This window comes from Desulfovibrio sp. 7SRBS1 (assembly GCF_049723905.1).
Lineage (GTDB): Bacteria > Desulfobacterota > Desulfovibrionia > Desulfovibrionales > Desulfovibrionaceae.
In genome coordinates, this window is sequence record NZ_JBJKFD010000001.1 from 853092 (window position 1) to 1314464 (window position 461373).

The 461373-nt window shown below is 53.2% G+C and carries 387 protein-coding genes, 7 tRNA genes, 6 rRNA genes, 8 pseudogenes and 1 riboswitch (2 of these 409 running past the window's edge); of the genes and pseudogenes, 236 read left to right on the plus strand and 172 right to left on the minus strand.

The genetic code is table 11. The features are described from left to right. The 3 genes in view from ACI0FJ_RS04210 to ACI0FJ_RS04220 are tightly spaced (each overlapping or abutting the next) and all read left to right on the plus strand, a layout consistent with a single transcriptional unit that may run on beyond the window. Nucleotides 1-557: the end of an ABC transporter substrate-binding protein gene (locus ACI0FJ_RS04210; RefSeq protein ID WP_424299423.1), read on the plus strand. Its footprint begins 880 nt before the window's first position; only the last 557 of its 1437 coding nucleotides appear in the window; its start codon lies off the left edge, out of view; it ends in the stop codon at nt 555-557. Continuing rightward, nucleotides 547-2601, plus strand: coding sequence for an ATP-binding protein (locus ACI0FJ_RS04215; protein ID WP_424299426.1), 2055 nt, complete (start codon nt 547-549; stop codon nt 2599-2601). The genes ACI0FJ_RS04210 and ACI0FJ_RS04215 overlap by 11 nt, the downstream gene beginning before the upstream one ends. Continuing rightward, nucleotides 2601-3314 carry a response regulator gene (locus ACI0FJ_RS04220; protein WP_424299429.1) on the plus strand — a complete coding sequence of 238 codons (714 nt, stop codon included), beginning with the start codon at nt 2601-2603 and terminating at the stop codon, nt 3312-3314. Before ACI0FJ_RS04215 ends, ACI0FJ_RS04220 begins: the two co-directional genes overlap by 1 nt. A gap of 272 nt (nt 3315-3586) precedes the next feature. Here ACI0FJ_RS04220 and ACI0FJ_RS04225 read toward each other — a convergent pair whose 3' ends face one another. From ACI0FJ_RS04225 to ACI0FJ_RS04255, 7 genes are all read right to left on the minus strand, one after another. Then, complete coding sequence (locus ACI0FJ_RS04225; protein ID WP_424299432.1) at nt 3587-4321, minus strand: 4Fe-4S dicluster domain-containing protein; 735 nt, start codon at nt 4319-4321, stop codon at nt 3587-3589. Between the two features lie 12 nt (nt 4322-4333). Further along, nucleotides 4334-7351 carry a formate dehydrogenase-N subunit alpha gene (gene fdnG, locus ACI0FJ_RS04230; RefSeq protein ID WP_424299435.1) on the minus strand — a complete coding sequence of 1006 codons (3018 nt, stop codon included), beginning with the start codon at nt 7349-7351 and terminating at the stop codon, nt 4334-4336. 375 nt (nt 7352-7726) lie between these two features. Then, entirely contained in the window at nt 7727-8590 is an 864-nt protein-coding gene (locus ACI0FJ_RS04235; RefSeq protein ID WP_424299438.1) for a transposase, read from the minus strand. 19 nt (nt 8591-8609) lie between these two features. Then, the gene (gene moaA / locus ACI0FJ_RS04240; RefSeq protein ID WP_424299441.1) at nt 8610-9638 is read right to left on the minus strand and encodes a GTP 3',8-cyclase MoaA; all 1029 of its coding nucleotides are present in this window, start codon (nt 9636-9638) and stop codon (nt 8610-8612) included. Then, complete coding sequence (mobA, locus tag ACI0FJ_RS04245; RefSeq protein WP_424299444.1) at nt 9625-10248, minus strand: molybdenum cofactor guanylyltransferase; 624 nt, start codon at nt 10246-10248, stop codon at nt 9625-9627. The genes moaA and mobA overlap by 14 nt, the downstream gene beginning before the upstream one ends. Next, complete coding sequence (locus ACI0FJ_RS04250; protein ID WP_424299447.1) at nt 10235-10975, minus strand: formate dehydrogenase accessory sulfurtransferase FdhD; 741 nt, start codon at nt 10973-10975, stop codon at nt 10235-10237. The genes mobA and ACI0FJ_RS04250 overlap by 14 nt, the downstream gene beginning before the upstream one ends. A 2-nt stretch (nt 10976-10977) precedes the next feature. Beyond that, a complete protein-coding gene (locus tag ACI0FJ_RS04255; protein WP_424299450.1) occupies nt 10978-11865 on the minus strand; it encodes a formate dehydrogenase accessory protein FdhE in 888 nt (295 codons plus the stop codon). Nucleotides 11866-12197: 332 nt separating this feature from the next. On the opposite strand from ACI0FJ_RS04255, the gene ACI0FJ_RS04260 reads away from it, so the two are divergent. The 4 genes from ACI0FJ_RS04260 to ACI0FJ_RS04275 all read left to right on the plus strand — a co-directional run bounded on the left by ACI0FJ_RS04260 (nt 12198) and on the right by ACI0FJ_RS04275 (nt 15214). Further along, the gene (locus ACI0FJ_RS04260) at nt 12198-13019 is read left to right on the plus strand and encodes a substrate-binding domain-containing protein (protein ID WP_424299453.1); all 822 of its coding nucleotides are present in this window, start codon (nt 12198-12200) and stop codon (nt 13017-13019) included. A 126-nt stretch (nt 13020-13145) separates the two neighbouring features. Then, entirely contained in the window at nt 13146-13841 is a 696-nt protein-coding gene (locus ACI0FJ_RS04265) for an ABC transporter permease (protein ID WP_424299456.1), read from the plus strand. Continuing rightward, a complete protein-coding gene (locus ACI0FJ_RS04270; protein WP_424299459.1) occupies nt 13838-14476 on the plus strand; it encodes an ABC transporter ATP-binding protein in 639 nt (212 codons plus the stop codon). The genes ACI0FJ_RS04265 and ACI0FJ_RS04270 overlap by 4 nt, the downstream gene beginning before the upstream one ends. Before the next feature lie 24 nt (nt 14477-14500). Beyond that, entirely contained in the window at nt 14501-15214 is a 714-nt protein-coding gene (locus ACI0FJ_RS04275; protein ID WP_424299462.1) for a molybdopterin-guanine dinucleotide biosynthesis protein MobB, read from the plus strand. Between the two features lie 505 nt (nt 15215-15719). Here ACI0FJ_RS04275 and ACI0FJ_RS04280 read toward each other — a convergent pair. Then, a complete protein-coding gene (locus ACI0FJ_RS04280) occupies nt 15720-16205 on the minus strand; it encodes a hypothetical protein (protein ID WP_424299465.1) in 486 nt (161 codons plus the stop codon). A gap of 244 nt (nt 16206-16449) precedes the next feature. On the opposite strand from ACI0FJ_RS04280, the gene ACI0FJ_RS04285 reads away from it, so the two are divergent. Both ACI0FJ_RS04285 and ACI0FJ_RS04290 read left to right on the plus strand, forming a co-directional pair. Continuing rightward, nucleotides 16450-17586 (plus strand): histidine kinase dimerization/phosphoacceptor domain -containing protein, encoded by a 1137-nt coding sequence (locus tag ACI0FJ_RS04285; protein ID WP_424299468.1) that lies wholly within the window; start codon nt 16450-16452, stop codon nt 17584-17586. A 402-nt stretch (nt 17587-17988) separates the two neighbouring features. Beyond that, entirely contained in the window at nt 17989-18237 is a 249-nt protein-coding gene (locus ACI0FJ_RS04290; RefSeq protein WP_424299471.1) for a phage regulatory CII family protein, read from the plus strand. Between the two features lie 1342 nt (nt 18238-19579). On the opposite strand, the gene ACI0FJ_RS04295 is transcribed toward ACI0FJ_RS04290, so the two are convergent. From ACI0FJ_RS04295 to ACI0FJ_RS04305, 3 genes are all read right to left on the minus strand, one after another. Next, nucleotides 19580-20974 carry a sigma-54-dependent transcriptional regulator gene (locus ACI0FJ_RS04295; protein ID WP_424299474.1) on the minus strand — a complete coding sequence of 465 codons (1395 nt, stop codon included), beginning with the start codon at nt 20972-20974 and terminating at the stop codon, nt 19580-19582. A 129-nt stretch (nt 20975-21103) separates the two neighbouring features. Continuing rightward, the gene (locus ACI0FJ_RS04300; RefSeq protein ID WP_424299477.1) at nt 21104-21655 is read right to left on the minus strand and encodes a hypothetical protein; all 552 of its coding nucleotides are present in this window, start codon (nt 21653-21655) and stop codon (nt 21104-21106) included. A 99-nt stretch (nt 21656-21754) separates the two neighbouring features. After that, complete coding sequence (locus tag ACI0FJ_RS04305; protein ID WP_424299480.1) at nt 21755-22492, minus strand: glycosyltransferase family 2 protein; 738 nt, start codon at nt 22490-22492, stop codon at nt 21755-21757. A gap of 86 nt (nt 22493-22578) precedes the next feature. Here ACI0FJ_RS04305 and ACI0FJ_RS04310 point away from each other — a divergent pair. The 42 genes from ACI0FJ_RS04310 to ACI0FJ_RS04515 all read left to right on the plus strand — a co-directional run bounded on the left by ACI0FJ_RS04310 (nt 22579) and on the right by ACI0FJ_RS04515 (nt 56879). Continuing rightward, a tRNA-Met gene (locus ACI0FJ_RS04310) sits at nt 22579-22655 on the plus strand. Between the two features lie 532 nt (nt 22656-23187). Continuing rightward, complete coding sequence (locus tag ACI0FJ_RS04315) at nt 23188-24861, plus strand: DNA primase family protein (protein WP_424299483.1); 1674 nt, start codon at nt 23188-23190, stop codon at nt 24859-24861. Nucleotides 24862-24917: 56 nt separating this feature from the next. Then, entirely contained in the window at nt 24918-25241 is a 324-nt protein-coding gene (locus ACI0FJ_RS04320) for a hypothetical protein (protein WP_424299486.1), read from the plus strand. After that, nucleotides 25238-26737: a hypothetical protein gene (locus ACI0FJ_RS04325; RefSeq protein ID WP_424299489.1), complete on the plus strand. Its 1500-nt coding sequence runs from the start codon at nt 25238-25240 to the stop codon at nt 26735-26737. The genes ACI0FJ_RS04320 and ACI0FJ_RS04325 overlap by 4 nt, the downstream gene beginning before the upstream one ends. Next, entirely contained in the window at nt 26737-27579 is an 843-nt protein-coding gene (locus tag ACI0FJ_RS04330) for a hypothetical protein (protein WP_424299492.1), read from the plus strand. The genes ACI0FJ_RS04325 and ACI0FJ_RS04330 overlap by 1 nt, the downstream gene beginning before the upstream one ends. Then, a complete protein-coding gene (locus ACI0FJ_RS04335; protein WP_424299495.1) occupies nt 27576-29471 on the plus strand; it encodes a terminase gpA endonuclease subunit in 1896 nt (631 codons plus the stop codon). The genes ACI0FJ_RS04330 and ACI0FJ_RS04335 overlap by 4 nt, the downstream gene beginning before the upstream one ends. Next, a complete protein-coding gene (locus tag ACI0FJ_RS04340) occupies nt 29471-29704 on the plus strand; it encodes a hypothetical protein (protein ID WP_424299498.1) in 234 nt (77 codons plus the stop codon). The genes ACI0FJ_RS04335 and ACI0FJ_RS04340 overlap by 1 nt, the downstream gene beginning before the upstream one ends. Before the next feature lie 122 nt (nt 29705-29826). Then, nucleotides 29827-30072 (plus strand): hypothetical protein, encoded by a 246-nt coding sequence (locus ACI0FJ_RS04345; RefSeq protein ID WP_424299501.1) that lies wholly within the window; start codon nt 29827-29829, stop codon nt 30070-30072. Nucleotides 30073-30074: 2 nt separating this feature from the next. Then, a complete protein-coding gene (locus ACI0FJ_RS04350; protein WP_424299504.1) occupies nt 30075-30908 on the plus strand; it encodes an HNH endonuclease signature motif containing protein in 834 nt (277 codons plus the stop codon). 151 nt (nt 30909-31059) lie between these two features. After that, on the plus strand, nt 31060-32124 hold the full coding sequence (locus tag ACI0FJ_RS04355; protein ID WP_424299506.1) for a type I restriction endonuclease: 1065 nt from the start codon (nt 31060-31062) through the stop codon (nt 32122-32124). Nucleotides 32125-32385: 261 nt separating this feature from the next. Continuing rightward, a complete protein-coding gene (locus tag ACI0FJ_RS04360; RefSeq protein WP_424299509.1) occupies nt 32386-32643 on the plus strand; it encodes a hypothetical protein in 258 nt (85 codons plus the stop codon). After that, on the plus strand, nt 32636-33436 hold the full coding sequence (locus ACI0FJ_RS04365) for a BRO-N domain-containing protein (RefSeq protein WP_424299512.1): 801 nt from the start codon (nt 32636-32638) through the stop codon (nt 33434-33436). Before ACI0FJ_RS04360 ends, ACI0FJ_RS04365 begins: the two co-directional genes overlap by 8 nt. 213 nt (nt 33437-33649) lie before the next feature. Then, nucleotides 33650-33865 (plus strand): hypothetical protein, encoded by a 216-nt coding sequence (locus ACI0FJ_RS04370; RefSeq protein WP_424299513.1) that lies wholly within the window; start codon nt 33650-33652, stop codon nt 33863-33865. Further along, nucleotides 33865-35370, plus strand: coding sequence for a phage portal protein (locus ACI0FJ_RS04375; protein WP_424299516.1), 1506 nt, complete (start codon nt 33865-33867; stop codon nt 35368-35370). Before ACI0FJ_RS04370 ends, ACI0FJ_RS04375 begins: the two co-directional genes overlap by 1 nt. Further along, nucleotides 35360-36724, plus strand: coding sequence for a signal peptide peptidase SppA (gene sppA, locus ACI0FJ_RS04380; RefSeq protein ID WP_424299519.1), 1365 nt, complete (start codon nt 35360-35362; stop codon nt 36722-36724). The genes ACI0FJ_RS04375 and sppA overlap by 11 nt, the downstream gene beginning before the upstream one ends. Before the next feature lie 3 nt (nt 36725-36727). Continuing rightward, complete coding sequence (locus ACI0FJ_RS04385; RefSeq protein ID WP_424299522.1) at nt 36728-37117, plus strand: capsid cement protein; 390 nt, start codon at nt 36728-36730, stop codon at nt 37115-37117. A gap of 18 nt (nt 37118-37135) precedes the next feature. Then, nucleotides 37136-38128, plus strand: coding sequence for a hypothetical protein (locus ACI0FJ_RS04390; protein WP_424299525.1), 993 nt, complete (start codon nt 37136-37138; stop codon nt 38126-38128). 88 nt (nt 38129-38216) lie between these two features. Continuing rightward, nucleotides 38217-38642: a phage holin family protein gene (locus tag ACI0FJ_RS04395; protein ID WP_424299528.1), complete on the plus strand. Its 426-nt coding sequence runs from the start codon at nt 38217-38219 to the stop codon at nt 38640-38642. Then, complete coding sequence (locus ACI0FJ_RS04400; RefSeq protein ID WP_424299531.1) at nt 38639-39097, plus strand: DUF5675 family protein; 459 nt, start codon at nt 38639-38641, stop codon at nt 39095-39097. The genes ACI0FJ_RS04395 and ACI0FJ_RS04400 overlap by 4 nt, the downstream gene beginning before the upstream one ends. Further along, nucleotides 39090-39665, plus strand: a complete 576-nt coding sequence (locus tag ACI0FJ_RS04405) for a hypothetical protein (protein WP_424299534.1) — start codon at nt 39090-39092, stop codon at nt 39663-39665. The genes ACI0FJ_RS04400 and ACI0FJ_RS04405 overlap by 8 nt, the downstream gene beginning before the upstream one ends. Next, nucleotides 39662-39958, plus strand: coding sequence for a hypothetical protein (locus ACI0FJ_RS04410; RefSeq protein WP_424299537.1), 297 nt, complete (start codon nt 39662-39664; stop codon nt 39956-39958). Before ACI0FJ_RS04405 ends, ACI0FJ_RS04410 begins: the two co-directional genes overlap by 4 nt. Continuing rightward, nucleotides 39958-40575 carry a phage tail protein gene (locus ACI0FJ_RS04415; RefSeq protein ID WP_424299540.1) on the plus strand — a complete coding sequence of 206 codons (618 nt, stop codon included), beginning with the start codon at nt 39958-39960 and terminating at the stop codon, nt 40573-40575. The genes ACI0FJ_RS04410 and ACI0FJ_RS04415 overlap by 1 nt, the downstream gene beginning before the upstream one ends. Beyond that, on the plus strand, nt 40572-41036 hold the full coding sequence (locus tag ACI0FJ_RS04420; protein WP_424299542.1) for a hypothetical protein: 465 nt from the start codon (nt 40572-40574) through the stop codon (nt 41034-41036). Before ACI0FJ_RS04415 ends, ACI0FJ_RS04420 begins: the two co-directional genes overlap by 4 nt. Nucleotides 41037-41110: 74 nt before the next feature. Beyond that, complete coding sequence (locus ACI0FJ_RS04425; RefSeq protein WP_424299545.1) at nt 41111-42274, plus strand: phage tail sheath family protein; 1164 nt, start codon at nt 41111-41113, stop codon at nt 42272-42274. Between the two features lie 10 nt (nt 42275-42284). Further along, the gene (locus ACI0FJ_RS04430) at nt 42285-42818 is read left to right on the plus strand and encodes a phage major tail tube protein (protein ID WP_424299548.1); all 534 of its coding nucleotides are present in this window, start codon (nt 42285-42287) and stop codon (nt 42816-42818) included. Between the two features lie 4 nt (nt 42819-42822). Next, entirely contained in the window at nt 42823-43122 is a 300-nt protein-coding gene (locus tag ACI0FJ_RS04435; RefSeq protein WP_424299551.1) for a phage tail assembly protein, read from the plus strand. A 5-nt stretch (nt 43123-43127) separates the two neighbouring features. After that, entirely contained in the window at nt 43128-43265 is a 138-nt protein-coding gene (locus ACI0FJ_RS04440) for a GpE family phage tail protein (RefSeq protein WP_424299554.1), read from the plus strand. 10 nt (nt 43266-43275) lie between these two features. Further along, entirely contained in the window at nt 43276-45654 is a 2379-nt protein-coding gene (locus tag ACI0FJ_RS04445) for a phage tail tape measure protein (protein ID WP_424299556.1), read from the plus strand. Next, entirely contained in the window at nt 45647-45862 is a 216-nt protein-coding gene (locus ACI0FJ_RS04450; protein WP_424299559.1) for a tail protein X, read from the plus strand. The genes ACI0FJ_RS04445 and ACI0FJ_RS04450 overlap by 8 nt, the downstream gene beginning before the upstream one ends. Continuing rightward, complete coding sequence (locus ACI0FJ_RS04455; RefSeq protein WP_424299562.1) at nt 45852-46883, plus strand: phage late control D family protein; 1032 nt, start codon at nt 45852-45854, stop codon at nt 46881-46883. Before ACI0FJ_RS04450 ends, ACI0FJ_RS04455 begins: the two co-directional genes overlap by 11 nt. Next, entirely contained in the window at nt 46877-47662 is a 786-nt protein-coding gene (locus ACI0FJ_RS04460; protein WP_424299565.1) for a phage baseplate assembly protein V, read from the plus strand. Before ACI0FJ_RS04455 ends, ACI0FJ_RS04460 begins: the two co-directional genes overlap by 7 nt. After that, the gene (locus ACI0FJ_RS04465) at nt 47662-48042 is read left to right on the plus strand and encodes a phage tail protein (protein ID WP_424299568.1); all 381 of its coding nucleotides are present in this window, start codon (nt 47662-47664) and stop codon (nt 48040-48042) included. The genes ACI0FJ_RS04460 and ACI0FJ_RS04465 overlap by 1 nt, the downstream gene beginning before the upstream one ends. Continuing rightward, on the plus strand, nt 48042-48371 hold the full coding sequence (locus ACI0FJ_RS04470; RefSeq protein WP_424299570.1) for a hypothetical protein: 330 nt from the start codon (nt 48042-48044) through the stop codon (nt 48369-48371). Before ACI0FJ_RS04465 ends, ACI0FJ_RS04470 begins: the two co-directional genes overlap by 1 nt. Beyond that, nucleotides 48364-49488 (plus strand): baseplate assembly protein, encoded by a 1125-nt coding sequence (locus ACI0FJ_RS04475; RefSeq protein ID WP_424299573.1) that lies wholly within the window; start codon nt 48364-48366, stop codon nt 49486-49488. Before ACI0FJ_RS04470 ends, ACI0FJ_RS04475 begins: the two co-directional genes overlap by 8 nt. Next, nucleotides 49475-50518: a phage tail protein I gene (locus ACI0FJ_RS04480; protein WP_424299576.1), complete on the plus strand. Its 1044-nt coding sequence runs from the start codon at nt 49475-49477 to the stop codon at nt 50516-50518. The genes ACI0FJ_RS04475 and ACI0FJ_RS04480 overlap by 14 nt, the downstream gene beginning before the upstream one ends. After that, the gene (locus tag ACI0FJ_RS04485) at nt 50511-50933 is read left to right on the plus strand and encodes a hypothetical protein (protein ID WP_424299579.1); all 423 of its coding nucleotides are present in this window, start codon (nt 50511-50513) and stop codon (nt 50931-50933) included. The genes ACI0FJ_RS04480 and ACI0FJ_RS04485 overlap by 8 nt, the downstream gene beginning before the upstream one ends. After that, nucleotides 50933-51505: a hypothetical protein gene (locus ACI0FJ_RS04490; protein ID WP_424299582.1), complete on the plus strand. Its 573-nt coding sequence runs from the start codon at nt 50933-50935 to the stop codon at nt 51503-51505. Before ACI0FJ_RS04485 ends, ACI0FJ_RS04490 begins: the two co-directional genes overlap by 1 nt. A gap of 1 nt (nt 51506) precedes the next feature. Beyond that, complete coding sequence (locus tag ACI0FJ_RS04495) at nt 51507-54011, plus strand: hypothetical protein (RefSeq protein ID WP_424299585.1); 2505 nt, start codon at nt 51507-51509, stop codon at nt 54009-54011. Nucleotides 54012-54077: 66 nt separating this feature from the next. Further along, entirely contained in the window at nt 54078-54377 is a 300-nt protein-coding gene (locus ACI0FJ_RS04500) for a hypothetical protein (RefSeq protein ID WP_424299587.1), read from the plus strand. Nucleotides 54378-54382: 5 nt separating this feature from the next. Next, the gene (avd, locus tag ACI0FJ_RS04505; RefSeq protein ID WP_424299590.1) at nt 54383-54718 is read left to right on the plus strand and encodes a diversity-generating retroelement protein Avd; all 336 of its coding nucleotides are present in this window, start codon (nt 54383-54385) and stop codon (nt 54716-54718) included. Nucleotides 54719-55005: 287 nt separating this feature from the next. After that, nucleotides 55006-56076: a reverse transcriptase/maturase family protein gene (locus ACI0FJ_RS04510; protein ID WP_424299593.1), complete on the plus strand. Its 1071-nt coding sequence runs from the start codon at nt 55006-55008 to the stop codon at nt 56074-56076. Continuing rightward, complete coding sequence (locus ACI0FJ_RS04515; RefSeq protein ID WP_424299595.1) at nt 56073-56879, plus strand: DNA adenine methylase; 807 nt, start codon at nt 56073-56075, stop codon at nt 56877-56879. The genes ACI0FJ_RS04510 and ACI0FJ_RS04515 overlap by 4 nt, the downstream gene beginning before the upstream one ends. Before the next feature lie 55 nt (nt 56880-56934). On the opposite strand, the gene ACI0FJ_RS04520 is transcribed toward ACI0FJ_RS04515, so the two are convergent. Beyond that, nucleotides 56935-57825: a helix-turn-helix domain-containing protein gene (locus tag ACI0FJ_RS04520; protein ID WP_424299598.1), complete on the minus strand. Its 891-nt coding sequence runs from the start codon at nt 57823-57825 to the stop codon at nt 56935-56937. 92 nt (nt 57826-57917) lie between these two features. Between ACI0FJ_RS04520 and ACI0FJ_RS04525 the strand changes: the two genes are divergently transcribed. The 5 genes from ACI0FJ_RS04525 to ACI0FJ_RS04545 all read left to right on the plus strand — a co-directional run bounded on the left by ACI0FJ_RS04525 (nt 57918) and on the right by ACI0FJ_RS04545 (nt 60910). After that, nucleotides 57918-58217 carry a hypothetical protein gene (locus ACI0FJ_RS04525; RefSeq protein ID WP_424299600.1) on the plus strand — a complete coding sequence of 100 codons (300 nt, stop codon included), beginning with the start codon at nt 57918-57920 and terminating at the stop codon, nt 58215-58217. A gap of 62 nt (nt 58218-58279) precedes the next feature. Next, the gene (locus tag ACI0FJ_RS04530) at nt 58280-58756 is read left to right on the plus strand and encodes a phage regulatory CII family protein (protein WP_424299602.1); all 477 of its coding nucleotides are present in this window, start codon (nt 58280-58282) and stop codon (nt 58754-58756) included. Then, nucleotides 58753-59361, plus strand: a complete 609-nt coding sequence (locus tag ACI0FJ_RS04535; protein ID WP_424299605.1) for a hypothetical protein — start codon at nt 58753-58755, stop codon at nt 59359-59361. The genes ACI0FJ_RS04530 and ACI0FJ_RS04535 overlap by 4 nt, the downstream gene beginning before the upstream one ends. Nucleotides 59362-59538: 177 nt before the next feature. Further along, on the plus strand, nt 59539-59688 hold the full coding sequence (locus tag ACI0FJ_RS04540) for a hypothetical protein (protein WP_424299608.1): 150 nt from the start codon (nt 59539-59541) through the stop codon (nt 59686-59688). A 10-nt stretch (nt 59689-59698) separates the two neighbouring features. Beyond that, nucleotides 59699-60910 (plus strand): hypothetical protein, encoded by a 1212-nt coding sequence (locus ACI0FJ_RS04545; protein WP_424299611.1) that lies wholly within the window; start codon nt 59699-59701, stop codon nt 60908-60910. Between the two features lie 258 nt (nt 60911-61168). On the opposite strand, the gene ACI0FJ_RS04550 is transcribed toward ACI0FJ_RS04545, so the two are convergent. From ACI0FJ_RS04550 to ACI0FJ_RS04565, 4 genes and pseudogenes are all read right to left on the minus strand, one after another. Next, nucleotides 61169-62377: a tyrosine-type recombinase/integrase gene (locus ACI0FJ_RS04550; RefSeq protein ID WP_424299614.1), complete on the minus strand. Its 1209-nt coding sequence runs from the start codon at nt 62375-62377 to the stop codon at nt 61169-61171. Nucleotides 62378-62659: 282 nt separating this feature from the next. Continuing rightward, the gene (locus ACI0FJ_RS04555) at nt 62660-63013 is read right to left on the minus strand and encodes a hypothetical protein (protein WP_424299617.1); all 354 of its coding nucleotides are present in this window, start codon (nt 63011-63013) and stop codon (nt 62660-62662) included. 235 nt (nt 63014-63248) lie between these two features. Then, a pseudogene (locus ACI0FJ_RS04560) lies at nt 63249-64411 on the minus strand (IS3 family transposase). A gap of 350 nt (nt 64412-64761) precedes the next feature. Then, complete coding sequence (locus ACI0FJ_RS04565) at nt 64762-66198, minus strand: sensor domain-containing diguanylate cyclase (RefSeq protein WP_424299620.1); 1437 nt, start codon at nt 66196-66198, stop codon at nt 64762-64764. A gap of 862 nt (nt 66199-67060) precedes the next feature. Here ACI0FJ_RS04565 and ACI0FJ_RS04570 point away from each other — a divergent pair. After that, complete coding sequence (locus ACI0FJ_RS04570) at nt 67061-67780, plus strand: metal-dependent hydrolase (RefSeq protein ID WP_424299623.1); 720 nt, start codon at nt 67061-67063, stop codon at nt 67778-67780. 87 nt (nt 67781-67867) lie between these two features. Here ACI0FJ_RS04570 and ACI0FJ_RS04575 read toward each other — a convergent pair whose 3' ends face one another. Both ACI0FJ_RS04575 and uvrC read right to left on the minus strand, forming a co-directional pair. Beyond that, nucleotides 67868-69547, minus strand: coding sequence for an FG-GAP repeat domain-containing protein (locus ACI0FJ_RS04575; RefSeq protein ID WP_424299626.1), 1680 nt, complete (start codon nt 69545-69547; stop codon nt 67868-67870). Between the two features lie 199 nt (nt 69548-69746). Then, nucleotides 69747-71570 (minus strand): excinuclease ABC subunit UvrC, encoded by a 1824-nt coding sequence (uvrC, locus tag ACI0FJ_RS04580; RefSeq protein WP_424299629.1) that lies wholly within the window; start codon nt 71568-71570, stop codon nt 69747-69749. A 248-nt stretch (nt 71571-71818) separates the two neighbouring features. On the opposite strand from uvrC, the gene ACI0FJ_RS04585 reads away from it, so the two are divergent. Then, the gene (locus ACI0FJ_RS04585; protein ID WP_424299632.1) at nt 71819-73162 is read left to right on the plus strand and encodes an outer membrane homotrimeric porin; all 1344 of its coding nucleotides are present in this window, start codon (nt 71819-71821) and stop codon (nt 73160-73162) included. A gap of 161 nt (nt 73163-73323) precedes the next feature. Then, nucleotides 73324-74736, plus strand: coding sequence for an outer membrane homotrimeric porin (locus tag ACI0FJ_RS04590; protein ID WP_424299634.1), 1413 nt, complete (start codon nt 73324-73326; stop codon nt 74734-74736). Between the two features lie 108 nt (nt 74737-74844). Here the strand turns inward: ACI0FJ_RS04590 and ACI0FJ_RS04595 are convergent, their stop codons facing one another. The 8 genes from ACI0FJ_RS04595 to hisD all read right to left on the minus strand — a co-directional run bounded on the left by ACI0FJ_RS04595 (nt 74845) and on the right by hisD (nt 82477). Beyond that, nucleotides 74845-76143, minus strand: coding sequence for a phenylacetate--CoA ligase family protein (locus ACI0FJ_RS04595; RefSeq protein WP_424299637.1), 1299 nt, complete (start codon nt 76141-76143; stop codon nt 74845-74847). Between the two features lie 38 nt (nt 76144-76181). Further along, nucleotides 76182-77561, minus strand: coding sequence for a replicative DNA helicase (gene dnaB, locus ACI0FJ_RS04600; RefSeq protein ID WP_424306482.1), 1380 nt, complete (start codon nt 77559-77561; stop codon nt 76182-76184). A gap of 43 nt (nt 77562-77604) precedes the next feature. Continuing rightward, nucleotides 77605-78153, minus strand: a complete 549-nt coding sequence (gene rplI / locus ACI0FJ_RS04605) for a 50S ribosomal protein L9 (RefSeq protein ID WP_424306484.1) — start codon at nt 78151-78153, stop codon at nt 77605-77607. Between the two features lie 20 nt (nt 78154-78173). Continuing rightward, entirely contained in the window at nt 78174-78434 is a 261-nt protein-coding gene (rpsR, locus tag ACI0FJ_RS04610; protein WP_424299640.1) for a 30S ribosomal protein S18, read from the minus strand. Between the two features lie 2 nt (nt 78435-78436). After that, nucleotides 78437-78748, minus strand: a complete 312-nt coding sequence (rpsF, locus tag ACI0FJ_RS04615; protein WP_424299643.1) for a 30S ribosomal protein S6 — start codon at nt 78746-78748, stop codon at nt 78437-78439. A 260-nt stretch (nt 78749-79008) separates the two neighbouring features. Then, nucleotides 79009-80121 carry a DegT/DnrJ/EryC1/StrS family aminotransferase gene (locus tag ACI0FJ_RS04620; RefSeq protein ID WP_424299646.1) on the minus strand — a complete coding sequence of 371 codons (1113 nt, stop codon included), beginning with the start codon at nt 80119-80121 and terminating at the stop codon, nt 79009-79011. A gap of 74 nt (nt 80122-80195) precedes the next feature. Continuing rightward, the gene (locus ACI0FJ_RS04625; RefSeq protein WP_424299649.1) at nt 80196-81092 is read right to left on the minus strand and encodes a phosphoribosylaminoimidazolesuccinocarboxamide synthase; all 897 of its coding nucleotides are present in this window, start codon (nt 81090-81092) and stop codon (nt 80196-80198) included. A gap of 80 nt (nt 81093-81172) precedes the next feature. Continuing rightward, on the minus strand, nt 81173-82477 hold the full coding sequence (gene hisD / locus ACI0FJ_RS04630) for a histidinol dehydrogenase (protein WP_424299652.1): 1305 nt from the start codon (nt 82475-82477) through the stop codon (nt 81173-81175). A 203-nt stretch (nt 82478-82680) separates the two neighbouring features. Here hisD and ACI0FJ_RS04635 point away from each other — a divergent pair, with 203 nt between their 5' ends. From ACI0FJ_RS04635 to ACI0FJ_RS04650, 4 genes are all read left to right on the plus strand, one after another. Then, entirely contained in the window at nt 82681-83187 is a 507-nt protein-coding gene (locus ACI0FJ_RS04635; protein WP_424299655.1) for a DUF456 domain-containing protein, read from the plus strand. A gap of 90 nt (nt 83188-83277) precedes the next feature. Further along, nucleotides 83278-84735: a threonine synthase gene (gene thrC, locus ACI0FJ_RS04640; RefSeq protein WP_424299658.1), complete on the plus strand. Its 1458-nt coding sequence runs from the start codon at nt 83278-83280 to the stop codon at nt 84733-84735. A gap of 16 nt (nt 84736-84751) precedes the next feature. Then, a complete protein-coding gene (locus tag ACI0FJ_RS04645) occupies nt 84752-85507 on the plus strand; it encodes a TlyA family RNA methyltransferase (RefSeq protein ID WP_424299661.1) in 756 nt (251 codons plus the stop codon). Then, nucleotides 85504-86409 carry a DMT family transporter gene (locus ACI0FJ_RS04650; protein ID WP_424299664.1) on the plus strand — a complete coding sequence of 302 codons (906 nt, stop codon included), beginning with the start codon at nt 85504-85506 and terminating at the stop codon, nt 86407-86409. Before ACI0FJ_RS04645 ends, ACI0FJ_RS04650 begins: the two co-directional genes overlap by 4 nt. A gap of 350 nt (nt 86410-86759) precedes the next feature. On the opposite strand, the gene ACI0FJ_RS04655 is transcribed toward ACI0FJ_RS04650, so the two are convergent. The 4 genes from ACI0FJ_RS04655 to ACI0FJ_RS04670 form a co-directional block, all read right to left on the minus strand. Then, complete coding sequence (locus tag ACI0FJ_RS04655; RefSeq protein ID WP_424299667.1) at nt 86760-87020, minus strand: FmdB family zinc ribbon protein; 261 nt, start codon at nt 87018-87020, stop codon at nt 86760-86762. Nucleotides 87021-87541: 521 nt separating this feature from the next. Further along, nucleotides 87542-88411, minus strand: a complete 870-nt coding sequence (locus ACI0FJ_RS04660; protein ID WP_424299670.1) for a radical SAM protein — start codon at nt 88409-88411, stop codon at nt 87542-87544. Between the two features lie 59 nt (nt 88412-88470). Next, nucleotides 88471-89283 (minus strand): nickel/cobalt transporter, encoded by an 813-nt coding sequence (locus ACI0FJ_RS04665; protein ID WP_424299673.1) that lies wholly within the window; start codon nt 89281-89283, stop codon nt 88471-88473. Nucleotides 89284-89411: 128 nt separating this feature from the next. After that, a complete protein-coding gene (locus ACI0FJ_RS04670) occupies nt 89412-90299 on the minus strand; it encodes a DUF1007 family protein (protein WP_424299676.1) in 888 nt (295 codons plus the stop codon). 115 nt (nt 90300-90414) lie between these two features. Here ACI0FJ_RS04670 and ACI0FJ_RS04675 point away from each other — a divergent pair, with 115 nt between their 5' ends. The 4 genes from ACI0FJ_RS04675 to ACI0FJ_RS04690 all read left to right on the plus strand — a co-directional run bounded on the left by ACI0FJ_RS04675 (nt 90415) and on the right by ACI0FJ_RS04690 (nt 94343). Next, on the plus strand, nt 90415-90642 hold the full coding sequence (locus ACI0FJ_RS04675) for a FeoA family protein (RefSeq protein ID WP_424299679.1): 228 nt from the start codon (nt 90415-90417) through the stop codon (nt 90640-90642). Then, on the plus strand, nt 90639-93125 hold the full coding sequence (gene feoB / locus ACI0FJ_RS04680) for a ferrous iron transport protein B (protein ID WP_424299682.1): 2487 nt from the start codon (nt 90639-90641) through the stop codon (nt 93123-93125). Before ACI0FJ_RS04675 ends, feoB (ACI0FJ_RS04680) begins: the two co-directional genes overlap by 4 nt. Further along, nucleotides 93122-93445: a hypothetical protein gene (locus tag ACI0FJ_RS04685; RefSeq protein ID WP_424299685.1), complete on the plus strand. Its 324-nt coding sequence runs from the start codon at nt 93122-93124 to the stop codon at nt 93443-93445. Before feoB (ACI0FJ_RS04680) ends, ACI0FJ_RS04685 begins: the two co-directional genes overlap by 4 nt. Nucleotides 93446-93527: 82 nt before the next feature. Then, on the plus strand, nt 93528-94343 hold the full coding sequence (locus ACI0FJ_RS04690) for a DUF4198 domain-containing protein (protein ID WP_424299688.1): 816 nt from the start codon (nt 93528-93530) through the stop codon (nt 94341-94343). 100 nt (nt 94344-94443) lie between these two features. On the opposite strand, the gene trpS is transcribed toward ACI0FJ_RS04690, so the two are convergent. From trpS to ACI0FJ_RS04705, 3 genes are all read right to left on the minus strand, one after another. Then, nucleotides 94444-95436: a tryptophan--tRNA ligase gene (gene trpS, locus ACI0FJ_RS04695; RefSeq protein WP_424299691.1), complete on the minus strand. Its 993-nt coding sequence runs from the start codon at nt 95434-95436 to the stop codon at nt 94444-94446. 13 nt (nt 95437-95449) lie between these two features. Continuing rightward, entirely contained in the window at nt 95450-96094 is a 645-nt protein-coding gene (locus tag ACI0FJ_RS04700) for a site-2 protease family protein (protein ID WP_424299694.1), read from the minus strand. A gap of 93 nt (nt 96095-96187) precedes the next feature. Further along, nucleotides 96188-96565: a response regulator gene (locus ACI0FJ_RS04705; protein WP_424299697.1), complete on the minus strand. Its 378-nt coding sequence runs from the start codon at nt 96563-96565 to the stop codon at nt 96188-96190. 404 nt (nt 96566-96969) lie between these two features. On the opposite strand from ACI0FJ_RS04705, the gene ACI0FJ_RS04710 reads away from it, so the two are divergent. From ACI0FJ_RS04710 to ACI0FJ_RS04725, 4 genes are all read left to right on the plus strand, one after another. Further along, nucleotides 96970-97170 (plus strand): hypothetical protein, encoded by a 201-nt coding sequence (locus ACI0FJ_RS04710; RefSeq protein ID WP_424299699.1) that lies wholly within the window; start codon nt 96970-96972, stop codon nt 97168-97170. 59 nt (nt 97171-97229) lie between these two features. After that, nucleotides 97230-98141 (plus strand): ATP-binding protein, encoded by a 912-nt coding sequence (locus ACI0FJ_RS04715; RefSeq protein WP_424299702.1) that lies wholly within the window; start codon nt 97230-97232, stop codon nt 98139-98141. 67 nt (nt 98142-98208) lie between these two features. After that, entirely contained in the window at nt 98209-99144 is a 936-nt protein-coding gene (locus ACI0FJ_RS04720) for a bile acid:sodium symporter family protein (RefSeq protein WP_424299705.1), read from the plus strand. Nucleotides 99145-99469: 325 nt separating this feature from the next. Continuing rightward, entirely contained in the window at nt 99470-100579 is a 1110-nt protein-coding gene (locus tag ACI0FJ_RS04725; protein WP_424299708.1) for a purine-nucleoside phosphorylase, read from the plus strand. 96 nt (nt 100580-100675) lie between these two features. Here ACI0FJ_RS04725 and ACI0FJ_RS04730 read toward each other — a convergent pair whose 3' ends face one another. Then, a complete protein-coding gene (locus tag ACI0FJ_RS04730) occupies nt 100676-101209 on the minus strand; it encodes a hypothetical protein (protein WP_424299711.1) in 534 nt (177 codons plus the stop codon). A 66-nt stretch (nt 101210-101275) separates the two neighbouring features. Further along, entirely contained in the window at nt 101276-101890 is a 615-nt protein-coding gene (locus tag ACI0FJ_RS04735; protein WP_424299714.1) for a hypothetical protein, read from the minus strand. A 684-nt stretch (nt 101891-102574) separates the two neighbouring features. On the opposite strand from ACI0FJ_RS04735, the gene ACI0FJ_RS04740 reads away from it, so the two are divergent. From ACI0FJ_RS04740 to ACI0FJ_RS04755, 4 genes are all read left to right on the plus strand, one after another. After that, nucleotides 102575-103321 carry a basic amino acid ABC transporter substrate-binding protein gene (locus tag ACI0FJ_RS04740; RefSeq protein WP_424299717.1) on the plus strand — a complete coding sequence of 249 codons (747 nt, stop codon included), beginning with the start codon at nt 102575-102577 and terminating at the stop codon, nt 103319-103321. A gap of 194 nt (nt 103322-103515) precedes the next feature. Then, nucleotides 103516-104295 (plus strand): amino acid ABC transporter permease, encoded by a 780-nt coding sequence (locus ACI0FJ_RS04745; RefSeq protein ID WP_424299720.1) that lies wholly within the window; start codon nt 103516-103518, stop codon nt 104293-104295. Next, nucleotides 104288-105028, plus strand: coding sequence for an amino acid ABC transporter ATP-binding protein (locus ACI0FJ_RS04750; protein ID WP_424299723.1), 741 nt, complete (start codon nt 104288-104290; stop codon nt 105026-105028). Before ACI0FJ_RS04745 ends, ACI0FJ_RS04750 begins: the two co-directional genes overlap by 8 nt. Nucleotides 105029-105427: 399 nt before the next feature. Beyond that, complete coding sequence (locus ACI0FJ_RS04755) at nt 105428-107074, plus strand: ATP-binding protein (protein WP_424299725.1); 1647 nt, start codon at nt 105428-105430, stop codon at nt 107072-107074. 33 nt (nt 107075-107107) lie between these two features. Here ACI0FJ_RS04755 and ACI0FJ_RS04760 read toward each other — a convergent pair whose 3' ends face one another. Continuing rightward, the gene (locus ACI0FJ_RS04760) at nt 107108-107281 is read right to left on the minus strand and encodes a hypothetical protein (RefSeq protein ID WP_424299729.1); all 174 of its coding nucleotides are present in this window, start codon (nt 107279-107281) and stop codon (nt 107108-107110) included. Between the two features lie 225 nt (nt 107282-107506). Continuing rightward, nucleotides 107507-108202 (minus strand): PilZ domain-containing protein, encoded by a 696-nt coding sequence (locus tag ACI0FJ_RS04765; protein WP_424299732.1) that lies wholly within the window; start codon nt 108200-108202, stop codon nt 107507-107509. Nucleotides 108203-108481: 279 nt separating this feature from the next. On the opposite strand from ACI0FJ_RS04765, the gene ACI0FJ_RS04770 reads away from it, so the two are divergent. Further along, nucleotides 108482-108958, plus strand: coding sequence for an HU family DNA-binding protein (locus ACI0FJ_RS04770; protein ID WP_424299735.1), 477 nt, complete (start codon nt 108482-108484; stop codon nt 108956-108958). A gap of 78 nt (nt 108959-109036) precedes the next feature. Here ACI0FJ_RS04770 and ACI0FJ_RS04775 read toward each other — a convergent pair whose 3' ends face one another. Both ACI0FJ_RS04775 and ACI0FJ_RS04780 read right to left on the minus strand, forming a co-directional pair. Beyond that, the gene (locus tag ACI0FJ_RS04775) at nt 109037-110410 is read right to left on the minus strand and encodes a TolC family protein (protein WP_424299737.1); all 1374 of its coding nucleotides are present in this window, start codon (nt 110408-110410) and stop codon (nt 109037-109039) included. 366 nt (nt 110411-110776) lie between these two features. After that, nucleotides 110777-111238: a PilZ domain-containing protein gene (locus tag ACI0FJ_RS04780; protein WP_424299740.1), complete on the minus strand. Its 462-nt coding sequence runs from the start codon at nt 111236-111238 to the stop codon at nt 110777-110779. A 203-nt stretch (nt 111239-111441) separates the two neighbouring features. Here ACI0FJ_RS04780 and ACI0FJ_RS04785 point away from each other — a divergent pair, with 203 nt between their 5' ends. Together ACI0FJ_RS04785 and ACI0FJ_RS04790 are read left to right on the plus strand one after the other, a co-directional pair. Beyond that, on the plus strand, nt 111442-112497 hold the full coding sequence (locus ACI0FJ_RS04785; RefSeq protein ID WP_424299743.1) for an OmpA family protein: 1056 nt from the start codon (nt 111442-111444) through the stop codon (nt 112495-112497). Between the two features lie 120 nt (nt 112498-112617). After that, nucleotides 112618-112779, plus strand: coding sequence for a hypothetical protein (locus ACI0FJ_RS04790; protein ID WP_424299746.1), 162 nt, complete (start codon nt 112618-112620; stop codon nt 112777-112779). A gap of 143 nt (nt 112780-112922) precedes the next feature. On the opposite strand, the gene ACI0FJ_RS04795 is transcribed toward ACI0FJ_RS04790, so the two are convergent. The 8 genes and pseudogenes from ACI0FJ_RS04795 to ACI0FJ_RS04830 all read right to left on the minus strand — a co-directional run bounded on the left by ACI0FJ_RS04795 (nt 112923) and on the right by ACI0FJ_RS04830 (nt 123794). Beyond that, entirely contained in the window at nt 112923-115694 is a 2772-nt protein-coding gene (locus ACI0FJ_RS04795) for an ATP-binding protein (RefSeq protein WP_424299748.1), read from the minus strand. A gap of 198 nt (nt 115695-115892) precedes the next feature. Then, complete coding sequence (locus tag ACI0FJ_RS04800; protein ID WP_424299751.1) at nt 115893-117410, minus strand: SDR family oxidoreductase; 1518 nt, start codon at nt 117408-117410, stop codon at nt 115893-115895. A gap of 61 nt (nt 117411-117471) precedes the next feature. Further along, nucleotides 117472-117825, minus strand: a pseudogene (locus ACI0FJ_RS04805) (integrase core domain-containing protein); the annotation flags it as partial. 1002 nt (nt 117826-118827) lie between these two features. Then, a 5S ribosomal RNA gene (rrf, locus tag ACI0FJ_RS04810) occupies nt 118828-118942 on the minus strand. 58 nt (nt 118943-119000) lie between these two features. Further along, nucleotides 119001-121929 (minus strand): 23S ribosomal RNA (locus ACI0FJ_RS04815). A gap of 71 nt (nt 121930-122000) precedes the next feature. Beyond that, a tRNA-Ala gene (locus ACI0FJ_RS04820) sits at nt 122001-122076 on the minus strand. 15 nt (nt 122077-122091) lie between these two features. Beyond that, nucleotides 122092-122170, minus strand: a tRNA-Ile gene (locus ACI0FJ_RS04825). A 73-nt stretch (nt 122171-122243) separates the two neighbouring features. Further along, nucleotides 122244-123794: ribosomal RNA gene (locus ACI0FJ_RS04830) — 16S ribosomal RNA — on the minus strand. The 16S, 23S and 5S rRNA genes sit together here with 2 tRNA genes alongside, the layout of an rRNA operon. Nucleotides 123795-125208: 1414 nt before the next feature. Here ACI0FJ_RS04830 and ACI0FJ_RS04835 point away from each other — a divergent pair. After that, nucleotides 125209-126423 (plus strand): annotated as a pseudogene (locus ACI0FJ_RS04835) (IS5 family transposase); the annotation flags it as partial. Nucleotides 126424-127288: 865 nt separating this feature from the next. On the opposite strand, the gene rrf (ACI0FJ_RS04840) reads toward ACI0FJ_RS04835, so the two are convergent. The 9 genes from rrf (ACI0FJ_RS04840) to ACI0FJ_RS04880 form a co-directional block, all read right to left on the minus strand. Further along, nucleotides 127289-127403 (minus strand): 5S ribosomal RNA (gene rrf / locus ACI0FJ_RS04840). 58 nt (nt 127404-127461) lie between these two features. Beyond that, nucleotides 127462-130391: ribosomal RNA gene (locus ACI0FJ_RS04845) — 23S ribosomal RNA — on the minus strand. A gap of 73 nt (nt 130392-130464) precedes the next feature. After that, nucleotides 130465-130540: transfer RNA gene (locus ACI0FJ_RS04850), tRNA-Ala, on the minus strand. Nucleotides 130541-130555: 15 nt separating this feature from the next. Then, nucleotides 130556-130634 (minus strand) — tRNA-Ile (locus tag ACI0FJ_RS04855). A 73-nt stretch (nt 130635-130707) separates the two neighbouring features. Beyond that, nucleotides 130708-132258, minus strand: a 16S ribosomal RNA gene (locus ACI0FJ_RS04860). Nucleotides 132259-132876: 618 nt separating this feature from the next. After that, the gene (gene map / locus ACI0FJ_RS04865) at nt 132877-133746 is read right to left on the minus strand and encodes a type I methionyl aminopeptidase (protein ID WP_424299754.1); all 870 of its coding nucleotides are present in this window, start codon (nt 133744-133746) and stop codon (nt 132877-132879) included. Nucleotides 133747-133975: 229 nt separating this feature from the next. Beyond that, on the minus strand, nt 133976-135685 hold the full coding sequence (locus tag ACI0FJ_RS04870) for a glutamine--tRNA ligase/YqeY domain fusion protein (RefSeq protein ID WP_424299757.1): 1710 nt from the start codon (nt 135683-135685) through the stop codon (nt 133976-133978). Nucleotides 135686-135775: 90 nt separating this feature from the next. Continuing rightward, on the minus strand, nt 135776-136543 hold the full coding sequence (locus ACI0FJ_RS04875; protein ID WP_424299760.1) for a class I SAM-dependent methyltransferase: 768 nt from the start codon (nt 136541-136543) through the stop codon (nt 135776-135778). After that, on the minus strand, nt 136464-137684 hold the full coding sequence (locus ACI0FJ_RS04880) for a hypothetical protein (RefSeq protein ID WP_424299763.1): 1221 nt from the start codon (nt 137682-137684) through the stop codon (nt 136464-136466). Before ACI0FJ_RS04880 ends, ACI0FJ_RS04875 begins: the two co-directional genes overlap by 80 nt. Before the next feature lie 297 nt (nt 137685-137981). Between ACI0FJ_RS04880 and ACI0FJ_RS04885 the strand changes: the two genes are divergently transcribed. The 12 genes from ACI0FJ_RS04885 (at nt 137982) to ACI0FJ_RS04940 (ending at nt 155194) form a co-directional block, all read left to right on the plus strand. Next, nucleotides 137982-139175, plus strand: a complete 1194-nt coding sequence (locus ACI0FJ_RS04885; protein ID WP_424306486.1) for a glycosyltransferase family protein — start codon at nt 137982-137984, stop codon at nt 139173-139175. Then, on the plus strand, nt 139172-140428 hold the full coding sequence (locus tag ACI0FJ_RS04890) for a glycosyltransferase family 4 protein (RefSeq protein WP_424299766.1): 1257 nt from the start codon (nt 139172-139174) through the stop codon (nt 140426-140428). The genes ACI0FJ_RS04885 and ACI0FJ_RS04890 overlap by 4 nt, the downstream gene beginning before the upstream one ends. A gap of 27 nt (nt 140429-140455) precedes the next feature. After that, nucleotides 140456-141589, plus strand: a complete 1134-nt coding sequence (locus tag ACI0FJ_RS04895) for a glycosyltransferase family 4 protein (RefSeq protein ID WP_424299769.1) — start codon at nt 140456-140458, stop codon at nt 141587-141589. Then, a complete protein-coding gene (locus tag ACI0FJ_RS04900; protein WP_424299772.1) occupies nt 141590-142204 on the plus strand; it encodes a histidine phosphatase family protein in 615 nt (204 codons plus the stop codon). Further along, the gene (locus tag ACI0FJ_RS04905; RefSeq protein ID WP_424299775.1) at nt 142201-143364 is read left to right on the plus strand and encodes a glycosyltransferase family protein; all 1164 of its coding nucleotides are present in this window, start codon (nt 142201-142203) and stop codon (nt 143362-143364) included. Before ACI0FJ_RS04900 ends, ACI0FJ_RS04905 begins: the two co-directional genes overlap by 4 nt. Nucleotides 143365-143613: 249 nt before the next feature. After that, nucleotides 143614-144318 (plus strand): ABC transporter permease, encoded by a 705-nt coding sequence (locus ACI0FJ_RS04910; RefSeq protein ID WP_424299778.1) that lies wholly within the window; start codon nt 143614-143616, stop codon nt 144316-144318. A 23-nt stretch (nt 144319-144341) separates the two neighbouring features. After that, a complete protein-coding gene (locus tag ACI0FJ_RS04915; protein ID WP_424299781.1) occupies nt 144342-145079 on the plus strand; it encodes an ABC transporter ATP-binding protein in 738 nt (245 codons plus the stop codon). Between the two features lie 3 nt (nt 145080-145082). After that, entirely contained in the window at nt 145083-149969 is a 4887-nt protein-coding gene (locus ACI0FJ_RS04920) for an FtsX-like permease family protein (RefSeq protein WP_424299784.1), read from the plus strand. After that, nucleotides 149966-151936: a DUF6785 family protein gene (locus ACI0FJ_RS04925; protein ID WP_424299787.1), complete on the plus strand. Its 1971-nt coding sequence runs from the start codon at nt 149966-149968 to the stop codon at nt 151934-151936. Before ACI0FJ_RS04920 ends, ACI0FJ_RS04925 begins: the two co-directional genes overlap by 4 nt. Before the next feature lie 38 nt (nt 151937-151974). Then, a complete protein-coding gene (locus ACI0FJ_RS04930) occupies nt 151975-153936 on the plus strand; it encodes a peptide transporter (protein WP_424299790.1) in 1962 nt (653 codons plus the stop codon). Between the two features lie 123 nt (nt 153937-154059). After that, on the plus strand, nt 154060-154848 hold the full coding sequence (locus ACI0FJ_RS04935) for a hypothetical protein (RefSeq protein WP_424299793.1): 789 nt from the start codon (nt 154060-154062) through the stop codon (nt 154846-154848). Further along, nucleotides 154802-155194, plus strand: a complete 393-nt coding sequence (locus ACI0FJ_RS04940) for a PqqD family protein (protein WP_424299795.1) — start codon at nt 154802-154804, stop codon at nt 155192-155194. The genes ACI0FJ_RS04935 and ACI0FJ_RS04940 overlap by 47 nt, the downstream gene beginning before the upstream one ends. Before the next feature lie 23 nt (nt 155195-155217). Here ACI0FJ_RS04940 and ACI0FJ_RS04945 read toward each other — a convergent pair. From ACI0FJ_RS04945 to hldE, 5 genes and pseudogenes are all read right to left on the minus strand, one after another. Further along, a pseudogene (locus tag ACI0FJ_RS04945) lies at nt 155218-155892 on the minus strand (IS1595 family transposase). Between the two features lie 141 nt (nt 155893-156033). Then, nucleotides 156034-156453, minus strand: a complete 420-nt coding sequence (locus ACI0FJ_RS04950; RefSeq protein ID WP_424299798.1) for a hypothetical protein — start codon at nt 156451-156453, stop codon at nt 156034-156036. A 256-nt stretch (nt 156454-156709) separates the two neighbouring features. After that, on the minus strand, nt 156710-157576 hold the full coding sequence (locus tag ACI0FJ_RS04955; protein ID WP_424306488.1) for an IS3 family transposase: 867 nt from the start codon (nt 157574-157576) through the stop codon (nt 156710-156712). Between the two features lie 11 nt (nt 157577-157587). Beyond that, nucleotides 157588-157863 carry a transposase gene (locus ACI0FJ_RS04960; RefSeq protein ID WP_424306490.1) on the minus strand — a complete coding sequence of 92 codons (276 nt, stop codon included), beginning with the start codon at nt 157861-157863 and terminating at the stop codon, nt 157588-157590. Nucleotides 157864-157976: 113 nt separating this feature from the next. Beyond that, nucleotides 157977-159443 (minus strand): bifunctional D-glycero-beta-D-manno-heptose-7-phosphate kinase/D-glycero-beta-D-manno-heptose 1-phosphate adenylyltransferase HldE, encoded by a 1467-nt coding sequence (gene hldE, locus ACI0FJ_RS04965; RefSeq protein WP_424299801.1) that lies wholly within the window; start codon nt 159441-159443, stop codon nt 157977-157979. A gap of 213 nt (nt 159444-159656) precedes the next feature. On the opposite strand from hldE, the gene ACI0FJ_RS04970 reads away from it, so the two are divergent. After that, nucleotides 159657-160286, plus strand: a complete 630-nt coding sequence (locus tag ACI0FJ_RS04970; RefSeq protein ID WP_424299804.1) for a nitroreductase family protein — start codon at nt 159657-159659, stop codon at nt 160284-160286. A 172-nt stretch (nt 160287-160458) separates the two neighbouring features. On the opposite strand, the gene ACI0FJ_RS04975 is transcribed toward ACI0FJ_RS04970, so the two are convergent. After that, entirely contained in the window at nt 160459-160989 is a 531-nt protein-coding gene (locus ACI0FJ_RS04975) for a manganese efflux pump MntP family protein (protein WP_424306492.1), read from the minus strand. Nucleotides 160990-161135: 146 nt separating this feature from the next. After that, nucleotides 161136-161226 (minus strand) — tRNA-Sec (locus ACI0FJ_RS04980). Nucleotides 161227-161490: 264 nt separating this feature from the next. On the opposite strand from ACI0FJ_RS04980, the gene ftsH reads away from it, so the two are divergent. From ftsH to ACI0FJ_RS05025, 9 genes are all read left to right on the plus strand, one after another. After that, a complete protein-coding gene (gene ftsH / locus ACI0FJ_RS04985; protein WP_424299806.1) occupies nt 161491-163533 on the plus strand; it encodes an ATP-dependent zinc metalloprotease FtsH in 2043 nt (680 codons plus the stop codon). Next, nucleotides 163534-164403, plus strand: a complete 870-nt coding sequence (gene folP / locus ACI0FJ_RS04990; protein WP_424299809.1) for a dihydropteroate synthase — start codon at nt 163534-163536, stop codon at nt 164401-164403. A gap of 75 nt (nt 164404-164478) precedes the next feature. Then, nucleotides 164479-165231 (plus strand): diadenylate cyclase CdaA, encoded by a 753-nt coding sequence (cdaA, locus tag ACI0FJ_RS04995; protein WP_424299812.1) that lies wholly within the window; start codon nt 164479-164481, stop codon nt 165229-165231. 4 nt (nt 165232-165235) lie between these two features. Next, entirely contained in the window at nt 165236-166156 is a 921-nt protein-coding gene (locus tag ACI0FJ_RS05000) for a CdaR family protein (protein ID WP_424299815.1), read from the plus strand. 46 nt (nt 166157-166202) lie between these two features. Next, nucleotides 166203-167558, plus strand: a complete 1356-nt coding sequence (gene glmM / locus ACI0FJ_RS05005; RefSeq protein ID WP_424299818.1) for a phosphoglucosamine mutase — start codon at nt 166203-166205, stop codon at nt 167556-167558. Between the two features lie 50 nt (nt 167559-167608). Then, nucleotides 167609-168478: a UTP--glucose-1-phosphate uridylyltransferase GalU gene (gene galU, locus ACI0FJ_RS05010; protein WP_424299821.1), complete on the plus strand. Its 870-nt coding sequence runs from the start codon at nt 167609-167611 to the stop codon at nt 168476-168478. Further along, nucleotides 168469-169257: a hypothetical protein gene (locus tag ACI0FJ_RS05015; protein WP_424299824.1), complete on the plus strand. Its 789-nt coding sequence runs from the start codon at nt 168469-168471 to the stop codon at nt 169255-169257. The genes galU and ACI0FJ_RS05015 overlap by 10 nt, the downstream gene beginning before the upstream one ends. A 1-nt stretch (nt 169258) precedes the next feature. Continuing rightward, nucleotides 169259-171613: a replication restart helicase PriA gene (priA, locus tag ACI0FJ_RS05020; protein WP_424299827.1), complete on the plus strand. Its 2355-nt coding sequence runs from the start codon at nt 169259-169261 to the stop codon at nt 171611-171613. Nucleotides 171614-171823: 210 nt separating this feature from the next. After that, nucleotides 171824-173005, plus strand: a complete 1182-nt coding sequence (locus tag ACI0FJ_RS05025) for a PP2C family protein-serine/threonine phosphatase (RefSeq protein WP_424299829.1) — start codon at nt 171824-171826, stop codon at nt 173003-173005. Between the two features lie 978 nt (nt 173006-173983). Here the strand turns inward: ACI0FJ_RS05025 and ACI0FJ_RS05030 are convergent. Both ACI0FJ_RS05030 and ACI0FJ_RS05035 read right to left on the minus strand, forming a co-directional pair. Beyond that, nucleotides 173984-174259, minus strand: a complete 276-nt coding sequence (locus tag ACI0FJ_RS05030) for a helix-turn-helix domain-containing protein (protein WP_424299832.1) — start codon at nt 174257-174259, stop codon at nt 173984-173986. Nucleotides 174260-174573: 314 nt separating this feature from the next. Continuing rightward, a complete protein-coding gene (locus tag ACI0FJ_RS05035) occupies nt 174574-175257 on the minus strand; it encodes a Smr/MutS family protein (protein WP_424299835.1) in 684 nt (227 codons plus the stop codon). A gap of 216 nt (nt 175258-175473) precedes the next feature. Between ACI0FJ_RS05035 and ACI0FJ_RS05040 the strand changes: the two genes are divergently transcribed. Both ACI0FJ_RS05040 and ACI0FJ_RS05045 read left to right on the plus strand, forming a co-directional pair. Continuing rightward, nucleotides 175474-176136: an L-fuculose-phosphate aldolase gene (locus ACI0FJ_RS05040; RefSeq protein ID WP_424299838.1), complete on the plus strand. Its 663-nt coding sequence runs from the start codon at nt 175474-175476 to the stop codon at nt 176134-176136. Nucleotides 176137-176284: 148 nt separating this feature from the next. Beyond that, on the plus strand, nt 176285-177799 hold the full coding sequence (locus ACI0FJ_RS05045) for a transporter substrate-binding domain-containing protein (RefSeq protein WP_424299841.1): 1515 nt from the start codon (nt 176285-176287) through the stop codon (nt 177797-177799). An 11-nt stretch (nt 177800-177810) separates the two neighbouring features. Here the strand turns inward: ACI0FJ_RS05045 and ACI0FJ_RS05050 are convergent, their stop codons facing one another. The 9 genes and pseudogenes from ACI0FJ_RS05050 to murJ form a co-directional block, all read right to left on the minus strand. Continuing rightward, nucleotides 177811-178506 carry a hypothetical protein gene (locus ACI0FJ_RS05050; protein ID WP_424299844.1) on the minus strand — a complete coding sequence of 232 codons (696 nt, stop codon included), beginning with the start codon at nt 178504-178506 and terminating at the stop codon, nt 177811-177813. Further along, on the minus strand, nt 178496-179380 hold the full coding sequence (locus ACI0FJ_RS05055; protein ID WP_424299847.1) for a lysostaphin resistance A-like protein: 885 nt from the start codon (nt 179378-179380) through the stop codon (nt 178496-178498). Before ACI0FJ_RS05055 ends, ACI0FJ_RS05050 begins: the two co-directional genes overlap by 11 nt. Before the next feature lie 4 nt (nt 179381-179384). Further along, entirely contained in the window at nt 179385-179705 is a 321-nt protein-coding gene (locus ACI0FJ_RS05060; protein ID WP_424299850.1) for a hypothetical protein, read from the minus strand. Beyond that, complete coding sequence (locus ACI0FJ_RS05065) at nt 179698-180648, minus strand: metallophosphoesterase (protein ID WP_424299853.1); 951 nt, start codon at nt 180646-180648, stop codon at nt 179698-179700. Before ACI0FJ_RS05065 ends, ACI0FJ_RS05060 begins: the two co-directional genes overlap by 8 nt. Beyond that, a complete protein-coding gene (locus ACI0FJ_RS05070) occupies nt 180635-181660 on the minus strand; it encodes a hypothetical protein (protein ID WP_424306609.1) in 1026 nt (341 codons plus the stop codon). The genes ACI0FJ_RS05065 and ACI0FJ_RS05070 overlap by 14 nt, the downstream gene beginning before the upstream one ends. A gap of 102 nt (nt 181661-181762) precedes the next feature. Next, nucleotides 181763-181996 (minus strand): annotated as a pseudogene (locus tag ACI0FJ_RS05075) (AAA family ATPase); the annotation flags it as partial. Nucleotides 181997-182021: 25 nt separating this feature from the next. Then, nucleotides 182022-182465 (minus strand): DUF3795 domain-containing protein, encoded by a 444-nt coding sequence (locus ACI0FJ_RS05080; protein ID WP_424299856.1) that lies wholly within the window; start codon nt 182463-182465, stop codon nt 182022-182024. Further along, the gene (locus ACI0FJ_RS05085) at nt 182455-183276 is read right to left on the minus strand and encodes a tRNA1(Val) (adenine(37)-N6)-methyltransferase (RefSeq protein WP_424299859.1); all 822 of its coding nucleotides are present in this window, start codon (nt 183274-183276) and stop codon (nt 182455-182457) included. Before ACI0FJ_RS05085 ends, ACI0FJ_RS05080 begins: the two co-directional genes overlap by 11 nt. Next, nucleotides 183273-184820, minus strand: coding sequence for a murein biosynthesis integral membrane protein MurJ (gene murJ / locus ACI0FJ_RS05090; RefSeq protein ID WP_424299862.1), 1548 nt, complete (start codon nt 184818-184820; stop codon nt 183273-183275). Before murJ ends, ACI0FJ_RS05085 begins: the two co-directional genes overlap by 4 nt. Before the next feature lie 316 nt (nt 184821-185136). Between murJ and ACI0FJ_RS05095 the strand changes: the two genes are divergently transcribed. The 11 genes from ACI0FJ_RS05095 to ACI0FJ_RS05145 all read left to right on the plus strand — a co-directional run bounded on the left by ACI0FJ_RS05095 (nt 185137) and on the right by ACI0FJ_RS05145 (nt 200830). After that, a complete protein-coding gene (locus ACI0FJ_RS05095; RefSeq protein WP_424299865.1) occupies nt 185137-186081 on the plus strand; it encodes an MJ1477/TM1410 family putative glycoside hydrolase in 945 nt (314 codons plus the stop codon). A 164-nt stretch (nt 186082-186245) separates the two neighbouring features. Then, nucleotides 186246-186818 (plus strand): CsgG/HfaB family protein, encoded by a 573-nt coding sequence (locus tag ACI0FJ_RS05100; RefSeq protein WP_424299868.1) that lies wholly within the window; start codon nt 186246-186248, stop codon nt 186816-186818. Further along, complete coding sequence (locus ACI0FJ_RS05105; protein WP_424299871.1) at nt 186802-188913, plus strand: polysaccharide deacetylase; 2112 nt, start codon at nt 186802-186804, stop codon at nt 188911-188913. The genes ACI0FJ_RS05100 and ACI0FJ_RS05105 overlap by 17 nt, the downstream gene beginning before the upstream one ends. A gap of 47 nt (nt 188914-188960) precedes the next feature. Further along, entirely contained in the window at nt 188961-189824 is an 864-nt protein-coding gene (locus ACI0FJ_RS05110) for a hypothetical protein (protein ID WP_424299874.1), read from the plus strand. After that, nucleotides 189821-192745: a tetratricopeptide repeat protein gene (locus ACI0FJ_RS05115; RefSeq protein WP_424299877.1), complete on the plus strand. Its 2925-nt coding sequence runs from the start codon at nt 189821-189823 to the stop codon at nt 192743-192745. The genes ACI0FJ_RS05110 and ACI0FJ_RS05115 overlap by 4 nt, the downstream gene beginning before the upstream one ends. Nucleotides 192746-192747: 2 nt before the next feature. Then, on the plus strand, nt 192748-194283 hold the full coding sequence (locus ACI0FJ_RS05120) for a tetratricopeptide repeat protein (RefSeq protein WP_424299880.1): 1536 nt from the start codon (nt 192748-192750) through the stop codon (nt 194281-194283). Continuing rightward, entirely contained in the window at nt 194283-195836 is a 1554-nt protein-coding gene (locus tag ACI0FJ_RS05125; protein ID WP_424299883.1) for a diguanylate cyclase domain-containing protein, read from the plus strand. The genes ACI0FJ_RS05120 and ACI0FJ_RS05125 overlap by 1 nt, the downstream gene beginning before the upstream one ends. 130 nt (nt 195837-195966) lie before the next feature. Continuing rightward, entirely contained in the window at nt 195967-196950 is a 984-nt protein-coding gene (locus ACI0FJ_RS05130) for a tetratricopeptide repeat protein (RefSeq protein ID WP_424299885.1), read from the plus strand. Next, nucleotides 196947-198461 carry a GT4 family glycosyltransferase PelF gene (gene pelF, locus ACI0FJ_RS05135; RefSeq protein WP_424299888.1) on the plus strand — a complete coding sequence of 505 codons (1515 nt, stop codon included), beginning with the start codon at nt 196947-196949 and terminating at the stop codon, nt 198459-198461. Before ACI0FJ_RS05130 ends, pelF begins: the two co-directional genes overlap by 4 nt. Before the next feature lie 3 nt (nt 198462-198464). Continuing rightward, on the plus strand, nt 198465-199835 hold the full coding sequence (gene pelG, locus ACI0FJ_RS05140) for an exopolysaccharide Pel transporter PelG (RefSeq protein WP_424299891.1): 1371 nt from the start codon (nt 198465-198467) through the stop codon (nt 199833-199835). Nucleotides 199836-199867: 32 nt separating this feature from the next. Further along, nucleotides 199868-200830: an NAD-dependent epimerase/dehydratase family protein gene (locus tag ACI0FJ_RS05145; RefSeq protein WP_424299894.1), complete on the plus strand. Its 963-nt coding sequence runs from the start codon at nt 199868-199870 to the stop codon at nt 200828-200830. Between the two features lie 6 nt (nt 200831-200836). On the opposite strand, the gene ACI0FJ_RS05150 is transcribed toward ACI0FJ_RS05145, so the two are convergent. The 15 genes from ACI0FJ_RS05150 to ACI0FJ_RS05220 form a co-directional block, all read right to left on the minus strand. Further along, complete coding sequence (locus ACI0FJ_RS05150) at nt 200837-201193, minus strand: cupin domain-containing protein (RefSeq protein WP_424299897.1); 357 nt, start codon at nt 201191-201193, stop codon at nt 200837-200839. Between the two features lie 136 nt (nt 201194-201329). Continuing rightward, the gene (locus ACI0FJ_RS05155; RefSeq protein WP_424299900.1) at nt 201330-203684 is read right to left on the minus strand and encodes a penicillin-binding protein 1A; all 2355 of its coding nucleotides are present in this window, start codon (nt 203682-203684) and stop codon (nt 201330-201332) included. Beyond that, nucleotides 203684-204151 carry a YkgJ family cysteine cluster protein gene (locus ACI0FJ_RS05160; RefSeq protein WP_424299903.1) on the minus strand — a complete coding sequence of 156 codons (468 nt, stop codon included), beginning with the start codon at nt 204149-204151 and terminating at the stop codon, nt 203684-203686. The genes ACI0FJ_RS05155 and ACI0FJ_RS05160 overlap by 1 nt, the downstream gene beginning before the upstream one ends. A gap of 228 nt (nt 204152-204379) precedes the next feature. Beyond that, on the minus strand, nt 204380-204997 hold the full coding sequence (locus ACI0FJ_RS05165) for a histidine phosphatase family protein (RefSeq protein WP_424299906.1): 618 nt from the start codon (nt 204995-204997) through the stop codon (nt 204380-204382). Continuing rightward, nucleotides 204994-206148 (minus strand): DVU_1551 family NTP transferase, encoded by a 1155-nt coding sequence (locus tag ACI0FJ_RS05170; protein ID WP_424299909.1) that lies wholly within the window; start codon nt 206146-206148, stop codon nt 204994-204996. The genes ACI0FJ_RS05165 and ACI0FJ_RS05170 overlap by 4 nt, the downstream gene beginning before the upstream one ends. Beyond that, complete coding sequence (locus ACI0FJ_RS05175) at nt 206148-207185, minus strand: XdhC family aldehyde oxidoreductase maturation factor (RefSeq protein ID WP_424299912.1); 1038 nt, start codon at nt 207183-207185, stop codon at nt 206148-206150. The genes ACI0FJ_RS05170 and ACI0FJ_RS05175 overlap by 1 nt, the downstream gene beginning before the upstream one ends. After that, nucleotides 207182-208537, minus strand: coding sequence for a DVU_1553 family AMP-dependent CoA ligase (locus ACI0FJ_RS05180; RefSeq protein ID WP_424299915.1), 1356 nt, complete (start codon nt 208535-208537; stop codon nt 207182-207184). The genes ACI0FJ_RS05175 and ACI0FJ_RS05180 overlap by 4 nt, the downstream gene beginning before the upstream one ends. Next, nucleotides 208527-209888 carry a radical SAM (seleno)protein TrsS gene (gene trsS, locus ACI0FJ_RS05185; protein ID WP_424306494.1) on the minus strand — a complete coding sequence of 454 codons (1362 nt, stop codon included), beginning with the start codon at nt 209886-209888 and terminating at the stop codon, nt 208527-208529. Before trsS ends, ACI0FJ_RS05180 begins: the two co-directional genes overlap by 11 nt. 49 nt (nt 209889-209937) lie before the next feature. Continuing rightward, nucleotides 209938-210399: a DVU_1555 family C-GCAxxG-C-C protein gene (locus ACI0FJ_RS05190; protein ID WP_424299918.1), complete on the minus strand. Its 462-nt coding sequence runs from the start codon at nt 210397-210399 to the stop codon at nt 209938-209940. A gap of 9 nt (nt 210400-210408) precedes the next feature. Continuing rightward, complete coding sequence (gene trsM / locus ACI0FJ_RS05195; RefSeq protein WP_424299921.1) at nt 210409-211113, minus strand: DVU_1556 family methyltransferase; 705 nt, start codon at nt 211111-211113, stop codon at nt 210409-210411. Then, nucleotides 211113-211325 (minus strand): DVU_1557 family redox protein, encoded by a 213-nt coding sequence (locus tag ACI0FJ_RS05200; protein ID WP_424299924.1) that lies wholly within the window; start codon nt 211323-211325, stop codon nt 211113-211115. Before ACI0FJ_RS05200 ends, trsM begins: the two co-directional genes overlap by 1 nt. A 1-nt stretch (nt 211326) precedes the next feature. Next, nucleotides 211327-213624: a pyridine nucleotide-disulfide oxidoreductase/dicluster-binding protein gene (locus ACI0FJ_RS05205; protein ID WP_424299927.1), complete on the minus strand. Its 2298-nt coding sequence runs from the start codon at nt 213622-213624 to the stop codon at nt 211327-211329. Between the two features lie 99 nt (nt 213625-213723). Beyond that, nucleotides 213724-216444: a molybdopterin-dependent aldehyde oxidoreductase gene (locus ACI0FJ_RS05210; protein ID WP_424299930.1), complete on the minus strand. Its 2721-nt coding sequence runs from the start codon at nt 216442-216444 to the stop codon at nt 213724-213726. A gap of 260 nt (nt 216445-216704) precedes the next feature. Beyond that, nucleotides 216705-217160, minus strand: coding sequence for a hypothetical protein (locus tag ACI0FJ_RS05215; RefSeq protein WP_424299933.1), 456 nt, complete (start codon nt 217158-217160; stop codon nt 216705-216707). A gap of 372 nt (nt 217161-217532) precedes the next feature. Further along, nucleotides 217533-218873, minus strand: a complete 1341-nt coding sequence (locus ACI0FJ_RS05220; RefSeq protein WP_424299936.1) for a tetratricopeptide repeat protein — start codon at nt 218871-218873, stop codon at nt 217533-217535. Between the two features lie 239 nt (nt 218874-219112). Between ACI0FJ_RS05220 and ACI0FJ_RS05225 the strand changes: the two genes are divergently transcribed. From ACI0FJ_RS05225 to ACI0FJ_RS05235, 3 genes and pseudogenes are all read left to right on the plus strand, one after another. Beyond that, complete coding sequence (locus ACI0FJ_RS05225; protein ID WP_424299939.1) at nt 219113-219658, plus strand: tetratricopeptide repeat protein; 546 nt, start codon at nt 219113-219115, stop codon at nt 219656-219658. Between the two features lie 105 nt (nt 219659-219763). Further along, a complete protein-coding gene (locus ACI0FJ_RS05230) occupies nt 219764-221716 on the plus strand; it encodes a hypothetical protein (protein ID WP_424299942.1) in 1953 nt (650 codons plus the stop codon). Nucleotides 221717-221875: 159 nt separating this feature from the next. Next, nucleotides 221876-222872: pseudogene (locus tag ACI0FJ_RS05235) on the plus strand (IS3 family transposase). Nucleotides 222873-223145: 273 nt separating this feature from the next. Here the strand turns inward: ACI0FJ_RS05235 and ACI0FJ_RS05240 are convergent. Then, on the minus strand, nt 223146-223526 hold the full coding sequence (locus ACI0FJ_RS05240; RefSeq protein ID WP_424299945.1) for an FxsA family protein: 381 nt from the start codon (nt 223524-223526) through the stop codon (nt 223146-223148). 273 nt (nt 223527-223799) lie between these two features. Between ACI0FJ_RS05240 and ACI0FJ_RS05245 the strand changes: the two genes are divergently transcribed. Continuing rightward, nucleotides 223800-225191, plus strand: coding sequence for an esterase-like activity of phytase family protein (locus ACI0FJ_RS05245; RefSeq protein ID WP_424299948.1), 1392 nt, complete (start codon nt 223800-223802; stop codon nt 225189-225191). 98 nt (nt 225192-225289) lie between these two features. Here the strand turns inward: ACI0FJ_RS05245 and ACI0FJ_RS05250 are convergent, their stop codons facing one another. Together ACI0FJ_RS05250 and typA are read right to left on the minus strand one after the other, a co-directional pair. Then, nucleotides 225290-225802 (minus strand): peptidylprolyl isomerase, encoded by a 513-nt coding sequence (locus tag ACI0FJ_RS05250; protein WP_424299950.1) that lies wholly within the window; start codon nt 225800-225802, stop codon nt 225290-225292. Between the two features lie 60 nt (nt 225803-225862). Continuing rightward, nucleotides 225863-227704, minus strand: coding sequence for a translational GTPase TypA (typA, locus tag ACI0FJ_RS05255; RefSeq protein WP_424299952.1), 1842 nt, complete (start codon nt 227702-227704; stop codon nt 225863-225865). 621 nt (nt 227705-228325) lie between these two features. Here typA and nhaB point away from each other — a divergent pair. Further along, nucleotides 228326-229948 (plus strand): sodium/proton antiporter NhaB, encoded by a 1623-nt coding sequence (gene nhaB, locus ACI0FJ_RS05260; protein WP_424299954.1) that lies wholly within the window; start codon nt 228326-228328, stop codon nt 229946-229948. A 78-nt stretch (nt 229949-230026) separates the two neighbouring features. On the opposite strand, the gene ACI0FJ_RS05265 is transcribed toward nhaB, so the two are convergent. After that, nucleotides 230027-231166 carry an SPL family radical SAM protein gene (locus ACI0FJ_RS05265; RefSeq protein ID WP_424299957.1) on the minus strand — a complete coding sequence of 380 codons (1140 nt, stop codon included), beginning with the start codon at nt 231164-231166 and terminating at the stop codon, nt 230027-230029. Beyond that, nucleotides 231166-232185 (minus strand): hypothetical protein, encoded by a 1020-nt coding sequence (locus tag ACI0FJ_RS05270; RefSeq protein WP_424299960.1) that lies wholly within the window; start codon nt 232183-232185, stop codon nt 231166-231168. The genes ACI0FJ_RS05265 and ACI0FJ_RS05270 overlap by 1 nt, the downstream gene beginning before the upstream one ends. A 330-nt stretch (nt 232186-232515) precedes the next feature. Between ACI0FJ_RS05270 and ACI0FJ_RS05275 the strand changes: the two genes are divergently transcribed. From ACI0FJ_RS05275 to ACI0FJ_RS05305, 7 genes are all read left to right on the plus strand, one after another. Then, on the plus strand, nt 232516-236073 hold the full coding sequence (locus ACI0FJ_RS05275) for an FAD-binding and (Fe-S)-binding domain-containing protein (RefSeq protein ID WP_424299963.1): 3558 nt from the start codon (nt 232516-232518) through the stop codon (nt 236071-236073). A 20-nt stretch (nt 236074-236093) separates the two neighbouring features. Next, a complete protein-coding gene (gene ruvX / locus ACI0FJ_RS05280) occupies nt 236094-236498 on the plus strand; it encodes a Holliday junction resolvase RuvX (RefSeq protein ID WP_424299965.1) in 405 nt (134 codons plus the stop codon). 69 nt (nt 236499-236567) lie between these two features. Next, nucleotides 236568-237572, plus strand: coding sequence for an endolytic transglycosylase MltG (gene mltG, locus ACI0FJ_RS05285; RefSeq protein ID WP_424299968.1), 1005 nt, complete (start codon nt 236568-236570; stop codon nt 237570-237572). A 503-nt stretch (nt 237573-238075) separates the two neighbouring features. Next, nucleotides 238076-239272: a quaternary amine ABC transporter ATP-binding protein gene (locus ACI0FJ_RS05290; protein ID WP_424299971.1), complete on the plus strand. Its 1197-nt coding sequence runs from the start codon at nt 238076-238078 to the stop codon at nt 239270-239272. After that, a complete protein-coding gene (locus ACI0FJ_RS05295; protein ID WP_424299974.1) occupies nt 239269-240111 on the plus strand; it encodes an ABC transporter permease in 843 nt (280 codons plus the stop codon). Before ACI0FJ_RS05290 ends, ACI0FJ_RS05295 begins: the two co-directional genes overlap by 4 nt. Before the next feature lie 19 nt (nt 240112-240130). Then, nucleotides 240131-240982 carry a glycine betaine ABC transporter substrate-binding protein gene (locus ACI0FJ_RS05300; RefSeq protein WP_424306496.1) on the plus strand — a complete coding sequence of 284 codons (852 nt, stop codon included), beginning with the start codon at nt 240131-240133 and terminating at the stop codon, nt 240980-240982. Nucleotides 240983-241631: 649 nt separating this feature from the next. Next, a complete protein-coding gene (locus ACI0FJ_RS05305) occupies nt 241632-244142 on the plus strand; it encodes a PAS domain S-box protein (RefSeq protein ID WP_424299977.1) in 2511 nt (836 codons plus the stop codon). Nucleotides 244143-244145: 3 nt separating this feature from the next. Here ACI0FJ_RS05305 and ACI0FJ_RS05310 read toward each other — a convergent pair whose 3' ends face one another. The 12 genes from ACI0FJ_RS05310 to ACI0FJ_RS05365 all read right to left on the minus strand — a co-directional run bounded on the left by ACI0FJ_RS05310 (nt 244146) and on the right by ACI0FJ_RS05365 (nt 258436). Then, complete coding sequence (locus tag ACI0FJ_RS05310; protein WP_424299980.1) at nt 244146-245180, minus strand: glycosyltransferase; 1035 nt, start codon at nt 245178-245180, stop codon at nt 244146-244148. Between the two features lie 6 nt (nt 245181-245186). Beyond that, nucleotides 245187-246182 (minus strand): HD-GYP domain-containing protein, encoded by a 996-nt coding sequence (locus ACI0FJ_RS05315; RefSeq protein ID WP_424299983.1) that lies wholly within the window; start codon nt 246180-246182, stop codon nt 245187-245189. Between the two features lie 200 nt (nt 246183-246382). Beyond that, entirely contained in the window at nt 246383-246778 is a 396-nt protein-coding gene (tsaA, locus tag ACI0FJ_RS05320; RefSeq protein ID WP_424299986.1) for a tRNA (N6-threonylcarbamoyladenosine(37)-N6)-methyltransferase TrmO, read from the minus strand. A gap of 7 nt (nt 246779-246785) precedes the next feature. Then, the gene (gene thiL, locus ACI0FJ_RS05325) at nt 246786-247757 is read right to left on the minus strand and encodes a thiamine-phosphate kinase (RefSeq protein WP_424299989.1); all 972 of its coding nucleotides are present in this window, start codon (nt 247755-247757) and stop codon (nt 246786-246788) included. 3 nt (nt 247758-247760) lie between these two features. Next, nucleotides 247761-249923: an ATP-dependent helicase gene (locus tag ACI0FJ_RS05330; RefSeq protein WP_424299992.1), complete on the minus strand. Its 2163-nt coding sequence runs from the start codon at nt 249921-249923 to the stop codon at nt 247761-247763. Between the two features lie 192 nt (nt 249924-250115). Then, on the minus strand, nt 250116-251396 hold the full coding sequence (locus ACI0FJ_RS05335) for an alkaline phosphatase family protein (RefSeq protein WP_424299995.1): 1281 nt from the start codon (nt 251394-251396) through the stop codon (nt 250116-250118). A gap of 50 nt (nt 251397-251446) precedes the next feature. Next, nucleotides 251447-251989, minus strand: a complete 543-nt coding sequence (locus ACI0FJ_RS05340) for a hypothetical protein (RefSeq protein ID WP_424299998.1) — start codon at nt 251987-251989, stop codon at nt 251447-251449. 94 nt (nt 251990-252083) lie between these two features. Then, nucleotides 252084-253220 carry a glycosyltransferase family 4 protein gene (locus ACI0FJ_RS05345; protein WP_424300001.1) on the minus strand — a complete coding sequence of 379 codons (1137 nt, stop codon included), beginning with the start codon at nt 253218-253220 and terminating at the stop codon, nt 252084-252086. A gap of 11 nt (nt 253221-253231) precedes the next feature. Next, nucleotides 253232-255142, minus strand: coding sequence for an asparagine synthase (glutamine-hydrolyzing) (gene asnB, locus ACI0FJ_RS05350; RefSeq protein ID WP_424300004.1), 1911 nt, complete (start codon nt 255140-255142; stop codon nt 253232-253234). Continuing rightward, nucleotides 255130-256236 (minus strand): glycosyltransferase family 2 protein, encoded by a 1107-nt coding sequence (locus ACI0FJ_RS05355; protein WP_424300007.1) that lies wholly within the window; start codon nt 256234-256236, stop codon nt 255130-255132. Before ACI0FJ_RS05355 ends, asnB begins: the two co-directional genes overlap by 13 nt. After that, nucleotides 256233-257198, minus strand: a complete 966-nt coding sequence (locus tag ACI0FJ_RS05360; RefSeq protein WP_424300010.1) for a class I SAM-dependent methyltransferase — start codon at nt 257196-257198, stop codon at nt 256233-256235. Before ACI0FJ_RS05360 ends, ACI0FJ_RS05355 begins: the two co-directional genes overlap by 4 nt. Next, complete coding sequence (locus ACI0FJ_RS05365; RefSeq protein ID WP_424300013.1) at nt 257198-258436, minus strand: flippase; 1239 nt, start codon at nt 258434-258436, stop codon at nt 257198-257200. Before ACI0FJ_RS05365 ends, ACI0FJ_RS05360 begins: the two co-directional genes overlap by 1 nt. Nucleotides 258437-258709: 273 nt before the next feature. On the opposite strand from ACI0FJ_RS05365, the gene ACI0FJ_RS05370 reads away from it, so the two are divergent. Continuing rightward, nucleotides 258710-258937: a hypothetical protein gene (locus ACI0FJ_RS05370; RefSeq protein WP_424300016.1), complete on the plus strand. Its 228-nt coding sequence runs from the start codon at nt 258710-258712 to the stop codon at nt 258935-258937. Here ACI0FJ_RS05370 and ACI0FJ_RS05375 read toward each other — a convergent pair. The 6 genes from ACI0FJ_RS05375 to ACI0FJ_RS05400 form a co-directional block, all read right to left on the minus strand. Continuing rightward, nucleotides 258909-259976, minus strand: coding sequence for an NAD-dependent epimerase/dehydratase family protein (locus ACI0FJ_RS05375; protein WP_424300019.1), 1068 nt, complete (start codon nt 259974-259976; stop codon nt 258909-258911). The two genes, ACI0FJ_RS05370 and ACI0FJ_RS05375, sit on opposite strands and share 29 nt — an antisense overlap. Next, nucleotides 259973-260983 carry a UDP-glucose 4-epimerase GalE gene (gene galE, locus ACI0FJ_RS05380; protein WP_424300022.1) on the minus strand — a complete coding sequence of 337 codons (1011 nt, stop codon included), beginning with the start codon at nt 260981-260983 and terminating at the stop codon, nt 259973-259975. The genes ACI0FJ_RS05375 and galE overlap by 4 nt, the downstream gene beginning before the upstream one ends. Beyond that, the gene (locus tag ACI0FJ_RS05385; RefSeq protein ID WP_424300025.1) at nt 260976-261926 is read right to left on the minus strand and encodes a UDP-glucuronic acid decarboxylase family protein; all 951 of its coding nucleotides are present in this window, start codon (nt 261924-261926) and stop codon (nt 260976-260978) included. Before ACI0FJ_RS05385 ends, galE begins: the two co-directional genes overlap by 8 nt. 178 nt (nt 261927-262104) lie before the next feature. Continuing rightward, nucleotides 262105-263670: a DUF3369 domain-containing protein gene (locus ACI0FJ_RS05390; protein ID WP_424300028.1), complete on the minus strand. Its 1566-nt coding sequence runs from the start codon at nt 263668-263670 to the stop codon at nt 262105-262107. Between the two features lie 53 nt (nt 263671-263723). Continuing rightward, the gene (locus tag ACI0FJ_RS05395; protein WP_424300030.1) at nt 263724-264869 is read right to left on the minus strand and encodes an ATP-binding protein; all 1146 of its coding nucleotides are present in this window, start codon (nt 264867-264869) and stop codon (nt 263724-263726) included. Next, complete coding sequence (locus ACI0FJ_RS05400) at nt 264862-266700, minus strand: cache domain-containing protein (RefSeq protein WP_424300033.1); 1839 nt, start codon at nt 266698-266700, stop codon at nt 264862-264864. The genes ACI0FJ_RS05395 and ACI0FJ_RS05400 overlap by 8 nt, the downstream gene beginning before the upstream one ends. Before the next feature lie 521 nt (nt 266701-267221). On the opposite strand from ACI0FJ_RS05400, the gene ACI0FJ_RS05405 reads away from it, so the two are divergent. The 13 genes from ACI0FJ_RS05405 to ACI0FJ_RS05465 all read left to right on the plus strand — a co-directional run bounded on the left by ACI0FJ_RS05405 (nt 267222) and on the right by ACI0FJ_RS05465 (nt 282727). Further along, nucleotides 267222-269213, plus strand: coding sequence for a histidine kinase dimerization/phosphoacceptor domain -containing protein (locus ACI0FJ_RS05405; RefSeq protein WP_424300036.1), 1992 nt, complete (start codon nt 267222-267224; stop codon nt 269211-269213). A gap of 161 nt (nt 269214-269374) precedes the next feature. After that, nucleotides 269375-269665, plus strand: coding sequence for a PilZ domain-containing protein (locus ACI0FJ_RS05410; protein WP_424300039.1), 291 nt, complete (start codon nt 269375-269377; stop codon nt 269663-269665). Between the two features lie 508 nt (nt 269666-270173). Beyond that, nucleotides 270174-270569: a response regulator gene (locus tag ACI0FJ_RS05415; protein WP_424300042.1), complete on the plus strand. Its 396-nt coding sequence runs from the start codon at nt 270174-270176 to the stop codon at nt 270567-270569. Nucleotides 270570-270763: 194 nt separating this feature from the next. Further along, entirely contained in the window at nt 270764-272119 is a 1356-nt protein-coding gene (locus tag ACI0FJ_RS05420; protein ID WP_424300045.1) for a MiaB/RimO family radical SAM methylthiotransferase, read from the plus strand. Between the two features lie 70 nt (nt 272120-272189). Next, nucleotides 272190-273071: a YicC/YloC family endoribonuclease gene (locus tag ACI0FJ_RS05425; protein WP_424300048.1), complete on the plus strand. Its 882-nt coding sequence runs from the start codon at nt 272190-272192 to the stop codon at nt 273069-273071. Beyond that, nucleotides 273041-273358: a DUF370 domain-containing protein gene (locus ACI0FJ_RS05430; protein WP_424300051.1), complete on the plus strand. Its 318-nt coding sequence runs from the start codon at nt 273041-273043 to the stop codon at nt 273356-273358. Before ACI0FJ_RS05425 ends, ACI0FJ_RS05430 begins: the two co-directional genes overlap by 31 nt. Next, nucleotides 273358-273978 carry a guanylate kinase gene (gene gmk / locus ACI0FJ_RS05435; protein ID WP_424306498.1) on the plus strand — a complete coding sequence of 207 codons (621 nt, stop codon included), beginning with the start codon at nt 273358-273360 and terminating at the stop codon, nt 273976-273978. The genes ACI0FJ_RS05430 and gmk overlap by 1 nt, the downstream gene beginning before the upstream one ends. Before the next feature lie 2 nt (nt 273979-273980). Then, complete coding sequence (gene pyrF / locus ACI0FJ_RS05440) at nt 273981-274673, plus strand: orotidine-5'-phosphate decarboxylase (protein WP_424300054.1); 693 nt, start codon at nt 273981-273983, stop codon at nt 274671-274673. 9 nt (nt 274674-274682) lie between these two features. After that, nucleotides 274683-275615: a tetratricopeptide repeat protein gene (locus tag ACI0FJ_RS05445; protein WP_424300057.1), complete on the plus strand. Its 933-nt coding sequence runs from the start codon at nt 274683-274685 to the stop codon at nt 275613-275615. Further along, complete coding sequence (locus tag ACI0FJ_RS05450; RefSeq protein WP_424300060.1) at nt 275615-276472, plus strand: HDOD domain-containing protein; 858 nt, start codon at nt 275615-275617, stop codon at nt 276470-276472. The genes ACI0FJ_RS05445 and ACI0FJ_RS05450 overlap by 1 nt, the downstream gene beginning before the upstream one ends. Nucleotides 276473-276492: 20 nt before the next feature. Continuing rightward, complete coding sequence (gene recJ, locus ACI0FJ_RS05455) at nt 276493-278256, plus strand: single-stranded-DNA-specific exonuclease RecJ (protein ID WP_424300063.1); 1764 nt, start codon at nt 276493-276495, stop codon at nt 278254-278256. Further along, complete coding sequence (locus ACI0FJ_RS05460; protein ID WP_424300066.1) at nt 278253-279365, plus strand: AI-2E family transporter; 1113 nt, start codon at nt 278253-278255, stop codon at nt 279363-279365. The genes recJ and ACI0FJ_RS05460 overlap by 4 nt, the downstream gene beginning before the upstream one ends. A gap of 218 nt (nt 279366-279583) precedes the next feature. Then, nucleotides 279584-282727: a response regulator gene (locus ACI0FJ_RS05465; RefSeq protein ID WP_424300069.1), complete on the plus strand. Its 3144-nt coding sequence runs from the start codon at nt 279584-279586 to the stop codon at nt 282725-282727. Between the two features lie 233 nt (nt 282728-282960). On the opposite strand, the gene pyrR is transcribed toward ACI0FJ_RS05465, so the two are convergent. Next, nucleotides 282961-283503 (minus strand): bifunctional pyr operon transcriptional regulator/uracil phosphoribosyltransferase PyrR, encoded by a 543-nt coding sequence (gene pyrR / locus ACI0FJ_RS05470; RefSeq protein ID WP_424300072.1) that lies wholly within the window; start codon nt 283501-283503, stop codon nt 282961-282963. 211 nt (nt 283504-283714) lie between these two features. Between pyrR and ACI0FJ_RS05475 the strand changes: the two genes are divergently transcribed. The 14 genes from ACI0FJ_RS05475 (at nt 283715) to ACI0FJ_RS05540 (ending at nt 296558) form a co-directional block, all read left to right on the plus strand. After that, nucleotides 283715-284035, plus strand: coding sequence for an IscA/HesB family protein (locus ACI0FJ_RS05475; RefSeq protein WP_424300075.1), 321 nt, complete (start codon nt 283715-283717; stop codon nt 284033-284035). Nucleotides 284036-284200: 165 nt separating this feature from the next. After that, nucleotides 284201-285229, plus strand: a complete 1029-nt coding sequence (locus ACI0FJ_RS05480; protein WP_424300078.1) for a helix-turn-helix transcriptional regulator — start codon at nt 284201-284203, stop codon at nt 285227-285229. 152 nt (nt 285230-285381) lie between these two features. Beyond that, on the plus strand, nt 285382-287502 hold the full coding sequence (locus tag ACI0FJ_RS05485; RefSeq protein ID WP_424300081.1) for a TonB-dependent receptor: 2121 nt from the start codon (nt 285382-285384) through the stop codon (nt 287500-287502). A gap of 2 nt (nt 287503-287504) precedes the next feature. Beyond that, complete coding sequence (locus ACI0FJ_RS05490) at nt 287505-288548, plus strand: methyltransferase (protein ID WP_424300084.1); 1044 nt, start codon at nt 287505-287507, stop codon at nt 288546-288548. A gap of 125 nt (nt 288549-288673) precedes the next feature. Then, entirely contained in the window at nt 288674-289561 is an 888-nt protein-coding gene (locus tag ACI0FJ_RS05495) for a hypothetical protein (protein ID WP_424300087.1), read from the plus strand. After that, entirely contained in the window at nt 289558-290352 is a 795-nt protein-coding gene (locus ACI0FJ_RS05500) for an ABC transporter permease (RefSeq protein ID WP_424300090.1), read from the plus strand. The genes ACI0FJ_RS05495 and ACI0FJ_RS05500 overlap by 4 nt, the downstream gene beginning before the upstream one ends. Further along, complete coding sequence (locus tag ACI0FJ_RS05505) at nt 290349-290969, plus strand: ABC transporter ATP-binding protein (RefSeq protein WP_424300093.1); 621 nt, start codon at nt 290349-290351, stop codon at nt 290967-290969. The genes ACI0FJ_RS05500 and ACI0FJ_RS05505 overlap by 4 nt, the downstream gene beginning before the upstream one ends. Nucleotides 290970-291047: 78 nt before the next feature. After that, nucleotides 291048-291359: an IscA/HesB family protein gene (locus ACI0FJ_RS05510; RefSeq protein ID WP_424300096.1), complete on the plus strand. Its 312-nt coding sequence runs from the start codon at nt 291048-291050 to the stop codon at nt 291357-291359. Nucleotides 291360-291553: 194 nt separating this feature from the next. Beyond that, nucleotides 291554-291907 (plus strand): hydrogenase maturation nickel metallochaperone HypA, encoded by a 354-nt coding sequence (locus tag ACI0FJ_RS05515; RefSeq protein WP_424300099.1) that lies wholly within the window; start codon nt 291554-291556, stop codon nt 291905-291907. 81 nt (nt 291908-291988) lie between these two features. Further along, on the plus strand, nt 291989-292648 hold the full coding sequence (hypB, locus tag ACI0FJ_RS05520) for a hydrogenase nickel incorporation protein HypB (protein ID WP_424300102.1): 660 nt from the start codon (nt 291989-291991) through the stop codon (nt 292646-292648). 13 nt (nt 292649-292661) lie between these two features. Beyond that, on the plus strand, nt 292662-293999 hold the full coding sequence (locus ACI0FJ_RS05525) for a sigma-54 interaction domain-containing protein (protein ID WP_424300105.1): 1338 nt from the start codon (nt 292662-292664) through the stop codon (nt 293997-293999). 193 nt (nt 294000-294192) lie between these two features. Beyond that, on the plus strand, nt 294193-294600 hold the full coding sequence (locus ACI0FJ_RS05530) for a NifB/NifX family molybdenum-iron cluster-binding protein (protein ID WP_424300108.1): 408 nt from the start codon (nt 294193-294195) through the stop codon (nt 294598-294600). A 4-nt stretch (nt 294601-294604) separates the two neighbouring features. Continuing rightward, complete coding sequence (locus tag ACI0FJ_RS05535) at nt 294605-294964, plus strand: NifB/NifX family molybdenum-iron cluster-binding protein (protein WP_424300111.1); 360 nt, start codon at nt 294605-294607, stop codon at nt 294962-294964. A 727-nt stretch (nt 294965-295691) separates the two neighbouring features. Continuing rightward, nucleotides 295692-296558, plus strand: a complete 867-nt coding sequence (locus ACI0FJ_RS05540) for a P-loop NTPase (RefSeq protein WP_424300114.1) — start codon at nt 295692-295694, stop codon at nt 296556-296558. 209 nt (nt 296559-296767) lie between these two features. On the opposite strand, the pseudogene ACI0FJ_RS05545 reads toward ACI0FJ_RS05540, so the two are convergent. Beyond that, a pseudogene (locus ACI0FJ_RS05545) lies at nt 296768-297982 on the minus strand (IS5 family transposase); the annotation flags it as partial. 351 nt (nt 297983-298333) lie between these two features. Here ACI0FJ_RS05545 and ACI0FJ_RS05550 point away from each other — a divergent pair. Further along, nucleotides 298334-299101 (plus strand): DUF4198 domain-containing protein, encoded by a 768-nt coding sequence (locus tag ACI0FJ_RS05550; RefSeq protein ID WP_424300117.1) that lies wholly within the window; start codon nt 298334-298336, stop codon nt 299099-299101. Between the two features lie 167 nt (nt 299102-299268). Here the strand turns inward: ACI0FJ_RS05550 and ACI0FJ_RS05555 are convergent. After that, nucleotides 299269-299360, minus strand: a pseudogene (locus ACI0FJ_RS05555) (transposase); the annotation flags it as partial. Nucleotides 299361-299666: 306 nt separating this feature from the next. On the opposite strand from ACI0FJ_RS05555, the gene ACI0FJ_RS05560 reads away from it, so the two are divergent. Continuing rightward, a complete protein-coding gene (locus ACI0FJ_RS05560) occupies nt 299667-302129 on the plus strand; it encodes an LPS-assembly protein LptD (protein WP_424300120.1) in 2463 nt (820 codons plus the stop codon). Between the two features lies 1 nt (nt 302130). After that, entirely contained in the window at nt 302131-304068 is a 1938-nt protein-coding gene (mutL, locus tag ACI0FJ_RS05565) for a DNA mismatch repair endonuclease MutL (RefSeq protein ID WP_424300123.1), read from the plus strand. Between the two features lie 103 nt (nt 304069-304171). Here the strand turns inward: mutL and ACI0FJ_RS05570 are convergent, their stop codons facing one another. Continuing rightward, on the minus strand, nt 304172-305695 hold the full coding sequence (locus ACI0FJ_RS05570) for an MFS transporter (protein ID WP_424300126.1): 1524 nt from the start codon (nt 305693-305695) through the stop codon (nt 304172-304174). Nucleotides 305696-305993: 298 nt separating this feature from the next. Next, on the minus strand, nt 305994-306986 hold the full coding sequence (rfaD, locus tag ACI0FJ_RS05575; RefSeq protein ID WP_424300129.1) for an ADP-glyceromanno-heptose 6-epimerase: 993 nt from the start codon (nt 306984-306986) through the stop codon (nt 305994-305996). Between the two features lie 424 nt (nt 306987-307410). On the opposite strand from rfaD, the gene ACI0FJ_RS05580 reads away from it, so the two are divergent. From ACI0FJ_RS05580 to ettA, 4 genes are all read left to right on the plus strand, one after another. After that, entirely contained in the window at nt 307411-308205 is a 795-nt protein-coding gene (locus ACI0FJ_RS05580; protein WP_424300132.1) for a DsbA family protein, read from the plus strand. Nucleotides 308206-308366: 161 nt separating this feature from the next. Continuing rightward, on the plus strand, nt 308367-309008 hold the full coding sequence (hisH, locus tag ACI0FJ_RS05585) for an imidazole glycerol phosphate synthase subunit HisH (protein WP_424300135.1): 642 nt from the start codon (nt 308367-308369) through the stop codon (nt 309006-309008). After that, complete coding sequence (gene hisF, locus ACI0FJ_RS05590) at nt 309001-309780, plus strand: imidazole glycerol phosphate synthase subunit HisF (protein WP_424300138.1); 780 nt, start codon at nt 309001-309003, stop codon at nt 309778-309780. Before hisH ends, hisF begins: the two co-directional genes overlap by 8 nt. 159 nt (nt 309781-309939) lie before the next feature. Continuing rightward, nucleotides 309940-311625, plus strand: a complete 1686-nt coding sequence (gene ettA, locus ACI0FJ_RS05595; RefSeq protein ID WP_424300141.1) for an energy-dependent translational throttle protein EttA — start codon at nt 309940-309942, stop codon at nt 311623-311625. Between the two features lie 107 nt (nt 311626-311732). Here the strand turns inward: ettA and ACI0FJ_RS05600 are convergent, their stop codons facing one another. After that, nucleotides 311733-312122 (minus strand): YidH family protein, encoded by a 390-nt coding sequence (locus ACI0FJ_RS05600; RefSeq protein WP_424300144.1) that lies wholly within the window; start codon nt 312120-312122, stop codon nt 311733-311735. A gap of 144 nt (nt 312123-312266) precedes the next feature. Between ACI0FJ_RS05600 and ACI0FJ_RS05605 the strand changes: the two genes are divergently transcribed. Beyond that, on the plus strand, nt 312267-312875 hold the full coding sequence (locus tag ACI0FJ_RS05605) for a DUF445 domain-containing protein (protein ID WP_424300147.1): 609 nt from the start codon (nt 312267-312269) through the stop codon (nt 312873-312875). Nucleotides 312876-312964: 89 nt separating this feature from the next. Here the strand turns inward: ACI0FJ_RS05605 and ACI0FJ_RS05610 are convergent, their stop codons facing one another. Then, a complete protein-coding gene (locus ACI0FJ_RS05610; protein WP_424300150.1) occupies nt 312965-313318 on the minus strand; it encodes a hypothetical protein in 354 nt (117 codons plus the stop codon). Between the two features lie 174 nt (nt 313319-313492). Here ACI0FJ_RS05610 and ACI0FJ_RS05615 point away from each other — a divergent pair, with 174 nt between their 5' ends. The 15 genes from ACI0FJ_RS05615 to ACI0FJ_RS05685 all read left to right on the plus strand — a co-directional run bounded on the left by ACI0FJ_RS05615 (nt 313493) and on the right by ACI0FJ_RS05685 (nt 328220). Next, nucleotides 313493-313765, plus strand: coding sequence for a DUF493 family protein (locus ACI0FJ_RS05615; protein WP_424300153.1), 273 nt, complete (start codon nt 313493-313495; stop codon nt 313763-313765). A gap of 402 nt (nt 313766-314167) precedes the next feature. Next, on the plus strand, nt 314168-315601 hold the full coding sequence (locus ACI0FJ_RS05620) for a DegQ family serine endoprotease (protein WP_424300156.1): 1434 nt from the start codon (nt 314168-314170) through the stop codon (nt 315599-315601). Between the two features lie 99 nt (nt 315602-315700). Next, on the plus strand, nt 315701-316606 hold the full coding sequence (ispE, locus tag ACI0FJ_RS05625) for a 4-(cytidine 5'-diphospho)-2-C-methyl-D-erythritol kinase (protein ID WP_424300159.1): 906 nt from the start codon (nt 315701-315703) through the stop codon (nt 316604-316606). 3 nt (nt 316607-316609) lie between these two features. Further along, a tRNA-Gln gene (locus ACI0FJ_RS05630) sits at nt 316610-316685 on the plus strand. A 24-nt stretch (nt 316686-316709) separates the two neighbouring features. Further along, complete coding sequence (locus ACI0FJ_RS05635; protein ID WP_424300162.1) at nt 316710-317660, plus strand: ribose-phosphate pyrophosphokinase; 951 nt, start codon at nt 316710-316712, stop codon at nt 317658-317660. Nucleotides 317661-317714: 54 nt separating this feature from the next. Next, on the plus strand, nt 317715-318326 hold the full coding sequence (locus ACI0FJ_RS05640) for a 50S ribosomal protein L25 (protein WP_424300165.1): 612 nt from the start codon (nt 317715-317717) through the stop codon (nt 318324-318326). A gap of 184 nt (nt 318327-318510) precedes the next feature. Next, nucleotides 318511-319122: an aminoacyl-tRNA hydrolase gene (gene pth / locus ACI0FJ_RS05645; protein WP_424300168.1), complete on the plus strand. Its 612-nt coding sequence runs from the start codon at nt 318511-318513 to the stop codon at nt 319120-319122. A gap of 217 nt (nt 319123-319339) precedes the next feature. Continuing rightward, entirely contained in the window at nt 319340-319861 is a 522-nt protein-coding gene (locus ACI0FJ_RS05650; protein ID WP_424300171.1) for a CarD family transcriptional regulator, read from the plus strand. A gap of 321 nt (nt 319862-320182) precedes the next feature. Beyond that, nucleotides 320183-321430 (plus strand): transcription termination factor Rho, encoded by a 1248-nt coding sequence (rho, locus tag ACI0FJ_RS05655; RefSeq protein ID WP_424300174.1) that lies wholly within the window; start codon nt 320183-320185, stop codon nt 321428-321430. A gap of 158 nt (nt 321431-321588) precedes the next feature. Beyond that, nucleotides 321589-322995, plus strand: coding sequence for a M48 family metalloprotease (locus tag ACI0FJ_RS05660; RefSeq protein WP_424300177.1), 1407 nt, complete (start codon nt 321589-321591; stop codon nt 322993-322995). Nucleotides 322996-323007: 12 nt separating this feature from the next. Next, nucleotides 323008-323553, plus strand: coding sequence for an O-acetyl-ADP-ribose deacetylase (locus tag ACI0FJ_RS05665; protein ID WP_424300180.1), 546 nt, complete (start codon nt 323008-323010; stop codon nt 323551-323553). A gap of 53 nt (nt 323554-323606) precedes the next feature. Then, on the plus strand, nt 323607-324170 hold the full coding sequence (hslV, locus tag ACI0FJ_RS05670) for an ATP-dependent protease subunit HslV (protein WP_424300183.1): 564 nt from the start codon (nt 323607-323609) through the stop codon (nt 324168-324170). Nucleotides 324171-324256: 86 nt separating this feature from the next. Further along, a complete protein-coding gene (gene hslU / locus ACI0FJ_RS05675; protein ID WP_424306500.1) occupies nt 324257-325597 on the plus strand; it encodes an ATP-dependent protease ATPase subunit HslU in 1341 nt (446 codons plus the stop codon). A 13-nt stretch (nt 325598-325610) separates the two neighbouring features. Beyond that, nucleotides 325611-326495, plus strand: a complete 885-nt coding sequence (argB, locus tag ACI0FJ_RS05680; RefSeq protein WP_424300186.1) for an acetylglutamate kinase — start codon at nt 325611-325613, stop codon at nt 326493-326495. 321 nt (nt 326496-326816) lie between these two features. Next, nucleotides 326817-328220 carry an anion permease gene (locus tag ACI0FJ_RS05685; RefSeq protein ID WP_424300189.1) on the plus strand — a complete coding sequence of 468 codons (1404 nt, stop codon included), beginning with the start codon at nt 326817-326819 and terminating at the stop codon, nt 328218-328220. A 73-nt stretch (nt 328221-328293) separates the two neighbouring features. Here ACI0FJ_RS05685 and ACI0FJ_RS05690 read toward each other — a convergent pair whose 3' ends face one another. Continuing rightward, complete coding sequence (locus tag ACI0FJ_RS05690; protein WP_424300192.1) at nt 328294-329517, minus strand: M24 family metallopeptidase; 1224 nt, start codon at nt 329515-329517, stop codon at nt 328294-328296. 99 nt (nt 329518-329616) lie between these two features. Between ACI0FJ_RS05690 and ACI0FJ_RS05695 the strand changes: the two genes are divergently transcribed. The 4 genes from ACI0FJ_RS05695 to ACI0FJ_RS05710 all read left to right on the plus strand — a co-directional run bounded on the left by ACI0FJ_RS05695 (nt 329617) and on the right by ACI0FJ_RS05710 (nt 332921). After that, a complete protein-coding gene (locus ACI0FJ_RS05695) occupies nt 329617-330039 on the plus strand; it encodes a CoA-binding protein (RefSeq protein ID WP_424300195.1) in 423 nt (140 codons plus the stop codon). Continuing rightward, a complete protein-coding gene (locus ACI0FJ_RS05700; RefSeq protein WP_424300198.1) occupies nt 330036-330500 on the plus strand; it encodes a YkgJ family cysteine cluster protein in 465 nt (154 codons plus the stop codon). Before ACI0FJ_RS05695 ends, ACI0FJ_RS05700 begins: the two co-directional genes overlap by 4 nt. A gap of 16 nt (nt 330501-330516) precedes the next feature. Then, complete coding sequence (locus tag ACI0FJ_RS05705; protein WP_424300201.1) at nt 330517-331335, plus strand: J domain-containing protein; 819 nt, start codon at nt 330517-330519, stop codon at nt 331333-331335. Nucleotides 331336-331689: 354 nt separating this feature from the next. After that, nucleotides 331690-332921, plus strand: a protein-coding gene (locus ACI0FJ_RS05710; RefSeq protein ID WP_424297970.1) for an IS3 family transposase whose coding sequence is annotated in 2 segments (ribosomal slippage) — nt 331690-332044 and nt 332044-332921 — 1233 coding nt in all. Because the reading frame shifts where the segments join, the coding sequence is not laid out codon by codon here. A gap of 61 nt (nt 332922-332982) precedes the next feature. On the opposite strand, the gene ACI0FJ_RS05715 is transcribed toward ACI0FJ_RS05710, so the two are convergent. The 4 genes from ACI0FJ_RS05715 to ACI0FJ_RS05730 all read right to left on the minus strand — a co-directional run bounded on the left by ACI0FJ_RS05715 (nt 332983) and on the right by ACI0FJ_RS05730 (nt 336714). After that, on the minus strand, nt 332983-333423 hold the full coding sequence (locus ACI0FJ_RS05715) for a hypothetical protein (protein ID WP_424300204.1): 441 nt from the start codon (nt 333421-333423) through the stop codon (nt 332983-332985). Nucleotide 333424: 1 nt separating this feature from the next. Beyond that, a complete protein-coding gene (locus tag ACI0FJ_RS05720; protein ID WP_424300207.1) occupies nt 333425-333961 on the minus strand; it encodes a hypothetical protein in 537 nt (178 codons plus the stop codon). Between the two features lie 178 nt (nt 333962-334139). Then, on the minus strand, nt 334140-335084 hold the full coding sequence (locus ACI0FJ_RS05725) for a hypothetical protein (RefSeq protein ID WP_424300210.1): 945 nt from the start codon (nt 335082-335084) through the stop codon (nt 334140-334142). After that, complete coding sequence (locus ACI0FJ_RS05730; protein ID WP_424300213.1) at nt 334999-336714, minus strand: tetratricopeptide repeat protein; 1716 nt, start codon at nt 336712-336714, stop codon at nt 334999-335001. The genes ACI0FJ_RS05725 and ACI0FJ_RS05730 overlap by 86 nt, the downstream gene beginning before the upstream one ends. Between ACI0FJ_RS05730 and ACI0FJ_RS05735 the strand changes: the two genes are divergently transcribed. After that, entirely contained in the window at nt 336713-337021 is a 309-nt protein-coding gene (locus tag ACI0FJ_RS05735) for a hypothetical protein (protein WP_424300216.1), read from the plus strand. The two genes, ACI0FJ_RS05730 and ACI0FJ_RS05735, sit on opposite strands and share 2 nt — an antisense overlap. Nucleotides 337022-337612: 591 nt before the next feature. On the opposite strand, the gene ACI0FJ_RS05740 is transcribed toward ACI0FJ_RS05735, so the two are convergent. Next, nucleotides 337613-338623 carry a sigma-54 interaction domain-containing protein gene (locus tag ACI0FJ_RS05740; RefSeq protein ID WP_424300219.1) on the minus strand — a complete coding sequence of 337 codons (1011 nt, stop codon included), beginning with the start codon at nt 338621-338623 and terminating at the stop codon, nt 337613-337615. Between the two features lie 239 nt (nt 338624-338862). Here ACI0FJ_RS05740 and ACI0FJ_RS05745 point away from each other — a divergent pair, with 239 nt between their 5' ends. Beyond that, a complete protein-coding gene (locus ACI0FJ_RS05745; RefSeq protein WP_424300222.1) occupies nt 338863-339894 on the plus strand; it encodes an OmpA family protein in 1032 nt (343 codons plus the stop codon). Nucleotides 339895-340254: 360 nt separating this feature from the next. On the opposite strand, the gene ACI0FJ_RS05750 is transcribed toward ACI0FJ_RS05745, so the two are convergent. The 3 genes from ACI0FJ_RS05750 to rfbA all read right to left on the minus strand — a co-directional run bounded on the left by ACI0FJ_RS05750 (nt 340255) and on the right by rfbA (nt 342474). After that, nucleotides 340255-340641, minus strand: a complete 387-nt coding sequence (locus ACI0FJ_RS05750; RefSeq protein ID WP_424300225.1) for a pancreas/duodenum homeobox protein 1 — start codon at nt 340639-340641, stop codon at nt 340255-340257. A gap of 383 nt (nt 340642-341024) precedes the next feature. Next, nucleotides 341025-341579: a dTDP-4-dehydrorhamnose 3,5-epimerase gene (gene rfbC / locus ACI0FJ_RS05755; protein ID WP_424300228.1), complete on the minus strand. Its 555-nt coding sequence runs from the start codon at nt 341577-341579 to the stop codon at nt 341025-341027. Further along, nucleotides 341569-342474 carry a glucose-1-phosphate thymidylyltransferase RfbA gene (gene rfbA / locus ACI0FJ_RS05760; protein ID WP_424300231.1) on the minus strand — a complete coding sequence of 302 codons (906 nt, stop codon included), beginning with the start codon at nt 342472-342474 and terminating at the stop codon, nt 341569-341571. The genes rfbC and rfbA overlap by 11 nt, the downstream gene beginning before the upstream one ends. Nucleotides 342475-342645: 171 nt before the next feature. On the opposite strand from rfbA, the gene ACI0FJ_RS05765 reads away from it, so the two are divergent. From ACI0FJ_RS05765 to ACI0FJ_RS05785, 5 genes are all read left to right on the plus strand, one after another. Beyond that, nucleotides 342646-343629: a helix-turn-helix domain-containing protein gene (locus tag ACI0FJ_RS05765; RefSeq protein WP_424300234.1), complete on the plus strand. Its 984-nt coding sequence runs from the start codon at nt 342646-342648 to the stop codon at nt 343627-343629. A 166-nt stretch (nt 343630-343795) separates the two neighbouring features. After that, nucleotides 343796-345886 (plus strand): TonB-dependent receptor, encoded by a 2091-nt coding sequence (locus ACI0FJ_RS05770; protein ID WP_424300237.1) that lies wholly within the window; start codon nt 343796-343798, stop codon nt 345884-345886. A 102-nt stretch (nt 345887-345988) separates the two neighbouring features. Further along, nucleotides 345989-346228: a FeoA family protein gene (locus ACI0FJ_RS05775; protein WP_424300240.1), complete on the plus strand. Its 240-nt coding sequence runs from the start codon at nt 345989-345991 to the stop codon at nt 346226-346228. After that, nucleotides 346225-348264, plus strand: coding sequence for a ferrous iron transport protein B (gene feoB, locus ACI0FJ_RS05780; protein ID WP_424300243.1), 2040 nt, complete (start codon nt 346225-346227; stop codon nt 348262-348264). Before ACI0FJ_RS05775 ends, feoB (ACI0FJ_RS05780) begins: the two co-directional genes overlap by 4 nt. A gap of 338 nt (nt 348265-348602) precedes the next feature. After that, on the plus strand, nt 348603-350276 hold the full coding sequence (locus ACI0FJ_RS05785; protein ID WP_424300246.1) for an ArnT family glycosyltransferase: 1674 nt from the start codon (nt 348603-348605) through the stop codon (nt 350274-350276). 42 nt (nt 350277-350318) lie between these two features. On the opposite strand, the gene ACI0FJ_RS05790 is transcribed toward ACI0FJ_RS05785, so the two are convergent. From ACI0FJ_RS05790 to ACI0FJ_RS05805, 4 genes are all read right to left on the minus strand, one after another. Then, nucleotides 350319-352199 (minus strand): cache domain-containing protein, encoded by a 1881-nt coding sequence (locus ACI0FJ_RS05790; RefSeq protein ID WP_424300249.1) that lies wholly within the window; start codon nt 352197-352199, stop codon nt 350319-350321. Nucleotides 352200-352374: 175 nt separating this feature from the next. Beyond that, nucleotides 352375-354978 carry an ATP-dependent chaperone ClpB gene (gene clpB / locus ACI0FJ_RS05795; RefSeq protein ID WP_424300252.1) on the minus strand — a complete coding sequence of 868 codons (2604 nt, stop codon included), beginning with the start codon at nt 354976-354978 and terminating at the stop codon, nt 352375-352377. A gap of 36 nt (nt 354979-355014) precedes the next feature. After that, nucleotides 355015-355320: a chaperone modulator CbpM gene (locus ACI0FJ_RS05800; protein WP_424300255.1), complete on the minus strand. Its 306-nt coding sequence runs from the start codon at nt 355318-355320 to the stop codon at nt 355015-355017. Nucleotides 355321-355332: 12 nt separating this feature from the next. Beyond that, nucleotides 355333-356337 (minus strand): DnaJ C-terminal domain-containing protein, encoded by a 1005-nt coding sequence (locus ACI0FJ_RS05805; RefSeq protein ID WP_424300258.1) that lies wholly within the window; start codon nt 356335-356337, stop codon nt 355333-355335. 107 nt (nt 356338-356444) lie between these two features. On the opposite strand from ACI0FJ_RS05805, the gene ACI0FJ_RS05810 reads away from it, so the two are divergent. Continuing rightward, a complete protein-coding gene (locus tag ACI0FJ_RS05810; RefSeq protein ID WP_424300261.1) occupies nt 356445-357560 on the plus strand; it encodes a polysaccharide deacetylase family protein in 1116 nt (371 codons plus the stop codon). 65 nt (nt 357561-357625) lie between these two features. After that, nucleotides 357626-358108, plus strand: coding sequence for a C-GCAxxG-C-C family protein (locus ACI0FJ_RS05815; protein ID WP_424300264.1), 483 nt, complete (start codon nt 357626-357628; stop codon nt 358106-358108). Nucleotides 358109-358179: 71 nt separating this feature from the next. Here ACI0FJ_RS05815 and pdxA read toward each other — a convergent pair whose 3' ends face one another. From pdxA to ACI0FJ_RS05840, 5 genes are all read right to left on the minus strand, one after another. Beyond that, nucleotides 358180-359184, minus strand: coding sequence for a 4-hydroxythreonine-4-phosphate dehydrogenase PdxA (pdxA, locus tag ACI0FJ_RS05820; RefSeq protein WP_424300267.1), 1005 nt, complete (start codon nt 359182-359184; stop codon nt 358180-358182). 58 nt (nt 359185-359242) lie between these two features. Then, nucleotides 359243-361162 (minus strand): 1,4-alpha-glucan branching protein GlgB, encoded by a 1920-nt coding sequence (glgB, locus tag ACI0FJ_RS05825; RefSeq protein ID WP_424300270.1) that lies wholly within the window; start codon nt 361160-361162, stop codon nt 359243-359245. Between the two features lie 116 nt (nt 361163-361278). After that, nucleotides 361279-361584, minus strand: coding sequence for an isoamylase early set domain-containing protein (locus ACI0FJ_RS05830; protein WP_424300273.1), 306 nt, complete (start codon nt 361582-361584; stop codon nt 361279-361281). Nucleotides 361585-361760: 176 nt separating this feature from the next. Next, nucleotides 361761-363206, minus strand: coding sequence for a glycogen synthase GlgA (gene glgA / locus ACI0FJ_RS05835; protein ID WP_424300276.1), 1446 nt, complete (start codon nt 363204-363206; stop codon nt 361761-361763). Nucleotides 363207-363306: 100 nt separating this feature from the next. Beyond that, the gene (locus tag ACI0FJ_RS05840; protein WP_424300279.1) at nt 363307-363768 is read right to left on the minus strand and encodes an NUDIX domain-containing protein; all 462 of its coding nucleotides are present in this window, start codon (nt 363766-363768) and stop codon (nt 363307-363309) included. Nucleotides 363769-364610: 842 nt separating this feature from the next. Here ACI0FJ_RS05840 and dhaK point away from each other — a divergent pair. From dhaK to ptsP, 3 genes are all read left to right on the plus strand, one after another. Beyond that, nucleotides 364611-365669 (plus strand): dihydroxyacetone kinase subunit DhaK, encoded by a 1059-nt coding sequence (dhaK, locus tag ACI0FJ_RS05845; protein WP_424300282.1) that lies wholly within the window; start codon nt 364611-364613, stop codon nt 365667-365669. 156 nt (nt 365670-365825) lie between these two features. Then, the gene (gene dhaL / locus ACI0FJ_RS05850; protein ID WP_424300285.1) at nt 365826-366458 is read left to right on the plus strand and encodes a dihydroxyacetone kinase subunit DhaL; all 633 of its coding nucleotides are present in this window, start codon (nt 365826-365828) and stop codon (nt 366456-366458) included. Nucleotides 366459-366667: 209 nt separating this feature from the next. After that, on the plus strand, nt 366668-369175 hold the full coding sequence (gene ptsP / locus ACI0FJ_RS05855) for a phosphoenolpyruvate--protein phosphotransferase (protein WP_424300288.1): 2508 nt from the start codon (nt 366668-366670) through the stop codon (nt 369173-369175). A 545-nt stretch (nt 369176-369720) separates the two neighbouring features. On the opposite strand, the gene ACI0FJ_RS05860 is transcribed toward ptsP, so the two are convergent. From ACI0FJ_RS05860 to hypD, 4 genes are all read right to left on the minus strand, one after another. Then, nucleotides 369721-370320 carry an L-threonylcarbamoyladenylate synthase gene (locus tag ACI0FJ_RS05860; protein ID WP_424300291.1) on the minus strand — a complete coding sequence of 200 codons (600 nt, stop codon included), beginning with the start codon at nt 370318-370320 and terminating at the stop codon, nt 369721-369723. 261 nt (nt 370321-370581) lie between these two features. Next, nucleotides 370582-371172, minus strand: coding sequence for a TrmH family RNA methyltransferase (locus tag ACI0FJ_RS05865; protein WP_424300293.1), 591 nt, complete (start codon nt 371170-371172; stop codon nt 370582-370584). Nucleotides 371173-371241: 69 nt separating this feature from the next. Next, nucleotides 371242-372249, minus strand: a complete 1008-nt coding sequence (gene hypE, locus ACI0FJ_RS05870; RefSeq protein ID WP_424300296.1) for a hydrogenase expression/formation protein HypE — start codon at nt 372247-372249, stop codon at nt 371242-371244. A 48-nt stretch (nt 372250-372297) separates the two neighbouring features. Next, nucleotides 372298-373383 carry a hydrogenase formation protein HypD gene (gene hypD / locus ACI0FJ_RS05875; RefSeq protein WP_424300299.1) on the minus strand — a complete coding sequence of 362 codons (1086 nt, stop codon included), beginning with the start codon at nt 373381-373383 and terminating at the stop codon, nt 372298-372300. 224 nt (nt 373384-373607) lie between these two features. Here hypD and ACI0FJ_RS05880 point away from each other — a divergent pair, with 224 nt between their 5' ends. From ACI0FJ_RS05880 to ACI0FJ_RS05905, 6 genes are all read left to right on the plus strand, one after another. After that, nucleotides 373608-374267 carry an HDIG domain-containing metalloprotein gene (locus ACI0FJ_RS05880; protein WP_424300302.1) on the plus strand — a complete coding sequence of 220 codons (660 nt, stop codon included), beginning with the start codon at nt 373608-373610 and terminating at the stop codon, nt 374265-374267. Further along, on the plus strand, nt 374233-375174 hold the full coding sequence (locus ACI0FJ_RS05885) for a D-alanine--D-alanine ligase family protein (protein ID WP_424300305.1): 942 nt from the start codon (nt 374233-374235) through the stop codon (nt 375172-375174). The genes ACI0FJ_RS05880 and ACI0FJ_RS05885 overlap by 35 nt, the downstream gene beginning before the upstream one ends. Nucleotides 375175-375178: 4 nt before the next feature. Next, the gene (locus ACI0FJ_RS05890) at nt 375179-376489 is read left to right on the plus strand and encodes a 3-deoxy-D-manno-octulosonic acid transferase (RefSeq protein WP_424300308.1); all 1311 of its coding nucleotides are present in this window, start codon (nt 375179-375181) and stop codon (nt 376487-376489) included. Between the two features lie 26 nt (nt 376490-376515). Continuing rightward, nucleotides 376516-377247, plus strand: a complete 732-nt coding sequence (kdsB, locus tag ACI0FJ_RS05895) for a 3-deoxy-manno-octulosonate cytidylyltransferase (RefSeq protein ID WP_424306502.1) — start codon at nt 376516-376518, stop codon at nt 377245-377247. Continuing rightward, nucleotides 377248-378375 carry a glutamine-hydrolyzing carbamoyl-phosphate synthase small subunit gene (gene carA / locus ACI0FJ_RS05900; protein WP_424300311.1) on the plus strand — a complete coding sequence of 376 codons (1128 nt, stop codon included), beginning with the start codon at nt 377248-377250 and terminating at the stop codon, nt 378373-378375. It begins immediately after the preceding gene. Nucleotides 378376-378454: 79 nt separating this feature from the next. After that, a complete protein-coding gene (locus ACI0FJ_RS05905; RefSeq protein ID WP_424300314.1) occupies nt 378455-379255 on the plus strand; it encodes a tetratricopeptide repeat protein in 801 nt (266 codons plus the stop codon). Nucleotides 379256-379470: 215 nt separating this feature from the next. Here ACI0FJ_RS05905 and ACI0FJ_RS05910 read toward each other — a convergent pair whose 3' ends face one another. The 4 genes from ACI0FJ_RS05910 to ACI0FJ_RS05925 form a co-directional block, all read right to left on the minus strand. Then, the gene (locus ACI0FJ_RS05910; protein WP_424300317.1) at nt 379471-380220 is read right to left on the minus strand and encodes an acyl-CoA dehydratase activase; all 750 of its coding nucleotides are present in this window, start codon (nt 380218-380220) and stop codon (nt 379471-379473) included. 171 nt (nt 380221-380391) lie between these two features. Then, nucleotides 380392-381666, minus strand: coding sequence for a double-cubane-cluster-containing anaerobic reductase (locus tag ACI0FJ_RS05915; RefSeq protein WP_424300320.1), 1275 nt, complete (start codon nt 381664-381666; stop codon nt 380392-380394). Between the two features lie 421 nt (nt 381667-382087). Further along, nucleotides 382088-383110, minus strand: a complete 1023-nt coding sequence (locus ACI0FJ_RS05920) for a methyltransferase (RefSeq protein ID WP_424300323.1) — start codon at nt 383108-383110, stop codon at nt 382088-382090. A 51-nt stretch (nt 383111-383161) separates the two neighbouring features. Further along, nucleotides 383162-383545: a MarR family winged helix-turn-helix transcriptional regulator gene (locus tag ACI0FJ_RS05925; protein ID WP_424300326.1), complete on the minus strand. Its 384-nt coding sequence runs from the start codon at nt 383543-383545 to the stop codon at nt 383162-383164. 262 nt (nt 383546-383807) lie between these two features. Between ACI0FJ_RS05925 and ACI0FJ_RS05930 the strand changes: the two genes are divergently transcribed. The 6 genes from ACI0FJ_RS05930 (at nt 383808) to cobI (ending at nt 389397) form a co-directional block, all read left to right on the plus strand. Further along, nucleotides 383808-384608, plus strand: a complete 801-nt coding sequence (locus ACI0FJ_RS05930; protein ID WP_424300329.1) for a sirohydrochlorin cobaltochelatase — start codon at nt 383808-383810, stop codon at nt 384606-384608. Between the two features lie 45 nt (nt 384609-384653). Further along, nucleotides 384654-384841: riboswitch (cobalamin riboswitch) on the plus strand. 110 nt (nt 384842-384951) lie between these two features. Then, nucleotides 384952-385860, plus strand: coding sequence for a sirohydrochlorin cobaltochelatase (locus tag ACI0FJ_RS05935; RefSeq protein WP_424300332.1), 909 nt, complete (start codon nt 384952-384954; stop codon nt 385858-385860). Nucleotides 385861-385874: 14 nt separating this feature from the next. Then, nucleotides 385875-386957, plus strand: a complete 1083-nt coding sequence (locus ACI0FJ_RS05940) for a FecCD family ABC transporter permease (RefSeq protein WP_424300335.1) — start codon at nt 385875-385877, stop codon at nt 386955-386957. Further along, nucleotides 386954-387766 carry an ABC transporter ATP-binding protein gene (locus tag ACI0FJ_RS05945; RefSeq protein ID WP_424300338.1) on the plus strand — a complete coding sequence of 271 codons (813 nt, stop codon included), beginning with the start codon at nt 386954-386956 and terminating at the stop codon, nt 387764-387766. Before ACI0FJ_RS05940 ends, ACI0FJ_RS05945 begins: the two co-directional genes overlap by 4 nt. Then, nucleotides 387708-388691 carry an ABC transporter substrate-binding protein gene (locus ACI0FJ_RS05950; protein WP_424300341.1) on the plus strand — a complete coding sequence of 328 codons (984 nt, stop codon included), beginning with the start codon at nt 387708-387710 and terminating at the stop codon, nt 388689-388691. Before ACI0FJ_RS05945 ends, ACI0FJ_RS05950 begins: the two co-directional genes overlap by 59 nt. After that, entirely contained in the window at nt 388681-389397 is a 717-nt protein-coding gene (cobI, locus tag ACI0FJ_RS05955; protein ID WP_424300344.1) for a precorrin-2 C(20)-methyltransferase, read from the plus strand. Before ACI0FJ_RS05950 ends, cobI begins: the two co-directional genes overlap by 11 nt. 78 nt (nt 389398-389475) lie before the next feature. Here cobI and ACI0FJ_RS05960 read toward each other — a convergent pair whose 3' ends face one another. Together ACI0FJ_RS05960 and glgP are read right to left on the minus strand one after the other, a co-directional pair. Next, complete coding sequence (locus tag ACI0FJ_RS05960) at nt 389476-389913, minus strand: PilZ domain-containing protein (protein ID WP_424300347.1); 438 nt, start codon at nt 389911-389913, stop codon at nt 389476-389478. A gap of 296 nt (nt 389914-390209) precedes the next feature. Then, a complete protein-coding gene (gene glgP, locus ACI0FJ_RS05965; protein ID WP_424300350.1) occupies nt 390210-392777 on the minus strand; it encodes an alpha-glucan family phosphorylase in 2568 nt (855 codons plus the stop codon). A gap of 291 nt (nt 392778-393068) precedes the next feature. On the opposite strand from glgP, the gene dut reads away from it, so the two are divergent. The 4 genes from dut to ACI0FJ_RS05985 all read left to right on the plus strand — a co-directional run bounded on the left by dut (nt 393069) and on the right by ACI0FJ_RS05985 (nt 399708). Then, nucleotides 393069-393554 carry a dUTP diphosphatase gene (gene dut, locus ACI0FJ_RS05970; protein ID WP_424300353.1) on the plus strand — a complete coding sequence of 162 codons (486 nt, stop codon included), beginning with the start codon at nt 393069-393071 and terminating at the stop codon, nt 393552-393554. Continuing rightward, nucleotides 393554-394780 (plus strand): aspartate aminotransferase family protein, encoded by a 1227-nt coding sequence (locus ACI0FJ_RS05975; protein WP_424300356.1) that lies wholly within the window; start codon nt 393554-393556, stop codon nt 394778-394780. The genes dut and ACI0FJ_RS05975 overlap by 1 nt, the downstream gene beginning before the upstream one ends. Nucleotides 394781-394788: 8 nt before the next feature. Further along, complete coding sequence (locus tag ACI0FJ_RS05980) at nt 394789-395655, plus strand: 50S ribosomal protein L11 methyltransferase (protein WP_424300358.1); 867 nt, start codon at nt 394789-394791, stop codon at nt 395653-395655. Between the two features lie 537 nt (nt 395656-396192). Then, nucleotides 396193-399708 carry a hypothetical protein gene (locus ACI0FJ_RS05985; RefSeq protein WP_424300361.1) on the plus strand — a complete coding sequence of 1172 codons (3516 nt, stop codon included), beginning with the start codon at nt 396193-396195 and terminating at the stop codon, nt 399706-399708. Between the two features lie 294 nt (nt 399709-400002). On the opposite strand, the gene ACI0FJ_RS05990 is transcribed toward ACI0FJ_RS05985, so the two are convergent. After that, a complete protein-coding gene (locus ACI0FJ_RS05990) occupies nt 400003-402345 on the minus strand; it encodes an STT3 domain-containing protein (protein WP_424300364.1) in 2343 nt (780 codons plus the stop codon). Between the two features lie 214 nt (nt 402346-402559). Between ACI0FJ_RS05990 and ACI0FJ_RS05995 the strand changes: the two genes are divergently transcribed. From ACI0FJ_RS05995 to proC, 6 genes are all read left to right on the plus strand, one after another. Beyond that, on the plus strand, nt 402560-403240 hold the full coding sequence (locus ACI0FJ_RS05995; RefSeq protein WP_424300367.1) for an endonuclease III domain-containing protein: 681 nt from the start codon (nt 402560-402562) through the stop codon (nt 403238-403240). A 19-nt stretch (nt 403241-403259) separates the two neighbouring features. Beyond that, nucleotides 403260-404408 (plus strand): murein hydrolase activator EnvC family protein, encoded by a 1149-nt coding sequence (locus ACI0FJ_RS06000; protein ID WP_424300370.1) that lies wholly within the window; start codon nt 403260-403262, stop codon nt 404406-404408. Nucleotides 404409-404592: 184 nt separating this feature from the next. After that, nucleotides 404593-405867, plus strand: a complete 1275-nt coding sequence (locus ACI0FJ_RS06005) for a S41 family peptidase (RefSeq protein ID WP_424300373.1) — start codon at nt 404593-404595, stop codon at nt 405865-405867. A gap of 9 nt (nt 405868-405876) precedes the next feature. Next, complete coding sequence (locus tag ACI0FJ_RS06010; RefSeq protein ID WP_424300376.1) at nt 405877-407151, plus strand: divergent polysaccharide deacetylase family protein; 1275 nt, start codon at nt 405877-405879, stop codon at nt 407149-407151. Between the two features lie 264 nt (nt 407152-407415). Continuing rightward, nucleotides 407416-407835 (plus strand): nucleoside-diphosphate kinase, encoded by a 420-nt coding sequence (gene ndk, locus ACI0FJ_RS06015; RefSeq protein WP_424300379.1) that lies wholly within the window; start codon nt 407416-407418, stop codon nt 407833-407835. A 4-nt stretch (nt 407836-407839) separates the two neighbouring features. Beyond that, entirely contained in the window at nt 407840-408643 is an 804-nt protein-coding gene (gene proC, locus ACI0FJ_RS06020) for a pyrroline-5-carboxylate reductase (RefSeq protein WP_424300382.1), read from the plus strand. Nucleotides 408644-409211: 568 nt separating this feature from the next. Here the strand turns inward: proC and ACI0FJ_RS06025 are convergent. The 11 genes from ACI0FJ_RS06025 to ACI0FJ_RS06075 form a co-directional block, all read right to left on the minus strand. Continuing rightward, nucleotides 409212-409613, minus strand: a complete 402-nt coding sequence (locus ACI0FJ_RS06025) for a MucR family transcriptional regulator (RefSeq protein WP_424300385.1) — start codon at nt 409611-409613, stop codon at nt 409212-409214. A 558-nt stretch (nt 409614-410171) separates the two neighbouring features. Continuing rightward, nucleotides 410172-411125: an adenosylcobinamide-phosphate synthase CbiB gene (gene cbiB, locus ACI0FJ_RS06030; protein ID WP_424300388.1), complete on the minus strand. Its 954-nt coding sequence runs from the start codon at nt 411123-411125 to the stop codon at nt 410172-410174. A gap of 443 nt (nt 411126-411568) precedes the next feature. After that, nucleotides 411569-412867, minus strand: coding sequence for a (Fe-S)-binding protein (locus ACI0FJ_RS06035; RefSeq protein ID WP_424300391.1), 1299 nt, complete (start codon nt 412865-412867; stop codon nt 411569-411571). A gap of 111 nt (nt 412868-412978) precedes the next feature. After that, nucleotides 412979-413929, minus strand: coding sequence for a universal stress protein (locus ACI0FJ_RS06040; protein ID WP_424300393.1), 951 nt, complete (start codon nt 413927-413929; stop codon nt 412979-412981). A 62-nt stretch (nt 413930-413991) separates the two neighbouring features. Further along, the gene (locus ACI0FJ_RS06045; RefSeq protein ID WP_424300396.1) at nt 413992-414891 is read right to left on the minus strand and encodes a CoB--CoM heterodisulfide reductase iron-sulfur subunit B family protein; all 900 of its coding nucleotides are present in this window, start codon (nt 414889-414891) and stop codon (nt 413992-413994) included. Further along, complete coding sequence (locus ACI0FJ_RS06050) at nt 414888-415466, minus strand: 4Fe-4S dicluster domain-containing protein (RefSeq protein WP_424300399.1); 579 nt, start codon at nt 415464-415466, stop codon at nt 414888-414890. The genes ACI0FJ_RS06045 and ACI0FJ_RS06050 overlap by 4 nt, the downstream gene beginning before the upstream one ends. A 29-nt stretch (nt 415467-415495) precedes the next feature. Beyond that, nucleotides 415496-418969, minus strand: a complete 3474-nt coding sequence (locus ACI0FJ_RS06055; RefSeq protein ID WP_424300402.1) for an FAD-dependent oxidoreductase — start codon at nt 418967-418969, stop codon at nt 415496-415498. Between the two features lie 52 nt (nt 418970-419021). Next, nucleotides 419022-420146, minus strand: coding sequence for a 4Fe-4S binding protein (locus ACI0FJ_RS06060; RefSeq protein ID WP_424300405.1), 1125 nt, complete (start codon nt 420144-420146; stop codon nt 419022-419024). A 15-nt stretch (nt 420147-420161) separates the two neighbouring features. Continuing rightward, the gene (locus tag ACI0FJ_RS06065; protein WP_424300408.1) at nt 420162-420590 is read right to left on the minus strand and encodes a hydrogenase iron-sulfur subunit; all 429 of its coding nucleotides are present in this window, start codon (nt 420588-420590) and stop codon (nt 420162-420164) included. 21 nt (nt 420591-420611) lie between these two features. Continuing rightward, nucleotides 420612-422690: a 4Fe-4S binding protein gene (locus tag ACI0FJ_RS06070; RefSeq protein ID WP_424300411.1), complete on the minus strand. Its 2079-nt coding sequence runs from the start codon at nt 422688-422690 to the stop codon at nt 420612-420614. 35 nt (nt 422691-422725) lie between these two features. Further along, the gene (locus tag ACI0FJ_RS06075; RefSeq protein ID WP_424300414.1) at nt 422726-423004 is read right to left on the minus strand and encodes a transposase; all 279 of its coding nucleotides are present in this window, start codon (nt 423002-423004) and stop codon (nt 422726-422728) included. A gap of 413 nt (nt 423005-423417) precedes the next feature. Here ACI0FJ_RS06075 and ACI0FJ_RS06080 point away from each other — a divergent pair, with 413 nt between their 5' ends. The 5 genes from ACI0FJ_RS06080 (at nt 423418) to ACI0FJ_RS06100 (ending at nt 429386) form a co-directional block, all read left to right on the plus strand. Next, nucleotides 423418-425448, plus strand: coding sequence for a hybrid sensor histidine kinase/response regulator (locus ACI0FJ_RS06080; RefSeq protein ID WP_424300417.1), 2031 nt, complete (start codon nt 423418-423420; stop codon nt 425446-425448). 4 nt (nt 425449-425452) lie between these two features. Then, nucleotides 425453-426883, plus strand: coding sequence for a sigma-54-dependent transcriptional regulator (locus ACI0FJ_RS06085; protein ID WP_424300420.1), 1431 nt, complete (start codon nt 425453-425455; stop codon nt 426881-426883). Between the two features lie 162 nt (nt 426884-427045). Beyond that, a complete protein-coding gene (locus ACI0FJ_RS06090) occupies nt 427046-427309 on the plus strand; it encodes an aromatic amino acid transport family protein (protein ID WP_424300423.1) in 264 nt (87 codons plus the stop codon). Beyond that, nucleotides 427294-428271, plus strand: coding sequence for an aromatic amino acid transport family protein (locus tag ACI0FJ_RS06095; protein WP_424300426.1), 978 nt, complete (start codon nt 427294-427296; stop codon nt 428269-428271). Before ACI0FJ_RS06090 ends, ACI0FJ_RS06095 begins: the two co-directional genes overlap by 16 nt. Before the next feature lie 113 nt (nt 428272-428384). Next, on the plus strand, nt 428385-429386 hold the full coding sequence (locus tag ACI0FJ_RS06100; protein ID WP_424300429.1) for a hypothetical protein: 1002 nt from the start codon (nt 428385-428387) through the stop codon (nt 429384-429386). Between the two features lie 74 nt (nt 429387-429460). On the opposite strand, the gene rbr is transcribed toward ACI0FJ_RS06100, so the two are convergent. Further along, a complete protein-coding gene (rbr, locus tag ACI0FJ_RS06105) occupies nt 429461-430039 on the minus strand; it encodes a rubrerythrin (protein WP_424300432.1) in 579 nt (192 codons plus the stop codon). A gap of 606 nt (nt 430040-430645) precedes the next feature. On the opposite strand from rbr, the gene ACI0FJ_RS06110 reads away from it, so the two are divergent. Continuing rightward, nucleotides 430646-431662, plus strand: coding sequence for a DUF6976 family protein (locus tag ACI0FJ_RS06110; RefSeq protein ID WP_424300435.1), 1017 nt, complete (start codon nt 430646-430648; stop codon nt 431660-431662). Nucleotides 431663-431789: 127 nt separating this feature from the next. On the opposite strand, the gene ACI0FJ_RS06115 is transcribed toward ACI0FJ_RS06110, so the two are convergent. Continuing rightward, complete coding sequence (locus ACI0FJ_RS06115) at nt 431790-432956, minus strand: DUF819 domain-containing protein (protein ID WP_424300438.1); 1167 nt, start codon at nt 432954-432956, stop codon at nt 431790-431792. Between the two features lie 325 nt (nt 432957-433281). Between ACI0FJ_RS06115 and ACI0FJ_RS06120 the strand changes: the two genes are divergently transcribed. From ACI0FJ_RS06120 to ACI0FJ_RS06160, 9 genes are all read left to right on the plus strand, one after another. Then, nucleotides 433282-434388, plus strand: a complete 1107-nt coding sequence (locus tag ACI0FJ_RS06120; RefSeq protein WP_424300441.1) for a M20/M25/M40 family metallo-hydrolase — start codon at nt 433282-433284, stop codon at nt 434386-434388. Nucleotides 434389-435251: 863 nt separating this feature from the next. After that, complete coding sequence (locus ACI0FJ_RS06125; protein WP_424300444.1) at nt 435252-436058, plus strand: ABC transporter substrate-binding protein; 807 nt, start codon at nt 435252-435254, stop codon at nt 436056-436058. Between the two features lie 54 nt (nt 436059-436112). Then, nucleotides 436113-436784, plus strand: coding sequence for an amino acid ABC transporter permease (locus ACI0FJ_RS06130; RefSeq protein ID WP_424300447.1), 672 nt, complete (start codon nt 436113-436115; stop codon nt 436782-436784). Then, complete coding sequence (locus ACI0FJ_RS06135) at nt 436781-437503, plus strand: amino acid ABC transporter ATP-binding protein (protein ID WP_424300450.1); 723 nt, start codon at nt 436781-436783, stop codon at nt 437501-437503. The genes ACI0FJ_RS06130 and ACI0FJ_RS06135 overlap by 4 nt, the downstream gene beginning before the upstream one ends. Before the next feature lie 345 nt (nt 437504-437848). Continuing rightward, a complete protein-coding gene (ablA, locus tag ACI0FJ_RS06140; protein WP_424306504.1) occupies nt 437849-439171 on the plus strand; it encodes a lysine 2,3-aminomutase in 1323 nt (440 codons plus the stop codon). Nucleotide 439172: 1 nt separating this feature from the next. Beyond that, nucleotides 439173-440054 carry a putative beta-lysine N-acetyltransferase gene (gene ablB, locus ACI0FJ_RS06145; protein WP_424300453.1) on the plus strand — a complete coding sequence of 294 codons (882 nt, stop codon included), beginning with the start codon at nt 439173-439175 and terminating at the stop codon, nt 440052-440054. Between the two features lie 201 nt (nt 440055-440255). Further along, nucleotides 440256-440801 (plus strand): hypothetical protein, encoded by a 546-nt coding sequence (locus ACI0FJ_RS06150; protein ID WP_424300456.1) that lies wholly within the window; start codon nt 440256-440258, stop codon nt 440799-440801. A 147-nt stretch (nt 440802-440948) separates the two neighbouring features. Next, entirely contained in the window at nt 440949-441668 is a 720-nt protein-coding gene (locus tag ACI0FJ_RS06155; RefSeq protein ID WP_424300459.1) for a hypothetical protein, read from the plus strand. Next, nucleotides 441661-443658 carry a rhodanese-like domain-containing protein gene (locus tag ACI0FJ_RS06160; protein ID WP_424300462.1) on the plus strand — a complete coding sequence of 666 codons (1998 nt, stop codon included), beginning with the start codon at nt 441661-441663 and terminating at the stop codon, nt 443656-443658. The genes ACI0FJ_RS06155 and ACI0FJ_RS06160 overlap by 8 nt, the downstream gene beginning before the upstream one ends. A 214-nt stretch (nt 443659-443872) precedes the next feature. On the opposite strand, the gene ACI0FJ_RS06165 is transcribed toward ACI0FJ_RS06160, so the two are convergent. After that, nucleotides 443873-445402 (minus strand): WG repeat-containing protein, encoded by a 1530-nt coding sequence (locus tag ACI0FJ_RS06165; RefSeq protein WP_424300465.1) that lies wholly within the window; start codon nt 445400-445402, stop codon nt 443873-443875. Between the two features lie 249 nt (nt 445403-445651). Continuing rightward, nucleotides 445652-445888 (minus strand): hypothetical protein, encoded by a 237-nt coding sequence (locus ACI0FJ_RS06170; RefSeq protein WP_424300468.1) that lies wholly within the window; start codon nt 445886-445888, stop codon nt 445652-445654. A 277-nt stretch (nt 445889-446165) separates the two neighbouring features. Between ACI0FJ_RS06170 and ACI0FJ_RS06175 the strand changes: the two genes are divergently transcribed. Continuing rightward, nucleotides 446166-446297: a hypothetical protein gene (locus ACI0FJ_RS06175; RefSeq protein ID WP_424300471.1), complete on the plus strand. Its 132-nt coding sequence runs from the start codon at nt 446166-446168 to the stop codon at nt 446295-446297. A gap of 99 nt (nt 446298-446396) precedes the next feature. Here ACI0FJ_RS06175 and ACI0FJ_RS06180 read toward each other — a convergent pair whose 3' ends face one another. The 7 genes from ACI0FJ_RS06180 to ACI0FJ_RS06210 form a co-directional block, all read right to left on the minus strand. After that, nucleotides 446397-447536 (minus strand): small ribosomal subunit Rsm22 family protein, encoded by a 1140-nt coding sequence (locus ACI0FJ_RS06180; protein ID WP_424300474.1) that lies wholly within the window; start codon nt 447534-447536, stop codon nt 446397-446399. Next, nucleotides 447529-449118: an ASKHA domain-containing protein gene (locus ACI0FJ_RS06185; RefSeq protein WP_424300477.1), complete on the minus strand. Its 1590-nt coding sequence runs from the start codon at nt 449116-449118 to the stop codon at nt 447529-447531. The genes ACI0FJ_RS06180 and ACI0FJ_RS06185 overlap by 8 nt, the downstream gene beginning before the upstream one ends. Before the next feature lie 263 nt (nt 449119-449381). Beyond that, complete coding sequence (locus ACI0FJ_RS06190) at nt 449382-451193, minus strand: methyl-accepting chemotaxis protein (RefSeq protein ID WP_424300480.1); 1812 nt, start codon at nt 451191-451193, stop codon at nt 449382-449384. Nucleotides 451194-451737: 544 nt separating this feature from the next. After that, on the minus strand, nt 451738-452397 hold the full coding sequence (locus tag ACI0FJ_RS06195; RefSeq protein WP_424300483.1) for a cytochrome b/b6 domain-containing protein: 660 nt from the start codon (nt 452395-452397) through the stop codon (nt 451738-451740). Nucleotides 452398-452401: 4 nt separating this feature from the next. After that, nucleotides 452402-454051: a tetrathionate reductase family octaheme c-type cytochrome gene (locus ACI0FJ_RS06200; RefSeq protein WP_424300486.1), complete on the minus strand. Its 1650-nt coding sequence runs from the start codon at nt 454049-454051 to the stop codon at nt 452402-452404. Nucleotides 454052-454104: 53 nt separating this feature from the next. Continuing rightward, on the minus strand, nt 454105-454578 hold the full coding sequence (locus ACI0FJ_RS06205; protein ID WP_424300489.1) for a FeS-binding protein: 474 nt from the start codon (nt 454576-454578) through the stop codon (nt 454105-454107). Beyond that, nucleotides 454571-455614, minus strand: a complete 1044-nt coding sequence (locus ACI0FJ_RS06210) for a 4Fe-4S dicluster domain-containing protein (RefSeq protein WP_424300492.1) — start codon at nt 455612-455614, stop codon at nt 454571-454573. The genes ACI0FJ_RS06205 and ACI0FJ_RS06210 overlap by 8 nt, the downstream gene beginning before the upstream one ends. Before the next feature lie 269 nt (nt 455615-455883). On the opposite strand from ACI0FJ_RS06210, the gene ACI0FJ_RS06215 reads away from it, so the two are divergent. The 3 genes from ACI0FJ_RS06215 to ACI0FJ_RS06225 all read left to right on the plus strand — a co-directional run bounded on the left by ACI0FJ_RS06215 (nt 455884) and on the right by ACI0FJ_RS06225 (nt 459051). Next, nucleotides 455884-457293 (plus strand): sigma-54 interaction domain-containing protein, encoded by a 1410-nt coding sequence (locus ACI0FJ_RS06215; RefSeq protein ID WP_424300494.1) that lies wholly within the window; start codon nt 455884-455886, stop codon nt 457291-457293. Nucleotides 457294-457492: 199 nt separating this feature from the next. Next, nucleotides 457493-457954, plus strand: a complete 462-nt coding sequence (locus ACI0FJ_RS06220; protein ID WP_424300497.1) for a cytochrome c family protein — start codon at nt 457493-457495, stop codon at nt 457952-457954. Nucleotides 457955-458091: 137 nt separating this feature from the next. Then, nucleotides 458092-459051 (plus strand): alpha/beta fold hydrolase, encoded by a 960-nt coding sequence (locus ACI0FJ_RS06225; protein ID WP_424300500.1) that lies wholly within the window; start codon nt 458092-458094, stop codon nt 459049-459051. Nucleotides 459052-459423: 372 nt separating this feature from the next. Here the strand turns inward: ACI0FJ_RS06225 and ACI0FJ_RS06230 are convergent, their stop codons facing one another. Beyond that, nucleotides 459424-459831, minus strand: a complete 408-nt coding sequence (locus tag ACI0FJ_RS06230) for a hypothetical protein (RefSeq protein WP_424300503.1) — start codon at nt 459829-459831, stop codon at nt 459424-459426. A gap of 46 nt (nt 459832-459877) precedes the next feature. Continuing rightward, entirely contained in the window at nt 459878-460015 is a 138-nt protein-coding gene (locus ACI0FJ_RS06235; RefSeq protein ID WP_424300505.1) for a hypothetical protein, read from the minus strand. Between ACI0FJ_RS06235 and ACI0FJ_RS06240 the strand changes: the two genes are divergently transcribed. Continuing rightward, entirely contained in the window at nt 460014-460295 is a 282-nt protein-coding gene (locus ACI0FJ_RS06240) for an Lrp/AsnC family transcriptional regulator (protein ID WP_424300508.1), read from the plus strand. The genes ACI0FJ_RS06235 and ACI0FJ_RS06240 overlap by 2 nt on opposite strands. Nucleotides 460296-460502: 207 nt before the next feature. Further along, nucleotides 460503-461373, plus strand: the 5' portion of a protein-coding gene (locus ACI0FJ_RS06245; protein ID WP_424300511.1) for a glycosyltransferase family 4 protein. 239 nt of this gene lie beyond the right edge of the window; the window shows 871 of its 1110 coding nt (coding positions 1-871); its start codon is at nt 460503-460505; its stop codon lies off the right edge, out of view.

Sequence of the window (461373 nt, forward strand, 5' to 3'; positions counted from 1 at the left end):
CCTGTGCAAGATTCATTTTGGAAGCGCGTAAAAAAAACTTCGATCCCATTTTTTATAATGTCTCCTTTGTGGGTGGAGATGAGCTTGCGAGATTGCTTCATAATGACAACTCAGCCCAGGTTATCCTCTCTCAGGTAGCCCCTTCCCCTACCCTCTCGCCCCACGATCAGGGGACAGATGGAGATCCGGGATATGTGGAACTCCTCAAACGCTACTTTCCGGGCGACTCACCCAACAGCATCGGCCTGGAAGGTTTTTTCAATGCTAAAGTATTGGTGAGCGGCCTACGCAAAGCCGGTTATCATCTCACCAGAAAAAAATTCATCCATGCCATCGAATCCATCCACAGCCTGCCCCTTACCCCAAAACTCAAAGCCTCTTTCAGCGATTCGGACCATCAAGGATTGGACACCGTCTATTTTACACGCTTGGTCAATGGCACCTTTGTCACGTTTTCGGATTGGAACGCGGTAAACACTTCATCGCTCCTCCCCATCGAAACGCCTGCTTCTCCCGAAAAAAACAGGCTGAAAACGGAAAACACAGATGCTCATTAAACTGACAAATCTGGACCTCAACCAAAAAATTTTCTTCACAACCCTGGCTGTGATTTTGAGTATAAGCGTTATCATTGCTTTTCTGGCCCGCTGGATACTCGTTTCCAGCCTGACGGATGAACTGTATCACCGTGGAGAAGCCATCGGTCATAGTATTGCAGAACGAGCCAGGGGATATATCCTGGACGACAATAAACCACAGCTCGTAACCCTGGCATTCGATGCTGCCTACCTGGGTGACCGCAAAACACTTGTTTCCTACATCTTCATTTCAGACAGCGAAAACCATGTTCTGGCCAATACTCTTACCTCGCCATTTCCCGAACAACTGGCCCGAGCCAATCTCATTCCCCCGGATAAGGATTCGAGCATCCGTCTTTTGCACATCATGGAGACACCGACTCTGGATATCGCCGTTCCAATCAATGAAGGCATCTATCGGATCGGGGCTGTTCACGTCGGACTGGACAAGGCGCGTATTGACGCCTTGGTCAGCAAACTCCGAACCACCTTTCTGGGGTTTATTGCGCTTGTCAGCATTATCATCTTTTACATTTCCTACCGGCTGGCAAATTACATATCCGGTCCGGTCACCCGTCTGACACGTATTTCGGACGAGCTCTCCAAAGGCAACTTCGACATTGATCCAGAACTTGAAGGAATGGACGGCTGGAGTCCTACAAATTGCCCGGCATATGAAAATACCGACCTTCCCTGCTGGCATTTTGACCAAACGTTGGGAAACGAATCCAATCTTCTTGGAAAACCTGAAAACAGATCATGTTCCCACTGCATGTTTTACGCGGAATCTTCAGGAGATGAAGTGACCCGTCTTGCGGCGTCTTTTCGCAACATGGTTTGGAGCATCCGTCTTTACCGCCGTAAGATCAAAGAGTCCGAGCTCAAGTACCGGTCTCTTTTCGCCAGCGGGCCAGACCCCATCCTGGTCGTCAACCAGCAAAGCCTGCAGATTCTCGACGCCAACCCAAGAGTGGAAGAAACATACGGCTACACCAAACAAGAACTGAAAGACCTATCCTACAATACAATCCAGCCGGATTTCGAGACCTCGACTCTGAAAACTTTCGAGTCCCCATTTGAACGAGGGCAATGTGTCTATCTGCCCAAAGTGATTCAATACCGAAAAAACGGAGAGCCGTTTTACGTCAATCTTCATGCCTGCCCCATCAGCTATAAGGGCAGCCTTGCGATCATCATTGCTGCAAACGATATAACCGAACTCATGGAAAAAGACGCCCAACTCATCCAGGCCAGCAAGATGAAAACCCTGGGTGAAATGTCGGCCGGCATTGCCCACGAACTTAATCAACCCTTGAACGCCATCAAAATGGGCAGCGACTTCCTGACCATGTTGGCGGATTCTGACGGAGAAATCCCTCTTTCCCACCTACATCAGGTCTCTGAGGAAATCAGCGTTCAGGTTGACCGTGCAACAGAAATCATCAATACCCTAAGAGCTTTTAGCCGAAAAACGGAAATGGGCAGAGAACGGGTGAACCTGAATAATACAATACGAGGCGTTCTGCGCATCATAGGGCAACAACTGCGCCTTTCCAACATCACGATAGCCCTGGACCTCGAAGAATCCATCCCGCCCGTATCGGCACATGACAACCGCTTGCAACAAGTACTCTTCAACCTCATCAGCAACGCCAGGGACGCAATCATTTCCCAACACGACAATGGAGCTCTTGTCGACGATAGGGCCAGTACGCACTCTCCTCAAAAAGAGTTCCATGGCCGGATACTCCTTTCAACCTTCTTCCAGAAAGGGAATGTGACTCTCCGCATCCAAGACAACGGTACAGGTATATCCCAAGAGACCCAGGAACGTATATTCGAGCCTTTCTACACAACAAAGGAAATCGGACAGGGTATGGGCCTGGGGCTTTCCATTTCCTATGGAATCATTAAGGATTACAAAGGAGAAATCCGCATTGACAGCGAGCCGGGCAAAGGGGCAGTTTTCTATCTGTCCTTTCCTCCTGCCGCAAGTGATTTACCACGACAAGGAGCCCGGTAATGAAAATTCTGGTAATCGACGACGAAAGCCCTACCCTCTCCATGTTTCGCCTTTTTTTGGAAACCTATCAGCATGAAGTCCTGACAGCGGAAAATGGAGAGGACGGACTGAAGCTCTTTGAACGGGAAACACCTCCCGTTGTACTGACCGACATCAAAATGCCCGGCATGGACGGAATAGAAGTACTCAAGCGGATAAAGCAATCTTCACCGCTCACTGAAGTGATTATCATTACAGGACACGGAGACATGGAACTGGCCATTCAGGCGTTGAATCTGGACGCAGCGGATTTTGTTCACAAGCCCATCCAGAAGACCGCCTTGGATAAGGCCCTCGAACGTGCCGCCGAACGAATCCGTTTGAATGAATCACAATCGGGAAGGGTATCGGGAATGGAAGAAGACGGCCTATACGTCATTGAGATAGGAGACAACATCACATCCCGTACAGAACCGCTCCTTCTTGAAGAGCTGAACAAAGCCCTGAAGACGCGTCTTCCTTTATTGGTCAGCTTTAACGAAAACGTGTCGCTCAACGGCGCGGGAATGGCTGTGTTTACGCAGATTCTTCGCGAATGCAACGACGAGAACATTCCAACGGCCCTCACGGGACTCTCCGAAAATTTCAGTAAAGTCTTTGAAATCGTCGGCATAGCCCGTCTTACATCCATACACGAGAGCAAAGCTCAGGCCCGGGAATGGTTAAAAGCATAATAATGTTTTTTGGCTTTTAGCAGGCCATTGAAAGAAGCCTAAAGCGCAAAGCGCATTAGGCTTCAAATTGTAAATCCCCAAGGCCATACGGCAATAGTTTGGCCTTCTCTGGTTAGAATGGGATCGGGGAACCCCAGGGGAGGTACGCCATCCGAAGGCATATGTAGCGTGTTGGCCATACGGATGGTTGTTCAATGGCAAAGGGGCCGTTATTCACCCTGCCCGTTCACTTGTTTTCCGGGACGTCCATTTGGACGTCCCGGTTTATTTTGTCAGGATTTAAAAACCTTCAAAGGTTTTGCCAAACCGGCCAGGAATTGCTTTCTGGTCATGGAACCGGGCGTAACGGGCACATCCGCCTCGGCTACCACGTGCTCCCAATAATCTTCGGGGGCTTCCTGGCACAGAAAGATAACGCGTACACTGTCCTCATCCGCAAGCATTGCGTCAGGATGCGTCTTCTGTACCTTTTGCAGACGCTCAGCCGCCAATTCCAACATATCCTCACGATCGCCAAAATTCATGGCGCCGGTAGGACATGAGGTCACACAAGCTGGTTTGAGTCCATTATGCAGCCGGTCCACACACATGTCGCATTTACTCCACACGCCAGTATCAGAATTCCGACGGGGAATGTTATACGGACACAGTTCTTCCGGATCGGTGATGTCATCGATAGCTTTTGTTTTCGAGGTATAAATGACGGCTCCGGTCTCAGAATCTACCAGGATTGCACCTTCATCATACCCATCGGCAACAGCCTTGCAGGGCGGTTCCACGCAATGACGGCACTGATCGGGGAAAAACAACCACTGCAATACACCGTTTTTCACCTGTTCCTGAAAACGCACCAGCTTGTACGTTATAAAAGACAAATCCTTCGGGTTCTGGTGAGAGCCCCAATTGTGGGTTTCTTCGGCAGGCAGTTTATGCCACTGCTTGCAAGCTACCTGACACCCACGGCATGCCGTACACTTGGTAAGGTCGACGAAGAAGCTTTTACTCATGTTGAACCTCCTTTACGCCTTCCTTACATTGACCATGAAGGCCTTGGTTTCCGGAATACCCGTGTTGGGATCGCCAACGGACGGTGTCAGCAGGTTAGCCGAATCGCCACCATTTTTCGGGAAGACCCAACCGTAATGCCAAGGGATACCAACCTGATGAATGGTTGTTCCCTGAATATTGAAGGGAGCGAGACGCTCGGTCACAATCGCGATGGCCCACAGTTTGCCGCGCGGATTTTCAACGATGACCTTTTCGCCGTTTTCGATTCCCTTCATCTTGGCCAGCTCAGGACTCATTTCACAGAACATCTGTGGCTCGGCCTCAAGCAGCCAGGGAGTGAAGCGGGTCATAAGTCCGGTCTGCCAATGCTCGGTAACCCGATATGTGGAGCACACAAAAGGATAACGAGGATCGCATACGGACTTTGTTTCCTTGGCAAAGGCAAGCGCTGTGGGGCTATGAAGCCTCTTGGAGAAGGGATGCTTTGACACCGGACATTCCAAAGGTTCGTAATATTCCGGGAACGGACCGTCAGCGCGGCCAGGACCGAAAATCTGCCCATAGCCATGCTTCTGCATGATGAAAGCGTACTTGCTGCCGGGGGCCCAGCCACCATCAGGCACGTCGCCTTCCCACTTTTTGCCGTTCCATTCGATAACCGGCTTCTCGGGAGCCCAAGGCTGGCCCTTGAGGTTCACTGATGCGCGGTTGTACAGGATACGGCGGTTAACCGGCCAGCACCAGGCCCAGTTGGGGTACAAGCCGATATTGGCCTGCATTTCCGTCTGGGTCCGATCACGACGCGCAGCCATGTTTCCCTTGTCCGTGTAGGAGTTGCAATACAGCCAGTTGCCAGAACAGGTAGATCCATCATCCTGTAGAAAGGCAAAGCTGGGAACCTGCTGCCCCTTTTTGAAGAGCTTTCCCTTGACCATGGTATCGCGCAGGAAGAACCCGTTGATGCGTTTGGCCACCTTGTGCGCATCAAACTCACCATGTTCGTTGACGTTATCCCAGGTCAGGTTACGGATAGGATCGGGGTATGCCCCCCCATCCTTGGCATACAGTTCCTTCACCTTGACCATCAATTCATGGATGATATCGCCATCCGGAACTGTACCGGGAAGCGGCTTGGGCCCTCGATAGCGCCATTGCATCCAACGTCCAGAGTTGGTGATGGAACCTTCTTTTTCAATGGACACCGCGCACGGAAGGAAAAAGACCTCTGTCTTGATTTCCTCGGGCTTCATGTTCGGGCCCTTCCAGAACGAACCGGTTTCGTTCTCGAAGATGTTGACATTGACCATCCAGTCCAGTTTGGACATGGCCTCACGCGTCTTGTTAGCGTTGGCGCCGCCACAAGCCGGGTTCTGTCCCCAGGCAAAAAAGCCTTTAAACTTGCCCTGCAGCATTTTGTCGAACATGACCAGCCAGGAGTATTCCTTGGCACTGGCCGATTCGAGCTTGGGCAGGTACTGGTACCCCACTTCCGGTGCCACATCCTGCCACATGGACCGGATCAGGCTCGCCGAATACTTGGGATAGTTGCCCCACCAGTTGGCGCTTTTGGGGGCATGGCTTACGGGAGTATACGCTTTGTTGTATTCAGCAAGGGTGGCTTGTGAAGCCTTCGGTGTCTTCAGGTACCCGGGCAAAATGTGGAACAACAGACATTGGTCGGTTGATCCCTGCACGTTGGACTCACCGCGCAGTGCGTTGACTCCACCGCCGGCCACACCAATGTTGCCCAGCAACAATTGGATTATCCCCATGGAACGGATATTCTGCACACCAACGGTGTGCTGGGTCCAGCCCATGGCATACATGATGGTTCCCGACTTGTCGGCTTTGCCCGTGGCTGCATATGCCTTGTAAACCTTGAGCAGGTCTTCCTTAGCCGTGCCGGTAATCTTGACGACCTTGTCGAGGGTGTACCGGCTGTAGTGCTTCTTCAGCAACTGGAACACGCACCGGCTGTGCTTAAGGGAAGGATCCTTTTGAGGTACGCCGTTTTCATCCATTTCAAAAGCCCACTGGCCCTTGTCATATGATCCGGTTTTGGGATCAAAACCGGAAAAAACGCCGTCCTTGAAGCTGTACTTTTTACTCACAATAAAAGAAGCGTTGGTGTAATCCACCACGTATTCTTTAAAGAACAGCTTGTTATCAAGGATATACTTGATGAATCCGCCCAGAAAACCGATGTCCGCCCCGGAACGGATGCGGGCATACATGTCTGCCTTGGCCGATGTACGGGTGAACCGCGGATCCACATGAATAAGTGTGGAGCCTTGTTCCTTGGCCCTCATGACCCACTTGAAGGAAATAGGATGGTTTTCGGCAGCATTGCTGCCCATGATAAGGATACAATCACTGTTCTTGATGTCGATCCAGTGGTTGGTCATCGCACCGCGTCCGAACGACTCTGCCAGAGCCGCAACAGTGGCGCTGTGTCAGATACGTGCCTGGTGCTCTATGTACACCAGGCCGAGAGAGCGGAGAAAGGTCTGATAAAGCCAGCACTCTTCGTTATCCAAGGCTGCCGAACCAACCGAAGCTATTCCTTCGGTACGGTTGACGACCTGGCCCTTTGAGTTTTTGGTCTCAAAGGTTGCATCCCGTGTTTCCTTGATGCGATGGGCGATACGTTCCAATGCCCATTCCCATGACTTTTCTTCCCAGTGGTCACTGTACGGAGCGCGGTACATCACGCTTGTGGGGCGCTTGTCGTTTTCCGCAAGCTGCCAGATGGATGCGCCTTTGGCGCACAAAGCGCCTTCGTTCACTGGATGATCGGGATCGCCCTCAACGTTGATGGCACGCCCCGATCCGTCTTTCGCCGTATGCACAATGAGGCCGCATCCCACGGCACAGTAACAGCATACGGAAGTGGTTTGTTTGGCCCAGTTCAGCTTGAGCAGCTGCGCTTTGGCCACGGTAGGCTTAAGGTCAAATCCCAAGCCGCCAAAGGCAGCGGCCGCCGCGACCGTTCCTCCGGCTTTGAGGATGGTTCTCCGTGAAAGATCCATTATGCCTCCTCACTTTTTTGAAATAAACAACCTAACGTCCGCGTATTTCCCGCCCCAGTGCAACGAGCAAAGCATAGCCCGCGCTTCGGGGAGAATAAAAATACACGTCCACAGCCGACGCCTCATGCCGAATCTCCACAAGCCTGCATGTTGCTCCCGCAACACAAATTGCCGTCAGGTCAAAGCCCAGCCCGGAAAAAGGCAGGGAATTGGTAGACGACGACTCACGGCCCGACAAAGGAGGTTTAGAAAGCGATTGGTCAACCATGACTGCCTCGCTGTTTTGGTGACGGGGCAATACAACGTCCCCACCACAGATATTTGATCATGTTCAAAAACTAGAAAAACCGAGTAGGAAATGCAAAATAAGGGGACTTACTTGAGCACTGGAACCAAAGAGCAAATGCGTTCGGCGAGCAGGGGAAAAATATCCTGCCCCCTGTTGTTGTAACGGAACTCCAATTCCTTCAAATAAAGAGGAAAACGCCGCGAAGTAACACCATTATACTGGCGCAGGCGCTTCCGGGCGTACCCCCAAAAATGTCCAGGCAGGGTGTCGAGGTAAGGACTTTTGCCGCCGATAGTGGCAAAATTGAGAGGAAGGTGTTCATCGCCGCAAAAAATCAGAGCATCATAATGCCGATAGCGGTCCGTGTAGACGATATTTCCCATACGGGTCAGCTTGAGTCGAAAATTCATATTAAAATGCAAGACCGTTTCCGCTTGGATGTGCGGAACATGGTCTATAAAAACCCATCCGCTTTTCTCGATGATACCGAAGACAGGATAATTGGTCATACGGCCTTCACGCCGCTCCAGGCTGATCTTCTTCCCATCAAAACCGAGATCCAGGCCGGAATCTCCACATAACAGTTGTGGCGCATCCAAGGCGGACACGAGTATGGCGAAACGCAAGGCTGTAAGCGCCTTATAAACGGTATTGTAGGAAAGCTTGAGTTGCGGGGCCATTTTATTGGCCGTGAGATCCAGCTCGAAAAGTTTGATAAGCCGCATCCAATCCCGACAAGACAGCCCACCGGTATTGATCCAACGCCTGGAAAAATCATGGTAGGTGTACTTGCAGCTCGGACAACGATATCGCTTGTCGGCAAGCGTATAAACTTTGGTATGGCCGCACTTGGGGCAGACAACCTTACCTTTGGTCCAGCAGAACTGAAGCAGATAACGCCGAGCGGCGACCTCGGATCGCGTATGCCGTTCGTACTCTATAAGGTCCACGCTTTCCCCGAATTTTTCATCAACCACCTATGGCGGACATTCTACGCGAGGCCACGGAAACCTTTTCACGCTGGCGGCAAAGTATCTCGTACCCCAATGGCTTATTCTGCATGGCCAGTCTGATAACCTTCAACAATTGCTGCTTTCCCATCTTCGGCGAACGCAATAATGGACGGAGCCGGAACTCCCGGTCCGAAAAAAGACAGGGTCTCAGTTTGCCATCCGAAGTAATGCGCAAACGGTTGCATGATCCGCAAAAATGATTGCTGAGCGGAGAAATAACCCCCAATCGCCCTCTTCCGCCTTGCATTGTAAACATGCGGGCTGGCCCGTGAGAACCGCCGACATACTCCACCGGAGTGAGAGAGACCAGGGTTTGCGACTCGGCAAGGATATCGTCGGCAGACCAGTACGCGGACTGATTCCACCCAGTAGCCTCTCCCATAGGCATATATTCTATGAAGCGAACATCCAAATCCTTGTTTTGAGCCAGCTTGAGAAAACCAGGAAGTTCATTATCGTTAACGCCTCTCATGGCAACGACATTGATTTTGACTTTGATCCCTACGTCCAATGCCTCGTCTATACTGGCCATGACACGGGAAAACATATCGCGCCCAGTGATGGCGGAGAACTTCGAGGCATCAAGGGTATCCAAAGAAATATTCAAAGCATGCAGCCCGTTGGCCTTAAGCTTCCTGGTCTGTCCAGCCAGCAGAGTGGCATTGGTTGTCATTCGAATACTCATATCCGGATGACGCTCCGCAACCATGCCCAAAAAATCAGCAATCCCTTTTCGGACAAGAGGCTCTCCACCAGTCAATCTGATTTTACGTACCCCAAGGTCATGCGCCGCAGTGACCAGAGCCAGCATTTCCTCATAGCGCAGCACATGGTCGTGCGGCATAAAACTATAATTGCTGGTGTTCCAACAATACCTGCAACGCAAGTTGCATCTATCCGTCACGGAAAGCCGCAGATAACTGATCCCACGCCCGTGATTGTCCTTGAATTGTATTGCCTGGGGAGCTGAGTCACAACGGTTCATTGACTTTTTCCAGTTCCTGCATGATTTGTAAATCGGCAGGATAATTGAGGTTGAAAAAAGGCTTGGCGTCCTGGACGCAATACCGAATATGATGGCGAACTTCTGGAGCCATTATTACGGAAAGTTTGTGCAGACCACTGGCAAGAGCTTCTTCCATCAACACTGCTGCTCCTGGCTCATATATGGAAACCAAAGCCTCAATATATCCGGTATCGTCCTGAAGCCACGTTGTCATCAACGTATCCGGATGTCTTTTATTCCTTGCAGCTATCAACCGCTGCAAGGAAACATCGTCCAAAAAAGGCAAATCACACGAAATAACCAAAAGTGGCCGATTTATCTTTTTCAGAGCCGTAAGGATACCTCCGACAGGCCCCATCCCAGGACTTTCATCAAGCATCCACGGTACTTCCAGTCCATGATCTTGTGCATTGCGTCCCACAACCCACACCTCGGAAACCATGCGCTTCAACTGCTCAACAGCCCGACTGAGCAAATCCTGCCCATCAAAAACAACCTGCGCCTTGTCTTTCCCCAGTCGACGACTCTTTCCCCCAGCCAAGACGATTCCCACCAAATCCGAAGCATCAAGCTTATCAAAACTCATCATAAGCCACTCTGCCTGCATTGTGAAACACAGTGAACCGCTTTTCGTGCTCACGGCAAAAGCCTAATAGCGTAAGATCGTTGGCAATAGCCAAGTCGAGGGCCGTGGAAGTAATGGCCGAGCGGCTGACGATGAACCTGAAACCGCATTTCAATGCTTTGCTGCATAGGCTGGCCGTAACCCGGGCTGAAACAAAAAGAACAAGATTTGCCGGATTTTTATCCTCACAAAGCGCCCACCCTGCCAAACGATCAAGACAGTTATGTCTGGCAATATCTTCGGCCCTCTTAAGAAACCGCCCTGAAGCAGGGTGGTATACCGAAGCCCGATGGAAACAGCCGGTACCATCCCACAATCCCTGCTCTCGAATAAAATCGCTTGCAGCCTGGAGAACTCCGGGGCCATCCATCAACAGATTGTCTGTCACTGAAACCGAGAGAGCTCTCGGCTCAAAAGCAATTGTATAATTTCTACTTGTCCTACCATTATGCACTGATTCGCCGGATGATACAATGGATGGATGCCCCCCTGCGCTTCCCCATTCCACATATGCGTGACCGAGCACAAGCTGTTCCAAGCCCACAGGATAGGCCCACAAATCAGCCTTCCGCCCATCTGGCCCCTCAATGCATACTCTCTGCTCAAGGCTCACGACGTCATGAAAATCACGCCAAACGCCGTCCCGAAACATTCGACAGGGAACCGAACGGTGATCTTCCCCTAGCTTCATGTTTAAAATCCCCAGGCCGAAGACGTGGGGCGCATAAAGCCTTCATTCCCAGCGGCAACGTCCAAAGGCAAAGATTCCAAATCATCCAATGTCGGGTAGGAGATGCGGTCAAGGTCGCGAAAATCAGCTGTTTTGATATAAGAATGGCAGGAATCGCAAACATGCACCTGATATCCGGGGGCATCTTGTGACGTAAAATAACGCAACTTATCGGTATTTTCTTCAAGACAGTAGGGACACTGCAGACGCTTGGCCTTATATTCGTGATGACAGAATGAACAGGTCAGCATTCTGAAGCCTTCCTTCCCCTCAAGTCGAGCCATCATTGGCGAGCTACCACAGATAGGACAGTGACCGTAAATCCAGGTTTTTTCCTTGTCAATTCGCAGTGCCAGCTCACCAGCGAGTGAATCCAATGAAGGAGATAAACTTGCCGAAGCCAAAAATTCATAAAGCTTGGGAGTCCCCGGGACGGACACGGAAAGCTCTCTGAACATTGCCGTCCGGTCTGCAATATATTCGTCAAAAAGCTTGCGACGAAAAAACCTCCCTTCCGCCTCCGCCTGTTTCACAAGCTGGGCGTTCTCAGCAAGCACTCCTCCTGCACGCCAGCACAGCTCAAGAAGCATGTCGAAATTTTCCCCCGCATTTTCAAAATCTGCTATGAAGGATTGTCTGGGTAAAACGGGTGCTCCCATTAACATTTTTTCTTTGGGCACCAGCTCACTTTCAGGTACAGAGAAGGTAGGAATTTTTTGTGAGGCTTCGCGTTGAAGCTCAACCACCTGTGAAATGAAATAAACCAAAGCCGGAGGAATAGCCGTGTTGCGCTGCAAGGCATTGAGCTTTCGCTCCACACCTTTGAACCGCCCTACTGAATGTTCAAGCATACTTGTTCTCCTCTCCTTTGCCTTGAACCAAGACAGATTGGCTCGTCTCCGTCAAAAACTCTTAATTGCTCTTGTTTTTGCACATTTTTATGTTTATTAACATGATATAAAAGGAATAATTCAAAACAAACCATGCTTGCATGGCAAAAGCAATATCATCCTTAAAAACAATATAATTTCATTATGTTATAATTTATAAAGTTTCAAAATTAAAGTAATATAGTTTCAAAGGGTATCTTTTTTTAACTATGCCAAATTTGGCATATGGCAATTCTGGTCTATTGAGGTATGATGAATCCATCAAAAAACCTAATATGGGAAGGAGATCATCTATGAAACGTTTTGCGCTTCTTTTGTGTTTGTTCTGCCTCTTGAGCATGCCCGTACAATCTCAGGCTGCCCAGGCAGAGCTGATGCTGGCAACCACCACCAGCACAGACAACACGGGGTTGTTGGACTATCTCATGCCCGAGTTCACTAAAGACACAGGAATCAAAATCAAATGGGTGGCGGTAGGTACAGGGAAAGCCTTGAAGATGGGGCAGAACTGCGACGTTGATGTCCTTCTGGTCCATGCTCCGCCCACGGAAAAGAAATATGTAGCCGATGGATATGGAGTAGACCGCAGGCAAATCATGTACAATGATTTTGTCATTATCGGACCGGATAATGACCCTTGTGGCATTAAAGGCATGACCGTAGCCGATGCCTTGAAGGCCGTCGAATCCAAGCAATGTGTTTTCGTCAGCCGTGGCGACAACTCGGGAACCCACAAAAAAGAACTGAAACTGTGGGCTGCTGCAGGACTGCCTGTCCCAGACAAAGCCGAGTGGTACGTACAAACTGGCCAAGGCATGCTGTCCACGATCAATGTTGCAGCCGAACGCAAAGGGTATACCATGACAGACCGTGGTACCTACAGTAAATTTGAGGCCAACAAAAAAGGTAATCCACCTCTGGTCATCGTGGTTGAGGGAGACAAAAACCTGTTGAATCAATACAGCGTGATCGCGGTCAACCCTGATCGCTGCAAGAATGCCAAGTACGACCTTGCCACCAGTTTTTCCGAGTGGATGGCCAGCGCCAGGGCTCAAAAGCTCATCAAAGACTTTAAGTTATTGGGTAAGCAATTATTCACCCCTAATGCGCAATAAAAAGTAAACTCAACAGGCACCGATGTCCTACGACTCGGTGTCTGTTTCCCAGTAACCAGTTCCCTCAATACCACCCCAGCCTCCCGGTGCAGACACCGTGGACGAGCAGATTCTCGGGAGCAGCTTTTGGATTTTCTTGCGGAAGGTTTACTGAAAGCTTTTTTTCTCCTCTTCAGCCTGGACCCGGAAACTTTTGCGGCCGTCCAAGTGACTGTCATTGTGTCCAGCCTTTCGGTCGGGGCAACTCTGGTGGCCGGCATTCCTCTTGGCTTTATACTCGGCTACGCAGACTTCCCGGGTAGACGCTGGCTGCGTCTCATTGTAGATACGCTGCTGTCTTTCCCCACCGTGGTTATCGGCCTTTTGGTGTACGCCTTTCTGACCCACAATGGCCCACTGGGGCAATTCAACCTGCTTTTCACAATCTCCGGGATGGCCTTGGGACAAATTCTGCTAGGACTCCCCGTTGTCATTGCCCTGACAGCCACAGCCATAGAGACACAAGACTCACGACTTCGCCTTACACTGCAAACTTTGGGCGCCAACAAACGCCAAGTGGCGATGACAAGTCTGTGGGAAGCTCGCTATGCCCTTATGCTTGCCGGTGTTACAGCTTATGGGCGCATTGTCTCCGAAGTTGGCATTTCCATGATGGTCGGAGGCAACATCAAGTGGCATACGCGGACCATAACGACTGCCATCGCACTGGAAACAGGTAAAGGACAATTCGCCATGGGGATAGCCCTAGGGATAGTACTTTTGGCCATTGCCTTCTGCGTAAACCTGTCCGTTGCCCACTTCAAAAAAAGAGCCTCATTATGAATTCCATATACAGGCTCCAAAATCTCAGACAAAAATTTCAGAATCGTGAGGTATTGCGCATCAATGACCTTTCGATTGCCGCTGGAGAAATACTCGGGCTGGTTGGTCCAAATGGAAGTGGCAAAAGTACTCTTCTTTCTTTGCTGGCTTTTTTACGCCCGCCAACAGAGGGAATCATTCTATACAAAGGACGCCCTGCACTGACCGACCATGAATCCCGACGCCATGTTACGCTACTTGATCAAGACGCGTATCTCCTCAAACGCTCGGTTTTCGAGAATATAGCTTACGGGCTCCGAGTTCGGAGAGAGACACACGACATTGAATTACATATCAACGAGGCCATGGACATGGTAGGCCTACCGCCAGACAAATTCTCCCGACGCAAGTGGTTTGAACTCTCTGGAGGAGAAGCACAACGTGTAGCCTTGGCCGCACGTCTTGTTCTACGACCAGAGGTTCTCCTGTTGGATGAGCCTACCAGTAGTGTGGACGTTGCCAGCGCCCAGCGCATGCATGAAGCTGTCCTGGAGGCAAAAAACTCGTGGAAAACAACCTTGGTAATAGCCAGTCACGACCAGACATGGCTCCACGGGGTTTGCGACACATACGTAGACCTGACTCTACAACCTTAAACGAACAAGCCCATGGAGCCACTGTTGAAAGCCGTTAGCATTGTAGGGTTCAAAAAAACCGGCAAAAGCACCCTGGCCGTTCTTTTGGCCGAGGAACTCAAAAAACAAGGATACACAGTTGCTGCCGTCAAGCATTCTGTCCACGGCTTTGACAAAGAAGGCACCGACACAGCCCAACTCTCCGAGCACTGTGAAAGCGTCGTTGGAATAAGCGGGGAAGAAACATTTATCTCATGGCCAGGAGGAAAGCGGCAAATAACCGACCTTCTTCCTTTGATGCGTGCTGACGTGTTGCTTATGGAAGGTGGAAAAAACCGAGGCTGGCTCCCCCGCATACTCTGCACAACAAACACCCCCGAAAAAGATAGAGCTGCGCTCAAGCCTCACCTGTCCATAGGCGAGACAAACATGGAAGAGTTGAGGTCCCCCAAAGCAGCGCAGGTCGTCAGCAACCTTGCTCGTCGCATCCTGGAAAAAGGATTTATTCTTCCCGGCCTGGACTGTGGAGAATGCGGCATGCCCGATTGTGAAGCCATGAGTTCGGCAATTGTTGCAGGCACACATAATCCTGGAGATTGCCAAGCACGAAAGACTCAAGTTGAAGTCAGTGTCAACGGAAGCACACTGGCTATGGGCGGGTTTGTTGAAGATATCGTTGCGTCGACGATCCGAGGTCTTCTTTCACAGCTCAAGGGGTACACTCCAGGAGAAATCCGAATTCGCCTCCCCAAAGAGTAACCCCCTCTTGGCATGCTGCTCTTTTTCATTTCACATAGTATCTGCTCTCAGCATATGGCGTCCTCAGCATGTAAGGTCCGCCCTTCAATTTCATGTTGGCACTCCCTGCTGTAGCAGGTAACAACACCATTGAAGACCCAAGACAAGGGAGAGCTACATGCACAAATTCACGGCTGCAGCCTTTCACCGGGTTGTTGAAGCTTGCTCGAGTAGCATTTTTTCACGTTGGGATTGGTGACCACAAACAGACATTCAGCAGGGCGCTGAACTGCACTGACACCATGACCTGATCGCGAGGGGCTTGGTGAGCATTGATAATGAAATAATAGTGATGATCCGCATGTGCCCAAAAGGAATACACGAACCAAGCCGATACGGAGAATTACGGCCTAACAAACAAGAAAAACAAAGAATAATGAAATTTCTGGTATAAGCCGCATACAAAAAGCCCCCGCCAAAAAGACGGGGGCGTATTTTTTTTGCACGCTGTTGAAGAGCTGCGAACCTATTTGTTGATGTCGGTCCGAACCTGCTGCAACAAGCTCATAGCTTTTGCAAGCTTGTCGGCCTGCGTTTTGTCCAACTGTGAACCGATGTACCCAAGCTTGTTGGTGGCATCGTTAATCGCATCTGTGATGATGGCACGCTGCATGGCAACGGGCATCTGAGCAAGCTGCTGTTCCATGGTGTCAACGGAACCGGTGAGGCCCACAACCTGGCCTTCAATTTCGCCAACTTGCGTTTTCATGGTGGTAACTTCGCCTTTAAGGCCGGAAAGTACTTTAACTTCCTTGCCAAGGCCATCAAGATTCTGGTTCAGCCCAAAGAAAAGGACTACAACCAATACCACCGACAAAATAGAAATGATCAAGGAAACCTTGCTCATATCACGTCCTGTAGCCATCCCCTCCTCCTCAGCCATAGCCTTTGACTCGGCTTCTTTGCTTTGCGAGTAATCTTCAATTGCGTGTAATTTTTCCGGATTGCTCATTTTGACCTCCATCTCGGTAGTAATTCGCAACTGACAAACGTGTTTTTTTCGGTAGGATTTACATATACAATACGCCGTTGAAAATCAACACCAACAGGGCGTAACACCATGGATACAAGGAACAGATTGACTTCTGCACCACAAGCAGTATCATAGTATAATACTATGAAATAGTGGTGCAACACGTTTTCCTTTCTAAATATTGCAAATTATTCTCCATACCTTAAACGGATATATAAAAGACATGGAAAAGAATAATGGCAAAGCAAAACAGATACCAAAAAATGATGTACTGGAACAGCAAGACTCGTATTCCCTGCGTGATAAGCTTATGGGATTCGGGGAAAGATCGATACGTAAAAGCTATTATCCAGAGCTCCAAGAGAGACTTGAAGATCTTGAGAGATTTCGCAATCTTTTAGATCAAACTAAAGATGCAATATTCCTTATTGAAGAGAAATCAGAATGCATATCTGATGTTAACATTTCAGCTTCTAAATTACTAAACGCACCCAAATATCAAATCATAGGGAAAAAATACAATAGCATTTTCCCCTCTTCAATCACTGAAGGAATACAAGGTCTTTTTAAAACGCAGGAGGAGTCAGCCGATATTCAAGGGCGTTTCCCTACTGACAAGAAAAAAAAATTCATCCATGCCGAGCTCAATGTAAAGCGGGTGGCTCAAGGGGACACAACATATGGTGTTGTTGTCGCAAGGGATATTACCAGACGCTACACACAAGAGCAGGCAATTAGGCAAAGCCTTAACGAAAAGGAAGTCCTCTTACGAGAAATCCACCACCGCGTAAAAAATAACCTGCAAATCATCTCCAGCCTGCTCAGTCTGCAATTGTCATTTGACAAAGACAAAGACGCAATTGACATCCTGGACACTGCTCAACGCAGAATTCGCGCCATGTCTCTGGTCCACGAAAAACTGTACCAATCAGAAAACCTGGCACAAATAAACCTGTACAGCTATATAAAAAGCCTGACCCAGTATCTGGGCGGTGTCCCCGATTCCCCTCAAAATGTAGAAATTGTTGTCAACATCGGGACCGTAACACTCTCTGCCGATTTAGCCATCCCTTGTGGTATGATCGTCAGCGAGCTTATATCCAATAGTCTCAAGCACGCATTTAAAGACTCTACCGGTGGCCGTATCATAATTGCTCATTCCTTCACTGATGACGGCGACCATCGTTTACAGATAAAAGACAACGGGGAAGGACTTCCTGAATCCTTCAATCCGGAAGCAACTCCTTCTCTGGGAATGCGGCTTGTTCATACGTTAGCAGCCCAAATTAAAGCTCAAATTGAAATCGACACCAGCCACGGCACCTGTTTTACTCTGATATTTCCTCAGTCAAGGTATTAACTTTTTTTTGTTTTTCCCACATCAACACATTCTGGGTGTATCAATAGATAAGAAGCCCCCTGTCCCTTTTGCTCCCCTTCGAAGGTGCTGCTTTACATGGTATTTCTATTCCAAATCAAACGATTGTTTTGTCTCCATGTTTTTCCATGCCAAAAGGCCTTCCCATCCGATTATTTTTTTTGTTTCTGTCCCAAAAAATAGGACCACGTCCAGAAATTCTGGACACGTCCAGAAAAAGTACACACTCAACTCCAATATTCTGACATTTTACTCTCAAAAATCCTCGTTTTTCTCTCAGAATCAAAGAAACAACTTTGGCACGCTATTTTCATAGGGATTACTAATACCGGGGAACAGGTCGCCACTTTAAGGTGACAAAGAAAGAACGATGGGAGGTGCCTTATGAGTTCCATGAAGCAGATTAGCACTGTAGTCCATGAAATGCTCATTGATGATCGAGGTTCTGCAAAGATGATCGCCGAGCAACTGGGAAAGCCGTATCCGACCTTGATGCGCGAACTCAATCCGTGGGACAAAGGCGCCAAGCTTGGAGCAGACACCTTATTGCAGATCATGGCCATTACCAACAACTATGAGCCGCTGGAATATATCGCCAGTGCCCTCGGCATGAAGTTGGTAAGGGAGCATTAAAAGCACAACAAATGATAAAAATACCATGTCGGCACTTCCGAGTTTGGCTGGTCCTAAACCACGGAAGGCCGACATGGCGAAATTCACAATACCATCCATTAGTCGATTTATTGAAATATTTTCGAATGATCATTTTCACGTCGGGATTGATGTCCACAAACGGACAATCAGTGTGACGTTGCTTCGTCCTGACGGTATGACGTCCGCCTGGAGTATGCCCGCTGATTCGACGGCATTAGCCTCATTACTCGCTTCGCCTCACTTCACATAACGATCAAGACAATCTACTGCAGGGCAGGGCCGACTGGCTACTGCTTGGCCTGACACCTGGGCTGGACCGGTTTTCCGTGCTGGTGCATCCTCCTCCCCATTGCTCGCATCAACAAAACCAACCGTCTGAACTTCATCAAGCTTGCGAAATTCGTCGCGTCCGGGCTGCTTCGCAGGGTAGCCATCCCCATCGAGCAGGAAGAGGCCTTCAGGACGCTTAGCCGACGCAGGCCCCAGCTCAACTTCTCAAGATCAAGCAACGCATTAAGTGTTGCTGCTAACCAGCGGTGAAGCCGAACCAGAGGCATCAGAAGTGAGCAGGTCGTAACCGCCCTAGGCAGGCTGGAACTGCCTGTGTGATCCACCGTCCCCCCTGCACTGCCTACTGCAGGAGTTAAATTTCACTTCCTGCGAACAGCGCAAAGTCGATAATCAACTTAGATCCATCGCCGAGAATCAGGACGAGGCGAGACGCATCGCCGTACTACGGTCGTTCCCGCGTGGGGGCACCACGCGCGGTGTTCCATCCAGAACGGTTCAACCGCAGCCAGAAGATCACAGCTTATTTCGGCCTTGCGCCTATGGTCCGCCATAGCAGAAAGAAAACGCCTAGGCTAGGCTCACAACAGCGGCTTCGTAGCCTTGCTTGCTGAGTCCGCCTGGCTCTGGAAGCGAAACAACAAAAATGCGCAGGAGTACTAGAACCGAATTTTAGGCCGCACCGGCTTGGCGCAAAAGGCTATTTCCACGGTGGCCCGAAAACTGGCGGCGTAATTGTGGCGGCTGCCCCTCCCGTTACAGACCGCATAACCGGATCGCGACGGGCTTTGGGTAGCATCGACTACAAAAGAAAAATGGCGATCCAACAGTATGACGTCCCGGATTGGTACTTGGTGCCGCTGAGCACGAATAAGAAAGGGAATACATTAAACAAGCCGGTACGGTGAGGGAGAGTACGGCCTAAGAAACAATGAGAACAAAAAATTACGGAGTCCTTGACATGAGTCCGCATAAGAAAAGAGCCGGAATTCCGGCCTTTCTCTTACAAAAACAATATGTTTCACTCATAGCTTCATTTAGAGACAGGAAACGCCTTAAGCAAATCGTAAATTCTGGACCTGGACAGTCCGGAAACACGGCAGGCTTTTTGGATGTCGTGTTGAACATATTCCATAAGGTTACGAATATAGTTGCGCTCCAACGCGGCTATCGCATCCCGGCGAAGGTCCTTCAATTTTGGAAAAGTCGGCCGTTCCTGCAGGGGCACCATGGACTCATCCTCACCCCCAACAAATTTGGACCGTGCTGCGGATACCCGGATATTTTCAGGAAGGTGTTTTGTGTACAGGGTCGATTCGTCACCGGAAACGGCCAAGGCCCATTCCACAGCATTGATCAACTCCCGAACATTCCCCGGCCACTGGTACTTACGCATAGTTTCTACAACTTCGGGCGCGACCGCCTTGATCGGCAATCCGTTCTTTTCGCAAAACCGCGAAACATAGTAAAGAACCAGCTCCTTAATATCATTCAGCCGTTCTCTGAGCGGAGGAATTTCAACCTTGATGGCTCTGATGCGGAACAATAAGTCACTTCTAAACTGCTGTCCCTCAGACATAGCGTCCAAGTCACGGTTCGTCGCCGCCAGCAACCTGAAGTCACTCGAAATTTCTGTTTTACCACCAACCGGACGATACCTTTTTTCCTGCAGCACGCGTAAAAAAGCTTTTTGCAAGCTTAGCGGCATTTCCCCGACTTCGTCCAGGAACAACGTGCCTCCGTCGGCCTGTGTCACTAGGCCAACTCTATCTTTGTCCGCCCCAGTAAAAGCTCCGCGCTTGTGTCCAAACAAAAGAGATTCAACTAAGGTTTCCGTCAACGATGCGCAGTCCACAGTAATAAATGGTCCGCTTTCCCGGTCGCTATTATCATGAATAGCGCGGGCGAACAGCTCCTTGCCAGTCCCAGTTTCGCCATGAATCAAGACATTGAAAGATGTTCCTGCAGCCTGAGACAACACATTCAGACACTCTAGCATTTTGGGACTACTGCCGATAATGCCGCTACGATTCAGGTTGATGTAGTTTGGTTTGTTAAGCTTTTCCTTTCGATACTGTAGCGCACGCACCATGGGAAGTCGCATGGCATCGAGGCTGGCACTTTTTTCCACATAATCCCAGGCACCGCTTTTAATTGCCAATTCAGCGCCGTCCGGCTCCCCTTCTCCGGTCATGATGATGACTTCTGGAGGAGTGCTCCCGGCAAGGATATCCGGAAGTCGTTCCAAGCCGTTTCCATCGGGCATTCGGACGTCAAGAAAGACAACGTCAAACCTTCCGGACTGAGCGCGGGTGACGCCGTCCAGCAGGCTCTGCGTAGCTTCGGAGACATGCCCCATACGTTCCGTCATGCGGACCAACATCCGGCACATGCCTTCATCGTCATCGATGATCAGAATATTACCCATGCGTTACTACACACCAACTCAAGGTTATAAACGAAAACGAGCACTCTTAGGCTTACCTGCGGACAAGGGGGATCCCCCTTGTCCGCAGGATAACTATTTATGGTTGTGGCAATTGTCTCGTTCTTTCAGCTACGAGCCGAAAGAACGGCTGAATAAATCAGCAATAGCCTTCCGGCCATTGTCCTCCAGGAACCTTGTGCCTGTGCCACAAAAATGTTTGGAGGTAATGACGGGTTCACTGACCCTTTCCCAGCGGTCCTTTTCCCATTTAAACCAATCATTCTTCACTTGGCCAAAAACGTACAAAGGCTTGTTGCACAGTTTGGCAAACTCAGCCCCCCAACCCGTTCCACCTTTAACAGTACCATCACCTTGGATGGTGCCCACTACAAAAATCTGATCACCGCTGGAAACCTGCCAGCAAATGCTTTGCAGAATTTTTCTGAAAATAGGTGCGCTGGAGTACTTGCGGGTCATGAGTTTGGAAACATAGGTCATACTCACATCCTTGAGGTGTAACTCCTCAGATGTCAGTATTCTCACGCCCCGAGTACGTTCTGTCTGATGGTTTTCAAAGCTGTAGTTGACCTCTTCAAGTCCATACTTTTCAGCTTGCTCACCAAAGCAGGCTTCCGTTCCACGTGCTCCACCGCTGTACATAATGCATTCGCTGGGATTCATTCAGTCGCTCCTTGGAAAAGACTATTCATTTGATAAATACCAAAGCTTTGATGACAGCACAATTGCCACGGGAAATTTATGTCCATTGCCGCACATGTCTCACAAGGTTCCTCTCTTGGTATCTTCACGGATGGAATAATCAATGTAGCGGGACCGAAGCCATCGCACTCCAACCAAGTCATAAAGCCCGGCAAGCGCCCTGTCCAGGGTTCCGTACTTTGAGGTTCCATGCTCCCGCGCCCTGTGGTTTACCTCTACCTCTGCAAGCCGAGCCTGCTGCAAAACCATCAATGTAGGCAGAAAACGGTGCATCCCATTGAATACCGGTAACTTTCGCGCCATGGAGGCACGCATAACCTTAAGAGAACAGCCAGTATCGCGCACAGTTTTTCCTGTCAGCGCGTTGCGAATGGCATTGGCGATTTTAGACCCAACACGCTTGATCCAAATATCTTTTCGCTTGGCCCGCCATCCCACAACCATATCATGCCCCTGATCGTACAGTTGCAAAAGCTTTGGGATGTCGGCGGGGTCATTTTGCAGGTCTGCGTCCATGGTTACGATAATGGGATGGCTGGCCGCCTGAAAACCAGCGGCAAAAGCAGCTGACTGCCCGCAGTTCCTCTCAAAAACAATAACCCGGACGTGAGAATCGCTCTCCGCAAGGGAGTGCATGACGGACAAACTGTTGTCGCGGCTGCCGTCATCAACCAGTATTATTTCGTAATCACGGTCCAATGACGCCAAAGATTTTGTAATCTGGCTGTGAAGAGGCCTCAGATTATCCTCTTCATCATAGACCGGAATAACCAGAGATAGTGGATGTGTGTTACTCATGACCGGGCAGAAATATGTTTTTTCAAAAAAAATGTAAACTCATGGTTGACAAGCAATGCCTCCCAGCATAGAAACACTCCTCCTGACGCGGGGTGGAGCAGCACGGTAGCTCGTCGGGCTCATAACCCGAAGGTCGCAGGTTCAAATCCTGTCCCCGCTACCAAGAATATCAAGGACTTACGGACATAGCTTCCGTAAGTCCTTTTTCTGTTTTGCCCCCTATTTGTCCCCACGCTGCAACCTGGCTGCGTCCTGCCGCCGGGAAAATCCCTCTCGCACCATAATTTTTTGCCCCCTATTTGCCCCCTGCTCAAGCCTTTTCGAGCTGTGCAGCGTAGGCTTTTGCCCCCGTTTTGCCACCCCTGACGATAGCACACGTCGCCACCTGGGCCTTCGTGCTTTGCCAGCCTGCGATCATCATCGCGGCCGCCGCCAGCGGCCGCATCCACTGAGTGGTCCGCACCCCCTTCTTTTCCCCCGCACCCCCCCCCAAAAGGGAGCTGAGAAAGGTCTAATTGCAGGTCCGAAAATCTGCAGCCGACTTTGGGTCCTCCCAAGGCCACCCGGAATACGGGTGCTCCGAATCTCGATGTTTTCGCGGGGTCGGACATTTAATTATTTTACAACTTTACAATTCTTGCTCCGGCCTGCCGAAGGGCTCCGGCCAATAAACCTCGCGCAAAAGGTGGTCGACTATGGACGTTAAAAAGGAAGTGGAACAGGCGGTCGCTGAAGAGCGAGCAGCCCACAAACCAAACGAGCAGCCAGAAAACGAACCGCCAAAGGACAGCAAGCCGCGGGACAAGAGCTTTTTCGACCAGCTGCGCAAAGACTTCGACGACAACCACATGGGGGACGCCCGCCGGTTTTCGGAAAAGTTCGACGGCAGGCTGGCCTACGACAATATCCAGGGCCGGTGGTTCATCTACGAGAAGACGCATTGGCAACAGGATCGCGGGAAGGTCCATACACACAAGGTGACGGAGATCGCCGACGACTACAAAGCTCAGAGCCACTGGATGGCTCAGAAGATAAACGAGGAAAAGGCCAAGCCTGAGTTTCAGGCCATGGCCAAGGGAGAACAGAAAGACTTCCTCCGCCCGATGATCGCCAACCAAAAAGCCTACGAGTCCCGGGCAAAGGAACTCAAGGATCCGGCGCGGATTAACAAGGTGCTCTCGTTGGCCAGCGTGGCCACGCCTGGCTACCTGGGCGTGGTCGGCAAAGAATGGAACGAGGATCCCTGCCTATTTGCCTGTGGAAACAGGGTGATCGACCTGAGGACAGGGAAGGCGTTGGAACCAGATCCTAAGTTCTACATCAACCGCGCCTCCACGATTGAGTGGGCTGGACTTCAAGCCGAAAGCCCTCTCTGGGAAAACTTTCTTAGCCAGGTGTTCAACGGAGATGTGGAGCTGATCGACTACATCCAAAAGTGTGTTGGATACTGGATGACAGGACTCATGACCCATCAGGAGTTCTATTGCCTGTGGGGGCCACAAGGACGCAACGGCAAAGGTGTGTTTTTCCGGACACTCCGGATGGTCATGGGCAGCTATTTTCAGATGATGCCTTCCAAATACCTGCTCGACGAAAAAAGCCTGCAGAACACCGACAAGCCGGACCAGCACCTGGTGGCCCTTGAGCACACCAGGCTGGCCTGCGCATCCGAGGCCCCGAAAAAAGCACGATTCTCGGAAGGCGCAATCAAGCAGCTGTCTGGGGGTGACCCAATTACCTGCCGCGGCATGTATGCGCTGGATGTGACTGAGTATATCCCGAAATTCAAAATGCTTTTTGCAACAAACCGCGTGCCAACTGTCAACGGCGACGACAAAGCATTTCAAGAGCGGCTCCGGATTATCAAATTCCCGTGCACATTCAAACACGGGGTAGAAGCGGATCCGGAAGCAAAGGTCTACCCGATGGATCCACAGCTCGAAAAGAAGCTGCACACTATGGACAACCTCCAGGGGATTCTGGCCTGGGCTGTGCGCGGCGCCGTCGAGTTTATTGCATCGGGCACCCTTATGCCGCCCGAGTCCGTTCTCTCAGACACCCGCAGCTTCATGGAAGATAACGACTTCATCGGCGAGTTCATACGCGACTGCCTCGAGGTTCACCCGGACGCGCCAGAAAGCAACACGCCGAAGGAGCAGAAGACTCAGATGAAGCACATCTACGAAGCCTTCCGCAAGTGGTCCATCGAGGAAAAGGCCGTACCTGAAAACAAGGTCTGGTCCATGCGAGCCCTGGGCAGCGACTTCGGGAACCGGACGGACATCCACCGCGTCAGCCCTAAGAACTTAGTTTTCTACAACATAACCATCAAGCCGGAGTGGCGCGAGAAAGAGCAGGCTCAATTCTAGCGCCTACGTCGAAGGTCTCCGCTTTTGTCTACGGAAATGACTAAAGGAGTAAACACATGAAAACAAACATTTTTCCATTCCTTTTTATCCTATCTTACCCCTCTTACCCCTTTTTCTTAGAAAGTAGAGAGAGAGAGAAAGTAAAAAGAGAAATAGATAGGTTTTATATAGGGGGGAGTAACAGTGAAAAAAGGTCTATTCTCTCTAAGTTTGACAGTTTTTTCAATTACTGCGGTGCTTTATATCAAAAGACTGTCTTTTTAAGGGGCCAGTCATTGACTAAGGAACTGAGACAAAGGCGAAGACTTGCCCCCGACTTTGACCTTTCGGCTGCCTGCTTGGCGAAAGGATGCCTGCCGGCAGAAGGGGGTGCGCAATGAGCATGGCACTGGACCGCCTAGGCAGTGAGGACCGAAGGGTAATAGCTGAGAATCTGCTGACAGAAGCAAAGCCGTTCAAGGCTGGAGAGCTGACTGCACACTGCCCTTTCCACTTGGAAGGGACCCCTGGTGGCGCGTTTTTTTATAACCATGAGCGCGACCTGGCATACTGTCACAGCTGCGGGCAGAACTCCGACCTAGTCGGGATATACAACGCGGTCAACGGTCGCGACGTGGACGATTCTGAAGGGTGTCGTGAGTTTCTGAAGACCTATTGCCCGGACTCTGGCGGGACGCGTCCTGTGCGGCAAGGCGCACGGCCTCGCCGCCCCGAAGGATGGACCCCTCCTTCAACCGCATTCCCTCCTGATCTTTGGATTCAAAAAGCGACCAACTTTGTAGAGCATTCGGTCGATCGTCTGCAGGAAAATAAAGAGCAACTGGCGGAGTTGGCCCGGTGCGGGATCAGCCAGAAGGTGGCCAGGCTTTGCAGGATGGGATGGAACGACAAGGACAAGTGGCCACCTGTTACAGCCTGGGGGCTGCCTCACGAGAAGAACGAACGGGGAAAAGAGAAAAAAATCTGGCTCCCAGAGGGATTGGTTATCCCGGCGATACGAGATGGCCAAGTGGTCAAGCTAAAGGTGCGTCGCCCCAACCCCAAAACACCATGGGGGGATGATCGTAAATACTGGGAAGTCAAAGGCGGCGCTAACGGCCTGTTCCACGTTTACGGACGCCCAGCATTCCGGATTTGGGTACTCGTTGAAACAGAGCGAGACGCCGCAATGGTGTGGGCTCTTTGCCACGACCTGGGTGTCGGGGCGATTGGGGCCGGTGGAGCTGCAAAGCGTCCGTGTGAATTTGTGACCGGAATCCTGCGCAGGGCCAAGGTTATACTCAACGCACTGGACTACGATCCCGCCGGCGCGACGAACACCTACAAGTTTTGGGAGCAGGAGTTCCCGAACAGCGTTCGCTACCCCGCCCCGCCGTCAATGGGAAAAGACGTCGGCGACGCGTACAGGAACGGCCTCGATGTCCGTCAATGGGTATGGGAAGGCCTCCCCGGATTCGTCCAAAGATATCTGCAAAAGATGGTCGGCCAAGCCGAAACGACGACACAGCCGCAGGAACCAGCCGCCCAAGAGCAGCCCGCTGAGCGACCTCAAGCGACAACCCCACGCCCCACACTCGAGCAGGTTCTGCAATGGATGGAACCCTGGCCTCTTTGGAGGCAGGAGCTTTCCGAGTTTTATGCCGCGATGGCGGGGACAGAGTTCCGAGTCTTTCGTCGTCAAGGGGAAGACGGGCTTTGGATGGGCATCGAAAGCAATGACTGGGATGCGCTGAGAGAAGACGAGCCGCGCCGGATCCTTTTTGTCACCCTGAGAGAGCGGCTCTTCAACCGCATAGAACTTGATCCTGAGCTGGGCTTGAACTCGCTCGACAACATCATAAACCACTATTTCGGCGACTACTTGGAGGTGCGCTAATGAACAAAGAGGCAATTTGGTTTAAGAACGCTGCGCAGATACATCGCTACCTCACGTGCGAGATAGGTGAAGAGTATATCTACGGCGACAGAGAGGTGGCGACAAAGGAGAAAGGGCTGGTTTTCAGCGTTGCCCAGAAAACCGTCTATAACCACATCGACGCGGCGCTGCTGAAGTCTAGACGCGGCGCTGGTGGCTACGCGAAGCGCACGGTCGACCAATACGCGAAGCGTGAGCTGGGCGACAAGATCGTCTCCGGCAGCAAGGGGGAGCTGCCCGAACCGGACGAAACGGAAGATGAAACCGGCCTCGCCCGTTCGCGTAGAACCATGGCCGACGCGGAAGTAAAAGAGGTCGACGCTCAACTGAAGCGGCTCAAACTCCAGGAGAAGCTCGGCGAGATTATCCCCCTATCCCAGGTTGAACGCGAGCTCGGCGAACGGCAGCAGGCATGGAAGCTCTACATGACTTCTTTCATGCGAGACCACAAGTCCGAACTCATCTCCGCATTCGGCGGGGATCTGGACGTGGCGCAAGAGATTATCGCTCTGGTCGACGGAGACGCAGAAAAGGCGGAGGCGCTGTCCGGATGGATGTTCTCCCGCTCCCCTGTTCTGCTGGACGCTTTTCGCAAGCGCATCGTTGACGGCCTGAACGCCTTTGCCATGGGTGAATGGTTTACCGACGAAGTTCGGGACGCATGGGAAAAATGGGACGCTGCCCGGAAAGCGAAAGACGTTGAAACAATGGAGATGCTCGTCGAGCTCGTTGACGGAGATCCCGACCAGGCGCGTCTTGCACTCGACCGTTTTGACGTCAAAATGAAGGGGGGTGCGGCATGAGCTACAACACTCCTCCCATAACTCTATATCCGGGCGAGATTCAGGTCTTGCAGTCCCGCCCGTGGAAGTCCACGGCAAACTTTGCGTCTGACGACTTCGTGCTGGTTACCGGCCCGCACGCAGGCCAGACCTATCGGCATGACCTGTATCCCTACGGACGCTGGATTATGGAGCTGTGGGACATGCCATCCGTCCGGACCGTCTTCATTGTTGCGCCCTCTCAGACCGGGAAGACGACTATAGCCTACGCCTGCCTGTGCTCCGAGATCAGCCGCAACCCTTCGTCTGCCGGCATCGGCATGCCAGATCAAAACACGATGATTCGGATCTTCGATGAAAAGCTCGGGCCACACTTCAAGCGAAGCAAAGCGCTGAGAGAGCTGCTGTCGGAAGACAGGCATATAGCCCTCCAGAACGGCAAGATCCTGACGAAGTTCGGAGCCATCTACGGCATGTATGCAGGCTCCGACGCGTCCGCATCATCGGTGACGCTCCGGCTGCTGGGGGTCGATGAAGAGGACGCATATCTTGACAAGCAGGCGGCACACAGAATGCTCGAGCGGACCATGTCGTATGAGGACGAAGCGAAGGTGCTTCGCTTTTCCAAAGTCCGCGGCAACGAACGGCAGTCCACGATCTGGCGTGACATGAAGGCAGAGGCACAGATAATATACCAGCCCCGCGCCCAGTGCCCGAACTGCGGCACTCTCCAGCTCATGGACTTCAAACAGATCAAGGTCCCGGGCAAGATGCGCGACCCGAAGCAGATCCTCCAGCAGCGAGCGGCATACTACGAGTGCGAAGGCTGCGCCATGCGCTGGAACGACCACCACAGAAATCTCGCCGTACAGCGCGGAGACCTCTACTCGGAGCACGAGGTGCCCAGTCCGTCAGCCGTGGGCGTAATCATACCGTCCTGGTACAGCCGCACAGTTTCGCTGAGCAAGGTGATGTCCGATTGGTTCACTGCCCTTGAACGTGGAACGCCAGCCGACATGCAGGCGTTCGACAACGCCCACCCGTCAAAGCCCTACCAGGTCGTGACATTCGACACCCCGGAAGATCAGATCAAAAAGATGATTCTCCATGACAGGCCCCCTCGCATTGTGCCCGCGGAAGCCGTCGCGCTGACGATGGGCGTTGATAGCCAGAAGTCCAGCTACTTCTTTGTGGTCCGCGCCTGGGCGCGGTCCGGAGAGTCCTGGCTGATAGACTATGGCGAGCTGTCCAACAAAGAGGCGCTAGATACGCAAAGAACCAGATCCGCCTACCCGGTGGAAGGACGCGACGACGTGCTCATGCCGATCTGGCGGACCGCCATCGACTTCGGCGGCACCAGGGACGAATCCCACATGGAGGGCTGGTCAAGGTCTGAAGAGGTTAAACTGATGGTTCTCGAGGCCGACGACGACAACTTCTTCGCAGTCAAAGGCGCGTCCCGCAAACAGGACGTCGTGGTCCGCAGGTCGGAAACCGGCGTGCATCGGGATGTACCGCGAGAGTACCAGCAAAACATCACCATCTACACGCTCGACACCATCGACCTGAAGGATCTGATCTTCCTGGTGCGTCTGCGCCCCGACTCGCTGCAACCCATGTGGCTGCACAGGGAGGTCGGCGACGACTACCTTCGCCAGCTGAACTCGGAAAAGAGAGAGGTGGACGGCAAGGGCAATGCGGCCTGGATGCAGAAAAAAGCGGCGAACCACCTGCTTGACTGCGAAGTCTATGCGGCCGCCTGCGCACATCCTGACTGGACGCCAGCCTTACAGTTGCTCGCCGAACCACAGTACCGCAGTTCGACTCCTCAAAACCACGCGGATCCGAAGCCTACGGTTTCCATGTCGCCCCTTTCCGGCCGTGTCATCAACCCCAACTTCCGGAGGTTCTGATGCACGATTCGTTACGGGCAATTCCAAAAGAGGATCTGCGCAGGCTGGTAGAGGAGATTCAGGGCGCCGGAGCAGTGGACTACAGCCCCAGATATGGCGCCATCTGCCCCGTGTGCGGAGCGGAGCGCTGCAGGGTGACATGGACCGGGCCATGGTCTGGATCTTGTCGAGAGCGGTTTCATCGCTGCAAGGCCTGCGGGCTGAGATTCAAAAGCGTGGAAGCGGACAGATAACCAGATCAAAAAGGAGACAATCAAATGAAAAAAATACTCGACGCATGTTGCGGTGGGCGCATGTTCCACAACAAAGGACAATAACTACCCTTTTAACCTGATAAGTAGGAAAGGAGATTACCATGGCAAAGAACAGGCTCACCGACTTGAACGACCACCTATTTGCGCAGCTTGAGCGCCTTGGCGACGAAGAGCTTGAAGGTGAAAAACTCAAAGAAGAGATAGGCCGCTCCCATGCTATTACCAGTATAGCGAAGGAAATCATCTCCAACGCAAACCTCGTACTCAAGGCACAGGTAGCTGCGTCCAACTCCATCGACGGCAACATAAAAGCCCCCTCTATGTTGTCCATAAACAGAGAGGTATAGCCATGCGTTTTCGGTATTTAGCAAAGCACATTAAGTTCCTGCGCGAAGGATACAAAAGCTATCGCATCCCCGAACTGACCCGCCGTTTTAATGAGCTTTTTACATTAAACAAAACCGAAAAACAGATCAGGTCAACCCTGAAGAATCACGGTATCCGCTGTAATCGGCGTCCTGGGTTCGAGAAAGGGGAGCGACTGACTTACTCTCTTGAACAAGTCGAGTTTATCAAGGAGAGTTATCCAAAGATGAGCCGCCAAGAATTAACAGCCGCGTTCAACTATCACTTTGGCGAAAACAAAGAAGTCGCACAGATCACGGCTTTCGCCAAGCGTCACAAGATCAAGTCTGGTCGAACCGGCCGTTATGAGAAAGGCCATGTTCCTTGGAACGCAAAGCTGGCTGGCAAAGGCGTTTGCAGGGCTAACAATGGGTCGTTTAAAAAAGGGAATGTGCCGATTAATACCGTCCCTATGTACTCTGAGCGTGTCAATAAAGATGGATTCATCGAGATTAAAGTGCCAATACCCAACCCATATACCAAAGCAAAGACTCGCTTCATGCACAAGCATGTCTGGGTATGGGAACAGGCAAACGGGCCGGTCCCGAAAGATTACGTTATCCGATTTTTGGATGGCGATAAGGCCAACTGCTCCTTAGACAACCTTGCATTGTATACCAGAGCCGAAAGTCTGGAAATGACACGGCTTGGATTTAGTGAGATGGAGACAGGGGTAAAACCGACCGTGGCCATGCTTGCAAAACTGAAAGTGGGGACACTAAGAGCTGAACGTGGGCTGCTCGACGGCCGTGAGTGGAGGGAGTTTCCGAAGGCCTAACTTTTATGACCCATTTGCTTTTCGGTAATTGATAGTATTGATTGTTTTCTATATTAGTTTCAGACCGACTAAGACGGTCTAAGGACTGGCGGATTCTAGGCGAGCCCCACTCCGACAGACCCGTTATGACAATAGCAGCGACGGAGGAGTAATGGAATTTGCAAGTGAAATCAAAAGACTGTCTATGCGATTTTCCCAGATGGACCGGGATTCGATCGAAACAGAAGAGGCCACCAAAACGGCTATGGTGATGCCGTTTATTATGGCTCTAGGCTACGACGTGTTCAACCACGAGGAGGTCGTGCCCGAGTTCACGGCGGACTACGGGGTCAAAAAAGGCGAAAAGGTGGACTACGCCATCAAGATCAAAGGGAAGCCAGCGATCCTTTTTGAGTGCAAGGCAAACGGGGACCAGTTGGACATCAGCAGATGCTCGCAGCTCTCAAGGTATTTTGCCAATTCAGATGCGAGAATAGGCGTATTGACAGACGGAACGACGTATAAGTTCTATACCGACCTTGAGCAGCCTAACAAGATGGACCAAAGGCCGTTCATGATCTTTGACTTTTTGGCCGTCGACGAACAGCTTATCCCCGAATTGAAAAAGCTGCACAAAAGCAACTTTGATCTCGAGACAACCCTTTCGACGGCCTCCGAGCTGAAGTACACCAGGGAGATAAAGAAGATCTTTGCAGCCGAAACAGAGTCCCCTTCCGAAGACATGGTGAGGCTGTTTACATCGCGCCTTGGTGTCGGGCGGTTTACCAAGGCCGTGAAGGAGCAATTCACCCCGATTGTCGAGAGAGCCCTGAACAGTTTCATCATCGAAAAGATGACAAACGATTTTGAAAACTTCGTTTCTCAAAAAAAAGACAAGCCGGAGCAACCCGAAGAGGAAGTGAAGCCAGAGTCTTCGGAGCAGATCAAGCTCACAACAACCGAGGAAGAGTGGGAGGGGTTTTACATCGTCAAGGCCATCATGCGGCAAAAGGTCGACGTGTCCAGGGTTATAATGAGGGACACCAAGAGCTACTGCGGCATACTTCTGGACGATAATAACCGAAAACCCATCTGCCGCCTTCACTTCAACCATGGGCAAAAATACCTGGGCGTCTTTGATTCGGAAAAGAACGAGACACGGATCCCCATCGAGAAGGTAGACGACCTCTATCAGCACTCGGAGAAGATCCTTAGTACCCCCGACTATTACGAGTAGTTCTTGACATTGTGAAAACAGTTATGGCAAAGACGGGATTACGGAGCGTCGAAACTCCATCCAAAGGCGGACACCGCCACCCCGTCAGACGCGGTTTTTTTGTGCCCTCGCGTGGGCGCCATAATATTACCGATATTTGCCGGGAGTGGTGAAATGTCCAGGGCTTCGGCCTAAAATAACCAGCCTCGCCTTTGGGAGGTTCGAACTCCCGGCTTTTTCTATCCAGAGAAGGCCCATTCGAAAAACCAAAGGAGACCCGTCGTGAAATCCCACCTTTACCACCAGTCGGCTACGCGTCTGCGCTGCCGCCGCGAGCAACTGCAATCCGTCAGTACCCGCTTCACTGCCCTGCTTTGGGCCATGTCCAGCTACTTCGACGAACACGAAGACGCTGTCCTTGACGGCCTGTCCGAGTTCATGGGCGACATCGACCGCGACCTGCGCCGCTTGAACGACGACGTAGATCGCGACGTGCGCGACTTGGGGCAGAGCCTCTTTTCTGGAGGTGCCCGTGTCTAATCTTATTCCGTTTGATTTTGACGGCGACGCCGTGCGTGTTGTCATGCAGGGCTCTGCGCCTTGGTTTATCTTCAAGGATCTTTGCAGGTGCTTAGACATCACTTGGAAGGGGTCCGACAGTACCGGCACCCCCTTGGATGAAGATGAAAGAAGCACTGTGGTGGCAGAGACTCCAGGCGGACCACAAAAAGTCTCAGCCGTTTCCGAGTCCGGCCTGTATTCCTTGATCTTCACCAGCCGGAAGCCGGAAGCCAAGCGGTTTCGCAAGTGGGTCACTTCCGAAGTGCTCCCAACCATTCGCACCACCGGAAGGTATGAGGCTCAAAAGTTCGCACCGGCAACACCTTCAATTCCAGCCTCTTTGACGCTCAAACCCTCCCTTCGTGGCCAGGCCATGCGTGCGGCAGTGCAGACCGCCCGGCTTTCCGGCGGCACGGAGGAGGATGTCAAGCGGCTGTATGAAGAGTTCTGCGGGCTGTTCGCCGCCCGTCCAGACCGTCCCAACCTGCGTGACGGCCTGCCGTTCCCGGACAATCAGGGCCTTGTGGAGGAGTTCATTGCGGAAGAAATGACCATCGTGGACATTGACCCGAGCGTCCCCACGCCCCGGCACATGAAGACGCAGGCCAAGGATCTCTACGAGATGTTCCGCGTGTGGTGCCGAGGCCGGGGAACCCCGGCAAGGGACATCCCGACGCACAATCTCTTTGGCAGGTCGATCAAGATCATCCCCGGAGTGGAACGAACAACACCCAAAAACAAGGTGTTCTACAATATCATTCCACGCCCTTAGGCACGCCCCTTGCTTTATAATATGATACCAGCCCCCTGAATAGAGCCTCTCCCGGCACTGTTCAGGGGGCTTCTGCGTAGTAAAACTCTATGTGTAGAGTTTTACTAGCGCTATAGTTTTACTACGCCGCAAGTATAGACTTTCCCTTCTCTGCTGGTAATTTCGACCCATTATTACCGCCGCACGAAAACACGGCGAATGGAGTCGAAACCAATGGCAGAAGATCCCAAACAGCTCGAAGAAACGCTGGATTCCTCCCTCGAGAAGTCCCTGCAGGCAGAAGAGTACGAAGCCTATGGCCGCAAGATAAAGCGCCCCGGGCTTGACGTGCTCCTCAAGGTCCGCGGTGAGCTGGGCGGCGAAGACCGCGTCCGTCGCCAAGGCAACATTCTTGCCCGCGCCGGCAACGTCACAGCGAGGCGTGGATAATGCGCAAGCCCGTTGCCCCATCACGCCGCGCATCCCGCGCCAAGCACGCCCGCCGTTCCAGCGCGTCGCTCCAGGGGGCACTTTCCAACTGGACCAACTCCGTTGTCAGCCGCCGGGAAGCCGAACGGCAGATCGAACGCGCCAGCGAGCGTGCCCTGGATCTCTATCACAACGACGCGATGGCACACGGCGTTCTGGAGTCGCTGGTGGTGGAGGCGGTGGGCATAGGGCTCACGCCCCAGCCGGCACCCAGAACGGACTGGGTCGGCAGGTCGCCGGAGTGGGAAGCCGAATTTCAGTCCGCCGCCTCCCGTTGCTGGGAGGAGTGGGGACTCGACTGCAGACACTGGTGCGACGCCACGCGCCGTCTGAATATTTACGGCCTGCAAGCCCTCGCCTACTTCCAATGGAAGCTGCTGGGAGTGGGCGTCTTTCAGGTCGTAGCAAAGCCCCGGCCCGGAGCCCCGTTCTCTACCTGCCTCCTCCCCATCGACCCCTTCCGGCTCGTCACACCCTCCGATCTCGCCGACAGAGACATCTATGACGGCGTCCAGATCGACACGGATGGCGAGCCGGAAAAGGTCTGGATCCGCAAACCCGGGGCGCTTTCCATGCGCCCCCCGTCCTCCGAGTGCACATCGTTCGATGTGTACGACAAGACGACCGGCCTCCCCAGGTTCCTCCTTGTCAGCGATGTCCGCAATGTCGCTGAATACCGCCAAGACTCCGTGCTAGGTCCCATGATCGGCGAGATACGCCATTCCAATGACCTGGCGGAGGCCGCAGTCGTCGGCGCCATGGTGCGCAACCTCTTCACCCTCTTCATCAACGACTTCGGGCAGGGGGCCATTGACCGCAACACCCCATGGCACCAGCGGGTGATGGAGCTGGAAAAGGGTACTGTGTTGTTCGGATCCGGCAAGGAGAAGCCGACATTCTTCCAGCCCGACGCAGCCCCTTCGCGCTACTCCGAAATGTTCGGGGCGATCATCGACCGCCTGGGGATGTCCACCGGACGTGGCGCAGAAAACGTCATGCGCAAGTTCCAGGCCAGCTACTCCGCAAGCAAGGCGTCCATGGAGAAGGCGGAGCAGTTCAACGAGTTTGAACACCGCGTCGTGAACGACCAGTTCAACCAGCCCATCTGGGCGTGGATCCTTTACGAAGCCACCCTGCGCGACAGGCTGCCGCTGACCCCCGAAGAATATCGCTCCAACCTGTACGCATACAGCCACGCCGAACACCTTGCCCAGCCCATGCGGCAGATCGACCGGGAAAAAGCGGCGAAGGCCTCCGTGCTCGAGCTCGGAAGCCATACCACGAGCTACCGCGCCATCTTTGGTCGCAATGGCTACGACTGGCGCGAAGGCTTGCGACAGGTGGCCAAGGAGAAGGCGTTCATCAAGGACCTGGAGGGAGAGTACGGCGTGGACATGAGTTCCTACAAGATTCCTGATTCCGCATGGAAGACGGAAGAACAGAGCGAGGATGACGATGAAAGTTAGAGCGAAGCGGGCCTTCTCCGCCCTTGTGGGCGAAGTGTGGGCCCTTGAACCGAACAAGATGGAACAGGTGGCGGACTTTGCCCAGGCAATGCTGGAAGGCCGCGCCGGTAGTGGTGAAATTTTTGCGCAGCTGGCGGGAGAGTCCAACAACGCCTCCCGCCCCTACGCCGTCGTGAACAACGTGGCCGTCGTGCCCGTCAACGGCGTAATCGCCCGCCGCCTGAACCTCTTTTCCGCCATATCTGGCGGGTGCAGCACGGAGCTGGTCGGCAAGCAGATCCGCCAAGCCGCAAACGACGAAGACGTTCGAGCCATTGTGCTGGACATCGACTCCCCCGGCGGTGGCGTATTTGGTCTGAACGATCTGGCCGAAACCATCGCCCGGGTGCGCGAGTCCGGAAAGCCTGTCGTCTCCCACACCTCCGAGCTGATGTGCTCCGCTGCCTATTGGATCGGTAGCGCGGCACAGGAGATGATCTGCACCGCAGACGCGCAGGTGGGGTCCATCGGCGTGGCGACTATGCACTTCGACTACTCGGAGCGCGACAAGAAAGAAGGCATCACCAGAACCGTTCTGTCCGCCGGGCACTACAAACGGCTGGCATCCGACGAAAAGCCTCTGTCCGAAGAAGGCAGGGATTACCTGCAGGAACGGGTCGACCACTACTATTCGCTGTTCGTTGACGCCGTTGCACAGCATCAAGGCATCTCCGCTGAAGAGGTGATCGAAAAGCTGGCGGACGGCTCGACTCACATAGGCCACGAAGCCCAGAAGCGAGGCTTCGTTCATTCCATCGGCAATCTGGACTTCGCTATTTCGCGAGCTTTGGAGCTGTCCGAACAACCCAACCAGGAGGAACATATGCCCACCGGAACCTCTTCCGCTGGTGACACCGACGCCCGTGGCGGCGATTCCGGTGTCATGAACCTGTCCGCGGTGACTGCCGAGCAGCTTTCCGCCTCCAACCCCAACCTCGCAGCAGAGCTGGAAGCCCGAGGCGCAGCTGCTGAACGAGCCCGAGTCGTGGACCTGTTCGAAGCTCAGGCCGACATGGATATGACCCTGGAGGCGGTTAAGTCCGGAGCCGACCCCAAGGATTTTTACAAGGCAACGCTGGCCGCTGAACGCAAAGGCAAGGCCGAAGCGCTCAGTGAGTTCGAGAAGAGCATGGGCGAATCCGCCGGCCAGGATGGACATAACCAGTCTTCCACCGCCACGGAAGGATTCGAAGCCCTGGTGGAAAGTCACATGAACACGGCGAAGTGCTCCAAAGGCGAAGCAATCATGGCCATGGCCCGCCGTCACCCCGACGCCCACACGGCTTGGCTCGCCGGCAAGAACCAGGAGAAGTAACCCATGAGCTACAACGATTATGGAATCGGGTCCCACCCCGCTGCTGAAGATATCGTCGAAGGACGTCGCGTGGAGTTCAACTCCAGCGGCCAGGTGGTTCACGCCCCGGCCACCCGCCTTGGTGTCGGGGTCTCCCGCATCTCGCAAAAAACCGGCGCCCCCATCGGAGTCGCGTACTGGAACAAGCCGGGCACGCACCATCTCGAGGTGCGCGGCGCAATCGACGTCGGCGAAGACGTCTTTGCCGCTCCGAGCGGCACTGTCCAGGCCCTGCCCACCGCCGCCGGCGACTACATCAAAGTCGGCGTGGCCCTCGAGGCCGCCGCCGAAGACGGCGATGTGATTGAAGTTGTCCCCGCAGAAGGTGGCAAAGTCGTCACCGTTTCCGCCTAGCCATAAAGGAGAACCCGCATGATTCCCGAAAACGGAACTGAAAGACTTCGCCCGGACCTGGGCGTTCTGGTCCACGAGACCATGACCAACGCCCCCAGCATGGGCTTTATCGCCTCCAAGGTCGCGCCGTACTATCCGGTCGGCTCCCAGTCGGCAGACTTCCCCGTGCTGCCTGCCAAGTACCTCTTCAACGTGGAGAAGGTCGAGCGCGCTCACGGCGCTGCCTATCAGCGCAGCTCCGGCAAGTTCGAGGCCGGACACTACTCCTGCCGCGAACGCGGACACGAGCATCCCCTGGATGACCGATTCCGAGCCATCTACAAGTCCCAGATCGACATGGAGAAGGGCGCCACCGACCTCTGCACCAACACTGTCCTCCGCGCCTTCGAAGTCGAAGTTGCCGCCAAGCTGACCAACCCGAGCAACTTCCTTTCCGGCGCGGCTACGGCGAAGTGGACTGTCCCCGCCGATGCGGATCCGAAGAAGGACATCGACAACGCTCGCACCGAAGGCCGCAAGAAAGGAGTCTTTTACAACAAACTGATCATCACCTGGCAGACCTATCTTGACCTGACGCGCTGCAACAAGGTGAAGGACGCTGTCAACTATCTGTTCCCCGACACCCGCAAGACCGGAGCCATCGGTCTGCAGCATCTTGAAGCGTACCTTGACATCCAGATCGAGCTGGCCGGCGCCATGATGAACGGCGGGAACCGCGCCAAGAACCCCGAGCTGCAGGATATCTGGAGCGACGACGTGGCCGTCCTGGCTTGCGTTGCCGAACAGGGCTCAGAGATCTACGAGCCGTCCATCGCCCGCACGTTCAAATGGAACGAAGGCGCGTCCGAAGACTTTGTCGTCGAGGATTACTACGACCCCTCTGTGCGTTCGACCATCATCCGCGTGCGCCACGACATCGATGTGCGCCTGATCAAAAGCTACGACGACAACGGCAACGTGCTGTCCGACATCAGCAAAAACTGCGGATACGTTTTGACCACCATCCGATAGCCCCACTCCACCCGGGGGCTGCGCCGTTTTTCTTCCTTTTTTTCGGCGCGGCCCCCAAAGGGCGCAACCCGGCAGGAGATGTCGACCGATGTTGAAAGAAGTTTTTTTAGACAACCTGACACTGAAATCCGTGTTCGCGGGCATCGGCGGCTGTTCGGCGTGGCTGCTTGGTGGAATCGACGTCGCGCTGCTGGCTTTGACCGTCCTTTACGTCACCGACTTCGCTCTCGGCTTTTATCGCGCCTGGGAAAACGGAACATACAACAGCTGCAAATTTCGCCGCGGCCTGTGCAAGTTTATATTGTATGCCGTGGTTGTAATGTCTGCGCACATGCTCGATCTGGCATTAGCGGATCCGCTTCCGTTTATATCCACCTATGTGCGCGACTTCATGGTCGCGTTCATCTGCATCAATGAGTTCCTTTCTGTCTGCCGCCATCTGGGCGAACTCGGGATGCGCGTCCCCCAGGAGCTGATCGTCAAGTTGGAGTCGTTTCAGGAGGGGAAGAAATGAGGCAGGGCGATCCCATTGACGTGTTGATCATTCGCAAAAGCTCCACCGCGCAAGGGACTATGGGCTTGATCATCATCCCCGAGATGATGTTTGCCACCCCTTGCATAGAGCTGCCCTGGCGAGACAATCAGACGAATATTTCATGCATCCCCGAGGGGGAATACGAAGCCTTCAGGCGGTGGTCGAACCACTGGAATAGCCATGTGTATCAACTGGAGAATGTTCCCGGACGCACCGCCGTGCAGATCCACGCCGGCAACGTCGCCGGTGACACTTCGCTCGGATACAGGACCCACAGCCACGGATGCATCCTGCCGGGGTCTCGCGTTGGAGCCCTGTACAGGCAGTCGGCCGTTTTGGCCAGCACTCCGGCCTTGTCTCGCTTCATGGCCAGAACCATGCGCCGCCCCCTGAACCTCAGAATTTTTAGAGAAGGAGCAAACAGCAATGCCTAGCCTCGTGGACTTGATCGGAACATCCCTGCTCGGAGTCGGGACGGGCGGCATCGGCACCCTGTTTCAGTCGATCTTTGGGGGAATATCCACCTGGATCGGCGAATGGCAGAAGCGCAAAACCGCCGCCTTGCTTCACCAGCAAGATCTGGAACGTGCCGACAAGGAAATCCAGATGATGCAGGTCGAGACGGACGGCAGGATTCAGGAGGCACGGGAAGAACGGGCCTCCAGAGAGGTCGAGGTTGCAGCGGAGTCCTATCAGGCCAGCTTGCACCATGACCGCGCCACCTATTCCGCAGGGAAAACCACCTGGGCGGACTTCCTGCTGACCATCACCGACTTTATCCGCGGCATCACCCGCCCGGTGATGACGGCCTTTCTTTGCTACGTGAGCTGGCGGACATACGTCCATTTCACCCAGTACATGACCGCAAACAGAATCCTGCTGGAGTCTGAACAGGCCGGGGAGATCACCACATACGTCGTGCACAACGTCATCTTCATGGCGTCCACTGCCGTCGGTTGGTGGTTCAGCTCTCGTAGTCCCAAGGGCCAGGTGAAGAAATGAGCATGATGGAAGTTATCCAGGACGATCTGGACATCTTCCTCGATGACTTTGGTTTGCCTGTTGTCATCAATGGCACGTCACTGATCGCCTTGGTCGACGACGAAGGTCAGGGGCCTGACGAGGCGCGGGAAAGCGTTAACGTCCAGGTCAAGAAGCTGGTGGTCAAGGAGGCGGAACTGCAAAGACCGAAGTCGCATCGCCCTCTCATGCTGGACGACGAACAGTGGATTGTCTCCAGAACGGAAAGCCAAGGGGGCTTTCTCGAGATTCTTATCTACAGGGAGGTGTCCTGATGGCCCGTGACGACTTGATCAGAATAGACTCTTTTCATGCGGAGAAGGCCCTTGAGGGATTGCGGGATGTCTTGGCTCTGGTCCCCGGCGGGGCGAAGAAGGCTGTCTACAGGGCCTTATCAAAGACCATCACCGGGATGCGCACCGACACGGTGAAGAAGGTCCGTGAAGACTACAACGTCCCGGCCAAGCAGATCCGCGAACGCATCACCCTTATTAAGCCCCAGAAGGGGGCCGACTACCCCCGCGCTCTACTGAAGGCTGTGGGAAAGATGTCCGTCCCGCTGGTCCACTACGGGGCAAGGCCACGAGTCCCCGTCACGGCCGGCGGCCGACGGCCGAAAAAAGGCGTTTCTGTCCAGGTCAAAAAAGCCTCGGGGCGCAAGGTTGTAGAGGGCTCGTTCATTCAAACTCCTCGGTCCGGCGGCGAGCCGCAGATATTTAAGCGCGTGGGCGAGGAAAGAGAACCCATCCGCAGACTTTACGGTCCCGGGCATCTCCAGGCGCTGAAAGACGAAGGGAACCTTCTGGATCTGCAGGAGCAGGCGTCTGAGCGCCTGACGAAGAACGTGCTGCACGAAGCCGACTACGTGCTTCAGGAGGCTGGACTCAGATGATCGCGCAACTCGTAACAGATCTTGGACGCTGCCTGGAAGACGGCCTGCAGGGCTTCTTTCTGGAGCACCCGGAAACGGGCGCCGAAGTAGCGCCTCCTGTCTATATCGGAGGCCTGCCGGACGACCTTGGCGGGGTAGAGGCGTTTCCTTGCGTGGTCGTGGCCTGGGAGTCCGTCGAAGACGATGAAGATGACAGCCTTATATCCGCCGAAGTGACGCTGTGCATGAGCTCAAACAGCGGCTCAAAGTCACTTGAGGAGTGGGCGGCAGGGTTTACGGACAGAGTGCGGTCCATCCTGCGCGACGTCCGTGTTCTGGAAAACAAATTTGAACGGCAATGGCCGGTCCGGGTTCGACGCCCGGACCCCAGACGTGAACAGCATAGATACGCGGTCGTAGTCCTGACCACAACCTGGCGCAGGTCTGCTCCGCGACAAACTGTGGAGGGATTTGATTTATGAGCGCGTATAAACACGGCGTTTACGCCCTTGAGGTTCCCACCTCGATCCTGCCGCCGCGCCGAATTTCGGCATCGGTGCCTGTTGTTTTTGGCACCGCACCAATCGAGGACCAAGACCCTGCCGACCGCAAGGTCAATGAACCGGTGCTCTGCTACAGCTATTCCGAGTTCGTAACGGCGTTCGGGGATAGCGACGACTGGGAGAGCTACACTCTTTGCGAGTTCGCCAGGTCGCAGTTCGGCCTGTATGGCGTGGCTCCTGTGGTTTTCGTCAACGTGTATGACCCTGAAGTCCACACGTCGGGAGATCCCGCCGTCCCGGATCCGGCTCAAGTGACTTCCGCGGACATCATCGGCGGAGTCGACGAAACTACCGGCAAGCTCACCGGGCTGGAGCTGATCAGCGAAGTCTTCACCCGCTTCCGCATCGTCCCCGGCCTGATCTGCGCCCCCGGGTGGTCCGAGGATCCGGCTGTGGCTATTGGCATGGCCGCCAAGGCCACGGGCATCAATGGCCTGTTTAAGGCCATGGCCATCGTGGACGTGCCCGACAGCACGGTTCCCAATTACACGGACGTTCCCGGGTGGAAAAACGATAACAACCTCACCGATCCGAACATGATCGTCTGCTGGCCGAAGGTAAAGCTGGGTGACGAGGTGTTCCACATGTCCACGCAGGTGGCCGGACTCATCGGCGATGTTGACGAGCAGGCCGGCGATGTGCCGTACCGCTCCCCGTCCAACAACCGGCTGTACGCAAACTCCGCGGTCGCCGCAGGCAAGGAAGTGTGGCTTGGCCTTGAGCAGGCGAACTACCTTAACGGCCAAGGCCTCATCACCGCCCTGAACTTCGTGGGAGGGTGGAAGGCGTGGGGCAACCGCACCGGCTGCTACCCCAGCATCACCGACCCCAAGGATGCGTTTATCCCCATCCGCAGGTTCTTCAGCTGGCACGCCAACACCTTCATCCTGACCTACTTCCAGAAGGTTGACTGGCCCATTACCCGCCGTCTGATCCAGACCATCATCGACAGCGAGAACATTCGCCTCAACGGTTTCCGCGCAATGGAGATCATTCTTGGCGGGCGCATCGTTTTCTCCGAGGACGAAAACCCGACCACGGACCTGATGGACGGCATCATCCGCTTCCACACGTATCTGACCCCGCCCTCTCCGGCTCGCCAGATCGTCAACACCCTGGAGTACGACCCCGCGTATCTCCAAAACCTGTTCTCGTAAGAGGTGACACATGGGCAACGTGAACAAGATTCCTGAAAAAACCATCGCGTTTAACGTCTACAAGGACGGCGCGGTACTGATGGGTGTAGCCACGGTCGACCTGCCTCAGCTGCAGTCCATGACCGAAACCCTCTCCGGCGCAGGCATCGCCGGCGAGATCGACAGCCCGACCCTCGGACACTTCCAGTCCATGACCGTCAAGCTGTCGTTCCGCACCAAGACGGCCAACTTCGTCAAACTCCAGGCTCCGGAGTCTCACCATCTCGATTTGCGAGCCGCTGTTCAGCATCACGACGGCGGCTCGGGCACGATCGGAGCAACCCCGGAGAGAATCATCCTGCGAGGCATGCCCAAGAGCGCGTCCTTCGGCAAGTTCGAAACCGCCAAGCCTCAGGACTCCGAGATCGAACTCGAGGTGACCTACCTGAAGCTGGTTCAGGACGGAAAGGAAGTGCTGGAGATGGACAAGCTGAACTTCATCTTCATGGTCGACGGAACCGATTATCTGACTGCCGTGCGCTCTGCGCTTGGCGTGGAGGGATAGGACTATGGCGAAGCAGAACCTGACAAAAACGATACCCCTGAACGAGCCTCTGGAGATCGGGGGCAAGGAGGTCGCAGAGCTGACCATGCGCCGCTGCCTGGTTCGTGACCGCCTGGAAGCCCAGAAAGCGGCCGGCCCCGACGCAACCCCCGCCGAGGTCGAAGTGACCCTGTTTGGCCTGCTGTGTGACGTTCCCTCCGAGGAGCTCCTCGACATGCCCGACGGCGACTATGAGCTGCTGATGGAGGCGTACCGTTTTTTGAAAAAGAGCCCCCGCCAGGCGGGCAAAAAGACGGAGGCATAAAGGATTTGAGACGGGCCATCCTCCTGCTGAGCAGGTTTTCCGGGTGGCCGCTGTCTGAGATCAAGGACATGGACTTGGCCGAACTGCTGGACTGGCTTGAAGAGGCTGTCCGGGTGGAAAAAGAGATAGGCCCTCAAGTGTAACGGAGCGCAAATGGCAGAGCGAAAACTCGGCATAACCATGGAACTCGGGGCCTCCCTGGGGTCGACATTCAAGTCGACCTTCGGGGGGGCCGAGTCCCGGATCAAAGACCTTGGATCCTCGATCCGGGAAATGAGGTCCGAGCCGACCCATAAGCTGATGCAGAGCTTTTACAAGCTGCGTGATGGAGTGCGAACTTCGCGAAAAGAACTCTCTGCAGCAGAAAAGAATCTGGCCGAACTGAAGGAGCAAGCTGAAGCCGCAGGCGGCGCCAAGGGTGTGCTGGCTCGCCGCATCGAGATGGCCGAAGGCAAAGTAAAAAGCCTGCGCTCGTCTGTCGAAAGATCCACCCGGCAGTTCGTCGACCACAAAGCCAAGATTGCCGACACCGGCCGCGATCTCGGGGAACTGTCTTCCGAGTACCGACATCTGACTTCCGAGATGGACAAGGCCAAATCCAAGATGGATCGGCTGAACAACGCCATGGAGGCGTCGGGGAACATTCGCGAGCAGATTGGCTCTGCCGCCAGAGTGACAGCGGGGATAACTGCCGGAGTCGGCGCCGTGGGCGCGGCCGTAACTATGATGAACAAGGCCACTGGCGAACAGATCGCCTTGGCAAAAAGCCTTGGAGTGTCTGCAGACACCTTTCAAGCATGGGGAGGCGTGGCCAGGGAGGCCGGGTTCGACGTGGATCACGTTGGAGACCTGATCGAAGAGATGAACAACAAGCTGGGCGAGTCTGCCGGCCTTGAAGAAACCACTCCGGTGAAAGAGGCCCTCCAGATGATTGGCTTGAGCTTTCAAGACCTCCAGGACCTCAAGCCAGAAGAGCAATTCCGGCAAATAGCAAAGGCCATCAAGGCTATGCCCGACGGGCAGCAGGCGTCATCGGCAGCTGACATCTTGATGGGAGGCGAGGCTAATAAGTTTTTCGGATATCTGAGGTCCAGACAGGAGGGCGTTGACGAGATCCTTGCTCAGCAAAAGAGGCTGAACGCTCTTTCTGAGGAAGGTCGGGCAGGGGCTGCAGCGTACAACACCGCGTTCAGCCAACTGGCAACAGTTTTTAGCTCCGTCACTGCGGAGGTGTCAGGCTTGATCGGCGGCGCCCTTGCTCCGTTGGTCGAAGAATACGCCCCCAAACTGGCGGACTGGGTCAAGTCACACAAAGAGGACCTGGTCGGCATTGGCGATTCCGTCAAGGCTTCTATCCCAGCCATCTTATCCTTTGGCCGCGGTCTGTATTCGGTCTTTTCGACAGTCGGGGCAGCAATAGGCGGAGTCGTAGGGCTGATGGGCGGATGGGAAAATGCCGCCATCGCACTGGGACTCGTGATGGGCGGACGGCTCGCCTTGGGTGTTGCCCGCTTCGGTATGAATGTTTTTACCATCGGGAAGGCCATTGTCCCTATGGTGTCCACCCATCTCCCCGCCCTGGCAGGCGGTATCACCTCAACAGGCCTCGCCTCCGCATGGACGACCGTGAAGACAAACGTCATGGCAGCCGCCCAGAAAGCCTGGGCGGTGGGGCAAACCGTGGTGGCCACAGCTTCCCGTGCAGCCACTGTGGCAATCCGGACCATCGGCTCGGCTTCGATGTGGTCGGCGGTGAAAATGACCGCTCTGGGTGCCGCCCAGAAAGCCTGGGCGGTGGGACAAGCTGTTGTAACCGGAGCCTGTACGGCCATTGGAACCGCTTTCAGAGTCATGGGCATGGCCGTCATGGCCAATCCTATCGGGCTAATAATTGGCGGAATTGCCATTGGCGCGGCGTTGCTGATCTCAAACTGGGGAAAGGTAAAGACTTTCTTTGTTGAGGTATGGACGTCTGTGGTGAAGGCTTTCACCTGGGCCTGGGAGAAGATAAAGGAGCTCCCGCTGGTCGGCGTTTTAATGAAAGGCGCCTCCGCCATAGGCAGCGTAGTGAGCTCTGTTGGCAGCGCTATCGGTAGCTTCTTCGGCGGCGAGGGAAAAGAGGCTGCCGAGCGCACGGCCCCGGCTCCCGGCGCGACCGTGGAAAACTCGCCGACATATGAAACATCCAATACGTATTCGAGCACCACGGCCACCCCAGGGCAGACTGTTCAGCCTTCCTACGTGAACAGCCAGACGACAAACGTCACGGCCAACAACTACTACACATCTCCGTCGCCCGCCTCTCGCTCAACCCCCGAAAGTCAAGGGCGTCTTTCCCAGATGGATCGCGCCGTCAAGTCCATCCCGCCGAGACAGACCATCACGTTCAATCAGACCGTAAACGTGAACGGCGGAACATCTGCCGGAGACGTCAAGTCGGCGGTCTCCAAGGCGAACGAAGGACTGGAAGCAAGGGTCAGGAAGGTTGTTGCAGAGATGTTCCAGGAACGGGAGCGGACAGCCTATGCCTAGCACGTACACAACGTCCCAGGGAGAGACTTGGGATTCGATAGCAAAGCGCGTTCTGGGCAGTGAGGTGCGCCTCCATCTGCTTCTGGACGCAAACCCCGAGCACAGGGGGGTACTGATTTTTTCCGCTGGCACCGTCCTGCGGATTCCCGATGTGCCGTCCATGGCCACCAGAACCGTAACACCTCCGTGGAAGCAATATGAAGTCTAGGGCTGCAAGGATCCAGATCGCATACCAGGGCGCCGACATCAGCAAAGACATTGCGCCGTTTGTTCGAGGTTTTTCCTACACCGACAACGCACACGGCCAAGCTGACGACCTGCGCGTTGACATGGATGATCGCGACCACCTCTGGAAGGGAGACTGGCTTCCCCGAAAGGGCGACACCATTGTTGCCTCTATCGTGTGCCTTGAAGAGTGGAACGGACCAGGGTCCCCCTCTGTGTCCATCCCTTGCGGCACATTTGAAGTCGACGAAGTAGAGCTTGCCGTTGGGGACCAGGGCGACACGGTTGCCCTGAAGGCGGTGAGCTCGCTGACGCAAAACTCCATCCGAAAAGAGAGCAAAAGCCGCGGATGGGAAAATGTCAGCCTTCGCCAGGTATTTAGCGACATAGCCTCCCCCGCAGGGTTCCAGCTCTCCTGGCAGGCCGATGACGTTCAGCTCCTCCGCCTTGACCAGCACGCGGAGACGGACCTGGCTTTCATGAAGCGAGTTGTCGACGAGTACGGCCTGAACCTCAAGATCAACGACGCGACGGTCATTGTTTTTGCTGGCGAAAAGTACGACGCCCACCCGGTTTCATTGTCCGTTACCCGGGGCCAGTCCGATTTGCGAAGCGCGTCCCTGAAAACCAAGACGATCGAGATCTACAAGGCTTGCGAGGTCTCGTTTCACGACCCCAAAGACAAAGAGCTCAAGACGTTCACGTATTCGCCTCCGGATCCTCCGGCCGGATCCGGGCGCATCCTGCGGGTCAATCAGATAGCCGACGACATCGCCATGGCGGAACGGAAGGCCAAAGCTGCTCTGCGAAAAAAGAACCAGCGCGAAGTCGAGGGTGATCTGACGCTCATGGGGGAGCCGAGGCTGTTGGCCGGAATGAACATAGCCCTCGGAGGCTTTCGGCTTTTTGACGGCACATATGCGGTCGAGCAGGCGAAACACAGTTTCACGCGCACTGGAGGATACTCTACATCGGTGAAGATAAGGAAGGTTTTGAAATGGTGAATGAAATACTGAGACGTCTCGAAATGTTGGAATCCGTGGTCGGCCGGCTGCTGCGCGTTGGCGTTGTGACATCGGTCTACCCAGAGCGCGGCACCGTTAGAGTCCAGCTCCCGGACGTGCACCATGGCGAAACATCATTGGTCACAAGAGAACTGCCGGTTCGATTCGACAAGACCTGCAAGGACAAGCAGTACCACATGCCCGACATCGGAGAGCACGTGATGTGCCTCTTTTTGCCGACCGGGCAAGAGCAAGGCTGTGTGCTGGGGGCGATATACTCCCAGGCCGACGCGGTTCCTGTCGCAGATCCTGATAAGCGTCACTTCCGCTTCGATGACGGTTCGTGGTTCGAGTATGACCGCAAGCAACATCTTTTGTCCGGGCACGTCGTGAACGGATGCGCGGAACTGACCATCGACAAGGACCTGACAGCCGATATCGGCGGGACGGCCGTGGCGAGAGTGGAAGAGGATCTCTCTGTGGATGTCGGTGGGAACACCATCATCACTGCCGGCGGAGATCTGACAGCCGAATCGCAAGGCGTGGCCACACTGAAGTCTGCCAGTACGGTGCGGGTCGAAGCGCCGCAGATAGTCCAGACGGGCAACATAACCTCCTCGGGAGCCGGCGGCGCAGTCTCCACCGAGGTCAAGACGGCAAACGTCGACCATACCGGAGACGTAGAGCAGCAAGGGAATTACCGGATACACGGAACCCTGCACGTTACTGACCTGGTTGTTGACAATCCGATCAACGGCGTTCTCGCCGGAGGTGCGTGATGCAGGTCGGCAGCTTTGGTCCTCTCGTTTTTCGTTCGAGCGCATCTGATGTGTTCACCCCTGTCGACCTGCGCCGCCGTCGCGTGGCTCAGTTCGCCGAACATCCGGTCGTCGACGGCCTTGCAAGGCTTCAACACCTGGGCACGTCGCTGGCTGAGGTGAGCTTCAAGGTTCAACTGGACCACACGTTCACCGATGTCGAGGCAAAACTGATCGAGATCGATGCACTGCTTGATTCCGGCGAGCATCACGCCCTTGTTATTGCTGGGCGCCGCCTGGGTCGCTTCGTGCTGACGGAGTCGAACGAGGTGGCCAAGAAGATGTCGGCGTCCAAAGTTCTTTGGGCCGAAGTCGAGCTCAAGCTCAAGGAGTACAACTGATGGAGTTTGTCCTGGACACAACGCTTCCAGCGGAAGTCGTTATTGGCGCAACCGGGGTGACCGAGATCCTGCAGAATGTCCGCACGATCGTCTCGACAATCAAGGGCTCTGTCCCGCTAGACAGAGACTTCGGGGTCTCCGCGTCATTCCTTGATAGCCCGACGCCTGAAGCGATGGCCGCGTTCACCGGGGAGGCCATAGACGAAATAGAGAAGCAGGAGCCCAGGTGCTCCGTTGTGTCCGTCGACTTCAAGCCTTTGGCCGAAGCCGCGATGGACGGACGCCTGTTCCCGGTAATTCGAATCGCTATCGAGGGTAGCTATGAGTAGCCTGAAGACAATTTTGCGTGACACTCAATTTTGCGAAACCGATGCGTCGGCAATTGAAACTGAGATCATCACTACATACGAACGAATCGCGGAGTCCAAACTGTACCCGGGCGACCCTGTCCGGCTGTTTCTGGAAGGATTGGCGTACATCGTGGCCCAGCAGCGTTTCCAGATCGACTACGCCGCCAAGCAGAACTTGGTCTATTACGCCGATGGGGACAATCTTGACCACCTGGGTGCTTTGACAGACACGCGGCGGCTGAAGGCGTCCTCTGCGCTGGTCACTCTCCAGTTTTCACTTTCGGAGCCCTTAGCTCACGATGTCGTCATCCCGGCCGGGACACGCGCCACGCCCGACGGCAAGCTGTTTTTTGCCACAACCGAAGTCGCATCCGTGCCAGCTGGCGAAACATCTTCATCTGTTGAGGCGGCCTGTCTGACCGCTGGCGCAGCGGGGAACGGGTTTCTGCCTGGTCAGATAAACAGATTCGTTGACACCGTGCAGAACGTGTCCTCCGTTGCCAACACGACGCCATCGGCAGGTGGGAGTGATCTGGAGTCCGACGACAACTATCGAGAGCGGATCCACATTTCTCCCGAGAAGTATTCCGTGGCCGGCCCTGATGGGGCCTACCAGTATTGGGCCAAATCGGCCCACCAGGACATCGAGGACGTATCTGTGTCCAGTCCCGCCCCGGGAGAAGTTGACGTCTGCGTGCTGCTCAAAGGGGGCCAGATCCCGCCTGAAGAGATACTCAATCAGGCAAGAGCCACACTCGATGCGGAGTCCGTTATTCCGCTGACCGATCTCTGTAAGGTCGTGCCTCCCACGCCCAGAGACTACTCCATCTCCGCCGTGTACTTCATCCACCAGGACCAGGCAGCGCTCGCCGGACAGATTCAGGACTCTGTCAACCGTGCCGTGGACAACTTTGTCGACTGGCAGCGGTCGAAGCTCGGGCGCGACATCAACCCCTCTCAGCTCACCCACTTGATTCAGTCCGCCGGAGCCAAGCGGGTGGAAGTCCTGGAGCCGGCCTTTGTCAGTCTGACCCCGCTGGAGGTCGCCAACAATGTAAACATCGAGGTGCAGTATGGCGGGCTTGAAAGCGACTGACCTTCACTTCTTGGAGATTCTGCCGAGCAGCATCTCCGATGACAAAAAACTTTCCGCAGCGTCCGAGTCGCTGAATGGACACCTTGTTAAGCTGGCCAGCGACACCGACCTGGCACGTATTTACTCCCGCATTCCGGAGTTGCCCGAGGCTGCTCTTGATCTGCTTGCCTGGCAGCTTCACGTGGACTTCTGGCTGCCCACCCTGCCTATCGAGTCAAAGCGAAGCCTGGTCGAAGGATCCATTGCTTGGCATCGGAAGAAAGGAACGGCCTGGGCCGTGAAGCAGGTCCTCTCCGACTTGGGCGTCGACGCTGAAATCATTCAGTGGCACCAGCCGGGCGGAGAAGACTTGGACCGGTTCACGTTTGCCGTCCGGGGGATGATTCGTCGTCCGTTGTTGCCCACCGAAATGTGGGGACCGGAAACCATCACGGAAGTAGAGAGAGCTATTTCCGTAGCGAAGAACACCCGCTCCTGGCTCGGCTGGCTTACCCTGGCCCTCGAGATGGATGTCCCTGTGAAGGCTCCCGGACACGACCTGGCGCAAGCCGCTCGCAAGGCGTGCGTTGCGCCGCTTTCCTTTGGGCCCCTCTTTGACCGGAGAACCGCTGAGGCTCTTGACGAATCAGGCATCGACCAAGCCCCCGTTGCACGAGACGAAACATCGGCAGCGTGGACCATGGGTCGCCCCTGGTCTCTCGATATGTTCTACGAGGAGGGATCTGCAGGCTGGCTTGACCAGATGATTCCCGGAGTGGAGGGAGCCGCGCTTCCTCCGGCAGATTGTGTTCCCGTATCCATCCTGCCGGCATCAGTCCCTCTTTCGATCGCAGCCGCTGCAGCCGAATCCTCGCGCAAGAGCCATCGAATTTTTATCGGCATCAGTCTCGACGTCAAAAACAACTCAACCAGTACAGCGCCGGCGTATTTCGGGGCGGACGAAGTCTTTCTGGACGAAGCTCCCGGAATGGATGATGTCGCCTTGGATTTATGCCCGCTGGACGCACTTATGGAGGTAGCACATGCCTGAGATCACGTGGAAGCGGGCTGAAATTCAGACCCGGCTGTACGACAAGATAGGTCAGTCGCTGACCGGAGTCGGACCCTGTCCGCGGGTGGTGTCTTTCGCCGCCGGCTACGGGCACATCGACGAAACAACCAATCCGCCAACCCTGGAATCCCTGCCCTTGAGCGCGAGCGAGGTTCCCGGATTCATTACGTCCGGAACACCTGAAGCCTCGATGTCCGACGGGCGTGCGCTTTTCGTCTGCGCCATCCCCGAGGATGCAGTCTCTGCGCCGCAGAAGTGCAACATTATCGGTCTGTACGATCAGGACGACGAACTTGTGGCCCTGGCGTCGTTTCTTCCCGAATGGCTGGCCCCGGGCAAGCGATACGAGAACTTCGTCTACATCACCTTCCCAGCCCCCGAGGAGGAAAGCTAATGCTCTCGAGTTTTGTGAAGTACAAAGAGCGCTACGCTTCGTTTGCGCTCAACAGGAAAATGGCTGGCGTGTTGACCCCGGGTGTGTACCAGGGGTTCGAGATCCTGCCGGCGGAGGGGCTGAACGTGCTTATCTCCGCATCTCACGACGACTACCCGGCCTCCGTGGCCGTAATCGAGCGCGAGGGATATTCCGTCACCCTGCGGATGGATGCCAGCGAAACCCTCCCCGTCGCAGGCCCCGGAACCTGGCATCCGGTTCTGGAGTCCTACTACACGCCGGGACAGGAAACATACCAACAGCTGAAGATCGTAGCCACACCTGAGCCGCACCATGTGGTTCTCGGGACCATCACGGTCCCTGACGGCGCCGCTGCAGTGACGGAAGACATGATCACAGACGAAGGCCGGATGATCGGCTCTCAGGATCTGCTTGTGATGCAGTTCACCTCCGCCCTGATTGCCAACGAAACCGAACTGCTCGGATACAAACAGCGGCTGTCCAATGTCGAAAACTGGGCGCGGACCGCAGGATACGACCCCGCCAACCTTTATACCGGAGAAGGAGAATAAGATGGCATCCATGAATGAACGAGTGCAAGAGCTCATCAACTCTGTGCAGACCTTTAACAACCAGGCGTCGCTGCTGTTGGCGGCCGTGGGACAGGGGCAGCTGGATCCCGAGAAGATCCAGGAGCAGATCCAGACAGCCACCCAGTCGGCGATCGACGCCGTACTGGCCCAGCTCGACGGATATGACGCAACCACCATTCTGCAGCGACAGGATATGTTGAAGCTGGCGCAGGACATCCGCAACGTGACCGACGACGAGAAGTTTTTCTTCGAGTTCTTCCGCCGCCCGTTCTCGTTTGCCGACCAGATCGAAGTCGGCAGCGTTGTCACTGTGGCGGGCGACGAATCCGTGGACTGCGCAGACACCTCCCTGCTGGAGGTCGGGCAGGAATACGTTATCTGCTCGGGAGACCTCCGCGAGACCGTGACTGTCGAGGCCGTATTGACCTCCACCCGGTTCCGCGCCACGTCCGAGGTGTCCGCATCATACTCCGGAGCCACGCTGAAAAGGACATCCGCCCAACTCGACGGACAGTCTACCCGCTTTGCTCCCGGAGATATCTACTACGGTGGCAAGTTTGCGCTTGGCCTGGCCGATGTGGACAAGGCTATCCTCATTCGCCGCGGGGCTGTCGGAGAGCTGTCGGTCTACTTCCAGGACGCAACCCACGAATCTTGGACGCTGGCCCCCTGGGAGTGGGTGCGGACCAATGAGGACGGTACACAGGATGTCGAATACCGACTTCCGGCTCGCGGTGATTTTGATATCAAGATCGTGAACGAGTCCGACGTTGAAGTCGTGACTCAGTATATCGTTGGCGTGCACCAGGACACCGGCCTGCTGGGCGACCACCATCCGCCCATCAAGCCCACCAACGTCTCTCCGGCCGCCGGGGCCATCGACCTGCAGGAAACCCCGACGCTGACCGGCTCTGTTTACAGTCACCCGCTCGGAACGCCGCAAGGCGCTCTGCAGGTTCGCGTCTACAGCGACGCGGACAGCTACGCGGAAGCGATCTACGACTCTGGCGAGCAGCCCGCCGGGTCCAGCTTCAAGCTCCCCGCGGGAATCCTTTCCGTAGGCGGCACTTTTAAGTGGGAGATTCGCTACAAAGACACTCAGGGCGCATGGTCCCCCTGGTCGGATATGACCGCGTTCGATACTGCGGCTTCGTTTGTCTACATCGAGACGCCGACCCTCACCAACCCTGGCAACGGCGCAACGGACATCCCTGAGCAGCCGACCCTGACCTGTTCCCCGTTCACTGTGTCCGGCGGCTCTGACAACCACGTCGGATCCAGGTGGATGATCCGTGAAGCCGGAGGCTCCTACGACACCCCCGTTTACGACTCCGGCAGCTCGCTCGACTTGGAGTCTCACGTGGTTCCCGCCGGCAACCTGCAGGACGGTGAAGTCACATACTACGCCAAGGTCCAGCACGAAGGCGAAACGCTTGGCGCTTCCGAGTGGTCCTCGGAGATCAGCTTTACCACCAAGGACCTGTTTGCGGTGATCGTCGGCATTGCCCAGGTGGCTTCCGGCGGCGGCGCAGGAACGTGGCAGCGCGTCGACGAAGACGGAAACAACAAGACCACCGACACCGCATACTTCAACAACCATCCGACCTACGCAGGGATTCAGGACGCCACCATTGACGAGCAGGCCATGGTCCAGATTCCCAAGTTCTACTACAAGGTCGAGCAGGCCCCAGCCGGTAGCGACCAAGCTGGCAAGAAGTGCTGGTGGATCTCCGATCAGCCCGCCGCAGGCTTTGAGCTGCACCCCGCATTCATGGACGGCGGAGTAGAGATCGACCGCTTTTACGTGGGTAAATACGAAGGCACCGATGACGCGGGAACCAAGGTCGGCTCCGCTGCCGGAGTTTCCCCTCTTGTGTCTGTCGACTTCACGACCATGCACTCCCGTTGCGCCGCCAGGAATACCGGCGGAGTCGAGGGGTTCCACATGTGGAACATCCACGAGCTCAGCGCCATCCAGATGTTGGCGCTGATCGAGCTCGGCACGCCCGATGCCCAGTCGGCCATTTCCGCCGGCAACACGAACAGCTCTGCAGCGGTTAACACCGGCGCGTCCGGAGCAGTTTGGCGCGGGATCCACGAGCTGTGGGGGAACGTATGGGGCGCGGTTGACGGCCTCAAGACCGACACCAGCAACCACTTGGAGGTTTTCGACCGCCTTGGCAACGAAACCTACATCAATACCGGGACGGTCATCACGACCAGCGGCTGGACCACGTCCATGCTCGAAGCCTCTGGCGCAGATTGGGACTTTGCCAGTATGTTCGCTGCGGCCAACGTGGACAGCACCGAAGGCAACGGCACTTTTGCCGACTACTGGTATTCGAACTCCGCCGGCAGTGAATATATCTGCTACCACGGCGGCCACTGGAGCTACGGCTCGCACGCGGGCTTGTTCGACTTGCGCTTGACCTACGTCGCTTCGAACTCGGACGCGAGCCTCGGCTGCCGCCTCGCCAAACGGTAAACTGAAACCTGCAACCTGAAACACTGAAGGTCCCCGCGAGAGCGGGGGCCATAAAGGAGATACACTATGAGTCTCGGACAGACTATTTCGTGGGGCCCTGTGGAAGATCTGAATCTGGACGCATTCAACCACAGCGTGCCCGAGGCGGACCATCGCCAACGCGTCAGGGTTTATTCCGTCCCCACTGACGTCGACGCCGGCGGCTACTTCGTCGCCGTGTCTGCGCCCTGGGACCCGGTCGTGGTCCCCCCCAGCAGGGTGAAGGACACCGCGCTGCTGGTTGAGTACGACCTTGACCCCGACGGAACCTTCCAGGTCAAGACCATGCTGCCGCAGATCAAGCGGGCAATGCAGGTGCCCTATTGAGCCTGATGGACGGACTGAAGATCCTGGCCAAGATGGAGGAGCTTGACGCATACGCCCACAAGGCCATGCTTCAGTTTCCGAAATATGAACGCCATGTGCTGTGCGCGGCCATTCGCGAGACTTCCGCGGGGATTATCCGTTTGGTCGTGCGCTGCGCAAAGCGCTACCACAAAAAGACCTCTCTTCAGGATTTGGACATTGAAGTCGAATACCTGAGAACTCTTGTGAGGAAGGCTCATGCGCTGGGCTACATCAACGTCCATCGCTATGAAGTGTGGTCTCGCCATATTGACGAAGTGGGGCGCATGGTCGGGGGCTGGATCAAGCATGTAAAATCTTAGGGCAGGCACCTGTTACGGCGGCAACTGGAGCAACGGCTCGAACGCGGGCTTGTTCAACTTGAACTTGAACAACGTCGCTTCGAACTCGAACACGAACATCGGCTGCCGCCTCGCAACCGGGCTCAAGCCAGAAGGGTGCGCTTTACGGAGCACACTCCAGCGCTTTTCGTTTGGGGCGCCTGTCCTCCCTACCCAACAGGGAAAGATACATAAGCCGAGGCGGCGAGTAAGCCCCGGAAAGGGGCCCAAAGTGGCCTCGGCCTTTTTTTGACCAGAGGAGAATACTGGTGCCGAAAACACATGGCGACCTTTGGAAACAGATCATCTCATTCGACACGCTCTGCGGAGCCTTTAACCAGGCCCGCCTCGGAAAACGCTACACGCCTGAAGCACTACGGTTCGCCAGCCGACTTGAAGAAAATCTGATCAATATCCAGAACCACCTGATCTGGAAGACATGGTCTCCGGGTAAATGGAGGGAGTTCTGGGTTTACGACCCGAAGTGGAGACAGATTCAGGCGCCGCCCTTCTGCGATCGCGTTGTCCACCATGCGCTTGTGAGCGTTGTTGAGCCTCTTTTTGAGCGCAAGTTTATTCACGACTCGTATGCCTGTCGGCGCGGTAAGGGTACTCACGCCGCCGTGTACCGCCTTCAGTCTTTCTTGCGGCGCACGCGGCAGCACTGGCCGCGGGTTTACGTCGTCAAGGCCGACATCTCGAAATACTTTCCATCCATAAATCACTCCAGACTGGAGCAACAGCTCGGCAGAACCCTGCGCGACCAGGACGCCTTATGGCTGTGTAGCAAAATCATACGCGAAAACGGATATGAAAGGCGGGGCATCCCTGTGGGCGCCCTTACTTCGCAGCTTTTTGCCAACATTTACCTGAACGAGCTGGACCACTTCGTGAAGGATGAACTTGGAGTAAAGCACTATGTCCGGTACATGGATGACTTTGTTTTTCTTGGCCCGGACAAGGCCCGCTTGCGTCGGCTGCTTTCCGTCATCGAGGAAAAGCTCGTCATGGATTTGCGGCTTGCCTTGAACCCAAAGACCTGCATTTTCCCCGCATCAAGAGGTGTGGACTTTGCCGGGTATCGCACTTGGGCCACCCACATAAAGCCTCGAAAAAAGAACGTCACCAGAATGCGCAAGCGGCTCACGCGCATGGCTGATCTTTACGCCCAGGGCCGCGCACCCCTTGAGGATGTCCGCGCAAGGGTGATGTCGTTTATTGGATACATGAAACACTGCTCTGGCCACGTGACGACCCAAAGAGTTCTTCAGGAGATCGTTTTGACCAGGGAGAACAAGGCGCAGGAACAAGAGCTTGCGCCAAGGAGGTGGAAGTTATGAACAGTCCTCTTGCATGGCTTGGCGGGAAGTCTCGTCTAGCCAAGAAAATCGTCCCGATGTTGCCTCCTCATGAGCACTATGGAGAGCCGTTTGCCGGGGCCGGGTGGATATTCTTCCGCAAGGCCCCGTCTCGAGTCGAGTCTTTGAATGACATCAACTCGGATCTGGTGTCCTTCTATAGGGTGCTCCAGAACCACCTGGAAGAGTTTTGCCGGCAATTCCGTTGGCTGCTCTCTTCAAGGGAAATCTTTGAAGACTTCAACCGCCAGAGAGATGCTGGCGGGCTGACGGACATCCAAAGAGCTGCTCGGTTCTACTATGTTCAGCGGCAGGCTTTTGGGGGAAAGGTTTATGGCCAGTCGTTCGGGGTGGACCGGTCCAGTCCTCCGCGGATCAATCTCCTGCGCATCGAGGAGGAACTGTCCGCAGTTCATCTCAGGCTCACCGGCGTCACTCTGGAAAACCTACCCTGGCACCGGTATCTCGATAAATATGACGGGAAAGAGACGTTCTTCTACCTCGATCCTCCATACTATGGCTGTGAGTCCGACTACGGGAAAGATATATTCACCAGGGGCGACTTTGACAGGCTTGCGGAGCGCCTTGCGAAGATCCAGGGCAAGTTCCTCCTCAGCCTGAACGACACCCCGGAGGTGAGGGATATATTCGGAGGCTTTTTCGTTGAAGGAACCACTACCAGGTACACGGTTAACGGAGCCAATCCGCGCACAGTTGGCGAGGTTCTGGTGATGAACTACAAGCCTTCTGCCGGATTACTGGATCTAATTGAGAACAAGAGCTAAACACAGGCCCAAAAGACTCCCCAGCACCAACGGGAGTCCTCGCTCTTGCCAAATATCAAGAACCCAAGCCCTTGGCCCTGCGAGGCCCCTGATACTCATTCGTCTTCCTGCCCGAAGACGTGCCAACCTTCCTGGCCGGTCCCGCTTCTTCTGAGGCGGGGCCGCGCCGGGATTTTATCGCCTCGAGCATGGCCTGATGAACAAGCTCCTCCGGAGCGTTGGCTCTTTCGAACTCCCTTCGCACATCTTCCAGCTCTCGACCAAGCTCAGACTTGCCCGCCTCCTCGCCCTGAGGTGACCCCTGAGCGTCTTCTTTGTCTTTTTCGGGAAACACCCCGGCAAAGGCGGGCGAAATGCTCCCTGTCTCAAGTGAGGCAGTTTCTTTTGCCCACCTGCGCTGGGCAACCTCGGACAGAGGTCCGCCCTGTGAAAAAATATCTCCATCCACAGTAGGCTGCCCGATTTGCGCAAGAGCAAAGTTGGCGTTCAAGCCATAGCGGACTACCCACCGGGCCAAAGCCAGTGCCGGGGGCTGAAGACGTGCGCCAAGACAGGCGTCGAGACAGGCCCGATTCATCCCACCTGCTTTCGCGACTTCGTCCAGGTCGGCCTCCACCTCTCCTTCAAAAAAATCTCTGAGCGCATCAGCTGTGGCCACGAGATCCGAGTTGAACTCGGCGTCGGCTGGGTCGAAATAAGCATCCAGCCCCCTTGGTGCATACATTTCGCCTTCACCTGTCAGCAGCCAGCCAGGGTCAACGCCTAAATTTAGTGAAAAAGCCGCGACGGTTTGCACGTTCGGCAGGGCAGCCCCCTCCAGATAGTTCCGGAGAGTCTGGGGCTTCTTGATACCGGCCTTTGCGGCCATATCCTTGAGGGAGAGCCCTTGCTCTTCTTTGATTGCGCAAAGCCGTTGCGCGAACTGTTCCTTGTTAAAAAAAGACATCGACTCCGTTTCCTAGTTGACAGCAACTAACTTTTGGCCTACCAGTTAAGGCAACATGTTTTTATAAACCTTTAACGCAAGGAAATATCGTTATGAAAACAAATCTTCCGCGTCAAGGCCGTATCGTCGGTTGGCTGAAGATGCAGGGCGCAACCCTGGGAGATTTGGCAGACCATCTGGGCGTGTCCGTTGGACACACCAGTAAGATCTGCAACTCCGAAACGGCCCCCACATCCATCCGGGAAAAGATGGAGTCCTACAGGGCTCCCACTGGCGAACGTATCCCCGTCGAGCTGCTGCCCATCGGCAAAGACAGAAAGCGCGGGCCCGAGAAAGGCTGGCTTGACAGGCTGAAGGCGCAGGCCGCGGTCGGCCAATCCATGAGCGCATAGTTTTCTCATGATTCGCTGATGCAATCTTTTTTCGAAACCTTCCACGATAAAAACGGAGAAAAATGACCATGTCGATAGACCCGTCCACACACCGGAGCCTTGTAGACCTCTTGTACGAGGTCGCCCACCGCGCTCCGTCTGGAAAATCATTCACGCAGATCGCGGAGCTCATGAACAAGCCGTACTCGACTCTGGCCAGCGAACTGAACGCCGGGATCGACACCCACAAGTTTGGGGTCGGGGATCTTCTTTTACTTATGGAGCTTGCCGAGAGCGACGCCCCTGTCGACTTTCTGGCGCAAAAGCGTGGCGGCGTTTTTGTGAAGATGCCTCGCATCAAGGCCAAAGGGCCCATCGACCAGGCGTCGATTAAGGCTGTTAAGGAGTTTGGCGAACTCATGGCCGCGTATGGCCAGGCGCTTGAAGACGGAAAGCTCAAAAGCCACGAGCGCAAGGAAGTCCTCAAGGAAGGCTATGAAGCCATCGAAGCCGTGATGGCCCTGTTGCGCCACGTAGAAGATATGGAGATCTCGGAATGAGCTCGGCATGGATCCAGACACAGAGCGGCCAACAGTTCTTTCCTTTTGACCCATTTCGCAACGAATACAGGATCGAGGACATAGCTCATGCGCTTGGGAATATATGTCGGTTCGCTGGACACACCAAAGAGTTCTACAGTGTTGCCCAACATTGCGTCCTGGTTTCGAAAAACGTCCTGCCGGAGTTCTCCAGGTGGGGGCTTCTCCACGATGCGGCCGAAGCGTATTTCGGAGATCTTCCGAGCCCAATCAAGTCCATCATGCCTGAATACCACGCCGTAGAACATCAAACGGCAGCACTTATTGCTGACGCTTTCGGCATAACGCTCGACCCTGAGATGGAGCTGGCAGTCAAGATGGTAGACAGGCTCGTTTTTTGGGCAGAGGTCGCGCAGCTGATGCAGCCTGTTCACCCCGACCTCCGCCACCAGATGAAAGAGGTCGGCATCGGCGACCAGGGCCCGGACATCAAAATTACCCCCTTGCCCCCCGCCCAGGCCTCAGCGCTTTTCCTGAATCGGTTTCAGGAACTGTGGCCCGACAAGAACAAGGAGAGCCGCGATGAAGACGCTCTTGGCTTTATGGAAAACCAGAACCGAACTTGAACGACTTTCTTGCCAGCCTGAGCTCCTGCCGAGCGAAAAGGCCGCGCTTCGCGGCGCGAGAGGGACTTTGAAGTTTATCGCCGAACGGCTGGAAGAAAGGGAAGCCAGGGACAATGAACCAGACTGGAGAGAAGCCCAACTGCCGAACGGAGATCGAGAAGAACTTGCGAGGTGACCATGTCGGCTACTTACGTGACCCTAGGCGCCCTGACCCTGTTTGCAGTGGGGCTGGCGGCAATTCGACTGATGAAAAGGCTCAAGGCCAAAAGACGCGAGACAGGGCTGTCTCTGGACTTTGAGAAGATGAAAGCAAATGAGCGAATATAGGAGCAAAACCGTGAATACCAATGTTTCCGAAGCAATCAAGCTGGCCCTTGCTGAATTGGAGAAAGCCGAAGAAAAGCACCCCAACTGGCCATCCGATCCGATTCACGCGGCGGCAATAGTGGCTGAAGAGGCTGGAGAGCTGGTCCAAGCATCTCTGGACACCATTTATTCTGGCGGAAGCCAAGACAGAATGCGGGCCGAGGCGTCTCAGGTGGCTGCTATGGGGCTTCGATTTCTTGCAAACCTCTCTACCCCAGACCTTCGCGAACCTCGCGTTGTCGGAATTTCGTTCGACGGTTCCGGAACGTGGCAGCGCGTCGACGAAGACGGAAACAACAAGACCACCGACACCGCATACTTCAACAACCATCCGATCTACGCAGGGATTCAGGACGCCACCATTGACGAGCAGGCCATGGTCCAGATTCCCAAGTTCTACTACAAGGTCGAGCAGGCCCCCGCCGGCAGCGACCAGGCTGGCAAGAAGTGCTGGTGGATCTCCGATCAGCCCGCCGCCGGCTTTGAGCTGCACCCCGCATTCACGGACGGCGGAGTAGAGATCGACCGCTTTTACGTGGGCAAATACGAAGGCACCGATGACGCGGGAACCAAGGTCGGCTCCGTTGCCGGAGTTCCCCCCTTAGGTGGGCTTGATTTTTGTGAGACGAAAGAGCGCTGCGAAGCAAGAGGCCCAGGGTGGGGGATGTGGGACATCTGGCAGCTTGGCGCCATCCAGATGCTGGCATTGATCGAGCTCGGCACGCCCGACGTCCAGTCTGTCGTCTCGAGAGGAAACGTGGACGGGTCGGAGCTACGGAAGACAGGGAGCACTGGGGCAGTCTGGCGCGGGATCCACGAGCTGTGGGGCAACTCTCTTCACATGGTGGACGGACTCGTTGCCAACATTGAGAACCGGCTCTTTGTTCGTTCCCCTGAAAACCAGAAAGCATGGTTGGATGTAGGCGCTGAAGCATGCGCAAGATCGGGATGGATAAGCGCATTCGAAAGCAAGGTCCCCGCCGCATTTGTCCCGAGCGAAACAGGGAGCGATGATGAAATCGTGGGCGACTATTACTGGCCTGCATACAAGGGCGAGGAAAATATCTGCTACCACGGCGGCTACTGGGGCTACGGCTCGTACGCGGGCTTGTTCTACTTGGACTTGTACGACGTCGCTTCGTACTCGTACACGAGCATCGGCTGCCGCCTCGCCAAACGGTAAACTGAGCCCTGCAACCTGCATTCTGAACAGGATCGCGAAAGCGAGCCTATTAGGAGGTCAAGAAAATGAAATATGAAGCTGCCTCTTCGACAGTCGAGATAGTCAAGAACACCATCAAAGAGCTGTTTTCCGATGCTGCCAACCTGGCCCGTCTCGGACACAAGGAGCTGCTCACAGGACGCGAGGTTGAGCTGATCTACAGCTACCCGTCGTCAACCCAAGAAAAGGATCGGTGCGCAGGCATCGGGCCCTCGTACATCAAGAGGGGGAAACGAGTCCTGTATCGTCGTCGGGATCTGGATCAGTATTTCGGCGCTTTGAGAGTGAAAACCAGAGACCAGGTGTAATGTCATGACGGAAAGCCGCATCAATACAATCAACAGCCTGCCTCTGGACGTCGGGGCACAGGTGGCTATACCTCTCCGTCACTTCTTCGTTGGTGTGCCCCATCAGTTTGGCTATCCAATAGAGCGGGACGCCAGAGATGGCCAGCCAGCTCCCGAACGTATGACGAAGGGAGTGGAACACAACCCTGTGGCGGGAATCATCCACCCCTTTGTTGAACTCCAGCGCGTCCACGGCGCGTCGGAACATGGCGGACGGCTCCGTACGCACGCCGCCGGTGCGCGAAGGAAAGACGACCTGCCCCGGCGGCGTCGGCTTGCCCATAAACACGCGGCGCAGCTCTCCGGAGATAAAGACAGTCCGGTCCCTTCCAGACTTCGTATCCTGAACCCGGATCGTCCCCGCGGACAGGTTCACCTGTTCGCCCTTCAGGCTGGCGATCTCTCCAAAGCGCATGCCGGTGTAAAGAGCGGCCACACAGACGCACCAGAAAGACTTCTGCGGGTCTCTGCAGCGCCTGTGAACCTCTTCAAGCAAGGCCCTTGCTTCATCCGGAGACAGCCATCTTGCGCGGCGGTTGTCGTAGCGTGGCCACTGGATCCTATCCGTCGGCGCCTTTCCTCTGTAGACACCCCACGCCTCAACCTTGCGGTAGATTCTTCTGATCAGAGAGAGGGCGTGCTCAATGGTTTTCGGGCTTTTGCCCTGCTCCTGCAGGTCAGCCTTGAACGCTTCCAAATCCAGGGGAGATATATCGCTCAGCATTTTTCCGCCAAGGGCATCCTTGAGAAGCGAGTTCCATCTGGACAACGTCTTCTGCGGACTCTTGGTGTTCGCCATGCAGTGGTTGTCGTAATAAAGAGTCCACGCCTCCTTCAGCGTCAAGCTGTCCTCTCCGCGCACCTGAGGCTGCTCGCCAAGCCGAACCTGGTTAAGCAGCTCCGTGCGCTTCTGCGCTGCGTAAGCCGCATCGACACCATCGGAACGCCATCCAATTTTGTGCCGCTCTTTCTTGCCTTTGTTCTTTATCGTGACGTAGTAGCAGACGTCTGGACGGCCTTGAAACCGTCGGGTGGTAGACGCGTAAAAATAGACCCCTGTGAACTTCTTGACCCGCTCCAATTTTTTGCCCCTTTTTTGCCCCCATACAACGTATTTGCCCCCGTTTTGCCCCTTTGTGCGGCAACATGCGGAAGCGTGAGGAAATTCAAAACCTCTTTAATACCGGGGACTAGCGGCGTCAAGCAGGGTGTGGAGGCTTGCGGCAAAGGTGTAGTAATCGGGCTCATAACCCGAAGGCCAGAGGTTCAAATCCTCTCCCCGCTACCAAGAATACATTAAGGACCTACAGGTACAAGACTTGTAGGTCCTTTTTTTATTTGTTCCCTTCTCAAGATATAATCTTCAACAAATATCCTCAATACAATCCACTCCTGCTTCCTCATATACCTGCTTAGCCAGCCAGCACGTACCAGCCGTCTCGATAAGTTCTTCCACGCTTTGGGAGATGTGGACCGTGTAGACATTCTGGGGGACTTCAGTGCTTAAAATGGTCTCCCGTAACCAAAAGACAAGCTTCCCACTCTTGGTGAGATATAACCTTCCGTTCTGCTCCACGTAAGATTTTTCTCCCAATGGACTGGCATCAGCAAGCAACCAGCCTTCAAATCTCACATCCCGTGCGCTCTCTCGCGGCAGTACGAAAGTTTCAGCCGGTTCAACAAGCTCACTTAACTTACTTTTAATATATCGGTCCATTTTCATCCTCCTACGTGGACAAACTCCATGCTACAGACCGCATGTCATTTAATATTAGCATATTTTGCCAGAAACTTGTCAACACCTTTCCTTGTTTCAACTCCCACATTTCGCCCCCAAAGAATCAGTCACTCGTTTTTATTGAATAAATAATAAGTTAAGACTTTTAACCTCAGAAGTGGTCCCGGTTGTTTGGACCACTTGGCGGCGAAACTAAGGTGGACATTTTTATGGATTATGCCGCCTGATTGGAACAGACCAGAGGGGGTACCCCCTCTGGCTTGATACCCTGGTATATCTCCATGGGTTTCTTTCCGTCAAAAGCAAAGTGCGGACGTCGCGTGTTGTAAAAATCAAACCACCATGTCAAGGCTTGTCGCAGCTCGCTCCCGGTCTCCAGCTCCCGCAAATACACGCACTCGTATTTCAGCGAACGCCACAGGCGCTCTATCATTACATTGTCCATCCAGCGGCCACGTCAGTCCATAGATATCCGCACCCCAGCGTCACGAAGCAGCCGAGTGAAGCCGTAGCTGGTGAATTGTGCCCCCTGATCCATATTAAAGATGTCGGGAACGCCATATCTGCTCATGGCTTCCTCCAAAGCGGAAACACAAAAATCAGCGTCCATGGTGTTTGACAACCGCCACGAGAGAACCGCACGGCTATGCCAATCCATGATCGCCACCAGGTACAGGTAGCCTCGTTTCATGGGGATATACGTGATATCGGCGCACCACACCTGGTTGGGCTTTGTAATCTGCATGTTGCGAAGCAAATACGGATAGATCGCATGTTCAGGATGAGGCGTGCTTGTCCGGGGCTTGGCATACACAGCCAACAGCCCCATTTGACGCATCAGCCGTCGTACCCGGCCACGGCCCGCAGAATGACCTTCATCCCGGAGCATTGTCCGCATCTGACGGCTGCCGAGGAACGGCATCTCCATGAACAACTCATCAATACGCCGCATAAGCGCCAAGTTGCATGGCGACACTCCCTGCGGCTGATAATAGAACGTCGATCGGCTCAGCCGTAATAGATCACATTGTCGTCGGATACTGAGCATTGGATGGTCGTTGTCGACCATCCGTCGCCTTCGTCCATAGCTCAAATCTTGGCGAAGGCTTGTTGCAAAAAATCCTTTTCCACAGTGAGTTGCCCGATCTTGGCGTGCAGCTCCTTGATTTGTGCTTCGCTGTCCTGCCGATCGGACTGAGCCTTGCCGGAGAACGATGCTACCACGCCTTCCTTTGCCTGTTTTTTCCATTGGGAAATTTGATTTGGATGAACGCCGTACTTAGCGGACAGCTCAGAAAGGGTGTGCTCCCCGGACAGTGCACCCAGGGTAACTCGGGCCTTGAACTCTGCGGTGAACTTTCTTCTCTTCTTGGACATGAACTGCTTCCTTGCGACAGTTTATGTCCACCTTAGCGAGTGGTCCAGTTTTCTGGGGCCACTTCTCTCTGCCCACCGTGATGTAGCCCTAATTTCGACTGAACATCCAGCCTACGCAAGAGGATGGAGTAATCCCCTTCATAACTATTGCAGCCCCAATGCCAGTTTTGTCTCAGATTAGCTATTGCGCTCAACTGAAGCCGAGCAAAACCAGCATCCCGACCAGCTGCAATTTAAAATGAAACTGCTCCATAAACAAACCCCACTTCAAAAGAAGTGGGGTTTGTCGACGATCTGAGGCGCCCCAAAAGGCCGCTGACAACTACATCCAAAAGATCAAAAACTACGAATCACCCCAGTTCCAAACGGTTCCCGCCTTTCCCTTTGGCTCGGTACATAGCCATATCAGCCCGATGCAGCATTTCATCCAGGCTTTCCCCAGCCACATATTGTACCAACCCACAACTGAAGGTTATGGGAAAGTTGAAGTCAGTCTTTTCCAATGACTCATGAATGTGTGAAAACACCGCGGTAGCTTCTTCCAACGTCCCGCTCAAAAGAATCAAAAATTCGTCTCCACCAAGCCGAGCAAGCACGTCTGAAGGCCTTATACTTTCTTGAAGGACCCGCGAGATAGCTTGAAGAATTTCATCACCTCGGCGATGTCCGAAAGTATCGTTAATGTCTTTAAAAGAATCCACATCGAACAGCACTGCGGAAAAAGCATCACAGGTTCTTTCCTCGATGGAGACCAAACGGACATACTGTTCTTCCACCCCCCTTCGATTGGCAGCTCCGGTGAGCGGATCAGTCCGGACCAATAATTCTAAACGTCGTTGAAAGTAGTTGATGGTCCAGGCAGAGAGAAAAATAATAATAATGGAGACTCCGCCACCTACAGCCAACGTCCTCACAAGGTTGCGACGAGCAGCTCCTAAGGAAACTCCCTCATCCTGTTCCACCAAAAGGAACCAATCCATGTCAGGAAGATAACGAGTGGACAGGAGAATGTGGCGGCCCTTCCTGTTAAATTCAAAGTTGGACGCTGCATCATGCGGGGTAAGAATTTCGTTCGCAAGATCCTTAATCCCTTCTTCGTTCCGGATAGAGTGGGTACCTATCAACGAAATATTTGGATGAATTTGAATACGTCCATCATAATCCACAAGGTAGACATCTCTATTATACTTCTTCTTTGTATCAAGAAGCAAGTTAGTAGCATGCTCAATCTGAACTCCGACGCCAGTAACACCAAGAAGGCGCCCTTTAAAGTCTTCAATCCTATAATTAATAAAAACTGTAAGGCTATCCTCTTCAGCCTGATTTGTATCAACAATCAAATCGTATTTTTTATTCGTCCGCACAAACGAATAATACCATACGTCATGTTCATCACGTGGGCTTATCCGTTTCAGAGTGCCACCATTATAATAATAATTATCAGTTTTATTGGACACAAAGAATACAGTAGAAAACCCATACTTATTCTTAATTTCACTAAGGTAGCGAACTAATTTGCTGAGATCCTTCTCACCATCAATAGCCCAATCTTTGAGAAATGTATCATTTGCCATGGCCGATGAGACAAGAAGCGGCCGTAACATGTCGCTGTGGATATCAGAATAGATGTTCTTTCCTGTAAGCGGGAGAGAAGAGTTCAGTAGCTCCTCTCGAATCGACTGACGAGTCACTTCGTAATTAATAAGACTTGTCGCTAAAAAAGAGACAAAAAGAAGAACCGACAAAGAAGTAAGTAATTTCGTTTTTAAAGACATAGACTCGTTCATCACTCCGTAACTACCAAAGCTGAAGTCCCCAAGAACACACAAAAAAATCAAGATGCCCGTCTTTTCAGATCACATACCAGCACAAAATAAAACCAGCAATGCATGAAAATTATCTTTAATTTTCCAAGAACAAACAGCATTTTCCCCAAAAAATAAGCCACACCCATTGTTTTCTCAGTCAGCTTTGTCCTTTGCCCCCAGTGTGAGCGCAAAACACAAATTAAGAGTCTTGCCATGGAGAGCACCCCGCTTTATCAAACGGTATGCGTAAAAAATCTCCCTCTGTTTCCCCAAAGGGCATTGGACGAGCGTTAACCAGCACCAACGAAATGCCCCAGATTTCCCTCTGTTGGACTCCCCCGGGACGCAAGGACGAAAGAATACATTGCATTGTCTCCAACGTCACTCTCCAAGTGATGGAGCTTGAGCAAACAAACGATTGTCCAGCCACCCTGACCACAACCAGTCCTAAAGAAAAAGCGTTCTGCCCGTTCATAGAAAATAAAATAATCGCCCTCCTGCCGGTGGTTCACGGAGACAAGATGGATGCTACTCCATGGGCAACCTCCTCTCCATCTTTAATGGGACAGCCAGCATTTTTTATCGACAGAGCAGACGACGTCTGCTCCAATGAACGCCACAAGTTTATTCGGGCAATGGGAAACTCCCCACAGCCCGATCTATATTGAAACCACCCCGGAATCTCCCGGGCTGGAGGTGTGAGAAAGCCTGCTTGCCCCGTTTTTTATCATAGCCAGACAGACCTTAGGAAGAATGACTTCAGTCATGGTAATCCACATTTGCGATCATCTAGACATAAACAACCAATTTATGACTCCCTGGCAGGGAGCGGGAGGCAACAATGGAACATAAGCTGACATGGTACGGCCACTCCAATTTCAAACTGGAAACAGAAAACAAACAGACATTCGTATTCGATCCTTTTTTTACTGGTAACCCTTCTGCTCCGGTGGATGCAGCTGTCATTAAACGGGCTGACGCGGTCCTCATAACCCATGACCACGACGACCACATAGGACAGGCGATCGAGATATGCCAATCAACTGGTGCGCACTGTGTTGGAGTATTTGACACGATCAAAAAACTCACAGGGCAAGGGCTTCCGGACAACGGCATTGGCATGAACGTTGGAGGAACGGTGATGGTAGGTGAAACCTCCATCCATATGGTACAGGCTGTTCATTCAACAGCTAGTGGAGTGGCGACAGGTTACATCCTGACATTGAATGACGGACTGTGCCTTTATCATGCGGGGGATACCGGGTTGTTCTCAAGCATGGAATTATTCGGCCTTTTCAACACTATTGACGTTGCTTTGCTTCCTATTGGTGGCTGGTTCACCATGGGACCAGAGCACGCCGCTTATGCATGCAAGCTGCTCAAATGCCAAAAAGTAATTCCCATGCATTGGGGCACGTTTCCTATCTTGGAGCAAAATACGAAACCTTTTGCAAACGCCCTTGAACGGATGGCACCCGATACAGGCTTAGTGCCCATGGAGCCGGGACAAACAATCTCCATACGTAAAGAAAATGACAATCTGCAGTGCAGCTGCGAATAAATAGCTCATACTTTGTATTGCAAAAAAAGGCGGAAGTCCTCAATGGACTCCCGCCTTTTTCACTTTCAATTTTTGACTAGAGAAGGATTATTCTTTTTGAGCACTACTGAGATCGAGCTCGTAAGCCAAAATCCTTGTTCTCCGGTTTTCCAGGCCAACGCCACCTGCATAAGAATTTATGCATACGCACAGCTCATCCTGGCCGTCCGAGTCGATGTCGGCCAAACCATAGTCGACAATCGTTCCCTTGATTTCACGAGTTTTCCATGCAAGTGACAAACCTGCTCCATCCCAGAACAAAGAATGCATCTCACCAAAGGGATAGTTGCGGTACCGTTCAAAGAACTGTCCTGCCACCGACCTATTTCGGTTGACAAGAAGCTCGTACTTCCCCTTATCGGTAGAGAGCTGTGTAAGCAGCAGACGTTCCGGGAAGTAGAAGATGTCGGTGACTGGATTGTCCCGTTTAATGCCAAGGCCTGGAATCTTGACGAAAACTTCCACGCCTACAGGGGAGTTCACATACTTTCTTTCCGATTCGTACAAAACCTGATCACTCGAATCGTAAACCCGCAGGTGGTCATTGCCGTCAGCAAACAGGGTATACATACCATCTTTCGTAGGCAGATAAGCGAAGTTAAACACGTTGGCAAACGGCGGTACCTTCAGCCTTTTACCAAGTTTAACTTCATTCTGCGTAACAATAAGTTCGTACACTTCCCTGTCGAACATGTTGGTCTTGCCAACCTTCTGGCCAATAAGCAGAGGACGAAAATTCGGAGGAAGCCTTACAAGGTTGATATAGTAAGGAATCTCCTCCCGATCTACTACAAACGAGCCTTTTTTGTAGCGGAAGATAAAAGAGATAGGAGCAACATCCCGAGCATCTTCATCCAGCCTGGTGGTAATCCTATCGGTCATCCCCGTAACGATCAGCTCTTTGGCACCGTCGCGATCATAGTCAAAAGCGTTCAGCCGAACCATCTGAAAACGCCGAGGAAAGTCGTACTGCGCCACGGAGACCATTTTACGGTCTTCGATGGTGTAGGCATGCAGGCGATGGTCTTCGAGAAGAAAAACTTCACTTTTCCCATCACCATCTGCATCGCAGATAACCATATTGCCAGCAGCAAAGGGCAACGACTGGCTCTGCCAACGCCCAGGCGTTTCCGCCCCGCCCTCATACTTGAACTGAGGGTTGAGGGAAAATTCCTGTCCAGCTACACTTTCATTATAGACAAGGCCTGGATTAAGAACCTTTACAGGCTTTTCGGCCTTGTCTTTGCCCGCTGCATTGGGACGAGCGAAAATTTCTTCATTGATTTTCCCAGCCATTTTTTCCAGTTCAGGAATCAAATTCTGAACTTTGACAGTGGAGCTATTCGGCCAGGAACGTCCGTTTTTGTCTTCAACCTTTACATCCAGGCTTACATCGTCTCCGGCAACCATTGCCGTTCCCCAGATGAGGTAATCTGCATTCAACGCATCCAATTGGTTGATTACATCCATCCTGGTCTTGGGAATATTACCCTTTTCCTGAATCAGCTGCTTGTCGACAGACTGAAAATGATCCCGCCAATTCAGACGGGTGGAAAGCATATCTGCAATTCCCTGGGACAAATACGCATATTTATCTGGTCCATTGACCGTCAAAGGAAGGACTGCATATTTCTGCACCCCGGAAGAAGCCCGTGCTGCCCCAGCATATACCGCGACAGAAGCAATCACCATACAGCACAAAATACATGCGCCAACGAATCTTTTCATTCAATCCTCCAAAGAAGGCAGTGTATTCAGGAGACCCAGCCCACAACATATAGTCCGGGCTTTCTTACGAAAGAAAAAAACGCCAAGGGAAAGTGAGAAAGACTTGCCCATAGCGACAATGTTCGGGGTTCATTAGCATGACATGGTCCCAAGCGCAAAGCGTCAAAATGCGCATAACACCGTCTACCTCACACCCAATTCATTTATTTTTGTCTGTCCCCACCGTACCACCGACGAGCCCGGCAAGCTGACTACGCAACTTTTCCGCACTCTTACGCCCGATCCCCGGAATTGCAAGAAAATCCTCCACAGATGCTCCTGCCATATCCTCTAGTGAATCAAAACGTTCCCAAAATATGGATGCTGTTTTAGGGCCAATGCCTTCCAGGCTTTCCAACCGGCTGGCCATGGCCCGTCCTCTGTGTACCTTTCTCTGTCGCCCGATAACATGGTCATGCGCAGCGTCACGCACCCGCTGCAAAAAAAGAAGTTCCGGGCTACCCGGCCGAATGGACAAAGGATTCTTACGCCCTGGACGAAAGATGACATCTTCTAATTCGCCTGCTTTACGCCCAGCCTTGGCAATAGAGGCCAATTCAAACAAATCGTCCCCTCCAGCCTTGATGAGCCCCTCTTGCACCGCCGCCAACTGGCCCCTCCCCCCATCGACCAGAAGCAAGTCCGGCCATGGAGCACCTGACTCTATCCGTCGTTGAGCCCATAAATGCAAAGCAAGATAGTCATCACTCGTCCCCTCAGCCTCTTCTATGGAATAAATCCGGTTGGACTCAGGACTCGGCCTACCCATTTCAAAAACAACGACTCCCGCCCTGACGTTCAGACCGGAAAGATGGGAGATATCGACACACTCCACACGCTCTGCTGGCCTGGAAAGACGAAGAGACGAAGCAAGCAAAGTGGCCATTGAAGCATCATCATTTCCTTTATTCGCCTCAAGGGCATTATTTCTGGCCATAGCCAAGAGCTTCTTATCCAGGCCGGTCACTGGGCCCACAAGCTGCACGCTTTCTCCCCGTCTATCCGACAGAACCTGCTGCACCACACTGTTTTCCAAGCTCCATGGGAGCAATATTTCATGGGGGATGTCACGCTCTTTACCGTAAAACTGCATCAGAAATGCTTCAATAGCCTCTCCTGTGTCGTCTTCTCCAACACCAGGCCAGGAAAAAGGCCGTCCTCCGAGCAAGCGGCCCTGTCGAATAAACAATACTCCAAGACATAATCGACCATCGGCAGCAACTGCATCCACAACATCTCGATCCGAACCGCCTTCCTGCACCACGGCCTGACGCTCTACGGTGCTTTGCACAGCACGAATCTGATCGCGAAACATGGCTGCCCGTTCAAAGTCCATTTCCTGGCTAGCTTTTTCCATATCGTGTTGCAGCATGTCCAAAAGAATTCCAGACCGTCCAGAAAGCAACATCTCAACACGCCCGACAACGGCAGCGTATTCCTGTTCGTCTACATGCATCACGCACGGGGCAGGGCATTGCTGAATGTGATGATATAAACAAGGCCGAATCCGATTGCGCATGGCTTTGTCTGAACACTTGCGTAGCGGAAAGACACGATTAATCAACCGATACGTGATGCGTGCCGCATCTGCCGAGACAAACGGCCCGTAATATTGTGCCCCATCCCGAATCACCTTGCGAGTGACCATTAGCCGGGGAAATTTTGTTTTTTTGTTCAAACGGAAAAGCAGATAGCGCTTATCATCACGCAAAACGATGTTATACCGGGGCTTGTGCTTTTTGATAAGGCTTTCTTCGAGAAGAAGCGCCTCCTTCTCGGTTCCGGTCCGGAAATAGTCGATGGCAGCAATCTTGCCAACCATGACCTTGGTTTTAGGGGTATGCCGTTCTACTGCCCGAAAGTAGGAAGTCAGACGGCGTCGAAGATTCTTCGCCTTGCCAACGTAGATGATGCGCCCGGCATCATCTTTCATCATATATATACCTGGCCCAGTGGGATAATCACGAGGTTCAAAATCGTACATGTTCGGACTGATAGGACGCGGAGGGAGGATTGTCCAGCTGCTATAATAAGGATAGTCATGCAAACCGCCGCATGAAGGTACAAAAAATTGGACGGTAAAATTTTTTTTACTTTCTGCCGAAAAAATGTCGTTTTCGTCTTGCCATGGAAGTCTTCACACGGTAGAAAGTCTCTGCACCTTGGGAAAGGTGTACTCGCGTGTCAAGGTTTTGAACATTTTAGTTAACGCAAAAGAAGGAAGGTATACGCATGAAACGTTTTATCGTTCTCGCTGTAATGGCCGCCTTCGTTCTGGGCGCTTTCGGCACCGCATCCGCCGTTGAGCTCAAAACGAAAGGGTCTATGAGAATCAGCGCTAACTGGTCCAACAACAATGATTTCCTGTCCACCGAAGATAACGGCGGACACGAAGACGATTTCGCCGTTTGGCAGCGTCTGCGCGTGGAATTCTCTTTTGTGGCCAATGAAAACCTGATGGCCCGCACCCAGTTCGAAATCGGCGACACCGCTTGGGGCCGTAACGAAGGTGCCTTCGACACTGACCGCGCTGTTGTCGAAGTTCCCCGTGCTTACCTGCAGTTCCGTTGGCCCAACACCAACGTGCTGATCACTGCTGGTAAAATGCCCGTGGCCCTGCCTGATGCCGGCTACTTCGGTTCCGTCATCTTCGACGAAAACATCTCCGCCCTGACCATCAACATTCCCGTGAATGACATGATCGGCGTTCTGGTTGGTTACGCTCGCGCCCTGGACGGCGACGTCAGCGAAACGACCAAAAAGTATGACGATGAATTCGACATGGCCTTTTTGGCCCTGCCCATCACCCCCGAAGGATTCGGCGTAACGCCTTTCTTCGTGTACGGTTTCATGGGCAAGGACACCCTGGCTCGCTTCAATGGCGATACCGCTCCTTTCACCTCCTCCGCTTACATGACTGGCGCTTCCTACAAGGATAACGTCAATCCTTGGTGGGCAGGTCTGGCTCTGAACGTTACCGCTCTGGATCCCTTTGCTTTCTACTTTGACATCAACTACGGCGCCATCGACGACGATGACAACCGTAACGATCGCAAGGGTTGGTTCGCCGACCTGGCTATCGAGTACAAAGGCCTGGATTGGTTCGTACCCAGCATCTTCGGCGCTTACAGCACCGGCCTGGACGACGATCCTGACAACGGCGACGAACGTATGCCCACCATCGATGAAGGTTGGAGCGTAGGCGCATTCAACACCTGGACGGACTCCAGCTCTTTCAAGGGCACCATCGACGCTAACACCGTTGGCGCTTGGTACCTCGGCCTCCGTCTGGCCAAGATCTCCTTCATGGACAAGCTGTCCCACGACATCACCTTCTTGTACGCTCACGGTACCAACGACTCCTCCCAGGCTGGTGTTCTGGAATATGGTCGTGACCTGACCGACGACGACTCCATCTTCGAAATCGACTTGTCCAATAAGTACCAGATTTATGAAGAACTGTCCGCCATCTTCGAAATTGGCTACGTCATCAACGACTACGACAAGGACACCTGGGGTCTCGACAACAATCGTGACGCCTTCAAGGCCGCCCTCGGTCTGAAGTACAACTTCTAAATTGTTCTAGCCTGACACGCTATGAGGCCGGTACCTTCGGGTGCCGGCCTTTTTTTTGTTGATGTCCCAAACTCAAGTCGCCTTTTTTCAACAAAAAACAGTTGCAACCTTGTAGTGAACACCAACTGGAGCTAAAAAGAAACATCATAAGGAGGATATACATGTATATGTCTCTCAAGATGCGCCTGCTGCTGGTGTTTTTCATGCTTGCTCTGGTTGCCGTCTCTAAATCCGCACACTCGGTGGAGTTGAAGACAAAAGGCGAACTCAAGATGAATGCCAATTTCTGGAACAACATGAACTTTACTTCAAACCCGGGGGGAATTCCGAAGAATGACATCACCACCTACGAATCGTCAGTCCTCTGGGAGCGACTCCGCATAGATTTCAATTTTATCGCCAATAGCAATCTCAAAGCTTACGTTCAATTCGAGATAGGTGAATTTGCCTGGGGCAGTGAAGAAGGAGCTTTCGATACAGATGAGGTAGCAATTGAAGTGCCACGGTCCATGCTCCAATTTACCTGGCCTAACACAAACATCGACTTTTCCGTTGGTAAATTCGAGCTCGTCGTTCCAGCCTCCTCTTATTTTACAGGAAGTGCCATTTTTGATGAGAACATAACTGCAGCATTGATTGCCATTCCAATTACCGAGGAGGTCAGTGCCGTCCTAAACTATGCCAGAGCACTGGATGCAGATGTTGCAGAAACGGGTAAACAGTATGACGATGACTTTGACTTCGTGCTTCTGTCATTTCCTATTACTCAGGAGGGCGTTAGCGTAACGCCCTTTTTCATCTATTCCTGGCTAGGAAAAAACTGCATTAATCGAACAATTGAAGTGAAAACCAAATCGGCTTCAGATATGGCTGGCATGCTCTCAGCCGTAGGTAGTCAAACAGGACGGTACGAATCGTCAATGGTGCACCCGTGGTGGGCTGGCGCAAGCTTTGAAGCAAACGACCTTCTGGCGCCCTTTGCCCTGTACTTTGATTTCAACTACGGCCACCTTGATGACAGCAACAGCAGAAATGACCGCAAAGGCTGGTTCACGGATATTGCCATCGAATACCGAGGCTGGGACTGGTTCGTCCCCAGCCTTTTTTTCGCGTACGGTTCAGGCATGGACAGCGACATAAACAATGGAGACGAACGCATGCCCTACCTGGATGAAGACTGGGATGCTGGGACATCATGGACGGGCAACTCCCCTACCCTAAAATCCGACCTGAACACACATCCTATGGGCGCATGGTATCTAGGGGCTAAACTTGCTCAGATATCTTTTATGGACAAACTTTCGCACGACTTGATCTTTGCTTACTACCACGGGACAAACCATCAGGATATGGCTCCCTACCTGAAGTATGCAAACGACCTGACCACTGAAGACTCAGTCATGGAAGTGGACTTGTACAGCAACTACGCCATTTTCAATGAGTTAACAGCAATAGTGGAATTGGGTGTTCTCTTTCCCGACTACGATAAGGCAACCTGGAAAAAAAGTGCGCCTGCGGCAGATGAACAAAAAACGGCCTGGAAGGTTGTAGTTGGTTTGAAGTATTTATTCTGAATTTAATTTATTGGGGGCTGCTTCAATAAAAGAGCCCGAACGAGTTCAGCTCGTTCGGGCTCTTTTATTGAAAATTTCACACTCGAAATCAAAACCTACACCCCAAAATCAAGATTTGCGGGTTCGCATATCCTGCACACGCTCGGCCTTACCTTCACTGTGAGGGAGACTGCCGTGCTGTACAAGCTCTACTCGAGGAGTAATGAGAATTTCATTTTTCATGCGTTTGGCAATACGAGTCTGCAACGCCCCAAGAACTCTCATATCCTCAACGAAAATATCGTCGTTGATCTCCACCCGGATGCACATCTGGTCCATGTCCCCATCGCTTTCCAGAACGATAAGATAGTTGCTTCCAACTTCGGGCATGCTCATAAGGACCTGCTCAACCTGCATGGGATAAATGTTCACCCCCTTGAGGATAAGCATGTCGTCCGTCCGGCCCTGAATGCGGTCAATACGTCGGTGGACACGCCCACAAGGACATTCACCGGGGAGAATCCGTGTCAGATCCCGGGTACGGTAGCGAACAATGGGCATGCCATCACGCCTGATGGTTGTCAGCACCAGCTCTCCGACCTGGCCGTCTTCCACGGGTTCCAAACTTGCCGGATCAATGACTTCAAGGATGTAGGAGTCTTCCCACAAGTGCATTCCGTTTTGCTCTGGACACTCAAAAGCAACTCCCGGTCCGTTCATTTCGGAAAGTCCATAGGAGTTGTATGCCTTAATGTCGAAAATCTCTTCAATGCGCTTCCTCACCTCTTCTGTGTGAGGTTCTGCACCTATCAGAGCACGACGAAGAGGCAGACTTTTGGGATCAATCCCCTCTTTTTCCAAAAAAGAAGCAAAGTACAAGGCGTAGGAGGGAATGATGTGGACGGCAGTGACGTTAAAATCCTTAAGCAGCTTCAACTGACGTTTGGAGTTTCCCGCACCGGCAGGAATGGTCAAACACCCCAAATGCTCAGCTCCATAATGGATACCAAGGCCGCCAGTAAATAGACCGTACCCGCTCATGTTCTGGAAAACATCACTGCGACGAATGCCGATCATGTGCATGCAACGGGCCATTAGAGAAGCCCAGGTATGCAGATCTTCATCCGTATAAAATATTGCCGTAGGTGTTCCCGTAGTCCCGCTGGATGCATGCATCCGCACCATGGCGTCCTGACCAGCAGCAAGGAGGCCATAAGGATAATTGTCGCGAAGATCCTGTTTGGTTGTCAGCGGAAGCTTGCGGACGTCATCAACAGTCTTGATGGTATCTGGCGTAATGCCGTGCTCCCGGTATAGTTTTCCGTAAAAAGGGGACTTCATAGCCCTTTCCACAGTTGCCCGCAAACGCTCTGCTTGCAAAGCATTCAATTGATCACGACTCAAGGCTTCCGCAGGATCGAAATGCACAATATCCTCCTTAAAAAAACGAAGATGGCTGGGCAGAATCAGCCGGAAACGCCGTACTCGGACGGCTGAGAATAGGAAAGATCGGCAAATTTTGTACAATGCCCTATAAAAGCGAGTTCGAGTTCGCCAACGGGGCCGTTTCGTTGTTTGCCGATAATGATGTTGGCCACACCCTTTTTGGGAGATTCCTTGTTGTAGACCTCATCACGGTAAATAAACATGATGATGTCAGCATCCTGCTCGATGGCACCGGATTCGCGCAGGTCGGAAAGCATGGGGCGACGGTCGGCTCGCTCTTCCACTTTGCGGTTAAGCTGGGAAAGCGCAACCACAGGAACATCAAGTTCCTTAGCCAACGCTTTAAGATTTCGTGAAATTTCTGAAATTTCCTGCTCACGCGAATCAATACGCTTGCCCGCGCGCATGAGCTGCAGATAATCGACAAGGATCAGCCCAAGCCCTCTCTCCATTTTGAGCCGACGACAGCGGGCACGCAATTCCATAACACTGAGCGCTGGTGTATCGTCTATAAAAAGAGGCGCACTGGTCAGGATATCTCCCGCAGTATAGAGCTTATTCCAGTCATCATCGTCAAGCTGGCCAGTACGTAAACGCTTGAGATCGACATCTCCTGCAATACACATAAGCCGTTGCATGAGCTGTTCCTTGCTCATTTCCAAGGAAAAAATAGCCGTGGGCACATCCTGCACGCCATTAGTTGCGGCATTGTAAGCCATGCTCAGCGCAAAGGCTGTTTTTCCCATACTGGGACGTGCTGCCAGGATGATGAGGTCGGTAGGTTGAAGTCCCGCGGTCATCTCGTTAAGGCGGCTGAAGCCGGTGGTTACACCAGTTATAAGATCCCGGCTTGCAGCACGTTTTTCAAGCTGCTCAAAGACCGATTGCACCAAATCCTTACTGGCGGAATAGTCTTGCGCGGCATGCTGCTCGGCGACCTTAAAAACGGCCTGCTGGGCCTTGTCCACAATGCTTTCTGCATCTTCAGCAGACTCGAAACTTTCCCTGATGATCTCCATGCCCGCATTGATCAACTGACGCTTAACCGAATTCTCTTTGACAATCCGGGCATACGCCATTGCATTGGATGCGCTGACAACCGCAGAGGCAATGTCGGCTAAATACGCGTGGCCGCCTACCTCCTGCAGCTTCCCCTGCTTTTTGAGATAGTCAGCGACTGTAACCAAATCCACGGGCGTGTTGGCCGCGTAGAGGTCTTTGAAGGCATTGAAGATAATACGGTGGGTTGAGGAGTAAAAATCGTCCTCTCCCAAAAGATCAACAAGGGAGTGAAAGATACTCCCCTTCAAAAAGACCCCCCCCAGAACCGCCATTTCAGCATTGGCGTTCTGAGGGGGGATTTTACGCAGGAAGTCTTGGGGTGCCGATTCTTCTGGCATCCCGGTAGCCGGATTGTAAGAGTTTCCGGCAGGAAGTGGGCTACTACTCGGCCTGTTCTGGCTGCTCAGCTTCCACCTCGGGGGCCTCGGCAGGAGCTTCTGCAACTGCTTCGGCTGTTTCCTCGGAAACTTCTGTATCGCTGGCAGCACCACGCTTAACTACGCGAACTGTAAGTTCGGCAGTAACTTCGGCATGCAGCTTTACGGGCAGAGTGTATTCACCCAGTGCACGGATAGGTTGATCAAGCTCGATTTTTTTGCGGTCGAGATCAATACCCATTTCAGCAAGCATATCGCCAATCATGGCGCTGGTTACGGAACCGTACAGCTTGTCGCTTTCGCCAGTCCGAACTTCGATAACGACTTCGGCAGCGTTGATTTTTTCTTCAAGGCCTGCGGCCTGGCTGCGCAATTCGGCAGCCTTGGCTTCGAGCTTACGGCGTTCCTGCTCGAAAACCTTGAGATTGGACGGAGTGGCAAGAATGGCCAGCCCCTGAGGAATCAGGTAGTTCCTGGCAAAACCGGGCTTGACCGAAACTTTGTCGCCAACCCGGCCAAGGCTGTCCACATCGGAGCGAAGTACAACTTTCATATTCATGGTTCCACTCCCCCTTAAACAGATCTCTTGCGCACATAAGTAGCGTGCGTGGTGGTGTAGAAGAGGAGAGCCATCTGGCGCGAACGTTTGATCTCACGAGTGAGACGACGCTGGCACTTGGCGCAGGTACCGGTAATACGACGGGCAATAATCTTGCCACGTTCGGTCGTGTAGTCCTTCAAGATATCCGGCCGCTTGTAATCAATGGGCAGAGTCTTGTCGGCGCAGAACCGGCAGTACTTTTTCCGGGGGGAAAAACGTTTTTTGAAAGCCATGCCTACGCCTCCTCAGCAGCCGTGTACTCGTCGGCCAGCTTCACAGTAATGAATTTGAAAATACCGTCGGTGATACGCACGTTCCGTTCAAACTCGGCAACGCAACCACCTTCGGCAGCAAACTCGAAACGGTGATAGTGACCACGGGTCTGCTTTTCCACAGGATAGGCAAGCTCACGCATGCCCCAGGCATCGTCAAGGATAATCGAACCCTGTTCGCGTTCGATTACGCCTTTCAGGTTCCCCAGAATTTCCTGACGATTGTCGTCGGAAAGTTCGGGGCTAAACAAAAGAAGCGCTTCGTAATGACGCATTTGGATATATTCCTCCTTACGGGCTTTGGCCCACCCCCTAAATCGGGGGGGAGCAAGGGAGGGGGATTCTTATGTGTTTTCCTTGTCCTTGTCAAGATTGTCCTTATCTTTTTCAGGCTTTGTTTCAGACGGTTGCCAACTGCAACTGTTGTCCGCCCCTCAGCCTTTGATCCCCAAGCGGGGAAACACAAATCGATTAAGAACAAACCATATCACAACAAGTAGCAACAATCCCCAGGCATCATTCATAAAAACTCCGGCTAATCTGTATAAAAGTCCTTGATCAAAGATACAACCTTGCGCACTTCCTCATCTCCAAGTCCGGGGAAGAACGGAAGCGACAAAATCTCGTTACGCAAACGATAACTGAAATCGAGCTTGGAGACACCTGCACAATCGGCTTCCCCAAGCTTGAACATGGGCTGCATATGTCCGGGGACCGGATAATGTACGGCGGAGCCAACTCCGTGTTCTTTAAGAAAACGTCCCAAATCCGCAGCCTTGGGACAGCGAATCACATACAGATGGAAAGCATGTCTGGTTTCCGGACGGACCTTGGGAACGGTAACCGGAGTATCCAGGAGAAGCTCAGAGTATAACGCGGCAAGACGATTGCGCTCCTGTACATGGCTATCCAAACGTTTGAGCCGCTCCCGTAAAAAAGCGGCCTGCAGCTCATCCATCCGGCTGTTGACGCCCGGAACCGTGGAAACATAGCGTTCACTCTCGCCATACTGCTTGAGACGCGCAAGTTCCTCTCCAAAACGGGAACTCATACCGCAAACCATGCCTGCGTCACCCAGTGCACCCAGGTTTTTTGTTGGGTAAAAGCTATACGCTCCCATTTCCCCCATGGTTCCCGCAGGCTTCCCTTTATAGGAAGCACCATGGGCCTGGGCACAATCCTCAATAAGATACAGCCCATTTTCCTTGCATACCTGGACAAGACGATCCATGTCACACATCTGTCCGTACAAATGTACGGCAAGAACCGCCTTAGTATTTTCCGTAATAGCCTCTTCCACGCTCGCGGGGTCCAGGGTGTAATAATCCTGATCTATTTCGACAAAAGCCGGAATAAGGCCGGAGGCGAGAATGGCATGGTAGCACGGGGGGGCGGTATGCGAAGGTACAATAACCTCATCGCCCGGTTCCAGCCCAAGCGCAGTTAAAGCAAGGATAATCGCATCGGTCCCATTGGCCACGGATACGGCAAATCCCGATCCAGACCACTCCGCAAACTCTTTCTCAAAGCCCACGGCTTCCGGGCCGGACAGATACCAGCCTCGTTCAAGAACGCGTTCAAAAGCCTGGCGCAGGTCTTTTTCTTCCTCACAGAACTGACGCTTCAGGTCGTTAAATGGAATCTTCATGTACGCTTATTCCCGGTGTTGAATTCAAAGATGCCGTTTTCGAACGACGAGCAATTCCTGTCCCCGCGATACGCCTACACGTCCAAAGGCGAACCTGTCAGCATCTTGTAGATGTCCATATATTTGTCACGGGTGTTGGCAATAATCTCTTCAGGCAGATTGGGAGCTGGCGGCTGTTTGTTGAAGCCGATGTCCTTGAGGTAGTCACGCACGAACTGCTTATCAAAACTCTTCTGCGAACGGCCCGCTTCGTAATCGGCAAACGGCCAGAAACGCGAAGAGTCAGGAGTGAGGGCTTCATCAATCCAGATGATACGCCCACCACGAAAGCCGAACTCAAATTTGGTATCGGCGATGATGATTCCACAATTTTTCGCGTAGTTCCGTGCACGGCGATAAATTTCCAGGGTCAGGTCCTCAACTTCCTTGAGGGCATCTCCCCCCAGAATATCACGAGCTTGTTCCAAAGTGATATTCTCATCGTGCTCGCCCAGGTCCGCCTTTGTGGACGGGGTGAAGAGAGGTTCTTCAAGCATCTGCGATTCCAACATCCCGGCCGGCAGCTGATGCCCACAGACCTTGCCCGTATCTAGATAATCCTTCCAGCCCGACCCGGTAATGTAACCGCGAACAATGCACTCAATGGGAAGCGGCTTGGCTTTCTTGACGATAACCGAACGTCCCTGCAGCTGACTGCGGTATTTTTGGATGGCTTCAGGGAACTCATCGACATCCGCTGTAATTACATGGTTGGCAACAAGGTCCTTAAACTTATCCATCCAAAACAGGGTAATCTGGTTAAGGACTGCACCTTTGTATGGGATGGGATCAGGAAGCACGACATCGAAGGCGGAAAGCCGGTCGGTGGTGACGATGAGCAACTCATCGTCGCTTACTTCGTATATGTCACGAACCTTGCCTCGGGAAAGAAGCTTGAGTTCTGGAATATTGGTTTTAACTACGATTTCCATAGATATCCTCCGTATTGGCGCTATGGCTATAACAGGTACAGACTACTGCGTTTTACCCTAAACAGACCTTGAACCGTTTTTTATATTTTACGGCTCTCGGCAGACCGGGCATGCGCTTCCAGGCCTTCCAGACGGGCAAGTCTGGCAATTTTATCGACATTGGCGTCTATAAATTCTCTGCTTGCTGAAATGACGCTCGTCTTTTTGGTAAAAGTATCAACAGACAGGGCCGAAGAAAAACGAGCCGTGCCCATGGTGGGCAATACATGGTTGGGCCCCGCAAAATAGTCTCCGACAGGTTCAGGAGTATTCGGCCCCAAAAACACAGCCCCTGCGTTACGTATGCCCCCAAGAACATCCCAGGCATTTTCTACGACGATTTCCAGGTGTTCGGGAGCCAGAATGTTTACGGCTTCGACAGCTTGGGTGAGCCCTGGCACAGTGACTATCGCCCCCCAATCCCTCAGAGACTTGCCCGCAATTTCTGTACGCGGCAGGCTGGCTAGCTGTTTTTTCAACTCTGCAGCAACAGCCGTGGTAAGGTCTTCATTCGTGCTCACAAGCACACAGGCTGCCATGGGATCATGTTCCGCCTGAGACAGCAAATCCGCGGCAAGATGGCTGGGGTTTGCACTGCCGTCGGCCAAAACCACAATTTCACTGGGACCGGCAATCATATCGATTCCAACGGTCCCACTCACCATTCGCTTGGCAGTTGTCACGAAAATATTGCCCGGACCAGCAACGACGTCCACGGCAGGAAGACTATCGGTTCCATATGCCAGAGCAGCGATCGCCCAGGCACTGCCGACAGCAAAAACTTCCTCCAGCCCGAGCAGTTTTGCCGCAGCCAAGATGTATGGATTGACACTCCCGTCTGCCCGAGGCGGCGTTACGGCAACGATGCGTTCGACCCCGGCAACCTGAGCAGGAATTGCATTCATGAGCATGCTGGAAATAAGCGGGGTATCCCCCCCTTTTCCTCCCGGAACATAGAGTCCGGCACGTTCCACCGGCAGAATCATCTGGCCTAAGATGGTTCCATCATTGGAAGGCACAAACCAGGAATTCCGTTTTTGCCTTTCATGAAAAGCACGAATGTTGGCTGCGGATTCGCGTATGATGTCCAAATCTCCGGCAGATACCTCTTTAAAGGCATCCTCTATTGCCAGGGAAGAGACACGCAACATTTCCGCACTGAACTTTTCACAGTCAAACTTACGGGTGTATTCTACAAGGGCTTCGTCTCCCACCTCCTTGACCCTATCCAAAATGGAGCGAACCGTGCCTTCAACGCCTTGGGAGGAAGGCTGGCGGGAAGATAGCTTTGAAGCCAGTTGTTTGATAGTAATAATGCCTTCGTAGCCTATGATCTGGCAGGGCATGTTTTCTCCTTGGCTAAACCTTGAAAATGCTGATTTTACCAGCACCAAGGCTATAGCCGAGGGACTTTGAAATGTCGAGAAAACCGGGAAACGACATTTGATGCCGCTTCCGGAAATAGGTATGTGAAACAAATCAAAAGAAGAACGCGGGCACTCTCCGTCCGCTCCTCTGTATGGACCACTTGATCTTATCGGAGAAGTTCATGGCTGAATTCTGGGCTGTCGTTTTTATAATATTGTTGGTGCTTTGCCTGCTTTCCCTTATTTTTACACTTCCCGGGAACTGGCTCATGGTAGGATTGGTCGCAGTCTGGAAATGGCTTCACCCGGACATGGACAGCGGCTGGAGTTTCGTCATCATTCTTCTGGGGCTGGCAGGTTTGTCGGAAGGGTTGCAGTATGTCAGCCAAATATGGAGCGTACGCCGCTACGGCGGTTCCAAAAGAGCCAATTGGTGGTCGATCATTGGCTCCGTTATCGGCGCCATCGCACTTGCGCCAATAGCCTTTGGATTCGGGGCCATCCCAGGTGCCTTTGCCGGAGCCTATGCTGGCGGATACTTGGCAGAATTTTCCCAAGGGAAAAACCGTTCAGAAGCCCACAGGTCGGCCATGGGTGCCTTTTTCGGCTCTGTGTTCGGCATGGTCGTCAAATTCGGCATAGGTGCGTTTATGCTGATGCTGACAGCACGGCACATCTGGCCAGCCTGAACATAGCCTCATTTTTCACTTTACCTGGCAGGAACAATCGCATTACCGTGCCGGGCAAAACAGTCCGTTAATCAATTTTTGGAGTAAAATATGCACCATCAAGCGACTGAGTTCCCTACCTACCGTGGGGCCATGGAATATTTCTGTCTTGGCTGCGGCGCTCGTTTTCCAATTAACGAGCTGCATTACACCTGCCCCGAATGCGGCGGTGTATTCTTGCTGAAAGATACGACTTTCGACTCTCTCAAGGAGCGCTCTGGACAGGAATGGCGAGATCTGCTGGATGCCCGGGCAATGGCCAAGTCCCCTGCCCTCCGCGGCATTTTCCGCTACTATGAACTTATGGCTCCGGTTGCCGACCAGGAAGACATCGTCTACCTCGGCGAAGGGCAGACCCCCATAGTTTCCTTTTCCCCAACCATGAAGGACGAACTGAACGGGCAAACCGGCGGCTTCAAAAACGACGGACAGAACCCAAGCGCGTCCTTTAAAGACCGAGGAATGGCCTGCGCCTTCAGCTTTCTCAACTACCTATGCCGTACCCAGGACATAGATGAAATCCTGGCGGTATGTGCTTCCACAGGAGACACAAGTGCCGCTGCAGCCTTGTACGCTTCATATACAGGTTCGCGCATCAAGTCGGCCGTTATCCTGCCTCAGGGTAAAGTGACTCCCCAGCAGCTCGCCCAACCTCTCGGCAGCGGAGCCCAGGTTCTGGAAGTTCCCGGTGTATTCGACGACTGCATGAAGGTTGTCGAGTACCTGGCCGATAACTACCGTGTGGCCCTGCTCAACTCTAAAAACGCATGGCGTATCCTCGGGCAGGAATCATATGCCTTCGAAGTTGCCCAATGGTACGATTGGGATATGGACGGCAAATGCGTTTTTGTGCCCATCGGCAATGCAGGCAACGTAACCGCCATCATGGCCGGTTTCCTCAAGCTGCACCGTCTGGGCATCATCTCCGGACTGCCACGAATTTTCGGCGTACAGTCGCATCATGCCGACCCGGTCTATCGTTATTATAGTGTGGAAGACGCAACGGAGCGCCATTACGAGCCGGTAAAGGTCCAGGCAAGTGTTGCCCAGGCCGCTATGATTGGCAATCCTGTCTCTTTCCCTCGCGTAAAGCATTTTGCCGAACGGTTCGAAGCCATTGGCGGCAAGCGTGCTTTCCAGGTAATACAGGTAACGGAACAGGAAATCATGGACAGCATGCTCCAGGCTAACCGCAACGGTCATATCGCCTGCACACAAGGCGGGGAATGCCTGGCCGGTCTCAAGCGAGCACGGCAGCTCGGCCTTATAGATACCGAAGAAACTGCCATCCTTGATGCAACGGCACATATGCTCAAGTTCATAGGCTTCCAAGATATGTACTTCAGCAACACCTTCCCCGAAGAATATGGGGTTTCCCCTGAAACCGCCATGGCTAATGCGCCGCGTCTGGCCATCGACGCATCGGAAAAAACGGCCCTGTCCGAAAAAGAATACACTGCCAAGGCTGCAGCCAACGTAGTGTCAATGCTCGGCCTGAAAGCCAAATAAAGACTTTCTTTTCAATATGGCAAAAAAACAACGCGCAGATCATCTCGTCCATGCCCAGGGGTTGGCAGAGAGCCGGGAACAGGCAAAACGGCTGATCATGGCGGGCAAGGTTTTTATGGCCCGGGGTGAGCTGCCGGTACGGGTTGACAAGCCCGGCCAGCAGCTCACCCCGGACATGCTTTTCGAAATCCGGGGAGTGGAGCGTTTTGTGAGCAGAGGCGGCTACAAGCTGCTTACGGCCATAGAACATTTCGAACTGAATGTTGCGGGCATGGTGGGCCTAGATGCTGGTGCATCAACAGGTGGTTTTACCGACTGTCTACTGCAGCATGGCGCGTCCAGGGTTTATGCCGTGGATGTTGGCCACGGCCAGTTGCACGAACGCATGCGCACCGATGCCAGAGTCATCAATATGGAACGGACAAACCTGCGGACCGCAGGTCCAGACTTGATCCCCGAAAAAGTAGACATTGTCGTGGCAGACGTGTCGTTCATCTCTCTTACAAAAATTATCCCTCCCTGCCTGCAGTTTCACCGTCCCCAAGGACTGGTTGTGGCCATGGTCAAACCACAGTTTGAACTGGAGCCCCATCAGATAGGCAAAGGAGTGGTTAGGGACGAAGAACTGCAACTGCTGGCAGTAAAAAAAATCACCGATTTTTGCAGGGACGAGCTGGGACTCATATGCCGGGGAGTGGTACCATCCCGCATAAAAGGCCCCAAGGGAAACCAGGAATACCTCACCTTGTTTGAGTCGGAGCCCTGCGCATGATTCGTGGGGCTCTGCTCGCCATTCTTTCTGCAATATGTTTTGGGTGCATGGCTGTTCAGATTAAGCTGGCCTATGGTTTGGGAATGGATGAGTGGGATATTCTCATTTGCCGTTTTGTATTTGGCAGCCTGTTCCTTTTTCTTTTTCTTACCATTACCGGCGGCTCAAAAAGCTTCAAAATCAGCTTTCAAAAACTCTTGGCTGTTGCGGCTACGGGGATGGTCGTTTACGTAGCCCAAAGCCTTTGTTTCTCGCTTGCCCTCAAATATATATCTGCTTCAACCACCGCCCTGATCTTTTACGGTTATCCTGCAACCGTCACCCTGCTTTCCGTTCTCCTGGGGAAAGCCAAACCGACACGGACGATAGTAACAGCAGTTATCAGTGTCTCACTGGGGTGCGGGCTGGTTTTTTTCGACGCCTTTTCCAGAGGAGCACACTCGCTCGGGTTGGCTTACGCGCTTGGTGCCCTAAGTATTTTCAGCCTTAACCTGCTGATGGTGCAATGGCTTCTTCAGGGGGAAAAACCGCTGAGCATCAGCTTTTACATGATTCTATTCACCGCGGTAGGCTATTGCATTGTAGGCGGTCCCCAACGGTTGCTCAACCTTACAAATGTCCAACTTGTTCTCGGGGCGAGCTTGGGCCTTATTCCCACGGCTATGGCCATAGGCCTGCTGTATCAGGCAATAGAAAGAGTTGGCAGCGCTTACGCCTCGATTTTTTCCTCTTTTGAACCCCTTGCGACGCTTGCCTTGGCCCATTTTATACTGGGAGATTCTGTGGTCATTTTCCAAATCGTGGGAGCGGCCTTTATACTTTACGGCATTATTCTTCCAAACCTCAGGGCACTTCAAGAAAAACACAGAGTCCTCAACGCCGGAGGCATTTCCTCGTTATGACCCAATACCTTCCGACTGGCATAACCTTTCTGACGTTCATATTTCTCATCCATATTTTCGTCTGCTTCGCTTTTGCCGTACTCATCGACCGAAAACGTCGAGGCCGGCGCCAAGGGCTTTACCTTTTCCTCGGCTATTTCTATCCAATTTTCGGACTGGGTTTCGGTATCACAGCTTTGGTCAAAGGCGAGTACCCACAGGGAATATCCATGGTTGCTACCGGTATTTTTCTCTTTGCAATCTTTCGAAAAAAGGCCAAGAGAAAACGGTAGTAAAAGCCTTTGCGCACACCACAAGAAAAGCCCGGTCCGCAGAACGAACCGGGCTTTTTTAATAAATAGGGAAAAAAGCTACGACTTCGAGGGACACTTACCGGCAGCACATGGCGCCGTCGTGTTCAAGTGTTTGGGACGGGCAGCTGGATGCATCATTTTTACGCTGTCCAGACCGGAAAACGGAGTTGTCCGCCCCGTCTTGAAAGAAGTCGCAGAGATGAGCCGTTTGGACTTTCCGCCACATTTGGGGCAGGCGGGGTGTTCAACAGCATCACTCGGACCAAAATCCTCGAACTCATGTGCGCACTCAAGACAGGCATATTCATACAGAGGCATTTTTACGCTCCAGGCGTTTACTGGCTATTTTGAAAACGGCAATTGAAGGCAAAGTCGTAGATTTACCTTGCACCACGCGGATGTCAAGCTGACCGATCAAAAAAAGCCCCAGATACGAAAGTCTCAATACTCCGCATACTAGGGCAACAAAATTCTTTGAAACAAATATCTACAAATTCCCGACTACTCATCTCTCCAAGATACGCTCTACAAAAAAGAATCTCTGTATGGAGTCTGGTGGTAATTGAAGGACTCTGCGTGGTAAGGACAACTTCGGCAGTACACTGTCACTTCCCCTGCATACTTATGCACAGAAACCTTCCCCCCGCAATATGGGCACCGAAGCGTTGTCAGTGTTTTCTGAGCAAGCGTCAGCAGCGCTTTGTCACGATGGGAGCATACATTGCATATGGATCGGAAAATTCCCATAATTTGCAGCCTTGGATTCAAATTATCTCGATCCTGTTTCATATATAAGTAATAACGTAACAAAAAACAAGGCTCAAAAAAAAATCTATTCTTTACAGCCGGCGCAAAGAGTCTGGTCGAAGCATCTCCTCCCCAGCAAGACCATTTTGAATCTGCCGGAGAATCCGTTGCTTATCACGAGGAAATCGAGCACTAATGGGCAGGTAATTTGAGGCATGGTTGGCAAAAAAGAGTCCTTTGCTCAGCTCGGTGTGAACAACCAACTCATACAATTCTCGCAACATTCCCTGGCTATCAGGCAACTCAAAACGGCCGTCTTCAGCCATTGCAAACAAAGGGGTCCCGGGAACAAGCATAAGGGTCAAAGCCGCTGCCTGTTCCGGATTCATCTTGCTCAAGGCTCTGCCTGTTGCCCGTGCGTGCTCCATAGATCTAGCTGTTCCCCCCAATCCAAGGATCACGGAAACGTTACGCTTCATTCCAGCTTCGCCCGCTCGTTGCCCCTGGAGCACGATATCCGAGGCTGAGCCGTGTTTGCCCATGGCCTCAAGAGTCACATTGTCTCCCGACTCCAAGCCGATATAAACGGTGCCCAACCCCGCGCTACGCAGCTCCTTCAGCTGTGCGTCGGACTTCATTGCCAACGCCTTGGCGCTTGCATAAGAGGACACGCGTGTAATCTGCGGAAGCCTCTTCCGAATGGTTTCCAGCAGGCTGATCAATTTTGCGTGGGGAATTATCAGAGCGTCGCCATCACACAAAAAAAGCCTGCGCACAAAGGCATAGTGTTCGGCGGCATAGGCAAGGTCATCCAGAACAATCGCATCCGGTTTTATGGAAAAGCGTTTGTCTTTATAAGCACCGCAAAAAGCACATTTGTTGTGGGAACATCCCGTAGTAACTTGGAGTAGGATGCTATCCGCCTCACTTGGCGGACGAATAATTCGACCTTGGTAATCCATGCAGGAAAGATAACCGGAATTTCAAACGAAGAAAACAGGAGAAAAACGTCCTGGAAAATTCAGCCCAAATGCAGGCTCCCTAGCATCAGTATGCCACCCATAAAGAAAACAATGAGTCCTCCCAACAGGGACAAGACTCTATGCAGCAAACGATACGCCAACTCATGGTTGGTCATGGTGGCAAGTATCGCTCCCCGAAACAAGACCGTACCGACAGAAACTCCCGAAAGGGCTAATCCCATACCGAGTGAAATGGCAACCATGGCAGCATACCCGGCATGTGCAATCCCCAAAGTGACTGCAAAAATCAACACCATTGCCGCTCCAGGGCATGGAACCAAGCCTGCAGCCAGTGCCATGGCCCAAAGCCGGCCGTTCCCTTTAGATGATCCCTCTGATGACTCTAGTTCTTTTTTCCCCGCCACCAGCATATCCCACAGCGTATCGAAAATCATAAAAGCGCCTAGGCATGCAACAAGTCCAAAGCTTACAGGCTCCAGATACAACGCGCCTGCCCCAGACAATGCATTCCCTCCCCCCAAGAGCCAATATCCGCCAACCACAAGAACGGATGCCGAAAGCACATGGAATCCCATAGTAAGGAATCCAAACAGCAGTCCCAGCCATATTCTGCCGGGGCGGGTCATGAAATACCCAGCCGCCAATACTTTTCCGTGCCCCGGCCCCAACGCATGGATGAAACCATAAGCAAAAGCGAGCGCTATAAAAATCCAAAAGGACCGCCCGTAAGGATGGGCAATAATATCATCCGCCTTATCCGCCATGGTGTTGCGAATTACCAACTGCCACCGAGTAACAACATGAATGGCATGGCTGACAAAGGAAGGAAGCGGTATATCATTACCGGACACCTTCGCTCTCAGTCCCTTCTGCCCCTCCGAAGCTGAACGCGCGGAAGTGAATGGATTGCCCTGTGCCGAGCCTTTTGTGACAGTGATACAACACATACAGATGCACAAAAAAAGCGGAAGGATACGCATCATTTGAGTTTGAACCTGATAATTGCAGCACTTGGGATAATCTGCCCATGAAAATATGCCATGCTGGGAACTTCTTCCATAGTTGTCTCAACTATGAACCTGTCTGTCAGCCCTTGGAGGCTGATCCCTCCTTGCGAGTCGTCCAGCCCCACCTCATCCTTAAATCTATCAAAGTCCCCTGGATTGGCTGGAGCGTTATTTGCTGCGAACTGTGGATCTGCAAGAGGATCGATTCCAGCTCCGTCGCTACCTGGTGTGCATACAAACAAACAAGTGTAAAATGTGACGTCGTACGATGCCACAGCTGCCGTATGAAATTTCTTTCCGGCCTCGATGTTTAACGGAAGAAAGAACTCATAGACCATCTTCCCCTTTTCCAGATAGGCGTCAAAATCCATGGCATTTTGCAGCTGCTGCATTTTCCCGTCTACCTGGACATGGGTAAAGTAGTCATACTCACTCAGCAAACTGAAACTCTTTGTCCGAAGAGCTTCAATTTCAGCCTCATCCAATTTCCCGTCATGATTTTCATGTATAAAATCCAGGATTGTAACAGTCAGCATGGGGTCCATCCGCCATTTTTGCCGAACCCCAGCCAACCCTTTTTCATCAAAAACAGCAGTCAAGTAAGTTTCTACAAAGGCATGGGGATGAGCAAAAGCGTGCCCGCTCTCCAAAAGGACAAGAAATAAAGTAACTAGAAGGCACGCCCCACCCCGCCAAGAAATACAGAATCGCATGTAAATTCCTGTTGTTATTGTTTGGAAGGCCCCAATACAATGTATATAAAATGACTGCAATACACCCTTCAAATCCCCGCTCAGGGCATCCTCAAATAAAAAAAGTATGCCTACTTTTAAAGCAACAACACGCCCAACAAAGTACACTCATCATCTTATGGTTCATTTTTTCTATTGATTTTAAAAATGAAGATATGTATCAACCACTGATTGCTGAAATTGATTATCACAACCATACTCATATACAAACAAGGAGACGCAGATGACCTTGTTGAGCGACATTCCCCCTGGCAGACAATGCTGCATACGGAAACTACGGGCCAAAGGCTGCCTTGGAAGGCGACTTATGGACCTTGGATTTCACCCTGGAGTTCGGGCAAAAGTTTTGAGGAATGCTCCTCTCCTGGATCCAGTTGAAATCATGATCAATGGAAGTCTCCTCAGCATCCGACATGAAGAAGCCAGACAGGTGGAGGTAGACGACAAATGAGTAAGCCCATTCTGGCAGCTTTGGCCGGTCAACCCAATTCCGGCAAATCGACACTCTTCAACATGCTCACCGGCGCACGTCAGCATGTAGCCAATTATCCAGGCGTTACCGTAGAGAAAAAGGCGGGCGTCTTCGTCCATGAAGGACGCAAAGTCGACCTTATTGACCTTCCCGGGACATACAGCCTTACTTCCTACTCTTTGGAAGAGCGGGTTGCCCGTGATTTTATCCTCAATGAGCACCCCTCGGTCGTCACCAACGTGCTGGATGCATCCAATCTTCGCCGTGGACTGGCCTTCAGCCTGCAGCTTCTGGAATTGGGTGTTCCTTTGGTGCTGGTGGCGAACATGATGGATATTGTAAATAAACGTGGTGCCAAACTCGACTTACCCAAACTTTCCCAACAACTGGGAGTCCCTGTTGTCGGATCCAATGCTCAAAAAGGAGAAGGCGTTGCTGAAACCGCAAGCGCTATAGTTTCAGCTTCCGAAAATCCTCAGGTACCCTCTATGCGGGTCGACTACGGCCCCATGACGCCACACCTGGACACACTGGAGCAAGCGCTCCAGGGCATTGAGACAGATGTGCCCCACCGCTGGCTGGCCATCAAACTCATGGAAAACGATGCAGGAGTACGCGAACTGATATCCAAATATATCCCTGCTCCGGACGATATTCTCTCCACCGCTGCCCGCGAAAGAGAAGCCTTTGAAGCAGCATACGACTTGGATCCGGAAGTACATACTGCCCATTGCCGCAACGAAACGGCAGACGCTCTCGCCCAAGAATGCACTCACAGTACAGATGATAAAGGCGACACCTTTTCGGACCGCATCGACGCCATTGTCTGCCACAGAATTTTAGGGCCACTGGTCATGCTGGGTGTGATTCTCCTGCTCTATTACCTCGCTATCGACGTAGGCTACAAGCTTACCGAGCCCCTCATCGGCTGGCTTCTTGCTGCCAAGGCAAGCATTCTCTCGCTGCTGCCAAATGCCGGAATGATTGAAGACCCAATGATCAGATCACTGGGGATCTGGTTTATGGACAGCATGATTGCTCTGTTAACATATATACCTATATTTCTAATACTCTTCGGGCTGATCGCTATATTGGAAGACAGCGGTTACATGCCACGCATGGCGTTCATGCTGGACAGGCTGTTTCGAAACTTTGGTCTGCACGGACAATCGACCCTGCCGCTCATTCTCGGCGGAATATACATGGGTGGTTGTGCGGTCCCAGGCGTAATGGCAACCAAAGGCATTCCTGATGAGCGCGCCCGTATAGCCACAATTCTAATCGTCCCGATGATGAACTGCCTGGCGAAAGTACCGCTTTACGTCCTGCTGATCTCCGCTTTTTTCAGCCAGACCAAAACACTCGCCATGTTTTTCATTTCAACGGTGACGATATTCATGGCACTCCCGGTTGCCAAGATTCTGAGTCTCACCCTGCTCAAGGACAAAGAAACTGCACCATTCCTCATGGAAATGCCGACATATCACATTCCCACCTTACGGACTGTGGCTGGCCGTGCCGTGGAACGGACCTGGCTGTTCCTCAAAAAAATCGTCACCATTGTGGCAGCGGTTTCAGTCATTATCTTCGCCCTTCTGCAGTACCCAGGAATTACGCAGGAAAATATAGGGAAATATCAGGAACAATGGGACCGTGCCGTGACCACCTTTGAAAAGAAAATCGGCTCCGGCAATATATACGCCCCTGCACTCTCCAAGGACGGCCTTGGCCGCTTTATTCTGTACAGTGAAAATTACAAACAAGCACGTATGGGAGTTACAGACCAGGAGGCTGCAAACAAAATATTTGAAGAATATCAGCAGCAGAATCCCACCTTTGCGGCATTGCTCAAGCCCGCCAAAGCAGACAAAGACGCCAAGAAAGTCAAACAGGCAATGCGGGGTGTGATCAAGACACGTAAAAAAATACGGCTGACCATGCACAAGGAGCGACTGAATTCGAGTTTTCTGGGTCGATTGGGCGAATCCCTGACCCCTATCACCAAGTACGCCGGATTCGACGCCAAAGTGAATATATCGTTGCTGGCTGCGTTTGCCGCCAAAGAGAGTACAGTTTCTACCCTTGGCGCACTCTACACCTCAGACGTTGCCAACCAGTCCCTTGATTCCAGAATTCAGGACTCCAGCACCGGTTTTACCCCGTTGCACGCATTGGCTTTAATGTTGTTCATGGCTTTATATCCGCCCTGCATTGCCACTTCGATTATGGTTAAAATCCAGTCCGGATCTTGGAAGTGGATGGCCTTTTCCATTTGCTACCAGATGTTTCTAGGACTTGGAGTGGCCACTCTGGTTTACTCAGGAGGAGTTTTCTTTGGACTTAACGGCCTGCAGGCTATGGGCGCATTCTATGCTCTGGCCGTAGCTGTAACCCTGGCGACAGGATTATATAACCCTTCCCCATCACCGCAACCATTACCCAACAAGGAGATGCACGCATGAAAAAATGCAAATTCACCGCAATCCTGGCCCTGATGGCCCTTCTGGCAACTGCCTCCGTAGCAATGGCTCATACCCCCCTGTGCAATTGTTTCGACAATGGCGATGGCACCATCACATGCGAAGGCGGATTCTCTGATGGTTCATCAGCTGCAGGTGTTCAAATGACGGTTCTCGATGCATCGAAAAAGACGCTGGAGGAAGGCAAGATGAATGAATTCAGCGAATTCTCCTTTAAAAAGCCTGCTGGTGACTACACGGTCCGTTTTTATGCTGGCGAAGGGCATGAAGTGTTGGTCGAAAGCAAGAACATCGTCGAGTAAAAGACCTTGGGAATAATGCAGGGGGCTGAAGCCCTCTGCCCAACTAGTGATAAAGAAAACCAAAATCACCTAGGAGAAAACAATGCGTAGACTAACCCTCTTTCCTTCCCTGGCAATACTGCCTCTGATGGCCCTGGCATTGATCTTCACCATGTCTTCAGCTGCTCAGGCCCACTTTCAGATGGTCTACACACCTGACATGCTCAAAATGGGAACGATGGATTTTAAGATCGTCTTTTCCCATCCTGCAGAATCCGGGCATGTCATGACCATGCAGAAGCCGGAAGCTTTTTACGTCATCCATAAAGGGAAGAAAAAAGATTTGCTGGATACGCTCAAGCCCATCAAATGGACCAGCAGCACCAACTCTGCCGAAGCCTTTGAAAGCACAGTAAAGACACGTGGTGGCGATTATGAATTCATACTCGTTCCCGCACCTTACTACGAAAAAAGCGAAGATATCTATATTCAGCAGATCACCAAAGTCATCACCAATGGTGATGGCGTGCCTTCGGACTGGAACGAAGCTGACGGTCTCAAAACCGAGTGGGTACCTTACGACCGCCCCTACGCGCTGTACCCCGGTATGACTTTCCGCGCCCTTCTTCTCTCCAATGGCAAACCGGTTGCCAACTCCGAGGTGGAAATCGAGTACATGAACTACACCCCGGACATGAAAAACAACAAGTTTGCCGAAAAAGAAAACATCACCCCTCCCTCAGACCACTTCATCACCATGGTCCACTTTACGGATGCCAACGGCGTGCTGACGTTTACGCCTCCTTTCGCTGGTTGGTGGGGATTTTGCGCACTAGGTTCCGGCCCGGACAAAACCTTCAAGGGCAAGGAACTTTCCCAGGACGCCGTCATTTGGATTCAGGCCACATCCCCCAAATAGGCTAAAAGCCACTCGATGAAAGCAGAACGTACCTGCTTCGCATAAAAAAACCGCCGTCAGGAAACCTGGCGGCGGTTTATTATTTCAGCTTATTACAGAATCAAAAATCCAGATTCATGAGCTTGCGCATTTTATCCATTGTACTGGCTGCGCTTTCACGTCCCTTTTCATTTCCCTGCTTCAGGATGTCCTGCACTTTGTCTGGATCATTCTCCAGCTCACGACGACGAGCCTGAATCGGTTCGAGAAACTCTGCGATTTTTTCAACCAGCAGTTTCTTGCATTCACCGCATCCACGTGTTGCCAAAGTGCATCCATCGCAAACCTCGGCTTTGACATCATTGCCGCAAAGCAGGTCAAGGTATGGATACAAGTTGCAATTATCCGGGTTGCCTGGATCTTTCAGGCGCATACGAGCCGTATCCGTGAGCATGCTCATAACCTTGGGGCGAACTTCGTCGATCGGATCTTTAAGATAAATCGAGTTGTCGTAACTTTTGCTCATCTTACGCCCGTCCAGTCCAGGAAGTTTGGGCGTCTCCGTCAACTTTGCTGCGGGTTCAGGGAAAAGATCGCCGTAATACGAGTTGAAACGACGGACGATCTCCCGAGTCAATTCCAGGTGCGGCACCTGGTCCTGTCCCACAGGAACCCATTGGGGACGATGGATGATGATATCCGTGCACATCAGAACAGGATACCCCAAAAATCCGTACGTACTCAAATCCTTATTGGATTCCTGCCGGACTTCCTTGTATGTGGGGTTCCGCTCCAGCCAACCGGTCGGGGTGATCATACCAAGAATCAGAGTCATCTCGGCAATTTCTTTCACCTGAGACTGCTGGTAAATAACGCATTGTTCCGGGTCCAGTCCGGAGGCTATCCAGTCTATGACAAGCTCAGGGACAAAGCCCTTCACTCGACGGGAATCGGCGTAATCCGTGGTCAGGGCATGCCAGTCTGCCACAAAATAAAGGCACTCGTATTCCTTTTGCAGTTCCACCCAATTGCGGATGGCACCGAAATAGTGGCCTATATGCAGCGGTCCCGTGGGACGCATACCTGATACAATACGGTTCTCCGGTTTAATCATTGCGTAGAAACCTTTACAGCAGAATATTTCCGACGAATTGAACCATGGGCCACAAAAGCTTTCCCAGAAGGCCTGTAGCCGCAAGTAAAATTATTATAATGAACCCATAGCGTTCAAAACGCAGAAATTTATAAGCCATGTTTAAAGGCAACAGCCAAGCCAAAATTTTGCTCCCATCCAGGGGAGGAATGGGAAGAAGATTAAAGCATCCAAGCACCAGGCTGATGAGTGCCCCCTGCTTGCAAATGAGTGCCAAAGGATAAAGCACGGACTGCATGGTTGGACTCACCCCGGACACGAGTATGCTGGCGCTAAGACGAAACAGCCCGGCAAGTAATACAGCAACAAGCATATTAGCTGCGGGCCCTGCCAAAGCCACCAGCATCATACCGCGGGCGGGATTTCTGAAATACCTGGCATCTACGGGAACTGGCTTTGCCCATCCGATCATCCGGGTGAGCACCAAAAGCAAGGTTCCCATAAGGTCGAGATGCTTGAGGGGGTTGAGAGTAAGACGCCCGGCCTGCTTTGCGGTAGGGTCGCCGAGCAGATAGGCAGCAAAACCGTGAGCTGCTTCGTGGCAGGTTATGGCCAGAAGAAACCCAGGCAGAATAAGGGCAATTTCCCTGATGGTTGCAGCAAGATCAAATGAGAACATGAACAGCGGCTAGCAGTTTCTTATGCGGAGGGCAAGCTCTTTGGATGGGGTTTACCCTCCCTGCACCATTCAGGTGCAGGGAGAAGAGTAGCATTATTTTCGGGCCAAGGCCTTTTTCATGGCCAAGTCGACTTTGGATTTAAGTTCCGTCAACTCTACGGATTTCACCACATAATAATCTGCGGCAATGGATTTGAGGTCATGCTGAAACGAATCGTATGCCGTGCTCAAAATAACAGGCAGGTCCTGGTCTTGCCCACGAATTTCCTGCAGCAGATCAAGTCCGGACCGGTTGGCACCAAGCTTAATGTCCAAAATAACAACCTGGGGCTTTTCCCTGTTGAGCAGTTCCAGGATATCCTCTTCGCCGTTGGAGGTCGCAACGACGTATCCTTCGCTTTCCAGTTCCTCGCGGTAAAGCATACGAATATGCTTTTCGTCGTCTACAACCAGAACTTTTTTCTTACTCATGGCAGCCTCCGCATATTAAACAAGCCTGTCCAGCAATATTATATGAAAGAAAACAGTATCTCGGTCAACCGGAAACCGAAATCTTTCCCAGCGTCATCGAATACTCTAGTATTGAGTGTAATTTATTTTTTTTGCAAGTCAAAACGACGTCCATATGATGAAAGCTATAACTCCGTGTCCAAATCCAACCTGAGATATACGGTAACAAAAGCCTCTCCGCATGTCTTGATGTTCATCCATGAAAAAGGTAGGAAATTATCCGTTCGATAGTCCCTCCCGCCGCAAAACACGGCGGGGAGAAACAACTGATTGCCGACAGCCACTTCTTTTCATTGGCTTTTCATGCCCCTTGCCTGCCCCAGGTAGTTTTTACAACTCATAAAGACCAAGCAGAAACCAGAGATATGATCACCGTAATCAGGGAACCGGATAACGAAACGCTGACCTTTGACAAACTTAATACGGTGCAGCAGTTACTTAATAAAATAGGCGAACGAGCAACCTCAGTACTTGTCATACGAGACGGCAAAGAACTGCTGACCCCAGATCGTCAGTTGTTCAACGGTGAGACAATCGCAGTACGAGCTGTGCGCTCAAAAGGCTAGCTCTCATTTTTCAAAGATCCTGAAAACATACTGCCTCAACTTTCCAAGGAGACCCTATAGTGAAATGCCGGAGTTGCAAGGCACTGGCCCAAGTCCGACTGCCAAGCCATAACGCAGGGTTCTGCCCAAGCTGTTACTTTGAATTTTTCTCACGCCAGGTCAGTAAAGCCATCCGGCACCACAAAATGTTCAATCGCGATGAACGAATTCTCGTCTGCCTTTCCGGTGGCAAGGACTCCCTTGCCCTTATGTATGAACTGGCGCGCCAAGGATATAATGTCACCGGACTGCACGTAAACCTGGCAATTCCCGGCTCCTCTGAAGTCGTACTGAATGTTGTTGAAAAATTTTGCCAAAAACACGATTTTCCTTTGATCGTAAAAAACATGGAACAGGAAGGTTTGCCAATTCCTGAGGTCAAACGTCGTGTTCGCCGCCCCATCTGCTCGGTCTGCGGAAAAATAAAAAGACATTATTTCAACTTGGCAGGGATAGAAGGCAAATTCGATGTTCTCGCCACCGGTCACAACTTGGACGATGAAGTCGCACGCCTGTTTGCAAACGCCCTTCGCTGGGATGTGGGATACCTTGGGCACCAAAATCCCAGTCTTCCGGCAGAAAATGGTTTTATCCGCAAGGTCAAACCTCTGTATCGGCTCACAGAATTTGAAACGGCAAACTACGCCTTCCTTCGGGGCATCGACTATCACAGCGCAGGCTGCCCATACAGCCCCGGAGCGTCTTTTACCGGACATAAAATGCTCATGGAAAACCTGGAGCACGATCGACCGGGAGCCAAAATCCTCTTCTACGACAATTTTTTAAAGAAAGCCCGTCCTGTCTTTGCTGAAGCCGCCCATGAAGAACGCCTTGGCGAGCTTGTGCAATGTGAGGAATGTGGCATGCCCTCCCCTGTTCCCACATGCGGTGTATGCTCACTGCGAGCCCGGTTGGCTGCGCCCGAAGAATAATCCTTCACCGCTCTACCCCGGAGAATGGTATTGCCCCCATTACCGGGGAAAACGGAAACAAGACATCATGCTTCAAACCATCAGCCGGTTCGTTGAACAATATTTTCTTGTCATCGCCCTGCTCATGTCAGGCGCAGCCCTGTTCAATCCGGCTCTTTTCACTTGGATCCAGCCCCATATTCCAATCGGACTCGGCATTATCATGTTCGGGATGGGAATGGCCTTGGATTTTCAGGATTTTGCCGAGGTCTTTCCCAAGTGGCGTCTGGTAGGCCTCGGCGTGCTGCTGCAGTTTACGGTCATGCCCCTCATAGCATTGGCAGTGAATCAAATTTTCAACCTTCCTCTGGAAATTGCCATCGGTGTTGGTATTGTCGGCGCCTGTCCGGGAGGCACAGCTTCCAATGTGATGACCTATCTAGCCCGTGGAAATGTTGCCTTGTCCGTAGTTATGACGCTTGTTTCCACAACTTTGGGGCCACTGCTTACACCTGCTATCATTTACCTTCTTTTCAAAACCAAGGTCGACATTGCATTCCTGCCCATGGCGGAATCCGTATTCTGGATCGTCGTTTTTCCTCTTATCGACGGGCTTATTTTACGCCGTTTGCTCCGCACCCAAATAAAACCCCTTCTGGACATCTTTCCTTCCATTTCCATCATCACCATCTCCATGGTGGTAGCCTGCGTCGTGGGATTGAGCCAGAAAACCCTACTCGCCTTTCCGCTTGCCATCATAACGGCAGTCATTGTCCACAACCTTTCCGGCCTCTCCCTGGGATACTGGCTGGCTCGCTTGGCAGGAAGCAGCAAACGCGACGCCAGAACCGTAGCCATAGAAGTGGGCATGCAGAACTCCGGGCTAGGGGTGGCCCTGGCCAATAAGTTCTTCAGTGCTGCAGCCGCATTGCCGGGGGCAATATTCAGTCTTGAGCAGAACCTTGCCGGAATCATCATGATCAAAATATGGGAACTGCGAGCTGGCAATCTCCAAAGCAAATAATCCTGAAAGAACGTCCTGTTCTCCCCCGCTTGTTGGACACCCGCCAGAGAATACGCTACTGCAAATTGACATTCCCGTACTAAAAAGAGCGGTTGTACATCTTTTTTAATGCGCACACCGAGGATCACAGTCCCGTGTTTGTACCAATAGTCTATTGAGGGAACAGAAGACACCTCACATACAAAACCCCAACCGTGAATTTGGGTGCGAGAGTAATCTCACGACCTTTATTTTCTGTTTTTCCGCTGGATACGTAAGCCAGCAATAAGCATCTCGGCTGACTTCAGGCTCCAACTTCAATATGTGCGTTCCCCAGGAGGCACCAATGATCACATCGAGAACAAAAATTCTGTTCTTTTTGGTTTGGTTCATTATTTCCACATGTTCCCTGGCTCCTGCTCAGGAGAGTGTATCCCAGGAAAGTACTACTCCCCAAGGACAAACAAAAGAAAACACGGCTGCTTCACAGACAACCAAAGTAATTGCTCCCAAGGTTCTGGTGCTGGCCATGTTTGAGGTTGGCAAATTTACGGGTGATGCGCCAGGCGAAGCCCAACTCTGGGTGGAACAAGAAAAACTCGATACGCAAATCAATGTCGAAGGAATCCCGCATCCGCTCTACTTCAACCCCACAACGGGACTTGCCATTACTGTAACCGATATGGGAACGGTCAACGCCGCTGCCACGGTCATGGCACTCGGCCTTTCACCGAAAATTGATCTGTCCAAGACATTTGTGTTGATCGCAGGCATCGCAGGTGGACCTCCTGCCTTTGTAAGTACGGGAAGCGCCTTCTGGGCAAACTATGTTGTTGATGCCGACCTTGCCTACGAAATCTCCAACTATGAATTCCCCACTACGGACAAACCATTGTTCCACCTTGGTTGCCCGGGGGATTTCTGCGATAACGGATGGACTGCAGGATATGAAATTTTCGAACTGAACAAAAAACTGTCCAAAGCAGCCTTTGAAACCAGCCGGAACGTGGAGCTGGCCGACACCCAAGCCGCAGAATCATACCGTCGGAATTATCCCCAAACAGCTGCCAGGCTTAGACCGTTTGTTGCCCAGGGGGATGTGCTGTCTTCCGGTACCTACTTTCATGGGAAAGTTTTTGGACGATGGGCAGACTGGTGGATGAAAAAATGGACCAAAGGGGAAGGCGAATACAGAGTAACGGCCATGGAAGACTCCGGAACCTTACTGTCGCTAAGCCGGTTGAATAAAATTAAGCGTGCCGACTTCAACAGGGCCATGGTTTTGCGCACTATCAGCAACTACGACCGCCAGCACCCGGGGCAAACCGCCCTGGAATCGCTGCAGGCCGATTCGGGCGGATATATCATTTCCATAAAAAATGCATACCGTGTCGGCTCTGCCGTTGCCCACGACATCATTGCCAATCCTGAAAAATGGGAGGCACTTGTCCAGTAACCTCGCATGTCCGAGAACAACAATACAACAAAAAGCGGGCGTTCCCATGGAAACGCCCGTTTTTTGTTCACAGTTTTCAGAACGGGAAAGAAAAGATTAGCCTTCCTTCAAAACCCATTCACTGAACTCGCGAACCTCTTCCTCCCACTTGCTTGGGGAAAGACGCAGCCTTAGAAATTCTTCAAATACACAATCAAGAAACGCTGCAGACTTCTCGATCAGATAAAATTTTTCCAGAAACGCCGCATCCGGGTCATCCCCTTCTTCGCGCTTGGTCTCAACCTTGGGAGTCTTCAGAGGGCCAACGCCAAAATCCTCGGCTTTCAGCATCATGGTCCACTCTTCTGGGTCCTGCTCAAACTTCAACAACGCCTTGTTGACCTTCTTTCCATTACGCAGGCCAAGACGAGCTTCGCGCAATTCGGAATGCATCCCTGAAACCGTGGCGGTCTCCTTGGTATCTCCTTCACCACCCTCCACGGAAACACGCTGCTCCACAAAGACCGTGAAGTGCTCTCCCTTGGAAGTTTTGAACAATCCGCTCAATACTTCGCTTTTGAACCACAACCAGGTTAGAAATTCTTGCCCGAGTATTCCGCTTTCGCGGTCTGCCAATGTGTAATCGGCCATTTATATCTCCTTGTCTGCACAGGCCAGTAGCCAGTCACTTTTAAAAGACGTCTACCATCCGCTCTACTAGATGAAAACCGTCGGGTCGATGTTTTCCAAACGACTCACCGCCTCTTCACCCAGAATACGCGAGGCCAGGAAAAAAGGAGTCTGCGGTTCCAGCTCCAATTCAAAAGTCAATGTAAAGCAGTCCTCAAAAAGTGCCCGAGCCTTGGCATTGGTAGAACCGAAATAAATAATCCCGGTCTGCATATTCCAGGCTGCTTCGAACACGGCGGGTACCGGCAAGGATTTGGCCCGAAGCCGAAGAGCAACCTGCTCTCGAATTTCAGTCTTACGGCTTTTGGAGACGAATTTTTTCTCATCGTCCTTTATGGATTCTTTGTATTCACGCAAAGCCAACTCAAAATATTTTTTAAAAACAGCCGGTTGAATACGCCGAGTATCCAAACGAAGGCTCCAGGTAAGAAACTCACCCTTTTCCGGGGGGGCACTTTTCCATTCGGTATCAAGATAGTCGTCAAAACATACCCAGCCGAAAGACCTTTCCTCGGCGTTGTGGTCAATATCCTGAAAGGCATTTTTCAACAAACGCTCAGGAACCTCACGCCATAATCCCTCTGGGATATCCCCAACCACTCGATATCTTGTGTAGCTCACACTTGATGAAAGAAAGCCCATGCGACCTCCGTATATTCAGGCATAACGTTCTGCCTCCAGTTGCGGGCAGACAGGCGCGGACGTTAACGCAAAAAAATCACGCCCGCCACTCCTTTCCGGGAACGGAAATTGAATCACTATTCAGTATAAATTCCAGAAGTCGGTTTTTCAACATACCGTGAAATCCCGCATCTGGGTACGACTCCGATTCCAAGGAGGCACTGATGAAAACAAACAAAAACAATGTCTGGAGAGTGGAGGCCGAAGGCAATATTGTCAAGATAGGCTCACAACGCTGTGCACGTCTGCTTCCTCGCGGCTGCAACCAACCTTTTAAGGGCCGCTATTGGTGTCCCCGTAAAAAGTGGTTTTCCAAGGAGCCATGTCCCTTTGGCTCGCGGGGAGAATGCGATGCTTTTATAAGAATGTGTGGAAGCCTGTAACTGAAACGCAAATGGTACCGATTGAAAAAAATACAGAAAAGCAGCCCGCTAAAGGCAATTGGCAGGTGAAGAGGATCGGAAAAAACTTGTCAGGCCCCCGCCGAACAGGGTAAGAAAGTCAATTCCGTTTTGGCAAATTTTTCCATCAAGGAGTCCTTTTCCCATCACACTTTTGATAATTATGTCATTTTGTGCTATACAGAAAAAGACTGCTTGACCTACACAACTTGCGGACCATTATTATTTTTTTCGGAGGAACCTCATGTTTAAAAAAGCTCTTTTTGCCCTGCTCGCCATGGTTGTGTTCGCCACACCGGCTTTAGCGGAAAAATCCATCACCTTTGCAGTTGACTCAACTTGGCCCCCTATGGAATTCGTCAACCAGGATAAGCAGATCGTCGGTTTTTCAATTGATCTGGTTAAAGCCATTGGACGTGAAGCCAACTTCAAGCCCATTTTCAAAACCACTGCCTGGGACGGCATCTTTGCCGGTCTTGCTGCTGGAAAGTATGATGCAATTGACTCGTCTGTGACCATCAATGATAAACGCAAGCGCGTCATGGACTTCAGCGATCCGTATTTTGAAGTCAAACAGGGTGTGGTGGTTCGCAAAGGCGCCACGATAAAAAGTGAGGCTGACCTTAAAGGAAAAACAGTTGGTGCCCAGATTGGTACCACCGGTTATTTTGCAGCAAAACGCCTCAAGGATGTAACCCCTCGTTCCTATGACGAAGTAGGCTTAGCAATCGAAGACCTGAACAATGAACGTATTGACGCCGTAATTTGCGATGATGCTGTTGCCGCTGGCTATGCCTTGCAGAACCCTGAATACAAATCCAAGCTCGATCTGGCCTTCATGCTCAAGTCCGACAAGCCGGAATATCTTGGATTTGCCTTCCCCAAGGGAAGCAAGGACAACATCGAGTTGGTCAACAAGGGCTTGTCCAAAGTTCGAGCCAGCGGTGAATACGAAACGATCTTCAATAAGTGGTTCGGCAGCTCTAACTAGTCGAAGCACTGCTTTTAAAAGCAAAGCGGTAAACCTGTTTGCCGCGCAAATATTCAGGCCCTGGAGTCATCACAGACTCCGGGGCTGTTTTCCGCCTTCGAGGCACCTTGCCCTTCGGACATAAATACGGTTACGAAGACGGAATTTGTTGATAAAGTTCCAAATCTTAAACTGCCAGCCCTGGAAGAAGACTCATGCCAGACGATCGAATGCAATTCGAAATTCCGGAAAACACTGCCATACCACGTGCCAAAGACAAAGGCCTATTCAACGCCTGGTTCGTGGCTTTTTTTGGTGCACTCGCCACAATTGCCTATCTTGTCATCACCCGTCCGGATCCATATCTGAACATTCTCAAATTCATTCCGGACGGAATTCTGATCACATTTCAGGTTACAGTAACCTCCATTGTTTTTTCATTGATGATAGGACTGTTGACCGGGCTTGGACGCATTTCCACCAATAAATTCATCAACATGATCGCATCCACCTATGTAGAGATCGTCCGCGGCATCCCCCTGCTGGTTCAGCTCTTCTACATCTACTATGCATTGGGACGTTTCCTTAAGGTTCCGGACATGGTTGCCGCCGTCATCGCCATGAGCGTCTGCTATGGTGCGTACATGGGTGAAATTTTCCGTGCAGGCATCAGATCCATCGATAAAGGACAGACAGAAGCCGCTCGCTCTCTCGGTTTCAACAAACGGGAAACAATGTTTCTGGTGATTCTTCCCCAGGCATGGCGCACCATTCTTCCTCCCGTTGGCAACGAATTCATCATGCTTCTCAAGGATACCTCGCTTATCTCCATTCTTGGGGTTGCCGACATTCTTCGCCGAGGACGTGAATTCGCCAGTGAATCGTTCTACTATTTTGAAACTTACACCATGATCGCCCTGGTCTACCTGATCATCACGTTGATTCTGTCCAAGTGCGTGGCGCGCATGGAACACAAGGTGAACCATTATGCCTGATGACGTCCCTATTATTCAGATACAAAACATCTTTAAGTACTTTGGCAGCCTCAAAGCCCTTAACAACGTCAGCCTCAACGTTGCTCAGGGCGAAAAGGTCGTAATCATCGGCCCCAGTGGTTCCGGGAAATCCACACTGCTGCGCTCCATCAACAGGCTGGAAGAGATCGACAAAGGTAAAATCATCGTAGATGGTTATGACCTTCATGACAAAAGCAATGACATCAACTCCATCCGTACAGAACTGGGTATGGTGTTTCAAAGCTTCAACTTATTCCCCCACAAAACAGTTCTGCAAAACCTGACCATGGCCCCGATACGCCTGAAAAAGGTTCCTCAGCAGGAAGCCGAAGACACTGCAATGCATCTTCTTCATAAGGTTGGTATCCAGGATAAAGCCAATGTCTATCCCGCCAAGCTCTCTGGTGGACAGCAACAGCGAGTTGCCATTGCCCGTGCGTTGGCCATGAACCCAAAGATTATGCTTTTTGACGAACCGACCTCTGCTTTGGACCCGGAAATGATCGGCGAGGTTTTGGATGTTATGAAATCACTGGCTCATGAAGGCATGACCATGGTTGTGGTCACACACGAAATGGGATTTGCCAGGGAAGTTTCAGACAGGGTCATCTTCATGGATAAAGGGCAGATAGTGGAACAAGGAACTCCGGAACACTTTTTCGAAAGTCCCGACCATGATCGAACCAAGCTGTTCCTGAGCCAGATACTTTAGGCAGAAAAAAGAAAGTAAAACTGTGTGTCCACAAAAGCAGCATGGCAAAACATGCGGTTAGACTGTACGACTCATCCAAAAGCCGACCATTGGGGTAACAATGGTCGGCTTTTTTCATTTGGCAAAAATCTGCATCCAGGATGCGCCTGCAGTCTGCCAATGCATTCTCCCTTCTGTTTTTCCAGAAATACGAAGATAAGAACGGATGTCGTTGAATTGCTTTTTTCCAGCCTAGAGCATAGGATATTTCAATGGGAGAATATGGGGGTGAAAGTCTGTAAGGTAAATGGGAATTGAGCCCCTGAAATCCAGCAGAACATATATCCCAGACTCGTCTCCTTTTTTAAGTCGTTCGACTGAGTTGCTACTCTTTGGACTAGATAAGCGACGAAGCACCCTATGGAAACTATGGAATCGAATGCCCAGCGCCTCATGAAGGAAATAAGGCGAAGTGCAACTTTAGAAAATTTGATTTCGCTACGCTATGTGGCCATGGGATTTATCCCCATGACAGCGTTTATGCTGTACCTACAGTATGACACATTTCGCGCACCATCCACACTTCTACGTTTGTATATAATTCTGGCATCCGTCATTTATCTTTTTTTCTCTACTCCTCCGGTTGAAGAATCTGGCATACGACATCGGCATCAGATTGTTGAAATATTATACGGCACAACAATCGCGCCATGCATGATCCTTCTCAATGGATTCAATCCACTCTACGCTCACTCCCAGAGCATTTTCATTATGACCATGTTCGGGTTGGCAGCTTTTTTCAGGGTAGAATGGAAAAAGGCGCTTTTCTTTTTTATTTTCCTTGGAGGCCTGGAAGCATTTCTTATTAGGAATGAACCGAACTGGGCAGTTTTACAAACACAATTCATCCTTTGCGCAGTTGTCACAGTTATCTCACTTCTCTTGTCACGACTTGTCTACTTACGATGGGAAAATTCTTATAAAACAAAAAGACTTATTGAAGAACAAAAGCTTGAACTTGAACGCAAAGAACGAGAACTCAGGGAAAGTGAACGTAAGTACAAAGCCCTGGTACAGAATTTCCCAAACGGAATTGTCGCCATGTTCGACTACGACCTGAGGTTCATTCTTGCCGACGGAAAAGGTTTGACGCAATTCGGACTGCTCGGATGTGCATTGCAGAATAAGATAATTTGGGATTGTCTTCCCCAGGAATTGGCATCCACGTTGGGCCCCCTTTTCCGCCAGACTCTCGAGGGACAGGAAAGCACTACGGAAATAAGCCTCAATGACCACACGCTTGAAATGCACCTGCTTCCCCTTCGCGATGCTGAGGGGAATATTGCAGCAGGTATGGTCGTGTCCATGGATATCACGGAGCGCAAGCGCTCAGAAGCATTACGCGAAGACGTAGAGCGTATGACCCGGCACGATATTAAAACACCTCTCAATGCCATTATGGGAATGACAGACCTACTGCTTGAAGATGATTTACCCCCGGACATTCAGGAAGGAATAAAAATAATTCGCAAATCCGGGCTGCGAGTCTTCAATATTGTCAACCAATCGTTGAACATGCTGAAAATGGAGCGTGGTACGTATCATTTTCACGGTTTGCCGGTGAACCTACTCACGCTCATTGACAAAATATGGGAAGAACTTCGCCCATTGGCGAATGCCAGGCAAGTGGGAATAGACCTGACCCTGAACGGCAAAACACCTCCTGCCAATGGGCACTTCATGGTATTGGGGGAAGAACTGCTCTGCTACACCATGTTGGCAAACTTACTGAAAAATGCAGTAGAAGCTTCTCCTCGCAATGCAGTTATCAGCGTGGATTTAACCAACAGCGACCCATCACGGAAAATCCGCATACAGAATCTGGGAGAAGTCCCCTCTCAAATTCGCAAAAAATTCTTCGAAAAATTTGTAACATACGGGAAACCGGGAGGAACAGGACTGGGAGCCTACTCAGCACGTTTGATAGCTATCACCTTGGGTGGTTCTATCCACCTTGATGCTACAATCCCCGGGGAAACCATTATCCACCTCACTCTTCCTTCCTAAACCCTCTCTCAAAATCTATCTTTCAGCTCTGCCTTATTTCGCCTGTTTGTTGTATAGAGTGATCCCGGCCAAGGCACCACACAACATGCCAAGAAAAAGCCCTCTGCTTATATCGATGAACAACAGTCCCGCGATCACCCCGACAGATCCCCCCATGAGAATCCCCCGTACAGTGTAATCAAGTAGCGTTTTAGGCTTGTCTGACATGCGTCCTCCCGATTAAGCAGAAGTTTGAAATAAAGAATCGAAGGTAAGGAGTTTGAATAAAGCAAACCTTGACGAATTCCTAGTATGATGCCTGGCAAATTTGTCGGCCCCAGACAGGCTCAGCCAAATCACCAAGACAGCTGAATGATCTGTGGCAAAAGGTGGTTGCAGACGGTTGACTGGAATAATAGAAAAACAGCCGAGATGGCGCCAACGCAACAGGGCTTAAAAAAAATCGCGAAGCTGCTCCGCCTGCTGCGAAGTAAGACAAGAAAAAGACACACCTATACCTGATGGCTTCAAGCGCTGGCCCCAAGGCATAACCCAGCGCACCTTTGCCGGAATCGGCGTATGGTCCACCAACTCCTGAATAATAAGATTTACTTCTTGCCCTACCTCGTATGTTGCCGAGGTATATATAAAGCAACCGCCTTCCGAGGCGTTGGCTGTAAAAAGTCTGGCAGCATCGGCCATTTTAAAAGAAGGGGTTAAGCCGAGCAGAATATTAAAACAAATATTCCCCCGCAAGTAGCCACGAATTTGTCGGGGAGTAAACTCACTGGCCTCACGTTCCAAAAATTCTCGTATGACCTTTACACCAGTAAGCGTCCCTCCCGCGTATAAACCCATCACCAATCCGGCAGATTCATCCCAACGCAGACGCAAAACCGGAAACCGATCTACAAACTCTTGAATATGCCCCTTTTCTTCACGACTGGACTTGATGACCGTAGGCACATCCAAAATTATCCCTGAAAATTTCTCCCCAGGATATTTTTCACACAACTCAGCCAAGGATTCCACACAGAACCATTCAGTATCTTCTTCACCGGCAATACGGCAATAGGCATCTCTTGCCGGTCCTTCCTCGGCAATAAGCAAAAAATGATGCTCCGACATGCTTTTTGTATCTGCTGACACGTAATTCCTCATCCGTCGGGCACCAACTGCCTTGGCAACCAGACATTCAATACACATATTCCAGCCAGCTACAAAATGATACGGTGTACCCGACAGTATTCAAGTCACACGCTTTTTTTTCAAAAGGAAGAAAGAAAGACCAAACGGGGACACTATACAAACTCTAGCCTAGCTGAAGAAAGTCTTATCCATGTTTATGCGTTTCGGATCAGATAAAAGTTTTTCATTTCAAACCATTGCACACAAACATATGTTTTTGAAAAAAGCAACGACACCGTTGTGAATACAGCTCTTTCTTCCATTTTAAAGGCCCTCAAAGGTATTTTTCCTCCAAAATCCCAGATTGTAACGGCTTTTTCATTTGACAAGTTCAAGCATCAACGGCACATCTACAATTCATCGAGGGCGAAAGCAGACAACGTATATTTAACTGCTTTTGTCCATTTTATCCAAAGGAGGTTACGCTTTATGTTCACAAAGGCCCAATTTGTCGAGGAACTCAAAGCCGCTCTGCCTTCCGTTTTTGAAACAAAGGCGAGCGCTGAAAAATCTTTTGACGCATTTTGCGAAATCCTGGCCAAAGGACTTGGCGAGGACGATTCGGTCCGTCTTCCCGGCGTGGGAACCCTTGCTGTTAAGGAACGTGCAAGCCGCCCTGGCCGCAACCCCCAAACCGGTCAGGAAATCACAATCGCAGCAAAGCGTGTGGTTAAGTTCTCCACTGCCAAGTCTCTCGACGAAGCTTTGAACAGCTAATATTATCTGTCCGTAATGCAGAGAAAAAGGCCGGGAGGTTATACCTCCCGGCCTTTTTTCGTACGTATAGAGCGTGATTTACTGCTGAGGCTCCAGATCGATATTCATTTCGCCCATAGCCACATACAGGTTTGAAAGTGCAGTCTGGTAATCTGCTAAAGCGGACGACAGATCTGCCTCTGCACTGGTCAGGCGGGACTGAGCATCCAAGACCTCGGTATTGGTGCCAACCTGAGCCTGATAACGAGCGACAGCCATTCTGTAGCCTTCCTTGGCTGATATGACGGACTTACGCGCCACCCCAATACGGTCAGATGCTTCGTTCAAATTAAGGAATGCCGATTTAACCGAATACGAGGCTTCAAGACGTGTATTGGCCAGTTCGGATTCAACCCGGGCAACCCCCTGTTTGGCAGAGCGGTATCCATAATAAGTAGAGCCCCAGTCAAAAACATCCCACTGCACATTAGCCCCTACTGCCCATTCGGAATTACGAGCACTGTAAGTGTCCCCCTGCACGGAAGGATCATCACCCGTTTGGCTGTAATCCCAGTTTGCAGAGAGCTGAGGATATAATCCGCTGGCAGAAATCTTCACATCCTTTTTCGCCATCTCGACACTTTTCCGTCCAATTTCCAAGTCGGGACGATGGCGATAGGCGGAATCAAGGCATTCATCCAAATGCAAAGTAAACGGCTCGAATGTCAGCTCTCCAACATATTCCGTTTTATGACTCAGCGGAATGCCCAAAAGGGTGTTCAACCGTGCTGTTTGCGTATCCACTTCGTTCTGCGCGATGAGCAGTTCCTGTTGCGCCTTTGCCAAATCGACTTCTGCCTCAAGTACATCAAGACGGGGTTGAAGCCCTACATCATAAAAAGCCTGTGTAACTTTAAGCTGCGATTTAAGACGTGCTACGGAATCCTGGGCACTCTTCACATCCATGCGCCCTTTAAGAAGCAGAAAGTAGTTAACCTGAATAGTCTCAACAAGGCTAAGTTCTGCCTGGGAAAGCTTGGCTTGTGCCTGCTCTGTGGCCAACGCCGCCTTCTGATAGGTGGAAAGCAACCTGAACCCAGTAAAAATGGGCTGATTAAGGTTGACGGTAAAAGCCCATTGATCTTGGGAACCCGTAGGTTCTCCTTTGGCAGTGGGCTGTTGGTCGTAATGCGTATAACCGTAGCCAGCGCTTAACTTGGGACCAAAATCACCCCGCGCTGACTTCCGACTGTAATCCGCCCCACGCAGTTCAAACCGTGCAGATTTGATCGTAGGATTTTCGGCAAGTCCCCTTTCAACGCAGCGGGTAAGGTCGAACGGCCCTTCTATATTCAGTACATCTGTGCTGAACACACGCTTCGTCTCAAGACCGTCGGTTTGCTCTGCAGCTTGTACCATACTCGCAGCGAGCAGTGTTAATGCCGCCAGAAAAAACAATGAAATTTTTTTCATCCGCGTGCCCTTCTTGATTCAAAAATGCTTGTAAAATCATTGTTCCAGGATGTCCGGTAGATGTCCGGTATCGGTTCCAATAACGGAACAATGCGTGTTACGTGGTTACAGGAAATCGCCAAAAAAGAAAATAAACAAATTTATGGGCAGTTCTTTGCCCGCGCTCGGATTAGCATAGCCCACAAAGTTGCGCAAGCAACTATTTTCTATTTCCTCTCCTCCATGGCAACATCTACCTTTCATAGCAAGATGTTATACAATTGCCCATGTTCTTCCTCTGCATGCAAAAAATTCCCTCCCCTAAACGACGAGAGGGCCGGTGCCACTAAACAACGACCCTCTCGACAATATAGGTTTTATACAACCTTACATGACAGCTCTATGGGCTCCGCTCTTGCCGCCCTGCGAATTTTTTCTACTTTGCTTGCTCTGAACAATTTTAGATAATAGCTTTTTATGAAAATCTTCCAAACCAACAAATTCGCACCCAACCACACTCTCATCAACACGCACTATCTGTATAGATGCTCCAAGGAGCAAAGGATTGCCAAGTCGATGAATTGAGATGGTCAGCCTCATATCGGCCTCAAAATTTGTCCCCCCATGAACAAATCCCATGCCAAGCACACTCAAATCCCTTACATCGAATTCCTTGCCCCCCAACTCTTTGACCCAGACTGTCATATCTGGAGCCTTAACCCGAGGCGCACGTCGTTTGGCCCGATTTGACCGTTCAACGACGGTCTCTTTTATTCCTTGGATATACTTTTGCCTATCCACCCCAGCAGGTAACTTTTCAGAATCTGGAAACAGACGTAAAAAGGTCATAATACCTCCAACACCATATAATTACAGTAGGCAGAATCTTCCCCTAAAGCTTATCTCGCAGAAGTTCATGCAAATATTTTGCCGAATTCTATTTATTCTCCCATCTTCAAAGACTCTTTTCATTTAAAAACGATCCAGTTATCATACATCAATCTACGACATCCGACTTACCTATTGAAAACAAACAACCAAGAGAGCTTGATATGAAAAGTTTAGCCGCAATCTCCGGCTGGCTGACATTCACTCTGCTGCTTTTCTTCCTTACTCCTGCGGTAGCCAAAGAAATGGACCGGTACTCGCTCACCCCGTTCGCAGGGTATTATGGTTTTGAAGGCAACAAATACTACGATGACAGTGGAATAGCTGGCGCAGCTTTGGGGTACGCCCTTGATGAAAACTGGACGATTGAAGGCAGTTACGGTTTTCTTACTCCGACCTCGAAAATGGAAGGAACAAGTGCTGATGGGCATTTGCTGCGAGCTGAAATTCTGTACAATTTCGATTTTTGGGAGAACTTCGTTCCTTTCGTAGCCGCGGGAGGAGGAGGAATTTTTCTCTTTTCAAACGACTATGATCGATCTTCAGCAATTTTTTCCTACGGAGCAGGAGCCAAGTATTATTTCAGCGACAATTGGGCTCTTCGTGGCGATATCCGCCATATCTTGGCCGACAACCAACATCCGACAAACCAGATGCTGGTAACCCTTGGCCTCAGCTATTTTTTTGGCGGGCCGGACACACATCAAGCAGCCACAACGTCTGTTCCCTCAGCTGCGACTGCTCCACAAAAAGAAGAATTCTCTCCAGCTCCTCAGAAAGAAGAGGAAATTATCTTCACTCCAGCCGAAAAAAATACATCTCAACAGTCAGCTCCACTGGCTCCGCCATCCACTCTCCAGCCTGTGACTGTATGTGTGGAAATCGACGTAAAATTTGATTTCGACAAATCAAACATCAAACCTCAGTTTTCTCCGGAGCTGGAACAGTTTGCGAAATTCATAAAAACGCACTCCGATACTCCTCCGGTGATTATCAACGGCCATACTGACTCAACCGGTCCCGTGCAATACAACATTGGACTTTCCAAACGCCGGGCGGCAAGTGTACGCGATGCCCTGGTGGAACAATATGGTCTGGACGCCGGAAAGCTGTCGATCCAATGGTTCGGCCCCAAAGATCCGGTTGCCCCCAACACCACACGCTCTGGACGAGCACAAAACCGTCGAGCAACCGCCGGTGTCTGCGTTGAACAGAAATGAAGGTAACGTCACTCTGGACTGTTCCCCCTAAAATGCACAGCTCCCCTTGACTTTTGCACCAAATGCGGCGAACTATGACCATTCACCGACAACATCACTATTTTTGCGAGGGAGGAAACCATGGCCTGGATTTTTGAAGTGCTTTCCGAACTGATTCACAACATGATGCACTCCACTCTGGCAGGCACTGTTGGCGTATCGCTGATTTTTATCTACATGGCCTGGATTGTCGGAATGGCGCTTTTCCGCATCAACGAAGGCTGCAAAAAAGGCCACCACTAGGCCTGACCATAATTCAGCTCACAAATAAAGCGTCTCAACCGTTAATGGTAGGGACGCTTTTTTGTTTTCAGTAGCCATACTTAACCTATTTTTTTAATTTTAAGATTCGACTTTATTGAGGAAGCCCTCCCCCACGACATGTTCTACTTTTGCATGTTTTCCATAACCTTTCGGATCTGCTTTGCCACCTCTTCAATGTCCAACGGTTTCGCCAGATAACCATCTAGCCCCGCCTCCAATATGCGCTCCTTGTCCCCCTTCAAAGCGAAAGCCGTAAGCGCAATTATAGGGATTACTCTCTTGTCATCGCCGCCCTCGCCATTACGGATACGCCGAGTAGCCTCCAGGCCATCCATTTCCGCCATCTGAATATCCATAAAAACCAAATCAAAATTCTCATTTCGCAAAGCAGCCAACGCCTCCCCACCGCTTGGAACCGTCTTGCAAGCATGGCCCATACGCAAAAGCACCTTCTCCAGGGTCATGGCACTTATCTCATTATCTTCCACCTGCAAAACGTACAATGCTCTCTCAAGAAGCAAAGAAGAATTCTCGCCCACAGCAGCCTCCTTGCCCGGTGGCAGGCATAAACTGAACCTGAAAACTGAACCTTTGCCAGGAACACTCTCAAGCTGAATTTCCCCGTGCATAAGGTTGACCAGACGTTTTACAATGGCCAACCCCAATCCAGTTCCTTGATGTTTTCGCGTATGAGAACCATCCGCTTGGGTAAAAGACTCAAAAATAAGGCGTTGATCTTCTTGTGAAATACCTATCCCTGTATCAACTACAGAGAAATGAACCATATCCTGTTCAAAATCGAGCCCTTGAAAGGATGAGACACAGAGCGTGACACTACCAACGTTTGTAAACTTAACAGCATTGCCAACGACATTAAAAAGAACCTGACGGACCCGAGCGGGATCCCCCACCACCCAGTCAGGCACCCCATCGCCAATGCTTAAATTCACGGAAATACCAAGAGTAGCGGCTGGCCCCTGAAAAAGCCCAATGACTGAGGTCATAAGGTCATGCAAGGAAAAATCGACTTCGGCAAATTCCATTTTTCCCGCCTCAATCTTGGAAAAATCGAGCACGTCATTGATAATGGTCAACAAGCTTTTGCCAGAAAGTAAGGCTGTCTGCACACAGTCCAGCTGCTCTTCATCCAATGGAGTGTCTTCCAGTATCTGAAGCATCCCTAAAACTCCATTCAGCGGAGTTCTGATCTCATGACTCATATTGGCCAAAAATTCGCTTTTCGCCCGGCTTGTCCTTTCTGCAGCATCTCGAGCCCGTCGCATTTCAAGCTCAGCCTCTTTGCGATGCGTAATATCGGTTAAAGACATAATCGACTGTTTTTCATCAGGAAGCAGGGCAATAGTTACAAGCACATGGCATACCTTATCGCCGCCCGGTCGTCTCAAAAGCCGCGCTTCATAGCCGCGTGGCAAAGCTATTCTCCCACACGACATATGCATCATCTTGGTCATATGCTCAATGTCGTCAGAATCAAAAAACTCTTCCAGCCGACATCCTACAACTTGCTCTGCGGACTCGAGCCCAACCATTTTGACAAACTCTCTATTTGCCCGAACAATCTCTTGTGATGTGGACAGGATGATATTCGCCGACCCTGTGTTAAGAAAAACAGCACGATATGTTTCTTCGGACTGTGCAAGCGCTGCCTGCGTCCTCTCCAACTCCGTTATATCCATCAATGTTTCCAAAAGAAGCTTCTGCTCCCCACGTAGAAGCGGGGTCACATTGCGCAAGATGGTACGTTGCCCCATTGGAGTTTTTAACTCATGACGTTTCAGATGTGGACAACTCATACTTCCACTACACATATTATCATGGCCCCAAAACTTATTCCGCTTTGTGCCACAAACATTTTCCCTGGACTGACATCCAAGAATCTGCATTGCCTGAGGATTCAACGTCAAAATTCTGCAGTCAGAAGAATCCATAATCACAACTCCTGCCTGCAAAGAGTCCAATATCTGCACCAAATATTTCTCGTTATCCTGAAGCTGATCCAACATAGAATTTATATCTTCTGCCAAACCCGTAAGCTCGTCCCCACCTGGAAGAATTACTTTTTCATCTCCTTCCCGACGCCCGATACGAGTGACCTGTCTGCTGAGTTTTTCGATACGCCGCAATATTCTCCGATCGAGAAACGTCAAGGTCAGAATCCCAAGCAAAAAAGCCGATCCCAAAAAAAACTTAAAAATAAGACTAATGGCATTCCGTCCGGCAAGATAGAATCCGCGATGCATGGTAAGCAGAAGCTGCAGTATGGGGTGGTCGTTTATATTCCAAAGTGGGACCACTGTTTCAATGGTCTCTTCACGAACGGTGAAATAAGGTTCATCCCGCTGTGGAGACGAAAGCAATAACTGAAGATCAAGCTCTGTTTCCCGAGCCAAATCGGGTAAGATATCCTGCAGGTTGATAGCCATGACAAGCACTCCCAAAGGACGCTCATCCCGGACACTGTTTAAAATGGGCTTAAAAGACACCAGAAGCGGCAAATCTGCGACAAAAAGCAAACCGCTTTTATTAGCTCCTTTGCCCTTTCCCCAATTCCCTGATGCCAAAAAAATTTTATGTGAAAGTACCTCTGGAACAGGCTGCAAGGAATCATCCTGCCAAGTATTACCGACAATAAGATTTCCCTGGGTATCATAAACCCCAAACATAAAAAGCTGCCCGCTGCTGAACAGAGAGGAAACCAAACTGGCCTCCTTGAACTCCCTGTGGGAACTTTGAACCAATTCATACATTGCATTACGCCACACCCAATCTTTGGCCAATGCATCCAATTTTGATTTCCTGTCGTTAAGACCATTGATGGCTCTGTTGACGTTGCGGATGACCTCCAGCTCCTCAAGTGAGCTGAATTTATCCATAACGACACCTTGGACAATAAAAAAGAGAGACAGCGTTAGCAGGCTGAATCCTAGGATTACAATGGCAAGTACAGTTCTGCGAAGATTCATGAAGTGAGGGCTATGGTCTCTAACCAGAGGCAGTTACTTTTTAAAGGAATAATTCAGAGTTATGATGGTCTAAGGTGTAAAGGAAATCAATAAAAAGGAATCAAAATACTACAATCGACACGATGCTCCCGCCGCAGGTTTAAAACGTTCAGGAGGTGAGATAATCTTACTGCCTATCGTCAGAGCCATATTTTTAAGCATCCCCTTAAAAACATACTTATGAAAAGGATAAACACTGTACCAGTAGGACAAACCGGCAATTCCCTTAGGATGGAAACGGGCTATTGAGATCAATTCGGTGCCTCCCTCACCTGAAGGTTCAAGAACAAAATCCAACAAAGCTTCCCCAGGGAGCTTCATTTCCGCAAGCAAAAGAAGTCGTCGATTAGGCTCAACAACCAATACACGCCAGAAATCCAAAGCATCTCCAACATAAATATCTGTAGGGTGACGACGTCCACGACGAAGTCCTACGCCGCCAAGCAACCGATCCATGAGCCCACGCATATTCCACAGCGAATCAGCAAAATACCATCCAGTCTCTCCGCCGATAGAAGCAACCACATTCCAAATTTCTTCAGGAGAAGCAGAAAGTCGGACGCGGTAGGCATCTGTGAGGACTGTGCCACCTGCGTATTGAGCATCACCACAAACAGCCCACTCGGGAGGTGCCAATTCACCGGCATCAGTCCAACATGTATCCACGGTATGCTGGCGAACTTTATCCACGGCAGCGCGTATTGCCTGCCTACAATCCCTGAGATCAAGAGGGATTATTTCCCTGATGTCATGCTCCATGCAGACTGCTCTGTTACGCAGACCTGAAATAAGCGGCTTGGAAAGGTCAGAAGGAATTGGTGTTACCAAAGTAACCCAAAGGCTGCTCAACTTCGGAGAAAGAACAGGGATAGGAAGAATCAATCTTGGCCGTAATCCAACTTCCTGGGCATACATCCGAAAAAGATTTTCATACGTTTCAATGCATCTCCCCCCAATATCAAAGCCCCTGCCCGTCGTTTCTGGGTGTTCTAAGCAACCGATCAAATATTCAAGAACGTCTCTTATGGATATGGGCTGGGATTCTGTTCGAACCCAACGCGGAGTAAGCATTATAGGCAAGCGATCTACGAGGTAACGAATGAGTTCAAAGGAGGCACTGCCAGAGCCAATAATTATCGCAGCTCTAAGAACAGTAACAGGCACAGGTCCTAAAGACAGTATCTCTGCAACTTCAGCCCGTGAACGAAGATGTTTGCTTAAAAAAGGGTCAGGTGGATTCAACCCGCTAAGATATATAAGTCTCTCCAAATTAACAGCGCGAGCCGCCCTGACCATATTATAGGCAGCCTGCCTATCAGCTGCTGCAAAATCTTTAACACCAGGAACCATTGAATGAACCAAATAGTATGCAGTACCACATCCCTTTGCGGCTTTTGCCAAAGAATCCTCGTCAAAAAGATCTGCCTGGACGAGTTCTACATTTTCATGTCCGCCCCATGGGCGACAACGTAATTTTTCCAAGGAGCGTCCAGCTGCACGCACCGAGTACCCTCGGGCAAGGAGCATAGGAACCAAGCGTCCCCCGACATAACCAGTTGCTCCGGTGACTAAAATTGGTTTCTTCATGGGGTTATCCTAGCACATATTTCATGGAATCAGAATAATCCTGCCACACAAAAAAGGACAGTCAGTTAAACCATTTCTTCCTGGCCTGGAATTTTTCAAACTCAGCTGGCGACATCGAGTTGTTCGAGGAATGTCACCGTCTTCGATTGTAATATGCTTCGATATATTGAAAGAGAGCCAACTCGGCCTCAAGGCGCTCTGCGAACCTCCGGTGCTGGATATGTTGAATTTTAAAAGTATGAAAGAAGGACTCTGCAACGGCGTTATCCCAGCAGTGTCCCTTGCGACTCATGCTTTGAATACAGCCGTGTCGTTGTAATTCCGCCCGAAAATTACAACTAGCAAACTGGATTCCTTTATCACTGTGAACCAGCAGCCCCCTCAAAGGCCGACGCCGGACAAGATGCTTATGAAAGATTCGATCATCTGTTGGCCTCCCTTTCTTCTTCCCACGGTAGCGTAAGTTTTGTTTCTGCCGAGGCGGTGAAGAATGTGAGAACAGAACAATTTTCTTATCTTCCCAAGGTGGAAGTTCGGATGCCCTGCAAGGCGCGGCGTGACGGGATGGCGTGGGATAGTAGTTAGACCTACAGCCCTCGGCAGCACGTTGCGCCGCAACGCCGCAGGGTGCCGAAATCCCGCCTTGGACATCCCGCTTCCAAACATCAAATCACAACGAAGGCAGAGACAAAAATCGCACTGCCGCCCAACCAAAGGCAGCACATTACGCCGCAAGGCGCCGAAATCCCGACTAGGACATCTCGCATCCAACTGAGGTGAAAGGCAAAGAGGATGTGGGCGACAGACGAGTCATGATGTCCCTTCGCATAGCCGCCAAGCTCAAATTTAGCATGTTTTACGGAAACAGTGGGGAAACCCGGGTCCCCCTTTGAGGCAGCGTAAGTTTTGTTCCTGCCGAGGCGCAACTTGCTGTTTGGGGGCGTGGATAGGAGTTGGCCTCCAGCCCGCTCCCAAACAGTGAGTTGCAACGAAGGCAGGGGCAAAAATCGCGCTGCCGACCCGTTTGTTCCCGAACCTTCCCCTCCCCCCTTCCGGAACGAAGGAGCCGCAGGTACGCCACGAAGCGTGGCGAATGACAATGGCGTTGTTTCTGATTGATGTTCAGCCTCTTGCTGACATCGAAAAAAGGGGATCATGCGATATGAAAAATGGGGCAGGAAGCCTTTAAGGGCCTATCAAAGAAAAAGACGACTCGGAGCATCCCCTCTCTTCTTCCCGCGGCGGCGTAAGTTTTGTTCCTGCCGAGGCGCGGCTTGGTGTTTGGGAGCGTGGATAGGAGTTGGGCCTCCATCCCGCTTCCAAACATCAAGTCGCAACGAAGGCAGGGGCAAAAATCGCGCTGCCGCCCAAACGAAAAAAGGTCCATATCATTCGATATGGACCTTTTGAAAAGGAGCCCTGGCAGCGACCTACTTTCCCAGCGACTACTCGCAAGTATCATCGGCGAAGAAGAGCTTAACTTCCGAGTTCGGAAAGGGATCGGGTGTGGCCTCTTCTCTATGGCCGCCAGAGCAAATATATTGCTCTATGAGCGAAATATAGAAAATAGGGACGAAGTTGTGTTAAATCTGAAAAAAGACTCACGAACTATTAGTACCGGTCAGCTGAACGTATCGCTACGCTTACACATCCGGCCTATCAACCAGGTGGTCTACCTGGGTTCTTTAGGATCTAATGATCAGGGAGAACTAATCTTGAGGCTGGCTTCCCGCTTAGATGCTTTCAGCGGTTATCCGTTCCGAACGTAGCTACCCTGCAGTGCCGCTGGCGCGACAACAGGAACACCAGAGGTTCGTCCACCCCGGTCCTCTCGTACTAGGGACAGACCCTCTCAATTCTCCTACGCCCACAGAGGATAGGGACCAAACTGTCTCACGACGTTTTAAACCCAGCTCGCGTACCACTTTAAACGGCGAACAGCCGTACCCTTGGGACCTGCTCCAGCCCCAGGATGTGATGAGCCGACATCGAGGTGCCAAACCGCGCCGTCGATATGAACTCTTGGGCGCGATCAGCCTGTTATCCCCGGCGTACCTTTTATCCTATGAGCGATGGCCCTTCCATTCGGGACCACCGGATCACTAAGACCGACTTTCGTCCCTGCTCGGCATGTCTGCCTCACAGTCAAGCTCCCTTATGCCTTTGCACTCAACGGTTGGTTTCCAATCAACCTGAGGGAACCTTTGCAAGCCTCCGTTACTCTTTGGGAGGCGACCGCCCCAGTCAAACTACCCACCAGACGCTGTCCCTTCACTGGATAACAGTAGAAGGTTAGGGCCTTAGACTAGCAAGGGTGGTATTTCAAGGGTGGCTCCACGAACACTGGCGTGCCCGATTCACAGCCTCCCACCTATCCTACACATGCTAGCCCAAAACACAACGTCAAGTTGTAGTAAAGGTGCACAGGGTCTTTCCGTCCTTCTGCGGGAACACGGCATTTTCACCGCGAATTCAATTTCACCGAGTCTCTGGCTGAGACAGTGGGGAGATCGTTACGCCATTCGTGCAGGTCGGAACTTACCCGACAAGGAATTTCGCTACCTTAGGACCGTTATAGTTACGGCCGCCGTTTACCGGGGCTTCGGTTTAGAGCTTCGCTTGCGCTGACTCCACCCCTTAACCTTCCGGCACCGGGCAGGCGTCAGTCCCTATACTTCGTCTTGCGACTTAGCAGAGACCTATGTTTTTAGTAAACAGTCGCCACCCCCATTTCTCTGCGGCTCTTCGATGCTTAGCGAGTAAACACATCACATCAAAGAGCACCCCTTATCGCGAACTTACGGGGTCATTTTGCCGAGTTCCTTAGCCAGAGTTTCCTCGAACGCCTTGGGTTACTCACCCCGCCCACCTGAGTCGGTTTGCGGTACGGTCCATGTGAACTAAACTTAGAGGCTTTTCTTGGCGGCAGAGGCTCAACCACTTCAGAGCAAAAGCTCACGGCATCGTGTCTCGGCCTTGAAACTCCGGATTTGCCTGGAGATTCAGCCTACACACTTGCACCGGGATATCCAACACCCGGATGGCCTACCTTTCCGCGTCCCCCCATCGCACATTCACACGGGTACGGGAATATTAACCCGTTTCCCATCAGCTACGCTTTTCAGCCTCGCCTTAGGGGCCGACTAACCCTGGGCAGATTAACTTTACCCAGGAAACCTTGGGCTTACGGCGTGGGAGTTTCTCACTCCCATTATCGTTACTCATGTCAGCATAATCACTTCTCTACACTCCAGCGTGGCTTACGCCTTCACCTTCATCGCAGTAGAGAACGCTCCCCTACCGATCGTCAAAGACGATCCCGCAGCTTCGGTGGTATACTTAGCTCCGTTACATTTTCGGCGCAGGACCACTAGACCAGTGAGCTATTACGCTTTCTTTAAAGGATGGCTGCTTCTAAGCCAACCTCCTGGCTGTCTAAGTAGTCCCACCACCTTTCCCACTGAGCATACACTTGGGAACCTTAGCTGGCGGTCTGGGCTGTTTCCCTTTCGACTACGGACCTTCGCACCCGCAGTCTGACTCCCGGACAACAATTAACCGGCATTCGGAGTTTGATAGGGTTTGGTAACCTGGTGGGGCCCCTAGCCCTGTCAGTGCTCTACCTCCGGTAATCTAATCCGAGGCTATACCTCAATATATTTCGGGGAGAACCAGCTATCACCGGGTTTGATTGGCCTTTCACCCCTATCCACAAGTCATCCGAGTCATTTTCAACTGACAACGGTTCGGCCCTCCACTTGACTTTACTCAAGCTTCAGCCTGCTCATGGATAGATCACCCGGCTTCGGGTCTACTCCGCACAACTAACGCCCTATTCAGACTCGCTTTCGCTTCGGCTACACTTAACGCTTAACCTGGCTGTACAGAGTAACTCGCTGACTCATTATGCAAAAGGCACGCGGTCACGGAACAAGTCCGCTCCCACTGCTTGTAGGCAACTGGTTTCAGGTTCTATTTCACTCCCCTAACAGGGGTTCTTTTCACCTTTCCCTCACGGTACTGGTTCACTATCGGTCACCAAGGAGTATTTAGCCTTGGAGGATGGTCCCCCCAGATTCAAACGGGGTTTCACGTGCCCCGCCCTACTCGGGTGCTGCCTGCGTCGTTTTCGCCTTCACATACGGGGCTTTCACCCTCTATGGCCAAGCTTCCCAGCTTGTTTTGCTAGCTATTCGAATCGCGTATGGCAGTCCCACAACCCCGCATGCACGGATGCATACGGTTTGGGCTAATCCCGGTTCGCTCGCCGCTACTACGGGAATCTCTTTTGATTTCTCTTCCTCCGGGTACTGAGATGTTTCACTTCCCCGGGTTTGCTTTCCAAGGCCTATGAATTCAGCCAAGGAATAACCGGACATAACTCCGGCTGGGTTTCCCCATTCAGAAATCCACGGATCAAAGGATGTTTGGCTCCTAACCGTGGCTTATCGCAGCCTACTACGTCTTTCATCGCCTCTTGGTGCCAAGGCATCCACCAGTTGCCCTTACTATCTTTTTTCAGACACAACTTCGTCGCCTATTCTACTATCAATGATCATTACCGACACGTGGCCAGTAAGTTCACCACCGTGGTGGAGGTGAACGGAATCGAACCGATGACCCCCTGCGTGCAAAGCAGGTGCTCTCCCAGCTGAGCTACACCCCCATGTGGTGATAACCGTGGTGGGCCTAGATGGACTTGAACCATCGACCTCACGCTTATCAGGCGTGCGCTCTAACCGAAACTGAGCTATAGGCCCTTAAATCGGCTCTACAGTGCAAAGAACACAAAGGTCCTTGCAATTAAATAGCGAGCGGGCGCATTTGCTCATTAAAGGAGGTGATCCAGCCGCAGGTTCCCCTACGGCTACCTTGTTACGACTTCACCCCAATCATCAGCCCTACCGTAGGCGGCTGCCCCCCAAAGGGTTGGCTCACCGACGTCGGGTAGAACCGACTTTCGTGGTGTGACGGGCGGTGTGTACAAGGCCCGGGAACGTATTCACCCTGGCATGCTGATCCAGGATTACTAGCGATTCCAACTTCATGCAGTCGAGTTGCAGACTGCAATCCGGACTGGGAGGGGCTTTTTGGGATTGGCTTGGCCTCGCGGCGTAGCTGCCCTTTGTACCCCCCATTGTAGTACGTGTGTAGCCCTGGGCGTAAGGGCCATGATGACTTGACGTCGTCCCCACCTTCCTCCCGGTTGACCCGGGCAGTCTCGCCAGAGTGCCCACCATTATGTGATGGCAACTGACAATAAGGGTTGCGCTCGTTGCGGGACTTAACCCAACACCTCACGGCACGAGCTGACGACAGCCATGCAGCACCTGTCACTTGGTTCCCCGAAGGGCACTCTCCTATCTCTAGGAGATTCCAAGGATGTCAAACCCAGGTAAGGTTCTTCGCGTTGCATCGAATTAAACCACATACTCCACCGCTTGTGCGGGCCCCCGTCAATTCCTTTGAGTTTCAGCCTTGCGACCGTACTCCCCAGGCGGGATGCTTAATGCGTTAACTGCGGCACCGAAGGTGAATCCCCCCGACACCTAGCATCCATCGTTTACAGCGTGGACTACCAGGGTATCTAATCCTGTTTGCTCCCCACGCTTTCGTACCTCAGCGTCAGTACCTGTCCAGATGGCCGCCTTCGCCACCGGTGTTCCTCCTGATATCTACGGATTTCACTCCTACACCAGGAATTCCGCCATCCTCTCCAGGACTCAAGCCTGTCAGTATCAAGTGCAATTCCTCGGTTGAGCCGAGGGCTTTCACACCTGACTTAACAGGCAGCCTACGCACGCTTTACGCCCAGTGATTCCGATTAACGCTTGCACCATCCGTATTACCGCGGCTGCTGGCACGGATTTAGCCGGTGCTTCCTCTGAAGGTACCGTCAAACATATACGCTATTAACGTATACACATTTCTTTCCTTCTGACAGAGGTTTACAACCCGAAAGCCTTCTTCCCTCACGAGGCGTCGCTGCGTCAGGGTTTCCCCCATTGCGCAATATTCCCCACTGCTGCCTCCCGTAGGAGTCTGGGCCGTGTTTCAGTCCCAGTGTGGCTGGTCATCCTCTCAAACCAGCTACTCATCGTTGCCTTGGTAGGCCGTTACCCTACCAACTAGCTAATGAGACGCGGGCCCATCCAGACGCGGATGCATAATTTAGAGGCACCCTTTCAACCAAAATAAATTGATTCGTATACGGTATTAGCAGCCGTTTCCAACTGTTATCCCGATCGTCTGGGCAGGTAGCCCACGCGTTACTCACCCGTACGCCGCTCTACTAGGCTCCCGAAGGAACTTTTCTCGCACGACTTGCATGTGTTAAGCACGCCTCCAGCGTTCAATCTGAGCCAGGATCAAACTCTCCAATTAGGAAAGTATTTCTAGCTAAAACTCGTAAGTTCATACGAACCCACGATGATAGTATTTCGCGCCCTGCTCGCTATTTAATTGTCAAAGACCTTTCCGGCTCGAGGCCGGAAGTGGGAGAGAGTAAGTAGTAAATTACGCTTCCCGTGTCAATCTCTTTTTTCAAATTCGCTGTTTGTTTCCTTCGTCGCTTTTGCGCCGTCTGTCCCAAGCAGCGGAGGGTGTTTCTATGTGTTTCCGCCCTGTGCGTCAACCCCTTTTTTCAACTTTTTTGGTCGAACCCGTCAGGGTCGTAAAGTCGATTGCGGCCGGATACCGGCCCGGGGTGTCAGCCGTCAGCTTCCACACACTCACCCTATCTATTCTATTGTAAGAGATCACCCCGCCGGGAAACTTGCGATTCCCGTGCGGCGGAGGGGCTTTCTATGTGTTTCACACCTACCCGTCAATAGGTTTTGTGAGTTTTTTTCAGAAAGTTTTGATTTTGTGTTTTGGAGACAGGTGGTGTTGTGGGGGGGAGATCGGCTGAAGGGCTGATGATGAAAGGGAAATTCCATGAATAAGGGGCTTGTTTGTCCCCGTAGGTGAGGAGCGCAGTTATGTGTGAACTTCTTGTTCTGTAGGAAAAGAGAAGAGGATGTGGCGGCAGACAAGTCATGGTGTCCCTTCGCATAGCCGCCAAGCTCAGATTCACCATGTTTTACGGAAACTGCTGGGAAACCCGGTATCCCTTTGAGGCAACGTAAGTTTTGTTTCTGCCAAGGTGCAGGCGAACGTGAGAATCAGGGCAATTTTCTTCTCTTCCAAAGGTCAAAGTTCGGAATGCCTGCAAGGCGCGGTGTGATGGAATGAAGTGGGATAGTAGTTAGACCTACAGCCCTCGGCAGCACGTTGCGACGTCGCAGCGTGTGGAAAAATCAATGCGCTTTCACGCATTGAAAAAAGGGACTTGCAGCCGGACAGAGAAAGTCATGGTGTCCCTTTGGCCGTCTGCTTACTCAAGATTATTGTTTTTTACGGAAACAGTGGGGAAACCCGGTCAACGCGCCCGGTTTCCCCGTTTGTTTCCGAACCTTCTCCTCCCTTTCCGGCACGAACAGGCCTTAGGTATCTGAAAGGAAGTCATGGCCGCCTCTTCGAACCATGGCAGGTGAGATAAAGTCATTGCGCCATAAGGTAGGAAGCAGCATTTGCAAACATGCCGCCGCAGGTACGCCACGAAGCGTGGCGAATAGACGCCATTGTGGGCTGAAATTATACAGACGCCTACAGGTAACTATTTAGTCGGGCCTGAAATATCTCTAGTGGATTGATTTTTATTAACAATTCTCCTTGTACAATGTAGTATTTTCGACCAGAGAACGTTGTGAATTCGTATAAAACCGGTCGAAATGATGCAGCGAATGGCGGGAGAATCATGAGGGCAAAACCCAAAAAACAGCCGCAGGGTACGTTCCTTTACCCAGACCTTCTGGACCAGCTCAATCCGAAGGCTCCGCTCCTTCAATTGGCGAGGAGAATTCCCTGGGGGCGATTCGAGGAGGAGTTCGCCGGACTCTACAGCGACCAAGGTCGGCCAGCCAAGCCGCCCCGGCTAATGGTCGGGCTGATGCTGCTCAAGCAGTTGGAGAATCTGAGCGACGAACGGGTCGTGGAGGCATGGACGCAAAATCCCTACTACCAGGCGTTTTGCGGTATGACCGAGTTCCAGTGGAAGCTGCCTTGCGATCCCACGGATTTGATCTATTTCCGCAAGCGCATTGGCGAGGACGGGGCACGACTGATTTTCGAGGTCTCCGTGGAACTGCACGGTGATGACGCCAAAAAACGAGAGATCACGGTGGATACCACGGTCCAGGAAAAGAACGTAACCTTTCCTACCGACCTGAAGCTTTTGACCAAAGTCATCGAGGGCTGCCGTAAGATCGCGGACAGCGAAGGCGTCGGTCTACGCCGCAGCTTCAAGCGCACGCTCCCCAAGCTTCGGCTGAAACGGATGAAGATGGCCAAAAAGGCGAGGAAGATGCGGACAATGGCTGGTGCCTTGATCCGTGAACTCCGGCGCAAATTGCCGGGCGAAGCCCTGGGCCGCCACCAGGAGCGACTTGACCTGTACGAGCGGGTCAAGGACCAGAAACGAAGCGACAAGAATAAGGTCTACAGCCTACACGAACCCGATATTCTCTGCATCTCCAAGGGTAAAGCGCACAAGCAGTACGAGTTCGGGCGCAAGGCGTCCATCGCGGTCACAAAAACTACGGGTATCATCGTCGGCGCGATGTCGTTCAACGAGAACGTCTACGACGGCCATACGTTGCCGGATGTCCTCGAACAGTGTTGGGAGGTCACCGGGGTCTGTCCGTCCATGGCGATCTGCGACCGAGGCTACAGGGGCCTGAATCAGGTCGGTGACACGCAAATCCTCATCCCAAAGCCTCCGAAGAAGAAGGACACACCGTACCAGCGCCTTATGGCGCGGCTCCGCTTCCGCCGTCGGGCGGCTATCGAGCCGGTGATCGGCCATCTCAAACACGATCACCGCATGGCCCGGAGCTATCTCAAGGGCGCGGTCGGCGACGCCATTAACTTGTTTATGGCCGCAGCGGCGTTCAACTTCAGGAAGTGGATGCGGAAAATCGGAGAGTTTTTTGCGCTCTTGGCGTTTCTGCTCCTCGGCAAAGACTCAAGCCGACGGCTGGCGGAAAATGTGGCGTAGAAGCTGAAACGGGTTTTTCAGGCCTGACTAGTTAGACCTACAACCCTCCGCAGCGCGCTATGACGTAGCAGCGTGTGGAAGACGGAAAACCAATGCGCTTTCACGCATTGTAAAAAGGGACTGGCAGCCGAACAGAGAAAGTCATGGTGTCCCTTTGGCCGTCTGCTCAATCAAGATTATTGTTTTTTACGGAAACAGTGGGGAAACCCGGTCAACGCGCCCGGTTTCCCCGTTTGTTTCCGAACCTTCTCCTCCCTTTCCGGCACGAAGGAGCCGCAGGTATCTAAAAGGAAGTCTTGGTCGCCCCTTTGAACCAAGGCAGGTGAGGTAACGGCATTGCGCCGTAGAGCATGAGCTGCATTGCAGATTGCCCGCCGCAGGTACGCCACGAAGCGTGGCGAATGACAATGGCGTTGTTTCTGATTGATGTTCAGCCTCTTGCTGACATCGAAAAAAGGGGATCATGCGATATGAAAAATGGGGCAGGAAGCCTTTAAGGGCCTATCAAAGAAAAAGACGACTCGGAGCATCCCCTCTCTTCTTCCCGCGGCAGCGTAAGTTTTGTTCCTGCCGAGGCGCAACTTGCTGTTTGGGGGCGTGGATAGGAGTTGGCCTCCAACCCGCTCCCAAACAGTGAGTTGCAACGAAGGCAGGGGCAAAAATCGCGCTGCCGCCCAACCAAAGGCAGCACGTTACGCCGCAACGCAGCAGGGCGCCGAAATCCCGCCTTGGGCCATAAAAAAAGGTCCATATCTTTCGATATGGACCTTTTGAAAAGGAGCCCTGGCAGCGACCTACTTTCCCAGCGACTACTCGCAAGTATCATCGGCGAAGAAGAGCTTAACTTCCGAGTTCGGAAAGGGATCGGGTGTGGCCTCTTCTCTATGGCCGCCAGAGCAAATATATTGCTCTATGAGCGAAATATAGAAAATAGGGACGAAGTTGTGTTGAATCTGAAAAAAGACTCACGAACTATTAGTACCGGTCAGCTGAACGTATCACTACGCTTACACATCCGGCCTATCAACCAGGTGGTCTACCTGGGTTCTTTAGGATCTAATGATCAGGGAGAACTAATCTTGAGGCTGGCTTCCCGCTTAGATGCTTTCAGCGGTTATCCGTTCCGAACGTAGCTACCCTGCAGTGCCGCTGGCGCGACAACAGGAACACCAGAGGTTCGTCCACCCCGGTCCTCTCGTACTAGGGACAGACCCTCTCAATTCTCCTACGCCCACAGAGGATAGGGACCAAACTGTCTCACGACGTTTTAAACCCAGCTCGCGTACCACTTTAAACGGCGAACAGCCGTACCCTTGGGACCTGCTCCAGCCCCAGGATGTGATGAGCCGACATCGAGGTGCCAAACCGCGCCGTCGATATGAACTCTTGGGCGCGATCAGCCTGTTATCCCCGGCGTACCTTTTATCCTATGAGCGATGGCCCTTCCATTCGGGACCACCGGATCACTAAGACCGACTTTCGTCCCTGCTCGGCATGTCTGCCTCACAGTCAAGCTCCCTTATGCCTTTGCACTCAACGGTTGGTTTCCAATCAACCTGAGGGAACCTTTGCAAGCCTCCGTTACTCTTTGGGAGGCGACCGCCCCAGTCAAACTACCCACCAGACGCTGTCCCTTCACTGGATAACAGTAGAAGGTTAGGGCCTTAGACTAGCAAGGGTGGTATTTCAAGGGTGGCTCCACGAACACTGGCGTGCCCGATTCACAGCCTCCCACCTATCCTACACATGCTAGCCCAAAACACAACGTCAAGTTGTAGTAAAGGTGCACAGGGTCTTTCCGTCCTTCTGCGGGAACACGGCATTTTCACCGCGAATTCAATTTCACCGAGTCTCTGGCTGAGACAGTGGGGAGATCGTTACGCCATTCGTGCAGGTCGGAACTTACCCGACAAGGAATTTCGCTACCTTAGGACCGTTATAGTTACGGCCGCCGTTTACCGGGGCTTCGGTTTAGAGCTTCGCTTGCGCTGACTCCACCCCTTAACCTTCCGGCACCGGGCAGGCGTCAGTCCCTATACTTCGTCTTGCGACTTAGCAGAGACCTATGTTTTTAGTAAACAGTCGCCACCCCCATTTCTCTGCGGCTCTTCGATGCTTAGCGAGTAAACACATCACATCAAAGAGCACCCCTTATCGCGAACTTACGGGGTCATTTTGCCGAGTTCCTTAGCCAGAGTTTCCTCGAACGCCTTGGGTTACTCACCCCGCCCACCTGAGTCGGTTTGCGGTACGGTCCATGTGAACTAAACTTAGAGGCTTTTCTTGGCGGCAGAGGCTCAACCACTTCAGAGCAAAAGCTCACGGCATCGTGTCTCGGCCTTGAATCTCCGGATTTGCCTGGAGATTCAGCCTACGCACTTGCACCGGGATATCCAACACCCGGATGGCCTACCTTTCCGCGTCCCCCCATCGCACATTCACACGGGTACGGGAATATTAACCCGTTTCCCATCAGCTACGCTTTTCAGCCTCGCCTTAGGGGCCGACTAACCCTGGGCAGATTAACTTTACCCAGGAAACCTTGGGCTTACGGCGTGGGAGTTTCTCACTCCCATTATCGTTACTCATGTCAGCATAATCACTTCTCTACACTCCAGCGTGGCTTACGCCTTCACCTTCATCGCAGTAGAGAACGCTCCCCTACCGATCGTCAAAAGACGATCCCGCAGCTTCGGTGGTATACTTAGCTCCGTTACATTTTCGGCGCAGGACCACTAGACCAGTGAGCTATTACGCTTTCTTTAAAGGATGGCTGCTTCTAAGCCAACCTCCTGGCTGTCTAAGTAGTCCCACCACCTTTCCCACTGAGCATACACTTGGGAACCTTAGCTGGCGGTCTGGGCTGTTTCCCTTTCGACTACGGACCTTCGCACCCGCAGTCTGACTCCCGGACAACAATTAACCGGCATTCGGAGTTTGATAGGGTTTGGTAACCTGGTGGGGCCCCTAGCCCTGTCAGTGCTCTACCTCCGGTAATCTAATCCGAGGCTATACCTCAATATATTTCGGGGAGAACCAGCTATCACCGGGTTTGATTGGCCTTTCACCCCTATCCACAAGTCATCCGAGTCATTTTCAACTGACAACGGTTCGGCCCTCCACTTGACTTTACTCAAGCTTCAGCCTGCTCATGGATAGATCACCCGGCTTCGGGTCTACTCCGCACAACTAACGCCCTATTCAGACTCGCTTTCGCTTCGGCTACACTTAACGCTTAACCTGGCTGTACAGAGTAACTCGCTGACTCATTATGCAAAAGGCACGCGGTCACGGAACAAGTCCGCTCCCACTGCTTGTAGGCAACTGGTTTCAGGTTCTATTTCACTCCCCTAACAGGGGTTCTTTTCACCTTTCCCTCACGGTACTGGTTCACTATCGGTCACCAAGGAGTATTTAGCCTTGGAGGATGGTCCCCCCAGATTCAAACGGGGTTTCACGTGCCCCGCCCTACTCGGGTACTGCCTGCGTCGTTTTCGCCTTCACATACGGGGCTTTCACCCTCTATGGCCAAGCTTCCCAGCTTGTTTTGCTAGCTATTCGAATCGCGTATGGCAGTCCCACAACCCCGCATGCACGGATGCATACGGTTTGGGCTAATCCCGGTTCGCTCGCCGCTACTACGGGAATCTCTTTTGATTTCTCTTCCTCCGGGTACTGAGATGTTTCACTTCCCCGGGTTAGCTTTCCAAGGCCTATGAATTCAGCCAAGGAATAACCGGACATAACTCCGGCTGGGTTTCCCCATTCAGAAATCCACGGATCAAAGGATGTTTGGCTCCTAACCGTGGCTTATCGCAGCCTACTACGTCTTTCATCGCCTCTTGGTGCCAAGGCATCCACCAGTTGCCCTTACTATCTTTTTTCAGACACAACTTCGTCGCCTATTCTACTATCAATGATCATTACCGACACGTGGCCAGTAAGTTCACCACCACTTGGTGGAGGTGAACGGAATCGAACCGATGACCCCCTGCGTGCAAAGCAGGTGCTCTCCCAGCTGAGCTACACCCCCATGTGGTGATAACCGTGGTGGGCCTAGATGGACTTGAACCATCGACCTCACGCTTATCAGGCGTGCGCTCTAACCGAAACTGAGCTATAGGCCCTTAAATCGGCTCTACAGTGCAAAGAACACAAAGGTCCTTGCAATTAAATAGCGAGCGGGCGCATTTGCTCATTAAAGGAGGTGATCCAGCCGCAGGTTCCCCTACGGCTACCTTGTTACGACTTCACCCCAATCATCAGCCCTACCGTAGGCGGCTGCCCCCCAAAGGGTTGGCTCACCGACGTCGGGTAGAACCGACTTTCGTGGTGTGACGGGCGGTGTGTACAAGGCCCGGGAACGTATTCACCCTGGCATGCTGATCCAGGATTACTAGCGATTCCAACTTCATGCAGTCGAGTTGCAGACTGCAATCCGGACTGGGAGGGGCTTTTTGGGATTGGCTTGGCCTCGCGGCGTAGCTGCCCTTTGTACCCCCCATTGTAGTACGTGTGTAGCCCTGGGCGTAAGGGCCATGATGACTTGACGTCGTCCCCACCTTCCTCCCGGTTGACCCGGGCAGTCTCGCCAGAGTGCCCACCATTATGTGATGGCAACTGACAATAAGGGTTGCGCTCGTTGCGGGACTTAACCCAACACCTCACGGCACGAGCTGACGACAGCCATGCAGCACCTGTCACTTGGTTCCCCGAAGGGCACTCTCCTATCTCTAGGAGATTCCAAGGATGTCAAACCCAGGTAAGGTTCTTCGCGTTGCATCGAATTAAACCACATACTCCACCGCTTGTGCGGGCCCCCGTCAATTCCTTTGAGTTTCAGCCTTGCGACCGTACTCCCCAGGCGGGATGCTTAATGCGTTAACTGCGGCACCGAAGGTGAATCCCCCCGACACCTAGCATCCATCGTTTACAGCGTGGACTACCAGGGTATCTAATCCTGTTTGCTCCCCACGCTTTCGTACCTCAGCGTCAGTACCTGTCCAGATGGCCGCCTTCGCCACCGGTGTTCCTCCTGATATCTACGGATTTCACTCCTACACCAGGAATTCCGCCATCCTCTCCAGGACTCAAGCCTGTCAGTATCAAGTGCAATTCCTCGGTTGAGCCGAGGGCTTTCACACCTGACTTAACAGGCAGCCTACGCACGCTTTACGCCCAGTGATTCCGATTAACGCTTGCACCATCCGTATTACCGCGGCTGCTGGCACGGATTTAGCCGGTGCTTCCTCTGAAGGTACCGTCAAACATATGCGCTATTAACACATATACATTTCTTCCCTTCTGACAGAGGTTTACAACCCGAAAGCCTTCTTCCCTCACGAGGCGTCGCTGCGTCAGGGTTTCCCCCATTGCGCAATATTCCCCACTGCTGCCTCCCGTAGGAGTCTGGGCCGTGTTTCAGTCCCAGTGTGGCTGGTCATCCTCTCAAACCAGCTACTCATCGTTGCCTTGGTAGGCCGTTACCCTACCAACTAGCTAATGAGACGCGGGCCCATCCAGACGCGGATGCATAATTTAGAGGCACCCTTTCAACCAAAATAAATTGATTCGTATACGGTATTAGCAGCCGTTTCCAACTGTTATCCCGATCGTCTGGGCAGGTAGCCCACGCGTTACTCACCCGTACGCCGCTCTACTAGGCTCCCGAAGGAACTTTTCTCGCACGACTTGCATGTGTTAAGCACGCCTCCAGCGTTCAATCTGAGCCAGGATCAAACTCTCCAATTAGGAAAGTATTTCTAGCTAAAACTCGTAAGTTCATACGAACCCACGATGATAGTATTTCGCGCCCTGCTCGCTATTTAATTGTCAAAGACCTTTCCGGCTCGAGGCCGGAAGTGGGAGAGTGTAAGTAGTAAATTACGCTTCCCGTGTCAATCTCTTTTTTCAAATTCGCTGCTTGTTCTTTGCGTCGCTTTCGCGCCGTCTGTCCCAGACAGCGGAGGGTGTTTCTATGTGTTTCTGCACCGTGCGTCAACCCCCTTTTTCAACTTTTTTTTGTCGAACCCGTCAGGGTCGTAAAGTCGATTGCGGCCGGATACCGGCCCGGGGTGTCAGCCATCAGCTTCCACACATTCACCCTATCTATTCTATTGTAAGAGAACACCCCGCCGGGAAACTTGCGATTCCCGTGCGGCGGAGAGAGTATTTAGGTGAAACCGTTCCCTGCGTCAAGGCGTTTTTTGATTGTCTTCAAAACTTCTTCATAACAAATCTAAATAATGATGCTTTTCCAAAAGACTTAACAGACAGCAGTCGTCTGACGAACTAGATCAAACAAAAAAACCGCGTGTTTGCCCACAAAAGAGCACACACGCGGTTTGAATATTAACAATATAGTTCGGACTAAAAAGGAGTCAGGCTTTCATACCCATCATCAGTTACGACAAGAGTCTGCTCAAACTGAGCGGACAAGGAGCCATCCTTGGTTACAGCAGTCCACTTATCTCCCAAAATCTTCACTCGCCAGTCTCCGAGGTTGACCATGGGTTCTATGGTAAAAACCATCCCCGGTAGTATGGGAACATTGTGCCCTGGACGGTGAAAATGAGCGACATCCGGTGCTTCGTGGAACGAGTAACCTACACCGTGACCCATAAAATCACGAACGACGGAGCATCCCTGCCCTTCCGCATATTCCTGGATGGCTTTGCCAATATCGTTAATGAGGTTTCCGGGACGGACTTGCTCCATACCGATACGCAGGCTTTCCCGTGCTACGGAAACAATCTTTTGCGCATCCTGACTGGGGGTGCCTACAAAAAACGTTTGATTACAATCGGCATAGTAGCCGTCGAGGATAGATGTGATATCAATATTGACTATATCTCCGTCCTGCAGCTCCCGTTCACTCGGGATACCATGGCAGACAACCTCGTTGAGAGAGGTGCATACACTTTTGGGGTAGCCCCTATATCCCAAGGGAGCAGGGCGGGCCCCATGACGGACAGTAAAGTCGTGTACTACGGCATTGATTTCATCGGTTGTCACACCGGGGCGAATAAGCGGCTTGACCTCTTCAAAGGTACGCATGACCAAATCACCAGCTTTTCGAATTCCGATCACAGCTTCAGGTGTTTTCAGCCGAATGCCATGTTTTTTGAAAAGAGCTTCTGCTGGATCAACGAAATTGTTTTTTCCCAGACAGCATTTTTTAAACTTTTTCCCGCTGCCGCAGGGGCACGGATCGTTACGTCCAACCTTACTACTAACCATGATAACTTCTTTGAAAATGTTTTAATACGGCTGCGTTTGCAGTTCCCCGCCCTTAAAAAATGCGGAACCCACCCTTAACGGGTGGGTTCCCTGTCCGGCGTCATGTAACCATGACACCCCATCCCTGCCCTCGCTCAAGATTTATCTTAACGAGGGTCTCTTCGGTTCCCGGAAGGGAATGTAGCACTGCCAGAAAAGACCGTCAACGAAAGCAGTGGGGTATATAGATCTAATTTTCTGTTTTTTTCTGAAGTTTTGCCCAACTATCTTTCAGTGTCGCCGTTCTGTTGAAAATGGGTTTCCCAGGCAGACTATCTTTACTGTCCACACAAAAATACCCAATACGCTCAAACTGAACACGCATGCCTGGCTCTGCATCTGCCAAGCTGGGTTCAACTTTGGCGGTAATGACCTTCAGCGACTCAGGATTGAGATTATCGAAAAAGTCTCCGCCCTCTTCGACTGCTTCGGGCTTGTCCGTGGCGAAAAGATGATCATAGAGCCTGACCTCGACATCAAGGGCATGCTTGGCACTCACCCAATGAAGGGTTCCCTTGACCTTGCGGCCATCCTTGGACCACCCACCACGTGTTTCCGGGTCGTAGGTACAATGAATTTCCATTATCTCGCCGTTGTCATCCTTCACCACATCGGTGCAGGTTACGTAGTAGGCATAACGGAGCCGTACTTCACGTCCTATGCCCAAACGGAAGAATTTCTTGGGAGGATTCTCCATGAAATCTTCACGCTCAATGTAAAACTCTCGTGAAAAAGGCACTTGGCGACTCCCCATAGAATCATCTTCCGGGGAATACGGAAAGGTAAACTCTTCGGTTTGGTCTTCCGGATAGTTGGTGATGACCACCTTTACCGGATTAACCACTCCCATGACGCGAGGCGAAGATGCGTTCAGACATTCCCGTACGCAGGCCTCCAACTGTCCGAATTCAACCCAATTGTCGCTACGCGCCACTCCAATCCGGTCGCAAAACATACGAATGGCTTCAGGCGGATAACCACGCCTACGAATTCCGGACAACGTGGGCATACGGGGGTCATCCCATCCTGTAACCTTTTTCTCCTGAACAAGACGTAGCAGCTTACGTTTGCTGACAATGGTATGGCTGAGGTTGAGCCGGGCCATTTCATACTGGTGAGGACGTGGAGAAATACCCAGTGTGTCCAACACCCAGTCATACAACTCGCGGTTGTTTTCAAATTCCAGGGTACATATCGAATGGGTAACGCCCTCAATACCGTCAGAAAGGCAGTGGGCAAAATCGTACATGGGGTAAATACACCAGTCGTCACCCGTCCGGTGATGGTGGACCTTTTTTATCCTATAAAGGGCCGGGTCTCGCATAATGACATTGGGAGATGCCATGTCGATCTTAGCCCGAAGGATATGGGTCCCCTCGTCGAACTCGCCCTTTTTCATCCCCTCAAAAAGAGTAAGGTTCTCCTCAATGCTTCGGTCCCTGTAGGGGCTGTTCTTTCCAGGAGAAGTCAACGTACCCCGGTACTCTCGGATTTCCTCGGGACTAAGGGAATCGACATATGCCTTGCCCATTTTAATGAGCTGCACCGCATAATCATGCAGTTTGGCAAAGTAATCCGAAGCGAAAAACATGTTTTCACCCCAATCAAACCCAAGCCAACGCACATCATTACGGATAGAGTCGACATACTCTGTCTCTTCCTTGGCAGGGTTGGTATCGTCAAAACGCAGATGACAGCGTCCCTTGTAATCCCTGGCCAAACCGAAGTTCAGGCAGATGGACTTTGCGTGTCCTATATGAAGATATCCGTTGGGTTCCGGGGGAAACCTGGTAACGACCGAGTCGTGTTTGCCTGAGGCAAAATCTTTATCGATGATGTCGCGTATAAAATTGGACGGCCCATTGTCTGTGGACGGAGTATCATGCCCTTGCTTGGTCATGGAGTCTTTTCCTTAAATGTAGCGTTTGTTCCGAGAAACGGCCCCGCATCGGCACTGGGGCCGAAATATTTACAGCCGATCATACTCAATTCATTGTTTGCTGAACAGTCCCAACCATCCGGTGCTCCTGCCACAAATTTTGCCTGAGCCTTTAAAGAGAAGAGCGAAAACAAGGTTGGCAAATCTGGGCCAAAATGCGGCTTTCGTCTTGAGCATCAATGCCCGGTTAAAACGAACTCTCCAGGGCGAACGACGAAAATCAACATCCTCCATACAAAGGACATTGCGCGACCGCTCCTGTATTTGCCGCTGTCCGGGACCGAACACCGTTGTCAGGGACTGGGGACAGTAGGGTTTGACGTGATCAAAATCCAGATAAAAATGAGCCCCCGGCAACGGAGCCAAAATAACAGCATGCCCGCCCGGCTTGAGGCAATCCAGATAATCATCCAAAAATGACAAGAGATCGTCATGCTGAAAATGTTCGATAATATGCGAAAAAACAACGCAATCGTACTTTTCGTGTTCTTTTTCAAAGTCGAACAAATCTGACGCAATAACTTTATACCCACGGGTCCGTGTCGATTCGGCCACTATCTGATTGCGCTCCACGCCAGTGAGGTTTTTAAAACCAAGTCGGCTCAACACATCGAGTTTGCGACCATATCCGCACCCGACATCCAGCACATGTCCGTCGCGGGAAACCGGTGCAAGCAATTTCACCAAGCGGGCGGTCTCGTCACGCGACAAAACCTTTGTCCAACGCTCCATGGCAGTTTTAGAAGCCATTATCGGAGTCGCCCTCCTTAAGAACCTGTAAGGTCCGGGCCAGCATGCGGGCGGCATTGCCCGCACCATCTAGATTCACGGAAATATTTCCAGCCTGTGCCTGCTGTACGCTTTCCAAAGTGCTGACAAATTGCTCAAAGGTAGTATTTGCAGCGTCCAGAGAGCGAAACGTAGGGATACGATGGGAAAGAAGCTCCACATGGCGTTCCTGCTCCTGGTCCTGCATCCCCCGCAGCAATACCATGCAAGGGATGTTACAGGCCATGACGTCGGTCAAGCTGTTGTATCCACCGTAAACAACCGCCATATCTGCCCGACGTATATCATTATGATAGGCAGCACCGAATGGACGCAGTTCGCAGATGGAACGTTCCCCCTGAAGTTCTCGACATCTACAAATGGCAGTCTGCATATCCTGCCCTGTCAAATCGGTATATATTCGCCACCTTCCGCCTGCGTTACCCCGCATGGCAACGCGTACAAGATACTCCAATATCCGCGGCGAATTCGCGTCGTTCCATGACAACGCGGCAACTCCGGCAAGCCGTCCACATTCGCTGGAAACGCCTGCCGATTCTCCCCCAGGCTCAGAGCGCCATGCCTCCAACTCTTTCATTCGAGAGACATACCCGGCCTCCCAGGGGGCCCTTCCGTAATGAGCCTGAAGTCGAGCGAGCTCTTCCGGCCCAAGGACCGAACTATCGCCATACCAGATCAAACCGTCATAATATTGCTTGAAGAACTCAGCGGACAATGGCGAAAAGACCTTCCCCACACTTCCCACAACAGCTCGAACCCCCAAATAATACTGTGTATCCGGACTTGAAGTCCGCAATGCAGGAACAAGCTCCTTGTGTTTTCCCTGGGGGGTATGATCAACCAAAAAAATCCGAGGATGGAGGTATCCGACCAGATCAGCAATCATATGCTCGCGGATATGCCCGAGTTCCTTGTCTCCGAATCCAGACGGCCCCGGCGCCCCGCACGAAACACCACCCACAACCGAGGTGGCATAGGACGGCAATTTGCAGCAGTCCAGGGGAGCCTCCCCTATCAACTCTGCAACCCGCGCACTTCCTGTTACCAACAACACCCTCAAATCCGGGTAAAGCCTGCGCAGCGCCATGCCAATGGCAGCGCTTCTGCTCACATGGCCGGTACCGCGTCCATCATGGGCATAAAGAAGTATATCCAGAAAAGGCGACTGCATTGCACCGTCCTTAATATCGTGAAACGTAGGAATCCATGCCGGAGGCAACGTCAGCATTGCAAAAAAATACAGGGCAGGCTATTCACGCCCCCCGTAACGCAGGACGTCTATCGACACTTGCGTCCCGACGAGCAAAACGCGGCACTTAAGCACATTTCCCGCCAGACCTCAACCGGCGGCAAAATACAAACGGCCATTGCAACACATTGGTATTCCGAGTACAGAGACCAGTGCAACAAGAATCTTCCTCTTCGACAGCAACTTTCAGGAATTACTGCGGGAAAATCCGGCACCTTCATGCATAGCGACGCGCCCATTTTCAATATTTTGATGTACTCCCATGACACCTACGGACTGGGGCACATCAGGCGAACCATGGCCATAGCCTCCCAAATCAAGAACCCGCAGGTGAACATCCTCATCTTGACGGGTTCTCCTATTGTGGGACGCTTCGATTTTCCCGAACAGATCGATTTTGTCCGCATCCCAGGGATGATAAAAAAAAGCAACGATCTGTATGTTCCGCACAGCATCAAAATCAATCCCAAGCATGCCTTGGAAATACGGCAGAACATCATCAAAGCTACTGCCAAGACCTTCCAGCCCAATCTTTTCATCGTGGACAAGGTTCCACTCGGCCTCAAACGGGAAATAATGCCCACCCTCAAAATGCTCAAGCGTACGCAGGCAAATTGCAGGACAGTTCTTGGACTTCGTGACGTTATGGATGATGCCGCCAGCACCATACGCGACTGGCGCAAAAAACGTATTTATGACGCTTTGGAAAAATACTACTCGGAAATTTGGGTGTACGGCGAACAGTGCCTGTATGACCCCATAGTGGAATACAAGATACCGGAATCCATCAGTAAAAAGATGTTTTTTACCGGCTATATCCCCCGCATCTCTCCCAATGGGAGAGAGACCCGGAAAGAAGAACGGGTCGAATGTAATCAGAAGCTCGTTCTCGTTACCACCGGTGGCGGAGGCGACGGCTTCCCCCTTATTGATAATTATCTCCGTATGCTGGAAATAAATCCGCCCAATAACAATTTGCGAAGCATTATTGTTTCCGGCCCGTTTATGCCCAAGGAAGAGCGCCTGCTCATTGCCAAACGCTGCAAAAAACTCCCGGTTAAATATTATCATTTCAACCGACGCATGGAGCGGCTCATAGCGGCAGCAGACCTTGTGGTCAGCATGGGCGGATACAACACGGTTTGTGAAATCCTCAGCCATCGGAAAGTGGGACTCATAGTTCCCAGGGAAACTCCCCGCCTGGAACAACGTATCCGGGCTGAGTTTATGAAACGCCATGGGTTGATAGATTTCATCCCCTGGTCTGAACTTTCTGCTCAGACTTTACGGGAAAAAATAGACAACCTTCTGAGCGATCTTACACCTTGTCAGGACGCGGTTAAAAAATTCCAGCTCAGCGGGCTGGACAACATCCGCCAGAGAATCAACTGCTTTCAATCCGAAATGATATGAATACGACACCCAACAACAAAGTACTCGGAATGGTTCTCAAAGGGTATCCGAGAATCTCCGAGACCTTTATATCCAACGAAATTCTATTGCTGGAAAGTCGTGGTTTTAAGATTCATCTTATCTCCATGCGTAAGCCGCGCGAATCCTTCAGCCACAAATCGGTCAAGGAAATCAAAGCCAAGGTTGACTACCTTCCCTGCACGATCGGCGGCAACTTTCTGCATTTGGCAAAGGCAGCTTTCAAGGCCGCCCGACTGCACCCAAAAGGTTTTCGCGACGCGCTCAAGCTTACGGGCCGTCGTCTGCTCCGTTCTCGAAAAACCGCGACAATTAAGCACTTTCTTCAGGCGTGCTACATCGTATCGGAAATCCTTCCCGACTCCGGTATCAGCCACCTCCATGCCCACTTTGCCCATTCCCCCACGTCCGTAACCATGTTTGCCAGCCGCATCAGCGGACTGCCTTTCAGCTTTACAGGACACGCAAAGGACATCTGGACACAGAATCCTGTCCAGCTTGCAGAAAAACTCGGACAGGCAAAATTCGCGGTCACATGTACGAAAAGCAATGCCGCCTATCTTGCGTCCCTGAATCAAAACTGTACCCCGCACTGCGTATACCACGGGATCGACTTGTCCCTGTTCTCGCCTAATGGCAGACTCCCCGAATCCAAGTCGCCGTATCGCATACTGACAGTTGCCCGGCTTACCGGTAAAAAAGGACTGCCTACCGTATTCAAAGCACTCCGGTTGCTGCGTGAAGACGGTATAAAATTTTCCTATTGTCTTATCGGCGACGGCGACATGCGTGATGAGCTGCTGACACTGCTTGAGGAGCAGAATATTGACGACATCACCCAATGGCTGGGCACCCAGCCGCATGAAGAAGTCGTACGTCAGTTCGAACAGGCCGACGCCTTTGTCTTGGGCTGCCAAATAATGGAAAACGGCGACCGTGACGGCATCCCCAACGTGATGGTAGAAAGTATGGCCATGAACGTCCCAGTGGTAAGCACCAAGGTTTCCGGAATCCCCGAGCTGGTGGACAACGACTTTTCCGGCCTTCTGGTTGCCCCCAACGACCCGCAGGCCATGGCGGATGCACTCAAGAAAACGCTCACCGACCAGGAATATCGCAAAACAGTCATTCCCCGTGCCCATGCCAAGGTCCATGCCGAATTCAACAACAAGGCACTGATTATGGATTTGGCCGATGTATACGAACAACACGGCCTGGGACCCAAGGCAGGCTGATAACGCCGAAGCAGGCGGCGAAGTCCCATGCGCATCGCCTATTTTATGCCATTAAAACCTTTGGGCCATCCCCGCCCCTCGGGCGATTTGGTCATGGGTACAGGGCTTTACGACTTTCTCAAAAAAAGAGGACACTCAATCCGGCTTGCCAGTCGTTTGCGTACCCGACAAACTTATCTGCACCCCTGGCTCTGGCCAGAAGTAATTTGTTCCCGACTGCTGACAAACAAATGGGCACAGGATTTCAAACCAGACCTCTGGCTGACCTACCACGCCTACTACAAAGCTCCTGATATTCTCGGCCCCGCATGCGCCAGGGCTTTGGGAATTCCCTACGTCATCTTTCAAGGCGCTTACGCCACCAAACACCGCAGACGCCCGCTGCACAGAGCGGGGTTTTACCTCAACCGCTACTCACTGGAAGCGGCAGATCTGGTTATCTGCAATAAAAAACGCGATTATCGCAATTGTCATCGGTTATTGCCGGAAGACAAACTTCTCTTTATTCGCCCCGGTCTGAACCCGAAAGAATTTTATTTTTCCCCTTCGCAAAGAAAACAAATTCGCGCCCACCTGGCCCCGGACAATGCTCCACTCATTCTAAGCACCGCCATGATGCGCAACGATGTGAAATCCCAGGGCGTTGCCTGGCTCCTCACGGCATTGGACAAACTGGCGCGGAGCGGAAATAATTTCAGGTTGGCAGTAATTGGCGACGGTCCCAAGCATACCGAGCTGAAAAAAATGGGAGAAAAACTCCTTGGAGATCGCTGTCGATTTCTGGGCCGCATTCCACGCAACGAACTCTTCCGCTATTACAGTGCCGCCGATATTTTTGCTTTCCCAGGGATCAACGAATCCTTTGGAATGGCTTTTCTCGAGGCCCAGAGCTGTGGTCTGCCTGTGGTAGCCTTCAATGGATGGGGAGTTCCGGAAGCTGTGGAAAATACGGTAACCGGCTTGCTCTCTCCTCCCTTCGAGGAAGACGCTTTTCTCAAGAATATCAAAACCCTCCTGGCCAACAAGGAGCTTCGGAAGGCAATGGGCGCTCACGCTGCAACAAGAGTCCGTGAAGAACATGATGAAAACCGGAACCTGAGCTTTTTTGAAAAAGCTCTGCAAAAGCTGCACACCAATTTTTTCCTGAAAAGGCGGCCCTGAATGACCAACCGACATCCCACACGTATTCTGCTTATCCGCCATGCCCTCACGCCGTGGAACGTCGCTCGCCGCATACAAGGAGTTCGCGATATTCCTTTGTGTGCCCAAGGAGTGCGTATGGCGGCAGAGTGGAGCAAATCCCCCCTGCTGGCGGAGGTCAGTGCAATCTGCACCAGCCCGCTCAGCCGCGCGCACGAAACAGGGCGCATTATAGGTCGAAAAAAAGGCATGTGTCCTCTCATCGTCCCCCAGTTGGTGGAGCAGGATTGGGGTGAATGGGATGGCTTGCCCCTGCAGTCCTTGCACACAAAGCATGCTGCGGAATTGAAAATTCAAGCAGACAAAGGCTGGGAATTTCAACCACCCAATGGTGAATCTCGAGCCCAGACAAGGGACAGGGCACTGGCCGCACTGGCAAAACTGGCCGCTCAAAATACCGGACAAACAACTCTTGTGGTTACGCACAACAGCGTGCTGCGTTGCATTTTATATCACTATCTGGGAATGCCATTTACCGAGGATCAACCCATACGCCTTTCCCGGGAATATGCCGTGCACACGCTTGTAAGCCAAAACGGCGACCTGCATTTGGCAAACTACGGAGTAATTCTGTGAAGATAATCCAATACAGCCAGCATGTTCTGGGCATGGGACATTTTTTCCGTAGCAGAGAAATAGCCGCGGGATTATCGGCAAAGGGCAACAACCAGGTAATCCTGGCATCCGGGGGAACGGCTGTGGATATGCCCCTGCCGAACAATGTTCGATGCATGAACATGCCCGCACTGGTCATGGATAACTCCTTTCTGGGATTCTTCAACCCGGACGGACGCGATGTAGAGGAAGTGCAGCAAGAGCGTACCGCAATGCTTTTTGACCTGTTTGAAAAAGAACGCCCAGACGTGTTTCTGGTTGAACTTTTTCCCTTTGGCCGCAAAAAATTTCGGTTTGAACTCCTTCCACTGCTTCAGGCAATAAAGGGTGGCCGATTTGGAGAAATCAAAGTCATATGCAGCCTCCGGGACATTCTTGTCGAACGCGACGATCAGGAAAAATACGAAAACAGGGTGTTGGAAACCCTGAACAAATACTTCCACGCGGTTATTGTTCATTCCGACCCCCGAGTGATCAGGCTGGAACAGACCTTCCCTGCTTTGGACAGATTAGACATTCCACTGAAATACAGCGGCTATGTTGCCTCTCCAGCTCCGTCAAAAGGCCGCTTCGCCCTAAGAAGCGAACTGGGAATTCCCGCAGATCATCCATATATTCTGGTGAGTGCCGGGGCTGGCAGCGTTGGTGGTCCGCTTATGCGGGCAGCAGCCGAAGCATTTCAACGCCTTATTGAAGAATTCCCCAAAGCGCGCATGAAAATGTTCACAGGCCCAGGGCTTGATGAAGACTCCTACTCCATGTTGCGACGTGCCGAAATTCATGGACTGGAAGTGCAACGCTTTACCCCGTGCTTGCCCGACCACATGGCGGCCTGCGACCTGTCTATCAGCATGGGCGGATACAACACCACCATGAATATTCTGGCCTCCCGCGTTCCAGCATTGGTCCTGCCTTTCAACGCCAATAGGGAGCAGACTCTCCGCGCACAGTTACTGGAAAAACGCGGTCTGCTTGCCGTTCTCTCCCCCCAGAACCTTGATCCTGCAAGATTATGCTCCCGTATGCGTTCGATGCTGGATGACGGAAAACGTCCTGCCGGGCCATGCCCGGACCTTAAGGGAGCGGATGCAACCCGTATTTTAATAGAACGCCTGTTTTAAAATTTTTCACACCAAAGTTGCGCCTATAAAGTAGGCGGTTTTTCCTTCCCTGCCTTCATAGCTGGCACCTCACGCAAGACGCTATCTCCAGACGGCCTGCAACAGCGTCCTTTTTTGGGCTGGCATAATGTCTGCTTTGGTCCTTTTTTTCCGCACCAGGTTGCCTGGGTAATCCACCGGCAGGCTTTGCTTTCTTCGAGGATTGGTTTATTAAAAAGCGGGGAGGAAAACTCAACTGAAGTCTTTGCCATGTCCAAAAAACATCTCATATACAACTTAGCACCATTCCATGGGAATACGAAGTCGAATGCCCGGCTTACTTTGCCCTTTGCCAAGTCCGTATCCATAAGCCTGAAGAGCTTGAGGGTTCGTTTTTTTCGCTCCCTGCTTACGGTTATGACGCTGGTACTTGCAGTAGCCTTTCTGGGTTTTACCCTGAGCGGCGGCACAATTGCCCAAGGCGTGCTCGATTCCGGTGTGGAAGGACTTCGTCTGGCTGTCATCAGAGCAGGATTCGACATTGATCCGCTTACGGGTATCATCGGCAGTACGGCCAAAGACCGCTGGATCATATTGCTTTCCCTGCTGGTTTGCACAGTGGGAATCGTCAACGCCCAGCTCATGGCAGTAACCGAACGGTTTCGAGAAATCGGCACCATGAAATGCCTTGGGGCGCTGGACAGTTTCGTTCTGCGCCTTTTTCTTTTGGAAGCCGGATTTCAAGGTTTTGCAGGATCTTTGGCCGGAAGCCTGTTGGGAGGACTGGCAGCCCTTGCCATAAGCCTTATCCGCTTTGGTACTGCCGCCCTTACAAACCTCCCTGTAGGAACATTTTGTCTGTCCCTGCTTACTGCAACCGGAGTGGGGCTGGGACTGTCTTTGGTCGGCGTGTTATACCCGGCCATTGTCGCCGCAAAAATGCAGCCTGTGGACGCAATGCGTTCCGAAGGCTGAAAACCGATCACAACGAGCCTTTTATGAGCGAGTCGCACACCATTGTTCGGACCACCCAGGTTCGGAAGACCTTCACCATGGGCAACCAAAAGCTGGAAGCCCTCAAGGGCATCGACCTGGAAATACAGGCCGGAGAATATATTTCCATAATGGGGCCGTCCGGATCAGGTAAATCCACGTTATTCAACATGATCGGCGGCCTGGATAAACCTTCTTCCGGTAAAGTTTTCATCGACGAAGTCGATATCGCCCAGCTTGATGCATTTGAATTGGCCTGGCTCCGCAACCGAAAAATCGGATACATATTTCAAACCTTCAATCTCATCCAGGTCATGACCGCCCTTGAAAATGTTATGCTGCCCATGACCTTTGGAGGGATGGATGATGATAACGCCATGGAACGCGGTGTGGAACTGCTGCGTATGGTCGGGCTGGACAAACGGTTCAATCATAAACCCCAGGAACTGTCCGGAGGACAGCAGCAACGTGTGGCCGTTGCCCGCTCGCTGGCCAACGCCCCTTCCATCATCCTTGCCGATGAACCCACAGGCAACCTCGACCTTTCCACTGGTGCTGAAATCATTGAACTCCTGCGCGAACTGAGCCACGAACAGGGCGTGACCATCATAACGGCCACCCACGACTACAAAATGCTCAATGTCTCGGATCGGGTTATCTGGATCGTCGACGGACGCATCGACAAAATCGAAAACCGCGATCAGCTCGACATTCACGTCGGTGAAATCGCTGCCAGAGAGTAACGAGTGAAAAACTTCACCTCGCGTCCTCATCTCCAGTGCTTTTTCCTTTTTTGCGTTCTCTGGCTTATTCTGCCATGCACAGCAAAATCAGCATCCGCCGTTGACTTCAACCTTGAACACACGGTTCGTGCATTAGCCGCACTGGAAGACCGCAGCCTGGGAACAGATGGAAGCACCAAGGCTGCCCAACTTGTTGAAAAGGCTTTCAAACGCCTCTCCCCTGACGAGGCAGGCATACAAAAGTTCCTTGCCCCGGTCAGAATACAGCATGACAGCAGTCTGTTCGACCTCAATTCCAAGCGTACACTCTCCCTTACGGCGTTGCAGATTAATGCAATATCCCCGCAGACCTTGCCCCAACAGGGCATAGAAGCCCCCCTGGTTTACGGAGGAGACGGTTCACTTTCTGCCCTCGATGGCAGGCCGATCAAAGATTGTATTGTCCTTTTGGAGCTTGAATCGGGAAAGAACTGGAACAATGCAGCCATGCTGGGCGCAAAGGCTGTCATATTTCTCGACTCTGGCAAACGAGGCAAAGGTACTTTTCAGGAGAAAAAGGAGCTTACTCCGTTCGGTCTGCCAACCTTTCTCATGCCTCGACGCGAAGCAGAACAGACATGGCGGGGGTTTGACGAAAAAAAGTCTGCGCCAGATGCCTGGAAAACACCACTTTCCAAGGTCCACCTCTCTTGCAATATCAGTTGGGAACGCGTCAGCGGACAAAATGTTTACGCCCTTTTTGAAGGAAACGACCCCGATCTCAAAGAACAACTTCTTATTGTACAGGCATCCTACGATACGGGATTTTTTGCCTACGGTCGTTCACCGGGGGCGGACCAGGGGCTGTCCATTGCTGCAATGCTTGAGATGGCCGAACGTATTGCCAAGAACCGGCCCAAACGCTCGGTATTATTTGTTGCCACCGCAGGAACCGGTTACGGACAGGCTGGCATGCGGGCTTTTGTTGCAGCCATTCGATCTAAATTTACGCGACTCAAAGACATTGAGAGGGAAGAAAAAAAACGAGCAAAAACCGCCAAAGCCGTGCTTAAGACTCTTGAAAAAGGGATAGACACCAGTACCATATCCACGCCTGAAGCGCGTGATGTACGGACGGCCTTGCAAAACCAGGTCAAAAACAGCATCGACCAGCTCTCCAACCGACTCATGCGCCTGCGACTGCAAAACGCGCCCGGCAACATCATGGAGATAGAGCGGCTTGACGCTGTCCGTCTGGCAATGCGCCGTCTTGTCTGGAACGAAACTCTGGCCAATCTGAAGCCGGATGAACTTGAACTGCTCAATGGATTTCTTAATACGGCCCGGCAGAGGCAAAAAGATATCGTAGCGGATGCAAGTATTCAGTCCAAAACCGTCAAAACCGCAAAGAAAATCAGATCGATAGTTGCCCGAATGGAGGTTGCAGCCTCCGTATCCCTCTATATTTCCAGCCATGGGGACGGATTGGGAGCATTCGACTACGGATTCATGTACGACATCCGTCCGGACCGCAACCGTAATCCCAGCTATTCCTTCATTGAACGCATTATGCGTCGCGAGGTGCAAAAACTTCCCGAAGATTTGCAGCGATTGTACAAAGATACCTTACGCCCCAGCCGCATACGAACCTGGCAAAGCTATTTTACGGACAAGCCATTTTTCGGTGGCGAGGTTGCCGCTTTGGGCGGTTATCTCGGGCTGACCCTGGCTACAACAGGCGACGGTAGAGCTTTTTGGGATACGCCATACGACACAATTGAAAAGGTGGACTTTACTTCTGCCCACCGACAAAGCCGTCTTGCTTTACGCATGATCCAGACTCTGGCCAACGAGGAGCAGGCCCTTTTCGAGGAAGCCCCCCGCCTGGGCATAGCAGACCTGGACGGAGACGCCCAGTTCATCCGCCATGGCGAACTCTTCCCGGAACAACCGGCTCCCGGCACAATCATCCAGGCCTATCAGGGACCGGCTGTCTACTTTGCTATGGCTGACACGAATGGAAGGTTCTCTTTCAATGGCATTTGCGACAAAAAAAATACTTTCCACAAGGTTGTGCTGGAAGGATACCGCTTTGATCCGCAGACCGGCGACGTGATATGGGCCATCGATAAAAAACAAACCGGAAAAGACAACTACCGCGTCAAAATGAACCGGCGCTATATGGAAACCGACCTAGTCATGTTCACGGCCCGGCAGATCACCTTTTTCGATCTTCTGGAGCCACGGACCTTCAATTATATGACCCGCCTCGACATGTTTGACGGACGGCGCGATACGGTCCCCATGCGTTATTGGTACAGCCGCATAGACACCAGAGATTCCACTATGGCCGCGCTGTTCGTGGAACCGGATACGCCTGTCAAATTCACGTTGTCGGACACATTGCTCACACGCAAACTCATTCTTACCAACGGTAATTCCCAAACGCCCAATGGCAAGGGGTACCTGACGACGAGAAAAGAGGACGTTCTGCCCACTGAATACTCCGTGGCACACGACATGTGGCAGCTTCTTGCCCCACGCATACACAATCTGGAAAGCCACGGTGTGGTCAACGACCGCATCGATCAATTACGACAAGAAGGACTTACCTATCTGCAAACAGCTAAGGAAGCCCTTGCGGTCTATAATTACAGCGACTTTGTTGAAAACTCCCGGGCATCATGGGCCCTGGCCGGACGAGTCTACAGCGACGTTCAGAACACCCAGAAGGATGTTCTGGTTGGGGTGCTTTTCTACATCGCCCTTTTTGTACCCTTTGCCTACTGTCTGGAACGGGTACTTTTTGCGTTTGCCGACATACACAAACGCATCCTCGGCTTCCTTGGCATACTCTGCGCCGTCATCGGCGTAGTCTACTTTGTCCATCCAGCCTTTCAGCTTACCTATTCGCCGCTTGTCGTCATCCTGGCATTCTTCATCGTCGGGCTCTCGGCCATGGTTTCACTGATCATCTTCTTCCGTTTTGAAAAGGAAATGCAGTCTCTGCAACGACGCTCACAACACATGGCGGAGGAAAAGGACGTTTCCCGCTGGAAGGCCTTTACCTCGGCCTTTGTCATCGGAGTCAGCAACCTTCGGCGCAGGCCAATCCGGACGGTGCTCACCTGCGTAACCCTGGTTATCCTGACTTTCACCATAATGAGCTTCACCGCAGTAAAAAGTGTTCGCCAAAGCACAGACGTCCTTTTCAGCAAAACAGCACCTTACAAGGGTGTCCTCGTCAAGGCCATGGGCTGGAACACGCTCCCCCCCCTTGCCGAAGATATTCTCACCAACGCCTTTGCCGACAGGGCTACTGGCAGCCCAAGGCTTTGGCTTGAGACTCCAGAGCGCACTGAGGCTGTTTATGTTCCCCTCAAACGAGACCAACATTTCGCGCAAGCCAGAGGCATGGTAGGACTCGGCGCGCAAGACCCGCTGTTTCCAGAAGGAATTTCCCAATCTCTCGTTGGAGGAAGATGGTTCACTCCCAACGAAAATAACGTCTGTCTCCTTCCGCTTGTCCTTGCAAAGCGCCTCGGAATAGACCCCAAAAATCCCGAGGGAGCAATTGATGTGTGGGGAACCGAGTTCCAGGTCATCGGTTGCTTTGATGGACAGGCCTTTAACAAAATTACCGACTTGGACGGCGAACCTCTTACTCCGGCCATCTATCCCAACGAAATGGTTGTCGAAATGAACGAAACCGAAATGGAGGCTCTCGAGTCGGGAGAAGATGTTCGTTCCTTCCAGGGACGCTACCAGCATGAAGATGCATCGCGCATAATTCTGGCACCAGCCTGTACTGTCCGGACCATGGGCGGCAACTTCAAAGCAATTGCCGTCGTACCGAATTCTCCAGACGGAGTACGCAGTCTGGCACGCTCCATGGTGGACCGCTTCGGCCTTACATTGTTCGCCGGAACGGACAAAGGAACCTATGTGTACCAGGCATCGGATGCCATCAACTACTCCGGGGTCCCCAATATCATCATCCCGCTCCTCATCGCTGTGTTCATCGTCCTCAACACCATGATTGCCAGCGTGTACGAGCGCAAAAAAGAAATCGGCATATATACTTCCATTGGCATGGCCCCCACGCATGTGGCGTATCTCTTTGTGGCCGAGGCCGTGGCTTTTGCCGTCATCAGCGTGGTGATAGGTTACCTTGTGGCTCAGACGGCTGCAGGTCTTCTGGCTGGTACTTCCATCTGGGCGGGCATGACCGCCAACTACTCTTCTCTGGCTGGCATAGCCGCGATGATTCTGGTCATCTTGGTAACACTGCTCTCGGTCATCTATCCCGCCCGTGTCGCTGCCAACATCGCCATTCCGGATGTGAATCGTTCCTGGACCATGCCCAAAACCGATGGCAACAAGATGGTCGTTACACTTCCCTTTCTGCTGCGCTATCACGAGCAGGAAAACATAGGCGGCTTTCTCATGACTTATCTGGAAGCACACAAGGACGTATCGCACGGTATGTTCAGTTCCGATGCCATCGATTGTTTGTACGCTTGTCCTGTACCCAAAACGATTACCAGCAACAAAAACGCCCAGAAGCCTTGTCTGACCGTTAAAGCCCGCGTTTGGCTGGCGCCATTCGACTTCGGCGTTAAGCAAACCACGGAGCTTGTCTTTTGCCCGGCCCAAAGCGCTCCCGACTTTCTGGAAATACAAGTTCGGATTGTGCGCGAGACGGGCGAAGAAGATATGTGGCTCAGAATCAACAAAAACTTCCTCAATGCCATCAGGAAGCAGCTTTTGGTGTGGCGCTCCCTGCGAGAAGACGCCAAACCGCGATTCGGACAAATACTGCATGACCATATCAATGGGGACAGGCCCCAAGACCAAACAACGGGAACAATGAGCGTATCCGAACAAATCGACACCATGGGGGCGGCATGAGAACCAGAATCCGCCTGCGTGCCATAGCCCTAGGGGTGATAGGGGGCCTGCTCATATGCGCTGCAACCCCTTTCAACAACCTGTATCTGCGGGCCACACTTCTCGGTGGGGGGCATTTTCCCCTGGCACCCTTTTTCGTCATCACCTGGCTGGCCATCCTGATAGCGATTATCGCCAGAATCAGTAAGCGCCCTGCTTTCCTGTCGGGGCTTGAACTCCTGGTATCGTGGATCCTCATGGTACTCGTTTCCGGTATTCCCTACACAGGACTGGTCCGGACTTTTTTCACCAACCTGACCGCTCCCGTTTATTTCGACACTCCTGGAAACCGCTGGGCCTCGCTCATAAAACCATATCTGCCGAGCGGGCTTTTTCCCACCAGCACAGCTGCGGTTCAGCAATTATATGATGGCATTCCCGGTGGCGTATCCATGTCCACCAGCGAGCTTGCAGGCCATATTCCCTGGCATGCCTGGGTAACACCGTTCATATGGTGGGGGGCATTCATCTTTCTTTGCTACTTCTGCATGCTCTGTCTGGTGAATATTTTCAGTCGGCAGTGGGTGGAAAACGAACGCGTTAATTTCCCTTTGCTGGCCCTGCCCATGGCAATGGAAGAATCCCTGGACGAAAACAAACTCGGAGCTTTCCTGACCAATCGGTATCTGCTCATCGGCATGCTCATCCCCGTGATTTTGCATACTATAAATGGGCTGAATGCTTTTTTCCCACAGGTACCACAGTTCCCAACCCTCTTTTTGGCGGGCAAGTACTTCGCCAAGTTTGGTCTGTTTTCAGGTTTCCATAAGCTCAAAGTCTATATTTATCCTGCCTTTATCGGCTTTGCCTTCGTGACCTCCCGCCAGATTTCATTCAGTCTCTGGTTCTTTTACATTACCGGATGTCTTCTTGCCGGACTGTTGGAAATTACAGGACTGAACATCCCACCCAGCGCACTGGGAGTGACCTTTGGCCCGACGCTTTCCAGCGTCCCTGAAACTCAGATGATTGGCGCATACCTCGTCTTCTTTTTGTTCATCGTCTGGCTGGCAAGACAGCATCTTGTCCGGGTATTCAAAAGCGCGCTCTTCCTGTCCAAACCAGAAGAAGCCGCGTGGTTTTCGGTACGAATTTCATTTTGGGGATTCATTCTAGGCTTTGGCCTGTTGGTTTTGTGGTGCTCGCACTTTGGCATGTCCATGCTCACCGCAGTGCTGGTGATGGTTGCCTTCTTTCTCTTTTCCCTCGTGGCCAGCCGCATCATCTGCCAGGGCGGCATCGCCTACTTCACGCTCACCACAGCCCCGCTGGATTCCCTTATGGCCTTTTTCGGTTCAAAGGTTTTCAGCCCGGCAGGGCTGCTGCTCTCGGCAGTCGCCCAAAAAGTCCTCTTTGTGGATTTTCGCGAATCACTCATGCCCTCCTTGGTTCACGGAGCAAAAGTAGGAGAAAAGATAAAAAACCGGCGGCTATATCTGACAGGAATCGTAGCGGTTGTCTTGCTCGGCGTAGTGGTGAGTTTCGCAGCCATGCTGATGTTGTGCTACAGGTATGGTCTGCGGGAACTTGATTTGGACTGGGCCACGCGAACAACGCTTACAGTCTATGAAAACGTAGGCCGGATAACGGAAAACGCTTCCTCCCCTTCACATTGGGTGGGGACGTTCTCCATCATCGGTGGGCTGATCATGCTTGCCCTGGTATTTTGCTACCATCGCTTCTACTGGTGGCCCATCCATCCCATAGGATACCTGGCCACATATTCGTCTGCCATGCGCATTCTTTGGTTTTCTTTTTTCATAGGGTGGCTGGTCAACCAGCTGTCCTTACGCTACGGCGGAATCACGCTGTTCAAAAAAGTACGTTTTTTCTTTTTCGGACTCATTCTCGGAGACTTTCTCATGGGCGGCCTGTGGGCGCTCATAGGGCTGGAAACAGGCATAAGCTACATGGTGCTGCCGGACTAGGCTTTCTGCAAAAAAGACCGCAGCATACGGAAATCCCCATGCATAATGACAAAGAGCTTCAAGAGTACCGGGACCTTCTTCCACCGCCGGATCATTTCGAAGAGGGATTTGATTGGAAAACCCTTGTAGGAGCGGTCTTCATCGGCTTTTTGATGATGCCAGGCTCCATGTACCTGCAATTGGTGGTTGGGCAAGGAATCGGTCCGGCCGCGCGCTGGGTTACCATCATCTTGTTCGCGGAAATTGCAAAACGCTCCTACACGCATCTAAAGCAGCAGGAAATCTTCCTGCTCTACTACATGGCGGGCGCCGCGCTGGCCTCGCCGTTCCAAGGCCTTTTGTGGCAACAATATCTTGTTCAGTCGGATGCGGCACGAATGCTGGGACTGACCGAGCATATCCCCGCCTGGGTTGCCCCCGGACTCGACAGCGTTTCCTACATCGAAAGAAGCTTCTTCCACTCCGACTGGCTCATCCCCATTCTCCTCTTGTTCGGCGCACAGCTTATCCAGCGCATAGACCAATTCGGATTGGGCTATGCCATGTACCGGATAACTTCTGATGTCGAAAAACTCCCTTTCCCCATGGCCCCAGTGGGTGCCTTGGGCACCATGGCTCTCGCCGAATCTACCGAGGACAAGGAAAAAAGCTGGAAGTGGAGAGTGTTTTCCATCGGAGGAGTCATAGGACTGGCTTTTGGGGCTCTTTACGTACTTCTTCCAGCCGTCAGCGGGCTTATACTATCCCAGCCTGTCCGGTTGATCCCCATACCATGGGTGGAGCTGACCCCCTATACCGAAGATATACTCCCAGCCGTGGCAACTGGTATTCAACTCGATCTCGGCCTGCTGTTTCTGGGGATGGTGTTGCCGTTCTGGGCAGTTATCGGCGGTATTCTGGGCGTGATCATAACCTTTATCGCCAACCCCATTCTGTACAGCCATGGGATGCTTTCTCGCTGGCATCCGGGGATGCGCACAGTTGAAACCATCTTTGCCAACAACTTCGACTTTTACATGAGTTTTTCCATTGGACTCGGACTATCCATTGGAGCTATCGGCATCTGGTATGTGGTCAAATCATTCCGTGGCGGGGCCGGTGTACAGCGGGCAAGTTGGAAGGAACTCATTCACGGACGCCCGGAGCGGGGCGACATAAACTTCTGGATGTCCCTTGGCATCTATTTCTTTTCTACTGCAGCCTACACTGCCCTTTGTCTATTCCTGGTGCCCAATTTCCCCTGGCTATTCTTTGTACTGTACGGATTCATCTATACACCGGTCATTTCCTACATCACCGCACGCATGGAGGGTATTGCCGGACAAACCGTCAACCTCCCCATGGTGCGTGAGGCGAGCTTCATAGCCGGAGCCAAATATTTCGGCTACAATGGCATTGAAATCTGGTATGCCCCCATTCCCATCCACAACTACGGGGAGGCAACCGTCCAATTCCGCCAGATAGAACTGACAGGGACCTCGCTCCGCGGCATAATCAAGGCGGAAATAGTAGCTTGGCCCATCGTATTCATTTCCAGCCTGCTTTTCTCCCAATTCCTCTGGCGCCTGGCTCCGATTCCGTCAGCGAACTACCCGTATGCCCAGGAGGTATGGCACCTCCAGGCTTTGAACCAGCTCCTTTTGCAGACATCAACTCTGGAAGGCAACTCCGCCTTTTTCCAGGCACTCGATCCTGCAATCGTTGGTACGGCAATGGGATTGGGACTGTTGCTGTACATGGTGCTGAACCTATTCGGACTGCCCATCCTGCTTATTTACGGTCTGGTACGAGGGCTGGGGCAAACAACACCGCACGGCCACTTTCTTGAGCTGTTCGGGGCCTTGCTGGGACGTTTCTACTTTCTCAAACGCTATGGCGCACAGTGGAGGCAGTATGCTCCGGTTCTGCTGGCAGGTTTTTCCTGCGGCATGGGATTAACCGGCATGTTTGCCATGGGCTGCACGCTCATAATGAAATCATTGGGCAAGTTGGCGTACTGACCAATGACTGAAACACTCAAGGATATGGCCTACACACTCGCCTTCAACGGCCTGCAGCTCCCCCTCCCCGAAGGCTGGGACATTATTTCCATGGACAAACGCTACCTTTGTATCGGCCCGGATATGCATCCGGCACTGGAACTGCGTTGGGAGCCGATTACCGGTTCCTTTTCCATGAAAAAGCACATGAAACGAGTGCGCCAAAGTTATGGGCACGGCGGCAAGGTCTCATTTTACACACCCCCGACCAATAAAGACGGAAGCAATGCCACGATAGTTTTTTTCCAATGGGAGAAAGAGAAAGCCAGGGGAGAAGGCGGCATCCTGTTCGATAGCGAAAGCAACTCGGCCCTGGTGTTCCAGTGCAATGCTCCCTTTGGGATGGATAATACACTGGCCAAAGAAATTTTCGACGTCCTCCACCTGCAACATACGGCGAAACGCCGATGGCGCATATACGACATCCAGGCCGAACTTCCTGATTGGCTCAAGCTGGATTCCTACAAATTCGCTCCTGGCTTGTTCAAACTGAATTTTTCAGGCCCCAGCCGTTTAAAAATTCACCTTTTCCGAATGGGGCCAGCCAGCATTATTCTCGAAAAAGTCAGTTTAGCGGACTGGGCATCTCCCTATTTTTCCAAACTTCATCCACAGCATGGCATACAACTAACCGCTAATGAAAATGGAGTTGTCGTTCTCGATCTGGAAGGAAAAACACCTTTGGCCGAACGCATCGTGCCATGGCGCAGAACATACGGTCTTTTCCTTGCAAAGCATGAGCAAACCACCAATCGGATTCTCGCCCTGGCTGCAAGTGCAAGACGCCCCCTGGACATTCAGCCGCTGAAGGATATATTCGCACGCTATGTCACTTTTCCGCAAAAAACAGCCAGCTCCGACCATCAGTCGTGATCAGGCATTGGCCGCTATTCCCGTTCGTAATCCCGAAGTAAAGGAAATTGAAACTGACCAGGAGCAGAGCCTGATTCTGAGTTTTCCGGCGCAAGTAAATCAGCTTTTCGGCAGATTAGCCCAAAAGTTGGGCGCGTGGGATGGCAAGCCGGTATTTCGCAAACTGCAGCTCGACGCCATGGGCACGCAATCTTGGCGATGGATAGATGGAAAGCGTAGTGTCCGGGAGCTGTGTGGCAAACTTGCCGAGACCTACGACATTCTGCCGCGCGAAGCGGAAGTGTCCATGACGGCCTTTTTGCGGGAATTGGGTAAAAGAAACATTATTGCGTTACGCGAAGGCTAATAGAAAAAACACAAGGCTCTGGACTAGCTGAGAGGATTCTCTCGGATGGTTTTGAGGATGATAGCATAGAGCTCGTCCCCCCGATAGTTGAACCTAAACTCGCACTCCTTGAGGTGTAGGTAGAAGGTCTTCCCAGGAACACCATGGAACTTCATCAGCCGTCTTTTCGCAAAGGACTAGAAGGACTCTATGCCGTTGATGTGGCAGCGGCCACGGGCGAATTCGTTCTGCCCGTGCTGGACCCGGTAGTGCTTCTTGTAGCCGAGATCGACGAGACCGTTGTAGCCCCGCCAACCATCGGAGTGGATGATGCTGTCCAGATCGACTTTGCCCCGGATAATGGCCTGCAACGTGGCTTTCGCGCAATCCGGAACGACCTCGGTGTAGACCTTCCCTTTTCGTTGGAAGATTCCAAACACGGGCGTTTTGCCGTAAGCCCCGCGTCCTCGTTTGCCCTTGATTCGTTTACCGCCGAAGTAGGATTCATCGACTTCGATCTCGCCGGAAAAGGGCGACTCCCGCTCACAAAGCTCGGCAATTCGATGTCGGATGAGAAAGTAATAGCGGTTGACCGTATTGCGGTTGAGGCCGGTGAGGGAAGCAGCCTGGCGGGCATCCAAGTCCAGAGCGAAACACCGTACGAGGTGCCTGAATTTGGCTTCTGAAATTCTTGAACGGAGCACATACTTGTTTTTCATTGGCTGCCCTTGCTTCCGAGCACATCATAGTGTCGTCAGCTAGTCCAGAGCCAAACACAAAACAACTCTAGGAACAGCAGGGGCATAGCCCGGCTGGCACGGCACCCCGCGACTTCAGCCCCTTCCCACTTCCTACACTGCCTATTTTACATAATCATCAAGAGTCATCTCCTTGGAACTCGGGCTTTGCCAAAAAGCCATGCCCCAGACAACGGCCGCAGTGGAGTGCAGATCGTCAAAGCCCTCTATCTTACGGCTCAAAGATGGCCAGCTGGCCCCATGCTTTGTATGTAGACGCTCCTCTTTGCAGGCCTCTCGCATACGAAGTTGAAAATAGTCTGAACGGCAATGTTCGGGAGTCAGCTTGCCAATTTTGCGGTAGGCTTCCACAACTGTTTTCAGTTCCGCCATCCCCAGCTCCCCCTTGATATCCCGAAGGCAACGATCAAGCGCATCAAGCGTCCAAGGCAGAAGGAACTCCGCACCCGAACTTTTGGTTCGGAAAAGGGCTTTCATGCGTTTTTCATATTCCGTCGTAATTCTGGCTGCGACTTGCGGCATGCGGCCTCCGCGGGGTATGCGAACAGCGGATGAGACTCTCCAAGCTGACGCGAACAAGGGGAATGTTCACCTTAAAACTCTAGACTTTTTCTTTATACACATTATTCAAATGCAAGTATACATGGGAATCCCTTTCCCCTCCTCTTCGCGATCCAAACAAAAGGCCTGCAACTCGAAAACGAATTGCAGGCCTTTTGTCCAAAAAAATCTCACAAACAGTGAAGTGCCATAGAAAAAATGGACATTCTCTGAGAGGTTAGTCCGCTACGTTACTTTTAGCCTGGTGGATGTTCTCATATTCCACCGGGCTTTTATAACCGATTCCGGCATGCCGCCGTTTTCTGTTATAAAATCCTTCCAGGAACATGAAGATATCCAGTTTGGCTTCGGAGCGGGTCTGGTACCTACTCCAATTTACCCATTCCCTTTTCAGCTTGCTGAAAAACGTTTCTGCAACGGCATTGTCCCAGCAGTTTCCCCTGCGACTCATGCTACAAAGTATTCCATTTTGACTCAGGGCTTTTCTATACAGCTTGCTGGTGTATTGGCGGCCCTGGTCGCTATGATGAAGCAACCCTGCTTCGGGGGATCTGGCTTTAATAGCCATTGCCAGAGCCTTGCATACGAGATGTGCGTCCACACGTTCCGACATTGCCCAGCCCACCACACGTCTGGAAAACATGTCCAGAGTGACGGCAAGATACAGCCAGCCTTCTCGTGTCGGAATGTAGGTAATGTCCGACGCCCATTTTTGATTCGGTGCCGAGGCTAAAAACTGTCGTGAAAGATGGTTTTCAGCCACAGGCGGATTCGGTCCAGTTTGGCAGGGATAACGATGTTTTCGCTTCAACTTGGACTGCAGTCCAGCAGCCGCCAGCACCCGCCGCACTGTCTCCGGGCAACACGAAAAACCAACCTGCTCCACGACGTCCATATGCACCTTGCAATAGCCGTAAATTCCCCTACTGGCGTGATACGACTTCTGTGCTGCGGCAAGGACCAGCTGCCGCTTCAACGCCAGTCTGCCGGACTTTCGCCTTGCCCACGCATAATAGCCGCTTCTGCTGACGGACAGAACTTTGCAAAGAACCTTCGTCGGGTAATGTCCCCTTTGCTTTGCGATCCACGCGTACTTTACAGGGACTCTTTTGCAAAGTACGCCGCTGCCTTTTTTAGAATTTCATTCTCCATGCGCAGGCGGGCATTTTCGTCCCTCAGCTTGGCATAATCGCTGGCAGCTGACGTGCTCTCCTCTCTGGGAGAAAGTTCGCCACTTGCACGATACTTTCTAACCCAATCACGAACTGACCAGCCGCTACAGCCAAGCTGCTGTGCAACCTCAGAAAAGGAATACCCTTGTTCGACAACAAGCTTTGCCGCTGACAACTTGAAATCTTTTGAATATTTCATACGTGCCACTATACTCTCCTGTTTGAGCGAACAGTAACCTCTCGGTTCGTGTCCGTCATCTATAGGGCACTTCACAGTAATGCGAATGGCTTTCTGAATACGGTAAGCTCCGCCTATCTTCTGGTCCGTTGCAACCGTTCAATAAGGCTGGTCGTACTTTTACCGTCAAGCAACGGGACGATAGCCACACGCCCCCCCCATTTGGTAACCAAGTCGTGCCCGACGACGGTCTCTACAGTATAATCACCGCCCTTAACCAGAATGTCTGGCTTGATGGCACTTATAAGTTCCAATGGTGTGTCATCATCAAAGGCCACAACCAAATCCACACACTCAAGTGCTGCCATCAAAGCCAGCCGCTCTCCTTCGGGAATAATGGGCCGGTCCTTCCCTTTAAGCCGCTTCACAGAACTGTCCGAGTTTATCCCGACAACCAAACGGCTTCCCAACGAGGCGGCTTCGTGCAGAATTTTAACGTGTCCCACATGCATAAGGTCGAAACAGCCGTTTGTAAAAACAACTTCATCACCTTCCGCACGCCAGCAGGCGACCATGTCGGCAGCCCCTTTGCGGTCACGGATTTTATACCCGGTACCGGACTCCCTCTTCCGCAGCGCCTCTTCCAATTCGGCTCTGTAAATCGGTTTGGTCCCCAACTTACCAACAACAATGCCGGCTGCAAAATTCGCCATACGGGCCGCGTCCGCGAGCACCATCCCGGCACAAAGACAGGCAGCCAGCGTGGCAATCACAGTGTCCCCGGCACCGGAAACATCGAAAACCTCCTGAGCCTGAGTGGGTACATGCAAGCTTTGCATCCCACGCTGAAACAACGACAGCCCTCGTGGACCACGTGTGACCATAAGGCTCTCCAGGCTGAATGCGGCTATAGCCGTGTTAGCTCTGTCTGCAAGGTCAGCGTCGTTGTCTGGTGTAAAACTGGCAACCTGTAAAAATTCGTTTGTATTCGGGGTAATGCATGTAGCGCCGCTGTATCGTTCCCAATCTCCGCCTTTGGGGTCGACAAGCACAGGAATATTAAGCTCTCTGCAATGGTCGATCACACGGTTGGAAAAATCCCGGCAAAACACACCCTTTCCATAGTCGGAAATAACAACCGCGCCTGCGTCCTTGGAGGCATCTACGAAAGTATCCCAAAGTTCCTGCACCACATCGGAAGCAGGACCGTCCAGAACTTCCTCGTCCAGCCGCATGAGCTGTTGCCCCCTCGACATAACACGAGTTTTTCGAGTTGTTGGCCGTTCCTCCACAGCCACAAATCGGCAATGAATTTTATTTTCCGAGCATTGCAGTTTCAACTGAGTCGCGGCATCGTCATGCCCGCACAGCCCAATGACAGTAGACGCACATCCCAACCCAGCCAGATTCGCGGCCACATTGCAGGCTCCCCCTAGAGAATAGGTCTTTTCCGTAACCCGTACTACGGGCACCGGAGCCTCAGGAGAAACCCTCCCCACATCTCCCCATATGTATTCGTCAAGCATAAGATCGCCCACGACAACGGCCTTGCATTGAGAAAAATTAGGGAGATCGGATTTAGGAATGTGGCTTTCTATCATTTTTTCCTCTTTTTAGTATATGTATATCCATAAGTACGGATTTTCAGCGTCCTGTTCAATGACGTTAAGACGAGCCGTTCGCAGATTTGTGCCCGAAACGCTATTCACTTTCAAGAAATTGCTGCCCACGAAATACACTAGCAAATAGACAGAAAACTAGGTAATATAATCTATTATTTAAAAAACAATGTATTAAAAACACTGGAGGTTAGCATGGAATATGCTGAAGTAGCCCGCAAACGTCGCGCTGTAAATTTCTTTGATCCGAGCAAGTCTGTCTCCGAAGAACTCCTTCGGGAAGTCGTCGAACTTGCCGCCCTGGCCCCTTCAGGATTCAACTTGCAACCCTGGAACATCATGGTTCTTAGGGATCAGGAAGAAAAAATGCGTCTACGCAAACTGGCCTGGGATCAACCCAAAATCACCGACGCTCCGGTTGTCTGCATTATTTTGGGCGACATGGCCGGATGGAGGGAGGGGAATCCCGGTCTGGAACGCAACATTTCCGAGATGATGGCTTCGGAAGGAATGAAACCAGAACAGCGTGAAGGCCTTTTGGGAACACTCACAGCACTGTATGGACCCAACGAAAAAACCGAACTGGCATTTGCAGTCAAAAACGCAAGCTTTTTCGGAATGTCGCTTATGTACTCCGCCGTCAACCATGGGTTGGACTGCCACCCCATGGATGGATTCGACCACGATGGCGTGAAAAAGGCCTTCAATATTCCCGCAAACTATTGGGTTCCAATGATTCTGGCCATTGGCCATTTTGACACGAGCAAGGAGCTGCTTCCACCCAAATGGCGGAAGACGTACGACGATATGGTCGTAAAATTCTAAAAAGCCTGTAATACGAATGCTGGAACGTCTTGACCATACGGTTGAGGCGTTCCTTTGCATAACAAAACCTTAAATTGACATGTTGGAACAACAAAGAGTGCAGGGTTGGCGAAAGAAGGGTGGAGTCCGGACTCTCCCAGCGTTCTTTACAGCTGCCTCAAAAAATGGATGGTTAAAACACACCGTGATCTGCAAGGATCTTCACACCTATTCCCAAAAGAACAAGTCCGCCTCCCGCTTCAGCCCAGTCTCCCAAGCGAGTTGCCTTACCGAGCATATACCCTGCACGCACACCGATGGCAGAAAAAAGACCACATGTAATTGCTATAACCAAGGCGGGAAACCAAATACCAACACCAAGCACTGACAAGGAAAGCCCTACAGCCAAGGCATCAATGCTTGTTGCCACCGAAAGCATTATCAAAGTCATTCCACGAGTCGGGTCACGTTGTTCAACAGAGCATTCGTCTTCGTGCTTGAACGCCTCCCGTAGCATATTGCCGCCTACCCATGCCAAAAGAAGAAACGCGGCCCAGTGCGCATAACTTTCTATAGCTGACCGAAATGTAAGCCCGGCAAACCAACCTACAACCGGCATCAGCCCCTGAAACAGACCAAAATGCCATGCCATGCGGAAGATATGCCGCCCGGTAATACGTGGAAGACATGCACCAGTTCCAAGAGAGACAGCCAAAGCGTCCATGGCAAGTGCTACAGAAACAATGAGTAGTTCAGGAAAGGTCACGCTGCAGCTCCAATCCTGCGGTTTCGATTTTCACTATCATCTATAGTATTGAGTTGGGAGGTAATGTACGTTATTCGAGAAATAAATACAGAAGACAAGTTCGGCGGAAGCGTATAGGAGTCGAACCTACCGACGACCTTTCGACCGTCCAATGGATTTGAAGTCCACGTCCCGCACCGGCGAGAAAACGCTTCCAAAATCAGATAGGCTTCCGCTTGGCGTAACTGACTATCAGGAACCGTGTCGGAAAACAAGCGAGACTGCGCAAATAAGGACCTAGATGGGAGACATTGCAAGACTTTCAGAAAAAAAGCAGCCCACCAGGCATACTAATTCGTAAGAATCTGCCGATTTGGGTTGCCTGCGCAATGACGAGGTATTATATCGGTGAGTCCCGTCCACTTAAACATGTTTTGGGACGGATTGCCAAAGAATACAACCGGCGCGAAGGAGACCGGCTTGAACAGTTTCACAAAGAATCTCGTATTGTGGATCACCATTTCCCTGGTGATGATCGTTCTCTTCAACCTGTTCAACCAGCCACAAACTGTTGACTCCAAAATCCCCTATAGTGAATTCATCAACAAGGTGGACAATGGAGAGGTTCTGGCTGTTAAAATTCAGGGTCAGAAGATCACAGGTGTACTTGTCGAGGATAAGCGTTTCCAGACGTTTGCTCCGAACGATCCCCAACTTGTGGATAAACTTATCCAGAACAAGATCCAGGTGGTGGCCGAACCACAGGAAGAGGCCCCTTGGTACATGACGCTGCTCGTATCATGGTTTCCGATGCTGCTGCTGATAGGTGTATGGATCTTTTTCATGCGCCAGATGCAGGGAGGCGGAGGAGGCCGTGGCGGAGCCATGTCCTTCGGACGTTCCCGCGCAAAAATGCTGACCAAGGAACAGACCAAGGTCACATTTGCGGATGTAGCCGGAGTAGACGAAGCCAAGGAAGAACTCTCGGAAGTCGTCGACTTTCTGAGCGAACCCAAAAAATTCACACGGCTCGGTGGACGCATTCCCAAGGGCGTACTTCTCATAGGCCCTCCCGGAACAGGTAAAACCTTGCTGGCCCGAGCTGTGGCCGGAGAAGCGGGAGTCCCCTTCTTTTCCATTTCCGGCTCGGACTTTGTGGAAATGTTCGTAGGTGTGGGCGCTGCCCGCGTGCGCGATCTGTTTACACAAGGTAAGAAAAACGCGCCCTGTCTGATCTTCATCGACGAAATCGACGCCGTTGGCCGCCAAAGAGGCGCTGGCCTGGGCGGTGGACACGACGAACGTGAACAGACACTGAACCAGCTGCTGGTTGAAATGGATGGCTTTGAGTCCAACGAAGGCGTTATTCTCATTGCTGCCACAAACCGACCTGACGTTCTGGACCCGGCGCTGCTGCGCCCCGGACGTTTCGACCGCCAAGTTGTGGTTCCCACGCCGGACCTGCGGGGCCGTCAACGCATTCTTCAGGTGCATACCCGCAAGTCGCCGCTCGACCGCAACGTAAATCTTGAAATCATTGCCAAGGGTACCCCCGGATTTTCGGGTGCCGATTTGGAAAACCTGGTTAACGAGGCTGCTCTTCATGCCGCCAAAAATAACCAGGATGAAGTCCGCATGGACGACTTTGAAGAAGCCAAGGACAAGGTCCTCATGGGCAAGGAAAGACGTAGCGTCATTCTTTCCGAAGAGGAAAAGCGTGTCACGGCATACCATGAAGCAGGCCACGCCCTCATTCCCAAGCTACTTACGGGAATGGACCCTGTACATAAGGTAACTATTATCCCACGCGGCATGGCAATGGGGCTGACCCAAACTCTGCCCGAGGATGATCGTCACAGTTATTCCAAAGACTACATGGAAAACATGCTTGTCTTCATGCTGGGTGGCCGCGTTGCCGAAGAATTGTTCATCGGTAAAATAACTACCGGTGCCAGCAACGATATTGAACGCGCGTCCAAAATGTCGCGCAAGATGGTCTGCCAGTGGGGCATGAGCGATAAACTCGGGCCGCTGTCATTCGGTGACAATACCGAACAGGTATTCCTGGGCAAGGAGCTGATCCACAATAAGGACTACAGTGAAGACACTGCCCGCCTTATCGACAGCGAAGTACGGCGTTTTATCGATGAAGCCCATGAACAGGCCCGCAGCCTGCTTCGTGAACATGAAGCAGTGATGCACCGGATGGCCGAAGCTCTGCTGGAACGGGAAACCATCTCCGGCAAGGACATAGACCTGCTCATGCAGAATAAAAAGCTTCCGCCCATGCCGCCTGCCACCAACGGTTCACCGTCCACACCGCCCGCCAACGATGGCGGAGGAGAAGGCGGTGCCAAGTCCGATGCTTCGGCTGGTACACAGCAGGAAGGCAAAACTGAACAAGAATCGACGACCAAGCAGGCTTCCTCTCCTGCCCCCGGTTCAACCGAGCAGACGCAGGCGCCAAGCAGTGACGAGTTTACTTGGAGTCACGACGAAGACGACGACACAAAACTGCACTAAATGAAAAAAGCACCAATTAACTGGACTGTAACAGGGGGTGAGGTTGCAAGCCTCACCCCCTTTCTGATTGTCGGCATCCTGAATGCCACGCCGGACTCGTTTTACGACGGCGGCCAACATAACGATCAAAACCAGGCCATAGCCTGGGGGCAAAAGCTGATTGCCGACGGGGCGCACATGGTGGATGTGGGTGGAGAATCAACCCGCCCCGGCGCCGAGCAAATTTCGACTGAGGAAGAAATCCGTAGAGTTGAACCAGTCATCCAGGCACTGGCCCCACTTGCCCCCGTGTCGGTGGATACCTACCGGGCAAAAACCGCAGTAGCCGCGCTGGAGGCCGGAGCCGTGGTCGTCAACGACGTTTCTGCCTGTCGTTTCGACCCGGCCCTTCGGGATGTTCTGGTGCAGTATAAGCCTGGGTACGTGCTCATGCATTCAGTGAAAGATCCCCAAACCATGCAGAACGACCCACAGTATGCTGACGTGGTCGCGCACATCCGAGACTTTTTTGAGACAACGATGAATGACCTCGTCCGTGCCGGACTTCCCGAAGACCGCATAGTACTCGATCCGGGTATTGGCTTCGGAAAAACCTTGAAGCACAACCTGGCGATACTTCAACACATAGAAGAATTTGCAGAACTGGGACGTCCGGTCTACATGGGGTTGTCGAATAAAAGCTGGATGGGTGCCCTTCTTGGACTAGAAACCGCAGAACGGGGAACCGCCACCCAGGTGGCCACGGCTCTCCTAGGTGCACGAGGTGTCAGAATTCACCGGGTGCACGATGTGGCGCACACAGCCCGAACCTTGCAGATGGTTGCAGCAATGTCCTCAACCAAAGTAGATGGAACTGAAATAATCCCTTGAATGTCTCCATCTTGCGCTGTCCCCAAACGGGATGTTAAATTGAGTGATTGAAGAACCGCGTACGGACAAACACGGATGAACGAACAACTTCGCGAACTTTTACGCCTTTCCTGGCGAGACATATTGGATATCGGGCTGGTTGCCCTGATCTACTATCGCTTGATTCTTATGATGAAAGGCACAAGGGCGGTCCGGGCAGTATATGGCCTGGCTCTTGTCGCTCTGCTCTACTACCTCTCCGATGAACTCGGCCTGTATACGCTCAATTGGTTACTTGCCAACTTTTTGGGATCAGTCTTTCTCGTCATCATCATTCTTTTCCAAAACGACTTTCGTAAAGCCTTGGCCGACATGGGAGCCGGGCTTTTCCCTATAGACAGTCTGGGCAAAAATTCCCTGGAAGAAATCGTCGCAGCACTCAGTGCCATGGCAAAAGTACGCATGGGAGCGATTATTGTTCTGGAACGGCGCATTCCCCTGGGAGACGTGGAAAGCAAAGGCCGCGAAATCGGAGCCAAGGTTAGCCGGGAACTCCTAATGACCATTTTTTTCCACGGCTCTCCACTCCATGACGGGGCCGTGCTCATTCGTAAAGACCGGGTAGCAGCTGCCGGGTGCATACTTCCTCTGACAGGGTCTTCCAGTCTCGACCCAACCCTTGGCACAAGGCACAGAGCAGCCATGGGAATGTCCGAAGAGTCCGATGCTCTCGTTTTGGTCGTAAGCGAGGAGCGTGGTGATATTTCCCTGGTCATGGACGGCCAGATGCACAGCGGGATGACCAAGGACCGACTTCTGGAACGAATCAAGGAAGCCATGAGCAGGTAGACCTATGCAAAATAATTGGCGATTCGCACTCCTGGCCGTGGTCCTGGCTGTTGCCTCCTGGTATATGGTGACTGGAAGGGAAAAGGTAGAGACCTGGGTAGATATTCCCATAGTCACTACAAAGCCTCCCGAGGGGCTCACTGTACGCACAGGTCTGCTGAACAAAATACAGGTAAAACTCCGCGGTCCCAAAGGAATGCTCCGAAATCTGGACCCCAACAGGCTAAGCTACACCTGCGACCTGGGCAATATTGAAGCAGGTCGTGTCATCGTTGCTCTGCGCCCGGAAGATGTAAAAACGGAGGGGGCCATCCAGGTTTCGGAAATAAAGCCCTCCAAGATGACCATCGAGGTAGAGCACATCATTTCCCGCAAGCTTCCGGTAAAACCCGTATGGACGGGGACCCTGCCAAAAAACTGGGAATTGCAGGGAAGTTCGGCCTATCCACCCGATGTGGATGTTCGCGGCCCAGAGTCGGTTATCAAAGCCATGCAGTCTGTTTATACTCAGGAATTTACAGTGCCCGACCATATGGCAGAGCAGGTTGTCGGCAAGGCGCCCCTGTTGTTGCCGGAAGATGCGGAAGCAAACCCGGATGAGGTTGGAGTCCGTTTCCTATTTGGGCCGCATATGGTGAATGTTTGGGTCACCCAAAAAATGCAGCTCCCGGCTTCGGACCTTCCCAAGGGAAGCAGCATAAAAATCACCCCACAACAGGTCCGTCTCCATTTGGAAAAACCAGAAACCATGCCCCTGAATGAAAAGTTCAGGAATTCCATTTCCGTCCATCTGCCGTCGGGAGTGGATTTATCGGAAGGCACACGGACAACCCTGTATCGGGTGGAGTTGCCCGAGGGAGTGCACCTTTTACAGGCGCAACCATCCTCGGTTAAGATCCGTGTGTCCCATGGGAAAATAAAATAATGCGCTGGTAAACACGGCGCAACAATACAACTCAGAAGGACTTTCGATGAGTAAACGCCTTTTCGGAACAGATGGTCTTCGTGGCCGGGTCAATACCTATCCCATGACCCCCGATATAACCTTGCGCCTCGGTCTTGCAGCTGGCACCTACTTTAAAAACAAGTCCCGTCGCCATCGTGTGGTCATAGGTAAAGATACCAGGCTTTCCGGCTATCTGTTCGAATCCGCTCTGACAAGCGGCCTGTGCGCAGCAGGCATGGATGTTTTCCTGGTTGGCCCTCTTCCAACTCCGGCAATCTCGTTTTTGTCACGCAATATGCGAGCAGACGCAGGCGTCGTAATATCTGCTTCACATAATCCTTATAGTGATAACGGAATTAAATTTTTCGATGCCGAAGGAAACAAACTTCCCGACGAGATTGAAGACATCATCTCCGAGATGGTTTTGGAAACAGAAGCAAACGGTTGGGATTATCCCTCACCGGACCGGGTGGGAAAAGCGCACAGAATTGATGACGCTTCCGGACGGTATGTTGTAGCCGTAAAAAACACTTTTCCTCAGTCACTGACCCTGGACGGTTTGAAAATCGCCTTGGACTGCGCCAATGGAGCAACCTATAAGGTAGCCCCTCTGGTCTTTGAGGAGCTAGGTGCGGAAGTCCATAAGTTTGCCTGTGCTCCCGACGGCAAGAATATTAATGACAATTGCGGTTCCACCTATCCTGAACTTATTGCCGGAAAGGTGAGAGAGTTGGGAGCGGATATTGGCATTGCCCTGGACGGAGACGGCGACCGGGTGATTCTGGTGGACGAAACCGGACGAGTGCTCGACGGCGACCAGATAATGGCCTTGTGCGCCTTGGACATGATGGAACGAGGTGAACTGCCCGGCAACATGCTCGTTGCCACAGTCATGAGCAATATGGCCCTGGAGCTGTTCATGCAGGAACGGGGCGGCACCCTTCTTCGTACCAAGGTTGGGGACAGGTATGTCGCCGAAACCATGCGTAACAGAGGCGCTTCCCTTGGTGGAGAACAGTCTGGACACATTATCTTCAATGAACTGGCTTCTTCCGGTGACGGGATTCTCGCCTCTCTACAAATGCTGCGCATCATGGTAACCAAAGGGAAGCCGTTGTCGGAACTCGCAAATCTCCTCACGCCCTTTCCGCAGGTGCTTATGAACGTAAGGGTTGAACATAAAAAGCCTTTTGAGCAGGCACCCGTAATCCAGGAAGCGGTCAAATCGGCGGAAGAGAAGCTCAAAGGCCGTGGACGAGTTCTGCTTCGCTATTCAGGGACAGAATCCCTTGCCAGAGTCATGGTTGAAGGAGAAGATGAAGAACTCGTTTCTTTCCTTGCACAAAACATTTCGGAAACGGTAAGGAACACTCTGGGCTGAAAACCACAACATCTTGTGCATATAATCTAACTCGACACGGAGGTTGTCCAATGGAGATCACCAAGGTTGTCATTCCCGTTGCAGGCTGGGGAACTCGTTCACTGCCCGCCACAAAAAATATTCCCAAAGAAATGCTGCCCATCTATAAAAAGCCCACGGTGCAGTATGTCGTCGAGGAGGCCCAAAGCTCGGGGCTGACCGACGTTGTTTTCATCAACAACCAGAACAAAAAAATTATTGAAGACCACTTCGACTATAACCTGGCGCTGGAAAGCGTGCTCGAGCGCGCAGGAAAAACGGAAATCCTCAAGGAAGTCCGAGAAGTGGCAGAGATGGTCAACATCATCTCCGTCCGGCAGAAAGTACAGCTCGGACTGGGGCACGCCGTGCTCTGCGCCAAAGAAGTTGTTAAAAACGACAACTTTGCCGTAATGGTCGGCGACGACCTCATGTTTGGCTCCGAACCGGGTATCAAACAGCTTATCGACGTTGCCAAGGCCGAAAACATGCCGGTTATAGGCGTGATGGAAGTTCCGCGCAGCAAGGTAAACAGATACGGGATCATTGCAGGCGAGGAATACGCCCCAGGCCTCTTCAAGGTCCGCAATATGGTTGAAAAACCCCCCGTAAGCGAAGCGCCTTCCAATCTGGCCGTCATCGGACGTTACGTTCTGACGCCCGAAATATTTGAACATCTGGAGACAACTGCGGCCGGAGTAGGTGGAGAAATCCAGCTGACGGACGCTCTCCAAAAATTAGCCAAGAATGATCGTCTGCTGGCTGTGAAAATACGAGGACGCCGCTTTGACGCTGGCGACTGGGTGGATTACCTTACTGCCAACATTTATTTCGCACTTCACGACGAATCACTTCGGGACGACCTTGTCCTTAAACTTCAGGAGCTTCTCTCTTGCAGATAGCCTGCGCGCTGCTACTTCTGATCAGTATAATCATGGCCCCGGCAATACCGGCCGGGGCCTTTTTCCCGTCTTTTGACACCCTGGAATCCCAAACCCAAGCGCAAAGCCAACGTCTTCACTCGTATCAGGCCATCTGGCTACCCCAACTATCCGAGGGAGCTTCAAATGCCACACTTGAAACCGGACGTATGCGGGTAACCACCATCCAATCCGGCCTGATCTGGTATCAGGAGTGGGCTTCCAAAGAAGACCAGGCAGCCAAAGTCATCTCGGCCGCTCTCGGGGGGGAAACCGATTTGATGGCCTCCTATCCTTCTGTCAGCTCTTTCCCCATGCCAGTCTTATACTACTGGCACCTTGCTCCGCTCTCCGACTTGGCAGAGCAGCTGGGGACCGACACGTCAAAAATGCGATTCTCTTTTTTTGCGAATCGGCCCTGTCTGGTACTTGGAAATAAGAATAGTGGTCAGATATGGTTGGACAACGAACGCAATGTGCCCGTCCGCTTGGTTTCAGAGCCCCAGGGATGGACTCTTGAATTTTCCCGTTACAACCTCCTGGAAGGTATATGGGTTCCTCGGGAAGTTTCCGTACATTTTGCCAACGGGCAAAAGATGAGCGGGGAGATCAAATGGGGTGCTCCCAACTCCGCCCAAGCCCGTTCCATACTAAGTACAAACATGTTCCAACAACGCTTTGGTGGTTTTGCGCCTCCCCAAGAAACGTCCCGTCCGCTTGACCTTTTCAGAGATGATTTTTCCCAAGCCGTGAAACCATAAAATGAGCACTGGATCCCGTTACCTTCATACGGCCGTTTGCTCTCCCCCCTACCGCACACTGACCTATGCCGTACCTCCCCACTTGGCCGACATTTCCTGGGCCAAGGGGCTCCGGGTCATAATCCCCATGGGAAATTCCTTGCGGGCAGCGGTGGTTGTGGACACAAATGCAGAGCCCCCCAGCGGAGTTGAGTGCAAAGAAATTCTCTGGCCGCTTGAGCACGTCCCTACAACAGGGGAAGTTTTCATCGACTTGGCTCAAAATCTTTCCATACGGCAAATGGAGCCGGTGGGGCGTATTCTTTCGAATATACTTCCACAAAAACTGCGCATTCTTCCCAAGCACTTTCTCGTCAACTCCGGCAGTTCGCCCAGGATTGTCACGCTCAAGGAGCTGAGGGGAGCTTCCGTCCACGAGCAGGAAAAACTCGCCCGCTTATGGGCACAAAATGCCATGCTCCCGGCAACCGGACCGGGCAAGCTACGAACCATGGTCAGTTTGGCTGTCGATCCTCCGTGGCAACTGCGCCCCAATGCAAAACGGGAGATCGCCGTAATGGAGTACCTCTTCAATAGGGGAACCTGCTCCAAGCCGGAAATGTTGGCAACACTTGGCAAAAACGTGGGACCGGCAGTCAACGCACTGGCACGCAAGGAAATGCTCATTCTACGCGAAGAACGAGATACTCCCGAATGCTCATCCCCCGGGCAGGATTTCTCTTTCGAATCGTGCCAGCTGCTATGCCCTTCTTCTGAGCAGTCCACCGCTCTGGATGTTCTGAGCAAGGATCTTGAGCGTGATGAGTACTGCACACGCTTGCTGCACGGCATAACAGGAAGCGGCAAGACGCTGGTCTACCACCAGCTAGCCGCCCGCTGCCTTGCACAAGGCAAATCTGTATTCCTCCTGGCTCCTGAAGTAGCCTTGGCCAGTGCACTTTACGCATCCACGCGCAAGGCCCTGCCAACAGCGAACGTACTGCTTTACCACGGCTACCTGGCTACGGCTGCTCGAGATGCGGCCTTTACGCAGGCTGCATGCGCCAAGCCGACAGTCATTATAGGCACCAGATCGGCACTTTTTCTTCCGGTTGCGAATCCGGGGCTGTATATTCTGGATGAAGAGCACGATGAATCCTTCAAACAGGAAGACCGACTCAACTACCAGGCCAAGGAAATTGCCTATTTTCTGGCAAAATACCATAAGGCCCTGCTTCTGCTTGGGTCGGCAACTCCAGACCTTAAAACCTTTCATGCCGCCCGTTCCGGCGCATTGGATACCCTGACGCTTTCCCATAGGGTTGGAGGCGGAAGTCTGCCTGCAATCCGCCTGATCGATACGGCAGGACTCAAGGCGGACGAACCGCTTGCCCCACAAAGCCTGGACCGACTGGAAGAAGTCATCCGCTCAGGGGGGCAGGCCATCATCATGCTGAACCGGCGCGGTTACGCTCCCCTCATGTACTGTCTCAACTGCGAGCAGGCAGTAACCTGTCCTCATTGCCGTGTCGGAATGACCTACCATAAGGCAAGAGAACGGCTGATTTGCCACTATTGCGGCTATACCCTTCCCTTTCCAACTTTCTGCCCGGACTGCGGCCAAAACACGTTTGTTCCCATGGGAGGCGGCACGGAACAGCTGGAGGAAAAGCTCCCCAGCCTGCTGCCGGAAAATACATCCATACTCCGTCTGGATAGAGACACTACCCGACGGCAGGAACGTATGGATACGATTCTGGCCGATTTTGCAGCGCAGAAGGCACAGGTTCTTATCGGTACCCAAATGCTATCCAAAGGACACCACTTCCCCGAAGTCCGCTTGGTCGTCGCCGCCGAAGGCGACCTGGGGCTTAATCTCCCAGACTACAGGGCTGCGGAACGAACTTTTCAGCTCATGGTTCAGGTTTCAGGACGAGCAGGACGTGGGGATCATCCCGGTGAAGTCTTTATTCAGACGCGTAATCCAGGGCACCCATTTTGGCAGTTTGTACTTGAGGCGGATTACCAAGCTTTTTACGAACGTGAAATCGGATTGCGGGAACGCTTTGCTTATCCACCATTCGTAAAGCTCGGGCTGATCCGCATGAACTATCCGCTTGACTGGCCTGAAGGCGGACAAATAATACTCGAAATGGCCAAGACTCTGCGAGAGGCGGCAAAACGCAGTGGACTGAAACTGCTGGGCCCGGCTCCAGCTCCGCTGGCACAAATTCGTGGACGAAAACGCTTTCAGTGCCTTGTAAAGGGCAAGAATTGGAAGGATATCCGGGCACTTTACGCTCAGGCGCTACGCCTCCAGCCCAACAATGGCAAATTGCGCTTGCAATTGGACCTTGATCCGGTCAACATGCTGTAAATAAAAATACCCACAGCATACACCATTTTCCCGGCCCCATTGGGGTAAACAGCAACGGCCTTTAGGATCTGAGTGTTCTAGTATTCGGCAAGGATTACCTGGAAAAGAAGTATGAACTCTTGTGCCCCTTCCCATGGCCACCACTCGGAACGTCTGAAAAAACTCATTCAGGCCAATCAATCCCTAGCTGCAATTGAATCCCTGAGCACCTTGCTGGAGCGACTGCTCGATCTGGCCCAGGAAGCCACGGAGTCGGAAGCATCAAGCATTCTGCTTTACGACCCGAAGCGAAAGGTGCTGGAGTTCACCCTGGCAAAAAACAATATCCTGGGCGAAAAAGTCCAAGTGGAACTATTGGATAATGTAGAGCTCAAGCTTGGGCAGGGGCTGGCAGGTTGGGTTGCTCAAAATAAAGAATCTGTCATGGTGAAGGACGCACGCAACGATACCCGTTTTTTTCGCAACGCAGATATGGCCACGGGGTTCGTAACCCGCTCTCTGCTTTGTTCCCCTCTGCTGCACGGCGATGAACTGCTGGGGGTCATACAGGTCATCAATCCCTGTCGAAAAAGTTTTTTTGATGAAGAGGATCAGGACATCCTGGAAAGTTTCGCCAGCCTCGCTTCCGTTGCGATTCTCCGCTCCCGACTTTTACGTCAGCGCTTGCAACAACAACGCCTGGAAGCCCAACTCGAAGCGGCAAGCCACATTCAGGGGCACTTTTGGCCCAATCTGCCAGATTTTGGTGAGCATGGTGGTGTCTGGGCCTATTCAAAACCAGCGGTTTTCGTTGGTGGAGATCTGTACGACTGTATCAACCTAGGGGATGGAAGCCATCTGGTCTACGTTGCTGACGTCTCCGGCAAGGGGTTGCCAGCCTCTTTGGTGATGGCTGCAGTTTGGTCTAAAATTCGCAGTGCGGCTTTAAAATTTGAGAGTGTAGCCTCCCTGTTGTCCAAAGCAAATGAGGAACTCTACGACTTTTTATCCGAAGACGGGCTGTTTGTAACAATCATAGCCTGCAGATACACCCCAGCCACCGGTTCCATCCAGCTCTCGAATGGTGGGCATCTGCCCCCATTGTGGCAACAAAAAGGGAAATTCACTTTCGGCCCCATACTCAGGGGATTACCTCTGGGAATCCTCCCGCAGTACGATTACGCTCAGGAGGAAATCCAACTGGAAAAAGATGCAAGCATACTGTTTATCACCGATGGTGTAACTGAAGCCCGTAATATATATGGAGATATGTTTGAAAATGAAAGGCTGAATTCTTTTCTGGGACAGTCGAAAAAGAAACCATTCGGAAGCGAACTCGTTCGCGAACTCACCGCATGGTGCGGCACTGCAGAACCTTCCGATGATATAACCCTTTTGGAAATCTACAGATAACCGTCAACGTTGCATTGCTACTGTTCATCTCCCCTCAAACCACTTTTCGGCCAGCAACAAAATCCAATTTTCGCCTTTAACTGTAAACATCCTCAATATTATCATCCCAAAGTAGAGATGGCCTCTGGGGGTGGCTCCCCCAATTTATACCGCAGGGTACAATGCGGTATTTAAAGAAGTCAGCACCCGATCTATCAAAACCAAAGATGCTATACGCGGTGCCCTTACTTCTTTGGCGGACGTCCGGGGCCTACTCCTTGCGGAGGGAGCAGCTCCTTGGGTATGCCAAGGCCAACCAATTCCTTAAAGATTTTTCTGGATCTCCGCTTCCCCTGCAAAACATACGTAATGAAGGAAGGGTCAACACCAAGCTTTTCCGCCAAAGCAGTCTTACCTATACCATGGTAAGTTAGCCACGCGTTTACAGCTTTTAGCCTCTCCGTCTTCGTCAAATCGAGATAAATACTCATCGTCCTACCAACAATAAATTGCCAAATTTCCCTGCCAAATATCCGTTCCCACAAACGGACACTTGAGGCAGAGCTCCACGATATCTCTTTCCGCTTTCAGTCCTGTTATAGAGTTCTGTCGTGCTTATTACCTCACAAAAACATCCATATCCAGGCTATCCACAAAATCTATTACATGCATGAAAGCACAATCATTTGGATGCTGCCCCATGCCTTTACTGCCACACTCGGGGCATTCCACCCTCCGCTTCCTAAACATCGGCGGTTATGGAAAACGACAAAAACGAAATGAGTTAATACATTCTAGAGTGGTAGGTAAACTTACTTTTATGAATTTTGCAACGACAAATGAAAACCCTATTTGAGTTGCGTACACACATCCGACCACAAAGTCGGCATCAAAAAACTCAATCTCGTCGAACAACAGTCGCTCAAAGACCAATCATCTTCGCGTGTCCCCTTCTGCCTCCTGCAAACTTCACAACAAGAGACACCGCCCAGCAATTTGTTACTCTGCAATATCTTCCTGGCATTCATAGGCAAGCAGTTCTTTGGGGAGCCCCAAACGAAGTAATTTATCACGCACACGCCCTATGGGCTGGGTTCCTTTGAGAAGCCGGGTCACTGTTGAAGGGCTGACCCCAAGGCGCTTTGCCAGCTGTTTTCCTGAAATGCCGTGATAAACCAGCCAAGTTTTAAGAGCTTTTTCCTTCGAAATTTGCGTCAAATCGAGAACAAGATAATCTTCGGATTCGTCGGATGATGAGCATTGATCAAGCATCATACGTAGGGTCCCCCTCTGGATATGCTATTTGAACTATACTTTTACTTAATCCTACCAAGACAGCGACACCCTGTCTATTATCTTTATTAAGTTCAATAGATGAAGATTTTTCTCCCGCATTTTATACATACTAGGAAGCAATTAGATGAAAAATTTGGATTTTATGGAAAGAATAAAAAAGAAAAGGCTTCTCTTCTTGCATCTCAAATCAACCCCAGAAGGCTTTCAATCTTTTTTTATGCACACTAAAAATATGTAATCAGGAAAACTTCTCCCGAGATGAGGCTAAATTGAATGTAACACTTTGTTCCTCTTTACTTTTCATGGAAAAAACCATCTCTATCCCAGTGCACTTTTCCATAGTTTTTCCTGTACTTCCTTATCAGTAAATACAACGCCCCCGCTCCTCCATCCTTTGGCAACGCCGTACAAAAGGCCAGGACCACCCTGCGGAGCGGATCTTTGGTAAGCCAATGCTGTACCTCCTGTTTAATCACCGGTATCCCCATCAAAGACCCCTTCCCACGCCCTGTAACAACCAGTACTCCCCGTTTGCCCGCTACATAAGCGTCCCGGATAAACTGCAGCAAACACTCATGCGCCTGTTCCAAATTCAACCCATGCAAATCTACATGAGCTTCTATGGAAAAAGCCCCGGCTCGCAATTTTCGCATGAGTACATCGTCCAGCCCGCGAACGTGGCCGTACATATACTCTCCTGAATATTCCAATTTGAATTCTGCCTCTCCCTCCACAATTCGCCGAAGGGAATCCAGAATATCATGTTCATAAGACTTTGGGGCTGGAGCAGGCTTCGGCCGATTCTGCAACGTAACACTTCTCCCCTTTCCTTTAAGGGGGGTCACTCCTTTCATGGCACTCTGAAAATCAGGCTCTTCCTTGTCCTGCTTTGAATCATCCGTGCTGGCCTGAACTTTCGGCTTGCGTGGTTTCACTTTAACCTTCCTTAATGCCCGCAAGGAGCGATGCTTTACCATATTGCCTCCTGTCAAAATGTACCCACAGGTCACAAGGGAGGCAAGCCGCGCATGGCCGTACTCGAACAACTCCCAATGATTTGCTGTTCTTTTACACGTTTTGTAGTATCTTTCAGAATCACAAAAGTTTCTGAATGACGAATGCCTAAAATTCAGGTTGAATAGCTCCATCGATTCAAACGAAAGCAAATTTTACTTTAGGAGTCCCTTGCTAGAATGTTGATGCAAGCAGAACGAGAAGAAGTCATACGCTTTGGTCGTAAAATGGTTGCAGCAGGACTGACAACCGGAACCGGAGGCAACTTGAGTCTTTGTTCCGGGGCAGCCCCGGGAATGTCCGACATGATCGCCATCACACCTTCGGGAATCGACTACGCTGACCTCGTCCCAGAGGATATAGTGATTATGAATCGCAAAGGAGTTGTCCTGGAGGGGGAGAAACAACCATCCAGTGAACTGGGGTTTCACCTTGCCCTGTACGACAAACGCCCGGATATCCGTGCTATAGTCCACACACACTCCGTATTTGCCACAACCATGGCCTGTCTGAACTGGGAAATTCCGGCCGTACATTATCTCATCGGTTTTTGTGGTCATAAGGTTCCATTGGCTCCCTATGCCACATATGGAACCGACGCTCTGGCCCACAATGTGGCCGAGTCAATTGGCAATAACAACGCTGTGCTTCTTGCAAACCACGGGCTTGTTGCCGTAGGAACAACTCTTCTCAAAGCCTTTGAAACCGCGGAAGAAACGGAACTGGTTGCACAGATATACTATCGAACAAAGGCGGTGGGAGATCCGGTCATCCTGCCTGCCAAAGAAATGGATACGGTTATCGCCAAGTTTGCAAACTACGGGCAAAAAGAAACTCCGTAGCCCCCCCAAAAACCATACGTACTCATGCTGGTGAGGCCTGCCACCTGAGACGTTGCTTAATCACGAGGGCTCTTCCATGTTTTTTCCTGCCGCCTCCACTTTCACAGCCTCCCACTGTCGAAAAAAAGGCGGCATTTTTCTTTCAACCATGCTTTGCCTGCTGGGACTATTTTTCTTTCCTTGTCCCGCGAAGGCAGTAGAAAGAGTTATTGTGGCAAGAGGCAGCAATGATTACCCGCCCTATGAATTCATTAATGATGACGGTGAGCCTGATGGATTCAACGTGGAGCTTCTCAAGGCCGTCGGCAAAACAATGGGGTTTTCCCCTTTCATTCTTCTGGGCTCGTGGAACGAGATACGAAAAGACCTCCTAACCCGCCGAATAGACATGCTTACCGGGATGTTCTTTTCCCCAAGACGCGACACCCAGGTAGACTTTTCAATTCCTTTTCTCGTCGTCAACCATGCCATCTTCATCCGTAAATCATCCCCAATCATGTCGCTTGATGATCTCAAGGGAAAAACAATCCTTGTACAGGACGGCGACATAATGCACGAATGGGCCAGCAAAAAGCTTCCCTCCAGCATCCTGTTGCCGGTTTTGAATCAACCCACTGCACTGAAAAGACTTGCAGCAGGAGAGGCTGACTGCGCTCTCCTGGGGAAATTCCAGGGAATATACAACGCCAAACGTTTCGGGCTGACAAACATTACCCCTATAGACACTGCCATCCTGCCTCAACACCTTTGTTTTGCCGTTCCTCAGGGGCGACAAGAACTCCAGTCCATGCTCAACGAAGGATTGAGTCTCCTCAAAGAGACAGGAGAATATGACAGAATTTACACGAAATGGTTTGGAGTCTATCCAGAAAAACATTTCCCAACCCATTTCATTTTCTGGGGATTGACGGCAATTCTCATTACGGCCGGAGCAGGCATTATCTGGAATTGGAGCCTACGAAGGCGAGTCTTTGCCAAGACATCGGAACTCAATAAGGAACTGGCCCAAAGAGCCCGGACAGAAGAGGTGCTTAAACAAAAAGAAGAAGACCTTCGCCACTCCTTGGGAGAACAGGAAGTTCTGCTCAAGGAAATTCACCACAGGGTGAAAAATAACTTACAGATCATTTCAAGTTTGCTTGCTCTGCAAATGGACCAGCTTGACACCAACGAAGCCAAAGAAGTGTTTATCGTGAGCCAAAGGCGAATAACCTCCATGGCTCTGGTCCACCAGCAGCTCTACCAGTCGCAAAACCTCTCCAAGATCAATCTTGCAGATTATGTAAAAAAACTTGTGGCTTCGTACAGAAGCGCCTCGCTATCAGGAAGACGAGTTTCGTTTAATGTCCAGGTCCAGAGCCTGGAACTTCCGGTGAACAAAGCCATCCCCTGCGGCCTTATTCTTAACGAGCTGATCACCAATGCGCTCAAACACGCGTTAAAAGATAACGGTGGAAGCATTACAATCCATGCAGAACGCAAGGAGCAAACCATAACCATGAAGATTTCGGATACAGGACCTGGTTTTCCCGAGGGATTTTCCAAGGATAAGTCCCAAGGGCTGGGTATCCAGCTGGTATTAGGACTTACCAGCCAGCTGGAAGGTGAAATCAGGCTGGAGAATTCACCTGGGGCCAGCGTGATCATCGTTTTCGAGGCTTGAATATGCCTCCATCACCCCTCAATCGGAGCAGAGGCCGAATTTTCCGAATTTTTGACCACCTGTACCGACACCCCTTTTTCCCAGTCCGGCAAAAGACTGTAAATACGGTCGGCACGCAAAGAAAAATGATCGATCTGATGGTGGCTGATAACCAAGACCTGCAGCCCCAGTTTGTCAGCAACGGTTTTGATTACCCCCATGTAACGCGACACAAGCTCCGGTTTAAGCCAGCAATCCTGTTCGTCCAGAACTAAAAAAGGACGATGCATGTCACGGTCCAGGAGGGAGAGGGCAATAAGACGAAGGCCTACGGAAAGAATGTTACAGACCGACCCTCCCTGCCCGCGCAGGATATCCTCGATATCCCCGTCCTCGCGCTCTATCTGAAACTGGATGGTCAATCTGCCGGCCTTCAGCTCCCGTATTGAAACGACGCGCCGCTCCTGCCCCAAAATTTCTTTGATGGCATGCGTAAGGTTCGCTTCAATTTCATCCAGCATTTCCCCAAATAACGTACGGCTGAGCTCATCGAGCACGGCTCCTGCCTTGGGGGCCAGCTCAAGAAATTCTTCAACCACCTTGCGCTTCTGCCGTAAACTCAAAAACTGCCTGTGCCGGTCCTCAACAAGGGCCTGGAGCCTATCAAAACGTCGCTCCAGTGCGCGAGGGGAAGGAACCTCTACAGCTGCATCCACATCATGCGGCATCTTCAGTTTCCTCCACTTCGGCCTCATTAACCGCCAAAGGTTTCAGCCCGCCACGGACGATGATCCAACCTGCCAGAAGACCCAAGGGAATCCAGCCCAGCACGCCCAGAAAAGCCACACTCACCCCAGAGTAGGCTGGCACAGCCAACAGTACCAGCGACGCCCCTACCGCGTTTGTCGAAGCATGCGCCAGACATACCGGCCAGATGCTTCCGGAGCGCTCCCGAAGCCATCCATAAATGATGGACAAAAGTATGCATCCCACAGTGAAGGTAACCATGCCCAAGACAGGATGCCCAGGGAAATTATACCCACGCAGGTTGAGCGGAAGGTGCCACAACGACCAGATAATGCCTGTTATCACAGCCGCGACCAAGGGATTGCGGGTAAAAATTCGACGTTGCAGATATCCTCGCCAGCCGAATTCCTCCCCGAACAGAATAAGGCTGGCGGGGACGGCAGAGGCAAGCGAACTGGTTACAAGATTCAAAGATCCCCAGTCACGCAGGAACCCACCTTCCGGGCTCCCCTGCGCCAGAGCGCTAAGCCCGCCACGAAAAGAAAAATCGACATCGGCCAATCCCAGCAAAGAGGCCAGGACCAAAACCACGTACACGCATGGAAGCGGAAAAAACCAGGCGAACATGTAGTATCGCCATTTTCCCATCCGCAATCCCAGCCCTGCATCGGCAAAGCCCTCTCTGGTTACCAGAAGACGGACTGCAAACGCCGCCAAAGCCGGGGCGAAAGCACCGTACAAAACTTGGAGCATGGAGGATGCTTCACCAGGAACCCATCCCTTGGTTATAAGCCCTTCCCAAATCCCCCAGGCAATGCCGAAACTCAGCAGGAGATATGCAAGCACTCCAGCCATGAACTTATTGCTCCCCTTCCAATCTATGTTCAATCTGATCAAGTTTGCGACAGACGGCCTCGATGTGCTTGCCGTAACGGCTCACGAGTTCTTCGTTCTCTGCACGTTTTTCCGCCAGCAATGCCTCGAGCTTGTCGGGATCACTCGTTCCATAGGATTCCCGAGCCTGTTCTTCCAGCTCCTGAAGCTGCCGCTGAATATTGGCGAGTCCTTCCTCGGTGCGTGCCCGCTCCAAACGCAACCGATCGAACTCGTTCTTCAATCCGGCCAGTTCCTTCTCCAAATCCTGATCACGTCGGTTTCCAGCCTGCACATTATTATTCATCGGCAATAACCTCATTATAAAGCTTCCAGACCAGCGCACTTTCCGCCAGCCCGGGTTGAAGATTGTCGCTTAAAAATTGTTTAAGGCCAGCCCCCTCCCTTGTCCGCTTCCAGGCAAGGCGCTGCAGCCCCTCCAAAAAACCGGATTGTTCATCTGTCCCGCCGGTCTCATCCGGAAAATCCTGTTGAGGGAAAACATCATAAAAAGGCAGATATTCAAGCTCCACCCGCTCCAGATCTTCCATACCCAAACGCCAGATATGAATGGCTGGCCTACGTTCCAAAGATTTAGAGGAAAAAGTCAGCCGTACTATATTTCCAGGGTTCGACCACCGGGTCGCCCCTGCTTGCAGTGTGGGTTGAGGCCGATGGATGTGACCGTTGATGACCCAGTCTACCCCGGGGATCTCACGGGACTGGACCTTTTTATCCGGAAAATCTGGGAAATTGACGTTATGGTGGGTAACCCAAAGCACTTGGTCATCCGCATCAAGAGCACTTCGGTCAAAAGACTCGGGAACCGGCGTCCCATCGGGAGAGGCCCCCAAAACAGCCGCACCTTGCGGAGTAACAATCCGGAACGCCGGTCCGCCCTCCTTGAGCAAACGAATCACTCCGGCAGCTTCCAGAACACAAATAGAACAATCATCAGTCAGACGTGCCTGAAATTTGTCATGGTTGCCTATCAAAGCATAAGGACGAAAGGGACGAAACAAATCCATGAGTTCCACAAGCAACCAGTTGGGATTTTCCCTGGGCCAATGAAACAGGTCCCCTAAAAAGACAGGGAGGAGATTCTTGTCCCTGGCAATTTTCAGACATTGCCCGACTTTATGCAAAACCTGACGAGGATACCCCGGGAGTCTTTGCCCAGGGGGAGTGCCTGCCAAGTGGGGGTCTGCCACAAAAAGCAGCCCATCGGCACGTTCCTCAGGAAGGCTCATGGTGTTCTCCTTTCAGAAAAGTCATCGCATCCAAAGGCTGGCCGCAAAGCGGACACTCTCCGAATTCCCCCAACAATATTTCCGTGTGACGCGTGATATCTTCGAGCGCGTTCGTTTTTTGCAAAAGCATGATCCGTTGCCGTTCCAATTCCAATTTCAATGAACGGAGTTGAGCGGAAGTTTTTTTCAGACTGTCCAAGGTGCTACGCTCCGGCAGCTCAGGAGGCGCTGTCATCTCATCCAGAACTGTACACTTGGCTTTCGCTGAAGCCAGCTGTCTTTCCAGCCTTTTGCGCTGCAACAAAAGATTCGACAATTCGCCCACTCCGAACAACTCAGGTGGCCCCTGAAGCTTTTCCAATGCCTGCAAGCGTTTCCCCAGCCCATCGCTTGCGGCCTGCACTCTTATCTTTTTCTGCAGAACATCACTTAAACCTAGGGTCGGGAAAAGCTGTGGAGGTTCCTGAAGAATCGCCAGGGCTTCAACACGTCTTTGAGTTGCCTGGGTACGCACAAGCAACTGCTGGCGTACCTGCAACATCCTCGAAAGCTGCGATGTAGGCCAAAGTGCTGCGGGCGCCTCAAGTTCGGCAAGGGCCATTGCTTTTCGCCCATAGGCCGCTTTCTTTTGACGCAACATGCTGATTGTCTGTGATTTTTTTTGCAAAAGAGGAATCTCGCCACGTAATGCGTCTATACGCTTGTATTGTGCGCCAGCTTCTTCCAATTCCAACGCGATATGCGGCAAGTCCGCAGCCTGATTCAGATCAGCAGCAAGACCTTCCATATGTAATGTGAGTTCCGCCTCGTTCTGGCGTTCACGACGCACCATATTTTTGAGTTTGTCCTGCATGGCGAGCAGATGGGAACTTTCCGATGAAGAGGCAAAAAAAGCGGCAACGACCGAGGGCGGCTTATCCAAAAGAAAAATAGGAGAGCGCTGATTGCCGATATGCACATCCACGGCCTCATCAGCCTGTCTGCCCTCAAGTTCGACCGATCCCATCCGCAAGACATCAAGAACCTCCTGCGGTGGCGTGCGCCCAAACTTGTAATACTCCTCTGGCTCGTCTGCACCGGGGCGGAGTATTTCGTATCCCGCATATGTCTTGCGGCGTAACCAGGTAACACTGGTGCCATCCTCAAAAGTTGCCGTAACACGGGCTTCCTTGGCTCCATGCCGAATGAATCCCTTGGCAGGTGGATTTTCTGCAAGGCAACGCAGTCCCTCAACAACAGCCGACTTTCCTGTGTTGTTGGGGCCGGTCAGGACGGTCAGCCCGGCTCCGAGGTCGATATGTGTATCCCCGTGGGCCATAAAATTTTCAAGATGCAGGTGCACCAACATAACCAAAACAAATCCTTGTCAAAATTCAATAACGGGGCTTCCGCGTGGTCTCCTCAAGATAGGCCTCTTCGCCTATTTCCTTCATGCGCCGGTTCATTTGCTCCCATCTATCGCGCAAACCGGAAGAAAGATTACTCCGATCACAGGGGAACTCCGCGCATTCGTAGCAAAAGTCGACACCCATTTCCCGGATACAGTCCTTCACACCACACGACCCATTGAGGCATCCCCCACTGCGACATCCAGTACAGCTTCCCGACGCCAAAAACTCAACAACCGCCTGAAACCCTTTGTATTGCTCAAAGACTGCATTCATGTTGGCAAACCGAGGGGCAAGTTTATCGAAACCTCCCAGTCCGGCGACCAGCGCCTTGCTCGCCTGTTGGATGGCGCCTCCAGCTCGGGAGAGGCACCTGGCGCAATCCAGGCCGCAAGGAGCGAGAATCTGCAGTAGTTCTTCACGTTGCATCGCCACCTCCCCTTGAGGCGTGGCCTCCAAGAAAAGGACAAAAATCTTGTGCATCCAAAGTGAGCTTTCGCCCGCCCGAGCCTTCCCCGTAAAGGATCAACGGAGGCAGGACAACCACATCGGGACGTCCGTTCTTTACAACCTGAATGAGTACGGTTTTGGCGACCGATCCCGAGGTTCCATGAACAAAACGTAAGGCCTTGGGTTCAAGACGAAAACCCCTGGCAGCCACGACAAAATCCGAAAGCCGTCGAGCTGTAAAAACAAAGTAGGCGGATGCTCTATTTTTTAAAACATAGGCCGTAGCGGCCAGAAAATCTACAAGCCCTCCCCCTTCTGTTTCCGCCAGGGCTTTTTCTCTGTCCAAACGATCCGACGTTTTGCCACTTTCCGGCCTTCTGTAGGGAGGATTACAGACAACAGCATCCATACTTTCCGGACATACGTCCTGTCTGGACCGGATATCGCGGACATCACACAACAATGTTTCATGGCCTTCCTGCAACCCCAAAGCTGCAAAATTGCCCTTACAAAAGGCGATCATTTCCGGTTGAACATCCAGACTCAGCACCGAGACTGCAGGCTTGCCGTCTGTTGCCTGTTGCTGTGCCATTTGGCGCAACAGACATCCAATGCCGACCACACCACACCCCGCCCCGAGGTCGAGTAGCCGTCCCCCTGCAGGCACTTGGGCAAAGCACGACAGCAACAACGCGTCCACAGAAAAACGAAACCCCTTCTCAGGTTGCTGCAAGCCCCTTGGGAAAAAATCTCTGGCCGATGCAGTTGCGGAAGCGGTGCTGTAACTCATGCCGCCCCCCGTGCGTGCCCCAGCTTGCGGCGAACAGCTCCTACCAACGACCTGGCCTCCCCCATGCGCAAGAGGTATCCAAAAGCCAAATACGCAACACCCCACACAGGGATAAGAGCAAGCGCCCAAATCATCCCCCAGTGTGTCGTTTGCCAGGCCCCCACCCCAATGCACAAACTCAGTGCTACAGAAACTGCAATGGTTTTCAGGCTGTGGCCCATAAATTTTCCGGCACGCCTGTGAAGCAATGCAAGCAACAACAGAGCATTGAGCCAGCCCGACACGCTTACGGCAAGAGCCAACCCAACATGTGCCATGCTCTGCATCAACACATAGCCAAGTCCCACATTGACCAGCATGCACACAAAGGCGATCAGCACCGGAGTTCTGGTGTCTTCCAAGGCATAAAACGCCGAAACAAGAGGACGTACCAGGGCGATTGCCGGAAGTCCGATGCCATAGGCGACCAAAGCAGCCGAAGTGCTGGCTGCTGCATTTGCAGCAAAGGCCCCACGTTCGAACAAGAGTTGGATAATCGGTACGGCAAGAGCAATAAGACCGGCTGTCGAGGGCAACGCGATGAAAATTGTCAGCCCCAGAGCGGAATCCAAAGTCTGGCGGAAATCGTCCATAGCCTTATCCGCCGCCAGCCGTGAAAGGCTGGGAAGTGCGGCTGTCCCCACGGCAATACCAAAAACACCCAATGGGAACTGAACCAGACGGTCTGCATAGTACAGGTAGGAGACCGAGCCCATAGGCAAAAAAGAGGCGAGCAGCGTGGAAAGCACGATGTTGATCTGATAGACCGCTGCACCGAACACGGTAGGCAGCATGAGTTTGCCCACCCTTTGTACGCCTTGTTGCTTCCAGCCCCAAGGCCCACGCCAGGAAAAACCACGACTCCGCAAGGCCCGTTGCTGAAAAAGCCACTGCAATATGCCGCCGGCCAGAACGCCCCAGCTCATGGCAACAGCTACATTGCCCCCCCCCCAGTACCCGGCCAAAGCCGAAACAATAAGTACGATATTGAGAACACACGGTGCCAAGGCAGGCATGAGAAAATGCCCCATGGCGTTCAAAATGCCCATGCACAAAGCGACACTGGAGATAAAAAGTATATACGGAAAACAAATTTGGATGAGATGAACTGTGAGGCCGAACAAAACTTTGTCGTCCGTAAAACCAGGGGCTATAATCCGTGTCAGCCACGGGGCCAAAAGAACGCCCGCCGCCACCAATGCTCCCAAAATACACATGAGCCAGACTTGAACGGAACGTGCCAAGGCAAAGGCAGCCTCATCACCTTCGTCCGTTCGTATCCGGCTGAAGACAGGAATGAAGGCCATGGTCAGTGACCCTTCACCAAAAAGGCGTCGCAAAAGGTTCGGAACGCGAAAAGCTACAAAAAAAGCGTCCGACCCCAAGCCCGCGCCAAGAGCAAAGGCTACGACCACATCTCGCAAAAAACCAAGAATACGGGAAAGCAGCGTGGCACCACCCACCACAGCGGCATTGCGCGCCACCTCCCGGGAATGACTATTCAAAATGATACTCCATCGAGACCTACCAAGTACTGACGAAGAGTATCAATGCCCTTTTCCCCTGTCCAAATCAATCATGCAAACATTTTCCTACCGGGCAGGATGCATGTCTGAACGGTTTTTGGTACATCTTATAAGATACTGGTGTAATTACTTGTAGTAATTTTTCCAAATGTCGCTTAGTGGCGATAAGCTCAAAAAAATGGTCTTTCAAGAAAACCACCCGAAGATGACAAACATCCGGGCCGACTGGTTTATTCTGTAACACTTTGAGCTCATAAAAATGCCGGATTGAACCTTTCGGGAGAAAACGTTTGCCATGAAGACTCCAATCCTACTTATAGCATGTACATTCACCTTGCTTTTATGCGGCTGCTCCCGCCCCTCCCTGCCACCGTCGTCGAGCGTAAAGACACCGGATGAAGCCCGACAGCGTGTGACCAGATGGGCCTACTGGCTGCAGCATCCGGATCTTAGCGCTCTGGCTGAATACCCTGCCGATCTCGTGGTTATCGACTATTCCTACGATGGCACGGATGCCGGAGCCTTTACCCGCGATTCCATCCGCATGCTGCAGGAAGCAGGTAAAAAGGTACTTTGCTATTTTTCCATTGGTGAAGCTGAAACATACAGATTCTACTGGAATCAATCATGGGGCAAAACACCGCCCTCTTTTCTCGGCCTGGAAAACCCCGACTGGCCGGGAAATTATAAAGTCCGTTACTGGCAGCCGCAATGGATAAAGCAGGCTCTTGAGCCCTACATGGATCGCATCCTGGAAGCCGGATTCGACGGTGTATATCTGGATATTATAGATGCATATTGGTACTGGCACGAAACCGAAGATATCAGCGTCCGTAAAACAGCGGATGACATGGTTAGCCTTGTGGCCGACATTGCACGCTACATGCGCGGAAGACATGGAAAAAATTTCATAATCTGCCCACAAAACGCCTTGGGCATCATCAATGATGCATCTCCCAAATACAAAAAGCTTTATCTTGATACGATAGACATGGTCGGAGTTGAAAGTCTTTTCTTCAACATCTATAGCCTACAAGACCAACAATACAGATTGGGCTTACTTAAAGAATTCCACAGACACAATATTCCGACATTAAACATAGAATACATTAACAATTCGCAGTATGCGGAATATCTGAATAAACTCGCTGCAGCCTGTTTCCAAATAATTCCTTATCCGGCCGCTCCGGATGCTGCCCTAGATTCGCTCACCCCTGCGGATTGGAGGAGGAAAAAATAATAGTATTACAAGACGTGTTTTCGGCACAGTGCACATCTTCTTGCATTGCTTTTTGAGGCACAAAAACAAAATAATTGACTTTCCCCATTGTTGGCCATGTACTATAGTCATCAGAAATAATGCTCACAAAAAATATATACATTAACATTCAAGGGAGGTCGGGCATGAGGCGCTTATCCTGCATTATCGCCCTCACATTTCTGGCGCTGCTTACCGCATGCACCAATTCACACAGGGTTAATTACGTGCAAAGCCGTGAAATATCGGCACATAAAAGGTTCGTCGCCGTGCTGCCGCTGGTAAACCTCACTTCGCATCCATTCGCAGGACGTATTGTGGGGGATATTCTATCTTCGGAACTTTACGCAGCAACAAGTTTCACGTTCATGGAACGGACGGCAATGGCCGAAAAGATCAAAGGCAAAGACGACGACCTGGAATTTGTTATGGACAAAGCCGTAGCCCAAAGGTTGGGACGTGAACTCGGAGTGGATACGGTTGTTTATGGGTCTGTCACAGAATATCGCTACAAGCTGGGAATAGACCAGGATCCCGTAGTGGGAATAAATTTACGTCTGTTGGACGTTGGCTCGGGAAAAGTACTTTGGGCCAGCAGTATGTCCAAAACCGGCGGGTGTTGGTTCATCTGCGAAGATTCTCTTAACCGGCTGGCGCAGGATGTCTGCGAATCCATGGTAAAAGAAATGGCAGGGGAGTTGGATGGACAAAAATCCTAGCCGAATTCACGGCATTTTATTCTTCGGCATATTTATCGCTCTGCTTCTCTGTCTTGCGATTCCATCCCGCGGTACATGCGCCCACAAAACTTCTCAAGAGGTTTTACGCAACGTCCTTGTGCTTTACGACAGTTCCAACGGCCAGACTGCCTATACCAATAACTTCTTCCACCAAGGTCTGGCCCTGATTTTCAACTATTACGGCCTCGACTACGAATACCTCGACATAAACAAAACCGCCCTGCCCGATGATGCCCACATGGCACGTTACAGAGCGGTGATTTCCGTTTTTGAATCCATGTCCATGCGGGATCCTGCCGTGTATTTGAAATGGCTGCTGCACCAAATGGACATGAAACGAAAGGTTCTTGTATTCGGTTGGTTGGGAACGCAGTATCCAAACGACCAACTTGTGAATCCGGACCTTGCAGCCAAAGTCTACGAACGCTTCGGGCTGCGCTACTTACCCAACAAAACTATCAATAAGTCACTTCTTCACTACGATCACAAAGCTACAGGGTACGTGGAATTCGAACGCAACTATCCTATGTTCCCGCCCTTCGATTCCGTGACTCTGGCTCCAATTGAAGGCAAGGCCCAATTTCTTCTTACTGCCAAGGAACGCAATACCGATTTCGTTACTGCATACATCAGCATCAGCCCTTACGGGGGCTTTGCCCTGGCTGGCAGTATTTATTGGATGGACCCGTCCAGTTTCGCCCAAAAATGGTATCTCAATCCCTTTGCATTTTGCAAAGCAGCACTCGGACTCGACGACTTTCCGGCACCCGATCCAACCACCATCAGCGGGCTGCGTGCGGCCCTGGCCCACGTTGACGCCGACGGTTTCAGCGGCTTTACCAACATCGATACATCTGCAAACTGCGCTCAGGTCATGCGGGATGAAGTGTTCAAAAAATACGACTTCCCTACCACTTCTTCCATTATTGCCGCAGAGGTGAATCCTGCGGATATGGGCAATCCCAAGCTTGTTGAGACAGCCCGTTCCATTTTTGCGCTGCCAAATATTGAACCTGCATCGCACGCCTACACCCACCCCTTTTATTGGGATATGTCCAAAAAGGCAGCTGATGAGGATCGTTTTGATGTGGCTGGCGCATACAGCGCACCCGATTACATTTTCAATGCGACCTTGGAAATCAAAGCATCGTGTGCGTATGTCAGCACCCTTTCTCCTCCAGAAAAACCGTGCAAAGTTATCCTGTGGTCGGGGATGTGCAACCCGACGCGTAAACAGGTGATTATGGCCAACAAGGATGGCCTCCTAAACATGAACGGCGGGGACACTGTTTTTGACCAGGCGCATGACTCGCTCTTTACGGTTTCCGGGCTGTACAAAAAATTGGGGGACCAATACCAGATATATACGGGCCAAGCGAATGAGAACATCCTGACCAACCTTTGGACCGGTCCGTACTGGGGCTTTAACAACATCATCGAGACAATGATCCGTACCAATACCCCAAGACGGTTAAAGCCAATCGATATCTACTACCATTTCTACAGTGCGGAAAAAGTGGCCTCGCTCAATGCACTCAAACAGGTCTATGATTGGGTTACAAGCCAACCTTTGGCACCGGTGTTCACATCACAGTACATCGAAATGGTACTGGGATTCACAACAACCAAAATCCGCAGGATCGAACCAGGAAGCTACGAGGTCTCCAATTTCGGGAAATGCACAACCATGCGTTTCGCCCCCGACTCACCAGCTCCCGATTTACGGGTCTGCTCCAATGTTGCAGGGTGGGTCCGACGCCAGCAAGGGCTGTACGTGACCCTTGATGCAGGCACGAACAAGGCACTCATCGTATTCACCGGAGAAGGTGGAAAGGCCCGTCCCTTTGTCCGGCAGGCTACGGGAACAGTGTCCAACGTCCTTACGTCACAGAACACAATGTCTCTGCATTATAGTGGATGGGGCAATGGCTGGATGGAACTGGCCGGACTCCAACCGAACAAAGAATACACATTCAGCGTCGGAGGCAAAGCCGCCAAAAACCGTACAAATAAATACGGCAGACTGCACATAGAAAACGCAACAACCGGAGAAGTCGTTCTGAACCTGAAATAACCGGGGCAGGGACGATTGTCCTTGCATGGATGCAGGGAGGTTAATCCATGCGGCAAAACAAACATCTTATTACAGGCGTCTTGTACTTTCTGCTCTGCTTTTTGTTCTACTCCCCCTGTTCAGCCAAACCGCAAGCAACCCCAGTTCTCCGTAAAGTGCTGGTGCTTTTCGACGGCTCGAAAGGACAGGAGGAAACGAAGAACAATCTTTTTTATGATGGTTTTGCCATGGTCTTCAACTATTATGGTCTGGATTTCGACTATTTCGACATTGCCCGTACCAAAGTCCCCGACGACACAACCATGGCGAAGTACAGAGCGGTTGTTACGGTACTCGAGTCCATGTCCGTCCCAGCCCCGTCGATCGAACTCTCATGGATCGCTCATCAGATGGATAAGGGACGCAAGGTGCTCCTCTTGGGTTTGGAATTCACTACCGCAACAATCAGCCGCCTCTCCTTGGAAAACAAAAAGCAAGCTTCATTGGCCGCATATGAAATCACCGACTACTGCAGCTGTACACCACTACGTTACGCACCAGATGCTCCTGTGCCGGATATGGGGCTGAGCACAAACGTCATCGGCTGGCTCCGCCCCCCCCAGGGGCTTTACGTGCATCTCTCAGCTGATGCCAACAGGGCTTTGATAGTCCCTGCCGCAGGCAACACAATACCAACTCCACACATTCACAGGGCTACGGGAACCATCAGCAACTTTCATAAGGCCGGTCAACATTTGCGCTTTTCCTACCGGGGCTTCGGTAGCGGATGGATAGAACTGGCAGGGCTTCTTCCCAATACCCCATATCGTATCCAGCTGAAAACAGGCGAAATTAAGACATCGACAGATACAAAGGGCCAGCTGCGCATTGAAGACATGGCAACCGGCAACATGGAGATACTGCCGCTTTGAAAATCGGCTTCTTCCGCTTTTTCCTTTTTACAGCCGTTATCGTGGGGCTGAGCGTGGCGGTATTTCCGTTCAAACGGAATATGGTGTTTCTGTACATAGAATCCGGAGAAGTGAAACAAGCCACGTCTGTTCTCAAGGAACTGCTCGCAGAAAACCCGGACGACTTTCGTATCCTTATGGCAGGGGCCACACTGGCAATCTACGAAGGAGAGCCGAACAATGCCATCAAGATGGTACGTCATGCCCTGAAACAGAAACCTCGCAATCTGCTGGCCCTGCACAGGCTTGCCCAATACCTGGAATGGAACGTCCGGCCCAGAAGTGCCATGGCCGTATATGAAAAAATTATCGAAATTGATCCCAAGGACCGGGAGGCCCTCAACAAGGTCATCAATTTCACCCGCTACTTTTATCTCCCCGACGTGGAGAGTCAGGCTCTGGCGCAGCTCATTCTGCTGCCCACATCCCAAAAGGCCAAACCGCATAATATCTACCAACAAGCGCTGGCTCCCGATCTGCTTGCTTTGGCGCAAAGACGTCAAAAAGACGGATACGATCCCCTCCCCGACCTGCTCATGCAACGGCTCTACATTTTAGGGGAACTCTATAAAGCAGAACTGGCCGAAGAGCCGCCTCCAAATCTCGACCAATACGTAATCTACGCATTGGAGAGATTTCTCATCAGCGATTCCAGCAAGGAAGGACAGAATTTCGCCGCCCGAATGGACAGGCAGGCCAAATCCGGCATTAAATACCAACTGACATTGGCGACCGTGATGCGATGGGACGGACTGGCCAAGGAAGCTGTTACCTACCTTGGGGAGCTTGAAAAGAACTATCCAGACAACGAGCAAGTACTTCTGGCCATTACCCAGGCAGGACGAGATGCCAACGATCTGCTCACAGTGGAGCACGCTTTTGAGCGGCTGGTGGATTTGCAGCCCGACAACCAGACTTATGTCTCCAATCTGTCCGACGTGTACATAGAAAATGAAAAATACGACAAAGCCTACGGGATGTTAAAAAAACTGGTCGACCTGGGCAGAAACCTTGTAGGCCTGCTCAAAAAGCTGATCACCATCGCTTTGTACAGCGGAGATCAGAACATGCTCCGCTCCGCATCACACGAAGCCGAAAAGGTGGACCTGGACGACCCCGCTCTTCTGGAAAGCCGAGCGGAAGTTTACGAAGCTTTGGACGAACCAGCCAAAGCCTTCCCTCTGTACATCCGGCTGGCACAAAAGGAACAGAAGCTGGAGTATGCAGAAAACGCCCTGCGCATTGCTGTACAGACAAACGAAGTAGAGAATGTACAGCTTGCAGCCGACACGGGCAGGAATATCGCTCCGCACAATGCGGACTTTTGGAAGCAGGTTGCTGATGCCTACCTTGGAGTGGACCACCCTGAACTTGCTTTTAAGGAATTTCGCAGTGTTGCCATGCTTCGCAAAACACCGGATGCAGTACTGCGCATGCTCGAGATAGCAGGTTTTTCAGGACGCGAGGACATTGTGGAAGAGGCAACCAGGGAAGCTGCCCGTCTCCAGCCAAAATCAACGGAAGTGGCTGCTCAATCTGGAGAAATTTATCTTTGGCAGGAAAAGCCGCGCAAGGCATATCCATTTTTTCTTCGTGCCGCAGAGCTTTCCAAGGGCAACAAAAAACGAGTGGACCGCATGATCGAGGTTGCCTCCTTTGTAAACGACAATGTCCTTTTCCAAAAAGCCGTCAACGAAGCGGTTCGATTGCGCCCGAAAGACGCCATGCTTCGGAGGACAGCAGCCCAGCTTTTGATAGCCCAGGGCAACAGCGAGGAAGCTATCAAAAACTTGCAGGTATACTTGAAGCAAAATCCCAAAGACAACGAAGCACGCAAACAACTCGCCTACCTGTTGCTTTGGACCGGCAAGGGCAACATCGGTGAAGATCAAATGCAGTTGCTTTCCAAAAGCCGGATGCAGGATCCCCCATTCCTTCAGGAATGGGCCAGATATGCAGAAAATGCCGGGCTGGACGAACAGGCTTTTCAACTCTACCAACGCCTGCTCACCATTTTCCCAAGCTCGCGCGAGTACAGGGAATCTGTCATCCGACTTGCCGGATATACCAACCGTCCTGAGACCGTCGCCAAGCTGCAAGCCCAAGATTCGGATGCACATCCAGATGATTTCTATATGGCATTCAAAGCAGGCACAGCCTGGAGCCAGGCCGAGAATATTCCCGAAGCCGTCCGTTACCTGGAACGAGCTCAGACACTTCGTCCCAACAATATGGACACGCTCCGGACACTCGCCACCAACTACGGATATGCCAACCGTCCCGATCGCATGATTGCCTCGTACGAAAAGGTTGTTGCCAACGGCACCAAGCTCTCTTCTGAAGAAACGCTGCAGCTGGCTCGCGGATATGTGGATACAAACAAAGGCGCAAAAGCCATCCCGCTGCTAAAAGATATTCTTAATCAGACGCCACTCCCCAAAGAACAGGCCGTGCTTTTGGCTACGGCCATGCTCCAGGCCGGACGCTTTGCAGAAGGCACTGCCATTTACCGGCAGTTGGCCCAAGAACACCGCTCCGACCCGGTCTTTCTTGCCGATGCAGGCGACCAGACCATGTTCGCGGGCGATCTTCAAATGGCTCTCGAATTCTACAAGCAATCGCTCGCAATCCAGCCGGACAACCTGCGTGCACTCCGCGGTTCGGGTATAATTTACGCCCAAACCGGAAGTACCCAACAGGCGATTCGCGACTTTCGTCGCTATAACCGGCTTCGTCCAGACGATCCGGAAGTCCGCTTCCAGCTGGGCGAACTTCTCGACGCCAACAACCGAAAAGCACAGGCAAACAAAGAATACAAAAAAACATTGCGGCTTCTGAGAGAACAGGCTGCCGCACCGAACACTCGGCAGGCGGTCAACTGAATATGAAAAACCGTCTGACAATTTTTAGCATGTTTTTGTCCACAAGCCTTCTCCTGGGCCTTGCTGGCTGGCTATATGCTGCCCAACCCGGCAACAGCGGGACCTACACTCCCTTTATCACTCCGCAGCCTCTGCAGACGAAAGCTCAGGCAATACAGACAACGCCAACACCTGCCCCAACACAGGACGATCCACGGATTCCCATTACTCCCAGGCAGCGGGATCTCCTCATAGCCCGAATTCTTTCGCGACAGGGATATTACGCGGATGCATTCAAGCTGTACCGGAACCTTGAAAAAAAATATCCAGGCGATACCGAAATCCAAGGATACTACGCGGAAACCCTGATCACCCACCAGGATTATGACCAAGCGTTGCAAATACTGAATAAAATACTCAAGCAAAACCCGAACGACCCACTTTCGCAAAGCCTCATGGCCAGAATATATCTGGAACATGAAAATTACCGCGGCGCCTTTCCCTACTATGAAGCCATACTGGAACGGCAGCCCGGCGACCTTGGCACAATGGGAGACTATGCGTCCGCGGCAAGAAGTGCTGGAGACTGGCAACGGGCGCTAGCCATGTACCAACGCATTCTGGAGGCCGCCCCCAAAAATGACGATGCATTTCGTGCGGTAGAAGAGATCACCAGGGAACGGACATCTGCTCTGTCCGTGGGGACGAGATTTTACAACCAGGGTGGCAATAGCCAGACCAACTCCATTGCAGCCAGCTTCGAAACCCAATTGAGCAGCAAGGTTCGACTGGAAATCGATCAGCTGTGGGTTGATATCCGTCGGCTGGAACAGGAATTTACTCCCTCAATTTACGAGCAGCTGAACATGGTAACGGCCAAAGTTCGTTACGAAATCACTCCACAACTGGACGTATATGCAGGGCTTTCACCATACACGGGATACCGGGACTCCTTTGCCTCCACTGCCGGTCTCAACTATACCCTTCGGAAGCTTGGCGAACTGGGTCTGAACGGCTTCCTCAATATGCCCTGGTACGATCCCACCGACGCAGTGCTTTACGGTGGGAATTACGATATGCTGCAGGCGACCTACAGCACGGCCCTCAACGAGAACTGGAGCATAAACTTTGCTGCAGAACTTTGGGATTACCGTTTGGAAGACCAGCAGTATGGAGAGAAAAAGACCTTTTCCGCACAGATTACCCGGCGTCTCCCACTGCTTCCCGGTCTCTCGGCAAGTTACGGCTATTACAGGTCCATGTTCAACTATATGGATGACCAAAACAATCCCGTGGACATGCTGGAAAACGAGGCTGTTCACAGCCTGAGTCTCTATTGGGAACAACAGTTTTCCAAGCATCTGGTCCTCGTGCTGACCGGAGGATTGAGCCAGGATGAATTCAAGTCCAGAACCAACTATTTCTTTGCGCCTTCGTTGCGTCTCCGGATTGGCAACCGCATAGAGCTGGAGACCGGGGTTGAGTATCAAAGTGATGAAAACACAGCTGACGGCGGTGAATCGACAGCCTTCACAATGGATATGAGGATTCTCTTCTGATGCAAGGATACAACACTGAAGATACCCCCTCCCGCTCTGAAGAGCAGGAATGGAACAATACCTCGGTGCAAAAGCCGCCCCGCGAATCTGCAACTTCTGCAGCAAACTCGCCTGCGACTCTCGGTGTACCTCCGCAAACTCCGGAAAAAGCCCTTAACATTCCGGAGCTGCGGCATACAAAAAATGATCTGATGGAAACCATTCTTGGATTTTCACTGCTCACTGCACTCAACTTTTTCTGGTTTTCAGGAGACATCGGATTTCTTGAGACGCCTTTTCATCCATACCTGCTCGTCATCCTGCCCATAGCCGCCAGGTACGGATTTCGAGGTGGTTTGTTTTCCGGTCTGCTGGCCGCCCTGCTCTATTTCGTCTTCCGGGTATACACGAGCACAGACCCCTCGTTTCTCGATTACATTCAAATAGATTTCTGGGGCATGCCCACGATTTTTGCTGTTGTAGGGATAACCCTGGGAGAAATCCGAGAAACGCAGAAAACCCGTTACCGTCAACTGTTCCTGGAAAAAAATGATCTTGAAATAGCCTATCTGCAACTTACCGAGCAATTCGACGCTTTAAGCAAGGCCAAACGCGAAATAGATACCCGGATCATATCCCAGGAACAGACACTCAATACACTGCATGAAGCCGCGCAGGCCCTCCGAACGCTTCGCTTGGAAGACATCTACCCGGCCGTTCTCAAAATGCTTGCAGACTACCTCCATGTGGAAAAAGCCTCCATCTATATGTTCAACGAGGAAAACAACCTGCTTAATCTGACACAGGCTTTTGGACATGATGACAATACGCTTCCGGCAACCATTACACCTGGGCAGGGAATCCCGGGGGAATGCTTCAACAAGGCAGAACCTGTCACGCTGCCCATGGAACTCCGGCTCAGCCACAATATGTCAGGGGAAGTTCTCATGTCCGCCCCCATTGTCAAACCATCCAACAACAGCGTGGCCGGGGTGCTCAATGTGGAAAAAATGCCGTTCCTCAAATTCAACACCGAAACCATCAAAATGGTCGGGCTTATGGCCGACTGGTGCGGTGCAAGCATTGATAACGCAATCATTTACGAGGACACCAAAGACAAACTTATAGCCGACGAAATAACCGGTGCGTTCACCCCGGAATATCTGCATTACCGGCTCAAGGAAGAATTCGCCAGGGCAAGGCGTTATAATACCATAATGTCAATTATCTTCCTGGAAATAGTTGATTTCAAAGAATTCTCTGCCACAACCAAACGCGATGTACTCATGGTGCTCTCTCTGGTTCTCAAAAACCTGTTGCGAACTGTGGATTTGCTTTTTCTGCATGGAAAGCCGGGGAAATTCATCCTGATGCTTCCCTCCACACCGGCAAAAGGGGCTGAAATCGTAGTAGACAAGGTGCTTAAGGAATTGAAGGAATTTAAATTCAAGCCATACGCCGATAACGACCAGGAGTTGACCCTTCACAATGGTGTGGTTGAATACGGCGCGAATTTGGAATCTCCAGAGGAAATGATACGCTTGGCAGAACGGAGGGCCGATGGCACCGAATAGTGCGACGTCATCCATAAAGCTTCACCTCAAGCATCCAGTTTATTTTATCACTGCAAGCGTGGTGTCCCTCACATTGGAAAGCATGGCCGTATGGTTGGCTTTTGCATATTTTTCAGGAAAGTCCTCTATCTTGGGCCCTGTAGCAATACTCCTGCATCTTCTGGCTGCAACCTGCTTCATGCTGTATCGGCCGAAAGACAACACCATCGAAACTAAGCGCTCGAACGATGATACCTACTACCATCGACTTTTCGCAATGCTCATATTTTTCCTCCCAGGTATAGGCATTCTTGGAACAATCACGACGTTCATTTCGGCCGGAGTTATTCTGCGCCGCCAGGGGCTGGCAGAATCATACGAAGAAGGATTCAAAATGGAAAAAGAGATGCTTTTCCTTAATGAATCCACTGCCAATATCATTCAGGATGAACTGTCCATCGAACCCATTGTTGATATCCTCAACGGCAATGACGTGGCGCTCAAACGAGGCAGTATTTCCCTTTTGCGCAAAATAAAGGACAAACGAGCCGTGGAGTTGATCAAAAAATGTCTTGCCGACGAGAGTTCGGAAGTTCGTTTCTACGCCCACACCGCGCTCACCCGAATAGAGGCAGACTACGCGGAACAGATCAAAGACGCGCAGGCCCGTTACACAGAGGAAAAAACACCGTACGCAGCCAGGGCGCTGGCCCGCATCTACCGACGCTACGCATCCAGCGGACTGCCGGAAGACAGTATCCTCGTGCAATACATGAAGGACGCCAGAGACCTGTACGAAAAGGCACTTGATGCCGACCCGACCGATTCTCGCCTGATGTTGACCCTGGGCAACCTGTGCGCCGAGATGAAAGACTACATGGCTTCGGAAAAATACTTTCGTATGGCAGTAGATATCGCCGGTTGTCAGATCGAGGCAGGCCTGGGTATATGCCGCGCGCTTTACGAAACCGGGCGTATCGAGGAGCTGGCACATTTTACCCAAAGGCTTCGCCAAATGCCGCATGCCCAGTCCCTGAGTCCCGAAAAGCAGGCCGTTTACAACCTGTGGACCCAAGATAATGACAACGAGGAACTACAGCAATCCGAAGCAGCTCCGACCGGGGGGACGGCATGACACGCGAATACGATGTCTGCCTGCTCTTGGAAGGGACATACCCCTTTATCTCGGGCGGTGTATCCAGCTGGCTCCACCGGCTCATATCCGGCCTCCCGGAACTCTCCTTCACCGCGGTGTGCATTCTTCCTTCAAGCAAGGAGGAATGGCCCCTTCGCTACGATATTCCAGCTAATTTTTCCGGTTATAAAGTAATATATCTGCATGATATTCCAGAACTTGGATTCAAGCTTTTCAGGCCAAAGACTCTTCCTGCAGACAATGAAATCCAGAATTTCCATTTTCAGATGAGTCAGGGTGATTTCAGCGGACTGAAGAAAATGACAGAGATTTTCCACGGGAAAAATAAAGCTGTTCCCTCACTCTATGAACTCATCCACGGAAAGTCGGCCTGGAATATATTCGAGGATCTTTATCAGTCTACAGCACCGGAAAATTCGTTTTTAGACTATTTTTGGACCTACCGCTTTACACACCTGCCTATGTTTAAAATGCTCATGCAGGAAATTCCCAAAGCAAGGGTCTACCACACAATTTCCACTGGGTATGCGGGCCTCCTTGGGGCTGTAGCCCGCATGCGTACCAAGCGTCCCCTTTTGCTTACCGAGCACGGCATCTACGTAAAGGAAAGAAAAATAGAAATATCCCAGGCGGAATGGATTTACGTAGCAGGCCGGGAAAAGATGCACGTACAACGGGAGCTGGGATCATTTCAGAAAATGTGGATCAAAATTTTCGAATCTTTGGGACGCATCACCTACGAAGCCTCGTCCAAGATTTACACCCTTTACAGCGGCAACCAAGAACTGGAAATCCAGGAAGGGGCCGATCCTGAAAAATGCGAAATCATTCCCAACGGCATCAACGTGGAACGATTCCAAGACCTCAAGCCGCCCGAATACCCCACTCCGGACCAACGAAAATTCGTCATCGGATTCGTAGGCCGCGTCGTCCCCATCAAAGACGTCAAAACGTTTATCCGGGCTATCAAGATAGCTTCCATGGAGCTGGGAGATTCCTTTGAAGCCTGGATTATGGGCCCCAACGAAGAAGACGACAACTATTACAAAGAATGTGCAGATCTGGTAAACATACTGGGGTTGGAAAACATCATTACGTTTACAGGCAAAATCAATGTCATGGACTATTATCCACTGCTCGACCTGATCGTCCTTACCAGTATCAGCGAAGCCCAGCCCCTGGTCATTCTGGAAGCAAACTGCGCCGGCATTCCTTGCGTTGCTTCGGATGTTGGCTCCTGCCGGGAACTGCTTGAGGGAAGAACACGCAGAGACAGGGCTGTGGGGCCCTCCGGCATTGTCACGCCTGTCGCGGATCCGGGGGAAACCGCCAAAGCCATTACAACGATTCTGCAGGACTTTTATAAACGACAGGCCATGTCTTTTGCCGGACGTATCCGGGTGGGTACCTTCTACCGGGAATCCGACCTGAACCAGAAATATCTTTCCATATACAAGGAGCACATGGCTCTTGAGGACTTTGCGGAGTAAAACGTGGCAGGTATAGGTTTCGAACTCAAAAAAATACTCAAGCGTGATTCGTTTCTCAGCGAAATCACGGCCTACCTCTACGCAGCAATGGTTTCCAGCGGACCGTGGCTGATAAGCGTTATGTGCCTGTCCGTCCTGGGACTTTACAGAGGATTTGGCGAAGCCAGCCTGGCAAACGAAATATTCCGGTCCACGGTCGTCTATACCTATGCATTTTCACTCGTGTTCGTGGGGGTCATTCAACTGGTCGCCACCCGCTATCTGGCCGACCGTTTTTATCTTGGCGACGACAAAATAACTTTGACCACCTATTTCACCTGCGTGCTCATTATCTTGGGCACAGGATCGGTGCTCATGTCCTTTGTATACATGTTTTTCCATGTATCCTTTTTGTACAAGTTGACCAGTGTCCTGCTTTTTCTGATCGTCTGTCTTATCTGGCTGGCCATGATCTTCCTCTCCACCATCAAGGACTACATAAGCATCGTCCTTGCTTTTGCCGCAGGAGCAGGCATCAGCATTGGAACCGCCCTCTTGCTGGCCCGCGTCTGGGGGCAGGAAGGTTTCCTCATAGGCTACACCGTAGGCCAGGCCGTCACCTTCTTCTGGCTTTTGGCCCGCATGCTGGTCGAGTTCGAACCAGGGAAGACATGGGACCCGGGACTCATTCGGTACTTTGGGAAGTACTGGGATCTGGCTATAATCGGAGTTGTATACAACCTGGCAATATGGATCGATAAAATCGTCTTTTGGCTTGCCCCGGACGCACGGACCATAGTCCCCTATTTTCTTACGCACGACATGTACGAAGGGCCGGTCTTTTTCGCCTATCTGACCATTGTACCGACTCTCGCCATTTTTCTGATCAAGATCGAGACCCGCTTTTACCTGCACTATCGCAACTATTACGCCAAAGTCATGGACAAACGCCCACTTGCCCACATACTTGAAGAAAAAGAAATGATGGTTATCATGCTCAAGGAGAGCATCCGGGAGGTATTTATTATTCAAGGGGGCGTTACGGTACTCTGCATCGCTTTTGCCTCGCAGTTGGTGAAGGCTGCCAACCTTATTCCCCTTCAGATTCCCCTGTTTCGCATCTGCCTGATAGGAGCCTTTCTCCAGGCCTGCCTGTCCATGGCTATTATTGTTTTGTTTTACTTTGATTTGCGCAAAAAAGTTTTGGCCGTCAGCCTTATGTTTCTGGCAACGAACTGGCTTTTCAGCTACATATCAACTCGGCTTGGGTTTGCATTCTATGGCTACGGCTACTGCTATTCCTGCCTGCTGAGCCTCCTGTTCGCGACGAAACTCATATCCGACAGCATCAATGACTTGGAATATATAACTTTTGCCAAGCAGCCACTGGCCTAGGCATGACAATATACACAGTTTAGGGAGAAATAATGAGCAAGGGTACCTGCTTAGTAACAGGTTGTGCCGGATTCATCGGCAGCCATCTTACCGAATACCTTTTGGACAACGACTGGTCCGTGGTGGGAGTGGACAATTTCTTTTCCGGCTACGCCCGCAACATGAGTACTTTTCAGGACCATCCGGCCTTCATTTTCATGAAGCGTGATATCCGTGATGCCAATCTGATCATGGAAATAACCGAAGATATCGGCCCATTGACGGCAATTTTTCATCTTGCAGCAGTGGTCAGCGTTCCCTATTCCGTGGAACATCCGGAAGAGACCATGGAGATTAACTACAACGCATCCATTTCTCTGCTGGCAGACGCGTTTTCCGCCAATGTAGAAACATTCATCTTTGCCGGTTCCGCCGCAGAATACAGCGACACAAACATTATTCCGACACCAGAAGATGCAGCGACGGACAGCACCCGTCACAATAGTCCCTATGGGAAGGCAAAGTACCTGACATCCAAGGCTGTGGAAGCTTCGGGCCGTGGGTGTGCCCTGCGTTTTTTCAACATTTACGGCCCAAGACAGGACCCGGCCAGTCCCTACAGCGGTGTCATTTCGCGCTTCATCGAGCATGGCTTAAAGAATAAACCGCTTACCGTATTCGGCGACGGAGGACAGACCCGCGACTTTCTGCACGTACATGATGCTGTCCGAGTCTATGCGTGCGCCGCAGGAATGGTAGCGAATCCCCCATTGCGTGGGATTTACAACGTAGGCACAGGGTTGGTCACATCCATACTGGAGCTGGCAGCCACCCTGAAAATTGCTACCAATAATGACAAAGAGATTGAATTTCTTGATGAACGGCCGGGAGATATCCGCCACTCTCTGGCCGACATTTCCAAACTCCTGCGCGATACCGACTTCCAGCCATCCCTGACTCTGGCTCAAGGCTTGGACGACACGGTTGTATGGGCCCAAAAAGAACTGAAGAAATAGAAAGGCCTAAACCAGGGTCGTGTCCTCATGGGCATAAGCCGGAGCGCAGCAGCACAGCATGACCAATGGCTCGTTTCCAGTGTTTCGGACACTATGCGGCGTTCCCGGCGGAATAAGCACAGTGTCTTTGGGGCTTATGGGAAAGGTCTCGTCACCAAGCCGCATTTCTCCGGCCCCGGATGTCACGTGGTACAGCTCCTCCGTCTTCATATGCACATGGTGTTCAGTACTTTTCCCCGGTCCGACCTTGGCCTCGGCCAAACTCTGCTTACGAACGCAATGCGTTCCAGGATGCATCAGCTCTCGAATTTCGGAAGCATCCTTGGTGATGTAAGGAACAATGTCGGCATAGCACGTTTTCATAGGCTCTCCTTATAGAAGCTCCAACAGATGTTCTCACCAAAAAACAAAGGGGTTTTACGTACCGGAAAAGTCTTTCAACTCTATCCGCTGTAAAACCCCTTGTTCAATTTCGTTACGCCGGTTGTCCGGCTGCCTTTTAGAATATCTGCTTGAAGAGATCTTCTCCCTGCGTCTTTTCACCTTCAAGTGACGACGCACCGGTAGAAACCTCCGTAGGCTCGGTTCCTGTTTTAAAAGGCAAAAAGTAACTTTCCTCAGTATTGGGGCCTGCCAGCAAACCATTTTTTCCATCAATCCGAACCATGGTGATTCCAGACGGCTGCGGAAAATCCTGGGACGGGTATTCGGCTTCGACAAGCTTCCGGTAATCGACCCATATGGAAGAGGCGGCACGCGATCCTGTCTCCCACTTGCCCATGGCCCGATGATCGTCGAATCCGACATACACGCCGGTCAGCAGATAAGGCGTGTACCCCATGAACCAGGCATCGCGTTCGTCGTTACTGGTACCGGTTTTACCTGCCACAGGACGCTGCAATACCCTTGCGCGCCATCCCGTACCATCCTGTACAACCTGTTTCATCAATCCGGCCATAATGTAGGCCGTTTGTGGGCTGATGGCATCTTTAACTTCAGGCTCGCTGTTGAACAGTTCGTCTCCCCAAGCACTGGTAACACGCAGGATAAGACGCGGCTCGACGATGGTCCCTCCACGTGCAAAAGCAGAGTAGGCCTGGCAGAGATTAAGCAAAGTCACTTCAGCAGAACCTAGTGCCATGGACAGATCCTTTCGGAATTCTGCTTTCAGTCCAAGTGCCTGTCCGCGCTCTATAATCTTATCCAGGCCTATTTTCTGGGCAACACGGATAGTTACAAGGTTGCGCGATTTAACCAAGGCCGTCCGCAAGATAGTGGGGCCGTAAAATACGTTTTCAAAGTTTTCCGGCTTCCAGACCTTGTCGGTGCTATAGTCGGTATAAACAATAGGGGCATCCAGCATGACGGTTGCCGGAGTAAGACCGCTGTCGAAAGCCGCCGAGTAAACGATTGGTTTGAATGCAGACCCTGGCTGACGTTTTGCCTGTGTAGCCCGGTTGAACTGCGAACGGGCGAAAGAATAACCGCCAGAAAGCGCCACCACATTGCCGGAGTCCGGTTCCATGGAGACGATAGCTCCTTCCACGATGGGACGCTGCTGCAGCTTGAGCTGCCAAACGTCGGGGTGGTCCTTGTCGCTATGCGGCTCTTCCGCAACTTCGGCCCAAACCACGTCACCGGGTTTGACCACAAGCGTTGCATCTTTGATGGAGGGGACTTCATCAGTAGCTTTTTTGATATCCGGTGTGCGACACCAATGCATGGTGGCCACGGAGATATATCCCTTGTACGTACCTATCCGGACCTTGGCCCCCAGCTTGTTTACCTCGGTAACAAGCACCTTGAACCATTCGCCCGGCGCGAGACTCCCCTCGGAAACGGCTTCCTCGGTCAAGAACGTGTCGTATTGATCCCGCGTAAGCGTTTCAAGAGGGCCATGCCATCCACGTCGCCTCGTAGACTCCTCAAGTCCACGCTTAAGCGCCCCTTCGGCAGCCACCTGATGGTGCAGATCGCAGGGCGTATAGATATGCAATCCGCCTTCATATACGGTATCTTCACCGTATTTTTCCACGGCCCAGCGACGAACCTCTTCCAGATAATATGGACCGTTCTGCCAGGAAGGGTCGGCAATGCTCTTCAGGACGATTTTCTCATCCAGAGCAGCCTTTTCCTGCTCCGGGGTAATCCAGCCACACTCCACCATCTGCCCGAGCACATAGCGCTGACGGATAAGTGCTGCCTCCATATGCTTGTACGGATCATAACGACTCGGCGCAGGGAGAAGACCGGCTATGATAGCTGATTCCGCCAGGGTCAAATCCTGAACATGCTTGCCGAAGTAGGTTCTGGAAGCAGCTTCCACGCCATACGCTCCGGCTCCGAGGTATATTTGGTTCAGATAGATGGTAAGGATTTCCGCCTTGGTCAGGTAGAGCTCCAGGCGATATGCCAGAATGGCTTCCTTGATTTTCCGTTTATAGCTTTTTTCAGGAGTCAGGAGCAGGCGCTTGATGACCTGCTGAGTGATGGTACTACCACCCTGTTTGATATGGCCGGACTTCATGTTCTTGAGCATGGCACGAAAGATTGCCATGGGATCCACGCCATCATGGCGATAGAACTGAGCGTCTTCCGCTGCAAGAAAAGCCTTGGGAAGATAGTCCGGCATATCCGCAAGCTTCACCAAAAAACGCTTCTGACGGTAGAAATACCCAAGGACATCGCCGTCCCGTGTATACACAGTCGTTACAAGTGCGGGCTTGTAATCGGTTATATTCTTGAATCCGGGCAAGTCTTTGGACGCCCACATGTACAGCCCCACAGCGCCCCCGACTCCAAGAAGGGCAAGAACGGAAAACACAATGATGCTGCCTATGAAGAATTTTTTCATTATTTTTCTCTTTGCAGCCGCAACGTAACAACAGGATCGCCGCTTTTGGGCGGCAACCCCCATGCCAAACGCAAACGGGCATGCAGGTCAAAAACCTTGGCTTTGCTCATGGACATGCTGTCCAAAAGTCTGGTGATGGTTTTGGCCTCTCGGATTGCCAAACACTGAGGCCCCAGGGCTACTATTTGTCTGCCCACGGTCCATAGAGGAAAAAGTCTGCAGTAATACGGTCGGACTTCCTGCGGCAAAAGGCACCCGGTTTCCCCCAACAATGCGCAGGTCCCATCCTTTTTGGTGGCAAGACGAAAATGTGCACGCCGGGGCAAGAACAACTTTTTAACCAAACCTTCTTCTCCGGGAAAAAGACGGCAGACATTGGACACAAAGGCCGTGGTGTTTTCCTGACCGGTAAACCAACCTTTTGCGTCCCAAACAGTGCGTATGGCCTCCATCTCGAAGTCGGACAAAGGAAAGCAGACCTCTTCCTGACCAGGAAAAAGCCTGCAGCAGGTTTCTCCCTGTGCTGCGCAACGAGCACAGACACTGGGATCGTTTGAATTAATTCCTTGTTCTGATTGTTTCATGGATGGATGGAGGTTTTAGTCAAAAAAGAGTGCCAACAATACGGATAGGACAACACGATGTCCAGAGACAGAGATAAATTCATATATTCCAAAATGATAAGAGAGAGATTGTTATGGTCTGAAGTTCATAAGCCGGACGGACCACACGTTGTCCGGGACGGCCGAACCGGATTCCAATATATTTATACAACCGTAGTCCTGTTCCAATCGAAAAAGATTTTCCAGGGGCATCCCCAAAAGATGGCAGAGAACTGTACGGTTGACCCCTCCATGAGCGATCACCGCAATAGAAGCTCCCGTCGGTGCTCTCTCGACCACTTCTTCCAAGGCTTGTACCGCCCGTTGTTGGACATCGGCAAAACTTTCTCCGTCCAGGGGGCGATAGCGGGCTATGTTTTTTCCCCTTTGCTCATACTCACCAGGGTAGGCTGCACGGACCTCGTCCACACTCAAATTTTCCCAAGCCCCAAGATTTATTTCCTTCAGCTCAAGGACCGGAGTGCAGTTCAGCCCTAAAAATTCATTTACACAGGCCGCACTCCCCATAGTACGCCCCAGCGGACTTGCGTATACGGCCTTGATGCCCTTTTGTGCAAGCCATTCCCCTGCCCTTCGCATCTGCTCCATGCCATTTTCCGTCAAGGACAATTCGCTCTGCCCCACAAAACGACGCGGCGTACGTTGGGTTATTTCCCCATGGCGCAGAAGATAAACTATCTTTCGGCTCATTTGCCCAGTCCTTTAGCAGACAGCAGGGTTTCTATATCGCTCCCGATGCTACGTTCAACCATGGCCAAAAGGCCGAGTGCATTATTTTTTCTTCCCTGAATTGCGGCACAAGCCTCTGCATCGTCTGCATATTGGGCCAATTTCTCGTCGAACCGTTGTGACACGCTAAGGCGCATAGGCCCCCGGACCAGCTTGTCGGCAAGACAAACTACGGCTTTTTCCGTAAGGCGCCCATCCGACGGTGGAGGAACATCCCTGTGCGCAGCAACAATCTCCGCCATTTCCGGCAGGCCCATGGACGCTAGCACACGGCCACCTTCCAGCTCGTGCTTGGGAGCACCCTTGGCCAAGTCATGTACAAGGGCGGCGGCATACACCAAATTTTCATCCAGCGCTGCACCGTGGCTATTCAGAGCCTGCACCAAAGCCAATGCCACATCGGCAACTCTGTTGCCGTGCGCCACTCCCATGGGGGGCAGACAGAAAATATCCTGAAGGGCCTTGGCTTCGTCTTTGTCCGGAACACCCAAGGCCTCCACGCGAAGTTTTGCCGCCTGAAATGCTTCTGGTGTATCCATGTCCAAAAGGATGTTCCGATCAAACGTGGGCACGTCCAGAGTGGCAACGTCAGGTGCCTCAAGCACTGTTCGCAGTCCGCCCTGTCCGTCATGGGCAAGGATGGCCGAAATTAATTCCGCGCTGATCAAGGGAGGATGACCGCGCTCCCCCTTAAATGTGGGAAAGACCACCTGCTTGCCGCCTGAAAAGGCCTGGACAAGCTGCCGGACAACCCAGGGGCGAATCAAAGGGATATCCACGGGCAGAATAAAAAAGCCGTCCAAGCCTGTTCGCAAAGCACGTACACCCGCACACACAGAGGTAAACATGCCCTGCTCGTACTCAGGATTAAGAACAGTACACGCACCAAGCCGTCCAGCTTCCGCAGCCACTTCTTCGCCCCTGTGACCGGTCACCACGAGAGTCTGGCCACAATCTGCAAACAACTCGACGGCCCTCTGCAGGGCACTCTTTCCCGCCAGGGAAAGCAAAGGCTTAAACGCGCCCATGCGTGAGGAAAGTCCTGCGGAAAGTATTATCGCCCCGAAGTTACGCATCAGCCCTTCTCTCTGTCCATCCTTCCGGACGACCATCAGACCTTCCCAGCCCGGACCGCGATAAGCTCACCAACAATACTCACGGCAATTTCCTCCGGCGTATCCGCACCAATGGACAGACCGATAGGACTGTACACACGGTCGATATCTGCCTGGGCAAATCCATCCTGCAGCAGGCTGGCATAAGTGGCTTCGCGCTTTTTCTTACTGCCTATCATACCTATGTACCCGGCCGGGGTGCGCAAGGCCTGCGCCAAGACCTCACGGTCCGCCTGGTGCCCGCGAGTTACGATGACGATATAACTATCCTCACCCATTTCGTCCCTGCCAAAACAGTCGGAAAAATCGTCAAGCACCCGCACCTCATGGACATCGGGAAAGCGTTCACGGTTGGCAAATTCGTCACGGTCGTCCATCACCACGGTCGAAAATCCGGTCATGGAAGCAACCTTGGCCGTGAAATAGGAAACGTGCCCAGCCCCGATGATATACAACATTCCCCTGCTGGCTGCTGGCTCTACGAGAAAAAGAGTCTCCCCTTCCTGCACGGTAAAGGGATCTCTGGTCCGTACTCCCCGGCTGATGACCTCCAACGGCAGCAAATCGGCATGGGAAGCCGACTTGTTGATAACCAAATGGCGGATGGCCACATCGCCACTTTCGCCGAGGCTCGTTTTGTTCACACGAGTTACGCGCATCAATCTGCCGCCACGTTCCAAGCCCTGCAATAATTCTTCGCATTGAGCCAAAACAGAACCTTCCGGCAGCAGGACATCCAGCAAAACCGAAAGTCGCCCGCCACAAATCATTCCCAGCCCGGCGGCGGCATCATTGGTCAAATCGTATTCACGGATGCATGAGGTGCCCCTTTCCAGAGCCCGGACGCCTTCTTTCTGACATTCGGCCTCAACAATGCCTCCACCTATGGTTCCAACAATCGAACCATCGGTTCGGACCATCATGCGAGCCCCGGACGAACGCGGAGTGGAACCGGAACTTTCCAGAATGGATGCCCACACAACAGGATGCCCCTGACGCAATTCTTTCAAAACCGCTTCGAGAAATTGTTTCATTTTTCTTCCTGATTCGAGTCTTCGCGCATATCACGGACAGCCCGCTTGCCAGTATGGGAAAAACCGTGCGGCACTTGTGGGTCTGCCCCTTCGAGATAAAAATCAAGGACCAATCCTCCCGACTCCACTGCCGAGGCAAGACCGGGAATGGTCAAAACAGCCTGCTCAAGCCGAGTCTGTAGAATCTGAGGATCAAGGATTTCAGAAAAATCGCCCTGAACCGTGATGTACAAGCTCTCGGGATTTCCGGGCCTCAGCTCTGCGGAGTAACTGCCAAGCCCTAACAGCCCATACATGGCTTCATCAAGGTCCGCCAGCCAAAGACGCTCCCCCGTGGCAAGCAAAGGGGTGTTCAACCGCCCATGCAGATTGCTCAATCGTATGGTTTTCCCGCCACAAGCACAAAGTCCACGTTCCAAACTTCCCATGTCGCCAGTACGATAGCGAATAAGCGGCATGCCCTTGCGTACCAAAGTTGTGATGACAATCTCGCCACACTCGCCGTCGCCTAAAATCTCGCCGCTTTCAGGATCAATGATTTCAAGCAGCAGGTCGGCCTCTCGCATGTGACACCCGCAATGGGCCGCGCACTCCACGCCTCCGCCCAACCCGGTCTCGGTACTGCCATAGTGCATAAATGTAGTGCAACCCCAAGCCGTTTCAATACGGGATCGAAGCGAGCGGGCGATATATTCAGAACATAATAATACGGTTTTCACCCTGTCTCGGCCTGGGAAAGACTCGGCCAAGGCAAGTATGTGAGCAGGCAAACCAGCCACGCAGTCGAAACGTCCTTCGGCAATATCCACGCCTAAATGATCGGGAGACGGAGGCCAGATACAACGGCACTCCACCCAGATTTCCTTTAGCGCCGTTTTAAGCAGAGCCCCCACACCTTCCGGCGTATCATCCGGTAACAAGGCGGCAACCCGCTGCCCCGGTTCCACCATGGTGAGCATGCCCTTCGCAAAAAAATCCAGAGTGGAATCCAGGTCATCTCGGGTAAACCACACCCGTTTGGCTGGGCCAGTACTGCCGGATGTCGTCAGGGTGACGACACGTTCAATGGCAGACTGCGAGACACAAAGCATACCCGCACCGTGTTCGCGCAAATCCCTGCCATCAATAAACGGTACCTTCGTAAAATCCGCGAAACTCGTTATGCCTTTCGGGAGGCAGTTTCGGAGGTGGTGTTGATAAAAAGGGCTGTGCCCTTTGGCCCATGCAAGTACTTGGCGCAACAGGTTCAACTGAGCGCCTTCAAGCTCGGAACGGCTGAAGGGAATGTTCAATCCCAACCGCCGAGCCACCAAGGCATCCACCGGGGTCAACGCAAAAGAATCAGCGCCCATTTGCCCGTTCCCTGTGCGGCGTCCTACCGTCCATGGCGCTCAGATTCCAGGCGCAAAACGGCACCAACCGTCCATCTGGTGAAACCACATGGATACAGCAGCCTCGCAGGCGTTCCAAATCCAAGGTCCAGGCATCCTGAAAAGCCATGGCGGAAATGGTAAACGAATGCGTCGCTGCCCGATTGATGAAACGGGAAAATGGATCGCCATCCTGTTCACAACAGGAATCTTTTTTTTGAGGCGCGTCCCATTGCCGGGCCGTGGAAGCAATCGAATGGAGTGCCCCTTCCAGTGCGGGCGTTGCCTCTGCTGGTTCCGCATTTGATTTGCACTGGCAGGATGCGGCCTGTCCCAAACGCTGCAGACATCCGTCCAGTCCCTTGAGAAAACGGGCGCTGAACGAACACAAGGAATGCTCACATCCCGGAGGGACAAAATGGTCCGCCCGAACCATTCCATCGGTCTGTGTTTCCAGGCCGGTCATAACCTCCGGCAAAGTAAACCGAGCATCCGCTGCTGGTGCTTCAGGATAGCGCCCGAAAAAGCTCATGGGCTGGAAATGCACCCCCCGGACGCCGGGCATATTATCCAATGCAAAACGTAAAATATCTCCCAGCTGGTGGTCGTTCACTCCACGACGCAAGGTAGGCACCAAAACAACACCGACTCCCGCATCGATAAGGCGCTCCACCGCCCGAACCTTGTCAGCCCATAAATCTTTGCCCCGGATGGTCCGGTACACATCGTCGCTTACCCCGTCGAACTGCAAAAAAGCAGAGGAAAGTCCGGCTTCTGCCAACTCCCGTGCATATTTCGCCTCTTTGGCAATACGCAGACCATTGGTATTCACCTGAACAAAGGTGAAACCGACTTCTCGCGCCATAGCAATAATTTCGGGCAGATCATCCCTAACAGTCGGCTCACCGCCGGAAAGCTGCAGGTTGCATCCGCCTGTAGCCCGCATTGCAGCTTCCAGCTGAAAACGCACGGCATCCAAATCGGGATCGTCTTCCGCTCCATTCTCGTCACTGGAAGCAAAACAAATCGGACAGCCAAGATTACAGCGTGATGTTATCTCCAACAAAGCAGTACATGTTCGCTGATTATGTTCCGGACACAGCCCGCAGGCAAAGGGACAGGCCGTTCCGTCGGGAGTTTGCGTCGCCGGCTTGTGAGCAATCTTAGGACGCGACCAGGAAGAAATGTCCGGTTTTCCACGCCAGAACAATGCCTCAAAATGTCCATGGTCGGGGCAGGTTTTGACTAGGAAAACATCGTCCCCTCTGCGAATCCTATGGGCCGGGATACGACGCAGGCAAACCGGACAGACACTTTCGGTAGCGGCGAGAATCTCTTCCTTGGCGAAAAAGTCTTCTCGGCTCCCGGCACTCTCAAACGGTTCACAAGCCATAATCGTCACTATCCCTGGACTCGGAAGGATCAATGCCGTGTGAAACAAGAATTTCCAAGACCTTGCCGTACGTTTCGCCCACGATATTGCCGCAGACCTGCATGTCCGGCGGGCCCTCACCCACAATGCTTGAACAATCCGTGCCTCCGTATGCCTTGCCCACAAATTCATCGAACCAGTCGGAAAGCTCGGACAGCATCAACGCAAACGCATCATTTTCCTGTTCATCGTCCTTTCCTTTACCCGCATACAGGCCCAGCAGACAGGCCCCGCCAGTCAAGGCACCACAGCTGCCGCCGCGTGCCCCCACTCCATGACACAATCCCGCCATGGCTCGAACAAGGGCTGGATTTTCCTCTCCCTGTGCCTCCAACCCCATACGGATGATGATCTGGCTGCAACAGTATCCGCCGCCTCCGTGGGACAACACGTCCATAAGATATTCACTCATATGTTCTCCTTAATCCGCCTTGGGCACGGCCACAGCCAAAAATAATCCCGGCATCTGAACACGGGCCGCACACACAGCCTGCTCCGCCGTTTGCCCGCAACCGGTTACGGTTTCCCAAAATCCGGCCAGACTTCCATGCTCAAAAACCAGACGGGCTGCGGTCTCCTTGAGCATCCGAGTATGCTCTTCCAGATGCAGCAATTCAAACCCAGCGTATTCAAAAAGTTCACGCATTCCTTGAAGGGTACGGGCTTTGGCAAAACAACTGGCCACTGGCCACTCCGCATTCGCATCCCGCCGCATGAAAATATCCGAAACAACCAACCGCCCCTCGGGGACCAGCATCCTGCGAAACTCCGCAAGAGTAGCCGCTGGATCACCGGCAAGGTTCAAAGCACATTCACACAACACAATGTCCAAACTGCAGGAACGTACCGGTAATGAATCCAATGAGCCATGAAGCAAAAAAGCTCCGGACTCTTTGGCCTGGCGCAACAGCTCCCGGCTTTTGTCCAGCCCCATCACGTGGGAAAAACCGCGTTCCCGCAAATATCCCAACGTGCCGCCCGGGCCGCAGCCGGCATCAAGGATCCGGTCCTCCAATGCCGCGCCAGCCAGTTCCAAAGCATGCCGGGTCAACTCCAAACCACCGGGGCGCAAGCAGGCCCCCAGGCTTTGGCGTACGGTTTGGGCGGCATACAGGGCTGTGGACACTATTTGTCCTCCAGCAGGCGTTCCACCTCCAACATACGGCCCATGGCCACCTCTTCAGGCACCATGGGAAGCCCACATTTGGGACAAACCAAAAGCTCCACATTAAACAGACTGCCCAAGTAGGTGATTTCCACACCTTTGGTTTCCAGCGGAACATCACAACAACCACAGCGCCAATCCGCTCCGTCGGCAGGCAAAAATTGCAGACTCATCTTATACTCCTTCCACTTTCATTCGATGACTCCAGGCACGAAAAACGCGGTACGACTCGCCTTCCCGCTCGTACTCCAACCAGTACGTCACCTCGCCCAACCGGGCGCAGGCCATGGACCGGCCCTCGACATGTCGAAACTCGCGTCCTGTTTTGCCAACCTCAAAGAGAACTCGGCGCAGGTCATCATCGAGAATGCGTCTTTTTTCCAACAGGAGCCGAACGTCCGCCGTCACCAGAAGTTCGATTCCGTCCCACTCCCTGGCGGCAGCCTGCTCATCCCCGAACTGGCTTGCCAATTCGCGACGCAACCACATCCGCCCTTCTCTCCGTTCGTTCAGCCCAGCTGCAGGAACCAAGGCCGGATCATCGATCTTGGCATCGGGAAAGAGCATATCCAGCAGATGTACAGTACGCTTGCCAGTACTCGCCAGGCGATCACGGCACATTGCACAATACGCAAGAAAATCATTTTCGCTTTGCCCTGCCCGTCGGGCTATGATGTCGTCAGCCAGGTCAGGATTGGCATTTTCCTGCAACCCGCCAAATCCGCAACATTCGGTATTCTCTCCGCTTTTGCGCAAGTCTTCCACGGGTTGTTTCAGACGATCAAGAATATTGCGTACTGCTTGCCGCACAGCCGGGACATGGCGGGTAGTGCATGGATCGGTCACCGCCAACGGTGCTTCTCCCAATGGTGCGCACCCATCAGGCAAATCGTGCTTTTCCATTACTTCCCACAGAGAAACAGCCTGAAATTCAGGACAGTATTCGCTGAACACCGACAAGCAGCTGGAACAGGCTGTTACGACTTTCGGCTTGCCCAAATCGGTCCAGGCTGTCCGCAATTTGTCGAGCACCGAGGCAAACTCCTCATCCCGCGCCGCCCAGTGGGCAGGAATGCCGCAGCAACCCAAGAAAATGCCCACACTGCCGTTTCCCCCGGAAAGCTCATCACGCAGATACTGCCACGAAGCCATAACCTTGTCCGGCCCCATGCCTGCCAATTGGCATCCTGGGAAATAAACCCATTCGCTGGAGGTTGTCCCAGGTGCATGATGGGCACCAAAATACGCGTCGTCCAGACTGGTCCGCATTTCCTGCAATGCAAAGTCATGCGCCGAAGGAGGCATTCTGCTTTCTTTCACCATGCCGCGCCGTGACGTGAGACATAAATCCGCCATGGAGAAATCTTCAGGACAGACCGTTTCACACAACCCGCACAGGCTGCACGAGTTGATCATGGTGTTTGCTTGGTGCGTACCTTTTACAATGGCCTCGTTGTTGTAAATCTGACGGACGTAGACCTTGGGGTAGGCCTTGTATTTTTCTAGGTATGCGCACGACTTCACGCATTCCATACACTCGCATTGGATGCAGCGGGCAGCTTCGGCCTTTGCCTGATCATCATTGCAAATACGCAAAGTGGTAAGCGCGGGGTCCTGTGGGGCAAACTGCACGTCTTGCAGGGAAGTGAACAAACGTGTTTCGAATGGTCCTTCACGCCGCCGTTCCGCGGTAAGGGATGCCCCTTGCATAAGCCTGTCCATGGAAGTTGCAGCCCGGCGTCCATCGGCGACATCATCTATAAAACGCCGTTCACCTGTCGAGCCGGAAAAACCACCAGTAAAGATCTTTTCCCGATTCCAAGCCAAGGTGAGAGAGTCGACATCCTCGGAGGAAATTTGCAGGCTGGGAGCAAGTTCCGCATCCTGGCAGATATAAGCTGCATCATATTCCCTTTCGGCCAAGAGACCATCTTCCAGGCTCGCTACCTGCTCGTACCGAATTCCCATGCCTTTCAACAGGGCCACTTCCTCGTCCAGCACAGAGGCAGGCAACTTGTCTTCAGGAACGCTTCGCAGCCAGCCGCCTATGTTTTCCCCGGTATGGAGCAAGGTAATGTTGTACCCCTTTTTCCCCAGATCAAACGCCACACAGAATCCGCTGGGGGCATCACCTACCACCAGAGCGTTTTTCCCACGCGAAGGCAGGCGTAATGGCTTTCCCACCCGCCGAGCCTTTTCCACACATGTTCTCTCCAGCAGGGGAACTTGGATGGCCCCGCCCAAATCCCCCCGAAGGCAGGCATTACGGCAGGGCCCTTCACACAGGCGGGCAGTAATCCCGGCCAAAGGGAGCGTCTTTTCCAAGACCTTGCGTGCATTGGCAGCACTGCCCACAGCTAAGGCCCTTGTAAAGGCCCTTACATCCACATGCAGCGGGCAAGCCGCCTTGCATGCTGCCGGTTCTTCCTGGATGCACTTGGCTTCCCAGGCTCGCAATTCTCTCTGGTCCATGGACTCTCCTTCCTTGGTTGGATTTCGGCTCCGCTATTTTCGCGAAAAAACAAACCCCGGACGGCATGACACCGACCGGGGCCATGAGCCTGTTTGGAATTATACCGACTTCAACCCTTCCAGAACCTTTTCCGGTAGCGCGGGCAATCTGTTAATGCGCACACCGCAGGCGTTGTAGATAGCGTTGATTACCGCCGCATGGGGGCAGGTCAAAGGCAATTCTCCGACACCGGACGCTCCGAACGGTCCCTCCGGACGGGGCGATTCCACATAGATAATCTCCATGTCGTCGGGAATTTGTTTAATATAGGGGAACCCGGCTCCACGCAGGGTGGAGTGCTTCTTGATATCCTCGTAATCCTCGGTCAGCGCAAGGCCGATACCCTGTGCCATGCCGCCGTATATCTGCCCGTCAACCAACAGCTTGTTGGCCACCTTGCCGACATCGGCAACCAGAGTCATTTTTTCAACCGTCACCTGCCCGGTTGCAACTTCCACAGCAACTTCGGACATAAACACGCCGTACATGTAGCAGGCAAAAGGACTTCCCTGCCCGTCGCCGTCGCATTCCGTTGCCGGGGCAGTCCACTTGCCGTTGTACTTGGTCGGAATCTTTTCCTCGACCATTTCGGCATATGTCCTGAAACCACCGTCAGCTTTGCGCATTCCATCCAAAAGCAACTCGCAGGCAGATTTTACACCACGCCCAACCACAACCTGGGAGCGGCTGCCGCCAGCTGGGCCGGAATTGGGGCATTTGCCGGTGTCATTGAGCATAAGATGAATCTGCTCGGGTGCAAGTCCCAAAGGTTGCAATGCCTCGTGGGCAACAGCCAGAGTTCCCATGTCTGCTCCCTGTCCATGGTCATGCCAGGTTGCGTACACAGTCACACTGTCGTCGTCATTCAGCTCAATGTCCACTTCGGACGTATCCGGCCCATCAAGACCGCAGCCGTATACACCAACGGAGATGCCCACACCACGCTTGACCTCTGTCGTGGAGTCGGCCTTGGCTTTTTCCTTGGCCGCCTCATACTTTGGCTTCAGGATTTCCAGCATTCCGGGCAGGCTGTAGACTTCAGGCGCTTGGCCCGTAGGAGTTGTGGAGCCTTCGCGGTAAACGTTCTTAAACCGTAACTCCAAAGGATCCATACCCAGCTTTTCCGCCAACTCGTCCATAAGGACTTCCGAAGCAAACTCGGACTGGGGTGCTCCGTACCCGCGGAAGGCGGAACCCCAGGCATGGTTGGTACACACAGTACGTCCAAGCCCCCGGATGTTGGCAATATCGTACCCGGAACCGATGAACTGCGCACCTCTCAAAGTCAAGAGATCGCCAAATTCCGAATAAGGACCGTGATCCACGGACCAGTCGGATTCCATGGCCTGGATCTTCCCATCCTTGGTTGCGGCAAAACGGAGGTTTATAAAGAACGGAGAACGCTTGCCCGTATACGTCTGCTGCTGAAAATAATTGTACCCCAGGTAGCAGGGGCGCCCCGTGGCAAGAGCTGCTGCGCCCACCAGGGCCTCCATGGTCGGACTGAACTTGTATCCAAAAGTTCCACCGGCCGGATTCTGCACCATAATAATATTTTCAGGTTCCACGCCCAGCCCGGGAGCAATCATATACAGATGCAAGTGCAAACCAATAGATTTGGAGTGGATGACCAGTTTACCGTCATCATCCATATAGGCAAAACCCACATCCGGTTCGATAGGCAAATGCGGCTGACGCCCTACATAAAAATCATCTTCTACCACAACGTCGGCCTTGCCAAAGATAGGTTCGGTTTCCTCGCCCTTGGCAAGACGCTGTTCAAAATAGACGTTGGGGGTTCCGGGATGAATCTCAATGGCATCCTCGGCCATGGCAGCCGGGGCACTCATGTATTCCGGCAGCGGTTCCAGTTCCACCTTGACCTTTGCCGCCGCCTCCTTGGCATGCTTTTCCGTGTCCGCGCATACAATGGCTATGGCGTCGCCAAACTGAAAGACCTTTTCATCGCACAGAATGGGACGGTCCCAGCCATCGCCCTTGTTGGTGGGAAATGTAATAAGACCGGTGATGCGGTTTTTGCCTTTGATGTCCTTATGGGTAACCACCTGGGCTACACCCGGCATTTTTTCCGCCTCGGAAGTGTCTACGGAAAGAATCCTGGCATGGGAAATCTCTGCCTGCACAAGGGCAAGCCGCAGAGAATCCTCGGGGAGTTTAAGCCCCAGATCAGCACCGTAATCCAACGTTCCGGTCACCTTTGCAACGGCAGACGGGCGAGGAAAATTCGTTCCCCAAATACGACCGTCTTCGGGCATCTTGTAGGCCAGATCTTCCATGCTCATTTCGCCGCGCAAAACCTTTGCCGCGTCCAGGGTTGCGTCCACAAGCTGCTTGTAGCCCGTACAGCGACACGCATTACGGTGTTTCTGAAACCATTCACGAACATCTTCACGCGTTGGGCTGGGATTGGTATCCAAAAGCGCCTTTACAGATACGATAAAACCGGGAGTGCAGAAACCACACTGGGCTCCGCCGTGAGCAATCCAGGCCAGCTGGATGGGATGCAGGTTGTCGGGAGTTCCTATGCCCTCCACCGTGATGATTTCCGAGCCATCCTTGATCCGCGACATTTTGGTAACGCAGGAACGCACCAGCTTGCCATCCAGAATAACACTGCACGCGCCGCAGTGTCCTTCCGCGCAGCCGACCTTAACGCCTGTCAGCCCCAATTGCTCACGCAAAACCTCGGATAGCCGAGCGTCGGCCTGAACCACCAGTTTACGAGCAACACCGTTGACCACTACATCTTGCTTGATCATCTGCTCTTCCTCCTTACCATTTGTCCAAGACAAAAACGTCTACACACCACCTCGCTTCCATTTGACCTTATGCAATACACTTTCAAGCTCCCTTACCAACGCAGCAAGCAGCATAGCGGTAAGTGGAGCAGCCTTCACAAAGTCCTTCATGCCCATGCACAGCAAATCCCGGTGAAAGATAAGTTTTCTGCCTGGATACGAAGGGGACACAGCTCTGCAGTGCAGTATGCAGCCGGACAAAGCTGTCGCTGGGGGAATTTTCAAGATGGGCAAGCATCAAATCCCCCGGTAAAAGATGTTTCTTCCTGCTCACCACACACAAAAACCCGGTTCTGCGGTGTTCGATTCTGCGGTATGCTGCCCCGGCTTCCAATTGGACAACATGAGCCAGCCCCCAATCTGCCCCGAATGGGTTTATTGGCAAGAACACTGCGCAGAAACGGGCAGCTATCTGATGAAGAAAAAAAGATATTTTTGTTTAAATTGGCAGCAATATAGGCATCAGCGTTGTCTGCTAACAGCCCATCCTGAGTGCCTTTTATGAAGCCCCTCCCTTCTCGGAAGAGGGAAAAAACAGTAGGCAATAGGATAAAGACGTCTTCCGGCCGGGCAACATGGCCCCGCTTGAAGATCGGGCTTTTTTCTTCTGAGACAAAACATGTATTATTTTGTCCCAAAACCATCCCAACAGCCAGCTGAAGAGGAAGAACACTCATTGAAACTACCCGCGTGATTATCTGCCATAGAAAAGTGAAGCGCAGCAATCTGCAGCGGTGACTTCAGTCTGGGCCTGTCCCCACGGGCCCAAAGACCTTGCATATGCCCTCTCTGACATATGCCTTACCTCCCACATTAGTGGGGATAAAGTCTCATTGTCAATTGATAGGAAAAAAAGATGTCTCGAAAACATAGCGAAATTTTAAAGGAAAAAGCCTGTCCGCACAGTATGAAGGTGTTGCCCCCCCAAGCACCCCTCAAAATTTTCGCCATCAAAAAGGTCAGGAGTACAAAAAGGCCCTGGAACCTATTGTTCCAGGGCCTGGCAACCCTTTGATCTGCAGATGAACAATACTGGTTGTTATTTCAGCTCATCCTCCCAATTGCTTGACCATTTCCTTTGCTTTGCGGTGGGGAGGATTAAGTGATGCAGCCCGTTTAAAATATTGCAACGCGGTATGATCCTTGCCTGCCCTGTGATAGATAACACCAATATTGTAACTGATTGTGCCGGACTTGCTGCCCAGGCTCTGATTCATACGCACAGCTTGGTCCATCCGCGTGGCGGCCTGGGGAAACCTTTTCCCCTCAAGGTAAGCCATGGCGATATTATAATGAAGATTTTCATCATCTGGGGCGACTGTAACCGCCTTTTCATACTCCGTGATAGCATCCTCCCATCTTCCTTGTTGGCGTAACGCGATCCCCAGGGAATTGAACGTCGCCACATCGGAGATATCCAGCATGTCTTTCTTGGCCTCAAGACTTTTCCGCAAAAACTTTTCTGCCATTTCAGGGGAGGCATTTATGCACATATCAGCAATATTTCGCGAAATGGCACTAATAGCGCCCAAGGCCTGTTTTGTGGAAACATTAACGGCTTCCTCGAACACCGCGTGGGCTTCTTCATTCTTTCCCTGTTGAATATATATGCCGCCGATGGAAATTTTACGCTCAACATTAAGCGGACTGAGTTTATCCAGCTCTTTCAGAAGCTTCAATTCGTTATCCGTATCTCCAAGCTCGCCATAAAAATCGGCCAGTTTTTTAATTGGCTCAAGATACAGTTTCGCTTCCCGTATGGCCCCTGTATACGCGGCCACGGCCTCATTATTCTGCCCCATGAACTTCAGAGCGTCACCCCGCAGCATCAGTCCAGCCGGACTACGCGGTTTCAATTCGAGAATCTTGTCGCTCAGCAGCAGAGCCTTTTCATATTCTTCCTCGAACAAAAAACGCTTGCCCTGGTCAATAAGCTTTCCCATGGCGCTGGGCGGCTGAATTGTGAAGGCAATCTTTTCCACCAGAACATTCATCGAGATCGGTTTTGTAATAAAGTTGCTCACCCCGATCTCGTGCAAAAGAATCAGGCGCTCCCGTTCAATCTCATTGGTCATGATGATGTAATTTACATTGGCTGCAGGTTCGCCAAGAAGATATTTGATCAATTCCAAGGTGGACTCACCATGAAATTCCCGTTCAATCATGACTATAAGCTTCTGCCCACGTGCCACACCCTGCTTAACAGCAGTCATCAACTGTTTTTTGCCGTTAACCACTTCCACACAATTCTGAGGAAGCACCAGTACCTTGAAAAGGGTATTTTTAAGTATCTTGATGAAAGCCACATCAGCCGACAAGACCAGGAAAAGCCCATTATCCTGCAGAACAAAATTCCGGGCTGTTTCATCATATTTTTTATTGTGCGCCATGATTATCCGAAGTGGTTGAAAGGTTGGACAAGGACAAAGCTGTCATCATCAACAATTATATAAGTTAAACACATAAATTCAAGATATTACTGTGCATTTACTATTGCCTGCACATCTGTCAAATTCAACAGCTGCCAGGGCAATGTAAAAGTAGTCGGTAAACTATATGCAATATAGCCGGGCATGTCATAAATTTGTTAAATTTAGTAGACTAATCATATTATTTTTATGAGGGAAAAATGGCCCGCAAAACAGATATGAGCCGCCGTGACCTTCTCTTGGGGATGGTCAACAGGTTCAAGGGAACGGAAGAAAGCGCCAAAACAGTATCCGGTATACAGCCCGACCAGCTGAACGGAGATCGTCTATTGGACGAGGGCAATTACGAACAGGCCATCTCTGCTTACCGTACCTGCCTGCAAAAGGCACCGGAACACAGAGAGGCCCGGGCAAAATTGGGGTACTGTTTGTACAGACAGGAAAGGTATGTGCAGGCAGCCTGCGAATTCAAGAGAATTCTGGCAAAAGGAAGCCATAATTTTTCCTCTCTGTATCTCGGTCTCTGCCATGCCCGCAAAGGGGACCTGGACAAAGCCGCTGCAGCATGGGGGAAATACTTCAATCCGGGACGACCGGAGATAATGAGGGAGATAAATGTCCAGCTTGCTCTTCTGGAAACTGGTGAGAATCTCGACCCGGCCGAAGTTGCTGAAGCCATCGACAGTGTTGCCGCAACAGGTGGCACTCCGTTTCAGGAACATTCGGAGAAAGGAAAAAGTGTTTGAGGGATTATAATTGTGCCCACCCTTCTCTTCAAGTAAGGAGGAAAATGAGTATTCTGGAATAGGCTGTAAGCAGTCGGTCTTTTGTGTGGAGAGGGGCAATAATACATGGATATGAAACGCTCCGACACCATTCTTATGGAATATTACGAAAATGAGCTTTCCATTCATGGCAGGCCAAAGGCAGTGGACCGGCTAAAGCAGGTCATTGTCAAAGGAATAGATATTCTCGTCCGCAATCCGGACATGCACAAAACGGCGCGTGTACAGAATATCATGCGTTCTGTCCGGCAAGGCCGTCATAACGAAATGATAGAGGGCATGACCGCCCAGGTGCAGGACACTGCGAAAATACGGGACGGAAGCTTCCTTCCAAGTGTACAGGTTGGAGGCAAAGAACTTTTTTTCCTTCCTGATGTAGATATTCCAAACTCGGAAGAAAACCAAAAACAATGGCGCGCCTTTCTGCAGCGTCTCGACCCATCGGTACGTGTCGGTACAGACCCCAAGACTGGTCTGGAAGACCGCATCCCCTTTCGTGATGGTGCTTGGCTTACCGATCTCATATTCATTCCCCAGGCTGCATTCAACGTCGTCCACGACGCAACACGTGTAAACGGCGACGTCCACATTTATTCCCTGGAAGCCGCCCAACATCCGGGCCTAAGCGTTCAGGGGAGCCTCCATATGCCCGTGGGCTTGCTCGGACTTTCCGTCTCCCCCATAAAAAAAATATCTGGCGATCTATACCTTTACGACAATGATCAGACCACCTCCGCCCGCGACCTCACTTTCGGGCCCGAGGCGCTGATGCATTGGGGGCTGTCTTCCGACCGTCTTCTGATTCTCAACTCGGGGGCGGCCTACCTTCTGCAGCAGGAAAACGGTGAGCAGCAGGAAAACGGTCTGACGAAATTTTTCCTGGAAGAACAGTCCAGCTGCAGAATCGATGGACGAGCCCCCCGCTTTGTATGGACCTCAAACCGCTGGCGCCAAGTGGGGGTTAACCTACCCATCGAGTTTGCCAACACCGTACGCATGAAGATTGGTCGGATAAGAGTTCATCTGGGCTTGGCGGGCGAGTTGCTTCCCAACCATACCGACTTCAATGTCGACAATCTGGAAAAAATAAGCTGCTACCTGGAGTTGTGCAAAACAGCCACGCTTAACGGGGAAGACGCCCTGAACGCCGAAGAAAAAAGTATTGTCCATCATATTCAGGAAGACGTGAGCGCACTGGCCGACCTGTGCATGATAGACGAAGTACCTAGCGATGAAGAAATCGCCCGGCGCAAAGGCCAGATAGACACCATACTGGACGTGTTGGACGAAAACAGACTGCGAGCTATGCAAAACGTCTGCAAAAAGCCCCGCAACACCATTGACAGAAAAATCCTCCGAGAAGATAGCGAGTATCTCGCGGTCTTGAGCCAACGCTCCCTCAACGTGGATGACGTATTGCGTACGGCAGGCAAGACACTTGTTTTTTTCAACAATACGTTTCTTTCCACCCGCATCCGTAAAAAAGCAGCGAGTAAAATAGCTCCCTTGCGTAACATTCTGCGAGAAATCGGAGAAAACGACAAACATGCGGACGCCTTGCTCATCGAACTGCTCAAATGGGGGCCGGACGAAATAATCCCCTATCTGCACAAGCGCCACAAAGAAAAACTTGAAACCATCAATCAATTGGAAAGCAAGATCATCAAGCTGGACAACAGCTCCCCAAAAGATGTGGTGGAGGATTTTATACGAATGGACTTTGGGGAAACGTCACCGGCGTTGGATCAAGACATTTCCTTTCTCAAGCATCTTAATGGCATATCCATGGGCAGTCTGGACCAGCTTTTCGAACGCAGCGACGGTTCAGGTTACGAAACGGATCGACTGCGCAATGCCATGTGGGTGAATATGCGTTCCATAATGATCGACGATGTCCGCCGCAAACGTCCGGAATTCGAGAAGCTGAAGCCTTCACAGATTGTAGTTAAATTACAAGGAAAAGCCGAGACATTCGATCCCATCGTCAAGGCATTCAACTCCCTCAGTTCAGGCATCTAGTTGCCACCAAGGCAATTACCTTTTTACATACGGCGGAAAGCCGTTCAGCAGAGAAAAAAACTCATCAGCAGGTACAGGCCGACTATAATAGTAAGAAGTGGCCCCAGAAAACTGGACCACTCGCTAAGGTGGGCATAAACTGTCGCAAGGAGGCAGTTCATGTCCCAAAAGAGAAGAAAGTTCACCGCTGAGTTCAAGGCCCGTGTTGCCCTGGATGCACTGTCCGGGGAGCACCCCTTTTCTGATCTGTCCGCCAAGTACGGCGTTCATCCAAATCAAATTTCCCAATGGAAAAAACAGGCCAAGGAAGGCATGGTAGCATCGTTCTCCGGCAAGGCTCAGTCCGATCGTCAGGACAGCGAAGCACAAATCAAGGAGCTGCACACCAAGATCGGGCAACTCACTGTGGAAAAGGATTTTTTGCAACAAGCCTTCGCCAAGATTTGAGCTATGGACGAAGGCGACGGATGGTCGACAAAGACCATCCAATGCTCAGTATCCGACGACAATGTGATCTGTTACGGCTGAGCCGATCGACGTTCTATTATCAACCGCAGGGAGTGTCGCCATGCAACTTGGCGCTTATGCGGCGTATTGATAAGTTGTTCCTGGAGATGCCTTTTCTCGGCAGCCGTCAGATGCGGACAATGCTTCGGGACAAAGGTCATTTTGTGGGCCGTGGCCGGATACGACGGCTGATGCGTCAAATGGGGCTGATGGCTGTGTATGCCAAGCCCCGGACAAGCACGCCTCATCCTGAACATGCGATCTATCCGTATTTGCTCCGCAACATGCAGATTACAAAGCCCAACCAGGTGTGGTGCGCCGATATCACGTATATCCCCATGAAACGAGGCTACCTGTACCACTCGGCTGCTTCGTGACGCTGGGGTGCGGATATCTTATGAACGGACGTGGCCGCTGGATGGACAACGTAATGATAGAGCGCCTGTGGCGTTCGCTGAAATACGAGTGCGTGTATTTGCGGGAGCTGGAGACCGGGAGCGAGCTGCGACAAGCCTTGGCATGGTGGTTTGATTTTTACAACACGCGACGTCCGCACTTCGCCTTTGACGGAAAGAAACCCATGGAGATATACCAGGGTATCAAGCCAGAGGGGGTACCCCCTCTGGTCTGTCCCAATCAGGCGGCATAATCCATAAAAATGTCCACCTTAGTTTCGCCGCCAACTGGTCCAAACAACCGGGACCACTTCTCTTCCCGGTCTTGAGTTGAAGTTTTACCAGAAAAATCTTTTCGGCGCCCTATTGCCACGTGAAATACTCCGTTTTGATGATGTCGCTACAATACGAAAAAACTGCATAAACTTTTCGTAAGAACATCAGCCGTACTCCCTGCCCAAAACTTGCCTGAGAAGGGACACTGCAAATAAAGTGTATCACGTATGGCACCAACAACCCAAAAGATATCAACGCCGAATAATTGTAACCTTTCCTCCGGCCGTCCATTCACGAAACTTCCGCCCAAGCCAAACTCTGAGTCTGGCGCGTGTTGCCGGAATCAGCAGAACAAATCCTATGGCATCGGTAAAAAAACCAGGGGTAAGCAGCACAAGCCCCGCCACAAGGATAAGAGCCCCCTCCAACATATCTTCTCCAGGAGGGATACCGGCCGCCAGATTGGAACGAATACGGCTGAGCACCAGGGTGCCTTGGCTCCGCGCCAGCCAGGCGCCACCAATGGCCGTTAAAATGACAATTCCAATCGTATTCAGAGCACCTATCCGTTCGCCAACAAGCACAAAAAGATAAATTTCGAGAACAGGAATAACCGAAAAAAGCAAAAACAAGCGGAATAGCATTATATACTCCTGGAATTTATCACTTTAAACTTTTCCCCTCGCAATACTCAACACCCACAAAATATGACGTTTGGAGCAAGTGTCAAATTTTCTCCCCAATATGGTCCAATCCCACAACGTCCATCCGCTTGTCCGGTATTCTTTTGATAAAGAAAACAAAAAAGCCACACCGTACAAATCGCTGTATGATCGTAACTCGCTCGCAACAAACTTCTTTGAATTTCTTTAGATGCTGAAGTTCATATACCACCTGGAGGAAGTATGTTTCGTTTCATCTCGGCTGCCATTCTCGGCGGCATTCTCTGCGCAAGCAGTGTAAGTGCAGCACAAAATATCGATGTCCAGAAATACGACATCCAAGTCCCACAACAATTTTTCATCAAGTACAACGGCCAATACAAGAGCTCTGTTCCAGAAGGATTTCCCATGGGAATCGGTTCGGGCATGACCTATGTGGGAAAAGCTAGCGACGGCGCTCTTGTCTTCTACTGCATCGGTGATCGGGGCCCCAATGCCGACGTTCCCAAATTCAACGACGGAGCCGGAAAGCCGCATCCGACAAAGATGTTTCCTGCACCCGCTTTTCATCCCTCATACGGTGCCGTGCGTGTAAAGGACGGCAAGGCGGAAATCGCCAGCCTTATCCAGATAAAGGATACCAAGGGGCTCCCCATTTCAGGCCGTCCCCTTCCTACCGGAGTGGTAGGTTCCACCAATGAGATTCCCCTGTCCGACTCTCTGAACGTGTTGTCCACCGACACCGAAGGAATGGATACCGAGGGCATTGCCATCGACCGCCACAACAAACGCAACCTTTGGATTTGCGATGAATACGGTCCTTTCATAGCCCAGATCGACGGATATACCGGGCGCATCATCAAAAAATACACTCCGGGCAAAGAACTGCCAGAAATTGTAGCCAAACGCCAGCCGAACCGTGGTTTCGAGGGGATAGCGGTAACCCCGAACAACACGGTCATTGCCGCGGTCCAAAGCATTTGTGACGTGGACGGAAAGGTTAAGAAAAGCAAGGCTGCTTTCACCCGACTGGTGGTCCTCAATCCAGACACCGGCAAAACCAAAATGCTGGCCTTCCCCCTGGAGGGTTACTACAAGTCCAACGCCGCCGCCAAAATTGGAGATCTGCACGCCATAAGCGACAACAAGCTGCTGATCATCGAACAGGGAAAGGACAAGGACAAAAAGATGCATAACAGCATCTACCTTATTGACATTTCCGATGCCACGGACCTGACTGGAAAGACCGCGCCCGACGGAAGCCCCCTGGAAACCCTGGATGGGCTCGAGGCTCTCAAGGCGCAAGGCATCCGGCCCGTTGCAAAAGTTAAGCTGCTGGACCTTCGGGATTACGGCTGGACTCCTGGCAAGGCCGAAGGGCTTGCCTTGCTGCCCGACAGACGGACTCTTGCCGTATGTTCGGACAACGACTTCGGATTTAAGGGAGTTACCGAAAATCCTGCCCAGGATGAAAATGGCAAGCCGGTGAAAAAGGCCACCCAATATACAGTCGATGCCCAGAAGACGGTTAAATACAAGGGCAAAAAGGTGAACACGACCTTCCCTATAGCTCTTACCGGAGAAAACGGCCAGCTCTGGCTGCTCACACTGCCCAAGACCATAGACAAATATTAGCCTCCCCTTCCTCAACAAAAAAAAACCGCCCGGAGTTCGAGCTCCGGGCGGTTTTTTATTTTCAACTAAGCCACCCAAAAGGCGGCATAAAAACGGGGCTAGTCCGTTTCGAAACGACGAGCCGAGATGATGGTAATGGGGTCTACAGGAACATCGGCATGAAAACCGAAGTTCTTGGTGCGGACTTTTTTCATTTTGTCCACGATCTCAATACCTTCAACAACCTGTCCGAACACGCAGTAGCCAAAGCCCTGTGCGGTTTCATCACGGTGATCCAAATGTGGATTATCCCTGACGTTTATAAAAAATTGGGCAGTAGCGCTGTCGACTTCCATGGTCCGGGCCATGGCCAGAGTGCCTTTCTTGTTGGACACGTCAGCGCTTGCTTCGTTCTTGATGGCAGCGCGGGTAGGCTTTTCCTTCATCATCATATCCATTCCGCCGCCCTGCACCATGAAGTTGTCGATGACACGGTGAAAAATCAGGCCGTCGTAGAACTCGTCGTCCACGTATTGCAGAAAGTTTTTCACCGTGGCCGGAGCCTTGTCCTCGAACAGCTCCACAAGGATTTCTCCCATGGAGGTTTCCAGCAGCACCATTGGGTTGCTCATGTCTTCTCCTAATTTATGTTCTGTGTCCTACCTGCCTGCTGGAGGCCTGGTGTGGACGCTTTACTTTTCCGAAGCCTTTTTCTTCTGTCCACGCATGGCATGACGCTTCTGGCCCGAAAGTTCCACTTTGCGAAGCCGAATGCTCTGGGGCGTCACTTCAACCAATTCGTCTTCACGAATAAAGTTCAGGGCCCGTTCCAAGGTCATGGGCAAAACGTTGGTCAGAATAACCGCTTCATCCTTGCCCGAAGCACGCATGTTGGTGAGCTTCTTTTCCTTGCAAGGGTTCACGTCGATGTCGTTATCCCGGTTGTGCTCTCCAACGATCAGTCCTTCGTAGATGGGGTCGCCGGGGACCACGAACAGCCTGCCGCGCGGTTCCAGATTGAACAGCGCATAGGCGACTGCACTTCCGGAACGGTCCGCCACAATGGAACCGGTATGTCTGGAGGGAAAATCACCACGGTATTCTTCGTATCCTTCAAAATAAGAACTCAGAATGCCGGTGCCCTTGGTATCGGTGAGGAATTCATCGCGATAACCGATCAGCCCGCGGGCGGGGATGGAAAATTCCATGCGCACCCGGCCGTTGCCGTGGTTCACCAGGTCGGTCATACGTCCCTTGCGCATGGACAGCTTTTCCGTAACCGTACCGGTAAAGCTTTCTTCGCAGTTGATGTAGACGTGCTCCATGGGTTCCAAGGTTTTGCCGTTTTCGTACTTGAAGATAACCTCGGGGCGTCCCACGCTCAGCTCAAAACCTTCGCGTCGCATGGTTTCCACCAGGATGGCCATCTGAAATTCACCGCGGCCTTTAACGATAAAGGCATCGCGTTCATTGGTATCTTCAACCATAATGGCCACGTTGGAAAGCGTTTCACGATTGAGACGCTCACGGATTTTGCTGGACTGCACCAGGCTTCCTTCACGTCCGGCCAAAGGCGACGTGTTGATGCCAAAACGCATGCTCACCGTGGGTTCGTCCACATGGATACGGGGCAGTGCCTTGGGCGCTTCGCTTGTAGCGATGGTATCTCCGATGTGGACGTCTTCGATACCCGAAACAACGATGATATCACCAGGCTGGGCAACATCCACATCTGCCATGCCCATGCCGGAGTATGCCTGAATTTTGGTTACGCGCAGTGAACGGTTTTGTCCTTTACTATCAATACATACCAAGTTGTCGTTAAGCTTGGCCGAGCCATGGAAAACCTTGCCAATGGCCAAACGTCCCAAGAAGTCCGAATAGCCAAGGTCGGCCACCAGCATCTGGAAGGGTTCTTCGGGATCGTGTGCGGGACCGGGAATATTCTCCAAAATGCATTCGAATAAAGGACGCAGGTCCGTGCCCTCGTCCTCCAGATTCTTTTTTGCCATGCCTTCACGGCCAATGGCATACAGAACCGGGAATTCAAGCTGGGCCTCGTTGGCGTCCAGTTCGATGAACAGGTCGTAGATTTCGTCCAGTACTTCAGCGGGACGGGCGTCCTGACGATCAATCTTGTTCACCGCAACAATAACGGGCAGCCCCTGCTCCAAAGCCTTCTTGAGCACGAAACGCGTCTGGGGCAACGGCCCTTCCGAAGCGTCCACAAGCAACACCACGCCGTCCACCATGGAAATAGCTCTTTCCACTTCACCGCCAAAGTCGGCGTGGCCAGGTGTATCCAAAATGTTAATTTTTACCCCGTCCCAAACAACGGAACAGTTTTTTGCCGCAATCGTGATGCCGCGCTCCCGTTCCAGGTCCATGCTATCCATCAGCCGGTCCTGAACTTCCTGGTTTTCGCGGAACATGCCCGATTGGCGGAACATTGCGTCCACCAGAGTGGTTTTGCCATGGTCGACGTGTGCGATGATGGCTATATTGCGTAGCGATTCGTTCGTATTCTTGTTCATTGATTTTATCCTTAAAATAAGGGAGGTGAAGTCGTCCCGACCGGGCTCTCGTTTCTTCGCGAAAAGGGATTTTTCTCCGGCCATGCTGACGGCCAAAATATCTGGCCCAGGAAGGCGTGTGCCTCCCCGGGTATCCGGCCGTCACAATCGGGCCGAGGAGACATGAAGGAAAGCATGCGTCACAGACGCCTGCACGCAGTATCCCTTTTCCACACTTCTCGCAACCACTTCAATGTACAGAAAATCAAACTTCCGGCCAATGCCCTCGTTATTTTTTTATAATTCCCCCAGCCACAAACGATTTTCACAACAAACTGTATTTGCATGAATAGTGTTCTGCACAAAAACGTGCATTCCCTTCCAAGGGGCTTCGTTCGCCAACTTCCTGGCTTTCATGTCCGATTATCGTTGCAATGCTATTACAAATATTGCTACATATCATCGTCCGTTAAACAAAACTCGGATGCTGAAGTGTGCGGGACCCCACTTTCGCAAAAAAACCTTCGCCTGCAGGAAGGTTTATCAAGCGCGTTTCATACGACTTTCCCGCTGCACTGCCCTTAACCTCGCTACCGGGCTGTCGCCGCCGCAACGGTTGGCCCGTAAGAACAAGGAGTGGACGTGCCTAGGACTATTGGACAGGCTTTTAACCGTAACTTTCTGGGGCACTCACCCGATTGGTACAAATGGACCATCATCGGTTTTCTGATCCTCAACCCCATTCTCTTTGTCACAGCTGGCCCATTCATTACGGGTTGGCTTCTCATTGTCGAGTTCATTTTCACCCTGGCTATGGCGCTCAAGTGCTATCCCCTTCCCGCTGGTGGCCTTCTGGCCATTGAGGCGGTCGCTTTGGGTATGACAAGCCCCATATCGGTCTACCATGAAGCTCTGCACAATTTTCCGGTCATCATGCTGCTTATATTCATGGTGGCAGGCATTTACTTCATGAAAGATCTGCTGCAGTACACCTTTACCAAAATTCTTGTGGGCATCCACTCCAAAATAATTTTGGCTTTGCTGTTCTGCTTCATGGGCGCATTTCTTTCCGCCTTTCTCGACGCGCTTACCGTTACCGCGGTCATCATCGCTGTAGCCTATGGTTTTTATGATGTTTATCACCGCTATGCTTCGGGCAAACGCAGTGAAGACTCTCACGATCCCCGCACCGACGCAGGCGTGCACGAAGAAAATCGCACCACGCTTGAAGAATTCCGCGCTTTTCTGCGTAACCTGATGATGCACGGCGCTGTGGGCACAGCCCTGGGCGGCGTGTGCACCCTGGTGGGCGAACCGCAAAACCTGCTTATCGGCCACGAAATGGGCTGGCACTTCATGGACTTCTTCCACATGGTCGCCCCTGTAAGTATGCCGGTTCTGATTGCCGGGCTGCTGACCTGTGCCCTGGTGGAAAAACTGCATCTCTTTGGTTACGGCGCACATCTGCCCGAATCTGTTCGCGATATTCTGGTGCAGCGTGCAGAAGAAGATGAAAGCAAGATGACATACAGCCAAAAGGCCTCGCTCATCGTCCAGGCAGTTGTCTCTGTTCTGCTCATAGTAAGTCTGGCATTGCATATTGCGGAAGTGGGCATCATCGGCCTGATGATCATCGTCCTGCTGACAAGCTTTACGGGCGTAACCGAAGAACATCGCATCGGTCATGCCTTTGAAGAAGCCCTTCCGTTTACCGCACTGCTGGTCGTCTTCTTCTCCATCGTCGCCGTTATCCACGACCAGCACCTGTTTGCGCCCATCATCAACTATGTTCTGGCTCTCAAGGGACATGTCCAGCTGGCCGCCTACTACTTGGCCAACGGCCTCCTTTCCATGATCAGTGACAACGTATTTGTGGCTACGGTCTACATTTCCGAGACCAAAAACCACTTTACAACTGCGCTCGGACAGATTCCCGACATCGGCATGACCGGCAAGGAACTCATGGCGCAGCTGACCAACCCCGAACTGGTACGCGCCGACGTGCTGGCCCAGCTGCCCGCCGAAGCTGCAGCCAAGGCACACGCCCTGATCCACCAGCTCGACAAGCTTGCCGTGTCCATCAACACCGGTACCAACATCCCGAGTGTGGCAACCCCCAACGGACAGGCTGCGTTCCTGTTTCTGCTGACCTCCGCCCTGGCTCCGCTCATCCGGTTGTCCTACGGCCAGATGGTCAAGCTGGCGTTACCGTACACCATCGTTATGACCCTCGCTGGTTTGGGAGCCACATGGTACTTTCTCTAAACCGTCGACATCACTAAACAACAAAGTCCGCCCCGGCAAATGCCGGGGCGGACTTTTCATTTGCAGCTTCAAAAAAAATCACTCGCCAAAAGCAAGACGCATCAGATGAACGTCCAGCCCATCCAACTCCGCGGGCACACGCCCCATGACCTCACGCCAGACTTCGTCAGATTCCATACAAAAATACAACTGCCTGTCCAGACCGTGACCACGCAATCGTTTCACCAAAAAATGAAACTGTTCCAGGCGTAAAGGACGAAGCAGACGCATCTTGCCGTCAATACCAGCGACATACTCGTTATGAATATACCGGCTATGAGGATGGCGCAGCCGAATAACCTTTTCCAGCCCCGGCATGTGGCGGAAAGAGCCCAGGCTCATATAGGCGATATTTTCAGGCCGCAAATAGTCGAAGATCATATCAATTGTTTCTGCATACCCTTCGCGCCATCCGTCAAAACGGATAATGGGATCAAAATGCAAACACACCCGAAATCCGTTCTCGGCACAGGTACGTGCTGCCTGCAGCCTATCTTCCAGAGATGAGGCCCCTTTTTCTTCCTCTGCCGTTACCTGAGGCGCATTCATCGACCAGGCAGGTAACACCCGGTCTGGCCGGGGAACAGAGTCCATCCATGACAGGTCGATAAACTTGGATTTGAGTTCCAAAACAACATTGGGGAAGCCACCGAGAAAATGTATCAAGTCCGCGCTATAGCCGGTAAGGGGCTCCAGACACAAAGAATCGGTAAATTCCCCCGTGCCGACCCTGAACCGCATATTTGCATTTGTCCCAAATGTTTTTCCAAGCTCCGTAAAAAGATCGTCCTGATTGGCCCAAACCTTGAGCAAGCGATCCTGGAAATATGCCTGAAGTATGCAGTAAGAGCAGGACAGGGGACAATTCTCACCAATGTGAATGATCCTGTAACCGCAGCAACGGTAATGACGCGTTCCTGGACAGAAGCGCAAAAAGGACCCCTTGTATTCTTTAAGGTAGATGGCCTGTCCCGCCCCATCATGCTCCACAACACCGGCGTCGGCCGGGATGACATGCACAGGAAGGTCCGCGCCAAAATCGGACAGCCTGGAAAGTACCCGTTCGGTCATGGACGAATTGCGCATGGACTCGTCCACATACACAGCTTCAATATTATGTAGATGGGTGGGCAGATTATGGTTGGCCATCCCGATCTCAGAACGTATGTCGCCAGCCATCAGCTTTCCTCCCCATCGCCCAGGCTCCAAAGCTTTTCCCACAAGGAGGAACCGCTCATGGTCTGAAAGCTCTGTACCGCCTCTTCCAATTGCGCACGGTTCTTGACGGAAAGGCTCAAACTGACCGATCCGTCCTCGAAATTTCTGGTATGCGCCGCCCGCCAAGGAGTCCCTGTCACCAGCCCCTGGCACAAATCCGCAGCTTTCCGCTCCAGACGCCCAAGATTCGGATAACGCAGAGCCCGCACCGCTCCCACCAGCTGCTCAATGCTGTCCTTGGGAGACAGCCCGGACTGCAAAATTTTCGTTAATTCACGTCCTGAAAGCACACTCGCGGGAGACACGCCGTCGCGGGAGGCTGCCTCTCCCAGCCAGCTGACAAAGTGAACAGCCGCACCACGCGACCATTTCAGACTGGAAAAGTAAGGAGCCAAGGCCCTCAAATCATCTGCAGAGTACAGATCGAATGTATCCGCCAAAGCAAAAGGTGCTCTTCCTGCTGCCGCGGCATCAGCCAGTTCCGCCGGAGCATTCAGCCAGGCTGATAATTGACGCCAGCCACCGGAACGCGCATTGAGGCCGAGGAGTGGGAGGATATCTTTGGCAAGGCCATTGCGGGGCATAAGCGAATCAAAGTAGCGCAATGCTTCAAACCGCTTTCTGTCATCCATGGGATGGCCCACATTGCTCGAAAGATATAAAAGCCCGCGTGCAATCGCTTCGACCGCATCTCCGAATTTTTCTTCTCTATTTAATGAGAGCTCTACCCCACGAACCATGACCGGCTTCCCGAGTCCGGCAAGTGCCCTTACCCGTTTATAACCGCTCAGTAAAAGGACCTTACCGCCGGAGTCCTCTCTCTGGGACATATCGGCAATCACGGGTTCCAGCTGTCCTTGAGTTCGAAGCGAAGCGACAAAAGCCGAATCCGGTTCCTCTCGCCAAAAGATACTGGGTAGGGAAAGATCAAAGAGGTCGGCCTCAAAGTATTGCACTTGGTTCTGCACATGGTATGACATATACGCCGCCTCCCAAACGGCAGGTGCCGATGTACGCTGGGCAGTGAAAAATCTCAACCTTTCCGGGCCTGCCGACGATTCCAAGCCAGGCCAAAGACTGACCTGAAGAATCAAACGTCACTAAAAAGTTTCATAAAAGCTATTTTTTTATCAACGACAAGAGCCCTTGCTTTCCATAAAAAATACTCTTAACTACATCTTCTTTCTGAGCCGCCCCCAAGGCTGCGGCCCCATGACAATCCATCCGGACCGTTTTTCTGGAGCTTACGCCCACTGCTCGGCCGCTCCCCCCCCAAAATTCGCTATTTTCCGGCCTTTCCGGAGGAAACGATGCCAAAAAGATCACCACATATATCTATTTCCGACAATAAACTCGTTGCCCGCGTGCTTGGGTTGGCCCCACGCAACCTCGAAGCATGGCCGGAAGGCGTGAGAAACCTGGCAGAACGTCTTGCCGGCGAAATGTTCCTCTTGCGCTACAATCCGTTCATCAATGCCAACCTGGTAAAAAAAAGCGTTGCCGAACGTCTGGAAAAGACGCTGCCGACCCTCTCGGAAGAATTCGGGGGGATTCTCAAGGCTGGCGTGGAGACCTTTTTCCGCCATTACGACGAAGACGTGGCCTATAAACGTGACGTTGTCGCCCGTTTATCGGAAGTTCTTCCCCCGGAAGCCATCATCACCCGCAGTTCCAGCCTTATCGAAAGTGCCACCGACTCCACAGACCTGCGTATGGAACTGCCCATGCTCATGCTGGCACCAGGCACTATCGAAGAAATTCAGTCCATTGTCCGCCTGGCCTTGGAAATGGGATTTTCCCTCATTCCTCGGGGCGGTGGAACGGGAGCCACAGGTGGCGCAATCCCCGCCCATACCCGCACTGTCATCATAAGCATGTCCCGTTTCAAATCCATCTTGGATATCGATGAAGACAACCTCATCCTCAAGACCCAGGCGGGGGTCATTACACTGAACGCCATCCAGGCATGCGCAGAACGCGGTCTGCTCCTGGCCGTGGATCCGGCTTCCAAAGCCGCATCCAGCCTGGGAGGAAATGTTTCCGAAAATGCCGGTGGTCCCCACGCTTTCGAATACGGGGTAACGCTGGACAACCTTCTGAGCTACACCATGGTTACTCCATCGGGGGAACGAATCACCGTCCGCCGTAAGGGGCACCCGCGCCACAAAATCCTCGAAGCCGAGACTGCGGTTTTCGAAATTCTGGACGAAACCGGTGCGCTGCGTGAGACCATCAACCTCAAGGGAAGCGAAATTCGCGGCAAGGGACTGGGCAAAGACGTCTCCAACAAATTTCTTGGAGGTCTCCCCGGGGTGCAGAAGGAAGGTGTGGACGGCATTATTGTTGAGGTCTCCTTCATCCTTTACCCCAAGCCCACTCTGTCCAAAACCCTGTGTCTGGAATTTTACGGCCGCAGCATGCACAACGCCATGCTGCTCATCAATGACATCGTCGGTCTGCGCGACCGTATTCGCACCCAGGGCGACTTGGTAAAGATTTCCTCATTGGAGGAATTCGGCCCCAAATACGTTGCCGCCATCAATTACCAGCGCAAGTCCACGGAATATGCGGGCGATCCCATATCCGTACTGCTGGTCCAGCTGGATTCTGATGACCAGATCGCCCTTGACGAGGCTGTCGGAGCCATTGTGGATGCTGCCCGGGTCTACGAAAACATGGATGTTTTTGTTGCTGCCGACCAAAAGCAGGCCGACCTGTATTGGGAAGACCGTCATAAACTTTCGGCCATTGCCAAGCGGACATCGGGATTCAAAATCAACGAGGACATTGTTATCCCGTTGCAGTATATTCCCGAATTTTCCGCATTCCTGGAAAATCTCAACCTCAGCTGCTTGGCTGAGGCGTACACCGTTGCTCTCAAAAAGATACGAGACCTCCCGAATTTTCCCGAAGAAGACGAGACCATGGAAGGCGAACGGGAGCACATTCGTGAGATCCGGCGGGGCGAGCTGACAGCTGACAGCCAAAACGACCAGGAGCTGGAACTTCAAATTGCCTTGTACTTCGACAAGCTGCAGAAGGAATATCCCCAGCATACCGATGCCCTGAATGTCATCCATGCAGAAATGAAGGCAACCCGCGTGGAAGTGGCTACACACATGCACGCAGGCGACGGCAACTGCCACGTCAACTTTCCGGCCAACTCGAACGACCCGGAAATGCTGGCCAACGTGCACAAGGCCGTGGACAAAGTCTTTGCCAAGGTCATGGAACTGGGCGGGGCTGTTTCCGGCGAGCACGGCATCGGGATTACCAAGATTGCCTACCTGGAAGAAGAAAAGCTGAAAGCCCTGCGCCAGTATAAGCGCGAGGTGGACCCGGCCGGCCTTCTCAACCCCGGCAAACTGACAGACCGCGGCCTGCGCGTGGAGCCGTACACATTTTCCTTCAACAAACTCATCCAGGACCTGAACCGCACGGCATTGCCGGATAAAGAGCGCCTTACCGCCCTGCTGGAAAAAATGCAGACCTGTACACGCTGCGGCAAATGCAAACAGGTCTGCCCCATGTACTATCCGGAAAAAGGCCTTCTTTTTCATCCGCGCAACAAAATCCTGAGCCTTGGCGCAATGGTCGAGGCGGTCTATTACTCCCTGCTGCACACTGGCAAGCCCGATAAAAAGCTGCTGGATCAGATCAAGGGACTCATGGAGCACTGCACAGCCTGCGGCAAATGTCTCGGAGTTTGTCCGGTCAAGATAGACAGCTCCAAGGTGGCACTGCATCTGCGCGCCTTTCTTGAAGAAAAGCATGCAGGCGGCCATCCCATAAAGGGACTGGCTCTGGGCTGGCTGGCAAAGGCGCCGGACAAACGTCTTCCGCCCACGTCGAAAGTATTGTCTGTAGGCCAGAAGGCGTACAACAGCATCATTCGCGTCACCCCCATGCGCTGGAGGACGAAACTCGACCATCCAGTCCTTTCCGGCCCCGGACCGGACATGGATTTCAACAACCTGGCGCACGAGGTAGGACTTTCCAAAGCCCACATCCTGGCCCCCGAAGACGCAGAGGGGGGACGCGATCTCCCTGAGACCGTCTTCTACTTTCCCGGATGCGGCGCAGGCCTGTTTTCCCGCAATATCGGCATGGCCAGCCTGTTTCTGCTGCTGGCCCAGGGAATCAGCATCATTCTGCCGGAAAAACATCTTTGCTGCGGCTACCCCCTGCTCTCCCAAGGGCTTGAGGAGGCATGGCTGGCAAACTACGGGAATAATGCCGCACACCTGCGCAAGGTACTCGAACGAGCCAAACGCAAGGGCTTTAGTGTTTCCGCAGTGCTCACTTCCTGCGGCACCTGCCGTGAAGCGCTGCACCAATACGGCATAGAGCATGTTTTCGGCACAGGCACCCGCCAGCTGGACATAATGCAATACCTGCTGGGAAAGCATTCTGACATGAATTTGAACGAAGACGTCATCTATCATGCCTCCTGCCATGCAGAATGGACAGGATTGGCCCCAAACAAGGCTTCTGGAGCGTATTTGAACGCTCTGAAAGAACAAATGGGCCTTAAGGCCACACTTTCTCCTGGATGTTGCGGAGAATCCGGCCTTGGAGCCATGACTTCGCCCGGCATTTACAAAAAGCTGAGGACACGCAAACTGGCCCAGCTCAGGGACGATGTCCGCAACCGCGCCCTGGACACCCCCATTTTGGTGGGATGTCCTTCCTGCAAAATAGGAATCAAGCGCAGTATGCTCGAAATGGACGACAACCGTCCGGTGCTGCATACTGTTGAGTTTCTGGCTGAACGTATTGGTGGTAAGAACTGGCGGGCACGGCTGCAACAGGCCATTGCCTCGGCAAAACCGCAGGACGGCCTCCGTTTTGTGGCTATTTCCAGCTAGGCAGAACAGCGGAAGACGGAATGAAAGTTCTCGGCATTGATTACGGCACAAAAAAATGCGGATTGGCCGTGGCCGACACGGAGTTGGGCATGGCCTTTGCCCGCAACGTGCTGCCAAGGAAGGACAACGAGTCCCTTCTTCTGTACCTTGCGGAAATGATCGAGGCCGAGAACATCAAGGAAGTTGTGATGGGGCTTCCCGTTGATATGCAAGGCGAAGAAACACTCATCACCAGGCAGGCCAAGAACTTCGGCAACAAGCTTGCAGCCCGGCTCCAACTGCCCGTGCATTTTCACGATGAACGCCTGACCAGCGTGGAGGCCCAAGAACGCTTGCGCGAAGCTGGTTTTTCAGCCAAAAAGGCAAAAAAGAACTTGGATGCCGAGGCCGCCGCGATTATTTTGCGCTCGTATCTTGGCCTGTAGTCCCACCGACAGTCATGGGGACAGGCCGAAGCCTTTCATCTCCACTGGAAATCAGCAACGCACAAGCCCATGAAGACTGCCATTACCATTTTTCTGGTTACTTTAGGACTCGTCTCCGCCTTTCTCGCATCACGCGTTTGGATTTTTCTATACTGCCCTCCCCAATCCCCGGGACACGAAGTTACCATTGTCATCCCCCCCGGTACGCATTTCGAAGCCATCATCCATCAGCTTGAAGAGGAAGGCGTTGTGGCCGATGGCAGGGCCTTTCGACTGCTTGGGACAATAAGCGGAAAGGTTCGCAAAATACGCGCAGGAGAATTCAGGCTGAGCACAGCCATGGCCCCGCTGGCAGTTTTGCAGGAGCTTACACGCGGCAGGAGCATTCTGCACAGGCTACAGGTTCGGGAGGGACTTCCCTGGTGGGAAGTCGGCCACATTGTGGAAGAAGCAGGGATGGGATCTTTTGCCAGCTTTGAAGCAGCCGTACATAACCCGGAAATTTTACAAAAATACGGTATCCCGGGGCCAAGCGGGGAAGGCTATCTCTTCCCCGAAACCTATTTTCTTCCCCGTTCCCCCAACAACAACGCCACCTGTGTTGTAGAGAGTATGCTCCGCATGTTCCGCAAAAAGGCAAAAGAAGTCTGGCCAGAAGGACTTCCCCCTGCCAAGATGCTTCACAACAAGGTAATCCTCGCCTCGCTTGTGGAGAAGGAAACCGCGGTCCCAGAAGAACGGGCCAGAATCGCAGGAGTGTACACCAACCGCCTGCAAAAAGGTATTCGCCTGCAGTGCGACCCAACCATCATCTACGGACTGGGATTGCAATTTGACGGCAACCTGACCAAAAAACACCTTCGAGACAAAAGCAACAAGTATAATACCTACACCCATGCCGGACTGCCCCCAGGTCCTATCTGTTCGCCCGGAAAGGAGGCTCTTGCAGCCGCCAAAACGCCGGAAAAGAACAAATTCATATACTTTGTTGCCAAAAAAGACGGCACTCATTACTTCAGCCACACTTTGGAAGAGCACAACCGAGCGGTCAGAAAGTACCAGCTCCGTCATTAAAGCGGCACTTCGTTATCAATATACTATTCTATAGAAATTCATAGTTCACCTATCTTTAGGCGCCTGTACATGCACCCGACAGGTCTGCCTTTTCCTTTTTTTATAACCTCTCTGCGCCTGCATTCCTTCAACTTCTTTAGCTATTTTCGTTCGCCGTATTACAATAAATAATACGACTAAGCATACGTTCCCCTCGTAAAAACTTCCCGCATCAAAATGCATACTTACAGTACTACACAGTACTGTAAAAATATTGAAGATAAACAATGTTACATTAGTACCAACCATGTATTACTCTAAATAAAGCTTACACAATGTGTCCATGAGCGACAAACAATAGTAAGAAACATTGAAGCAATATTTTCATTTTATACAAACAACGTTCATATCCAAGTGTCATAAATATAACAATCGAAATCACGACCTGCCTTGACAATACATTGTTATCATGTAGAATTACACAATGATTTTCTTGTCACTATAAAAAGGATCTTAGACACTACATGGCAACCATCACGGTACAAAATCTATACAAGATATTCGGCCCATCTCCGGAGAGGGCCATCCCTCTCTTGGAGAATGGGAGGAGCAAAGAGGACATCCTTCGCGAAACCAAACTCGGAGTGGGCGTCAACAATGTGTCCTTCACTGCCGAGGAAGGCGAAATTTTAGTTATTATGGGACTTTCCGGCAGCGGAAAATCCACTTTGGTTCGTTGTGTTAACCGCCTTATCGAGCCTACACGGGGAAGCGTCATCATCAACGGAACCGATGTCACCGCCCTGCCCCCCGAAGAGCTGCGGCAGTTCCGCCAGGCCCATATGGGGATGGTCTTTCAGAACTTCGCGCTTTTCCCGCACCGCAGTGTCATTCAGAATGTTGAGTACGGCTTGGAACTACAGGGCGTGGCGCCTGATGTCCGCCGCGAGGCCGCAGTGGACGCTTTGGAAAAAGTTGGACTGGCAGGATGGGAGGACTCTCTTCCCCGGCAGCTTTCAGGCGGAATGCAGCAGCGTGTGGGCCTGGCTCGTGCATTGGCTCTGGACCCGGACATTCTGATGATGGACGAGGCATTCAGTGCGCTCGATCCGCTCATTCGTCGCGATATGCAGGATGAACTCCTGAACCTCCAGGAGGACATGAAGAAAACCATTCTGTTCATCAGCCACGACCTGGACGAAGCTCTCAAGCTCGGCAACCGTATCATCCTGATGAAGGACGGGGCAGTAGTTCAAAGCGGCACCCCAGAAGAAATCCTTACCGAGCCGGCAGACGACTATGTAACCAAATTCGTCGAAGATGTGGACATCACCAAGGTTCTCACGGCCGAGTCCGTCATGAAAAAAACAGAGGCTGTTGCCTACCTGCACACTGACGGGCCACGCGCCACCCTGCGCAAAATGCGCAAGAACGCCATATCCAGCCTGTTTGTTCTCGACGATAACCGCCGTGTGGCAGGTATCGTTACGGTAGAGGACTGCGTTTCCCTTCTGGAACGGGGGGGGAAGGATATACGTGAAATCCTGCGGACGGACATACGTACAGTGGACTCGGAGACTCCCGCAACGGAACTTATCGAAATTCTGCACGACCTGCCCTACCCCCTGGCCGTGACCAATAGTAAAAACGGCAAAATTCAGGGAGTCATCGTACGCGGCACGCTGCTTGGAGCCATTGCAGGCAAGGGGATCAACCAATGATTATACCAAGACTCCCCCTCGGGGATGCCATAGAGGCCACCATTAATTTTCTGGTGGACCATTTCGCTTTTCTCACAAAGGCTTTTTCCAAAGTAACTGAATCCGGGCTGGACCTACTCCAAACCGGATTGATGTTCATCCCCCCCTGGCTTTTCATCATCATCGTAGCTTCCATTGTCTGGAAAATAACCAAGACCCGGGGGATCACCATTTTCTCGGTCTGCGGGCTTCTGCTCATTTGGAACTTGGGACTTTGGCAGGCCACGGTAAGCACCATAGCATTGGTCATCATTTCGACACTTATCGCCATCTGTTGCGGAGTACCCATCGGCATCATGGCTGCCATGAATAAAAACCTGCATCGCGTTGTAGCTCCTGTCCTCGACGTCATGCAGACAATGCCTGCATTCGTTTACCTCATCCCGGCCATTCCCTTTTTCGGCCTGGGCAAGGTGGCGGCCATTTTCTCCACCGTTGTGTTCTCCATGCCTCCTGCCATCCGCCTGACCTACCTGGGAATCCAACAGGTTCCTTTGGAATTGGTGGAATGCGCAGAGGCGTTTGGTTCCACCAGATGGCAAAGGCTCTTCAAGCTAGAGCTTCCTTTGGCAACGCCTACGATCATGGCTGGCATCAACCAAACAGTCATGCTGGCCCTGTCCATGGTGGTTATCGCTTCCATGATCGGTGCCAAAGGACTTGGCGGGGAAGTCTGGAAGGCCATTCAGCGGCTTCAGATGGGTAATGGCTTCGAGGCAGGCATAGGCATTGTCATCGTGGCTATCATTCTGGACCGTGTGCTTCAAAAAATTGGCGCAGCAAAAGCGTCCAACCAGTAACGAGGAGGATTATATGATTATCCGCAAGCTTATAATTACTTGTATTGCATCTCTGGCACTTGTCGCCGCATTCGGCTCCACAGTCTTTGCCAAACAGAAGGTCAAATTGGCCTATGTTGAGTGGGACTGCGCTACGGCCAGCACCTATACGGCCAAAGCAGCTCTCGAAAAAATGGGATACGAAGTCGAAGTTCTCCCAGTAGCTGCAGCCGCCATGTGGCAGGCCGTGTCCACAGGTGACGTTGACGCCATGGTTACAGCTTGGCTGCCCGTCACTCACAAAACCTATTATGAACGCCTCAAAGATAAAGTTGTGAAACTCGGTCCCGTTTCCACTGGCGCCAAGCTCGGATGGGCCGTACCATCTTATGTTACGATCAATTCCATTGAAGAAATTAATGACAACGCCGACAAATTCGACGGAAAGATTATTGGTATCGACCCCGGCGCCGGCCTCATGAGTCTTTCCGAAAAAGCCGTTGACGAGTATGGCTTGGACAAAATGGAATTGATGGAAGGCAGCGGCGCAACCATGACAGCTGCTCTGGCCGACGCTATCAAAAACAAGAAATGGGCAGTGGTTACCGCCTGGTCCCCCCACTGGATGTTTGGGCGCTGGGACCTGAAATACCTGAAAGACCCCAAGGGCATTCTGGGTAACGAAGAACAGATCTACACCATCGTTCGGAAGGACCTGCAGAAGGATATGCCCAAGGTATTCAACTTCTTCAAAAACTTTGGATGGGCCAGCCCCGACCAGCTCCAGATGGTCATGGCCTGGAACCAGGAAGACGGGGCAGATCCTCTTACCAATGGCAAGCGTTTCATCAAGGAATATCCGCAAATGTACAAAAAATGGACAGGTAAATAAAACACATCTGCCCATGTAATCTGCTCTCTACTGGGGAAGCCACTCGGCTTCCCTTTTTTTTAGCCCTTATCACCTGATTCCAGCTAGCGCTCCAAGACAAAAAATCATCGATATCAAAGGAACGCAGGATTAGCCTGAATATTCGCTACAAGCGTTTCAAAAAGCTAATGTTCATCAAAAACACTTCATGTAAATAAACACGAACATAGGCAGCCGTTACTGACTCTTCCTGCCTCCTTTCACAGAATTTTACACCGAGACGTTTCCTATGCCCCAATGGCTTCTAGCCAGCATTGTCGCCAGCTTAAGCGGATCGATGATCCTTGTTCTGATCTTCGGTTATCTTTCCTGGGCATCCAAAGAAAAAGCCATGCAGCTTTGGACTGTAGGTTGGTTTTTTTACAGCATGCGATTCTTTCTCATGCTACTCATACTTACGTCCGAAGGGCCAACACAACTTTTCCTCATTCTCAATCAGGCGAGTCTCCCCCTCTGCGCAATATTTCTGCTGTGGGGCGCATTTACCTTTGTAAACCAACGTGTCCCCCCCATATGGGGAATTCTCAGCGGAGTCGTACTGCTATGGGTACTAGCAGGGGCAGTACTCAAGTTTACTTTTTGGCAATACACACTGCCGACCTTCTTTTTTATGGGAGCCGTCAACATACGCACGGGCATTCTTCTTCTCCGCTTTCCCACGTCAAAGGCTGCCAGCAAATTCATTCCGGGGATCACCCTGATACTCTGGGGAATTCACAAATTTAACTATCCTATGCTCCGCCCCATAGAGTGGATTGCTCCCTGGGGCTATCTTATAGGGACTTTCCTGGCTTTTCTGCTGGCTCTCGGCATTATCATCGTCCATTTTGAAAAGATACAAAGTCGTCTTAACGAAAGCGAGGAGCGTTTCCGCTGGACGTTCGATAAAGCGGCAATGGGAATAGCTAACATCTCCCCACAAGGACGGTTCATACAGGTTAACCGAGCTATATGCAGTATCCTCGGCTACACTTCCGACGAGCTGTTGGGCATGAACATAAAAGAAGTAACGCATCCCGGCGATTTGGATAAAGGTACGGCGGTTCTCCAACAGGCAATTGCCGAGCATCAAGACCATTACTCTTTTGAAAAACGATACATCAATAGAGCCGGAAAAACGGTGTGGGCAAGTGAGACGACATCCATAATAAATGATGAAACCCAAAATTTGGAATATTTCGTAAAAGTTATCGAGGACATAAGCGAACGTAAAAAAGCCGAAGAAAGAATACATGACCTAGCTAGATTTCCTGCAGAAAACCCGAATCCTGTGCTTCGTCTGTCGCGAGACGGCGAACTCATTTATGCCAACAAAGCAAGCCAGCCAATACTCGACGCATACGACCTGAAGCCTCAAGAAGTAATTATGCCGGGCCATCTGGCCGAACGTCTACTTGAGGCCATGCACCCCAATGAAGAATTTGAAATATGCGTGGATTCCAAGTGGTATGCCTTTACCTCTTCCTTCTCCAAATTTTCTCGCTCTATAAATCTTTACGGCATGGACGTAACCGAGCGTAAAAAGGCCGACCAGGCCCTCAAGGACTCGGAAAAACGCTTCCGCAGGCTTTTTGAGGAATCACTGCACGGCATCTGCATTTTCGAAGACATGCCACCGCGCTTTTCCCTGGTCAACTCGGCTTTCTGCAAACTCATAGGACGCAGCATGGAAGAGCTGCTCGCTTTCACCCCAGGCCAAGTCTGGACACTGGTCCATCCAGAAGACCGAGCGTTGGTCCGGGAAAGACTTCTCAAGCGTATGCAGGGGGAGAAGGCTACTTCCCGTTATGATTTCCGATTCATAAAGCCGGACGGAACCGTCGGTTGGGTCGAAGTCGCTGTTTCTTCCCAACTCATATCAGGGAAAATAGCCAGCCAGGCAATATTCCGGGACATCACGAAGAAACGTCAGCAAAAAGAATGGTTGACGCAGGCCAAAAACCTGGCAGTAAGCGCCAGTCGGGCCAAAAGCGAATTTTTGGCCAACATTAGCCATGAGATACGCACTCCGCTGAATGGCTTATTGGGCATGTTGCAGCTACTCGGAACAACGGAGCAATCCCCGGAACAGAAAGAATACACACGCATAGCCTCGGACGCAGGAAACAGCCTGATGACCCTTTTGGGCGACCTCCTCGATCTTTCCCGCATCGAATCCGGCAAAATGGAATTAATCAGCCAGCCTTTTTCCATGCTGGATACTTCCACTACAGTTCTCAATACCATGCAGGCAGCGGCGGAACAAAAAGGAGTAGCCCTTACGCTGCACGTAGATGAAGAAATCCCTCCGCTTCTGCTGGGAGATGCCGGGCGTTTTCGCCAGGTACTCTTCAATCTGGTTGGTAATGCTGTAAAGTTCACAGAGGCTGGCAGCGTTCATATAGCCATCCACCCGCTGCCCTACACCCAAAACGAGCAGTCGCTCTACTTTGTCGAAATTACAGACACGGGGCCCGGTATTCCAGACAACATGCTGGACTCGATCTTCCGTCCCTTTGAACAGGGAAACCTCAGCTACAGCCAACGTCCCAAAGGTGCGGGGCTCGGCCTTGCAATCGTCAGCCGCCTGATAAGTCTTATGCAGGGCACGATTTGCGTGGACAGCACTCTCGGCAAGGGCACTTCGATTATTTTCACCATCAAAGCACAACGCGGAGATCAGCTCGAAGCCCTAGAAAAAGCGGCTCCACCTTCCCCCATGATCCCCACCGGGAAGGAAGCAAAGCCCGAGGGCTTGCGAATCCTCGTGGCTGAAGACAACGCAGTGAATCTGTTTTTTGTGGAAAAACTCCTGCGAAAGATGGGACATCACCCGACGTCTGCAGCCGATGGCAAGCAGGCGTTGTCCATCCTTTCCAAACAGAAGTTCGATTTGGTGCTCATGGATATTCAGATGCCCGTCATGGACGGCCTGGAGGCTACCAAAGCAATACGGGATGGAGGCGTCCCCAATGTACCTGCCAACCTTCCTGTAGTTGCCATGACAGCCCATGCCATGGCTGGTGACAGGGAAAAATTCCTGGCAGCTGGTATGACAGACTATATAGCCAAACCAGTGGACCAGAGCCATCTGGAGTCAATTTTTCTACAAATGGCCACGTGGAAAAAAGAACAGAAATAAAATTCAGGCCGCGCCCAAAAAATCCCGGCCTTCCTCATACCCACATGACAGGAAATACTCGCGTATGATTTCCCGCGCTCCACGGCTGCCCACGTACGAAAGCACAAAGACCTCGCCAGGCGGAGGGGCTTGAAGCCGATCCACAACAGGCTTGGAGTGTATGGTCTGACCTATCTTTTTCGGATCAATATCGAAATACCCGTCAATCACTATGCCGTACTGCCTGAGCATATCGGCACGACGCCGTGAAACCCGCCCCGCCCCGGCAACCCATACGTGCGGATGGTACGGATTGGCGCGTTGCAGCCAACGCGCCAGGTACTCACTTTTGATGCGGTAAAATGCGTCCACATCATACCGGGCATGCGTGCGCGACAGCCTGTCTGGCGGATCGTTCCAAACCACCAGTTCCCGATCCAGCTTCTCCATGACAACGCCCTGCTCCATCCAACGCAGCCACAACTCGTAATCCTCGGGAAAATCTCCATCCCGGTAGCCGCCAGAAGACTCCACAACTTCTCGTCGAAACATGACTGACGGATGTGCCAGAGGGGATTCGACAAAACGATTCAGGTACAGTTCCCGAGAACTTCGCACGGAATTTATCCAGTCCACATAGTGGGAATAGCCAGCTGCCTGCTCACGACTTCCGCCAAAGCGAACAAGACATGATACGAGTCCCGTTTGCGGGTGGGATGCCAAATGTCCGGCCTGCAGCTCCAACCTTTGCGGCAAAGATTCGTCGTCTCCGTCCATGCGGGCGATATAACGGCCACAACAGGCATTCATCCCGGCTTGCAGTGCAGGTACGATACCTTCATGTTCCCTGAAAAGAGGACGTACCCGACTGTCACGCAGTGCGTACTCTCGCAAAAGCCCGGCAGTGCTATCGGTGGAACCGTCATCCACGGCAACTATCTCGAAATCAACCAATGTCTGGGACAACAGACTGTCCATTGTGCGCCCAAGCGTAGGCGCACAATGGAAAACAGGCATAAGCACGCTGACCAACGGAGAAAAAGAAGGGCTGTGGGACATACAGAACTAAACGATTTCCGCGCCACTAAGAAGCAGTACAAAGACTTTGAAAATATCGGGATCATAGGCTGAACCGATTTCGCTTCTCATGGCGCTAAGGGCCTCGAAAGGGGTCATGGCGATCTTTTTTCCAGGACGGCTGGAGGTAAGTCCGTCGTAACTATTGCAGATATGCAGAGCACGGATGGGTTCGGGCAAGTCGTCGCCACGTGTTCCCGTGGGATACCCGGAACCATCGTACTGTTCGTGATGAAAGAGAATACAGTTTGTACTCTCCCGCGGCAGAGGAAGTCGCGAGCAAATGGCAACGCCATGCAAAGGATGCAGCCTGTATTCTTCCTTTTCCTCGGGAGTGAGGGGAGCGGATTTATCCAGAATAAAACGCCGCACCTTGGTTTTTCCAACATCATGGAGCATAGCCCCCAGGCCATAGCTTATCACGCTTTTCTGCTCCACTTTCATGGCGCTGAGCAGGCCGATAAAATAGGCGTACACGTTCACGCTGTGCGAAAAGGTATGGTAGTCGTGGGAGATAAGCCTACCAAGGCTTTTAAGGGATTCCTCGCGGGAAAGAAAACGGACGCTGTTCTTGACGAACGACAACACCCTATCGAAAAGCTTGTCGCTCAAACGATCCGGCATGCGGGCTTCAAAAACTTCCTGCAAAATGGTTTTGGACGCATCGTAAAACAAATGGGCCCGCTTGGGGAGACTCAATTCCTCATCCTCAAGGATTCGGCCCAGATTCTGCTCCACATACTCGTCGTACTGTTCTTTCTGATGCGAGAGTACATAGACCGTATTGACGTCCAGCTCCACCAATGTCTGGCACAGCTGTGGCGTAAGAGCCTGTCGCTCCCGAGTATAGAGCACGAACCGCTCGCCCTGATGCAGATAAACTCTAAATTCAGCCCGAGTGTTCGGGAAAAGCATGAGTGGGGAGACGGGAAAGTACAAAGGATCTTTGTCTTCCCGCCCTACTGCCGCAGTATTTCGGCGCATGGAATCCTCATTTCCGTTGGTTGGATCCGCCAAAAGCTACCTCCCCGCACCCCACGGATGCTGGCCGTTTTTGCGAAACCGTTATCTTCCAACTCGTTCATGAAAACCTTATCGGCATGGAAACTCTCCGCATTAGCCTTTTGGTGCCGACTCAATCTTCAAGGAAGTTTTCCATGACACCGAAAAAATAAAATGCCCAATCAGCCCATGACCTTTTTGATATCTACCAACGGCGTTCCGTCCAGAACCTCCATTGGGTCGACAACCAGTCTGCCCGGTTCCGGAATCGCCACAACCTTCACTTCATGCAGCCCAATAGGATTGGGGCGATCTGGAGAACGAGTATAGAACACACCGGTAAGAGGCCTTTCCTTTTCTCCACGAGGATGACATTGCAGCACACTTCGATCAGAAGCATGCAGCCAGGTGAGCAGCACCAGTTTATGACCTTCCTTGATACCCAGCAAGGCATCCTGGTATTCAGGCTCTATTGTCAATTCGGCTTTTACACCGTGCCCTTCCGCCTGTTTGGGGCACTGGCTGCGGTCAGTGTACTGGGTGGAAATATGTCCGATGATCTTCAGCGTGGTATCCATACTTTCCTCACTTGGATGTTTCGGTAAAGTGATCGAACCCCTGGCGTTCCATAGGTTTGCCCTTTATGTACAGTCCTGGAATTTCCGTTACAACGCCTACCTGAAGCAAGCCTGAAATACTTTGCTTCACATCTTCCCAAACTCCCGGCGAACATGCACCCAACAAAGAATAATCCTCGCCCCCCAAAAGCGCAAATTCCACAGGATCGCACTGTCTGTTTTTACAATAACGCAGGACATCTCCGGACAATGCGGATTCGGCCAGACAAAAATCAGCTCCCTGCCCCTGAGCCATAAAACGCGGTACGTCCCGCACCAATCCGTCGGAGACATCCATAAGCCCGCGTACAGCGGACATACAGGACAAATCTCGGGCCGCATCGGGACTCAACCTGGGTCGGAGATGGGCCCGTACGGCATCGGGATACTTTTGCACCGCTCCATTACCTTCTTTCTCCAACGACAGAAGTCCGGCACGGGCAAGTCCGATATCTCCGGCTACGAAAAGCACATCCCCAACCTGCGTGTTGCCCCGTCGCATAAAGCGCCCGTCGGGATATTCCTCGCCCCAGATGGTGATGCACAGTCCGGTTTTGTCGCTTCTGCTCAGGTCGCCCCCCACAAGCACAACTCCTGCTTCTCGGGCAAAGGCGCTCATCCCAGCAAGCAGATCGTCCCAATAGGGCTCGTCCTTGTGCAGCGGCCCGGACAGCCCAAGGCAAAATCCCAAAGGCTTGGCGCCCATCCCGTATATGTCACTGACGTTTACGGCCAAGGCCTTGTAGCCGATGTCCCTGGGGCTGAAATACGAACGCCGGAAGTGGATATCTTCCAGAAAAATGTCCACGCTCATACAGGCTGTGGGCGGAAAATTCAGCACCGCGCAATCATCGCCCCGCCCCAACTGCACATGACCCGACGATTCGGGAAAATGTTTCTGGATCAAAGCGAGAAAATCATCTTCAGAAGCCAAAGCCATCGGCTACTCCATTTCCAGATATTGTCCGATGATTACCTTCAGGCCGAATCCGGTAAAATTCACCCGATACTTGTCCGGCGGTATGTACTCCAACACCTTGCCCCTGCCATAAATCTTATGATGGCAGAATCCCAGCCGTACAGGAGCTTTATCCTTACCGCTCCCACCACTTTCCGAGGAATTCCCAGAGGACGCAGAGGACACGGCGTTCATTGAACCTGCCCCCGAAGGCTTGTCTATCTGAGCCTGTACAGGACGCTGCAGCCTGCCGCCGTACCCTTCTTTGTATTCCACATACGTCAATGGAGGCAATTCCAGCACAAAAGGGCTGGGACGGACCGGTTCGCTGCGTTCCAAATGCCGAACATATAGGCTTTCCGGCACATACATCCCAAGAAATTTACGGGCTCTGGTGGCGGCAACGTACATAAGGCGCCGTTCCTCCTCCATGTCCTCGGGCCTCTGCATGGCACGGCGACCGGGGAAACGCTCCTCGACCAGATCAAGAATCAGCACGGCGTCCCATTCCAACCCCTTGGCCGAGTGGATAGTGGAGAGCACCAAGGCGTTTTTCCGTATCTCTTCGGCATCCTCCATGGGATTGTCCAAATTGATCTCGGCCAGGAACTGATCGCATTCGGAATATTGGGCGGAAATGGATTCCAGCTGTTCCAGCCCCTGTTGACGCCTGGGATAATCGTCCGGATAGGCTGCCATAAGCAGCGGCGTATAAAATTCGATAATACGTCCCAGCGATGCCTCCGGCTTGGGATTGTCCATGCGTAGCTGATTCAAAAATTCCAGCATGGGCATCAATTCGGCAAACCGCTTTGTAAAACGGCCCAGGGCCTTGCCGTCTCCACTAATGGCGGCCTGCACTATTTTATCCGCAGTTTTGGGGCCCACGCCTTTTATATGGCCAAGTACCCGTTTCCAGGCCACGGAATCCGCAGGATTAATCTGCACCCGCATAAAGGCGAGCGCATCCTTTACGTGCGCGGCCTCGGTAAATTTGATTCCTCCGAATTTCTGAAACGCTATCCCGAGTTTGTTCAGCTGTACTTCCAAGGAGTAAGATTGGTAGCCCGCCCGGAACAATACGGCAATTTCATGCATCTCATAGCGCTTGTTCAGCTCGATGATCTTTTCCAGAACCAGACGCGACTGCGACTGGTCGCTCAGCGTCTTGACCACCTCGGGCATGGCACCGCCCGTGTGCTCGGTATACAGGCGCTTTTCAAACTTGCGTTGGGCATTGGCCAGCACTGCGTTGGCAAGATCCAGCACTTCCTGGGTGGAACGGTAGTTCCGTTCCAGACGTACAATTTTAGCACCTGGAAATTCGCTGGGGAAATCAAGGATATTCGCCACTACGGCACCACGGAAAGCGTAAATGCTCTGGGCGTCGTCACCTACGGCCATAACATTGCCGCGTCCACCGGTCAGCAGCTTGACGATACGCGCCTGCACCCGGTTCGTATCCTGGTATTCGTCCACCATGATATGGGAAAAACGCGACCGCAGACTTACAGCCACATCCGGCTCGTCTCGCAGCAGGCGTTCCAGTTCGAAAAGCAGATCATCGTAATCCAGCAGGCAGCTTTCCTTTTTGAGACGGGCGTATTCAACGGCCATTCGTTCCATGTCTTCCACATACGGAAGGAGATGAAAGGCCTCGTTCTGAATAATCGTCCCGACATTCGCTTCCTTGTTCCGCGACTTGGAAAGAATATCCAACACCGTGTCTTTTTTAGGAAAAGAGCGATCGCCCTTACCCAACCCAAGGTTGGACTTGGCATCGGCAACCAGCTGTGTGCAGTCGCTGCGATCCGTAATGGAAAACCCACGTTCAAAGCCTAAAAGCAGATGATGCCTTTTAAGTACTCCGTAAGCGAACGAGTGAAATGTGCCGCCGCTCACTCCGCCCAAACCGTATCCAAGCAGCCCTCCTGCCCGGAACAGCATCTCCCCTGCCGCCTTGCGCGTAAACGTCAGCAACAGAATGGACTCAGGAGCTACTCCCTGTTCCACAAGGCGGGCCAGACGGTAAACGACAGTTCTGGTTTTTCCACTGCCTGCCCCGGCGATAACCAGCAGGGGGCCTTCGTCATGCATCACCGCATCGTACTGTGCGGCATTGAGTTCCGATTTATAATCTATCTGCATAAATTCTTCTTGAGGGTGAGGAAATGGAAAAGGACTGAACCACTTGCCTGTCTTTTCAATATAGGCGCAATGCCCCAATACCGACAGCGGCCCGATGAAAACCAAACGTAGTTCATTCAATCCCCAAGGAAATTACCTGATAATCAAAAAAACAAATGCCTTTGGGATTTTCCCTTGGGATTTCATCAAAGTCTACAGGCCCCAGAAATTCAAAACTTCCTGACCGATATGCCGCATCAATCCGGGATTGGAATCATACGAATCATAAAAAATGGCTTGATCCGGCGTATGACACCCGGTACGTCCAAAATGGCCGAAGATTTCGGTGCGGTCAAACTTCGCCTTGAGATCAAATCCCGTATTGGCCTCCAAAACAAGGTCGGGAGCATGAACAGCCTGTGAACCGCTGTAAAATTGAGGTCCCGGATGCACAGCTGCCAGCACAGGCTTCCCTTCGAATTCAAGATGCGCCAGCCCGGTTGCTATTTCCAGGGCCACGGCCTGTGCCTGAGACCTGCCAACACGACCTCGGGCAAAGCGCTCGGCAGTATGAATGTAGATGCGGCTGGGGTCCAGAGCAAAAGCTCGGGATTGAGGTGCAATGCAGGTTGCATCCCATTCACCATGCAGACCTGGCATAAGCTGCAGGTAGCCGTTGCGAATAAGCCACGCATTGATATCAACCTCTGTGAGAGTACGCGCAAAACCATGATCGGCCAGGACTATCAGCCGTTTGGGATCGGGCAGAGCATCGAAACGCTCCAACACTTCGGCTGCCAAAGCATCTATCTGACGCAACAGACCAAGACATGCCGTGTGCAGCAAGTGATCCGCATCTTCCACTGCATTAAACAGAAAATGAAAAAGACGGTCGGTTTCCGTAATCACAAAACAGAACATATCCCAGGCCAGGTCGGGCCAAAACATGTCCAAAACCTTGCGCCGGGAAGTCAGCGACGTGGAAAGGCCGTAAAGCAAGGCATTATGGTCCGTTGCACCTCTGGAAGTATCGGATTCCAAGATATACCCTTCACGGGCAAGTGCATGAGCGAACATGGGCGGATATACTGCCCGGCGCAATTCGTGCGCAACAAAGCCTGAAACAAGCAGTCCGGGGAAAGGACGGGCGGGATATGTGTTGGGAAGATTGATGACCTTGCTGGTCAGACCGAGTTCGCCAAGCCGATCAAAAATGGTTGGAACGGCAACATGGCTGAAGTCGGTAATGGAAAGTTCGTATGTTTGCGGATTGATCCGGGAAAAACCGTACACACCGTGCTCGCCGGGACCGCATCCCGTAAAGAAGGACGTCCAGTTGACCGGAGAAAGATCAGGAAGTTCCGCCCGCACCGTGCCGGCTTTTTCACAAATTCTGGACAGCGCCGGAAAGCCGTCCATGTCCGCAAGCTTGCGGGCCAATGAAAGCGGCAGGCCGTCCAGGCCGAGAACAACACATCGAGGGCGTGGGATCATTGGTCAGGCTCCGGCGGAAAACCGCACGGAAACAATCGAAGCACAGCGGCTCAGGCCAGGCAACGCATACGTTTAAGAAGTTTGATACCGTCGTCTGTAAGAATGTAGCCCTTGGTGTATTTGACGCTCTTGCCCTTCACCTTGATGTAGATGATGTAGCCGAAATCGTAGAGCAGCTTGATAACCGCCTTGTCGTAATCTTCGACCTCGTGCTTGGGAGCGATGCCGTTAAACTTACGAATTTGTGTCATATGATACAGGTCGCGCAGAGCACGGATATGTTCCGTACCCAACTCGTCGTCGATAAATTCGGGGAACTCGGCAGACTCACCTTCCGGCTCCATTCGTAATTCCACCCCCATGCTATCAAGGTCTTCACGGGCATTTTCCGTAAGACGATAGCCCCGCATCATACGGCCACAACGCGCAATTACCGTCCCCTCTTCCACGAGATTCTGATCCTGAAGGTAGGACAGCATGTGGTCATCGTACAGCAACGCGTGTTTTTCCGGCAGCAAACCGTGGTATCTCTGGATCCCAGAAAACCTATCTATATCTTTGAGAATTTGTACATGACGAGTGGTAAGCAGCATAAAAAACTCCCGGGCCATCCAGGCCACTCCGACGTGTAACGCAAACACTACCTGTTTGCAAACTTCGTAGCCTTACAGCTATCCGGGATGGAAATTACGCCGCAACAATTTTACTGTATAAATTCTGGTAATTGGCAACGATTGCTGTGAGGGAATATTGAACCACAATACGTTCCCGAGCGGCCTGCCCCTTTGCTAGACGACCGTGTGGAGCCAAAGAAAGGAGACTGCGCAGCGCCTCGATAAGGCCAACCACATCTGCGGGAGAAATAATAAGGCCGGTTTCTCCTACAATATCACGGCAATCACCGGTATCTGTGGTAATACACGGCACACCGCAGGCCATGGCCTCGCCCAGCACATTGGGAAATCCCTCGCTGAGAGAGGTAAGGCAAAAAACGTCCAGACCGGCCATAAAGCGCTCCACCCGGCTACGACGGCCGAGAAGATGGAGTCTTGTACCAAGCACAGGATCCGCCAGGGCATCGGCAAACAATGACGTTTCGGCGTTGTCCCCCGTCACCCCGTCGCCACACATGACGAAATGAGCCTCGGGCATGTCGCGGGCAATACTTCGTGCTGCCGCAAGAAACGTAGCATGGTCTTTTACCGGATCGAACCTGGCGCAATGGCCCACCAGCACGGCGTCATCGGGCAAGTTAAGTTCCCGGCGAAATTCAACTCGGGCCTCGGCATCCGGCTTGAAGGTATTGATATCAAACCCATTGGGCAGAACCGCCCACTGGCGCGGCTTATAGCCAGCCTGCTCATGAAACTCCACGGCCTGCCGCGAATTGCTGACCACGGCCGCAGGAAATTTGGAAAGCCGGACGTTGATGCAAAGCACGGCAGACGTCATCCGATTGGTGGCAGCCAGCTCCAGATCGGCGTTGCGTATATTCCAGACGACAGGCGGGCGCCCGGACAAGAAACTAGCCAGCAAGCCCAACAGATCGGCATGGTAAAGCCATGTCTGGACCACGTCCGGCCGGAACGAACGCATCATGCCCATCAAACGCCACAATGCACCGGGGTGCGGCATGCCTCGCGATAATCCAAGGCTCTCCACCGGAATGTTTGCTGATTCGATTTCCAGAGCAACAGGCCCGGGGGCGAGCATGCTGATCACCCGATTTTCAAAACGAGTTCCATCCATGCCGGTCACCAATTTGGCCAGCATGCGCTCTGCTCCGCCCGTGTTCAGCGAGGTGATCAGATGAAGAATTTTCATGCAAAATTTCCCTACCGGCCGTTCTTCTCCAGCCAAGACTGAAACATGAGGATATCCCACAGGCAGTAATACCAATTGCCCTGTCCCCCCAGGTAATCCTTCCAAATACGCCTTACCAGCCCAGCATCCAGCCAGCCCTGACTGTGTACCGTGGACTCGTCCAAAAGGGCCTCGGCCCAATCACGCAGTTCGTTGCGCAACCAATGTTCTATGGGAACGGCAAATCCCATTTTTGGACGGTCCATCAGCTCGTCCGGCACATGGCGTGAAAGGACTTGGCGCAAAAGCCACTTGCCCTGCCCGTTGCGAACCTTCAAATGCACGGGCAACGCGGCGGCAAATTCCACCACGCGGTGGTCAAGAATCGGCACCCTGGCCTCAAGACTTACGGACATGCTGGCCCGATCAACTTTGGTCAGAATATCATCGGGCAAATAGGTTTCAATGTCCCAAAGCTGCAGAATGCGAAAGATATCCTCGTCCTGTTTGTCTGGATGTTCTCCGCCTTGCAGGATGCAGCCGTCGTCCCCATGCAGAACAAGCGAATCGGGATGTTTGAAATGGGACACAAGAAACAGATACAGTTCACGAATATCCCGCGCGCTCAGCAGGTCAAGACGCCAACGGATACGGGGTCCCTTGGGACCTAACAGACGGTAGACGCTCTCCGGCAGCAACTTGCCACATCCGGCTGCAAACTGCCGCGCAAAACGGGGAATTCGCAGTAGCCTCAAAAGACGCTGCGTCCAAAAATAACGGTCATACCCGGCAAACAGCTCATCCCCTCCGTCGCCGGACAGACTTACCGTAACGTGCTGCCGAGCCAGCCGACTGACCACGGTTGTTGGAATCTGGGAGGCATCGGCAAAGGGCTCGTCCCAGAAATGGGCGATGTCCGGAACGACTTCCAACAAATCTCCAGGCGTAACGTACAATTCAGTATGCTCGGTACCAAGGTAAGCAGCCACGGCCTTGGCATGGGCAGCCTCATTGTACCGGGGATCGTCAAAACCGATGGAAAAAGTCTTCACAGGACGGTTGCCTGCGGCCTGCATCAAGGCCACGACCGTACTGGAATCGATGCCCCCGGACAAAAAAGCACCCAAGGGAACATCGGCAATCATACGCCTCCGAACAGCGTCGTCCAAAAAAAATTCGAGCCGTTCAATGGCCTCTTCATCTCTGCCAGAAAACAAATTACTGCCGCACGGTTCCCATATCTGACGCGCCGACCAGTATGTCTCTGACTTCGGCTCATTTTTCTCCCCATCAGCAGAGATGGTAAGAATACAGCCAGGTTCGAGTTTGTGGATATCCGCATAAATGCTGTGTGGGGAAGGAACATAATTGTGCCGGAAATAAAGGCTCAAAGCATGACGATCCAGGTCGGGCTGGAAATCAGGATGCGCGCGCAGGCTTTTAAGCTCCGAGCCAAAGAGAAATGTTCGTCCCTGCCATCCATAATAGAGCGGCTTGATGCCCAGCCGATCCCGCCCCAAGGTAAGGTAGCGCTCTTTTCTATCCCACAGCGCAAAGGCAAACATGCCGATACAACGCTCTACTGCGGGGCGTACGCCCCATTGTGCCATGGCGGCAAGAAGGACTTCGGTATCTGAACCACCCTTGAAAGCATGCCCCAATGCAACGAGTTCGGCACGCAGTTCTTTAAAATTGTAGACCTCGCCGTTGTAGACAAGCACATAACGACCGCAAGCCGAAAACATGGGTTGATGCCCCAACGGCGAGAGATCGAGAATGGAAAGCCGCCGCTGCCCCAATGCTACACCGGCTTCCGGATCGGACCAAACGCCCGAATCGTCCGGCCCCCTGTGCAGCAGGGTATCGACCATGGCGCTAACAGTTGCTTCGAGGTTTCCGTGCGTTCCGCTGGAGAGAGTAAAAAATCCGGTTATTCCGCACATGAATCACGCCTATAGGGTTTGCGTCCGCGTAGAACGGCTGAAACAGCTGCAGAAGTTTTTCCCACAAAACGGCGACAGAAATGTTTAGCCCGGTACAAAGCAACAAAAGCGGAGGTTCCCAGATATTCATGGACCCACCAGCGCAACCGATAATTGCTTGGCCCCATAACTCCAATTCCCCATTGCTTTTTTAAGGCAAACGCCGCCTTCCGGCGCCTCTTCAATTCAGCAGGGCTTACACTTCCTTCCGCTCCTGCCAAAAGCAAGGACGTCAGGTAGCCCAAAATCTTCTCCTCCACCTGATCGCGCTCCCAGGCCTGAAGCTCGGTCTCCTCAAAGACCTTCAAACGTCGCGCCTCAGCTACGGGAAGTTCAACACTTTGCAGATTGGCCTGAAAATCCTCCCAATCCGCAGACCGGCTGGCGTTGTGATCGTGCTGTCGCCAATGACCGCAAATTCCGGGGAGTAACGCAACATCCCCTTGCAGAACAAGGCGCAGCAAAGATTCCCAGTCGGAGCTAAGAATATCGCAGCGATAAAAATCCAAATCCAAGGCCAGGGAACGCCGATAAATGGCCCCCAGATGTGGGATAGCAAGATGCCCCCATTCCAGGAAAACCTGCTTCCCATCAAGAAGCCGCTCCTCACCCGCCAGAGGGCGTGGGACGAGGTAGTCTGCATACGCCAGGGCGTCACCCATCCCTACCAACACCAGGTTTGGTTGCCGGGAAATCACGGAAGCCGCTTTCTTCAAAAAATCACGGTCCACATAATAATCGTCGCCATCGCAAACCATTACCCACTCACCATGTGCATGTGACAGTGCATTCCGGTAGTTGGCGGTTCGTCCAAGATTTGTTTCGTTGCGGACATACGTAAGGCGGGAATCCCGGATGGAACCAATGACAGATTGTGCGGCTGGAGCATCACCGTTGCCCACTTCCGTGGAAGCATCGTCCACCACGATGACCTCAAAGTCGTCAAAATCCATGGACAATGCGCTGACAACGGCCTGCCCGATTGTTGCCCCCTGATTATAGGTAGGGATCAGGATAGAAAATCGGGGAGCCTTATTCTCTTTGTAATTACTCATTTTTTCCTGGCCCATACAGTGATGCGCCCTGTCTGCCCAAAAGCTGCGAAAAGCCAACCCAAAGGGTAAAGAGCATAGCTTGCGAGTGGGGATCTCGCCGCCTTCCTGCATGCCTGGGCAAGACGGGGGCATTGGCGACGATCATCCAAAACATACGCCACAGTTTCGAAAATAGATCCCATGAATCGCTGGTGAAGTACCTTGTGGACCTGGAAATCAGCCCTTTCCAACATATTTTGCAGGCTATTTATATCAAAATGCTGCAAATGGGTCGGCAACTGGCGGTTAAACCAGGCATCCCCTGCCCACCATGCCGTCCGCACACGCTCGTTGGGGACCGAAAGCACCAGCCAGCCATTGTTATCCAGCCAAGAATAAATTTTCCGCAGACTGCCAAGAGGATCGTACAAATGCTCGAGAACCATCCAGCCGACAACAATGTCTGGCGTCACATCCGGCCGCTCAAAATCCTCCAAACTGGAACAATGGACGGCATATCCCTCCTCGCACAACCTTTGCACTGGATCCGGGGCAAAATCGAGCCCTTCGACCTGCCATCCGGCTTCGGCCATTTTTCGAAGGAAACCTCCGCCACCGCAACCAACCTCAAACAATCGCCCTGGCTTCACAGGTGGAATCCGCTCGGTATTAAACTCTACTAATTGAGACAACGCCTTGTGAAGGAAAGAACCGTTCTGCCCAGTACCACTTCCATTTGTAGGATATTGATATGGACCATAATTGAAAGGATAGTAATATCCGATGGTTTCTCTTGTGGGTCGGGGGTCCGTGCGCATCAACCCACAGGTATTGCAGCGCACAATATCGAATATCCCCGGAAGATCATGCAATCTATCCCTGCCACGCAACACATGGCTTTCCCCAGGCGGACATCCCATAGGGCAAACACAATGCTCCAGGTCAACCTCGGGAGGCGTATTCCTAACGATATCATCCCTCATTATCCATTCCTTGCTTTTCCTTTGCGCATCCCACGCACAAAAAAAGGCAAAGCACACAGGGCAACTGTTGTATCTGCCGCCATTGTCGCCCAGGCTGCTCCCTCCAGCTCATAGCGAGGAATAAGCAGTACATTCAAGATAACATTAACGCACGCTCCGGCCAAAGCAGCGAAGAAAAAATATCGCTCGCAACGCCATACTTGCAGCGGAAATGAAAAAGCCTTCGCGCAATGGTTGGCAAACATGGACAGAGCCAGAATTCCCAAAGGAGCAGCTGCAGGGGCATATTGTACCCCGAAGACCAAATCGACAATCCAGTGCCTGACAGGAAAAATGCACAAGGCAATTCCAGCCCCAACCACAGCCATTCCAGCCACCCAGAGCAGAATGTCCCGTCTTTCAAACCGAGAGATACGAGGACTCATCACGCCCCACAACAACGAAGAAGGAACGATGAGTACCAAAATAATCTTATAGGCTGCATCGTACCATCCCAGATACTTACCCGGCAGCAAATACCCTATCATGACCTTGTCCATATTCAGATAGATCATAGCCATGAAGGAAGACAGCATAAGCCACACGCCGGACCGTAAATATACTCGAATCTGTGCAAAATCAAAATACCGAAGATTTATCCTTTGCAGAAGAGGATACCACAGCACAGCCAAAGGAATGATGTTAGCGCCCACTTGGAGTGCTGTAAATTCGACAACCTGGCCAGGTCTTCGGATTATCAAAAAGATCAGGCCGCAGTACAAAATACTATGTACAATACGGCTCATACCTACAATTTTAAAATTCTCGTTCCCAATGTAATACCACTCCTGCATAACCGGAGTGAGGAGCATGTATCCACCGAAGACAAGGACAACAGTATTGGATATATGATCACGCGGAAAGAGATATAGAAAAAAGAACATCATAGAATATGCGATAGAGAAAAGAACAAGCCGCAGTATGGTGATATTAGTCAATACTGAGATGGCTCTGCTCTTATCCTTGGCAATATCACGCAGGCCGAGTGTTTCCAGGCCCATGGACGCGATCAGCATGAAATAGGAAACAAAAGCCTGAGCGAATCCGACCTTGCCGTATTCTTCAGGGCCCAGAGTTCTCGCCACATGCATGACCACGAAGAAGGACATGAGGTACGATACCATGGTCGCCCCGGTCAGCACGGAAAAATTGCGGACCAAAGGACTCTGCGCAAGACGTTGCAGTGTCGGTTTAATCATAAAAAATCTGCCGCCCGGCAGTATCAGTACAGTCTGTATCAGTACAGAGGGAAAATTCATCTATCAGACAGTATTGCCAGTTGTCCATTCCGCAGGCTGGAATACATTAAGTAGGACCGTGCGCAACCGAGCAGCAGCAGTGATGGTTTATCTTGCCGAAAAAAAAGGCTACCTAAGGCGACGAATCGGAAAGACAGCCCGGAAGACGTTGCCGCAAAATCCGACAGCCTTCCGGGGGACATCCACAGAACCGCATGCGGAGAGACTTCCCATATGACCGAATTCATAAGAAAACTCGTGGTCCTGATCGGCATTCTGCTGGGATTGCCCTTCTGGGCCTACGGCGTGGTCGGCGTAATCCGCCATTTTCACATAGACTATCTTCTGAGCCGCTATCTGAGCCTTTCCATCAGCTCGAACTTGCTCAAATCCATCATTCTCATCGCCATAGGTACACTTTTGGCTTTTGCCATCAAAGTCCTGGCGGACAGACTGCGCTGACATTTTCGGGGCCGGTGTATTCTTCAAGCCGGTCCCGATAATAATCCAAAGTACGCCGCAAGCCCTCTTCCAGGGACACTTGCGGTTCCCATTCCAAGGTCTCCCGGATAAGTTTGTCGTCGCAGTAGTAATCGCCGATATCTATTTTTTTGCGATCTTCAGGGAATTGGCAAATACGGTATTCGCCCCCGCCATACGCGGAGTTTGCGGCGACCAAAGCATCGGCAAGCTCCTTGAGACTGACCACCTTGTCTCCGCCCAGATTGAAAATTTTTCCCCAGGCCTTTTCGTTGACAGCAGACAGCAACATGGCTTCCACGCAATCGTCCACATAGGTGAAGTCCCGCAACTGTTCTCCGCCCCAAACCTCGAAAGGCTTCCCTTCCAAGAGCAGACGGACCCACACGCCGACAAAAGTTTGCCTTGCGTCGCGGATGCGCATGCGCGGACCAATTGTATTGGTCAGACGCAGGGCGCTGGCCCGCACTCCGTACACGTTGTTGTACAGAATATGGTACCACTCCCCGGCCATCTTGTTGATTCCATTCACATCAACGGGCTGCACCAAATGCCGCTCGTCCACCGGAAGGTATTCGGGCCTTCCATATATTTGGCGGGTGGATGCAAAAACCACCACAACGTCACGATTGAAATGACGACAGGATTCCAATATCGCCAATTGCGCCCGGCTATTGATCTCCAGGTCGGTGAAAGGATCGGCCATGGAATCCATATGGCTGGTTTGTCCCGCCAGGTTGAACAAATAATCCTGTCCCTGGATGAGGTTTTTCATGCTGTGCTGGTCGCGCACATCCGAAATGTTTACCCGGACTTTGTCGGCAAAGCCATCCAGGTTGTGCATATTCCCCCCGTACTGGGGAATAAGGCTGTCCACCAGTGTCACTTCGGCACCGAGGTTGACGAGCCTTCGGGCCAGGTTGGCACCGATAAATCCGATGCCCCCGGTGACGAGCACCTTTTTGCCCTGAAATCGGCCATTATAGTCAGAAGCCGTTGATTGCAGTGAGGAGTTACTCAAGAGGTCTGATCCTTGTTGCTGTCTTTGCGGTGCCAGTCCCAGGCAGTCTTTACAATCTGCTCCAAGTCTGCATAGCGAGGGGTCCATCCCAGAACTTTCCGCACCTTGTCGGAAGATGCCACCAACCTCGAAGGATCTCCGGCACGCCGCTCTCCCGTAGCAACGGGGATGTCGATGCCAGTAACCTTTTTGGCGGTTTCAATGACCTCACGAACGGAAAAGCCCTGGCCGTTACCAAGGTTGAAGACATGGGCGTTCCCCTTTCCGGACTGGTCATCCAGGTATTCCAGGGCCAGCACATGGGCATCGGCCAGGTCGGCTACATGTACGTAGTCGCGAACACATGTGCCGTCCGGAGTATCGTAATCGGAACCGAAAACCGTAATATTCTTGCGCAGCCCCATTGCCGCTTGCAGGACCAAAGGAATAAGATGCGTTTCCGGATCGTGCCGCTCTCCGGTTTCTTCGTCCGGGTCGGCTCCTGCCGCATTGAAATACCTCAAAGCCGCGCTTTTAAGCCCATATGCCCGTCCGAAATCATCTATGATCCGCTCCACCATGAACTTGGTCCAACCATATGGATTGATGGGCCATTGTGGATGCTCTTCTGGAATAGGCATGACCTTCGGCTCACCATAGACAGCTGCAGAAGAGGAAAAAATAAATCTGTCCACCCCGTACTCATGCATGGTCCGCAAGAGGTTCAGCGTACAGGTCACATTGTTATTGTAATACTTGTCCGGCTCGGCAACCGACTCGCCCACAAATGTATACGCGGCAAAATGCATGACCGCACTGATGGGATACCGGGAAAAAGCCAGACGCACCTGCTCAGGATCTCCCAGATCACCAAGAATAAAATCGCCCCAACGCACCAGGTCCGTATGCCCGTATTGCAGGTTGTCGAAAACCACCGGAACGTAGCCTCGACGGGAAAGTTCCTTGCAGACATGGCTGCCTATGTATCCGGCCCCGCCTGCCACAAGGACGTGTTGAGGGCTATACATCGGCAAACAACTCCTTAAAATATGCGACGGTTTTTTCCAACCCCTCACGCAGGGGAATACCCGGTTCCCAGCCGAGTTCACGCTTGGCCAGAGCAATATCCGGCTTGCGCCGCGGAGGATCGTCGTGCGGAAGTTCCTTGAATACAAGTTCGGATGGCGTATCCAGCAAATCCAAAACCCCCTCGGCCAGTTCCTTGATGGTCAATTCCGTTGGATTCCCCATATTTACCGGGCCGATGAATTCATCCCGCGAATCCATAAGACGCATCAGCCCTTCAACCAGGTCATCCACAAAACAAAACGAGCGGGTCTGGGAGCCGTCGCCATAAATGGTAATGGGCTCGCCGCGCAAAGCTTGCACAATAAAGTTGGAAACGACACGCCCGTCGTTGGGATGCATACGTGGGCCGTAGGTATTGAAAATACGAGCGACTTTGACCCGCAAACCGTGCTGACGATTATAGTCGTAGAACAAGGTTTCAGCGCACCGCTTCCCCTCGTCGTAACAGGACCGAATGCCGCACGGATTCACGTTGCCCCAATAGGATTCCGGCTGGGGATGTACCTCGGGCGAGCCATAGACTTCGGAGGTCGAAGCCTGAAGAATCTTGGCTTTCACACGCTTGGCCAGCCCAAGCATATTGATTGCTCCGTGCACGGAAGTCTTTGTGGTCTGAACCGGATCGCGCTGGTAGTGGATGGGGGCTGCGGGACAGGCCAGATTGTATATCTCGTCCACTTCCACATACAAGGGGAAGGTGATGTCGTGCCGTACCAACTCGAATCTCGAATTACCGAGAAGATGGGCCACATTGGACCGCGCGCTAGTGTAGAAATTGTCCACACAAAGAACTTCACAGCCACGTTCCAACAGACGCTCGCAAAGATGAGAGCCGATAAACCCAGCTCCCCCCGTAACCAAGACACGTTTATGAAGAAGCATATCTTTCCTTGAGTAAATTCAAAGCCGACAGCAACAGGAGTAATTTGCTGAAAAACTACAAACCCGACGGAGTGTAACTCAATCGGGAGTGGGGGAAAAGCCGTGAAAAACACATGTCCCCGCCGATACTGCGGGGCACTTGCACCAGACTTCCGCCCCCGTGGGGCTGGGGAAAATATCAATCCGCGTGCCGTTCGCGGATTTCAAGAATTTCGTCAAGATTTTCAAAAAAAAGATCAACAAGTCTGGGATCAAACAGTCCGCCCTTCTCCTGTCGCAGGTAATCCAATATCTTGTCCATTTCCCAGGCTTTCTTGTACACTCGGTTGGCCCCTAAGGCATCGAACACGTCGGTCAGACAGATGATGCGCCCGCTGATGCTGATGTCCTCTCCCGCCAATCCTCGCGGGTAACCTCCGCCGTCCCAGCGTTCATGGTGTTCATAGGCAATTTCGGCTGCCGCTCGCATGATGGGACGCTCTGACTGCCCCAAAATACGGTAGCCGATAACCGTATGCTCCTTCATGATGGCCCATTCTTCAGGTGTCAGTTTCCCCGGTTTGAGGAGAATACTGTCGGGTATGCCGACCTTGCCGACATCATGCAACGGAGCTGCCGAATAGATGGTCATGGCATCTTCTTCGGAAAGACCTAATTTGCGTGCCAGCAGCAAGGCGTATTCCGCCACCCGGCTGACATGATTTGCCGTCTCTTTGGAGCGTGTTTCAACCACCGCCCCAAGCCTGTTGACCACCTCCCGCTGGGTCTCCATAATTTCCTGCGTCAGATGAGCATTGTCAAAGGCAATCCCGACATTGGAAGAAAAAATTCTCAGCAATCTTTCGTCTAATTCCTTGGCAAGTTGCTGATATCCTTCCATATAGAGAACATTCACATACCCCAGTTTTGTCGGATAATACCCAACAAAAACACCATCTTCATGCAAGCAATCGCCGCACTCGGCCGCATCACGTATACGCTCGTGAATACTCGCGTCTAGGGGCTTGCACTTACTGGCATCCTCATCAAGGCACTCGGCGAACTTACCGGTTGCGGCAATAATCTCCAGATTTTTGTCAACCTGAACCGCCGCGAATCCGGCTGTTTTCAGATAAATTGAGTCCACCCCCACCCCGCACAACGAAGACAACTGTGTCAGCACGCCGGATGCAAGTTTCCGTAACGAATGGATCTTGAACAGATCGCCGGAGGCATTGATGATGGTTTCCAGCCCCTGCCTGTTCCTTTCGATGACCCGCATGTCCCGATACGACCGCAAGGCGGTAAAAACAGATGAATACAGTTTTTGGGCCGTAAGCTCCGACTTTTCCTTATAATCGTTGATGTCGTAATTATGGATGACCGAACGTTCTGGTGCCTGTCCGGGCTGCCCTGTCCGCAATATGATACGCACAAAGGGGTTATTCAGTTCGCCGCGTATTTTTTCCGCCAACTCCAGCCCGGCAATATTGCTCTCCATGACCACATCCAGAAGCACTACTGCAATATCATCATTATTTTTAAAGATATCCAGTGCTTCCTTCCCCGTGTAGGCACTCAAAAATTCAAGAGAACCTCCCTCGAACTCCATGTCGGCAAGCACCATACGAGTGGTCGAGTGAACACTTTCTTCATCATCAACAACCAGTACTTTCCATTGCGGTACCACCCGCCGAGGGCTTTCCCCGTCTTCAGCGGCAAAAATAAGCTCATCCTGCGAAGTCTCTTTAATGTCCTGATTCATTCAGTGAGTCCTCATATCGCACATTGCAGCAAACACTCTTCAAAACAATGGCGCTAGATCAACGGGATGTGTACCTGCGCCGTAGTCCCTTTGCCCGGCACACTGGATATTTCCAGCTCCCATCGATGCTCCCTGACAAGCCGATCGACAACGGCCAACCCCATTCCGACCCCACGAACCTTGGTGGTGTAAAAAGGATCGAAAATAAAAGACTGGACGCCCTCTTTCATCCCGTCCCCCTTATCAATAAAACTCAGCGAGCAACATTTTCCGTCTGACTTCAGCTTCAGCAAGACAGGACCATCCTGCTCACGGCTGAAATCAAATGCATTACTCCCCAACTCAACAAAACAACGCTGAGCCAACGTACCATCCATAACCGCCTCAAAGCCCTCCACCTGTGCTTCCTTGTGGAGCTCCAACGTCCGGTCCGGATATCGCTGCCTCAATTCCGCAACACACTGCTCAACAACCGGCCACAGAGGCAGACGACGCATTTTGGGAGCAGGCAAAGAAGCATACGAGGAAACCGCCAGCACTATTCCTTCCAAAATCCTGGATTCTTCAATCACCGGCCCCAGATATTCATCCACTTTGCATTCATGGCTTCGCCCCTTTTTCATGGCCAGATTGGTAAATCCGGAAATGGAAATAAGCCGGTTACGCACCTGATGCGCCACGGAAAGCGCCATATTTTCCAAGGCCTTTCGATTTTCCTCGATAATACGAATATCCCTGTAGGAACGAAGTGCCGTAATAACAGAAGTATAAAGTTTTGTGGAAGAAAGTTCGGCCTTCTGCTTGTAATCGTTGATATCAAGTTCGGTAATTACCTTGCGCTCCGGAGCCTGTCCCGGTTGCCCGGTCCTGAGGATGATACGCACCCGGCTATTTGCCAAATCTTCACGTATGAAGCGGGCGACCTCGAGTCCCTCGTGCATGGACTCCATGACAACATCAAGAAGAACCACGCAGATGTCGTCGTGCAGTCCCATCATTTCCCGGGCCTCACTGCCAGAATAAGCGTTGAGAAATTCCAGGCCCCGCCCTTCGAAAGTAACCTCATCCAAGACCAGTTTCGTCACGGAATGCACATCGACTTCATCATCCACTATCAGAATCTTCCATGGTCTGACCGCAGAAAAACCATCCTCGGGCCCTTCTTCGGCAAAAAGAAGATCTTCGCCACCATCAACCATGGTTTACTCCGTTGGCGCCCAGGTCGGCAGGAACGCGTATGGTAAAAACCGCTCCTTTTTCCGGCTGGCTTTCACAATAAATTGTCCCGCCGAGCTTTTGATGGATAAGGTTATATACTATGTGCATGCCCAGCCCAGAACCGCCCTGGCCCCTGCGCGTGGTAAAAAATGGTTCGAAAATTTTCGTTCGCTGTTCTTCGGTCATTCCATGCCCATTGTCAGCGAAAACAATGACAACATCTTTGTCCTGTTTGGAAACGGAAATGCTTATTTCCCCACTCTCTATGCCGTCAAAGCCATGCAAAAGCGAATTTACCAACAGGTTGGCAATCACCTGCGTAAGTGCGCCTGGGTAGCTCATCATTTTGATTCCGCTATCGCCTGACAGGACAACATGATGGTTGGTGCGCTTGTACTTGGGACGAAGACTGGTCAGGACCTCCTCGAGATAGTCCTTTACATCGAATTCTCGCAGAGCCTCAGAGGTCTGATCCACAGCCACCTGTTTGAAACTCTGGATAAGCTGCGCTGCCCGCCGCAAATTGAACATGGACGAGTTGACCGCCTCCCGGGCCGTATGAAGAAATTTGTCCAGGTCGGACCGCTTCATGGTATTGGTGGAATATGCCTTTTCCAGCCAATCCATCTTTTCCTCCAAAAAGGAAATGGAAGTCACTCCAAGGCCGAGTGGCGTGTTGATCTCATGCGCAACTCCAGCCACAAGCCCCCCCAAGGAAGCCATTTTTTCCGCTTCCACAAGCTGACCCTGCGCCTTTTGTAGCGTTTCCAGGGAATCCCGCAGCTGTTTTGTCCTGCCCTGCACTCTCTCTTCAAGCTCCTGGTTCAGTCTCTTCAACTCGGCCTGGGCCGTCTTAAGTTCTGTAATATCGCTGCCCTCAGCAAGAATATTGACAATGTGCCCCAAGCTGTCGCGCACCGGCTTTATGGAAATGGCAAACTGCCTAACAGATCCGTCTCTGTCAGACATTTCTGTGTCAAAACGAGCTGTCTCTCCCTTGGCGGCTTTGGCAACCGCCGATTTGAGAAAATCCTTTGAAATGTTGCTGTTCTGCCACCACGGCGAATCCGAAAGCGACCTATTGGAGACGTCTTCAAGCTCCACCCCGACAAAATCCAATGCTGGCTTGTTTACTGAAAGCAAATTTCCATGAAGGTCCAGATAGCCAATAAAATGAAAGGTCTGATCAAAAATCGAACGCAGCCTGGCCTCGCTGTCCCGAATGCGACGTCCGGCCATGACGCCCTGGAATACGGTCAGCACTGCCATAAGAAAAAAAATCAAAAAGATCAGAGATGTTATCCCCATAATCTTTTGTACGTGTTTCTGTACAAGGGCTTCAACATCTCCAACATACATCCCTGTTCCAATTATCCACTTCCAGGGCACAAAACGCTTAACAAAAGAAAGCTTGTATTCAATACGGCTCGAATCGCTTCCTTTTTGCCAATAATAATCGACAAATGCGCTTCCGTTGTCTTCCGTGGATGTAATAAAATCCGCAAAAATCAAATTCCCCTTATAATCTCGCATGTTGATCTGATTTGTCCCGACCAGGTCCAGCCGAAAGGGATGCATCAAAATCAGGCCGTCATAATCCTGAACCCAATAATAATCCTCTCCTGTCGGGCCGTACCGAAAAGCCTGAAGTTCCTTCAATGCCAACTGCTGAGCTTCCTGCCTCGTCAGCAATCCCTCTTCTTCCTGCGAGAAATAAAACATCAACACGTGTTCGCCCACAATAGTCAGGTCGCGAACGGCCTGTTTGCGCTGGACAAAAAGGCTGTCACGAAAGGCAGGCAGATAAACCAAAAATATGGCTGCCAAAAAAAGTAAAAGCGTAACGCTTATGGGCAAAGCCACCCGTAACCAAAGCGGGGGGCCCCCTTCTCCCGGCTGGTGAGGACGTCCTAAATGTTGAAAAAGTGATCTCATGCCCTCTCCTGTTCTTTCAACAGCAAAATTGAACTCAACAGTAGCTTGACGACCATTTTGGAGCAAGCTCAATAAGATATTTAGTTGAAAATTCGGCTTATAATTTTACAACACGTTGCACATATTCACGAAATTTTCTGGTATGCCTACTATACAAATTCTCCGGCACCCGAAAAGCAGCATTGCCCCAGACTGCTTAAAGCATCATCAAAGGGCTTTCCACTCAGGCCACACAACGCAAGACAAAAAAATCAAATTTTCGTATATTGTTTTGTAGACCTAATTACGGATTGGTGCATAACAACGCATGCGCCTCCACGATCAAGACCTAAAACTTCTTATTTTGCAGGCTCAGCCCAAAGTAGCTAAATTTTCGTCACCTCTCCTTTGGAGAAAAAATGTCGGAACAACACCCCAAAGCCCTTCAGGACAGCCAGCTTGCAGGCGAGGTTAATCCTCAAAGCAAGCTGGCATTCGCATCTCTTTTCGACATACGCCTCATTCAAAAATTCCAGGATGCCTTTTCCCTGGCTGCGGGGGTCGGCTCCGTCATCGTCACGCCACAGGGAGAACTACTTACCCAGCCAAGCAATTTCACCGACTATTGCCAGGAATCCATAGACGCTGACGGACATGTTTGCGTCCATATGCAGCGCCTCCCTTCTCCTGGAGAAACAATAGACATAGTATGCCCCGCAACCGGACTTCTTCGATGCAGCGTGGCCATCCACGTAGGCAAAAAACTTATCGGCATCTGGATAATAGGACAGGTCCGGGAAAAAGGCGCGCCGAATCCTTTGTTGCACGATGGGAACGCTCCTCTGAGCCCGGAGGACGAAAAAATAACGAAAATCTGGGAACAGACAGCTTCTCTCTCCCGAAAGGAATTTGCTAAAAAAGCCGAAGCCCTGAGTTCCATAGCCGAACAGCTTTCCGAGATGGCGGAGCAGACCATGCGGCAGCGAGCCGTATTGCGGGCAAAGCAGACCATGGAACGGCAGCTCAAGGAACGCGAAGCTACGTTGGATGGCATTGTCAGTGCCGCTCCCATTGGCATCGGGTTAGTCGAAAATCGTATTCTGGGCTGGACAAACCAACGCCTGCAAGACCTCTTGGGCCGTACAGAAGAGGAACTGCTGGGACAAAGCGCCCGTATACTTTATCCGGACGAAGACGAATACGAGCGGGTGGGACGGGTAAAACACCCGATGATAAAAATACACGGACGGGGTTCCGTTGAAACCCGTATGATAACCAAAAACGGCAGTCTGCTCGACGTCATCCTCAGTTCGTCCAAACTCACAAACGATGTCGGTGAAACCCGGTTCATCTTTACAGTCCTGGACATCACAGAAAGCAAGCTGGCTGCCCAAGCCCTGTCCGATAGTCGGTCCAGATTCCGTGAGATGTTCACCAACATGCAACAGGGAGTCATCTTGTTGCGTCCCAGACAAGAAAAGCCAGATTTCATCATCACCGACGTCAACCCGGCTGCATTGCGCCTGCTCTCCAAAAACAGGGACAAACTTCTGTTTCGTCCATTACAATGGGCCATTCCCGCTGCGGGCAAATACGGTGTGCTCCACGCACTCAAACGCGTAGAAAAAACAGGACAGCCTGTTCATCTCCCGGAATGCTTCTACAAGGACGGACGCCGCCAAGGGTGGAGGGACTATTCCATTTATATGCTGACAACCGGCGAACTCGTGGTCCAGTTCGAGGACATCACGGAATCCGTCATCTCTGATCGGCAGGTCAAAGCATCACTCAAGGAAAAAGAAACCCTGCTGAAAGAAATCCATCATAGAGTCAAAAATAATCTGCAAATCATATCAAGCCTGCTCAGGCTGCAGGTTGGAGGCCTTAAACATCCCCAGGATGCAGAACTGTTCATTGAAAGCCAAAACAGAATCCGGTCAATGGCACTGGTCCATGAAAAGCTCTATGGCTCGAACGATTTGAGCAGCATCAATTTTACCGAATATATACAGACGATCGCCAGCCACTTGCTGACCAGCTACAGCGTACCCAACGAAAAAATCCACATAAGCACCCCAAAAGAAGAATTTCTTCTGAGTGTGGACCAAGCTGTTCCTTTGGGACTCCTGCTCAATGAACTGCTGACCAATGCCTTCAAGCACGCCTTTCCCGGCCATTCAAGCGGCAACGTTGAGGTACAAATCAAACCGCACTCCGACGGCTATGCCCACTTTAGCGTTTCCGACGACGGACAGGGCCTCCCGCCAAACATACGGGGGGAAAACTACTGCTGCGCGCCTACGTTGGGACTCCAGCTCGTAACCACATTGGCAGAACAGCTCAATGCGGAGATGCATATTCAGTCGCCTCCAGGAACCAGTATCACCTTGCTTTTTCCCTTGTTGAGTTGAAACTCCCACGCGTAAGACAAATCTACTTTTTCTTTGATAAGCAAGCAGGTTGCAAACATTTCCCCGTTCATACACCCGTCCTGAAACCCATTTTCCTTGCTCCAAAACATATTTCATACTAAAATCTACCCAGAATCTAATCCAACCGATGGAGAGCCCCAATGCAACGCACGGACCCTCGAGACAGGCGCAGTACACCACGCCTTCCCGTTGGGTCTAATATGTGTGTCCTGCGTCAGAACCAGGCGGAATGCCTGCTTTGTCGTATGGACGATGCCAGTATCGGGGGGATGAAATTTTCCGTGCTCAACCCGGACAGAGTTTCAGAGCTTCACGTCGGCGACACCATGCATCTGGATATCTACCCGGATTCTTTCCAGGAGTTCGTCACCACAAGGCAGGGAACCGTCGTCTGGATAAAAAAAGACACCTTCGGCCTTAAACTGAAATGATTGCTTATGTGCGTGCCCGGTCGCACCCAAAAAGCCGCCAGCAGCCCTGAAAGGAGCAAACAGTGCCCATGATGCCGAGCAGAAAACTGCGATATTTCGAATGTGACGGACATCCCTACATTTACGACCCAGCCACCACCAAACTTTTTTTAGCCACTGCCGACGAACGAACGGAAATAAGTGACCGCAAACAACGCGGACAAATATTACTCAATTCCGTATCCATATCAGAGGGAGAATTTTACAAGGCTTTGGAAAAAAGAGCTGGCCGACGCGCTCTTTAAAATCCTTATAGCCGCAACCGCTCCTGCATCCCTCACGCATAACGGGACGGGTCTATTTCCGATCTTTTTCGCAGGAAAAAGAACAAATACACACTTTCCCTACTTGTCCTCACAAGGGGGGACCTTATAATTGGTTTAGTCGAACGGGGAGAAGAGACCTTAATCCGAATCCCCAAAGACATCGCATTTTCATCTGGCAAACCGCAACCTAGGGAGGCTTTGAAATGAGTCAGATCAAAGCACTTGTCTGCGATGACAACCTAGCCACCCTCGCCTTAATAGAAACTCTCCTCAAGCGAAGCCATTACCAAGTCCTCACAGCAGAAAACGGCAAAAGAGCGCTCAAAATATACCTGGAGGGGGGCGTGGATGTTCTCATTACAGATATCTTCATGCCGGAGATGGATGGCCTTGAACTGATCATGGATATCCGTCGCCGAGACCCCGAAGCCAAAATCGTCGCTTTTTCCAGTGGTGGGGGAATGTACTCCCCGGAACGCTGTCTGGACATCGCCCTTCAGATGGGAGCCACATCCGTCATATCCAAGAGCAGGATACGCCACGATCTGGTTTCCAGCCTTGAGACGATTTTTCCGGAGCAATCTGCAGAAACAAGCTGAATGTTTTTGGAGCAGCAGCCGTTACGTCAATTCATCAAAGATCTTCAGTCCTTCAAAGCCCGGCCCTGGTCGGGCTTTTTGCTTTTCCCTGCCAACTTCCAAACACGGCACGGGAAGCCTTCAGACTCCAGCCGCAACAAACATTGCCTTTGACCGTATTTCACCAACTTGCCTAGGCCGCAGGTACAATGTACATGTCCACCCCACGTATGAAACACCAATTCTGTATTATTACCCTGGGCTGCAAGATCAACCAATACGAAAGCCAGGCCATACGCGAAGCATGGCAACGGACTGGCTGGCACCCCACGGACGACGCTTCACAAGCAGACATTCTGCTGGTGAATTCCTGTGCTGTAACGGCAGGAGCACTCCGCGACGTACGCACCACGGTAAGAAAAGCCATGCGCGCCAATCCCCAGGCCCGAATCATCGTTACGGGATGTGCAGCCGAATCTGACAGGAACGGGCTGGGGGATCTGACAGCCCAAGTGGAATTCGTTTCACAATCCTCCAAAACCACGCTTTTGACTGGCCCGCCCCATCCAGGCAGCATCGAAGGCGACAGGACGCATGTGACACTCCCGGATTTTCGTCCAAAGGACGATTTCCGGATTAGTGATTATGAACGAGGCCGTGCCGTCCTCAAAATTCAGGACGGATGCTCCCACCGGTGCACCTATTGCATCATTCCTCTTGCAAGAGGCGAAGCCAAAAGCCGCCCACTTGAGGAGATACTTGCGGAAACGGACCGCCTGATAAACAATGGATTCGGCGAAATTACCATAAGCGGCATCAACCTGTCCCAGTATGGACGGGACGAAAAATCCGCCCATGTCAACGACATGTGGGACCTGCTGCAACTGCTCAATGAACGCTATGCAGCAGAATATCTTGGCAAGGTTCGCTTTCGTCTTTCATCCTTATACCCGGCTCAGATTACGGGAAAAATGAAAGAGAAGGCACTACAAACTCTGGCCGCATCCCCCATGGTCTGCCCTCATCTGCATCTGTCGCTGCAAAGTTTGGCTCCCGAAGTACTGCGCCGCATGGGCCGAAAAACTTACGATGTGCGGGGGATCCACGATTTTCTGAACGCTTTGGAGGCCATCTGGCCGGTCTATGCCTTGGGCGCAGACTTTATTTGTGGTTTTCCCGGAGAAACCGAAGAAAATTTTCAGGAAACTTTTGAAGCTGCACGCGGTCTTCCGCTTTCCTATGCCCATGTTTTCCCGTACTCTATACGGCCAGGAACCGTGGCCGCAGACATGGAGCAAACCGTTTCCCAGACGGAGAAGAAGGTACGGGCCAAACGCCTTCGGGATATGATTTCCCGTAAAAAGACGAACTTCATCAATAAACTTAATGCATTGGACAGGGTTGAAGTCGCTTTGGAAAAAAGCGCTCCAGCCCGCGGCATGAACCAATACTATATAGAGTGCATATTTCAGTCTCCTGCTTCCGATGCACACATTGGAAAGCTGGTTGCCGCACAACCATTGAGCCCTTCGCCGGGCAACGAACAGACCTTGCTGGTTCGGGCAATCTGAGTCGGGGAAAAAATATGCAGTTCAACAACACAAAAACGGAGGCCAAAAGAAGGCCTGCCAAGGAGAATATATGATCAAAAGCATGACGGGTTTTGGTCGCGCAGAGGCAAACGGCGGCGACTGGGCCGTGGCCTGGGAAGTCAAAAGCGTCAACTCCCGCTTTCTCGACACCAAATGGCGTACCCCCGCTTTTTTGCGCAGTCTTGAGGCATCATGGGAAAAGGTCGTACGGCGCTTTGCCTCGCGGGGACGTGTTGATCTGTTTCTCAATGTGCAGATCAACAGTGCGGACATGGTCGGTCTGACCTTCAACCGCACTATGGCGGCTTCCATGCTGGACCAGATGGCCTCATTCGCCGATGACCGCAGCTTGGCGTACGCTCCCGACCTCAACAGGCTTTTGAACATGTCCATGCTGTGGCAGGATGTAGGTGGCGACCCCGATCCCAACCTGGCCGGAGATATCGCCAAGGCCCTGGAGCAGGCGCTGACCGCCTGGGATACCTCCCGCATGCAGGAAGGCAAGGCCACATTGGATGACCTGCAGGCACGCCTCGCCACATTGGAAGGCTACCTGGCGAAAATAGAAGAGCAGATTCCCTTAATCCGCGAGGAAAAGCTCGCCCAGCTCAAAGAACGGGTCAAAAGCATGCTCGACGCCATGGGTGCGGAATATTCCGAGGATCGCATGCTTCAGGAAACTGTCATTTTGACTGACCGCATCGATGTATCGGAAGAGCTGACGCGCCTGGGCGCACACCTCAAACGCATCGGCAAGGTTCTGGCCAAAGGCGGAGAGAGCGGGAAACGGCTTGATTTTCTTATCCAGGAGACCTTTCGCGAAATCAATACCTGTGGCAACAAGGCCCAGAACAGCGATATTTCCGCAATCGTCGTGGACTTTAAAACGGAACTGGAAAAATGCAGGGAACAAGTTCAAAATCTGGAATAGCCCCGGCCGAGGGCAAGCCATCCAAAAGCGGACGCAAGCCCGGCCTTTTCAGCATCGGCTTTGGAAACTACCTGATAGCCACGCGAGTTATCGCGATCGTGAACCCGGCCTCTTCTCCCATGCGCAGGCTCCGTGAAGACGCGCGCAAGGAAGGACGCCTTATCGACGCGACCCAGGGACGAAAAACCCGGTCCATAATCATTCTCGACTCCAACCACGTGGTCCTTTCCGCAATTCAGGCGGAAACTATTACTCAACGTATGGGCATTGACGGAGAAACTGCATGATTCCAGCCAACGCCACTGGGCATTTTTTTGTACTCTGCGCACCGTCGGGAACGGGCAAAAGCACGTTGGTCCACCGCCTCATGGAGGAATTCCCCAACCTGCGCTTTTCTGTATCCTGCACAACCCGGGAACCACGTACCGGAGAAGTTGACGGAAAAGATTACCACTTCATAACCCGCAATGAATTCCTGGCCATGCGCAACACTGGTAAATTCGTTGAATGGGCTGAAGTACACGGCAATTTCTACGGCACCCCCATGGACGAGGTGCACAAGAAGTTGAATGCCGGTTTCGACCTCCTGTTCGATATCGATGTGCAGGGTGCGCGGCAGATCCGCCAACGCATGCCCCACGGCTGTTACGTTTTTCTGCTGCCCCCGTCGCGTCAGGCGCTGCTGCAACGGCTGGCGAACCGTGGGACCGATGACGCAAAAACCATTGAAAAACGTCTGGAAAATGCTCGGAAGGAACTCGAAGCCGCCCCGGATTTCAATTACCTGATAGTCAATGACGACCTGGAAATAGCCTACGCCCAGCTACGGGCCGTTTACCTTGCCTGCAAACTGACCCCGGAGGCGGCCCCCGGACTTGTCCCCTCCATTATGGAAACCTGGAGCTGAACATGGCCGAACTCGTCGTCGCACTCGATTTTCCCGAAGCCGCCCCTGCCCTGGCACTCGTCAAACAACTGGACGGCCGGGTCCCCTGGATGAAAATTGGTCTGGAACTTTTTTGCAAGGCTGGTCCCTCCATTGTCAGGCAAATCAAGGACATGGGGACCAACGTCTTCCTTGACCTCAAATTTCACGATATTCCCAACACCGTATACGGGGCTGTGTGTACGGCAGCTGCAAGCGGAGCCGACATGCTTACGCTGCACTGTTCGGGTGGGGAAAAGATGCTCCAGGCCGCAGTCCGGGCCAAAAAAGATATTGCCACACCAGAAAACAGCGGTCCCATTCTGTTGGGTGTAACCGCTCTGACCAGCCTCGATGACGCCGAAGCCACGTCCGTATATGGAAGCAATGCCTCCCAGGCGGCGACCAATCTGGCGAAAATAGCCATGACGGCCGGACTGGACGGAGTTGTTTGTTCCGCGTTAGAAGTAGCGTTGATGAAAAAAAGCGCACCGCCCGCATTTGTCTGCCTCACCCCCGGCATACGCATGGGAAAAGCAGATGACGATCAGGCCCGGGTAAGCACTCCGGGAAATGCGGTGCGCGACGGGTCCGATTACTTGGTTGTGGGACGCCCCATCACCAAGGCTGACGACCCCATACAAGCAGCAGAGGCATTTCTGCACGCCATGAACTAAGGGGATGCCATGGTCGATATGAAGTACACGCCGCCCAAGGGAGGATCAGGGAAAAGGCCCTCTGCCCACCCTTCGAGCACGCTTTCCAGCGAAAAGATCAAAGGCATCTTTTCCACCCAATCCGTCGTCAAGGTCGGTACGGGCACCACCACACGGCGGACGATTCAAAAGACCTACTGGCATGCACAGGAATTGGATGAAGGCAGTTTGGAAATTCAGCCTCTGAACCGAAATTACATTCCTTCGGGGCCCAAGCGAAAAGTTTCCAAAGACGATTTCCTGCAAAAATTTTCTCCCGAACCCGAATTCTACGTCACCACGGTCTTTCCCAAAATGAAAGAACTGACCCAGACCATAGAACGTGGGGAAAAACACAGAAAACAAGGTGCGTCCTACAGTGCCGAGTTTGAATTCGGCCAAGCCGTCAAGGTGGACGAAGAAAACGTTCGCGCCAACTTCGGCCTGGGGCTCACCTACATGGACCGGGGAGAAAAGGGAAAGGCTAACGATATTTTCGAACGTCTGGTCAAGTTGGATGCCGCCTTTGAAAAAGAACACAAGCACCTTTTCAACGACTTCGGCATAAACCTGCGCAAGAACCGCATGTTCGACCAAGCCATCGAATATTACGAACGGGCTCTTAAACTCACCCAGCAGGACGAACATCTTTACTGCAATATTGCCAGAGCTTATTATGAAAAAGGCGATATCCGAAAATGTGTCGATAATCTGAAGAAAGCTGTCAAACTCAACTCCGAAATGGAGGAAGTACGGCAGTTTTGGGACTATCTGCACCGCAAAAAATATATTTCCGAGGAATACCCCGGGTCCGCCTCAAAAACAGGCAACGGCTCCAGAGCCGCTTCCGGGGGAGGATCTGCCAAGAGCAACGGGAAAAAAGAAAAAACCGTCCCTGAGACTTCACACAAGCTGGAGTTGTAATGAACTTCGAAAGAGGCCAGAGCTTTCTGGCCAGACTTTCCAATCTGCGGCACGACTTGCCCTTTTCCCCGGAAGTATTCAAGGCGCTTTTCCGCCAGACTTCGGACGGTTCGTATGCTTCTCTCAACGATATCGCCCAAACCATAAGTCAGGACCAGGGGCTCTCTGCCCGCATCCTCACTGTTGCCAACTCCGCATTCTACGGTCTGCAAAGCCAGGTAACTTCCGTTTCCCGCGCTGCAACGGTGCTCGGAGTCAAGGAAATCAAAAACATCGTCCTGGCGCTGGGAGTTCAGGGACTGTCCGCTTCGCTCCCACCCTCTGCCGATTTTTCCATGAAGGATTACTGGAAACATCAGTTCCAGGTAGCGACGGCTGCCCGAATTCTGGCCCCGGAAGCTGGCGTGGACCCGGATACGGCATTTACAGCCGGCCTGCTCCATGACATGGGAAAGCTCATCACCGCCATCCACTCCTGGGACGACTACACGGCCATACTGCACCTGATTTCCGAAAAGAACCTCGCCCCCTGCCGGGCCGAGGATTTATATTGGGGGCTGGACCATGGGGTCGTGGGCGGACTTGTTTTGCGGGCATGGAAACTTCCTGCACAGCTCAGCGAGCCGGTAAACTGGCACCACAACCCGGAGCTGGCTCCGGAGTACCAAACCGAAGCACTGCTTATCGGCCTTTCAGACGGACTCATCCATTCCGTACTGGACGATTTTCCAGCCAGCGACGGCTGCGAGGTACTTATCAAGGCTCTTAAAGTCGGCAACGAATCGGCGCAACAGGCAGCGCAGGATGCCCTTGACGACACACATTTCGACCATTTCATTTCCTGCCTGCCGATCTGACAGTCTTTCCAGGAGCCACCATGCGCAAGCATTGGACATTCAGAGCGGAGCCAGAAGGCTCCGCTCTGCTCGATACCTCGGCCATAGCCAGTAAACTCGGCGTTTCCGAACTCACGGTAAATCTTCTCAGAAACCGGGGAGTAACTGCCCCATCCGAAATGGACGTGTATCTTACGCCGGGGTTGAGCCATCTGTGCCGTCCCGATGCCATTCCGGGACTGACAAAGGCAGCCGAAGTTCTTGCCCAGGGTTTGAAGGATGGAAAATCCTTCGCCGTGTGGGGTGATTACGACGTGGACGGCGTAACCTCTTCCACCCTGGTGCTGGACTTCATGCGTCAGCGGGGCATAGAGGCCACCTGCCATATTCCCAACCGCATGGAGGAAGGCTACGGCCTGAATTCCGGCCATATCGACAAGCTGTACGAACAAGGCGTACGCCTGCTGCTTACCGTGGATTGCGGCATCACCAGCCATGACCCCATCCAGCGTGCCGTGGAGCTTGGAATGGAAGTGGTTGTTTCCGACCACCATCTGCCGTCGGCAACCCTGCCTCCGGCAGAAGCCATCTGCAATCCACAGCTTGGTGAATGCCCCTGCCAAGATCTGGCAGGAGTAGGTGTTGCTTTCTTTCTTATGGCTGCGGTCAACAGGCTGTTGCCTGGGCAGGCGCTCGACATGCGTCAGTTCCTGGACCTTGTCGCCCTCGGAACTCTGGCCGACGTGGTCAAATTGCAAGGAATCAACCGCATTCTCTGCAAAAACGGCATGCTCCTCATCAAAGAAGCAAAGCGTCCCGGAATTTTTGCACTCAAAACCGTGGCCGGACACCAGGGAAACGCCGCCCTTGGAGCGGGACAAATAGTTTTCGGACTGGCCCCCCGTATTAATGCGGCGGGCAGGCTGGGCAAGGCCGGTGACGCTCTGGACCTCCTGCTGGCCCCGGACAGGGAGACCGCATGGCCTCTTGCTCAAACTCTGGATAGCATGAACGAAGAGCGCAAACGGGTGGAAGAAGAAACCACGGATGAAGCCATGCGTCAGGCCGAAAGCCAACTCGGCAATCCCGGTCTGGTTCTTTTCGATCCGTCCTGGCACCAGGGCGTAATCGGAATCGTGGCCTCCCGTGTTGTGGAAAAATTCTACCGCCCCACCCTTATCCTTACCCAGGAAAATGGTGAAATAAAAGGTTCGGGGCGGTCCATAACCGAAGTCAACCTCTATGAGGCCCTTGTGCAGTGCAGTGATGTGCTGAAAGGATTTGGGGGACATAAGCAGGCTGCGGGCCTGCAGCTGGCTCCGGATAAACTCGGCGCCCTCAGATCACATTTCAGCGAGGCCGTGGCAGAACAGATTGGAGACAAGCCCCTGGCGCCGACGCTCAAGCTGGACGCGGAGCTTTCTTTCGCCCATATAGACTTGGCCCTGCTGAAAGAAATTGAATGCATGCAGCCTTTTGGCATGGGAAACCCGGAGCCGGTCTTTGCTTCGCCAGCTGTAACCGTGGTCAAGGCCAGCCATTTCGGCCAAGGGCATCTCATGCTCCAACTGCGTGATGAAGCATCTGGCCGGACCCTGCGCGCCAAGGCATGGCGCATGGCCGAAACCTGGGGCAGCGGATTGGAAAAGCAGAAAATACGTGTGGCTTTCACGCCCAAAATCAATACCTTTCACGGAGTGGATTCAATCGACCTCACGGTCAAGGACATCCAACCGGAACAACTATCCACCTGGAGACCGGCTGTCAGCCGAAAGCCATCTGCCGCAACAGGAGCAGCCCGATGAAACGGTTCAAGGAACAGCTCGGCAGATCATTGCACGGAGACGAATTTTATTCGTGGTTTCCCGTGTTGCTTCTGCTTTTCTCCCTGTATCTGGTCTACCTGGTCGTCAATCCTTTCCTTCACACCATAATCGTGGCAATTGTGCTGGCTGCGGTCTTCCATCCGTTGTACAAAAAAATCCGTACCCGGCTGGCCGATCGTTCCATTCCAGCTGCAATCATTGTAGTGCTCATCATCGTGTTCTGCATCCTCATCCCGGCCATACTCTTCCTTACCGGACTTGTGGGGCAAGGAGTGGACACGCTTTCACGAATCAACCAGTGGGTTCGCACCAACGACCTGAGTTCGCTTCTCGACCACGGGGGGCTCGATCCCTACATCATGTGGCTCAAGCAAAGGCTGCCCTTTCTGGACCTCAACAGCCTGGATCTGCAGGGAAAACTTGTTGCCCTTTCCCAGGCAACAGGCCAACACCTGCTTTCATTCAGCACCGTTATCCTCGGCAACATCATGTCGCTCAGTTTGCGCTTCCTGCTGATGATCTTCATTCTGTTCTACATCCTCAAAGATGGCCCCCTCATGGTCGCCAAGATCAAATACCTGGTTCCTCTGCGGGAAGCCCAGTCCGAAGCCATTTTGGACAGCCTGCGGAATATTTCCAAGGCGGTTCTGGTTGGAGGCCTGCTGGTGGCTGCACTCCAGGGGATAGTGGGTGGCATCGGCCTTGCCATCGTCGGTATTCCGGCTCTGTTCTGGGGAGCCATGGTGGCCTTCACATCCCTGGTGCCCGTCTTCGGAACAGGCCTTATCTGGCTTCCGGCATCCATCTATCTGGCTCTCATCGGCGAGTGGAAGGCTTCCTTGTTCCTGGCGGGCTGGTTCCTCATCATCGTCGTTCAAATAGACACGTTTCTGCGCCCACTGTTCATGCGCGACGCGGCACGAGTATCTCTCTTTTACATTTTCTTTGCTGTCATAGGCGGTGTGAAGGTTTTCGGTCCCCTGGGCATACTGTACGGTCCACTCATCCTGAGTTTCGTCATCGCCATGCTCAAAATATATGGAGAAGAGTTCAAGGACATACTTGGCCATAAAAACGAACAGTCCTGAACGTTACCGACACCATGTGAAAAGGCGGAACTGGAATCCCAGTTCCGCCTTTTTTTATTCTTATTCAATCAAAAATATAATACACTCAAAGAAGCGGGCAGAATAGTCCTACGTACAGTAGCAATTACTGGCATGATCGTCTTTCCGCGGGGTTACAAACCCATTTTTTTTAAGCCCCGGTTGCATACTGTGCTGCACAAATGGTGTATGGAGACACAGTGAACCATCCCTTTTCCTCATGCTTCAGACGACTTTCCTGCCGTCTTATGATTTCACATCTTTTCCTTTGGGGAGCATTCGCACTGCTCATGGGAGGAGCTGTTACTGGCTACCTGCGGCTGAAACCGGCCCTGACGCAGATGTACTCGCAGGAAACAGAACAATTGCTGCAGCACACCAGGCTATCACGTCACATCTCTTCCATCATGTCCGATGCCAACCTTGCCCTTATGCAATTTTCCAATGGAGACATCCCCGGAATTTTTTCGGAAAATCAAGACCTTCTCCACGCTGCTTTGCAAACCCTGCTTGAACAGGTCAATGAGCCGAAGCTCCGCGAAGTTATTGTATTGTTTGATGCCAACCTGCAAACAATGTTCGCCCAATGCTCCCTTCTTTTACAGGACATTACCAATGCAAACGGGCGTGCAAACAACATCCAGGCAGAACTTAATCTTTTAAGTACAGCGATTGCTCAAAACACTAAAAAAGGGCCGCTTGCCGAGCAACATCAACACGAAGAAGTCATTACGGAATTACAACAAAGCTGGCAGACGCTGCTGGCTATCGAACGGCTACGCCCTCTTTTGGAACGAGCCCCGCTGGTAGGTAATCCTCCCAACAAGAAAAAACACATTATTCCCTTGCTCACTCGGTTGGAAAATCACACCAGCCGCCTTGCGGAGCTATTGGCCGATATCCCGGAAGTCGATGCTTCACAACTGCAGCCATTGGTAAATAAATATATCCAGACACAACACGCCCTCTGGCAAAATCAGGCCATGACGCTTGAGCGCTTCAATACTCTGCTGACCTCTCGCGCGCATTTGGCGCGCTCATTGGAAAAACTCGATGAACAAGCAGCCGGGCAAGGTGCCAAGCTTCTTGCACAGGTCCAGCAAAAAATGCTTGTCGCCAGCCTGTCAATCGTCGGCCTTTCGGCACTTCTCGCTGTTCTTGCCTTTTCATTCTTCACCCGAACCATCAGACGCCATGTGACGACCCCCATGCGCCAAATGCACTCGGGAATCGTCTCGGTAACCGAAGGCAGTTTTCCTCCTGACGTTGCATTTGAAAGAAAGGATGAGTGGGAGAATATGAAAATAGCCCTTCTGGGCATGGCAAACGAGATGCACAACTATTACCTGTTTATGGAAAATAGAAATCATGAATTGAAAGAGGAGATACTCCGCCGCCGCATCTCGGAAAATGAATGGTGTGCCAGCAGGGAAGCGTTCCGATCCATCTTTGAATACATGGACTATGGCGTGTTCAAAATAACCCTTAACGGAGCACTTCTGGAATGCAACCCCGCCTTCCGCAAGCTGATCGCCATGGCGGATAGCACCCCGCTTGATCCTGAAAACCCTCCTTCCATCGAAACACTCATGCCGGAATTGGACCTTCCCAAACTTTACCGACAGCTGTCGGAACATGACGATATCCATTTCTTCGATCTGCAACTTCAGCGTTCAAATAAAACACGTTGGATTTCTTTATATTTCAAGCTGAAAAAAGGCGAGCAAAGGCATCCCGCCCATATTTATGGGCTGGCCCGTGATGTTACCGACCAGAAAAAACAGATGGAGGCGTTGCGCAAGGCAAAAGAAACGGCAGAGGAATCGGCCAAAACCAAAAGCCAATTCCTGGCCAACATGAGCCATGAAATCCGCACCCCTTTAGGCGGAGTTATTGGCATGACGGAAATGCTCTCCGAAACCCCTCTGGATGAACGCCAAAATAAATACGTCAAGGCTGCCCTGCAGTCGGCCCACTCCCTGATGAACATCATCAACGACGTTTTGGATTTTTCCAAAATCGAGGCCAACCGGATGAAAATCGACCCCGTGGATTTTTCATTGCAGGAAGTACTCGATTCAAATCTCCGAAGTCTTGGCCTGCAAGCCAAACGCAAAGGGCTTGATTTTGAAATCATTGTTGATGAAGCCGTACCGGCCAAACTCCACGGCGATCCAGGCCGTCTCGGCCAAATTTTGGTAAATCTGGTAGGAAATGCCATAAAATTTACATTAGAAGGTTCCGTACGCCTGCGCGTGGCCCCATCTTTCGAGTTTAGCAAAACAGGTGCCCAGCGCTACTCTTTTGCTGTGGACGACACCGGCATAGGAATCAACCCCAAAAATCTCCAGACGATTTTCGATAGTTTTTCCCAGGAAGACGGCTCATTGACACGCCAATTTGGAGGCACGGGCCTGGGGCTGGCAATCAGCAAAAGACTGGCCGTTCTTATGGATGGCAGTCTCATCGCCACAAACAGGGAAGGAGGCGGCTCCACATTCGAACTCATTCTTCCCTTACCCGAAGCAACTGCCTCGGAAGAGAAGGAAACAAAGCCGGAAGTTCGGTTGAATTCTCAAGGGCTGCTGGGATTGCGCGTACTTTTGGCGGAAGACAACGCCGTCAACCGGCTCTTTGCCACCGACCTGCTCAGGCAGGCTGGGATGGAGGTAGAAGAAGCGGAAAACGGCAGGCAGGCCCTGAGCATGCTGCAAGAAAAAGAATTCGATCTCATACTTATGGATATCCAGATGCCACTATTGGACGGTATTGAGACGACCCAACTCATCCGAACATCCGGCGCGCCCTACCGGGACATTCCGATCATTGCGCTCACCGCTCACGCCATGGCTCACGAACGCCAGCGCTTTCTCGACAAAGGCATGAACGCTCACATTGCCAAGCCCGTTGATCAAAAAGAACTTTTCCGCATTTTAAATACATTCGCTCCACTCGGAAAAAGGCAGCCAGCCACTGAGGGTCCGGCACCTGAGGAACCCCCAATACTTGATACACCGGCGGCATTGACGGCTTTGATGGACAACAAAAATATTTTGAAGCAGATGCGGGAAAAATTTATAGAACAGTCCCAGTTATGGGCGGAAGGACTCGATGGCATGAAAAAAAAGTCGGACAGAGAAAAACTGGCCGACCTGCTTCATTCCCTACTTGGCTCTTCAGGTACATTAGGCGCTGTTTATCTGCGCAATGTCGCAGAAGAAATGAAGCCCCGGGTACAACCGGCCACCGAAGAAGAATTACTGGAAATGGCAGACACTATTAGCCAAGCCCTTTCCAGAACAATAGCCGCGATGACCCAAGAGCGAGACAACACAACCCGATAAGATTGAAATCCGAAGGGATATAATAACTGCCTGTTGGCAGTTTAGATTGATTACAAAGTTAAATCTTCCAGGCTGCTCAAAAAGGTGCGAAAGCGAGGCGTAAGAAAAACTCAAGGCTGACGCGTATTTCCTGATACGCGAGGGATTGAGTTTTTTGAGGCAACGACGCTATCGTGCCTTTGTCAGCAGCCTGAACTGTCTGTTGGCAGTTTCTGCAAAGAAAGGTCGCCCCCCTAGGTAACGACCAAAGTTATCCTGTCCTGCCCGTCCCGTTCTCTTAGATGAACATCCACATGATCTTCAGGCTTGGTCGAAACTTCCAGCCCCGTATAGTCGGGCTGGATGGGAAGTTCGCGGTTGCCTCTGTCCACCAAAGCCAGCAATTCGACACGCCGGGGACGCCCGTAATCGAGGATGGCCTCCAGCCCGCTACGGGTGGTGCGTCCTGTGAACAAGACGTCATCAACCAAAAGCACCACGTAGTCTTCCAGTTCAAAAGGAATTTCCGTGCATTGAATCTGCGGCTGCACTGACAGGCTTGTCCAGTCGTCGCGGTACAGATTTATGTCGAGTTTTCCCAGGGGCACCTTGGTCCCCTTTCCGGAAACTTTTTCATCCAAAATAGTCTTGAGCCTTTCGGCCAAATCGGCCCCTCGGCGCTGGATGCCGATAATGGCGAGTTCGGACAAATCGTCATGCCGCGCATGAACTTTCTCGGCAAGTTCCTCCAGCATCCAGGCAATGTCCTTTTCGTCCGCAAGAATATTTGTGTTCACTTTGCATCCTCTTCAAATGAATTTTGTCCGACTATACGGCAGCCGGCCGTAGCACGCAATCATCAAGCCGGCCGAACCTGGCTCTGTTTTCCTCTCTCCAAAGAAACAACCTATCTTTAGTATCAGTCTTATCTATAGTAAACGAGTAACTCATTGACAAAATCACAACCTATACCTACCTAATATACTCATCACTTCTTTGGAGGAAAAAATGATTCAACTGACCGATACTGCCAAAGAGCAGCTGGAAAAGTACTTCAGCGACAAGGAAAAATCCCCCATCCGGATTTTCCTGTCATCCGGTGGCTGAGCAGGCCCCAAACTTCAACTGGCTCTGGATGAGCCGGCAGACACAGACGAAGTTGTCGAAACAGGCGGCTTCACCTTTGTGATGGAAAAAGACCTGTACACCCAAGCCCAGCCTTTGTCCGTGGACATGACATACATGGGCTTTCAGATTGATTCCAGCCTTCAGATGGGCGGCGGTTCCTGCTCCACTGCAGGTGGGTGCGGCGGCTCCTGCTCCTGCTAGCGGAACGAATCATAGGAACATAAAAGAGGGACGTGTGAGCGTTCCTCTTTTTTTGTGAGCTGTGATTCTTAAAATACAAATGATATTGACAATCTTTTTCAATAAATCTATCTACCGTAAAAATCTTTGTAATACCTGCACCCTATTCTTCCCTGGTGTTCAAACATGTTCATGCAAAATACAATTCCAGCGACACGCTGCACCATTTCCATGCATCCCGACCAGCCCGGCGCCAAATGCCCCGATTCCATGGTCGAATGCAGTATTGACGAACACACTGGCGATACAACGCTCAACAGCTACAAAACCAATACGTACCGCTTCCGCCCGGGGCTGGTTCTTGCCATCCGCACAAGCGAAACGCCCACCACGGCCCGCACCAGTTTCTACATCCGCGAAGCTCCTGTGTTGTTCGGTTTTCTCGTCCGTGGGGCCAACCTCTGCGTCTACACCCAAGGTGCCATGGAACACCAAAGCATCCACCATGTAAGCGGAAGCAACGGCATCCGGTACCTTCCCGATTCTGCCGGTTGTATCTCCCACAGGGCGGACGATACTCTGCGTATGGTGAGCATCATGGCGGCCCCGGACGTTCTTGCCCAATACATGCAAGGCCAGCCCCTCCCCGCCCGCCTCCAGGCCGTACTGAACAAGCCGAAGGACTCCTGGCTTTACTGGCAGGGCCGGGATACCCCTACAAAACGTTTCCTCCTGACCCAAATTCTCGACTGCACCTATACAGGTCCCATGCGGTCCATGTTTTTGGAAAGCAAGACCCTGGAACTGCTCAGTTACCAGCTGGACGATTACATTCGTTCACACGCCGCCCCGCGCCCCAATACTATTTTCTTGACTGCGTCGGATAGACGCCGCATCCAAGATGCCCGTGACCGTTTGCTCACCGACCTGGAAAACCCGCCATCCATTAGCGAACTGGCGGGACACGTCGGTCTGAACACCAACAAACTCAAACAAGGGTTCAGACTGGTGTTCGACAGTTCCGTGTTCGGTTACTTCCGCGCCTACCGGCTAGACAAGGCCCGGAAGCTGCTTGAATCGGGCGAGCACAACGTGACCCAGGCCGCTCTGACCATTGGCTACACAAGCCTCAGCCACTTCAGCCGTGCTTTTGCCAACAGATTCGGCATGACACCCAAGGAATGCCTTCACGCCAAAGGACGCAAGGCGGGCTGAGCCTGCTTGCACACAACAAAATTCTTTACGGACAAACTTTTCTTCCGCAAGGAATAGTACATCCTCTCTCCTCCGGGTAGAAATTCTCCTCTGAACACCCTTTTCCGGACCGCCGGAAAAGCCTTCGGCCATCTGTTTTCAAGGAGAATACCATGCCCCAGTTTCAGCGACTTCTTCCAACACTCCCAGCCGTACAGATCGGACTTGCCATCCTTCTGACCGTCCTGACGTTGCTCCCCGTGGCTATCAGCCCAGCCAGAGCCGATTCCAACGAAGCCAGTGTCAGAAAAAAACAAGACAATGCCACGCAGGCAACCCATCAGATGAACCAAATCACGGTTACCGCAACCAAACGCGAAACCAGCCTGCAAGATGTCCCGGCCGGCATCTCCGTGCTCTCCTCCTCTACCCTTGAAGAAAGCGGCGTACGCGATCTTCAGGAAGCCACCCGGCTGGTTCCGAACGTCTACATGAAAAAGACGGGGTCGGGAGATTCACCCATTATCCGAGGTATATCCGCCTTCGACACATCCATGACCGGTCCGGCTGGACTGTACATTGACGACATGGCGTACTCGCTCAACTACATGCAAAACCAAATGCTTTTCGACGTGGAGCGCATTGAGTTCCTGCGCGGCCCCCAGGGAACGCTGTACGGACGCAACAGCGAATCCGGCGTCATCAATGTGGTTTTCAAAAAACCGGACAACGACTTCCGCGCCAAACTGCTGGCCGAAGGTGGCACCTACAATACCTACAGGCTGGGCGCCAGCCTCAGCGGCCCGATAGCGGAGGACCGGCTGTATTTCGGCCTGTCGGGGCTGCTGTTTCGCACCGACGGGTTCATGACCAACGAGATGCAGGACGACAAGACTTCCGACCACAATGATATCGACAGCTGGCGCAGCATCCTTCGGTGGACACCGGACCTGGACTGGGACATCAACCTGACTCTGGATGGCAGCGAACGAAACCTGGGCATGGACAGAATGCGCACTTCGGCAACCGGTCCCTTTGAAGTCAGCACGGACTATAAGGACTCTTCCACAGAGTCTGAATATGGGCAGGGCTTGAAGGTCGAGTACGATCATGCCGGAACCAAACTGACCTCAATTAGCGGACACCGCAGTTTCAATAAAAAATTTCACTTCGACATGGACCGCACCCCCGTTCCCACCGGGCACACCTACCTGGATATGGACCAGGACACCTACTCCCAGGAATTTCGTCTGGCTTCTTCTTTGGGGGAACGATTCGATTGGCTGATGGGAGCCTACGGATATGCCGAAGACATGGATGTTGAATTTGACCGCAACCTTCGCATGGCAGCCAAGGCTGCCAAACGCCGCACCAAAATCGATGGCCAGGAATATGCACTGTTCGGACAAGGCACATACAACATACTGCCGGATTTGCATCTGACAGCGGGACTGCGCTGGGACAATACATATTCCAAGGGAACACAAACCCTGCAGACCAGCAGGACGACCAACGAATACGACGCCACCCTGGACGATTCCCAGGTATTGCCCAAGTTCTCGCTGGCCTATGATTTCACGACCAATGTCACGGCTTACGCCACATGGAGCCAGGGATATCTGGCCGGAGGCTACAACTATAACATGGCCACCAATTCCGATAACCTCGCTTATGATCCGGAACACAGCACCAACTACGAAACCGGGCTGAAGTCGAGCTGGTTCGACAATCGTCTGACTGCCAACCTGGCGTTGTTCTACATTCAAATCGACGACAAGCAGGTTATGGAAGGGTACGGCATGTCCGAATGGCGCATCCGCAACGCGGCCAAGGCGCATAGCACTGGTGGTGAACTGGAGCTGGTATTGCTGCCCTGCGAAGGCCTGCAAATCGATGCGGGCCTTGGCTACGCAGCCTCGGAAATAGACGATTGGGATGCGTTGGAAAACGGCCGCGAAGTTGACTACTCGGGCAAAAAAATGCCCTGGGCGCCGGAAACGACCTACAACGTGGGGGCCACATATACCCATTCCTCCGGCATGTATGTACGGGCCGACATGGCCGGTTTCGGCAAGCAATACTTTGATGCGTCAAACACGCTGAGCCAGGGCGAATACCAATTGTACAACCTGCGCGTCGGCTATGTGGAAGACACCTTCGACGTAGCCGTCTGGTGCCGCAACCTGTTTGATACACGCTACTACAACAAAATGTCCCGCAGCATGGCCGGCGCAACGCTTCTTGAAGACGGCGACCCACTGACGGCAGGCGTAACCGTAACCTGGAGATTCTAAACATGCAGTCTGAAACTTCCCTTCCCACGTTCAAACCGCTCATGGACATGCTGATAGGGCCTGTGCACATGGCAGTGCTGGATACGGTCATCAGCCTGGACCTGCCGGATCACATTGAAAAAAATGGAAATCCGGAAGAGCTTGCCCTGCAGATGCATTTGGACAAGGACAATCTGATCTACCTGCTTGATGCGGCCACGGCCGCCGGATTGATGGAAAAAAAAACGGGCAGCTACGCCAATACCCCCTTGTCCCGCTCATTTCTGCTCCGCTCCAGCCCCACCTACCTGGGAGAAATGCTCATTTCACTCAAGCAGTTGCAGCATCGCAATCTTCACAGGCTTACGGAACTGGTCCGGTCTGGCAGGCCGGAGCTTCCTCCGGACAAAAAACTTAAGGACCCGGAACATTGGAAACGCTCGGCACGATACCTGGCAAATTACCATAGGGCAGGAGCTGCCGATATTTTGGCTGACATTGTGGACGAATTGCCCGGCGTCGAAAACATGCACCGTATGCTCGACCTGGGTTCCGGTCCCGGAGTAATCGGCCTGGAAATTCTGTCCAGGACCCCCCACATGCAGGGTGTGCTCTTCGACCTGCCCGCCGTGGCGGATGTCGCCAGGGAGGAAATTGGAAAGGCAAGCATGGAAAGACGTGTAGAGGTTATAGGCGGCAACTACAACGACACCTCGTTCGGGCAGGGGTACAACCTCGTCCTCAGCAGTCTGAACCTCTACTACGCACGCAACCTTACGGACTTTTTAAAACGGGTTCGCCAGGCAATGGAACCGAACGGCGTATTCATCAGTTTTCACGAAGGGCTGACCCACGGCCGAACCCGCCCCTCCCGGACCGTCCTTTCCCGACTGTCCCTGGTCATGGAGGGGCAGGATATGTCTTTCAATCAGGGAGAAATAGCCGATGCCCTTCTCAATGCTGGTTTTTCCAGAGTCCACAGCCGGACAATCGAGACGCCCATGGGCACCTTTGAGCTGGATATAGCCTTTCGAGGTGCTGACCAAGGCCAAAGGATGGAAGCATGACCTCTGTGCGTCATTTCCAGACCTGTTTCCGGATCTGGACGGTTCTTGCATGTATGCTTCTGTGGTTGCCCACTCAGGTGTCTGCCCAAGTGTCAGGCCGTACACTCCGCCTGAGCGGGCCCCCGGTGGCCGACAGCCTCCCCCTGGTCCATATGGCCGCAAGCGAAGCACCACTGCCCGGTATCGCCGACGCTTGCCGCATGGTCCCCTGGGTATCTCCGGACCAATTGCGTGCCATGATCACCGGAGGCCAAACCGACGTCGTCATTGCCACCATCTCCACTCTGGCCACCCTGCATGCCAAAGGGATGGACGTACGCATCGCGGCCCTGGCCTCTCCTCCCGGCTGGATAGTTTCCTCCGCTTCCCCCCCAAATGGGGCAACTCCGACAATCGCGGCCCTGCGCAACAGGACTCTGTTGTTGCCATTCGGACCGGGAGAGATGCCCGGAGTCGTCGTCAGGACTCTGGTTGAAGCCTCGGGGCTCGATCCAGAAAAAGACATGCGCCTGCGCTATACCGGCAGTGCCATGGAAGCCGTCCAGCTTCTCCTGCTGGGCAAGGGAACCGACGCCTACCTCAGCGAACCGGCCGCAACCCTGGCCTGCCTGCGCTCCCGCGAAACAAATACCCCGCTGCACAAAAGCATCGACATCAACCAGGCCTGGGCTACGGCCTTTCCCGAAGCTCCCCGCCTGGTTACGGCAATCGGTGTACTCGGCGACTTGGCCCATAACGCCACAGCCGTCGCCTCCATAGGGCAGGCTTTCGCCCAGGCGTTTGGCTGGGTCTTGGAAAATCAGGACACCGCCCGTCAACAGGCAGACCGGATTTTCCCTGCACTCGCCCGCCAGTTGAACCGCTACGACCAGGAAACGGCCGCCTCCTCGCTGGTGGAATACGATACAGGGAAACGCTCGGCCATGTTCCTGCTCCGGCGCATGTTCGAGAGCAACCCGAGCTCCATAGGCGGACGCATGCCCGACGACACGTTCTGGATTCCCAAGCAATGAGACATTTACAACCCTTTTCCCGCAAACGTGTACGCCGAAGCCCGGTTATACGCCGTTTGACCGGAGCCGGAATATTCCTTCTCGGCCCGTTCCTGCTCTGGCAGGTGTCCGCCCAGTTTTTTCCCCCGCTGGTGGTCGCTTCTCCGGCTCAAACCCTGGACGCCCTGTGGCGTCTTCTGTGCAGCCCGGATTTCCTGAACGGTCAATTACTGATAAGCCTCGGACGTATTGCCATGGGGCTTGGAATGGCCATTATCGCGGGGATCTGCCTGGGCATCGCGGCGGGCCTGTACCGCCCGGTTCGGCTGATACTGGAACCGTTTCGCTGGATATTCACCAGTATCCCCGCCGTGGTGGTGGTCATGGTGGCAATGCTCTGGTTCGGCATGGGAACACGCATGGTCGTCTCCATAGCGGCAACCATGCTTACTCCCATCATTTACGTGGGCGTGGTCGAAGGCATGGCCGCCATGGATAAAGAACTTTTGGAAATGGCCGCAGTCTATCGTTTTTCCACCGCCATGCGCATTCGCCATATCCAACTCATGGCCATTGCCGCACCGCTTGTTTCAAGCTTGGTCATTGCCACGGGAAACAGTGTGCGCATTGTCATCCTTGCCGAAGTGCTCGGCGCCATACAAGGACTGGGCAGGGGGCTGGCCGAAGCCCGAACAAACCTCGACACGCCGCAGCTCTATGCCTATGTGCTGCTGAGTCTGCTCATCGTCGGACTGGTGGAATCCGGCATTGTCCGCCCATTACAACGTTTTTCCGAAAAATGGCGCATATGAAAGACATCCTTGTTTTTGACAACATTACAATAGCCTATGCCGAGTGCACGATTCTGAACAATTTTTCACTCCACCTTGCCCCCGGGGAAGCCGTCGGCCTGGTGGGGCCGAGCGGCGCAGGCAAATCCAGCCTGCTCCGTATGGCTGCCGGACTGCTCCGCCCCGCATCCGGGCGCGTCCATTGCGCTGCCTGTCGGCTTGCCTACGTATTTCAGGAACCCCGCCTGTTGCCCTGGAAAAACGTACTCGCCAACGTAATGCTCCCTCTTCTGGCACGGGGAGTCCCTCGCAAGCAGGCAATCGACCGAGGGCAAACATGTCTGAAAGACATGCACCTGGATCAGCATGCAGACAAATATCCGGGGACCCTTTCCGGAGGCATGCGTCAACGCGTATCCCTTGCCAGAGCCTTTGCCATACACCCCGACCTGCTGCTTTTCGACGAACCGTTCACCGGCCTGGATCCTTCGCTGAGGGAAGAATTGCGCGACCTGACCGAGAGCCTCCTGGCCCGCTACAAAACCACCTTGCTGCATGTCACCCACGACACGAGAGAACTGGCTCAATCCACCAGCCGCATCGTGAGTCTGGACAATCAGCGCTCCCTTTTCCCATAGGTTATTTCAATTTCTACCATTGACACATTCTTTCTTCGGTCTTACCCGTAGATAAAATTGAAAAACTTGGAGGGAAGAATGCTCGAAATGACAGATACAGCACGTGAAGAAATCGAAAAGTATTTTGCGGACAAGGAAAAAGCTCCGATCCGCATTTTTCTCGCTTCCGGCTGCTCCGGTGCCAGCCTTGCCTTGGCCCTGGACGAACCCAACGACACTGACGAACAAGGTGAAGTCAACGGCATCACCTTTGTTATGGACAAAGAACTGTACGACCAAGCCAAGCCTCTGACTCTGGACATCGGCCCCATGGGCTTCCAGGTGCTTTCCAGCCTGGAACTTCCCAGTGGCGGAAGTTGCTCCGGCGGCTGCTCCGGATGCTCCTGCTAAAGCAGGGCATACGGCGTCAACTTCGTCGTTAAAAATATCCCGAACGCCTGGACGGACTCACCCGTTCAGGCGTTTTTCTTATCGGCCGAACTCATTTTTTCCTTTTAAACTCATGTTTCCGCCTTTGCGAGGATGCAATACAAATTCAGTACCCGCTTTACGCACCTTGGTATTTACAGTAGAAACCTTGTCCCATGCATGAAATGTCCATAGTTCAGGAACTGCTGAACATCATCGGGCGGGAGATGGCGACACACCGGGTGGAAAAGCTGACTTCCGCAACTATCGTCTACGGCGGACTAACCAATATTGTGCCCGAGGCACTTGAATTTGCCTGGGAAGCACTTACTTTGGACTCCGAGTTCGACGGCGCAAAGCTGATAGCCGAAGAACTGCCGCTCAAATTGCGATGCGGCGGATGCAAAAGAGAATTTTTCCCGGAATCCCTGGCCGCCGCCGTGGCCCCCTGTCCCGAATGTGGAGAACAATTCGGACATGAAGTTCTTCAGGGCAGGGAACTTTACATCAAACACATAGAAGCCGAATAGCGCCTTGCGCCGTCAGATACAGACTGGCGACAAGAAGTTCGGTGCGGGCACCCGCCCGGCACAGGAAACACAGGAGAGAGCATGAAAATCCCCGTTGTTCGTAATATTCTGGAAGCTAACGACCGCATCTCCAAACAGCTCAAAAAAATTTTTGATGAAAAGGGCATCCTGGCCCTGAACCTGATGAGTTCCCCTGGTGCCGGAAAAACCAGTCTGCTGGAACGCACCCTCACCGACCTGGCGGGCGAGTTCAAGATGGCAGTTATTGAAGGCGATCTGCAGACGGACAATGATGCCCAACGCGTGGCCGCCACGGGAGCACAGGCCGTGCAGATCAACACCGAAGGCGGCTGCCACCTGGACGGAACCATGGTTATGCAGGCCCTGGAAAACATCGACCTGGAAGGGCTGGACATCATGTTTGTGGAAAACGTGGGCAACCTGGTTTGTCCGGCCGAATTTTCCGTGGGCGAAGACTACAATGTCGCTCTGCTGTCCGTAACCGAAGGCGACGACAAGCCGGAAAAATATCCCCTGCTCTTCCATATTTCCGCAGTCATGCTGCTCAACAAGACCGACCTGCTGCCCTATGTGGACTTTGACCTGGATAAAGCCACGGCCCATACCAAGGCATTGAACAAGGACATCGAAGTCTTTCCCGTATCGTGCCGAGCCAACGAAGGGCTGGACAAGTGGTACGACTGGCTCCGTCAGGCTGTATCCGCCAAACGTAGCAAGTAGTCGGGAGATAATAATGCCCTTTCCCGGTCCTGCGGCCTTTCAGGTCATTTTGGACAGTCTGGCCGACGGTGTCTTCACCGTGGACCTGGACTGGAACGTGACCTTTTTCAACAAGGCCGCCAGCCGCATTACAGGTATTGCCGAGGACGAGGCCCTTGGGCGCAAATGCTGGGAAGTTCTTCATTCCAGCGTCTGCGATGGGGCCTGTCCTCTGCGTGCCAGTATGGGAACGGGACAACGCGTGGGCAGCCAGTCCATATTCATCGTCAATGCCGAGGGGGAAAAAGTCCCCATTTCCATCAGCGCCGCGCCACTTCTGGATGCAGACGGAAATTGCATCGGCGGTGTGGAAACCTTCCGCGATCTGACCGAACTGCACATGATGCGCAAGGAAATGGAAGGTTCCTATACGTTTGAAGACATTGTCAGCAAAAGTCCGGCCCTTACCAAAATCTTTTCCATCATCCCCCAGGTGGCGAAAAGCGACGCACCGGTGCTCCTGCTGGGCGAATCCGGCACAGGGAAGGAACTCTTTGCCCGAGCCATCCACACTCAAAGCAACCGCAATAAAGGTCCTTTTGTTGCAGTAAACTGCGGAGCGCTTCCGGAGAACCTGCTGGAATCAGAGCTCTTCGGCTACAAAGCCGGTGCTTTCACTGACGCCAAGACCGACAAACCCGGCCGCTTTGAACTTGCTGCCGGGGGAACTATTTTTCTGGACGAAATAGGCGAGATGCCGCAACACCTGCAGGTCAAACTGCTGCGCGTTCTCCAGGAAAAACAATTTGAACCGTTAGGTGCGGTAAAACCCGTGGAGACCGATGCCCGAGTCATTGCCGCCACCAACCGGGACCTTGAAAAAGACGTGGAGGAAGGTACGTTCCGCCGCGACCTCTATTATCGCCTGAACGTGGTCATGTTCCGTTTGCCTCCTCTTTCGCAACGCCCAGAAGACATTCCGCTGCTGATCAACCATTTCCGCAAAAAGCTTAATGCCACCACAGGCAAGAACATTCAGGGCGTGGGCGAAGACGTCATGCACGTGCTCATGCACCACGACTTTCCCGGGAATGTGCGTGAGCTGGAAAACATCCTTGAATTCGCCTTTATTCTCTGCCCTGGCGGCTTTATCCAGTTGGAGCATCTCCCGGAGCACCTCCGCCCCACAGATGCGACTTCCTCTTCAAATGCCCCCCACAAGACGGGTGCTCTGACCATGGAAGAAATCAAATGCCGGGCTGTTCAGGATGCTCTGGTGCGCAATCAGGGCAAACGTATGCAGACCTGCCGGGAACTGGGCATCACCAAAGATACCCTGCGTCGGCTGTTGAACAAATGCAGTGAAATGTAACGCAAGAGCCATGGGCGCATAAATCGCCCTACCAAGAACAGCACAAGGCGTTTTTTTCTTCCTCTCTTTACTTCTCCCCTCTTCGATTTCAATCTTTTCCTTAACATTCCAAGGCATTAAAAATCTGGCATTCCCTATGCATTATGCCATGCATAATGGACGACGATAACCCCCAAAACAAGGCGTAAAGCTGATGCGAGTCTGTCTGGCATGTTTTGAAACCCGGCTGGCCGCGGTCTTCGAGAATGCCTCGGAGCTTCGGCTATACGATGTATGCGACAATGAAATTCGCCCCGCGGGCCACCTCCCCCTTCCCTCAAAGGACCCAACGGATACAATATCCGCCACTTTGGCCTGCGGGGCAGATCTTTTAATATGCGGAGCAATGTGCGGACGAACCAGAAACTGTCTGGAATCGTCCGGCCTGCACGTCACCCCCTGGGTGGGCGGCTCCATAGAACGGGTGCTTGAAGCCTTTGGCGCAAACACCTTGGACAGTTTGGTCATGCCCGGCTGTAGAAACGTCCGTCGTCAACGCGGACTGTGCAGAAGCAAGGGCCAAGGTCTCATCCTCTCCCGAATGCAACACTTTAAGGAGTAAATCCATGCGAATCGCCATCTCCTCCCAGAGCAATTCTCTGGAATCCCCGGTCGATCCCCGCTTCGGACGTACCGCCGGATTTGTCATCTACGATACGGAAACCAAAGAACAATCCTGGGCCGACAACAAACAAAATCTGACGCTTGCCCAAGGCGCAGGTCTGCAGACAGCCCAAAACGTTGCCATGGCAGGAGCCAAGGCCGTCATAACAGGCCATATGGGTCCCAAGGCTTTCATGGCTCTGCAAAAAGGCGGAGTGGAAATTTACCTGTTTACCGAAGGGAGTGTTTCCGAGGCCATTGCAGCGTACAAGGACGGCAAGCTTGCCAAAGCCGACGAAGCAGACAAGCAGGGACACTGGTAGACAACATTTCAGGGTCAAATACGGCCCGGTGCCCTGCGAACCAATACCGGCCATAGGTGCTCCGTCACACAACACGGCCAGCCCGACCATGCTCACACCATGGCCGGGCTGGTTAGGTTCAGGCAGAGAATAAATTTACCTGAATCAATACAAAAGCCTTCTCCCCTTCACGCCTGGAAGTAGTAACGTTTGCGGCACTTTTCTCTTTTAAGGACCGCATGAAGCTTTCTATAAAGTCAGATGAACGAGAGGATGACGGCGGTTCCGAAGCGTATTCTTACATACGCGAGGGTTCGCCGACACCGTAACAGCGAAGGCTGTGCGGATTTTTCAGTAAGCAAAAAATTCAGGCGGAGCAAAAAACGAACAGCCAAGGCGAGAGGATGACGGCGGTTCCGAAGCGTATTCTTACATACGCGAGGGTTCGCCGACACCGCAACAACGAAGGCTGTACGGATTTTTCAGTAAGCAAAAAATTCAGGCGGAGCAAAAAACGAACAGCCAAGGCGAGAGGATGACGGCGGTTCCGAAGCGTATTCTTACATACGCGAGGGTTCGCCGACACCACAACAACGAAGGCTGTACGGATTTTTCATCCGCCTGAACGGGTTGACCTGGGAAAGAATGGTATTATGTTGCCCATTCCGGCGCGCAAAAATCCCTGACTCAAAGGTTCCGCCGCATGGCCGGACTTGAACGCCGCGGCATCACACAGGAGGAATTCAATATGAGCGAAAGCTGTAAAAGCTGCTCCCAACAGGGCGGCTGCACGAGCGAACAGCAAGAGGCATGCGGGAAAAAGCCTGAAGACATCGAACTGGAAAATCGGCTGAGCCGCATTAAACATAAGATTGTCGTGCTTTCCGGCAAAGGCGGCGTGGGCAAGAGCACGGTTTCTGCCAATATTGCCGTCTCTTTGGCTAACGCGGGCAAACGCGTGGGATTGCTGGACGTGGACGTGCATGGTCCGTCCATCCCCCGTCTTTTGAGCCTGAAGGGACAACAGCCTCAGGTGGACCAGGACAGCATGGAGCCGATTCAGTGGAGCAAGAACCTGTGGGTTATGTCCATGGGCTTTCTGCTGCCTTCCGATTCGGACGCTGTTATCTGGCGTGGTCCGGTTAAGATGGGCGTTATTCGCCAGTTCATTCAAAATGTTTCGTGGGGCGATCTTGATTACCTGATCGTCGACTGCCCTCCCGGAACCGGCGACGAACCCTTGAGTGCCCTGCAGCTGCTGGGCAAGGACTCCAAAGCTGTCATCGTCACCACGCCACAGCTGCTGGCAATCGACGACGTCCGCCGCTCCATTACATTCTGCAAGCAGGTGGAAACTCCCATCCTTGGTTTGGTAGAAAACATGAGCGGTTTTGTTTGTCCTGAATGTGGTGCCGAACATAAGGTCTTCAACACGGGGGCGGGCGAAAAGCTTTCCCTGGAGACGGGCATCAACTATCTGGGCCGCATCCCCTTTGACCCGGATATGGCCCGGGCTGGCGACGAGGGCTTCTCCTACGTCAAGGTGTATCCCGAATCCGAGACAGCCAAGTTCGTCCAGAAGATCATTGAACCCATGCTGGCATTGGACGCCTAGTTTCAATTCCAACGTTTCTTTTGTTTTCCCAAACCGGGGCGAGCCCCGGCTCAGATCGCTAGCAAACCCCACTTCTTTTTGAGGTGGGGTTTATTTAGTCAGGCCTGAAAAACCCGTTTCAGCTTCTACGCCACATTTTCCGCCAGCCGTCGGCTTGAGTCTTTGCCGAGGAGCAGAAACGCCAAGAGCGCAAAAAACTCTCCGATTTTCCGCATCCACTTCCTGAAGTTGAACGCCGCTGCGGCCATAAACAAGTTAATGGCGTCGCCGACCGCGCCCTTGAGATAGCTCCGGGCCATGCGGTGATCGTGTTTGAGATGGCCGATCACCGGCTCGATAGCCGCCCGACGGCGGAAGCGGAGCCGCGCCATAAGGCGCTGGTACGGTGTGTCCTTCTTCTTCGGAGGCTTTGGGATGAGGATTTGCGTGTCACCGACCTGATTCAGGCCCCTGTAGCCTCGGTCGCAGATCGCCATGGACGGACAGACCCCGGTGACCTCCCAACACTGTTCGAGGACATCCGGCAACGTATGGCCGTCGTAGACGTTCTCGTTGAACGACATCGCGCCGACGATGATACCCGTAGTTTTTGTGACCGCGATGGACGCCTTGCGCCCGAACTCGTACTGCTTGTGCGCTTTACCCTTGGAGATGCAGAGAATATCGGGTTCGTGTAGGCTGTAGACCTTATTCTTGTCGCTTCGTTTCTGGTCCTTGACCCGCTCGTACAGGTCAAGTCGCTCCTGGTGGCGGCCCAGGGCTTCGCCCGGCAATTTGCGCCGGAGTTCACGGATCAAGGCACCAGCCATTGTCCGCATCTTCCTCGCCTTTTTGGCCATCTTCATCCGTTTCAGCCGAAGCTTGGGGAGCGTGCGCTTGAAGCTGCGGCGTAGACCGACGCCTTCGCTGTCCGCGATCTTACGGCAGCCCTCGATGACTTTGGTCAAAAGCTTCAGGTCGGTAGGAAAGGTTACGTTCTTTTCCTGGACCGTGGTATCCACCGTGATCTCTCGTTCTTTGGCGTCATCACCGTGCAGTTCCACGGAGACCTCGAAAATCAGTCGTGCCCCGTCCTCGCCAATGCGCTTGCGGAAATAGATCAAATCCGTGGGATCGCAAGGCAGCTTCCACTGGAACTCGGTCATACCGCAAAACGCCTGGTAGTAGGGATTTTGCGTCCATGCCTCCACGACCCGTTCGTCGCTCAGATTCTCCAACTGCTTGAGCAGCATCAGCCCGACCATTAGCCGGGTCGGCTTGGCTGGCCGACCTTGGTCGCTGTAGAGTCCGGCGAACTCCTCCTCGAATCGCCCCCAGGGAATTCTCCTCGCCAATTGAAGGAGCGGAGCCTTCGGATTGAGCTGGTCCAGAAGGTCTGGGTAAAGGAACGTACCCTGCGGCTGTTTTTTGGGTTTTGCCCTCATGATTCTCCCGCCATTCGCTGCATCATTTCGACCGGTTTTATACGAATTCACAACGTTCTCTGGTCGAAAATACTACATTGTACAAGGAGAATTGTTAATAAAAATCAATCCACTAGAGATATTTCAGGCCCGACTATTTATAGCAGCCGCGGTGCATTTCATTATCAGGTAGGCGCTGAAACGTTTATCTCATAGCCGATTATTTAAATTATTTTCTTGACACACCATTCTTTATTTGAAAATGAATCTCAATATCGCAACCTGTCCTTGCAAACCTAGCTTCAATTGAAAGGACACAAAACGGCTGAATTCAAATTCTCACACACTAACAGCTCAACAAAGGAACACGAAATGACAAGAATTCTCTTTGCAGCTCTTGCCCTCTTTCTGACGTTTGGAAGCAATGCATTTGCGCACGATTTCTGGTTGAACTCCCAGGTTTCCGATACGGGCAGTGCCCAGGTTGACATCGGGTACGGGCACGACTTCCCCACTCCAGAAGACATCCCCTCCAAAAGGATACACCTTTTTGAAGCCCCACATCTGCTGAGCCCGCAAGGCGAAATTGAAATCAAGCAACAGGGACCAAACTACCACTATGTGGGACAAGCCGACAAAAACTTGAGTAACTACATGGCTATTGGCTCGTACAAGCTCACTTTCTGGTCCAAGGGGCCGGACGGATGGGATATGAAGACCCGTCTCCAAATGCCCGAAGCAAACTATTGTGAGCATGTCGGCATGTATGCCAAGGCGATTCCGCCCACAGGAACAGATGGCGACAATTCCTTTTTCAGCAAACCCACCGGCCTGCGTATGGAAATTATCCCATTGGTCAATCCGTCTACTGTAAAGCCCGGCGGCAAGCTCCCGGTCCAAGTGCTGGTGGACGGAAAACCTGCCAAGACGGTCCTGGTCACGGCTACTTTTGGGGGATTTTCCGAGGGGGAAAGCAAGGCATTTTCAGGCCGCACCGATCTGCGGGGAAAAATCGACATCATCCCGCTGAAGGCCGGGTACTGGTTTGCCGAGGCAGAATATAAAAAGCCCTACCCTAACAGCAAAGAGTGCGACGAAACATACCTGCTGACCACCATGACCTTTCAAATCAACGAATAAAACGGTCATAATCCAACGACACCCAAGGCCGCACAAACCGTACGGACACTGATCTATTGCACTCCCCACGTCAAAAGAAGTGGGGAGTGCTTTTGGAACGAATTCATTTCCATGTCCTGCCCCCCAGCTCCATGAGTCCGAACCGACATCAGTCACCTTGTCCTGCCCCCCAAGCCGGGGAACCACCTGTAAGCCACATTGACCTGGATTTGCCTTACAAGTGGCGTTCGCTCCGAAGACCAGACAGAGAACCCAAAAAACAGCACCTGTCTAGGCCGGAACTTTCCCAGATTTTCTTATGCGGCCCCATGTCAAGGACCCCGTAATTCTTTGTTCTCATCGATGAATGGATGATCGTGTGGATTTCGTCATGTCGGGCTCGCATGGTTTAGGTTTCACTCGTGTTGTTGCCAGCAAAACCCGGAAGTGCCTCCATGGTATTTTAATGTGTTTTTCCCGCCACTCAAGCCCGTTCCCATTCTTGTGGTACGGAAGTGTTGTGTGCTATCACCGGACCGATCAATATTTATGAATCCTGACCGGCCTCTACCGGAGAACACACGCCTTGCACCCCCGTACACAGACCATAATGACCGAACAAGTCCGAAAGCCTCTTTCGATATTCCTTTTGTCGCTTCTCCTGCTGGCATTTGCCTGCCCTTTTGAAGCAACCGCAGCCCCTTCTCCGACAACACTTCCAGCCAAGAAAAAGGCCGCACCGGGAAAAGCCACGCAGCAGATCAGCCAATGGCGGCTCTTTGCCGACGACCTGCACGGAAACAGCAAATCGGAAATCATCGTGGCAACCGGCAATGCCACCCTCATTCAGGCCAGGCCGAAGGAAAAAGTTACTGAAAAAAATATTGCCGACCACAACTTTCTGCAGGCAGACAAAGCACGCTACTATAGCTCCAACGGATGGGTTTATCTGGAAGGACACGTACGCGGGCGCTGGGACGATTACGAGATGTACGCGGAAAAGGCGGAATTCGACCTGCAATCCAAACGCGGGAAACTTACCAACGGCGTCATTTTTGCCAGAGGGCCGCATGTTATCATTCAGGGCGAGCACATAGAAAAAACAGGCACCCAAACCTACACGTTTCACAATGCCGAGATTACGTCCTGCAAAGGCGACCGCCCGGCATGGTCCATCCGCGTGGACAGCGGTGACCTGACAATGGATGGATACGCCACCCTGTGGAACCCCAGATTCCGGGTCAAAAACGTCCCCATCCTTTACTCACCGTGGGCCACGGTCCCCATCAAAAACGACCGTGAATCCGGGCTGCTCTTTCCCGAGTTCGGTTCGTCCAGCCGGTTGGGAACATATTACAGCCAACCGCTGTATTGGGCCATCAACGAGGAGCAGGACGCCACCCTGTACGGCACGTTCATGGACAAACGCGGCGACATGGGTGGGCTGGAATACCGAATTGCCACGGACGCCGAAACCCAGGGTATTTGGCAGTTCGACTGGTTGTACGACAAAGTGACGGCTCCTACTTTTGGTTCCGAGGACGACCAGTTTACCGGCGACGGGCTTGTACGCTCCAACCACAACCGCTACTGGCTGCGCGGAAAATACGATGGCTGGCTGGTCGACCCCAAGATAAAAATGAAGTTCGACCTGGACTATGCTTCGGACCAGGACTACCTGCGCACCTTTACACTTGGGCACTCCGATTACGACCTGGTGCGCCAGTCCTTTTTGGACAGATTCGGCCGGGGAATGGATGTCCAGGATGCCAAGGAACGTACATCCTCCCTGCTGATTACCCGAGCCTGGGATGCAGCCTGGGCCGTAAACGTCAAGGCACAGTGGACACAGAATTTTGAATACATGAACGGCAACCTGCCCGTTGATAAAAACCCGACGGCCCAGACGCTGCCCGAAGTGACTGCCTACGCCTACAAGCAGCAACTGCTCGACACGCCTTTGGAATTTGAAGGAGACGCCGGGCTGGCCTATTTCTACCGCCGCTATGGCAATAATGGCGCGCGGTTCGACATCCACCCCAAGGTCAGCCTGCCCCTGACGAATACCTACGGCAGCATCATCCCCACCGTGGGATGGCGGCAGACATCCTGGGCCATGGATTATGAAGACAATCCGGCCGGACGCTCGAACGATGAATATCTGAGCCGCGGCCTGCCCGACGTGAACATTACCGCTTTTTCGGAAATATTCCGCGTGTTCGGGCTGGACTATGACCACAGCTCTCTGCGCCCGGTAAAGGCCAATGCAGGGAAAGCCGCATGGACGGAAATGCGCCATGCCATTCAGCCGCGCCTGGAATACAACTACGTCCCCTTTCTGGATCAGGAAGAATATCCGGACTTTTCCAACCCCGGCCAGCTTGACGGAACCGACAGGCCCGACCGGATAAATGCCCGTCACGAACTCCGTTACTCTCTTATCAACTATCTGAGCAGAAAACGTGTGGCGGTCACCAAAGTACCCGGCAGCAAGGGCACGGAGTTCACCCAAAGTTCGCGTTACAACGAATTCCTCCGTGTGCGCCTGGAACAGGCCTTCAACATTCGAGAAGCCGAACGGACCGAGGAACTCGATGAATACAAACGCCGTCCGTTCAGCGACCTGCTGGGACATGTAACCATCAGCCCGTGGCAGTACATCGCTCTTAACTCCAAGTCGTACTTCTCCTTTTATGAAGACGCACTGACACAGCAGGAATTTTACACCAGCCTGACGTATCCCAAAGTGGGCGTTTTCTCGTTGGGTTATACCTATTACAGACCCGTCGACGAATATGACCGCCAACGCACACAGGAATTAAATATGCTGGATATGCGGGCACACCTGACTCTGCCCTACAGTTTCCTGCTGGCTGGTCGCTATCAGGTGGATATTTTTGAAGATCACGACGTAACCAAAGAGCTGATCCTGACCTATCGCCACCAATGCTATGATTTCAGCCTTCGTTATGCCGACACGCGCTACGATACGCAGATCTCCATCTGGTTCACCATCATGGGCTTCAACACACCGGCCATGGGGCTTTAAAATGGCCCAGCAACGAGCCATCCGCCCGCTGCCGCCCGAACTGGCCAACCAAATAGCAGCCGGTGAGGTGGTGGAACGCCCGGCCAGCGTCATCAAGGAAATGGCGGAAAACAGCCTGGACGCGGGAGCCGATTCCATTGCAGTGAACATCGAACACGGGGGGCAGTCGCTCATCCGAATGGTCGACAACGGCTACGGTATTGTTCCAGACCAGCTGGAGCTGGCCGTCACACGCCACGCCACCAGCAAGATCGCATCCCTGCCCGACCTGAGCCGTATCCAAAGCCTTGGTTTTAGAGGCGAGGCCCTGGCCAGCGTCTGTTCGGTTTCACGCTTTCGCATTGCCTCCCGCCCGCACGACGCCGAAGAAGGTGCAGAACTGAGTGTTGAATTTGGTTCCCTCTCCCCGGTGCGGCCTACTGCCATGCGTCCGGGAACCATCGTTGAGGTTCACGACCTCTTCGCCAATGTTCCGGCCCGACTGAAATTTCTCAAGACCGAGCCAACTGAAGCCAAGCGCTGCCATGATGCGCTGTTCCGTCTGGCATTGGGCGCGCCGCATGCAGGGTTCAGCTTTACATCAAATGGTCGCCAGCTGTTCGACTTTCCGCCGGGACAATCATTGATAGACCGCCTGTCCCTGGCTTGGCCTCCGGCTTTGTGCGAAGAGCTCACCCCCTTTGATCTCACACGCGAGGACATGCGTGCCCACGGGCTTGCCGGTTCTCCCATGAAGGCCCAGGGCAGAGCCGACCGCATGTTGTTTTTCGTCAACAACCGCCCCGTGGCCGACAAAATTCTGCTGCAGGCCGCACGCGATGCCTACAAGGGCCGGCTGCTGGCCCGGGAATATCCGCAGATCGTCCTTTTTCTGGAGCTTTCGCCCACGGACGTGGACGTCAATGTGCATCCGGCAAAAATGGAAGTACGCTTCCGCTACGAACGCGAGGTTTTCGGCCTTATCCGGGCCGCTGTTCTGTCCGCCCTGGAACGATCCGAAGGCATGGGCCGGGAAATGGAATACGAAGGGCTCCCGTCCACCGCATTGCATTCGGGAATTCAGCCCGATCAACGCGCAACAGAACATCCTGCCAGTGAAAGCCTCCCTCTGTCTCCCAAATTCCCCACCTACAAGGAGTTCAAGGAACCGGGCCGTCTGCCACTGACGCCGTCCCCTTCCACATCTCCCTTTCCCGGACTGTCTGGACGTTCATCTACCTCCAGGGAAGCAACACGTGGGCTCTCATCGGGAGTTGCAGAAGAAACAACAGACTTTTTGGCAAGCAACGATGCTCCCAATATTCAACAGAATATTCCGAGGACACCGGATTTCCAGGATACAGCTCCCTCCCGTCCGGCTCAAATATTTGGTGAGCATCGTGAACGCGTGGTAAACGGCATGGCCTACTTGGGGCAGATTGCCGGAACCTACCTTATTTTGCGCCTGCCGGATGGCAGTCTCGGGCTGCTGGACCAACATGCTGCGCACGAACGAGTGCTCTACGAGGCCATGCGCCAAAGGGGCGAACACGGCAATTCGCACCCCCTGGCCATTCCCATGGACATGCCCCTGCATCCCAGCGAACGCTCCCGGTTGGAAGAAATCTGGGGGCGGCTCAAATCCGTCGGTTTCACCTTTGGAGAAACCACGGAAAAAAGCCTTCAGGTAACGGGCGTTCCGCCCAGCCTGGAACCGGGAAAGGCTCTGGAATATCTGCGTTCCGTGCTTTCGGAGCAGGCCACGGACATCCGGGACATCTGGATAATGCTTTCCTGCAAGGCCGCCATCAAGGCAGGCGACGAATTGGCCCTGGATGAAGCGTTGGCCCTCTTGGAGACATGGAGCACCACGCAGGACAAGGAATATTGCCCTCATGGCCGCCCGGCCCTGGTTCGCTTTGGCGAAAAGGAGCTGGAACGACTTTTCAAACGCAAGTAACAAATCGCATTTTAAATACAAACGCCCCACCCGTTATCTACGGATGGGGCGTTTGTATTTTGAACCTCAATAAAACAGCATCCTGGCAGAAGCTGCTTTTTGCCTACGTGTCTGGATGCTGCCCGCCAATACTTTCCAGACTCACACCCTTGGTTTCGATGCCGAACCTCCAGGTGATGAACGCCCCCACAAGGGACGTGCCCACCAAAATATACAGAAGAGTCTGCGTTCCGATATCCTTTAGCAGAACCGGAAACAAAAACGCGGTAAGCACCGCTCCCATTTTGGCAGCAGACGCGGTAAACCCGGCTCCCTTACCCCGGACATGAGTGGGAAAAACTTCCCCGGCCAGCAGATACGTCATGGCATTGGGACCGATGTTGGTCATAAAGCTGAAAAGCATGAAGCCAGTGAAAAGAAAAAACATCTTTTCACTCCCATGAGTATCTATGGACATGGACGCCAGAAAAAGGCCGACAGCACAACCTATAAAACCGAAAATCTGCAGCCGGATGCGCCCTACGCGATCTACCAGCAGCACGGCGGCGACGATGCCGAACAACAGAAGCATGTCGATGACAGCCGCGCCTTTGGCAGCCAGCATGTCGTTGCAAATGATATCAGCGAGGTTGCGGGCGTGCTGGGCCTTGTGCCCCAGAACCGTTGCCAGAATGGTTGGAGTGAAGATGCCGATACCGTAGGTTCCCAGATCCTGCAGAAACCAGGGGACAGCCGCCAAAATGGTAGCCCGTCTGTTGCCGTTCCGAAACAATTCCGCGTATCCTCTGCTGGAAGACGTCTGTCTGCTGTTGCGACTCTCCGGCAAGGCCAGTGAAATATTAGTGGGATACAGGGGAGCGCGAAACAGCAATTTTTTGATGGCTTGTTCCGCCTCGCGTATGCGCCCTTTGGAGACAAGCCAGTGACTGCTGTCCGGAATGAAAAACCGCCCGACAGTTACCAGAACGGCCGGGATTATTGCAGTGGCGTACATCCAGCGCCAAGCCCCCAAGGTGGGGTTATTATAAAGAATCAGAAACCCGACAGCCGTGCCCGCAATGGCCCCCACTGCCTGGAACGCAAACGCGCTCAGCACAAGCTTGCCCCGGTCCGTACTGGGGATGCTCTCGAAAATCACCATGTGCGCCGTGGGGTAGTCGCATCCCAACGCGGTTCCCATGCCGAAGAGAAAAACAAGCAGCCAGAAATACCCGGGAGACATCACCAGCAAGGCGAGACAAAGAACAAAGATAACCATCTCCGCAATAAACATACGCTTGCGACCGTAATGATCGGACAAGCTGCCCAATGCCGTGGCCCCGACCAAAATACCCAACAAGGGCGCCGCCCCCACTATACCCTTTTCCAACGCGCCGAGCTGAAACTCCTTGACGATGAGCGGCAAAGCCACACCGGTAATAAAGACCACAAGCCCTTCAAAAAATTTGCCTGCCGAGGCCAAGGCCCAGATGCGCCACTGCATCTTGGTCATGGGGATTGAAGGGGCAACCGTCCCGTCCGCCCAATACGGGGTCTCGTCTATATATTCCTGCACTGTCTTGGCGTGGACAGCCCGTGTCATGTCGCTGCGTTTGAGCCCCTCGAAATTACTATCCGCTACATTCATCCCGCCCCCATTTTGCCTAAAATATCATTTCGCGCACATCTTTCCAAAGAAATATCGTTTTCTATAGCCGGAGCACAATAAAAACGAGGTATAGCAACCATATGACGAGGGCATGTCAAATTTACCAAAGCGGGCGGAAGATAAGACTGCTGCGCTTTCCATGGCGCATAAAATGAAAAGCCCCGGAAATCCGGGGCCTTTATTACAAACTGGGGCGCACTTTATAAGGACAAGAGTTGCAGAAAACTTGTCCTCACATACCTTGAGGCAGATACCCTAGGTGATTACAGACACGGCATTAGTCGCCGTAGGTATCCATGTATGGATCGTCCTTGTTCAGGTAGTTGACCACATAGTCCCGCACGCCCTGCTCCAGGGGGGTGAACTCGGCCTTGTAGCCAGCGCTACGCAGCTTGTCCACGGGAGCCTGGGTAAAGTACTGATATTTTTCACGCAAATGGTCCGGCATGTCGATATACTCGATTTTCGGCTCACGTCCCATGGCTGCAAAAACCGCATTGGCGAGATCATTCCAGGTGCGCGCCTTGCCCGTGCCCACGTTGAACACACCGTTGGCATGTGGGTTTTCCAGGAACCAGGCCATCACGTCCACAATATCCTTCACATAAATGAAGTCGCGCTTTTGCTCGCCGTTGCCGTAGTCGTCACGATAGGAGCGGAACAACTTGAGCGTGCCGGTATCGGTGATCTGCTTGTGCGCCTTGCAGACCACGCTCATCATGTCGCCCTTGTGGTATTCGTTGGGGCCGTACACATTGAAAAACTTGAGGCTGACCAGGGCCTGCAGAATACCTTGGCGGTATGCCCAAAGGTCGAACAATTGCTTGGAATATCCGTACATGTTCAGGGGCTTGAGCACCCGCATGGTCTGGATGTCATCGTTAAATCCCTGCGAACCGTCGCCGTAGGTCGCGCCGCTGGAAGCATTGATGAAACGGACTCCGTTCTGCAGGCTGAACTTGGCCAGAAGTTGGCTGAAACGATAGTTGTTGGACATGAGAAATTCAGCGTCCGTTTCCGTGGTGGACGAACACGCTCCCATGTGCACAATCGCCTGCAGGCCTTCAAAGGGATTCTTCTCCGACTGATCCAACGCCACCATCAACTGGTCGCGGTGCAAATAATCCGAGTAGCGCAGTCCTGTAAGATTCTTCCACTTTTCCTCGTGACCGAGGTTATCCACAATGAGAATATTGTCGAAACCCATGGTGTTGAGTTTCCAAACCATGGCGCTGCCGATAAACCCTGCGCCTCCGGTGACGATAATCATATGTTCTCCTTGAAATACGAACTCACATTTCGCCAGGCGCACTCGGTTGTGCGCGCTGCACGCGCCATGGGCGTCTATCCTGATGTCCGCAAAATACATTTACGGTTTTTGCGGAAAACCATAAATCAACAATACGTAGTTTTCAGACACATTCATGCCACTTCTGATGACGTATGGCGGACTCTGCCCACCGTCTTCGTGTCGCGAGTATTGCTGTCGCGGACGCGCCACAATACATAAACCGCGGGTGGAGATAAAGCCGCCTGTTCCCATCGGGCCCCTTTGAACCGTCCCTACAGTGCGGGCCCCATGGACATTATATACGGATGGGTTTAGCATTCGTCGTCATCTCCGGCCTCCCTCCCCCCCAACTGGCAAAAGGATCAAAAGCCGGGCTCACTTCATCGGACAAGGACCTAGATTTATGAGTAAAAAAATTTTTGTCATCCTGACCTGCCTGCTTGCCCTTTGCGGCTGCCAAAAAAATGTACCGGCAGATTCCAACCCTGCCCAGCTTTCACCGGAAGAGTTCAACAGCCAGTTGAAAGATACTTTGGCACAGCACCCCGAGCTGATAATGGACATTCTGCGTGATAACAAAGTGGAAGTCCTGGACATTGTGGAACAGGGCGTTGATGCCAGACGCAAATCTGCAGAAGAAAACCGCTTGCAGAAAGAGCTGAAAAATCCGCTCAAAACAGAATTTTCAATGGAACGTCCCTACCTTGGCGCCAGCAACGCTCCCGTTGAAATCATCGCCTATTCGGACTTCCTCTGCCCCTACTGCAAGCGCGGAGCAAAAACCACTGCCGAACTGCTCAAGGAAAATCCGGGTCGCATCAAATACGCCTTCAGGCATTTTGTACGCGATGAGTTCTCCGCCAAGCTGGCCCGTACCTTCGAAGCCATTGCCCTCCAGGACAGTAAAAAGGCATGGGAGTTCTACAAAGAAGCATTCGACAACCAAAGCGAACTCGTTGCCGAAAAGGATGCCGAGCTGAATAAGATCCTTGAAGGGCTGGACCTCGATATGGACCGACTTGCCAAGGACGTGAAGTCCCCGAAAATTGTCGGTTACATAAAAAAAGACGTTGAAGAAGCGGATTCCTTCGGTTTTCGAGGCACCCCCAGCTTCATCGTAAACGGTGTCTCCATTCGCGGCGCCTATCCCAAGGAAAAATTCGTGGAAGTCATGGATATGGTTGCCCCCGAAAAATAGTTCCCTTCCCCTGTCATCTCTCCGGGACCGTCGTGTCGCGCAAAGCCTGATTCCACGACGGTCCCGGCATTCTCCATTCAAATACTTGCCAAGCTGCTTGAAATATGCTCTTGCAGCGTATCGCAACTGTTGGAAACCCTTCAAGCGGGAGAGCACGCCGCATGCTGGCTATTCTTGAGTACAAGGCGGGCAACCAAACATCAGTCCGCCGCGCCCTGGACCACCTGGGCGTCCCCAATATCGTCACTGCCGACGCGGACCAGATAGACGCCTGCGACGGCATTATTTTCCCCGGAGTCGGGGCTGCTGGCCAAGCCATGGATGAACTGAATGAAACCGGCCTGTCCGACACCATCAAAGAACAAATATGGAAGGAGAAACCCCTTCTGGGCATCTGTGTAGGCTGCCAGATTCTCCTGGACTACTCGCCGGAAAACGACACCAAGACCATGGGCATTGTCCCCGGTGAATGCGCCCTGTTCAACCCAAGTTGGACCGATTACGAGGGCCGCCCCATTCGCGTGCCGCATATGGGTTGGAACTCCATCGATATCGTCCGCCCCGATTCGCCCTTGCTCAAGGGGCTGGAAAGCGGAGCAGAATTTTATTTCGTCCACTCCTATTATCCGGTGCCCGTGGACGAATACGTCATTGCCACGACCACTTATGGCAGACCTTTCTGTTCCATTCATGGACGCACCGGACTGTGGGCAACCCAGTTCCACCCCGAAAAAAGCGGTCGGCCAGGCCTCCAAATCCTCAAAAATTTCAACGATTACTGCAAGGAGGCCGCCGGTGCTTAAAAAGCGGGTAATCCCCTGCCTGGACGTGCGCGACGGCAGGCTGACCAAGGGCGTCAAGTTCAAGGGCAACGTCGATATCGGCGATCCCGTGGAAACAGCTGCCCGTTACTTCCAAGAAGGTGCGGACGAAATAGTCTTCTACGACATCACTGCCTCGCACGAAGGCCGCGGAATCTTTCTGGACGTGGTCGAACGCGTTGCCTCCACCATCTTCATCCCCTTTTCCGTGGGCGGCGGCATCAACACGCTGGACGACATGCGTGACGTTCTGCTGGCCGGAGCCGAAAAAGTCTCGGTCAACTCCGGTGCAGTCAAGAACCCCGATATCATCAGCCAGGGCGCGGCCCAATTCGGTTCGCAATCCGTGGTCGTGGGCATGGACGTCAAGCAGGTTGAAAAATCCGAAGCCATCCCCAGCGGCTATGAAATCGTCATTCATGGCGGCCGCAAACACATGGGCATGGACGCTCTGGAATGGGCGCAAACCGCCGAATCGTTGGGAGCCGGAGAACTCTGCATCAACTCCATCGATGCCGACGGCACCAAGGACGGCTACGAGCTGAACCTGACACGCCTTATCAGTGACAACGTGAACATTCCCGTCATTGCCTCGGGTGGTGCAGGCCATCCCCAGCACATGGTGGACGCGGTGACAAAGGGCGGAGCAAGTGCCGCACTTATCGCTTCCATCGTGCACTACGGCGAATGGACAATGGCTGAAATCAAAAAATACATGAGCGACCAGGGCGTAATGGTCCGGTCCGACTGGTAGTCCTTCACTGACTTCTTCCCGGCCGGAGTGCCATCTCCGGCCGGATTATTCTTCCGGCATTCTCGGGCACTCACGTTCATCTTTTATTCCCATTTCTTGCCTTACTGTAGGATTCGCAGGTACTCATCTGCCAAACGTGCATACAAGGAGCTATCCATAATGAGCGACGAACCAAACAAGATCATCTACTCCATGGTCGGGGTCAGCAAGTACCACGGCCAGAAGCAGGTATTGAAGGACATCTATCTGTCCTACTTCTACGGCGCCAAAATCGGCGTTATCGGCCTGAACGGATCAGGCAAAAGCTCGCTGCTCAAAATCCTGGCCGGTGTGGATCAGGACTTTCAGGGGCGTACCGACTGCGCCCCCGGCTTCACTATCGGCTACCTGGAGCAGGAACCTCTGGTAGACGAAACGCGCACCGTGCGTGAAGTTGTGGAAGAAGGCGTGCAGGAGGTCGTGGACCTGCTTAAGGAATTCGAAGAAATCAACATGAAATTCGCCGAGCCCATGGACGACGACGCCATGGACAAGCTCATCACGCGACAGGGCGAAGTGCAGGAACAGCTGGACCATCACAATGCCTGGGATCTCGATTCCCGTCTGGAAATGGCCATGGATGCTTTGCGCTGCCCCCCTTCCGACACTCCGGTGAATATCATCTCCGGTGGTGAAAAACGCCGCGTGGCCTTGTGTCGCCTGCTGCTCAAGCAACCCGACATCCTGTTGCTGGACGAACCCACCAACCACCTTGATGCCGAATCCGTGGCCTGGCTGGAGCAACACCTGCAAAGCTACCCCGGCACCATTATCGCAGTAACACACGACCGCTATTTTCTGGACAACGTGGCCGGATGGATTCTGGAACTCGACCGCGGACGCGGCATTCCCTGGAAAGGAAACTATTCTTCCTGGCTGGATCAGAAAAAGAACCGGCTGGCCAACGAGGAAAAAAGCGAGACCGAACGCCAGAAAACTCTGGAACGGGAACTCGAATGGATACGCATGACCCCACGCGCCCGGCACCAGAAAAGCAAGGCGCGCATCAAGGCGTATGAACAGCTCGTCAGCCAGGACAGCGAACGCAACGCCGCGGATTTGGAAATTTACATTCCACCGGGACCGCGTCTGGGCGATCTGGTCATCGAACTTGAAAACGTGTCCAAAGGATTCAGCGACCGCCTTATCGTGGACAACATGAGCTTTAAGGTTCCCGCAGGTGCCATAGTGGGCATCATCGGTCCCAACGGCGCAGGTAAAACCACGCTTTTCCGTATGATCACCGGGCAGGAAGAACCTGATTCAGGAAATCTGCGTCTCGGTCCCACGGTAAAATTGGCACATGTGGACCAAAGCCGCGACGCTCTGAATGCCGACCAGACTGTATGGGAAGCTATCAGCAACAAGCAGGACCTCATCCGCCTGGGCAACCGGGAAGTTCAATCGCGGGCCTACATTGCCCGCTTCAACCTCACCGGCGCAGAACAGCAGAAAAAGGTCGGTGTACTCTCGGGCGGCGAACGCAACCGCGTACACCTCGCCATGATGCTCAAGGAAGAAGCCAACGTCCTGCTGCTTGACGAACCGACCAACGACCTCGACGTCAACACCATGCGCGCTCTGGAAGAAGCCCTGCTCAACTATGCCGGTTGCGCTATGGTCATCAGCCACGACCGCTGGTTCCTCGATCGCATCGCCACCCACATCCTGGCTTTTGAAGGCGATAGTCAGGTTGTGTGGTTCGACGGCAACTTCACCGAATACGACGAAGACCGCAAAAAACGTCTCGGTGCCGAAGCCGAACAGCCCCATCGCATCAAATATCGCAAATTCACTCGGGCTTAGATAACAATACAAAGGGGAGAACCTCACAAAAGAAGTTCTCCCCTTTTTCTTCAGCCTTCTAACGATAAATTGCCCAGCCGAATCAGCCCTCGGCATTCTCCGAAAGTTCAGCCCAGAATATGGACGCTGGCCACCATGCTGATGGTCAGCACCAGCGCCAGGATAACGACGAGCAGTACCTCAGGCCAGGCATGAAACCAGTTATTCCCCTTGCCAAGCCGGCAGGTGATAAGAAAAAAGCGTCGCGCAGCTGCAAAAAAGATGCATCCGCCGGAAGCAAAAGCGAAAAAACTCAAAACCTTCACTTCGGTAAATGCCCTCTGGGTCAGTCCGGTTTCGTGCAGATACCAGACAAACTTTTCCAAAACGAACCCAAACGCCATAAGCCCCAAGGCGGTTCGGACCCATGCCAGAAACGTTCTTTCCGCTGCAAGCAGCGTCCGCATGTTGGCCAATTCGTTGGTGTCTGGGGTGGGCGTGGTTGTCTGACACTTCATATAGTGGAATTCCTCGTTGGTCTGTATTACGAAAAGACCGCGCCAACTTTTAGCGTGCAGACGATGAAACGCCTTGAACTTGACGCGGGCATGCCTTTCTCCTATGAAATCCAGCTCTAAATCAGCATCCAAAGGAAAATTGTCATGGAACTATGGAAACTTATAGCAGCACCCATTATCTGCGGACTCATTGGCTGGATTACAAATATTCTGGCTGTAAAAATGCTTTTTCATCCAAGAAAACCACTGAGCATAGGACCTTTCAGTCTGCAGGGCGTCTTCCCCAAGCGTCAGATGGCGTTGGCCAAACGCCTTGGCGACATGGTCGATTCACAGCTGATCAACATAGAAGAAATTACCTGCGCACTCAAGGACGATGGTATCAGTGAAAGTTTGCGCGACAAGGTCGACGCGTACGTGGAAACCCTGTTGCGGGAAAAACTCGCCGCAGCCATCCCCATGGCCGCCATGTTCCTCAACGACGAGACCGTGGCCAAACTCAAGGGTGTGCTGGTACCTGAAATTGAGAAGATGATTCCCGAACTGCTCGAAAGTGCGGCCTGCGAGCTGGAAAATCGCTTTGATGTGGGCGCCATTGTTCGCCAAAAAATTGAAAATTTCACCATAGACAAGCTGGAGGACATTCTCTTTTCCATTATGAAAAAAGAATTCACCTTCATTGAATACGCCGGGGGAGCCTTGGGCTTTATCATCGGCATTTTCCAATCCGCGCTTTTCTATTTTACGGCATAAGACCCCAGACATTGCATTGTTCATAAAAAAAGCAGGCCGTCTTGATCGTATCCAGACGGCCTGCCCATAAATCCGATCCTTGAACACGTCTACAAGCCGGAAGAAACCACGGCCTCGGCAAGAGCCCGAGGCGTAATGGACGCGGTGGCACGGGAAAGCTCCTTCCCATCCTGGTCAAACAGAACCACGGTCACGTCATCGGGAGCAAGGTTGACCTGCACGGTCATGCTTTTGCCCCTAAGCAAGGTGATGATGCGCCAGGCTTCTTCGATTACCTGGGAATACTTGGGGATACTTTGCTCCAGATTAATGCCGGTGGTATGGTCCTCGTCCACCCGGAACGGTTCATTCCCATCCCATACGACCTTGCCTGCAAAAAGACGTTCCTCTATCTTGCCGTCCAAAACCCTGTCGGGCATTTGTCCTGCGTCCTGCTTGGCCATGCAAACCTCCTTGCGGGCGCTGTCTCCCTGGACAGATGTCATTCCACTGAAAAACGCATTTCTTTCATAAAGATATAATACATTCTTTGAACGGAATGGCAAAGTACAGCCACCTTGCCACAGGCTCAAAAATTCTTAACTATCTTCCCAGCGAAATCTTATCAGGAGTTGCATATGAGCGATGTCAATAAAGACCCCTTCGACAGGCTTCACCAAACGCTGGAGGAACACCACGAGTTCCCCTGCGAATATGTATTCAAGTTCATTGTGCCGCAGGCACAATGCCAAAGCCTGAACGACATTCTTGCCAAGTTTGAAATATCCAAGCGCGAATCGAAAAACGGTAAATACGTCAGTTTCACGGCCCGGGCCTCCATGGACTGCGCCGCAGACATCATTGCCGTGTATCGCGAAGGTTCGGAAATTCCCGGCTGCATCTGCATGTAACCGGGGCCTTCGCCCCCATCCCCGTGTTCGCCGGACGGAAGCCATCCGCTCCGGCCAGGGGATTTGGCTTCGCAGCCAACGCCTTCTTTTTCTTACAATATATTTCCATTATATGGCAGCCCCGGTATGCAGATGAATTCCTCGGCACCTCCGGGAGGCTTCGGTAGGACGACGCATCCCCCTGCCAGCGACTACACATAACACCTTGTATTTTAAATATATTTTTATGAAAAACTCCCTTCAAAGGGAATATTTCCTCCTGAATTTCTTCAAAAAACAACGGAGTGAAGAGGCTTTTTTTTCTTCCCCACCTGTTTACTTCCGGGCGCAAGGGGTTATACTTTTTGATCGTGACCGTACCGGCCACAAGAAAAAGTTATCTTGCGATCAGGAGGTTTACACATGTTCCAAAGAAAACTCGCGGCACTGACGGTATTCTGTCTGTTCCTCATGGCTACCGCCGTGCAGGCCGCTTCACTACCCGACTTTACAGACTTGGCGGCAAAGGCCGGAAAAGCAGTGGTCAACATCAATACGGTCAAGACCGTAAAAACCGACCAGCAGCTGAAAAACTTTTTCAAGTATCATCAGCAGTCCCCGCAGGAAGGACCATTCCGCGACTTTTTCGATCAGTTTGAAAAGTACTTCAACAACCGTCCCCAGCGCCCGCAAAAACAGCGTTCGCTTGGTTCGGGATTCATCATTTCCAAAGACGGTTACATTGTAACCAACAACCACGTTATCGCCGGTGCCGACGAGGTCAGCGTCAACCTGCAGGACGACTCCAAGGCCATTGAGGCAAAAATCGTCGGGCGCGACCCGGATACCGACCTCGCCCTGCTCAAGGTGGATGTAAAGGAAGATCTGCCCACCCTCTCCTTTGCCGATTCCGACCAGACCAAAGTTGGCGAATGGGTGCTTGCCATCGGCAACCCCTTCGGCCTGGGGCATACGGTTACGGCGGGCATCATCAGCGCCAAAGGCCGCGTCATCCACGCCGGTCCTTTTGACAACTTCCTGCAGACCGATGCCAGCATCAACCCCGGTAACTCCGGCGGCCCGCTCATCAACATGGACGGCAAGGTCGTAGGCATCAACACGGCCATCGTGCCTGCCGGACAGGGCATCGGCTTTGCGGTTCCCAGCTCCATGGCCTCCAACGTCATCGAACAGCTGCGCACCAAGAAGAAGGTGGACCGCGGCTGGCTGGGTGTATCCATTCAGGATGTGGATGAAAATATCGCCAAGGCACTGGACCTCAAAGAAGTAAAGGGCGCACTCATTGCCGGGACCATGCCTGACCAGCCTGCAGATAAAGCAGGACTCAAGGCGCAGGACGTCATTCTGAAGGTAAACGACAAGCAGATCGACAACACCAACGACCTGCTGCGCGCTATTGCCGGTATGCCTCCCGGAAGCAAGGTCGACCTGACCATCTGGCGCAACGGACGCACCAAAAACTTCACCGTGGTTCTCGGCCAACGCGATACCACGAAGCTGGCCCAACAGGGTTCCGTAGACGAAGCCCCCAACCAGGTGGAAGAAGAGCTTGGTTTGGCCATGCGCCCGACCACGGGTGAAGAAGCCAAGGCACTGGGCATGGACAAGGCCGCAGGACTCATTGTGGTTGACGTGCAGCAGGATTCCATTGCCGGACGCTCCGACATCCGTCCCGGCGACGTGATCATCCAGGCCAACCAGAAGCCGGTCAACTCCATGAACGCTCTGCGCAAGGTGCTGGACAGTGACGCCAAGAAAAAGGGTGTGCTGCTCCTGCTCATCAAGCGCGATGGACAGAACATCATCCGCACCATAAGCCTGGACAAGGATAAATAACACCTCGTTCACTCCCCCGGTCCGGGAATATTCCCGGACCGGGATTCTTTTCATTCTCCCGATTGCGGTTCCTCGATCTATTCCTTATATACCGTTCGCATGAACACCGCGCCACAGGCATACGCCGAGGCCACCCTGCATGCCCCATGCAAGGTGAACCTCTACCTGAAAATCACCGGCAGAAGACCGGACGGCTATCACGACCTGGAAAGCCTGTTCATGCCTTTGCACACGCCCAGCGATATCCTGCACGTAACACCTGTGAACAAGGAAGGTCTGGAGCTTCAATGCCCCGGACTCGACTGCTCTACGGAATCCAACCTGATCTTCAAGGCATACGAAAAATTTCGTCAGGCTGCCGGTTTCGCTCCGGGGCTGGTGTGCCGGGTGGAAAAAAACATTCCATCCGGAGCAGGACTTGGCGGCGGAAGTTCCGATGCGGCCTGCATGCTGCGCTACCTCAATAAGGGAGCGGGGTGCAGGTCACTTGCCACGGAAGCCCTCAACTCCCTGGCAGTTTCTTTGGGGGCGGATGTTCCCTTCTTTCTGCAGGACGGTCCGGCCTGGGCATGTGGTGTGGGCGAACAGCTCCGGCCCGTGCAGCTGGAACTCTCCGGCAAGAGCCTTTTGCTGGTATGTCCTAAAGAAAAAGTTGCCACGGGTTGGGCATACAGCGCCTGGGATAAGTTGGAGAAAAAAGAAGAAATTGGAACTGTGAATTTCAATCCGGAGTTGACAGCAACATGTGAAACGGGTAAGGACCCCCTTTGCCTTGAGCGAGTTGTCTTTTTCAACAGTTTTGAGGCTGCAGTTTTTCCTGTTTTTCCCCGGCTTCGAACCATCAAGGAGACGCTAGTTTCCGAAGGGGCGGCCGGAGTGGTCATGAGCGGAAGCGGCGCATCCATATGCGCCCTTTTTAACCGTCACGACCGAGCGGAAAATGCTGTAAAAAGACTTTCCGCTCTCGACGCGGATGGTCAAATGTGCTTTATACATCAAGTATAATGCTGGGGTGTAGCCAAGCTGGTAAGGCAGCGGATTTTGGTTCCGCCATTCGAGGGTTCAAGTCCTTCCACCCCAGCCAACTTTCTCTTCGGGAACAGGACCAATGGCACTACACGGCGATCTTCGCATTTTAAGCGGCACGGCCAACCCAAAACTGGCCGAAGCCATCTGTGACCATCTCGGTTGCAAACTTACCCCTACACTTTCCGAAACGTTCAGTGACGGCGAGATCCGTATTGAAATCGGTGCCAACGTACGCGGCGCAGACGTATTTGTGGTCCAGCCCACCTGCTCACCTGTCAACTTCAACCTGATGCAGCTGGGTCTTATTCTCGACGCGCTCAAGCGCGCCAGCGCAAGCCGCGTTACGGCCATTGTGCCCTACTACGGCTATGCGCGTCAGGATCGCAAAGTGGTCCCCCGCGCACCCATATCCGCCAAACTCGTGGCGGATTTTCTGTCTTCCACAGGCATGGACAGGCTCCTGACCATGGACCTGCATGCCGGACAGATTCAAGGATTTTTCGATCTTCCCGTGGACAACCTCTACGCCGCCCCCATCCTGCTCAAGAATATTCAGGAGCTGGCCGGAGATAACGAATTGGTCGTTGTTTCTCCCGATGCCGGTGGTGTGGAACGCGCACGGGCCTATGGTAAGCGTCTCGGGGCCAGTCTGGCCATTATTGACAAACGTCGCGACGCTCCCAACCAGGCACAGGCCATGAACCTCATCGGCGACGTTAAGGGAAAAGTGGCCGTGGTTCTGGACGATATGATCGACACGGCGGGCACCATTGTGGCCGCCGCCAACGTGCTCATTGAAAACGGCGCCAAGAAAACAATGGCCTGCGCCACACATCCGGTGCTTTCCGGCCCGGCCATCGAGCGCTTGGACAACTCCGCCTACGACCACGTCATCGTGACAGACACCATTCCCCTGAGCCCCAAGGCCAAGGAATGCAAAAAGATCACGGTGGCTTCCATCGCCGGGCTATTGGCCAAGGCCATTCACAACATTCACACCGAATCGTCGGTGAGCGTGCTTTTCGTCTAAAGCGGCGCGATATTTCTCTGCAAAAGACCACTTCGGTAAAGGAGTCAATGCATCATGGCGGAAATCCCCGAAATTAAAGTGACCCCAAGGGTTGAAACCGGTACCGGTCCCAACAACAGGCTTCGCAGCAAGGGACTCGTCCCCGGTATCTACTATAATAAGGAAGGCGAAAACATTCTTGTCCAGGCAGACCTCGTGGCCCTGAACAAGTTGTACAGCCGCGTCGGCAAGTCCCACGTCTTCGAACTGAAGATCGACACCGACGGCAAAAGCGAAACCAAGCACGCCTTCATTTGGGACCTCAAGCGCCACCCCTTCAAGCCGGAGATCACTTCTGTGGACTTCTACGGCGTCGACATGAACAAGCCCATCCGGGTTGAAGTTCCCGTCCGCGTTGTCGGCAAGAGTAAAGGTGTTGTGCTGGGCGGCGTACTGGAAGTCTTCCGCGATACCGTGGAAGTTGAATGTCTCCCGCTGAGCGTTCCCGAAGCCATCACCGTGGACATCACGGAAATGGAAATCGGCCAGAACCTGTCGGTCGAAGATGCCCCGGTTCCCGACGGCATTAAAATCGTCTTCGAAGATTCCTTCTCCATTCTGGGCATTGCCGTTCCGTCTGAAGAAGCCGAAGGCGGAGAAGCTGCTGAAGCTGCAACTGCAGAATAGGTACGTAGCTTCGCGGAATTACGCATTCCAAGGGCTCCGGAAAACCTCCGGAGCCCTTTTTCGCTTTACTTGCGCTCCATTTCCTTTCCTAATGGCAAACAGTTCCAGACATTTCCGGTAGTTTCCGGTCCCCTCTTCCGAGTGGAGAGGGTTGAATTCTTCATTTTTTTCAGGATGTACTTGCATGAGCGATGCAGGACTTATCGTCGGCCTGGGCAACCCGGGGTCTACGTACGCAAAAAACCGTCACAACATAGGCTTTATGGCCGTGGACAGCATCCTTGCAGAGATAGAGGCGAAGCCTTATCGCCGCTGCTCCCTGCTGGCGGAAAACGACGACTATATCCTGTGGCGAATCAGCCTGCCCCGGGTACGGGGAGATTTTCTCCTGACAAAACCGTTCACCTACATGAACCTCAGCGGACGAGCCGTTCTGCGCATTTGCATGGAATATGGCATAAAGCCCTCGGGACTGGCGGTTATGCACGATGAAATGGACCTGACACTGGGACGAATCAAGCTGAAGCGGGGAGGAGGAGATGCCGGACACAACGGCATTGCTTCCATTGCCCAGGAGCTGGGAACTCCGGACTTCTTCCGGGTGCGGATGGGCATAGGCCGTCCGGAACGCTCCTCAATGGTCAAAGACTACGTTCTGACGGATTTTCCGCAAGAACAAGCCGATATAGTAGCCAAAGTGGCAGATATGGCCCGGGACTGCCTGCCGACCTTGTTCGGTAGAGGTTTGTCGGCGGCACAACAGGCTGTTCATCCCTTGGATGCGGCAGCTGAATGAAACCAATTGAACATAACTTTTGCTCATGCATGCATGAACAGGGCCACATTGTTTTTACCATTGCAACTACCAGGAATTCTCCGCAAGATTCGCATTAATACATTATGCAGGCTCTTCTTTTTTGGGTTCCTGCTTTTTTACTCCCAAATTCATTGGACTTTTGTTTATCCTGTATATACAATCATGAGTCCAATCGTATGAGGCTTGGAGGCTTCTCTTGTTTGCTGTTAATGAACTCGTAGTATATCCGGCCCAGGGTGTGGGAAAAGTAGAACGTGTAGAAAGCCAGGAAATTGGCGGTACTACCGCAGAATTCTATATTGTTCGAATTTTGGCCAACAACGTGACCCTTATGGTTCCTGTAGCCAATGCAGTCAATGTTGGCTTGCGGTCGGTATGCGACAAAGAGAAAGCCAATTTTATAATGGATTCTTTGGCTGATAGGTCCGATTTTACCGGATACACCGGCCAAAACTGGAACCGCCGCTACAGAGAATACTCGGAAAAACTCAAAAGTGGCGACCTGGCCGATGTGGCCTATGTTCTCAAAGAACTCATTCTGATCGGCAAGGACAAGGAACTTTCCTTTGGGGAACGTCGCCTTCTGGAACAGGCCATGGGTCTGCTCACGCTGGAACTTTCTTTTGCCTTGGATGCCGGCCAGGCAGAGATAAAAAAACAGATTGAAGATCTGTACCAGGACATCCTTCTGGAAAAGGACGAAGAGCCAGAAGAGTAGGAGAGTAGGAGAAAACCCTTGCAAACCTTCTGCCTTTCCGATAAGTCCCAAAACGGCATTTCTGCTGACATTCCTCTTTCGTTTAGCTTTTAGCATCAAATATAGTAACCCATCCATTCGGATTATTATAATAGCAGCGACGATCGCCAATATTATCATTACGTTATCCTAAGCTATCGCCTGTCCGAGTATCGTGTTTTCTATAGCAAAACACGAAGTAGGCAAACGATTATTATGATTTTGCGTCACGCCGTCGTTTGACGGCATAAACCATATGGAAAACAGGACTCACCTGCCCCTACTTCTTTTACGGAGCCTTGCATGAATTTATCGGAATTGAAGACCCGCAGTATGCCGGCGCTTATGGAACTTGCCGCGCAATTCAATGTTGAAAACCCGAGCAACATGCGCAAGCAGGAACTCATTTTCTCCATATTGCAGGCCTGCGCCTCGCAGAACGGGTCCATCTACGGAGAAGGCGTTCTGGAAATCCTTCCGGACGGCTTCGGCTTTCTCCGTTCGCCAATGTACAGCTACATGCCCGGACCCGACGATATATACGTCTCGCCCTCGCAGATCCGACGCTTTGGCCTACGAACCGGCGATGTCGTATCCGGTCAGATACGTCCTCCCAAGGAAGGCGAACGTTACTTCGCCCTGCTTCGAGTGGAAGAAATCGACTTTGAATCCCCGGAAAAGACCAAATCCGTAGTCCTCTTCGACAACCTCACCCCCATATATCCCGACACCCGCTTTACCATGGAAAATGGTAACAAAAACTACTCCTCGCGGGTTATCGACCTCTTGTCCCCCATCGGCACGGGCCAGCGCGGCCTCATCGTGGCCCCCCCCCGTACCGGTAAGACAATGCTTCTGCAGACCATTGCCAACTCCCTCAACGCCAATAACCCAGATGTCTATCTGATCGTCCTGCTCATCGACGAACGGCCCGAGGAAGTTACGGACATGGAACGTTCCGTTAAAGCGGAAGTGGTCAGCTCAACTTTCGACGAACCGCCCCAGCGCCACGTACAGGTTGCTGAAATGGTCCTGGAAAAGGCCAAGCGCCTGGTAGAACGCAAACGGGACGTTGTCATCCTGCTGGACAGCATTACTCGTCTGGGCCGTGCCTACAACGCAGTTACCCCGTCTTCGGGCCGCGTACTTTCCGGTGGTCTGGATGCCAATGCCCTGCAGCGCCCCAAACGCTTTTTCGGTGCAGCCCGTAACGTGGAAGAAGGTGGCAGCCTGACAATCGTGGCAACCGCCCTCATCGACACCGGATCACGCATGGATGAAGTTATTTTTGAAGAATTCAAAGGCACCGGCAACCTGGATATTTATCTGGACCGCCACCTGGCCGAAAAACGCATTTACCCCGCCATCGACATCCACCGCTCCGGCACACGAAAGGAAGAGCTACTCCTGGACCAGGAAGTGCTCAACCGTGTCTGGATTCTGCGCAAGCTTCTGGCTTCCATGAACACCGTGGACAGCATGGATTTCCTGCTCGACAAGATGCGCAACACCAAGAGCAACCGCGATTTCATGGACATCATGAACAAGTAAGCTCGTTCATATACAGCATAATACGGCGTCTTTCCCGGTCTATTCCGCCTGGGGAAGACGCTTTTTCTTTTATACCTCCTCTTTACGACACTGATCCGCGGTCTTATAGTCCCGTAATGTGTCACACACCACCAAGGGACAGCAGTAACACGCATCGCTTGCGTCCCGGCTTCAAAGGAATATGCGCCCTTCTTGTCTGCCTGGTTCTGCTGGTCGGACAGACTGTTTCCGCTTACGCCTTGTTCGGCACCTTCACCCGCAAGGACGAGAGAGAGCTGGGAGAAAAGCTGCACGCGATGATCCGCGCCCAGATGCCCATCATCGAAGACCCCGTGGTGACAAACTACGTGCAGGACATGATAAACCGCATCAGCCTGCATGTTCCTTCGCAACCGTGGGAATTCAAATCCACAGTCATACGCAGCAACCAATTCAACGCCTTTGCCGCGCCGGGCGGTTTTGTCTACGTCTATTCCGGCCTCATCCTCCACTGCAAACACGAGGCGGATCTGGCGGGCATCATGTCGCACGAACTCGCCCACGTAACCCAACGCCATATTGCCAAGCGTTTTGAAAAGCAGCAGATCATCGGCCCTGCGGCCATGCTTCTGACGCTTGCCGGAGCCTTCATGGGAGGCAGCGAGGTAGGTCAGGCAATGATGGCAGGCTCGCAGGCAGCGGCCGCAAGTGCCATGCTCGCCTACAGCCGCCAGGACGAACGCGAAGCCGACCAGGTGGGCATGAACTATCTTGTGGCTGCCGGGTATAATCCCAAAGGCATGGTGCGCGGATTCGAGGTACTCAAACGCAAGCAGTACACCAGCGGCGGAGCCATCCCCACCTACCTGAGCACACACCCCGGGCTTATGGAGCGCATCGGCTACATTTCCGACCGTCTGCTGCGCATGCCTCCCGAGTATGTTCAACGCCCGGATAACGACCTGCGGTTCCATAAGGTACAGACCATCCTCCGTGCCCATTACAGCGACCCGACGATAGCTCTTCGTTATTACAACAAAGAAGACACGGACATGTCCTGCCTCGATTTTATGGGCAAGGCCATTGTCCTAAGCCGCCTGCATCGCATATCCGAGGCCAGGTCTTTTTTCGTAAAAGCCTTGAATTGCGGCAAGCAGGACCCGCTCGTTCTGCGCGAGGTGGGAAGATTCTATTTTGAAATCGGCAACTTTGAAGAGGCGGGGCCTCTTCTGCAAAAATCCCTGCTGCTGGACTCGAAAGACCTGATGACGCTGTTTTTTTATGCGCGCATGCTTTCCGAGCAAGGCGAATACAAACAGGCTATCAAGTACATGAAAAAGATCGCCGACAAGGTCCCGGACGACGCAGAAGTGCGTCAGGCCCTCGGCACAATGTACGGACAAACCGGAGACCTGTTCCGGGCCCATCTGGAACTGGCCTATGCCGCCATGTACCAGAACAACAAGAAGCAGGTCGCCTTTCATCAGCAGGAAGCCCAACGCTATGCCAAGACAAAGTTGCAGGAAGACGAAATAAAGGAACTGGAAAAGACGATGCAGGATCGCCACGAACTTTTGAAATCCTGAATGGACACGTTTATGAACAGCTGGAACTTGGGCGCAGGCCACCTTCATATCATGCAAGCCGATCTTACACGGCAAAGTGTTGACGCCATCGTCAATGCAGCCAATTCCGGCCTGCTTGGCGGAGGCGGAGTGGATGGCGCCATCCATCGGGCTGCCGGTCCGCAGCTTGTGGAAGCATGCCGGGCAATCGTCGAGACCTCCGGGCCGCTGCCCCCGGGCCAGGCGGTTATCACGCCGGGTTTCAATCTGCCCGCACGCCACGTCATCCACACTGTGGGCCCCATTTACCGGGGCGGGACCAAGGGGGAAGACGCCACCCTTGCCTCGTCCTACCGGGAATCATTACAGCTTGCCGCCCAAAACAACCTGCGCACCATTGCCTTCCCCGCCATTAGTTGCGGGGTATACGGTTTTCCCAAAGAACTTGCCGCACCCATCGCCTTGGGCGAAATATCCGCTGCCCTGCAGCGTGGCGATGTTGTCGAGGCATCCATGGTCCTGCACTCGTCCGAGGACCACGAGATATGGCTGGCTGCGGCGCAAAGGCTTTTCAGCTAACTTCAAGGCGGCCCTCTGCCGCTTCACCCAAGAACATCCGGAGCTTTATACCAATGGCACAACCCGAACTGCGAGGCACGACCATACTGGCCGTGCTTGACGACAACGGTTCCACCGTTGCTGGCGACGGCCAGGTCACCATGGGCCAGGCTGTGGTCATGAAACACAGTGCACGCAAAGTCCGCCGTATCTACAAGGACAAAGTCATCGTGGGCTTTGCCGGAGCTACGGCCGATGCCTTCACTTTATTTGAACGCTTCGAAGCCAAACTGGAAGAATTCAAGGGAAACCTGGTCCGTTCCAGTGTGGAACTGGCCAAGGACTGGCGGCTGGACAAATACCTGCGCCGCCTGGAAGCCCTTATGATTGCCGCGGACGCTGAAAAACTGCTCATCCTTACGGGAACAGGTGACGTCATTGAACCGGACGATGGTATTGCAGCCATCGGGTCTGGCGGAACCTATGCGCTGGCTGCGGCCCGCGCCCTGAAGCGCAACACCGACCTGAGTGCAGAGGCCATCTGCGAAAAATCCATGCAAGTGGCCTCCGAAATCTGCGTATACACCAACGGCAACCTGACCATTGAATCCCTGAGCCGCGAAGAAACCAAAAGCTAACGGACAATTACATGGAAATACACCAGAGCGGTGCGGGCGTTCCCTCGTTCGTACGCAAAGAATCCCAGGACAACGGCCCCGCCAGCATGACTCCGCGTGAAATAGTCTCCGAGCTGGACCGCTACATCATCGGTCAGAAGGACGCCAAACGCATGGTTGCCATCGCCATGCGCAACCGTTGGAGACGCTCCAGAGTAGCCCCCGACCTGCGTGACGAAATCGCGCCCAAGAACATCATTATGATGGGTCCCACCGGCGTGGGCAAAACCGAGATAGCACGCCGCTTGGCCAATCTGGCCGGGGCACCTTTCTTCAAGGTGGAAGCCACCAAATTTACAGAGGTCGGCTATGTGGGCCGCGATGTGGAATCCATGGTCCGCGACCTCATGGAAATTGGCATCAACCTGGTGAAAAAGGAAGAGACCGCCCGCGTCCGTACAAAGGCAGAATACAACACGGAAGAACAGCTGCTGAACCTCCTGCTCCCCGGTAAGGGGAATGCCTCGTTCAGCGCCCCCCAGAACGGCCCGGCCGAAGCCGTCAACAAGGATGAAACCCGCGAAAAGCTTCGCACCATGCTGCGCCAGGGTAAACTGGATGACCGGAGCGTGGAGGTGGAAGTTTCCGTACAGGGCGGCCCGCAGATTGAAATGATGGCCATGCCCGGCATGGAAGACATGGGCATGCAGATGCGCGACATGCTCGGCCAATTCTTCCCTAAAAAGCAGAAGACACGCAGCATGAAGGTCAAGGATGCTTACGACATCATCATCCAGCAGGAGTGCGAGCGCCTCATCGACATGGACAAGGTGGTGGATATTGCCAAGGAACGCGTGGAGCAATCCGGCATCCTGTTCATTGACGAAATAGACAAGATTTGCGGACAGGATCGTAAAGGCGGCGCAGACGTTTCCCGCGAAGGAGTACAACGCGACCTGCTGCCCGTGGTCGAAGGCTGCGTGGTCAATACAAAGTACGGCATGATCAAAACCGACCACATCCTGTTTATCGCGGCCGGTGCATTTCACATGTCCAAGCCTGCCGATCTGGTCCCCGAACTGCAAGGACGTTTCCCCCTGCGCGTCGAACTGCGGGACCTGACCAAGGAAGACTTCCTGCGCATTCTCACCGAACCGCGCAACGCCCTCACCGTGCAGTACACGGCCCTGCTGGAGACGGAAGGGGTCGAGGTCAGCTTTGGAGAAGATGCTCTGGAAGAACTTGCCGGCTATGCCGAGCGTATCAACCAGGAGACGGAAAACATCGGCGCACGCCGGTTGTATACCCTCATGGAAAAGGTCCTGGCCGATCTTTCCTTTGACGCCCCCGACCAATCCGGGCAAAAAATCCTCATCGACGCGGCGTACGTCCGCTCCAAGCTGGAAGAGGTCGTCGAGGACAGGGACCTCTCCCGGTACATACTTTAAAGGAGACATTTGCATGCCATCCCTCGACGCCCGCGACAAGGCGCGGATCATCATAGAGGCGCTGCCGTACATCAAGACCTTTCATGGGCAGCGCATCGTCATCAAGTATGGCGGTCATGCCATGGTGGACGAAAAGCTCAAGGAGCAGTTCGCCCTCAATGTCATTCTGCTCAAGTACATTGGCATCCAGCCGGTTATCGTGCACGGCGGCGGTCCCCAGATCGGCGACATGCTCAAACGCCTGGATATCACCTCGCGCTACGAGCGCGGACACCGCGTAACCGACGAAGCCACCATGGACGTGGTGGAAATGGTACTGGTGGGCAAGGTCAACAAGCAGATCGTCAACCAGATCAACCTGCAGGGCGGACAAGCTGTAGGTCTTTCCGGAAAGGACGGGCGTCTCATCACCGCCCGCAAGCTGGAAATGATTCTGGAAAAAAACGAAGCTCCGCCGGAAATCATCGACCTGGGCAAGGTCGGTGAGGTGACCCGAATCAACACGAGCCTCATCGATACCCTGCTGGCAGACAACTTCATTCCTGTCATTGCGCCCGTTGGTGTGGACGAGGAAGGCAATACATACAACATCAATGCCGACTCCGTTGCCGGAGCTGTTGCAGGAGCGTTGCAGGCCAAACGGCTCATCCTGCTTACGGATGTGGCCGGAATACTGGATAAGGATAAGAATCTCATATCCGGGCTTACGCGCCAACAGGCAGCCCAGGCCATTGAGGACGGTACCATTTCCGGTGGCATGATCCCCAAACTGGGATGCTGCCTGGAAGCACTGGAACAGGGAGTGGAGAAGACCCACATCCTGGACGGTCGTCTGGAAAACTCCATATTGCTGGAGCTGTTCACGGGCGAAGGAATCGGCACGGAAGTCGTTCTGTAAAAAAAGAGGGGCGTGGATCACAATCCGCGCCCCTTGTTTTTCAGTGCCTGTCTCCAGTTTCTTCCACGCAAAAACCAGCCAATAGTACAATCCTGCCGATTTCTTTATTTTCCCGCCCTCTCCTTCTCACTTTGCCATACTGCCGCGTATTTTTTTCCGGATTTTTTTGTTCCAAATGGATTGCGACAATTTTATAGCCTCTATTGTTTTAAAATTCGTATAGCGCTATAGTGAAACCGGGGTCTCAGGAGGCCTACAGCTCCACCCTCGCAACAACGACGGTTCCCTTTTCGTTAATCGCGTTACCCTGCGGAGGTGTTCATGCTCCTACTCAAAAAATTTTCCCCAATCATCGTAACAATTCTCATGGCGCTCCTTCCCGTGCCGGAAGGTCTGCCCCCAAACGCCTGGTATTTCCTGTGCATCTTTGTGGGCGTGGTCGTCGGGCTTATCGTGGAACCCGTTCCCGCCGCATTGGTAGGACTTACAGGGGTATCCGTGGTTGCCGTGCTCGGTCTGGTCGCTCCCAGCGCAACCGCCAACCGCAACTGGGCGTTGTCCGGCTTTTCCAACGGTGTCATATGGCTCATCTTCGCCGCTTTTATGTTTGCCTTAGGCTACCAGAAAACAGGATTGGGCAAGCGCATCAGTCTGCTGCTCATCAAGTACCTGGGAAAAAACACCATGGGGCTGGGCTATGCAGTGGCATTCTCCGATGCGATCCTTGCCCCCTTCATGCCCTCCAATACGGCGCGCAGCGCAGGAACCATCTACCCGATCGTCAGCAACATCCCGCCCATGTTCAACTCCCTGCCCGATAATGAACCGCGCAAAATCGGCGCATACCTCACCTGGGTGGGAATAGCCTCCACCTGCGTCACCAGCTCCATGTTCCTCACCGCATTGGCACCCAACCTTCTGGCTGTGGACATCATAGCCCAAGGAACTGGAATAACCATAACCTGGGGCGCCTGGGCCAAGGTTATGCTCCCCGCCATGTTGCCCCTGTTTCTGCTCACGCCATGGCTGGCCTATGTAATCTACCCACCTACGCAAAAGAGTTCCCCGGAGGCACCTACCTGGGCAACGGCGGAGCTGGAAAAAATGGGCCGCATAACGGTAAAGGAACTCATGATGCTAGGGTATGCATTGGCCGCCCTGATCATGTGGATTTTCGGCAAGCAGATAGGAATCAACAGCACCGTGGCCGCTGTTTTCATACTCTCCCTCATGGTGCTGACCGACATCATCACCTGGCAGGATGTCATTACCAACAAGGGTGCGTGGAACGTGCTGGTATGGTTCGCCACCCTGGTATCCATGGCTTCGGGACTGAAAAAGGCCGGAGTGCTGAAGTGGATTGGCGACATGGTGTCGGTGTACCTTCAGGGCATGCCGCCTTCCACCGTAGTCATCATGCTCATCCTGCTCTTCTTTGTACTTCACTACTTTTTCGCCAGCACAACGGCCCACACAACAGCTCTTCTGCCGCTCTTTCTCGCCATTGCCACCCCGCTCATCCCCGCGGCGATGCTCCCCAAAACAGCGCTCATGCTGGCGGCTAGTCTGGGGCTGATGGGCATCATCACGCCTTACGCCACCGGTCCGTCCCCCATTTGGTATGGCTCAGGCTTCATCAGCCAGGCCCGCTGGTGGGGGCTGGGGGCCATATTCGGGATCATCTACCTAGCAGCAATGCTGATCCTGACCATGGTCTATCTGTAGATCCCAATGCACGAAAAAGGGGCCGCTCCAACCAGAGCGGCCCCTTTGATTTTATCATTCAGGCAAGCAATGTCTACTCGATGCAGATCATATCAAAGGAATCTCCGGTAAGCGACTCGCCTCCCTTTTCAGTGACGACAAAGGTATTTTCCACCCCCACCATACCGAGTCCGGGGATGCCCACCTTCGGTTCCAGAGCCAGCGTCTGGTTCAGTTCCAAAGGCTCATCAAAACCTTCCGCCACAACGGGATAACCATCCACGGAAAGGCCGATGCCATGGCCCAGAAAGTCCACCTTATTGGGCGGCAGAGCCATGAAACCTTCTGCCATGCCCTCTTTTTCGGCCCAGGCAAGACAATCTGCATACAACTCGCTGGGAATGCTGCCAGGCTTGAGATTTTCTGCCGCCCAGTTCTGGACGTCCATGCAAAAGGATTGGGCACTGCGGGCCTTGTCCGGGATGGTGGAAGGAGCGCCTGCCCAGAAAGTCTGGGTTTTGTCCGTGCTGTATCCCTCCAGGGAAAATCCGCAGTCCAACCCCAAAGGTTCGCCCTTTTTCCAAACCTTGCCAGCATACCCCAGAAAAGGAACAGCGGGATGTTCGCCGCGCAGACCAAGAGGCCCATTGAAGACAGTAGGATAGTTGCCGGATTCGCCCGCCGAGACATGGCCGAGGAAACATTCTTCGCCAAAAGCCCCCATGCGCAGGATCCCCATACTTCCCCGGCTCATAAAGACCTCCCAAGTCTTGTGGGAAATCTCGCGTTCGGTCATGCCCGGACGAATCTGCTCCGGTATGAGATCGTGCAGGCACTCGTGGTGTCGCTTCCCACACAGACGCATCTTGGTCATTTCCCAATCCGTCTTGATGCTGCGGGCTTTTGCAATGACTCCGTCGCCGGGGATAAACGTCACGGCGTGCATATTTTTTTGGAGGTTTCCGGCCAAAGACCAGGGCAGGCCTTTCATCTCCGCTGCCACCATGGCCGAGACCGCCCCCCCGGCATCGTGGATAAGGCCTTCCAGCTCGCGATAGGACCGAAAGACCAGCATGTTGTCCATGGACGATTCCAGCTGCGCCCTTTCCACGCCACGGCGCAGCAACAAAACAGGTTCACCTTCCAGGGGAAGCCAAAATACCCCGGGCGCCATGACCCCGGACAAATAATATATATTCAATTTGGAAAAGACCATCAGGCCGCCCGCCTGGGGGCATTGTGCGGCAAGCGCCGTACGGCATTGCTGCCAGCGATGTTCCAATTCCTTCCGGGGCATTTGTTCCAAAGACTCAAACATGACGTCTCCCAAGGACCGGTGTTGCTGAACCGGCCCTTTCCTTCTATAAGGTTGCTTTACGCCGTCTATTACGGCGCACCTCAACCCCATGGTTTTTCTATGCTGCTACCCAATACTCAGGATCTCAAGGCCCTGTTCGACCGGATACGGACCATCGCCGTAGTTGGTGCCAAGGATGTGCCGGGACAACCCGTGGACATGGTTGGCCGCTACCTGCTGGAGAACGGTTTCAACGTTATTCCGGTCCATCCCAAACGGCAAAATATCTGGGGGGTTACCACCTACCCGAGTCTGACCGATGTGCCAGAGCCGGTGGATATGGTCAATGTTTTCCGCGCACCGCAGTTCTGCCCCCAGCATGCCAGGGAGACGCTCGAGCTGCAATCCCGTCCATCCGTATTTTGGATGCAGCTGGGCATAGTCAGCCCGGAAGCCGAAGAAATTTTGACCCCACAGGGCATACAGGTCATTCAAAACGAATGTCTCATGGTGGTCCATAAACGCGTTAAGGGACAGGCATGAGCGACGAAACTATCTCATTTTCCTGCCAACGGTGCGGCCATTGCTGCGAAGGCAAAGGCGGCATCATAATGACGGAAGCCGACATAGAGCGCATGGCAAAGGGATTGGGGCAATCCCGAGAGGACTTCCTGAGGGAAAATACAGAGACCGCCAACGGGCGCATCCGCATGCGGGTGGGACCGGATGATTACTGCCTGCATTACAACCACGAAATAAAAGGCTGCGGCGTACACCTCATCCGGCCCGATATTTGCCGGGCCTGGCCTTTTTTCCGCGGCAATCTTATCGACTCGGTCAGCTGGGAGCTGTCTCAGGATTTTTGTCCGGGCATAAATCCTTCCTGCGGGCATGATGTATTCCGTAGCCAGGGAATGCAATACCTCAAGGATGAAAATATCGGAGGGCCGGGAGGACCGGATCAGCCAGATCTGCCCAATGCCCTGGTCTGGCCCAAGGATTGATGTCGGGGAATACACAATGACACTTGAGGAATGCTACAAAATTCTACAGGCCAATGAAGGCCAGAGCATTGAAGAAATAAAGTCGCACTATCGGCGGCTGGCTTTTCAATACCATCCGGACCTCAATCCGGATGATCGCAATGCCTCACGCAAATTCCAACGCCTGAATGAAGCATACGTCATCCTTCAAAAATATCTGGAGAACGGAGAAAGACCCTCCGGCCCCCGCACCAGCGCCTCACGCCCCAAAGGCCCCCAAGCCGCACGCAACTCCAGCAGCGGCACATACGACGCCCAAGGGCGCGCCCGTGCGACTTCGGAACAGGCCAAGGCCTCGTCCGGCACCGCCAGCGGTTCATCCACCTATCGCAGGACGGAAAGCACCGGCCCAAACTTCCATTACCGCCAGGAAGAAGTACTCAAAGACATCCTCCAGGACCCCTTTGCACGCAAGGTTTTCGAAGACATCTACGCCCAGGTGCACAAGCACCAGGGCACCCCGGCGAATACCTCGGCCAAGACACGCCGCCTGGACCTGAAATGGGGAGAAAACAAACTCAGCCTGGACTTGAGCAAAGGCGTTTTCGGCACAATGAAGTCGTGGATGCGTGGCCAGCTGGACGACGAACACACGGCCTATTACCCAGCCTCGCATCTGTATCCGGGTCGCCCTATCCGCATTCGCGTACAGCAAGGTTTTTCCAGAAAGGAAAAAACCGTGGAAGTCACACTTCCCAATGATTTCGTCATTGGAAAACCCATCCGCCTGAGGGGACTCGGACGCAAACTCGGGCCCATCAAAGGTGACCTCTATCTCCGCCTGCTGCCCAAATAGCCCTTGTTCATTTTTTGACACCCAGACATTTTCGCCGCCTCGGCCTTTACTGCTAATATTTTTATTCTTTATATTCTAAAATGTTAAAAATATTTCCCTGCGATATTTTGAGGTGGAACACCTCAAAAAGTCAAAAAATTTCTCGAGTCGGTCCCCCCCTTGTCCTGCCGTTTCAAGACCCAAGCGGCCTAGCGTCGCGTCCGCTCGATTCCTTTCATAAAAAACAGGAGTCGCGAAGCGCCCCCAGTCGGGAAGCAGTCTGAGACCAAAACAAAGGCCGAAGGAAACATCCTCCGGCCTTTTCCAATTCTATGTCCCGTCCTGAAATAGGTTGACACCCAAAGGACCTATTTTATGGATGCTCAAGAAAAACAGCGAGTAAAGCGAACTCAGCGTGACTACACGATGGCCTTTAAATTGTCCGTCGTGGCCCAGGTTGAAAAAGGCGAGATGACGTACAAGCAGGCTCAGGCTCTTTATGGTATTCAAGGGCGAAGCACTGTGCTGAAGTGGCTCAGAAAACACGGCACCCTTGATTGGAGCAGGCCCATGGTACATTCCCGCAAAGCCCCAAAAGCCAAAGAAACACCGGCCCAGAAGATCAAGCGGCTGGAGAAAGAGCTTGAGGAAGAAAAGATCAAGACCATGCTTCTCAATAAAATGATTGAGATTTCCGACCGCGAGCTTGGGACTTCAATAAGAAAAAAACTTACCCCCGAGCTGCACGAAGTCTTCAGAAAGAAAGACAAATAAGCTTGTCTGCTTGTTGCAGGCAGCTCGGGGTTAGTCGGCAGTCCGTGTATCAGGCTGAAAAACGCCATGATGCACGAGAAGCCATGTCTCAGGAGGCAAAAAACATGGTCCTGAACGTGCGGGCCAGGATGCCCCGCCTTGGAACCAGAAAGCTGTACTACCTGTTAAAGGACGCATTTTCTGCAAAGGGAATCAAGCTCGGACGTGATGGATTGTTTTCGCTGCTGCGGCGAGAGCACATGCTCATCAAGCGAAGAAAGAACTACACAAAGACAACCAACTCGAAACATTGGCTAAAAAAACATCCCAATCTGTTGGAAGATGTTCAGCCCAAATGTCCTGAGCAGGTGTTCGTAAGCGATATAACCTACGTAAAGACACGCGAGCAAACGTGTTACCTTTCGCTGGTTACAGATGCATTCAGCCGGAAGATAATGGGATACAACGTGAGTCGGGATCTCGGAGCGGAAAGCACAACCAAAGCACTGGACGCGGCAGTCAAAAATAAGCGAAGGAAGGTGAATACGATTCACCACTCAGATCGAGGGCTCCAATACGCTTCTTCGGTTTACCAGAAAAAGCTCCAACAATCCGGAATGGTTCCGTCCATGACAGATGGTTATGACTGCTATCAAAATGCCCTGGCGGAACGGATGAATGGTATTCTGAAGCAAGAGTTTATGTTTGCCAAATGCAACGACTTTGCGGAACTCAATACTCTGGTGAGGGAATCCGTTGAGATATACAACTCACAACGGCCACATCTCAGCCTGGGAATGAGAACGCCAAACGATGTACACGAATCAGGCTGTGGGGCTAGCCCCACAGCCTGAGTGAAACCTTCAAAAAACGTCAACCTAAGTTAGGACGCCTCACTATTTAGGAAGAAACAGATTAGTTCTTCAGCCCAGCCATCTGTGCCCGCAAATAGGCACCAGCCACGGTACCGAAATCATCGTCCAAAGCATGTTCCGCTCCATAGGCACGCAAATCTTCATCAATCTGCTTTTCCATGGTCGCGGACTCGATGTACATCAGGTAGACCAACAGCAATGCTGCCGTATTTTCACGCGTACCATCACACAAGACCTCTATCTGTTCCACAGGTACGGTTTCGAAAAGCCGAGTCGTGAACATGGCAATCCACTTCTCGTACAAATCCAGAAGCAACGGCGGAACCATTGACGAGACCTTTTCGGCCGCGTCGTAATCCATGGTTGGGGCAGCCACGATGAAATAATCGCGCAGCGCCTCGAAACGCCTGTCCTGGCAGCTGGTCAGCCGATCCAGCACCTTTTCCCGTATATGCAGACGAAGAGCCTCGTGGTCGGGCATGTCAGCCTTCCTGCTGGTTGTGCAAGAACTTCGGGCAGTTGTCTTTAAGGCTGCAGATAGGACAGCCACCGTCGTATGGATACGGGGTGAGCACTGCGTATTGGTGGTCCAGTGCCCCCTGGTCGTTCCAGGTTACTCCGACCTTTTTGATCGCCTTGCGAAGCTCCTTGGTAGGATGGGGAACCGGAGCGCATCCGGCACCGTCTGCAAGCTCGGGGATAAACCCGCTGGCAGCGGACATGACCATGGAAATAGCCAGCGTATGCATGGCGAATCCATCGGCAGGAGTTTTACTCCACAGATTGTCCACGTCGAGATCCACGGTCCGGCCGAGATGCACCAAAAGCACACCTTTGCCGTTCGCCTCGTCCTTGGGTTCAAAATGGTAGGCTTTGAGTTTCGGCAGCCACTCGAACCATTTGGTTTCGAGCTTTTCCAGAAGCTCGTGCTCGATGCGGCGGGAACCGAACATTCCGAGAAAAAATCCCAGATCGAATTCCGGTTCGGACTTAAGGGTCTTGTATCGCAATTGGCTCATTGAACACTCCAGTGCGGCAAATAACCCCGGGCAAATGCTTACAAGACGGAGCATCCTCCGCACGCACGCCCCGGGCCGAATTTCATAATGAATGTCCGGGCGGTGTACCGTTTTTGGGAGCGGTTTACAAGTCCGGGAAGGGCAAGGGAACTCGAGAGGAAAGGCAGTTCTCCCCCGGTTATGGGGTCGCACTGCTGAACTGACGGGCCTGATCCTCCAAACGCTGCGATTCAAGATCGGACTGGGCGGAACGGGCGGCCAAAGAAGCCGGCTTTTCCTTGATGAGATTTTCCAAGACCTTGCGCCAAGTGACGTCGTCGCCAATTTTCTTGTAAATGCCAGCCAGACGGTACTGGAACGCGGGCCAGTCCGGTGCGCTTTTCTTGATAAGGGAGTTGTACTCCATGGCCCACTGCAGGGTATCCGTCAGACGTCCCGAGTACTCGGTGGCGTCCATGAGCATGACCAGCAGATCCTTGACCTTCTGGTTGTCCTCACCCGAAGCCAGGAACAGAGCCAAACCTTCCTGGGCGAAAACATACTGTTTCTGCAGCTGGCCCTCTTCTCCGGCAAAACGAGCCATGTAATACAGAGCGTAGGCACGTTTGACCGGATCGCTTTTATACTCTGCGGCAAGCTTGGCCCACAGGTTGCGACTTTTGTCCATCTCACCGAGATTTACCAGGGCCAGGGCCTGGGCGTAATCGACTTCGAACCGCAACTTTTCAGGCAGCTCCCATTTGGAGATATTGTTGCCCAAGTCGACAATCTCGCTCCAGCCATCACGGTCCAGATAAATATTCAAGGCCATTTCCACAGCCATTTCGGAAAGCCTGCCCTGCTTGTCGCCCTGCAGAAACGGCTTGGCCATGGCCAGGGCCTGCTCCGGAGCATCGCGCTTCCAATAGCTCAAGGCCACTGCCATGCGGGAGTCCGGAGTCAGCCTGTCCAGATGCTCTGCCAAGTAGGGATGTTCTTCCCAGGTTTTGATGATGCGAGGATAATTTTCCTCGGCCACGGCCTGGGCCGTGCTTTTTTCAAAAGCAGCCAACCCCACGTCCTGGGCTCTCTTGGCAAGCGAACTCTTGGGATAGAGTTTGAAGAAGTCCCCGGCCGCGTCCATGGCCTTTTCCTGCTGGTTGTTGAACATATATATACCACATGGCCAACTTCAACTGCGCCAGGGGCGCCAAGGCACTTTTGGGAAATTTCTTTACAATCTTGGTATAAATTTCCACCGGACGGACGTTGTAAGGCCGGTCGAATACCGTGAACATCTGATTCATATCCGGATCGTCGTAGATGCCCTCTTCCGCCAGGCGCATGTTGGACACCAGCCCACCCTGCGAATCCGGATAATTCTTCGCAGTAAACGAATAGACGTCCTTGGCAGCCTCCGGCTTTTTCTCCCGCAGATAGATATCTCCGATACGGGCCAGGATGATATCCATGTCCGGTGCGTCCGGAGTCAGGTTATAGAAGGTCCAGTAGTCGCTTTTGGCTTTATCGAATTTATCCAGCTTGTTGGCAATGTTTCCTGACAAACGCAAAAATTCTGGGGATTCCACGTAATAACGGGGCCAGCGTTTATCAATGTAGTCCACAATCTGGTAGGCCTGCTGCTCAAAGCCGAGATGATCCAAGGAGTTCGCAAGTCCCAAAGACGCTTCACGAACCACCTTGCTGTCCGGGTAGGTCTGTACAAGATACTGGAAGCGGTCGGCCGCCTTGCGGTAATCGCCTTTATCGAAGTTGTATTGGCCCCAATAGTATTCAATATAGGGAATATTATCGTCGTCCGGATACTTTTTCTTGAGAATATTGAAGTATGCCCCTGCCTCCGGGATATTGCCGACCTTCATGTTGATCAGCCCCAGATTGAGGAGACCTTCGGGCACCCGCATAGACTTTGGATTGAAGTTTATAGCGCGGTCGAAGGCTCCTGTCACTTCGTTGTAATGGGTGGACAGGTCGTCCTTGTACAGCTGAAATTTTGCGGATGCCAGGGTGTACAGCGTTTCCTCACGCATATTCTCGGGAAAATCTTTATCCTTGAGCAACGGTTCCAAAAGATCCACGGCCTGCTTGTAGTTGTCGGCCATGATCAGAGAATTCGCCTGGTCCAGATCGGTCTCGATTTCAATGCGTCGCACGGTGGCATTGTCCATGGGCGGGGCCGCCTGGTCCTCGGCTGGAACAGTCCCCGTATCCGAGGTGGCGTTCTCCATGGCGATATCCACGGCCTCGGCTTCTTTCCCCGCCTCGGCTTCCGACGTGATATCCTGCCCAAGTTCCCCACCTGTGGAAACGTCCTTGCGAATATCGGCGGATGTTTCCGCAACGTCGCTTCCGGCGGTGGAAGCAAAATCGCCCACTCCATGTTCCGCATCGGCCAACATCTGCTTGAGCGTCTTTTTGACAGCCTTCATGCGTAGAGAAGGTCCCGGAGGTTGGCGCGGCACCTCTGATGAAGATGTGCCCGCCAGTGACGGAGTTTTCTGCGGCACAACGTCGGCAGGCTGCTCCACCTCTTTTTGCATGTCCGCCATTTCCACGGCATTGGAAACTTTGCCCGCTGCCGAAGAACTTTCAGCCGGCGCAGGCTCTTCAGCGGAAACAGGTTGCTCCACAGGCTGCGTTATCTGGGGCGCGGTCTGGGGCGCGGTCTGCGGACCGGGCGGGCTCTGGGGAACAACACTGGTGGTGAAGGATTCGGCCTTGCTCGGGCCGTTCTTCTGAATGGGTGCGCGCATGGCATACGGCACACTAAAAAAAGGTTTGCGTCCATCCGCGCTTACAGGTTCAGGCGCTGAAGCTTGCGTACTGGAAGTCTCAGGCTGTTCAGATTTGGTTTCAGCTTCGGGCGTCTGTACGGCAGTTGGCGCCTTTGCCACTTTGGCAGTTCCCTTTGCAGGCGCAGAAGAAACAGACAAAGAGGGTGTAGGGGGTTTTGCAGATGCAGATGTGCGCGTTGATTGCGGCTTTGGGGCCGATTTCGGTTTGGACGAAGTTGCCCGCCGTTCTCCTCGTGGTTTCCAACGTGCACCGATAGGATCTTGAAATACCTGCATTATCAGACTGTTTTCCTGTGGAGGAAGCTTGATAAAGCCGAACGCACTGTCGGCCATATTCAATTCCAGCCCGTTATTGGTAGGACGAATGGAGCGGATGAGGCGGGAATTGGGAAATGTCTGTGCGTCGGGTCTGTTTTCCTGTTTCCACGGGTTCGCACCCAACGAAACCAACACCCGGTTTGTCCCGGTGCGCTGCACACGTGGAGCCGCCAGCTGGGAGTCCCAGGAAAGGCTCAAGGTTTCCGTACTGTCCGAGACGCTCAGCTCATAACTCAGCGCCCACCCCTGAGAAGGAAGGGCAATGAACGCCAGAAGCGCGGCAAGAAGCCAGCAAATGCTGGTGCGTGATATTTTTCTCACGAAAGCTGTTATGCAATTACCATGCAAAAACGACCTATTTCCTTTATCTCACCTCGGGACAGAGCCCCAAACGTATTCAAAGGCGGAAAAGATACTCTTGTGAACGCCTTTAGAACACTTATCGGCCTTCCCCAAGGCAGCCCCGCTACTGCACATGGCGCAAACAAAAAATTTATGGGCATCCGAGGGGATACCGCCGCAAGCTTTTGCGGGCCAACTACATATCTATTTTTTTCTTCTTCAGTTTTTCAATCAGTGTAGTCCGCTTGATGCCCAGAATTTCAGCAGCCTGGTTTTTTACTCCGCTGGACATGTCCAACGCCTGACGCAAAAGACGTTCCTCCACAGCTTCCAAAAATTCCTTCAAGGGCATGTCGTGCTCTTTCAAATGCTCTATGGTCGGCCAGCAGAACCCCGCTTCCACCGCCACAGGCTCGGGGCTGGGTTTTTCCTCCCCCATATCACGCCATATCTTTTCCGGAAGGTCTTCTGCCACAATCTCATCGCTTTCGCATAGAATGGACAGGCGTTCCATGAAGTTTTCAAGTTCCCGCACATTGCCGGGCCAGCTGTAGCGCATGAGCATGTCGCGAGCTTGCTCGGAAAGATTCAGTCCTTGCCTGTCCTTATCCGTACAAAACCTTCCGAGAAAATGGCTGGCAAGCGAAAGAATATCCCGCCCTCTTTCACGCAGTGGAGGCAGGTGCATGGGGATGACATTGAGACGATAAAAAAGGTCTTCGCGGAATCTTCCGGCTTCGACTTCCTTTTCCAGATCGCGGTTGGTGGCAGCGACAACCCTGACATCGGCTTGTAGCGTTTTGGTTCCGCCAACGCGTTCAAACTCCCGCTCCTGCAGGACACGCAAAATTTTGACCTGAAGACTTAAATCCATCTCGCCGATTTCATCAAGAAAGACGGTTCCGCCTTGCGCCAATTCAAAACGCCCTGGGCGGGAACGAACTGCATGGGTAAAAGCGCCTTTTTCGTGTCCAAAAAGCTCGGATTCCAAAAGCTCTTTAGGGATTGCGCCGCAGTTTATAGGTACAAACGGATGTTGTGCTCGTTTACTATTACGATGCAGAGCCCGGACAAGCAGCTCCTTGCCCGTACCGGACTCGCCAGTAACAAGGACTGTGGAGTCTGTGGGTGCCACCTTTTGCAGGACTTTGAAGACATCCTGCAGAGCACGGCTCTCTCCTATAATACCATCCAATTTCAGGCTCATGTTTACTCCATTGGCTGGCTCGCATTAGTCTACCACAATGCAATGCCTGAAATTGTGGTGTCAATTCTATGACGCAAAGTCAATTAAAAAATGGAAAAAATAACAAATAATCAAGCTCCTTCCCTTTCTTGAAGATATTTGCCAAGAAAAACATGGATTTCATATTCCCGCTACGGTAGGTTTTACGTATAAATGTTACGTCCCACGACGGTATTCAGGCAAAATCAAGGAGTCTTCCCATGAAACGATTGATGCTCCCATTAGTGGCAGTTGCAATGCTTTGCATGGTCGCAACCGCCTATGCGCAAAGCTATCAAAAAAAAGCAGACAACTTCGTCATCCTTTTCGATTCCTCCGGCTCCATGAGCAAGGAATACTATGACACCGGCAAGAAAAAAGCCGTCATAGCCAAAGAAATTCTGGAAGCCATGAACCAGCACATTCCCGATTTGGGATACCGCTGTGCCCTTTACGGCTTTACCCCCTGGAAACAATTCTACGGTCCGGAACAATACGACCGCGATCAGTTTGCGCAGGCCATCAACGCTCTGCCCATCGATCCCAACATCGTATTCGGCTATCCGACTCCCATGGGGAAAGCCATGGTGGAGCTTGGCCCCGTACTGGACCAGCTTGAAGGACGCACGCTCGTGTACCTTTTTTCCGACGGACTCAATACCGACGACCTCAACGTCATCAAAAAAGCCGAAACCCTGACCAAAAAACACGACGTCTGCTTCATCATCGTCAGCATGGCGACCACTGATGAGGGGCAGGCAACTTTGAACGCTATTCGCGACCTTACCGAATGCTCACACATCATCGGTTTTGACGAAGCAGTAAGAAGCCCCGAGCTTTTCCTGTCTTCGATGTACGAGGAGACAGCGCCCGAGGTCGTCATAGTGCAAAAGAAGGTCGTCAAGTTGCTGCCGCCGCCTCCTGCCGTCGAAACCATCTGGTTCGGGCTTGATTCCACTAAACTCGACGCCTACTCCCGCTCCGTCTGCGACAAATTCGCTGCAGACCTGATCAACAATCCTGAAAGCAAGCTCGGCATCGCCGGATTCGCCAGCTCCGAAGCTTCAGATGAGTACAATATCAATCTGTCCAAGAAGCGTGCAGAAACCGTGCGCGACTACTTTGTACAGAACGGCATTTCCGCCGACCGTATAGAACTCAAGTGGTTCGGCGAAAAGTCACCTGCAGTTTCCAACGAAACCAAGGCTGGACGCCGTCTCAACCGCCGAGTCGAAATGGTTGTCATCCCGTAGACCGAAAAGCAAAGGGGAGAAATCCAGTAACGGATTTCTCCCCTTTTATATTTACTCGGCAATGAAGGCCGCACTTCGCTCTCTGCCTCCTCGGTTCCCCCCCCCCAAAAAAAAAACGCTACAAACCAGCCGCTTGCACCTGCCGACTCCTGTTGCAGTCAGGCTCTTTTCATACATGCAAATAAAAACCCGCCCCTGATTCCCATTACGGAAAAAAAGACGGGCAATTCCAGTGCGACAGTTATTGATGAGAGCGGAAGCGGGCCGAAATGGCTGCGGTCCAATCGAAACAATACCTATAAGTTACGGCATAACTCTGTATTTTCCGCCAGTTAAGATTTCATCCAGAACGTAACGACGCTAGGCAATGGTAAGCATCAAGGGGATAACGTGCAGTTTTGAAGAAACCTGGACAGTGCGCCCAAGACTCCATTGCAGGCTCTCCGGAGCAAGGCCAGCCTCGGATTCGACAGCACGAGCCACACCCTTTACATCAATAATAGGGTGGCGTTCAAAAACCTGGGGTAACCCGGTCGTCAGGTTGCATGCAAGGCACTTCCCAGGACGCTGCTTCAGCTGAAAATCAAAACGCAGCACAGAGTCCTCATTGCCTGCAAACTCCAGGGATATATCGTACGCTCCTTCTTCGGCGTCGCCAAACAATGCCTCAAAAAAACGATCAGCTCTATCTGAAGGAAAAATTTCCTCACACTTGTCATGGGAAAAAATCTCAGTGTAGTCGGTCATTCTGCTTCCCCTCCCGGCATATTCTGGGATCTTTACAGTGTACATACCCGCTGGCATCGTTTGCTATCACATGTGCACGGGAAAAGTCCCATCTTTACCTGCGTTATAGAGCACTGTCTGCAGGGCGCCGTGCCCCAAACGTTATAGTTTCAACCATATCATTTTTTATATGGTGGGATTTTCCGCGTTTCGAGTTCAATGTCAAGTCCGGGGAAATACCGGTATCCACTGGACACAGCACGAAAAAGGTCCCAAGCGCATCCCGAAATCACTGGTCAAACAAAAACCGCCCCTCGGATGAAGGACGGTTAATAAAATATCATGAGCGTGTGCACATTCTGAATATATTGTCCCGAACTGGCCGAACCTAAATTCGGGCTAACTTAGTAGACAGGAAGCTTTTCCTTCGGAATATCTTTCAGCAAAGGAGCCTTCTTGTCCTTTTCCGAAAGCAGAAGCCCTTCCTTGAGGGGCCAGTCGATGTCCACATCGGGGTCGTCCCAACGAAATCCGGCGTCATTCTCCGGCATGTAGTATTCCGTACATTTGTAAACGAAATCCGCGTCGTCGGAGAGTACCACGAACCCATGGGCAAATCCCGGCGGGACCCACAGTTGGCAATGGTCAATATCGTCGAGCACATGGCCGGTCCACTGGCCGAATGAAGGTGAGCCGTAGCGGATATCCACGGCAACATCGAAGACCTTGCCCCGTGTTACCCGGACCAGCTTGCCCATAAGACCAGGGTTTTGAAAGTGCACTCCACGCAGAATCCCCCTGCGCGACCGGGAATGGTTGTCCTGAACAAAGGGCAATGTGATGCCCGCATCCTTCAGAACACTTTCCCGGTACGTTTCCAGAAAAAAACCCCTGGTGTCGCCAAACACCTTGGGTTTGAACAGCAAAACTCCATCGAGGGTCGTTTCCTTAATATCCATATTCCTTCATGCCTGGTTTGGTAATGAGATCGAGGAGATACTGGCCGTAGCCTGTTTTGGCCAACGGTTCTGCGAGCTTGCGGACCTGATCTGCAGAAATATACCCCATCTTGTAGGCTATCTCTTCAAGACAGGCTATTTTGAGTCCCTGACGCAATTCTACAGTCTGCACAAAATTTCCAGCTGCCAAAAGCGAATCATGCGTTCCCGTGTCCAACCAAGCGACCCCACGCCCAAGCAGTTCAACGCGCAGGGTTCCGCGTTCAAGGTAGGCCTTGTTCACATCGGTAATCTCCAGTTCACCGCGTGGCGAAGGCTTAAGCGACTGAGCTATGGAAACAACCTCCGGTGAGTAAAAATAAAGTCCGGTCACCGCAAAATTGGATTTTGGATTTTCCGGCTTTTCCTCGATATCGATCACCTTGTGGTCATCGTCAAAGGCAACCACGCCATACCGTTTTGCATCCCGCACATGATACCCGAAGATACTCGCACCGTCTCCGGTGTTCTTTATGGCGCTCTGCAGCGTGTCCGACAGCATGTTGCCAAAGAAAATGTTGTCCCCGAGGATCAGGCAGACCGACGAATCACCTATGAATTCCTTGCCGATGATAAAGGCCTGGGCAATGCCTTCCGGCTTTGCCTGCTCCTGATAGGTGATGTTCAGCCCCAGCTCGCTTCCGTCACCAAGCAACTGCTCGAAACGGGGCAGGTCCTGAGGCGTGGATATGAGCATAATATCCCGAATCCCGGCCATCATAAGAACGGACAGGGGGTAATATATCATGGGCTTGTCGTATATGGGCATGAGCTGCTTGCTCGTGGCCCGTGTAACCGGGAACAAACGGGTTCCCGACCCACCGGCAAGTATGATGCCTTTCCATTTTTCTGCCACTAACAATCCTCCTTCAGGTCGTCAGGCTATGTAATTCCATGCTTTAGTCCGCACGGTATATGCCCAATGCAGCAACACCAGAGAGTGCATCTATTTACAGTTGTTTTCAAGAAAAACGAACCACGACATGGATATCTTGACTTTGATTATCATTATCTATAGCTACTTTACATGCAAAACACATTGCCCAATGCATGCCCACAACATACATCCATCCGTAAAAATATAACTTTCCCAGAGAGTTCTGCCCCGGAAATCACCAGAATTATTCCCGGGGTTTCTCTCACCGTCATTAACTTCACCCCCCAAAAACCAGAAGTTATCACTTTCAACAAAACAGCGGCCCCCCTGGACTTTGGTTATGTTCTTGACGGTAATGCAGAAGTAAACATGCACCCCCCTTACGCTAGGCCGGATCGAACAGAACGTAGGGCAACCATTGGCACCTGTTTCATCACCACTTTCCCTGAGGTTACGGCGGAAATGCGTTTTCCCGCCGGGGACCATGTTTGCATGGCAGGAATAGAGGTGGACCACACGCTGCTTTACGACGAAATCGTCTCAGAAAATTCGGATCTTCCAGAACCTTTTATCCGGGCGATCCGAAATCCAGAAAAGAATTCATTTTGGACACGGGGCACAACTACGCCACAAGAAACTATAACTTTACGCCAAATACTCTCATGCACATTACACGGGCCAGGCCGGGGTCTCTATCTACAGGCGAAATGCCTGGAGCTCATTGCTCTGCGAGTGAACAGCCTGGCTCATTCGCAATCGCGTCCTGTTCCCCGCCTATGCAAAGAGGATATCGACCGTATCAATCTCGCGGCCCAAATCCTTGAAGCAAATCTGGACACTCCTCCAGGGCTGGACTCATTGGCTATACAGATCGGCATGAGCGTGACCAAACTTAAACGCGGGTTCAAACAGGTCTATGGTTGTACAGTGTACGGACATCTCCGCAATTCCCGCATGGAAACCGCCCGCAGGCTTTTAGACGACGGGCAGGCCAATATCAGTCAGACGGCATGGCGCATCGGGTACACCAATGTTGGCCATTTCAGCGTGGCCTTCCGCAAATATTTCGGACTTAAGCCCACGGATTACCTGCGTCATAGCCCATCGGGGCGGCTCCATTCCAACTGCAAATAGCCACACTATCTTCCTCCATTTTCCCAGTATAAAAACAAATCTCTCTTCCCAAACGCAATCCACACCCCGGTCCGCCCTTCTGTGAGCACAATTATGTCCTCTCCGAGCAACATTCATTCTTCCAACTGACTATTACCAAGCCAGACCTAATTTTTTTGGAGGAACCATGTTCGCTACACAAAGTCCACTGCCACGCTTAATGATAATGATCACCGCAATCATTATCTTTTCATTCGCCCCACAATACTCCCTGGCTGAAGAAACCGCCCCGCCCCCGAAAACGTCGGAGAAATCCATCCGCCTGGCTCCGGTTACTGTCTCTGCAAACAAAGTCAAAGAAGACGCCCAGAAAACCCCTGTCAGCATGACGGTTTTTGAAGCTGGAACCATTGACGACCTGCCCAACTCCGATTCCATCGAGGGACTGACCCAACTCGTTCCCAACGTCGGTTTTCAAAGCATCGGCTCGCACTACAACGAATTCAACTACCGCGGCATCGGCGGCGTGACCACCATGTCCAAGACCTGGAACATCTCGGTGGATGGCCTTACCCTTCCGTATGTAGGTCTGGACACGCTCTTTGATACGGAACGCATAGAATTTCTGCGTGGCGGGCAAGGGGCTCTTTATGGACGCAACACTCCTGGCGGTATGATCAATCTCGTAACCAAAGACCCCACGCCCCAGCTGGAAAGCGAACTGCAGGCTTCCTATGGCTCCTTCAACACCATGAAATATTTTGGAGAAGTCAGCGGCCCCATAACGGATAAAACCGAATCCCGCCTGGCGTTGCAATATGCGCACACGGATGGATTCATCGACAACACCTTTCTGGATAACGACCGTGCGGACGAAGACGAACAGTTCACTGGCCGTTTCAAGATAATACACAGGCCTAGCGACGACACCACCATCAAACTCTCCTTGTTTGGCGACACGTACAACGGAAAGAACGGTGGCTGGGTTAACGTTGCCGGAGGCCCAACCCTAGACAGTACAAGCAATGACCTCGGCAAGGATGACGGCTACCTGGGCTCTCTCAATATGCAGGTGGAACACACCTTCGATTTTGCAACATTGACATCCATCACAGGCTACTCCCGTTCAAACTACTCCATCGTCAACGACATGGATGCCACTTCAGCCAACATATTTCTTCTCGACTACAAAGACGATTTCTCCACACTGACGGAAGAAATCCGGTTGGCATCTCCAGACCAGGATGCTCGCTTCCGCTGGCTTGCGGGCCTCTTCTTCCTTTATGAGAATACGGATTACGACACCGACATGTTGTACAATATCCCCACGGCTTTCGGCATCTACTCCTCCGAGGGACACAGCAAATCCACAATAAACACAACTTCCGGTGCTATTTTCGGCCGCGCATCATACGACATTCTTCCCCGCCTGACCGCAACGGCCGGACTGCGTGTGGATGTGGAACAACGGACATTCGATTGGGACGACCAAATCAACACCAACAACAGCCTGGAAAAAACCAAAACCTGGACCCCCGTGCTGCCCAACGCCTCGCTGACGTACGAAGTGGTGGATAACCACCGCATTTATGCTTCGGTTTCACGCGGATACCGCTCCGGCGACTTCACTGCCAACGAGATCGACTACGCCACGCTTGAGGAAGGATATGTAGTCAACCCTGAATATACCTGGACTTACGAACTGGGCTACAAATCCACACTCTTCGATAACAGGGTGCGGTTCAATGCAGCGGTCTTCCACATCGACTGGACCGACATGCAGGTGGCAACCGTCTCAAACGGTCTGCAAATTAGACAGAACGCCGGCGAAGCCCATAGCGACGGATTTGAGGCAAATCTCAACTGGCTGGTGTTGGAAGGGTTGGAGCTTTTTGCCCAAGGCGGTTTTCTCAACGCCGAGTTTGACGAGTATGAAAACAATGCCAACGCCGAAGGCAAACACATCCCCAATAGCAACGAATTCTCCATCGGGGCCGGAGTTATCTATTCCCACGCTTCAGGACTCTTTGCCTCGTTCGACGCAACCCGCCTCGGGACCAAGTATCTGGACAGCGAAAACGAGATCAAACAAGCCCCCTACACCATGCTCAATGCCAAGGTGGGATACAAAGCCGAAGATTGGTCCTTGTCGCTCTACGGACGCAACCTCGGCGACGAACGATACATCGTCAGGGCATTCGAAGCCATGCCGGGAATGCGCCCGGGGTACATGGGCGCTCCCATGAACTTCGGGGTGGAGGTTTCCGCATACTTTTAAAGGCAAAACGCACAACGCGTTTTGCTCCCCAGACATTATCCGCCCGGGAAAGGTGCGCAACCTTTCCCGTATTTTCCAAACCTGACGAGAAAGGAGGTCCCCATGATTGGACCCTGTCTCCCATTGACCGATCTGCAGGCCTGCCGGGTCGGCTACATTCGCGAATTCAACCTCACCGAAAGCCATATGCGGCGCATCGCCCCCATGGGGCTGAGCAAAGGTTGCCTGGTGCGGATAGTCAGAAATTCCGGCCGCCGCGCGCTGATCATCAAAGCCATGCATACCTATCTGGCCATCTCCCGGACCGTGGCCCAGAACATATTGATCGAGGTTGCCCCATGACCACTTCCATACCACGCACAACAATGACTATTGCCCTGGCCGGGCAGCCCAACACCGGAAAATCCACCATCTTCAACGCTCTGACCGGACTCAACCAAGCCGTGGGCAATTGGGCAGGAAAAACCGTGGAACGCAAAACCGGACTGCTCCACATAAACGGCTGCGTCCACAACATAGTTGATCTTCCTGGCACGTACAGTTTGAGTGCAAACTCCGGCGAAGAAGTCATTGCTCGAGATTTCATTCTGACGCAACACCCCGACCTTGTCGTGGTTGTTGTCAACGCTGCCAGCCTCAAACGCACGCTCTATTATGCTTCGGAAATAGATGGGCTGGGCCGTCCCTGCATTATCGCCCTGAACATGATGGATGTAGCCGAAGACGAAGGCGTGCGGGTGGACCCGGTTTCCCTGGCGGAAGAACTGGGCATTCCCGTCGTGCCCCTGGTCGCTACCCGCGGGGAGGGGATGCAGTCGCTGAAGAGGGCCATAGAATCCTTTCAGGCCAGCCCTGCCACTTCTCGTACCAAGGACCTTTCCTCCCCTTTCCCTTGGCTTTCCGAAGAATTGCAACAAAAACAAGCCCGAATAATGACCATGCTGGAAACCCGGCAAACGGATAGTTCCCACCCACTGCCTCGGCTGCCCGTGCGCTGGCTTTCCATAAAACTCATGGAGAGAGATGAAGAAGTCCTTTCCAGGCTCCACCAGGAATCACCCCAGCTTTGGCCCAGCCTGCATGAGCAGTGTGGCACATCAAAGGAAGTACTCCAGGCCGTAGTGGAACAACGCTACGCCTGGATCGACGAGTGCACCCAAAAAGCCCTAACCACAGTAGTTTTGGATCACGATTCGCTGACCGACCGCATCGACAGATGGGCAACCCACCCGGTGTGGGGAGTCTGCATAATGGGGCTGGTCATGGTCCTTTCCGTGGTCCTCGGCATGCTTATCGGATTTCCCCTCCCCCTCTTGCTCATGAAAGGCATGTTCGCCCTGGAAGAATTGGCCGGTCAACTGCAACCGGCCGGTTTTCCCTGGTTGGCCGGACTGTTGCAGGGGACCATCCGGGGCGTGGGTTCGGTGGCAAGCATCCTGCCTTTTCTAATGGTCTTTTGTGGTGTGTTCGCCTTTTTGGAAGACGTTGGATATATGGCGCGCATTGCCTATCTTATGGACCGCTTCATGGCCCGAATAGGTTTGGGAGGAAAGGCATTCATCCCGCTCCTTTTCGCCCTGCCCTGCAATATCACAGGTGCCCTGGCGAGCCGTATTGCAGACTCGGAGCAGCATCGTCTCAAAACCATCTACCTCCTTCCCTTAGTGCCGTGCAGCGCCAAAATCGCAGTTCTGGCTTCCCTTGCGGTATGGCTTTTCAGTCCCCGAGCCGCGGCTGGTGTTATCATCGCCCTGCTGGCCATGAACGCTTTGTTCATCGGAATCGTCAGTCTGTTTTTGGGAAAATTCGTATTCCGCAGCAGTCAGGAATCAACGGAACTCATTTTGGAACTGCCTCACTACCACCGACCCAATTGGAAAAACATAGGGCGTCATGTCTGGAGTAAAGGCAGCGCTTTCCTGCGCAAGGCCTCCACAGTCATCCTGGGGTTCAGCATCATAATCTGGTTTGTCTCCTATTTCCCCACCGGAGAAATCAATACCAGCCTGCTGGGCCGTCTGGGCATAAGCCTCGAACCGCTTTCCAAGCTCATGGGGCTGGACTGGCGGATGTTCACCTCGCTACTGGCCTCAATGCTCAACAAAGAATCCGCCCTGGCAACCATGGCCATCATCTTCAACACGTCCCAAAGTTCGCTGCCGGAAGTGTTACGTGCATTTCTGTCTCCGGCTTCGGCCATCTCCTTTATGGTGGCACAAAGCCTGTTCATTCCATGCGTGGCCACCTTGGGAGTGCTGCACAGCGAAGTACGTTCCATACGTATGATTCTAGGTATAGTGCTCTACACGACACTCCTGCCCATGGGCATGGGTATTCTGATCTATCAGCTACTGCGTCTTGTTCCCGGGCTGGGATAAGCGGAACCGGAAACTCGCAGGCTCGTCGGCCAAGTCCGCCAGAACACAACACGAAGTCCACACGCAAAAGTGCCAGCCCGGTAGGGCGGGCACCAGATTGATTCCAAAGTTCAATCTGGCAGGCTGCTCAAAAAGGTACGAGAGCAAGGCGTAAAAAAAACTCAAGACCAACGCGTATTTTCAGATACGCGAGGGTTTGAGTTTTTTGAAACAACGACTCTATCGTGCCTTTGTCAGCAGCCTGATGCTCGCCCGGTAGGGCGGGCACTTATCTTTTCCCCTGCCTGTAACATATATGCTGTTTGCCCTTGGGCCAGCTTGCGAGTATAAGCGGCGGCATGACATACGACAATCCACGAATCCCCAAGATATTGGATACACTGGGGCGCTTTTGCACGCGCCATCCCCTGATGGTTCTGACCATTGTCCTGCTGGCTCAATGCGTCTTTACGCTCGATGCCCGCGCCTTGTGGTTTTCCGACGAGGTCCGTTACGCCAACGCCTTTGAAAACCTCCTGAACGGCCATTGGTTGGTACTCCACCTCAACGGACAGATGTACCCGGACAAACCGCCCGTATACTTTTGGTTCATGTGGCTTGTTTCCAAGCTCGGCGGTGGCGCTACGCCTGTTACTTTTTTTGCCTCGTCTGCACTGTCCGCGTTGCTCTACCTGTTCGCCACCCATTTTATGTGCCGCAGGATTGCGAACGAAGACAATACCACCAGCCTGATAACCGGCCTGTTCTTCCTTACCAGCCTGTATTTCATAGGGCTGGGGCAGTACCTGCGCATGGACCTGCTGTTCGGTGTTTTCATCCTGGCCAGCCAGTTCTTTTTTTATTTTGGTGTCAACAACGAACAAAACAACGCATACAACGTGCTCGCCTTTGTTTTGGCGGGTGTCGCCACTCTGACCAAGGGCCCCTTGGGCGCCGTCTTTCCCCTGCTGGGAGTCATCGTATTCCTGGCCTGGAAAGGCGACCTGCGCCGGTTGTTCCGCAAGGACATGCTGCTCGGGTTGGTGCTCATGCTGCTCATGCTCGGCGCATGGGTTGGCGGTGCTTACATGATTGAGGGCAAAGCCTACATAGACAACATTTTTTACAAGCAGATCTACCGCAGGGCGGTCAACACCTGGCACCATGAAGAGCCGTTCTATTACTACCTCACGGCCCTTCCCCTGGTCTGCCTGCCCTGGACCTTCATTGTCGTGCTGCTGCCCTTCCGACGCCTTGGCAAAGCCGCGTTCTGGAAGGACCTGTGGGAACGCCGCCGGGCCGCCCAGGGAACAACCTATCTTTGGGTTCTGTTCCTTACCGGATTTTGCATGCTCAGCTTACTGAGCGGCAAAGTCGCCATCTATCTCCTGCCTGTTCTTGCCCCTCTGGCCATTCTCGGAGCAAAAGGACTGCGTCGTGCAGCAGAGCTGCACCATGGCAGGCTGCCCTGGATGTGGATCTGCGTGGCCTTATTCTGTTTTATCATGGTGCTTGCCGCACCCTTCTTTGAAATCTTCTGCCCCTGGCCCGTCACTGTGGCCGGACTGGGCTTCGTGACTCTTATAATGGGTGCCACTGGCGCCGCCGTGCTGGCTGTGCGCCGCATGGGCATAGGTCCGGCTCTGGCGGTTTTCGTTCTGGGCATCACCCTGGTGCTCCAGCCGCTCAAGCTCATGACCCTGCCGAGCATCAACGCCGGCATGAGCCCCAAAGCCATGGCCATGGTCATACGCGATTACGTATCCCATGGATTTTCCCCGGCAGCCTACGACATCTATTCCGGTATTTTCACCTACTACGCAGGCCGGGATATTCTGGAGTCCGACTACTTTGAAGATATGGCCAAAAACTTTGCCGAACATCCGGGCAAAGGCATTGCCGTTTTCAAGGAGAAGGATTGGAAACGATGGGATAAAAAGCCGGAAGGTTTGAAAGTGGTCTTTCGTCAATGGATTGTGGACAGGCCGTACGTGCTCGTCTCCAATGAGGCGTCAGCCACGCCAAAGGATTGATCGACAAATTACCTTGCACGGATAGGTTCGGCGAGGGGAGCGTTATTCCTTATTTTCCAAGGAAAACGATACCTTTACGGTAAACCCCTCGTCGTCATAGTACCAGTCCACCCCGCCGCCGAGCTGGGCTGCCAGATTAACGACAAGCTGCAGCCCCAGTCCTCCGATTTCGTTGATATCCTTTTCACGGGGCATTCCCTGGCCATTATCACTCACGCTGATAGTGACGCTCTGCCCCACGCGCTTAAGCGCTACCTCCACCCGCCCCTGCTGCTTTTCCTTGGAAAAGCCGTGCTTGAAGACGTTGGTCAGCAGTTCGTTGAGAATGAGCCCGCAAGGAACCGCCTTGTGCAGGGGTAAATCCACCGAACCGCCCTCTATCTCCAGCTCAATGTCTTTCCCAACCCCCATGGAACGCCGCAGCCCTTCCCACAAGTTCTTGATATAAAGGTTGATGTCTATGCTGCCCAGATTGTTCGACTGATACAACTGCTCATGAACATGAGACATGGACATCACCCGTTGGCTGCTGTCCCGTAGAACCTGAAGGGCAGTAGGGTCGGTAATATTGCCGCTTTGCAGATGCAGAAGGCTGGACACAACTTGCAGATTATTTTTTACCCGGTGGTGAATTTCCTTGAGCAGGGTGTCCTTTTCGGCCAGTGATCTTATGAGTTCCTTCTCGGCCTCGTTTACCCTTTCAACCATACTGTTGAGTGCCTCTCCCATGTCCCGGAACTCTTGATACTGCAATGGAAATGTGTCCAAAGGCTGAATTGGCTGCTGATCTTTTCGCAAAAAATTGTTGAAAGTGTCGAAATCTCTTTTCAGGCTGTTTGAAAAACGGCGAAGTCCCCACACCAAAACGAAAATGACCAGCCCAACCAAAAGGATATAAGTTCCCAGCTTGATGTAAAGCATATTCAACGCGTCGCGTTCAGTCTCACTGGCAAGTTTCCGGACCGAAAACGGATGAATCCCCGCACCGACAAACCAGTTCCAGCCGTCCACCCCTTCCACATAGCTGACCTTGTACGTCTTGTCTGGGCCGGGCACATTCGACATGTAATAGGAAACAAAACCGCCGCCCTTTTGAGCAGCGGCAATCATCTGCCGCACAACGTAGCGGCCTTCACGGTCCTGTATATCCAGAATGGAGCGCCCCTTGTATGGTCCCAGCAGGGTAACGCCCTCGTAATTTCCGGCAAAAATATACCCACCGTCACCATAGGTGATGCTCGCCAAATGCTCTAACACCTGGCGCTTGATTTTCCTTTCTGCATCATCAAGGTACTCGCCGGAACCTATTGTCCAGTCGAAAGGAGCAAAGTACCTGACATAGGAAAGTTTACGAAAATTTTCACCAGGGAACTTGGGCTTGGGCCAAAGATATTCAAGATAGCCTTCTTTGCGCTCCGATGCCAAATCGATAAGTTCGCGCACAATATACCGGCCCTCGGCATTAACCGTCCCGGCATCCGTGCTGCCTTCAAGAGAGGGATTGGTGCCGTGCAGCTCCACATGTCCGTCCATCGAAAAAGCAAAATAGTAGCCACGCCCTCCCGAAAAACGAATCGGACGCAATGCCTCCACGGCTATATGCTTTATTTCGGCAATACTTTTTGTGTTTTTGTATTTGGAATAGATGTTCCAGAGAATGTTGCTGGCTTCAATCACATGATGGCGCAGCTCACTTTTCAGGTTGTCCATGGCCCGGGCCTTTTGAAGCTCCACATAGCTGACCGCCCCCTTGGCCTCCGCACGAACCCAGTGCTTGTTTGCCGTTATCAGACTTCCCTGAACATTTTGAACATTGATCGAGAACTGACGATAATCCATGTACACGACAAGAAGGAACATCAACACAAAGGATATGCTGATCAGGCAGACCAACCGGATTAACAACTGCTTGGAAATGGTCATGGACTTCATCCGCTGCAAAATATTGGATTATTTCTCTTGGATTTAATTACATGTTATTGCCTTCTTGTAAAAGAGGAATTCTTTTCCACGCTGCTCCAATAAAAAAGACCGCCCGCGGATACCCAACAGACGGTCTTTCATCACACGTTTATGAACTGGTGACAGGCCGGTTCACCTACCTCTGCTTTTCAAAAGCCAGCTCACCGTCCTTCAGGGCTACAGTGACGTTATCGCCATCTTCAAGCGCACCGCCGATAATTTGCCGTGCCAGCGGTGTTTCCACATACGCCTGCAGGTAACGGCGTAGCGGACGCGCTCCATAGACCGGATCGTAAGCCGTTCTGGCGATAAAGTCCTTGGCCTCGTCGGTCATTTCCAGGCCTATCTTGCGCTCGGTCAGACGGTTGCGCAGTCCGGCAAGCTGCAGGTCCACGATCTTCTTGAGCTGTTCGGGCAGCAAGGGCCGGAAGAGCACGGTTTCGTCCACCCGGTTGAGGAACTCTGGACGGAAATGCGCACGCAGGTCGGCCATGACCTTTTCCCGCACACCATCTGCAAACTTCCCTTCGGGAGTGATGCCTTCGAGCATATGCATGGAGCCTATGTTTGAAGTCATGATGATGATCGTGTTCTTGAAGTCCACGGTTCTGCCCTTGGAATCCGTCAGCCGACCATCGTCCAGAATCTGCAACAGCGTGTTGAACACGTCCGGGTGCGCCTTCTCGATTTCGTCAAAAAGCACCACGCTGTAGGGCTTGCGCCGAACGGCCTCGGTAAGCTGGCCGCCCTCGTCGTACCCCACATATCCGGGAGGCGCCCCGATAAGCCGGGCCACGGTGTGCTTTTCCATATATTCGCTCATGTCCAGACGGACCATGTTTTCTTCCGAGTCGAACATGGCCTGGGCCAGTGTTTTGCACAGTTCGGTCTTGCCCACACCAGTGGGGCCGAGGAAGATGAACGATCCAATGGGCCGTGCCGGATCTTTCAGCCCGGCTCTGGCACGCAATACCGCATCCGAAACCGCCACGACAGCCTCGTCCTGGCCGACGACACGTTCGTGCAGTACATCGCCAAGGCGCAGAAGCTTTTCGCGCTCGCCTTCCACCAGCCTGGACACCGGGATATGCGTCCAGCGGGCGATGATTTCGGCAATGTCCTCGGGACGGACCTCCTCCTTGAGGAGTCGCTTGCCCGAGGCCTTCTCCTGATTTTCAAAGGCCGCCTGCCGTTTTTCAAGCTCATGCAGGGTGGAATAACGAAGCTCGGCAGCCTTGTTGTAGTCCAGGGCACGTTCCGCTTCTTCGATCTGCAATTTGACGCGCTCAATGTCTTCCTTGAGCCGCCGCTCGTTTTCTATGGCGCCCTTTTCCTTGTCCCACTGGTTCAGAAGCACGGCCTGCTCATTCTTGAGGTCGGCCAGTTCCTTTTCCAGCTTCTCAAGGCGTTCCCCGGAAGCGTCATCGGTTTCCTTGCGCAGTGCCTCGCGTTCGATCTCCAGCTGCAGAACCTTCCGGTTGATGCCGTCCAACTCCGTAGGCATGGAATCAATATCGGTACGGATCATGGCCGCGGCTTCGTCGATGAGGTCGATGGCCTTGTCCGGCAACTGTCTGTCCGAGATATAGCGGTGCGACAGCACGGCAGCTTCCACCAATGCGCCGTCGGCGATACGTACGCCGTGGTGCACCTCGAAACGCTGCTTGAGCCCGCGCAGAATGGAGATGGTATCCTCCACGCTGGGCTGGTCCACCATGACCGGCTGGAAACGCCGTTCCAAGGCCGGGTCCTTTTCAATATTCTTGCGGTACTCGTCGATGGTCGTGGCGCCAATGCAGTGCAGCTCACCGCGGGCCAGCATGGGCTTGAGCAGATTGCCCGCGTCCATGGCCCCTTCGGCCTTGCCCGCACCAACGATGGTGTGGATTTCATCAATGAACAGCAGAATCCGTCCGTTGGACTGCTGCACGTCCTTGAGCACCGCCTTCAGGCGTTCCTCGAACTCGCCCCGATACTTGGCGCCGGCAATCAGTGCGCCCATATCCAGGGAAAAGACGGTCTTGTCCTTGAGCCCTTCCGGCACGTCCTGTTTGAGGATACGCTGGGCAAGCCCTTCCACGATGGCCGTCTTGCCAACGCCTGCCTCGCCGATGAGCACCGGGTTGTTTTTGGTCCGACGCGACAGAATGCGCACACAACGACGAATTTCAGAGTCACGACCGATAACCGGGTCCAGACGGCCCTTGCGTGCTTCATCCACCAGGTCGCGGCCATACTTTTTGAGTGCGTCGTAGGTTTCCTCGGGATTTGCCGAGGTAACGCGCTGCGATCCGCGAACTTCCGTAAGCACGGAAAGAATCTTGTCCTTATCCAGATGGAATTGACGGTTGACCTTGCCCACCCCCGTGGACGCAGGCTCTTCGCACAACACCAGGAAGATATGCTCCACGCTGGTGTATTCGTCGGTCATCTTCTTGGCCATTTTCTCAGACTTTACCAACACCTCCTGCAAACGGGGGGTGACGTATATCTGACCGGGAGCCGATCCGGGACCGGAGACCTTGGGCAGTTTGCCGATTTCGGCCTCCACGGCCTTGGCATAGCTGGCCGGATCGAATCCCGCCTTGTCCAACAGGCTGGGTACAAGCCCCTTTTCCTGCTCCACCAGGGCAAGGAGCAAATGCTCCGCGTCTATTTGCTGGTTGCCGAAGCGCACCGAGAGATTCTGGGCTTCGCTGACGGCTTCCTGTGATTTTTGAGTGAATTTGTTCAAATCCATATAGGGCCTCCTTGAAAAATCGTCGTGGAAATCGGCTCAGCGCCTGCTGAGCTCCTCCACCTGCTGTTCCAAACGTTCAATACGCTCCAGCAAGTCCACTATGATGCTTCCGCCTACCGTGGTCACTTCCAGATCTGCACAGATGCGGTTGAGCTTCTTCATGCGATACACGTCTTCCAGACGAAAAAGATATTCTTGCTCATTGGTCTTGGCCGGTTCTATCCAGCCGATTTCCAAAATCTCCATAACCTTGGTCCGTCCCATACCGGTGATTTCCATCATCTGGTTCCAGGACAGCATTTTGGAACGGGTGGGCAGTGTTTCACCGCGCTTTACGAACATGGCAGCACCTCCTTAGAACGACCTGGGATTGAAACCGGTGGCATCGGCCAGCTTTGCCCACAACTCTTTGACCTCATCGGTCTCGGCCTTGGGCACTTTGACCATCATCCGGATGAACAGGTCGCCCTGCTTGGCTCCGCTGCCCAGTCCCTTGCCGCGCAAACGCAGCTTCTGCCCGCTGCACATGCCCGCAGGCACCTTCAGGTCCACCATGCCGTCCAAAGTGGGGACCCGAACCGTGGCTCCGGTTGCCGCTTCCCAGGGGGCCAGCGGCAGATCCACCACAATGTTGGCGTCCTCCAGCTTGAAGCGGTTGTGCGGCAGGATGTTCACCTTGAGGTACAGATCCCCTGTCGAACCGCCGCCGAATCCGGGCGATCCCTGATTGGCAAGCCGAATGCGCTGTCCCGGCTTGATTCCCTTGGGAATGTTCACGCTCAGGGTTTTGGCGCCCCCCCCGGCCTCGCTCAGGCTCAGGGACTTGGTTCCGCCCCGGTAGGCCTCTTCCAGAGTAAGGTCGAGCTTGGCTTCCACATCCTGCCCACGGCTCTGGCCGCCACCGGTAAACCCGGTACCACCAGCAAAACCCGCACGGCCGAACATGTCCTCGAAGCCACCTCCGGAAGCACGTCCCTGACGTCCCCCGGCGGCTCCGGCACCGCCGAAAATAAATTCGAAAAAGTCGCTGAATCCACCGGCACCTGCACCGCCTCCAAATCCGCCGCCAGCGGAATTGAAGTTGAAATGCATGTTTTCATATCCTGGAGGCGGTTGAAAATCCTGCCCGGCCTGCCAGTTGTGGCCCAACGCATCGTACTTCTTCCTTTTTTCCGGGTCCTTAAGAACCTCGTACGCTTCGTTGGCCTCTTTAAATTTCGCTTCGGCCGTGTCGTCACCAGGGTTGAGGTCGGGGTGGTACTTCCTGGCCAACTTCTTGAAAGCCTTGGAGATTTCCTCCTGAGACGCTTTACGGTCAACGTCCAAGAGTTCGTAGTAGTCCTTGTATTTAACACTCATATGTTCTAGCACTCCCCATCACGGCTATGTATTCTACTGTTGCACTTACACAGGTGCGAACTGTAGATAATTAATTCGCATTCACCACTTGTCAACAATCTGACGCTATGAAAACATCAAGTATCCCCATTCCGATGTACCATTATATATCCGCATGGGAAAATCCCATTTCGGTGCATCCCGATATTTTCGAAGAACACCTGCGGACCTTTACACACAAAGGATACCGAGGCATAGGCCTGGACGACGCTTTGGCCTATCTGCGCGATGGTATTACTCCACCTGGGCTCAAAAGCAATGAACGCCCTTTGCTCATTACCTTTGACGACGGTTTTCTGGACAACTACGTCCACGCCTGGCCCCTGCTGAAAAAACACGGGCACAAAGCCATCATCTTTGCGGTAACCGGACTTATCGAATTCGGCGAGCCCCGCCCGACAATGGAAGACGTCTGGAACGGGACCATTTCCCGCGACGACATACCACGAGTGGATACTCCCATATACAAGGACTCCCTGGGGTACGACTGCCGCAAAGACAACTTCATGAACTGGAAGGAAATCCGGCTCATGGAAGAGTCGGGCATTATCGACGTGCAGGCGCACTCCCACCTGCACGCCTCGGTCTTTGTTTCCAACAATTACGATGGATTCTATGCGCCGGGCGTACGCAGCAGGACGTTCGACCGTATTCTGGGCGAAATTCCCTGGGGCATGCCGCGCTTTGAGGAAGGTCCCGCCCTCCAGAACAGGGCGTTCATCCCTTCCGACGAATTTATTGAACTCCTCCGCAACGAACTGCCTGAGGACAAGGCCGCATGCGATGCCTACTTCCGAGACCCGGACAAGGTCTTGCAGCTGGAAAAGGCCATGCACTCCATGCCCATTGCCAAATGGGGCCGTACCGAGGAAGCTGACGAATTCCGCAAGCGCATCCGCGAGGAGTTGACCCTCTGTCGCGACACCCTAGCCCAAAACACAGGCCGTGTTCCCGTAGCCATGTGCTGGCCGTGGGGCAAATATTCTGCAGATGCCCACAGGATAGGCAGAGAACTTGGTTTCCAACTTTTTTTCGCCACATCCATGGGAGCAAATCCCCCTGGAAGCACACAGCACATTCACAGATTCAAAGCCAGAGCGCGCTCTGCCTCCTGGATGGCCCAACGGCTGGCAATCTACTCACGGGCATGGCTGGCAAACCTGTACGCCAAGGTAAGAATTTAAACCAACCCTGCGGAAGGCCGCCACAATCGAGCGTCCACCCTCATACCTGACGAACGGGAGAATACGTGACGTCACAGTCATCTTTTAAAGAAAATACCATCGACCTTACGGAATGTATCGAGCAAGCCGTGGCTTTCGGCCAGGCTGGCTATACCTGTGCAGAATCCGTGGCATCGGCATTTGCCCCCGTACTTGGAATGGCTACGCAGGACGCCCGCCGCGTGGTCAGCGGACTGGCCGGAGGCATGGGCGGACATGGCGCAACCTGCGGCACGGTTACGGCCGCAATCTGCATGCTGGGATGGTACTTTGGCCCCAAAACGCAGGAAGACGTTCTGGGTAGGCAAAAAGTGCTGGGGCTGACCGGTGAGTTCATGGCCCGTTATGCAGAACGCTACGGAACCACTACATGCCGCGAACTTTGCACAGCTGGCGACCCGGGCACTCCGGAAGGCGGACAAGCCATCCGAGCCAGTGGCATGCCGCTGAAATTCATCCGCAGCGCTGCCGAAATTCTTGCGGAACTGCTCCGGGAAAACAAAGCCTGAAACACCGCCACAAGCTACCGGCGTGGCAGCTATTGCCCGTCATGCCCTTTGTAGGAACTTCAGCAGGCAAATCAGCAACCTGAAAGTGAGGCGACGGCCAGTTCCAAGGCTGCACGCAATCCGCCAGTATCGGCCTTGCCCGTCCCAACAAGATCATATCCCGTGCCATGGTCGGGTGATGTCCGCACAAACGGCAAGCCCAGCGTAACGTTCACAGCCTCGCCGAAATGCAGCAGCTTGAGCGGTCCCAAGCCCTGGTCGTGATACATGGCCAGCACCGCGCCGAACTCGCCGCGCACGACCCGCCCGAAAACAGTATCCGCCGGAAACGGCCCTTCCACAGCAAGACCTTCTTCACGCAGCTTGGCAACGGCAGGCCCGATGACGCGGACTTCCTCGTCGCCTATCAGCCCTTCTTCACCGGCATGAGGATTGAGGCCGCATACGGCCAGAGGTTTGTCCCCTTTGCCAGTGCGCGCCAGGAATTCGCGTATAAGCCGGGCGCAGAGCATGACCCGCTCCTGCGAGATAAGCCCTGCCACATCACGCAGCGGAGGATGTGTCGTAACAAGTCCAACGGAAAGCTTTGGCGCGTGGAAGTACATGCAGATGGCATCCTGGGCCAGCCCCGAACGCTGAGCCAGAAATTCGGTATGTCCGGGAAAGGCGAACCCCGCCTTGTTCAGCATGGCCTTGTTGAGCGGACAGGTCACCAACGCCCCGCTTTTGCGGGACAGAATGATGCCCACGGCGGTTTCAAGCGAGGCTCCCGCCGCCAGCCCGCCAACTTTGGTTGCCTGACCGGGTGTGAATTCCAGGTCGTTCAGACCGGCCGGTACAAGAAGAGAGATTCCCTGTTCCGGCAGTTCCCCATCCACGTCTGAACAGGTCAAAGGCGTCCAGAATGGTTCTATATTTTGGACATCACACCAATGAGCCAGAGGCTCACGAGGCCCGACCAGAATAACGGGACGATCGGCCACGGTCTTGAGCACACCGGAACGGGCCAGCATGCAGACCAGTTCCGGCCCCAGGCCGTTGGGATCTCCCAAAGTGATAAGCAGTGGTTGTTTCATGGTTGCAGTCTACGCCTGCGGTGCACCACGATCAAGAACCATCACGTTCCCCAAGAACCTATCCCTGAGACGAGGGTTTGAAAGCCACTGCCGCAAGGGGCGGCAGAGTAATCTCCAGATAGTGGGAACGGGGCCCCAGGTCCGATGGTTTGGCATGAGCTCCGAAGAAGTTGCCCAAATCCGATCCGCCGTAGATACCGGCGTCGGAGTTGAAGACCTCACCCCAGTGGCCGCCATGCGGGCAGCCAAGACTGTAGCCCTCGCGCACCACGGGCGTGAAATTAAAGGCCCAGAGTACGCTTTCGCCGGAACGCGACTTACGCATAAAGCTGATGGTGGAGCCTTGCCAGTCGTTGTGGTCTATCCACTCAAACCCCGGCCACTCATGGTCTACCTCATGCATTGCGGGGTCCTGACGCAACAATCTGTTCAAATCCTGCACGGTCTTGGCAACACCCCGATGCGCCGGGTAGTCGTACAGATTCCAATCCAGGACGGCATTGGAATTCCACTCGTTCCACTGGCCGAATTCCGTGCCCATGAACAGCAGCTTCTTGCCGGGATGCGCCCACATGTAGCTCAAAAAAAGCCGCAGGTTGGCGAACTGCTGCCAGTAATCGCCCGGCATTTTGGAAAGAAGAGCGCCTTTGCCGTGGACCACCTCGTCGTGCGAAACCGGCAAAATGAAATTTTCCGTAAACGCGTAGAGCATGGAAAATGTCAGATTGTTATGATGGTAGGAACGGTGCACTGGATTTTTTTCAAAATAATCCAGCGTGTCGTTCATCCACCCCATGTTCCACTTAAATGAAAAGCCCAATCCCCCCGCATAAATGGGACGCGATACGCCAGGCCAGGAGGTTGACTCCTCGGCAATGACGCTGGCACCGGGATAATGGGCATGAACAACCTTGTTGAGCTCCCTCAGAAATTCCACGGCGTCGAGGTTTTCCCGCCCACCGAACTCGTTTGGAATCCACTGCCCTTCCTCACGGGAATAGTCGAGATAGAGCATGGAGGCCACGGCATCGATGCGCAGGCCGTCAAAATGAAACTCCTTGAGCCAGTACAAGGCGTTGGCCAAAAGAAAATTGCGAACTTCGTGGCGTCCGTAGTTGAAAATAAAGGTACCCCAGTCCGGATGTTCTCCCCGGCGCGGGTCCTCGTGTTCATACAGGGCAGTGCCGTCGAAACGCCCAAGACACCATTCGTCCTTGGGGAAATGGCCCGGCACCCAGTCCAGAAAGATGCCAATGCCCTCGTTGTGCAACCGGTCAACAAGGTAGCGCAGGTCGTCCGGCTCACCATAGCGCGAGGTAGGCGCAAAATAATGGCTGGTTTGGTACCCCCACGACTGGTCCAAGGGATGCTCGGCAAGAGGCATGAACTCAACATGGGTAAAGCCGAGCTCCTTGATATAAGGAATCAGCTGATCGGCAAGCTCCCGATAGTTGAGGAAATCTCCGTATTCATGTCCGTTCCAACGCCAGGAACCGGGATGCACCTCGTAGACGCTGACGGACTGGTCAAAAGGAAGCCCCTGCGTCCGACGGTTTTCCATCCAGCCGTCGTCCTGCCACTTGTATCCGTCCAGAGGCCAAAGCCTGGCTGCATTGCCGGGCCGAAGCTCCGCATAGGTGGCATACGGGTCCGACTTCAAACAGACGTACCCGTTTTGAAACTCCACGGCGTACTTGTAGCAGGCCCCCTGTTCCAATTCCGGCACAAAACACGCCCATATGCCTGAAACACCCACGGGGTACAGCGGGGTTTCTCCGGCCTCCCAACCATTGAAATCTCCCACAAGGCTCACCTTGGCGGCGTTCGGCGCCCACACCGCAAACCGCCAGCCGTTGCTGGTGCCGTCGCTCATAGGGTGTGCGCCGAGGATACGGTAGATATCCCAATGGGCGCCCTTGCCGAAGAGATACAGGTCAAAAGGCGGTATATATGCGGGTACGCTCTGTTTTTCAGGCACAAATCATCCAAGCCCGCATCGCGGGCGGTTAAAAAAAATTAAACAAACCTCGATTCCCCGAAAGATGAAACTCCCGTGGAAGCAGGCATCTCAGCCTGCAGCAGGGTACCATCGTGTCAGACGCGAACCACGGAATTTTCGCAATTGCCGAATTCGCTGAAAACGTAGGTGTCTGCCTCGTGTTCGTTTTTCCACACTTCACCGTCCAAAAGATACCGGAACTGGTATTCGTGACCGGCTTCAAGATCCAGAGTGCGTGTAAAGCCGTCCTTCACCTTGCGCATTGGCATGGAATCTTCATCCCATTCGTTAAACTCGCCCACAAGATGCACGGTCTTGGCACTGTTGGCAGCTTCCTTGGGCAATATGAAACTTACCTTGCAGACAGGTTTGGACTTCAAATACTTTTTCTTAAGGGCCATGGCGTCCTCCGGCGTAAAGGAAAAAGTTTATGTTCACAATGCGCCTGCAGCACGACGTACAGACTTAACTTTATTGTTTACGGCGATCCGGTCCAGTGTGCAATATCTTTTACAGCCATCTGGTGACATTTGATTTACACCCGCACGCTCTCTCCAACCGGACAGCGATTTTCTCCCTACACGTCAACGCCCAGTTCTCTGTACATATCCAGATATCGGGCAGCTGAAAGATCCCAGGTAAAGGCCTGGCTCATGGCGCGTTCCACCATGGCGTTCCAGTAGTAGCGGTCTTCCCACAAACGAACCGCTGTCTTGACCGCCTTGTAGAACAGCTTGCTGTCCGGTTCCTGAAAGGTGAAGCCGGTGGCATCGGGCGAGGGGTACGGAACAATGGTGTCCTTAAGTCCTCCCACTGCTGTCGCCACAGGCGGCGTTCCATAGCGCAGAGCATACATCTGAGTCAGACCACACGGTTCGTAACGCGACGGCATAAGAAAGATATCGCAGCCTGCCTGGATACGGTGGGCCAAATCCTCTGTGTAGCTTACCTGCACGGAAAGCTGGCCGTGGTATTGTTCCATCATGTCCAGAAGCTTGGCTTCGGCCCGCAGGTCGCCCTCTCCCAACACCACAACCCCCACGCCCATTTTCATAAGGCGGGGAATGATATCGATGAGCAGATCAATTCCCTTCTGCGAACGCAACCTCCCGATAAAACCGAGAATGGGCCTGTCTTCCAACATGTCGGACAGATAGAATTCCCTTATGAGCTTGCGCTTGCACCACATTTTCCCCGTCATACGGCCAGCGGAATAGCAACTGGGCAGATACCTGTCCGCCTCTGGCGCCCAGACGTCGTAGTCCGCGCCGTTGAGGATTCCTCGTATGGAACCGCTGCGTTTCTGCAAAATCCCCTCAAGTCCGCAGCCGAATTGGGGAGTAAGAATCTCCCCTGCATAGCTGGGGCTGACCGTGGTGACCATGTCGGCATAGGCAATGCCGGATTTGAGCAGATTAAAGTCGCCGTAAAACTCGCACCCGTCCATATCCCAGGCCTCTGCCGGAAGTCCGGACTCGTGAAACAGCCGTGATGAATACCTCCCCTGAAAGGCTAGGTTGTGGATGGTCATCACGGTTTTGGTTCCGGCCCAAAACGGATCGTGCTGGCGCAGAAAATGAATCCAGGCGGGTGCCAATGCGGTTTGCCAGTCGTTGGCATGGACGATTGTAGGCGGGGTGCCAAGGCGATGCAGCCATTGGATGGCCGCCCGGCAAAAAAAGTTGAACCGCTCGCAGTTGTCGAAGTAGTCGCCCTTGTAAGTATTGTAATAGGAGCGCCGATCGAAATATTCGTCGCGCTGGACAAAATAGACGGTCACCCCCCGATACTGGGACTGATATATTTCCGCGGTTATGGGCTCCCAGGGATAGCCAACAGGGCAATCCGGTGCGACGAGCCGCAAAGGGTAGTCGTTGGTCTTCAGCCTGCCGTACAGGGGAGTTATGACCTCCACTGGCAGGCCGGACTTGGCAACAGCGGGCGGAAGCGCCCCCAAAACGTCGGCCAGACCGCCCGTCTTGGAAAAAGGAAAAATCTCCGAGGTGATGTAAACCAGCTTCACAGCACTTGCCCCCTTGGCACCTGAAGTCGCTCAGCTCCCAGCCCGGAACGTGAGCTTATGTTTCCATACGAAATTTCCGTATCCCCCTGACGCTGCTGGCTCAACGCTGCAGCTTGTCCAACGTCGCAAAGAAATCCTCCACCATGCGTCCATGGTCGAAGGCCAGTGGAGACGGCAGCGCTCCTCGCCTGTAAAATGCTGCTCTGGCCGCGTCGTCCCCGGCCTGCAACGTTTCGGGGTGCAGAGCCTGCGCAGTGTACACCACAGACAATGTATGTCCCCGCGGATCCCGTTGCGGATCGGAATACACGCCCAACAGCCCTGTCAGCACCACATCGAGTCCTGTTTCTTCCTTGGCCTCCCGCACGGCTGCGGCCTCGGCGCTTTCTCCATAATCGATAAATCCGCCGGGCAATGCCCAACCCAAGGGGGCGTTTTTACGGCTTATAAGTACAATCCCCCTGGCCGCGTCGTGGATAAGTATGTCCACGGTTGGAGTCGGGTTGCGATATGTTTCGACCGTCTGCCCGCAATGCGGGCACAACAGTTCTTTATGGGCCATCATTCCTCCTGTTGCCAAACGAAATATGTGGCGGAGAAAAAGCTTTCCGCACAATAAAAAACAGGGAATTCCACCCGTGCAGCTCCGCCCGAAAAAAATATTCCATTCATCTCGCCAGCACATGAGCCAAACCCAGTCTCATGTGAGGGACTCCAACGATTCCCCATCGTAATCCGGCACCCAATATCCTTACGCATACAATGAAGCTCCCCTGTGAATAATTGAACAAAAAAGACGAACCAAGGCAACTCTTCTTTTGCGCAACCCGCCCCACAACAATATGCAGGGCACTTCTCGACACGACGCATTTGAATCTATATTATCTGCCATAATATATACAAAAGACAAAATTTCTTTATTATCATCTCCATATACGACAGTCCTTTCCCGCGCACTCAATGCGGAATACGAAAGCTGTTTGTTTTCACTTCCGAACCATTATTGAAGCAAAAAGAAACATTTCAGCAAAAAAAGCACTTTTATTCCCTTGGGGCGAATTTCACGAAATATGCCGATCAAAAATAGAAATTATGCCCACACAAACAATAACATTCCGATTTAATTATGTTTCAAACACTAAGCATGCCCAAGATCAATGGGAAAGGAGAATGTTCGTTATTGATCAATTTGGAAAAAAAGTTATACACTCCCATAGCCGTCAGGAAATGAAAGGCAAACGACAGGCTCCGCTACCGACTTTCCGGTGAAGACCGTATGGCCGGAGGGCGCGTCGCGTCTACACGCCCTACCGGGGCGGCGTGAACAGACTTGGTCTATTGGATACGGACCAGGCTGAACTTTTCTGCAATGGTTGATCAACCAGAACCGAGAGGTGTGTTCCAATGAAAAAGCTCATCAATGACGTGGAGAATGTGGTCAAGGAACAGCTTGAGGGTATGGCCCTCGCCCACCCGGAACTGTCGGTAAAATTCGACCCCTGCTATATGTACAGGGCAGACGCCCCCGTAGACGGCAAAGTGGCCATTGTCTCCGGCGGCGGTTCTGGTCACGAACCCATGCACGGCGGTTTTGTCGGTAAAGGAATGCTCGACGGTGCCTGCCCCGGCGAAGTTTTCACCTCCCCCACCCCGGACCAGATGTATGAATGCGCCAAGGCCGTGAATAGCGGCGCAGGCGTGCTTTTCATCGTCAAGAACTACACCGGCGACGTAATGAACTTTGAAACCGCCGCGGAACTGGTGGCAGCCGAAGGCATCAAGGTCCAGAACATCCTCATCGATGACGACGTAGCCGTTAAGGACAGCCTGTACACGGCCGGACGCCGCGGCGTCGGCACGACGGTTCTGGCGGAAAAAATTGTCGGCGCAGCAGCCGACGCCGGATACGACCTGGACAAATGCGCAGACCTCTGCCGCAAGGTGAACCAGTATGGCCGTTCCTTTGGCGTTGCCCTCACGTCCTGCACGGTTCCCGCCGCAGGAAAGCCCACCTTCGAACTTGGTGAAGGCGAAGTGGAAATGGGCATCGGCATCCACGGCGAACCCGGAACCCACCGCATGGCCATCAAACCCATCGATGAAATGACCGAGTACGTGGCCGCGCAAATCATAGACGACCCCGCCTACACCCGCACCGTCCGCGAATGGGACGGAAGCGCCTGGGCGGATAAAAAACTGACAGACACACCTTTCGCCAGTGGCGACAAGGTCATAGCTTTCGTCAACAGCATGGGCGGCACCCCGCTCGGCGAACTGTACACCGTGTACAGAAAGCTGGACGAAGTATGCAAAAGCAAAGGCATTACCATTGTCCGTAACTTGGTTGGCCCTTACATTACCTCTTTGGAAATGCAGGGTTTCTCCATCACCCTCCTGAAGGCAGATGACGAAATCCTGAAATTCTGGGATGCTCCGGTCAAGACGCCCGGGTTGACCTGGTAAAACGGAAAATGCGCGCCTGCTCCCCCCGTTCGTCCCCCCGATAGAACGGGGGGAAGCAGGTATAAAAACAGCTGGCGGCCTCCGGCGCCGTCACAGTCGCCGCTCATCACGTTAAAGAAGACGCGCCTTCGAGCGCGCTGTCCGCAGGAGAAGACAATGCCCATGGACAAAGCCCAACTCATTTCCTGGCTCGGCAAGCTGCAAGCCGTTCTGGCAGAAAAAGAAAAATACCTTACCGAACTCGACGCCGCGATAGGCGATGCCGACCACGGAACCAACATGACCAGGGGCTTTAAAAAAGTCATGGAAAAGCTCCCCACAGTAGAGGACAAGGACATCGGCACCATCCTCAAAACCGTGGGCATGACCCTCATGTCCAGCGTCGGCGGAGCCAGCGGTCCCCTGTACGGCACCTACTGGATGAAAGGCGGCATGACACTGGCTGGCAAGGAAGAAATAGATTCCGCAGGTTTTGTGGGCTTTCTTCAGGCTGCCGTGGATGGAATTCTCCAGCGCGGACGTCCTGAACTGGGCGACAAGACCATGTACGATTTCTGGGCTCCCGTCCTGGAAGAAATCAAAGCCCGCGCCGATGCCGGAGACGACATCCCCGCCATGGTAAACGCCGCCCTCCCGGTCGGTGAAAAAGCCCTGGCGGACACCATTCCCCTGCAGGCCAAGAAAGGCCGCGCCAGCTACCTCGGGGAACGAAGCATCGGCCATCAGGACCCAGGCGCGACCTCGTCGTACTACATGCTCGAAACCCTTGCTCAGGCACTGGCCGAATAGCAAAAAAATGAAAGCCCGCCGGAACAGCCGACGGGCTTTCTTTAACTAGTCCAAAGGCGTGAGAAGCCGGATGCGACCAATACGGCACCTATCACGCGGTTTCTTTCAGTTGAAGCGCGGATTCCAACCGCAGCCCGAGTCTGAAGAAATAATATTCAACAACTTGCAATCCTTTGCAAATTTTCTCTTGATAACGGAGTGATATTCCAATGATAGGAATAGTCGTTGTTTCGCACAGCCAGAAACTGGCCGAAGGCGTGCTGGAACTTGCCGGGCAGATGACGCGCGGACAGGTGGTCATGGAAGCCGCAGGCGGCATTGACGATCCGGATAACCCCATAGGCACGGACCCCATGAAGGTTATGGCCGCCATAGAAAACGTGGCCGCCGCTTCGGAAGACGGCGTTCTCGTACTCATGGACCTGGGCAGTGCCCTCATGAGTGCCGAGACCGCTCTGGATTTCCTTTCCGAGGATGTAAAGGACAAGGTTCTGCTCTGCTCCGCCCCCATCGTGGAAGGCGTTATGGCTGCCGCAGTGCAGGCTTCTGTCGGAGCATCCCTCAAGGAGGCCGCACGCGAAGCAAACTCGGCCCTGTGCGTCAAAATTCGCCAGCTTGCCCCAATTACCGGAGAAGAAACCGAGCCTGATATTCCCCCGGAGCAGGAAGTGGAGCCGCAAACAGATGCCGAAGGCGAGCAGCTGCACCTGGAACTGCATATTCACAACAAGCTGGGACTGCACGCACGCCCTGCCGCCAACTTGGTATCCACTGCCGGACGATTTCGTTCCTCCATACGCATCCACAAGGGTGAGGCTTCGGCTTCCGCCAAAAGCATCAACCAGGTGGCACTGCTGGGTGTAAAACACGACGATCATATCACGATGACCATTTCCGGCCCCGACGCACGCGCCGCACTCGATGCCCTGAGCGAACTGCACAAGGACAACTTCGGCGAACGCGACGAGGATGTCGTTCTTACCGAAGAACAGGCAGTCCAGGCCACCGTATCCGGCGACGGAACCTTGGCAGGCGCACCAGCCTCTCAGGGATATGCATCCGGCCCGGCCTATGTGCATCGCATCAGCCTCCCGCAGGTGGAACGCAAAGATGCCTCAAACACGGACGAGGAAATCAAGCGCCTCGATCAGGCCATTGCATCGGCCCTGGAAGACATCCACCAACTGCGGCGGCAAACCGAAAAGACTTCCGGCAAGGCCAATGCGGCAATTTTCGAAGCCCACGCTCTTATCCTGGGCGACCAGGACATGCGCAACAGCGCCGTTGACGCCATTTCCAAACAAAAAATCAATGCGGAATTCGCCTGGCTGAAGACCATACAGGACATGGCCGAAGCATACCGCAATCTGGACGACAGCTACATGCAGGCCAGGGCAGCCGACGTAATGGACTGCGGAGCCCGCGTGTTGCGCATTCTCACCGGTGAGGAAGCCCCGGCCGTCAGTCTCGACACCCCGTCCATCCTTGTGGCGCACGACCTCGCCCCTTCGGACGTGGCCGGAATGGACGCGGACAAGGTGCTGGGGGTTGTCACTGAAATCGGCGGCGCAACCTCGCACGCGGCGATTCTTTCGCGCTCTTTGGGCATCCCGGCCGTTGTCGGCGTGGGCGAAGCCATCCAGGAAATCGCAGACGGCAAAACCATTGCCCTGGACGGTTTTACAGGAACAGTATGGACGGCACCCGACGCCGGAATTCTGGACGACATGTCACAGAAAAGAAACGAGTGGCTGGCCCAGAGAGAACAGGCAAAAGCCAAGGGTGCCCAGCCCGCGAGCACAAAAGACGGACGCGCCGTCGCCATCATGGGCAACATCGGCAATCCCGGCGATGCGGACCGCGTGCGCGAGTACGGTGCCGAAGGCGTGGGCCTGTTCCGCACGGAATTTCTTTTTCTGGACCGACACGAAGCGCCGGATGAAGAAGAGCAATTCAAGGCCTACATGCAGGCGGCACAAGCCATGCAGGGCGGCCCTGTCATCATCCGCACCCTGGATATCGGCGGAGACAAACCGGTCGACTATCTGAACACGCCCACGGAAGCCAACCCGTTTTTGGGTGAACGCGGCGTGCGCTTCTGCATGGCCCGTCCCGAACTGTTCCGCACCCAGCTGCGCGCACTCTTACGTGCCGCCAGCAGCGAGAACATACGCATCATGTTCCCCATGATCTCCAACGCAGGAGAACTGGCCGAGGTTCTGGATTTTCTTGCCAAAGTGCGAGACGAGCTTGTTGCCGAAGGCACGGATATCCGTGAGGACATCCCCACGGGAATAATGATCGAAGTGCCCGGCGCAGTAGCCGTGGCCGAAGAACTTGCCACCATGTGCGACTTCTTCAGCATCGGCACCAACGACCTTACGCAATACGTGATGGCTGCGGACAGGGGCAACGCCTCTGTAGCCCACATATGCGACAGCCTGCACCCGGCGGTTCTGCGCATGATCTCCCAGACATGCCAGGCGGCAACGGCGGCAAGCATAGAAGTAGGCATGTGCGGTGAAATGGCAGGAAGAGTCGAAGCCGTGCCGCTCCTTTTGGGGCTGGGCCTTGACGAACTGAGCATGAATGCTCCCGCCATACCCGAGGTAAAAGAAACTATACGCAGTCTGACCATGGATGAATGCCTGGCCCTGGCTTCCGAAGCGCTGGAAGCCTTCTCGGCCGATGATGTCCGGAACATACTGAAAAGATAGACCCTTTCCCTAAAAATAAGGCGGGCGAATCCAATGATTCGCCCGCCTTTTCTTTTTGGATTTCGCATAAAAAAAAGCCGGCTTCGGGACCGCTCCCCGAAGCCGGCTTCCTGCAAAAGAAGGAAGGAAGGTTACGCTGATCTAGATATAGCAATTACCAGGCCAAAAGATTGCAATCTCGTTCGATTTATTTTTACCCCCGTAAACCGGGGGATAAAACGCGTACTCTCCACCGACTCCTTCTTTTTTTAAAAAATAACTGTACAAAAAATTGAACCTTCCCGGACAACCAACTGAAAATACAGCCCGGAGAGTTAAAAAAATTTTACTCTACCCACGCACAGCAAAATAACGCGATAAATATGCGGAAGCCTCGGCCAGAAACAACCGCTAGGGCACGGCGGAGAAAGGCGCACTGAATGGAAAAAATCCTGTGATTGCAGCTTGTCTGGCGAACGGATTATTTTTCAGACCTGTTGCCCACATCAAATGGCAACAGCTGAAAGCCGAACCGTTCCCGCTAGCACATGGAAGGCTGGGAAAACTCAAACTATGGTAAAGCCAGCCTTGAGAAGTGCCGCACGCGATACCGCCCCCTGCCGCAGGATGGCCAATCTGTCGGTCCCCATACACCGAACAACGGTGGAAGGCAGTCCGCCCGAGGGCCAGGGACGGTCGAGCACGGACAATGCCACGCGTCCCACAAGCGCCGGGTCGAGTTCGTGAGGTTTGGCTGCCCCGGCTCTGCCGCTGGTATTTGCACTGGTGGCGATAAGGGGCACCCCGGATTCGAGGCACAGCCTCTGGGCGATGGGATGCACGGTCCAACGAACCGAGGTAAATCCCCGGGAATCGCGCACTTGCGGGGAAAGGCTCTTGCCCGCCGGGACAAGAATGGAAAGCGGGCCGGGCCAAAAATTGCTGGTCAACCGCTCCAAAGCCTTGGAGCGCCATCCTGTAACCATATCCAGCTGGCGCATACTGCCGACGATTACAGGAAGAGGTTTGCTGGCGGGCCTGTTCTTGAGTTGAACGACCTCATTGGCGACATCATCGCTAAACGCGCTCCCGCCAATGGCGTAGAGGGTTTCCGTAGGATAAATGATGCATTTTCCCTGTTTGATGTAATCGACGGCTTTTGGCATGGCGCTCTCTGGCATAGGCGGTAGTGTCCATAAAGGGAAAACAGATGTTTTCCCTGGCTACCGGGAATGAACGGTAATGGGGTTACATGAGGTGAAACCGGAGTGGCGACATTGCCCATCCGGCCATCAACCTGAAAGAACGGAGACAGGGAACAAGGGAATTCCGTGCCGCACATACTCCAAATAATGAAGTTCGAATTTTTGTACGCGGCACAGGGCCCCTATGGCAGGGCCTTCAGTTCCCCGAAAACGGCAGGTGGCTCAACGGCTGCACCAATCTTCAAACATCGCTTCCAACTCGTCCGGGGGAAATGCCGGAGAATCATACATTCCCTTGGACATGCGCTGTCGGAACGACTCGTACAGAATAAGCGCTGCGGCCACGGAAACATTGAAGCTGGGTATCATCCCCATCATGGGAATATACACCTCGCCATCGGCAATGTTTTCCAGCTCGGGTTTGATACCGGAATGCTCATTGCTCAAAATCACGGCCGTGGGTTTCGTCAAATCCCACGCGTCCAACGGCTTGGCCCGATCAGTGAACCCCGTGGCAAGAATGGTCATGTCCTGATCGTTCAGCTGGGAAGCCATGGCTTCCGCGTCCGAATGCCGGGTCCGTGAAACCCATTTTAAAGCCGAAGCCGACGACTTTTTTCCCAGCTCGGGAAAAGCGGAGGTGGTGTAGTACAAATGCACGTGTCCCACCCCGAAGGCGTCGCAGGAACGCAGGATGGCCGATACATTGTGAGGGTCCCACACATTGTCGACAACCAGGGTAAAGTCCTTCTGACGTTTTTCCAGAACCCGCCTGATCCGCTCTTTTCTTCTTTCAGTGATCGTGTCGCGCATGATGCGCCTTGTATAGCAGAAGTCCCTTCCAGGCAAGTGGCCGCCTTTTCGGGACTCCAGGCCACACAATCAGCAAATTCGAGGCAGCTGTTCGCCTTCCAGCATGTTCATCAACCGCTTGCCGCCAAGCGGCGTCTGCAAAACGGTCTTGCCGGGGTTGTCTTCGGTCATCCCGCCAATACGACAGGCATCGTGCCCAAGTTCATCGGCATGCATGATGTCCAGGGCCTGCTGTGCGTACTCTTCCGGCAAAATGCACAAGAATTTTCCTTCGTTGGCAAGGTAGAGCGGGTCCAGTCCAAGGAAGGAACACCCGGAACGAACAGGGTCGGTAATCGGCAGCAGGGCTTCTTCAATGAGGCAACCGCACCCGGATTTTTCCGTGATTTCGTTGATCGTGGTCGCCAACCCGCCCCGTGTCGGATCGCGCAGCACATGAATATCCGGGATAGCCCGCACCAGCTTGAGCAGCAGGTGATTCAGGGCTGCGGAATCGCTTTTTACCGGGACCTCGAACTCCAGTCCTTCGCGCTGCGAAAGAACGGTCAGGCCGTGGTCGCCCAAAGTTCCACTTATCAGCAAAGCGTCACCGGGACGGGCACGGTCTGCGCTGGGAGCCGGGTCCGCAATAATGGAGCCTATGCCGGTAGTATTGATGAAAATCTTGTCCACCGCGCCCTTGGGCACAACCTTGGTGTCGCCCGTAACGATTTCAACCCCGGCATGTCTTGCAGCCGCAGCCATGGAAACGACAATGCGTTCCAGGTCGGCCATGGGCAGCCCTTCTTCGATGATGAAACCGCAGGTAAGGTACTTGGGCTCCGCCCCCAGCATGGCAACGTCGTTGACCGTACCGTGCACAGACAGAGAGCCGATATCTCCGCCGGGGAAAAATATGGGGTCCACGGTAAAACTGTCCGTGGACATGGCCAACGGCCCGGACAGTTCAATACGGGCCGCATCGTTCAGGCGGTTGAGTTCCGGGTTGTCGAAGTTGCGCACAAACAATTCGCTGACCAGCCGCTGCGATGCGCGGCCTCCGCTGCCGTAATCCAAAAGGACCTTTGTCTCGCTCATTATTCGGAACCTCTGTTGGGCCGTCCCGAGGGCGGCGGTAATTCGAATTTAATCGGTGGAGTATTTATAGTAGGCAGCACAGGAGCCTTCGGTGGAAACCATGCACGGTCCCACCGGCTTGGCCGGAGTACAGGCTTTGCGGAACAGCGGACACTGGTTGGGACGCAGCTTGCCCTTCAACACCTCGCCGCACATGCAGCCTTTGATGGGCTGTACGTCATTGAGTTCCAACCCCAACGCCTGCAGTGCGTCGAAATCGCGGTAGGCTTCGGAAAAAACCAAACCGCTCCCGGGTATTTTCCCAATTCCGCGCCACATGGCGTCGGCAGGTGCAAAGACTTCGTCCATGATAGCCATGGCCGTGGGATTCCCCTCGTCCGCCACCACCCGCGTGTACTGGTTGACGACGTCAGGCTTGCCCTCGTTCTTCATGCGCACGAGCATGAGCAGGGACTGCAAGATATCCGAAGGCTCAAAGCCGCCTACCACTGCTGGCAGATTGTATTCCAGGGGAAGAAAATCGTACGGAGGCAGACCGATGACCGCCGAAACATGGCCCGGCAGGATGAAGGCCTCGATGTTCATGTCCGGGTCGTCCAGCAGCACGCGCAATGCGGGGGGCACCAGCTTGTGGAAGGACAATACCTTGAAGTTGTCCAGTCCCCTCTGCCGGGCCGTCTTCACCGTGGCGGCAATGGTAGGTGCCGTGGTCTCAAACCCCACGCCGATAAAAACGACGGTATCGCCGGGGTTGTCCTGGGCCAGCTGCAACGCGTCAAAGGGAGAATACACAACCTTTATGCGCGCCCCTTCGGCCTGGGCGGTCTTGAGGTTCAACCCGCCGGGACCGGGAACCCTCATCAGGTCGCCAAAGGTCGCCAGTATGACATTATCCTTGGCAGCCACCCGCAGGTAGGCGTCCACTTCGGCATCGTGGGTAACACAAACCGGACAGCCGGGGCCGGTCAGATGCGTGATGTTCTCGGGCAACAGGGAATGCAGTCCACTCTGAAAGATGGAAACCGTGTGGGTTCCGCAGACTTCCATGAACTTGAGGCCGTCGCATTCCTGTTTCAGATGATGCAACAGCCCTTTACAAAGCTCCGGATCTCTGAAGGAGTCGAAGAGGCTCACGGACAACCGCCTTGTTTTTCATTATGTAACGGAGTATGCGCCTTGCGCGAAGTCGTGGGACAATATCCCCGCCACGCCATTTTTGCAAATAGACCGGGCCCCATGGTCATTTCTAATAAAAAGAGATATATTCTCTTGGAGAAGCTCGGGACATAAGCGGACTGACTTTCGGTGTCCGTCCTTTCTCCGAGAAGCAACCGAAAAACAATCCGGTCCACAGGCTCATGCAACAGTCCCATAACGAAACGTACCAGTCATCCCAAGCCCGATACGGAGAGGCGAAGGCCACAGAGGCCCCCTGCCCCTTCGACAGCACCCCTGATCCCTCCTGGCATGTCCCCGACGACGAAGAATGCCTCGCCCTCTGGGACCATTACGCCATGCCCGAGCACATTCGTAAGCACAGCAGCGCTGTTGCCTACGTTGCCAAGGTTATGGCGCAACGGGCGCAGGAGTTGGGACACCCCGTGGACGTTCAGCTGACCCATGCCAGCGGACTTCTGCACGATATCGCCAAAATTTACACCATAGGCCACGGCGGAAGCCACGCCCAGATAGGTGCGGCCTGGGCCATGGAAGCCACGGGAAACCCTATTCTGGGGCAGGCAGTGGCGCACCACGTCTACTGGCCGTTCAAACTCGACGCCGAGCGACATTTCATACCACTGTCCGTTATCTATGCGGACAAGCGCGTCATGCACCACAAAATAGTTTCCGTGGGTAAACGCTTTACCGACCTGCTCGAACGGTACGGCAAAACAGACGAACTCAAGGCCAAGATCAAGATAAACCTGGAACAAACCCTGGCCCTGCAGGATTGTCTCAGCAGATACCTCGAGGTGAATCTCAATGCATATTCTTTTGATAGCGGGCGGCTGGTCTGACGAAAGGGAAGTTTCCCTTTCCGGCGGGAAACAGATCGAAGAATCACTCAAACGCCTGGGCCACACCGTCACGCGGCTCGATCCTCAGGAAAATCTGTCGGATTTTATGGATTTGGCCACGGCACACGATTTCGCCTTTATCAATCTGCACGGTTCACCCGGCGAGGACGGACTTTTCCAGGCCATGCTGGAAGAAGCGGACTGTCCATATCAGGGCGCCAATCCCAAGGCCTCTTTTCTTTCCTTGAACAAGGCTACAACCAAACTCGTCTACCAGCAAAACGGACTGCCGACGCCGGATTGGGACTTCCTGCCTGTTCCGCCCAGCAAAGACTGGAAGCCCGACCTGGAATTTCCGTTTGTCGTCAAGCCGAACAATGGTGGCTCCAGCATCGGCATGAGCCTGGTACGCACCCCCGAAGAAATGCCCAAGGCATTTCGACAGGTGTTTGAAAGCTGCAAGGAAGTCTTGGTGGAAGAGCTGGTGGAAGGCATTGAAATTACCTGTGCCGTACTGGGCGACGAAGCCCTGCCCCCCATCCTTATCAAGCCCAACCTGTGCAACGAATTTTTCGACTATGCCAGCAAGTATGAAGCCGGCGGTGCAGATGAAATCTGCCCTGCCCCCGTGGACGAGGAATTAAGCCGCAAGGTCATGGATATGGCCCTGACCGCCCATAGGGCTCTGGGCATAACCGGTTACAGTCGCACCGACTTCATGGTCCGGGGAGGCACCGAGCCGATGTGCATCGAAACCAACACTTTGCCGGGCATGACGCCCACCAGTCTGGTTCCCAAGGCCGCGGCGGCAAGGGGCATGTCTTTCGACGCACTGATCGCCCGCCTCATAGAGCTGGGTTTGGAAACTCACGGCCATCCCCAAGGGAAATCCCAGGGGAAATCATAATCCCATGTCTGCCACACCCGCGCACAAGGCAACCCGACTGCTCGCCCCCCTGTACAACTGGGGGTGGAAGGCTGTTGTTCCCTTTCTCGGCCGCAACAAACGGCTACGCCAAGGACTGGAGCAGCGCACTCTGCGCACCCCTCTCCCTCGTGCCGATGTCTGGATGCAGGCGGCCAGCGCGGGCGAAGCATACCTGGCCGTGCGCATCTGCCAGGAACTGAACGCTCTTTCTTCCGAAGGCGGTGCGTCCCTTTCGGTGCTGCTCACCACCTATACCAGCCAGGGCCACGACATCCTGCAGGCCGCAACCGACGACGGCACCATTTCGGCCCGCATTGCCTATTGTCCGTTCGATGCCCCTTCCCTGATGAAAAAGGCGCTGGAACAGGCCCGCCCCAAGGTGGTGGTTCTGCTGGAAACCGAACTCTGGCCCGGCCTGCTCATGGCTTGCCGGGAGCAACAGACTCCCGTTCTGGTTGCCAATGGTCGCATGTCCAGCCGTAGTTTTTCCCACTACCTGGCCTTTTCCGGCCTGCTGAACAGCATGGGACCGCAACGCATCCTGGCCATGTCGCCCGACGACGCCGCGCGCTTTCAGCTGGTGTTTCCCGGAGCACGCACCGAGGCCATGCCCAACATAAAATTCGACAATATCGCCGAAGTTGCCGCCCGTCCGGCCCCGGATTATACGGACAATCCCGTGGCCGACGCCATTGCCCCCAAAGCCCCGTTCGTTGTGTTCGGATCGGTGCGGCGCGAAGAAGTCGGGCCGGTAACTCAGGCTGTGGAAGAACTGTTGCAGCATCGTCCGCGCACCATCATCGGCCTTTTTCCCCGGCATATGCACCATGTACCGGTTTGGTGCGCAGCTCTGGAGCGGATGGGAATCAAATATGACCTGCGATCCAAACTGGACGGCAGGGCCCCGCAGGGCGGTGTGGTTGTGTGGGATGCATTCGGCGAATTGGGTGCAGCCTATCATCTGGCCCGGGCCGCTTTTGTGGGCGGCAGCCTTGCCTCTTTGGGCGGACAGAATTTTCTTGAACCTTTGGGAGCAGGTCTTATCCCGGTGACCGGTCCGCACTGGCGCAATTTTGCCTGGGTGGGCCGCGAAATAGTGGACCAGGGTCTGCTGATTGAAGCTCCCACCCCAGACGCGGTGGCCGAAGCCCTGGCCGCCCAGCTTTCGCCTCGGCGTAAAAAAAGCGCTGTACGCAAAGACTTTACAACGTATATTGCCGCACGTCGCGGTGGTGCCGCACAGGTGGCGCAAACAATTTGCCAAATGGCCGCAGCATCTTCCCGACCCGCTTAATTCTCAGGAGACCTGTATTGAGTTCCATGCCCCGCTGTCACGGTTTTGTTCCGGCGCGCTACGCTTCTTCCCGCTTTCCGGGCAAGCCGTTGGCCGAAATTCTCGGCAAACCCATGTTCTGGCACGTCTGCACGCGGGCCATGCAATGCCCGGAGCTAGAAAGCGTGCACCTTGCCACGGACGATGAACGCATTTTCCAGGCTGCAAAGGACCTGGACATCCCGGTCATTATGACGGCTTCCAACCATCCCAGCGGAACGGACCGCATTCACGAGGCAGCCTGCGCACTGGGGCTGGGCGGCTCGGATGTCGTGGTCAATATCCAGGGAGACGAACCCGCCCTGGCACCGGGCATGCTTTCCCAATTGCTGGCCCCTTTTACGGACGCCGAAGTACAGGCCACCACGTTGGCTCATCAAATATCCCACGAGCGAGCCCAAATTTCCGATCAGGTCAAAGTTATCTGGACGAACCGGGGTGATGCGTTGTACTTTTCCAGGTCGGTCATCCCACATGGGACAAAAAAGGATCAGCCGATCTGGGGGCACATCGGCATGTACGCCTACCGCTTCGCCACCTTGGAGCGGTTCACGTCGTTGGTTCCCGGCCGCCTGGAGCAATGCGAGCGTCTGGAACAGCTCAGATTGCTGGAAAACGGTATCCCCATCCGGGTTGTCCCCACAGAATACATTACGCGGGGCGTGGACAGACCTTCGGACATCGAAGCGGTCCAGGCCCTCATGACGGAGAGCGCATAGATGAAAGCCATTCTCGCCCTTGAAGACGGCACGATTTTTTACGGCCGCTCCTTCACCGGCCCTGCCGAGACCTCTGGAGAGGTCATTTTCAATACCGCCATGACCGGATACCAGGAAGTGCTTACCGATCCGTCCTACACGGGACAGATGGTCTGCATGACCTACCCGCACATGGGCAACTACGGGGTAAACCCCGAAGACGTGGAATCCGACCGAGTGCGCGCCGCCGCCATGATCGTCAAGGAATGTTGCAAGACGCCCTCCAACTGGAGAGCAACGGAATCCCTGCCTGAATACCTCCGCAAAGCTGGAGTGCCCGGTATTGAAGGCATCGACACCCGTGCTCTGACCCGCCATCTGCGCCTCAACGGTGCCATGCGCGGTGTCATTTCCACGGAAGAATCCGACCCGGCCAAGCTGGTAAAGCAGGCCAAGGCCATCCCCTCCATGGAAGGCCTGGACCTGGCCTCCAAGGTTACGCCGGACAAACCATACATCTGGACCGGTACGGAGACCAAATCCGTAGACCTGGCAGATGGAAAATACGATTGGACCGGAACGGGGCCACGGCTGGTGGTCTACGATTTCGGAGTCAAATGGAATATTCTGCGTCTGCTGACGGATATTGGATTCGACATGCTCATGGTGCCGTCTTCCTTCACCCGGGATCAGGTTGCCGCACTTTCACCGGATGCGATCTTTCTTTCCTCGGGCCCCGGAGATCCGGCCGCCCTGCCGGACGTGGCGCATCAAATAAGCCTGTTGACGGAAGAATACCCCATTGGCGGCATCTGCCTTGGCCACCAAATTATGGGCATGGCCCTGGGCGGCACTACCTACAAGCTCAAGTTCGGCCACCATGGCGCCAACCATCCGGTGCAGGAAACTGCCACGGGCCACATTGAGGTCTCCTCCCAGAACCATGGTTTCTGTGTGGATATCTCCAAGCTCGACTTTCTGAGAATGACGCACGTCAACCTCAACGACAGAACGCTTGAAGGCTTTGAGCACAAAGAAAAACCCATAATGACTCTGCAATATCACCCGGAAGCAGGTCCCGGCCCGCACGACAGCCGAACCTTCTTCCCCCGCTTCCGCAGTTGCATTAAAAATGCTACTGGAAAATAATTCCATTGCATGCCGCGTGGATGCATAGTTAACAAACTGTCGACAGCTGAGTTCACCATTTGCCGTAAGGATAAATGCCATGTCCGCCGAACTGATAAAAGCACGTTCACTTATTGCCAGCATTAATTCGCATCTCAAACAGGACAAACTTATTCCTGCTGTTCAGGCTATGCACGATGCCGTCGTGATTATCCTGAGAAACAAACTCATGAAGGCGGAAAAGCAGGAATTTGCCCAACTGCTCGAAGCTGCGATCTACTCGTTGGGGGCCAATAAAAAGCTCAAGGAAATCTATCCCCTTATCATCAATTATTCGGAAGGGGAGGAGCGCTCCCTGCTTGAGCAGCTCAATGAGCTGATGAAAGAACTGCAGGCCGCAAGCGAGGCCGAGGTGCAGGGGCTGCTCAAACAGATGCAGCAGCGCAAGGCCGACGGGCTCAAGCAGATTGCCGAGCAGCTGGAAGAGGGCAAAGCGGAGCTGGCCAAAAAAACGGCGGACAAACTCATCAAGGAGTTTCCGCACGATGCCGACCTCAAGGCCGAAATAGCAGACCTGTTTCTCAAAGCCGAAGAGTACAAGACAGCGTTCGACTACCTTGATGCGGCCCTGAAGGACGATCCCGAAGCCGTTCACCTGTACAACCGCATCGGTATTGTCCTGCGCAAGATGCAGGACTTCGCCACGGCGGAACAATACTACGAGCGGGCTCTCACCTTCTGCACCACGGACGAATACCTCTACTTCAACATAGGGCGTCTGTATCACGACTGGAAAAAGTGGGGGCAAATGGCCAACGCCGCTGAAAAAGCCCTGGCAATCAACCCCAACTTTGCCCAGGCCGCCAAAATGCTGCAATTCGCCCAAAAGAAAAGGGGCTGAGTTCTCACTGAGCACACGAATGAAAAACTGAAAGGGAGAAGCGAAAGCTTCTCCCTTTTTCATTAAATATAAAATTCAACCTGCCCGTCTGCTCAAAAAAATACGCACAGCAAAACGTAAGAAAAATTCAATTCAGACACGTTTTTCCTGATACGCGAGGACATATTTTTTTACTGCACCGACACTCTCGTGCTTTTTTCAGCAGCCTGAACGTTTTACAGCTTGGCACACAACGCCGCCCCCAGCGCGCCGTTCATATCCGGATTTTCCGGGATGAGGGGAACCGCCTCCAGCGCCTCGGACATCAGTCTGACCATGCACGGATTTCTGGCCACTCCTCCGGCAAAAACCACCGGAGTGGCCCCACCGACCCTGCGCAACATATTGGCAGTACGCGCCACAACCGAGGCATGCAGTCCCAGAGCAATGCTTTGTGGCTGTTCTCCACCCGCCATGAGCGAGGTGGCCTCGGTTTCCGCAAACACGGTACACATGCTGTTGATGGTCAGACACTTCTCTCCGGCCAGGGCATAATCGCCGAACTCCTCCACCGGTATCTGAAAGACGTTGGCCAGATGTTCCAGAAATTTTCCTGTACCGGCAGCGCAGCGGTCATTCATCTCGAACTTCAGCACCCGTCCGTTCGGCCCCAGGGCAATGGCCTTGGTGTCCTGCCCGCCGATGTCCAGCACGGCGCGGGCTTCGGGAAAGAAATGTACGGCGCCGCGGGCATGGGCTTTTATCTCGGTCACGGTCTGTACGTCCGCATCAAAGCCATACCCTGCCGCGAGTTGCCGTCCATATCCGGTGGCGACCACATGGCTGGGGCGTACCCCTTCCAGCAGATTAACCAGCTGTTTTCGCGGATCAAACGTTGTAGGAAGCCGCCGGGAAAGGGTTATCTCCTCACCTTCCAGCACCACCAGTTCCATGCTCCGCGACCCGATGTCGATTCCTGCAATCATACGCGATTTCCCCGACTGATAGAGTACCGTGACAAAACGTGGTACCTGCGGCAAAAGCGTTGAATAGCCTTTGCCGCAGGTCCGATTTCACCGCCATGACCAACGGTGTGTCGGCCATGACGCTTGATTTGTATGGTGTCGCCCGCGACGTTTCCGGACACCCCGCACTTGCTAGCCGAGCATTTCCACAAAGGCTTCCACCCTTGTTTTAAGCTGCTCCACATCTTCCATGGAATAATCGGTTTCCAGCGCAAGCATGGGAATGCCCTGGGCCTCGAACATGTTACCCAGCTTCATGCCTTCATGGGCATACGGCTGACAGAACATGAGGGAATAGTTCACCACGCCGTCTGCCTTGAGCGTTTTCGCCAACTCGGCCACATTGTCCATGCGCTCGTCGTTGGGCGTAAAGCAGGCACAGTCTATCTTCATGTAACGGTCGACAAGGGCGTCAATCATGCCTTCCAGCGTGGTGGCGGATTCGTCCACCAAGTCGCGGGTATTGCGCGTTCCAATGCAGGACTCCTCGCCCACGATTACCGCACCCGAACTTTCCACCACGTACGGAAGTTTCCAGTTGGGTACGGCCATGGGACAGCCAGCCATGAGCAGACGCGGCGTATTGCGAGGAGCCACACCTTCGCCTGCGGCAACACGGGCTTCGAGTTCGTCGCAAAGTTCGTTGATCTTTGTGGTGAACCGGACAGGATCGTCATAAAAACTGATCTGGTTGATCAGCAGCGCGTCGCGTCCGGAAATGGGAGCCGGGTCGGCGGCACGCAGTGCGTTCAACCGCTGCAGGGCACGACGGCGGTCGTTGACCGTCTTGATGCTTTGGGCAAGACGCTCCGCTGTAATGGTAACTCCGGTTAGACGCTCCAATTCTTCCTTGTAGCGCAGCACTTCGGAACGCCACAATTCTTTGGCTGCCAAGGATTTGGTCTGCGGGACCTCCATTATATAGGTAGGGAGCAGGTCGCTCAGAGCTTCATAGGCCTTTTTCTTTCCGTCGCAGGTAGTTTCGCCCACAACCAGGTCGCTGGACTCGATGTAAGGACAGAGGCGGGCCAGCTTGAAGCCCATGAAAGATTTGATCAAAGCGCAGGTGTTGCGGGGAACACGCTTTTCCGCCTCCTGCGTTCCAGCATCGGCACCGGCACACAGCCCCACCTGAATGGCATCAGCGGCCAGGGTAAGCTCTTCGGGCACAAAAACACAGAATGTCCCCACAACTTTATGCCCCTGCGCCTTGGCGTCCTGCAGCTCCTGTATGCGCAGTCCATGCACTTCGCTCAATACGAAGTCCATGTATTCCATTCCCTTGAGGCGGTTGTCCTGAGACATGTAAATATCGCCGTAAAACTTCCCCAGCACTTCAAGCAGGCCATCGTGTGCTTCAATATCCAGGTTCAGTTTTTCCCACATTTCCCTATGCGTTTCGCTCATGTTTGTCCTCCGGTGCGTATCCTCTGGCGGATGATGCGTTGCAGTTGTTTTGTCGGGGCCGGAAACCTCCCCCAGTTTCATTACGTTACAGGCAATAGGGTGTACAAATTGATAGTAGGAACTCCTGGAAAGGAGATATATCGACAAAATAAATGCAAACCGAGATACCTTACTTGGAGTCTGAAACTCAAACTATGCAGTACAGGGGAAGGAAAAGTCCGAAGAGAGCAGTCTTCATATGTATCTCAATGCTTTGAAAAAGTGACGTAATCACCTAAAATTCAATACAAATTTACAACATTACAAATAAATGAAAATTGATCTGGGCATATTATTGGTCATTACCACAAAATCCGGAGCGGCTCTCCTCGAAAAGCCGCTCCGGATAGTATATCCGCCTTATGCAGACTAAAAAGCAGGCCTACAAAGGCTTGCGGGCGGCAACCAGTGTGGACCACCCCTTACTTGAGGTTTTGACCACCCTGATATCCTGCAGACCATAGGCAGCCAGCATATCACTCAGGGTATCCACGGGGAGAAAGTGCGATTTGTATCCGGCCAGTCTGGTAACTAAATCCAGCAGAGACGCATCCTTGGCGGACGTGTCCTCATCTTTTGCCATGTGATGGGATACAAACCAGCCGCCGGGCTTCAAGGACCGGCAGATGCGCCCCAAAGCTTCAGCCCACGCGTCCTCGCTGCTTACCAGGCTGTAAAAAACATGCGAGGCCAAAGCCAGATCGAACGAAGCCTCGGGCAACTGGTCCTTGCGCATGTCATACGCCATTGTCTCGACACGTCCGTCATATCCCAGCTTCCGGCAACGCTCGGCCGCAGTTTCCACTACATCGGGAAGGTCGCAAATAACCGCGCGGAGCGACGGATTTCTGTCCGTAAGAAGCATGGAAAAAGTGCCATGGTTGCCGCCAATGTCGCACATGCGGGTAAACTCAGAAAAGCCCGGCAATTCGGCAATTATCTCCACCGCCCGCTGCATGGGGCCAGCCATGGCCTCCTGGGCCGTTCCCTCCATGGCAAAATCCGCTGCCCAGGGTGCCGCCTGCTCACTCAGCCCCTCTTTATTGCGCAAGAGGTGCACCATATTTTCCGTGCACAAGGACATGAAATAGGTATTCAACTGCATGGCTTTTCCCTGAAACAACGGCGAGGAGGAGACCAAAAACTCGGCAGCTGTCGGCGTATTGGAGTACTTGGCCCCCTTTCTTTCCAAAAGGTCGAAGGCAACGCAGACATCAAGCAGGGGGGCCAGACGGTCGTCCAATGTCCCTGTGGCTTCGGCAATCTGCTCCGGAAGGGCCGGTCCATCCGCCAAGGCATCAAAAAGCCCTATTTCCATGGCAGCACTGAGGGCACTGCTTCCTACCCCCTGAAACTGGAGGCTACGCACAGGATAAAAGCTTGTTTTCGGAGTGGGAATGTTCACGGAGACTCCTTTGTTAAAGTATATAGCACCTATACACTTTGGGTAAAAAAATTACTTCAGGTACCCGTCCATCCAACTGTTCAACTTCTGCCCAAAGTCACACACAGCCTTAAAATCGACTTCGTCCATCTGTCGCAGGTAGTCAATGAACGCCTTATCATGCTCCTGATGAAAAGTGTTATGTCCGGCGCATACTTCATGCCCGGACCGGGTACACCGAACAATCAGACGTGACCTGTTGTCCTTGTCCAACGTCTTTTCAACCAAATTCTTTTCTGCCAACCGCCCTACCAATTGAGAGACAGCACCTTTGGTAATTCCGGTTTCCCGAGCCAAAGCGGTAATGCTGGCACCACCAAGCTCCAGGATGGTTTCCAGCATATGCACCTCGGCTGGGTACATGGAAAGCCCTTGCGGCCCCAAATTCTGGGGCATTTTTTCCACAGCCGTATACTTTTCCAGGGCTTGCCGGAGATTCCGAAACAGTGGCCCTATGGCTTCAAAAGTTCTCATACCGATGTGTATAGCTGCTATACACATCCTCGTCAAACATTTTTGATCTTGCGGTTTAATGCCACGATGCCTCTTTCACCTGTTCACCGGTTGCCCCCCGTTTTACTCCTCTGGTTGACACCCAGCCACCGGCCCGTGTACTTCGCTAGGCTCTCGAAGCATATTGCAGATACATAAAATTTCCATGAAGCAGACCTCACAACACAAGGCCATTGTTCTGGCCGCATTCGGCACGGTGCGTCAAAACGCGCGCCAGGGTTTTGACGTTGTGGAGCAACGAGTACGCGCGCTATATCCCGAATGGGAGGTTGTCTGGGCCTTCACTTCGGAAAAAGTACGCCGGGGCATTACCCGTTCCGGACAGCAGGCCGATTCCATTGATTCCGCCCTGGACCGACTCAAAGCCAAGGGCATGACCAGGCTGGCTGTCCAGTCGCTGCATACCGCACCAGGCAGCGAATTCGAAAATATGCGCGACACCTGTATGGAACGGTTGCAGGCAGGCGAATTCGAAGCGTTGCATGTGGGCGGCCCTCTGCTCGACTCCCCGGAAGACCTTGAACTTACCGCGCAAGGCCTGCGCACCTATCTTCCGCCCTGCCGTGCCGGTGAGACCGCCGTACTGGTCGGGCACGGTGCCATCCACGAAGGACATGCCTGCTACGCAGCCTTGCAGAAAGTCGTCCACAAAATCGATCCCGACATCCTCATCGGCACCCTGACCGGCGAACCGGGCATTGATAAAATTTTGCAGATTCTGCTCACACGGGCTCCCCAAAACGTCCACCTGCTGCCTTTTCTCAGCGTCCCCGGCTATCATGTACGTGAAGATATTGCCGGAAACGGAAGCGCGTCATGGGCCAGCCGCATCCAAAAAGCAGGCATGCAGTGCCACGTCCGGCAGACCGGAATCATAGAACACCCGCCATTTGTGGACATCTGGCTCGCTCATCTGGCAGACGCGGTCCAGGCCGTGGAAAGCTGAAAGGCACTACAAAAGCTCCATTGACACTTTTCCCCCACCCGGCTTAATCACCTTTTCACGACAGATGCGCACCGTGCGCTTAATAGGGAATCCGGTGTAAAACCGGAACGGACCCGCCGCTGTTACTCCGCAGTCCACAAGGCTGTATCGGCCCTTACACGCCACTGGTTGCTACCGGGAAGGCCGCCGATGAAAGGAGAAGTCAGAAGACCTGTCTGCCGTAGTTTCACACTCTCTCCGACAACGGGGGCATTGCCGTGAGAGGATCGTCTTTTCGACGCCACACCCTGCCCTACCTGCAGGGTGTCCTTATTTCCGCCCCGGAAATCAACGGAGCTTCTCCATGTACAAATCTTTTCATTGCAGGACCTCGCGCCTGTTGTATTTGCTGTGCGCATCCTTTCTCCTTCTGACGTTGAGCTGTACCGGCGTTCTGGCCTCGCACGGGCAAGAACAACCGGAAAAAACCGGCATCCTTCTGGTGGCGTTCGGAACCAGTGTTCCCGAAGCACAGGTCGCTTTCAAAAACATCGATTCCATGGTCAAAAAGGCCTTCCCCGGCATTCCCGTGCAATGGGCCTATACCTCGCACATCATCCGCCACAAACTTGCCAAACAGGGGCAAATTCTTCTTTCCCCGGCCCAGGCCATGGCCAAAATGGCAGATGAAGGTTTTACCGATGTGGCTGTTCAGTCTCTGCACACAATTCCAGGCGAAGAATTCCATGCCATGTTTGGCACGACCAGGGCTTTCCAGAAAATGCCCAACGGCATTCCTCACATTGCAGTAGGCCAGCCCCTGCTCAGCTCCGCTGCGGACATGAGCGCAGCGGCAGACGCGCTGCTGGCAAACGTGCCCAAGGAACGCAAACCATACGAGGCCGTGGTGTTTATGGGACATGGCACCCCGCACCCTGCCAATGTATATTATCCTGGCATGCAGTATTATTTCAGCCTCAAGGACCCCAATGTCTTTGTTGGCACTGTGGAAGGCTCCCCCACGTTGGATGATGTCATCAAAACGCTCAAGGCGCGGAAAATCAAAAAGGCATACGTCATGCCTTTCATGTCCGTGGCTGGAGACCATGCCAGAAACGACATGGCCGGAGACGAGCCGGATTCATGGAAGTCCGTGCTGACAAAAGCTGGTATAGAGTGTGTTCCCGTACTCAAGGGAACAGCGGAAATGGACAATGTGGCCTCCATCTGGATTGACCACCTGAAAACCGCCATGCAGCAACTGAAACATTAAAACGAGAGTTGGCGTTGAGCCACCCAGCCCTTCTTGTTCATAACCAACAACGGCGGCGGCGCGTTCTTGCAGTTGCCGCCGTTGTCTTGCTTGCCTCCAGTGCGGCGGCCCTGCTGTGGGCTTGCTTCACCGGGCCTTTTCCCATTGCCGCCGATGATGTGCTGACCGCCCTTTTCGGTGGCGAAAGCAGTGCGGCATTGTCTCCGGCAATACACACCATAGTGGTGGACCTACGCCTGGCCCGCTCCCTGCTGGCCTGGCTGGTGGGCGCATCCCTGGCCGTTTCCGGCTGCGTGTTCCAAGGCATTTTACAGAACCCGTTGGCCGATCCCTTCACCATTGGCGTTTCCACGGGTGCGGCCTTTGGGGCAAGCCTTGCCATTTTCTTCGGAGCTGCGGCCCAAACCGCGTTTTCATTGTTCGGGCTGCCTCTGGGCATTCTGCCTGTGGCCGGTCTGGGCGGGGCTCTGCTGGCTCTGGCCGCTGTTCTTTCCCTTTCTCGCGGGGCCGGAGGCATGCGGCGGGAAACGCTGGTGCTGGCCGGTATCGTTGTGGCCACCTCGCTGTCCGCCTGTATCGCCCTGGTCAAATCCCTGGACGAAGACACGGCTTCCAGCATTGTATTTTGGATCATGGGCAGCTTCCAGGGGCGCGGCTTCACCCATCTGCTTTTGTTCCTTCCCTACTGCCTGCTCGGCATGGGCATCATCGTCATTTACCTTCGCGAGCTGGACATCATGGCCCTGGGCGAAACCCAGGCCCGGCAGCTGGGGGTGGACGCACCGCGCATCCGCACCATTCTGCTGGTCGGCGCCAGCCTGCTGACCGGGGCCTGCGTGTCCGTGGCGGGCGTTATCGGCTTTGTGGGTTTGGTGGTTCCGCACCTCGTCCGCCTTTCCATTGGCGGCGAGCACCGGCCGCTGGTCCTGTTTTCCGGGCTGGCAGGAGGCATTGTGCTGCTGCTGTCCGACATGGCCGCCCGGAGCATCCTGCCCGATGGGGCCGAATTGCCCGTGGGCGTGATCACGGCGCTGGCCGGAGGCCCTTTCTTCTGTCTTCTCCTTACCCGAGGGAAAAACCTTCTGGAGAAAGGATGACAAAGGATGCTGAGGAAGGCAGGGAACAGACGATGATACAGGTGCGCGATCTGCATTGCGGATACAACGGACGCGAAGTGCTGCACGGCGTGGGCATAAATGTGCCCAAAGGTCAGATGGCGGGAATTCTCGGCCCCAACGGCAGCGGCAAGACCACGCTCATGCACGTGCTGGCCGGAATACTGGCCCCCACCTCCGGGGAGGCGGAACTTGACGGCACTCCCGTGCACAATTATTCGGCCAAGGCCCTGGCCCGAACCCTTGCCGTGGTTCCGCAGCACACCAGGGCAACCTTTCCCTATCGCTGCCTGAACGTGGTACTCATGGGCCGCTACCCGTATGTGTCCTTTCTAGGAGGATACAGACAGCGCGACATGGACGCGGCGCTGGAAGCCATGCGCGAATCCAAAAGCCTGCATCTGGCCGACCGCATGGCCGACACCCTCTCGGGCGGCGAATTCAAACGGGTGGTGATATCCCGCGCCCTGGCCCAGCAAAGTGAAATTCTGTTGCTGGACGAAGCCACGGCAGGTCTGGATGTTGCCGCAAAAATCGCCATGTACGACCTGTTCCGGCGCATGGCCGCAAACGGAACAACCATCTGTTCGGTCATGCACGACCTGAATCTGGCCGCGCTCTACTGCGACCGGCTGGTCTTCCTCAAAAACGGACAGGTGGTGGCAGATGGCCCTACGAAAGCAATCTTCAACCGGCAGACCCTGTCGGATGTATATGAAACGGAGGTGGTCATTGCAGACCATCCAATTACCGGCCAACCTCAGGCCCATTTTGTTCCCGGCCAAAGCTAGGCTGCTGACCTTCTGTGCTGCGGCATTCCTGTGTCTGACCATTGCAGCTGGTTCAGCCAAGGCAGGCAAATTGTGCATCACCGATGACACAAACACCCGCGTCTGCCTGGACGCTCCGGCCCGAAGAATAGCCCCTCTGTACGCGGCCATCAGCGAAATCTTGGACGGTCTGGACCGCTGCAATACCGTGGTGGTACGCACGCGTGGCGACGATTTGGCCTGCCTGCACGATGTTCCTGCCGCCGGAACGCATCTTCGCCCCAATCTGGAGCTTATCCTCGGACTTCAGCCCGATTTGGCAGTGCAGATGACAGGCCGGAAAAAGGCCCTGCTCCCCGTGGCACAGCTCCGCGAACAAGGCATTCCCACCGCCGTGTTCCAGGTGCACAACTTTGAAGATCTGTTCCGGGTAATAGAGCGAATCGGCGTACTCACCGACTCCTCGCCCCGTGCCCAGGAGCTTGTCCAATCCATGCGGCAACGATTAGATGCAATACACACGCGCGTTGCCAAACTTCCCCGCCCCAAAGTATTTTACGAAGTCCGCTACCCCAATCTGCTGGGGGCCGGGCGTAATTCCATGGTCAATGCCGTCATCGAACAGGCAGGTGGTAGCAACATCCTGCAGCAGGATGAAAAACTCGTCCGGCTCAACGAAGAAGTCCTGCTGGCTGCCGATCCGGACGTCTATCTCGTACAGCAGGGCCCCATGAATCCCACGCCGCAACCTCCGGCGCAACGCGACCATTTCAAAGAGCTCAAGGCCGTTTCCAACGGGCGGGTCCTCATGGTCAAAGAGCGTCTGTACTCGCGCCCTTCGTCGCGCAGCGTGGATGCGGTGGAGCAGCTGTCTCGCTTTCTCCACCCCGCGGCCTTTTCCCAAGCACCACAAGATACCTCTCAGGGAGCACCCCATGCACAATAATTTTGGAACACTCCACGCCATAGGCGTTGGTCCGGGCGACCCGGAACTCCTCACGCTCAAAAGCGTGCGGTTACTCTCCGGCACGGATGTCGTTTTTACTGCGGCTTCGCCCAAAAACACCTACTCCAGCGCTCTGGAGATAGCCCGCCCCCACATGGATGCCGATATTCCGGTCGTCCGTCTGGAGTTTCCCATGACACGCGACAAGGAAATCCTGCACAAGGCCTGGAAAACTGCCGCAGACACGGTAGCAGAACACCTGGCCGACGGGCGCAGCGGCGCTTTTCTCACCCTGGGCGACCCGCTTACTTACTCTACCTTCGGCTACCTGTATAAAACCCTGCGCCAGCTCCATCCCGACCTGCCCGTACAGATAGTCCCGGGCATCACCTCGTACCAGGCGGCAGCCGCCACAACCGGTACGATACTCGCGGAGAACTCGGACAACATGCTCGTGCTCTCCGGCATCAACAACAGGGAAAAACTGGTGAACGGACTGCGCAATACGGATAAGGCAGTCATCCTGAAGGCCTACAAGAATTTTCCCGCCATTCGCGAAGCGCTGCGGGAAGCCGGACAAATTGAAAATGCGGTTCTGGTCAGCAAATGCGGAATGGAAGGAGAATCCATTGTTCGCAACCTGGACAATACGGACGACAAACCGCCCTACTTTTCTCTCATTCTGCTCGGCACTCAGGTGGGCTGAACATTCCCAAAACCATACAAAAAGACCGCCTGGAATTTTCCGGCGGTCTTTTTGTATCCTGTATGTAAGAAACCGCAGTCAGCGCAGTTCCATTTTCTTCTTGTCCATCTCGGCCTTTCTCTCCAATTCCTTCCTGGTCTTCTTGATGTCTGCCTCGCGTTTCTGCTCTTCCAGGGTAATGGAGTGGAGCATGTCGGCCTGTTGCGTAGAAGGATTGACAAAAAGACACCCCACAAATCCTTTGCCAACGCGCACGACTTTCAGCTTGATGTCGGCCAGCAGCAGTTTGGTTCCCCGAAAAAGACTCACCATAATTATGTTTCCGGGAGCAAACTCTTTGGCATTGGTATTGAGGGCGATACCGGTGGCGCTCAAATCCTTCACGCTTACACTGATGGGCCGCCCGCACAGCTTGGCTCGCAAATTGGGAATGATGACACGGTACGCCGCCCGTTTGTCCTTGGCTTCTTTTTTTCCGGAAGTAACGGAAAGAATTTTCTTTAAAAATCCTGCCATGTAAGCGCTCACCTGCAAACAAAGGTCATAAAAAAGCACACAACTCCAACAAGAGAGTGAGAAATATAAAAAATACCTACTCCTGTACTAGGAGAAAGTAAATCTTGCTTTGGATTTTCCAAGGCTACCTCCCCGGTATACAGCCCTTTAGCATCCTTCAAAGCAGGCAGATGTATAACCGATACACGCTTGTTGAAAAACAGCACCGATAAATTGAAAAGCCGGGCCGTACAAACGACCCGACTTTTCATTTGCAACCATATACAAAGACGGTCTTGGGTTCACACCTGTATTTTTCAGTCCGCCCAGCTGATCAACCCCAGAGAATGCGGGTCGAGCAACAGCGGGTGGCACGGCACAATACGCACTGTGAACCCAAAACGTCCGGCATCCTGTGGATCGGTTTCCCCGCGGAAGATATGCCAGCCATCCGAAGTCGTACCTTCGGCTTCCATCACGGTAACCTGGCGGGATGTAAATTCACCCTGCTGGTTGAGCGGTCCGGCGTAAATCTCGGCCTGCACATCCTTGGGACTCATCCCGTCCAGATAAATTTCCCCGTGCACGATGAACGATTCGCCCACATACAGGCGTTCGGGCGTTTCCGTACCCACGTTGCGGATTTTGATCTGGCTCCAACGGGTCATTATTTCCATGCGCCAGGCGGCAAGTTCCTTGGCCGGGGCATAGTTGTCCTTCATAAGGGTGCGGTAGCTTTCATATGCGGGCAGGTACGCCTTGGTGGCGTAATCCTCCACCATGCGGTGGGCGTTGAAGACCGGCCCGAGTTGCACCAGCGCATTCTTCATGCGGCGTATCCAGTTGCGCGGCATGTTGTCGCGCCCCCGGTCGTAGAACTCGGGCAGGATGTCGTTTTCCAGATAATTGTAGAATGTCTGGCTTTCCACGAAATCCTGATAGGCGTGGTCTTCATAAATTTCGCCACGCCCGATGGAGTAGCCCACACTGTTGTCCGCCTTGTAGGCTTCGGCCCACCAACCGTCCAATGTGCTCAGGTTGATGACGCCGTTGGCCATGGCCTTCATTCCGCTGGTCCCGCAGGCTTCCAAAGGAACACGCGGGTTGTTCAGCCAAATGTCGCCGCCCTGCAGCATGTATTTGGCGACTTCCATGTCGTAGTCTTCCAAAAAAACCATTTTGTAGCGCAGTTCTTCCTCACGGCAGACCTGAACGATCTCCTGGATGAATTTCTTGCCTTCCTGGTCCTGCGGATGCGCCTTGCCGGCAAAGATGAACTGCACCGGGCGCTTTTCATTGCCCATGATACGCAGCAGCCGTTCCTTGTCCTGAAGCAGCATGGTGGCCCTTTTGTAGGTGGCGAACCTACGGGCGAAGCAGATGGTCAGCGCGCCCGGATCAAGCACCTCTTCGGCTGCTTGCAAGTCCTTGCGCCGCGCCCCGCGCGCAATAAGTGTTTCCTTCAGGCGGGTACGGACAAATTCCACCAGCCGTTCACGCAGCCGTTCGTGGGTACGCCAAAGTTCGGATTCGGAAATACCATCGGCCTGCCGCCAGATGCGTTCGCAATCCGGGTCTTCCCGCCAGTTCCCGCCGAGATACCGGTCGTACAGGGAGGCCAGGTCAGGCGCCACCCAGGTGGGCATGTGCACACCGTTGGTAATGGCCCCTATAGGCACATCCTCCACCGGGTACTGGGGCCAGACGCGCTTCCACATGTTCCGCGAGACATGGCCGTGCAGTTTGCTGACCCCGTTGTTGAACCGGGAGAGCTTGAGCGCCAGTACGGTCATGCAGAAAGCTTCGCTGTCGTCGCGCATGTCCTCGCGTCCCAGGGCCATGAAACTCTTCAAGGCCAAATTCAGGGAGCGGGTATAGTTGTCAAAGTACTTGGCAATCAGATCCGGCGGAAAGCGGTCGTTGCCCGCAGGCACCGGGGTATGCGTGGTAAAAACGCTGGTTGAGGCTACAAGTTCCATGGCCGCTTCAAAGGGCAGGCCGTATTCGCCCATGAATACCCGGATGCGTTCCAGCCCGGCAAAGGCGGAATGTCCTTCGTTCATGTGGATGACCTTGGGTTCCAGGCCAAGGGCTTCGAGCATGCGCACCCCGCCTATACCCAAAAGAATTTCCTGCCGGACCCGCATTTCAAGATCGCCGCCGTACAGTCGGGCCGACGTCCAGCGCAGGTCTTCGTCGTTTTCCTTTATATTGGTATCCAGCAGGTAAAGCTTGATGCGCCCCACATCCACTTTCCATATCTGGGCCTGGCACTGGCGCCCGGCCATATCCACGGAAATCAGGATGGGTTTCTTTTCTGCGTCCTCGCAAAGATGCATGGGCATCTGCTCGAAGTCGCTGTCCGGATAGTTTTCCTGCTGCCAGCCGTCCGGTGTAAGGTATTGGCGGAAATATCCTTCCCGGTAGCACAGGCCGATGCCCAGCAGCGGAATATTCAGGTCGCTGGCCGACTTGAGATGGTCTCCCGCCAGAATGCCAAGGCCGCCCGAATACACGGGCAGGCTTTTGTCCACGCCGAATTCCAAGCTAAAATAGGCAACTACCGGTTTTTTTTCTGTCATACCGGGAAAGGTCACCGCCGACGTCGTTTTGGACAGATAGGTCTGCAGGCTTTTATGCACATCCGTCATGCGTTCCACAAAGAACTCATCCCGGGCAAGCTCCTGCATGACATTCTGAGGCAGGCGGTTGAGGAAGGCAACGGGGTTGCCCTCGCACTCCTTCCAAAGCCGGGGATCGATAAGCGAAAAAAGTTCACGTACCGGGCTGCTCCACGCAAACCAGAAGTTATAGGCCAGCTTCCATAGAGGACTCAGTTTTTCCGGCAACTTAGGAACAACACTAAATGAACGTATAGGACGCATACGAATTCTCCTTATTTTCAGCCGGGCATCCGGCTGGCCTCATATTAACGCAGGCTACGCAAAGGTCTTATCATAGCTATTGCCGAAAGCGTACGAAAAAGACAACGCCGCGGGAAGAGAGAATCCATTTTTTTTCATTTTTTTCGATATGGGCGTCATCCATTGCCTTTTGCATGCACCTGGAATAGTTTTGCGCCGGACCGAACGCATTGCGGCAAATGACTCACTGAATTCCTGCGCCAAGTCCGAATCTGCTTTTTTTTGAACCAACAACCTTTCGGACGATTATTCATGACACATTCCACGGATTTTTCCCAGAACAACGCCATAGGCGTCCGCGTGAAATACCTGCACACTGCCTGGGAAGGTCAGGAACTGGAAACCGCTACTTCGGGCTCGGCAGGCGTTGACCTGCGGGCCTGCATCGATCAGGAGACCCTGACCATCGAACCCGGTGACCGCGCTCCTATTCCGGCGGGCCTGGCGATTGAAATTACAGCCCCCGGCTTCGCGGGTTTCATTTTCTCGCGCAGCGGCCTGGGAGCCAAGGACGGACTCACCGTCAGCCAGGGAGTGGGCGTCATCGATCCGGATTACCGAGGAGAAATCATCGTCTCCTTGCTCAATACGTCTAAAGAGCGACGAACAATCCGACGAGGACAACGCATCGCCCAGTTGATATTTTTACCTTTTGCCGCGGCCCACTTTACCGCAGTGGAGGAACTCACCACTACGGAACGCGGAGCCGGAGGCTTTGGTCACACAGGAAAGAAGTAATGGAGAAATGTGACACGACCATGAACGCTTCTGAACAAATTATGCACAAGGAAAAGGCTGTCCTGTGCCACACCTACGGGCGGTATCCCGTAAGCGTGGTCAGGGCCGAAGGCTCCCGGATGTACACTCCGGAAGGCCGGGAATATGTGGATCTGCTGGCGGGCATCGCCGTAACCGCGCTGGGACATTGCAATCCAGAAATCGCCCGAACCATAGCTGATCAGGCCCGAAAGCTGGTGCATGTATCCAATCTTTTTTATCAGGACGAACAGGCCGACCTGGCCGCGGCCCTGCTGGAAACCTGCAACGCGGACAAGGTCTTTTTCTGCAACTCGGGCGCGGAGGCCAACGAAGCCGCCATCAAGCTCGCCCGTCGCTACATGAACAAGGTCGCCAAACGCGATGCGTACGAGGTCATCACCCTGGAGAGCTCCTTCCACGGGCGTACCCTGGCAACGCTTACGGCTACGGGGCAGGCCAAGGTCAAGGACGGTTTCGCTCCTCTACCCGAAGGCTTCGTCACCGTGCCGTTCAACGACCTGGAAGCCCTGCGCAAGGCCATAGGCCCCAAAACCGCCGCCATTATGGTGGAAGTGGTGCAGGGTGAAGGCGGCGTCCGCCCCCTGCCCCAGGAATTCGCCCAGGGCATCCAGAAGCTGTGCCGCGAAAACGACATCCTGCTCATTGTGGATGAAATCCAGACCGGCCTGTGCCGTACAGGAAAATTCTGGGCACACCAGCATTATGACCTGACCCCGGATATCATCACCTCAGCCAAGGCTCTTGCCAACGGCCTGCCCATGGGTGCCATGATGACCACGGACAAGGTCGCCAAAGGATTTGAACCCGGCAGCCACGCCACCACCTTTGGTGGTACGGCCCTGGTATCCGCAGCGGCACTCAAGACCATTCAGATAATGAAGCGCGACCGGTTGGACGAACGCGCCCACAAGATGGGACAGGATGCAACCGCCCTGTTCGAGACCTTGGCCGCCGCGCATCCAGAAGCCATTACGGAAATCCGGGGTTGCGGCCTGATGATAGGCATTGTTCTGTCCTTTCCCGGCCAGGAAATCTGGCAGGCCCTGCTGGACGCCGGATTCATCTGCAACCTGACGCAGGGCAACGTGCTCCGGCTGCTGCCCGCACTGACCATCGACTTTGCCGACCTTGAAGCATTTGCCGAAACTCTGGGCAATATTCTGTCGGCCCGTAAAACAGCATAAGGATTATTATGCTCACCAAGCTGACCATAGCGCCTGTACCGCAGGACAGTGACATTGCTGCCACCCTGCTGGCTCAATATGCGCCGCAGGGATGGGAGGAACAGCCCATCCCCGGACATCCGCAGGAAGCCGTGCGCATCTGCGTTTACTTCGAGAACCCAAATTCCGCGGTGTCGTTGGCCTCGCGCCTGGATGCCGCATTGAATGACGGTCCCGAAAAGGTCGACGTGGTCATGGAGGAAGTTCCGGAACAGGATTGGAACGCAGCCTGGAAGGACTTCTTTGTTCCCGTACGTGCAGGCGAAATGTTCACTGTGCTGCCGCCCTGGATGGCGAATCAAAAATGCGATACCAGGCACTCCATCGTCATTGAACCCAAAATGGCGTTCGGCACCGGGCACCACGAGACAACCGCATTATGCCTGGAAGTGCTTTCCGAGCTTGTCGTTTCCGGACGGCTGAAGCCCGGGCAGAACTTCCTGGACCTGGGAACGGGTTCGGGCATTCTGGGCATTGGCCTTACATTGTGCGGACTTACCGGCGTGGGACTGGATATCGACCACCAGGCCACGGTCTGCGCACTGGAGAACGCCCGCATAAACGGTTGCAGCCAAGGCTACGAGGCCGCGACCGGGGGAATAGAAACCCTGGTACCGGGCAAACAATTCGATTGCGTGGTTGCAAACATCCTGTCCGGCCCGCTCATCAGCCTATCCCCGCTCATCAAGCAGCGCATGGCCGATGGCGGCTGTCTGGTACTCTCCGGCATTCTGGTGGAACAGGCCGAAAGCGTTTCCAAGGCCTACCAGCGCCTGGGAATACCCGCCCCCCGCAAAACCGAACGCGGAGAATGGGTGGTGCTGGCCTGGATTTAACAGCCCACTTGCTACCTACACAAACAAGGCCGGGAGCATTAAGCTTCCGGCCTTTTCTTGTCGATTGCAAAGTCCAAATCAGACAGGCTGCTCAATAAAGCAAGTTTCTTGAGGCAACGCCGCTATCGCATTTTTTCAGCAACCTAAGGTCGAGAACATTATGCTTTCGGCCTTTTAAATCTCACATTCCAATCAAGCAGGTTGCTCAAAAAAGGGGAGAGAACAAGGTTATATTCCAGACTATTCGAACTAACCAAGCCTTTCAAACGGCCTCAGATAAAAAAGATTATTGAAGTCGATAAATCTAGTCATTAAAATTTGGACACTCACGCCAGACATGGGATAGATGAAAAACAAACTGACATACCAGTCTAGGCAAGTATCATCAGTGCCCTTAAAAGATGAAAGGCATACAAAAATTATTCTTAAGCGAATCAGTAAACGTTCCTCGTCCCCCCGGGGCTATGTCCTCCTAACTCATAGATAAAAGTTAACTAGCCCCTAGCCGAAAGTCGAGACAGTGACGGAGACAGCCATATGAGCAAAAAGCTCAGCAACCCATTTTCAACTGGTGGAGGTGGCGCTCATTTTGAGGCGAATATTCAGGCTTCTTTTGCCACGCTAATGCTCACTGGCGGGCACGCCCCTTGCCTTCCTTGTTGGCCCATTGTGGAAATCAAGCTTCAAGGAAAAATTGACGGGTTCGACACGGACGACCTCATTATTGTTGTAGAGAACCACACCAATAAAGAACAGCGAAAACTTCTCGGGCAGATCAAGCATTCCATTTCCATCACCAAAGGGAGTGTTTTGTTTGGAGAGGTTATGCAGGCGGCTTGGAATGATTTTAACAACCCTGAGGTGTTCACAAAGGATAAGGATTCTATTGCACTGATCACAGGACCGCTCAGCGCAACTGACGCAGACAATGTGCGATGGCTGTTGAATCATGCAAGGCACACCAAAGACGCTAATGAATTTTTCAGGCACGTTGAACAGTCAAATTTTTGCTCATCCAAAAGTCGTGAGAAATTAAATGCCATTCAACACCATCTAAAGGCTGCAAACGGAGGCAACGATATTTCAGATGGTGAACTATATAATTTTCTTAACCACTTCCACCTGCTCGGCTATGATCTTGATAATGAGTTTGGTGTTGTCCTGCCTCTGCTTCATTCCCATATTTCTCAATTCAACCAACAGTATCCCCATTGGATTTGGCCTAGAGTGGTTGAATTTGTACAGAAATGGAATCAAAATGCCGGTAGCATCACTCCCGACAAGATTCCAGATGACCTTCAGGGGGCCTTTAAACAAAAGACCGTAGTGGTAATACCTGAAGAACTCACGACAGTAGAAGAAGAACCAAAAACAAATTGGGCTCAGCGCCCGGAAGCCCCATATTTGGCCTTGGCTGTTCTGATTGGGGGATGGGAAGACAATAGCCCATGTGACTCTGAGACAATCCAACAACTGCTAGGAATAAGTTATGACGAATGGCTAAATAAGGCTCGGATAATATTGCCTTGCTCTGACAGTCCATTGTCTCTCAAGAATGGCACATGGAAAATCATCAATCGGGCGGAGCTTTGGAGCCAGTTGGGATCACACATCCTTGACAAAAATCTCGATACTTTTATGTCACTCGCAGTTTCCGTGCTGAAGGAACAAGACCCCGCTTTTGAACTTCCAGCCGAAGAACGATACGCGGCAAGCATTCGCGGTAAGGTGTTGAAGTGTTCACATGTGCTGCGGGAAGGCATTGCCGAAGGCTTAGCCATGCTGGGCAATCAGCCAGAGAGCTGTTGTAACTGCTCGCAAGAAAAAGCTGAAACTACTTGCGCACTGGCAATACAGGACATTCTCTCCAACGCCGACTGGAAATTATGGGGAAGCCTTAACAATTTATTACCTGCCCTCGCTGAAGCCGCTCCAGAAAATTTTCTTGATGCTGTCGAGAAAACAATGCGCTTGATCCCCTGTCCTTTTGATGAACTTTTCTCTCAGGAAGGCAAGGGAATCACTGGCAGCAATTATCTAACCGGCCTGCTTTGGGCATTGGAAGGACTAGCGTGGGATGAGCAGTATCTGGTTAGTGTCTGTGTCACGCTTGGAGAACTTGCCAGCCATGACCCCGGCGGTCAGTGGGCCAATCGTCCCTCTAATTCTCTTGCAACCATTTTACTCCCCTGGCTACCGCAAACACTGGCTACTGTTGAGAAACGTAAGGTAGCGGTAGAAGCAATCCTCAAGGAACGACCAGATATAGCCTGGGACCTGCTAGTTCAGCTTCTGCCCGATCAAATGCAAACCTCTTCGGGAACCCACAAACCAAGCTGGCGCAAAACAATCCCTGAGGATAGGGAAAAAGGCATCTCTACAAAGGAATACTGGGAACAGGTAAATTTTTACGCAGAACTCGCGGTGAAAGCCGCCAGCAAAGAGACCACTAAACTGTCGGTATTAATTGACCTTTGTAATAAACTGCCAAAACCAGTTTTGGGCCAACTACTTCAGACGCTTGCCTCTCAACCCATTTTAGGACTTCCTGAAGAGCAAAGACTTCCCCTATGGAACCACCTTATTAACTTAGCGAACAGACACAGAAAATTCTCCAAAGCGAAATGGTCATTGTCCGAGGAACTGATTCTTCGCATTGAACATGTCGCCGAACAACTTGCTCCCCAAACCCCTTTCTATTTATATCAGCACCTTTTTACAAATCATAACCATGAACTCTATGAAGAAAACGGTGATTGGAAAGAACAGCAAAAAAAACTCAACACTCGACGTGAAAAAGCCATTTTAGAAATCTTTCAAGAGAGTGGTACTGAAGGCGTCATCCGATTTGCCGAATCCGTACCCGCACCGGATAAAGCTGGCTTCGCATTGGGAGCCGTTAACGAAGACACGATTGAAAACGCGCTGTTACCACTTTTTCTGGATTCCACAGATCACAAACGCAAAGCATTCATAAGTAGTTTTATCCGTTCTCGTTGCCACCTTAAAGGTTGGGAATGGTGTGACCTAATAGATAAGCAAAACTGGACCCATAAACAAATAGGACAATTCCTAGCTTATTTGCCATTTACTGAGGAAGCATGGAAGCGCGCTTCTGATTGGCTGCGAAAGGACGAAAAGGAATTCTGGAGCCGGACCTTGGCCATTGCCTATCAGGCTGATGAAAATCTTGCCTTCGCCATTGCTAAACTCATAAAATATGGCAGACCCAATGCGGCTATCAACTGCCTAGCTAGAATGCTCCATGCTCAACTGCCATTAGATACTGATCTGTGTGTAAAAGCGTTAACCGCGGCTATTTCCTCCAACGAACCTAGTAACGCCACAGACAAATACAACATCATAAAGCTAATCAAAGTTCTTCAGACAGAATCGTCAGTGAACGAGGAAGACCTTTATAAAGTTGAATGGGCATACGTTCCTTTACTTAACCATGATGATGAAGCCGCCCCCCAACTCCTTGAAACCAAACTGGCCAATGACCCCAAGTTCTTTTGTAAGATGATTCAGCTAATCTACCGATCCCAAAAAAAAGAGCAGCCATCGGAAGCTCCCAACGAAAAATCAAAAGCAGACGCCACAAATGCTTGGCGACTCCTGAATGAATGGAGGACTCCCCCAGGGATACAAGCAGATGGAACATTCAACGGAGAGTATTTCACCGAGTGGCTTCAAAGAGTGAAGGATATCTGTACAGAATCCGGACACCTGGATGTTGCCCTAATCCACGTTGGGCATATATTGATTCACACTCCCCCCGATCCGACAGGATTATGGATACACCGCACTGTCGCAGATGCACTGAATGCTCGCGAAGCTGATAAGATGCGCCGAGGATTCAGTACTGGAAAATACAACTCACGCGGAGTCTATACGGTTGACCCGACAGGAAAGCCGGAAAGAGAATTGGCAGAACAGTATTTGAGCAAAGCAGAAGAGATAGAAAACGCTGGATTTCATCGAATTGCAGTTACGTTGAGAGAGCTCGCGAAAAGCTATAATCGAGAAGCTAATGCACCTCATTTTTGCTAGGTACGGGGAGAGCCTCAAACTCAACGGCGGACTTTGAAATTACTGATACTCGTTTCAGAGCAAGGAACTTAAGCTATTAGAAATATGAAAAATAATATTTGGGGTAATAACATGGATAAAACAGTCTCCCCCTAAAGTTTACTTTCAAACCACGTCTCCTATGTGCCTAAGGATAGTGGCTTAACTCCGTGCCCACAACTCTGTGGCAGGATCACTGACGCGCAGATCCAGGCACCTAATACCTTGAATTTACTAAAGACACAACTCTATCGCGTCTTTTTTCAGCAGCCAGGATCAATCAGCAAGTTTGTAGATGCGCCCCCACGGAGCATTCTCCACCACCAGCCTGAAATACGGTGCGAAGTCGTTCGGGTCCATGATCAGCATCTGCACCATCATGGACTTGTAGATGTCTTCGGTCATGACATACACCTCGCTGCTCTGGCTGTTCATAACCACATACAGCCCTTCCTTGTCGGGCCATTTCCGAATATCGGTCTTTTCCGAAGACACCACGGCCAGCTCACATATCTTGAGCGGTGGATACTCCTTGCTATTGAGGGTGCCTGTCTGGGTATTGATGCTGACTTCCCCACCGACAGTGCCTATCTGCCCCCGCGCATGGCCGCCGGTGGCAATGTTCCAGGAACCGAAGTCCGAAATCCATCCCGCCAGCTTCAGATTGTCCCACGAAAAGACAAGGTACTGGGGAGGATGCACCTTGCTTACAGGCATGTTCCTGTCGGCAAGGTCGGTCATGTGTTTCTGAGCCTGGGCCGCCCCCATCCTTTCCAACGATTCAATGGGATCGAGTTCCAGATTGAAGATTTCAGGAACAGAAGGCGCCCCACCATCCGATTCGGCACGCGCCTGCTTCCATATTTCCGCAGCAAAGGTGTGCATGAGCTGCGCCGCCGCCCTTGGAGAAGTGGCCGTATGCACCTTTGCCAGGGGATAGACCCAGTTGGAGTAGTTGCGTCCCCCATCCGCAAACGTATAGCGTTTGCCATAAAATTGCGCGGCATAGCCGTAATCCCACCATTGCCAGAGCCAACCGTCTTTCTCTGTTGCGTTGCTGGCGGCTTCGAGGGTTCTGGCGTATTCGTGGTCGAGTACGGGAGAGGGGCGCAGCTGCATGCTTATTCCCCACAACGGCACGAGTACAACGGCAAGCAGCAGCATCCCGACGGCCCAGCCAACCACACGCGGAATCCGGGAGATGTGCTTTACAGCAAGGCCCAGGCCCACGAAACCCAGGCCGATTGTCGGCCCACCGTACATGGAAAAACGATACCCCAGCCGGGCGCTGGCCAGTCCGAGCAACAGAAGCGGCAGAAAGGTCAGGCAGGCGGGCAGGCGACGACACAAATAAATGTACCCGACCAGCCCTGCGCAAAAAATGCTCCAGTGCCCGCTCATCTGTTCGATGACAAGCCCCAGCGGGGCATTTTGCGCCTCGCGTACGCTCTGCCGTATGCCGGGGAGCTGCAAGGAAGCTCCAATGGCCGAAGCATTGTTCACACCGCCGCCCACATGTGTGGGTTTTAGCCAGGTCAGGGCATGATTAAGCATCCCGCGCAGGATGTCCCCTTCAAAAACAACCACAAGAACGGCAAAAATCCCCAGCATGGCCCAAAGAACGCGGCCGCGTGCGAAAATTTCCGGTTTCTTCCAGACTGCTCCGGCCAGGACGGCGGCAATGACCACGCCGGGCCAGCCCAGAAAAAGCGGCGCAGTGGACAGACCGGCCGCGCACAAGGCTGTAAGCCGCAGCCCCGGGGCCGCCAGAAAAAAACCAACCAGCCCGGCAACTCCCAATGTCGCCAACATGATGGACAGGCCACTGGCATAAAAAAGATAGTAGAACTGGCACATCAGCCCCAGCAGCACTGCCCCGCCCCATATCTTGGGCAGTTTGTCCACCTGGGGAGCGGCCTCCCCTTTCCGAGCCATGCGGGGCAGACGCCAACTCAGGTCGAAAGATCTGTCCAGCCAGACAAGCACGCCACCAGCCAGAAGCACGGGGAAAAGAAGAGTGTAAAGGTCCGTGTCCAGACTGCCCAGGCGGGTACGGATCATATACCCCATCGAAGTCGACGCCAGCAGTCCGGCAACGGCCGCAAATTCACATCCGCCCAGCCAGCAGGCCAAAAGGCAGACCGGGATGGCGGCCAAGGGTGCGAAGAGTGCCGGCATCCAAAAACCGATGTCGGCAACGGGCGTTCCCGACAGGGAGTGCCAGAGGGCCAACATCCGCGAGAGCGGCTGCGAGGCGAGGAAGCCATTCACATCTATCGCACCTGCCAACCACGCGTAGGCATCGTGGGTGGACATGAGGTATTGTCCGTCCAGGCTGAAACCGAGCCCCTGCCAATAGACGTATTCCTGGGCCCGGATAAGAAAACTGCCGCCATAGGCCAACACGCAGCCGAAAAGAAAAGCTACCCAAGAAAATTGGGAAAACGAGAACGTTGGCGAAACTGGAAGAGAGGTGCGTGGAATATCCGAGGCATTATCGGAAATAACAGACTCTGCAAATGGCTCGGCAAGCGGCTCTTTGAACGCCACGGCCCCTTGTTTTTTTGAACGGCCCTCGCGGGCGGGCATAACGCCTTTGCTCTGTTTTTTCTTACCCAAGGCTGTCTCCCGAAATATGGTCGGTTGCGAAGGCGATCAATTCTTCCTATGAATGGTTGTGCAAAGGGACGATGGGATATGGGGAGCCCCCCGACGGACAACGATGGATAAGCGTCGATTCCGTTGGGACAGTGGACCTTAGGGCCGAATAACCGAAGTTTTTCAGTACTCCCCTGGCATCCCACGCAATGCACAAAGGCAAATACGACAAGTTATGCAAAGACACAATCTCCTGTTGAATTACTTCTCGGCCATGCACGATGCGCTCGGTCCGAGCAATTGGTGGCCGGGCGACAGCCCTTTTGAAATTGCGGTTGGCGCGGTGCTTACCCAGAATACCAACTGGGGTAATGTGGAAAAGGCCATGAACAACCTGCGCGCCGAAAAGCTGCTTACCCCCGCCGCCATGACCACCCTTACCGAAAACGAACTGGCAGAGCGCATCCGCCCGGCCGGTTTTTTCCGCCTCAAGTCGGCACGGCTGGGCAATCTGCTGCGTTTTCTGCGCTGCCGCGCCCCGTCTTCCGAGGCATTGTCCGAGCCTTCCCTGGCTTTTCTGCGCGAACAGGACATGGACTCCCTGCGCGACGACCTGCTGAACATCAAGGGCATAGGACCGGAAACCGCAGACAGTATCCTCCTGTACGCCCTGGAATACCCCAGCTTTGTGGCCGACGCCTACACGGCTCGGCTGCTGCACCGCCACGGGCACCTGCCGCCCGATGCACCGTACAACGAGCTTCGTGACTTTTTCATGGATACCTTGCCGCCCGATGTGGCCACCTTCAACGAATACCACGCACTCATCGTACGCGTGGGCAAGACCTGGTGCAAAAAAAGCTCTCCAAAGTGCGGCGAATGCCCGCTTTCCTCCTTTCTGGACCAGATGCCCTAACATGCCTATGATGCGCGACATGAGCTCCCACAAAAACAGTTCTTCCTCATGCTCCATATGGATTCCGCTCCTCCTGCTGTTTGCCGTGGCATCCCTTCTGCTCCCTCTCCAGGCGCGGTCTGCCTCGCATGCCGATGTGCTGCGCGACGAAATCGCCCGGGGAAAATCACAGGCCCGCGAGCATAAAGAACAGGTCACCCGGCTGAGCCAACAAGAACGCAAGCTGTACAAGAACCTTGCAAAGCTGGAAGATCGTACCGCAAGCCTGGAATCCGCGGTTTGGAAGGAAGAAACCAAACTTGCGGATATTGAACGGGCCCAGGAAAAGCTGGTTCAGGAACACGACAGACTTTCTGCCAAACGCAAGGAGCTTTCGAAAGAACTCGACGGATTTCTCGCCCAGTTGTGGCCGCTGTATCTGCAACGCAATACGCAGCGCCTTTCGCTCCTGTCATCCTGGAAAGGAGCGGACAGACGCTTTACCTGGATGCGCTCCCTTTACGACCAGGCCGATACAATTCTGGAAGAAATGCGCGAACAGTCGACCCGCATCGCCGGAAACCTTGCCGAACAGGACAGGTTGAAGCAGGAAGCGGTGAAACGGCTGGAAAGCGTGAACGCCAAAAAAGATGCCCTGCTTGGGGACAAGCTGGCCCTGGTCAAAAGCATCAGAGCCATCCGCGCACAGCTCGTCAGCGAAGAAGAAGAACTCTCCGACGTGATGTCCACCGTCGAATCGCTCAAATACAAGCTCAAGGCCCTTACTGCACGGAAATTTGCGGACTTCAGGGGCAGCCTGCCCTGGCCGGCCAAAGGGACGGTTGTCACCCACTATGCGCCGCGGGCCAAACCTCCCGTACGGGGTGTGGGGCTGAAGCTTTCAGCGGACGCCCCCGTCCATGCCGTGTCCTGGGGCAAAGTGGTGCACAACGACACCCTGCGCGGATTCGGCAAGGTCATCATTCTGTTTCATGGCAACGATTATTATACGTTGTATGCATTTTTGGAACAAAGCAACGTCCGGGTGGGACAGGACGTGGAAAAAGACGAAGTGATCGGCTACGCCGGTTATTATCCCAAGGCCAAAGGCCCCGGACTCTATTTTGAATTGCGTTTTCATAAAAAAGCACTTAACCCAAACAAGTGGCTCACCAGTTTGAAAAACTGATGCCGCATCACAGAAAGATGGCGTCGAAGGGCGGAGAGAGCGCATAACGGACCATCACCACAACAACGCAGAAGCCGTAATTCAAGTGGTACCTTTTTCCACAAAAATACGATCCATCCAAACGTTGCTGCAGGATGTTACACATAAAATCTGCAGCTACATCACAGATTCCCGGGAGGAATGCATGCGGTTCGCACGCTGGTTGGCATTGTTTGTTCTTGTCATTACTCTGGCGATTTCCGTCACCAGTATAAAAGCGGACGAGGAAGATCCCTTTGCTCCGCTCAAGCGTTTCAGCCAGGTGCTGGGGCTTGTAGAAGACTATTATGTAAAAGATATTTCCCGCAAGGAGCTCATCGACGACTCCATCAAGGGCATGCTGCAGCAGCTCGATCCTCACTCCGCCTATATGCCGCCTGAGGAATTCAAGGAGATGCAGCAGTCCACGTCGGGCGAATTCAGCGGCATCGGAATTGAAATCAGCATGGACAACGGCCGGCTGATCGTCGTCTCGCCCATCGAGGACACTCCGGCAGACAAGGCCGGACTGCGCAGCGGCGATTTCATTATCGAGATCAACGGCGAATCCACGCAGGACCTTTCCCTTATGGACGCGGTCAAAAAAATCCGTGGCCCCAAAGGCAAGGCTGTGAATCTGACCATTCTGCATACGGATTCGCAAAAGCCGGAAACCGTCAGCATCGTCCGCGATTCCATTCCCATCCACAGCGTCAAGAACGAATCCCTGGACGACGGCTATCTGTACGTGCGCCTGACGCGGTTCAACGACAACACAACCGAAGAACTGCACAAGGCTCTGAAAGAGTACACGAAAGACCATCAGCTCAAGGGTGTTGTACTGGACTTGCGGAACAACCCCGGCGGCCTGCTCAATCAGGCGGTCAAGGTATCCGATACCTTCCTGGAAGACGGACTCATCGTTTATATTCAGGGCAAATCCCAGACCTCCCGCAAGGATTACAAAGCCAGCAAGCAGTCCGGCGACGTGAAAACGCCCCTGGTTGTTCTGATCAACGCAGGCTCGGCTTCCGCCTCGGAAATCGTGGCCGGAGCGCTGCAGGATCATCACCGCGGCCTCATCATCGGCGAACGGAGCTTCGGCAAGGGATCGGTACAGACAGTCATCCCCCTGCCCGACGGTTCGGGAATAAAGCTGACCACGGCCCTGTACTATACGCCCAACGGGCGCTCCATCCAGGCGGAAGGCATCAAGCCCGACCTGTCCATTCCCTTTGAAAAACCCAAGGAACAGGATGATCCCCGTTTCATCATCCGGGAACAGGATTTATCGCGCCACTTGGAATCCGCCAATGGAAACGGAACTTCCGCCAAGGACAAAATCAGCGAAAAAGCCGCCAAGATGCTGGTACGAGACAACCAACTGCGTATGGCCCTCGAACTGGTGAAGCAGCTTCCCACTATTAAAAAATTGCAGTAACCACGGAATATGGACGAACAGAACCAAGACAACGGTCAACGGCCCGCGCCCCAAAAGCGCGGGCCGTTTTTGCAGGCAGGCCTTTGGGCCATTCTTATTCTCGCCTTTCTGGGGACGTGTTGGGCCGCGTATTCGCTGCTGTTCCCCACACAGCCCGAGCAAGCCGCCACCAACCGGACGGCAACGGAAGCGGAGACTTCCGGCGGACAACATGCCCAGTTCGAGGAGTTACCCGCACACGGGCTGGAGCAAGGCATCCGCACCATAGACCTGACCCTGTTGGAAGCCATTCGCAAAAGCGGTCTGAACGCCACCGTCGTGGACATTGCTTCGGTCGACCGGCGCAGCCACGGCAATGACGAGTATTTCCATCAGGTGATCCGCATCAACGCTCCTGCCCGGGGCCGGGAAATCATGGATATGCTCAATGCAACATTGAGCGAGATGGTCCCCCCCGCAGACGTGGTCAATGTGGAAGGCGGCAAATCGCGCATTTTCCTGGACGGCCTGGAAACTCACGAAGTGCTTTTCAGCTCTCCGGAATTCAAACTTCCGCCGCGCCCGGCCCTGCCCGAAGGCCCCAAGCTGGCCCTGGTCATCGACGACATGGGGGAAGATCTGCCCCTGGCGCACCGTCTTGCAGCGCTCAACCGCCCCATAACTTTCGCCATCTGGCCGCGCGCTTCGCATACCAAAGCCACCTGCGATCTGGCGACGAGCAATGGTGTGGAAATCCTCATCCACCAGCCCATGGAACCGCTCAGCTATCCCAAGGCCAAACCCGGGCCGGGTGCCGTATTCGCAGACACTCCCGACGCCCAGATGCGACAGATGGTCGAAGAAAATATCGCCCTTGTGCCCGGTGCCGTCGGCATGAACAACCACATGGGATCACGTTTCACCGAGAGCCGCGAAAAAATGGTTCAGGTTCTTTCCGTTCTCAAGCGGCATGGCCTGTTTTTTCTGGACAGCGCCACAACTCCGCATTCGGCAGTTCACCAAGCCACCAACCAGGTTGGCATGCCATACCTGCGCCGCCAGGTGTTTCTGGACAACCTGGCCGAGGTGGGAGCCATCCGGCACCAACTGGAAAAGGCCGAGAAACTCGCTCTTTCCAACGGACAGGCCATAGCCATCGGCCATCCTCATCCGGAAACGGTACAGGCCATCGAGGAGTGGCTCCCGAACGTGAACGCCACACTGCAGCTTGTCCGGGTAAGCGATTTGCTGCCCCGCCCCAAGCAGGCCACTGAAAAATTGGAAGAAAAGAATCTGGACAATTGACAAGGAGCCCCTCTCCCACCAATATGAGCGCGCTGCAAACTGCGGGAACTGGGTGTTCCCGCGGACACCGCGCCGCGACGCAATGTTCAGGGGGAGCGTTGCGACACGTTCAGGCTGAAGAAATCACCGTACTCCGGTGACACGCAGGCCCAGCGGAAGGTTCATTCCGCAAACGTATCCTGCACAAATGTGAGGGAACCCACCCTGGCAGCAGGTAACACGGCGCAGACGTATAAACCAGAACAGCAAGGGAAGGAGTTGACCATGTCCGAACGTACATTTTCCATCATCAAGCCCGATGCCGTTGAACGCAACCTGCAGGGCGCAATCATCAAGATGATTCAGGATTCCGGCCTGAAAATCGTGGGCATGAAGATGATCCACATGAGCCGCAAACAAGCCGAAGGCTTTTACGCCGTACACAAGGAACGGCCCTTTTTCGGCAGCCTGTGCGACTACATGTGCTCCGGTCCGGTCGTCGTTTCTGTGCTGGAAGGCGAAAACGCCATTTCCCGCTACCGTACCCTGATGGGCGCGACCAACCCGGAAAACGCGGATGAAGGCACCATTCGCAAGTGTTTCGCCGTAGACATCGAGAAAAACTCGGTCCACGGTTCCGACGCTCCGGAAACTGCCGCAATAGAAATTCCTTATTTTTTCAGCAACCTGGAACTCGTAGGATAACATCATGGCTAACATCGGATTCATCGGCGCGGGCAACATGGGATCGGCAATCATGACCAGACTGGCTGCCGGATCGCACAAGCTGGCCGCCTTCGACCTGGACACTGCCAAACTGGACATACTGGCGTCCAAAGGAATTCGTTCCGCAAAGAGTCTCGTGGAGCTGGCCCAGGGATCCGACTTCATCGTCCTGGCGGTCAAACCCCAGCATCTCCCCTCGGTAGTGGAGCAGCTCCGGCCCGAGCTCGACGAAAACAAGCGGATCATTTCCATTGCCGCAGGCATTTCCCTGTCTAGCCTGGCACAATTTGTTGACGATGCATGTCCGGTCATCCGGGTCATGCCCAACACTCCGGCCATGGTCGGCAAGGGCTGCTCGGCCATCTGCTTCGCCCCTGGCGAAACGCGCATTACCCAGGAAGACAAGGAGACAGTGCAAGGCATCTTCCAGACCGTGGGAACCGTGCACCTTCTGGCGGAAAAAGACATCGACGCCTTTACCGCCGTTGTGGGATCGGGCCCGGCTTATGTCTTCTACTTTATGGATGCAGCCATCGAAGCCGCAGTACGCCTCGGCCTGCCGCGGCCCGTGGCCTCGGATATGGTCAAGACCCTGTTTTCCGGTTCCAGCACCCTGGCCGAACAAAGCGAGTTCAGCCCCGTGGAACTGCGGGAAATGGTTTCCAGCCCTGCCGGAACAACCATTGAAGCCATCATCCATATGGACCGCATGGGTGTGCGTGGAGACTTCATCGACGCCATCAGCGTTTGCTGCGAACGCAGCAAGGAACTGGGCAAGACCGACTAGCAACCGAAAGCCAAACAAAGGGCTTCAGTTGTCCATAGACTGCAAAAGTCCTCTGACGGAATCATCCGTTGGAGGACTTTCTTTTGCTTCCTTTCTCTCTTGGAAAAAGGACAATTCTTTACAGATACAGTTGGATCGGGATCAACAGCCGGTACAGGTTGAATCGGCAGCCGGATGTACCCACAACGTTCTTACAACTACCATGTGGAAACACGCTTGGATAAATCGAGATATTCACTTGGGGACAAAAAACAAACCCTCGCCAACTGTTTCAAGAGGCGAGGGTTTGAATCTATCGAGGCAACAAAGCATCCGTGCCTTTATCGCCACATGAGGCCGTGCAGGCACGGATGCTTCAAAATATGAAATTACATCCAGAAAAATGGTGCTGCCATTTCTCCCCAAACGAACTGAAACAGGATCTTTGCACATATTTCCGATGCGCAATTCACTTATCCGCCCGAGCACATAGGGAGGCCCTTATATCCCCAAGGATGGAAAGGACCGGCATGGCACGGGTGTTGTTTGCAACACCCAAAAGAGACAAAAAAAGGCTTGTGGAAACAGGCTATTTTGCTGCGCTTTTCGCGGCTCTCTTTTCCCAAAGCTTCATGTCTTTCATCTTTTTGCGGCGTTCGCGCTGCAGAGCCTTGCACACCAAAGCGCTTTTCTTGGCGTAGCCCCACTTTTCACGATACTCTTCAGGAGTAAGGCCGTGTGTTGCCAAATGCTTCTTGGTGAGAATCTTGAAAGCCTTGCCGCACTCAAGGCAAGTAATGGACTTTTCCTTCAGTGCTTTTTTGGGATCTACAAACGGTACGGATTCTTCAGCTGCAAAAGAAGGTTCACCGATATTTTTTATCCCCTCGGACAGGCTTTTGACCATGGAGATAATTTCCTCTTCCGCCATATTCCGCACGCTGGCCTGCGCTTTTACGATTTCAAGCGCTTCTTTAAGATAGTCTTCCATACGTCATACTCCTTTTTGGAAATACTCCATCGGGCCGGGAGGATTCGTTCAACACTTTGAAAGTGTTTTTATCGAAAGGACTCAAAGCCCAAGTAAAGGCCAACTAATATACATAAATTCAAAAATCAATGTATTTATGTTATGCCTATTAAACAGCGATGAGTTGAACAACAAATCAAAATACAAGTTTGAAAGTTAAATCCCCTTCAAGGCCGGATTGCGTTGATACAAAGAATTGTGATTGCGCTGCAGATCATGCAGATCAAACATCCTGAGATGCAACAAGGCCGACACTTCATTCGAGGACAAAAAGGAATGCGTTTGAAAAACGACACTTTTATGAACCTGTTTGCAAAGCACCGCAGGGGAAACCGACTTCTAGTACGGATGTACCTTCAAAATTCCCGCCGGAAAAAGGTATAATTATCCCGTCATATATTTCTTGAGGATGACCATCGGTCAGTTCGTTCTCCCAGACAGCACACTATAACGTATTCGGCCCGCCCAAGCGCCTAAGACGCTCCGAGCGGGCCGACAATTCATTCAACGCAATGGCTCTTAAAATGCAGCATAGCGAATCAGAAAGAAATAAACATGCATGAGAAGAAACCCGGCAATTCCGGAAACCATGAGCAAGCGCAGCAAGAGCGACAACGTCTTGTGATCCCACACGCCCTGCTCCGGACCAAGGTGCGGCTTTTCTACGAATTCGCCATCGTATTTCGTCCTGCCGCCCATGGAGGCGGAACACAGCCATGCAACGGTCGCCATGGGCCAGCCAGCGTTGGGGCTTTTCATCTTCGCTGCATCGGCCATGATGGACTCGGCCAGCCCCTTCTTGCCTCTTTTGACGAGCCATGCCCCTCCGGCAAGAAACAACGCGCTCAGACGGGCCGGTATGTAGGCCAGAATATCATCGCCTTTGGCTCCGGCCCACCCCAGCTGTTCAAAACGTTCATTGCGGTAGCCCCACATGGAGTCCATGGTGGAAACCATCTTGTACGTCCACATCAGAGCCGGTCCGCCCAAAAGAAGGAAAAAGGCCGGTGCGATAAAGCCATCGTTGAAATTTTCGCTCAGCGTTTCGGCCAAAGCCTTGCGCATGTCGTTTTCGTCCATGGCGTCAGTATCCCGGGATACCAGCTGGCCGACGCGGTTTCGCGCTCTTTCCAGGTCGTTTTGGTCCAGAAGATGGGAAATCTGTTTGCCTTCCTTGAGCAGCTGACCAAGAGCCAGCCCGCTGTAGGCAAAGTACAGAAAAATGGCCCACCCCAGATAGGGAATGTCCACCAGAAAGTTCACGACGTGGAAGACAACGACCACATTCACCACCAGGCAGAGTATTCCGGCGGCTTTGAGATTTTTCCCCATGAATTTGCGAACGGTCCGTTCTTCCCAGTCCAGGGCTTTCCCCAAGAGTTGCACGGGATGAAAGATGCGTTGCGGATCGCCAAGCAACAGGTCCAGAACAAGTGCAGCAAGTGGAATGAAAAACAGAAGTGCGGTGTCCATACGAATGACCTCATTATCTGCATGGTGTAAGGAACGCCCCCACGCCGTACTTTCAGCAAATACTCCAACGAGAAGAGAACAACGGGAAACGAGGCGTGTGAACATAGGTTAAAAAACATACACCGAAACAAAGTGCAAGAAATCAGATTGATTACAACATCCGATTAATCACTTTATTGTTACAAAAAAACAGAGTTCAAATGCAGGATTCTGGAGCGAAAAAGTATTTCGGCAAAGAAATTGCCAGCCCTTCACAACGCCATAAAACAAATTAAATAAGAAATCCGGGGAGATGGAACCCTCCCCGGAACAATGTGTTTTCCTTAGAATGCCTTGCCCTGCAGCCCAGCATGGTCCTCTGGATATGATGGTTGTTCCCTGTTCCGCATTATGCGACACGAGAATTTGTTTTTTTTCGGAAGAACGCAGCCCTTGTCCCTTTTTCAGCTGCCTGCAACTTCCTTGAGGTCGTCCCCCAGATACTCCCGTTCGTTTTCCCCCAGCATGCCCATGGACAGGCAGATAAGCGTCCACAGATGCACCACCGGAAAATGCGCACCGTAATGTTCGGACAAATCGTGAATCTGGGAATGGCAGTTGTGGCATGGAGCAATGCAGTATTGCGCGCCCGTGGCCATAATCTGGTCGTACTTGCGTTTGCCGTAGGCCCGGCGTGCTTCGCTGTAGCCCGATTGCAGAAAACCGCCGCCTCCGCCGCAGCAATAATTGTTGGAGCGGTTGGGCACCATGTCGATGAAGTTCTCCTCGCCCACCACGCTCTTGACCACAAAACGCAGGTCCTCGGCCACCGGATCGCCAAACGACTTGCGGATCAGCTGGCAGGGGTCCTGGACTGTAAACGTCACCTTGAGATCTCTGTTCCAGTCCGAATTTACAGGGAGTTTTCCCTCGCGAATCCAGCGGGCATACATGCGGATAATGCTTTCAATTTCGAAATCAGCCTTGATGTTGAACTTTTGCAGCCCGTACCGGACTGCGAACATCTCGTGGCCTCACTCGGTGTTGAGCCAGTATTTGCAGCCCAGCTCGTGCACACACTCCACCTTGTTGCGGACCACCTTTTCCCAGGCCTTGTCGTCGGCTAAAAACATGCAGTAGTTTTCCGCGGCCCAGCCCCGGTCGCAATAGGTCCAGTCCGCACCTACGGTATGCAAAATCTTCCACAGCGGAACCATCTCGTCCGGTTCTGTTACGGGCTCACGCGAGTTCTGGTTCAGGTAATACTCGGCTCCCACCTTATTCACACGCACCAGCATGTCCTTGAGGCTGGGGTTGTTTTCCCGCACCTCATCGGCCACGTCCTCCACCACGAATTTGAAATCCTCGGCAGAAGCTCCCATGGCGCTGTTTGTCGGCGTGCCAAGGGCCACGTCGCATGATCCGCGTATGCCTTTGGGACGGTCCTCTCGCGGCCACATGGCCCGTGCTTCGTAAATGATCTGCGGAATGTTGATCTGCATGGGACAGGCATAGATGCACCGCTGGCACATGGTGCACATCCACACCCAGGGCGTGGCCGCTATCTCCTCGTCCATCCCCAAAACAGCCATGCGCAGAAATTTGCGCGGGTCCATGTCCTCCAGCCCGGAAGCCGGACAGCCTGCGGAGCACAGCCCGCAGGTGAGACAATGGTTGAGGTTGCCGCCCTCGGGCAGCAGCTCCATGACCTTGTCCCGGAACACGCTCTTGCCATCGGTGATGCGAACGGCTGATTCGCCCATGATGCCCTCCCTGCCAAGACGCGGCGGTAGTTTAAAGCATCGACCGCCCACCAGTTGTGAGCGCAGGCAGTATTGCGGAGGCCGCCACAACGGCAGCCCCCGCGAACCGCGCTATACGGTTTCAGTTTCCTTCACGTTCACCACGTCGCCACTCTGGTCGTACATCAGGCCGCAGCGCAGGTCGAAGTGACGGTTCACGCTCATGGTGGGGCAGCTGGCATTGAGGGCAACCTGGGCAACAGTGGAGCCCATGAACGCCTTTTCAGGATCGGATTCCTTGGAATGGTGGGCCATGATGATCAGATCGGCCTTCTTGAGGCGCGAGAGCTTGAGGATTTCCATGGACGGCTTGCCTTCCCAGCACTCGAAGCCGCAGTTTTCGATGCCGCGTACCCGTGCGCCGTACATGTCTTCCATCCGCCGCCTGGTCTCGTTAATGGCCTGTTCAATGGCCGTCTGGGACGGTGTCTGTCCGCTGTTCCAGGTTTCCAGTTCAATTCCGTTGAAGACGGTCAGGTCGGCCTTGTACTGGCGCGCCATCTGGCCGCCGTAGCTTACGGCGCAATCGGCCTGTTCCGAGAAGTCCGTAGCCACCACGATATTATGGAAGTTGTGTTCGCCGTACGGGGTCTGGCGTGTGACCACCATGACCGGGCAGCGGGCCTTCTGACTGACGCGCTCCAGGGTGCTGCCGGCCATGCCCCACATCTTGGACCGCTTTTCCGCGTACTCCTTGGTGTGGGGGCCCATAATGATGAGGTCCGAGTTCTTCTTGCGGGCCAGCCGCAGAATTTCGGCATGCGGCATGCCGGGAATGACGTCGATTTCGTAGTGTTCCAGCCCCTTGAGCTTTTCCTTGTAATGGTCCTCAATCTGCGCCTTGATCTTTTCGGCTTCACCCGACGGAATAAGGTGCTCTATGGAACCCCAGCCCTGCGCCATGCCACACACATGGACGATATAGAGCTTGGCGTCGAAGCGCTGCGCGAACCCGAAGGCTGCGTCAGCCGCACATTCACAAATTTCCGAAGGCGTTACTGCCAACACGATGTCCTTAAACATGGCTGTCCTCCTTGGGTTGCAGGACTTGCGGACAATACCGCGGACATATCCTCATCACCCGTTTATGCAGGTTCGGTCGCTGCAGCCGCCGCTCCCGCAAAAAGTATCTCCTCCAAACGCGTGGTCATGGTCAGGTTGGTGCCAAGACGCATGGCCGAAGCGCTCATGCCCATGGCAAGCCCCATGATCTGGGGCAGGTACAGCACAGGCACCTCCTGCCTGTGTCCTCCCGCCCTGGACGCCTCCCGCTGGTAGGCTTCCAGATTCATCTGGCACATGGGACAGACAGTGGCGATGACGTCCGCATCTGCCGCCGCATCCAAAATGCGGTTTACAGAAACCAGAGCGGCTTTACGCTTGGTGGCCATAAGCGAGGCCCCACAGCACTTCCCGGCCTGGTCCCAATCCAGACTCCGCGCTCCCATGGCCCGAATGATCGGCTCCATGGAGCAGGGACGCTCAGGATCGTCGAACACCGGATAAGGCCGCAAAATCTGACATCCGTAGTATGGGGCAATAACCAGGCCTTCCATGGGATGCGATACCGACTGCCGAATGTTGTCCTCGCCAAAGTCGTTCAGCAGCACATCCAGCAAATGGCGCACCCGTCCGGTAAACTCGTAGTGCATGCCCTCAATATCCAAAATCTCGTCCAGCTGTACGGCCAGTTCCTTGTCGTGCTGCACTTCCTGGGTAACGCGCAGATGGTTCAGGTAGCAGGCGCTGCATGGCACCAGCACGTCCGCTCCCGGCATCTGCTGCTGGCTGAGCACCAGATTGCGGGCGGGCAGACTGTAGGAAAGGAGCCTGCTGACCGAATCCACGGCACTGGCCCCACAGCAGGTCCAGTCCTCGATCTCACGCAAATCGCTTCCCAATCCGGCCATGACCAGACGGGTGGACACATCGAACTCGCTGGCGCTTTCCGTAAGCGAACATCCCGGATAGTAAGCGTACATCATGGCAGCTTCTCCATTTCGGCAACCTTGGCAAACATAAGCGCCAGCTTGCCCTTCCCCTTGTAGTGGGAGGCCGCCAGCGGATGTATCTTGCCAGCGACCATCATGCGCATGCCCAAAGGGGCAAACTGCAAGGGCAGCAACGGGTCCTTCATCTCCATGAAATACTCCGTCATCAGCCCGGTTTCACGCACCCGCCCGTTCCTGCGAATGTTGTCCACAAACACACGGTAAAAACCGGTCTTCCTGTTTTGCTCCCTGGTTCCGCAAGCCGAGGAAAGGCGCTTCAGCGCGGACATGCCCTCGGTGACGGAAATGCCGCGCGGACATCGCACCGTGCAGGTGTAGCAGGACGAACAAAGGGCGTAGGTCTTGCTGGCAAGAACTTCTTCCAGTTGGCCGGAAACCACCTTGCGCCACATGGCCCGGGGCGAAATGTCCATGGAGTGCACATTGGGGCAGCCCGCCGAACACGTACCGCACTGCATGCAGCCATTGACCATTTCACGCAGTTCGGCAAAGGCCTTCCGGACCGTCTCTTCCTTGTCGCATCGGGACATGCCTTGACGCGCGCTCATACAGACTCCTTCCGGTGCCGCCACCGGTGTCAGACCTTTTCTGTTTCCTTCCTGCCCGCCACCACGCCCATAAGCGCCGAGTCGATGACCGCCATGATCTGCTCGTCCCGGAACCCGCGCATGACGCTGGCGCTGTTGGGACAGACCGCCGTACACGATCCGCACCCCTGGCAGAGCAGCTCGTCCACCACAATACGGTCGTGTTCCATATCCATACGGCGAGCGCCGTACGGGCAGACATCAATGCACAGGCCGCAGCGCGAGCAGAGTGTCTGGCGGACCTCGGCCACCACGTTTCCGCAGGTCAGGCGCTGTTCCGAAAGAATGCGCATGGACCGTTGAGCCGCGGCCTTGGCCGAGGCTATGGTCTCACTCATGTTTCCCGGAGCACGGGCCACACCGCAGGTGAACACCCCCTGCTTGAGGAAATCCACCGGACGCCACTTGGATTCGGCCTCACGGAAAAAGCCGAACTGGTCCAGCTCCACGCCGAACATCTCTGCCAGATCGGTTACGTCGTTGGGCTCCAATCCCGCGGACAGCGCCACCAGATCGGGCCGCAGCTCGATTTCACGCTGAAGAACCGGCTCAAAGGCGCGCAGAACAATATGTCCTTCCTCCACGCTTACCTGAGGCGGCCGTTCCGGTACGTAACGGATGAAGACAGCGCCCAGCTTGCGGGCCTCTGTGTAGTATTGCTCGGAAAAACCGTAGCTCATGATGTCGCGATAAAAGACGTAGACCGGCAAATCGGGCCGCTTGCGCTTGAGGTGCAGCAGGTTCTTGAGAGCGGAAGCGCAACAGATCCGGCTGCAATAGTTGCGGTCCTCGGTGCGCGAACGCCAACACTGGATCATGGCCACGCTGTTCAGAGAGCCGGTGTCGATTTCACCGGAGGCCAGCTTGTGTTCCAGCTCCAATTGGCTGTAGACGTTCTTATGTACGCGATATCCGTACTCATAAATACGCGACTCGTGCCCCCCCGTTGCCAGGATGCTCACCCCGTGCTCCACGGGCAGTGCGCCGTCGTCCGTGGACACCACGCTCATGAACCGCCCTGCCCGTCCCATGGAAAGGACGACACGGGCATCGGTGTGCACGGTGATGTTGGGATGCTTGCGCACCTGCTCCACCAGCTCCAGCATGTGATGCTGGGGATCGTTCCCTTCCAGGGTGTAACGGAGATTCATGGCGTTGCCGCCCAACTCCTCGGCACGTTCCACCAGAGTTACCGAGTAGCCGTGGTCGGCAATGCTCATGGCCGCGGTCATTCCGGCCAGTCCGCCACCCACCACCAGAGCCTGCCGGACCACCTGCTGGGGCGGTGGCAGAGGCGAAGGGTCGGCACGTTCCAGCCTGGATGCAGCCATGGACAACCGCGAAAGCACGTTGTCGAACACGGCCTCGCGGGTGGTCTCGTCCATACCCACCACCGGAGTATAAATGTCCACCACGTCCATAAGTGACGGATTGAGTTGCAACTCCCGTCCCAGTTCACGCAACTTGGGCACGTAGGCGTACGGCATGCACGCACCAATGACGATACGGTTGGGGGCCAGCTCTTCGGTCAATTCCCGTATCTGCGCCCAGCCTTCGCCTGTGCATGTACGCTTTATGCGAGCAACGCCCACGACCGAACTGATATTGCGCAGCCGCTCTTCCAGGGCGTCCATGTCCAAACTGTTTTCCAGCGTCGGACAGTCGTGACACAGGGCAATGAAGGTCCGCGCCCGCTTGCGCGAAACATCACGGTATTCGGGTTCTGGATCGGGGGTGCGTTCCTTGAGCGGCGAATAGAGATTGATAAGCCGGGAAGCTCCGGCCGCTGCCGCCCCAGCCGTGATGACGCTTTCCGCGATGTCGCGCGGCGCACCGGCCGAACCTGCGGCGAAAACGCCCAGCCGCGTGGTGCGCGAGGGGCCGAATTCCTCGGTCAGCAAAAAGCCGTGGCTGTTGCGTTCCACACCCGCTGCCTCGGCCAGGCGGGCCGCATTCCGGGGCGGACGCGCCCCGACAGCCAGCACCATCATATCGAACTTTTCAGGAACCAGCTGGCCGTCGCTGTTCATGTATTCCACGGCCAGCTCCCCCTGCGGATTGAGCGGGTCGGCCGCAATAACAGAATGGATGCGGCTGTTGATAAGACGCACGCCGTTCCTCTCGGCCTTGGCCTTGTAGCTCTCGAACTCCTTACCAAAGGTCCGCATATCCATGTAAAAGACGGTCATCTCCACATCGGGTCCAAGGGCCTTGCGAGCCAGCATGGCTTCCTTGAGCGAAATCATGCAGCAGATGGACGAGCAATAGTTTGCACCGGTCTTGAGATCTCGCGAACCGACACATTGTAGCCAGGCGATACGCTTGGGCTTGCGGCCCGTGCCCGGAATTTCCAGCTTGCCGCCGGTAGGCCCGGTACCGCTGAGCATGCGCTCGAACTCCACGGAAGTGACCACGCCCGGATACTGTCCATAGCCCAGCACATCGGCCACACCGTTGGGGTCGTTGGACGGATCGTAGCAGGAAAAGCCTGTTGCCAGGATGACGGAGACCACGTCCAGGTCGAGCATGTCGTCGGAAACAAGCCGCATGTAGAGCTTGTCCAGCCAGGGGACAAACCGCTTATGCACGAACGGACGCACCGCATATTCCAACACGCCCATGCGCAACAATTCGGCGGCATCCTCACGCTGTTCTGTCGTTCCCACCAGCACGATGGGAAGGCCGGGATTATATTCCAGGCAGCGGGAAACCACGCGTTCCAGGTCCACGCCGGGAGTATCCATGTCCAGCAGCAGCATGGATACGTTGCCTCCGCCTGTCACCTTGTCCAGAACCTCATCCCCCGTGGCTGCATGGTCCAGCGGGAAGTTCAGATCTCCCAGCCATTGGACCAGCTCGGCGTAGCCCTTCTCGTCCGTACCGGCCACAAGAATGTTGAATTCTTTGCGCTGGTCGAAGAAGAAATCGATGGCCCCTGTGGGGCAGGCCTCGTGGCACTGCCAACAGCGGACGCAATTATCCAGATCCACCACATAATGGTTAGGAATGTTGTGCGGCACGGGAAGGTGGGCTGCGCCGCGCATGCTCAGCCCGGCGTTGAACTCGTTGGGCACGCGCACCGGGCAGATGGCCTCGCATTCGCCGCAGCCTATGCACCGAGACGGGTCCACAAAGGTGGACCGCTTGCGCAGCCGTGCCTGAAACTTGCCGGGCTCGCCTTCCAGTCGGTCCAATTCCGTGGACAGGTACAGGTCGATGTTCTTGTGAAAAAGCCCCTTGCGCATGCAGAACTGGCTGGAGGAGTCGCGTTCCGCCAAAGGAAGCATCTTGCACATGCCGCAGTGGTCGCTGGGGAATTGGTGGTCAAGCTGGGCGAGGATGCCGCCCAGATGCGGCGCAGCATCTATAAGCGCCACCTTTTGGCCGGTTTCGGCCAAATCCAGGGCTGCCCGGATGCCTCCTATTCCGGCTCCAACCACCAGGGCTGCGTAACTCTTTCTCATGATCTGCGCTCCTTGCCTCTCCCTGTCGGAATGCCCGCAGGATGACGAACGTTCAATCCACCATTCCTCCGGTAACCTCGGCGAATTCCTTCTCCTGAAACACGGTAAGGGGCGGAGGCTCTTCCAGACTGCGCCCGGCTTGATAATCAAAGGCATTCTGAACGCCATGGGCCACGGTGCGGAACAGCTCCATAACCGGCACGTTGTTGGGGCAGGCATTGGAACACTGTCCGCATCCCACGCAGGAGGCGCTCATGTGGGCCAATCTGGTCATGTGGTAGAACAGGGTATCCGTGGGCATGCGAATGGCCCCCCGCGTCTGCGCCCAGGTCTGGTACTGCCAGGGCTTGTGGTCGAAGACGTCGGTAACGAAAACGCATTCCTTGCAGTAGCAAACCGGGCAGGCCACCCGGCAGTTGTAGCAATTGATGCAGCTGGAAAGATAATCGGCCAGCTTGGGCATGCTTTCCACGGCTTGGGAAGTTTCTGCAAACATGGCGTCGCGAAAGGCCGTGCGTTCCTCTATGAGCTGCTGCACGGCGTTGTTCCGTGCGCTCTGGTCGCCCGCATCGGGCAGTCCCAGCCGATTGATCAGCCCTTCGCCGCGTGGCGTCTTGGCCACCAAAGGCAGGCAATCCCCCATGTCCGCGCCCAGCGTGCCAATAATCAGGTCCGCCTCTTCGGGCACGGGGTGCTCGCAGGCCTTGCAGGCCTTGGCAAGCTGCGTATCCCCTCCCCCGGAGGCCAAAAATTCACGGCTGGCCTCCTCGGGATTGCGCCCGTTCAACCAAACAGGATACTGCATGTTTTCCACCGCTCCCATACAGTCCACGCCGATGAGCAGAACGTTTTCCATGCTGCCCTGGTTGAGTTTGACCAGCTCCACAAAGGCCCGTATTTCGCAGGGACGCAGCACGGCCACGCCCATTCCGTCGGTCTCGCCGTTGGTCAAGCGGGCCACCAGCTTGGCCGCGTTGAGCGGATAGTACGGGCTGAACGGGTCCGCGCTCTGCAGGGCCGAAGGATCGGTGACGAGCGACGGCATGACCGTGTTGCCTCCGTGTCGGGGCACCAGGATGGACTGTGCCTCGCCCTTTTCCAGCAGCGTTGCCAGGAAATCGCGCACAGCGCCCATGGCTCCGCCTTCTCCGATATTCAGTCTGGCTGTGGTTCCCATGGTCGGCTTTCCTCCTTAAACAACCTGCATCCCGGCGGCTTCGCCCGGACCGAGTTCGCGAATTTCCTCCACCAGATGGTTCACGGTTTCGGCAAACTCGTTGCCCTCACTGGCGCCCACCCAGGTCAGCTTCACCCGGCGCTCGTCAATGCCGAACCGTCCCAGAATCTCCTTGAGCAGCTTTACCCGGCGCCGCGCCTTGTAATTGCCGTTGATGTAGTGGCAATCGCCCGGATGGCAGCCGCTGATGAGCACGCCGTCCGCCCCGGAAAGCAGCGACTTGATGATGTACTTGGGGTCCACCATCCCGGTGCACATCATGCGCACCAGCCGGACATTGGGCGACTGGACCATGCGCGCCGTACCGGCCAGGTCGGCCGCGGTATACGTGCACCAGTTGCAGACAAAGGCCACGATGGTGGGATCAAATCCGTTCTCAGACATTGTCTTCTCCCTCCCGGCGGATTATGCGGTGACGTTTGCGGTTTCTTTGTGTTCCTCTGCCTGCGGCCTGCCAGACGCCTTCCCAGACGAATCACCAGACGGTTCCGCCACCGGCCCGGGCGGCAGGAAGGGATCGAACTCCAGCAGCCCCTCGATTTCAGCGAATATCTGACGTTCGTTAAAGTGCCTGATCTGGGCGGCTCCGCTGGGACAATGCCCGGCGCAACTGCCGCAGCCCTTGCACATGGCCTCGTTGACCACGGACACGCCCCGGCGTTCGTCGAACTCGATGGCCGAGTACGCGCACAGGCCGATGCAGGCCTTGCAGCCGATGCAGATATCCGGGTTGATCCACGATGTGGTCGGAGAGATGTCCACTTCCCCCTTGGCTGCCAAAGCAATGGCCTTGGCAGCAGCCCCGGAAGCATGGGAGACGGCGTCGGGAATATCCTTGGGCCCCTGACAGCTGCCGCCGATGAAGATGCCGTCCGTAGCCGTGGAGACCGGCCCGAGCTTGGGGTGTTCTTCCAGAAAAAAACCGTCCTGCCCCACGGATACGCCGAAGACGCGGGCCACCTCTTCGGCATCGGCCCTGGCCTGCATGGCCGAGCACAGGATGACCATGTCCACAGCCACACGCACCGGCTCGCCCAGCAGGGTGTCTTCCGCCACCACAACCAGCTTGCCTTCCTCTGGAGTGCCCACGCCCCCCTGCACCACTTCGGCTGGCCGGCCGCGCACGAAGTTCACTCCCTCCTTCTGGACCCGATGGAAGAACTCCTCGTAGCCCTTACCGAAACAACGCATGTCGATGTAAAAGTTGGTGACGTCTATATGGTGCCCGACCTTGTCCTTGAGCAGGTGGTCGTACTTGAGCGCGTACATGCAGCATACTCGCGAGCAGTACTCGTGATAGTTGACGTCGCGGCTGCCCACGCAATGAACAATGGCCGCGCTCTGGGGTGGCGTTCCGTCCTTGAGCACGATCTTCCCACCCGTGGGACCGACCGCATTGTTCAGCCGTTCGAACTGCAACGCGGTGTAGACGTTATCCAGCCGCCCGAATCCGTACTGCTTCAGCGGCGTGGGATCGAACACATCGTACCCTGTGGCCAGGATGATGCTGCCCACGTCCAGCTGGATCTCGACCGGCTCCTGATTGAAGTCGATGGCACCGGAAGGACAGTTCTTTTCACAGGCTTTGCAGCGCCCCTTCTGAAAAAAGATGCAGTTATCGGCGTCCACCACCGGCGTATTGGGCACGCTCTGCGGTGAATTACGGAAGATCGCCCGGCGCTTGCCCATGCCTTCCTCGAACTCGCTCTCCACCTTCTTGGGACACTTTTCCAGGCACAAACCGCAGCCCGTGCACTTGTTCATGTCCACATAGCGGGGCTTCATGCGCACCGTGGCCGTGTAGTTGCCTACAAAGCCATTAACTTCCGTAACCTCGCTCCAGGTCATGAGGTTGATATTGGGGTCCTGGGCCACAGCCACCATCTTGGGGGTGGATATACAGGCCGCACAGTCCAGGGTTGGAAAAGTCTTGTCGAACTGGGCCATATGGCCGCCTATGGAAGGTGCGCGCTCCACCAGGTGTACCTTGAGTCCGGACGAGGCGCAGTCGAGCGCCGCCTGGATGCCTGCGATGCCACCACCTACAACCAGAATGTCGGGATGCACATGTTCCTGGCGGGAGAAGAGTTCTTCGTGATGGTTGACCCTGTCCACGGCTCCGGCCACCAGATGCATGGCCTTGGTGGTGGCTTCGTCCGGGTCCTCCGTGACCCAGGAGCAATGCTCCCGGATACAGGTCATGTGAAAAAGGTAGGGATTGAGTCCGCCCCGCAGGCAGGCGTTGCGAAAGGTCTTTTCGTGTAACCGGGGCGAACAAGAGGCCACCACAACCCGGTTGAGCCCCATGTTGCGGATGTCGTTGATGATCATGTCCTGACCGGGATCGGAGCACATGAACTTGTAGTCCCGGGCCACGGTCACGTTGCGCAGGGTTGCGGCAAACCCGGCCACGGCTTCGGGATTCACCTTTCCCGCAATGTTTGTCCCGCAATGACAGACATACACTCCGATTCGGTTGGCCATGGCATGATCTCCCTGGTTTGCTCGTTCCTATTGCGTCAGCGTTTTCCCGGATCACTCCCGTTGTGCAGGGCCAGGGTAAGCTCCCCGACCAGCCGTTTGAGCCGCTCATTTTCCCTTTGCAAAGCGGCGACGTCCTGGTCGGGACGGTTTGCTTCAAACACAGTGGGCGAGCGTTCCAGCAAAATTTCGCGCCAGCGGTAATACTGGCTGGGACACAGGCCAAACTCGTTACACAACTCGCCCACAGGTCTGCCACTCAGCCCTTCCAGAACGATATGCGCCTTGGTTTCCGGATCCCATTTTCTGCGCTTCACGTCGGCTCCCCGCAAATGTCCCAGCAAATATCCCAGCCTGTGCAATACTGCTTAACCAAGAAGCATGCCGACGAATAAAATTCGTTTTATTCCATATGGTTAGCATTTTCTTGGCGAGCCCAATAGCCATACAGCAAGCAAAAAAGCCCAACTTTACTGGTAAATTTGTATCGTACCGCAGGATTATGTCTTGAGGAGCAAGACAAGCAAAAGAAAAGTACACAGAATATTTTTTATTTTCTCAATATTTAAATATGTTACAAAGGATAAAAAATAAAAATTAGGAAATTTCTGGAAGACTTTGCTCCGTCTTGCAACGCAAGACACAAACAAAACGCATACGGGATTTCCTTGACATAACATGTTGTTTTAGATGCATAGTGGATAGGAACCCCCGACAATAGGGAGCCTTCATGAACAGGAAAGGTTCCGACGAGTTCGCCGACACAAACGGCGTAACCGGTTCTTCTGCCGGAACAAAAGAAGGCGCGACCTGCCCCTTCCCCTGTCCCGGCGAAACCGAATACATGCTTCTGGCCCACTCCCTCCTGGCCGGAACCCTGGACTTCGCCCTTCTGATAGACGAACAGGGGATAATCCTGACCGCAAATGATAATTGCGGAGAATTTTTCGGGTATTCCACCGCCGACCTGTATGGACGATGTATTCTGGACGTCCTGCCCCCATCCACAGGAAAAGCCTACCATCTTTATCTTCAGCAGGCCCTGCGCACCGGGGAGCCCCTGCATTTCAGTGACATCTCCCGCAAAGGCAGAGTCTACAGCACCAAAATACATCCGCTGCACAACGAATCCGGCGCAATCATCCGGCTGGCAATATTTGCGCGCGACGTCAGCTTGGAAAAACACGCCGAACGCCAGCGTCTGCTTCTGGCTACCGCCCTGGAAAACGCAGCCGAGGCCATTATCATCATGGACCGGGAACTGCGCGTGGAATATGTGAACCAAACCTTCGAGAGCATGACCGGCTATCCGCAAAGCCAGATAAAGGGACGGTGCTTGGACTTTATTTACGCGAACGAACAGCAGCGCGAACAATATGGCATCATCAAAGCATGGATAACCCAAGGTGAGGTTTGGGCCGGGCGTTGTGCCACCACCAACCGGGACGGAACCTCCTTTGAGTGCGCCAAGACCGTATCCCCCATCCGTGGACAGCATGGCGTGGTGGTAGGATTCGTGAGTGTCTGGCGCGATCTGGCCCAGATTTCCGAATTGGAACGCCAGCTGCGTGAAGCCCAGAAAATGGAAGCCATAGGCACGCTTGCCGGAGGGATAGCGCACGATTTCAACAACATTCTAAGCCCCATCATGCTCCATGCCGAACTTGCCATATCGCAATTGCCCCCGAACGACCCCGTACTCGACTCGCTCAAGCAGATTATGGAGGCGACCAAACGCGCGGCAAATCTGGTGGATCAGATTCTGAACATCAGCCGTAAAAAAAGCACGGACACCCCTGTACCCTTTTCCCTTGGGGCTCTGGTCAAGGAATGCATCAAACTGTTGCGCCCATCCCTGCCCGCTTCCATCGCCATCACTTACCACCCTGCCGTGGAGCAGGACGTCATCGTGGCCGATCCCACGCAGATTCATCAGGTCATCATGAATCTGTGCACCAACGCGGCGCACGCTCTTGAACCCCAAGGCGGAGGCGAGTTGTCCATTTCCGTTTCCCGTGTGGACAATGTTCCGAACCCGCAAGAAAACAGAAAATATCCTCCGTATCCCGCGCTGACTCCGGGGCCATACCTCAAGCTCACGGTCCGGGACAACGGACCAGGCATTCCCCAGGATGTAATAGACAAAATTTTCGACCCTTTTTTTACCACCAAAAAATCCAAGGGCACGGGATTGGGATTGTCCGTTGTGCGGGGCATTGTTTCACGTCACAAGGGAGCGGTTCTGGTAGATAGCCGCCCCAGGGCGGGGGCCAGATTCCATGTACTCCTGCCTTGCCCCGAAGAAGCTCTCAGCACCCGGGCGGAGCTTCCCGCCCCATCCGGCAACGCTCCCCTGGGCAACGGGGAACGCATCCTGTTGGTGGATGACGACGAGGCCGTGGCCGGAAGTTTGGCCGCCACGCTCCTGCAATTGGGCTACGAGGTGCGGGTAGCCCGTTCCAGCCGCCGCGCCCTGGAAGTTTTCACCAGTGATCCAGAATATTACAACGTGATCATCACGGACCTGACCATGCCCGGAATGTCCGGGGACGAACTTGCCGCCCACTTGCACGATATTCATCCGGCCATCCCCATAATCCTGGGTTCCGGAAGCCTGCCAGAAAAAGACGAAATCCGTGCCATCCCCGGCGTACGTCTGGCCTTGGGGAAACCGTACGATAGCGCGCGTCTGGCACAGGCTATACGGCAGGTTCTGGATACTGAAGATGAGTTGAATATCCCCGTATTCCAACCACGGTGAGGCTATGTCCGAAATACTGCTTATAGACGACGACAAAGCCATCTGCCAGGCCATTGCCATGGTTCTGCGCTCCGCCGGGCTGAAATCCGGAATGGCACACACTCTCAAAGAAGGCCGCGACCTCGCCCGCCAGAACAATTACGACGTGGTTGTGCTGGATGTGATGCTTCCGGACGGTAATGGCTTGGGCGCCATTCCCGATTTGCGGCAGGCCCCGTCTCAGCCGGAAATAATCATTCTGACCGGCGCGGGCGACCCTGATGGCGCGGAGCTGGCAATCCGCAGCGGCGCCTGGGACTACATCACCAAGCCGCCCACCATGAACAAAATAAAGCTCACGGTGCAGCGCGCGCTGGACTACCACGAGAGCAAACGACGCCGTACCCCGCCTGTGCTCAAACGCTGTGGCATTATTGGCGAGTCCGCCCCCATGCGCGACTGTCTGGACCAGGTGTCCAGGGCGGCGGCCTCGGATGGCGAAGTGCTCATCACCGGCAGCACCGGTACGGGCAAGGAACTTTTCGCAAAGGCCATCCACGTGAACAGCAACCGAAGCGAAGGCGACTTCATTGTGGTGGACTGTGCCGCCCTGCCGGAAAAGCTTGTGGAAAGCATGCTCTTCGGCCACGAACGCGGAGCCTTTACCGGTGCGGACAAACGCTTTGACGGCCTTATCCGCAAGGCACACAAGGGAACCCTGTTTCTGGACGAAGTCGGCGAACTGCCGCTGCCGACCCAACGGGCCTTTTTGCGGGTATTGCAGGAACATACGTTCAAGCCGGTGGGAAGCACCGAGGAAGTGGGAAGCGATTTTCGCGTGGTGGCCGCCACCAACCGGAATCTGGATGAAATGGTCGCCAAGGGGATGTTCCGCAAAGACCTGCTCTTCAGGCTGCGGACCATTCACATCGGCCTGCCCGAACTCAAAGACAGACCCGAAGACATCCACCCGCTCATAAGCCATTACGTCAGCCGTCGCTGCTGGAAACTCTCCATCCCCAACAAACGATGTTCCCCGGAATTCGTGGACGCCTTGCGCCAATATAGCTGGCCCGGCAACGTACGCGAGCTTATCGGAGCGCTGACCAGCAGCATTGCCACAGCTTCGGACGATCCGGTTCTGTTCGCCCGCCACCTGCCCACGGACATACGTGCCAGCGCCGTCCGTTCCACGCTGCAGGCGGAGCGGCAAGGCGGGGAAGTCTGTGCCAACGAAGATTGCGCACCTCTTTCACTAACGCACGGCTCACCGGAAGATTTTCCACGGCTCAAAGACTTCCGTGAGGCAACCATACACAATGCCGAACGCAACTACCTGCGCCATCTCCTGGCGCTTACGGAAGGGAAGATAGCCGCTGCCTGCAACGTGTCGGGACTGTCCCGCGCCAGACTGTACGCACTGCTGAAAAAATATGGCCTGCGCAAACACCCATAAATTTTTTTCGTTTGCTCCACCTTTTTCCCTTTTCCAGGACTGGCGCCACGCCCCGGTCAATGATATCGCCTAGCAAGTAGGGCAAGCGCCGTGCGCAAGCCGAATAGAAAGAAAAAAAGCTCCCCCATCAACTCAAATTCACTTAGCTGTTCAGGAGCCGACATGTCGAAGAACTCTGCGCATCCCCACGTGTGGACCATGGCTTTCGTGGTCACCGGCAACCTCATCGGAGCGGGTATTCTCGGATTGCCCATCAATACGGGACTGGCCGGGCTTGTTCCCGCTCTGGTCGGCAACGTGGTGATGTGGCTGCTGATGTTGACCACCGCCATTGTGCTGTCCGAACAAAAAAGTCTGACGGAAAACAAAACGCGGACCTCCCCACTTTTTTCCGGGCCGAATTGGGGCAGGTGGGCAAATGGATAACCGTCGTCGCCAACATGATCATCCTGTACGGTCTGCTTGTGGCCTACCTGAGCGGCGCGGGGTCCATCCTCCACAGCCTCTTCCATGGCGGTTCCGGCGACCTCTTCATGTTGATATTCTTTTTGATAGCCACCACTCTTACCCTGTTCGGAATGGCCGTCATCCGCAAAGGCAACGCCATTTTCATGCTGTTGCTCTGGGTAACCTTCACCATTTTGGTGTTCATGGTGGGCGACCACATGGATACGCGGCGGCTGGCCTTTACGGACTGGGGTTTCCTGCCTGTAGCCCTGCCCATCATGGTAACGGCCTTTCATTTCCACAACCTTATTCCGTCGCTGTGCCGCTCTCTGGATTTCGACAAAAAGGCCATCCGCAAGGCCATGTTCACCGGTACGGTCATCGGCCTGGTTATGAACGTGCTGTGGACATTTGTGGTTATCGGCGCCCTGCCGCTCAACTCCGACAGCAAAAGCTGCATCTACTACGCCTTCCAGAACAATGAACCGGCCACCATTCCGCTGTCCCAGATGCTACACTCCCCCATGTTCACCATCTGTGCGCTGCTGTTTGCACTGCTGGCCATAACCACATCGTACATGGCAAACGGAACAGCCCTTAAAAGCTTTATCCGCGACCTTACCTCCACGCACCTGGGCATAACCAATGAATGGATTGTGGCGGCCCTGGCCTTTTTGCCACCCCTTGTCATCACGGTGCTCTTCCCCAACCTGTTTCTGCAGGCCCTGAACATCGTGGGCGGAGTGGGCATCAACACCATTTTCGGAATCCTGCCGGGTATACTGCTCATCAAACAGGGGGGCCGCGCCCGAATGCTCGGCTACCTGCTGCTGGTCGCATTCTCTTTTGTCATGGTCTTTGAACTGGGGCAGGAATTCGGCCTGATATCCTTGCAGCCCGACGCTGAATACTGGAACTATCCGCTCAAGAATCCGTACTAAAATAAACAGGGCAGAGGTGGAATTTCCCCGCCTCTGCCCTGTTCTGTCTTTTGCAGAAACTGCCCCAAAGGCTTACCAAGACATTAAATACCTCTTTCAATATAGAATACGACATGCTAATTTTAATCATGTCGTACCTCACGCAACTTTTGCAGGACCCGCTTGCTTTTGGGAAGAAATATCCCATGCTCACTTTGCTCCAAGAAATTGGAAATCCGCGGGCTGCTTTATCCCTTCAGAGCAGCAGTTCACTTATCCCTGCCTATGAAGTCAAAAAACATATACGGGCAGATTATTTCAGCCTTAGAGACGGCCTGCTGCCGGGTGTACTCTCCCTGATTCCTACCGACAATACCGACCCGGACGGTAAATTTTGCTATTGGCTTCCCTGGGCAAGGGACGCGATACTGAAAACCGAATTGCGCCCCCAAGAAAATATGCCGGAAATACCCGAACTGTTTTTTACGGCCACCTTGGATGGTTGCAGCGTGTTCTTTAAAGGCGACCCTCATTTTCCCGTAGTCTATCATGCCAATGCCGAAAACATATCCAAAACTGTCAACCGCCCCAAAACAAGAAAGGAATTCCGGCAACGATACACTGCAACCGGTGAATGCATGCGCTCCATGCATGAAACGCTAGCGTTGGAAGAAGGCCTGCATGAACTTTTTCTTGATGCATCCGTGCGCTTCGCAGAAAGACAAATTCCAAAAATCTCCACGACATCCGTAAGCCCCATGGACTACATGGGCGTGGAGCATTCGCCGACCTGGCGCACCATGATACCAAAGGAAGATAGACCCCTTCGTTCCATTATCGACAGCCCCAAAAAATTCACAATAGAGGTCGGGACAAAGAGCGGATTTGTATTTGGTGTGTGCAAAAACAAAAACTGGAAATTTTATCTGCAAAAACAGGCAGACGTCACGATTTTTCAGTGGGATTACCATCGCCAAGCCGAGTCTTTCGGCAAATTGCGCACCTTTGCAAGCTATATCAACCCTGTAGATTATTGGCGTTGGGCTTTTTCCACGAAAGTAAGGTACAAATCCTATCAAATCCCCATGTCCTGCGAAGAAGTCTGGCCTTCGGGAGCTGGTCAGGTCATGATCTAACCCCAATTTCAGCATACAAAAATGGCGCGGTACTTTCGTACCGCGCCATTTTTTATTCAGTATCTGTGACTGGCCTACCAGTTGGTGGCTTTCACCTCAAAATGAGCCTGGGGATGCAAGCAGGCGGGACATACGTCTGGGGCCTTGGTTCCCTTGTGCAGGTAGCCACAGTTGCGACAACGCCAGACGATTTCTCCGTCTTTCTCGAAAACCTTTCCATTTTCGATGTTTGCAATCAACGCCTTGTAGCGTTCTTCATGGTATGCCTCGGAAACACAAATGTTGCGGTACATCTTGGCAATTTCGGGGAAGCCTTCTTCCTCGGCAACATCGGCAAAGGCAGGGTACAGGTCGGAATGTTCCTCGTGCTCACCGGCAGCGGCAGCCATCAGACACTCCAAAGTGGTACCCATTTTTCCTGCGGGGTAACTGGCAGTAATCTCCAGCTCTCCGCCTTCCAGGTACTTGAACATACGCTTGGCGTGTTCTTTTTCGTGGTTCGATGTTTCTTCAAAGATATGGCTTATCTGCACATATCCTTCTTTTTTGGCAATAGAGGCGGCGTAGGTGTAGCGATTGCGAGCCTGGGATTCGCCAGCAAAAGATTTAAGCAAATTCTGTTCGGTACGGGTTCCTTTTACGGACTTGGACATTTTTTTCCTCCAGATAGAATGTAGGTTATGCCGTTTTTTTGTGAACGGCTTTTCTTCAACTGAACAGGAAGAATTCCTATTTAGTTTTAACCCTCAAGTCAACCCACAAAATAAAAAAACTTTCTTTTCATACCCCAAAATTCAATCCCGTGTACAGGGGCCCGGCAATCTACAAATGACGCTCATCCTAAGCGAAACAATAAAAAAGTTCACCTTTACACTCTTTACTGGTAGATAAAAACAAAAGTTTATGAGTTGTAGCAAATAGTTTCTCACTTTTATTTTCCCTTAATCGTTCTTGATCCACCCGCGGCAGGACACAAGGGGAAAGCCAGCTGTAACCGGATATGGGAGGTTGTATTTTATGAATGTCCCCCCCAGTACAGATGCACGATGGGAGGAAATCATCACAGGCCAAAAGACGTACACCCTCAAGTTTTTGGCTGCGAAAATTCTTCTAGGGCGGTTGAGGCGCAAGATACAGGCGGATGGTCCCTCCGTCAATACCTCCGAGGCGGTCAAGGAGCTTCACGCTCTGTTTACGAAGAATAAGGACAACGCCTCAGCCAAAGAAGACCTCAAAAACTTGTTCGGTTAGGAGGGGATATGCGACAGATGTTACTTGGCCTCAAAGAAACGATAGATGAGATTGCAGCCGGAAAGACTTTGTTGTTGGCAGGCGATGAAGGCCTTCTTGCGCAGCTTCCGAAAGGTAGTTGGATTGGCGGCACCATTCCTTATTTTATTTCAACAGATCAGGGAGGGCTGCTCTCCAGCGACAAGATCTTTGTAACTGATATATCGGATATTGCAGAATCGGTTATTCTGAAAAAATATACTGAGGATACCCTCGAAACTGTCTACCAGGACGCAGGCGACGGTGGTTTCAGTTTTATAATCATTCCTGCCTCCAGCCCGGCGCACATTTCCTTTGCACTCAATGCCCCCAACTACAGCGATTTTGGCTCACAGCCGCTTGTGGGCTGGATTTCCGGTGTAAAACTGGATGACCTCGGAAAAATAAAGCCCAAGGTCTTCAGCGGAAGAACCGGAAACAGCTACGAAGATGAAGCCCTGGTGATGCATGTGACCCTTGCTCCGGGGAAAGCCGTCGATGCAGGTATAATCAATATCTTCGAGCAGGGGGACGGGGACACGCTGACCTTTGACCAGGATGCCTTCTCCTCGGAAGAGGTTATGGTCAACGGGGTCAAGAAAAACTTTGCAGAGTACATCACGGAAAACAAGCTCGACACCAAGCTGCCCCTCGTGGCCAACTACTACGGCGCCCTGATCAATACCAGCTTTCAAGCTGTTTCCCCGGAAGATGGCGTCAGCTTTTATGCGCCTGTCTTCTCCGACGTACGCTACAAGCATGCAAAGCGCATTGATGACTACGCTGCCGCATTCAGCAAGCAGTTGATGGAGAATAACGTTGCAGGCAAAAAAATAGCCTTTTCATGCAACTGCATTCTCAATTACCTCTATTCTGAGCTTGAAGGGAAAAAAACGGATCCTTTTGTAGGGCCGATCACCTTTGGCGAAATAGCGTATCAATTGCTCAACCAAACATTGGTCTACATTGATATTCACGACGATAGCGACGTGATTGTAACGCTCTAGAATCATAAGGGTATGGCGATTTACTAAACATAGATGGAAAGACAACCGCAGTTGATCCATATCAAACAAAAAAAACGGGCAGCCCAAAGTGGGTTGCCCGTTTTTTTATTCCGCGTGTTCCAGATGGTCAGGAAATCATAAAACACAGCTGGGCCGTAAAAAAGGCCAGATATGTCCCGACGGCATAGCCGATAAGCGCCATCAACACCGACACGGGAACCAACCGCTCGTCATGGAATGCCGCAACAACAGGAGCGGAAGCTGCTCCACCGATATTGGCGGCCGAAGCGATTGCAGCGGAAGAGACATCCAGTTTGAAAAGACGTGCTCCCAGCAGGCAGAAAAAGCCGTGCACGGCAATCCACAGATAAGCGGCCAACAGGAACCAAGGCGCCTGCGACAGCCCTTCAAGCGAACTGGTTGCTCCCATACGGGCCACAAACAAATAGATAAGGGCTGTGGAGATAGGCCCCGTGCCCGGTATTTTTTTGGCCGGAGTAAAGGACAGTCCCAGTGCGAAGGTGGAAACCAGCAGAACGGTCCAGGTTCCGGCAGTAAATACGGGCTTGACCTCAGGCATTATGGGTGCCAGGGACTTTGCCAACGTCATGACGGCCAAGCCGAGGAAAAGCAGATACAGGACATGGTGCATTTCCAGCTTGGCATCCTTGCTCTGCAAGGCGTCGCCCAGTTTTTTCATACGGTCGAAATGCTCGTCGCTCACGCCGGTGAATTTGTTGAACCAGCCGCCCCATCGTTTACAGGTAAGCAGAATGGGGAGCCAGACAATATACACCATATTGTCGGCCAGTACGGCCAGCCCAAGGTCCACCTTGGAAATTTCCACTGCCCCGGCTACGGCCGCCATGTTTCCGGTTCCACCGATCCAGCTGCCGGCAAGCGTGCCAAAGGCTTTCCAGGCGTCGGGCCCCAAAAAGTTGTGAAAAAGAGCATAAGAGCCTACGGCACCAACCATAACGCCGACACTGCCCATAAGCATAACGGCAATGACACGTCCCATGGAAGAAAATGCCGTTTTCACATCCACGTCGAGCAGCATGATGGTAAGAAACATGGGGATGAGGTACAACTTCAATGTACCGTACACAGGATGGGAATTGGGAATAACCCCCGTGTTGGACAAGATCATGGGGGTCAGATAAATCCACAACAGCGGAGGCAAAAAATCAAAAATTTTGGCCTTCGTTTTCCTGGCAAGAAAGAAATAAAACGCGCAAATTCCCGCCAGGACAGTAAACACGCCGTAATCCGATGTTATCAATGCTTCTTGCATACCCTAAATCTCCTGTTGCCTGTTTTGAAATTTCAAACAACCAGCAACAGACTTCATCCAAAATCGAGGGCCCGCACGGATGCGGAGAGGACAAACGCGATGCTTTTATTGGGGAGGCTTTCCGCGGTGGGGTTCCGGCCCTAAAAACGACAGGGCAATAAACTTTTCGGAAAGCATTCATTTTTGTAGAATCAACGCGGGGCACACGTCCTGAAGTTGTGTCTTCTTACACAATATAGCATTTTGGGCAATCACCTCTGTTTATATTATACCCATTCGGCCACACGGCCACTCCAGCACTCAAACCGCATTGGAGACAGTAAACATGATCAACGAACAACGTCTTCTGGAAACATTCCTCTCCCTGGTACGCATCGACAGCCCGTCGCTCCAGGAAAAACCCGTAGCCGACCACCTTGTGGGGCTGCTCCGGTCCAAGGGCTACGAAGTGACGCTTGACGGTGCGGGAAAAGCCAGTGGCGGTAACACTGGCAATATCATCGCCAAAGTTCCGGGTACGGGTGCAGGGGAGCCTTTGGGCTTCTCCGCGCACATGGACTGCGTCATGCCCTGCATCGGCGTAGAACCGGTCGTAAAGGACGGTGTCGTCACTTCGGCCTCGAACACAGTTCTGGGCGGCGACGACAAGGCGGGAATTGCTGCAATTCTCGAAGCCGTGGACCATCTCCATGATGAAGGAATCACCCACCCCGACCTCTACCTCGTATTCACAATTTGCGAGGAGTCCGGAATGCACGGCGCCAAGAACCTGGACACCAGCCTGGTAAAGGCCAAGGAACTCATCGTGCTCGATTCCGGCGGCCCCACAGGCACCGTGGTTGTCCAGGCCCCTTCCAAGGCAGGGATAAACATCACTTTTACCGGCAAAGCCGCCCATGCAGGCATGGAACCGGAAAAAGGCATTAGCGCCATAATGATTGCTGCCGAAGCCATCGGTCGCATGAAACTTCTGCGCATTGATGAAGAAACCGTGGCCAATATAGGGCATATCGAAGGTGGCGGCGGAACCAACATCGTCACGGAACGCGTCGACCTGACCGCCGAAGCCCGCTCCTTTTCCGACGACGGCCTCAAAAAGCAGTTGGACCACATGCGTAGCTGCTGCGAGGAAGCGGCAGCCAAATTCGGTGGGAGCGTGGAGTTTGACGCCAAAGTCTCCTACCCCGCCCTGCAGGTTCCTGAAGACAGCGTTCTGCTGGAACGCACTCGCCAGGCTTGCGATCGTCTTGGTTTCACGTTCGACCCGCAGCCGTGCGGCGGCGGAAGCGACGCCAACATCTTCTTTGGCCAGGGCTTTTCCTGCATCAACCTTGGCATCGGCATGAGCAAGGTCCACACCGTGGACGAATTCATCAAGGTTGAGGACATCGTAAACACAGCCAAGCTGGCAGCCGAGCTCATGGTAAGATAGCCCCAACAGCCCTTTTACGCCGCCAATTCAGAACGGCGTATCTCTTTCAGCTCAATCCCCAAAATCATTTTTCAGGCGGGACCGTTTGGTCCCGCCTGAAATCTTGCCAAACAGCATTCTCTGGATTTTTCCGTCCCCCCGAACTGCATTTAGCGGCACATAAGGGCCCTCCCCACCCCAATTGGCTGGCTAAAACTTCCCCCCAAAGCCTCCCTCAAGAAAAGCGGACACGACACAAAACCGTTGTCCCCAATGCTTCTTTTTTCCACTTTCATTCCATCTGCCGCATTCCTTCAACCGCCCAGCTCTCCCTAGAAATCAAAAAAGCTATATTTAACACATTTTCCTTACATATTTTTTCCAGAAAGCCCGTCTTCGCAGGGGATTCCGAGGGTTGGAAGGTCCATCATACGAGTAAAAAAAGAATGCACTAAAGACATGCAATCATAACATTATCGAAACAATAATATTCATCATCAAGAATCAATGAATGATAAAAATCAAAATACCCAGCATGAACGAGCTTTATATTCAAAAAATATAGCTACAGTAAAAACAAAACAAGAACATGCAAAACAACAAAAAAAACGACTATGAAACAGACTTATAAAGACACAAAAGACTGTTGTTTTTATATAACACAGTAAATTTTACATTAATTCAAATTTTACATTTGAAATTTGACATCACTAAATACCATGGTATGCTTAAAAGGAATGTGCGTTTCCAGTGGCGAAAGCCAACTATAATTTTATTTAAAAATCAGCATATTAGCACACAATTCATAGCTTAAAATCCAAAAAACGCTACCAAGTCTCCTCGGATGGGCCGAGGAGAGTTTCGTCTATAACCAAGGAGAATATATGAGTACCCAATCAACATCCCGAAAAATTCCAATTCCCCTGCTCCTGAGCCTGTTGCTGGCCCTTGTTGTTTCCCTGGCAGGTTGCGGGCAAGACGAGTCCAAGGATTCCCTCGAACGAGTCAAAAAAGCCGGTGAAATCAGCTTTGCCATGAGCGGAGGCTACCCGCCCTTTAATTTTTACAATACCAAAAACGAACTGGTCGGCTTCGACGTGGATACAGGACGGGAAGTGGCTAAACGCCTCGGCGTGAAGTTCAAGCCCGTAACCACGGAATGGAGCGGCATCATCGAGGGGCTGCGGTCCGGTGCGTACGACGGAATTCTCGGCAGTATGGCCGTTACTCCCAAACGCCAGGAAGTCGTCGATTTCACGACTCCCTACTACTATTCCGGCGCCCAGCTCATGGTTAAAAAGGACGCGCCTTTCACCAGCCCCGCGGACCTCAAGGGCAAAATCGTGGGCCTGGTAACCGGCACGACCTTTGAAAACGACGCCAAGACGCTCGATGCCAGGGAAGTCAAACTCTACAAGGACGACAATCAGACACTGCTCGAACTCGACAGCGGCGTCATCGACGGCGTCATCACCGACCGCGTTGTCGGCGTCAACGCCATGAACTCCGGAAAATTCAACATCAAGCCTCTCGGCTCCCCCCTCCGCAGCGAAGACATTGCCGTGGCCATTCGCAAGGGCGACGACACTCTGCTCAAGGAAATCAACCGAATCCTCAAAGAGATGCACTCCGACGGTACGCTTTCGCGTATCAGCGAAAAGTGGCTCAAGACCGACATCACAAAAAAATAATTGGTATGCCCGCGGCCCCGTTAAACGGGGCCGCACCTACCGGAGAAAAATCCGATGCACTACAACGTAACTGCCATGTGGCAGTATGTTCCCTATTTTCTGCCCGCGGCTCTCATGACGCTGGAAGTCACATTTTTCGGCATCCTTCTGGGGTTGCTGCTGGGCCTCGGAACCGCGTTCTGCCGCATTTCCGACAACATATGGCTCAATGGCCCGGCACAGCTCTACATATACCTGATCCGCGGCACCCCGCTCCTGTTGCAGCTGCTTTTTCTCTATTACGGCATGCGAAGCATCCTCGGGCTCGGCGCACTCTATTCCGCCGTACTCGCCCTGGGCGTTCACAACGGTGCGTATCTCGCCGAAATATTTCGGGGAGCCATACAGTCCATCGCCAGCGGACAGATGGAAGCCGCACGCTCCCTGGGCATGACCCACACCAGGGCCATGATCCGCATTATTCTGCCACAGGCTTTCAAGCGGGCCATCCCGGCGCTGGGCAACCAGTTCATCATCGCGCTCAAGGACTCCTCCCTGGCCAGTACCATCACCATTCAGGAATTGCTGCTCAAGTCGCAGCAGCTGGCATCCAGCAATTTTATGATGATGGAAATGCTCTCCATTGCCGCAGTTTTTTACCTGGCCTACACAGGCCTGTTTACCTGGCTGTTTCACAGCATTGAACGCCGGTTGGACGTATCCGACAGGCAAGGAGCAAACGCATGATCTCAGTCAAATCCCTCAATAAATGGTTTGGCGACAACCACGTTCTGCGCGACGTGGATATGAATGTTGAGGAATCCGAAGTTGTGGTTGTTATTGGAGCGAGCGGATCGGGCAAGAGTACCTTTCTGCGCTGCATCAACCGCCTGGAAGACTACCAGAAAGGCGAAATAACCATAAACGGCCGTCCGCACCCCACATCGGAAAAACGGCTCAACGAACTGCGGTCCAAGGTGGGCATGGTCTTTCAGCACTTCAATCTGTTTCCTCACATGAGCGTACTGAGCAACGTGATGGAAGGCCCTACCCAGGTTCGGGACATGAAGAAAAGCCGGGCCAGAGAACTCGCACGCCACTATCTGGACAAGGTTGGCCTGTCCGACAAGGAAGAAGCGTATCCCGAAATGCTTTCGGGCGGCCAGAAGCAACGCGTAGCCATTGCCCGCGCCCTGGCCATGGAACCGGAAGCCATGCTCTTTGACGAGCCGACATCGGCCCTGGACCCGGAGCTTGTGGGAGAAGTGCTCGCAACCATGAAGAAGCTGGCCAACGACGGCATGACCATGATTGTGGTTACGCACGAAATGGGCTTTGCCCGGGAAGTGGCGGACACGGTTCATTATATGGACCAGGGCAAGGTGGTGGAAACCGCTACGCCCGAACGCCTGTTTACCGCCCCCACACAGGAGCGGACGCAGGAATTCCTCTCCCAGATTCTCTAGAGAGGCCGCGAAAAACAGGCTTCCAGTATCTTGTGCAATGTATTGCAGCCACTTTTGCGGCTTTCCATTGAACAAAGCACTGGGAACCACCCGGTAGGAACGCGTTGCCGCAAGGACTGCATTCCATGCAGGAAGAGACCGCGGAGGGCGTTTTCACCCAATGACATCTCGTGAATGAACGGCATTGCCCGCCTCGACAGGAATAAAATGCCGCGCTTCACTCTCGATTATAACCAGCAATCCCCGCGCATCCGGCCATGCGCGCTGGACAGCCTTGCATTCCGCACCCGCCGGGCCGGTCAGTCGGCGGACGTATGCGGTTCACTACAACAGGTAGGTATACTTATGGATAGCATCAGCCAGAGGCAACGCGACGTGGCTCTTCGTCTCGACGACGGACCGGCCTCCACCCATTGGATGGACTGGAAATGGCATATTCGCAACAGCATCAAGACAGTCGAGGAAGCGGAGCGTCTGCTTGGCATCACCTTCCCCGAAAAGAAACGCGAACTGTACAAGCAGACTATAGACAAGTTCCCCATGGCAATCACGCCGTACTACCTCTCCCTGATTGATCCGGAAGATTACGAAAACGACCCGATCTTTACACAGGCTTTTCCCGATGCACGCGAACTGCACATCGGCAAACACGATATGGTGGACCCCCTGCACGAGGACAAGGACTCCCCGGCCCAGGGCATAACCCACCGGTACCCGGACCGTGTGCTGTTCCATGTTTCCAACCTCTGTTCCATGTACTGCCGCCACTGCACCCGCAAGCGCAAAGTGGGCGACCGGGATTTCATCCCCACCAAGCAGGACCTGCAACAAGGCATAGAGTATATCCGCAAAACCCCCTCGGTTCGCGACGTCCTGCTTTCCGGCGGCGACCCTCTGATGCTGCCGGATGAACGCCTGGACTGGCTGCTGGGGGAAATCCGCGCCATTCCGCACATGGAGATCATCCGCATCGGCAGCCGCATGCCCGTGGTGCTGCCCTACCGCATTACCGACGACCTCGTGAACGTCATCCGCAAACACCACCCGGTGTGGCTCAACACGCATTTCAACCACCCGCGCGAGCTGACCCAGTCGTCACGCCGTGCCCTGGCCAAGCTGGCCGACGGCGGCGTCCCCCTCGGAAACCAGAGCGTGCTTCTGGCAGACGTCAACGACTGCCCCCGGCTTATGAAGTCCCTCACCCAAAAGCTTATCGCCAACCGGGTGCGCCCCTATTATCTGTATCAGTGCGACCTTTCCGAAGGGCTCAGCCATTTTCGCACTCCCGTGGGCAAGGGCATTGAGATCATCGAAAGCCTCATCGGCCACACCACTGGCATGGCTGTTCCCACGTACGTCATCGACGCACCGGGCGGAGGCGGTAAAATCCCCGTCATGCCCAACTACCTTATATCCTGGTGCGTGAACAAAGTGGTGCTGCGCAACTATGAGGGCGTTATCACCACCTACAAGGAACCGGACAGGTACGAGCCCACCTACTGCGACCGCAATTGCTCCGACTGCCGTCTTTTGCTGAAGGAAGACGACGCCGGTGAAGACCGCGCCATAGGCATTGAAAAACTGCTGTGCGACTGGGACATGACCACAAGCCTGACCCCCAGAGGCAACGAACGCCTGACCCGCAGGGCAGAAAACGGCGGAGCGTAACATGGACGCAGCAGCCAGTTCCACGGAATCACCCGACAGGCTTGAACTTCTCGGGCGCTCCCTGGTGCAGCACGGGCCGGAAAACGACCGCGTATACCTGATGCATCTGGATATGGCAGACTACCCGGTCATTGTTTCCGAGATTACCGCCATGGCGGAACGCCACGGGTATTCCAAAATATTCGCCAAGATTCCCGGCAAGGCCGCCCAGATGTTTCTGGACAGCGGTTTCAAATGCGAAGCCAGGGCAACCGGGCTTTTCAACATACAGGGCGAAGAAGACGACGCGCTCTTTTTGGGCCGTTTTCTGAGTGATGACCGCAGCCGGGAACAAAATCCGGAAACAATAGCCAACGTGCTCCAGGTTGCGGAAAGCAAAGCAACGGACAGCCAGCTGGAAAAATTGTCCGGAGAGTTCTCACTACGCCCCATGACGGAAGACGATACAAAAGAGATGGCCCGCATTTACGGTATGGTCTTCCCGACCTACCCCTTCCCCATCCACGACCCCGCCTTTTTGCAGAAATGCATGCGGGACAACGTACGCTTTGTGGGGGCGGTAAAGGACGGCCGGACAGTCGCCCTGGCATCGGCGGAAATATTTGCCGACCTGGGCACTGCGGAAATGACCGACTTTGCGACGATGCCGGAATATACGGGCCACAAGCTTGCCCAATACCTGCTGGCAGATCTTGAAAACAGACTCAGGCACCAGGGGATAACCACGGCGTTCACCATAGCCAGGGCTGTTTCCTATGGAATGAACATCACCTTTGCCCGAGCAGGATACAGCCACGCCGGAACATTGGTTAACAACACCAATATATCCGGTGGGATAGAAAGCATGAACGTCTGGCATAAATCCCTGGCTTCATCTGCATAAAAACCTGGGTTCGGTCTCCACCGAATATCATAAGGTACAGCAAAAGCGCCGTTCGACATCCCCAAAAAAGTCGAGCGGCGCTTTGTATATTCTCCCCATCCCCACATGTTTTTCCGCCGTCACTTCCAACAAAACCACGTCCGGAACAATTTATGCTTTTCATTCATCCGTAGGAAATAATTTCATACAAGGGCCAGCTCTATGCGCATCGACTCATCGTCCTCATTTATGACGTCCCAGTTGATTCAGTCCCCCTCCACGGGCACGGACCAATACGGCATGCACCGTAAGGGAAACAGTAAAAAACCGGACGAGCCGCAGGAATGCAATCTGGCCTCCTGTACGCAAAGAGCCCTTACGCCGGATGAACAACTCAGGCTGGAAGAACTTAAAAACCAGCTCGTGGATCTGCTGAGGGACACGGATAACATTACCCCGGAAAAAGAGCAGCGTGTCCGTCAGATAGAAAAGGAGATTGAAAAGCTCACCGGCGTCAAGATACCGAAACGCAATCTGTCCTCCATGACGAAAATGCTGGGGGACATGAATGGCAAAAATAAAAAGAAAGACGAAGCCTCCCTAGCCGACCTGGAAAACAAGGCACAGCGGGAGGAGCAGATACGCGCCTTTCTTCTGCCCAAATCGCAAACCAAACCCGGCAAGGGCATCATGGATTTCGCTCTCCAGGCCTACGCAAAAACGGCGGCCTCCAGCCTGCTGGGCTCTTCTTTCAACAGCAAATCGTAAACACACTTCCCGCCCGAACATCACAGCGGCACTTTGCTTCGGCCATATGCCGCATGGAATGAACGTTGCGCTCCAAGGGGCTGCTGGTGTATCTGCAGGTATATACCCCGATACCCAGTATGCAACCCGTAACCAAACGGAGTGCCCATGAGCAACGAAATATCCAAAGAAACTCCGGAAACGGAAGCCGGAGTCTCCTCCGAAGATTCTCCCATTGAATCCTCAGCAGAGTACACAACCGAACAATCCGTGGAAACATCCCCCAATTATCCCAACGAGCAATCAACTCCTCAAAAAGAATTCATAATCCCCCCCACCAGGGACGCCCTTCGGGATGGTGATCCGGCAACGGAAGCCGGAGACGAAAAGGACACGCACAAAACCGTCCTGCCCCGTGCGGAACGGCGCATGAACCCCTATCTGGCCGGAATACTCATCGGTATCGCCACCATCCTTCTGTTTGTCGTCACCGGCACGGGAACAACTCTTTCCCAAGGTCTGCCCCCTCTGACCAACTGGATTTCCTCGGCCATTTCCGGAGTGCAGAACCCGATCCTGCCCCTTACTCCAAGCCTGCTCATGCTGGCTGGATGTTTTATAGGCGGCTTTCTCTTTTCCCTGGTTTTCGGCGGTTTCAGCCTGCGGTTGGAACGTGGAGCCCGCTGCAAAGCCAAAAACCGCACCCTGTTGGCCCTGTTCGGCGGCGTGCTTTCTGGGCTGGCCCTGCGCGCCGTTCCCTTTGGCGCATTTGATGCGGCCCTGTCGGGAACCGCCCTTCTGCTTACAGGCCCCGCCCTGTTTATCGCCGGATTCATTATCTCCGGCTTCATTCTGACCAACCTGCTGCGGAGGCAATGGAATGACTAGCATCGCACTGCCCTCCGTGGCTCTCACCGTACTTTACGTCGGCATAGGCATTCTGTTCGGCGCCTGCCTGCAACGGGCGGGACTCGCCAGTTCCAGAACTCTGAGCGCTCTGTTCCGTTTCAAGGACACCACCGTGGCAAAAGTCGTTTTGACGGCCCTGGTCACGGCCCTTATAGGCCTTGCACTGGTCGGAGGGCTGGACTTTCTGCGACCAACGGAAATTCTTCTGTACCCCACCGTGCTGGGAGGCGCAGCCTTTGCCGGAATCCTTGCCGGTGCTGGCTTTGCCCTGGGCGGCTGGACGCCCGGCACGGCAGTGGCAGGACTCGGCGCCGGACGGCTGGACGCCCTGCTCTACCTGCTTGGTGCCATAGGCGGTATCCGGCTGTACGACGCAATTGCCCCGTATCTGACGTCGGTTCTTTCCTACCGGGTCCTTGGTACGAATTTTCTTTACAACCATGTGGATCTGGACTGGAGGCTCCTCAGCTTCTCCATCATTGTGGGCGTTGTGGTCTGTTTCTGGCTGGCCGAGCTCTTCTCGCCAAGTGAACGCCGTTACATGAAAGGACGCTTCCTGACCGGATTTTCCATCCTGCTCATCGCCTTGGGCGCTGTGCTCCTGGTTTTTCCGGCCACTCCCGCCCCGTATGGAAGCGGACTCGGCCAACCCCAGGAGCTGGCCGAAATCTCGGAGCAATCTCCCGAGGCCGATACGGATCAGGCGTTTGTTCCGGTATTGGTACAGCCCGAAGCCTTGGCCGACCGTGTTATGGCCGGAGAGCAGGGGCTGGAACTGATTGACCTGCGTCCGGCCAAACAGTTTGCCGACTTTCACGTAAAAGGCGCGCAAAACGTCCCCTTGGACAAACTGCTGACCACACTGAGTGCAGACAACGGCACAACCTACCTGCTCTATGCGGGAGATACCGACACGGCGCAGCGGGCGGCCAAGATTCTGCATGGGCAGGGCATCCCCAACACCGCCGTACTCGAAGGCGGCCTGGGAGCTTTTTACGAGCTGTGCCTCACCCCGCTTTCCCTGCGCAACCAACCGCCTGCCCCTGAGATCGCACAACGTGTTCCGGCATGGCGCGCCTATTTTCTGAGCGCGGCCACGCCCGAACAGCCCGCAGCACCTGAAACAGCCGAAGTTGTCGTTCCGTCCGGCCCAGTGCCAGCACCGACGCTTCCCGGCCTTGTTTCTGTGCAATGGCTGGCCCAGAATCTCGACAACGCAACCGTCATCGACCTCCGCAATCTCGAAGACTACATGCAGGCCCATATTCCCGGCGCGTACAGTCTGGACGTGAAAAACCTCCAGGGCACCATCAAGGGTATCCCCGGGCAGCTGCTGCCCCCGGATGAACTGGCCCGCCGTTTTACGCAGGTCGGCATCGCCCCGGACAAGCCCGTCGTCATCCTGGCCCGGCACATGGCAGACGCTGCCAGAACCGCCAGTGCTCTGGAAACCATTGGAATATCCAACTACGGCATTCTCTCCGGCGGCTTTCCCGCCTGGACGGCGCAAAAACAGAAGACAGCGGATACGCTCCCCCAGACAGACACCGAACCCGCTTTGTCCGCACCTTCCGAGACCGTGGACATTCTGGTGAATACTGATCAGCTTGCCCAGGAAATAAGCCAGGGCAATGCGACTCTCGTCCTGGACACTCGCAGCCGGGCCCAATACAGCGGCAGTGAGACAACTGCTTCCCGCAGCGGACATATTCCCGGGGCCATAAACCGTCCGTCCCGCGAAGACCTTACCGCACAAGGACAGTTCAAACCGCTGGATATCCTGAGCAAAGAATACCAGGCTCTTATTCCCGCAACAGACACGCCCGTAGTGGTCTATTGCTATACGGGCCGCCTGGCCAGCCAGACATGGTTTCTGCTCCACCACCTGCTCGGTTACACCAACGTACGCATTTACGATGGAAGCTGGGCCGAGTGGGCCGCGAGAACAGACCTGGACGTGGAGATGTAATAGGAAGGACGTTGCCTCGATAAGAGACCGACAACGCATACTAGCAAAAACAAAAAAGTCCGCAGCCGAAAGGTTGCGGACTTTTTATATGGTGAAAAATAAAAACAGACTTGGGCACGCAGCAATCGCCCCCCAAAAAACGCCAAAGAAAGCGGAGTCCTGTACTTGTGAAATTTCCAGTCCGGTTCCGCTCTTCCCGCTTTGACGAATCCCCTCACTTCCCGGGAATTTTACAGATCATGGTGTTTTCCTGGTCGATGTAGAACCCATCCAGGCCGTGCCGAACCAATGCCAGATCGTTACGGAAATCCTCTGCCGCATCATAGGTGGCGGGGATGACAAGCTCGCCAAGGGGATTCACAAAACCGTAGCGTGCCTCTTTACGGATGCGCGCCAAGCCGCCAGAGAAACGCCCGGCCCAAGGCCATTGCGGCGGGATGGCGAAACGCCCCTTGGGATTGATGAATCCCCATTTCCCGTCATCCATACAGGCCGGTGCAAGGTCTTCGGAAAAATCCCCGGCCAGGGCAAAGGATGGCTTGATGATGAAGTCGCCGTACATATCGATAAAGCCCCACTTTTGCCCCATGCGCACACGGGCAAGCCCTTCACAAAAATGGTACGCCTCGTCGAAACGCGCCTTGATGACGACCTTGCCGTTCAGCAGGACATAGCCAAACTTTCCGCCGAACCGCACCGGGGCAAGGGCCTGGGCAAACTCGCCGCCGCAGGAACGGGAGGGCATGAAGTCCACTTCGCCCATCAGGCTGATGTAGCCGCATTCCATGTCCCGCATCACAGCGGCCTTCCCGTCGGTGAAGCTGCCCGCGTAGTCGTACACCGGGTCGATGACGAACCGTCCTTTGCGGTCGATGTAGCCGTATTTGCCACTGGTACGAACAGCGGCCACGCCCTGGCTGAAGCGTCCGGCCTCTTCAAAACGGGCAATTACGACCATCTCGCCCGTGTAATCGATGTAGCCGTACTTTTTGTCCAGCATGGCCGCGGCAAGGCCCTCGGAAAAAGGCCCCACATCCTCGAAGGCGGGGCGGATGCTCCAATCCCCTTCCGCATCGATGAAGCCGTAGCGACCGCCGGAAACAACAGAGGCAAGGCCTTCGGAAAACCCTTCGGCATATTCGAACATGGGCGCAATAGCCACCTGCCCATCGTTGCGGATGTAGCCATAACGATCCTCGGCCAGCTCCACAGGTATTGGAGGACGCTCGTATGCCGCAGGCAACGGCGTGGGAGGCCGCACCACAATGGTTTCTTCCAATGCAGGAGAGGACGGGGCTGCCGTCAAAGCAGGGTCGGAAGCAGGCTCGACGATTTCACCATCGATGATATCTTCATCGGCAGATTGGGGACGGCACTCCGGACTTTTCCCCTCTGCCTGCCCGGCTGCCTTGCCGGACGGAGAGCTCTCGCTGCCGGGGTGGGAAACCTGAATGATCTTTTGGGATTTATCGACGTAATGCGTGGAGTTGTCGTGAACTTCCGAGGATTGCGTAAAATATCTTCCAGAGTCCTTTTGTCCCGACGGCTCCGATTGGTCGGCCTGCCCTTTTGGGACAAACCGCCCCTTTTCCGCCTGTTCCTGATCCAACCGAAAAACCCCTCGAATAAGCGTCAGCAATGCCGACCGCGTAACGTCGCTGACCGCAAGAACCAGGAAAATGGCAACCAATGCGCCCACGGCCACAATACAAAAAACAAGGGTGTTGCTATACAGCACGTCCATACAGGGCTGCCTGTTGAAGGTTCAGGAAGGACGGGTATTCCCGATCTATTGAAGTCTATTGTCTGAGAGCCCGGCGTGTCAAATAGCCGGAATGGCCGTGACGAGCAAAGTGTACAAGAAAGGCCTTCCGAAAAAACATCAGAAGGCCTCCCGTATCTTCCCAATAATGGTCGCCCGCGTTCTCACGCAAAAGCACCTCCGGCAATAACCCTGTTGCCGGGATTGTGGCGATTCATACCGGCTTGCGCCCTAAGGACACCAGCTCAGCAGGTTGAAGGGTTTGTACCCGTTGCCCGGGTCCTCGGCATAACGAGCCCCAAGCCTTGAATCGCTACGCTTGTTGTAAATGGTTTTGTCCGAGTCCTTGTAATATGGACACTCATTGTTGTTGCACACGAGAATTTCGCCCCACCAAGTCTCGGGCGGTGCAATCCACGATTCAAGCTGCTGCTTGCAGTGGGGGCAATACCGTTCTTCAAGCGCCATTGATCTCTCCTTTCGTCACGTTGTGTTCCCATTACATAGGCGTTGTCCCGCCTGAGTCAAGGCGGAGTTTGCCTCATCTAAGTCAAAACGGATAAATAATGGGAAAAATCGAAAGAAAAGAGAACCCAAACAATCATGCGGACATGCAATAAAAGGACAGGCCATGAAGTTTCATCGTCTGGCCGGCCTTCCAACCATTTTGACATCTGTTCCTGATCCGACATAAACTTTAACAATGAATACAACTGAAGAGAATAAACCCACCGAGAGTCAGCTTTTGAACGACGAATCCCAGGACGAGAGCAATGAAAGTACCAATGCCGCCTCGCCCAAAGGATCAGATGACGACATAAACCGTGTCGTCAACGCGTTTGCCAAGGCCCTGCAGGTGCTCAAGCCTGTCAAATAAAAGAGCGGTAAGCCCCCGGACAAAAGAGCGCTCCAACACAAACGCCCGGCATGAAATTCATGCCGGGCGTTTGTGTTGGATGAAGCAAAGAGAGAGTTGTTACACCGGAAGAATCAATGCCCCGGATTTGGCATCGGTACCCGGAGAGTCCGGCCATTTGGGCGTTACAAGCAGGCCCGGCGCAACCGAGGCTGCCTGGCTGGTCAGCATGACCTTGCCTCTGGATGAACACCCGTACTGCCCATTGGCCTTTTCAGGAAGTCGAAACCCTTTGGAAATAAGACGCACGGCGTCGGGAGAATTTCCAAATGCCTCTTCGGATTCTTCCCGCCCGGCCCAAAGAAAACTCAGGCTGAGACCGCTTTTGGACAATCCGGCCTGGGAAGAAATTTTATTCAGCCAGGCAGGAGCGTCATTCGTACTCAGGGGAAAATGGCACCATGCATTGAGTCCGGTGCCGGGCATGGGACATTCCCCGTGGTGCGGACAAGGGGCATAAATGCCGAAGTCACGCTCCAACAATTGTTCGCGGAAACGAATCAGCCCTCTGGACGCCAGGCGCGTGCCAGGCTCCACGGCAAGAATCTTGCCGTTGGCAGAAAGAATGGCCGAGACCTTGTTGCACAGCCTGTCCATGGTTTCGGACAAAGAATATTTGGCGTGCGGCGGGTGCAGCTCGTTGAGCACGTTGGCCATGATGACCAGATCCGCCCTGCAATGGGGCGGTTGCAGCGCGGTTGTACGGTGTGTGACAACCCGCCACGGCGAATTGGGGGCCATGGTGAGAAAAAGTTCTTTGCCGGTTTTGAGGATGCGGCTTCCCTTGTCCAGGCAATGCCAGGTCATGGGAATCTCCCGCAGATCGGGCCGTGCGATCCAAAGGGCCTGCATGGCGGTCAAAGGCCCGGCTCCCAGGTCCATCACCACGCTGTCGGGCTTCAGGTCGATATTGAGCCCCAGGAAAAGCCGGGACAGGCGCACCAGATTCCACGGCAGGAAATAATGACAGTACGCGGCAATGGTTTCGGGCCGTCCCATGTAGTCTGGACGGAAGTCGCTGCCCCGCTCCATGGTAAGCGACCGCGAAAGATCGCGGATATTGGCCGGGAGTAGGCGCACATGCTTGCTCTGCATAGGCAAGGCCCGCTTGAGGATGGCGTGGTAGCGCTCCAGGAGCGCCGCAGCCTCCTTGGGAAGGCCGGGAAAAAGACAAATAAAACCGGGTGTTGAATCAGACATAAATAAACCGCATGCGTTGAAGGTATTTTTCCCCGAACGCCGCGTCTCCCGCAAGTTCGAGGGTACGGCAACGGCGCGCCATGCGCCTTGCCCATTTTCTGGCCTCCGGATCGCGACAAAGCAGACTTGCCCCGTGCAGGGAAGTATTGCCCGCCGCGTGTATCCTTGCCGACAAAACCCGGGGGAGAAAGCCGAGCCTGAGCATGTCCTCGGGGCAGACATGCAACCCCATATTGCCCGCCAAAAGCACATCTGCCAAATCAGCGGGCCGAAGCCCTGCCGCCTCCAGAAGTTCGGAAACAGCCAGGTTGAACGCCGCCTTGACCTTGAGCATCTCTTCCACGTCCGAGGCATACAAGGCCATGTCGAAAGGCAGGGGAAGGTATGCTTCCCCCTCGTGCTTGTCCAGCTTTGAAAGCAACCGGGAGGCAAGCGGCCCCCCGTTGGGCAGAAAGCTTCCAGCCTCGTCCAAACAGCGGGCCGTGAGAAGTCCCGCCAGCAAAGAAAAATATCCGGTTCCGGTAATTCCCAAGGCGGAAGCGTGGGGAGCCCCCGAAGGACCGGCTTCCGCCCCATAAAACCGTGGAGACAGACCGGTCGGCTTGAGATCGAACCCCGTAATAGTCTCTGGTCCGGCCATGGTTCCATGGGGAAAGCCCACCCCTTCCAGAGCAGGCCCGAGGGGAACGCTGCATGCCAGAAAGTCGTCTTCGGAAAGTGCCAGGATGAACTCGCCATTGGTGCCCATATCTGCCAGCAAAAAGGGAAAACCAACAGGTGACGGCCCGTCTTTACCATACATGAGCGCCGTCAGTCCGGCGCTGAGATCCGCCCCCACAAAGGGAGAAAGAAGCGGTGGAACATAGCAGGCAGGAAGGTCTGCGGCTACTTGCTCCTCGCGGTCTCCCGCATAATTCAAACCGTATGGTGCGCTTGCCAACGAAGAGCAATCCAACCCCAACAGCAGATGAATCATAGCCGGGTTTCCGGCCACACTCATTGTCCCAACCGGTCCATGGTCCCGAAGCACGGCACGCAGGCTGCGCAGAAGTACGGATTGCAGAGCCTCCGGCCCTTCGCGCTGGGCAAAGGCCAGCCGGGACATGACCTCGCTACCGGCTCCGAACTGCGGGTTGAGTTCTCGCCCCTGGGCCAGGACGTCTCCCCCCTGCTCCACCCGCCATTCCAAGGTGGTGGTTCCCAAATCCACGGCCAGAATCCTCTCTTCAACTTCTGTAACTGGCAGTGGAACAATTGGTTTATCATCTTTTTCGGCTACATCCGCTTCCGGAAACAACGTGGCCAGCCGTACCGAGCCATCAATGGGTGCAGGATGCAGGCAGGCCAAGCGCACGCCTTGCGCCAATTCCTCGGCAGAAATCCTTTTGCGGTCGTTATCCAATGGTGGGGAAGCCGGGGAAAATGTCATGGCACACAGCCCGCAACGCCCCATTCCGGCACAAAGCGCACGGGAAGGCAGAAGCCCTGCCAGATAAAGGGCATCCAGGCAGGTCTGGCCCTGCCTGGCCGCAACCCGGCGGGTGGTGCCCCGGCTGTCTGTCGCGTCAAAGAAAAAAGTCATGCGCATCCTTTTGAATTCTCTGGAACCATTGTCCAGCTATTCCGCATCATGCGGACGCGGCCGTAGTTTGGCAAGCTAAAGCATGTAAACATAGCCTTTGTCTGCGTTATATAAAAAGGCCGGAGCGTTTTCTCAACGCCCCGGCCCTTCGGGTCACATATGTTGCAATGCCCGCCATCTCCTAAAAAGAGTAGCCAGCATTACAGTTTCCGGGCCATCCTGCCCCCTATCGAAAGGTCTCCCACAGAAATGGCTGCATTCACTCAGCCCTGCTTCAAATCCTCAATCAACTGGTGAAGCGTGGTCATCTGTTCGGTAAGCCCCCGCACGGCTCTTGCCGTCTGGACTGCTCCCTCGGTCGCCTCGGTTGTGATCCTGTTGATGTCATCCACGGACCGGTTGATTTCCTCGGATGTGGCCGACTGCTCTTCCGCTGCCGTGGCAATGCTCTGAATCTGGGTGGCAGACATCTCGGAACTGTCCACAATCTCTTCCAGAACCACGCCGGACATGTCGGTCAGTTTTGCCGCATCGACAAGCTCCAGCACCGCTTCGTCCACCGCAGAGATGTTTTCCTTGACCAAATCCTGAATGCCCAAAACAGTCTGGCCAACTTCCTTTGTGGCTCCCATGGTCTTTTCCGCAAGTTTGCGGACCTCATCGGCCACCACGGCAAAACCACGTCCGGCATCCCCTGCCCGGGCGGCTTCAATGGCCGCATTGAGCGCAAGAAGGTTGGTCTGATCAGCGATATCTTCAATCACGGTCATTATCGCCCCAATCGCCCCCGTCTGATCTCCCAACCGGTCCATATTGTTTTTGAGCCGTTCCGTCCGGTCCTGGATAGACTGCATGGACTTTACGGAATTCTGTACGATTTCTGCCCCTTCCTTGGCCTTGTCCCGGGCAGTGGTCCCGGTTTCCGCCGCTTCGCTGGAACTACGGGCCACTTCAAAGACAGTAGCGTTCATCTGCTCCATGGCAGTGGCAGTTTCGGCTATCCGCTCACTCTGGATGATGGCTCCCTGGCGCATGGCTTCGGATTGCGTGGAAATTTGCGTGGATACATCGGCAATCTTGCCTATCACATCCTCCAACCGCCCGGCCGCCATACACATGCCTTCGCTCTTGGCTTTTTCCGCATTGCGCCGAGCCTCATCCGCCTCTTGTGCGGCTTTGTGAGCCACCTTGGCCTGCTCTTCGGCCAAGTGGCTCTGCTCCTCAATCTCATGGATGTTGCTGCTGAGCTCTTCCAACATGCGGTTCAAAGCATTTTCCAGCAGGGTAATTTCGTCATTCCCCCGCGCCTCGACCTTCACATCAAGGTCACCCTCGGCCACCTTTTGCGCCTTGGCTGTAGCTTCCTTGAGCGGACGAAGAATGCTGCGCACTATGCATATGGTAAGCGGCAACAAAAGGAGAAGAAACACAGCCCCCACGGCAATGCCTACATTGCGAAGTGCCGACTGAAGAATGCCGGACAACTTTTTGACTATATTTCCCTTTTGCGTCTTGATGTCATCAATATAAATCCCTGTAGCAACAAAACAGTCGGTTCCGGGGATAATTTCCGCATAAGCGAGCTTCGGGCTCGGCTCTTTTTCGCCGGGTTTGAAGAACCAGTAGGTGACGAATCCCCCCCCGGCTTTGGCCTTTTCGGCCAATTGCTTGATGTATGGATTCCCGAGCTTGTCTTTGGTTCCTATCCGGTTTTTCCCATGAAAGTCATGCCGCAGGGGATGGGCCATATTGCGCCCTTTGGTATCATAAATAAAATAGTACCCCTTGGTTCCGTAACGCACTGGCTGGATAGTTTCCCGCATTGCCAGTACAGGGTCGCTCCCCTCGGCTTCTGCTTTCTTGACTGCAGCGCCCAATCTGGTTGCAATGGTTTGCACCGAAAATTGAAGCGTTCGTTTATACCCGTCCAAAAGTACCCGTTCCGCTTCTACGGCAGACTCATTTTCTACTTCCACCAAGTAGTAAACCAACCCGCCGCAGGCCCCCAAAGCAAATCCCACCATAAGCACAATAAGAAAGATGACTCTCTTCGAAATTGTGAAATGTCTTAACATTTGGCACTTCCCGCGCTGAAATAATGACATGGAACTGACTGGTATTCACACCTCACTTATATTATTTTTCCATTCTTTTGTAGTGCGTATTCAGATAAAAATTCACCAACACAAAAGCAAAAAAATAAATAATATCAATAATAATTATTATTATGGTAAAACAGAGAAAGGACGTAAGTATCTAGCCCCTTACCGTCTCAGCACTCAATTTAAAATCCGGGCGGATAAAGACTCGAAAAGCCCACCAGAACATACATTTTTTCTTTAACAAGGCGAGTGGAGAAAAAACACTGGCTGTACTGGAATCTGAGCATCTTCAATTAATTCGTAAAATTTGTTCTATTCAATAAAAAAATCACAACAAACATAATTCTTCTCCATTAAAAAACGAATCAATACCCACACAAACAAAGCATGCTGGTTCTCAAGACATCAATAACCACTTTGTAGTTAATTAAGTCACTTTAATACCACGCAAAAGCGCCCCTTTGGCATTACCAAAGGGGCACTCGCTTTTTATGCTGCCAACAAGAGACGGAAACGCTTATTTATGCCGCTTTTCCCACTCCGCTACAGGCTCTTCCTTTTCAACCTCTTCCCAACCAGTGATCATACCCTTGATATGGGCGAACAGGCTGTGCCCGGTGGTGGTCATGTAAATATGGATGACCACAAAGGCCAGAATACCGAAGGCGCCCGCCATATGCAGCAGGGCAATAGTGCGCAGGGTCAGGTCGCTAATGCCCCACTCTCCCCAGGAGTTGTAGCCCCAATAGAGGAAGCCGGTAATCATCTGGAACGGTAGCAAGAACATGGCAATGGACAGATACGTCAGGCGCTGCAACGGGTTATGCTTGGCCTCCTTGCGCTTGGGAACCGGATGCGGCTGTCCGGAAAAGATGCCGAAGGTATAGTATTGAATAACCTGAAACACCTTCTTGGTGGTTGGAATGTATTGCTTCCACTCCCCCGTGGTAAACACCCAGAACACAAAAAAGGCAAAGGTGATGAGCCAGGTGATTCCAAGGAAGTTGTGCCACTGCACGGCCCGTTTGAAGCCCAGCAGTGTAAAGCTGCCGTGCACTTCCAGCCCGGTGACGAGAAGGACCGTGATAATGGCCCCCTGAAACCAATGCCAGAAACGCTCGTAGCGGGTGTACAGGTATATCTTGGTCATCTTGTGGGTATTGTTCATGGCAGCCATGGCTCTACCCCCTCCTCTTTCTGGATACGATGCGCATCAGCCCGTGTATGAGCACGGCGATAAATGCGGCAATGGTCGCGCCCCAGCCAATCATGTCCAAAGTCTTGCTGTGGTCGCGTCCAGGGATGTACACGCCTGTAACTCCCGCCAGACGGCTCTGCGCACTGTGGCACTCGGAGCAGTTGACGGTCTGTTCGCGAGGGGCAACCATGTGGGTTGTCGGATAATAATACTCCGTCTCCACAAAACCGACTTCCCCGGAGAACGGCAAATCCACATAGTTCATGGCAGAGGTGATGGCCTTCTTCCAGTCCCAGTCCGCCCAATACGCACCGCTCCCCTTCTTGCCGAACAGGTGCGGCATCACCATCTGGTTGAGCTTGGCATCGTACGGCTGCTTTCCGCGGTGCACCTTGAACGGCATAATCCGTGAGTTCGGATCGTCAGACGCGCCCACAGGCTGGTTGATGGCCACAATCTGGCTGGGATCGATCTTGTCCGTAACCAACTTGTGGCTCATGGCGCCATTGAACCAACGGTACTCGGGCGTCACATTCTTTGCCCAGATGAAATCGCCCTTCTTGGAATCGTACGAGGGCTTGCCCAGCGGGCCCATAACCTGGAACGGCTTGCCGTCCTTCTTCTTGCCAGCCTTGGACCAGTCCCACCACATCTTGGTGGGCTTGACCCGGGCAAAGGCAGGAATATGGCAGGTCTGACAGGCTACCTTGTCGGTATGATCGTTGGCCTTGTTCTCCACCTTGTGCGGTCTGGCGCTGTGGCAGGACTCGCAGGCAATCTTGCTGGCAAGGTCGGCCTCGGTCAGACTTATGCGCTCGGGAGCCGCAGGGATGGTGTACAGACGCCCGGCTATCTGGTGTTCCTTGGTCGTATGGCAACGCTGGCAGGTGAAGTTCAGGCCGTCCTCGTCCATATGCACGTCCAGGGACTTCTTGGGCTTGAACAGGGAAGAATCCAGATCGCCATGCTTGACGCCGTCGCCCCCGCCACCGCTGAAATGACAGGTTCCACAGTTGACGCGGTCGGGCCGCCCCACACTTTGGGCTATCTTGTTCCAGTCGGGCGGGTAGTATGTCTTCTTGTTGCCCTTGAATACGGTTTCCTTGGTAACGGGATATCCCGCCCCCGCAGGAAACTTCTTGTAGGTGTGCGTTGTATCGTGGCAGACCACGCAGTCGATCTTGTTCTTGGCCTTGAAGTCGAAGTTCTTGTCCTTCCAGCCATATCCGATATGGCACGAGGTGCAACGGGGTTCGTTGGATGGGACGGAAACGCAGAAGTTGTTGAGCGTTTTTCCGTACTTGCCCATATTGGCACCATCCCCGCAGTTGGGACAGATCCATGTCCAGTGGATGGTGTGGTGGATTTGATCCGCCGCCAAAACATGGCAGGACAGACAGGCCTCGGTCACCTGTTCCGGCTTTTCAAAGTTCTCCTGCAAGACCTTGAACTTGGAATGGTCGGCTGTGGTCCACTTGCCACCGGGGGCCTTTGTTGCCTGCTGAGCCAACCTCCGGCCGGGGGCCTTTTCATCGCCTTCCGGCTCGGCCCTCAGCTCCGGACACAAGAATCCCAGCAAAAGAAGCGGCACGACCGCCAGGGTCATTGCCATCTGCATCCTGATCTTCCGCATGTCGCCTCCTTGGTCGCCAATCAACTTTCCAACACCCTTTCCCTTATCCCTTCCTACGAATCCCAAACTCCCTTTCGTTGCAGATAGGCCCTGGCACCGGCGGCCAAAGCTCCCAAAGCGGTAATCCCAAGCAGGATAACCGCTCCCAGATGCACCATGTCTATGGTGAAAACAAACTTCGGCCCCAAAAACACATCCGGCTCGTTCTTGAGCACCCGGAAGATGCCGGAAACCACAATCAGGGCCAGCAGCCCCACCCGAATCCGGCCCGATACGCTAAGCCGCCAGTTCCACCGCCAGCGCACGACATACATGGCCGCCATGTAGCAAACCACGGCCAGAAACACGGCGGCCAGGACATAATGAAACTCGTTGACGAAATAAAAATCCGCAGACCACCCCATTCCGGGCAGGTCGGCGATGAAATAACGCTTGGTGATCGGCATCTGGGAAAAGCCGGTAAATGCCAGCAGCACCATTAATAAGGTATATATACGACGCAGCCAGACAGAAGCGGGACTATTCATGGTCGCCCTCCCCATGGCTGTTCCGGCCGTTTTTCTTGCTTGCTTCATCATCTTCCTTCACGCCCCGGATCACCGTGGCTGCAGCCGCAGCAATGCCAGCCAACGGCGCGGCAAAAACAGCAACCGAAAGCTTCTCCTGAGGTGCCAATGTGTTCTTCACAGGTTTGAGGTGCGGCTTGCCCGGCCCCTTTTCCACGGCCTTGTTCAACTCGCTAAAGGGTACGGGAGAGAGATAAATCGTGTTTGTACCACCGTTTTCCTCCAGCCCGTACAAATACCATCCCCTCTCCTCGGCCAGCTGCAGGGCTTCGGCCATGATCTCCTTGCGGGGACCGATCTTCTGCACCTGCTCCGGACAAACTTCGATGCAGGCGGGAGTTTCTCCCTGCGCAACGCGATCATAACAGCGGTCGCATTTGTACATCACTCCGTTACCGGCAAAACGAGGCAAAACATCCATATAGAGGCCAACGCCGCTTTGCCGTTGCGGGATGTGCCAGGGGCAGACATTGCGGCACTTGGCCCCGCCGAAACAGAAGTCCGCGTCTATGCGGACAATGCCTTCGGCCTGCTTGCGCGCAGCCCCAAAGGGACAGAGGTCCGCGCATGGCGGGTTGACACAATGCAGACATCGTCTGGGAATGTTGATCTCGTAGCTCTCGCCGTTGTGTTCCACTTCGGCGGTCTGGATATAAAGCCAGTTGTACGGCGTAAGCCGGTCGTCCACATCGCGCCGATTCGACCAATCTTCTATCTTCACGCGGGAAACCGGCGAGGATACGGGCATCTTTCCCGTAGGTTCTGGATACTTGTGACCGTTCACTTCGTGGCAGGCGTCCACGCAGGCCCCGCAGGCTATACACTTGCTTACATCAAGCAGCGTGCACAATTCCTCTCCAGCCCTTCCCTCTGGAAGGGAAACATCCTCGGACGCGTTGGCCTTTGCCGGCCTTGAGAGCGCGGCTGATGCCGCCCCGGCCCCCAGCGCGGCGAAAAATCCCCGTCGCGAAAGGCCCTTATGCTGATTCTTAGACATACCTTATCCTATCATAAAAATTGATGGTGTCCACTTTCATTGAGATACCCAAAGCAGAATCCATGCCGACGTCTTACCCGACAAGACAAGTTGTAACACTCTGATTTTGTAAATTTTATAAAATCAACAAATTCTCACACGTCGCAACGGGCTATACAACTGCATAGACACCTGCTAAGAACCTAGAATTCACCTACCAAAACGACATATGGAATACTCTTTCCGGGAAGGATTTACCACGGACTCGTGGTTGAAGACGAAAGGACAGCATGAGCACAGACGAATATAACAAGTTCATGGGCAACATTGTGGAAACCATGAACGACGGGCTTTTTCTGGTACGTACGGACGGCACCATCGCCATGGTCAACGACGCGCTGCTGCGCTTGACCGGCTATTCGCGCGACGATCTGCTGGGGAAACCGTGCACAATGCTGGACTGCGACGTCTGCCGCAAGGCCCGCTCCCTGGGGCGCGGCCATTGGTGCCGCATGTTTGATAGCGAACCGGACCACCGGAAGCCCTGCCACATGCGCCGCAAGGATGGCGCATACGTGCACGTGCTGAAAAACGCCTCCATTCTCAGGGACGGAGACAAGGTAATCGGCGCGGTGGAAACGGTCACGGACCTCACCGAATTGGGCCGAAAGGACGAAACCATCCAGGAGCTGAAACGCCTGCTCGGCACGGAAGACAGCTTTTACGGTCTTGTAGGCCGCAGCGAGGCCATGCAGCGGGTCTATTCGCTTTTGGAAAGGGCCGCGCAAAGCGACGCTCCGGTCATACTGTACGGCGAATCCGGCACAGGCAAAGAACTGGCTGCCCATGCCATTCACGAACTCGGCAAGCGTTCGGAGGGGCCGTTCATCCAATGCAACTGCGCGGCACTCACGGTCTCCCTCTTGGAAAGCGAGCTTTTCGGCCATGTAAAAGGAGCCTTTACCGGAGCGTACCGCCACCAGATAGGCAGATTCGAAGCAGCCCATGGCGGCGACCTGTTTCTGGACGAAATTGGCGATGCGCCGTCTGAAATTCAGGTAAAGTTGTTGCGCGTTCTGGAAACCAAGCGGTTCGAACGGGTGGGCGACCACCGCCCCATCAAAGTGGACGTACGCATCATCACGGCAACCAACCGCGACCTGCCCCGTTTGGTGCAGTCCAACGACTTCCGGGAAGACCTGTTCTTCCGCATCAACGTCATCCCCATCACCATGCCGCCCTTGCGCGAACGGCGGGAGGATATCCCCCTGCTTGCCGAACACGTTCTGCGCCGCAAACGGAGTGCAGGAAGCATTATTCGCGGGCTTTCCCCGCAGGCCATGCGGCTGTGCATGCAATACGCCTGGCCGGGCAATGTACGCGAACTGGTCAGCGCCATGGAATACGCCGCAGTCGTTACCGACGGCGAGCTGATCGAACCGGCCCACCTGCCTCCCGGCATAGCCAATGGAGACAGTGTTTGCCCACCTGCCCAGAACATCCCGGCCCCGCAGGAAGCACCAGAAGAACACGCCTCCACAACAAATATGGCCGACGAAAAAGAAGCACTGCTTCGTGCGCTGAAGCAGACCTCGGGCAATAAAAGCCAGGCCGCGCGCGTGTTGGGCGTATCGCGTATGACAGTGCTGAACAGAATGCGCAAATACGGGCTGAACACCAAGACGGTCATCACCTCATAATGCAGGCAGCCTTCCCGTTCCGGGAGAGCTCCTCCCCTACGCCGCCCCCTTACCGAAAAGCAAACAGGTAACTTGCAAACAAAAACATATACGCATATATGATCACCTTTCACATATAGTCAAAAGACGGCCAAACCACTTGGCGGGGGGCCGGGCTTATATACCCTTTCTGCAGTGCTCACACAGGAGTTTTGCGCCAATGCGTGTTCTTTTACTTGCGATTACCCTGATTTTTGGGGGAATTCTTCAAGCTACCGCACAGGATACCGCTGCCAATCTCTATGTAGGCTCCAAACGTTGCGCAGAGTGCCACCCTGACGAGTACCATAATTTTTCCACCCACTCCAAAAAGTCAAAGTCATGGGACAGCGTGGCCATCATGCAATCCGACCTGACTCCCCAGGAACTGGAAGGATGCTACGACTGCCACACCACGGGCCACGGCAAACCAGGCGGGTTCGTCAACATCAAGGAGACCCCGAACCTGGCGGAAGTGGGTTGCGAAACATGCCATGGTCCGGGACAGCAGCATGTGGAATCGGACGGCGACCCGGAACTTATAAGCCGCAAGCTCACAAGCCAGGATTGCATGCGTTGCCATAACGAGGAACGCGTCGCCAACTTCAGGTTCAAACCGCTCATCGTCAGCGGAGCGCATTAATTCGCGGGAGGTACGTCTCCCGCCGAACAACACTTGTTTTCTCTGCATTTGCCCAGACAGAATGCTTCTCTACGTTGGTAAAAACGGTTAATAGGCGATTTCAACACCATACCGCTATCAACCGCAAGGAGCGAGCAATGTTCATACTGCGCAATCATGCGACTTTCCGAAGGCACCGGGCCTTTCCTATGCTCTGTGCCCTTCTCGCTCTTCTTGCCCTTTCCGCCTGCAGTGCCCGCACCATCCACTACGCCCCAACGCCGGAAACCGTACACATTGTCCACCTGAAAAATCAGGACATTGGCTATCGACTCGTTGGAGAAAAAACAGATGCCTGCCCTCTGCTGCTTGTTATGGGGTATGCAGTCACCATGGATTCATGGGACCCGATGCTGGTCCAGCAGCTTGCCAACGGGCGGCAGGTCATACTGTTCGACAACAGGGGCACGGGCTATTCCACAGCCTCCCCCACGGCTTCCCCCACTGGTTCCTCGAAGCCGTTCAGCCTGCAGGAGCTAGCCCAGGATGCAGCTGCCCTGCTTGACCATCTCGGCATGGACCAAGCCGACGTCATGGGCTGGTCCATGGGCTCGATGGTCGCCCAGGAAATGGCACTGCGCCATCCCGAAAAAGTACGCAAAGTCGTACTTTATGCCACGGATTATACGAGCGACGAGGTTGTCAGAATAATCTCCGACCCGACAACCTTCGGCTCGGCGCAGGAAGGCCCGATCCATCTTTTTCCCAAGGAGTGGATAAAGGCACATCAGGATATCGTGCGTGCCATTCCGCCGGGAGCGCACCCAGTGACTCCTGCCATGGCCGAAAGGCAGCTCAATGCCATTGCGAAATGGCAAGGAACCGCATCCCGTCTGCCCGGACTGCAACAGCCCTTGCTGCTGTTCGTCGGTCAGAACGACACAATCACCGCACAGAACAAAAGTCTGGATATCGCGTCCATGGTGCCGGGAAGCTGGCTTGTCCGAATCAAGGGCGGCGGGCACGGAATCATGTTCCAGGCCCCACAGGATATGGCCCGCATAGTGGACACCTTTCTGCGCGTCCAACAGAATGTGTCGCCGGGGAACGAACAATAATAGCTCATGGGGCCCGCCCCAGCCCGCAGAAAAGATACAATAGTTTGGTTGCTTCAACAAAAACAAGGCCGACGCGTTTAGAGGACGACGCGTCGGCCTTGTTTTTTCAGCCAAGCCATTTGTCAGTGCCTACCAGGCGTTCGGATTCGGATTCTGCAATCACATGGCAGTCTTTGTAATGCCTTCCGCACGCACTCCAAAGGCTACTCCGATTTCTTACGGAGCGGGAGGATTTCACAAGAAAGCCCCAAAGCAGGCAATACTGTCGAAAGCAACAAAATTGGAATATACGGAAGCAGCCAAACAAAAATCTTGTGTCGGCTGCAAGAATCGTCTGTCCTGCGGCAACAAGAGAATTTAAGAAAGAGGGGACTATCTGAGGATGGTCATGTCTTCCGCATCAGGCACTCTGGCTCCGAGGGACCGCATTTCATCGGTGGTCTGGCGGAGTTCCGTACGGGTTTGCTTTGCCCTGCGATAGCGGGCGTCCAGCCTGGCGGCACAAACGACTCCAGCCACAACCGTGGAGGCCAGAGAAAACTTGCCAAAGAGTTCGAAATCTCCCTTGGAAAAGATAAAAACGCCCAAGACAACGCTGAAAAAGATGCAGAGCACGGCGTAAAGGAAGATATCCCTTTTAATGCCCCGCAACGCCCAGACGTGCATGGCGGCTATAAAATTGAGAAGTTCCAGGCGCTCTTCGCCCTGGTCCTCCTGCTCCGTAGACATATTTGTGTCCTGTTCGGCTTTGGAGTCCGTAGTGAACAGGTTGATCGGCATAATTCCGAGTCCTTGGGTCAAAAGATTAACTAAGGTAAGGTACCAATTAGACCTCTCGGCACATGAGCACCATTATATTTTCGGCCATTTTCCCTGCCGCATGGCTGCTTGCAGCACCGCCTCCATGTGGGATAATCTCTGCGTATTCTTCCCCGATTTCATCAAACACACAGGAGATCATCATGGTCACCGCCATTGTTCTGCTCAAAGTCCAGCCCCGCAAAGTCAACGACGTCGCCAACGCCCTTTTGGAGCTCGACGGCGTGAGCGAAGTGTATTCCGTTGGAGGCCGTTACGATATTGTTGCCATGGTACGGGCCAAGGATAACGACGACCTGGCCGCAACGGTTACGGAAGGATGCCTGACTGTGGATGGCATTGAACAGTCCGAAACCCTTATTGCCTTCCGTGCCTTTTCCCGGCACGACCTTGAACACATGTTTTCCCTGGGCGGCGAAGAATAGCCCCACCAGTAAATAACAATAACGTCTACTGGAGCGGGATGGCCGATGAATGTCGACCGCCCACGCCACAAAAGCACGGGGCGGGAGTGTTTTCCCACTTGCACAACGAGTAGAATCGTAATTCTACAAATTATCGGCAGGTTGGCGGAACCCAGCACTCTCGCCTGCGGCTTGCCTTTTTCAGGGGGAGTCGCCATAGTCCCGCCCATGCGAGTAATACAAGTCGTCAATGTCCGGTTTTTCAACGCCACTGCCTGGTACGGACTGTATTTGGGGCAACTTTTCGAGCAGGCCGGACACGAGTCGCTCTGCCTGGTGCTGCCCGGCACCGAGGCCGAGGATTATGCCCGGAAAATGGGTGTTTCCCACCTCGCCCTGAACTGCAATACAACCAATCCGCTGGAAGTCGCCCACCTGTACATCCAATTGCGGCGGCTGGTGAAGGATTTCCAGCCGGACATCGTGAATTGCCACAGGGGGGAGGCCTTTATTTTGTGGGGGTTGCTGCGCAAACAGCTGCCCAGCTTCCGGCTGGTTCGCACCCGAGGCGACCAACGGCTCCCCAAGAACAACATTTTCAACCGTTGGCTGCACGGTCAGGCTGCCGATGCCGTGGTCGCCACCAACTCCCGTATGGCGCGGCACTTCCAGGATACCATGGGACTTCCCGCGGAAAAGTTGTGGACCATCCTCGGAGGCGTCGACAAAAACATCTACCACTTCGACCCGGAAGGACGGAGCCGCGTTCGTGCAGAATTCGGCTATTCTGACGACGATGTTGTCATCGGCATGGTCGGACGGTTCGATATGGTCAAGGGCCAGCACGATTTCATTCAGGCTGTTTCCCAATGCCACCACCAGTACGGGCTGCGCAACCTTAAAATCCTTTTCGTGGGTTTTGCTACAGATACGTCGGAGGAAGAGGTCTGGCAGTGGTGCCGTCAGTACGGAGTGCGCAAAATTACAAGCATCAGCGGCACACGCCACGATTTGGCCGCATGCATCAGCGCACTGGATATCGGAGTTTCCGCCTCGCTCTTTTCCGAGACCATAGCCCGTGCCCCCATGGAGATAATGG

What these genes read in the sequence shown, in the direction of transcription:
- rfbC (WP_424300228.1), bottom strand. Translation starts at nt 341,579, where the DNA reads ATGGATATTAAGGAAACGACCCTCGATGGAGTTTTGCTGTTCAAACCC.
- rpsR (WP_424299640.1), bottom strand. Translation starts at nt 78,434, where the DNA reads ATGGCTTTCAAAAAACGTTTTTCCCCCCGGAAAAAGTACTGCCGGTTC.
- ACI0FJ_RS04285 (WP_424299468.1), top strand. Translation starts at nt 16,450, where the DNA reads ATGGAAAAGAATAATGGCAAAGCAAAACAGATACCAAAAAATGATGTA.
- ACI0FJ_RS05445 (WP_424300057.1), top strand. Translation starts at nt 274,683, where the DNA reads ATGGTCGATATGAAGTACACGCCGCCCAAGGGAGGATCAGGGAAAAGG.
- ACI0FJ_RS05945 (WP_424300338.1), top strand. Translation starts at nt 386,954, where the DNA reads ATGACAAAGGATGCTGAGGAAGGCAGGGAACAGACGATGATACAGGTG.
- ACI0FJ_RS04790 (WP_424299746.1), top strand. Translation starts at nt 112,618, where the DNA reads ATGGCCTGGATTTTTGAAGTGCTTTCCGAACTGATTCACAACATGATG.
- ACI0FJ_RS04685 (WP_424299685.1), top strand. Translation starts at nt 93,122, where the DNA reads ATGAAAAAATGCAAATTCACCGCAATCCTGGCCCTGATGGCCCTTCTG.
- ACI0FJ_RS05980 (WP_424300358.1), top strand. Translation starts at nt 394,789, where the DNA reads ATGCTCACCAAGCTGACCATAGCGCCTGTACCGCAGGACAGTGACATT.
- glgP (WP_424300350.1), bottom strand. Translation starts at nt 392,777, where the DNA reads ATGCGTCCTATACGTTCATTTAGTGTTGTTCCTAAGTTGCCGGAAAAA.
- ACI0FJ_RS04485 (WP_424299579.1), top strand. Translation starts at nt 50,511, where the DNA reads ATGCCTGAGATCACGTGGAAGCGGGCTGAAATTCAGACCCGGCTGTAC.
- ACI0FJ_RS04530 (WP_424299602.1), top strand. Translation starts at nt 58,280, where the DNA reads ATGACCATGTCGATAGACCCGTCCACACACCGGAGCCTTGTAGACCTC.
- kdsB (WP_424306502.1), top strand. Translation starts at nt 376,516, where the DNA reads ATGCCCCGCTGTCACGGTTTTGTTCCGGCGCGCTACGCTTCTTCCCGC.
- pdxA (WP_424300267.1), bottom strand. Translation starts at nt 359,184, where the DNA reads ATGAAACAACCACTGCTTATCACTTTGGGAGATCCCAACGGCCTGGGG.
- ACI0FJ_RS05715 (WP_424300204.1), bottom strand. Translation starts at nt 333,423, where the DNA reads ATGCCCGACCACGAGGCTCTTCGTCTGCATATACGGGAAAAGGTGCTG.
- ACI0FJ_RS05685 (WP_424300189.1), top strand. Translation starts at nt 326,817, where the DNA reads ATGCTCCTACTCAAAAAATTTTCCCCAATCATCGTAACAATTCTCATG.
- ACI0FJ_RS04325 (WP_424299489.1), top strand. Translation starts at nt 25,238, where the DNA reads ATGAGCATGGCACTGGACCGCCTAGGCAGTGAGGACCGAAGGGTAATA.
- ACI0FJ_RS05800 (WP_424300255.1), bottom strand. Translation starts at nt 355,320, where the DNA reads ATGTTCGTAAAGCGCGGTGAAACACTGCCCACCCGTTCCAAAATGCTG.
- ACI0FJ_RS04940 (WP_424299795.1), top strand. Translation starts at nt 154,802, where the DNA reads ATGTCACTTTTCCGCAAAAAACAGCCAGCTCCGACCATCAGTCGTGAT.
- ACI0FJ_RS05750 (WP_424300225.1), bottom strand. Translation starts at nt 340,641, where the DNA reads ATGACCGACTACACTGAGATTTTTTCCCATGACAAGTGTGAGGAAATT.
- ACI0FJ_RS05250 (WP_424299950.1), bottom strand. Translation starts at nt 225,802, where the DNA reads ATGAGCAACCCAATGGTGCTGCTGGAAACCTCCATGGGAGAAATCCTT.
- ACI0FJ_RS04460 (WP_424299565.1), top strand. Translation starts at nt 46,877, where the DNA reads ATGGTGAATGAAATACTGAGACGTCTCGAAATGTTGGAATCCGTGGTC.
- ACI0FJ_RS06000 (WP_424300370.1), top strand. Translation starts at nt 403,260, where the DNA reads ATGAGCTCCCACAAAAACAGTTCTTCCTCATGCTCCATATGGATTCCG.
- ACI0FJ_RS05705 (WP_424300201.1), top strand. Translation starts at nt 330,517, where the DNA reads ATGACACTTGAGGAATGCTACAAAATTCTACAGGCCAATGAAGGCCAG.
- ACI0FJ_RS04780 (WP_424299740.1), bottom strand. Translation starts at nt 111,238, where the DNA reads ATGACCTTTTTACGTCTGTTTCCAGATTCTGAAAAGTTACCTGCTGGG.
- ACI0FJ_RS04450 (WP_424299559.1), top strand. Translation starts at nt 45,647, where the DNA reads ATGCCTAGCACGTACACAACGTCCCAGGGAGAGACTTGGGATTCGATA.
- ACI0FJ_RS04705 (WP_424299697.1), bottom strand. Translation starts at nt 96,565, where the DNA reads ATGAGTAAGAAAAAAGTTCTGGTTGTAGACGACGAAAAGCATATTCGT.
- feoB (WP_424299682.1), top strand. Translation starts at nt 90,639, where the DNA reads ATGAGTAAGCCCATTCTGGCAGCTTTGGCCGGTCAACCCAATTCCGGC.
- ACI0FJ_RS04930 (WP_424299790.1), top strand. Translation starts at nt 151,975, where the DNA reads ATGCATAATGACAAAGAGCTTCAAGAGTACCGGGACCTTCTTCCACCG.
- ACI0FJ_RS05060 (WP_424299850.1), bottom strand. Translation starts at nt 179,705, where the DNA reads ATGAATAATAATGTGCAGGCTGGAAACCGACGTGATCAGGATTTGGAG.
- ACI0FJ_RS06050 (WP_424300399.1), bottom strand. Translation starts at nt 415,466, where the DNA reads ATGAGCGCGCGTCAAGGCATGTCCCGATGCGACAAGGAAGAGACGGTC.
- ACI0FJ_RS06090 (WP_424300423.1), top strand. Translation starts at nt 427,046, where the DNA reads ATGTCGAAGAACTCTGCGCATCCCCACGTGTGGACCATGGCTTTCGTG.
- ACI0FJ_RS06080 (WP_424300417.1), top strand. Translation starts at nt 423,418, where the DNA reads ATGAACAGGAAAGGTTCCGACGAGTTCGCCGACACAAACGGCGTAACC.
- asnB (WP_424300004.1), bottom strand. Translation starts at nt 255,142, where the DNA reads ATGTGCGGAATAACCGGATTTTTTACTCTCTCCAGCGGAACGCACGGA.
- ACI0FJ_RS05805 (WP_424300258.1), bottom strand. Translation starts at nt 356,337, where the DNA reads ATGAGTGTTAAATACAAGGACTACTACGAACTCTTGGACGTTGACCGT.
- ACI0FJ_RS05270 (WP_424299960.1), bottom strand. Translation starts at nt 232,185, where the DNA reads ATGTCATACCATGTGCAGAACCAAGTGCAATACTTTGAGGCCGACCTC.
- ACI0FJ_RS05775 (WP_424300240.1), top strand. Translation starts at nt 345,989, where the DNA reads ATGATTGGACCCTGTCTCCCATTGACCGATCTGCAGGCCTGCCGGGTC.
- ACI0FJ_RS04375 (WP_424299516.1), top strand. Translation starts at nt 33,865, where the DNA reads ATGCGCAAGCCCGTTGCCCCATCACGCCGCGCATCCCGCGCCAAGCAC.
- ACI0FJ_RS04645 (WP_424299661.1), top strand. Translation starts at nt 84,752, where the DNA reads ATGGCAAAAAAACAACGCGCAGATCATCTCGTCCATGCCCAGGGGTTG.
- ACI0FJ_RS06225 (WP_424300500.1), top strand. Translation starts at nt 458,092, where the DNA reads ATGTTCATACTGCGCAATCATGCGACTTTCCGAAGGCACCGGGCCTTT.
- ACI0FJ_RS05335 (WP_424299995.1), bottom strand. Translation starts at nt 251,396, where the DNA reads ATGATCCCACGCCCTCGATGTGTTGTTCTCGGCCTGGACGGCCTGCCG.
- ACI0FJ_RS04785 (WP_424299743.1), top strand. Translation starts at nt 111,442, where the DNA reads ATGAAAAGTTTAGCCGCAATCTCCGGCTGGCTGACATTCACTCTGCTG.
- clpB (WP_424300252.1), bottom strand. Translation starts at nt 354,978, where the DNA reads ATGGATTTGAACAAATTCACTCAAAAATCACAGGAAGCCGTCAGCGAA.
- ACI0FJ_RS05735 (WP_424300216.1), top strand. Translation starts at nt 336,713, where the DNA reads ATGGCATACGGCACACTAAAAAAAGGTTTGCGTCCATCCGCGCTTACA.
- ACI0FJ_RS04880 (WP_424299763.1), bottom strand. Translation starts at nt 137,684, where the DNA reads ATGCAGTCGCCTTTTCTGGATATACTTCTTTATGCCCATGATGGACGC.
- ACI0FJ_RS04970 (WP_424299804.1), top strand. Translation starts at nt 159,657, where the DNA reads ATGGAATATGCTGAAGTAGCCCGCAAACGTCGCGCTGTAAATTTCTTT.
- ACI0FJ_RS05985 (WP_424300361.1), top strand. Translation starts at nt 396,193, where the DNA reads ATGAGCAAAAAGCTCAGCAACCCATTTTCAACTGGTGGAGGTGGCGCT.
- ACI0FJ_RS06060 (WP_424300405.1), bottom strand. Translation starts at nt 420,146, where the DNA reads ATGGGAACCACAGCCAGACTGAATATCGGAGAAGGCGGAGCCATGGGC.
- galE (WP_424300022.1), bottom strand. Translation starts at nt 260,983, where the DNA reads ATGTATAGCCCTCAACACGTCCTTGTGGCAGGCGGGGCCGGATACATA.
- ACI0FJ_RS05410 (WP_424300039.1), top strand. Translation starts at nt 269,375, where the DNA reads ATGCAACGCACGGACCCTCGAGACAGGCGCAGTACACCACGCCTTCCC.
- ACI0FJ_RS05310 (WP_424299980.1), bottom strand. Translation starts at nt 245,180, where the DNA reads ATGTCCCACAGCCCTTCTTTTTCTCCGTTGGTCAGCGTGCTTATGCCT.
- ACI0FJ_RS05960 (WP_424300347.1), bottom strand. Translation starts at nt 389,913, where the DNA reads ATGGCAGGATTTTTAAAGAAAATTCTTTCCGTTACTTCCGGAAAAAAA.
- ACI0FJ_RS05885 (WP_424300305.1), top strand. Translation starts at nt 374,233, where the DNA reads ATGCATATTCTTTTGATAGCGGGCGGCTGGTCTGACGAAAGGGAAGTT.
- ACI0FJ_RS04885 (WP_424306486.1), top strand. Translation starts at nt 137,982, where the DNA reads ATGCATAGCGACGCGCCCATTTTCAATATTTTGATGTACTCCCATGAC.
- proC (WP_424300382.1), top strand. Translation starts at nt 407,840, where the DNA reads ATGGCTAACATCGGATTCATCGGCGCGGGCAACATGGGATCGGCAATC.
- ACI0FJ_RS06185 (WP_424300477.1), bottom strand. Translation starts at nt 449,118, where the DNA reads ATGACTTTTTTCTTTGACGCGACAGACAGCCGGGGCACCACCCGCCGG.
- ACI0FJ_RS06170 (WP_424300468.1), bottom strand. Translation starts at nt 445,888, where the DNA reads ATGGCGCTTGAAGAACGGTATTGCCCCCACTGCAAGCAGCAGCTTGAA.
- ACI0FJ_RS05890 (WP_424300308.1), top strand. Translation starts at nt 375,179, where the DNA reads ATGTCTGCCACACCCGCGCACAAGGCAACCCGACTGCTCGCCCCCCTG.
- ACI0FJ_RS05105 (WP_424299871.1), top strand. Translation starts at nt 186,802, where the DNA reads ATGGACAAAAATCCTAGCCGAATTCACGGCATTTTATTCTTCGGCATA.
- ACI0FJ_RS05315 (WP_424299983.1), bottom strand. Translation starts at nt 246,182, where the DNA reads ATGCGCCGAAATACTGCGGCAGTAGGGCGGGAAGACAAAGATCCTTTG.
- ACI0FJ_RS05925 (WP_424300326.1), bottom strand. Translation starts at nt 383,545, where the DNA reads ATGCCCCAGAATTTGGGGCCGCAAGGGCTTTCCATGTACCCAGCCGAG.
- ACI0FJ_RS04745 (WP_424299720.1), top strand. Translation starts at nt 103,516, where the DNA reads ATGCCAGACGATCGAATGCAATTCGAAATTCCGGAAAACACTGCCATA.
- ACI0FJ_RS05295 (WP_424299974.1), top strand. Translation starts at nt 239,269, where the DNA reads ATGATTATACCAAGACTCCCCCTCGGGGATGCCATAGAGGCCACCATT.
- rpsF (WP_424299643.1), bottom strand. Translation starts at nt 78,748, where the DNA reads ATGCGTCATTACGAAGCGCTTCTTTTGTTTAGCCCCGAACTTTCCGAC.
- ACI0FJ_RS04295 (WP_424299474.1), bottom strand. Translation starts at nt 20,974, where the DNA reads ATGGGTAATATTCTGATCATCGATGACGATGAAGGCATGTGCCGGATG.
- ACI0FJ_RS06130 (WP_424300447.1), top strand. Translation starts at nt 436,113, where the DNA reads ATGCACTACAACGTAACTGCCATGTGGCAGTATGTTCCCTATTTTCTG.
- thrC (WP_424299658.1), top strand. Translation starts at nt 83,278, where the DNA reads ATGCACCATCAAGCGACTGAGTTCCCTACCTACCGTGGGGCCATGGAA.
- ACI0FJ_RS05045 (WP_424299841.1), top strand. Translation starts at nt 176,285, where the DNA reads ATGCTTTGCCTGCTGGGACTATTTTTCTTTCCTTGTCCCGCGAAGGCA.
- hypB (WP_424300102.1), top strand. Translation starts at nt 291,989, where the DNA reads ATGAAAATCCCCGTTGTTCGTAATATTCTGGAAGCTAACGACCGCATC.
- uvrC (WP_424299629.1), bottom strand. Translation starts at nt 71,570, where the DNA reads ATGTACGATTTTGAACCTCGTGATTATCCCACTGGGCCAGGTATATAT.
- ACI0FJ_RS05110 (WP_424299874.1), top strand. Translation starts at nt 188,961, where the DNA reads ATGCGGCAAAACAAACATCTTATTACAGGCGTCTTGTACTTTCTGCTC.
- ACI0FJ_RS04300 (WP_424299477.1), bottom strand. Translation starts at nt 21,655, where the DNA reads ATGAATCCCAGCGAATGCATTATGTACAGCGGTGGAGCACGTGGAACG.
- ACI0FJ_RS04700 (WP_424299694.1), bottom strand. Translation starts at nt 96,094, where the DNA reads ATGTTCTCATTTGATCTTGCTGCAACCATCAGGGAAATTGCCCTTATT.
- ACI0FJ_RS06210 (WP_424300492.1), bottom strand. Translation starts at nt 455,614, where the DNA reads ATGTCTAAGAATCAGCATAAGGGCCTTTCGCGACGGGGATTTTTCGCC.
- ACI0FJ_RS05165 (WP_424299906.1), bottom strand. Translation starts at nt 204,997, where the DNA reads ATGAGCCGAAAGATAGTTTATCTTCTGCGCCATGGGGAAATAACCCAA.
- ACI0FJ_RS05790 (WP_424300249.1), bottom strand. Translation starts at nt 352,199, where the DNA reads ATGACCATTTCCAAGCAGTTGTTAATCCGGTTGGTCTGCCTGATCAGC.
- ispE (WP_424300159.1), top strand. Translation starts at nt 315,701, where the DNA reads ATGAACACCGCGCCACAGGCATACGCCGAGGCCACCCTGCATGCCCCA.
- cbiB (WP_424300388.1), bottom strand. Translation starts at nt 411,125, where the DNA reads ATGGACACCGCACTTCTGTTTTTCATTCCACTTGCTGCACTTGTTCTG.
- ACI0FJ_RS05365 (WP_424300013.1), bottom strand. Translation starts at nt 258,436, where the DNA reads ATGATTAAACCGACACTGCAACGTCTTGCGCAGAGTCCTTTGGTCCGC.
- ACI0FJ_RS05085 (WP_424299859.1), bottom strand. Translation starts at nt 183,276, where the DNA reads ATGAGTTACAGCACCGCTTCCGCAACTGCATCGGCCAGAGATTTTTTC.
- ACI0FJ_RS06125 (WP_424300444.1), top strand. Translation starts at nt 435,252, where the DNA reads ATGAGTACCCAATCAACATCCCGAAAAATTCCAATTCCCCTGCTCCTG.
- rplI (WP_424306484.1), bottom strand. Translation starts at nt 78,153, where the DNA reads ATGAAAGTTGTACTTCGCTCCGATGTGGACAGCCTTGGCCGGGTTGGC.
- rbr (WP_424300432.1), bottom strand. Translation starts at nt 430,039, where the DNA reads ATGTCCAAGTCCGTAAAAGGAACCCGTACCGAACAGAATTTGCTTAAA.
- mobA (WP_424299444.1), bottom strand. Translation starts at nt 10,248, where the DNA reads ATGATGAGTTTTGATAAGCTTGATGCTTCGGATTTGGTGGGAATCGTC.
- mutL (WP_424300123.1), top strand. Translation starts at nt 302,131, where the DNA reads ATGGCCCAGCAACGAGCCATCCGCCCGCTGCCGCCCGAACTGGCCAAC.
- ACI0FJ_RS05425 (WP_424300048.1), top strand. Translation starts at nt 272,190, where the DNA reads ATGATCAAAAGCATGACGGGTTTTGGTCGCGCAGAGGCAAACGGCGGC.
- ACI0FJ_RS04540 (WP_424299608.1), top strand. Translation starts at nt 59,539, where the DNA reads ATGTCGGCTACTTACGTGACCCTAGGCGCCCTGACCCTGTTTGCAGTG.
- ACI0FJ_RS05200 (WP_424299924.1), bottom strand. Translation starts at nt 211,325, where the DNA reads ATGAGTCTGCAATTTTTGCCTGCCGACGGAGCGGATTGGCGCTGTGGT.
- feoB (WP_424300243.1), top strand. Translation starts at nt 346,225, where the DNA reads ATGACCACTTCCATACCACGCACAACAATGACTATTGCCCTGGCCGGG.
- ACI0FJ_RS05340 (WP_424299998.1), bottom strand. Translation starts at nt 251,989, where the DNA reads ATGCTGCTTACCACTCGTCATGTACAAATTCTCAAAGATATAGATAGG.
- ACI0FJ_RS04385 (WP_424299522.1), top strand. Translation starts at nt 36,728, where the DNA reads ATGAGCTACAACGATTATGGAATCGGGTCCCACCCCGCTGCTGAAGAT.
- ACI0FJ_RS05080 (WP_424299856.1), bottom strand. Translation starts at nt 182,465, where the DNA reads ATGCAACGTGAAGAACTACTGCAGATTCTCGCTCCTTGCGGCCTGGAT.
- ACI0FJ_RS04975 (WP_424306492.1), bottom strand. Translation starts at nt 160,989, where the DNA reads ATGGACGCTTTGGCTGTCTCTCTTGGAACTGGTGCATGTCTTCCACGT.
- trpS (WP_424299691.1), bottom strand. Translation starts at nt 95,436, where the DNA reads ATGATTAAACCGGAGAACCGTATTGTATCAGGTATGCGTCCCACGGGA.
- ACI0FJ_RS04675 (WP_424299679.1), top strand. Translation starts at nt 90,415, where the DNA reads ATGACCTTGTTGAGCGACATTCCCCCTGGCAGACAATGCTGCATACGG.
- ACI0FJ_RS05570 (WP_424300126.1), bottom strand. Translation starts at nt 305,695, where the DNA reads ATGAATGTAGCGGATAGTAATTTCGAGGGGCTCAAACGCAGCGACATG.
- ACI0FJ_RS04335 (WP_424299495.1), top strand. Translation starts at nt 27,576, where the DNA reads ATGAGCTACAACACTCCTCCCATAACTCTATATCCGGGCGAGATTCAG.
- hldE (WP_424299801.1), bottom strand. Translation starts at nt 159,443, where the DNA reads ATGATAGAAAGCCACATTCCTAAATCCGATCTCCCTAATTTTTCTCAA.
- ACI0FJ_RS04925 (WP_424299787.1), top strand. Translation starts at nt 149,966, where the DNA reads ATGAGAACCAGAATCCGCCTGCGTGCCATAGCCCTAGGGGTGATAGGG.
- ACI0FJ_RS04220 (WP_424299429.1), top strand. Translation starts at nt 2,601, where the DNA reads ATGAAAATTCTGGTAATCGACGACGAAAGCCCTACCCTCTCCATGTTT.
- ACI0FJ_RS04650 (WP_424299664.1), top strand. Translation starts at nt 85,504, where the DNA reads ATGATTCGTGGGGCTCTGCTCGCCATTCTTTCTGCAATATGTTTTGGG.
- ACI0FJ_RS04690 (WP_424299688.1), top strand. Translation starts at nt 93,528, where the DNA reads ATGCGTAGACTAACCCTCTTTCCTTCCCTGGCAATACTGCCTCTGATG.
- ACI0FJ_RS05190 (WP_424299918.1), bottom strand. Translation starts at nt 210,399, where the DNA reads ATGAGTGAATATCTTATGGACGTGTTGTCCCACGGAGGCGGCGGATAC.
- ACI0FJ_RS05605 (WP_424300147.1), top strand. Translation starts at nt 312,267, where the DNA reads ATGGAACTATGGAAACTTATAGCAGCACCCATTATCTGCGGACTCATT.
- ACI0FJ_RS05150 (WP_424299897.1), bottom strand. Translation starts at nt 201,193, where the DNA reads ATGAAAACGTGCTATGCCGACATTGTTCCTTACATCACCAAGGATGCT.
- ACI0FJ_RS05345 (WP_424300001.1), bottom strand. Translation starts at nt 253,220, where the DNA reads ATGAAAATTCTTCATCTGATCACCTCGCTGAACACGGGCGGAGCAGAG.
- ACI0FJ_RS06070 (WP_424300411.1), bottom strand. Translation starts at nt 422,690, where the DNA reads ATGGCCAACCGAATCGGAGTGTATGTCTGTCATTGCGGGACAAACATT.
- ACI0FJ_RS04515 (WP_424299595.1), top strand. Translation starts at nt 56,073, where the DNA reads ATGAACAGTCCTCTTGCATGGCTTGGCGGGAAGTCTCGTCTAGCCAAG.
- ACI0FJ_RS06180 (WP_424300474.1), bottom strand. Translation starts at nt 447,536, where the DNA reads ATGTCTGATTCAACACCCGGTTTTATTTGTCTTTTTCCCGGCCTTCCC.
- ACI0FJ_RS04935 (WP_424299793.1), top strand. Translation starts at nt 154,060, where the DNA reads ATGCATCCGGCACTGGAACTGCGTTGGGAGCCGATTACCGGTTCCTTT.
- ACI0FJ_RS05245 (WP_424299948.1), top strand. Translation starts at nt 223,800, where the DNA reads ATGTTTCGTTTCATCTCGGCTGCCATTCTCGGCGGCATTCTCTGCGCA.
- ACI0FJ_RS04775 (WP_424299737.1), bottom strand. Translation starts at nt 110,410, where the DNA reads ATGAAAAAAATTTCATTGTTTTTTCTGGCGGCATTAACACTGCTCGCT.
- ACI0FJ_RS04495 (WP_424299585.1), top strand. Translation starts at nt 51,507, where the DNA reads ATGGCATCCATGAATGAACGAGTGCAAGAGCTCATCAACTCTGTGCAG.
- ACI0FJ_RS06205 (WP_424300489.1), bottom strand. Translation starts at nt 454,578, where the DNA reads ATGAATAGTCCCGCTTCTGTCTGGCTGCGTCGTATATATACCTTATTA.
- ACI0FJ_RS04520 (WP_424299598.1), bottom strand. Translation starts at nt 57,825, where the DNA reads ATGTCTTTTTTTAACAAGGAACAGTTCGCGCAACGGCTTTGCGCAATC.
- ACI0FJ_RS05665 (WP_424300180.1), top strand. Translation starts at nt 323,008, where the DNA reads ATGAACAGCTGGAACTTGGGCGCAGGCCACCTTCATATCATGCAAGCC.
- ACI0FJ_RS05290 (WP_424299971.1), top strand. Translation starts at nt 238,076, where the DNA reads ATGGCAACCATCACGGTACAAAATCTATACAAGATATTCGGCCCATCT.
- ACI0FJ_RS04795 (WP_424299748.1), bottom strand. Translation starts at nt 115,694, where the DNA reads ATGGATAAATTCAGCTCACTTGAGGAGCTGGAGGTCATCCGCAACGTC.
- ACI0FJ_RS05935 (WP_424300332.1), top strand. Translation starts at nt 384,952, where the DNA reads ATGTACAAATCTTTTCATTGCAGGACCTCGCGCCTGTTGTATTTGCTG.
- ACI0FJ_RS04215 (WP_424299426.1), top strand. Translation starts at nt 547, where the DNA reads ATGCTCATTAAACTGACAAATCTGGACCTCAACCAAAAAATTTTCTTC.
- ACI0FJ_RS05600 (WP_424300144.1), bottom strand. Translation starts at nt 312,122, where the DNA reads ATGAAGTGTCAGACAACCACGCCCACCCCAGACACCAACGAATTGGCC.
- ACI0FJ_RS05415 (WP_424300042.1), top strand. Translation starts at nt 270,174, where the DNA reads ATGAGTCAGATCAAAGCACTTGTCTGCGATGACAACCTAGCCACCCTC.
- ACI0FJ_RS04410 (WP_424299537.1), top strand. Translation starts at nt 39,662, where the DNA reads ATGAGCATGATGGAAGTTATCCAGGACGATCTGGACATCTTCCTCGAT.
- ACI0FJ_RS05740 (WP_424300219.1), bottom strand. Translation starts at nt 338,623, where the DNA reads ATGAGCCTGAAATTGGATGGTATTATAGGAGAGAGCCGTGCTCTGCAG.
- mltG (WP_424299968.1), top strand. Translation starts at nt 236,568, where the DNA reads ATGAAGACTGCCATTACCATTTTTCTGGTTACTTTAGGACTCGTCTCC.
- ACI0FJ_RS04590 (WP_424299634.1), top strand. Translation starts at nt 73,324, where the DNA reads ATGTATATGTCTCTCAAGATGCGCCTGCTGCTGGTGTTTTTCATGCTT.
- ACI0FJ_RS04575 (WP_424299626.1), bottom strand. Translation starts at nt 69,547, where the DNA reads ATGAAAAGATTCGTTGGCGCATGTATTTTGTGCTGTATGGTGATTGCT.
- ACI0FJ_RS04755 (WP_424299725.1), top strand. Translation starts at nt 105,428, where the DNA reads ATGGAAACTATGGAATCGAATGCCCAGCGCCTCATGAAGGAAATAAGG.
- ACI0FJ_RS06055 (WP_424300402.1), bottom strand. Translation starts at nt 418,969, where the DNA reads ATGAGAAAGAGTTACGCAGCCCTGGTGGTTGGAGCCGGAATAGGAGGC.
- recJ (WP_424300063.1), top strand. Translation starts at nt 276,493, where the DNA reads ATGCGCAAGCATTGGACATTCAGAGCGGAGCCAGAAGGCTCCGCTCTG.
- ACI0FJ_RS05865 (WP_424300293.1), bottom strand. Translation starts at nt 371,172, where the DNA reads ATGCGCGACACGATCACTGAAAGAAGAAAAGAGCGGATCAGGCGGGTT.
- ACI0FJ_RS04525 (WP_424299600.1), top strand. Translation starts at nt 57,918, where the DNA reads ATGAAAACAAATCTTCCGCGTCAAGGCCGTATCGTCGGTTGGCTGAAG.
- ACI0FJ_RS05515 (WP_424300099.1), top strand. Translation starts at nt 291,554, where the DNA reads ATGCATGAAATGTCCATAGTTCAGGAACTGCTGAACATCATCGGGCGG.
- ACI0FJ_RS05765 (WP_424300234.1), top strand. Translation starts at nt 342,646, where the DNA reads ATGCAAAACACATTGCCCAATGCATGCCCACAACATACATCCATCCGT.
- ACI0FJ_RS04260 (WP_424299453.1), top strand. Translation starts at nt 12,198, where the DNA reads ATGAAACGTTTTGCGCTTCTTTTGTGTTTGTTCTGCCTCTTGAGCATG.
- rfaD (WP_424300129.1), bottom strand. Translation starts at nt 306,986, where the DNA reads ATGATTATCGTCACCGGAGGCGCAGGGTTTATCGGCAGCGCCATGGTT.
- ACI0FJ_RS05050 (WP_424299844.1), bottom strand. Translation starts at nt 178,506, where the DNA reads ATGCCGCATGATGTGGATGCAGCTGTAGAGGTTCCTTCCCCTCGCGCA.
- ACI0FJ_RS05170 (WP_424299909.1), bottom strand. Translation starts at nt 206,148, where the DNA reads ATGGTCGTCCGGAAGGATGGACAGAGAGAAGGGCTGATGCGTAACTTC.
- ACI0FJ_RS06115 (WP_424300438.1), bottom strand. Translation starts at nt 432,956, where the DNA reads ATGCAAGAAGCATTGATAACATCGGATTACGGCGTGTTTACTGTCCTG.
- ACI0FJ_RS05550 (WP_424300117.1), top strand. Translation starts at nt 298,334, where the DNA reads ATGACAAGAATTCTCTTTGCAGCTCTTGCCCTCTTTCTGACGTTTGGA.
- ACI0FJ_RS06200 (WP_424300486.1), bottom strand. Translation starts at nt 454,051, where the DNA reads ATGCGGAAGATCAGGATGCAGATGGCAATGACCCTGGCGGTCGTGCCG.
- ACI0FJ_RS06215 (WP_424300494.1), top strand. Translation starts at nt 455,884, where the DNA reads ATGAGCACAGACGAATATAACAAGTTCATGGGCAACATTGTGGAAACC.
- ACI0FJ_RS05230 (WP_424299942.1), top strand. Translation starts at nt 219,764, where the DNA reads ATGGATATGAAACGCTCCGACACCATTCTTATGGAATATTACGAAAAT.
- ACI0FJ_RS04305 (WP_424299480.1), bottom strand. Translation starts at nt 22,492, where the DNA reads ATGAGTAACACACATCCACTATCTCTGGTTATTCCGGTCTATGATGAA.
- argB (WP_424300186.1), top strand. Translation starts at nt 325,611, where the DNA reads ATGCCATCCCTCGACGCCCGCGACAAGGCGCGGATCATCATAGAGGCG.
- ACI0FJ_RS04350 (WP_424299504.1), top strand. Translation starts at nt 30,075, where the DNA reads ATGCGTTTTCGGTATTTAGCAAAGCACATTAAGTTCCTGCGCGAAGGA.
- ACI0FJ_RS05220 (WP_424299936.1), bottom strand. Translation starts at nt 218,873, where the DNA reads ATGGCGCACAATAAAAAATATGATGAAACAGCCCGGAATTTTGTTCTG.
- ACI0FJ_RS05540 (WP_424300114.1), top strand. Translation starts at nt 295,692, where the DNA reads ATGAGCGAAAGCTGTAAAAGCTGCTCCCAACAGGGCGGCTGCACGAGC.
- hslU (WP_424306500.1), top strand. Translation starts at nt 324,257, where the DNA reads ATGACTCCGCGTGAAATAGTCTCCGAGCTGGACCGCTACATCATCGGT.
- ACI0FJ_RS05615 (WP_424300153.1), top strand. Translation starts at nt 313,493, where the DNA reads ATGAGCGATGTCAATAAAGACCCCTTCGACAGGCTTCACCAAACGCTG.
- ACI0FJ_RS05125 (WP_424299883.1), top strand. Translation starts at nt 194,283, where the DNA reads ATGCAAGGATACAACACTGAAGATACCCCCTCCCGCTCTGAAGAGCAG.
- ACI0FJ_RS06040 (WP_424300393.1), bottom strand. Translation starts at nt 413,929, where the DNA reads ATGTTTAAGGACATCGTGTTGGCAGTAACGCCTTCGGAAATTTGTGAA.
- ACI0FJ_RS05355 (WP_424300007.1), bottom strand. Translation starts at nt 256,236, where the DNA reads ATGAGTAATTACAAAGAGAATAAGGCTCCCCGATTTTCTATCCTGATC.
- thiL (WP_424299989.1), bottom strand. Translation starts at nt 247,757, where the DNA reads ATGGCTTTGGCTTCTGAAGATGATTTTCTCGCTTTGATCCAGAAACAT.
- ACI0FJ_RS04710 (WP_424299699.1), top strand. Translation starts at nt 96,970, where the DNA reads ATGATCACCGTAATCAGGGAACCGGATAACGAAACGCTGACCTTTGAC.
- ACI0FJ_RS05450 (WP_424300060.1), top strand. Translation starts at nt 275,615, where the DNA reads ATGAACTTCGAAAGAGGCCAGAGCTTTCTGGCCAGACTTTCCAATCTG.
- ACI0FJ_RS04345 (WP_424299501.1), top strand. Translation starts at nt 29,827, where the DNA reads ATGGCAAAGAACAGGCTCACCGACTTGAACGACCACCTATTTGCGCAG.
- ptsP (WP_424300288.1), top strand. Translation starts at nt 366,668, where the DNA reads ATGATAGGAATAGTCGTTGTTTCGCACAGCCAGAAACTGGCCGAAGGC.
- ACI0FJ_RS04490 (WP_424299582.1), top strand. Translation starts at nt 50,933, where the DNA reads ATGCTCTCGAGTTTTGTGAAGTACAAAGAGCGCTACGCTTCGTTTGCG.
- ACI0FJ_RS04900 (WP_424299772.1), top strand. Translation starts at nt 141,590, where the DNA reads ATGACCAACCGACATCCCACACGTATTCTGCTTATCCGCCATGCCCTC.
- ACI0FJ_RS04800 (WP_424299751.1), bottom strand. Translation starts at nt 117,410, where the DNA reads ATGAAGAAACCAATTTTAGTCACCGGAGCAACTGGTTATGTCGGGGGA.
- ACI0FJ_RS04890 (WP_424299766.1), top strand. Translation starts at nt 139,172, where the DNA reads ATGAATACGACACCCAACAACAAAGTACTCGGAATGGTTCTCAAAGGG.
- ACI0FJ_RS04290 (WP_424299471.1), top strand. Translation starts at nt 17,989, where the DNA reads ATGAGTTCCATGAAGCAGATTAGCACTGTAGTCCATGAAATGCTCATT.
- ACI0FJ_RS04395 (WP_424299528.1), top strand. Translation starts at nt 38,217, where the DNA reads ATGTTGAAAGAAGTTTTTTTAGACAACCTGACACTGAAATCCGTGTTC.
- dut (WP_424300353.1), top strand. Translation starts at nt 393,069, where the DNA reads ATGACACATTCCACGGATTTTTCCCAGAACAACGCCATAGGCGTCCGC.
- ACI0FJ_RS04735 (WP_424299714.1), bottom strand. Translation starts at nt 101,890, where the DNA reads ATGGGCTTTCTTTCATCAAGTGTGAGCTACACAAGATATCGAGTGGTT.
- ACI0FJ_RS05430 (WP_424300051.1), top strand. Translation starts at nt 273,041, where the DNA reads ATGCAGGGAACAAGTTCAAAATCTGGAATAGCCCCGGCCGAGGGCAAG.
- ACI0FJ_RS05405 (WP_424300036.1), top strand. Translation starts at nt 267,222, where the DNA reads ATGTCGGAACAACACCCCAAAGCCCTTCAGGACAGCCAGCTTGCAGGC.
- galU (WP_424299821.1), top strand. Translation starts at nt 167,609, where the DNA reads ATGGAGATCACCAAGGTTGTCATTCCCGTTGCAGGCTGGGGAACTCGT.
- cobI (WP_424300344.1), top strand. Translation starts at nt 388,681, where the DNA reads ATGCACAATAATTTTGGAACACTCCACGCCATAGGCGTTGGTCCGGGC.
- ACI0FJ_RS06065 (WP_424300408.1), bottom strand. Translation starts at nt 420,590, where the DNA reads ATGTCTGAGAACGGATTTGATCCCACCATCGTGGCCTTTGTCTGCAAC.
- ACI0FJ_RS05635 (WP_424300162.1), top strand. Translation starts at nt 316,710, where the DNA reads ATGGCACTACACGGCGATCTTCGCATTTTAAGCGGCACGGCCAACCCA.
- ACI0FJ_RS05505 (WP_424300093.1), top strand. Translation starts at nt 290,349, where the DNA reads ATGAAAGACATCCTTGTTTTTGACAACATTACAATAGCCTATGCCGAG.
- ACI0FJ_RS05180 (WP_424299915.1), bottom strand. Translation starts at nt 208,537, where the DNA reads ATGGGCGCTGATTCTTTTGCGTTGACCCCGGTGGATGCCTTGGTGGCT.
- ACI0FJ_RS04565 (WP_424299620.1), bottom strand. Translation starts at nt 66,198, where the DNA reads ATGAACGAGTCTATGTCTTTAAAAACGAAATTACTTACTTCTTTGTCG.
- ACI0FJ_RS05055 (WP_424299847.1), bottom strand. Translation starts at nt 179,380, where the DNA reads ATGGCTGGAGTGCTTGCATATCTCCTGCTGAGTTTCGGCATTGCCTGG.
- ACI0FJ_RS05065 (WP_424299853.1), bottom strand. Translation starts at nt 180,648, where the DNA reads ATGAGCCTTCCTGAGGAACGTGCCGATGGGCTGCTTTTTGTGGCAGAC.
- cdaA (WP_424299812.1), top strand. Translation starts at nt 164,479, where the DNA reads ATGAACGAACAACTTCGCGAACTTTTACGCCTTTCCTGGCGAGACATA.
- ACI0FJ_RS05640 (WP_424300165.1), top strand. Translation starts at nt 317,715, where the DNA reads ATGGCGGAAATCCCCGAAATTAAAGTGACCCCAAGGGTTGAAACCGGT.
- pyrF (WP_424300054.1), top strand. Translation starts at nt 273,981, where the DNA reads ATGGCCGAACTCGTCGTCGCACTCGATTTTCCCGAAGCCGCCCCTGCC.
- sppA (WP_424299519.1), top strand. Translation starts at nt 35,360, where the DNA reads ATGAAAGTTAGAGCGAAGCGGGCCTTCTCCGCCCTTGTGGGCGAAGTG.
- ACI0FJ_RS04915 (WP_424299781.1), top strand. Translation starts at nt 144,342, where the DNA reads ATGAGCGAGTCGCACACCATTGTTCGGACCACCCAGGTTCGGAAGACC.
- ablB (WP_424300453.1), top strand. Translation starts at nt 439,173, where the DNA reads ATGGACGCAGCAGCCAGTTCCACGGAATCACCCGACAGGCTTGAACTT.
- ACI0FJ_RS04725 (WP_424299708.1), top strand. Translation starts at nt 99,470, where the DNA reads ATGATCACATCGAGAACAAAAATTCTGTTCTTTTTGGTTTGGTTCATT.
- ACI0FJ_RS05275 (WP_424299963.1), top strand. Translation starts at nt 232,516, where the DNA reads ATGCCAAAAAGATCACCACATATATCTATTTCCGACAATAAACTCGTT.
- ACI0FJ_RS04740 (WP_424299717.1), top strand. Translation starts at nt 102,575, where the DNA reads ATGTTTAAAAAAGCTCTTTTTGCCCTGCTCGCCATGGTTGTGTTCGCC.
- ACI0FJ_RS05620 (WP_424300156.1), top strand. Translation starts at nt 314,168, where the DNA reads ATGTTCCAAAGAAAACTCGCGGCACTGACGGTATTCTGTCTGTTCCTC.
- ACI0FJ_RS05370 (WP_424300016.1), top strand. Translation starts at nt 258,710, where the DNA reads ATGACCGAATTCATAAGAAAACTCGTGGTCCTGATCGGCATTCTGCTG.
- ACI0FJ_RS05915 (WP_424300320.1), bottom strand. Translation starts at nt 381,666, where the DNA reads ATGAGCGAAACGCATAGGGAAATGTGGGAAAAACTGAACCTGGATATT.
- ACI0FJ_RS04330 (WP_424299492.1), top strand. Translation starts at nt 26,737, where the DNA reads ATGAACAAAGAGGCAATTTGGTTTAAGAACGCTGCGCAGATACATCGC.
- ACI0FJ_RS06110 (WP_424300435.1), top strand. Translation starts at nt 430,646, where the DNA reads ATGCGACAGATGTTACTTGGCCTCAAAGAAACGATAGATGAGATTGCA.
- ACI0FJ_RS04620 (WP_424299646.1), bottom strand. Translation starts at nt 80,121, where the DNA reads ATGAAGATTCCATTTAACGACCTGAAGCGTCAGTTCTGTGAGGAAGAA.
- ACI0FJ_RS05035 (WP_424299835.1), bottom strand. Translation starts at nt 175,257, where the DNA reads ATGGTAAAGCATCGCTCCTTGCGGGCATTAAGGAAGGTTAAAGTGAAA.
- ACI0FJ_RS05175 (WP_424299912.1), bottom strand. Translation starts at nt 207,185, where the DNA reads ATGAAACAATTTCTCGAAGCGGTTTTGAAAGAATTGCGTCAGGGGCAT.
- ACI0FJ_RS05975 (WP_424300356.1), top strand. Translation starts at nt 393,554, where the DNA reads ATGGAGAAATGTGACACGACCATGAACGCTTCTGAACAAATTATGCAC.
- ACI0FJ_RS05485 (WP_424300081.1), top strand. Translation starts at nt 285,382, where the DNA reads ATGCCCCAGTTTCAGCGACTTCTTCCAACACTCCCAGCCGTACAGATC.
- ACI0FJ_RS05840 (WP_424300279.1), bottom strand. Translation starts at nt 363,768, where the DNA reads ATGGCCCATAAAGAACTGTTGTGCCCGCATTGCGGGCAGACGGTCGAA.
- ACI0FJ_RS04635 (WP_424299655.1), top strand. Translation starts at nt 82,681, where the DNA reads ATGGCTGAATTCTGGGCTGTCGTTTTTATAATATTGTTGGTGCTTTGC.
- ACI0FJ_RS04535 (WP_424299605.1), top strand. Translation starts at nt 58,753, where the DNA reads ATGAGCTCGGCATGGATCCAGACACAGAGCGGCCAACAGTTCTTTCCT.
- ACI0FJ_RS04570 (WP_424299623.1), top strand. Translation starts at nt 67,061, where the DNA reads ATGGAACATAAGCTGACATGGTACGGCCACTCCAATTTCAAACTGGAA.
- ACI0FJ_RS05000 (WP_424299815.1), top strand. Translation starts at nt 165,236, where the DNA reads ATGCAAAATAATTGGCGATTCGCACTCCTGGCCGTGGTCCTGGCTGTT.
- ACI0FJ_RS06240 (WP_424300508.1), top strand. Translation starts at nt 460,014, where the DNA reads ATGGTCACCGCCATTGTTCTGCTCAAAGTCCAGCCCCGCAAAGTCAAC.
- carA (WP_424300311.1), top strand. Translation starts at nt 377,248, where the DNA reads ATGAAAGCCATTCTCGCCCTTGAAGACGGCACGATTTTTTACGGCCGC.
- moaA (WP_424299441.1), bottom strand. Translation starts at nt 9,638, where the DNA reads ATGAACCGTTGTGACTCAGCTCCCCAGGCAATACAATTCAAGGACAAT.
- ACI0FJ_RS05360 (WP_424300010.1), bottom strand. Translation starts at nt 257,198, where the DNA reads ATGAGGGATGATATCGTTAGGAATACGCCTCCCGAGGTTGACCTGGAG.
- ACI0FJ_RS05810 (WP_424300261.1), top strand. Translation starts at nt 356,445, where the DNA reads ATGAAAACATCAAGTATCCCCATTCCGATGTACCATTATATATCCGCA.
- ACI0FJ_RS05860 (WP_424300291.1), bottom strand. Translation starts at nt 370,320, where the DNA reads ATGCCAAAAGCCGTCGATTACATCAAACAGGGAAAATGCATCATTTAT.
- ACI0FJ_RS05385 (WP_424300025.1), bottom strand. Translation starts at nt 261,926, where the DNA reads ATGCTTCTTCATAAACGTGTCTTGGTTACGGGGGGAGCTGGGTTTATC.
- ACI0FJ_RS05215 (WP_424299933.1), bottom strand. Translation starts at nt 217,160, where the DNA reads ATGAGTGTTCTTCCTCTTCAGCTGGCTGTTGGGATGGTTTTGGGACAA.
- ACI0FJ_RS04250 (WP_424299447.1), bottom strand. Translation starts at nt 10,975, where the DNA reads ATGAAGCTAGGGGAAGATCACCGTTCGGTTCCCTGTCGAATGTTTCGG.
- hisD (WP_424299652.1), bottom strand. Translation starts at nt 82,477, where the DNA reads ATGCCCTGCCAGATCATAGGCTACGAAGGCATTATTACTATCAAACAA.
- ACI0FJ_RS06230 (WP_424300503.1), bottom strand. Translation starts at nt 459,831, where the DNA reads ATGCCGATCAACCTGTTCACTACGGACTCCAAAGCCGAACAGGACACA.
- ACI0FJ_RS04465 (WP_424299568.1), top strand. Translation starts at nt 47,662, where the DNA reads ATGCAGGTCGGCAGCTTTGGTCCTCTCGTTTTTCGTTCGAGCGCATCT.
- ACI0FJ_RS06025 (WP_424300385.1), bottom strand. Translation starts at nt 409,613, where the DNA reads ATGGAAGACTATCTTAAAGAAGCGCTTGAAATCGTAAAAGCGCAGGCC.
- ACI0FJ_RS04895 (WP_424299769.1), top strand. Translation starts at nt 140,456, where the DNA reads ATGCGCATCGCCTATTTTATGCCATTAAAACCTTTGGGCCATCCCCGC.
- ACI0FJ_RS04760 (WP_424299729.1), bottom strand. Translation starts at nt 107,281, where the DNA reads ATGTCAGACAAGCCTAAAACGCTACTTGATTACACTGTACGGGGGATT.
- ACI0FJ_RS05225 (WP_424299939.1), top strand. Translation starts at nt 219,113, where the DNA reads ATGGCCCGCAAAACAGATATGAGCCGCCGTGACCTTCTCTTGGGGATG.
- glmM (WP_424299818.1), top strand. Translation starts at nt 166,203, where the DNA reads ATGAGTAAACGCCTTTTCGGAACAGATGGTCTTCGTGGCCGGGTCAAT.
- ACI0FJ_RS05725 (WP_424300210.1), bottom strand. Translation starts at nt 335,084, where the DNA reads ATGGACGCGGCCGGGGACTTCTTCAAACTCTATCCCAAGAGTTCGCTT.
- ACI0FJ_RS04400 (WP_424299531.1), top strand. Translation starts at nt 38,639, where the DNA reads ATGAGGCAGGGCGATCCCATTGACGTGTTGATCATTCGCAAAAGCTCC.
- ACI0FJ_RS05480 (WP_424300078.1), top strand. Translation starts at nt 284,201, where the DNA reads ATGTTCATGCAAAATACAATTCCAGCGACACGCTGCACCATTTCCATG.
- ACI0FJ_RS05690 (WP_424300192.1), bottom strand. Translation starts at nt 329,517, where the DNA reads ATGTTTGAGTCTTTGGAACAAATGCCCCGGAAGGAATTGGAACATCGC.
- ACI0FJ_RS04720 (WP_424299705.1), top strand. Translation starts at nt 98,209, where the DNA reads ATGCTTCAAACCATCAGCCGGTTCGTTGAACAATATTTTCTTGTCATC.
- ACI0FJ_RS04320 (WP_424299486.1), top strand. Translation starts at nt 24,918, where the DNA reads ATGAAAACAAACATTTTTCCATTCCTTTTTATCCTATCTTACCCCTCT.
- ACI0FJ_RS05490 (WP_424300084.1), top strand. Translation starts at nt 287,505, where the DNA reads ATGCAGTCTGAAACTTCCCTTCCCACGTTCAAACCGCTCATGGACATG.
- folP (WP_424299809.1), top strand. Translation starts at nt 163,534, where the DNA reads ATGAAAAAAGCACCAATTAACTGGACTGTAACAGGGGGTGAGGTTGCA.
- ACI0FJ_RS05510 (WP_424300096.1), top strand. Translation starts at nt 291,048, where the DNA reads ATGCTCGAAATGACAGATACAGCACGTGAAGAAATCGAAAAGTATTTT.
- ACI0FJ_RS04910 (WP_424299778.1), top strand. Translation starts at nt 143,614, where the DNA reads ATGTCCAAAAAACATCTCATATACAACTTAGCACCATTCCATGGGAAT.
- ACI0FJ_RS05700 (WP_424300198.1), top strand. Translation starts at nt 330,036, where the DNA reads ATGAGCGACGAAACTATCTCATTTTCCTGCCAACGGTGCGGCCATTGC.
- ACI0FJ_RS05720 (WP_424300207.1), bottom strand. Translation starts at nt 333,961, where the DNA reads ATGAGCCAATTGCGATACAAGACCCTTAAGTCCGAACCGGAATTCGAT.
- hslV (WP_424300183.1), top strand. Translation starts at nt 323,607, where the DNA reads ATGGCACAACCCGAACTGCGAGGCACGACCATACTGGCCGTGCTTGAC.
- ACI0FJ_RS04875 (WP_424299760.1), bottom strand. Translation starts at nt 136,543, where the DNA reads ATGGTGCGGGCAATGCCGCCCGCATGCTGGCCCGGACCTTACAGGTTC.
- ACI0FJ_RS05525 (WP_424300105.1), top strand. Translation starts at nt 292,662, where the DNA reads ATGCCCTTTCCCGGTCCTGCGGCCTTTCAGGTCATTTTGGACAGTCTG.
- ACI0FJ_RS06135 (WP_424300450.1), top strand. Translation starts at nt 436,781, where the DNA reads ATGATCTCAGTCAAATCCCTCAATAAATGGTTTGGCGACAACCACGTT.
- priA (WP_424299827.1), top strand. Translation starts at nt 169,259, where the DNA reads ATGAGCACTGGATCCCGTTACCTTCATACGGCCGTTTGCTCTCCCCCC.
- ACI0FJ_RS04430 (WP_424299548.1), top strand. Translation starts at nt 42,285, where the DNA reads ATGGGCAACGTGAACAAGATTCCTGAAAAAACCATCGCGTTTAACGTC.
- ACI0FJ_RS04660 (WP_424299670.1), bottom strand. Translation starts at nt 88,411, where the DNA reads ATGGATTACCAAGGTCGAATTATTCGTCCGCCAAGTGAGGCGGATAGC.
- dnaB (WP_424306482.1), bottom strand. Translation starts at nt 77,561, where the DNA reads ATGCCAGAAGAATCGGCACCCCAAGACTTCCTGCGTAAAATCCCCCCT.
- ACI0FJ_RS04415 (WP_424299540.1), top strand. Translation starts at nt 39,958, where the DNA reads ATGGCCCGTGACGACTTGATCAGAATAGACTCTTTTCATGCGGAGAAG.
- ruvX (WP_424299965.1), top strand. Translation starts at nt 236,094, where the DNA reads ATGAAAGTTCTCGGCATTGATTACGGCACAAAAAAATGCGGATTGGCC.
- ACI0FJ_RS05095 (WP_424299865.1), top strand. Translation starts at nt 185,137, where the DNA reads ATGAAGACTCCAATCCTACTTATAGCATGTACATTCACCTTGCTTTTA.
- ACI0FJ_RS05030 (WP_424299832.1), bottom strand. Translation starts at nt 174,259, where the DNA reads ATGATGCTTGATCAATGCTCATCATCCGACGAATCCGAAGATTATCTT.
- ACI0FJ_RS05910 (WP_424300317.1), bottom strand. Translation starts at nt 380,220, where the DNA reads ATGATTGCAGGAATCGACATCGGGTCGCGGAGCATGGAACTGGTGGTG.
- hisH (WP_424300135.1), top strand. Translation starts at nt 308,367, where the DNA reads ATGCTGGCTATTCTTGAGTACAAGGCGGGCAACCAAACATCAGTCCGC.
- ACI0FJ_RS04960 (WP_424306490.1), bottom strand. Translation starts at nt 157,863, where the DNA reads ATGAAATATTCAAAAGATTTCAAGTTGTCAGCGGCAAAGCTTGTTGTC.
- ACI0FJ_RS04585 (WP_424299632.1), top strand. Translation starts at nt 71,819, where the DNA reads ATGAAACGTTTTATCGTTCTCGCTGTAATGGCCGCCTTCGTTCTGGGC.
- ACI0FJ_RS05730 (WP_424300213.1), bottom strand. Translation starts at nt 336,714, where the DNA reads ATGCGCGCACCCATTCAGAAGAACGGCCCGAGCAAGGCCGAATCCTTC.
- ablA (WP_424306504.1), top strand. Translation starts at nt 437,849, where the DNA reads ATGGATAGCATCAGCCAGAGGCAACGCGACGTGGCTCTTCGTCTCGAC.
- ACI0FJ_RS06005 (WP_424300373.1), top strand. Translation starts at nt 404,593, where the DNA reads ATGCGGTTCGCACGCTGGTTGGCATTGTTTGTTCTTGTCATTACTCTG.
- ACI0FJ_RS06150 (WP_424300456.1), top strand. Translation starts at nt 440,256, where the DNA reads ATGCGCATCGACTCATCGTCCTCATTTATGACGTCCCAGTTGATTCAG.
- ACI0FJ_RS05610 (WP_424300150.1), bottom strand. Translation starts at nt 313,318, where the DNA reads ATGGCCAAGCAGGACGCAGGACAAATGCCCGACAGGGTTTTGGACGGC.
- ACI0FJ_RS05145 (WP_424299894.1), top strand. Translation starts at nt 199,868, where the DNA reads ATGAGCAAGGGTACCTGCTTAGTAACAGGTTGTGCCGGATTCATCGGC.
- ACI0FJ_RS05205 (WP_424299927.1), bottom strand. Translation starts at nt 213,624, where the DNA reads ATGGACCAGAGAGAATTGCGAGCCTGGGAAGCCAAGTGCATCCAGGAA.
- ACI0FJ_RS05210 (WP_424299930.1), bottom strand. Translation starts at nt 216,444, where the DNA reads ATGATCAAGCAAGATGTAGTGGTCAACGGTGTTGCTCGTAAACTGGTG.
- rho (WP_424300174.1), top strand. Translation starts at nt 320,183, where the DNA reads ATGAATTTATCGGAATTGAAGACCCGCAGTATGCCGGCGCTTATGGAA.
- ACI0FJ_RS06120 (WP_424300441.1), top strand. Translation starts at nt 433,282, where the DNA reads ATGATCAACGAACAACGTCTTCTGGAAACATTCCTCTCCCTGGTACGC.
- ACI0FJ_RS05530 (WP_424300108.1), top strand. Translation starts at nt 294,193, where the DNA reads ATGCGAGTCTGTCTGGCATGTTTTGAAACCCGGCTGGCCGCGGTCTTC.
- ACI0FJ_RS06085 (WP_424300420.1), top strand. Translation starts at nt 425,453, where the DNA reads ATGTCCGAAATACTGCTTATAGACGACGACAAAGCCATCTGCCAGGCC.
- ACI0FJ_RS04340 (WP_424299498.1), top strand. Translation starts at nt 29,471, where the DNA reads ATGCACGATTCGTTACGGGCAATTCCAAAAGAGGATCTGCGCAGGCTG.
- ACI0FJ_RS04750 (WP_424299723.1), top strand. Translation starts at nt 104,288, where the DNA reads ATGCCTGATGACGTCCCTATTATTCAGATACAAAACATCTTTAAGTAC.
- ACI0FJ_RS05040 (WP_424299838.1), top strand. Translation starts at nt 175,474, where the DNA reads ATGTTGATGCAAGCAGAACGAGAAGAAGTCATACGCTTTGGTCGTAAA.
- ACI0FJ_RS05930 (WP_424300329.1), top strand. Translation starts at nt 383,808, where the DNA reads ATGAAGCAGACCTCACAACACAAGGCCATTGTTCTGGCCGCATTCGGC.
- ACI0FJ_RS06190 (WP_424300480.1), bottom strand. Translation starts at nt 451,193, where the DNA reads ATGTTAAGACATTTCACAATTTCGAAGAGAGTCATCTTTCTTATTGTG.
- ACI0FJ_RS06220 (WP_424300497.1), top strand. Translation starts at nt 457,493, where the DNA reads ATGCGTGTTCTTTTACTTGCGATTACCCTGATTTTTGGGGGAATTCTT.
- ACI0FJ_RS04730 (WP_424299711.1), bottom strand. Translation starts at nt 101,209, where the DNA reads ATGGCCGATTACACATTGGCAGACCGCGAAAGCGGAATACTCGGGCAA.
- ACI0FJ_RS06195 (WP_424300483.1), bottom strand. Translation starts at nt 452,397, where the DNA reads ATGGCTGCCATGAACAATACCCACAAGATGACCAAGATATACCTGTAC.
- ACI0FJ_RS05770 (WP_424300237.1), top strand. Translation starts at nt 343,796, where the DNA reads ATGTTCGCTACACAAAGTCCACTGCCACGCTTAATGATAATGATCACC.
- ACI0FJ_RS05880 (WP_424300302.1), top strand. Translation starts at nt 373,608, where the DNA reads ATGCAACAGTCCCATAACGAAACGTACCAGTCATCCCAAGCCCGATAC.
- ACI0FJ_RS06045 (WP_424300396.1), bottom strand. Translation starts at nt 414,891, where the DNA reads ATGATGTACGCTTACTATCCGGGATGTTCGCTTACGGAAAGCGCCAGC.
- ACI0FJ_RS05580 (WP_424300132.1), top strand. Translation starts at nt 307,411, where the DNA reads ATGAGTAAAAAAATTTTTGTCATCCTGACCTGCCTGCTTGCCCTTTGC.
- ACI0FJ_RS04315 (WP_424299483.1), top strand. Translation starts at nt 23,188, where the DNA reads ATGGACGTTAAAAAGGAAGTGGAACAGGCGGTCGCTGAAGAGCGAGCA.
- ACI0FJ_RS05305 (WP_424299977.1), top strand. Translation starts at nt 241,632, where the DNA reads ATGGGAGCCGTCAACATACGCACGGGCATTCTTCTTCTCCGCTTTCCC.
- ACI0FJ_RS04455 (WP_424299562.1), top strand. Translation starts at nt 45,852, where the DNA reads ATGAAGTCTAGGGCTGCAAGGATCCAGATCGCATACCAGGGCGCCGAC.
- ACI0FJ_RS04225 (WP_424299432.1), bottom strand. Translation starts at nt 4,321, where the DNA reads ATGAGTAAAAGCTTCTTCGTCGACCTTACCAAGTGTACGGCATGCCGT.
- ACI0FJ_RS05535 (WP_424300111.1), top strand. Translation starts at nt 294,605, where the DNA reads ATGCGAATCGCCATCTCCTCCCAGAGCAATTCTCTGGAATCCCCGGTC.
- ACI0FJ_RS06235 (WP_424300505.1), bottom strand. Translation starts at nt 460,015, where the DNA reads ATGATGATCTCCTGTGTGTTTGATGAAATCGGGGAAGAATACGCAGAG.
- hypE (WP_424300296.1), bottom strand. Translation starts at nt 372,249, where the DNA reads ATGAGCGAGACAAAGGTCCTTTTGGATTACGGCAGCGGAGGCCGCGCA.
- ACI0FJ_RS04500 (WP_424299587.1), top strand. Translation starts at nt 54,078, where the DNA reads ATGAGTCTCGGACAGACTATTTCGTGGGGCCCTGTGGAAGATCTGAAT.
- ACI0FJ_RS06155 (WP_424300459.1), top strand. Translation starts at nt 440,949, where the DNA reads ATGAGCAACGAAATATCCAAAGAAACTCCGGAAACGGAAGCCGGAGTC.
- ACI0FJ_RS05695 (WP_424300195.1), top strand. Translation starts at nt 329,617, where the DNA reads ATGCTGCTACCCAATACTCAGGATCTCAAGGCCCTGTTCGACCGGATA.
- ACI0FJ_RS05155 (WP_424299900.1), bottom strand. Translation starts at nt 203,684, where the DNA reads ATGAAAAAATTCTTCATAGGCAGCATCATTGTGTTTTCCGTTCTTGCC.
- dhaK (WP_424300282.1), top strand. Translation starts at nt 364,611, where the DNA reads ATGAAAAAGCTCATCAATGACGTGGAGAATGTGGTCAAGGAACAGCTT.
- ACI0FJ_RS04270 (WP_424299459.1), top strand. Translation starts at nt 13,838, where the DNA reads ATGAATTCCATATACAGGCTCCAAAATCTCAGACAAAAATTTCAGAAT.
- ACI0FJ_RS04870 (WP_424299757.1), bottom strand. Translation starts at nt 135,685, where the DNA reads ATGACCAAGCAAGGGCATGATACTCCGTCCACAGACAATGGGCCGTCC.
- ACI0FJ_RS06165 (WP_424300465.1), bottom strand. Translation starts at nt 445,402, where the DNA reads ATGGACGTGCTGTATAGCAACACCCTTGTTTTTTGTATTGTGGCCGTG.
- ACI0FJ_RS05100 (WP_424299868.1), top strand. Translation starts at nt 186,246, where the DNA reads ATGAGGCGCTTATCCTGCATTATCGCCCTCACATTTCTGGCGCTGCTT.
- ACI0FJ_RS04950 (WP_424299798.1), bottom strand. Translation starts at nt 156,453, where the DNA reads ATGCCGCAAGTCGCAGCCAGAATTACGACGGAATATGAAAAACGCATG.
- map (WP_424299754.1), bottom strand. Translation starts at nt 133,746, where the DNA reads ATGGTTAGTAGTAAGGTTGGACGTAACGATCCGTGCCCCTGCGGCAGC.
- ettA (WP_424300141.1), top strand. Translation starts at nt 309,940, where the DNA reads ATGAGCGACGAACCAAACAAGATCATCTACTCCATGGTCGGGGTCAGC.
- ACI0FJ_RS04255 (WP_424299450.1), bottom strand. Translation starts at nt 11,865, where the DNA reads ATGCTTGAACATTCAGTAGGGCGGTTCAAAGGTGTGGAGCGAAAGCTC.
- ACI0FJ_RS04390 (WP_424299525.1), top strand. Translation starts at nt 37,136, where the DNA reads ATGATTCCCGAAAACGGAACTGAAAGACTTCGCCCGGACCTGGGCGTT.
- pth (WP_424300168.1), top strand. Translation starts at nt 318,511, where the DNA reads ATGAGCGATGCAGGACTTATCGTCGGCCTGGGCAACCCGGGGTCTACG.
- tsaA (WP_424299986.1), bottom strand. Translation starts at nt 246,778, where the DNA reads ATGGATACCACGCTGAAGATCATCGGACATATTTCCACCCAGTACACT.
- ACI0FJ_RS05120 (WP_424299880.1), top strand. Translation starts at nt 192,748, where the DNA reads ATGAAAAACCGTCTGACAATTTTTAGCATGTTTTTGTCCACAAGCCTT.
- ACI0FJ_RS04475 (WP_424299573.1), top strand. Translation starts at nt 48,364, where the DNA reads ATGAGTAGCCTGAAGACAATTTTGCGTGACACTCAATTTTGCGAAACC.
- ACI0FJ_RS05265 (WP_424299957.1), bottom strand. Translation starts at nt 231,166, where the DNA reads ATGGCTGGCGACATACGTTCTGAGATCGGGATGGCCAACCATAATCTG.
- ACI0FJ_RS05420 (WP_424300045.1), top strand. Translation starts at nt 270,764, where the DNA reads ATGTCCACCCCACGTATGAAACACCAATTCTGTATTATTACCCTGGGC.
- ACI0FJ_RS05995 (WP_424300367.1), top strand. Translation starts at nt 402,560, where the DNA reads ATGCAAAGACACAATCTCCTGTTGAATTACTTCTCGGCCATGCACGAT.
- ACI0FJ_RS06160 (WP_424300462.1), top strand. Translation starts at nt 441,661, where the DNA reads ATGACTAGCATCGCACTGCCCTCCGTGGCTCTCACCGTACTTTACGTC.
- pelF (WP_424299888.1), top strand. Translation starts at nt 196,947, where the DNA reads ATGACACGCGAATACGATGTCTGCCTGCTCTTGGAAGGGACATACCCC.
- ACI0FJ_RS04405 (WP_424299534.1), top strand. Translation starts at nt 39,090, where the DNA reads ATGCCTAGCCTCGTGGACTTGATCGGAACATCCCTGCTCGGAGTCGGG.
- ACI0FJ_RS06010 (WP_424300376.1), top strand. Translation starts at nt 405,877, where the DNA reads ATGGACGAACAGAACCAAGACAACGGTCAACGGCCCGCGCCCCAAAAG.
- ACI0FJ_RS04655 (WP_424299667.1), bottom strand. Translation starts at nt 87,020, where the DNA reads ATGCCTCTGTATGAATATGCCTGTCTTGAGTGCGCACATGAGTTCGAG.
- ACI0FJ_RS05330 (WP_424299992.1), bottom strand. Translation starts at nt 249,923, where the DNA reads ATGCAGATAGATTATAAATCGGAACTCAATGCCGCACAGTACGATGCG.
- ACI0FJ_RS04555 (WP_424299617.1), bottom strand. Translation starts at nt 63,013, where the DNA reads ATGGACCGATATATTAAAAGTAAGTTAAGTGAGCTTGTTGAACCGGCT.
- typA (WP_424299952.1), bottom strand. Translation starts at nt 227,704, where the DNA reads ATGAACAAGAATACGAACGAATCGCTACGCAATATAGCCATCATCGCA.
- ACI0FJ_RS04470 (WP_424299570.1), top strand. Translation starts at nt 48,042, where the DNA reads ATGGAGTTTGTCCTGGACACAACGCTTCCAGCGGAAGTCGTTATTGGC.
- ACI0FJ_RS04435 (WP_424299551.1), top strand. Translation starts at nt 42,823, where the DNA reads ATGGCGAAGCAGAACCTGACAAAAACGATACCCCTGAACGAGCCTCTG.
- ACI0FJ_RS05785 (WP_424300246.1), top strand. Translation starts at nt 348,603, where the DNA reads ATGACATACGACAATCCACGAATCCCCAAGATATTGGATACACTGGGG.
- ACI0FJ_RS05460 (WP_424300066.1), top strand. Translation starts at nt 278,253, where the DNA reads ATGAAACGGTTCAAGGAACAGCTCGGCAGATCATTGCACGGAGACGAA.
- ACI0FJ_RS05905 (WP_424300314.1), top strand. Translation starts at nt 378,455, where the DNA reads ATGTCCGCCGAACTGATAAAAGCACGTTCACTTATTGCCAGCATTAAT.
- ACI0FJ_RS04445 (WP_424299556.1), top strand. Translation starts at nt 43,276, where the DNA reads ATGGCAGAGCGAAAACTCGGCATAACCATGGAACTCGGGGCCTCCCTG.
- dhaL (WP_424300285.1), top strand. Translation starts at nt 365,826, where the DNA reads ATGCCCATGGACAAAGCCCAACTCATTTCCTGGCTCGGCAAGCTGCAA.
- ACI0FJ_RS05395 (WP_424300030.1), bottom strand. Translation starts at nt 264,869, where the DNA reads ATGGTTGATGGTGGCGAAGATCTTCTTTTTGCCGAAGAAGGGCCCGAG.
- ACI0FJ_RS04370 (WP_424299513.1), top strand. Translation starts at nt 33,650, where the DNA reads ATGGCAGAAGATCCCAAACAGCTCGAAGAAACGCTGGATTCCTCCCTC.
- ACI0FJ_RS05390 (WP_424300028.1), bottom strand. Translation starts at nt 263,670, where the DNA reads ATGAATCAGGACATTAAAGAGACTTCGCAGGATGAGCTTATTTTTGCC.
- ACI0FJ_RS05830 (WP_424300273.1), bottom strand. Translation starts at nt 361,584, where the DNA reads ATGGCCCTTAAGAAAAAGTATTTGAAGTCCAAACCTGTCTGCAAGGTA.
- ACI0FJ_RS05745 (WP_424300222.1), top strand. Translation starts at nt 338,863, where the DNA reads ATGAAACGATTGATGCTCCCATTAGTGGCAGTTGCAATGCTTTGCATG.
- ACI0FJ_RS05500 (WP_424300090.1), top strand. Translation starts at nt 289,558, where the DNA reads ATGAGACATTTACAACCCTTTTCCCGCAAACGTGTACGCCGAAGCCCG.
- avd (WP_424299590.1), top strand. Translation starts at nt 54,383, where the DNA reads ATGGACGGACTGAAGATCCTGGCCAAGATGGAGGAGCTTGACGCATAC.
- ACI0FJ_RS06100 (WP_424300429.1), top strand. Translation starts at nt 428,385, where the DNA reads ATGCTAATTTTAATCATGTCGTACCTCACGCAACTTTTGCAGGACCCG.
- ACI0FJ_RS04625 (WP_424299649.1), bottom strand. Translation starts at nt 81,092, where the DNA reads ATGGAAATCGTAGTTAAAACCAATATTCCAGAACTCAAGCTTCTTTCC.
- ACI0FJ_RS04280 (WP_424299465.1), bottom strand. Translation starts at nt 16,205, where the DNA reads ATGAGCAATCCGGAAAAATTACACGCAATTGAAGATTACTCGCAAAGC.
- ACI0FJ_RS04355 (WP_424299506.1), top strand. Translation starts at nt 31,060, where the DNA reads ATGGAATTTGCAAGTGAAATCAAAAGACTGTCTATGCGATTTTCCCAG.
- ndk (WP_424300379.1), top strand. Translation starts at nt 407,416, where the DNA reads ATGTCCGAACGTACATTTTCCATCATCAAGCCCGATGCCGTTGAACGC.
- ACI0FJ_RS04420 (WP_424299542.1), top strand. Translation starts at nt 40,572, where the DNA reads ATGATCGCGCAACTCGTAACAGATCTTGGACGCTGCCTGGAAGACGGC.